The organism is Eleftheria terrae (assembly GCF_030419005.1).
GTDB lineage: Bacteria > Pseudomonadota > Gammaproteobacteria > Burkholderiales > Burkholderiaceae_C > Caldimonas > Caldimonas terrae.
Genome location: NZ_CP106952.1, coordinates 114046 through 575418, shown reverse-complemented (window position 1 = coordinate 575418; position 461373 = coordinate 114046). Strand labels below are relative to the sequence as shown.

Genomic DNA, 461373 nt, shown 5'->3' with positions numbered 1-461373 from the left:
GCAACAGGCAGAGCAGGCGCTGGCTGCCGCGAGCGCCACGGCGTTGCCGGAGGCGGGTGCCGCGCCCCTCCCGCCCGCCGCTGCGTAGAAGGCCGCCGGGACACAACGCCATGACGCCCTCGGTCTATGCCGCGCTGTGGGACGGCCACGGCCAGTACCTGATCGCCCGCAAGCGGTGCTTCAACCAGTGGTGGGGAGAGAACGCCGCGGCCGTGCTGACCGCCGAGGCCAGCGCGGCCGCAGTCCAGGCGGCCCAGATCCCGAATCCGCAGCCACACGACTGGAACGCCACCACCTCGCTGCTGGCCGCCGCATGCCGGGCTGCCCTGTCGGCCTGGCATGCGTCACTTCCGGAGCTGGACCTCGCCCTGCAGCACGCGCGGCAGGCAGTGGCCCAACCGGCGTCAAGAGCCCTCGCCGCAACCACGGCGGCCCAGGCGGTCGTGAAGGTCTTCACCCTCGTGAAGTACCTGCCCCTGGTGGGCGCCAGCAGCTTGCCCAGCCAGGTAGACGCCGCCGTCAACGGCACCGGCCTGTGGGCCACGGCCCAGGCGACGGCCGCCACACTGGCGGGCAGCGCGGCATCGGCGTCGGCCACCAGGCAGCCCGGTGTCGTGCACCAGGCCGGCCAGTGGGCGTTGCCGGGCGGCGGCCTGCATCCAGGCGAAGCGGTCGACGTGGCGGCGCGCCGCGAGTTCGCCGAGGAAACCGGCCAGTCCCTGGCCGACACCGTGCGCTTTGCGATCGACCTGCAGCTCGACATCGCCAGCCTGGCGGCGCCGCAATACAGCGTGGTGCGCTTGCAGGTCACCGACGGCACGCCCCTGGCCACCCTTGCGGCCGACATCAACCGCGCCATCCGCCCCCGCCCGGCCAACTTCGATCGCCCAGACGGCGCCGGCGTGACGGACTGGGAACTCGATCTCGTCCGCGTCGTCGCCAGCGACGACCTGCCGCGCCATCTCGGCGTCTACCAAGCCCTCGCGCCTTCCGCAATCGCCATCGGGGCGGGCCTGCCTCCGGCCAGCCCGGCCAGGCTCAACTTCAACTGGCAGGAGCACTACCACCACCTGATCGACTGGTACGCCTGGGTGGCACTGCAGCTCATGACTGCCTGACTCCCCGACCGAGGAGCACTGACGATGACCTTCTACAACGGCTTCGACACCGGCGCCTTCCCCGGCATGAGGGCACTCGCCTGGCTCAAGGCAGAGACCTCGCTGGTGTGGTGCGGCTACTACCTTGCACCCGCGCCGAGCCACAGCGACACCAGCTGGGGAGGGCAGCGGGCAGCGCTCGTCGAGCAGGGCTGGGGCCTGGCACCGGTCTATCTCGGCCAGCAGACCGCCGGCCCCGGCTCGCGCAACGCCACCGGGCCGCAAGGCCGCAGCGACGGGGCACAGGCGGCGGTCCTGGCCCGCCGCGAAGGCTTCCCCACCGGCTCGACCCTCTACCTCGACTGGGAGGACGGCAGCAGCCCCGGCCCCGACGCGCTGGCCTACATCCGCACATGGATGGCCGGGCTCGTCGCGGCCGGCTACGCACCGGGGCTCTACTGCTCGCATGAGCTGGCCGCGGCGCTGCTCGCGCAGGTGGCGGCGCCCCTCCCCGGGCCGCCGCCCCGGATCTGGGCCTGGCGGGTGGCCACGGCAGCGGCCCACCCTTACCTCGGCGACATCCGGCAACTGGCGGCGGCCGACCCCGCCGGATGCGGCGATCCGCAGGCGGCGCTGTGGCAGTTCGAACAGAACGCGGTGCTGGCCCTGCCCGGAACGCCCTGCGATGGCCTGCAGCTCGACCTCAGCCATTCCAGCCTGCCCGACCCGAGCGCGCCGTGACCCGGCGCGCCACCCACTCATCCGACACCGGGGGCCCGACATGAAGGAAATCGAGGCGCAACGCGATTTGCGACGAGCCGTCAGCGGCTTGCTGACCGAGCGGATCAACAACGCCGCCAAGTACCCGGACATCCGCGCTGCGGTGGTCCAGGCCCTGGCGGCCTTCGACGCGCGCATCCAGGCGCTCGGTGAGTCTTTCCGGAAGAAGTACGTCCTGCGTGGCGACAGGCCGCTCGCCTGCTTCTACATCAAGGGCGGCAACGCGTTCAACGCCTGCCTGGACCTGCTGCAGGGCCGTGACCAGCACCTGTTCGACTCCGGGCGATCGGACTGGGACACCCAGGTCGTCATCGACCCCTGGCTGCCGGGGCCGGTGCAGGATGCGCTCTACGCGGAGATCGCCGACATCATCTTCGACGAGATGCGCGAGGCCGGCATCCGCGTCGCGGCCGAGGCGGGGCTCGTCCCGCCCGACGATTCGCCGCTCACGCCCTTCTACCATGCCGACGAGGCCAGCGGCGTCGCCTACATCCTCAAGCGCGACGAGCCCCAGACCCTGCGGCGCATCTTCGACCACGACCGCCTGGGCCTGTGGACGGATGACCGCCGCAAGCTCAGCGACGAGCGCACGCCCTTTCCCGACTTGATCCCCGGCATCGTGCTGAACGACGCCATCAAGCACTTCGTGATCTACCGGCTGGGCTACACCTGGCACGGCGAGCAGTTCGAGCGCGCGCGAGACGACCTGGCGGACCGGCCCCTCAGCCCGCGGCCGGTCCTGATGGAGCTGATCGACGTGACCCTGCCGCGGCGCGACACCATCGAGGCGGTTGCGACATGGTCCGACCTCGAACGCGGGCGGCTGACGATCGCCAAGGCCGGTGGCAGGCAGGAGCGCTGGCAACTGCCGCTGCCCGACCTGTTCTATCACCTGCGCGAGAACTTCACCATGCTGTGCGAGATCGCCGACGGAACCTCGCACCATGCCGACAAGGGTCCCAAGCGCCGCCAGCGGGTGGCCGCGATCTTCGCCTACTGCCGCGACAACAACCAGCTGCTGCGCTTTCGCGACGTGCTCAACGCGATGGCCGGCGCCGCCGTGGGCCAGGCAGGCGACGACTCCGACGTTCTGGTGAACGGGCTGATGGCCAGGGTGAGGGAACGCACCGTGACGGCACCGCCCGATTTCCAGAATGGCCGCGTCGGCGATGCCACGCGCGATCGCATCCTGGCCGCGCGCTATGGCGTGCGGGCGATGATCGACCTCCTGCGCAGTGCCTTCCCGGCGCCGGTGGCCCTGTCCGCCGCGTTCAGCGACGACCTCGTGCTCATGGAGACGCTGGCGTGGAACCCGTACATCGCGGTCGACTCGCTGCGGTTCTCCGGCGTGGACATGGCCGCCGTCGTGCGCGTCGACCACGACGACCTGCTGGGGCTGGACCTCGCCGCATTCGCGCAGGCGGTGTCGCAGTGGCTGGGCGGCCGCGCATCCGCGTCAGCCCGCGTGCTAGACCAGCCGCACAACACGGCGCGGCCGGGTGGCCTCAGCTACGAGAGCACGCTGGTCGTCTTCGACGGCAACAAGGCGATCGCCTTCCTCACGCTCACGACGGCAAGCGAGGACGAAGCACCGTTTCGCGCCGATGCTGTGGACCCTTCGATCTGCCATGCCTCGCTCCTCGACATCGCGATCCAGCGCAAGGCGGCCGGGGCCCTGGTGGAAGACTACGTGGTGCACACCGTGCTTGCGAAGCAGTACGCCGTGCTCGGGGAACTGCTGCCGCACGCCTGAGCGGCGCCGCGTCACGTCCCGGCCGCCCGCCTGAACTCCCGCGGGCTGCGACCGACCAGGCGGCGAAAGCTCTTCTCGAAATGGCTGAGGTCGCCGAAGCCCACGCTCAGCGCGACGTCGGTGATGCGCTGGTGCTCGTCGGCATGGAGCATCTCCTTCGCCTTCTCGATGCGGATGCGCTGCAGCAGCGGCTTGAAGGTCGTGCCCAGTGCGCTGCGAAAGAGGAAGCCCAGGTGCGAGGGACTGACATGCGCCTGGCGCGCCAGCTCGCCGAGCGACAGCGGCTTTGCATAGTGCTCGCCGAGATACAGCAGGGCCCTGCGCAGCGCCTCGTGCAAGCCCGACAGCGCGGCGAGGTCGCGCGCCACCGCGCACTCGACCCAGTGGCTCTCGGACCGTGCACGCCCGTTCACGCGCACCGGCGCCCGGGGCGGCTGTTCCCGGCCAGCAAGGGCGCCAGCCTCCAGCATCCAGGGCGCGTGCACCTGGATGTCAGTCGCGCGGATGGGCCGGCCGCCGGCCATCACCGCCAGCCGGGCGACCACGCGTTCCATCTCGAACAGGTTCTCGGGCCAGTTGTGGCACCGGCAGGTGTGGAGCAGTTCGGCGGTCAGCGCGCGTCCCACGTCGAAGCCGTGGCGCTCCAGCACCACGGCCACCAGCGATTCGATGTCGTCCAGCCGCTCGCGCAGTGGCGGCACCTCGATCACCAGGAAGTCCAGCTCCGCGAGCAGGGCCCGCGAGAACCCGCCTTCCCGCACCCGTTGCGCCAGGTCCGCGGTGGCCGACGCAATCACGCGCGGCTCACCGGCGGTTGGCACGGCCAGCCACTGTCCCAGCCGCGAATGCAGGTACTGTGGCAGCTGCCCCTGCAAGGCCGGCGCCAGTTCCTCGATGCCGTTGAAGAACAGCGTGCCACCACTGGCCTGCCTGAACCACTGCGCCGGCTGGCCCGCCGGGTTGGCGCAGTTCACTTCGACGAACGGCCCGTCGCGATGCGGACCGCAGCAATGCACGGCGGCCGCGAGCTGGACTTTCTCGGTGCCGAACTCGCCTTTCAGCATCACCGGCAGGCAGCTGTAGGCGGCCTTCTCGATGAAGATCTCCAGCTGGTGCAAGGCCTCGCACACGCCCACCAGCAACAGCGGGCGGCCCAGGCGCTGCTCGGCCCAGGCCTGGACCTCGTAGCGCTTGACCAGGTAGGCGCAGCGCCGCGCGAAGTCTTCGCACAGGCTTCCGGCTGCCTCGGCGGCCGCATCGCGGGACCATTCGAGCTGCAGTTCTCCGAGCGACTCCTCGGCATAGTTGATGGGCAGCGTCCGATGCAGGAACGGACGCGCCAGCTTGGCTCGCGACCTGGCCGGGCAGACGTCCAGCGAGCACCCGCAATGCAGGCGCAAGCACCCGCCTGCCAATCGCTCACGCTCCGCCAGTTCGTGCACCAGCGCCCGCAACAGATCGGGCAAGGCGCGGTAGGGGCGGTAGGCACGCTGCAAGAGTTCGTCGACCTGGGTGCGCATCGGAAGATCCTGTCGAGTTTGACGGGCTGTCACTCTGGCAGGAGCTGCGTCCCGCTGCCTGTCGAAGAAGGTCGGAGGCTGCGGCACCGTGGGATCGGATAGGGACGTGGCGGAGTGGGGCGTAGGGCGTAGGGCGTGGAGCGTGGACGCGGTGACGGGGAGGCGCCTGTGCCGCAGCTGGCAGCTGCTCTTCGCCAGCGCGAGACAGGGAAGGCGCACCACGGCAGTGAGAGACCTGCCGCGCCAGGAGCCCGTGAAGCAGCCCTGCCGGCACCCGCGACTCGCCTCCTTGGCCCACTTCCTCGCCAGGGTGGTGGCCGGCTCGCCTGTCGCAAGCGATCCGTTGCCCGAGCGCCTCGACCAGGAGCGACCCGCGCGCCGCATTTTTCAGCTGTGGAACACCAGGCGACGCATCCACCAGCGCGAACGCGCGGCTGCTGATGAAAAGCAATGTTACGCAGGCGGCCTATCCATGGCACTCGATCTTCATTAGGCTACGAACGCATCTGAGAAAGCGCTTTCACATGTATTGCCTCGGTAATAGATGGAGGGCGCCGATCGCGCCTGCCAGGACCAGGCGAGCATCGGTCTGACAACCACCCTGTGGCAATGGAAAGCGGGTATTTCATGGCTTCTACCGAATATATTTTTCCGCGCGACCACCAGGCGCGCCCATCGAAGCCGGGACGGGCTTCATCCCTGTTGGCGGGGATCACCGCGGCAATGCTGGCGTTGCTGGGGGCCAGCCAGGCGGTGGCCAATGTGCAGCCCCTCTCGGTGCGGGGAAACAAGGTCTTTGTCGGCGACGCCCCTGGCAGCCTCTCTGGCGTCAGCTTCTACTGGAGCAACAACGGTTGGCCCGGCGAAAAGTACTACAACGCGAATGTGGTGCGATGGCTGAAAACCGATTGGAAAGCCAAACTCGTGCGTGCCGCAATGGGCGTGGAGGACACCGGCGGATATCTCCAAGACCCGGCATCGAATAAAGCCCGGCTGAAGGCCGTCGTGGATGCGGCCATCGCGAATGACATGTACGTCATCATCGACTGGCATTCGCACTACGCGTTCCAGTACCAGGCGCAGGCCATCGAGTTTTTCCAGGAAATGGCCCGCACCTACGGAAAGAACAATCACGTCATCTACGAGGTTTACAACGAGCCGAAGGATTCCGTCTCCTGGAGCGGAAATGTGAAGCCGTATGCGCAAGCCGTGATTGCCGCGATCCGCGCCATCGATCCTGACAACCTGATCATCGTCGGGTCGCCGCACTGGTCACAGGACGTCGACGTCGCCTCGCGCGACCCGATCACTGGCTACGCCAATATCGCCTACACCTTGCACTTCTATGCCGGAACCCATGGCCAGTTCCTGCGCGACAAGGCCACGACCGCGATGAACAATGGCGCGGCGCTGTTCGTCACGGAATGGGGCTCGGTCAATGCCGACGGCAACGGCGCCGTGGCCACGGCCGAAACCAAGGCCTGGGTCGATTTCATGAAGACCCACCAGCTGAGCAACGCCAACTGGGCGCTCGACGATGCGCCGGAAGGTTCGGCCGCGTTGACGCCAGGTGCCACGGCCAATGGTGGCTGGCCCGACCATGTGCTGACAGCGTCCGGCAAACTGGCACGCGATATCGTGCGGAACTGGCCCGGCAACACACCGCCCCCCTGCTCGCCCGTGCCCTTGCCCGCCACGCTCGAGGCAGAGGCCTTCTGCGAGATGAAGGGCGTCCAGACCGAACGCACCTCCGACGCTGGTGCCGGGGCGAACGTGAGCTACATCGACGCAGGCGACTGGATGACGTACGCGGTCGACATTCCGGCGGACGGCAACTACCGGGTGTCTTACCGGGTCGCCAGCCTGCAAGGAGGCGGCCTCCTGCAACTGGAGCAAGGGGGCGGCGCGCCGGTGTTCGGCCAGGTGGCCGTGCCTCGCACCGGCGCTTGGCAGAACTGGACAACGGTGTCCCACGTCGTCGCACTGAAGGCCGGCAAGCAGGCGCTGGCCATCCTGGCCAACAAGGGGGGCTTTAACATCAACTGGCTGAAGGTCGAGCACGCCGATGATCATGGCGGCACGCCGTTGGCCACCGTCAAGGCCAGCGCATTCTCCGCGATGAGCGGCGTGCAGACGGAACCCACCACCGACAGCGGCGGCGGGCAATCGGTGGGCTACATCGATGCGGGCGACTGGCTGTCGTATGCAGGCACTCCGGTCGACATTCCCAAATCGGGCACCTACACCCTGGAGTTCCGCGTTGCGAGCCTGGGCGGCGGCGGCCAGTTCTCCTTCGAAGAGGCCGGCGGCAGCCCGTCCTATGCCACGGTGTCGGTGCCCCCGACCGGCGGCTGGCAGAACTGGACCACGATCAGGACCGCCGTCACGCTGCCTGCCGGCATTCACCGGTTCGGCATCAACGCCAGGAGCGGTGGTTGGAACCTCAACTGGTTCTCGGTGAAGGCCGCGAACTGAGGATCGCCTCTGGACCAGGCGGCGATGAACGCCACCTGGCTCCCCGCGCTGGCGGCTGCACCACGAGCACGCACACGCTCGCAGGCGGCGGCCAGCGGCGTGATGTGCCGGGCAGGACGGCCCAAGCCCGCGCGACATGCAGCACCCCACCTATGAGATCGAGCTGACGCGTTCGGAGCTGAGGATCGGCGGCAAGGCCTTGCCGATCCAGCGCATTGGCGAGATCACCACCCACACCTGGAAGGAACGCACGCGCATCGTGGATGTCGACGGCCAGGCCTGGACCGATCCCGTGCCTCGCCGGCGGATGCAAGGCCACGAACCTGACCCGCCGGGCGATTGGCGAACCCCCGTCACGGAAAAGCCGGGGCGCTCCTCGCAGCCCATGCGCCGCCGGACCGGTCACCGCCCGATAGCGTGGACGGCAGGGGCCGGGAGATCGGTCTTCTGCGACCGTCCGGCCCTGGCCAAAGGCGATGCCGGCCCGCTGGCCTTACGAGCGTTTGCAACTTCGCGCCCTGCGAAGCCGCGCAGCTGGCGATGCTCCGGTTGCGCCTGCCACCCCTTGCCCTTCTGGCTCCTGGCGGCGCCGTTGGTCCACTGCCGACAGGCCTGACGCCTTGCACCTGCCATCCCGCGAAGGGGTGGCAGGACCGATGCGACCGATCGAAGCAACGTCAAGGAGTTTCAGATGAGAAGTTCCCTTCCGTCCCCTGCCCGTGCCCTGCTCTCGCCGGCTCGCCGACTGCGCGGCGTTGCGCCGCGCAGGGCGATCCTCGCCGCCGCGGCGGTCCAGCTCCTGCTGCAGGCGGCGCCAGCCGCCGCACTGGAGACCGTCTGGACCGGGGCGGCCGGCTCCGGCCAGGCGTTCTGGGACCTGGCCGACAACTGGTCCAACGGCCTGCCGGCCACCTTGTCCACCGAAGTTACGCTCGGTGGCAGCGACACCACCCTGCGCAGCAGTCGCTTCAGCGCCACCCGCCTCACCGGACGCGGCACCCTGAGGATGACCGGCGGCCAGCTGGCGCTGGCCGGCGCCGGTTCGCAGATCGGGCGGCTGGAGCTGCTGGACGGCTCGCTCCTAGGAGCGCCGGGCCCGTCGGGCGGGCCGACGGCCGCCACCTTGACGGTGGGCAGCTTCCTGTGGAGCGGCGGCCAGCTGCACAACGATCAGTACCTCTCCAACGGTCCCCGCATCACCGTGCTGGGTGACGCCGTGCTGAGCGGGCGTGTGCTGAGCACCGGCGCCTACCACGGCGCGCTGACCTTCGAGGGCAACGCCCACTGGGTGGACGGCGCGTCGCAGCTCGGCGGAAATGCCGAGATCCGGGTCGGCCGCCAGGCGCGCTTCCTCGACGACGTGAGCCAAGGCCAGCGCACCCTGTCGATCGACCGAGGCGCGTTCGTGAACGAAGGCCGCTATGTGAAGACGGGCGCCGGCGAGACCCGGGTCTGGAACGAATTCGGCTCCTTCGACAACACCGGCACGATGCGCATCGAGCAAGGCCGGTGGTACATCGACAGTTATGAAGGGGGGTGGACCAACACCGGCCGGGTCGACGTCCAGTCCGAGATGGTGGTGTCCGGTTACCGCAATAGCCTGCGCCAGAACGGCAGCCTCCACATCCACGACGGGGGCCGTGTCCGGATGGACTTCGGCATCGTCGGTGGCTCCGCCACCGGCCAGTGGTTCGTTGCGCCGAGCGCCACACTGGAGTTCGCCGGCTCCCAGCAGTACGGCCAGGGCGACATGGACTTCGGGGGCGGCAGGCTCCACAACGAAGGCGTGGTGCGTTTTCGCAGCGGCAACTACACCGTTGCGCCGGAGGCCGAGCTTTCCGGGCAGGGACGCTACGAGGTGCTCGGCAACAGCCGGGTCGTGGTGCGACGCGGGCTGGACGTTGGCACGCTGTACATCGGCGAGCCGCGGGCCGACCTGGACGACCAGACCGGCTCGCTCCTCGGATACAGCTTCAGCCGGCTGCAGGTGGAGGGGCCGCTGTCGGTCGACCGGCTGGAATGGGCAGACGGTGCGCTGCACACGGGCGGTCCGGTGACGGTCCGCGGCCGGGCTGTCCTCACCGAAGACCCCCGGTACTGGCTTTCCCCCAGCGACCGGCCTATCGGCAAGCAACTGGCATCCGCCTTCGACTTCCAGGGCGGTGTGGTGTGGGACGGCAATTCCGACCTCCACGGCGCCGGCAGCATCCGCGTGCGGGCAGGCACGACCTTCGAAGACCTCAACAGCCAGGGCACGCGTGAAGTGCCGTCCCTGGGCGAGCCCTTCACCCGGCCGACCCGCATCTCGGTGGCCTCCTTCCTCAACGAAGGCACCTACCTGAAGAAGGGCGCAGGCGCAACCGTGATCACCGCCGACGTCGACAACCGGGGCACGTTCCGCGTGCTCAAGGCCGGCACGCTGCGCCTGACAGGCCACGTCAACAACACGGGCACGCTGGAGGCGGATGGCTCCCGCCTGATCGTCTGGGGCCGGCTGGCGCAGTACCTCGAGAATGAATACGGGCAACTGCTGCTGGGTGGCGGCAGCTATGTTGCCCGTCACGGCGGCACGCTGGCGCTCAACCTGGGTGACACATCGTCCGGGGCAGCGCCGGCGCTGATCACCGTGCTCAAGCGAGGGACGACGGTGGTGCTCGACGGCCCTCAATCGCGCTTCGTCACCTCCTGGCAGGGCGAGGACGTCGATGCCCTGTCGCGCCTGTCGTACAACGAAGGCCGGATCGCCGTGCTCAACGGCGCGAATCTGGGCTTGGCGGAAGGGCTGAGCAACGGCGGCGTCTTGCACGTCGGTGCCCGCAGCACGCTGCAGGCGCAGACGTACCGGCAGGACGGCGGCGAAGGCCCGGGCGACAGCGCCACCTGGCTGGACGGCACCATCGCTGCCAAGCAGGTGACCTTGAGCGGAGGCGTCTACAGCGCTGGAGCGATGGATGCGGTGGGCACCGGCCACTTCTCCACCGACCACGCCGAGTTGCAGGCCACCCTGCTGCTCGACATCGACAGCTCCGAGCTGTACGACCGTCTGTTCGTGTCAGGCCAGGTGACGCTCGGCGGGAGCTTGCAGGTGGCCTTCGGCGATGCAGGGCCAGTGCTCGGTACCTTTCGCTTCCTGACCGCGGAGGACGGCCTGGGCGGGTCGTTCGCCAGCATCTCCAGCGACCTCGATCCGACGCAATTCCGACTGGCCGCGCGCTACGGCAGTGACTTTGTGGAGCTGACGGTGGAACGACTCGCGGCGGTGACCGTGCCCCAGGTGCCGGAGCCCGGCACCTGGGCCTTGCTCGGCCTCGGCCTGGCAGCGCTCGGCGCGAGGAGGCGTGGGCGTTCCGCCTGCTGATGTGAGGTGAGGCCGCGCCCGGGCGGGCGCGATGCGGCCAGCGGACGGTGTTCATGGGCTGGTGCCCGGGAACGCGCCTCATCGCACCGTGAGTTGCAGCCGGTCCTCGCTGCAGCCGCGCCAAGCGAGCGGCAGGCGCAGGTCCACACGAGCCAGCGTCGCACGCGAGGCCAGCAGCTCGCGATCCGCGGCGCTGTAGCGCTGCCAGCGCTCGGCCGCCGCCTTGGCGATGCGCGCGGCGTGGTTCTGCGTGCCGTCGAAGACCACGAACAGGCCGGCCAGCATGCGGCAGCTCGGGGCGCACCTTACGGCCGACGTGCTCGACCAGCACGGCGATGCGCATCAGCTCCTGCGCGGACACTTCGGCGCGGACTCGGATTCGGCGGGCCACAGGCGGTCGCCGCGCACGAGCACGGCATCGGGCAGCTTGCCGTAGCGCTTGAGTCGGCGCATCTGAGGTGACCGTGCTGGGCCACGGTGCGCAGCACGTGCGGGCGGTTGGCCATCGCGCGCTCGCACGATGTCGGCTGCTTCGGGGGCGGTGCCGGCGGACGCAGCGGCCCGCTCGGCACGTCGTTGGTCACTCGCATAGGTCTTCACCTCGCATCGGTCGATGCCAGGTGTAGCGATGACGCGTCTTGCGCCGCGTCTGTCGCCCGCAGAGGCTCGCAGCAGACGCTGCCAGCCTCTACGGGCCCCGACGGTCGAACGTGTGCTCTTCGGCGGCTGGGGCCGCACGCACACTCGCGCTGCTGGACGCATCGCGTCGTCCGTCAGGGACGCCGCTGCCTGCACGCCACACCGCCTTCGTCAGCGGGTCGCGCAGGAAGCCACCCCGCGCCATGAGCAGCGTTCTCCGTGGCCGTCGCTCGCTTCGAGGCTGGACGCCTCGTCATCGCCCGGCGTGGCTTCCTGCGCTGCGCTTCGTCAGCGGCGGGCTTGGGTCGCTGTTCGCTCCCTGCCCCCCAACCTCATGCGTCCGCGTGGGCGCGGACCCGGCGCTTGGACCGCGCCTGCACGGGGTCGGCCCCCGCGAGCGCTGCATCGACCCGCTGGGGCGGGCGCTCCTTCACGGCAGCGGCTCATGAACAGCCGCCGACCCCCTCCGCCCTTCGCACGCGAAGGGAACGAGTCGCCCTCTGCCGTCAGCGGTGCCAGCGCTGCAGCGCGATGACGAGTTCGAGGTGCCGCAGCTCGTGCTCGCCCAGGCGGCACGCCGCGGTATGGACGGCCGCGGTCAGCTTTGCCAGCGTGCGCGCCGGCTCGGTGCTCAGTTCAGGCGATGGCGCGCCATCGTTGGTCAGCAGGCGCACCGAGGTGGCGTCGGCGGTGTAGAGGTACCAGGAGGGCAAGGGGCGTGGATGCATGCCCCTTGTAGCGAACGCTCTTCAGGCCTTGTCCTGGAAGCGCTTATAGAAGCCTCTGTCTTCCCAGTCGTCTTCGAAGGCGGCCATGATGCCTGTCATCAATGCAGCCATCTTCGGCGCATAGAAGGCGCGGTTCTCTTCCTCCGCGAACCGAAGCACTTCCGGCCATCGCAGCACATGCATACTGTAGGCAATGGCAGCACTTGGAAGCAAGCGCTCCTGCTTCTCTCGGCCGAAGCGATACCTACCCATCAAGTCAATGAGACTGCGACAACTCTGCACGATGCCCAGGATGAGCCTCTAGGGTGTGTTTGACAAGACGGCTCGCAAGTACCGTCGGATCATGGCCAGCTTGACGCCACCGAGATAGTGCAAGGCCAGCTTCTCGAAGCGGGTAGCAACGGCACGTGCTTCCTTCAACCAGCCGATGCAGCGCTCAATGACGTTACGGCGGCGATATTGCTGAAGGTCGAAGTCAGGAGGTCGGCCCCGGCGACGCTGTTGCTGATCACTCCGTTCAGGGATGACCGCTCGTATGTGTCGCTGCCGCAGCCATTGCCTAATACGCCGCTGGCTGTAGGCCTTGTCGCCAGCTACGCGCTCGGGCCTTTGCCGCACTGTGCCGCTGGGCCGACAGACGCGCACGGAGTCGAGCACTGACTCAGCGTACAGCGATTCATGGGCCTGCCCAGGGCTGAGCTTCACGGCCAGCGGTATCCCGGCGCCGTCACTCACCACATGAAGCTTGGTACCCCAGCCGCCGCGGCTACGCCCCAGTGCATGGTCCGCTGGTTCGCGCGCCGGGCGACTTTTTTGGGGCGCCAGCCGCCGCTTTGTGCGCGCGCACGTTGGAGCCGTCTACACATCACAGCCACCACTGGATGCGGCCCGCCGCGTCCAGTTCGCTCTGCAGCGCCTGCAGCATCCGGTCCCACTATCCACAACGGCACCACCGCCGCGAGCGCGAATACACCGTCTGCCACGGGCCGTAACGCTCGGGCAGATCGCGCCACCCAATACCGGTGTTCAGCCGGAACAGCATGGCATTGAGCATCCTGCGATGCTCCCCGTACGGTCGCCCCGCCGTCTTGCGCGGTGGCAACAGCGGCTCCAGCACCGCCCACTCAGCATCTGACAGTTCATGACGATGATGTGCCATCCGTTCCTCCGATCCTCACCTATGCCCGTTCACCCTAGGCGGGATCGGCTCGCCTATCAAACACACCCTAGGAAGCTGAGCACCTCCTCATACAGCGGCTCAAGCGCATCCTCGCCAAGCGTTGGTAGTGCCGCCAAGGCCACCTTGTTGCACAGCAAGTCGAAGTCAGTCAACACTGAGCCGCTCATCACTGCTTCACCATTTTCCGAACTTGAAGTCGTAGACCTGTTCACATACGCCCCCTCTGGGACCTTGAAGCCGTAATCGCTAAACGCCTTCACCGCGGCAGCTTCCGCAGAGGCCCCTTGAGGCAGATAGTGCCCTGAGGCGTTTTTAATGTATTTGACCTCTCCCCACAGAACCTTGCCTTCACCCGCAGCAAGAACATTTTGGCCGCGAGCCAAGTCTACCTGTCCGTATGAGAAGTCAGCGGGCCTCGGTGCAAGCACGAGCGAACCATCCTCTTTGACCACCTAGAGAATGTTTTTCGGCATTCTCAGCGCCTGCTAGGGTGTGAGTGAAGGAACCGGCCGCAGCTCGATTGCATCCTCCGAGAAGCGATTCGCGAAGGTGGCATTTGACCGAGGTGCGAGCTCATTCACGCCAGATGCTCGATTGCTCAGCAGCTCCATCCGCCAACATGTCATCGGCGATTGACGCGGTGCGAGTTGCCGGCGCACCTAGCGATGGCCGTGGCTGCATCACCGCCGCGGGCCCACCGAAGCCGAGGAACGCTCCTGCAAGTTCTGCAGTAGCTCAAGCCTCGACATGACTGCAACGTCCGTATCGCTCGTCAAATCTGCACGAGCCAAATTTTGTCCTGCACGCCATGCGTTGTTCGTCGCGTTGTACAAGCCAGTGACTGGCGCCTCCACCGCCACCAGCGGCGCGACGCCCATGCCCAGGAGCAAGTTCGCGCCCTGGTCAAGAAGGCTGGCATTGGGATCGGTCATCCCCTGCACCGCCATGCGATAGCGGCTCTCGAAGAACCCCTCCAGCGGTGCGTAGAGGTTTTCAACCGGAAGCAACGACACCGAGCCCCCAGCACCCAGCGGCCTCGTTTCGATAGCCCGACGGTCGGGCACCGGGTAGCTCCATACCCCGTTGCCCTGGTCGAAGCCCATCAGGCCAGTCTCTTCGTTGAGCTGCTACAGCGGCTTGAACGTCAATGGGCGTGGCCTCCCCGTCAACCCAGGCCCAGCCGGCATATCCCCACCAGTAGGAACCATGTCGCCATCGAAGCCAGCCTCGCGCATGCGGTACGCCATCACCTCCGCATTGGTTGCCGACTCCCTCAGACCCGGACCACCGCGCTGCAGAGCCTGCTGTGTCATGCGGTCGTAGTCGGCGTTGTCGCTCTCGATGTCTGAGCCGTTGCGGTAGTCCGCCGAAGACCGCTGCCCTTCGCCTTGAGTCGGCTGCATTGCATCAGCCAAGCTGCTCCCCAGCGCATTGCCAATTAGGTGCCACGTCTCTCGCCCCCATGGTGTCGGTCGGTTTGATTCCGCCATGCACAGCAATTTCCAAGCTCGGTGCGGAACGGGCTTATTGAACCCAAGACCCATTGACGTCAACACCTTGAGGCTCGCCTCGAACAGTGTAGACATTGCCGTCGCCTTGCATCTCCGCAAATTCACGGGCAGCAGTTGGAGATTTGGACGTCGGCACGTAAATGCTGGGCTCGTTTTCCAGCGCGCGTACTTGAACACATCTTGATTCGTACCCCGCGGCTGCAGGCCCTGCTCAAGAATTACCTCTGGACTACGCCCATCTCCACGGAATATGAATTTCCCTCGTTCAACTGCGTTTGCAGAAGAAGGCGTTCTATTAATTTCTACATTGCCAAATTAGCGGCTCAGGACAGAAACTCTGCCTAGAAGGTCATCAACTTCCGAAGGCTTTTTATCCAAGAAGTCGACTTTCAGTTGGCCTTCAAGATCTTCCTGAATCTTCTTGAAGCTCGAATAAGGGCCGACCAACTCTAGGGAAGAACGTCCGAAATTTATCAAATGAAGCTGACTGGGCGCGAGTTTTTGGAATCCACTTTCCTCAAGAGCGCCCCAAGTCGCCCGAAGAGCGGCAATGGCAGAGCTTGCCTCCGCAGGCTGAGTCGGCAATTCGATCATAATGACGCCCCAACGCGGCTGGCCCACCATGATCGTTTCGCCGGCATTCAGCGCATCGTGGGAAACGCCACACGATTGACAGATGCCGGCCAGGTCCCCAATAGGGGCACCACAAATTTCGCACAATCGGCTCATGGATTCGGCCTCATATAGTAAGTCCGTTGGAGATTGTATGCCGCCCTAGCTTGGTCGAGCGTCATAGCCCCGCCCCCCAGTTGCGGGTCGTAGAAATAGTACTTTCCACTAGGCAGCACTTGACCATATAGAACGTGACCGCCATCCTCGGTTTTAGCGTAGACGGCATAGTTTCCTACTGGTGCGTTTGGCGCTCCTATTGGTGTCCTGACGGCGGTCGTGCCCGTTGCTCTTTCAATGTAAGCGACCGATTGCGCCTCGGAAAATTGCATTTCCCTGCCGGTCGGCCCGAATCGCAACTCAATCATGTCTGCGGTGACCAAGTCTGCAGGCCCGTTGCGCATCAGCTTGTTTGTGATATTCGCTGAGACACAAGCCGTGCAGTTGTAGCGGCCATTGCTTGGGTTAACCAAATTTGGCCGCCCTAAGCCACCGGCGGCCCCGATCACCTCGTCTAGCACAGTGTCGCGAGGGAGGCCTGGCGCTTTCGAAGCCATCTCAGACGCGGCGTCCACTGAGCGTGACGCGGGCATGAAACCACCTGGAGCCGCTGCTCCAGAACCACCAAACAAGCCGACCTCGGCCAAGCCGACGCCCAACACCGTGGCCTCATATGGATTAGCGAGTACCGCACCAAGGGGCCCCAGCGCTGCCACCTCCGTAACGACGCCCCGCAAACCAACGTACAAGCCACGGCCCAACACAGCCGCCTCCCCAGCCGCGCCGTAGGTCAGCAGCGGCCCTGCCGCGGCTGCCACTGCGCCGCCGGCCGCCAAGGTCAAGCTGGTCGAACGCAAGCTCGTCAGTTGGGCTTTCTGCACCGGCGACAAATCGCGCCGCAGGTAGGTCGTGTGGCTGCGGAACAAGCCATTCACCATGTCCGGCGCTTCGGTCGCACCCTGCGCCGCCGGCAGGATCGAGGGGATCGGCTGGCTCAGCTCGTCAAAGGACGCTCCCGGCTGGAACACACCGCCTGCGCCGGACATCGGCCCGTCCACCACCGTCATGCTCGCCCGCTGTGCCGCGGCGGCCTGCCCCGCCTGCCGCTGTGCAAAGTACTTCGCCCCTGCCGCGCCCAGCCGCTGCACGTCTGCGCCAACGTCCACGTTGGCCAACGTCGCCTCGTCCGGAATCCGCAGCGTCATGCCGGTCGGCAAGTGATGCCTGGACGCGAGTCCGTTGAACTGGGCCACGCGATCCAGCGTATCGGCGTTGCTCGTCCCCACCAGGCGAGACAGCACCTGCCCCTTGGCAACCGTCACGGTGCGGGTACCGTCGGCCTGCCCCGCCTGTACGGCCATGCCACCGCTGGCAAAGCCATCGACCTGGAGGGCCTGCATCCCGGCCCGGCGCCGCAGTACATCCGCCGCCCAGTCGTCCCCACCGGTGTACATGTTGATGCCCGAGCCGTCATCCCCGGTGCCCAGTGCGATCGATCCGCCACCTGCACCCAGCACCGCGCCCAGCCCACCGAAACCATACTTGGCATGGCGATCGAGGTCGGACTGGATGACGCCGTCCACCATGGTGTCGCCCACGGCACTGCCAAAGCTCTGCGCCGCAATGGCGACGAAGTTCGGCCGGTAGCCCTGCACGAGTGCCTGCACGCTGCCGCCGGCCAGTCCGCTCGCGGTATGACGCAACACACCGCCCACCAGGTCGTTGCGCACCGACAGCTGCGCCTCCGCCAGGGACATGCCCGCTCCCCGCGCCGCCTCCACCTGCGCATTGCCGATGAACTTGTTTACCCCATGGCTCACCGCGCCACCCACCGCCGATGCGGCCACGCTGCGCCAGTCGAACTTCTGCTGCAGCCCGGTCGCCACGGCAATGCCCTGCGTCGCGGCATTGCCGATGGCTGCCCGCGCCACGGCGCCGCCCACGCCCTTGCCCAGCGACGCGCCCAGTGACGAGGACGGCCCGATGGCAGCGCCCACTCCGGCGCCGATGGCGCCTAGCGCCACGCCGGACCAGGAGAACTCGTCCACCACCCCCAGCGCCATGCCAACGCCCTGACTGACGATGGAGCCCACCGCACCGCCGACCACCGCGGCCGTCATGCCGCCGGTTGCTCCGGTCAGCGCCGCCGTGCCGGCGCTGAACAAGGTCCCCAGACCGCTCGTGCCGGCTGCAGCGAGCTGCGGCGCCAGCGCTCCGGCGGTCATGATCGTTGCCACCACGGCCACCACCAGCACCACGACAATGGCCAGCACCCCGCAGCCCCCGCCCGGCGGTCGTGGCGCCGGCGGCAGCGTGGGATGCACGTTGCCCATCGCCTCGGCCGGGTCGTAGACGCGGAAGGTCCCGCTGTTGTTGTGGATGTTGGTGACCTTGGGCGGAATGATCAGCCGCTGTCCTTCCACCAGCTTCTCGGTGCCCGTCAGGCCGTTGGCATCGGCGATGAGGTACCACATCGCCCGGTCGCCCCACAGGGCCGCCGCCACCGACGGCAGGTCGTCGCCGTCGCGCACGGTGTAGCTCGACGGCGCACTGGACGGATAGTCGGGACCGATCGGCTCGTAGTTCTGGTCGAAGTCCGCCGATGCGATCGGCCGCCACGACTTGTAGTCGGGCTTGGCCTTGCCGCGGTTGGCGAGCGCCTGCGCATAGTCGACCCGGGTCGGTCCATCGTTGCCGACATCGCCCACGCGCTGGCCGTTGACGTAGTAGTAGCGGTGCACCTGGTTCACCCGCCCGTCGTCCACCACCTCGTCGCGCACCAGGATCAGCCCCTGGGCATCGCTGATGTAGCGGAACCGGCGGTTGGCCTTCACGTCGATGGCCATCTTGATGTGGCCGTTGACGTCGTACTCGAGGTTCGAGAAGCCCTTGCCCCAGGCCGCGTTGTTGCCCTTCAGCGAGGGGTTGTAGGCCTGGTTCGTGATGGCGAACTGCTTGGCAGTGTCCCAGTACTCATAGGCGTAGTAGGTGTTGGTGGTGGTTGGCTTGCTCGCCTTGTCCTTGTGCACGGTCCGGGCCAGTGCACCATGGCCGTCCGCCGTGGCAGCAGCCGCGTCTTCCTTGTTGTCCAGGTAGTAGAAGTAGTCCGTGCGCCCCTGGTTGTCCTCCTGCCAGCGGATACGGTGGTCAAGGGAGTAATCGGTCTTGCGCTCGTAGGTCACCGCCCCTTGTTCGTTCAGCTCGGTGTACTTCAGCACCCGGCCCAGCAGGTCCACGTTGCGGCGCGACCGGTGCTTGGCGTTGAGGTAGGTGTCCTCCAGGTAGCCGTCAGCGGTGTAGGTGTAGCGCTCGTGCGTGCCATCCTCGCCGTTGATGACCTCCTGCCGCCGGCTCGCGGCGTCGTACCACACCGACACGCCGGTGGTGCCGCGCTCGATCACGCCGGACTTGTCGGTCAGCGACGTGCCCCGCTTGCCGGCCAGCCGGCCCATCGTCAGGGTGAACCGGTTCAGCTCGTCATAGGTGTACCAGTAGTCCTGCTCGCGCCGGCTGCCGTCCACGCCGTCGTGGTAGTAGCTGTAGACACGCCGGCGGTTGCCCACGGCGTCGTACTCGTACTGGATGGTCGCCCTCGGGTCCTGCACCGTCTGGATGCGGTTCTGCTCGTCATACGTGATCCGTGCGTACTGGTGATGGTCGCGCACGCCGCCCAGCAGGTTCTTCGGATCCTTCAGCGAGACATACGCCTCCAGCGTGCGGTTGCCCGCCTTGTCGTACTCGTAGGAGGTGTAGGCGCCGGTCGAGCGATCCCAGATGCTCTTGATGTAGCCGTTGGCGTAGTGGTCGTAGACGATGTCCTGCTTGGACGAGCCACTCTGCGCGGTGAGCCGGCCGGCCGCGTTGTAGGTATAGGTGAAGGTGTTCCCGCCCAGGTCCTTCTTCCAGCTCAGCCGGCCGAACAGGTCGGTGTGCTCCACCAGCTCGCGGCCCATCGCATCGACGGTGCTCTGCTTCCATCCGCCCACCTGGATGCCGCCGGCACCGGCAATGGAGGCGAGGTAGGTGTAGGTGTACTTCACCTCGGCGCCGGCGAAGCTGCGGGTCTTCGTCACGCGCCCCAGGCTGTCGTACCAGGTCTTCTCGACGTCGCCATAGGCGCCGGTGTGCGTGATGCGTTGTCCGGCCTCGTCGTAGGTGTAGCGGTCGCGGGTGCGCGCCGGGCTGCTTCCGGTGTTGCCCGGCGTCTGGGCCGCCCGCTCCGGATGCCGCACCTCGACCAGGCGCCCCATGGCGTCATAGTCGTACTCGGTGCGGGCGCTGCGGTCGTCGGCGCCCTTGGCCAGCTCGTTGTAGCTGTAGCGCTTGTCGCCGAAGATGTCGAAGCTGTGCCGCCGCACGCCCTTGGCATGCGCCTCGAGCGCAATCTGGGCCCCGTTGCCGCCGGGCAGCCAGCCTTGGCGCACGGTGTTGCCCTCCGCATCCTTCACCGCCACCAGCCTGCCGGCCAGGTCGTAGACGTTCTCGGTGGTGGGCCGCCGGTCGCGCTCGATGAAGCCGTTCGCATGTGTGATGGCCGTCAGCGGCGCCTGCTGGCGCACCATGGAACCGGCGGTGTTGTAGGCAAAGTCCGTGCGGTTGCCTCGGCCATCCTCCTCGAAGCTGACCTCGCCGAAGGCGTTGTAGCCGATCTTGCGGCGGACTTGATCCTTCTCCGGGTCCTTGGGCCCCAGGATCACCCACTCCAGGCGCGAGGAACTGCCGCCGGTGGGCCGCAGCGTGAAGATGGCCTCGTTGCGCCCCAGGGGCTTGCCGGTGCCGTCAAAGGTGTCGTAGATGTACTCGTACACCACTTCACCGCTGGCCGGCGGCTCCAAGCCGGTGAGGACGACCTTGAACGCCCCACCCTCCAGCACTGCCGCCAGGGGCTTGTAGTCCTCGTCGCTGTCCCGGCGTCGATAGGCCACCTGCACGGACTTGACGCCCGCCTGCGGCGGCGTCAGCCGCAGCTGCATCGGCTGCACCTCGGTGTGGGCCTCCTGCACCTTGGGGTCGGGCCCCAGCAGGAGCTTGGCGTTCGTCACGCTACTGACCAACCCACCCGGGCCGTAGCTCGTGATGACCACGTCGAACAGCTTGCTGGTACGCACATCCGGCAGCAGGCGGGTGCCGTCCCACAGGTAGTTGCCATCGCCCTTGTTCAGCAGCAAGGACGCGGGCACCGACAGGAGCGGTCCGGAGGTGTTGGCCTCGCGGTACTTCACCTCGACAGACTGCGTCGACTCGGGCATGCCGAGCCGGACCATGCCCGGGCGCGACTCGAACGGCAGGAACTCGCCGATCCAGGGGCTGCCGTTGGCGTTGCGGCCGAACTCCACCCAGGCCCGGTTGACCTCCACACCGTCGCGCCGGGTCTGGATGTCCAGTTCGTACTCGCCCACAGGCAGCAAGTCCCAGCCCATCTCGAACCAGCCCGGCGTGCCGCGGCCGCCGATGGCTGCCAGCCGCGGTCCACGCGCGGCGTCGTTGAGCACCAGCCACTCTCCGTTGCCCTGCTTCGGGCGGTAGCGCACGGTGATTTCGTTGGCATTGCCCTGGTCGAGGATATGCAGCCAGCCGTTGTTGTGCAGCAGGCCGCGGCCTGGCAGGCCGCTGACGACGCTGTGGCCGTTCTGTGAGAAGCCGGGCGCTGCCGGATTGCTCAGGTCGAGCTTGCCTGATTGCTTGTTGAGCACCTCGCCATTGGCGCCCAGCGCAACATACTCGAACTCGAACTTGCCCTGGCCGAAAACGGCGGGGTCTTGCACGAAGCGGCTGTCCATGGCATTGCCGGCGCCGTTCTGCTGCTTGGGCACCCACACCCAGTTGTAGGGCCCGGTGGACCCCTCGGGCCGGTAGAACAAGACCAGCCGATCGGCCAACGGCGACTGCCCGTTGATGATCAACCGCGACGGGATCGTTGACGAGCCGCCGTTGGGGTCGGCACCCCAGATCTCGTGGGCCTCGTTGTCGATCATCAGCATGAGCGGCAAGGACAGCTGCGTCAACACCAGGCGGCCCTGGGCCGTGTTCTTGTAGACCGTGTAGCCGATATGGCCGGTCACTCTGTCGTCATAGCCCAGGAACAGGCGGTCAAACTTCACCGCGCCGCCCGCCTTCGACACCGACCTGGTGTGAGGGGGAGCGTCAGGATTGCCGTTGGGATACCGCCAGTCCCTGATCGGCATGTCGAGCATCACATACACGTCCTCGTCGCCCCAGGCGCTGGTGTCCGGCACCGTGACGTCGATGGACACGTAGGCCGGCGATGGAAGGTCGTATGCGTCCTCCCAGGTGGGGGACTGCCACACCGACACCGTCCCCGCCCTGCTGGCCTCGACATATCCAGCGGTCGCCGGGTTGGTGGTCCGGCCCGTGCCATCCGAGCCCACGCGCAGGTCGATGTGCGAAGTCTCGGACACGAAGACCGACTGCCCCGCTGTGTTCGGCCGGATGGACGCGCTGGCCTTCTTGGCATCCATCGCGGCCTCCACCGTGTCGGTGGCCCGGTTCAGCGCATTGAAGACGGTGTAGGTCTCGGCGGTATCGTCGCGGTCGATCACCTGGGCCATCTGCGACCACCGGATCTCGGCCAGGCTGGCACCGGAGACGCTGGTCAGCGTCGCGTTGCCAGCCGCATCGTGCAGGTGCAGCTTGACGACGCCATCGCCCGCATTGGTCTTCCAGACCCGGCCCGCACGGTCGTATTCGGCCACTTCCTGCCAGCTGCCATTGGCTCCGCCGCCGTTGGTGCGCCGGCCGCTCACCTCGCCGAAGCCGTTGTAGCGGGTTTCCATGACGCGTCCGCTGGCATGGTCGGTCTGGCGCACCTCGCGGTTCAGCGCGTCGTGCACGTAGTAGACGACGTCGTCTACCCGTTGCCCGTCCGCATTGCGCCGGCCGATCAAGGCCTTGCGGGTGACGTTGCCGGCCGCGTCGTGGCGGTACTCGGTGCGCGCGCCGCTCGCATCCGTCTGGCTCGTCATCCAGCCGTGGCTGTTGTAGTCGTAGTAGGTGATGCGGTCGTCCGCCCGGTCGGCCTTGGCACGGCGGAATTCCCGCCGCAGCTGGCCCAGCCCGTCGTACTCACGGTCCGTGGTGGGCCGCACCTTCTCACCCTCGAAGTCGGTGAACTCCGGGCGGATCTCCGACACCTGCCGGCCCAGCGTGTCGAAGCGCCATTCCGTCACCAGCTTGGTGGCGTCGGTCTTGAGCTTCACATTGCCGAGCGCGTCGTACTCATACGCCGTGACCGCATCCTCGGTCGACGGCGTCAGCACCCCGTTGGCGTCCACCTTGCCCGCCTGCACCGCCTTGCGGGTTTCGCTCTTGATGCGGTTGAGCTTGTCGTAGGCATAGGCGGTCACGCGGTCGTCGGCGCTGGGCACCAGGTAGCGCGCGTCCTTCAACTGCTGCAAGGTGGTGGCGTCGGTGACGGCAAGGCCGCGCACCGGGTTGGCATACCGGGTTTCCTTGCCGACGTTGCCCTGCCCGTCGTAGTCCCACACGATCAGGTGCAGGCCAGCGTCCAGCTGGGCCTGCTTGCGTCCGGCGCGGTCATAGTAGAAGCGGGTGGCATTGCCATTGCCGTCGACCTGCTTCACGACGTTGCCCGCGCCGTCATACACCGTGGATGTCGCGATGGAGCCACTGCGATGCTCGTAGCGCGGCGGCTTGGCATTGATCAGGTAGGAGCCAAAGCGCATCCCGTCGATGCGGGTGCCGGTCTGCCGGCCGACCCTGTCGTAGAGGTAGACCACCTCCCGGTCGTAGCGGTCGGCCGCGTCGGTCTTGTCGGCGATGACATACACCATGGCGGTGCCCGCCGCCGGCGGGTCCATGAGCACCTTGGGCGACACCGCCGCCCCGAGCTTGGCGCTGCCCGCTTCCTGCACCACGTTCGAGAAGATCTTCTGCGAGATGCGGTTGCCGGCACGATCGTAGGTCCAGGTGGTGTAGACGCCGGCCGCGTCCACACGTCCCACCTGGCGTCCGAGCGGGTCGTAGTAGTAGAGGGAGCGCCCGCCGCGCGCGTCCAGCGTCTCGACCACGTTGCCCATCGCGTCATAGGCAGTGCTGAGGGTGGGCTCGACATCGCTCTCCTGCCGTGCAGCACCGTCATAGACACGGGTCTTCTGGCCGATCTGCTTCACCTGCCGGTCCAGCCTGTCGTACTGGAACTCGGTCACCCTTTCCTCTTGCAGCCCGGTGGCCTCGGTCTTGTACCGCAGGTTGCCGCGCGTGTCGTAGACGTGGGTGGTCACCACGTCCACCATCACCGGCTTGCCATCGCTGCCCACCACCGGCCGGCCGTTGGCGCCGAGCTTGGCGGTCTTCTCGGGCGAGGTCTCGGTCTTCACCCGGCCATCCCGGTAATGGGTGTAGACGAAGACGCCGCCGGCCTTGTTGGTGTAGCGCCACTTGTCGCCCAGCCGGTCGTACTCGGTCTTCTCGGTCTTGCCCTCGCCATCGGTGATGCTGGTCTGGCGGTTCAGCTTGTCGTGGCCGATGCGGGTCACCTGGTCGAGCTCGGGCCGCCGGACCAGGTGCACCCCTTCGGTCGGTGTCTTGTCCAGGATCTCGGGCGGGTTGGTCTCGCTCAGCTTGTGCTGGGTCGCATCGCCAGCGACGGACACGCGATGGAAGTAGCGGATGATGCGGTCGACGGTGCCGAAGGCGGTGTAGAACGTCTCCACCACCCCGCCGTCCGGGTTCACGTGCAGCCGGCCCTCGTTACGGCGGTTGAAGTAGAAGTAGCCCACGTTGCCGCGCGGATCGGTGATCTTCACCGCATTGCCGAAAGCGTCGTAGAGGGTGCTGGTCGATGCGCCCTCGGCATCGGTCGCCTTGGTCACGCGACCCAGCGCGTCGAAAACCTGCGTCGTCGTGTACAGCGACCACAGCTTGGCTTTGTCGGTGGACGAGAGCTTGGTGTATGACGCCGTGCCATAACCCAGCTGCTCCCGCATCTTGACCGCCCAGTCGCTGTCGCTCTCCGCCAGCTCGATTCCCAGTGGGCCGATGATGCGCTCGCGGTTGCCCATCTTGTCGAGCGCGTAGCGCGTCACCTGTGTCTCGCCGTTCGCGCCGAAGCGGGTTTCCTTGCCGAGGCGGCCCGCCATGTCGTAGCTGTAGGAGGTGCGCCGCTGGGCGGCCGTGCCGGCTGCTTCCTTCAACTCCTTCAGGCGCCCCACCTCGTCGTAGCTGCGCACGGTCAGCACGTCCTCGGCGTTGCGCACCTCGGCCAGCCGGCCGGCATCGTCGTAGGTGTTGACGACACGTGCATCGCGCTCGACCGCCCCAGCAGCCGAGCGGAACAGCCAGCTCTTGCTGGTGGCCTTGGGCGTGCCGCCATCTGCCAGCACCTCCGGGGTCTGGCCTTCGGCGAACGCACCCTGCAGCCGGTTGGCATAGCGGGTCGTCGCCTTCACCCGCCCCATCGCATCGTATTCGTTCTGCGTGACGGCGTTCTCGGCATCGATGAAGAACAGCTGTCGGTTGCCGCGGTCGTAGACGCTGCGCTCGACGCGGTCCTTCTCGTCGTTGGCGACCACGTTCACGGTGGTCAGGCCATCGACGACGCTGCTCCCCGTCATGGCATTGAAGTAGCGGCGGGTCTCCAGCACGTTGCCGTTGCCGTCGAAGCGGCGCCGAGTCACGCCGCCGGCGGCGTCGACGTTGAACACGGGCCGGTTGGCTGCATCGTAGAAGGTCTGCGTGACCTGGTCGTCAGCGTCCTGCTCCAGGTAGGCACCCGACGGTATTGGATCTCCCTTGGCCAGCAACGCCGGCGCCGCGAAGCTCACGGACCAGGCGGGCACGCCTGCCGGCGGCGTCACAGGCGCCATGCTGCCCTGCAGCGGCTTGGCATGGCGCGTTTGCTTCACGACGTTGTTGCTGCCGTCGTATTCGCGCCGGGTAACGAAACCCATCGCGTCGATGCTGTGGGTCAGGCGGCCGTCACGGTCGTACACGCGCCGCTCCACCTGGTTGTCCTCATGCCCGGCATAGCCGGCGCTGGCCGCAGCCAGCGCGGTGGTCAGGTCAGCTTCGCTGGCACCCAGGCTCAGCGTGGTCAGTTCCGCGGCGCGCACCCGGACGGCGTAGGCGGTGGTGCGACTCACGCGACCGTCAGCGTCGTACTCGGTCCGCCGCACGGCGCCAGTAGGGTCGACCGTCCACGTCAGGCGGTCCTCGGCATCGTAGACATAGCGGGTCACGAAGCCACGCGCGTCCTTCTTGGCGGTGACGTTGTCGCTGGCGTCATAGGTGTAGACGGTGCGGATGTCGAGGCTGCCGGGGGCCACCACTTCCTCGATGCGGCGGCCCAGGGCGTCGTACACGTACTCCGTCACCTGCGGTTGGGCCGAGCCCGCGCCTTCGGTGACTCGCAGCACGCGGCCGGCCAGGTTCAGCTCGTACTCGGTGCGCAGTGCCAGCCCCTGCGGGTTGTCGGGGGGCGCGTCCGTCACCCAGTCCGGCCCGCACTTGGGGTCCACCACCACCGCCTTCACCCGGCCCTCGGGGTCGTACTCGGTCTGCGTCCACACGCCGTTGGCGTCACGCATCCAAGCCGCCTGCCCACGGCTGTCATAGCGGTAGGCGGTGGTCAGCTTGAGGGTGTTGGGATCGACCACCCGGGTCAGCACGCGCCCGGCGGCATCGTAGGTGTGACGGGTGACGGTGCCGCGCCCGTCGCTGGTCTCGAAGACACGGCCGGCGGCGTCGTAGCTGGTGGTGCTGCGGGTCACCATGGCGCCGGTGGCCTGCACCTCGATGCGGGTGGCCAGCAAGCGGCCATCGCGGTCGTAGTCGTATTCGGTGCGGCTGCGCCCATCGCTCACGCTGATGCGTTCGCCCCATGCGTTGTACTGGGTGACCTGCTTGATGCCTTCGGGCGTCTGCAGCGTCATGCTGCGGGTGGCCGGGTCGTAGGTGTAGGTGGTCGTGCGCTGCTGCGCGTCCGTCTGCGTCAGCACGCGGGAGAAGGCGTCGTAGGTGATGCTGCGCGCCGCGCCGAGCGCGTCTGTGCTGCCGACCTGGCGGCCCAGGCGGTCATAGCGCCGCTTGGCGACACCGCTGCGGGCGTCGGTCGTTTCGATCACCCGGCCGAAGGCGTCATAGACCGTCTTGGTCTCCCGCTGAAGCGGGCCCAGCTCGTCCTGGGTCTGCCGCTCCAGCAGCCCGCGCCGGTTGTACCGGTAGCTCGTGCTCAGCTGCTGCGGTGCACTCCCATCGCGCAGGTGCTCGGTGCGACGCTCCACCTCCCCGAAGGCGGTGTACGTCTGGCTTCCGAGCAGGCGGCCGCGGCCGTCATACCACTCGCTCAGCCGGCCTTGCCGGTCGTAGACGCGCCGGGCGGTGTCCACACCGCCTGCCAGGCCAGCCACTGCGGCGGCGATGGCGGACTGGCGCCCGCCGGCGCCGATCGCCGTCGGCGCCAGGCGGGCACCGTACCAGGTCTCGCGCAACTGCTGGCCAAAGGCGTCGTAGCTGTAGCGGGTGACTTCGCCCTCGGCGTTGATGGTGTGGGTCAGCCGGCTCTCGCCGTCGTAGTAGTACACCGTCTTGTCGCCTGTCCCAGCCGTGTTCGGCGTGACGGTGGCGATGCGCCGGCCGGCCTGGTCGTAGCTGTGGAAGGTGGCCCACTTCTGCCACACCGCCTCGATCTGTGCCTCGGTGGCTGCGGCGCCGAGTGCTGCCAGCGCCTTGTGGCCTTCGCCGCCCAGTTCGGCGATGAGGCGGCCTTGCTTGTCGTAGCGGCTGCCAGTGACACGCGCATCGGTGAAGCCCGCGCCCCGCGTGGTCTGCAGCAGGCGGCCCAAGCTGTCGTAGCTGAACTCGGTGACCAGGGCCGCCGGCTCGGTGCGCTCGCGTTGCGCCTCGCGCACCAGGCGGCCATCCTGGCCGTACTCATAGCTCGTGATGCGGTCCTGGACATGTTCGGCGACCGTCGGAGCGGCCGCGGGATGCGCCACGCCATAGGCAGCCAGCCGTGCATGGCGGATCTCGCCGACCTTGCGGCCAGCGCCGTCGTACTGGAAGGTGGTGAGGTAGCCCTGGTGCACCGCGGCCGTCTTGGCATAGCTTTGTGCATCGAAGCGGCTCGCCAGCTGGCCCTTGGCATCGTAGAAGTACGCCACCAGCGTGTCGTTGACGTGGTCGGCCGCGGGCCGGAGCTGCTCCAGCGTGCCGCCAGCCTGCAGTTCGTTCGCGGTCGGCTTCGCGTAGCGGCGCGTGCGCAGCAGGCGGCCGGCCGCGTCGTAGCTGTGCTCGGTCAAGTAGCCGTCGCCGTCCAGCGTGCCCAGCAGCAGGCCGGCGTCGCTGTAGAACTGGCGGGTTCGGCGGTCGGACATGCCGTCTTCGACGGACAGCGATTGCCACTGCGCAAGCGGCAGGTCGAGGAGGCCGCCTGTCGCGGCGTCGACCAGCGAGCCAAACCGGTCTGCGTTCAAGCGGCCGCCGAAGGCCACCGTCTCGACCAGGCGGCCGGCGCCATCGTAGCGATGGTCCACCACGGTCGCCCCGTTGCCGTCGGCTTGCAATGTGCGCGCCAACCGGCCGGCCCGGTCGTAGAGCTGGAAGCTCATGCGGTCGAGCTGGGAGGCGCGCGGACGCAGGTTCACCGGGCTGGCGAGGGTCTTGCCCGCCGGCACTTCGGCGAAGTGCGGCCGAGTGAGGAACAGGTAGGAATCCGCCTGACCGGTGGCGGTGGGCGCCTTGCGCACCACCACGCTTGCCGCCGTCGCGCCGGCCGGCGCGGTGACGAAGCCCCACAGGCGCTTGTAGCCGGCCAGCTGCGGGCCGCCGTTCTTTTCTGCGTTGTTGACGGCCACCCCGCCGCTGGGCACCAAGGCCGCTCCGATCCGGTTGCCAGAGACGTCGTAGAACACGACTTCCAACGACACCGTCGCCCGATGCGCGCCGGTGTAGGCTGACACCTCATAGTTCTTGCCGGCCGCGACGCTCAGGCGGGGCGACGTGAGGTGCGCGGCGACACTGGCGGTGCCGACCTGCTTCATCCACAAAGTGGTTTCGCCGGCCAGAGTCCATTGCGAGCTCAGATCCTCGCCGAAGCTGAAGCCAGTGGCCGGGCCATCGTTGCCTGGACTCCAGCTGCTCAGGCGGGGATCGAGTTGCTCAGCCAGCAGCGACACGCCGGTGGGATCCGCCTTCAGCACCTCGAGCAGGGCCGGCGACAGCGGTGTCGCATACCGCTTGGTGCCGGTCAGCCGGTGGTTGCGGTCGTAGAAGTACTCAGTGAGCGCGCCCTCGCCGTCCACCTCGCCCACCTTGCGGCTGGCCCGGTCGTACAAGGTGTAGCGGCTCACGCCGGTCGGGTCGGTGGCCTTCACCAGCCGGCCCAGCTTGTCGTATTCGTAGGTGGTGGCACCCAGCGAGGGCGTGGCCTGGCTCGGGTCCTGCTGCTCCAGCTTCAGCAACCGTCCCGATTCGTCGAACAGGCTCAGCTGCACCAGCCCGTTGGCCAGCGTCACCCGCGTCTGCCTGAGCCGGTCGTTGTAGACGGTCAGCGTGCTCTGACCGGCCGCATCCGTCTGCTTGACCAGCCGGTTGAGCCCGTCGTACTGGTAGGTGGTGACATAGCGCTGCTTGAGCGCCTGCTTCTGCCCGGCCGTCAAGGCCTCGGCCTGCAGCGGGGCCTGCTTGTCGTCCACCAGGCCCAGCGCCTTGCGCTGCTGCAGCGCCCAGTCGGTGTTGCGGGTGGCCAGTTCGTCGCCGCGCGCCTCGATGCTCTGCAGCAGCAGGCCCGACGGGTCGTAGACGTAGTGCGTCACGCTCTGCGTGCCGTCCAGCACGCCGGCACCGCTGGCATCCAGCTGGCCGTAGGTGGTGGTCGTGCTCAGCTGCCCGCGGAAGTCGTAGCTGTAGTCGGTGCGCTGGCTGCCGGCCTTGGCCACACTGGCCGCCCAGGCCTGCAGCGCCGCCAAGTCGCTGGCGGACGCGGTGTACACGCCGCCGCCGTGCTGCAGGGTGCTGGTGCGCTGGCCCTGGCTGTCGTAGCGGTGCTCCACCACCCGCCCGTCGGCACTCACCACGAAGCGCAGCTGCAGCTGGGCGTCGTAGGCGTAGCGCGTGCTCATCGGCTCGGTGGGCAGCTGCGGGCCCGCGCCGTCCGGGTCGCCCTGGCGGTAGCGGGTTTCCTTCAGCAGCTCGTTGCGGCTGCCGTACTGCCGCTCCACCACGTGGCCCAGGGCGTCGCGCTCGTAGTGGCGGTTGCCGTTGGCGTCGTAGCCGTAGGTGGTGACGTTGCCTTGCCCGTCCACCAGCTCCCGCGCCTGCCCGTCCGCGGTGTAGCGGTACTCGCGGCTCAGCTGGGTGGTGCCCACCGCCGGCGTCTTCACGCTCAGCAGCCGCCCGCTGGCAGGGTCGTAGCTCAGGTCGGTGCGCTGGCTCAGCGCGTCGGTGATGCGGGTGATGCCGGGGGTCGCGTAGTCGAAGCTGGTGCTCAGCACCTGGCCACCCACCGTCTCCTTGATCGTCTTGACCCGGCCGCTGTCGTCGTAGTCGAAGTCCAGCTTGCTGCCATCGCTCTGCACCAGCGTGTCCAGCCGCCGCGAGGTGGCGTCCACATAGGTGTAGGTGGTGACATAGGTTTGGCCGTCGGCCACCGTGCCGTCGGCCGGCGTCAGGTCCACGGTGACGGTGCTCAACCGGTTGGCGCTGTCATAGCCGTAGCGCACCCGGGTCTGCGTGCCGTCGGCCTTGACGGTGCGCAGCTGGGTGATGTTGGCCGTCTTGCCCGCCGCGCTGTCGTAGTCGATGAACAGCGTCTCGCCGCTGGCGGTCTTCACCGAAGTCAGCAGCGCGCCGCTGTAGCCCAGCGTCAGGCTCTTGCCGTCGACCTCGGTGACGCTCTTGAGCCGCGCCTCGCGGGTGGTGGCGTTGGTGACCTCGTAGACCTCGCGCCGCTGGCTGTCGCCATCGGTGTAGGTCCAGGCGCTGCCGCTCCACGCCAGCGTGTCGAAGGCGCCGGTGCCGTCCTTGTTCACATAGAGGTTGCGCGCCGCGTCCCAGCGGTACAGCGCCTCGCTGCCGTCCTCGGCCATGCGGCGCACCGTGTTGTCGGTGGCGTTGTAGCCGGTGATGCGCCGGCTCAGCCCCAGCCGCCATTGGTCGTTGTTGTCGCCGTCGGCCCCGCCCAGGCTGTTGTAGGTCCGCAGCAGCGCCACATCGGGGCCGGCGCCCATCAGCCACTCGTCCTGCTGCTGCACCACCAAGTTGCCGGTGCCCGCATTCACGTACACCCGCTCGCCCGAGCGCCCCTGCCCTGCCTGCCCCAGCTGCCCTCCCGCCCCCAGCTGGCCCAGCGACGAAGTCATCCAACCCAGGCCCTGGCCTGCAACGATTGCCGTCATCTTCTTGTTCCCTTGTGGGCCGCACCCTGGCGATGACCAGCGGCGGCTGTCTTGTAAAGGTGGCGGGGCCCACCCGATTGCTGACGGCCTGGCCACACCTCGACGCTCTTTGGCGTCGGCTATCCCACATGGATATCCAGCGTTTGGCGCCGCGGTTTAGCGCCAACCCTCTCGAAATTGAAACCGTAAGCAACACGACCACCCCCTCGCGCACGCCGGGACAGCATTGACATTGGTCAATCACCGTGTTCGTTTTGTTACCCAAAGCGGCTAAGCGGCACCGTCCCTGGGGCCAGCGCGCCCGGTGCATCGATCGGTCTTGGGATCGCCTGGGCTCGGCGGAATGACGTGCCGGCATGAGCCGGGTGGGGGCGCATGCCATCCAACCGGTCATGCGGTGGCGACAATGCCGTCCTACCGGAATTCCAGAATGCACCCACCCATGCCATCCCGCCATCCCGGCCTCGACCTCGCGCGGGGCCTCCTGATGTTCTACATCGTGGCCGTCGTGCACGCGGTGTTCTGGCTCCAGCTGCTGCCCCAGTCCTTCAGTTCGTGGTGGCTGTTCGAGATGCCCGGCATCTTCGTCGTCTCGGGCTACGCCTACTCGCTGTACGAGCGCGCCCAGGCCGGGGGCCGGCCGGGCGGGCCGCAGGGGTCTGGCTACCTGGCCTATCTGGCCGGCCGCGGTGTGCGGGTGCTGCTGCCCTACCTGGTCTACGCCACTGCCTGCGCGCTGCTCTGGCATCAACTGCAGCAACGGCACGATGCGGCTGGGGCGCCCGCCGTCTCGGCCACCCTGCTCGCCTGGCTCAACCCGCTGCGGCACGGCGAGGGCCACACGCTGGGCGTGCTCAACGGCCAGCTCTGGTTCCTGACGCCGTTCCTGCTGGTGACGGCCCTGCTGCCTGTCGTCACCCGGCTCAAGCTGCCCTGGCGACCGCCGCTGTGGGTTTGCATGCTCCTGCTGGCCGGACTGCTGTTCCTGCTCGGCCAGGGCGACATCAAGGGCGGCTACCAGCTGCGCACCACCCTGTTCTACCTGGCCTGGGCGGTGCTCGGCTATGCACTGGATGGCCGGCTGGCCCTCCAGCCGCGCGAGCTGGCGGCCACCGGTGGGCTGGCCATGCTCTGCGTGGCGGGGCTGCATGCGCTGCTGCAGGCGCCGCTCGACATGCAGGACAACAAGTTCCCGCCAAATGCCGTCTTCGTGTTCTTCACCTCGGCCTGGATGTGCCTGCTCCTGCCCTTGGCCCGGCGCATGCCGTCCTCCATGCTGGCCCGCCTGGAGGCAGCCGCCTGGCTGAGGCCGTTCGTGCGCAACGGCTACTCGCTCTACCTGTGGCAGGGCATGGGCTACACCGCCGCGATGGCCGTGGCCGCCCGCCTGCACTTGCCGTGGCCGGCCACCTGGGCGCTGGCGGTGCTATCCACGGTGGCGCTGGGCCTGCTGTTCGCGCCGGTGGAACGGGTGCGGTTGCGCGGCTTCGGCCGGCGGCGGGAGCCGGCGGTCTGAGCGAGGGCTGCCGCCGCCATGCCTTCGGTGGCCGCCGGCTGCCGGCCCAGGCCCGGGGCCTGGAAGGATGCCGGGCGGCCTCAGTCGAAGAAATAGCGCTTCAGCCCCGCCAGGATCATTTCCACCGAGATGGCTGTCAGCACCAGGCCCATCAGCTTCTCGACCGCGCTGACCACGGAGTCGCCCAGCAGGCGGCGAATGCGGTCGGCGGCCAGCAGCACCGCGCCCGACACCACCATCACGACCGTCAGCGCGGTCGCCCATTCCATCAGTCGGTCCGGCTGCCGGGAGGCCAGCAGCAGCACCGTCGCCATGGCCGAGGGGCCGGCCATCAAGGGCACCGCCAGCGGGAAGATGAAGGGCTCGCGATCGTCTTCCGCCGCATAGAGCGATCCGCCGGTCGCGAAGATCATGCGGATCGCGATCATCAGCAGGATCACCCCGCCGGCCACCTCGAGAGAACGCTCCGACAGGTGCATCAGCTGCAAGAAGGCCCGGCCGGAGAACATGAAGGCCAGCAGCACGCCGAAGGCGAGCAGGACTTCCCGCACCGCCACCCAGCGGCGCCGCTCCGGCGCCACGTTGCGCATCACCGAAATGAAGATGGGCAGGCTGCCGAAGGGGTCCAGCACCAACAGCAGCAGGATGAAGGCGGAAACGAAGGTGTGGTCCATGCAGCCATTCTGGCAGGGCTGGCGCGGGCGGTGTGGTGCCAGACCCGTCACGCGGCAGCTGGCGGCGGCCGCAATGCATGCCGCCGCCGCCGGATGAAGGCGGGTCAGAGGGCGGCTTTTCCGGCGATCGCCCGCCACGCCGGCCGGCTACGCTGTGCACCGCCAAGAACCGTCCCCGCAGCCAGCCTCTTCCGTCGACCGTGCGCGCCACCCTCAAGTTCAAGCTGTCATTCGCGACCACCGTGGTCGCGGTGCTGGCTGGCCTGCTGGCGGGCTGGCTGCAGCGCGAGCGCATGAGCCAGGACTACCTCCAGCTGATCGAGCGCCAGCAGGAAACGCTGACCGACGCCACCGCCAACGCGCTGGCGGAGAAGCTGGACATGCAGCTGCGGGTGCTGCAGCGCGCCGCCGAATCGCTCGGGACCGCCGACCTCAACGACCGCAGCGTGGTGCAGCCGCCGCTGGCGGCGGCGGCCACCCTGTTCTCCACCGTCTACCTGGCCGACCTGGAGGGTCGCGTCTCCGCCAGCCGGCGCGACGGCAGCCGGCCGCCGATCGACATCAGCGACCGCGACTACTTCCGCATTGCCCGCGACGCCGGCGAAGCCAACATCTCCCCGCCCCTGGTCAGCCGCCTCAGCGGGCGGCCGGTGGTGTTGATGGCCGCGCCGGTCATCGGGCTGGACGGGCGGGTGCGGGCGGTGCTCGTCGGCTCGCTCGACCTGGAGAACCCGAATGCCATCGGTGCGCTGGGCCGCGCCAAGGTGGGAGAGAGCGGCCACTTCGTGGTCGCCACCCGCGGCGCAGACCCGGTCTATGTCGTGCATCCCGACAAGGAGCGGGTGCTCAAGCCGGTGGCCGCCATCGAGAGCGTGCGCGGCCTGCAGTCCCTGGCAGCCGACGACCCGGCAGCCGCCATCGTCACGCGCCGCTACCTGCGCCAGGTGAACTGGGAGCTGCGCACGGTGCTGCCCGCGGCCGAAGCGATGCGCCCCCTGCAGCATGCCCATGCCGACTTGCTGCGCGAGACCCTGACGCTGGCCTTTGCCTTCGCGCTCCTGGTGTGGGGCGCCACCTGGTGGATGCTGAGGCCGCTCGGCACGCTGGACCGCATCATCCGCAGCCTGCGGCAGGGAGCGCCCCTGCCGGCCAATGCCGTCGTGACCTCCGATGACGAGATCGGCGACGTCACGCGCGAGTTCGTCGGCCTGATGCAGCAGCTGCGGGCCAGCACGGCCGAACTCGAGGCGGTGCACGACGCCTCGCCCATCGGCATGTTCCGCACCGACGCCGGCGGCCGGCTGCTGTATGCCAATCACGGCTACCTGCGCATCTGCGGGGTGGACCGTCACCAGACCGGCAGTGAAGGCTGGCCCGCCTTGCTGGCGGAGGTCGACGAAGCGGCAGAGGTGCGCCAGCGCTGGATCGAGGCCATCGCCAGCGGCCAGCCCTACCAGGGCACGCACCGCCTGCTGCGGCCCGCCGACGGCCAGGCGGTCACCGTCTCGGTGCACGGGGCGCCGGTGCGCGTCGGCGGGGTGCTGGGCGGCTTCGTCGGCACCGTGGAAGACGTCACCGAGCAGCGTGCCATGCAGGCGGCGCTGCAGCAAAGCGAGGCGCGGGTGCGCAGCATCCTGACGCATGCGCCGGACGCCTTCATCAGCATCGATGCCGAAGGCCGCATCACCGACTGGAACCGGCGGGCCGAAACCACCTTCGGGTGGACCGCGGCGGAAGCCATCGGACGCGACCTGGGCGAGCTGATGGTGCCGCCGTCGCAACGCCAGGCCCACCGCCGCGGCCTGCTCCACTTTGCCCACACCGGGCAGGGCGCGGTGGTGAACCAGCGTCTGGAAGTCAATGCGCTGCACCGCGATGGGCGAGAGATCCCGGTGGAGCTGTCGGTGGCGTCGGTGCGCCAGGGCGGCGACTGGGTGGCGCACGCCTTCCTGCACGACATCACCGAGCGCAAGACGGTGCAGCAACTGCTGGCCGACAAGGAAAAGCGGCTGCGCGCCATCACCGACAACCTGCCGGTGCTGATCGGCTACATCTCGCGCGACAGGCGCTACACCTTCACCAACGAGACCTACCGCGACTGGACCGGCTTGGCCCCGGAAAGCATGATCGGCCGCAAGGTGGAAGAGCTGCTCGGCCCCCAGCTGTACGCCCAGCGCCGTGAGCCGCTGGACCGCGCACTGCGCGGTGAGCGCGTGAGCTTCGAAGGCGAGACGGTGCTGGCCGGCGTGACGCGCCAGCTGCACACCGACTACGTGCCGGACATCGATGCCAACGGCCAGGTGGCCGGCATCTACACGCTCAGCTCGGACATCACCGCGCTCAAGGAGGTGCAGGCCCGGCTCGACCAGCTGGCCCGCTCCGACAGCCTGACCGGGCTGCCCAACCGCTACGAGTTCGAGCGCAAGCTGCAGGAGGCACAGGCGCGCTGCCGGCGCAGCGGCCAGACGCTGGCCCTGATGTACCTCGACATCGACAAGTTCAAGAGCATCAACGACAGCCTCGGCCATGCGGCCGGCGACGCGGTGCTGAAGGAGTTTGCGCTGCGGCTCAAGCGCTCGGTGCGCGGCACCGACACGGTGGCCCGGCTGTCGGGCGACGAGTTCGTCATCATCCTCGAAGGCCTGCGCAACCGCGACGAGGCGCAGTTCGTCGCCCGCAAGATCGTGCTGGCGGTGCGCAAGGACTTCAAGGTCGGCCTGCAGGCGTTGAAGGTCACCACCAGCATCGGCATCGCCTGCGATGCCGACGGCCACACCGGCATGGCCGAACTGCTGGCAAGCGCGGACCGCGCCCTCTATGCGGCCAAGGGCGCCGGGCGCGACGGCTTCCACCTGAACGCCTGAGCAGCCGGCCGGCGCCGCGGTCGGGCCGGGCGGCCGCCGGCCAGCCTCAGCCGCGCGGATGGTGGCGGGCGTGCAGCACCTTCAGGCGCTCGCGCGCCACGTGCGTGTAGATCTGGGTGGTCGAGATATCGGCATGGCCCAGCAGCATCTGCACCGCGCGCAGGTCGGCGCCGTGGTTGAGCAGGTGGGTGGCGAAGGCGTGACGCAGCGTGTGCGGCGAAATGGGCGCGCCAATGCCGGCCTGGCGGGCGTACTTCTTGATGAGATTCCAGAACATCTGGCGCGTCATCGCCTCGCCCCGCACGGTGACGAACAGCGCCTGCGACGAACGCAGGCCCAGGATGGCGCCGCGCGCCTCGGCCAGGTAGCGGCGCAACCAGGCATGCGCCTCCTCGCCAAACGGCACCAGCCGTTCCTTGGCGCCCTTGCCCATCACGCGCAGCGCCCCTTCGTCCAGGCCCACGTGCACGGTCTTGAGGGTGACCAGTTCGCTGACGCGCAGGCCGCTGGCGTACATCAGCTCCAGCATCGTGCGGTCGCGCAGTCCCAGCGCGGTGTCCACGTCGGGCGCGGACAGCAGGTCTTCCACCTGGCGCTCGGTCATGGTCTTGGGCACCCGCATCGGCTGGCGGGCGGTACTGAGCTTGAGCGTGGGATCGGCGCTGAGCAGGCGCTCGCGCAGGGCCCAGCGGAAGTAGCGGCGGAACACCGCCAGCCGGCGATTGGCCGAGGTGGCCTTGGTGTCCGCCCGGTGCACCGCGTAGCCGAGCAGGTCAGCCTCGGTGGTGGCGTCGAGCGGCTTGCCGTGCTGCTCGGCGAGCCAATGCACATACAGCGCCAGATCGCGCCGGTAGGCAGCCAGGGTGTTGGCCGACAGGCCTTCCTCGGTCCATACGGCGTCGATGAAGCGGTCGATGCAAGCCTGGCTTTGCTGGAGGGCGGTCATGCGCGGTGGACGCCTGCCGCCGCGTGGGGCGGCAGGCGAGGCAGGGTCACTCGAGCTTCAGCTTCTGCTGTTCGACCACCTTCTTGTAGACCGCGTACTCGGCCTGCGTCTGGGCGGTGAACTCCTTGGGCGTGTTGACGACCACGATGGAGCCGGTCTCCTCGATGCGCTTCTTCACCTCGGGGATCTCCACCGTCTTCTTGACGGCGGCGTAGACCTTGTCCACCACTTCCCTGGGCAGGTTCTTGGGCCCGTGGATGCCGTAGTAGGCCATGCGGTTGACCGGCTCCAGCCCCACTTCCTTGAAGGTGGGCACGTTGGGCAGCACCGCCAGGCGTTGCGGCGCCGCCACCACGATGGCGATCAGCCGGCCGTCCTTGATGAAGGGCAGCGCCGAGGGCAGGTTGTCGAAGATCATCGGCACCTGGCCAGCCACCGTGTCGTTGAGCGCGGGGCCCGCCCCGCGGTACGGGATGTGGGTGACGAAGGTGCCCGAGAGCTGCTTGTACAGCTCCATCTGCAGGTGCCCGATGCCGCCGGTGCCGGAGCTGGAATAGCTGTACTTGCCGGGGTTCTTCTTGAGCTCGGCGAGGAAGCCCTTGTAGTCGCGCGCCGGAAACGACGGGTGCACCGCGATCACATTGGGCGTGGCGGCCACGTTGGTGATGGAGGTGAAGTCGTTCAGCGCGTTGTAAGGCGTCTTGGGATTGATGGCCGGGTTGGACGCGGTGGTCGACACGGTGGCCACGCCGAGGGTGTAGCCGTCCGGCTGCGAGCGCGCGATCTCGGCGGCGCCGATGATGCCGCCGCCGCCCGCCTTGTTCTCGACGATCATGGTCTGGCCCAGCGCAGGGGCGATCTTGTCGGCCAGCACGCGGGCGATGATGTCGGTCGTGCCGCCGGGGGCGAAGGGCACCACCAGCCGCACCGGCTTGGCGGGGTAGGCCTGGGCCCAGGCCGGGCCCGCGGCTGCCAACGCCAAGGGCATCGAAAGTGCGGCCAAGAGATGTCTGCGCTGCATAGAGGAAGTCTCCAAGGTGAGGATTCACGAACTTGCGTCCGGCGGCACGGGCCTGGCGGCCACCGCCTGCACAGGCGACAGCGGTGCATCCTAGCCGGGTTTGAGCCGCGCAGGACACGCACCGCGACAGGTCCTTGCGGATGTGGACGTATGCTCGACGAGGCGGGGCATGCAGGGGATTGTGGGAACTACGAACCCGGGTCTGTCCCGAGGGCCTCATGCTCGCACCCCTGGGCCGCCCGGCCTTCACCTCCTGACGCCGTCTGCCGATGCTCGCCACCGCCCTGCTGCTGTTGCCGGACTTCCTCCTCATCGTCATCGGCTTCGTGCTGTGCCGCTATTCGGCCCTCGACCGTCCGGTGTGGGACGCAGTGGAGCGGCTGGTGTACTACCTGCTGTTCCCGGTGCTGCTGTTCAATGCCATCGTCAAGAGCCCGCTGGACTTCAGCACCACCGCGCCGCTGGCCGGCGCCGGGCTCGGCATCGCGCTGCTCGGCATCGCGTCGTCCTATGCCCTGGGCCGCCTGCCGGGCGTGGACCCGCAGCTGCATGCCTCCGGCGCGCAGGTGGCCTTCCGCTTCAACTCCTATGTGGCCCTGGCCCTGGCCGACAAGCTGGCCGGCCCCGACGGCGTGGCCTGGACGGCGGTGCTGGTGGCCCTGTGCGTGCCGGTGTGCAACTTCGGCGCCGTCTACCCGCTGGCCCGCCATGGCGGGCACCGGTTCTGGCATGAGATTGCGCGCAACCCGCTGATCATCAGCACGGTGGCAGGCCTGCTGGCCAACCTGGGTGGCCTGCGGCTGGGCGATCCGCTCGGCCCGGTGCTCGGCCGCATCGGCCAGGCGGCCCTGCCGCTGGGGCTGATGGCGGTGGGCGCGGGCCTGAAGCTCGGCGGGCTGTGGGCCGGCCCCGGGCTGGCGGCCGGCTTGCTCGGCATCCGGCATGTGCTGCTGCCGCTGGCGGCACTGGGCGGCGTGGTGCTGCTGGGCGTGCCCGAGGCCCAGCAGCCGGTGGTGGTGGCCTTCGCCGCGATGCCCACCGCCTCGAGCTGCTACGTGCTGGCCATGCGCATGGGCGGCAACGGACCCTACACGGCCGGTCTGGTGACGGTGTCGACCCTGCTGGGGATGGCGTCGATCCCGGTGTGGCTGGCGGTGCTGGGCTGGCGGTGAAGCGGTTCATCGGGAGCAGAGCGTGGACCTGATCATCCGGGACGCAGTGGGCGACGACGTGCAGGCCCTGGCCAGCCTGATGGGCGAGCTGGGCTACCCGGCCACTCCCGAGTTGCTGCAGCACAAGCTGCAGCTGTTCGCCGCCGGCGGGCACGACCAGGTGCTGGTGGCGCAGGCGCAAGGCAGGGGGTGCGGGGTGATCAGCCTGCATGTGCTCGACCTCTTCCACGCGCCTGGCCGCCTCGGGCGCATCACCTCGCTGGTGGTGTCCCGGGCGGTGCGGCGACGCGGTGTCGGCAGTCGCCTGCGGGCAGCGGCGGACCAGCATTTCCGAGAGCAGGGGTGCGTGCGCGCGGAGGTCACCAGCGGGGACCACCGGAGCGAGGCGCACGCCTTCTACGAGCAGTGCGGCTACCGGTGCGACGAGCGCCGCTTCGCCAAGGTGGATGCCGAGCGGCTGGACTGACAACCCGGCCCGGGCACTGCGCCGCTTGGCGCCCGGGCGATGAAATATCACCCGGATTTAATTGCCAACCGATTTATACCCGGGTATTATCTGTCCATCGTCACAGCAGGTCCTGCCCCATGAACACCCCCCTTGCCCCCTCCTACACGAGCTTCGACGGCCATCGCCGCCTGGCGTCCGGCTCGCTCTCCGCCAATGCGCTGGCTGTCAAGCAGGCCCTGGAGTCCGGCGCGGCCGGGCCGGTGTTGCTCTTCGATGACAGCACCGGGCGCTCGATCGATGTCGACCTCCGGGGCACGCCGCAAGAGGTGGCGCAGCGCCTGGCCGGGCCGCCCTCCGCGGGCGGTCCGGACGGCGCATCCCCCGCTCCGGCAGACGCAGTGGAGGAGCCGCGCGGGCGCGGCCGCCCGCGGCTCGGCGTGGTGGCCCGTGAAGTCACCCTGCTGCCACGGCACTGGGAGTGGCTGGCGACGCAGCCGGGTGGCGCCTCGGTGGCGCTGCGCAAGCTGGTGGAGGACGCACGACGCGCCAGCACCGACAAGGACCGCAGCCGTCAGGCGCAGGAACGCGCCTACCACTTCATGTCGGCCATTGCCGGCGACCTGCCCGGCTTCGAGGAAGCGACGCGCGCCTTGTTCGCCAACGATCGGCCGCGCTTCAGCCAGCTCATCGGCGACTGGCCCGCCGATGTGCGCGAGCACGCCACCCGCCTGGCCTTTGGCACCAGCGAGGCCGGCAGCCGCCGCGAGGACTGATGGAAGGAGGCTCGCGCATGCCCCTCCCACCCGCTGCCCAGCGCTTCCTGGAGCCCACCCAGGAAGCAGGCCGTGCCTTGGTGATGCGGCATCTGCAGGGCGAGGTCGTGATGCTCAACCTGCTGAGGCTGCGCGACACCGCGGACTACTCGGCCACGCCCGGGCTGGCCCCCGTCCTTCCCGTCAGCGGCGCCGAGGCGTTCCGGCGGTATGTCGAGCACACCCTGCCCTACCTGCGGGAATCGGGCGGCGAGCTGCTGTTCCTTGGCAGCGGGGGTGCATTTCTCATCGGCCCGCCCGAGGAGCGATGGGACGTCGCCATGCTGGTGCGGCAGGCCAGCGTGCAGTCCTTCCTCGCCTTTGCCTCGCACCCCGGCTACCTCGCCGGCATCGGGCACCGCACTGCCGCCATCGAGGACGCCCGCCTGCTGCCGCTGCTCGAGACGGGAAGGGACGGTTCGGGTCGCTGACGCGGTCGAGGCAGCGTCCCGCCGCTTCGGTGCTGCCGTGGGCGTGCGCGCCTGTCCAGCGGTGCCTCGCAGCACGCTCACCGAGGCGTTGCCGCCCGCCGGGAAGTCCGCGCGCCTTGCGCCTGCGATGGCGGGGCGCAAGGCACGCCGGGCGGCGCGGGGCCGCGCGGCGAGGCGGCTTCACTGCCGGTTGACGCGGGCAGCGTCCACGCGCGCTGCCAAGCGGGCGTCAGTACGCGCTCCGTTAAGCTGCGACACATCATGTCCTTCCTGCTGTCGCCCCGCCTGCTGGACCCGGAGGCCCGCGAACCGGGCCTGATCGTCGATGTGCGCGACCAACGCCGCACACTGTTGTTCGACCTGGGCGAGCTCGACCGGCTGCCGCCGCGCGTGCTGTTGCGCGTCTCGCATGCCTTCGTGACGCACAACCACATGGACCACTTCGCCGGCTTCGACCACCTGCTGGCCGTGGCCCTGGGCCGCATGGCGCGGCTGGTGCTGTGGGGCGGGCCGGGTTTCGTGGACCAGGTGGAGCACAAGCTGCGCGCCTACACCTGGAACGTGGTGCAGCGCTACCCGCTGCCGCTGCGCATCGAAGTGCACGAGGCCCGCCCCGACGGGATGGGCCGCCGCGCCTGCTTCGACAGCCGCGCGTCCTTCGCCCGCGCCGAGGAGGCGACCTTCCCACTCGACGGCGACCTGCTGCACGACGAGGCGGCCTTTCGGGTGCGCGGCCGATTTGTCGACCACGAGATGCCGGTGCTGGCCTTTGCCCTGGAGGAGAAGGCCTGCCTGCGCGTGGCGCCCGACCGGTTGGCCGCCATGGGCCTGACCACCGGTCCCTGGCTTGGCACGCTCAAGCGCGCCTTGCTGACCGGCGCCCCGGCGGACACGCCGATCGACCTGCGCTGGCGCGACCGCCACGGTGAACACGCCATGACGCGCAGCGTGGCCGAATTGCGCCACCTGGTGCTGGACGCGGTGGCCGGGCGCCGCATCGGCTATGTCACCGACCTGCGTCACAGCGAGGCCAATCTCGAGCAGCTGGCCGGCCTGCTGACCGATGTGGACTGGCTCTACATCGAAAGCGTCTTCCTCGACGCCGACCGGGCCCATGCGCTGCGCAAGAACCACCTGACCGCCCGCCAGGCCGGCGAGATCGCCCGGCGGCTGGGGGCCCGGGCGCTGCAGCCCTTCCACTTCTCGCCGCGCTACCGGGGCCGGGAGGCGGAGCTCATGGCCGAGGCGCATGCCGCCTGGGGCGGCCCGCCCTGCAAACCGCCGGCCGGCGCGGCATCGGCAGCGACACTGGCAGGTGCCGCCCCGGCCGACCGGCCTCCGGCAAGCGCCCGCTGACGGCGGCTTGCACTTGAGCCGGGTCCCGGGGGGACCGAGACGGCGGGCCCGGTGCCGACGGCATACCGACCGTCACACACCTCTGCACCCCCCGGTGGGACGCTGGTCGTCGCCGCGGCATCGTGCCGCAGGCCGTCGTGCAGGCGATGCCCTGCCTGCCGGGTGGATCAGGCCAGCCTCGTGCCGAGCGGGACCCTCCCCCCGCCGTGCGGCCATGACGCCGCCTTGTGTGACTCGAGGAGGTCTTCCATGAAATCGACACTCGTGGCCTTCACCCTGCCCTGCCTGTGCCTGGCAGCGTCCGCTGCGCCGGGCCCTGGCGCCTGGACAGCAGCCGAGGATCTGGTGGTGCGGGACGGCGAGCTGCTGTCCATCACCGGCTCGGCGGGTGAGTCCTGGGAGCAGCAAGGGCGGCGCATCCTGGTCGACGGCGGGCGGCTCGAGATGTTCTTCTTCCGCGCCTCCCTGCGCTTCGACGGGCCGATCGACGTGGCACGCGGCAGCATGTCGGTGGACAGCCCCTGGACGCTGTTCCACAGCACCGCCGACTGGCGGGTGGGCCGCGCGGGCACGCTGACCTTCAGCAGCAACCCGAGGGACGAGCGCTGGCGGCCCGTCGACTTCACCGGTGGCAGCATCCGCAACGACGGCGTGCTGCAGTTCGCCGATGCCATCGTCCAGGTGCCCAGCAGCGTGTTGTCGGGCCGCGGCGAGATCCAGGTGCTGCGGAGTGCTTCAGTGTCGGTGCACGACTCGCTCGACAGCCGGGCGCTGCTGCTCGACGACCCGTACCTGCAGCCCAACCTGGGCTGGTTTCATTCGGTGCTCAACGTGTCGGGCCGGCTCACCGTCGACCGGCTCGTCTGGCGAGGCGCAGAGCTGCAGGTGCGTGGACCCGCCACCGTGCGGGGACTGGCCGAACTGTCGGGCCACACCTATGACTCGCAGGGCACCCTTCCCGCCAAGCATCTCGAGGCCGACTTCCACTTCAACGGCGGCGTGCAGTGGGCGGGCGATGCCCACCTGCTGGGCGCCGGCCGCATCGCAGTGGCCGCCGGCACGGTCTTCGAGGACCGCGTCCCGAGGGACCTGCCCAGCACGGACGGCCAGTCATCGCTCCCGGTGGAGATCGGCGTGTTCGCCTTCGACAACCGCGGCACTTACCTCAAGACCGGTGCGGGACGCACCCACATCGACAGCACCTTCGTCAACACCGGCATCGTGCGGGTCACTGACGCTGGCACGCTGGCCTTCCACGGCGCCCTGGACAACACCGGCACCCTCGAGGCGGTTCGCTCGCGCATCGAGGTGCGCGGACCATTGGCCCAATGGAACCGCAGCCGGGCCAGCCTGACGGGCGGCCGGTATGTCATGCGCGACGGCACGCTGCAGCTGCAGCCGGCCGGCATCGACGCCTACCCCTGGTTCGGCATCGAGGACAGCGCGGCCACCCTGATCCTGGACGGGCCCGATGCACGGCTGGAGAGCGTCAATGTCTGGGGGCAGGTGCTGAGCCCGCTGGGGGCGCTGCGCAGCAACCGCGGTGAACTGCAACTCTTGAACGCAGCGGCGATGACCGTGCAGCAGCTGTCGAACACCGGCACCGTCGTCATCGGCGAGCACAGCCGGCTCAGCGCCGTTGGCGGGTTCGGTCAATCCGGCGCCGATGCCGCGACATGGCTCGACGGCGAGCTCCAAGGGGTGGCCAGCCTGCACGAGGGACGCTTCGGCGCCGGCCAGGATGGCACCGTCGGCCTGGGGCTGCTGCAGCAGGCGTCCTTCGGGGAGGGGCTGCGGTTCGAGGTCGACATCCTCGCACCGGCCCGCTTCGACCAGCTGCACGCCCGGGCATCGCTGACGCTGGGCGGTACCCTCCAAGCCACCTTCTCGGACAACGCGGTGGCTGCCGGCCGCTTCCGTCTGCTCAGCGCCGACGCGGGGGTCTTCTCGCAGTTCAGCGAGTTGAGCAGCAACCTGGACCCAGCCGCCTACCGCCTTTCGGCCGTCTACGGTGCGGGCTTCATGGACCTGGTGGTGAGCGCGGTCCCTGAACCGGAAACGGCCCTGCTGCTGACCCTGGGCCTCGGCATGATGGTCATGCGCGCGCGCCGGCGGCCACCGGTGCATCACTCCTTGTAGGAGGCCTCGACCTTGCCGTTCAGCTTGATCGTCAGCGGGTTGCCCTTGCGGTCCACCGTGCGGCCGGCCGGCACGCGGATCCAGCCTTCGCTGATGCAGTACTCCTGGACGTCAAAGCGTTCCTTGCCATTGAAGCGGATGCCGACTTCATGCTCGAACACCGCCGCCACATGGTGCGGGCTCTTGGGGTCGATCGACAGGCGGTCGGGCAGCGGAGGCAGGTCTCGGGGCTCGGTCATGGGCGAGTGGCTCCAATCGGTGAATGAAAAGCCGCCATTGTCCTCCCTGGCGCGTGCCGGCCCTCGCCCGGCACGCCACGCCATTCGGCACGCGGCCGCTCAGCCACCTGGCGGCGCGCCTGCGCCGGGGTCGTCCTCGAACAGCGCCTCGATCGGCAGGCCGAAGATCCGCGCCAGCGCAAAGGCCAGCGGCAGGCTGGGATCGTAGCGGCCGTTCTCGATCGCATTGACCGTCTGCCGCGACACCGACAGCCGCGCCGCCAAATCGCCCTGCGACCATCCACGTTCGGCCCGCAGGGCCTTGAGGTGGTTCTTCACCGGTAGCGCCGCGCCGAGAGCAGCACGCCCACCATCCACAGCAGGCCCATCACCGGCCACACCACCAGCAGCGGCACCGACGGGAAGCCCACCATCTGCAGGAAGCCATAGCCGAAGGTCAGCAAGGCGGTGCCGGCGAAGGCAAAGGCCATGGCCTCGAACTGGACGCGCCGCTGCAGTTCGTCGATGCGCCGCAGCTGCCTCAGCGCCACCCAGCACACCAAGCCGCCCGGCACCATCGGCGCCAGGGCGATGCCGGCACGCAGCGCAGCGTCATCGGTCACCCACGAACGCAGGGCGACGATGGCCAGCGTGAGCACCACCGCATAAAGCACCATCGTGACGCCGAGTTCGGCCCGGTAGCGTGCGGCGGGTCGGGTGGGCTGCATCGCGCCTCCTGGAAGAAATGTAAAGGACGCTTTCCATTGTGCGCCGAAGCCCACGGGGTGTAAAGCGCGCTTTACCAAACGGCTGGCGCCGCCGCGGTGCGCCGGTATCGCGGAGGACGTGGTGCGCCACCCGCTGGTGGCCCCATCGTCGAGGCCTACGACGCATCGCAGCAGCGCGGGCAGCGGATGCGGCCCGCCCACAAGACGCCCGGGCAGCAGCCCGGTCGCGGCCCCGCTAACATCGCTGCGCATGACCATGTGGAACTAACCCATGCGAGCTTTGCTCGGACCGGAGCGCCCCCACCGTTTTTTCCGGGAGGCGCTTCCTTTGTGCCGGTCGCAAGGCCGGGCACGTTCGTCCACCAGCCGCTGCTGACACCATGAACAGACCCAAGAGAATCCTTGTCGCGGACGACAACCGGGATGCCGCCGACTCCCTGGCGGTGGTCCTGCAGATGTGTGGACACGAGGTGCGGGTGGCCTATGACGGGGGGCATGCGGTGGCCCTGGCCGAAGAGTTCGGCCCGGACATCGTGGTGCTGGACATCGACATGCCGGTCATGAACGGCTACGAGGCAGCTCGCTCGCTGCGGCATCTCGCTGGCGAACGCCTGGTGCTGCTCGCCGTGACCGGGGTGCCGCAGGCAGACGGCCAGGCAAAGGCGGCCGATTGCGGGTTCGATGCGCACTTCCTGAAACCGGTGGGGGTGGAAGCCCTGGAGGACGCGATGCGGTCGAAGTGAGGCTGCGCGCACGCCCCCATGACCAGGCCGCCGGGGCGGCCTGGTTCGGCGTGAGCCCGTGAGCCCGTGAGCCCGTGAGCCGGGCCCGCTCATGCCAGGGGCCGCCCGACGCAGTGCAGTGACGAGGCGGCCCGACCGGCCAGCAACACCAGGGGCACCCCGGGCCGGTCGGGGTGGGGCAGCACCGCTGCCGACACACCGCAGGCCCGTTCCGGCGCGGCGGGCGCCATGACCCCGTCGGGCGGGTCGCCAGCCGCGGTGAGGCCGACCGCCAGCTGCAGCAAGCGGGCGCACCAGCAGGCCGCCAGGTTGAGGCCGTGCCGCACAGCCACCACCGCCACTCTGTGCTCGTGCGCGAGCGCGCGTGTCGCCGCCATCAGCGGCCGCTGGTGCAAGGGGGTCCTGGCCGGACGTTGGCCCGTCCAACGATAGGATTTGCCCGGCGGCGCCTCTCGCCGCGCCGGCCAGCACCGGCCGCAGCACCCGGGCGCACTGCACCCGCTGCTGCTCGCGCCCGGACAGCTGCCGGTAGCGCCGGCCAACGGGGTCGATCGCCTCTATCCGGGCCCGGCGGCGCCCGGCCCAGCAGCGGCACCGCCGAGGCAGGGACGGCGCCCATCGCCACCACATCCTTCATCGCCTGCTCGAACGCCAACCAGGGGCGCAGGAGCAGCCCTGCCCGGCGCCGCGCCAGCTCGGCCGGACGCCCGCCGGGCAAGGGACACGCAACCAGCGACCCACGCCCGCCACGCAGGCCCCGAATGCCGGCCAGGCAACGAGCAAGGAACTCCCGGCAGCCCCGTTAGCGCCCCGCACCCCGGCCCCTCGCATCGGCCGCATCCAGCCACGCCGGGCCCCGATGGGTCCCTGCATGGGACGCACCTCAAATTTCGTTAACATATAATACGAATCATTCGCATTTAAAGTATAGTGCCGCCCTCAGCCCCACCTGCCTGTACAGCGCTCCTTCGACCGGTGTCCTTTGCTTCACGTGCAGCCAGTTCCTAGCCGCTGGACAGCGCCCACCTCTTCCGCCAGCACGGTGCCTGCGCAACACCTCGGGTGTTCGGGGCCGTGCCGTGGACGGCGCCATCCGGCCTTTCCTTGAAGACCATGCGACATCTCCCGCCTGCCCCTGCCACTACCGCGCTCCATGCTCCTCGACGGATCGCCAAATGCATCCCCGTCGCCGCCGCGGCCTGCCTGTGCTGCACCACCTGGGCCCAGGAGGCGCATTCCTCCGTCACGACCTTGGACGCCATCAGCGTCAAAGGCGTCCGTGAGAGCGCCTCGACCCGCTTGCCGCTCACCGTGCGCGAGACGCCCCAGTCGGTGAGCACGGTGGAGCGCAAGCAGATCGAACAGCGCTCATTGACCAGCGTGGACACGGTGCTGCGCAGCACCACCGGCATCCATGTCAGCTTCTTCGACACGCAGCGCCCGCTCTATTACGCCCGCGGCTTCCAGGTCACCGACTTCCAGGCGAACGGCCTGCCGACCTATAGCGCCAGCACCAACCAGGAGTTCGACACCGCGCTCTACGAGCGCGTCGAGATCGTGCGCGGCGCCAATGGCATCCTGACCGGCGTCGGCACGCCTTCGGCCACCATCAACCTGATCCGCAAGAAGCCGCAGCGCCAGTTCGGCGGATCGGCATCCCTGTCGGTCGGCAGCTGGGACTACTACCGCGCCGAGCTGGACCTGAACGCACCGCTGACCGCCGATGGCAGCGTGCGCAGCCGCTGGGTGCTGGCGCCGCAGAAGCGCCACAGCTTCCGCGACCGCTACCAGGAAGACAAGTACGCCATGCTCGGCGTGGTGGAGGCCGACCTGGGCCAGTCCACGGTCGCATCGGTCGGCTACCAGCGCCAGAAGAACGACCCGACCGCCGGCATCTGGGGCGCGATCCCGCGCTTCACCTCGGACGGCGGGCTGGCCAGGCTGCCGGTGTCGACCAGCTTCTCTCCGTCGTGGACGCGCTGGTCGCGCGAGTCGGGCACCCTGTTCGCCACGGTGGACCACCAGTTCAGCGACCAGTGGTCGCTGAAGGCCAGCTACAACCACACCGAGGGCAAGACCTTCAGCCTGCGCACCTACGGCTATGGCACCACCGTCAACAACGCGCCCTTCCCCGACCGGAGCACGGGCGCGGGCGTGCGGCTGTATGGCGCGGTCAGCGGCGGCACCGAGGAGCAGGACACGCTGGATGCGCACCTGGTCGGCAAAGTCGGCCTCGGCGGTCGCCTGCATGACGTCACGGTCGGCTTCAGCAGCCTGCGCACCACCAACCACACTGACAGCTACACCAGCCTGTCCTCGGGGCCGAACACGTACAGCTACACGATTCCCAATGTCTTCACCTGGGACGGCTCGGCGCCGCGACCCGTCTACCGCCGCACCGGGGCCTTCAACGAGCAGCGCACGCGCCAGGACGCGGTGTATGCCTCGGCGCGCTGGCGGCTGGCCGACCAGCTGGCCGTGCTCACGGGGGTGCGCTTCACCAACTGGCGCCGCCACACCGACAACTACAACACCGCCGGCGCGTATGCGAGCACGACCGGGCGGCAGTCGGTCAAGCGCGAGCCGTCGCCCTTCCTGGGCGTGGTGTACGACCTGAATCCGCATCTGTCCGCCTATGCAAGCCACACCGGCATCTTCAATCCGCAGAACTACAAGGACCGCAACAACCAGCCGCTGGACCCCGTCAAGGGCGTGAGCAACGAGATCGGCATCAAGGGCGAGTGGCCGGCGCAGCAGCTGTCCGGCTCGTTTGCGGTGTTCGAGGTCAAGCAGGACAACTACGGCGTGCGCGACAGCACCCAGCCGACCGGCAGCCTGCCCGACGGCGCCTCGGCCTACGTGGGCGTGGACGGCACGCGCACCATCGGCTGGGAAGCCGACCTGGCGGCACGGCTCGCGCCCGGCTGGCACGTCACCGCCGGCGTGACGCGGGCCCGCACCCAGCGCAACGCGGCCGACCTGACCTATGCCAACCTGCCCGAATGGCAAGCCAAGCTGGGCACGCAGTACCGCTTGCCGGCAGCGCTGCAGCCACTCGAAGTGGGCGCGGAGCTGCTGTGGCAGGGGCGCATGGATGCGGTCAACGTGCCGAGCCCGTCCGGGCCGGCCAGGGTGAGCCAGTCGCCGTTCGGCCTGCTCAACCTCAATGCCAGCTGGCGCTTCACCGAGTCCACCAGCCTCAACCTGGCGGTGTTCAACGCGCTGGACAAGCGCTACTGGGCGACGCTGGACTATCCCAACTATGGCGAGCCGCGTTTCATCAGTGCGACGCTGCGCACGCGGTTCTGACGGCGGGCGCTGCCCCGCAAGCCAAGCACTTCCCAAGGAGAAAGCATGAAACTCACCATCGCCACGCTGGTGCTTGCCAGCTGTGCCATGACGGCCCAGGCCCACCAGGTCTGGCTGGAGCAGGACACCCAGGGCGCGACGCTGTATTTCGGCGAGTACGGCGACAACCTGCGCGAGGCCTCGCCGGGCCTGTTGGACAAGTTCGTCAAGCCGGTGGGCCGCAAGCTGTCGGCCAAGGGGGCCGAGCCGCTGCCGTTGAGCAAGACCGCCACCGGTTTCGTGCTCGCCGGCCGCGCCGCGCGCGGCGAATCACTGGTGGCCGAGGAGCCGGCCTACCCGATCTCAGAACGCAGGCAGGGTGATGCGGTCACCCGCAGCCTGTATGTACCGGCCGCCAGGCTCGTCACCGATCTGTCCAAGCAGGAGCCGGCGCTGACGCTTGACCTCGTGCCCACCGGGCAAGGCAGCCAGGGCAGCGCCCAAGTGCAGGCCTTCTACAAGGGCAAGCCGCTGCCCAAGGCGAAGGTGAGTGTCGTCACCGCCTCGGGCTGGGCGCGCGAGTACCACGCCGACGATGCCGGCAGGCTCACCGTGAACCTGCCGTGGCAGGGCACGTATGTGCTGGAGCTGGCGCACACCGACACCGCCGGGGGCGAGCGCGGCGCCGAGAAGTGGGATCGCGCCACCTACGTCACCTCGTTGACCCTGGTGCGGGCCGAAGGGCTCCCCGCCCTGCCGGCGCCCCAGCCGGCCGCCCCGAACCCGGCTGACTGACGCCAGCCGCAGTTGCCCACCGCCAAACGCCCTCGCAGCAGAGTCCCGATGGCAGACACGTCCAGGCCCGAACCCCATCGCCACGGCCGCAAAGGCCCGATTCTTCGCCGAAGCAGCCGCCTGCGTCGGCGCCTGGCGGTCGCCTCGCGCGTGCTGGCGGCCATCGGGGGCGGCTATGCGCTGTCGGCGCTTGCCGCCACGGTGATGGCCATCCACCTGCCTACCAGCCGGGTCGAGGCGGCTGTTGCCGGCATGCTCGCGTCGTTCGTCATCTACACCGGCGCGGTGGTGTGGGTGTTCGCCGCGCGCAGCGCCTGGCGCGCCTGGCTGGGCCTGCTGGCGCCCGGCGTCCTGCTGGGCGGCTTGCTGCTCCTCCACCTCCATGCAGGGAGTGCCACATGAAGGAAGGCTTCCGGCAGTCGATGAGCTGGCTGCACACCTACAGCGGCCTGCTCGTCGGGTGGGTCCTGTTCATGGTGTTCGCGGCCGGCACGGCCTCCTACTTCAAGGACGAGATCAGCTTCTGGATGCGGCCCGAGCTGCACCTGGCGGACCTGCACGCGCCGCCGCAGGCCGAGGTCGCGGAGCGTGCCTTTGCCGCCTTGCAGCAGCGCGGCGCCCAGGGCCAGCGCTGGTTCGTCACCTTGCCGACCGAGCGCGAGCCCGGCGTGCGCGCGAGCTGGATGCGGGCGGCCGTGCCCCGGGGCCAGCCGGAGGCAGCACCCGAGCCCGGCGTGAGCCGGCGCGGGCGCTTCGACTCCGCACTGCTGGACGCCACCACGGGCCGGCCGCTCCAGGCCAGCCGCGACACGCGCGGCGGCGAGTTCTTCTACCGCCTGCACTTCGACCTGCACTACATGCCGCCGCTGTGGGCCCGCTGGATCATCGGCTTCTGCGCGATGTTCATGCTGGTGGCCATCGTCTCGGGCGTGGTCACGCACCGGCGCATCTTCGCGGACTTCTTCACCTTCCGCCCCGGGAAGGGCCAGCGCAGCTGGCTGGACGCGCACAACGCCGTCGCGGTGCTGGCGCTGCCGTATCACCTGATGATCACCTACACCGGCCTCGTCACGCTGATGCTGATGTACATGCCATGGGGTCCGCAGCTGACCTACAAGGGCGACACGAGCGCCTTTCTCGCCGAGGTGTTCCCAGCCAACGGCCCCCGCGACCCCAAGCCCTCGGGCATCAGCGTGCCGATGGTGCCGGTGGGGCCGCTCGTCACGCAGGCCACGTCCCGCTGGGGCGGTGCGCCGGTGGGCCGGATCACGGTGAACAACCCGAACGACGCGGCCGCCACCATCGTCCTGTCGCGGCAGGAGGGGCACGACATGTCCTCCACCCAGCCCGCCATGACGTTCAGCGGCGCCACCGGCCGGTTGATCAGCGAAGTTGGCGAAGAGCCGGGGGCCGCCACCGCCACCCGCAGCGTGCTGTACGGCCTGCACATCGGCCGCTTCGGCGACCCGCTGCTGCGGGCGTTGTTCTTCCTTTCCGGCCTGGCCGGCTGTGTGATGGTGGCCACCGGCCTGCTGTTGTGGGCGGTGAAGGAGCGCAACAAGTACAGCAAGGCCGCGGCGCGCGGCTTGGGCGCGGGCTGGGCCTTGCGCCTGGTCGACGGATTGAACGTGGGCACGATCGCCGGCCTGCCGATCGCCATGGCGGCGTTCTTCTGGGGCAACCGGCTGCTGCCGCTGCAACTGCACGAGCGTGCGCAAGCAGAGATCCATCTGTTCTTTGCCGCCTGGGCGCTGGCCGCCATCGCCGCACTGGCACGGCCCACCCGCCGCATGTGGCTGGCACAACTGGGCATCGCTGCCTTCCTGTTCGGCGCCATCCCGCTGCTCAACGCCCTCACCACGGACACCCACCTGGGTGCGACGCTGCCGGCCGGCTTGTGGCGGGTGGCCGGCTTCGATCTGGTCTGCCTGGCGATGGGGGCCGCCTTTGCCTACAGTGCCTGGTGGCTTGCGCGCAAGGACGGCCGGCCGATGGTCCGCAAGCAGCCGGCCCATGCCACCGGGCTGCTGGCCGATGTGAAAGGCGCCCGGTGAAAGGCGCGCTGCTTGCCTTCGCCGGCTTGGCGGCATGCCTGGGTTTCACGGCCCTCGCGCTGGCGATGGACCGGCATTTCGAAGGGTGCTTCGGCCGTGGCCGGCAGCCGGGCCGGCTGCGGCCCTTCCTGCGGGTGGGCGGCGCGCTGGGGCTGGCGGCCTCCCTGCTCGCCAGCATCGCTGCACGAGGTGCCGCGCAGGGATGGGTCCTCTGGTTCGGCGTGATGACCGCCGCCGCCATGGCGGTGGTGCTGGTGCTCAGCTGCGCGCCGGCAGCGACCCCCCGATCAGCGCAGGCGCGGTCCGAGGGCTAAGAGCGGCTAACAAAACTCAGCGCAGCGGTTCTGGCTAGGCGCGCCGCCGCAGACAGTACGACCGGTACGGCAAGGCGGCGCAACGACGCCAGAAGAGTTTTGTTAGCCGCTCTAAATCGCGCCGGCCTGCACACCAGGCGCTCCGGGCCGAACGGCGCCGGCCTGCGAGTGCGTCCGGCTGTCGGAGGTGGGCCGCTCAGCCGGGAATCCACGTCGCGCGCGACGAGCAGGCGCCGGCAATGATCTGAAGCGATTGCGACGCAGTGTGTCGCCGAGGTGGCGCCGGTCGCAAGGGGCCAGTCGCCCCAGCGCCTGCAGGACCGGGTGGACGACAGCACCCGCCACTGCGCCAGAAGTGCGGCGGTGTTCACGGCGGCCCGGCCTGTCGGGCCGCGCCGGCCCCATCCACTAAAGCCCTCCGGCGGCCTGCCGATAACGGGTCAAATGCCCTCGCCGGGGCAAGCCCTTCGTCCCAGGAACCGCAATGAAGCTCCAGATCAAGCACGCATATAGCTACGGCGCCGCTCTCCTCATGGTGCTTGGCGCAGCCACCATCGGCGCTGCTGCCATGAGCAACCGCAGCAGCGCGCTGGCTGACGAGACCGCGGCCAGGCGATACCAGTCGTACCTGTTGGCCGACGAACTGCGGCAGAGCTCCGACGACCTGACCCGACTCGCGCGCACCTACGTCGCCAGCGGTGAAGACAAATGGGAGAAGCAGTACTTCGAGATCCTCGACATTCGCAACGGCAAGCTGCCACGTCCGCAGGCCTACGAGCGGATCTATTGGGACTTCCGCGCGGCAGACGTGCAGAACGTGCGCCCGGCCGGCGAGACGGTGCCGCTGCTCGACCTGATGAAGCAAGCCGGCTTCGCCGACAACGAGCTGGCCAAGCTGGCCGAGGCCAAGGCCAATTCAGACGACCTGGTGCGCACTGAAACGATCGCCATGAACATGGTGAAGGGCCTCTACGACGACGGCAAGGGCGGATTCACCCGCCAGGCCGAGCCGGACAAGGCCAAGGCACTCGAGATGATGCATGACCTGGCGTATCACCAGAACAAGGCCAAGATCATGAAGCCGGTGGATGAGTTCCTGGTTCTGCTGGACCAGCGCACCGCAGCGGAACTGGCCACCGCGGTGGCTGCCCGCCAGCGCTGGTCGCAAGCCGCCATGGCTTCCACCGCAACGCTCATCGTGATCATGTTCACCGGCTTGCTGTATTTGCGCCGGCGCACCAGTGCCGTGCTCGGCGACGTGGGCCGCGTGGCTTCCGGCATTGCGGCCGGGCGGCTCGACCAGTCGATCGACCTCGGCGTGGCGGGTGAAGAAGGTGATCTCCTGCGCACCATGCACCGCATGCAGCAGCAGTTGTCCGATGTCGTGGGCACCATTCGCAGCGGCGCCGACAGCGTGGCGACGGCCAGTTCACAGATTGCCCAGGGCAACCAGGACCTCAGCCAACGCACCGAACAGCAGGCCAGTGCCCTCCAGCAAACGGCAGCGACGATGGAGCAGCTCGGCAGCACCGTGCGCAACAACGCCGACAGTGCCGCACAGGCCAACCAACTGGCGCTGGGTGCCTCGTCGGTCGCCGCGCGGGGCGGTGACGTGGTGGGCAAGGTCGTCTCCACCATGCAGGGCATCAGCGACAGCAGCCGCAAGATCGGCGACATCATCGGCGTGATCGACGGCATCGCCTTCCAGACCAACATCCTGGCGCTGAACGCGGCGGTGGAAGCGGCTCGCGCAGGTGAACAGGGGCGCGGCTTCGCGGTGGTGGCTTCCGAAGTGCGCAGCCTGGCACAACGGAGTGCGGGGGCCGCCAAGGAGATCAAGTCCTTGATCGGGCGCAGTGTGGAACAGGTCGAGCAAGGCACGGTGCTCGTGGACCAGGCCGGCAGGACGATGGATGAAATCGTCGGCTCGATCCAGCGCGTGAGCGACATCGTGGCGGAGATCACGTCGGCCAGTGCCGAGCAGAGCTCCGGGGTGCAGCAAGTGGGCAATGCCGTGACCCAGATGGACCATACCACCCAGCAGAACGCCGCGCTGGTGGAAGAAAGTGCCGCCGCCGCCGAAAGCCTGAAGGGCCAGGCCCGGCAACTGGTTCAAGCCGTGGCGGTGTTCCAGCTGCCCGCCAAAGCCGGGTCGCGCTGAGGCCCGGCACTGACACCGACGACCGTCGGTGCGCGCAGGGCCCGGCGAGGCGGCCCCGTGCGCCATGCAAGCGTGGCTCGCCGCGCCGGCGACGCCCCGGCAGCCACGCCTGTGACTGCATCAGGGCGACACCGTCCTGCAGGCGCCCCTGGCAGGGCCTGAAGCATCGCTGTACCCACCTCGATGTTTCGCGATCCCGGCTTCTTGCTGCGGCTGCGCGAGCAGCTGCGGGCACCGATGCGCGGACGCCGTTGCGACCCACCCAGGCGCCCTGCCTCCAACCTGCCGGCCAGCGACTGCTGTGCGTCGCCTGGCTTCAGCGGGCGCGCACCAGATCGATCGCGTCATAGGCGAACCCCGGGCTCAGGAAGCGTTCGCCACTTGAGCCGCTGGCGACACGCAGCGTCAGCACGTTGTCGCCGACCACCAGCGCGCTGGCCGGGATGGTGTAGCTGTACAGCGTGTTGTTGCCACGGTAGGTGCCCACCGTCAGCATCCGCGTCTTGGGCTGCGCCGATGCAGCCGGGACCGGTGAGGTCCATTGATTGACCTGCACCACCGGCCGGCCTCCCGAGTGGGCGGTGGTGATGCCGGCTCGCAGCGTGTAGCTGCCCAGCTGCTCGCGCGTGAGCTTGAAGCGCACCGACACCGCGCCATTGACCGACTTCCACTGCGCCGCCGGAAAGCCGGTGGCCGCCTTCGACAGGCCGACCACATAGGGCGGCACCGACCAGGGCGCCATGCGGATGTCGGAGGGGTGCATGCGGGTCAGCTTGTCGCCATTGAGCAACTCCAGCGGCGTGCCGTCCCAGTCGCCGATGCGCCACAGCGCCGGCTCCTTGGCGGGATCGCCCGCAGGCGTGAGGGTGTGCAGCACGGTGGTGCGCCCCGGGCTGACCGTGACCGTGCGCGTGTCGACCGCCAGCTCGTTCTTGTACACCGTCATGGTGTAGGTGCCCGGCAGCATGCCGGTGGCCCTGTAGTGGCCTTTCTCGCCGACGACGTCGGCCCAGTACTGGGCCGCCGGGCTGGAGAACCCCACGGTGTAGCCATGCCGGGCGTCCCGGCCGGCAATGCCGACCCCGGCCACGCCGCCCCGCCCTGCGGCGCCGACATATCCCTTCAAGCCCATGCCAGCCAGCCAGGCGGTGTCGATGGCACCCGGGGCGCTGCCGTCGGTGAAGGCCAGCGTATAGGCGTTGAGGATGCCGGTGCGGAAGGCCTCGGTCTGCGCCTCGCCGTAGTTGATGATGTAGGTCAGCTCCTGGTTGCGGTCGGTGCCCTGGTTCAGCAGGCTGCGGTAGAAGGGGCCGCCGGAGTTGCCTTCGTTGTTGTCGCGCACGATCCACAGCCCGGCCTGCGGCCCGGTGGCGCCGATGTGGCGCCAGTCCTTCAGCCGCATGTTCGAGTAGTGCTTGGACCGGGTCTCGCCATTCGGCATGCCGAAGATGTCGGACGCCTCGATCGCCCCGACGTTGCCGCGGATGTCGGACGCCTCGGGCCCGTTCGGCAGCACCCCCACCGGCACGCGCAGGATGAAGCGCGCCAGGTTCAGCGTGTCCGGCTCGCGCGTGAAGTGGGTCGCCATGTAGATGTGCGGCTGGCCTCGTCGGGCCAGGTAGTAGTGCGTGAGCGGACCGGCCTGTACCGTCACCCTGATGTGGTCCGCATCGAGCTGCAGCGCGTCGACCTGCACGGCCGACACGCCGTTGTAGAGGTAGTCGAAGCCCGAATTGAGCTGGCTGCCGCGCGAGGCGTCCTGGTACTGCACACCCTTGTAGACCAGCGATGCAATGTCGCCGGGCGACTGCGTGCTCACGCCGTTGTCGCGGCGGCGCACCTTGAAGACCAGGCCCGCACCGGTATCGACGGTATAGAAGTTGTCGTCGGCCTGCAGCGAGAAGCCCGCCAGGGCGCTCGCGTCCGCGGACGTCGTTGCGGCATGGAGGGCGGGTTCGGTCTGCGCCAGGAAGGCGTCGGCAGCTGCATCGTCGACCCGCTCGGCCGGCGCCGCGGCGGCACCGCCGGATGCCGGCGCAGGCACGGTCGCCGTGGCGGTTTCGGCGCTGGCGCCGGTCGTGTCCGACGATCCTCCGCCGCAGGCGGCAAGGGTGGCACACAACAGCAGGGATGCGGACAAGGCAGGCTTCATGGGGTCTCGCCGTGGAAAGGTGAAGATGGTGGAGAGGATCGGGAAGGCGGCCAGGCGCCCGGCCCGGCCGCATGGCTGCGGCTCGCGGGCCGCGCGGCAGGCGGCGCACGCGGTCGGGGCTGCCGCCGGCAATGCGGCGGCGGCACGGGCTGCCCCGGGACGCTTCAGGCCCCCGGGACAGTCGGGTTCAATGCAGGCCGCAGCTGCGGTACTTGCCCTTGGCGTAGCAGACCGTCTTGACGTTGTTCAGCTCTGCCTGGCTCAGCGCGAACCTGCTGCGGGCGCAATCGGAGCGGAACACGGCTTCCTTCACCTCCGACAACCTGGCGCGCTGCACCGTCACCTGCACCGGATAGCACTTGCCGCCGTTCTCGCGGAACAGCTTGCTGGTGCCGACCACCACCACGTTCTCGAGCGTGAAGGTGGTGGCGGCGTTGAGCTGGAAGAACTTGTCCGCGGCGTCGTAGCCGGTGATGTTGCGCACCGTGACCTTGCCGGCCGCCTTGACGGTGAGCGCGTCTTCCCCGACGTTGCTCCAGGTGACGTTGTCGATGGTGGCGTCGCCATAGACGTGGACGCCGTCCACCCCGTTGTTGCCGATGATCACGTTCTTCAGCACACCGCCCTTCTCCACCAGGAAGGCCGGCGCCTGGTGCTCGTCCTGCGATCCATCGCCGAAGGTCGGGTTGTAGGTGCGGCACTGGCCGTCGAAGACCTGTCCGGCCTTGACGACGTACGTCTTCTCGAGGGGCACCGAGCCGGTGGACTGGCAGCTCGCGCCGGTGGCGGGGCCGGCGTTGCCGGGCGGGGGAGGGCCGCCGTCGTCGGGGGGCAGCTCGCCGCCGTCGCCCGGCGGGAGGCCGTTGTGCGCATACACCTCGAACTCCGCGATCTGCGGTGCTGCATGCGCCTGGTCGATGAACAGGTCCAGCTTGCTGCTCTTCACCGGCGTGAAGCGGATGAGCTTGTCCGCCCCCAGCGTGGTGCCCGAGGCGAGCAGCTTGCCGCTGTCGTGGTTCACGAGGCGCCAGCGCACCACGCTGTTCGTCAGCTCATGCACCTTCGCCGAGCCCACCGTGGACGAGAAGCCCTTGGCGGAGATGCGTTGGGCGTTCGCCGAGGCGGGTTGCCAGTAGGTGTCGGTGTCGCCGTCGACCACCCGTGCATAGCTCGACCCGCCGGCCTTGCTGCTGCCATCGGCGCTGACCGCGAGGTTGCCGCCGGCGGCCACCGCCATGGCAGCGGCCGTCTCCACATAGCCGGCATCCACGCCCTGCGAGGACGCGCCGAGGCCCTCTTCAGTGCCTCCTCCACCGCCACCACATGCCGAGAGTACGGCGCTCAACACCGCCATCGCGGCGGTTTTGCCCAGGAGGGATCTTTCAATGTTCGACACGCTGCAACCCATCTTTGGAAGCTTCCATCACCCCGTCGGCCGCTCAGGCAGCCGCACCATTTCGATGCAACGATGAAGCGTTCTGCCTGTGCCCTTTGAATGCCAATGACTGCCCTTCGCGCGGCCCGGCCTTCCGCGGCGGTGCCATCACCGGCGCTTTGGAGCAGGCGCTGATGCGCGAGGGCATTGTGTGGTGATTCCCTCAGGGTCCCGGCCCTCCGATCGGAAGGTGCCGACCGTCCATCGCCTGCAAGGGGCGGCCCGGGCTCCGGGCAAGGGATGTCCCTGGGTTGACGAAAGCAGGGCGCGACAGCAGCGCTCGCGGCGGCCGCCACCGGGTATGCGTTGTTCCTCTGTGCGCCATCGCCTGCGGCGGCGCTTGCGGGCCCTTTGCAGGCGCCCCAAACCAGTGCGTCGCGCTCGACGAGATCGGCCCCAGCCCCCGGCAAGCACGCAGCATGGCCGGTGCGCCGGGGCCGACGGCGGCAAGCCGGCTGGCCTGCCGCCGCTGTGGCCACATCACCCGCAAGCGGCTGGGCGAGGGCCGTGCAGGCTCACAGCTGCGCCGCCAGGTCGCCCGCCAGCAGGTACTCGGCGCCCCAGTCGCGCGCCAGCTCGGCTGCCCGGCCCAGGCGCAGGCGGCCGTCTTCGAAGTCGATCACGCGCACCTCGTCGGCGGCCTCGGGCCGCAGCGGGCGCTCGGGAAAGCGACCATCGGTCAGCAGCCACAGGCAGCACGCCTGCTGACGCGCCCTGCGACGTTCGCGGTCGAGCAGCGCCTGGGCCTGTTGCAGCCCCGTGACCAGCGACGTACCGCCACCTCCACCAATGGGCGCCACCCGTGCGGCCGGCCATCGACCGGCACGGCCAGGCGCGATCACCAGCTCGACGCGGCCGGCCTGGAAACACAGCAAGGCGACACGCTCCCGGCGCTGGTAGGCCTGCTGTGCGAGCGCCAGCACCACACCCTTGGCCAGCGCCAGCCGGCCATGCGCCAGCATCGACGCCGACACGTCGAGCAGGAAGCAATGCAGCCGCCCCCCACCGGCCTGTTCGGCCCGCCAGCGCAGGTGGCGCCGCTGCAGGCGTGCGGCGCCACGCGCCGCCAGGGTGCGGGTCCAGTCCGGCGTCACCGAATGCCATGCGTCGGGACGCTCCCGGCCGGGTCCTGGCCACCGCGGGCCCGATCGATGGCGGGCCGCCGGGTCGGTGCGGTGGCTCAGGCTTTTTTTGCAGCTGGCTCGCGCAAGGCACGCAAGGGCTTCACCGGCGCCAGGCCGGCCGGCTCGGGAGGCAGTGCCCCCCAGTGCGCCGCCTCGCCGTGCGCGGGTGCACCGGGCGCTGCGACCGGGTCGGCGGCCGGGGCCCCGCCGCCCCGGGTCGCCGCTGCAGGCAAGGGCCCCGCACCTGCGGGCGGCGGCCCTGCCTCGCCGGGCGCCGGTGTCCGCTCGGCAGGGGCGGCCCCGGGCGGCCGGCGGTGTGCCAGCACCAGTTCGGACACCTGCTGCACATGGGCCGGCTCGATGGCCGCTGCGCCCTGCCAGGCCGCCAACGCGCGGGCGGCCCGCAGCATCACCAGGTCGGCCCGCAGGCCGTCCACCTCGGCGGCGATGCACAGGCGGCTGACCTGCACATGCAGCTCATCGTCGAACGGCAGCGCCGAGCCCTGCGCCAGGCGAGCCCGGGCCGCTGCCAGGCGAGCCGCCAGCGCCGCCTGCGCCGGCGCATGGCGCTCGCGGAAGGACAGCGGATCGGCATCGAAGGCCAGGCGCTCGCGCACCACCGCGGCCCGTTCCTCCGCGTTGGAGAGGTTGGACAAGCGCACACACAGGCCAAACCGGTCGAGCAGCTGGGGCCGCAGCTCGCCCTCTTCGGGGTTCATCGTGCCCACCAGCACGAAGCGCGCGGCATGCCGGTGCGAGATGCCATCGCGCTCGATCACGTTGACACCGCTGGCCGCCACATCGAGCAGCACATCGACCAGCGGATCGGGCAACAGGTTCACTTCATCCACATACAGCACGCCGCCATGCGCCCGGGCCAGCAGGCCCGGCGCAAAGCGCAGCCGGTGCCCGGCCAGTGCCTCCTGCAGGTCGAGCGTGCCGACCAGGTGCTCCACCGTGCCGCCCAGCGGCAGCGCGACAAAGGCGGCATCGGGCAGCAGCTCGGCCAGGGCTCGCGCCGCAGTGGACTTTGCCGTGCCGCGCGGGCCTTCGATCAGCACCCCGCCCAGCGCCGGGTCCACCGCCGCCAGCAGCAAGGCGGTGCGCAGCGAGGCCGGGCCGGCCAGCGCACTGAAGGGAAACAGGGGTGGCAGGGCCGCCTGGCCGGCCGGCAGCTCGTGGCCCGGCAGCGCGTGGGGGGCGGTCATCGTGCGGTTCCTTCCATCTCTTGTTCGTGGGCCAGCAGCAGGGTTTCCAGCGCCTCGCGGTAGCCGCCGGGTTGCTGCCAGAGGCCACGCTGCATGGCTTCCAGCAGCCGGTTGAGCATGTCGCCCAGGGCGCGCGGGTTGTGTCGCTCGACGAAGGCGCGGGTGGCGTCATCCAGCACGTAGGCATCGGCCACCAGCGCGTACTGGTGGTCGCCCAGCACGCGGGCGGTGGCGTCGTAGCCGAACAGGTAGTCCACCGTGGCCGCCATCTCGAAGGCGCCCTTGTAGCCGTGGCGCTTCACCCCGTCGAGCCACTTGGGGTTGACCACCCGGGCCCGGACGACCCGCGCGATCTCCTCCCGCAGGGTACGGATGCGCGGTGCCTGCGGGTTGGCATGGTCGCCGTGGTAGAGGGCCGGCTGGCGCCCGCTCAGGCTGCGCACCGCGGCCGCCATGCCGCCCTGGTACTGGTAGTAGTCGTTGGAATCGAGCAGGTCGTGCTCGCGGTTGTCCTGGTTGTGCGCCACCACGTCGATCTCGCGCAAGCGGCGCGTCAGCGCCTCGGCCGCCGGCTGCCCCGCGGCGTCCTGCCCATAGGCATGGGCGCCCCAGGCCACATAGGCGTCACGCAGGTCTTCATCGGTCTGCCATTGCCCGTGGTCGAACAGCGGCTGCAGGCCCGAGCCGTAGTGCCCCGGCGGCGAGCCGAACACCCGCCAGCCAGCCTGCAGCCGCGCCGCCTCGGGCGCCAGGCCGGCGGCCGTCAGGGCATCTCGCTCGCGCAGCACCCGGGCACGCAAGGGATTCTGGCTGGCGTCTTCATCCGCCTGCGCCACCACCGCCTGCACCGCGGCATCGAAGAGCTGCACCGCGGCCGGAAAGGCGTCTCGAAAGAAGCCGGAGATGCGCAGGGTGACGTCGATGCGCGGCCACCCCAGCACCGCCACCGGCAGCACCTCGATGTCCACCACCCGGTGGCTGCCGGGCGCCCAGCGCGGGCGCACGCCCATCAGCGCAAAGGCCTGGGCCAGGTCGTCGCCGCCGGTGCGCATGGTGGCGGTGCCCCACACCGACAGGCCCACCGCCCGCGGATAGTCGCCCTGCTCCTGCAGATGCCGCTCGACCAGCAGGCGGGCCGACTTGAGGCCGAGCGTCCAGGCGGTCGGGGTCGGCACGGCACGGGTGTCCACGCTGTAGAAGTTGCGGCCGGTGGGCAGCACGTCCGGCCGGCCACGGCTGGGCGAGCCGCTCGGGCCGGGGGGCACGAAGCGGCCCTGCAGCCCGCGTGAGAGCTGCTGCAGTTCCTGCGGGCCACAGGCGTCCAGCCGCGGCGCCAGGTCGTCATGCACGCGCTGCAGCACCGCGGCCGCCTGTGGCAGGCCGGGCGGCACCGCCGCGTCCAGCAGCGCCTGGGCCAGCAACTCGAGGCGCTCGCGGGTGTCGCCCTCGTGGCGCCAGGGGGCGTCGCTCACGGCCGCCAGCAGTGGCGGCCGCGGGCCCTGCCAGGGAAGCGCCGCGTCGATCGACAAAGGGTCGAATGCGTGCCCCGGGAACAGGTCGCGGGCCAGCGCCTGCAACAGGCTGGCCTGGCGGCCCTGCCCGTCGCCGGCCGGGAAGCGGGCCAGCGCCACCAGGGTGTCGCGCCGCTGGCGGCCTTGCGGGGAAACGCCGAAGACATGCAGGCCGTCGCGGATCTGGGTTTCCTTCAACTCGCAGAGGTAGGCATCGACCCGTGCCAGCAGGCCGTCGTCGTCTTCGGCGGATGGCGCGTCGAGTTCCTCGTGCAGGCGCTGCCGGCGCACCTCGGCCAGGATCTGCGTGCGCAGCTGGGCCGCGCGGCGGGCATCCAGCAACAGGGCTTCGTAGTACTCGTCGACCTGGCGCTCCAGGTCCTGCAGCGGCCCATGGTTCTCGGCCCGCGTGAGGGGCGGCATCAGGTGGTCGATGATCACGGCCTGTGCGCGCCGCTTGGCCTGCGCCCCTTCGCCGGGATCGTTGACGATGAAGGGATAGAGATGGGGCCAGGGGCCAAGGATGGCGTCCGGCCAGCAGCTGCCGGACAGCGCCACGCTCTTGCCCGGCAGCCATTCCAGGTTGCCATGCTTGCCCACATGCACCACCGCGTCCACCCCGAAGGCCTGCCGCAGCCAGAAGTAGAAAGCCAGGTAGCCGTGCGGCGGCACCAGCTCGGCATCGTGGTAGCTCGCGGCGCCAGCCTCGCCATAGGCGCGGGCCGGCTGGATGCCGATGAAGACCTGGCCCAGCCGCAGGCCGGCGATCATGAAGCGGCCCTGCCGCACCAGCGGATCCTGCTCCGGCGCCCCCCAGCGGGCGGTGACCGCGGCCGCCATGCCGGCAGGCAAGCGCGCCAGTGCGGCCAGGTAGTCGGCCATGGCCAGGCTTTGCCAGGCCGGGCGCAGCGGCCATTGCGAGGGGTCGGCCGCAATGCCTTGCTGCAAGCGGCGCATCAGCGCATCCCCATCGGCCGGCAGCGCGTCGAGCCGGTAGCCCTCGCGCTGCAGCAGGCGCAGGATCTCCATCACCGAGGCCGGCGTGTCCAGCCCCACGCCGCTGCCCAGGCGCCCATCGCTGCCAGGGTAGTTGGCCAGCACCAGGGCCAGCCGCTTCTCTGCCACAGGCAGGCGCCGCAGCCGCACCCAGCGCCGCGCCAGCTCGGCCACGAAGTGGCAGCGCTCCTCGTCCGGCTGGTAGGCCACCACGTCGCTCTGCGTCAGCTCGCAGCGGTAGGCCAGGCCCTTGAAGCTGATGGCACGGGTCACGATGCGGCCGTCCACCTCCGGCAGGGCCACCTGCATCGCGATGTCGCGGGGCCGCAGGCCCTGGGGGTCGGCCAGCCAGTCGTCGCGGGCCGATCCGGCCACCAGCACCTGCAGCACCGGCGCGTCGCCGGCCAGCGGCTCGGCCAGCTCGCCCGACAGCGCGGCGAACGCGGTGCTGTTGAGCACCAGGTCCACCGACTGCTCGGCACACAGCTGGCGCAAGGCGGCCAGGCAGAGGGGCTCCTTCAGCGAATCAAGCGCCACCGGCAGCGGATTGAGCCCACGCTGCAGCAGCGCCGCCGCCAGGCTGTCGAAGGCCGCCGTGTTGCCGGATTGCAGGTGGGAGCGGTAGAACACCAGCGCCACCACCGGGGCGCCCGGCTGCCAGCCGGCCCGCACTTCGTCCAGCGTGGCGGCAGCACCGTGGTGGCGTGCGCCGGCCGCCGGGGCCTGCAGGCAGGGCGGCCGGTACAGCGCCACCTGCGGCAGGGCCGTCGGCGGCAGCGGCGGCTCGCCCCAGCCGAGACCGTCGTGGGCCAGGCTGCGCAGCAATTGCCGCGCGTTGTGCAGGCTGCCGGCCCGCAGGTACTGCCACCACTGGCGGCACAGCGCCTCCGGCAGCGTGCTCTTGCGCAGCAGGTTGACGTCCTCCTGCAGGTCGCCCGAGAACATCGCCAGCCGCAGCCCCCGTGCCGAGGCCAGCTCGCCCAGCCGCTGCACGCCGTAGGGCCAGGCCGACTCGGCACCCAGGTGGTCCACCAGCACCACCCGGGCATGCTGCAGCACCTCGTCCACATACAAGTCGAGCGACGCCGGCTGCCGCAGGAACATCAGGTTGGCCAGCCGCAGGCCGGGCCAGCCGGGCTCGCCCGCCTGCAGCTCGCGGTAGGCCCGGGCCAGCAGCGACAAGGTGGTGTCGGCCGAACTCAGCACCACCAGCTCGGCCGGGCTCTGGCCGAGTCGCATGACCGCGCCCTCGTCCTCGACGAAACCGCCGGGGCGGGTGCTGAGCAGGTGCATCGCGGGGGGATGCCGGCGGCCTAGGCCAGGGCCGGCGCAAGGCCGGCGCGCAGCGACGCCGCGTCCAGCCCCTGGCCGATGAACACGAGCCGGGTCGACGGCGCCTCGTCGTCGCGCCAGCGGCGGTCGAAGTGCGCATCGAAGCGCCGGCCCACCCCCTGCACCAGCAGCCGCATCGGCTTGCCCGGCAGTGCCACGAAGCCCTTCACGCGATAGAGCGTGTGGGCCGCCGCCAGGCCGGCGAGCGCCGCCATCAGGCGCTCGCGATCGACGGCCGGCAGCTCCAGCACCAGCGAGTCGAACTCGTCGTGCTCGTGCGCCTCCTCGTGGTCATGGTGGCTCTCGCGCAGGTGGATGTGCGCTTCGGCCGCCCGCTGCTGGCCCAGCAGCAGGTCCACCGGCAGTTCCCCGCCCCGTGCCGGGACGATCTTCACCTCAGCGGGGATCTCCGCCCGGATCAGCACCTCGGCCTCGCGGCGCTGGGCCTCGCTCATCAGGTCGATCTTGTTCAACACCACCAGGTCGGCGGCCGAGAGCTGGTCCTCGAACAACTCGTGCAAGGGCGATTCATGGTCGAGGTCGGGATCGGCCCGACGCTGCGCGTCCACCGCCGCAGGATCGGCCGCGAACTGCCCGGCCGCGGTGGCCGGCCCGTCGACGACGGTGATGACGGCATCCACCGTGAAGGCATTGGCAATGCCGGGCCAGTTGAAGGCCTGCACCAGCGGCTTGGGCAGGGCCAGGCCGGAGGTCTCGATCACCACATGGTCGATCTGCTCGCGCCGTTCGGCCAGCGCCTGCATCACCGGGAAGAACTCCTCCTGCACGGTGCAGCACAGGCAGCCGTTGGCCAGCTCGTAGAGCTGGCCGGGGCGCTCGCGGCCGTCGTCGTCGCAGCCGATGCCACACCCCTTGAGGATCTCGCCGTCGATGCCGAGCTCGCCGAACTCGTTGACGATGACCGCGATGCGCCGGCCCTGCGCGTTCTGCAGCACATGGCGCAGCAGCGTCGTCTTGCCACTGCCCAGGAAACCGGTGACGACGGTGGCGGGGATCTTGGTGGTCAGCACGTGCCCTCCCTCAGGCCGCCAGCGGCGCCAGTTGCACGAAGGAGAAGTAGGCTCCCAGCACGCCGACCACCGTGCCGGCCACCAGGCCGGCGCGCTGCAGCTGCGGCACGGTCCACCGCGAGGCCACCGTGGAGACGGCGACGACCAGCCCGGCCTGGATCAGCGCGAAGCCGAACAGGTAGGCCAGCAGCGGCGTGGATTCCGCACCGACGATGGATTCGCCGTAGGCATAGCCATGCAGCAGCCCGGCCACCGGCAGGGCCGTCCACAGCACTGCCGCCGGCAACGCCCGCCGCCACAGCAGCGCGAGCCCGGCGACCACCACGCTGAGGCCCACCAGCAGCTCGCCGGCCGGCAGCGTGACGGCATTGAGGTGCAGCACCGTGCCGGCCAGCGAGCCGGCGACAAACACACCCGCCAGGCCGGCCCGCAGTGCCAGTGGCAGCCGCGCCACCAACAGCGCCAGCGCCAGCACGAAGGCCAGGTGGTCCAGCCCGATCACCGGATGCGCGAGGCCGGACAGCAGCCCTTCGCCAAAGGTGCCGGGCATGGCGCCTCCCATGGCGTGGTGGGCGAAGGCCGGCGAGGCCAGCACCGCGAAGGCGGCAGCACCGCCGCGCACGGCAGCGCCCGTCCAGGCACGGTGAGGCGCCCTGGTGCGAGGGGAAGGCAGAAGGAGCAGACGGTCCATGACATCCTCTTCAGGCCGGCGTCCCCGCCGGCCGGGTGGCGAACGTGATGCCGTGAGAGGTACAGCCCGGACATTCCCGCGCCGGCTCCGGCCGCAGGAACAGCCCGGACGCCGCCCTCCCGCGGCTTCCGAGTGAGGGACGACGGCCGGTATCCGGGCTTGCAGAGCCGGGCGGCGCCGAGGCGGCACCACCCTGCGGAAAGGGGCTCGCCTTCCCGCACGCGGCTGCGTGCAGTGGCTGCAGGGCACCGCCGGCCCCTGCCTGAACCCTTCCTTGCCTGCTGACCGTTGCGGGGGCAGCACAGGCCTTGCCACGCTCGACGAAGCGCAGCGCACCTGTTTCCCGTTGAACCCACGCCCCCCTTGCTGGCAGGCGTCGGCACCGTCGATCCCGCCTGCCGGCCGGGCTTCGCCCGGTCCGCCAGGACGTGGCCATTCTAGAGGGACGGCGGGCGCCTGCACTGAGTGGGTTCCCGGAGCCGGCCCCCTTAGAAGCAGGCGGCCGTCAGCTTGCCGTACAAGGTGTTGAGGTCGAGCTGCGCAGGAAAGCCGGCTGGCACCTGCCCGCTGGCAAAGCCCCGGCTGCGCAGGCCGGCCAGGAAGGGATGGCTCAGGTACTGCTGGCTGAAGCTCCCCAGGTTGCCGAAGTAATGGGAGAACAGCCGGGCCGGGTCGAGCGCGAATTCGCCACGGTGGCTGGCGCCGTCGTTGCCGTCGTCCCAGCCCCAGGGCGCATTGGCCGAATGGCTGCTGCAGCTCTTGAGGCCGGCACCGCAGCCGCCACTGCTGTCGCCCTTGAAGCTGCCCCAGCTGTTGAAGGTCTGCGCCTGCGCACCCGGCTGCACGGCTTCGTCCAACGCGGCCGCCCACAGCCCGCCCGGCGCCGCCATGTCGACCAGGCGATAGGGCACCTGGCGATCGTTGCCCGAGGCCGGATGGCCGGCGGTGCCCAGGCTGGGGTAGTAGATCACGCCGTCCTGGTCGGCGGCGCCGTTGAAATCGGAGGTGTAGGGCCAGGCCTTCAGGCCATGGCCCTTGGCCTCCTGCACCGTCTTGACGCGGCTGACGCCCTCGTGCAGCTCGAAGGACAAGGTGCCGTCGATGTCCTCGTGGCCGCCCACGTAGGGGCTGCCAGGCGGGGTATAGGCATAGAAGTCGGTATGGAAGACGGTGATCATGCCTTCCAGCCGACCGAAGGCCGAGCCATCCTTGCGCACCGACAGCAGGGCGCCTTCCAGGTCGTTCTCGTGCTCCTGGTCGAAGATGGTGTCGGACCAGTCACGCGGGTGATAGAAGGCATAGGTGATGAAGTAGTGGCTGCAGCTCTCCACCACGGAGTAGTAGACGGTGGCCGGCCAGAGCCCGTCGCCCCGGTGATCCCAGTTGTTGGTGGTGACGCGGTCGCCGTCGTAGTCGTAGGCGGTGAGGTAGTCCGATGCCGCATCGCTGGAATCGGTGTCCTGGTAGTGCACCGGCGCATGGTGATAAGCCAGCTCGGCAGGGGTGGCGGCGGGCACGACGGCCGGCGCGAGAAGAACGCCGGCGCATGTGGCCAGGGCGACCATGGAACGTGGCATCGGGAGCTCCTTTGTCCAGACAACAAAAGCCGCCAGCCTGTCGGGCCGGCGTGTCGAGCCGATGACCGGGCAATCGCCCTGCCTGCCGGCGGGCTGCCCCCACCCGCCGTCCGCCCTGCCGCGGGCCGCCGCCACGGGGAAAAGTCCACTTTCAACATTTGCCTGCGCAAACCGGGCGAACGCGCGAAGAAACGGCCTAATGCCGCGGTCGATGCGACGCCGGCCACCGGCCTGCCGCTGCACTCCCACCCACCGGACCCCGCCCATGCCCCGCTCCCCGCGCCTTGCGCTTCATCTCCTTGCCTGCCTGCTTGCCGGCCACACCGGGGCCTGGGCGACGAGCGGCAACGCCGCCCCGTCCCCGCTGGCCTTCGGGGCGACCACGGCCGCCGAGGCGAGCGCCAGCGCGATCGACCCCGCCAAGGCGCGCGTCACCGCCCAGGCCAGCGGTCGCCTGGAGCTGTTCATCAATGGCCAGTTCATGGGCCGGGCCATCGACGCGCGGCAGCGCCTGAGCGCCTATGCCCGGGCGCTGCGGGTGGGCGACAACGTCATCGTGCTGCGGGTGCGCAGCCAGGACGCCGCGTCCTTTGCCTATGCACAGCTGCAAGGGGAGTTCGGCCGCGCAGTGAGCAACAGCGGATGGCGCGCCCGGTTGGCCTCGGCCGGCGAGGCGGCCGAGGCCAACGGCCCCTGGAGCCGGCTGGACTACAACGACAGCGACTGGGCCCCCGCCAGCGAGCGGCCCATCCCGCGCCCGAGCGGCTTCCCCTCGGACGGGGCGGCGCGCTCGATCTGGCCGGCCAACGCCGGCCCGGGCGTCGCCCTGTTCCGCCTGCGCCTGTGGGTGCCTGACGCCGCAGCGGCGCGCCCGCAAGGCTGGGGCAGCAGCGTCACCGGCGGCAGCGGCGGCGAGCGGGTGCGCGTGCGCACCCCGGCGGAGCTGGCCAGCGCGCTGTGCCGCACACGCAGCGGCTCCACCTGCACCGACACCACGCCCCGCATCATCGAGGTGGCGTCGACCCTCGACTTCCGTGGCAGCGAAGGTCCGGAGCACAAGCCGGGTTGCTACCAGGCCGTCTGCCCGGCGCCGATGCAAAGCGAGCGACTGATCGTCGCGGCGCCCGGTATCACCCATTGCGACGGCAAGCCCACCTTCTCGGTCGCCTTCGACGCGGCGGGCCGCACGCCGCTGCTGGTGGGCTCCAACAAGACGCTGATCGGCATCGGCGATGACGGCGTCATCAAGGGCAAGGGGTTGATGCTGAGAGGCGGCGTGAGCAACATCGCGATCCGCAACCTGAGCTTCAGCGACATCAACCCCGGCATCGTCTTCGCGGGCGACGCCATCACGCTGGACGACACCGACCGGGTCTGGATCGACCACAACCGCTTCCAGCGCATCGGCCGCCAGCACATCGTCTCCGGCTGGGGCAAGGCCTCGCGCGTCACCATCTCGTGGAACCAGTTCGACGGCCGCAGCGCAGCCTCCGCCACCTGCAACGGCCAGCACTACTGGATGCTGCTGCTGGTCGGCAAGGACGACAGCATCACCTTCGCCAACAACTGGCTGCACGATTTCTCGGGCCGCAGTCCCAAGATCGGCACCGCGGCCGGCCGCGCCAGCGTGCAGTTGGTGAACAACTACCTGCAGCGCGGCAAGGGGCACGCGATCGACGTCACGGCCCCCGCCCAGGTGCTGGTGGAGGGCAACTACTTCACGTCGGTGCACACGCCCCTGGTGCGGCATGAGGATGCCGGCGGCGTGTGGGCCCCCCTCGGCACACCGGACAGCGGCGCGCAGGCCGCCTGCCGCGCGGCCCTTGGCCGCGACTGCGCCGGCAACGAGGAGCGCGGCGCGCTGGAGCGCGGCGGCTTCCGGGTGCAGCCGTCGGTGCTGGAGCGATTCAAGGCCGACGGCGCGCACCACACCGTGACGCCGTATCCGGCGAGCAAGGTGCCCGAGGTGGTGCCGCACCTTGCCGGGCCAGGGCACCTTTGAACGCTGGCGGATGGCCGGTACGGCTCGGGCGCTCGTGCACCGATGCGCACACGCCCAGCCCGGCCTTGTCCGTACTGGCCGCCGGCGGCAAGCCGAGGCGACGCACCCCGGAGATGCCACGCTGCGGTGCCCCGGCGTGGCGGCACGGCGCTCGCCGTCGCAAGCAGAAGGATCGCGGGTTCGAAGGGTGCAACGGCGCCGCGCACAGCCGTCTCGCCGAGCACCCGCGACGAGCGACCACATCGAGATCCCCACGCCCTGATGGACAGCGAGCGATGCGCGGCTGGCGGGCAGGGTGACGGGAGCACCCGGCGCCGCTGCCCGGGCAACCGTCTGCGACGGCGACCGATGCGCGGCGGCAAGCGCGGGCCCTACGGTGCAGGCCCGGTCCTGGCGCCGCCCTTCGGCGGCATGGCCGGCCGCCCCACCTCCACCCCCATGCGCTCCAGCAGCGCCGCCACCGCTGCGGACTGCCGCTTCAGGCGGTGCACCACCACATAGCAAGGCCGGAAGGCCTTCGGCCAGCCGGTCTTCAGCACCCGGAGCCGGCCGGCCTGCACCAGGTCGTCCACCACCCAGCGCGACAGGCAGGCCAGCCCCACGCCGTGCGCCGCCGCGTGCTTGATGGCCTCCGAGCTGCCGATCTCGATGCTGCGCCGGTAAGCCCGCAAGCGCGGCAGCACCGCCTCGTCGGCCGCCTGCCGCGTGCCGGAGCCGGCTTCACGCAGCAGCCAGACCGCCTCGCGCAAGGCCGCCGCGGGCAGCACGCCGTCAGCCGGCGTGCACCGCGTGCTGCCGACGATGACCATCTCGTCGCGCAGCCAGGGCAGGGCCTCCACCTGCGGCTCATGCACCGGTCCCTCGACCAGGCCGATGTCCAGCTCGAAGCTGGCCACCCGGCGGCCGATCTCGGCGGTGTTGGCGATGGCCACGGCCGACTGCCACGCCGGTGCCTCGCCCAGCGCGAGGCCCGCGAACAAGCGCCCCAGCAAGCCCGGCAGCACATAGTTGCCGATGGTCGTGCTGGCGCCGATGCGCATGTGCTGCAGCCGGGCCCGGCCGTCGTGCGCCAGGCGTTCGATGTCGCTGGCGCCATCCAGCAATGCCAGCGCGCGCGGCAGCAGCGCCCGGCCGCTGTCGTTGAGCAGCAGGCGCTTGCCGGCGCGGTCGAACACCTGCAGTGAGAGCAGCCGTTCGAGCTCGTTGACCGCGGCGCTGGTGGCGGACTGCGACAGCGCAATCTGCTGGGCCGCCGCGGCGGTGCTGCCGTGGCGAGCCACGGCGACGAAGATCTGCAACTGGCGCAGCGTGAGGCGGAGCACGTCCATGGGCGGCGGTGTTTCAAGCGATCAGGTCGCTCGATGCTACACAAACAAGTCGTTGGACGGCTTGATGCGAGCTTCATAGAGTGCCGCCCATGTTCACCCTGCATCGACCGCCGCCTGCGGCAACGCTTCCCGGCGGCCACGCCGCCTCACGCCCGGGCTCGCACGCCCCTGCCCCGGCCTGGCACCGCCACCGTGCCCTGCTGCCCGGCCTGCTGCTGTGCCTTGCGCTGGCGGCAGCGGCCCTGCTGCTGGCCGGATGGACCGGCCCGCGGTCTCACCTGACGAGCCCGCTCACGCTGGCCATGTTGCTGGGCGCCGCCTGCGGCAACCTGCTGCAGGCGCGGCGGGGTGGCGGCGGAGGCGCGCACCTGGAAGACGGCTTGGCGCTGTGCCGGCAGACCCTGCTGCGCGGCGGCATCGTCCTCTACGGTCTGCGCCTGACGCTGGGCGACCTGGCACACATCGGCAGCGCCGCCGTGGCAGTCGACGCGCTCGTGCTGGCATCGACCATCTTCCTCGCCCGGGTGGCCGGCACCCGCTGGCTGGGGCTCGACGCCAGGACCGCCACGCTGATCGGCGCCGGCAGCGCAATCTGCGGTGCCGCCGCCGTGATGGCCACACAGTCGGCCGTGCGCGCCCGCGCCGAGGACGTGGCCGTGGCCGTGGTCAGCGTGGTCGCCTGCGGCACCGGCGCGGTGCTGCTCTATCCGCTGCTCTACGAATGGAACCAGCACGCTCGGGTGCTGCCGCCGGACGCCCGGACCTTCGGCATCTACATCGGGTCCACCGTGCACGAAGTGGCCCAGGTGGTGTCGGCCGCCCGCGCCATCGGGCCGCAAGCGGCCGACACGGCGGTGGTCACCAAGATGGCCCGGGTGCTCATGCTCCTGCCGTTCCTGCTGGTGGTGTCGCGCTTCACCCACGCGGCGCAGGCCGGGTCGGAGGGGGGCAGCGATCGCACCTCGCCGGCTCCCGGCGCGGTGCCCTGGTTCGCCGCCGGCTTCCTGCTGCTGGTGCTGCTTCGCACCTGGCTGCCGGTGCCGGCAGCACTGCTGGCGCTCGCCGCCACGCTGGACCAGTGCCTGCTGGCCGTGGCGATGGCGGCCCTCGGGCTCGGCGCGCGCTGGGACACCCTGCGTGCTGCCGGCGTCCGCCCGCTGCTGCTGGGCCTGGGCCTGTTCGCCTGGCTGGTGGTGGGCGGCGCCTGCATCAACCGGTGGGTGCCGGCCTGGCTGGGTTGAAGCCGCGGCGTATAGGCAACAGCGGCCCCTGGGGCGGCAGCCGACGGTCCTGCCCCGGGCGCCGCCCGGCGGTGCTTCATCAGGGGGTCATCGAAGGCGGCGAGCATGCCGGCCAGCGGCAGCGCAGCCCGGATCATCGACAGCCACCGGCTGCGAGGCCATCCTGCCGCTGCCCCTGGCGCGCCCGGTCTGCCACCGGCGCCGCCGTCCCTCTTTTCCTCCTGCCGAGGTCCAGCCCCATGACCCAGCCCTCCCGCAGAGCCTTCCTGAGCACGGCTTGCGCCGCCATGGCCGGCTCCAGCACCTTCGCCGCCACGCTGCGGCGCGCACTGGACACGCCGGCCCACCACCGCAGCGGCACCATTGCCGACCTGGGGCATGTGATCTTCCTGATGCAGGAGAACCGCTCCTTCGACAGCTATTTCGGCACGCTGTGCGGCGTGCGCGGCTACAGCGATCCCCGCCCCATTCCGCTGCCCGGCGGGCAACCCGTCTGGGCGCAGCCCCACGGCAGCGGCCATGTGCTGCCCTACCACTTCGACATCCGCAACACCAATGCGCTGCGGGTCGGCCTGGACCACAGCTGGAAGGGCAGCGAGGCCACCTGGAAGGACTGGAACGCCTGGGTCGCCCGCAAGACCGTGCGCACGATGGGGCACTTCGACCGCAGCGACCTGCCCTTCTACTACGCGCTGGCCGACGCCTTCACCGTCTGCGACGCCTACCACTGCTCGGTCTTCGGTCCCACCGACCCGAACCGCTTCTATGCGCTGAGCGGCCATGCCGGCGGCCACGTCACCGGCATCCCGGACGCCCGGCTCTACAACGTCAACAACGGCACCTACAACGCCGACATCGCCAATGACGCGCCCTCGGCCCGCGGCATCGAATGGCGCAGCCATGCCGAGCTGCTGGAGGCCAACGGCATCAGCTGGAAGGTCTACCAAGAGTGGGACAACTACGGCGACAACTACCTGCAGTACTTCAGGAGTTTCCGGGTGGACGCCAGCGGCCGGCCGCTCACGCCCGACTCGGCGCTCTACCGGCGCGGCCGCGCGATGGCGCCCGGCTCGAACGCCACCAATGCGGCAGGCACCACCGGGCAATGGCTGATCGACGACTTCGCGGCCGACGTGGCGGCCGGCCGGCTGCCGGCCGTGTCATGGATCTGCGCACCCACCGAGTATTGCGAGCACCCGGACCAGACGCCCAATGCCGGTGAACACTTCACCGCCCGCCTGCTGCAGGCGCTGGTGGCGCACCCCGAGGTCTGGTCACGCACGGCCCTGATCCTGACCTATGACGAGAACGACGGCTTCTTCGATCACATGCCGCCGGCCGTGCCGCCGCTGGGCGTCGCCCGCGGCCGCACCACGCTCGGCAACGCCACCCAGGGCGAGGTGCATGGCAGCGAGCCGATCGGGCTTGGGCCGCGCGTGCCCGCGCTGGTCGTGTCGCCGTGGAGCAAGGGCGGCCGGGTGTGCTCCCAGCTGTTCGACCACACCTCGCTGCTGCGCCTGCTGGAGACCTGGCTGGTGCACGGCCGCGGGCTGGAGCCGGCCAGGGTGCGCTGCGACGCCATCTCGCCCTGGCGGCGCGCGGTCTGTGGTGACTTGACGCAGGCCTTCGACTTCGCGGCCCCGCCGGCCGGCTTCCCGGACAGCGTGCCGCGCTCGGCCGTCTACTTCAAGGGCTGGGGCAGCCGCGACGCGCTCCCGCCGGCCCGCCAGGCCCTGCCGCGCCAGGAGCGCTCCGCCAGTGGCAGGCCACGCCCGGCCATGCCGCTGACCTATCGCTGCCAGCTGCACGGCACCGCCCTGCCCGCCAGCCAGTTCGCGCTCGACTTCGGCAATGCCGCCGCGGCCGGCACGCCGGCAGCCGCCTACATCGTCTACTCCACGCTGCGCAGCGACGGGCCCTGGCACTACACGGTGGAGGCCGGCAAGCGCATCGAGCGGGAGGTGTGGAACTGGAGCACGCCGGCCTACCACCTCGCGGTGCACAGCCACAACGGCTTCCTGCGCGAGTTCCGCGGCAACCTGGCATCGGCCGCGGCCCGCGCCGAGGTGGGCCTGGAAGAAGACGCTGCCGCGCGGGTGGTGCGCCTGAGTTTCTTCAACGGCGGCGCCGGCACCTGCCGCTTCCGCTGCGTGGACAACGCCTATGGCGACCGCACCGTGATCAGCATCGATGTGCCGCCCGGCCAGACGCGGGTGCAGCCGCGCGATGTCTCCCCCAGCCACGGCTGGTACGACCTGGTGGTGACGGTGGACGGCGACCCCAGCTACCAGCGCCGCCTGGCCGGCCATCTGGAAGGCGCCGGCCTGGATGCCACCGACCCGGTGCTCAATGGCCTGGCCAGCGTCACCTGGTCGCCGCCGCCCGTGCTGCCCCCCACCCCACCGGCCGCCGCCAGCCTGCGGCTGCAGAGCGAACGCATCCGTGCCGGCCAGGCGGCGCAGGTGCAGTGGCAAGGCCTGCCACCCGGTAGCCGGCACTGGATCGGCGTCTACCGCAAGGGCCAGACCCCGGGCGTGCAGGGCTCGCTGGCCTGGAACTACCTTGCCAGCGCCGCGGGCAGCCAGGCGGTGGCCGGCTTGCAGGAGGGCGAGTACTTCATCGGCCTCTTCCTGGACGACGGCTATGCCGAGGCGGCGCCGCGCGCCGCCCTGCGGGTGCTGGCGGCCGGTGACCTGGACGCCAGCGGCGCAGTGGATGCGGCCGACCGCGAGGCGCTGCGCCAGGCGCTCGCCAGCTGCACCGGGCAGGCGCGCTTCGAGCCGCTGGCCGATTTCGATGCCGACGGCTGCGTGACGCAGGCCGACTACCGGGCCTGGTACCAGGCCTATGGCGGGGCTCGCTGAGCCGCGTCACGCCTGCACCACACCCTCCACCATGAACTACCGCTCCTTGCTGGCCAGCCTGCTGCTGGCCGCCAGCCCGCTGTTCGCCCGGGCCGCCGGTGCGGCGCTGCAGCTGACCGGCGAGCCGCGCGTCGGCCAGTCCTTCGCGCTGCAGTTGCGGCTGCGCCATCCGTTCGCGCAGCTCGATCCGGCCGAGCTGCTGCTGTCCTTCGGCTTCCGGCTCGACTTCGATGCCAGCCGGCTGCAGCTGCTGCAGTTCCTGCCCGCCGAAGGGTGGAACGACGACAGCCCCTGGCTCGGCCCCGGCCGCTACGGCGCGTCGGCCTTCCCCGGTGTGGCCGACCCGGGGACGGAAGTACTGGCGCTTGGGACCTTGCGCTTTCGGGTGCTGGACGCCGGTGTGACCCGCCTTCGCGTGTTCAGCGAGGCGAGCGATCTCGACCTCGGGCTCAACTACCTCATTGCCGGCCCCGCCGAGCTGGCCGCCGAACACACCCTGGCGCTGAGCCCGGTGCCGGAGCCGGCCACCGTCGTGTTGACGGTGGCGGGCCTGGTGGCCCTGGGCACACGCCGCAGGCGTGCCGGCTGAGGATGGCTTCACCGCCCTGTGGCGGCATCGGCTGCCGGGCCGGCGGCGCCGGCCTGCGAGGCCCGCAGCGCCGAGGCAGGCAACGGCGATGCGCCACTCGGGCAGACCGGCCTGTCGCGCCGCACAGCGCGCCGCCGGTGCACGCCTGGTGTCAGGAAATCAGGTTCATGCTGCGGAAGGTCTCGGTGTTCCGGCGCAGCGTCGACAGCGACTGGCTCTTGCCGAAGAACTCCAGCAGGTCGCCGATCGGGATGCCGGGCGGGTTCCCGAAGACCATGTAGGAGATGAGCGCGCTCAGCTTGGCGGTGGACGTCTGGAGCGACGCCGCCGTGCCGGCAATGGCGCTCTCGATGTCGCAGGCGCTCCACATCCTGAGCTGCTCGAAGGCCGCCAGGCAGTCGTCCAGCATCTTCAAGGTGACCGAGGCCTCCCCGGACAGGTGGACCAGGTGCCACGGTGGCGTGCGGGGCCCACAGAAGAGAGGCAAGACCAGGTCGATGGCGGCCTGCCCTGCCTCGGCGCGCGAGTAGGTCAACGCCAGAAGCCGCTTGAGCTTCAAGTCCTCATGCAGGAATTCCAGCGTCGCTTCGACGTGTCGCGACACCTCGAGTTCGGTATTGGTAGCCATCCGCAATCCGGCCTTCCTTGTTGCTGCCGAGCTAAATCTGCAAGAACGGGCCGGGCATCACCCGCTGGCCCATCACCGTGGCGAGTCTCACGTCCGGGTGCGTGTCCGGGCCATGCCGACCAGCACCTTTCGCGCGCCCGAATAGGGCTGCCGGCCATGCGTGTAGAGCATGTTGTCGAGGAGGACGATATCGTCCTTCTGCCACTCGAAATGGAACTTCACCTCATCGTAGGCCGCGCGGATCTGGTCGAGATCGGCGACGTCGATGGGCGTGCCGTCACCGAAATAGACATTGCGCGGAAGGTCCTCCACCCGGTACAGCGCCTGCATGTCGCGGCCGACCTCGCCGGCCAGCCCCGAGACGTGGAACAGGTGCGCCTGGTTGAACCAGACCTTCTCGCCGGTGACCGGGTGCACCTCCGTGGCAGGCGTGGTCTGCCGGGTGCGCAGCCCGTTGTTGTCGGTCCATTCGAACGCGATGTCGTTGCTCTCGCAGAAGGCCTCGACTTCCCGCTTGTCGTTCGTCTGGAACACCTCGCTCCACGGCAGGTCGACGTTGCCGTAGTTCCTCACGTACTGCAGCTTCTTCTTCTCGAACTTCTCGACAAGCGCCGCGGGCAGCCTCGCCAGCACTTCCCGGCTGTCGGCCAGCGGGGTGGCTCCCCCCATCCCGGGTCCCGGCGGGATCATGCAGAAGAACCCGATGTGCATGGCCCACGCATTGGCGTAGGACGACTCGTTGTGCTGCGGGATCGTCTCGCTGGGATGGTATTCGGTGGCGGTGTAGACGTTGCCCCCCAGCTTGGTGCGCGGGGTGGAACGGTAGGTGTATTCGGCCAGCGAATGCTCGAACAGCTCCTCGAGGAACTGGCCGAACTGCTTGCTGCCGTGGAAGCGCAGGCCGCGCACCAGCAGGGCACCCTGGTCATGCAAGAGGGACTGCACCTGCTCCTTGTTCTGCCTGGCCCAGTCGAGCGAATGGGTGAGCGGCTTCACCTGGAGAAGGATATTGCGCCCGGCGATTTCCTGAAGTTCATTGCGTAGATTCATAGACAACTTCTCTCCTCAATTCGTACCGGTTCCGACCAGCAGCGGCTCCACGCCCTCCTGCACCGGCTTGCGGAACTGCCGCGCCACCAGGCGCGCGTAGTAGGGATGCGAGTTCAACAGCTCTTCATGGCTGCCCGAGCCCGAGATGCGCCCGCCTTCGAGGAAGTAGATGCGGTCGGCATGGATGACGGTGGCCAGCCGGTGGGCCACCACGATATTGGTGCGCCCCTGCATCAGCGATTCCAGCGCCACCTTGACGCGGTGCTCGGTCTCGCTGTCCAGGCTGGAGGTCGCTTCATCCAGGATCAGGATGTCGGGATTGCGCAGGAACATGCGGGCGATCGCAATGCGCTGCCGCTGCCCGCCCGAGAGGTTGCCGCCCTGCTCGCTCAGCACGGTGTCTAGGCCTTGCGGCATCTGCTCGATGAACTCGAGCGCGCCGGCCTTCTCGGCGGCCATGCGCACCATGTCGTCGCTGTAGGCGCCGGACAGGCCGTAGAGGATGTTGTCGCGCACGGTGCCCGGCATGATGGGCGCGCTCTGCGCCACGTAGCCGATGCGCTCGCGCCAGGCGCCCAGCGAGAAGTCGCCGATCGGCTTGCCGTCATAGAGCACCGCGCCTTCGGTGGGCGCATAGAAGCGCTCGATCAGCGACAGGATGGTGGTCTTGCCATTGCCACTGGCGCCCACCAGCGCAGTGGTCGTGCCCGGCCGGAACGCCAGGTTGATGCCGTGCAGCACCTTGGCATCGCGCCCCGGGTAGGAGAACGACACCTCGCGGAACTCCAGCGTCCCGTGCGTGTTGCCGACCGCCTCGCCCTCACGGCCCTCCTCTTCGCCATGCTGCAGCAGCGCGGCGATGCGGGTGGACGCGCCCTTGGCCTTCTGCAGCTCCGCCATGAAGTTGGTCAGCTGGATCAGCGGCACGGCGACATTGAAGATGTACAGGATGAACGCGGTCAGCGTGCCGATGCTGATGCTGCCGCTGCTCACGCGCGCACTGCCGTAGACGAGGATGAACAGCACCGCCGCCGTCAGCGACAGGCTGATCAGCGGCTCAAGCGCGGCGTTGATCTTCGCCACCTGGAAGCCGAGCCGCCGGATGTCCTCGATCTCCTGCCGGTTGCGCTCGCGCTCGCGCGCCTCGGCGGTGAATGCCTTGACCAGGCGGATCTCCGACAGCACATGGGTGAGGATGCCGCCCAGCTTGGCGGTGCGGTCCTGCGTGCTGCGCCCCAGGCCTTCCAGCAGGCCCGCCAACGGAATCACCACCGCAAAGGCGGCGGCAACGCAGCCCAGCACGGTGAGCGTCAGCCGCACGTCCAGGTACAGGAGCACGACCACCGACCCGGCCAGCACCAGCACGCCCGTCAACAGGTTGATGGCCTGGCGCGTCGCCAGCTCCGAGATCGACTGGCAGTCGTTCAGCACGCGGCTGACACGCTCACCGGTGCTTTCCTCGTCATACGAGGCGACCGGCAACCTGAGCAGCTTGTCGATCAACAAGCTGCGCAGCGCCGCGATCATCTCGTGCCCGACCCGACCGAGCAGGTAGGACGACAGCCCGGAGGCCAGCGCGGAGCCGAGCATCACCACCGCCAGCAGCACGATGCTGGCCTGGTTCACCATGCCGCCGGCCAGCTCATCGACCAGTTGCCGGGTCAACACCGGGAAGCCCAGCGTGCCGGCGACCGACAGCACCGCAATGCCGGTGGCCGCCGCGAGCAGCAGGCCGGGCGGACGGGCCAGGCGCAGCAGCTGCCACAGCGATCCATAGGAGGAACGGGCCCGGCTCATGACAGCGACTCCAGCCCGCGCCACAGGTCGGGTGCCTGCCGGCCTTGCCCCGGCAGGGCCGGTCGCCGGCCCCTGGCCGCCCTGCCCGCCGCGGGGGCGAGTGCCAGCACTGCGCCGCGGACCATGCCGGTGTCGCGCGCCGGCCGCTGTTGCGTGCCGGTCGAGCACATCACGAAGTGCTCCGGATCGATGCTGCGCAGGTTCGATGCGAGCAGCTTGAAGGTCTTCAAGAGTAGGTTCCTTCCTCAGGAAAGCACGGTATCGGACAGGCGCAACGCGGGCCGCGGCCGGTTGGGTGCGGCAGCGCGTGGGCCCAGCAGGGCGCGGTTCATCGGGTGGGCGATCTGGGGAATCAGCGCCTCGTCCTGCATCATCGACATGTGGGTGCCCCCCACCGGGGTAATCTTCAAACGCGACCCGAGCAGGCGAGCCCAGCCGTTGCTGCGGTCCTCGCGTGCCGGCTCCTGCGCGCTGTACAGGTCGACGTCGAGCGCCAGCGCCGGCGCCACGTACTCCATGCAGGCGCGGGCGATGAGGTTGGCCACCTTGAAGCGCCGGCGCACTTCGTGGGCCGTCATGTCGGAGGCCACCCAGCCGTTGCGGCGGCATTCGGCCACCATCGCCTCCAGGTCGTCCAGGGAGAGCAGCGCGCGCAGCACCTGCGGCGGCAGGTCCGGGCGGATGTATTCGAGGATGCGGATCAGGTAGTGCTTGGCCTGGGCGATGTCGTTCTCCAGGTCCTCGGCTTGCACGTTGTAGGTGTCGATCATCCCCAGGAACTCCACCGCCTCCCCCTGGGCCAGCAGCTGGTGGGCGATCTCGTAGGCCACCATGCCGCCACCCGACCAGCCAGCCAGGCGGTAAGGCCCGACCGGCTGCACCGTCTTGATCTGCCTCAGGTAGGCGCCTGCCATGTCAGGGAGCGAGCGGTAGACCGGCGGGTCCTCATGCAGCGCGCAGGCCTCCAGGCTGTAGACGGGCACGTCGGCATCGATGAAGCGGGCCAGCCGGTCGTAGACCAGCACCGTGCCAAACCCTTCATGCAGGCAGAACAACGGCGGCCGCGATCCGGTGGTGCGGACCGGCACCAGCGTGGCATGCATGGCGACATCGGCCCGCCCGGGCTTCACGACGGCCGCCAGCGACTGCAGCGTCGACGCATCGAAGATCTGGCGCAGGTCCATCGCCAGCCCGCGGCGGCGTGAGACGTCAACCAGGCGGGTGATCATCAGCGAATGGCCACCCAGCTCGAAGAAGTTGTCCTGCCGCCCAACCCGCTCGACCTGCAGCAGCTCGCTCCAGATCTGCGCCAGCGCCACCTCCACCTCACCCTGCGGTGCCTCGTAGGCCCGCTGCGCAAAGGCGGTGCCGTCCGGCACCGGCAGCGCCCGCCGGTCCACCTTGCCGTTGGGCGTCAGCGGCAGCGCCTCCAGCACCACATACGCCGCCGGCACCATGTACTCCGGCAACGCCTTCGACAGCGCCTCGCGCAGCACCTGCGCCTGCGGCTTCTCCGCCTCGCTGCGCGCCACGAGGTAGGCCACCAGCCGCACCTCGCCCGGCACGTCCTCGCGCGCCAGCACCACGCTCTCGCGCACGCCCGGCTGGCGCGCCAGCTGCGCCTCGATCTCGCCCAGCTCGATGCGCAGCCCGCGGATCTTCACCTGGTGGTCACTGCGCCCCAGGTACTCCACCGTGCCGTCCGGCAGCCAGCGCCCCAGGTCCCCGGTCTTGTACATCCGCGCCCCGGGCTCGCCCGCAAACGGGTCGGCCACGAAGCGCTCGCGCGTCAGCTCCGGCCGGTTCAGGTAGCCGCGCGCCACCTGCACCCCGCCGATGTACAGCTCCCCGGGCGCCCCCACCGGCACCGGCTGCCCATGGCGGTCCAGCAGGTACAGCCGCGTGTTGGCGATCGGCCGCCCAATGTGGATCACCGCATCCTCCGGCCGGCTCACACCCGAGGTCGCCACCACCGTCGCCTCCGTCGGCCCGTAGTTGTTCACCAGCTCGAACGGCAGCCCCGCCGCCGGCAACCGCCCCAGCCGGTCGCCACCGGTCAGCAGCTGGCGCAGCCCTCGGCGATCGGCCTGCCCGCGCGACAGCGCCGCATCCGCCAGCGCCGTCACCAGGAAGCTGGTCTGCAGGTCCTCGCCCTGCCACCAGTCCAGCAGCGCCCCCGGGTCGCCCACCGTCGCCGCCGGCGGCAGCACCAGCGTCGCACCCATGCACAGCGCCGGCCACACCTCCCAGGTGCAGGCATCGAACGCCACCCCCGCCGTCGACGAGGTCCGCTCCCCCACCGCCAGCGGGAATTGCTCGCTGTGCCAGCCGATCAGGTTGGCCAGGTTGCGGTGCTCCACCATCACCCCGTTGGGCTGCCCGGTGGAGCCGGAGGTGTAGATCACATACGCCAGGCGCTCCGGCGCGCTGCCGGTCTCGGTGACCGGCAGCGGCGTGGCCGGCTGCGCCTCCCACGGGCGCTGCTCGCCGTCCATCTCCAGCACCGTCCACTCGCCCGACAGGTGGCCGCTGGCAGCCAGCTCCACCTGCGTGAGCACCACCCGCGGCGCACTGTCGCTGAGCATGTGCTGCCAGCGCTGCGGCGGGTAGGCCGGGTCCAGCGGCACATACGCTGCGCCGGCCTTGAGCACCGCCAGCATCGCCATCACCAGCTCGGGGCCGCGCCTCAGGCACAGCGCCACCCGGTCCTCCGCACCCACGCCCAGCGCCCGCAGCTGATGCGCCAGCCGGTTGGCTTGCTCATCCAGCGCCTGGTAGCTCAGGCGCCGGCCTTCGTGCTCGACGGCCACCGCCTCGGGCGTGCCAGCCGCCCGCCGCTCGAACAGCTCGTGCACGCACAGGCCCTGCGGATACGGGCGCTTCGTGTCATTCCACGCCAGCAGCACCTGCTGCCGCTCCGCCTCGCCGACGATCGGGATCGCGTCCACCGCCTGCGCCTCGTCCTGCACCATGCCGCGCAGCAGCGCTTCCAGGTAGCCCACATGCCGCTGCATCGTCGCCGCCTCGAACAGCGCCGTCGCGAAGCACAAGGTGCCGGTGATGCGGTCCTGCGCCTCCTGCAGCTCCAGCGTCAGGTCGAACTTGGCGTTGGCCGGCTGCACCGCCATCTCCTCCAGGCTCAGCCCCTGCAGCTCGAACGGCGTGCGCGGTGCGTTCTGCCACGCAAACATCAGCTGGAAGATCGGGCTGTGCGCCAGCGTGCGCTGCGGCCTCAGCGCCTCCACCACCTGCTCGAACGGCAGGTCCTGGTGGCTCTGTGCCTGCAGCACCTGCTCGCGCACCTGCGCCAGCAGCTGCGCCACGCTCGGGCGGTCGCTGAAGTCCAGCTTCAGCGCCAGCGTGTTGACGAAAAAGCCGATCAGCGGCTCCACCTCGGCCCGCGTGCGGTTGGCCACCGGCGTGCCGATCACCACCTCGTCCTGCCCCGCCAGCCGCGCCACCAGCGCGCCCCAGGCCGCCAGCAGCGTCATGTACAGCGTCGTGCCATGGCGTTGCGACAGCGCCTTGAGCGCCGCGCTCAGCTCCGGGCTGAACTCGACCGGCAGGCTCTGCCCGCGGTAGTCCTGCACCGCCGGGCGCGGCCGGTCGGTCGGCAGCGTCACCAGCGCCGGGGCGCTGGCCAGCTGCTCGCGCCAGAAGGCCAGCTGCCGCTGCTGCACCTCGCCAGCCAGCCACTCGCGCTGCCACACCGCGTAGTCCGCGTACTGCACCGGCAGTGCCGGCAGCGGGTCGACCTGATGCGCCAGCCCCTGCACCGCATAGGCGCGGTACAGCTCGCTCAGCTCGCCGGTCAGCACACCCAGGGACCAGCCGTCGGAGATGATGTGGTGCATCGTCAGCAACAGCACATGGTCCTGCTCGCCCAGCCGCAGCAGGCGGCCGCGCACCAGCGGCCCTTGTGCCAGGTCGAACGGCGCCTCGGCCTCGGCCGCCACCCAGTGTTCCAGCGTCCCCGGCGCTCCGCTCAGGTCGTGGTGCAGCAGGGTGAAGCGGCCGCTGCGCGCGATACGCTGCACCGGTTGGCCGTCCATCACCTCGAAGCGGGTGCGCAGCGCCTCGTGGCGCTGCACGATGCGATCCAGCGCCGCCTGCAACGCGGCTGGGTCCAGGGCCCCCCGCAGGCGCAGGCTGCCCATCATGTGATAGGCCGTGCTCGCCTGCAGCCCGGTCTGGGCGATGAACCACAGGCGTTGCTGTGCAAAGGACAGCGGCAGGTGCTCCGGCCGCGCCAGGGGGACGAGGTCGGGCTGGGAGCTGGAAGGCGCCTGGTTCGTCAAGGCGGCGAAATCGCCCAGCACCGGGCTGGCGAACAGGCTCGACACCGCCACTTCCAGGCCCAGGCGCTGCCGCAGCCTGGAGATCATCTGCACCGCCAGCAGCGAATGGCCACCCAGCTCGAAGAAGTTGTCCTGCCGCCCGACCCGCTCGACCTGCAGCAGCTCGCTCCAGATCTGCGCCAGCGCCACCTCCACCTCACCCTGCGGCGCCTCGTAGGCCCGCTGCGCAAAGGCGGTGCCGTCCGGCACCGGCAGCGCCCGCCGGTCCACCTTGCCGTTGGGCGTCAGCGGCAGCGCCTCCAGCACCACATACGCCGCCGGCACCATGTACTCCGGCAACGCCTTCGACAGCGCCTCGCGCAGCACCTGCGCCTGCGGCTTCTCCGCCTCGCTGCGCGCCACGAGGTAGGCCACCAGCCGCACCTCGCCCGGCACGTCCTCGCGCGCCAGCACCACGCTCTCGCGCACGCCCGGCTGGCGCGCCAGCTGCGCCTCGATCTCGCCCAGCTCGATGCGCAGCCCGCGGATCTTCACCTGGTGGTCACTGCGCCCCAGGTACTCCACCGTGCCGTCCGGCAGCCAGCGCCCCAGGTCCCCGGTCTTGTACATCCGCGCCCCGGGCTCGCCCGCAAACGGGTCGGCCACGAAGCGCTCGCGCGTCAGCTCCGGCCGGTTCAGGTAGCCGCGCGCCACCTGCACCCCGCCGATGTACAGCTCCCCGGGCGCCCCCACCGGCACCGGCTGCCCATGGCGGTCCAGCAGGTACAGCCGCGTGTTGGCGATCGGCCGCCCAATGTGGATCACCGCATCCTCCGGCCGGCTCACACCCGAGGTCGCCACCACCGTCGCCTCCGTCGGCCCGTAGTTGTTCACCAGCTCGAACGGCAGCCCCGCCGCCGGCAACCGCCCCAGCCGGTCGCCACCGGTCAGCAGCTGGCGCAGCCCTCGGCGATCGGCCTGCCCGCGCGACAGCGCCGCATCCGCCAGCGCCGTCACCAGGAAGCTGGTCTGCAGGTCCTCGCCCTGCCACCAGTCCAGCAGCGCCCCCGGGTCGCCCACCGTCGCCGCCGGCGGCAGCACCAGCGTCGCACCCATGCACAGCGCCGGCCACACCTCCCAGGTGCAGGCATCGAACGCCACCCCCGCCGTCGACGAGGTCCGCTCCCCCACCGCCAGCGGGAATTGCTCGCTGTGCCAGCCGATCAGGTTGGCCAGGTTGCGGTGCTCCACCATCACCCCGTTGGGCTGCCCGGTGGAGCCGGAGGTGTAGATCACATACGCCAGGCGCTCCGGCGCGCTGCCGGTCTCGGTGACCGGCAGCGGCGTGGCCGGCTGCGCCTCCCATGGGCGCTGCTCGCCGTCCATCTCCAGCACCGTCCACTCGCCCGACAGGTGGCCGCTGGCAGCCAGCTCCACCTGCGTGAGCACCACCCGCGGTGCGCTGTCGCTGAGCATGTGCTGCCAGCGCTGCGGCGGGTAGGCCGGGTCCAGCGGCACATACGCTGCGCCGGCCTTGAGCACCGCCAGCATCGCCATCACCAGCTCGGGGCCGCGCCTCAGGCACAGCGCCACCCGGTCCTCCGCACCCACGCCCAGCGCCCGCAGCTGATGCGCCAGCCGGTTGGCTTGCTCATCCAGCGCCTGGTAGCTCAGGCGCCGGCCTTCGTGCTCGACGGCCACCGCCCCGGGCGTGCCAGCCGCCCGCCGCTCGAACAGCTCGTGCACGCACAGGCCCTGCGGATACGGGCGCTTCGTGTCATTCCACGCCAGCAGCACCTGCTGCCGCTCCGCCTCGCCGACGATCGGGATCGCGTCCACCGCCTGCGCCTCGTCCTGCACCATGCCGCGCAGCAGCGCTTCCAGGTAGCCCACATGCCGCTGCATCGTCGCCGCCTCGAACAGCGCCGTCGCGAAGTTCAGCGTACCGACGATGCGGTCGCGGGTTTCCTGCAATTCCAGTGTCACGTCGTACTGGGCGACATGCTGGCCGGCGCGCGCCGGCAGGCCCTGCAGGTTCAAGCCCCCCAGGTCGAGCCCGTCGTCCGGCGTGTTCTGCCAGGCAAAGGTGAGCTGGAAGATCGGGTTGTGCGCCAGCGTGCGCTCGGGCTTGAGCGCTTCCACCACCTGCTCGAACGGCAGGTCCTGGTGGCCCTGCGCCTGCAGCACCTGCTCGCGCACCTGCGCCAGCAGCTGCGCCACGCTCGGGCGGTCGCTGAAATCCAGCCGCAGGGCCAGGATGTTGACGAAGAAGCCGATCAGCGGCTCCACCTCGACCCGCGTGCGGTTGGCCACCGGCGTGCCGATCACCACCTCGTCCTGCCCCGCCAGCCGCGCCACCAGCGCGCCCCAGGCCGCCAGCAGCGTCATGTACAGCGTCGTGCCGTGGCGTTGCGACAGCGCCTTGAGCGCCGCGCTCAGCTCCGGGCTGAACTCGACCGGCAGGCTCTGCCCGCGGTAGTCCTGCACCGCCGGGCGCGGCCGGTCGGTCGGCAATGTCGACAGCGCCGGGGCAGTCGCCAGCTGCTGGCGCCAGAAGGCCAGCTGCCGTTGCTGCACCTCGCCAGCCAGCCACTCGCGCTGCCACACCGCGTAGTCGGCGTACTGCACCGGCAGTGGCGGCAGCGGATCGACCTGATGCGCCAGCCCCTGCACCGCATAGGCGCGGTACAGCTCGCCCAGCTCATGGGCCAGCACGCCCAGCGACCAGCCGTCGGAGACGATGTGGTGCATCGTCAGCAACAGCACATGGTCCTGCTCGTGCAGACGCAGCAGCCGGCCGCGCACCAGGGGCCCTTGCGCCAGGTCGAACGGCGCGCTCGCCTCCACGCCTCGCCAATGCTCGATGGCCGCGTCGCCCGTCTGCTCCCCGACCGACAGGTCATGACGCAGCAGCGTGAAGCGGCCGGTCGGCGCGATGCGCTGCACCGGCTGCCCGTCGGCCACGTCGAACTGCGTGCGCAGGGCTTCATGCCGCTGCACGATGCGGTCCAGGGCCGCCTGCAGCGCTGCCTCGTCGAGCGGGCCGCGCAAGCGCAGTCCGAACGGCAGCGAATGCGCCGCTGGCCACATCTGCGCGATGAACCACAGGCGCTGCTGCGCGAACGACAGGGGCCAATGCTCACGCGGGGCGGTCCGCGCCGGAATGCCCGCTGGACGCGCCGATGGCTTGGTCTTCGCCCGCGCGGCCTTGGCCAGGAGAAGGACGGCCTCGCGCTCGGCGCGAGTCATGTTTTCCAGGGTCGGGTTGTTCATTGCATCCCACTTTTCTGCTGGGCGACGATCGATTGCAGGGCGTCGGCATCGAACTGCGCCAGCTGGTAGTCGACGATGGCGTCGGAGAACTCCGAGAGCCGGGCCTTGGAGAACAGGGTGGCCAGCGAGATCTCGATGTCCCATTCGCTGCGGACCCTCGAGATCAACTGCGTGGCCAACAGCGAATGCCCGCCCAGCTCGAAGAAGTGGTCGTTGCGCCCGACGCGCTGCACGCGCAGCAGCTCGCTCCAGATCTGCGCCAGCGTGGTCTCCGTGTCTCCCTGCGGCGGTTCATGGGCGCTGCGTGCGAGCCCGGTGTCGGCCGGCGCAGGCAGCGCCTTGCGGTCCACCTTGCCGTTGGGCGTCAGCGGCAAGGCCGGCAAGACAACCCATGCCGCCGGCACCATGTAGTCAGGCAAGGCCTCGGCCAGGGCGCGACGCAGGGCCTGCGGGTCGAGCTCGTTGCCCGCGGTGCCGGACACATAGGCGGCGAGGTACTTGCTGTCGCCCGGGTTGTCCTCGCGTGCCAGCACCAGGGCTTCCCGCACCCCAGGCTGGGCCAGCAGCCGCGCCTCGATCTCGCCCAGCTCGATGCGGAAGCCGCGGATCTTCACCTGATGGTCGTTGCGGCCCAGGTAGTCGAGCCTGCCGTCCGCACGCCAGCGGCCGAGGTCGCCCGTCTTGTACATGCGGGCGCCGGGCTCGGTGGCGAACGGGTCGGCCACGAAGCGTTCACGCGTCAACTGCGGCTGGTTGAGGTAGCCACGCGCCACGCCGGCCCCGCCGATGAAGATCTCGCCCACCACGCCGGGCGGCACCAGCTGGCCCCGCGCGTCGAGCAGGTAGACGGTGGTGTTGGCCACCGGCCGGCCGATCGACGGATCGAAGCCCTCGGCACGTGCCATGCGCGTCCAGGTGGAGTAGGTCGTGGTCTCCGAAGGGCCGTAGAGGTTGCACAGGCTGGCCACGCCGGTGGTGTTGAACAGCTCCTCGACCAGGTGGCGCTTGAGCGGCTCGCCCGCGACATTGACGACACGCACGCTGGCCGGCACCGCGCCCTGGCTGACGACGGCCTGCAAGGCAGAAGGCACCGTGTTGATCAGCGACACCGGCAGCGCCCGCGTGGCCAGGGCCAGGATGTTGTCGACCAGGTGGACGCAGCCGCCGCAGCTCAGCGGTGCGAAGCACTCGAACACCGCGAGGTCGAAGTTCAGCGACGTCGAGAACAGCGTGTGGCGCAGCTCGTCGACCGAGAACGACTGGCGCGCCCAGAGGATGAAGTTGACCGCGTTGGCATGCTCGATCATCACGCCCTTGGGCTGCCCGGTGGAGCCGGAGGTGTAGATCACGTACGCGCCATGGCTGGGGCTCAGGCCCAGTTCGGCCGCCGGCAGGTTGTCGGCCGGCAGCGCCTCCCAGGGCCGGTGCGGGCCGTCCAGCTCCAGCACCGTGCCTTCGCCGCGCGCCATGTCCAGCGCAGCCTGCGTGAGCACCACGCGAGGTGCGCTGTCGCGCAGCATGTACTCCAAGCGCTCCCGTGGGTAGGCCGGGTCGAGCGGCACATACGCGCCGCCCGCCTTCAGCACCGCCAGCATGGCCACCACCATCTCCACGCTGCGCTGCAGGCAGAGGGCCACTCGCGTATCGGGTCCGACACCCAGGCCCCGCAGATGACGGGCCAGCTGGTTGGCCCGCTGGTTCAGCGTCTGGTAGCTCAGCCGCCGATCCTCATGCGCCAGCGCGGTCGCATGCGGCGTGGCTGCGGACTGGCGCTCGAACAACTCATGCAGGCAGCCGGCTTCCTGCGGCCAGTCCGCGCGCGTGTCGTTCCAGGTGGCGAGCAGCTGGCGGCGTTCGGCCTCGCCGAGCACGTCGAGCTGCCAGGACGGCGTCTGCGGCGCCTGCTCCAGCGCGTCGGCCAGGCGCTCGAGCACCTGGTGCATGTAGGCGCACACCTGCCGGGCCTCGACCGGTTGCGCAATCTGCGCGCTCAGCTCGAAGTCCTCGCCCAGGTCGTCCACCGACAGCATGAACGGGTAGTTGTTGCGCTCCTGCACCGTCAGCACGTCGAGGCCATGGGCCCAGTCGGGCGTCTGTGCGCCTTCGGCAGCCTCCGCGCTGTGGCGATAGTTGAACAAGGCCGAGAACAGCGGCGTGCCGGCCGGCAAGGCGCTGCAGCGCTGCGCCAGCGCGAGCGAGGCATGCTCGTGGCGCATCAGGCCCGACAGGGCGGCCTGGGTCTGGCGCACCCCGTCCTGCACGCCGAGCTCGCCCAACCGCACGCGGATCGGCAAGGTGTTGATGAACAGGCCCATCGCCCGCTCGGTGCCGGCCCCGCCCTGCAGGCGGCCGAACAACACGGTGCCGAACACCACGTCATCCCGCCCGGTGGCCTTGGCCAGCACCTGCGCCCAGGCCCAGTGGAACAGGCTCGCCGTGCTCACGCCCAGGGTCCGGGCTTGCTGGCGCAGGCGGTGCGACAAGGCCCGCGACAGGCCCAGGTGCGCCTCGTGCACGTTGCTGCCGTCGCCATGCACGTCCAGCAGGCCGAACGGCGCGGTGGGCTCGTCCACATCGCCCAGCATCTGGCGGAAGAAGGCCTCATGCTCCTGCGCGCTCACACCCAGCCGCGCCTGCGCCACGAAGTTGCGGAACGGCACCGGCGCCGGCAGCTCCTGCGCCCGGCCGGACAGGATCAGTCCGATCTCGTGCAACAACACGTCCAGTGCCAGGTGATCCAGCGCCAGGTGGTGGTGCAGCAGCTGCAGCAACCAGCGACCGCCGTTGCGGTCGAAGGCAAGGTTGCCCCGCATCAGGGGTGCCCGCTGCAGGTCGAGCCGCACGCGACGTGGATCGGCCTGCTCGGCCAGCCGGGTGGCCGTATCGCCTTCCGGCAGGTCGGGCGTTCCCACCTCGAAGCGGGCCTGCCGCCACACCACCTGCACCGGCTCGCGCAGGCCCGCCCACACGATGGAGGTGCGCAGCACGTCATGGCGATCGATGACCTGCTGCAAGGCCTGCACGAACCCGTCCAGGCGCTCACGCGAGTCAAACGCCAGGATGGTCGACAACAGGTAGGCGTCCCCCTGCGCCTGCAACAGGTGATGGAACAGGATGCCTTCCTGCAGCGGCGCCAGCGGATAGATGTCCTGCACATTGGCCGCGCCACCCGGGACCGTGGCGACGATGCGCTCGATGTCGGCCGCGTCGAGGTCGATCAGCGGCAGCATCTGCGGCGTGATGTCCTGGCAGCCCGCCGGGATCGCGCTGGCCGGCACCACCACCTCGCGCGAGCCGGCACGCCGGGCCTCCTCCACCGCCTCGGCAAGTGCAGCCAGCGTCGGGTGGGCGAACAGCGCGCTGGTGTCGACCTGCAGCTCCTCGCGCCGCAGCCGGCCCATCAATCGCAAGGCCAGCAACGAATTGCCGCCCAGCTCGAAGAAGTTGTCGCGCCGCCCCACGCGCTCCACCCGCAGCAGCTCGCTCCAGATGCCGGCCAGCATGGTCTCGACCGGGCCTTGCGGCGCCTCGTAGTCGCGCTGCGCCAATGCCGCGTCCTCGGGCATCGGCAGCGCCCGGCGGTCCAGCTTGCCGTTCTGCGTCACCGGCAGCGCTGCCAGCACCACGTAGGCCGCCGGCACCATGTAGTCGGGCAGCGACTGGGCCAGCGCCTCGCGCAGTCGCAGCGCGTCGGGTTCCGCGCCGTGGTTCGCCACCACATAGGCCACCAGGCGCCGCTCGCCCGGCACATCCTCGCGTGCCAGGACCACCGCTTCGCGCACGCCGGGCTGGCGCATCAGCTGGGCCTCGATCTCGCCCAGCTCGATGCGGAAGCCGCGGATCTTCACCTGCTCGTCGATGCGGCCCAGGAACTCCAGCTCGCCGTCGCCGCGGTAGCGCACCAGGTCGCCGGTCTTGTACAGCCGGCCCTCGCCGAACGGGTCGGCAATGAAGCGCTCCTGCGTCAGCGACGGCTGGTTGATGTAGCCCCGCGCCACACCGGCCCCGCCGATGTACAGCTCGCCCACGCAGCCGACGGGCTGCAGCTGCAGCGCCGCCCCGAGCACGTACAGCCGGGTGTTGGCGATCGGCCGGCCGATCGGCGCCGCGGCCGATCCGGCCAGGGACGGCAGCTGCCCGGCACTCGCCAGCGTCCACACGCTGCAACCCACCACCGTCTCGGTCGGGCCGTATTCGTTGACGAAGCGGGCCTGCGGCAGCAGCTCGCCCTTCCAGCGCTGCAGCGTCGCCGAGCTCAGCTGCTCGCCGCCCACCACGATGCAGTGGGGCGCCGGGCCGGACGCTGCCTCGCGCTCCAGGTAGGACAAGGCTTCCAGGTGCGCCGGCGTGATCTTGAACAGCCAGCCCTCGCCCGGCGCGAACAGGCGCGCCGACAGGTGGGCCAGCGTGTGCTCGTCGTCGGGCAGCAGCCACACCGGCTTGCCGGCCAGCAGGGGCGGCAGCAGGGTGGTGAGCGTGGCGTCGAAGCACAGCGGCGAGCTGACCACCGACCCGGCCAGGCCGGGCAGGTAGGTCTCCACCGCATACGAGAGGTAGTTGGCGAGACCGCGGTGCTCGATCATCACCCCCTTGGGCCGCCCGGTGGAGCCGGAGGTGTAGATCACATACGCCAGGTCGTCTGCCGCCACCGACGGCAGCTCGCCCTGGGCATAGTCATCCATCCAGTCGGGCTCGGTCGCCGCGCCGTCCATCAGGACGACGTCCACACCATTGAGCGGCAGGTCGTTGATGGTGTCGGCTTCCAGCAGGGCCCAGCCGATGCCGGCGTCCTGCACCATGTAGGCCAGGCGGTCCTTCGGCAGCTTGGGCTCCAGCGGCACATAGGCACCGCCGGCCTTGAGCACGCCCAGCAGCGCAATCACCAGCGCCGGTGAACGCGCCAGGTAGATGCCCACCCGTGCGCCGGGTGTGACACCGGCGTCGACCAGGTAGCGCGCCAGCCGGTCCGCCTTGGCATTGAGCTGGGCGTAGCTCAGTTCCTGTTCCTGGTAGCGCAGGGCCGGCGCGTCGGGCGTGCGCGCCGCCTGCGCCTCGAACCGGGCGTGGAAGGTGTCTTGCGGATACGCACGATCCGTGGCGTTCCACTCCCCGCACAGTCGCTCGCGCTCGGCGTCGTCGAGCATCGGCGCCTGGTCGATGCGGCCTTGCGGCGCCTCAGTCATCGTCTGCAGCAGGCGCACGAAGTGACGCATCATCTGCGCCACCAGCGCCTCTTCGAGCAGCTCGGTGTTATAGACCAGCCGCGCCTCGAAGCCGCCGTCCCTCGGGAACATGCAGAGGTGCAGGTCATAGCTGCCATGGCCGAGGTTGGTCTCCACCGGCCGGGCGACGACAGCGCCGCTGCGGATGGCCTGGCCGGCAGCCTCGTCGTACTGGAACACGATGTCGAACAGCGTGCCGCAGCGGGTGGCCTGCGCTTGGCCAAGCTTGGCAACCAGCAGGTCGAACGGCATGCCGCCATGCTGCACGGCCCGCGTGCGGGTACGCGCGACCTGGGCCATGAGGGCCGCGAAATCAGCCTCGGCGGGGACCGTGTGGCGCAGCACCAGCAGGTTGGACAGCGGCCCGACCACGCCCTGCAGCCCGTTCGCGTCACGGCCGGCCACGCTGGTGCCGATGACCAGTTCGTCATGCCCGGCATAGCGCCTGAGCACAGCCAGGAAGCCGGTGAGCAGCACGTCTTCGATGGACAGCGCGCCGTCCTGGGCCACCGCGCGCAGGCGGGTTCCCAGCTCGGCGTCGATGGCAAAGCCATGGCGGCCGGCGCTGAACCGGTGGGTCGCCGGCCGTGGCCGGCTCAGCGGCAGCTCGATGGCCTGCAGCCTGCCGTTCAGCTGCTGCTTCCAGTACAGCAGCCAGGGCTCGACCACCTCCGGCCCGAGGCTCGATTGCCAGCGCGCATGGTCGACGACACCCAGCGTCAGCGCCGGCACCTCCGGCATGCGGCCCTCGACGAGCGCCGCGTACACGGTCACCAGCTCGTGGGCCAGCAGCTGCAGCGAACGCCGGTCGGCCACGATGTGGTGGGTGGTGACGCACAGCCAGCTGGCTTCGCCCGGCTTGCGCAGCAGGGCCGCCCGCACGAGGCGGCCGCCATCGAGGCGGAACGGCCGCTGCACCTCGGCGACCGCACGCGCCAGCAGCGCATCGCCCTCGGCCAGCTCGATCGGCTCCAGCACCAGCGGCGCCTCGTCCTCCACGCTTTGCCAGACCGTCGATCCCTCGCTGCCGATGCGGGCGCGCAGTGCGCCGTGGCGGGCCACCACGATGTTGAGTGCTGCCTCCAGCTGTGCGGCCTGGACCGCCTCACCCAGGTCCAGCAGCAAGGGCAGGTTGTGATAGGTCGGTGCGGCTTCGTACACCACGCCCGCCTCGGCCCGGTCGATGGACCACAGCCGCTGCTGGTGCGGCGACAGGCCGGCGCGGGCCGAGGCCGGCTCGGCGGCGATGACCTCGTATGCCGCCACCGGCAGGGGCTCGGGCAGTCCCAGCTCGTCGAGGCGCGCCGCCGGCGCGGCAACCACCGCCTCCAGCAGCCGCGTGAAGCGCGCCGCCAGGCGCTCGATGGTGGCGGCCTCGAACAAGGCCGCGTCGTACTCGTAGGCCACCTGCAGGCCGCCGTCGCGCTCGGTCACATACAGCGTGAGGTCGAACTTCACCGTGTATTCCGAAGGCGGCAGCACTTGCAGGCTCAGCTCGGGCAGGCTCACCACCTGGTCGGGCATGTTCTGCATCTGCAGCATCACCTGGAACAAGGGCGGCACCCCGGGCAGCCGCGTCGGCTTGAGCCGGTCCAGCAGCGTGTCGAACGGCAGCTCCTGGTGCAGGTAGCCCTGGATCAGCGTCGTGCGCACCTGCTGCAGCAGCGACTCGAAGCTCTGCGCGGGATCGAGCCGGGTGCGGATCACTTGCGTATCGAGCAGCAGCCCGATCAGCGGCTCCAGCTCGCTGCGATTGCGGTTGGCCACCACGGTGCCGACATTGAGGTCGGTCTGCCCGGTGTAGCGCGACAGCAGCACGTTGAAGGCCGCCATCAGCACCATGAACAGCGTGCTGGTGTGGCGCCCGGCCAACTCGTGCAAGGCGGCGGTAGTCGCCTCCGGCACCTGGCCGTAGACCATGCCACCGACGAACCCCTGCACCGGCGGGCGCGGATGGTCGGTCGGCAACGCAGACAGCAAGGGACTGCCGGCGAGCTGGCCACACCAGTACGTGAGCAGGCGCTCCTGGGTCGCTGCATCGAGCCAGCGGCGCTGCCACAGGGCGTAGTCCGCGTATTGCACCGGCAGTGGCGGCAAGGGGTCCTGCGCATAGGCGACGCCATCGGCCGCGTAGGCGCGGTAGAGCGCGCTCAGCTCCTCGGCCAGCACACCCAGCGACCAGCCGTCGGAGACGGTGTGGTGCATGGTCAGCAGCAGCACATGGTCCTGCGCGTCCAGCCGCAACAGGCGGCCGCGAATCAGCGGGCCGCGGCCGAGGTCGAAGGGCTCGCGTGCCTCGACACGGCTCCAGTGCTCGATGACGGCGTCGCGCTGGCCGGCCTCGACGGGCAGGTCCTGGAATGCCAATGCAAAGCGCGCGGTCGCACCGATGCGCTGCACCGGCCGGTCGTCCACCCGCTCGAAATGCGTGCGGAGCACCTCGTGCCGCTGCACGATGCGGTCCAGCGTCGCTTGCAGCGCCGGCTCGTCGAGCCGGCCGCGCAGCCGCAGACCGATCGGCATGTGGTAGGCCGCGCTGGCTTCCTTGCCCAGCTGGGCCGCCAGCCACAGGCGCTGCTGGGCGAATGACAGGGGGATGGCCTCGGGTCGCTCGCTGGGCACCAGCGGCGGCAGCGCGGTGGCCTGGGTCTCGCTCGCCACGCGGGCGAAGTCGTGCAGCACCGGATGCGCGAACAGGCTGGCCAGCGGCACATCCAGGCCCGAGCGCTGGCGCAGGCGGGAGATCATCCGCACTGCCAGCAACGAATGTCCGCCCAGCTCGAAGAAATGGTCGTTGCGTCCCACCTGCCCGACCCGCAGCAGCTCGCCCCAGATCAGGGCCAGCGCCGACTCCACCGGGCCCTGCGGGGCGGCGTAGTCACGCTGCGACGGGGCGGCCGCGCCTTGCGGCGCGGGCAGCGCCTTGCGGTCGAGCTTGCCGTTGGGGGTGAGTGGCAGGGCGTCCAGCACCACCCAGGCGGCTGGCACCATGTAGTCCGGCAGCTGCCGCGCCAGCACCTGGCGCAGGGCCTGCGGATCGACCGCCGCAGCGGGCGCCGCCACCACGTAGGCAACCAGGCGCTTGTCGCCCGGCTCGTCCTCGCGCGCCAGCACCGCCACCGCCTGCACGCCGGGCTGCCGTCCGATCTGCGCCTCGATCTCACCCAGCTCGATGCGCAGGCCGCGGATCTTCACCTGGTGGTCGTTGCGGCCGAGGTATTCCACCGTGCCGTCGGGCAGCCAGCGGCCCAGGTCGCCGGTCTTGTACATGCGCGCACCCGGCCGCGTGGCGAAGGGATCGGCCACGAAGCGCTCGCGCGTCAGCTCGGGACGGTTCAGGTAGCCGCGCGCCACCTGCACGCCGCCGATGTGGATCTCGCCGACCACACCCGCCGGCACCGGCTGGCCGTGCGGCGCCAGCACATAGATGGCGGTGTTGGCGATGGGGGCGCCGATCGGGATGTTGTCGGGCAGCTCGGGCGCGTCGCAGGTCCAGGCCGTGACGTCCACCGTCGCTTCGGTCGGGCCATAGAGGTTGTGCAAGCCGGCCTGCGGCAGCACTTGCCGCACGCGCCGAGCCAGCACGCCGGGCAAGGCCTCACCGCTGCAGATGACACGCCGCAGGCTGTCGCACCGGGAGGCCCCCTCACTGTCGACGAACACCTGCAGCAGCGAAGGCACGAAGTGGACCGTGGTGATGCGGTGCGCCTGGATCACCTCCGCCAGGTAGGCCGGGTCCTTGTGGCCTTCCGGGCGGGCCATCACCAGCCGCGCGCCCTGCATCAGGGGCCAGAAGAACTCCCACACCGACACGTCGAAGCCGAACGGCGTCTTCTGCAGCACCGCGTCGCCGGCGGTCATGCCATAGGCCTGCTGCATCCACGCCATGCGGTTGACGACGCCGCCGTGCTCGACCATCACCCCCTTGGGCAGGCCGGTGGAGCCGGAGGTGTAGATCACGTAGGCCAGGTGCTGCGGGGCCAGCCCGAGGTCGGCACTCGCCAGGTTGGTGGCCGGCTGCGACTCCCAGGGCCGCTGCGGGCCGTCGAGGTCGATCACCGCCGCCTCGCCCGCCACGCCGCGGGCCACTTCGAGGCCCAGCTGCGTGAGCACCACGCGCGGCGCGCTGTCGCTCAGCATGTGGTCGAGCCGGTCGCGCGGATAGGACGGGTCGAGCGGGACATAGGCAGCCCCGGCCTTCAGCACCGCGAGGATGGCCACCACCATCTCCACACTGCGCTGCAGGCAGATCGCCACCCGCTCGTCGGGACCGACGCCCAGCCCGCGCAGGTGGTGGGCCAGCTGGTTGGCCCGCTCGTTGAGCGCCTGGTAGCTCAGGCGCTGCGCCTCGCACTCCAGGGCAATGGCCTGCGGCGTGGCGGCGGCCTGCCGCTCGAACAGCTCGTGGATGCAGACTTCGCCCCAGGGCCAGGTCTGCTGCGTGTCGTTCCAGCCAGCCAGCACCTGCCGGCGCTCGGCATCGCCCAGCACGTCGATCTGCCACGACGGCGTCTGCGGCGACTGCTCGAGGGCGTCGACCAGCCGCTCCAGCGCGTTGTGCATGTACTCGCAGACGCGCTGCGCCTCCACCGGCTCGGCGATCTGGGTGCTGAGCGCAAAGTCCTCGCCCAGGTCGTCCACCGACAGGGTGAAGGGATAGTTGGTGCGCTCCTGCACCGCCAGCACGTCCACGCCCTGCGCCCAGGCCGGCGTGGCGGCCTCGCCACCGGCCGGGGTGCTGTGGCGGTAGTTCAGCAGGGCCGAGAACAGCGGCACGCCCGTCGGCAGGGCACTGCAGCGCTGCGCCAGGGCCAGCGGTGCATGCTCGTGGCGCACCAGGCCCGACAGCGTCGCATGGGTCTGGCGGATGCCGTCCTGCACCCCGAGCTCGCCCAGCCGCACCCGCATCGGCAGGGTGTTGATGAACAGGCCCATGGCACGGTCGGTGCCGTCGCCGCCCTGCAGGCGGCCGAACAGCACCGTGCCGAACACCACGTCCTCGCGGCCGGTGGTCTTGGCCAGCACCTGGGCCCAGGCCCAGTGGAACAGGCTGGCCGCGCTGACACCCAGCACGCGGGCCTGGCGGCGCAGGCGCTGCGACAGTGCCGGCGCCAGCACGGCCTGCGCCTCGTGCACGTTCTCGCCGTCGCCATGCACATCCTGCAGGCCGAACGGTGCGGTCGGCTCGTCCACGTCGCCCAGCATCTGGCGGAAGAACGCCTCGTGCTCCTGCTCGCTCACGCCCAGGCGGGCCTCGGCCACAAAGTTGCGGAACGGCACCGGCGCGGGCAGCTCCCCGGCGCGGCCGGCCTGGATCAGCCCGATCTCCTCCAGCATCAGGTCGCCGGTGACATGGTCCATCACCAGGTGGTGCTGCAGGAGCTGCAGCAGCCAGCGCTGGCTGGCCTCGTCGAAGGCGGCGAAGCCACGCATCAGCGGTGCCTGCCGCACGTCGAGCCGGTAGTGGCGGGGATCGGCATGCCGGGCCAGCCTGGCCGCGGTGTCGCCGCCGCGCAGGTCAAGCGTCTCCACCTGCAGCCGCGCCTCGCGCCAGACCACCTGCACCGGCTCGGCCAGGCCATCCCAGAGCACCGCAGTGCGCAGCGCGTCATGGCGGTCGACGACCTGTTGCAGCGCCTGCACGAAGCCGTCCAGGCGCTCGCGCGACTCGAAGGACAAGGTGCTCGTCAGCAGGTAGGGGTCGCCGCGGGTCTGCAACAGGTAGTGGAACAGGATGCCTTCCTGCAGCGGCGCCAGGGGATAGATGTCCTGCACGTTGGCCGCGCCGCCTGGCACGCTGGCGACGATGCGCTCGATCTGCGCCGCGTCGAGCTCCACCAGGGGCAGCATCGCCGGGGTGATGGCCCGGCAGCCCGGCTCGATGGCGTTGGCCGGCACCACCGTGCCGCGCCAGCCGGCACGCCGGGCCGCTTCCACCGCGCGGGCCAGGGCCGCCAGCGTCGGCTGGGCGAACAGGGTGCGGATGTCGGCATGCAGCTCCTCGCGCCGCAGCCGCTCCATCAATTGAACTGCCAGCAGCGAGTGGCCGCCGAGCTCGAAGAAGTTGTCGTTGCGCCCCACCCGCTCGACACGCAGCAGGTGGCTCCAGATGCGCGCCAGCACCGTCTCGACCTCGCCTTGCGGCGCCTCGTAGGCGCGCTGCGCGAAGGCGGCGTCCTGCGGCATCGGCAGCGCCCGGCGATCGAGCTTGCCGTTGGGCGTGAGCGGCCATGCCGGCAGCACCACGTAGGCGGCCGGCACCATGTAGTCCGGCAGCTGCTGCGCCAGGGCCTGGCGCAAGGCCTGCGGATCGAGACCGGCCCCGGGCGTGCCGAGCAGGTAGGCCACCAGCCGCTGGCCGCCGGCTGCATCTTCGCGCGCCAGCACGCGCGCCTCGCGCACGCCCGCCTGCTGCACCAGCGCCGCTTCGATCTCGCCCGGCTCGATGCGGAAGCCGCGGATCTTGAGCTGCTCGTCGTTGCGGCCGAGGTATTCCAGCGTGCCGTCCGCGCGCCAGCGCCCGAGGTCGCCGCTCTTGTACATGCGTGCCTGCGGCGAAGCCGCGAACGGGTCGGGCACGAAGCGCTCGCGGGTCAAGCCCGGCTGGTTCAGGTAGCCGCGCGCAAGTGCCGCGCCGCCGATATGGATCTCGCCCGGCACGCCGATGGGCACCGGCTCGCCGCGGCGGTCGAGCAGGTAGATGGCGGTGTCGGCCACAGGCCGGCCGATGTGCACGTCCTCACGCTGCTGCACCTCCTGCACGGTCGCCACCACCAGCGTCTCGGTCGGGCCATAGGTGTTGAAGAGGCGCGGCCGGTGGCCGGCGCGCTCCACCCAGTGAGCGACCGCCTGGGCATCCACCGCCTCGCCGCCGATGATCACGCAGCGCACGCTGTCCGGCACCACGGCAGCGGGATCGCCCACGATGTGATGCCAGAACTGCGTCGGCAAGTCCGCCACCGTGATGCGCGAGGCAGCGCACAGGCGCCAGAACGCCGAGCCGCTGCCCAGCCACTCCTGCGTGCGCAACACCAGGGCCGCACCCTGGGTCAGTGCACCCAGGATCTCTTCGACCGACGCATCGAAGTTGATCGAGGCGAACTGCAGGACCCGGTCGGAGGCCTGCAAGCCATAGCGGCCGGCCAGTCCCGCAATGCGGCGGCACAGCGGCCCGTGCTCCACCGCCACCCCCTTTGGCTGCCCGGTGGAGCCGGAGGTGTAGATCACATAGGCCAGGTGATGCGGCGCCAGGCCGATCTCGCCCGCCGACGGGTTGCTTGCGGGCAGTGCCTCCCACGGCCGCCGGGAGCCGTCGAGCTCCAGCACGCTCACCTCGCCGGCCAGCCCGTGTGCGGCGTCCAGCCCTGCCTGCGTCAGTACAAGGCGCGGCGCGGCGTCGCGCAGCATGTGCTGCAGCCGCTCGCGCGGGTAGGCCGGGTCCAGCGGCACGTAGGCACCGCCGGCTTTCAGCACCGCAAGGATGGCCACCACCATTTCGATGCTGCGCGAGAGGCACACGGCCACCCGCTCGTCCGGGCCGACGCCCAGGCCACGCAGGTGATGCGCCAGCTGGTTGGCGCGTTCGTTGAGCGCCTGGTAGCTCAGGCGCCGGTCTTCGTGCTCCAGCGCCGTGGCCTGGGGCGTGGCCACCGCCCGTTGCTCGAACAACGTGTGGATGCAGGCGGCCGGGCCTGCCTCGTTGCGGGTGTCGTTCCAGCCTGCCAGCACCTGGTGGCGCTCGGCCTCGTCCAGCACGTCGATGCGCCACGACGGCGTCTGCGGTGCCTGCTCCAGCGCATCGGCCAGCGCCTGCAGGGCACGCTGCATGTAGCCACACACGCGCCGCGCGTCGATGGGCTGCGCCACCTGCACGCTCAAGCCGAAGTTCTCACCCAGGTCGTCCACCGACAGGTCCAGCGGGTAGCTGGTGCGCTCCTGCGTGGATACCACGTCCAGCCCGTGCGTCCAGCCCGGCTTGCCCGCGCCATCGGCGGTCTCGGCGCTGTGGCGGTAGTTCAACAAGGCCGAGAACAGCGGCGTGCGCGCCGGCAAGGCGCTGCAACGCTGCGCCAGGGCCAGCGTGGCATGTTCGTGCTGAACCAGGCCGGACAGCGCTGCATGCGCCTGGCGCACGCCCTCCCGCACATGGGTGTCGCCCAGGCGCACCCGGATCGGCAGGGTGTTGATGAACAGTCCCATCGCCCGGTCGGTCCCCGCAGCGCCCTGCAGGCGGCCGAACAGCACGGTGCCGAAGACGACGTCTTCGCGGCCGGTGGTTTTCGCGAGCACCTGCGCCCAGGCCCAATGGAACAGGCTGGCCGCGCTGACACCGAGGGACCGCGCCTGCTGCCGCAGGCGCCGCGACAGCGACACGTCCAGCTCGAGTTGCGCCTCGTGCACCTGGTCACCGCCGCCGTGCACGTCGAGCAGGCCGAACGGCGCGGTCGGCTCGTCGACGTCACCCAGCATCTGGCGGAAGAAGGCCTCGTGCTCCTGCTCGCTCACGCCCAGGCGGGCCTGGGCCACGAAGTTGCGGAAGGGCATCGGTGCCGGCAGTTCCTGCCCGCGCCCGGACTGGATCAGTGCAATCTCCTGGAACAGCACGTCCAGTGCGGTGTGGTCGAGCACCAGGTGGTGGTGGACCAGCTGCAGCAACCACCGCTGACCGCGCGGGTCGAACGCCGCGACGCCCTGCATCAGCGGGGCACGCTGCAGGTCGAGCCGCATGTGGCCGGGATCGGCGCGGCGGTTCAGCGCGGCCGGCACGTCCGGGTCGGCCACGTCCAGCGTCTGCACGTCGAGCCGTGCCTCGCGCCACACCACTTGCACCGGCACGTCCAGGCCCTGCCACAGCACGGCAGTGCGCAGGATGTCGTGGCGGTCGATGACCTGCTGCAGCGCCTGCGCGAAATCGTCGAGCTGCTGCCGGGTGTCGAAGGCCAGCGTGAACGACAGCAAGTACGGGTCGCCCTGCTGCTGCAGCAGGTGGTGGAACAGGATGCCTTGCTGCAGCGGCGCAAGCGGGTAGATGTCCTGCACATTGGCCGCGCCGCCGGGCACCGCGGCGACGATGCGCGCGATCTGCTCGGCGTCGATGTCCAGCAGCGGCAGCATCTGGGGCGTGATGGCCTGGCACCCGGCCGGAATGGCGTTGGGGGGCACCACCACTTCGCGCACGCCGGCTTGCCCGGCCTGTTGCACGGCCTGTGCCAGTGCAGCCAGGGTGGGCCTGGCAAACAGGGTGCTGATGTTGGCGTGCAGGCCCTGGCGACGCATGCGCTCCATCAGCTGCACCGCCAGCAGCGAATGGCCACCCAGCTCGAAGAAGTTGTCCTGCCGCCCAACCCGCTCGACCTGCAGCAGCTCGCTCCAGATCTGCGCCAGCGCCACCTCCACCTCACCCTGCGGTGCCTCGTAGGCCCGCTGCGCAAAGGCGGTGCCGTCCGGCACCGGCAGCGCCCGCCGGTCCACCTTGCCGTTGGGCGTCAGCGGCAGCGCCTCCAGCACCACATACGCCGCCGGCACCATGTACTCCGGCAACGCCTTCGACAGCGCCTCGCGCAGCGCCTGCGCCTGCGGCTTCTCCGCCTCGCTGCGCGCCACGAGGTAGGCCACCAGCCGCACCTCGCCCGGCACGTCCTCGCGCGCCAGCACCACGCTCTCGCGCACGCCCGGCTGGCGCGCCAGCTGCGCCTCGATCTCGCCCAGCTCGATGCGCAGCCCGCGGATCTTCACCTGGTGGTCGCTGCGCCCCAGGTACTCCACCGTGCCGTCCGGCAGCCAGCGCCCCAGGTCCCCGGTCTTGTACATCCGCGCCCCGGGCTCGCCCGCAAACGGGTCGGCCACGAAGCGCTCGCGCGTCAGCTCCGGCCGGTTCAGGTAGCCGCGCGCCACCTGCACCCCGCCGATGTACAGCTCCCCGGGCGCCCCCACCGGCACCGGCTGCCCATGGCGGTCCAGCAGGTACAGCCGCGTGTTGGCGATCGGCCGCCCAATGTGGATCACCGCATCCTCCGGCCGGCTCACGCCCGAGGTCGCCACCACCGTCGCCTCCGTCGGCCCGTAGTTGTTCACCAGCTCGAACGGTAGCCCCGCCGCCGGCAACCGCCCCAGCCGGTCGCCACCGGTCAGCAGCTGGCGCAGCCCTCGGCGATCGGCCTGCCCGCGCGACAGCGCCGCATCCGCCAGCGCCGTCACCAGGAAGCTGGTCTGCAGGTCCTCGCCCTGCCACCAATCCAGCAGCGCCGCCGGGTCGCCCACCGTCGCCGCCGGTGGCAGCACCAGCGTCGCACCCATGCACAGCGCCGGCCACACCTCCCAGGTGCAGGCATCGAACGCCACCCCCGCCGTCGACGAGGTCCGCTCCCCCACCGCCAGCGGGAATTGCTCGCTGTGCCAGCCGATCAGGTTGGCCAGGTTGCGGTGCTCCACCATCACCCCGTTGGGCTGCCCGGTGGAGCCGGAGGTGTAGATCACATACGCCAGGCGCTCCGGCGCGCTGCCGGTCTCGGTGACCGGCAGCGGCGTGGCCGGCTGCGCCTCCCACGGGCGCTGCTCGCCGTCCATCTCCAGCACCGTCCACTCGCCCGACAGGTGGCCGCTGGCAGCCAGCTCCACCTGCGTGAGCACCACCCGCGGCGCACTGTCGCTGAGCATGTGCTGCCAGCGCTGCGGCGGGTAGGCCGGGTCCAGCGGCACATACGCTGCGCCGGCCTTGAGCACCGCCAGCATCGCCATCACCAGCTCGGGGCCGCGCCTCAGGCACAGCGCCACCCGGTCCTCCGCACCCACGCCCAGCGCCCGCAGCTGATGCGCCAGCCGGTTGGCTTGCTCATCCAGCGCCTGGTAGCTCAGGCGCCGGCCTTCGTGCTCGACGGCCACCGCCTCGGGCGTGCCAGCCGCCCGCCGCTCGAACAGCTCATGCACGCACAGGCCCTGCGGATACGGGCGCTTCGTGTCATTCCACGCCAGCAGCACCTGCTGCCGCTCCGCCTCGCCGACGATCGGGATCGCGTCCACCGCCTGCGCCTCGTCCTGCACCATGCCGCGCAGCAGCGCTTCCAGGTAGCCCACATGCCGCTGCATCGTCGCCGCCTCGAACAGCGCCGTCGCGAAGCACAAGGTGCCGGTGATGCGGTCCTGCGCCTCCTGCAGCTCCAGCGTCAGGTCGAACTTGGCGTTGGCCGGCTGCACCGCCATCTCCTCCAGGCTCAGCCCCTGCAGCTCGAACGGCGTGCGCGGTGCGTTCTGCCACGCAAACATCAGCTGGAAGATCGGGCTGTGCGCCAGCGTGCGCTGCGGCCTCAGCGCCTCCACCACCTGCTCGAACGGCAGGTCCTGGTGGCTCTGTGCCTGCAGCACCTGCTCGCGCACCTGCGCCAGCAGCTGCGCCACGCTCGGGCGGTCGCTGAAGTCCAGCCTCAGCGCCAGCGTGTTGACGAAAAAGCCGATCAGCGGCTCCACCTCGGCCCGCGTGCGGTTGGCCACCGGCGTGCCGATCACCACCTCGTCCTGCCCCGCCAGCCGCGCCACCAGCGCGCCCCAGGCCGCCAGCAGCGTCATGTACAGCGTCGTGCCATGGCGTTGCGACAGCGCCTTGAGCGCCGCGCTCAGCTGCGGGCTGAACTCGACCGGCAAACTCTGCCCGCGGTAGTCCTGCACCGCCGGGCGCGGCCGGTCGGTCGGCAGCGTCACCAGCGCCGGGGCGCTGGCCAGCTGATCGCGCCAGAAGGCCAGCTGCCGCTGCTGCACCTCGCCAGCCAGCCACTCGCGCTGCCACACCGCGTAGTCGGCGTACTGCACCGGCAGTGCCGGCAGCGGGTCGACCTCACGATCCACGCCCTCCAGCGCGTACGCGCGGTACAGCTGGGCCAGCTCACTGGTCAGCACTCCCTGCGACCAGCCGTCCGAGACGATGTGGTGCATCGTCAGCAACAGCACGTGCTCACGCGCGCCGAGGCGCAGCAGGCGGCCGCGGATCAGTGGGCCCTGGGCCAGGTCGAAGGGCGCTTCGGCCTCGATGCGCTGCCAGTGCGCCACGGCCTCCACACCCGAGCGACCCTCGGCGGCCACGTCATGGCGCACCAAGGCCAGGCCACTCGCCTCGACGATGCGTTGCACCGGCTGGCCATCCACCAGGTCGAAATGCGTGCGCAGCGCCTCGTGGCGCTGCACGATGCGGTCGAGTGCGGCCTGCAATGCCGCTTCGTCCAGCGCGCCCCGCAGCTGCATGCCGACCGACAGGTGATAGGCCGCGCGGGCCGCGTCGCCCATGCGCGCGATGAACCACAGGCGCTGTTGGGCAAAGGACAGCGGCAGCTGCTCGGGCCGCCGGCCCGGCACGATGACGGGCAACTGGCTGGCCGGCGCCTGCTCGACCACCGCGGCAAAGTCGCGCAGCACAGGATGGGCGAACAAGCTCGAGACCGCCACCTCCCGCTCCAGGCGCTGGCGCAGCCGCGAGCTCATCTGCACGGCCAGCAGCGAATGCCCGCCCAGCTCGAAGAAATGGTCGTCGCGGCCGATGCGCTCGACCCGCAGCAGCTCCTGCCAGACGTCGGCCAGGGCCGCTTCGTGCCCGTCCTGCGGGGCCACGTAGGCGCGCTGCGCGAATGCGCGGCGCTGCGGCGCTGGCAAGGCCTGGCGATCGAGCTTGCCGTTGGGCGTCATCGGCAACGTCGGCAAGGCCACATAGGCGGCCGGCACCATGTACTCGGGCAGGGTCCGCGCCAGTGCCTGGCGCAAGGCATGCGGATCGATCTCCTGCGCTTGCGGGCCGGCGACCACATAGGCCACCAGGCGCTTGTCGCCGGGCACATCCTCGCGCACCAGCACCGCGGCCTCGCGAACACCGGGCTGCTTCACCAGCTGCGCCTCGATCTCGCCGAGCTCGATGCGCAGGCCGCGCAACTTGACCTGCTGGTCATTGCGGCCCAGGTAGTCCAGCGTGCCATCGGCCCGCCAGCAGGCGAGGTCGCCCGTCTTGTACAGGCGCCCGGCGGGCTGCGTCGCGAACGGGTCCTCGACGAAGCGCTCACGCGTCAGCGCCTCCCGGTTCAGGTAGCCACGCGCCACGCCCGCGCCGCCGATGTACAGCTCGCCCGGCACGCCCACTGGCACTGGACGCCGCTGCTCGTCAAGCACATACACCTGCATGTTGGCGATTGGCCGGCCGATCGGTGGACGGCCGTCGACGGGCAGCCTGCACTCGTGCCAGGTCGCCCACACGGTGGTCTCGGTCGGACCGTAGGCGTTGATGAAGCGCCTTCCAAACGCCCAGCGTTCCACCAGCGCCGGCGGGCAGGCCTCACCGGCCACCACCAGCGTCCGCACGCTCGCGAGGCAGCCCGGGTCGTCGATGGCCGCCAGCACGGACGGCGTCAGGGTGGCGTGGGTGATGCGCTGCTCGACCAGCAGGCGGGTCAGCACCGTGCCCGCCACCACCGCACCGGCCGCAGGCAGATGCAGCGACGCCCCGTTGCACAAGGCCATCACCATCTCGAACAGGCAGGCATCGAAGCTGAAGGAGGCGCATTGCAGGATGCGGCTGTCGGGCTCGACCGCGAAGGCGCGCACCTGGGCCGTCGCCAGGTTGCACACGCCGCGGTGCTCGACCATGACCCCCTTGGGTTGCCCCGTCGAGCCCGAGGTATAGATCACATAGGCCAGGTGATGCGGCTCGAGCCCCATCGCGCTGCGCGGCAGGCGGCTGCGCGGTTGCGCCGACCAGGCGGCTGCGTCGGCCTGCACGTCGAGCATCGCCGCCCGCGGCGGCAACGCCTCGCGCAGCGAGGCACGCAGCCCTGCAGCCACATCGGCATGCGTCAGCAGGACCGTGGGCGCACTGTCGCGCACCATGTACTCGAGCCGCTCGACGGGATAGGCCGGGTCCAGCGGCACATAGGCGCCACCGGCCTTCCAGGTGGCCAGCACCGCCGTCATGCGTTGCAGGCCACTGGGCATGCAGATCGCGACACGCGCGTCCGGCCCCACGCCGAGTGCGCGCAGATGGTGTGCCAGCTGATTGGCCAGTTCATCGAGCGCGCGATAGCTCAGCTGCTCGCCCTGGCATGCCAGGGCGAGCGCCTGTGGCGCACGATCGGCCTGGCCTTCGAACAACTCGTGGATGCACCGGTCCTGCGGGTAGTCGCAAGCGGTGTCGTTCCACATCGTCAGCACTTGTCGACGCTCCTGCTCGCTCATCACGCCGGCATCCGGAGCGGGGACCTGCAATGGCCCCGGGGCGGACCCGCTCGACAAGGTTGCTTCGGAACTGCCGTCGTACTTGCTCATACTCCAAGGTCCTTCAAGATGGTCCGCCATGAACCCGTGCGATTACACACAACGTCGGCGAGTCTCAACAACTACGTGTTCACGTAGGACCTCATGAAGGACAACAGAGGCCAGTGACAGTGCAATGAATGACCAAGTCAGCACTGGCAAGGCAGGGCCTTTTTGGCTGCTCCATCAGCGGTGCGATGGCAACTGTCACAACGAACAGGGAGACTGGGTCGATCCGATGGATCGTGTCCTCTTGTGGCACTCAGTGCCAGCAGAACGTGACCCTGGCATGACAGCGCCCCAGTGCCATGAAGGCGCGAATGATGGGACGCTTGCTTCGTTCAGATGAAGCTGACAACCTGCAGAGATGAACAGGTCGGACTGGGCACCGAGGCCCGGTGTCGAATCGGTATTTCGCTCTGCCCTGCCTTCATCCGCAGCGCGCATCGCGGCCCTCGACAGCAGGGCCGAGGTCGCGGCCACGGCGCGGGAACCGCCTGATTCACTGCGGCGTGGAGCGGCCATGCGCAGGGCACTTGCGACAGCGCTCAACAGCCGGGCTCTGGTGATGAAGCGATGCAAGGCGCCGCCACCAGTCGAAGGCGTTGAGGCGTTCAGGCGTTCAGGTTGTCGAGGAGATCGAGGAGATCGAGGAGATCGTGCGTGCCGTGAGCAGGCTGTCCATCGGACAGCCGCCGCCTCACACCGCAGGGCCGCGTCGATGCACCGAGCGACGTCCCTGCCAAGCCAGGACCCAGAGTCCCGCACCCCACAGCCATGTCGTGCGGGGCTCGGGAATCGCCTGCACGCCCACGATGCGCACGGTGCCGTACACCGTTTCGTCCCACTGCAGAATGCCGTCCTGGCTGCCCCAGCTGCGGTACTCGTAGGCGGACGCAGGCAGGGGCCGGTCGAGCTGGGCGGTGAGCATCTCGAGCACCGCGTCCGCTGTCAGCGCAGGCGGTTCTTGCCACGGCGAATGGAAGGTCGCTGTGACGGATGAGGCCCACCCCTGGTCTTCGCCTTCCGCAAGCCAGGACCGGCTGTGCGTCAGGGACGTCACGAGCTGCGGCCCGCTCCAGTCCTGCACGATGCGCGTGACGCTCTCATACCTCCCGGTCGGCGGCGGTGCACTCCCCGGTCCCCACTGCGTGCTGCCCGACACACCGAGCTGATGGCTTCGGGAGCTGGGAGAGACGTCGACCGGCTCCAGCACCGTGTTGTCGAAGGAGAGGGCAATGACAACCGGCGGTTCGCTGAGGGGAGCCGAGACGTAGAAGCCGTGGTGAAGCCAGACCCGCTCCGTCCACGTGACCTCATGGTCGACCCTCACGGGGCGCGCCGCGACAGGAAGGGCGACCGTGGCACCGAGGAGAACCGCGTTCAGCGACTGGATGAATCCCATGGCGCCTCCTTCGAGAGAGCAGGAACCTTCCGCCACTATAGGCCCCGGCCCATCACCCTGCCGCTCGTGGATGAGGGGTGATGCACGGTGCGTCGGATGGCCCGGGGCGGCAGGTGAATCGCCGGAGAAATGCGTCGCCCGGCTCCCTGCGATCGAGGTGCCAGTCATCCCGGGATGTCGCCGGGCAGCAAATGAAGCGTGCCCGCCCTGCGGTTGGCGCAGGCGATGGACAGGGGCGCAGCGCGCCGGTGGGCGGCCGGTGCTGCCAGTGGGCAACGGACGCGGTGTGGGCCTTCGCCACTCGTCGCGAGACGCCGCGCGCTGCCGGAGCGCGTGGCCTGCACGCCATGGCAGACAGCTTCCGCGGCACACGGGGGTGGTGCCCCGGCTCCGGCCCCCACCGCTGGTCGGGCCCCGGCTCTCAGGCACGGGACCGGGAGCGCGCCTCGGGTCGCCACCCGGGCGCCGGCGGTCCACCCCCGACGCCCGGCGAAGCGCGGCCGGTGAGGCGCGCTCACTCCGGCCGACAGCCGCTCAGCCCTGCTGCGGCCCCTGCACGCCAAGGGCTCGCTCGACGAGCGCCGCCTCCTGGCGGTGGTGCACCGCATAGGACGAGGTGGCACCCGACGCCGTATTCGGCTGCGAGACGCATTGCAGCTCGACACCGGCCGGGCAGGCACGGGCCAGGTCGTCGCGCACGAAGGACCACGCACCGTGGTACAGGTTTTCTTCCTGCGCCCACACCACCGTGCGCAACCGCGGGTAGCGTGCCAGCATCGCGGCCAGGGTCTCCGCCGGGAAGGGATAGAGCTCTTCCACTCGCAGCAGGGCCACCTCGGCGCAGACATGCTGGAGCTGCCCGCGGCGCAGCTGGTAGTGCAGCTTGCCGCTGCACAGCACGACGCGCGTCACCTCCTCGGGAGAGCTCACCTGCTCGTCGTCCAGCACCGGCTGGAAGTCACCTGCGAGCAGCTGCGCCAGCGGCGAGTGCGAGCCCGGCTCCTTGTAGAGCTTGACCTTCGGCGTCATCACCACCAGCGGCTTGCGCTCGGCACAGAAGGCCTGGCGGCGCAGCAGGTGGAACATCTGGGCCGAGGTCGACGGATATGCCACCCGCAGGTTGTGCTCCCCACACAGCGACAGGAAGCGGCCCAGGTGCGCGTTGGAGTGCTCCGGGCCCACGCCTTCATGGCCATGCGGCAGCAGCATGGCCAGGGCCGAGCGGTAGCCCCACTTGTCTTCGCCGGCGCTGATGTACTGGTCGATGAACACCTGCGCGCCGTTGACGAAGTCGCCAAACTGCGCTTCCCAGATCGTCAGCGCGCGCGAAGCCTGCACGCTGTAGCCGTACTCGAGGCCGACCACCGCCTCTTCGGACAGCACCGAGTTCACCACGTCGAAGCGCGCCGCGGCGCCCAGGTGCTGCAGCGGGATGAAGGGCGCGCCCTCGCCGGCCTGCTGCGCCTGGTCGTGCCAGGCGGCATGCCGGTGCATGAAAGTGCCGCGCTGCACGTCCAGCCCCGACACCCGCACATCGACGCCAGCGCCCAGCACCGAGGCATAGGCCATGTTCTCCGCGAAGCACCAATCCGCCGGGGCCTGCATGTCGCTCGAAGTCGCTTTCCAGCGCTCGATCAGGCTGCGAACCTGCGGGTGCGGCTCGAAGCCCTGCGGCAGGCGCGTCATGGCGGCCACGGCCTGCTGGAGCGCGCTGTGCGTGAAGGGCACCGAGGCCGTGCCTTGCAGCGGCTGCGCCTCGGCCGGTGCGCTGCGGCGCTTGTCGCTGAAGGCGGCGACGGCGGCCGACTGGCGGGCCACCAGGTAGGCGGCCATCTCGTCCTGCGAGGCAACGCCGGCCGCCACCAGGGCGGCACCATACAAGGCCACCACCGAAGGCTTGTGCTGCGTCCTGGCATGGCCGCCCGGGTTGGTCAGCGCCGGCACGTCGTGCTCCGAATGGCCCAGGCGGCGGTAGCCGATCAGGTCGATGACCACGTCGCATCCGAAGACGGTGCGGTACTCCACCGCCATGGCGGCGGCGCGCAGCACCTGCTCGGGCGCGTCGGCATTCACGCGCAGCACGGGCGCGTCGACCATGCGCGTCACGTCGGTGCAGTAGCGCGATCGTGCGGCGCTCATCAGGTTGAGTTCGGTGAAGCCCACCTGGTTGTTGATGATCACGTGCACCGTGCCGCCCACCGAGTAGCCCGGCTTCTGCGTCAGCGCCAGCGTCTCCATCACCACGCCCTGGCCCGCAAAGGCCGCGTCGCCATGCAGTACCAGGGCCATCGCGCGGTTCTGCTGCGCAGGCGGTGCCAGCGTCCGGCTGGCCAGCGCCATGCCCGTCACCACGGGGTACACGCTCTGCAGGTGCGAGGGGTTGTAGGCCAGGGTGACGGCCACCTCGCCGCGCTCCGTGGTCACCCGGTGCGAGCCGCCCAGGTGGTACACCAGGTCGCGGTGGCGCTCGGGGTGGGGCGAAGCCGGGTCGAAGTAGTCGAGCACGTCGGCCGGCGACATGCCGAGTACGTTGACGAGCACATTGACCCGTCCCCGATGTGGCATGCCCATGAAGATCTCGCCCAGCCCATGCGCTGCGGCTTCCTCGATCAGCGCATCCAGCAGCGGCACCAGGGCTTCGCAACCTTCCAGCGAGAAGCGCTTGGCATCAGGAAAGCGCCCGGCCACGAACTGCTCCCACGCTTCGGCACGCACCAGGCGGTCGAGCAAGCGCTTGCCGCCGCGTTCGGGCTGGCTGACAGCGGCTTCCATGCGGGCCTGCAGCCACTCACGGCGATCGTCGTCGCGCACCGCCGACGCATCCAGCGCCAGCGTGCCGCAGTAGGCGCCCTTCAGCAGCCGGTCGAGCTCCTGCACGGTGCGCGCGCCCTGCCAGGCGCTGCCGTCTGCAGCCACCGGCTCATCGGCCGACAGGCCGAAGCCGGCCAGCGACAGGCCTTCTGCATCCAGCGGCTGGGATGCACCCAGCGGGTCGAGCACGGCATGGCGGTGGCCGTCACGGCGGTGTGCCTCGATGAAGCGCCGCACCTGCGGACGAAGACCGGCGAGGGCATGATCTGCCGGCTGCGCCTGCTGTTCGATGAGGGCATGGCGAGCGCCCGCCGCCGCACCTGCGATAAGCGTATCTGTAGACATGGGTCTGCTGGACCAAATGAAAAGTGGAGCCGAAGCTCCATGGGCGGTCTGCGCCGCGCCGGCGCCGCAAGGCTGCGGCACCGCCGTGGCGAGGGCCCGTTCACGGGCCGTGCCTTCCCTTCGGGAGAAGCTCACGGGCCCACCGAGGCTGCCGGGCAGGTCGCCCGGCGGATGTCTTGCCTGCCACCCGGGACAGGGACCGCTGCGGATCGCGCCGCAGCCGGTCAGGACTGGATGGCGAGGGTCAGAGCGCGAAGGCGCGGACCACGTCGGTCAGTTCCTTCGCCTGGTCATGCATGGCACGCGCGGAGGCGGTGCCTTGTTCCACCATGGCGGCGTTCTTCTGGGTCGAGTCGTCCATCTGCAGAATGGCGGCGTTGACCTGCTCGATGCCCATGCTCTGCTCGCGGCTGGATGCGCTGATCTCGGCCACGATGCTGCTCACCTGCTGGATGCTGGTCACGACCTGCTGCATCGTCGCGCCGGCCTGCTCCACCATCTTGCTGCCCTGGTCGACCTGGGCGGCCGAGGCGTCGATGAGCGACTTGATTTCCTTGGCCGCCTGGGCGCTGCGTTGCGCCAGGCTGCGCACTTCGCCGGCCACGACCGCGAAGCCACGGCCCTGCTCGCCGGCACGCGCCGCCTCGACGGCGGCATTCAGCGCCAGGATGTTGGTCTGGAAGGCAATGCCGTCGATCACGTCGATGATCTCGACGATGCGCTTGGACGAGCTGGCGATGGAGCCCATGGTGTCGATCACCTGGCCCACCACCTGGCCGCCTTGGGCGGCGATCTCGGAGGCCGAGATGGCCGACTTGCTGGCCTCGCTGGCACCGTCGGCGCTGTTCTTCACGGCCGAGGTCAGCTGCTCCATCGCGGAAGCCGTCTCCTGCAGCGCACTGGCCTGTTGCTCGGTGCGTGCCGACAGGTCGAGGTTGCCCTGGGAAACTTCATGCGCCGCGGTGGCGATGGTGTCGGCCCCCACCCGCACCTGCGAGACGATGCCGTGCAGGCTCTGCACCATGCTTTGCAGCGCCTGGATCAGGCGGCCCACCTCGTCCTTGCCCTCGACTTCCACGCGATGGGTCAGGTTGCCGGCCGCGACCGATTCCGCCAGGTCGATGGCGCGCTGGATCGGGCGGGTGATGGACTTGGTGATGTAGTAAGCGGTGCCGACGCCGAGCAGCATGGCCACCAGCGACGCCAGGACCATCTGGAACTTCGCGCGGCCCGAGCTCTGGCGGGCGCCGGTCACGTCCGACACCATGCTGTTGGCCTGCAGGTCGACCATCTTGTCGATCAGCGCGTAATACCGCGCCTGGGGCGCCGGCATCTCGTTCTGGTAGACCGCCATGGCCTCGTCGCGCTGGCCGGCCTTCATCAGGTCGAACACCTTGCGCACCACGGCGCCGTATTCCTTGCGCGCGTTGGTCTGCTCCTCGAAGATGGCCTTGGCCTCGGGAGTGTTCAGCAGCTTCTCGAGCTTGGACAGGTTCTCGGTGTTCGCAGCGCGGATGGCGGCGTAGTCGTCCGTGTGCTTCTTGACCTGCTCCGGCGTGTTGGACAGCAGGATGCGGCCGATCGTGATGACGCCCTTGTCGCCATACGACTTGATGGTGTTGCTCAGCGCGATCTGCGCGTAGCGGTCGTCCACCACCTTGTCCATCACGGCACCAAGCCGATCCACCACCGTCATGCCAACCGCCAGGGTCACCAGCAGCAGTGCGATCACGACCGAGAAGGCCAGGGCCAACCGGGAACCTATCTTCAGGTTTGCGATATTCATTTGATACTCTGAAATCGATTTGACTGCCGCTGGGTAGCAGCAGCAACAACCACGACAAATGGCAGCCTCACGGCGGGCTCTGCGCCCGCGGGGCCTACATGCGACATCAACGGCATCCCCGGCGCGGTATTGAGGGCGTTGTGCAGCGCTTCTCCGGTTTTCGTGCACTTTGTGGCGTGCTTGGGATCGCGCGCCGGCCTGGCCGATGTGCGCTGTCGCACGGGTGGGGTGGAGGTCGTGGCAGCTGCCACGGTCGGAATTCACGCGGCAGGAACCGCCCCGCGCCGAGCTCGTGGCCCGCTCGGGCCGCAGGCCGGTGCGCGGCATGCGAAGGCCGCCATCGAGGGCCGCGACATCGTCTCGGCGAGCAGTCGGCCGCCCGGTGCGCGAGGTCGCTCTCGCATGCCGCCATGAGGGCACCTGCAGGCGGCTGCCTGCCGCGTCGACCCGCCCAGCGCTTGAAGCGGCGTTGCCTCTATTCATGGGACGGCCTTGGCCTGCGGCGGCGCCACGTCGCCGGCGCAGAAGACCAGACAGGCGGCCTGGCCAAGATCGGGGAGGGTTGGCCCGACCGGCGGCGGCCCGCGCGGTGCCGGCAAGCCGTGGCGCGGTCTCCATGCACCGCGCTGGCCGTCGAGCAGGGCAGATGGAGATCGTGCGCAGCGAACGGGTGGCACCGCGGGTGGTGCGTCACTTGCGCGGCTCGACCACCCCGGCCAGGGCAAACCCCGCAGGGCCTGCCCTTGCGAGATCAAGGCCTGGTCAAGGGCTGCATCGTGGTGGCGAAGGGCCAGCCCTGGCTTTCGTCGGTATGGATCTGCCGGTGGAAGCTGCGGCGCAGGCCCGGGTGTTCGGCCTTCACCTGCCTCCGGGCGCCGGCCGCCTGGTCGATGCGCATGTCGTTCGGTGCATCGGCCACGCCGAAGCCCACCACCACCGGCTCCTCACCCAGCAGGCGCACCCCGGTGCGGATGTTCTCGGCGCCATAGGCCGGGTCGGCAAGCGCGGGGCCGTCGTGCTACTGCGGCGCGGCGTAGGCCATGGCACCGGCCTGCACCATGGCCTGGCAGAAGCGTTGGTCGCACGCGCTCCACGGCGCCGGTGGCAAAGTGATGATGAAGCCGGGACAGCGCCGCTTCAGCTCTTGGCTGATCCAGATCCTCTCCGCCGTGTCGGGTGCCTGGCCGGCCTCGAAGGTGTTCCAGTCGACGCGGTCGAAGCCCCCGAGCCGGGTGCATCAGGCCGCCAGGCTGTCGACGACGGCCTGCGGCTTGGCCCGGTCGGGAAAGCTCATGCCGTTGCCGGCCCCACCGACCGAGAGGATGACCTTGCGGCCCTGCACCGTGCGCGCATAGGTGTTCCAGTCGAGGCCGTCGAAGCCGCCGAGCCGGATTCACAAGACCGCCACGCTGTTGACAACGGCCTGCGCCTTGGCCCGGTCGGGAAAGCTCATGCCGTTGCCGGCGCCACGACCGAGAGGATGACCTTGCGGCCTTGCACCGTGCGCGCATGGCGGATGTCTTCCACCAGATGGCTGGCCACGCCGCGGCCATCGCCCGGCGGCGTCCAGACGACGGCACCGGGGCTACCCAACAGGCCAGGCGGGGCAAGGGGCGCAAGAAAGACCAGCGCGTGGACGCCTCGAGGCGTCCACGCGCTGGATCAAGGACGGCTCGTGTCAGGAGCAGTCTGCGCGACTCCGGTCAACGGCGCTTGCTGGGCGCGGCGGTGGGTGCGGCGCCCTCGCAGGCACCGCGATGGGCCAGTTGCACGCGCGCGGCGGCACGCTCGCAGTCATTGCCATAGGTCACGCCGTCGCAACCACAGACCGGATCGGCCAGTGCAATGCAGACGTCGGGCACCGTGCGACAGGCACCTGCCACGCTGCCGGCGGCACAGGCATTGGGCAGCGACGCATCGCAGAACTCACCCGCCCCACAGGCCGCTGCCCCGGCCTTGCCGCCGCAGGCGCGCGGGGTGGCGGGCAGTTGCGCCAGTCGCTGCAGGTAGAACTCGGTGGCCACGAGCACGTCGCGCACGCCGCCCGGACCGCTCACCGTGCGATGCCGGCCGGCCACCAGCAGGCCGGGCGCCGACAGGGCTTGCACCCCCTCGGCGGTCTGCTGGGCCGAGGCTCCCGCCTTGTCGAGTTCGACGCCGGCGATGGCTCGCTTGGCCACGAAGTTCAAGGCCTGCTGCTCGATGCTCGGGCAAGGGTGGGTGATGCAGCGGATGCCGTTGTCTTGCACACGGTAGACCGCGCCGCCGCCTGCGCGCTGGACCTGGCCCTCCCAGCCTTCGGTGGCCGTCAGCGTGGGGACGATCCACGGCAGTCCTTCCTGCCGCACGGCGGCCAGGGTGCCGCGCACCAGCGCATGGCCCTGGCCGAACTTGAGCAGGAAGGCCGCACGCTCGCCTTCGCTCCAGCGCGTCGGCGCCGTGTCGAGCACGGCCGCATGGCACTCGGCCTGCCAGCTGCCGTCGGCACACTGGGTGCGCGGCTTGTTGACCGCACGCACGAAGTAGCCGCCGCACATCGGGAAGGCGCAACGCCGCAGATCGGGGCGGGTCACGATGTAGTACATCGCCTCATCGGCGGAGGCAGCTGCTGCCGCGGGTTCTTGCGCCATGGCGGGCAACGGGGTCGCCACCAGGGCGGCAAGGGCCAAAAGCATCCACTTCAGTCGGTTCCACATGATGGTAGGTAGGTGTGAGGGTTCGAAGAGAAGACAGGGATGGGAGCGCCGGTGTGTCGTTGTGCCCGTCGGCAGCAGCGCATGCGCTGCCCGACGCACCGGCTCTCCAGCGGCCGCAGGAGCGGGGCGTAGTCTAGGTTTTCGCGCACCAATTCGGGACTGACGCACTTACTAGGTGCGTAATGCGCGCAAATGGAATACCGACTGTCTCGTATGTGACACCGTTTAGGCAGTCGAATGCACAAAGTGAGTGCGTACGGGCGATCTGCGCGCGGTTGGGGCCCCAGCCGGCTTGCGAACCGCCAGCCGCGGCGCTTGCCCGCCGACTGCCGCGGCACTCCGGATGAAGAACGGCAATGCGGGCAACTGCAAGCCGATATCGAGGCACGGGACCGGGCCAGCTCATTGCGGAAACAAGGTCGAGCCAGCGGCGCTGAAGCCGGGCTCGGTCTTTCACGTGTCACTGTGGCGCGCTGTTGAGGCGTCGCTGCCAGGCCTCACCTCAGCGCGGACCGTCGACGCACCGGGCCGCTCCGCCGATGGGCGGCACCCTCGCTCCAGGCCCGACGCCCGGCCCACGAACGCAGCCGCGCTCGAAGCCGGGGCCCTGCCCCCTGTTCGGTGCAGGCGCCGCGCTTGTACCGGCCCGAGCGCCAGTGCCTGAAGCACGCGCCTGCAACGCGCACCCGCGGCAGCGCCGCAGCGCGGGGATGCGGCATCGGCATCGGCATCGGCATCGGCATCGGCATCGGCATCGATGCGCGAGCCGCGGCCGCCACGCCGCCGCGGCCGCCCCGACCGCTGCGTCCCTTCAGGGACAGGCGGCAGCCGTCCGCTGTTCCGGGTCCAGGCAGGCCTGCCACAGCGAGGCCGGCAGTTCCGGCGTCAGCAGGATCGTCGACATCGACACCAGCACCACCCACTGCCCGGGCTGCTGCATGGCACGCCAGACGGCCGCTGCCGCCTTGCCCGTGCGGATCTCGCCCTGCTTGCCGGTGCGGCCGCGGGCCAGCACGGTCCCCTCATTGCCCAAGGCGGCCAGCACCGGCTGCGGACTGTCGGCCGAGATGGCCACCATGCGCCAGTCGCGCCCGGCCGCGGGCAGGCCCTCGTCGATCCAGCGCAGGTTGAGCCCGGCCGCCGAGCCGATCACCCACACCTCGCGCAGCGCGTCGCTGGCCTCGCCCGACGCCAGCGGGCGACGATAGGGCCTGCGGGCAGCGTCCTCGGTATAGACCGCCCGGATCTCGCCTTGCGACCCAAGGACCGTGACCACGGGATGCTCGACCAGTTCGTAGCGGCCATCCAGCTCTTCCATGCGGGGCTCGACGGTGATGCTGCGCAGCAGCTGCCCCTGCGCGTCGTACACATGGCGAGCCCGAGCGTCAGCGGGGATGGCCAGCGCGCAAGCGCCTTCGCTGGGCTGCCACAGCGCCGCCAGGCCGCCCAGCGGGTCGTAGGCGAAGCAATGCGCTGCCTGCAGCTGCCAGGGCGCCTGGCGGGCGGCCTCGCGCCGCCACTGCATGACGCCGAGCAGCCGGCCCTCGCTGTCGTAGCGGAAGGTTTGCGTGGCCACCAGCTGCAGGTCGTCGGCGGTCGGCACGAGCGGCTCTGGCGCATCGGCCCGGCGCTCCTCGAAAGCCGCGCTGAGCCCCAGCTCGTCCACCCGGCAGAGCCGTGCCGCGCCAGCGGCGTCCCGCTCGAAGTACAAGAGGCTGCCCGGCTGCACGCGGACCTCGTCGGGCTGGTAGGCAGGCCAGTCCACCTGCTCAGGCCACAGCGGCGCCAGCCGCATGCGCCGGCCCTCCATGATCACCTGCGGCTCTGACAGCGTGTCCACCTTCACCCGCTGCCCTTGCCGGCCCAGCAGATGCTCGCCCACCGCCATCTCGGCCTCGCCCGCCTGCCACACTTGCCACGCCCTGGGCGGCGCCGCACCAGGTGCGGCATCGGCCGGGTTGCAGAGCGCGGCATGCGCAGGCAGGCTGGCCACCAGCAGCAGGAGGCCGCTCGACCACAGTGTCTTCCTCAGGCCCCACATCGGCATCGTCCTGCCCCTTTCACATGAACTGGCGGTGGTAGAGCGTTTCCACCGCGCCCCACCACTCGCTCGAGAAACCGCCAAAACGCAGGGCCGCCTCACGGTCGTCGAACAACAGGAAGGGGTAGGCGTCGCGCACCAGTTCGCCGTCCTGCGGCAGGCGGTAGGGCTGGAAGCGGCCGCCTTCTCCGAAGTAGCGCTCCAGTGCCTCCCCGGCATGCACATGCATGTACCAGGCATTCAAGGCCGTGCCGGCAAAGGCACTGTCGGCCGCTTCCGGGAACCGGCCGCCCTGGCCGGCCGGCATCGAGGCGCCGAGCAGGCCGAGCACCACACGCAGGCTGCCGAGAAAAACGATCTCGCCGCTGCGCGAGGTGGCACCATGCCGGCGCGCCTCGCTGAGCAGCTGGGCGATGGTGCCGGAGGCCCGCGAGGCAGGCACGATGGACGAGACGCAGAAGCGATCCACATCGGCCGGCGCCACTGCTTGTGCGCGCGGCAGCTCGCGGTCCAGCTGCGCCAGTTCGGCATGCAGGCGACGCAGCCAGTCCCGGTAGCGGCGGCCCGCCGCCACACGATCGAAAGCCCATGCCGGTGTGGCACAGGCCAGGCCGCACAGCAGGGCGGTGCGCCGAGTGATTCTTGGATTCATGAGGTCCCCTCAACCGCCGGGCATGGTAGCTCAGCCTCGGCGGCTGTCGTGAGCCGGTCGGCGGCAGCCGCGCCCGGCGCCGGCGGGCCGTCCTCTGGCAGTGGTGGCAACCTGTTCGCAGGTGCTCGCCGCCGATTGCCGCACCCGGCTGGTTTTGCGACACTTCGACCGCCCGCAACCCAGCCGCTCAAGGAGTGTGATGCCCCCTCAGACCGTCATTCCCCAATTGCGCATCACGGACGCACAGGCCAGCCTTCGCTTCTATGTGGACGGCCTGGGATTCAGCGTCGACTGGACCCATCAGTTCGAGCCCGGCTTTCCGCTCTTCATGCAGCTGACGCGGCAAGGCCAGACGCTCTTCCTGACCGAGCACAGCGGGGATTGCGAAGTGGGCGGCGCGGTGTACTTCAGGGTGCCGGATGTCGATGACTGCTTCCGGGCGTTCCGGGCCGCCGGCGTGCTGCCCACCGACGGGCCGGAGGACACCGCCTGGGGCACCCGCGAGATGCTGCTCAAGGACCCCGACGGCAACCGGCTGCGCTTCGCCAGCGAGGTCGCGCAGGCGGCCTAGCACCCGAAGCGCTTTGGCCGTGCATCACCGCCCGGCCTTCCGCTCCTGCGCATGAGCGTCGGCACGGACCGGGGACGCAGACGCAGCGCGGGTGGCCACCTCACGCCACGGCCGCGCCAGCGACGCGCATCGGGACGCAGCGCAGCGCACTTGGCGTGGCTCGCCGCAGACGACAGGCCCGGCCTTCCTGTCGAAGCGCGCGAGCGGGTATCCGACCGCTTCTACCGCGGCGTGCAAGGCCGCGGCCAGGCCGGCTCCGGCCTCGGGCTGGCCATCGTCCAGCGCGCGGTCGCCCGCGTGGGCGGCGGCTGGTGCCTGCCAACCGGGCTGGAAGGCGCCAGTTGCTGCGGTGCGCTCGACATGCCAGCGGCTCGGTGAGAACGGGCGCAGCGCGCCCGCGCAGGACCGGTGTCGGTCCATGCGCTGGGGTGCAGGAGCGGCTGGTGGACGCCAGGACGACCGCCCGCCCCTGGCGCTGCATGCCGCCTCACCTCGCGGCGGCCGCCGCACCGCCCAGTCGGGCCTCACCCAACACGTAGGGAAGCAGCCGCGCGATGTTGCGGGCGTCGTCGATGCCCCGGTGATGCGTGCCCGCGAACTGCAGCCCGGCCAGGCGGACCGCTTCGCCAAGCCCCGGCCGCTTGCGCAGCTGCTGGCGCTCGGCCATCAGCTGCTTGACGTTCAGGTGCGGCGCCTGGATCGGGCAAGGCACGCGATGGAAGGCACAGTCCTGCTCCAGCTGCTTCCGGTCATAGTCGCCCCAGGAACAGAAGACGAACATGCGGTAGGGGCGCAGCCATGCCTTGAACTCGTCCATCACCGCCGGAAACGAGAGCGCCGCCTCCACGTCTTGCTGGCGTATGGAAGTGAGCTGGGTGCAGAAGTCGGTGAGCCGGGGATGACGAACCGGCCGCACGAAGCGCTGGAACTCGCCAACGATCGCCAGCCCGCCGGCCTCCACCATCACCGCCCCCACTTCGATGATTTCCATCTGCCCGCGCGGCACCGTGCCCTGGTCGCAGCAGGTGGCTTCGAAGTCGATGACGAGATAGTGGGTCGCATTCATGCAGGTCCTCGGGACGGGCTTGCCGCGCAGTGGGCGCGGCGCTGGGGAGACCGCCAGCCCGCCGTGGTTCATCGGCCGGCCGTCGGCTGGCGCCGCAGTATAGGAAACGGCGGGGAAACAGCGGGGAAACGGTGGGAAAACGGCGGCGTCAGCTTGCCGGTCACGCCGGGGCCGGCCGGTGCGCCGCAAGACGGCCGCACCGGCCGTCCCGGCCGCCTCGTCGCGCCAGACGTCGGGAGCCGTGCTTGCTCGGCCTGTAGAAGATGCCGCCGATCCCGGCGACAGCCGGTGACCGAGCCGTCGCAGCGCACCGCCACGGATCGGCGATTCTTGCGGGCCTGCGTGCGTTTTCCACAGCCGGGTTTCTCCCGGGTGCCGGCCTCCGTCGCGCCGCTGCAAGCGGGGAGCGCCATGAGCCGGGTGCGCAAGACCCACAAGGCATCCTGGTTGCTAGCAAGCGGTCACAGTCCCCCTTGCAGGACACCACGACCGACCTGCGCAACCAATGAGGTGACCATGGCCCCATCCAACCCTGCCAAATTGCGGGAAGTGCACAGCGAGCAGCAGGACAGCACCCCCGCATCGACCCCGGTGGTCCGCGCCATCGACGTGGGCTTCGGCCTGGTGAAGTTCAGCCTCCCCGCCGAGGGCGGCATCACCTTCTCGTCCTTTCCTTCAATGGCCATTCCGGCCGATGTGAGCGCGGTGCGCAGCCTGAGCACCCGGCGCCGCGACACCTTCGACGTGCCGGCCAACGGTGCCGAGTACGAAGTGGGCCGCGATGTCGGCCTGGCGCAGGCCGGCGGCAGCTTCGGCCGCGACGTGACGGACGAGTTCTACAAGGGCGCGATCTATGAAGCGCTCACCAAGGGCGCGCTGCGCTACATGGCCGAGGCGGGTGACACCGCCATCGACGTGCTGGTGCTGGGGCTGCCGGTGAACCAGTACAACGACTCCAAGCGCCGCGACTACCTGCGCCAGACCTACGAACGCGCGGTGGAGATCGGCGATGGCAAGACCATCGAGGTGCGCAAGGTCATCGTGCAGGCCCAGCCGATGGGGGGCTATGCCGCCCTGGAGGAGCACCTGGACGAGCTCAACCAGGTGATCAAGGCCACTGGCGGTGCCCTGCAGCCGCTCGCCTCCATCGACGAGATGGACGAACTCTCGGTGCTGATGGTGGACCCGGGCGAGCACACGCTGGACTGGCTGCTGATCCAGCAAGGCAGCATCAACCCGCGTGCCAGTGGTGCTGCCTCCGACGCCGGCCGCCATCGCGTCATCCGCGCGGTGCAGGATTCGCTGGCGGCCGACATCGGCCGGCCGCTGGGCCCCGCGGTGGCGCCGCGCATCAACGAGGCGCTGCGGCTCAAGCAGCCGGTCAAGCTCACCGGCGTGGCGCACGACCTGGCCAAGTACGAGCCGCAGATCATGAGCGTGATCGAGGACTCGCTGAACCGCATGATCGACGGCCTGCGCGATGCCTACGAGATCATCGACCTCATCGTGCTGGTGGGCGGGCACCCGGCCCGCTACCGCGACGTGTTGAGCCGGCGTTTCCCGTCCATCCCGGTGTTCGTGATGCCGGACTCGATGGCGGCCAATGTCCGCGGCTTCCAGATGATCGGCGAGGCCATGACCGAGCAGGCTTGAAGCCCGGGCCTTGCGGGAGCCTGCCATGGCCGTGATCCGCCTGCAGCTGGAGATCGACAGCGACGTCTATCCAGAGCTCTACGAAGGACTGCATGCCATCGAGCGGCCGCAGGCGCGGCAGGAGCGCTTGCGCCAGCTCGCCGCCTCGGGCCTGGTGTGGGAGGCCGTGCGGATGCACGGTGGTGCGTCCATCACCGCGCCGGCACCGGGCGTCACGGCCGCCCGCCAGGCGGCCGTGAGCGCGCCTGCCCAGCCTGCGCCTGCCCAGCCTGCGCCTGCCCAGCCTGCGCCTGCCCAGCCTGCGCCTGCCCAGCCTGCGCCTGCCCAGCCTGCCGCGGCGCCGGCCGAAGCGGCGCCCGTAGGCAGCCCGCGGGCACCGGCCGATGCAGTTTTTGCCAAGGCAGGGCGCCGGGGGGAACGACCGGCCGGCGCCGCCATGCCGGGCAGCACCGCGCCCGACCGCGCTGGCGAAGCTGCATTGCCCCTGCCCCCCTCCACCACCGTCGGCGACGTGCCTGCGCCCGCCATCGCGCGCCACCGCCCGCCACAACCCGAACGTGTACCCGTGCTGCTGGATGTGGTGGACGAGGACAGCCCGCCGCCCCTCGATGCATCGCGGGAGCCCACCGCGGTAGCGCCGCCGGGTGACGATGGCCTGGCCGAGGAAGACCGGTTCCCGCTCGCGCCGGCCGTCGAGGCCGGTGTCTACCGGCCCGCCCAGCGCTCGGCGCGACTGAAGCGGATGGTGGACCGGGGACTCTTCAAGAACGGTTGACTCGAGGCCCCTGCGCACAGCCCGTACGGCTGGCCGCACACGCATTCCACCGCCGCGCGCGTGCACCGGTGCCATGGCGACCGGACCGCGCGCGCCCCTGGCGCGCGGTTGCACGACGTTACCGAAGCTGGCCGTGACCACCGGGCCATGGCCTATGTTGACGTGGGCGACTTGCCCGTTTGTCCTTCGAGCCGGGCAGGCGCACGACAACGCTTTTAAGGAGTACGACGTGCCATCCACCCGCCGAACAACAACTGGCCTTCTGACCATCGTCACTGCGCTGTCCCTGGCCGGGCAGCACACGGCCCAGGCCGTGCCGGTAAGCAGCCTCGAGACCTTGAACCTGGCCGCCATGGCAGAGTCCGCCAGCTGGGCCGCGGAAGCACTGCGGCGCACCCGGCAGTTTTCCGGCTGGGGCGCACCCCTCGATTTCAGGGGCAGCTACTCGGCAGACGGTTTCTCCAGCACCACCACCGGCGTCGTGAGCGGCCAGCCCTTCGCCATGGGCTACTCCGGGCAGGTGACGTCGGTGGGCGAGACCGCCTTCCAGCTCGACATCAGCATGAACGGCCACATCGGCGGGCAGCGCTTCGGTTCGTCGGGGTCGATGCAATGGCACTACGACGCCGACCGGCACGCCTACGCCGGCACCCGCTCGGAGCTCATCCGCTTTGGCTCCGACAGCTTTGCGGGCCGGGCGGGCGAGGAACAGGCACGCGTCCCGCTGCTGCCGGCCATCGCGATCGGCGTCGTGATCTATTTCTGGCTGACCAGTACCGCAGAGGGTGAAGGCAGCAGCGACACGACCATCGACTACGACACCACACCGCCCTCGAGTGAAACCGGCACCGGCACGGTCGACGTCGACGACGATTCGGTGAGCAACGAGGTGGACGGCACCGAATCGCTGGACGCGAGCGTCGACGATGGCAGCGTCGTTGGCACCTTGACGCCGGTGCCCGAGCCGGCCAGTGCGGTCTTGTCGCTGCTCGGGCTGGGCGCGCTGCTTGGCACCCGCCACTGGCGGCGGCGCACCGCGACGAGGGCCTGATGGCCCCAGCCTCTGCTGCACACGAGCGGCTTGCGGCCGGTCCGCCGCCCTGAGCCGCGGGCCCGGGACGGCCCTCCAGGCAGCCCGCCGCACGCCGGCGGTGGGCGCTTGCCTGCTCCACTGCCCGGCTTCAAGGACGTCTTGCGTCGCCGCCGGGCCGGCTCCGGCGGGACGCTTCACCGCCTCTCCCTGCAGCGCACCGCCTCCGAGAGGAGCCGGGCAGACGGCTCGGGCACCCTGCATACCCACCCCTCCCCACGCGTCACGGCGGCACCTGAGCCGGGACCACCGGCCGCGATGGCTTCATCCGGCGGCGGATGGCCCGTCGCCTGGCACACCTGCGGATGAACGCAGCAACGCCCCTCGTGCTATGCCGGCGATGCAGCGCTACGGCGCGTCGCCGGCAGCGGCCGCGCCGAAGCCGCTTCACGGGCGCCATGGCAAGATGGGTGCTGTCCCCGCGCTTCTGGCGCGGCGCCCGTGCCCGCACCCCAAGTGCCTTTCACATCCGGCCACCTCTTGCAAGCTTGTGAACCCGTGAACGCCGAGCCTCGCCTCTTCGCCGCGCTGCGCCGGGCAAGGCGGCGGTATCGAATGCCGCCGTTGCCGGCGGATGCGTGCGAGGCGGCGGCGCGCGGCCCGGACGCGGCCATGGCCTTCGCGATCGATGCGGTGCGACGTGCGCTGGCCGCCCGCCAGGTTCCGGACCCCTCGCTGCGGGCGCTGCTCGTGGACGGGCTGGCCTCCATCATCCAGGCGGCCATGCGACCTTCCGGTGGCGATGCCGCCTTCCAGGCCCTGGTACTGAAGGCGCAAAGCCGCACCGTCCAGGAGCATGTGCGGCTGGCAGCCACGGCACCGGCGGACCGCAAGGCGGTGGGTGCAGCGGTCGGCGCCATCGCCCACCCCGGCAAGCTGGCAAGCCGGCCGGATGACGCGATGTGCGCCGCGCTCGCGCCACTGCATCGCCTCGCATGCAGCGGTGAATGGGATGCACTGAAGCGCACCGCAGGCCGCTTGCTCGACCAGCCGCTCGATGCGGAAGACCGGCTGCGGCTGCAGGCGCTTCGACAGCACGCCGGCCTCGAGCGTCTCGCCCGCGGCGCGGCCCTGGCCGCATCCGACGCGGTGGCCCGGTACCAGGCACTCTGCAAGCAGCGTGGCCCGCTGTCCGGCAGCAGTGAGGCAGCCGCCCGGGGCGCCGCCGCCGGGCACCGGGGTGCGGCGACCGAGGCACGCACGGTACAGGCGCTCGATGCCATGGCCGCGCTGCTCAACCGGGAGGCGCCCCGCGGGGCCCATTACCGCGTGGTGAGCCGCCTGCTCGTTCCGGCCGGCTTCCCGGGCAGCGCAGAGCGAGCCAAGAGCGAATGGGATGCCGCCATCGTCCGCCAGGCCGCCGGGGCGCCCGCGGCGGAGGTGGTGCTCCTGGCCGAGGCGAAGGCCTCGCCGGAGGCGGCCGCGGCGGACCTCTCGCGCCTCCTTCGTGGCCTGCAGCGGCTGTCGCTGGCGCCACCGGCGGACGTGTTCCTGTTTCCGTCCGATGGTGCAGCGGTGCGCCTGACCGGCGAGTCCCTGCGCCAGCTGGTGCCGCACGAGCATTCGCTGCCGAAGCAGGTCATCTACTGCTGTGACGCGCCCCTCGAGCCCTCGGTGCCGCTGCTGGGCGCCGCCGCCCGGGGGGCGTTGCTGGCAGAGCCTGCCAGCGTGGACTTCGCGGTACGGCTTGCCAACCACGAGGCGCCTGTTGCCGAGCGGCTCCACCCCGTGTGGACGCGGCTGGTCGAGGACGCGCAGCTGAAGTGGATCCTTCACCAGGATGAGAACGCGCGGACCACACGGGAGGCCATGCTGCATCCCGAAGATGTGCTGGAGGCGGTCGCGGCGGCCGGGCAGGATGGATGAGACTCCAGCATCACCGCCTTTTCTCTGAACCAGGAACACCGCCGCTGCGATCAGCCCCCAAGCCCAGCCCAACGGCCCGCCTTGCGTGCAGGCCGACCTGCGGGTTGGAACCGGCTCCTTGCGGGACACCGGGGCCGGCCTTCGGCCGCCCTCCAAGACCAGGGAGGCCTCCTGTCCGGCAGCCATCCTCAGTTCAGCCAGCGCGCAGCCTCCTGCAGCGAGTTGGGAGCTGGCGGCAAGTCCGCGCGTGAGAAGCGCACCAGGGTGAAGGCGCGCTCCCGCGCTGGATCGCCCGGCACGCGCGCCATCTGGAATTCGACCGTCTCACCGGCCTCCGTGCTGCCTCGCTGCAGCACCACATTCATCAGGCTCACCCGCATCGACCTGCCCCACACATGCAGGAATGCGGCCGGATTGCGAAACACCTCGACCATGCACTCGATCTGCCGATCCAAGGCCTGGGTTCGCAGTCCCAGCCTGTACAGGTCGCGCTCATTGGCTTCGAGCTCCTGCTGCAGCCGGACCAGCTTTCCCCGGTCGATCTCCATGCGGCTGTCGAGGATGGACCGCACTCCCGCGCCCCGCCTTTCCAGCAAGTGCCATCGCGTCAGCAGCAGCGCACGCTCCCGTTCCAGCACCTCGCGTCGGCCCTGCTCGGCGGTGATCCGGGCCAGCCCTTCGATGGCCAGCTGGTCCACCATTCGCCGCACGATGTCCTGCCTGAGACCGGCCAGCGTGCGCGCACAGATGCGTACCTGGTGGTCCGAGAAGTTCACCACCGTCTGAAGGACGTCCGTGCGCGCCACCTCGCCGTCCTGCGCGCACCCGAACCGGCCATGAGCCTCCATGTCCATGCCCAACACCGCATAGGCCTCCTGGGCATCCGGCGACTCGTCGAAGAACGTGCGCAGCTCGGCTGATCGGCCGAAGGCGGCCGCCATCTCTCCCGGCGAGCTGAAGAAGGTGCGAATGAGGGAATTGCTGGCCCAGATCGAGATGCTGGCGTCGAGCGGAGCCGGCAGCCCGGCCACCAGCTCCTCGACGTATTCCAGACAAATCTGGAGCGGGCCGGCCAGCCGTTGCTTGTAGCGGTGTGCCATGCGCAAGCGCGGCGCCACCTTGACGACCCGCGCCATCATCTCGTCGATAGGGTGCTCGACCGACCCCTGTCGGTGCCGATCGCGCTGCAACCACCTGCGTAGCATTTCCATGCCCTGACTCCTGACCACGCTCGCCCCGGTACCCCCCGGGCTGCGACAACACTAGACGGCCGATTTGCGGGCGTCCATGGGGCAACGGGAAGCAGCGGGCGGCCCATCCGATACTTGATGGATCGGTGCGGGTCGAGGGCAGTGCTGCCCGCCCGCGGTCCCATGTTCTCCGCCTCGCACCACGCTTAATGTCGCCCGAGAGGTGGGCAGCAGCTCGGCAGTTGCACAAGGCGCAGCCGACTGCCAGCGCACGCATTGACGTTGGCGAAGGGTGGCTGGGCCCGGAGAGGCGATGCCACGGTCTTCGTCGCTGAACCGGGAGAAGCGGCATGGAGCATCTGTGGCATGAGGGCCCCGAGTGGGCCAAGGCCTTGGGCCGTCGGCATGACCTGGCCTGGATCGGCGCCCGCGGCGCAGAGGCGCAGCCTCGTCCAGCAGGCACGCTGCACCCGTTCACGGTGGTCCTCCGGGCGCCGGTCTCACCCACTCAGTACGAAACAGTCGTGGCCTACGCCCATGATTGGCAGGTGGCGGTTCGCTTCGCACTCGACGGGCGCCAGCATCACGATGTGTGCGCGGTGTTCCGTGGTTCACAAGATGACGTCTGGAACCCATGAACGATCCGCAGGCACCAGAGCCCGCTGCGGTCCGGCACGCTGGTGGGGCTCCTCGCCCGGCTTCGCCCTGCCATCGCGGCTGGGCAGGACGACGCCATTGCGACGACCGAGGAGCTGCGCACCATCCGGCCGCTCGATATGCGGGGCTTGCGGCAGGACACTGTCTACCTTCTCCGTGCGCAGCCCTGTGCGCGACGCTCCTGCGCCTGACGCTCATCGGCCGGTGGCCGCGCGAGGACAGGCACCATGCCGCGACGCGAAGGAGACCGGATGGGCACGGCCCGCGCCCGACCCGTTGCTGGCGTCAGTCAGGCACCTGGCCCTCTTGCGCGGCCCACCGTTGTGCCCTCCGCCGCCTATCGCCTGCCGAGAAGCGGCGGCCGCGCGGGCCGAACGGATGCGCTGGCTTGCAGTTGTCAGCGCACCTGCCCCTTGCAGCAAGGCCCGCGTTCAGCCGGGTATTGCGGAAAGGCACCTGCCCAAAGGCACCTGCCCAAAGGCACCTGCCCAAAGGCACCTGCCCAAAGGCACCTGCGGAAAGGCAGCTGCCTACTGCCCCGGATGGGGCTTCTTCTCGACCCAGGACTGGGTCTGTTCGTTCCACTGGTGGGTGGTCATGAACCTCTCGGTGTCAGCACGTCTTTGCTCGCGTGTCAGGGTGCTCATCTCCCGCGGAGCACCGCCGATCGGCTGCCAGCTTGCAGAATGATTGTCCCAGCGATGCCGGCTGAGGAAGGCGTCGCGCTCCGCCTTGACCTCGTCCCGGCTCTTCAGCGTCTGCGGCGGCTTGGCGCCGCTCTTGGGGACCCAGGTCGCGCTGTGCTCGTCCCAGCGATGGGTCCTGAGGAACTCGTCGCGCTCGCTCTTCACCTGATCGCGTGTGGTGGTGATGGCCGCTTCGGCTGCCGCCGAGATCTGCGCGCCAGCAGGCAGCAGTGCCAACGCCGACCCCACGCCGACCAGCGCTGCGATGAAGACAAGGGGGGTTCATGATGCTTCCTTCCATGATGGGCTCGCTGCAAGACAATAGGCCGCTGGGAGGCCAGCGTGAATTCAGGACGGGTGAGGCAGGCGCTGCCCCTCACCCCTCACTGCCAGCTAGAACAGCAAGCCCAACAACTGCTTCAGCAGCTCCTCCAAGGGCATCATCGTCAGTGCCAGCGGCGCCATCGGCGCCAGTGCGGCAGCGGCAAGCTGCAGGAGCGTGTCGCGTGTGACCGGCACGATGCGCATGTTCCTGATCACGTCGAAACTGTTGCTCAGATCGGCCAGCGACTGGATGTCGCTGCTACCCACCAATCGCTCGTCCTCGGGCGCATCACCGCGTTGCCATTTGGCTTCGAAACCGCGCACATAGCGCTCGGCCAAGGCGCCATATTCCATCAGTCCAATGCGTTTTGCGGCTGCCAGCTGAGGCGCAAAGACCAGCAGCGGCCCGAATACGAGGCACAGCAGGAAGACCACCATCACCGCGATCTGCACCTTGAAGTCCGGCAGCGTGTCACCGACGAAGAGAATGCGGCTGGCAAACTGGCCAGCCGCCAACGTGCCATGCGCAACGAGCAGCAGCGTGAATGCGTAGACAGCGTTTGAAAGGAATCCGAGCCCGCCGACACGGTCCGGGTGGGTGGCCACCAGGACCGGCCGCAGCCGCGAGACCTGCCACAGGAATCGCGCCCAGATGAACAGCCGAAAGTACCACCGCACCAACAGGAACTGGAAGATCGGCAGGCTCACATAGCCATACCAGGTCCCGGCGATCGTCAGCTCCGAGTCCACACCCGACCGTACCGCCACCCAGGTGGACGCCGGCAGGAAGACGTACCGGCGCGACAGGACGAAGGCACCGACGGTGTAGACGACAAGGAGCAGCCCGAGCTCGGCGCGCACCGAGTTGCGCATGCGGCAGGCCGCCCTGATGGCTGCGGCGAAGCCCGGCATCGCGGGCTCGCGAATCAGATCGCGCTCCAGAAACGCCCGCACGATCGGGCCCATGCGCTGATGCACCACCAGCTCCGACAGGATCAGCAGTGGCAGCGCAACCAGGAACCGGACATGCACCTCGACGTCGAACAGGAAGGGCACGGCCAAGCCGCCACCGAGCGCATGTTCTTCGAGCGCCGATATCGCCAGCAGCGGCAACCACGCCAGCAGCGCGATGACAGCGATGCGCTGGCGCACCAGGAGCAGCGCGTTGTCGGACAGATGGGCCCGGCGCAGCAACTGGAACAGCGGGCCACCCAGCACGAGTGAAAAATCGTGTGCCTCCCGCAGCATCTCCTCGGCAGCGGCCGGGGAGGACGGGCGGCGTTCCGTTGCCCGTCCATCCCGGGGCAGCGGCGCGCCTGCGTGGCCCGGCGCTGCCGTCATGGAGCGGTGGCGTCTCTGACGTCGCTGGCACTGATCGCCCGCCACCGCCCTTCGATGTGGCACAGGCTGAGCGAGGTGCTGCCCTTGCGGCCGCCCACCTCGAAATCCATCCGCAAGGTGCGGCAGGGGTGGTCACGCCAGCGAAATGACTTGGCCGCAGTGATCTGGCCACGGTTCCGGGTCACGGGATTGTTCCAACTTCCCGAAACAGGGTCCTGCGGGTCGTTCAACACCGCCCGCGCAACTTCCCTCAGGAGACGCACATCGTCATCACTCAACTGCTCTGCCGGGGTGTCTTTCAGCAAGGCAGTCCAGTTTTGCGCCGCTGCTGGCTGCGAGACTTCGAGCACAAGGGCACATAGTGCCGCCTGAACGACCCAGGCAAGCGCCCGGGCTGGCACCGTCCCTGGCGGCCTTGACGACATCTGCATCGCAACTCCTCGTCCGGCGGCTGCCGCCGGGTTGAACCGAGCGCAATCGCAGCCACAGGGGCTTCGCCGCGACGGCCCGACGTTCGACTTGCCGGCCGCTGTGCGGCCCAGGAACCGGCCCGGGGTCACCCCTGCCCCAGGGCGGAGGTGCGAGGCGGCGACGGACAAGTGCCAACAGAGCAGCGGCGCCGCGCCGGCAAGCCGCCCGGCTCAGCGCTGCCCTGCGGGAAGCACCCTCACCGCCAGGGCTTCGTGGACCACGGCCACGACCTGGTCGCCCACCTTCACGCCGGCCAGGATCGCCTTGTCCTTCACCCTGAAGTCGCCGACACGGCCTTGCGGTCCTTGCAAGCGCACCGTCTGCTGGTACGGGTCGACCGCCAGCACATTGGTCACCACGGTCGTCCGCTTGTTGGCCTGCAAGCCGGGCTTACCGTCTTGCAGTGCGCGTGCCTCGGCTTCTGCCTCCACCTGTTCGCGGATGCCGTCACCGCCTTTGCGCAAGGCCACTGCCACGGCGAGTTGATAGTCCAGGCGAACGAGGTCGCCGACCTTCACGCGGTCCAGCGCTACCGAAGGATGAACCCGGTAGGTTCCCTCCCTCCCTTGCGGCCCCATCAACGTGACGGTGCGCTGTTCGCCATCCACCTTGGTGACGGTCCCGGTGAGGCTGGCCTGCATGCCGGCTGCCTTGCCGCCGGTCTCGGTCGGTGCGGCGCTGGCCGCCAGCGGCCCGGCGAACGCGAACACCACAGCCAGGGCAAGCGAGGTCAGGAGGAATGGCAAGCGCAGCATGTGTTCTCCCGCGGACCCGGCCACAGCAGCCGGTCACCTTCCAAGATAGGCGCGTCACAGCGTCGCTGCCACGGTGGTCGGGGACAGGCGCCCTGCCTCTGTCCCTCGGTCAGCACGGTCCTTTGCCGCGGTGAGGCTCGCCACCGTGGCTCCTGGCTCCGTCGCCCGGCGCAGGGCGGTGCCGGAGAATGCTCCGCGACATGCCGCTATGCTGCCGCGGCCAGCGCTCCTCCTCGCATTCTGCAAGCCCTCATGCTTCATCGACCGCCCACTGTTTTGCGTGCCACCACTGCTTCCCCCGGATGGGTACCGCCTCCGGGGGCGAAGCACCACCGACTTGCAAGGGGCCTCCCGCCGTGCGCCGCCGCGCCGAGGAAGGCCGTGGCGCACGACCCGCGGGGCCGGCGCCGTCTCCTGGCCGTGGCGGTGCGAGCATGACGGAAGTTGCCATCGTCGGTGGCGGGCTGTCCGGCATGGCGGTCGCACTCCTGCTGCAAGCCCGCGGCGTCTCGACCATGCTGTTTGAAGCCCACTCACGGCTGGGGGGCTGTGCCGGCTTCTATGCACGCAGCGGCTTCAGCTTCGACATCGGGGCGACAACGCTGGTCGACTTCCATGAGGAAGGGCTCGGCGGCCAATGGCTGCAGGACGTCGGCCTGCCGCCCCTGGCGGGTGAGTTCCTGCCGGGCTACCTGGCATGGCTGCCGGATCGCACGGTGGAGGTGGCGCGCGACCCCCTCACCTGGGCTCGCGAACGGCTGGCCTGCCTGGGCAGTACCGATCGGCATGTGGCGTTCTGGCGGCTGCTCGACGACCTGGCCGACGCATTCTGGCCTGCGACGCGCCGTGGCTTGCGCATGCCCTTGCGAAGCGCCGCGGACCTGTGGCAGAACTGGCGCGCACTGAAGGCGCGCGACCTGCCCCTGCTGCGCTACCTGGGGTGGTCGATGGGAGACGCCCTGGACCGCCATGGGCTGGGCCAGGACACGGCGCTGAAAGGGCTGCTGTCGATGATGATCGAGGACACGGTGCACGCCCAGCTGGGGACGGCTCCCTTGATCAATGCAGCGCTTGGCATCTCCATCCGCGGCGCCGGCCTGGCACGTCCGGTGGGTGGCATGCGCGGATTCTGGCGTTCGCTCGCGGCCCGCTATGTGGAGCTGGGCGGCCGGCTGAAGCTGATGACGCCGGTCGAGCATATCGAAGGCCGCCTGGGCGCATTCTCGGTACGTGCCGGGATGCAGTCCTATCCGGCCTCCCAAGTGGTGTGCGCCTTGCCGTTTCAAGCGGCCCAGCGCATCGCACCGGGTTGTGTGGGCCCGGGGCTCGAACGCTACATCACACGCGATGCGAAAGCGCAGGGCGGCGGCCTGGTGTTGTGCCTCGGCGTGCCGGAGGCAGAGTTGCTCCCCGCCCATCGCGGCCACCGGCATCACCAGCTGCTGCAAGACTACGGTTCGCCGCTGGGCAACGGGAACAACATGTTCATCTCCGCTTCCGCGGCCGAGGACACGCTGAGTGCTCCAGCCGGCTGGCGGGCGGTGATGGTGTCCACCCATTGCGAGCTGTCCGACTGGGAAGCTGCCGAGGGCGCCGGGTACCAGCACGCCAAGGCAGCAGCGACCCAGCGGCTGCTGTCATTCGCCAGGCGCGTGTACCCGGAGCTCGGCAGCCAGGCGCGAGTCATGGAGTTGGGCACGCCCCGCAGCTACGAGCGATTCACCGGGCGCCCGCGCGGCGCCATCGGGGGTGCCCGGCTGTCAATGACGAACTCCAACCAGCACGCCGTGCCGTACGACATCGGAAGGCGCGGTTTCTGGTTGGCCGGCGATACCACCTGGCCGGGACTCGGCACGGTGGCCTGCGTGCTGGGTGCACGACATGTGGCCGACGGCGTCCGTGCGCTGGCGCGTCGCCGGACGGCTTGCCCGCCACGGACGGCCCAAAGGCTGCCGATCGGGCCGCGGTGAGCCGGCCTCATGGCCGCCCCTCGCGCCGGCTTCGCTGTGGGCCGCGGTGGCAGGCAGAGGCTGCAGCACCCGTGATGGACGCCGAGCGCCCGCCCCCTGTCGTCAGGCGGCACGATGACCGCCGCACCGGCCCGGCGAAGGGTGAAGTCAGTCGGCCCTGCCGAGTGCCGGCGCCGCCGCGGCCCGTCCCTCGGGCTGCCGGGCCAGCGCCTCGCGGGACATCTCCAGCGCCCGCAGCAGGTCGGCAGGATCGAGCGGCTTTTGCCAGAACTGGTCAAAGCCGGCATCCAGGCAGCGCAACCGGTCGCGCGGGCCGCCGTGGCCGGTGACGCAGACCGAGACCCGCGGCGCGGTGCCCGCGCCGCTGTGCAACCGGCGCAGCACTTCACATCCGTCGAATCCGGGCAGGTCGAGATCGATGAAGGCGGCATGCGGCTGTGCCGCAGCCGCTGCTTCCACTGCAGAGGGCCCGTCATAGGCCACCGCCGTCTTGCAGCCCAGCAACTCCAGCAGGCAGCACAGCGACGTCGCTGCATCGACGTTGTCGTCCACGACCAGCACGACCAGTTCCTTTGCCGCGGCCAACTCTTCGCCGAACTGCATCATCGTGATTCCCTTCTCTTGCATGGCCAACGGCTCGGGCAGATACACACCGGCGCAGCAGGTCCATGCTGGCGGGCACCTGCCCACCGTGTTCGAAACCCGGCCCCGCATCCCTGTGCACGGGGCCGAGGTTTCGCGAATTCAACAAAGCCGCAGCCGTGCGGCGGTCAACGAATTCCGGCCAGGAAAGGTGTGGGCAGCAACTTCAATCACCACGACGCCGGCGCTCGGAAGGCGTGGGCTGCTTCGCCTTGCCTTCCCACTCCCTTCAGTCAATTCCACCCAGGGGGCGCACCTCCGTCACAGCGGCCGCTCGGTCGCCCGGCGGATGCCGGGCGCCGATCGGCACGTGGTGGCTGCTGCGCCGCCCTGCCCGGCTTTGCTAACCTCTTGCCGCCGGGTGGGAACCGAGAGCCGCCATGGTCCTTGCCCTCGCCCCATGGGGCGTGAGTGAGTAGATTTCGACGCTCTGCATGCATCGCCTTCCCTGGAAAGTAGAATGTTACGCTGCTCAAGAATAGGGGCACCCCTAAGAGGTAACTTCTTGTTCTCCTGGCGGCATTCGTGTACGCATATCGCACTTCTCCGATTAGAAACGGGAGAAAAGGGAGTAACAAGATGCGTTTTCGCCGCAGGTGGGCACCTTGATCGAGGCCGCGGAACTCGCCAGCTATGACTGGCTGAGCATCCCCATGTGGGTGTTCGACAAGCGCCAGCTCCGCATCACCTGGGCGAACGCGTCGGCGCTGGAGTTCTGGGACGCCGCGTCGTTGGCCGACCTGCGGCAGCGCGACTTCTCCGACATGACACCGACCGCCCTGGTGCGCCTGGACTCGGTGTACCGCAGTGCGCTGGAGGGTGTGGCTGTCGAGGAGCAGTGGACCCTGTATCCGCGCGGACGGCCCAAGCAGATCGTGCTGACCAGCAACGTGGTGCGTGCCGCGGATGGCAGCACCGACGGCATCCTGTTCTGCGCGGCCCACCTGCGGGCGGTGCCCGACTCGCAGCTGCGCGGGGTCCAGGTGTTGTCCTATACCGCCACCGTGGTGGCGCTCTACCGGCTGGACGGCACTGTCTTGTTCCGCAATCCGGCGGCCGTGGTGGCCTGGGACGAGCTGCCCGGGCGGGCCGGTGTCTCGCCCCTGCACGCCACCTTCGCCAGCCGGGAGGATGCCGAGGCCATCGTGGCGGCGGTCAGCCGGCAGGAGCGGGTGATGGCCGAGTTCACGATGCTCACCTCACGCCAGGGCGAGCGCATCTTCGAGCTGGACTGCCGGCCGCTGACCGATCCGGTGGATGCCAAGCTGGTGCTGGGCATCAGCGGCCGCGACGTGACCGAATACCGCCAGGTCGAGAAAGAACGCGACGCCTTGCGCGAGGCGCAACTGCGCCGCGCCCGGGCGGCCGCCGAGTCGGAGAAGGAACTGACGGTGGCCGCCCGCAAGGTGTTCATGGCGACCGCCTCCCACGAGCTGCGCACCCCCTTGCAAAGCATCATGAGCAGCCTCGAACTGCTGGAGCGTTATCCGCACGAGATCGAGACCTGCATCGGCCCCTTGCGCGAGGCCACCCAGCAACTGAACCAGATCGCCGCCGACCTGGTGGAGTTCGTGCGCGCCGACAGCGCCCCCGGCCTGCGGCTGCGGGTGCTGCACCTGTCCACCTTCCTGCGGCGCACGCTGAGCCAGATCCGCAAGCAGGCGCTGGCCAAGAACCTTGAGTTCACGACCGATTTCGAGGGCATGGACCTGCGCATCGAGATCGACGAAATCCGCATGCGGCAGATCCTGACCAATGTGGCCGGCAACGCGGTGAAGTACACGCCTTCGGGCTCGGTGTCGGTGAAGGCGGCGCTGTCGCCCGACGGCCGGCTCTCGGTCTCGGTGAAGGACACCGGGGTCGGCATGAGCAAGGCGGCCACCAGCCGGGCCGTGGAGCCCTTCGTGCGCGGGCGCGGCAGCCGGCTGTTGAATCCGCAAGGCCTGGGCTTGGGGCTGGCGATCGTTCAGTCGCACCTGGCCGACATGGGCGGGCGGATGAAGATCGAGTCCGAGCCCCAGAAGGGCACCGAGGTCACGCTGCTGGTGCCCTGTCGACGTGTGGAAGCTGAGCCTGACGGTCCAGCATCGACTTGAGCTTCTCGGCGACGATGGAGGCCGGGAAGGGCTTGACGCAGACGTCGATCCGGTGGGTGCGGACCAGGTCGGCGATCTCGCTCTCGTTCTTCTCGCGTGACTGAATGGTGCCGGTCAGCAGCACGATGGGGCTGGCCGCGTCCACCGTGCGGATGGCCTCGATGACCGAGCGCGAGGTGCGGCCCCGCGACAGCGTCCAGTCGAGGATGTAGGCATCGGGCCGCGGCTCCGACTGCAGCAGTGCGAGCACGCCCTCGGGCTCCTTGAAGTACTGCGCATCGAAGCCGGCGTCGATGCGCAGGAAGCGGCACAGCGGCAAGGTGGCCGTCTCTTCGTCGTCAAGCACCACCACCAGCGGCCCCGCCGTGCCGAAGGCATCGACATGGAAGCTGAGCACGCCTTCGAGCTTGCTGCCGGGCGGTGCATCGCCGGCCTGGCAGACGACCAGCTGGCCATCGGTGCCCTGCTCGTAGGCGACGAACAAGTCACTGCGGCCCGAGGCGGCCTTGCGAGTCACGACCGTGCATGGCCACTTGCCGCCACCCACATGCAGCACCGCCTTGCGGGTACCGGGGATCTGTCGCTCTTCCGGGAAGTCGGCCTGCAGCAGCGCGGTGACGGTGGTGCCGAAGTGATCGGCAATGGCGAACAACTCCTGCAGAGAGAGGATGCTTTCGTCGGTGAGGCGCCGCGCAGCCGTCTTGGGCGTGCCGCCGATGATGCCGGCCACCACGCGCGCCCAGCTCTTCTGCGGGATGCCCTTGCGGCGGAGAAGTCCCTTCAGCACGGACACTTCTCTTGGCTTCATGCGGTCATCGGTCATGGCAGAGGAGGGAAGCGAACTTTCGGTTGCCGTCGGGCCACTGCCAAGGGGCAATATGGTCAAATGCAGCGCTCGAAGAATAGCTCGGTAGGAAATGGCTCAAGTGACAAAAATGAACTGTTCTGTATTCGCCGGAAGTCTCGACGATCAAGACCTGCAGCGCAAGATGATGCTGTTGTCATCTTCCATCCGCGTTCAGGAGGTGTGCTGATGTCCAAGGCTTATCAATTCAGGGCCGGCCAGGGCCTGGAGTCGCTTGAGATCGTGACGCGGGCGCCCCGCGCGCTGCAGCCGCATGAAGTGCGGGTGGCCATGCAAGCCGTGTCGCTCAACTACCGTGACGTGATGATCTATCGCGGCCACTATCCGGCGCCGACCGACCGGGCGGTGGTGCCCTGCTCCGACGGTGCAGGCACCGTCATCGAGGCCGGTGCCGAGGCGGCTGCGTCCTTCCGTGCCGGCGACGCCGTCGTCGGTGCCTTCTTCCCCGACTGGCAAGACGGCGCGCCGACGCCGCAAACCGTCGCCGTCAGCACCGGCTGCAACATCGACGGCTGGCTGGCCGAGGAAGTGGTGATGGACAGCCGCGCCCTGGTGCGCATCCCCGACGGCGTGTCGCATGCCGCAGCGGCCTGCGCTCCGTGCGCCGGCGTGACCGCCTGGGTCTCGATGTTCGAGGCAGCCCGCCTGAAGGCCGGCGACACGGTCCTGATCCAGGGCACCGGCGGCGTGGCCATGTGGGCGGCGCGCCTGGCCGGTGCACGCGGCATCCGGGCCATCGTGGTGAGCTCCGATGCGGCCAAGGCAGCGCTGATCCAGCCGGCCGGCGGCGCCTTCGTGAGCTATGTCGAGCAGCCGCAATGGTCGCAAGCGGTGATGCAGATCACCGAGGGCCGGGGCGCCAACCTGGTGCTGGAACTGGGCGGCAATTCGACCATCGGCGAATCGCTGCGCTCGCTGGCCTTCGGCGGCCATGTGGCCATCATTGGCGGCCTGGGCGGCTGGACCTATGACGCGATGGAGCCGCTGCAGCTGATCACCAAGATGGCCACCGCCCATGGCATCTATGTGGGCAGCACGCGCTCGCTGGCCGAGCTGCTGGCCTGCATGCAGGAGCACCGCCTCGAGCCGCACATTTCCGCGCGCTTCGCCTTCGACGATGCACCCGCCGCCTTCAAGGCGCTGGAGGCCGGCCGGCACGTCGGCAAGATCGTCATCGAGAAGCCGTGAGTGCCGCAGGCGGTGCTGCCATCGAGGCGGCATCGCCCCTTCCAACCGTTTCGACCTGAAGGATCCGCCGCATGAGCCACCACCCTCCCGTGCAGCCGCTGCCCCAGACGCCGCTGGGGCGTTTCCGCCACTACCGCGGTGGCGAATACGAGGTGATCTGCATGGCCCGGCACAGCGAAACCGAGGAAGCACTGGTGGTCTACCGCCAGCTGGACCGCGACACCGGCTACTGGGTGCGTCCGCACTCGATGTTCTTCGAGAACGTCGAGCATGAGGGCCAGCTGCAGCCGCGGTTCCGCCAGATCACCGAGTAGCGGCTGCGGCACGCTGGGCTGCCGCGTTGGCGGGCTGGCGGCCTCCGCTGCCTTGAGCTGCTTGGGGCAGGCGGGCGCCTCGTCGGCACAGGCCCGGCCTGGCGCGCCAGGGCGGTGCCCGGCGCCGCACTCGTGTCCGGTGTAGCGCCTCCGCGCGCTGGATCACAGCGGCCCGTCGTGTCGCCAGTGGGTGCAAAAGCGCCCGAGGGACGCAGCGCCTTGCACACCGGCCGCGGCCCGCTCCAGCACCACCCCCGCACCGCCGTTTGCCAGGGCAGGCGCCACGAGGAGCCGGCGAACGGGCCCGGGTCTCGCCCATCAACCACAAGGGCCCGCTCGGGCCGGTGCTGCTCGGCACCAGCCTGGCCTACGCAGGAGCGGGGTCCGAACGGCCGGCCTCGATCGCGTAGAGCGCGTACTCGCGGTCCGGCAAGGCCAGCCAGCGTTCGAAGACGAGGCCGACGCGGCGCAATACCGAGATCGAAGCCGGATTGTCGGGCCGCGTGATGGCCACCACCCGTGGCAGTCCCAGCGGGCCCAGCGCCTGGCGCAGCACCGCGGCAGCCGACTCCACCGCATAGCCGCGCCCGGTGTACCGCTCCAGCATCGCATAGCCGATCTCCACATCACCGACACCGGCGCGCTGCACCAGCCCGCAGATGCCGACCGGTTCGTCATCCTCCTTCCGGGCGACCCGGCACATGCCGAAGCCGCCCTCGACACAGGGCGTGGCAGAACGGGCGATGTAGTCACGCGCGGCAGCCAGGTCCTGCACCCCGCGGTCGCCGATATGGCGATGGAAGGAAGCTTCGTTCAGCAGCCGGAGCACGAAGGACGCATCTTCCGCCTGCAGGGGCCGCACCGACAGCCGCTGGGTCTCGATCAGGGACACGGTGGTTTCCTTCTCCTTTCCTTCTTGAGGGCCAGCGCTTGCCAGCGGCGCGCCACAGCGGGGACGCGGCAGGCCCGGGGCCGGCAACCGCCGGCTTGGGTGACGCCCCGATTATTTCGTTGCGATGCTGCCGGTGCAAATGGCGGGGGAGTGCCGTGCTGCTGCGGCCCCCGATGACGACATGGGCCACGGCGCAGGAAGGGCGCTCTACGCATGAGGAGGCAGGGTGATGTGGAACTCGGCGCCGCCCTCGGGGTTGCCGGTGGCCCGGATTCGACCGCCATGCCCCTCGATGATCGAGCGCACGATCGACAGTCCCATCCCCATGCCGGAGGCCTTGGTGGTGTAGAACGGCTCGAACACCCGCTGCTCGGCCCCCGGCGGCAGGCCGGGACCGTTGTCTCGGACCCTGAGGGCCACGCTGCCGTCCTCGTCCACCGCCGTGTGGATCTCGACCTTGCCCGCTGCGGCTGGCGATCCGGAGGCGGCCTCGAAGGCATTGAGCACCAGGTTCAGCAGGACCTGCTGCAGCTGTACGCGGTCGGCCTGCACCGTCAGCGGACCGGGCGCGAGCGACAGCGCGATCGGCATGCGGCGCATGAGCGATTCGCCGGCCAGCAGTTTCACGACGCGCTGCACCACCTCGTTCACGTCCACCGCCGAGCGCTCGCTCTCGCGCCGCATGGCCATCTCGCGGATTCGCCCAAGGAGGTCCGCGGCCCGTTTCACGTCGTCCACGATGTCCTGCATGATCTCTTTCAGCTCCGCCACCCCCACCTGCTCCCGCGAGAGCAGGCGTGCCGCGGTGCGGGCATTGCCGAGGACGGCGGTGAGCGGCTGGCTCAGCTCGTGCGCCAAGGAAGCCACCAGTTCGCCCATGGCCGACACCCTGGCCAGGTGCACCACTTGCGCCCGCAGGCCTTGCAGCTCCTGGTGCGCGCGAAGGCGCCTGAGTCGCTCCCGGACCAGCACGCCAATGAGCGTCAGATGCGTCACCGCCAACAGCCCGGCAGCCAGGTACAGCCGGTGCAGATCGATCCGCAGGCGGGTGGCAGCGGGGCCTCTGCCGTCCACCAGGGGCGTCGCGGACCACCAGGTGCCGCTGTCGGTCGTCCAAGCCGCCGGCGTGCGCAGCTCGGCGCTGCCTGACAACAGCGGGATCGCGCTCGCCCCTCTTGCCAGCGCCTCCATCGCGAGGACGTCCCGCGCACCTGGCGCTTGCAGCCGCCTCTTGTCTTCCACGCTGCCCTGCGGGTCGGCCGCGGTGATGCCGCTGCCTCTGGCCCGTGGCCAAGGACAACCATCGACCGCCAGGGGTTCCGGCCACTCTGCGGCCGCGGGCGCCGGCATCACCCGCCCCCGCACCGCCAGGCAGGCGCCGCCCTCGGCGCTGGCGAGCAGCAGATGCGGGGGCCTGTACGGCTCACGCCAGCGCGCCGGGGACAGGTCGCTGCAGCGACTGCCCCACCAGCGCATCCTTTCACCGCCTGCGGCAGGACAGCCAAAGGGGCCAGCGAAGGACGCGACCTTGTGTGCCGCATCAAGGTGAGGAGAAGATGGTGCGGCACGGCCAGCGACTTCCACCACCAGCGGTTCCACCGGCCCGGCGTCTGCCGGGCTTGCCGGGGTCGCCGCTGCGCCCAGGCAGGACAGACTGCCGAGCACGGGCGCAAGAGCCATCTTCCTCAATAGGTCGACCGCTTCCCCATCGAACGTCCTGATGTCGTTGGTTCAGTCATTCCCTTCGCGACAGGCCCGCCGCATGCCTCGATGACGGCCACTGCGACGGCCGGCGCCGTCGGCTCATCGTGTCGGGAAGGGGAAGCGGCACCTGGCAGGCCGCGGGTTCGGCTGGGCAGGAAGGGACGGCTTGATGGTGGCAAACGGCCTGGCCCACGACGCATGGCTCAAGGTTCGTGGAAATGTCGTCCATCCCCCTGTCAAACGCAAGAACTATGACAGTCGGGAGGCCGACGACTGTCAAAGTTGCAGAGGCCCTCGCAGCCCGCCGGGCCCGCCGCCCCGCCTCGCAGGCGGCGCTGTGGCGCCGGCCGGCCCCCATCGCGGGCGATCAACGCCAGCTTCCGCCGTCTGCCCTGCAAGGGAAGGCTCGCTCGACAACGCGCACCAACTCGGCGACCGAGCGCACGCACATCTTGCGGATGCCACGGGCGCGGTGCACCTTGATGGTCTTCTCCGACGTGCCGAGGTCGGCCGCGATCTGCTTGTTCAGGCGTCCGGCAATGACATGCCCCAGCACCTCCCGCTCGCGGGGCGTGAGGCTGGCCAGCCGGGACTCGGTCGCCAGCCGCAGGGCATGCGCCTGCCGCAGGCTGCGGCTTCTCTCCACCGCATGCGCGACGGCAGCCAGCAGCACCTCGTCATCGACCGGTTTGGTGAGGAAATCGACGGCGCCGTCCTTCATCGCCCGCACGCACATCGGCACGTCGGCTCGCCCGGTCAGGAAAACGATGGGCGGGCAATTCCCGCGTCCGATCAGCATCTGCTGCAAGGTGAGGCCGTCCAGCGTGGCCATCCCGATATCGAGGATGAGACAGCCGTCAGCGCCTGCATCATCGTGTTCTAGAAACGCTTCCGCGCACTGGAAGGTCCGCACGGCATACCCCTGGACCGCCAGCAGGCGCGAGACCGCCCTGCACACCGAGCTGTCGTCGTCCACCACGCAGATCTGCGCCGGCGCCGCAGACCGTGCCAGCGCCTCGGGGTCAGCCATCCTTCCATCTGCTGTCATCGGCTCGCCTCCAGTTGACGCCACAGCGCCACGCCACGGGGGTTCGATGATAGGCACGTGCAAGGCAGGAACCAAGCGTGCCGGGAGATGGCCCGGGGACCCGCGTCAGCGGCCCCCCGGGCCATCGGGGTTTCGGCACCCGGCCGGAGCCGGGTGCCGAGGCTCTGCCATCTGCTTGCGATCCACTCTCTCGAAGAAGCGGTCTGTCAACGGCAGGCGGCGCCCGCGCTGCGAAATGGGCAGCGCCATGTCCGCCGACCGGGTGGCATGGGCGGCCTGCGGGTGCCGGTCCGGCACGCAGGACCGGGCCGGCATGGCGGGCATGCTCACAGCGGCCCCCGTGCACGCTGCCATCCCGCCCCACGCCTGCTTGCGCAGGCACCGCACCGCGGAGGACGCCAACCCCACCTCTCCGGACAAGACGCGCCATACAACTCCCCACCCGACTGGCTGATGTGTTCCATCTTCGTCCAGCCGATGGGGTGCAGGCATTGGACATAGGTCCCATACGCGGCCCCGCAGCAGGCGGGCGCCTCCCACGAACGGCAGCCGCACGGGCGGCGCGGGATGTGGACCTAGGTCCAATAGGCCGCCGAAAGAGGGCGCCTCCATACTGCCGCCGAATTGCACCGGCGAGGGATTGCCGGCGCAGGCCTTCCACAGACGTACCCGATCGCCCTGTCGCCGATGAGGACCCGCTTGAGCCCGACGAACCACCGCCCTGCTTCCGCCACGTCGTCCCGGCCCGCATGCAAGTGGCCAGTGCTGGCGGCCTTCGCCGCCGTGTTGCTGGCGCTGCGGGCGCAGCACCGGGCCTTGCGGCAGCGGCGTGCACAGGCACGCTGCGAACGCAATGAGCTGGCACGCGCTTCACGCATCGCCTTGCTGGGCGAGCTGAGCGCGTCGATCGTCCACGAGATCCGACAGCCGCTGGCCGCCATCCTCGCCAACGCGGACGCGGCCAGCCTCTTGCTGGCACAGCCGGCGCCACCAACGGACGTCCTGCGACAGCTCATTGCCGACATCCGGGCCAGCAACCAGCGGGCGAACGACGTGATGCACCGCCTCCGGGCCCTGCTGGAACGGCGCGAGGTGCAGTGCCTTGAGGTGGACCTGCTGGCGCTGCTGGACGACACCGTGCAGCTGCTGGCCGCAGAGGCAAGACGGCGGCGGGTGGACCTGGTGTTCGAGCCCGGGCCGGGCGATGTCGTGGTCCTCGGCGACCGGGTGCAGCTGCAGCAGCTGTTCCTGAATCTGCTGATCAATGCCATGGACGCGATGCGCGGTACGGCGCCGATGGCACGCAAGGTAGAGCTGACGACGCATCAGCGAGGCGACGGGCAGGTGGAGGTCCGCGTCAGCGACCGGGGCCACGGCTTGGGCAGCCATGCGCCCGCCACGCTGTTCGCGCCCTTCTTCACGACCAAGGCGGGCGGCATGGGAGTCGGCCTGTCGGTGGCGCGTGCCATCCTCGGCGCACACCACGGCAGCCTTCATGCTGCCCCGCGCGACGGGGGCGGCACGGTCTTCACGGTGCGCCTGCCAAGCCGGCATGGCACCCGTCCGGCGGCCGGCCCGCTGGCGGCAGCCTGCCCCCCGCCGGATCACGAGCGGCCGCGGGCGTGATGGCGATCGTCCACGTCATCGACGACGACGCGCCCCTGCGCAACGCGTTGGAGCGGCTGCTCTCGGCAGCGGGGTACGAAGTGCGCACCTATCTGGCCGCCGGCGACTACCTGGTCGCACCGCCGCCGCTGGCCCGGCCGGCCTGCCTGCTGCTGGACCTGCAGCTGCCCGGCGTCAGCGGGCTCGAACTGCAGGCCGCGCTGAGCCGCCACCCCGGCCACGATCATCCCGTCGTCTTCATCTCGGGCACGGCCGATGTGCGCTCCAGCGTGCAAGCCATGCGTGCAGGAGCGAGCCACTTCCTGACCAAGCCGATCGACGGCGACCGGCTGCTGGCAGCCATCAAGGATGCGGTCGAACTCGACATGACGCTGCATGAGCGCCACGCCCGCGAACATCAACTGCAGCAGGCACTGCGATCGCTCACCCCGCGTGAGCGCCAGGTGCTCGACGGCGTGTGCGCCGGCCGGCTGCACAAGCAGATGGCAGCCGAGCTGGGAGTGAGCGAACGCACGATCAAGTCAGATCGAGCCCGCATCATGCGCGCACTCGGGGTGACGGCGCTGCCGGACCTGATGAAGCTGCTCGTCGCCCCCCGGCCGCGACCCGGGAGCCGGCCATGACGGGCCGGTCTCCGGTGGGCGTCATGCGCCCGCACTTCATGTGCCGGCCCGGGTGCCGGGGGCAGCCTGCCCTGCCCCCAGTCCCGCTGCCGGTCGGCGCCATGTGCGCCTATCTTTGGGTCATCCGGCCGGCACACCCGGCCCTGCAGCAGCACCAACCGCACAGGAGAACCTGATGCTCATTGCGATGCTCTCCGCCCTGCTCGCATCAGCCGCCCCCGCACCCGACGTGCAGGTGGCTGCGCTGCCCCCGTCGCGGGCCCCCTTGATTGCGGCCGAGGACGAGGACACCGGCCCGGTGGACTCGAGGGCCGCGGCGGCCCTGCAGCGCATGAGCCGCTACCTGCAGTCCCAGCAGTTCCTGGGCTTGAAGGCCAGGGCCTCTTCCGAACAGGTGGTCTCCTCGGGAGAGAAGATCCAGCTCGACTACTCGCTCACCATCTGGGTACGGCAGCCCGACGGCCTGAGGGTCGACGTGACGAGCGACCGGGGCCTGCCGGCGTTCTCGCAGTTCTTCTTCGACGGCCGGACCTTCACGGCCGTTGGCGCGACTTCGGGCGCCTACGCCCGGGTGCCGGTGCCTGCCACCCTGAAGGGGCTCACCGAGAAACTCGTCGACGACTACGGCCTGCGGCTGCCACTGGTCGACCTCTTCACCTGGGCCGGCGGCGACGAGCACCTCTCGCGGCTGACCGGTGCGGTGTCCGTCGGGCCGACCACCGTCGGCGAGTGGCCGTGCGACCAGTACGCCTTCCGCCAGGAAGGGCTGGACTGGCAGGTGTGGATCCAGCGGGGCGAGCAGCCCCTGCCGCGGCGCATCGTGATGACGGCCACCGACGAGCCGGCGCGGCCCCGCCAGAGCGTGGAGATCGACTGGCTGCTGCAAGCACCGCCTGCCGCAACCGTCTTTGCATTCGAGCCGCCCGCGGGCGCTCGGGAGGTCCCCATGCCCACCTCACCGGACGGTGCTGGTCGTGGTGCCGCGGCCGAAGGCCCTTGATGCCGGCCGGCCGTCGAGCGGGAGCGCGTTCGCCCCGCCTGCTGCAAACAACAAGGAGCGCGACATGAATCGCAGAGATCTGCTGTTGACCGGTTCCGCCTATGTGGCCGCCGGATGTTCCACCGCGGCCGGCGACGCTGCAGACCCAGCCGCCAAGCGGCGGGACATCGACGCATCGGTCGACCGGGCGCTGTCGCAGCTCTTCAACCAGGCCGCGGGCACCGCCGAGCTGGCCCGCACGGCGAAGGGCGTGCTGGTCTTCCCCAAGGTGGTCACGGCCGGCTTCCTGCTCGCTGCCTCGTATGGCGAAGGGGCCTTGCGCAAGGGCCACATCACCAGCGGCTACTACAGCATCGGCGCGGCATCGGCCGGCTTGCTCGCCGGGGCGCAGTCCAAAGCGATGTATCTCATGTTCATGACCCAGGAAGCGCTGCAGCGCTTCGAAACCAGCTCGGGCTGGACGGCGGGCGCCGATGCCTCGGTGGTGATGGTGAATGTGGGGGCAGATGCGAACGTCTCCACCCAGACGGCCCGCCAGGACATCATTGGCTATGTGCTGACCCGGTCGGGCTTCATGGGCAACCTCAGCATCGACGGCACCAAGTTCAACCGGCTCGACCTGTGATGCACAGGCAGCTTCGCTGACGCATGCGCGGCTGCGGTGCCAGGCGAGCCGAACAGGACGCGGTCCGCGCTGATGGCGGCCCTGCTGCTGGCGCAGCCGGCCTGCGGCCAGGCGCAAGCGGTCGAGCCAGGCGCGGCGCAGCGGCCCAAGGTGTGCCTGGTGCTGTCCGGTGGCGGGGCCCGCGGCGCCGCGCATGTCGGCGTCCTCAAGGTGCTGGAGGCGCTGCGGGTGCCCATCGACTGCATCGCCGGCACCAGCATGGGCGCCATCGTGGGTGGCGCCTATGCGTCCGGCACCGCGCCCGACGAGATGGAGGGGATGCTGCCTTCGTTGTCGCGCCGGCACCTCTTCGAGGACCTGCCGCCGAGGCAGGAGCGAGCGGTCCGCCTCAAGCGCGACGACGCCAGGAACCTGGTCGGTCCCGAGGTCGGCCTCGGCGAAGGAGCCATCCTGCTGCCGCGCGGACTGGTGTCGGGCGTGCAGCTCGAGACCGTGCTGCGCGGTCTCAGCAAGGTCCAGGGGTTCCAGCGGTTCGACGAGCTGCCCATTGCCTTCCGCTGTGTCGCCACCGACCTGACCAGCGGCGAGCCGGTGGTACTCAGCCAGGGTGACCTGGCGAGTGCCATGCGGGCGAGCATGTCGGTGCCGGCGTTCATCGAGCCGGTGCAGATGGATGGGCGGCTGCTGGTGGACGGCGGATTGACCGACAACCTGCCGGTCGACGTGGCCCATGCCATGGGCGCCGAGGTGGTGATTGCCGTCAACCTGGGCACCCCGCTGCTCAAGGCGCCGGCGCTGTCCTCGGTCTTCGGCGTGGCCGCCCAGATGGTCAACATCCTCACCGAGCAGAACGTGCGGGCGTCACTGCAGCGGCTTGGGGCAAACGACATCCTCATCGTGCCCGCCCTTGGTGATTTCTCCGCCGCCGACTTCGACCACCTCGCCGCAGCCGTGCCCATTGGCGAGGCCGCGGCGCGTGCCGCCGCGGCCGCCCTGGCGCGGCTGTCGGTGTCGCCGCAGGAGTACGCCGCCTGGCATGGCAAGCGCCTGGCGCAGCGCAACGCCGCCAGCGCGCCCTTCGACGAGATCCGCTTTCGACCGCTCCAGCATGTGAATCCGGAGGTGGCGCGCCGCGTCATGCGCACCGAGCCCGGCATGCGTGCTGCGCCGCACGAGATCGAGCACGACATGCGGCGGCTGTTCGGCACCGGCGACTTCGAGCATGTGAGCTATGAGCTGCTGGAAGACCGGGGGCGGCGCGTCCTTGCCGTCGACGCCGTCGAGAAATCCTGGGGGCCGAACTACCTGCGGTTCGGGCTCGGGCTGTCCTCCGACTTCCAGGGCGAGGCCGTCTTCCAGCTGCTGGCCGGGTTCCGCATGACCTGGCTGAACCGGCTGGGCGGCGAATGGCGGTCGGACCTCGAACTGGGCCACCGCCACCGGATCGCGACCGAGTTCTACCAGCCGGTGAACAGCCACCAGACGTTCTTCGTGGCCCCGAGCGCGGAGTACGAACGACGGCCGAGCGACATCTTCCGGGCCGACCACCGCCTGGCCCGGTACGACGCCCACCAGCTCAACCTCGGCCTGGAAGCCGGGGCACCGTTCGGCGGCCATGCCGAAGTGCGGCTGGGCCTGCTGCATTCCAATGTCCACGTGATGCTCGACACGGGACCGGTCGCGCTGCTGCCGCAACGCCCGCGCGCCTCGTACACCGGCATCACCATGCGTGCACTGGTCGACCAGCTCGATGGACTCAATTTCCCGCGCAGCGGATGTGCCGGTGCCTTGCAGCTGATCTGGATGCGCACCGCCCTGGGCAGTGACGCCGACTTCTCACGCGCGTTGGCCGACGGCAGCTGTGCGGCATCCTTCGGCGAGCACACCTTCCATCTCGCCTTCAGATGGGGCGCCCGTGTCGGGCCACATCCGCTGCCCGCCACCCACTTCTTCCAGTGGGGCGGCCTGCTGCGGCAGTCGGGCTATCCCAGCGGCGCGCTGCTGGGTGAGGAGCTGCGCTTCCTGCGGCTGGTCTACTACCAACGGCTGGCACGGACACGCTGGCTCGACGGCGTCTACGCCGGTCTGTCCATCGAGCTGGGCCGCATGGGGCGGCCGCTGGTGGCCGGCAACGAGCAGGGAACGCTGCGCTCGGCCGCCATCCTGCTCGGGGTGGACACCCCGCTCGGTCCGCTCTACCTCGGCTATGGCCGGGTCGACCGGGGCTACGACAGTGTCTACCTGTTCCTCGGCCGGCCTTGAGCCCTCACCGGCCCTGCTCACCTTTGAAAAGCGGCCGCTCGGCGCCGAAGCTGCCGCCGAGCGCCAGGTGCAGGTCGACCCGCTGGCTCAACTGCTCGCCGCGCACCCGCAGCAACTGCAGCTGCACCTGGTAGAACCGCAGCCGCTCCTGCTCGACGGCCCGCAGGTCGCGCTTGCCGACCTCGTAGCCGGTTTGCGCCAGTTGCAGTGCGCGGCCCTGGGCCGCCGCCTGCGCCACGAGTTCGCCTTCGCGCTCGTCGAGCACCTGGGCACCGGCAAGTGCCGCCTCGACGTCCGCAATCGCCCGCAATGCCAGGCGCACGTACTGCGCGACGGCCTCGCGCTGCTGCGCCGAGACGATCATGAACTGCGCCTCCTGCACCGCACCGTCGAGATCGACCAGCAGCAGCCGGGCACCGGCGCCGCCGGTGGGGTTCTCGAAGTCACGCTTCAGCGCCAGCACATCGCTGTCGAGGTAGCCCAGGTTGGCGGTGAGCTGGATGAGGGGCAAGGCGGCCGCCCTCGCCTGTCCGACCCGGTTGAAGGCGCCGGCCACCCGCTGCTCTGCCGCGCGCAGGTCAGGCCGGCGTTCCAGCATCTGCAGCGGCAGCCCGGCGGGCACCGGGCCCGGCAGGGCGGGCAGGTCCTCGCGGGCCCGGATCTCGGCGCCCGGGTAACGGCCCAGGAGCGATTCCAGCGCCCGCCGCGCCCACTGGTGGGCCAGCCGGGCCTCGGCCAGCCCATCGCGCTGCAGATGCAGGGCAGCCTGCGCCTGCACCACCTCCTGCTCGCTGCCCGGCCCCGTATCGCGGCGCTGAATGGCGAGCTGCAGCAGGCGCTGCTGCAGCTCCACCATGCGCAGGGCCGCCTGCTCCTCGAGCCGGGTCTGCGCGGCGGTGAACCAGGCCTTGGCGGTGTTCGCCGCCAGGGACTGGCGGGCGAACTCCAGGTCCCACCGCGTGGCGGCCAGCTGGTCGGCCGCAGCCGCGCTGGCATACCGCAGGCTGCCCCACAGGTCGACCTCCCAGGACATCAAGGCAAGCAGGCCGGACAGCGCCGAACTCATGTCGCTGACCTTCACGCCGCCAGTCCCCACCAGGGCGAGCGAGGGTCGCTGCGCCGCCCTGGCCAGGCCCAGCTGCCCGGCCGCCTGCTCGATGCGGGTGGCGGTGACGTGCAGATCCGGGTTGTAGGCCAGTGCTTCCGCCACCAGCGCCTGCAGCCGGGCATCGCCGAAAGTGGCCAGCCAGTCGTCCTGCACCGCCGCGCCCTGCGCGCCACCCGAGCGCCAGGGCGACTCCAGGCGCAGGTGCCCCACGGCCTGGTGGCGGATCTCCTCGGGCGACGGCGGTGGCCGCAGCGAGCAGCCGGCCACCATCACGGCCACGGTGGCGCAGGCCAGCGCGCAGCGACACTGCCGGTAGAAGGGAGGTGGCTGCATGTCAGTGCAGTTTCAGGACCAGCCAGTCCAGCTTGCTTTGCACGCGGATGAAGACCTTGCGCACCATGTGCAGGAACACCACATAGTCGGTGTAGATGGCGCCGCTGCCGCGCGCGCCTGCCGCAAGGAACACGTCCGCATCCACCGGGCGCAAGCGCACCGCCAGCCTGCCCGCGGCGAGCATCGGCAGGTCGGGCAGGTTGCCGCCGATCGGAACCTGACCGCCCGAGGTGGCCCAGATCACCGAGTCCACCCGGCACTTGATGATGCGGCCCGGGTACATCCGCATGGCGATCTCCGCCTCCTGGCCGGTGCCCACCTCGCGCACTTCGTTCTGGGCATAGAAGGCCAGCACCCACTGGGTGTTCTCGATGAAGAGCATGACCGGCGACATCACCAGCTGGCTGGCCACCTGGCCGACGCGCAGCTGCAGGTTCACCACGCTGCCATCGGCCGGTGCGACCACGGTGGTCTGGTCGAGCTCCCACTGGGCCTCTGCGAGCTGGGCCTCGGCCTGGGCGATCTCGGCCCTGACCCGGGCGACCTCGTCCTGCTCGCCGTCGGCCGTCCTGGCCCTGGTCTTCACGCGCGCCTGTGCGGTGGCCGCATCGAGGGCGGCCAACTCGCCATGGAGGCCCTGCACCTCCGCCTGCGCCTGCTCGAGGTCGAAGCGCGGCCCGGCACCGGTCGCCGCCAGTGCCAGGTATTGCCGCACCCGCATCCTGGCAAGCTCCAGCTTCGCGCTCACCGCGCCACGCTTGGCCTGCGCCTCCTTCAGCTGTTCTTCATAGCTGCTCTGGTTGGCCTGCGAGCCGATCAACTTGGCACGCGCCTGGGCGACGGCGGCCCGGGCGGCTTGCAGCCGGAAGCGGAACGGCTCGGGGTCGATGCGGAACAGCACCATCCCCTTGCGGATCGGCCGGTTCGCCTCGACGCCGACCTCGATCACGCGGCCGGTGACGCGGGGCACGATCTGCACTGAATAGTTGATCACCCTGACATCGGCGGTGGACGGCGCCGAGATGTTCAGGAACAGAATCACCGCGGCCAGCAGGATCAGCGGGATGCTGATGGTGATCACCTGGGTGGTGATGTTCCACGGCAGCCACCTGAACTTGAAGAAGACCAGCCAGGCGCAGAAGGAATACACCATGAGGAACAGCAGTTCCATCGCTCACCCCTTTCGATCGATGGCCGGCATGCCGGCTGCCGCGTCGTCCGGCCGCCACTGCGCCTGAGCGGCTGGCCCCGGCTTGTCGGCGGCCGCCGCATCCTCCTGCTCCAGGCGGCGGAGGTGGGCCCGCAAGCGGGCCAGTTGCTGCTCGAACTGCTCGGCTTGGCCGGTCAGCCTGGCGTGCAGGGCCCCATGCTCGCCAACCGCCGGATCTCCGTCGGACGGGGGTGGGGGCAACGGTGACGGCGCGGCGCCGTCGTCATCACGGCGCGCCGGCAGCACCGGCCTCGCCGTCGCCCACACCATGGCCAGCGGCCACAGCCACCCGCCGAACACCAGCGACAGCAGGCACAGGGCCTGAATGGCCTTGACCTGGGGATGCCTGCGCTTCTCGGCAATCTTCTCGGGCAGGATGTGCACCATCCAGAACAGGCCGATGACAACGACGGGGGCGACCACCAGCACCACCCAGGCCGCCGCGTCGGCCACCCGGTCCAGCGTTTCCCCCTGCAGCAAGGAGGCGTGGGCCCAGGACGGCAGCAGCACGAGCCATGCGCCGTACAGCCTCCGGCCACGGCCCCGCACCCGCCCGCGCAGGCGACAGGCCACCCGACCTTCGCCCGGACGATGCAGCTCCGGTCCCCGGCTCACGCCAGCCACCGCGCGACCTCGTCCAGCAGCGTCTCCGGCTGGGGTACCTCGCGTCGGCAAAAGCGCACCAGCGCAAAAGCGCGCACCACCGGTGGACGGCCGGGAATGCGCGCCCGCTGGAACTCGACCAGCTCGCATGGCTGCGCGCTGTACGGCGGCACCACCGCGTTCATCTGGTTCAGCCGCAGGGCCAGTGTCGAGACCCGCACCAGCGACACCGCATTGCGGAGCACCTCGGCCATGGTCTGCAGCTGTCCTTCGAGTGCCGCACTGCGGGGCCCCAATGCCTGCAGCTCGCTCGCATTGGCCTCGATCTCCTGCTGCAGGACGGCCAGCCCGGTGGCGCCCCGCGGGTTCTCGTCGCCGAGCAGCGATCGCAGCCCCGTGCCTTGCCGCTGCAACAGGCGCAGCCGGGCGGCGAGCAAGCCATGCTCGAGGTTCAGCGCCTGGCGCCGCTCGTCGCCGGCCAGCATCCGGTCCAGTCCTTCCAGCGCCAACTGGTCCACCAGCTGCATCACGATCGCCCGCTTCAACGCGGCCAGCGTCGGCGAGCAGGCGCGGATGCGGTGATCAGAGAAGCTCATCACCGTCTGAGCGACGTCGCCGAGCGTTGCTTCGCCGTCCTGCACGACGCCGAAGCGCCGGCGCTCCTCCATCGTCATCGCCAGCACCGCATAGCCGTCGCTGGCCTCGGTCGTCCCGGCGAGGAAATCACGCACGTCGGGCGAGCGACTGAGAACCAGCAGGATGTCGGCCGGTGACGCAAAGAAGGCCCGGATGCGAGGATCGGTGCTCCAGCTCGCCGCATCGAGCTCGGCCGGATCGGGCAGGCTGGCGACCAGGGCCTCGAGGTCCGCCAGCGCCGTCGCGAGTGCCGGTGCCAGCCGGGCACGGCAGCCGCTGGCGGCGCGCAGCCGCGGCACCACGCGGATGACCCGTTCCAGCGCCTCGTCCAGGTCGTGCCGCTGGGCGCCCTCCGGCAGCTCGCGGCGGCCCCACCAGTTGAAGAATCGCATGCGACCACTCCTTGCTCGGCCGTGTCAGCCGTAGAAGTTGCTGGTGAGCACCTGGGCGGTGATCTTTCGGTTCTTCCAGTACACCGAATGGATCCTGGGCTTCAGCCGCTGCAGCACGTCCTGGTTGACGTCCTTGAAGGTGAGGACGGCGGCCGACCTGGCGTCGTCGCCGACCAGGTGCTCGATGCACTCGATGGGCGGGAAACCGTACTTGGCCAGGAACTTCCTGATTTCTTCACTTGTCGTGCCGCTACGGATGTTCCCGAGCAATAGGCGGGTCATGTCGGTGTCTCCTTTAGGAAGTGCGGGGTCAACCCATGATGTGCACGCCGCCATCGACGAAGATCGTCTCGCCCGACAGCCGGCGCGCCTCGGGGCTGGCGAGAAATGCACAGGTGAAGCCGACGTCGGTGATGTCGGCCAGCTCCCCGATCGGTGCTCGCCGCGCTGCGGCCTGCAGCATCTCGTCGAAGTCCTTGAGGCCCGAGGCCGCCCGTGTCTTGAGGGGCCCCGGCGATATCGTGTGCACGCGGATGCCGCGCGGCCCCAGTTCATGGGCGAGATACCGGGCGCAGGCTTCCAGCGCGGCCTTCACGGGGCCCATCACGTTGTAGTTCTCCACCACCCGGGAGGCGCCGTGGAAACTCATGGCGAACAGCGTCCCGCCGTCCTTCATCAGCGGAGCCGCATGCCGCGCCAACCGCACGAACGAGTGGCAGGAGATGTCCATCGCCTGGCCGAAGCCCTCGGCCGAGCAGTTGAGCAGGCCGCCCTGGAGGTCTTCCTTGGGAGCCCAGGCGATCGAATGAACCAGCACGTCGAGCCGGCCCCAGGCGGTGCCGATCTGCTGGAAGACGGCCTCCACCTGCTCCGGCCGCGACACGTCCATCGGCAGCAGCAGGGACGCCGATAGCGCCCGGGCCAGCGGCGCGACATGCTGCCGCGACTTCTCGTTCGCATAGGTGATCGCCAGGTCAGCGCCCAGGTCATGGAAGGCCTTGGCACAGCCGTAGGCAATGGAGTGCTCGTTGGCGACGCCGCATATCAAGGCCTTGGCATCCTGGAGCAAGGGGAAACGCGGGTGTGTGCTCATGGTTGCGGTCCCTGGATGGTGGACAGGAGGTCGCGGGTGTGGCGGGCGATGACGAGTTCCTCATGGGTCGGAATCACCCAGACGGCCACCCGACTGGCACGGCTGCTGATGCACGAGGCGTCGTTCTGGTTGGCCACCGCGTCCAGCTCCACGCCGAGCCAGCGGGCACCCAGGCAGGCGCGGGCGCGGATCAGTGCACTGTGTTCCCCGATGCCGCCGGTGAAGACGATGGCATCGAGTCCGCCGGCCGCCGCGACCAGCGAGCCCAGCTCGCGCCCGATGCGGTACAGGTAGAGGTCCACCGCGAAGCGCGCCCGCGGTTCCTCGCTGCCCAGCAGCACCCGCATGTCGCTGGAGATGCCCGAGACGCCAAGCAGGCCGGACCGGCGGTAGAGCAGGTTCTCGATCGAGGCCGCGTCCATGCGCAGTTCGTTGAGCAGGTACAGGATGACGCCGGGGTCGAGGGAGCCGCTCCTCGTTCCCATGGGCAGCCCGTCGAGCGCGGTGAACCCCATCGTGGAGGCGCGGCTCTGCCCGGCCACCATCGCGCACATGCTGCTGCCGCTGCCCAGGTGGGCCACCACGGTGCGCCCGCAGGCGGCCCGGGCATCCAGGCGAGGCAGCTCGCCGGCGATGTATTCGTAGGACAGGCCGTGGAATCCATAGCGCCGCACGCCGGCATCGGTGATGGAGGTTGGCAGCGCGAAGGCCTGGGCCACCTCCGGCTGGACACAATGAAAGCCGGTGTCGAAGCAAGCCACCTGCAGCAACTCCGGCCGCAGCTTGGCAAGCAGGTCGATGGACCGCAGGTTATGCGGCTGGTGCAGGGGCGCCAGCGGCACGAGTTTCTCGAGTGCCTCGCTGACATCGGGCGTGACGATCGTGGAGCGCTTGAACCGGGTGCCGCCATGCGCCACACGGTGGCCGACGGCCACCAGGTCGTGCTGGCTGAGGTGGGCCCGCAGGAAGCCGGCCAGGTGGCTGATGGCGCCGTCGTGGCCAAGCGCCGTGCCGTGTGGCCAGAGGCGGGATGCCACCGCGGTGCCTTGCGGATCGAAGGCGGTGAAGCGCGGCGCGGTATGCAGCCCCTCGATCTGGCCGCGCAGCATCAGCTGCAAGGCGACGGTGTCGGCGGCGAAGGCGCTGAACTTGATGCTGGACGAGCCGGCGTTGAGGACGAGGATCAGGTCGGCCATGGCGTCACCCGAGCATCTTGGAGCCCTGGCGCTGCGCGGTCGCCACCAAGGTGGCGACCGCGCAGGATGCCAGCCGCGTCGTCACCGAATCGGCCCGGCTCGTCAGGATGATGGGAACGCGGGCGCCAAGGACGATGCCGGCCGCATCGGCCTCGGCCAGGAAAGACAGGCTCTTCGCCAGCAGGTTGCCCGCCTCGAGGTCCGGCACCAGCAGGACGTTGGCATGGCCGACCACCGGCGAGTCGATCTGCTTCACCCGGGCAGCTTCCAGGCTGATCGCATTGTCGAGGGCCAGCGGGCCATCGACCCGCGCGCCGGTGATCTGGTGGCGGTCCACCATCTTGCACAGGGCGGCCGCCTCCACGGTGGACGGGACCTTGGCGCTGACCGTCTCCATCGCGGAGAGGATGGCCACCCTGACGTCCTCGATCTGCAGGACGTGCGCCAGGTCGATGGCGTTCTGCAGGATGTCGGCCTTTTCATCCAGGGTGGGTGCGATGTTGACCGCCGCATCGGTGATGATGAGTGCGTTCTCGTAGCTCGGCACGTCCATCACGAAACAGTGGCTGACCCGCCGGGCGGTCCGCAGTCCGGCATCGCGCTTCACGACAGCGGCCATCAGCTCGTCGGTGTGCAGGCAGCCCTTCATGAGCGCCTCGGCCTGGCCTTCACGCACCAGCTGGACAGCGGCCGCCGCCGCGGCGGCGCTGTAGGGCGCCTCGACCACGCGGCAGGCCGAGATGTCGGCGCCAAAGGTACGGGCCACCGCTTCGATCTGCGCCCGTGGCCCGACCAGGATGGGCTCGATCAGGCCGAGCTCCGCCGCTTCCAGCGCACCTTCCAGCGAGCTGCGGTCGCAGGGATAGACCACAGCTGTCGGTGTGGGAGCCAGGTCGCGGCAACGGGCGATCAGGCGCTGGTACTTTGCATGCTTGGTGTTCATTGGCCTTCTTTCATGCAGGGCTGCGTAGAGGCGGCGAGGGGTTGCACGGCAGCCGAGCCGGACGCCACGCGGCGGCGCGTCGACTTGGCTTCGACGAGCAGGGCCCGGATGCGGTCCAGCATCTCCAGCTGCGGCGGCGTCGGCTGCGCTCCGAGGACACGCCGGTCGGTGCTCAGCATGTCGAGCAGCGTGAGCAGGCGGATGCGGTCGTCGGCGTGCGAGAGAAGGGTGGGCAACGTGGCGAGTGCCCGCTCGGGTTCGAGCCGGGCGATGATGTCCTGCACGCCGCGGATGCTGCGCCAACGGTGTGGCGAGAGAGCGGGCAGGTACTCCGCATAGGTGTCCATCAGCTCGCTGCGCATTTCCACGCGGGACAGCGGCAGTGGTGCCTTGCCTTCGGCCAGCAACGCAGCCACCCGGGCGAGGGCTTCGGCGTAGCCGCCTTCGGCGATGCCGTCCAGCGCTTGCCTGACCACGGGCAGCTCCCTGGGGTCGCGCTGCGCCGCGGGTGGCAGGCCGCGGTTCTCCTGCTTGCCGCCGAGGCACAGCGCAAACAGCGGGGCATAGACGGAGAAGAAGGTGGCTTCGGTGGCAGCGTCACGCACTGCGCGCCAGTGGTCGAGCGAGGCACTGATGCACTGCGCCGACCAATGCTCCATCTGCCGCCAGGGATGGTCGTCGGGCACCCGCGCGCGCTGCGCCCTGGCCTGCTCGGCCGCCGGAGCCACCCATGACAGCCAGGGGTTGAGCCTCGACACGCTCCAGTTCTGGACCCGCAACGGATGCCAGAGCTGGAGCCAGCGTGCCGACGCATCGTTGGACAGCGATTGCACGACGGGCTGCAGGAACAGCTCGTAGGCACGCTGGTTGAAGCCGGAGACGGCCGCGACGGCCTCGAAGGGCCGCTCGTCCACCCGCTGGTAGCGATTGAGCTTGGCGGCGATGTCCTCCAGCCGGCGCTCCTGGAACTCGACCCGGTGCGCCTCGGGGTCGCCCGGCACCTGGCCCTCGATGATGGACATGCTGTAGAGGCCCGGCGGCAGCCGCTCGATGCTCTTGAGCACCGAGACGATCTGCGCATGTTCCTTGAGCGCGACCTTGCTGGAGACGAAGATGCCCAGGTGTCCGATGCTCTCGTGCTTGAGGCCGACGATGACCTGCCCGCGCGCCTTGATCTCCTCGGTGCTGCCGTAGACGTCCAGCACCCAGTTGAAGGCCTGCTGCGGCGGCGTGATGTTGTCCCCCATCGATGCGAAGAGAATGATGGGCGATCGGATGCTACGCAGGTCGAAGCCGGGCGCGCCGGCGGACCCGGTGTCGCCGGACCAGAGCCGGTTGCCGACAAACAGGCGACTGGCGATCCACTCGATCTCCTCGCGGTTCATCAGGTAGTAGCCGCCCCACCAGCGTTCGAAATCGAGGAAGCGCGGCGATTCGGTATCCGCCTTGTCGAGCAGGTGGTAGTACTTGTCCCAGAAGCTGTTGGCGGGATTGAGGTTCTCGAAGTTCTGCACCAGATGGGCACCGTCGAAGACGCCATTGCCCAGGTCGGCCGCCAGCGATGCCAGCCAGGTGCCGCCCTGCATGCCGGCGGCGTACCGCATCGGGTTGTCGCCCTCGCCCTCGCTCCACGAGCCGCTCCAGTAGGACATGGGCGCGCCGTTGATGACGATGGGCCCGGTGTCTTCGGGGTCGGCCACCGCCAGCATCATGGCCGCCCAGCCGCCCTGGCAGTTGCCCACCACGGCCGGCTTCGGGCTGTCGGGGTGCAGGCTGCGCACCTTCTTCAGGAACAGCTGTTCCGCGGCACAGACATCGAGCAGCGTCTGCCCGGGCTGCGGGTCCCGAAAGAAGATCACGAAGTACACCGCGTGCCCGGCCCTGAGGACCACACCCACCTCCGAGTCGTCCTTGAAGCCGCCGATGCCGGGCCCGTGGCCGGCACGAGGGTCGATGATCAGGTAGGGCCGCCGCTTGGGGTCCACCGTCACGCCCGCCGGCGGCACGATCCTCAGCAACGCATAGTTCACCGGCCGCTCCAGCTGCCGGGCGTCGAGCACGGTCTCGTGCTGGAAGTGCAGCACCGGCGTGAAGCCGTCGCGGGCCCGGTCGATGAAGTGGTTGCCGCGCTTCCACAGCGTCTCCCAGAAGAGCACCGACCTCTGCGTGAGGTCGACGGCATAGCGATGCATGCCCTGTGGGTCGGAGAGCAGGGCCGGCAGCAGCTCCGGGCTGGCGAGCCCCTGCCGGTAGAGCGGGTCGATGCGCTCCCAGTACCGCTGCTGCGCGGTCTTCAGGCGCTGCTGGAAGACGGTGGCGACCCGGCTTCCGACGCTCAGGCTGTTCACGAGCAGCGCTCCAGTTTCCATGACGATGCCTCCGCGTTCATTGAAGGTGACGACAGCCGATGGCGTCCGTCGTTGAAGTGCGGCAACAGTAGGCGCCGGGTTGGACAGCGTCTAGCTAGGAGAGGGGGAAGTGAGGGCGACCCGAGGCCAGGCTGCGGCGGCCGTGAGCAGCGCGTGCCAATGCACGAGCCGGCCTCACCGGTCCTCCGGACAAGGGGCAGGCTGCTCGGCCCCCGGCCGGGTGGCCGTCTGGCGGCATCGGCCCTACCTTCCGGGAACGAGGCCAGCCCGTGCGTCGCACGCAGGCGCGGCATCGACAACCCGATCCTCATGGAAGGCAACAGCATGGCGATGGACCACAGGCCGGGGCAGGCGGCGCGGCTTCGTTCCACCAGTCGCGCGGCGGACCATCGGGCCTGTGCCGGCGTGCTGATGGTCGCGCTGATGATGGTGGTGTGCCTGGCAGGCAGCGCGCAGGTCTCAGCGGCCGACCAACCCAGCGACCGCGGGCCGCAAGCCGGCTGGATGACATCGGTCGACCACGCCGGCCTGCGGCGCGACACCGGCTACTTCCTCGGCTACCAGTTCGCGGCCGTGGCCTTCATCGGCTTGTGGCCACGCCAGACGACCAACTATGCGGCAGCCGACGAGCGCGGCTGGAACAGCTGGCGGCAGCATGTCACCCATCCCCGCTGGGACCACGACCGTGCCGTCGTCAACTATGTGCTGCATCCCTACTGGGGCGCGGCCTACTACACCCGCGCCCGGTCGCGCGGCCTGGACCACGGTGCCGCCTTCTGGTTCTCGGCCCTGCTGTCGACGATCTTCGAGTTCGGCGCCGAGGCCGTCGTGGAGCCGGTGTCCTACCAGGACCTGGTGGTCACGCCGCTGGTCGGCACCTGGCTGGGTGAGCACCTGCTGTGGCCGTTGCGGCAACGCATCCTGGCCCGGCCGGGGGCTCCGAACTGGCTGGAGCGGATGGTGCTGCTGCTCACCGATCCGCTGGGGGCCATCAACCTGGGTGTGGACCGCCTGTCCACCGGGCAGGTCCACCTTGGCCTGCTCACGCCTTTCGATTCGCGTGGTGCGCCGCCGCGGCTGTCCCGGATGACGCAGGGCAGTGACCCGCCCGCGTCCCGGCCTCTGGCACGGCCGGGGCGCTGGGGGCTGCAGCTCTGGGTGGAATGGTGAGCCGGCGATGGCAAGGCCCGCTCCGACACCGCGAAGCGACGCTGCTGCAGCGCTTGCGCTGCCGCAGCGTCGCCCAGGCCCACTTCAAGCAAGGTGCTTTATGCGTCAACCCTGCCGATGGATGCTCTGCGCGGCCCTTGTCTGCCTGCTGGCCCTGCTCCCGATGCCCACGCTGTCGCAGACCGCGGGCGAATTCACACGCGAGGAACTCGAGCAGATGCTGGCGCCCATCGCGCTGTACCCCGACCCGTTGTTGTCGCAGATCCTGATGGCGTCCACCTACCCGGCCGACGTCGCGGAGGCGGCCGCGTGGTCCGCGTCGCACCCGCAGGAGCAGGGCGACGCCGCCGTGCGCGCCGTCGAAACGCAGAACTGGGATCCGAGCGTGAAGTCCCTGGTCGCGTTTCCGCAGGTCCTCCAGACCATGGGCCGGCAGCCGGACTGGGTGCAGAACCTGGGCGATGCCTTTCTCGCCTCTGCCAAGGACGTGCTGAGCGCGACGCAGCGGCTGCGGGTGAAGGCCGAGCAGGCAGGCCAGCTGCAAAGCTCCCGGCACCAGCGGGTCGTGGCGGAGCCCGCGCCTGAGGAGGCCGGCACCACGGTGATCCGCATCGAACCGGCGGACCCCGAGGTCGTGTACGTGCCGGCCTATGACCCGGCGGTGGTCTATGGCGACTGGCCCTACCCGTCCTACCCGCCCTTCTACTATCCGCCGATGGCGGCGTACTACCCCGGTGCGGCGTTGGCGTCCGGCATGGTGTTCGGCCTGGGGGTCGCTGCCACCGCCGCCCTCTGGGGCAACTGCGACTGGGGCCGCGGCGACGTGAACATCAACGTGAACAAGTACAACCAGCTCAATGCCCAGCGCCGGCTCGATGCGCGGCAGACCAGCTTCCAGCACAACGCGGAACACCGCCGCGGCGTGCCGTACCGCAATGAGCGCAGCCGGCAGCAGTTCAGCGCCCCGAGTGTCGGTGACGCTGGCCAGCGGGCGGCGTACCGCGGCCGCGATCGCGAGCCGTCCGCTGCACGCGAGCAGGCCGGCGCGGCTCCCCGAGGGAGTGCCATGCAGCGTGGCGAAGGGCGCGAGGTCGGTGCCGGTGCGGCGGGAACCCGGGAACGCCCCGACGCGGCACCGGCCGCGGAGCGCGGCCCGAGGGAAGGCGGCGGCACACGGGACGCCGGCCGGGAAGCGAGCAGCGCCCCGGCGGCCAGCCGCCGTGTGGAAGACCATGCGCTGCGAGATGCCGGCGATCCTGCAAGGGCGAGGCAACAGCACGACCGGGGTGTCGCAAGCCGGCAGTCCATGTCGCATTCGCGGTCCCATGCGCGTCCGGCGGGCGACGCCGGCCGGGCACCAAGAGCACGCGGCGGCCGGCGGCCGTAGCGGAAGGGAGCAGCGGTGATCCATCGGAAGGCTCCGGCCTTGACTCGCGGCTGGCTCGGGCTCCTTTGCCGTGCCGGGGCGATGACCGGCCTTTGGCTGGCGGGGCCGGCCAGCGCATTCGCGCAGGCCGCGTACCCCGATGCGGAGACGGCGGCCCGTGCCCTGGTGGACGCGGTCCAGCGGCAGGACCGGCAAGCCCTGCGCCACGTGCTCGGCCCGGACTGGGAGCGCTTCATGGCGCCCGGCGGAGCCGACCCGCGCGACATCGACGCCTTCCTTGACGCCTGGCGGCAGCGTCATGCCGTCGAGGAGGTGAAGCGGGGCCTGGCCTACCTGTCGGTGGGCGAGGCGGGTTGGCGGCTGCCGATCCCCATGCGACACGCCGATGCCGGCTGGCGCTTCGATCTACAGCAAGGAGAAGACGAGCTGCGCAGCCGACGCATCGGGCGCAACGAACTGTCTGCCATGCAGGCCGCGCGTGCCTATGTCGACGCACAGCGGGAGTACGCGCTGCAGGACAGGGACGGCAATGGCCTGCGCGAGTACGCCAGCCGGCTGGTCAGCCGTCCCGGCCAGCGAGACGGGTTGTACTGGCCGGAGACGCCCGGCGAGGACCCGAGCCCGCTGGGGCCGCTGTTCGCGGCCGCGCAACCGGGCGGCAGCGGCGGCTATCACGGCTACCACTACCGCATCCTCACCGCGCAGGGCCCGCATGCGCCCGGGGGTGCGTATGACTACCGCATCGGCGGGCGCATGAGGAGCGGTTTTGCCCTGTTGGCCTGGCCGGTGAGGTATGGGCATACCGGCATCATGAGCTTCATGGTGAACCACGACGGGCGGGTGTTCGAGAAAGACCTGGGCGTGCGCACCGACGAGTCGGCTCGGTCGATCCAGCGGTTCAACCCGGATGCCGGATGGCGGGAGTCGCCCATGCGCTGAACCGGCGCCGCAGGCGGGCGCCGAATGACACCGGCCCGCCGCCCTGCACGGCGACGCGAGCGGCGCTTCGCTGCCCTTGACAGTGGGTGGCCGGCAGCCGGCACGCTCATCATGAACAAAAATATCGGATATTGATGCTGGAAATTCCGGTCATTCCACCTCCGGTTTCGTTCGAATTACACCGCGCAGCTGGGCCCACAGGCCCCGACGGTTCAGCCATCCACCCGCAGGATGTACCCGCTTCCGGTCGGTCACATTCCATTTTTCTATTTTACCAGCGAGCCCCTCGACAACGTTTTTGTAGTATCTGCCCTGTAGTCGACTTGAAACTCATGCAGCAGCTCAATTCGTAGCCAAAACAACTCATGCTCGATTGTCAAAACAAGAGCCGGGAGCTCCGGTAATCGCGGAGTAACCGCCCCCTACCAGGGCGAAACCAGCCGCCAGCGTCGCCCGGTACAGCCCGGACGCTTGCCGCCGCCCCGTCCCCCCTGTTAGTCCTCCCATAGGAATGCAGCGTTTGGTTTTTTACAGTCCGGCCGTCGCGCGATATTTCTATTCACTAACCTGCATGAGGACACGGAAATGAAAAAAACTGCCCTTCTTTCGCTGGCCTGGCTCGCCATCGCCAGCAGTTTCTCCGCCCAGGCCGCCGACGAAATTGCGCTGCAGCGCGGCCAGAGCACCGTCACCTGGCGCTACGGCAGCAGCCAGAATTTCGGCTGGGAAGCACAGGTGGCCAACCTCGGCCCGGTCAAGTCCGTGTACGCCCACGTGAAGAACATCGACGGCCAATGGATCGACGTGCCGCTGCAATACCACTCCAGCTCCGGCGCCGGCAAGGAAATCTGGAAAGGCTACTGGTTCGCGCACGGCAACTGGGATGCTGAATACGCGCTCAAATACGAGGTGAACGGGCGCACCTATTGGGACAACAACCAGGGCCGCAACTACCGCCAGGGCGCCGACACCGGCTCCCTGCTGCGCGACGGCCTGAATGTGTTGAACCGGTACGAGCCGGTGGTGCGCGCCAGCTGGGACAACCAGCTCCACGGCAGCGTCACGGTGCGCAACCTCGGTCCGGCGAAGAATGTGGCGGTGGTGTATTCCACCGACGGCTGGCGGACCAGCCAGGTCGTGCAGGCCTACTACAACCCGGCCTACTGGAACAGCGGCTACAGCGCCGCGCCCAACCCCAACGCCTATGGCGCCGAGGAATGGACCTACCAACTCCCGCTCGGCGAGGCAAGCCGGCTGGAACTGGCGGTGAGCTACACCGTCAACGGCCAGACGTTCTGGGACAACAACCAGGGCCAGAACTACTCGGTCCGGATCGAGCGCGAGTCGACCCGCTGAAGCGGGCCCCGAGAGGCCGCACCTGGCCGGGACCACACGCCGGGAGGCGCTGCGCAGGCCCTCCACCAGGCGCTTGAATGGCGGCGGCCGGCCAGCCGGTCTCCGGCGGCGGCCGCCGCAGCGCCTCAGCCGGCCGCCACCCGGTCCACCACCACCACCGGGTGGCCCAGCGAGCAGCGCTCCACCCGGCCTTCCACGCCGTAGGTGCTGCGCAGCACGGCGTCGGTGAACACCTCGCGCGGCGGCCCCCAGGCCACCAGCCGGCCACCGGCCAGCACGGCGATCCGGTCGCAGAAGCGCAACGCCAGGTTGAGATCGTGCAGGGCCACCAGCGCGATGCCGCCGCCCCGCTGCACGTCCTCATGCACCACCTGCAGCACCTTCAGCTGCCAGCGCAGGTCGAGCGCGCTGGTCGGCTCGTCCAGCAGCAGCAGGCCAGGCTGCCGGACCAGGACTTGCGCCAGGCCCACCATCTGCCGCTGCCCGCCAGACAGCTCGTCCAGCCGGCGCAGCGCCAGCGGGCCCAGTTCCAGGCGTTGCACCACCGCCTCGATGGCCGCTTCGGCCTGCGTCCGGCTCCAGGCCGCGCGACCGGCCCGCACCGAAGCCAGCAGCGACTCGTACACCACCAGCGGCGTGGGCTGGGGCAAGGCCTGCGGCAGGTAGCCAATGCGCTGCAAACGCTCGGCCGGGCGCAGCGCTTCGAGCGCCTGCCCGCCAAGCCGCAACTCGCCAGTGGCGCGACACAGGCCGGCCACGCCGCGCATCAGGGTGGACTTGCCCGCGCCGTTGGGGCCGACCAGGGCCACCAGCGAACCGGCCGGCACCGGCCCCAGGTCCAGGCCCTCGACCACACGGCGGCCCCGGTAGCCGACCTGCAGCCCACGGAGCAACAGGCCGGCCGTGCCGACGTCGGCATGCGGGGCGGCGGCCACCTTCGGCACCGCGCCGCACGCGGCAGCGGCCGCAGCGCCCGCCCCGGGCGGCAGCACCGCGCTCATGGCCGCCTCCGCCGGGCGAGCACGAGGGCCATGAACATCGGCACGCCGACCAGCGCCGTGACGATGCCGATGGGCAGCACCACGCCCGGGATGATGGACTTGCTCAGGATGGACGCGAGCGACAGCATCAACGCGCCGCTGAGCGCGCTGGCGGGCAGGTAGATGCGATGGTCCTCGCCAACCAGCATGCGCGCGATGTGCGGCCCCACCAGCGCCACGAAGCCGATGATGCCGACAAAGCTGAGCGCCGCCGCGCTCAGCAGGCTCACCCGCAGCAGCGTGTGCAGCCGCAGCGACTCGACCGCCACCCCGAAGCTGCGCGCCTGCTCCTCGCCGGCGCGCAGGGCCGTCAAGGCCCAGGCATGGCGCGAGAGGTCGAGCGAGCAGACCAGCAGCACGCCCGCCACCAGCACGATCTTGTTCCAGGTGGACGGGCTCAGGCTGCCCATGGTCCAGAACACGATCTGCTGCAGCGCGTCGCTGTCGGCCACGAACTGCAGCAGCCACAGCAGCGCCTCGAAGGTGAACAGCAGGGCGATGCCGAACAGCAGCACCGTGTCGGCCGTGGCGCCGAAGCGGCGCGACAGCCCCTGGATCAGCAGCGTCGCCCCCGCCGCGAAGACGAAGGCGCCCCCGGCGATGGCGACGTTCTCGCCCAGCACCACGAAGGAGCCGCCCAGCACGATGACCACCGAGGCACCGACTGCGCCGGCCGTGGCCACACCCAGCGTGAAGGGGTCGGCCAGCGGGTTGTCCAGCACCGTCTGCATCTGGGCGCCGGCCAGGCCCAGGCAGGCCCCCACCACCACCGCCATGACGGCGGCCGGCGCCCGCACCTCCCACAGGATGACGCGCTGCGCCTCGTCCAGCGCCTGCGGGTTCCACAGGCCGGCCAGCACATCGGCCAGCGGGAAGGTGGACGGCCCGGTGGCCAGGTCGCCTGCCACCGACAGCAGCAGCACCAGGGCCAGGGCCAGCAGCAGCAGCCGCCGGCGCCACACGAACTGCGCATAGCGCCGTGCCAGCGGCTCGGCCGCCAGCGCCAGGGTGTCGGGCATGCTGCTCATCGCAGGCTGACCCAGTACTGGCCGTCCAGCGGCACTGGCTGGAAGCGGCGGTACAGCGTCTCCAGCGTCGCGCGCGGGTTGAGCGCCGCGAAGTCCTGCGGATGCAGCCATTTGGCAAAGGCCTGCAGCGCCGCCACGTTGAACGGCGAGTTGTAGAAGTGATGCCAGACCGCGTAGGCCCGCCCTTCCTGCACCGCCTTCAGCTGGGCGATGCCGCGGCGCTGCAGTGCGCGCTGCAAGGAGGCCCGTGCGGCTGCCTCGTCCACCCCCGCGCCCAGGGACACCCGCATCGACCCCGGCGCCGGGGTGCCGGGCCCGCCGATGGCGGTGCCGATGTAGTACTGCGGCTGCGATGACAGCAGGTACTCCAGGCTCAGCGTGCCGAATTCGCCCGGCACCCGGCTGCGTGCCACGTTGCGGCCGCCGGCCGCGTCGAGCAGCTTGCCCATCATGCCCACCATGGTGTCGCAGCAGCCTTCGCCCAGGCCCACCCGGTTCTCCAGGAAGACGGTGGGCGCTGGCGGCCGGCGGGTCTTCAGGACCTCGGTCACCCGGGCCAGTTCCTGGCGGTAGTAGGCGACGAACTCGGCCGCCTCGCGCGAGCGGCCCAGCGCCTGGCCCAGCACCTCGACGCTGCGAGGCGTGTTGAGCAGCGGGTCCTGCCGCAGGTCGATGAACACGATGGCGCAGCCAGCGGCCTGCAAGCGCGCGATGGTCTCGCGGTCCTGCGGCGCGGGGCCATGGCCTTCGAGGCCGAAGATGGCCAGCTGCGGCTTCAGCGCGATGGCCTGCTCGACGCTGAAGCTGCCGCTCGCCGCGCGGCCCACCCGGGGCACCGCCTCCAGCTTCGGGAAGCGCTGCTTCCATTGCGCGTAGCCGGGGGCGTCCAGGCGTTCGAATTCGCCCATCATGCCGGCCAGCCGGGCCAGCGGGTCCTCGCGCTCCAGCAGCGCCAGCGTGGGCAGCAAGCGGCCTTCGCCGAGCAGCACGCGGTCGAGCCGGGCCGGCACCGCCACCTGGCGGCCGGCCAGATCGGTCACCGCCACCTCGGCGGCGGCACGGGCGGCCTGCCCCAGGCCGATGCAGGCCGCGGTGCCGGCCGCGCTGCGCAACAACACATCACGACGTTTCATCTCAAGCCCCCAGCGTGGCGCCGCCGTCCACCCGCAGGTCATGCATGGTGATGTGGCGGGAGCGCGGGCTGGCCAGGAAGGCCACCGCCTCCGCAATGTCCTGCGGGTCGGCGATGCGCCCGAGCGGGATGCCCAGGCGCCAGCTGTCCAGCGTGCCGCGGATCACTTCCGCCTCGCTCTGCGGCCCCTGCCACAGCTGGCGCTGCATCGGCGTGTCGGTGGAACCGGGCGACACCAGGTTGCAGCGGATGCCATGCGGCGCCAGCTCGAGGGCCAGGCACCGCATCAGGTGCGCCACCGCGGCCTTCGAGGCCGCGTAGGCGGCCATGCCCACCCGCGGCACCGCGGCTGCGTTGGAGCCGATGGCGATGATGTTGCCGCGCTGGCGCGGGCGCATGCGGCGCGCCACCGCGGTCGCGGTGCGCCAGAGGCCGCCGGCGTTGGTGTCCATCGTCAGCTGCCAGTCGTCTTCGTCCATCTCCAGCGCGCCGCCGGTGCGCAGCACGCCGGCAGCGTGCACCAGGATGTCGATTGGCCCGAGCCGGTGCTCCGCCAGCTCCACCGCCCATTCGAGCACGGCCTGGTTGCGCACGTCGGCCTGCAGGGGCAGGGCCTCCACATCGCGTTCGGCCAGCGTGGCCGCCAGCTCGCGCACCGAGCCGGAGCGGTCGAGCAGCGCCACGCGGGCGCCGCGCTCGGCGAAATGCGCCGCCACCGCCGCGCCGATGCCCTGCGCAGCACCCGTGACCAGGACCACCTGGCCGCCGAATTCCTTCATCGTCTACTCTCCTGCGGTCGCGGCTTCCGCGACCTCGTCCATCAAGCGGTGGCGTTCCTCGTGGTAGGCCTCCTCGGTGTGGCGGTCCTTCCAGTACGGCACCGCATACAGGTCGGCCCGCGCCACGCCGCGCTCACGCAGCAGGTGGTCGCGGATGGCCACCACCTGCGCGCTCTCGCCAGCCAGCGACACCGACACCCGCCCCGGCAGCCACGGCAGACGCTGCACCGCCTGCAGCAGCAGGCGGCTGTCGCCGGCCGTCGCGCCGTCGCGCGACAGCCAGCGCAGCTCCACGGTGCCGGGCACCGGCAGCGGCCGGATCTCGTGGCGGTTGGGCACCTCCACCAGCGCATAGCCGCGCGCTTCGGCCGGCAGCCCCTCCAGCACGCTGGCCACCATCGCCAGCGCGCTCGGGTCGCCAATCACCAGGTGCCAGTCGGCCCCGGGCTGGAAACGCGGCGGCCCGCCCGGGCCGGCCACGCCGATGGCGTCGCCCGGCCGGGCCCGCGCGGCCCAGCGCGAGGCGATGCCGTCGTCGCCGTGCAGCACGAAGTCGACATCCAGCTCACCGGCGGCTTCGTCGTAGCGCGCCACCGTGTAGGTGCGCAGGATGGGCTTGAGGTGGGCCGGCGGCCAGATCGGGCCATCGGGCCCCAGCGTGGGCAGCACCGGATCGACCTGCCCTTCGCGGGCGAACATCAGCTTGATGTGGGCCCCGGCGCTGTCCAGCGGAAAGCCGGCCAGCGCGGGCCCGGCCAGCGTCACTCGCAGCATTTCCGGCGTCAGCCGCTCGGTGCGCCGCACGCGCAGCAGGCGCGGCGGGGTGCGTGCGGGGGTAGCGGTACTCATGGTCGTGAATTCTCCTGTGATTCGGTGGGAAGCCGCCCGGCAGCCTGTCCCAAGCCGAGGCGTGCGGCCAGCACCGGCGCAATCTGCGCCAGCGCCGTGGCCTGCGTCATGCGCGCATGGGTGCTGTCGACCGCCACCACCTCGGTGCTGCCGGCCACATAGGGCCGCCAGGCGAGCGGGCTGTGCGGCTGCGGTCCCGACTGCGCAGCCTGGAAGAACAGCAGCGATCCATCGAAGCGCGGCGTGCGGGCGACGCGGAAACGCCGCATGCTATCGAGCGTCACCTCGGCCAGCCGGTCGAGCCGCTCCGGCGGCCAGTGCGCCAGCGCGCTGCCGGGCCGGCGCAGCACCTCGTAGACGGCCGCCCGCTGCAGGCCGGCAGCCGGCGGCGCGTCGCCGGTGATGTCGAGCAGCGCTTCCAGCGCCTCGGCCTCGCCCGGCTCCGGCCGCTGCTCCCAGGCTTCAGGGGGATAGCTGTCGAGCAGCGCCAGCAGCTCCACCGGCTCACCCGCGGCGCGCAGCCGGCATGCAATGGCGTGGGCCAGCACCCCGCCGGAAGACCACCCCAGCAAGCGGTAGGGCCCGTGCGGCTGCAGTTCGCGGATGCGGGCGGTGTGGCCGGCCAGCAGCGCGTCCCAGTCAGGCAGCGTGGGCTCGGTCAGCCCGGGCGCCTGCAGGCCGACGATGGGCTGTCCCTCCAGGTGGCGGCTCAGGCCGAGGTAGCACCAAGCCAGCCCCTCCGCAGGATGCACGCAGAACAGCACCGGCCGGCCGTCGCCATCGTGGGCCCGCTGGATCGGGAAGATGGGCGCCATCTCGTCGGCCGGCAGCACCGGCCTGCCGGTGTCCGCCACCGCCAGGGCCTGCGCCAGCGCCGCGGCGGTCGGGTGCCGGAACAGGCAGGACACCGGCACCTCGCGAGCCAGCCGGGCGGCCAGCCGCGCGGCCACCTGGATGGCCTGCAGCGATCGCCCGCCCAGCGCGAAGAAGTCGGACTCGCTCGTCAGGCCCGGCAGGCCCAGCACCTCGCGCCAGACAGCCAGCACCTCGCGCTCCAGCGGCGATGCGGCCGCGGGCGACGCGTCCACCGGCAGGTCCACCAGCCGGTCGCGCAATTGCCGCCGGTCGATCTTGCCGTTGGCATTGCGCGGCAGGCCGTCCACCCGCTCGAAGACGCTCGGCACCGCCGGCGCCGGCAGGCGCTGCAGCAGCTGCTCGCGCCAGCCGCGGAGCTCGGGCAAGGGCGCTTCGGTGACCAGGAAGGCCGCCAGCCGCTTCACACCCGCGCCGAGTGACTGCCCCACCACCGCCGCCTCGCGCACGCCAGGCAAATCCAGCAGGGCCGACTCGACTTCCGCCGGGTCGATGCGCAAGCCGCTGAGCTTGAATTCGTCATCCAGCCGGCCCAGGTAGTGCAGCTGGCCGTCGGGCGCCAGCCGCACCCGGTCGCCGGTGCGGTAGGCGCGCCGACGGCCGCCGGCGCCCTCGAGTTCGACGAAGCGGGCGGCCGTGGCTTCGGGCTGGCCGAGGTAGCCGTCTGCCAGCCCCTCGCCGAGCACGCACAGCTCGCCTTCCCCGCCGGCCGGCACGGGTTGCAGCCGCTCGTCCACCACCCGCAGCTCGACGCCGGGCAGCGGCCGCCCGATGGGCACCGGCCCGCCCGCCTCGCCGGCCTGGCCGGGGCCCGCCAGCACGGCGGTGGTGCAGATCACGGTGGTCTCGGTCGGGCCGTAGGTGTTGAGCAGCGTCAGCTCGGCCGGCGCACCGGCACGCCAGCGCGCCACGCGCTCCGGCAAGGCCGCCTCGCCACCGATGATCACCAGCCTCAGCCGTGGCGGCAGCCGCAGCGCGCCCGCATCCACCGCATAGGCCAGCTCGTGCCAGTAGGCGGTGGGCAGGTCCAGCACCGTGATGCCGTGGCGCTCGCAGCCGCCCAGCAGGGCGGGCACCGACTCGAGCATGGCGTCGCTGCGCACCACCAGCGTGGCGCCGGCCGACAGCGTGCAGAAGATCTCCTCCACGCTTGCATCGAAGTGCAGCGGCGCGAACTGCAGCACCCGGTCCTCGGCCCCCAGCCGGTAGACCGCGGTGGCGCCCGCCACGAAGTGGGCCAGGGCCCGGTGGCTCACCACGACACCGCGCGGCCGGCCGGTGGTGCCCGAGGTGTAGAGCAGGTAGGCCGGCGCGTCGGCATGGGCCTGGCAGGGGGTGTCCAGCGCCTCGCGGTCGGGTACCCCGGCCGGGCTGGCGCCGCCCTCGTTCACCAGCTTCGATTCCACGCCCGGCACCGGCACGCTCACGACCGGCACCCGGCCGGCCAGCCAGGCTGCTGCCGCCGGCCCGTGGCACAGCGCAAGCACCGGCCTGGCGTCTTCCAGCATGGCCTGCAGGCGCGCTGGCGGGCCGTCCACATCCAGCGGCAGGTAGCTGGCGCCGACCCACCAGGTGGCCAGCATCGCCGTGACAGCCGCGGTGCCCCGTGGCACCGCGAGCGCCACGCGGTCGCCCGGCGCCACGCCAGCGGCACGCAGCCGGGCTGCCAGGCGGTGCACCGCGGTCAGCAGCTCGCGGTAGCTCAGCCGCTCGCCCTCGTGTTCCACCGCCGGTCGGTCCGGCGCCAGGCCGGCCCAGCGCGCCACCGCCTCGAACACCGGCACCGGAGCGGCCGGCAAGGGCCCGCCGCTCACGCTGCTGCCGCCGGGGCGCAGCCCCGGCACCACGTCGTGCAGCGCGTCTTGCAGCGGTGCCTCGGGCAGAGCGGCCAGCGCCTGCAAGGCCTGCAGGTAGCTGTCGCACAAGGCCGCAAGGGCGGCCGCGTCGTAGGCATTCGGGTTGGCCTCGAACTCGATGCGCAAGCCGCCGTCGGCCGCCGGCAGCAGGCCGATGGACAGGTCTTCCACCGGGCCTGCCGCGAGGCGGTGCACCGTCGCGTCCAGCGGGCCAAAGCGGGCCGGGCGGTCGAAGGGCATCAGGTTGACCACCGGCGCGAACAGCCGTTCACCACGCGCCAGGCCGAGGTCCTCGCGCAGGCGTTCGTGGCGATAGCGCTGGTGCAGGCGGGCGGCCCGCCATTGCGCCGCGGTCTGCGCCATCAGCTCGCCGAATGCGCCGGCCGGGTCCACCGAGAGGGGCAGCGGCACGATGTTCATCGCCATGCAGGGCACCGCCACGGCCACCGAGCCGAGCCGGCCCATCACCGGCACCCCCAGCACCGGCTCAGCCTCGCCACTGACGCGCTGCCACCAGGCGGCCGTTGCAGCCAGAGCCCAGGCACTCCAGTCGGCGCCCCGGCTCGCCACGCCTTGCCGCACCGCCTCGAAGCGGTCGGCGTCCAGCCACGCATCGGCCCGCCGCGCTTCCTGACCCAGCGGTGCCGCGGTGGCACGGCCCCCGGTCGGGCGCGCCAGCCTGTCCAGCCAGTAGGCGCGGGCACGTTCGGCCGCCGGTCCGTCGGCTTCGGCACGGTCCTCGGCCACCACGTCGGCCAGGCTGCGGCGCTGGGCCGCCGGGGCAGCATCGGCCTGCCCGGTGTAGCGATCGGCCACGCGGCGCGCCAGCAGCGCGTAGCCATAGCCGTCCAGCGCGATGTGGTGCACCGACAGCACCCACCAATGGTGCTCCGCGCCCAGGCGCAGCAAGGCCGTCTCGAACAGCGGGCCGCGCGCCAGATCGATCGGCACGCGTTGGCGGGCCGCGGTCCAGCACCGGGCCGCCGCTTGCGGGTCGGGCTCGCCACTCAGGTCCACCAGCGGCACCGCGACCGGCGCCACGCTCGCGGGCGTCTGCCAGACCTGCAGGTGCTGGCCGTCGCTTTCGCCGTGGAAGCGCATCTGCAGCGCCTCGGCCTCACCCAGCACAGAGGCGGCCGCGGCCTGGAAGGCCGCCACGTCCAGCGCGCCCTGCAGCTCCACCGCCTCGGTGGTGCGGTAGGCCGGGTTGGAGGGGTCGATCTGCTGGCCGAGCCAGAGGCCCAGCTGGGCCTGGGTCAGGGGCAGGCGCATGTCAGGCGCGGCCTGCCGGCTGCAGCAGCCGGGCCCATTGCGCCAGGGTCGGCGCCTCGGCCAGCTCGACAAAGCCGACGCCGTGGCCCCCCGCACGCAGCCGCTCCACCAGCGTCATCAGGCGGATCGAATCGAGGCCCTGGTGCAGCAGCGACGCCGTCGTGTCCACCTCCTCGGGCGGCACGCCGAGCACCTCGGCCACCTGGCGGCGCAGAGCCTCGACCAGCTCCGCCTCGGCGCCGCCCGGGGCCAGCGCCTGCACCGCATCGTCCACCGTGCAGACGACGCCGCAGCGCTGGGCCACATAGTCGAGCGCCATCGCATGCCGCTCGGCACTGAAGTCGGCCACCGCGTCGGCCACCATGAAGCTCTGGATGTCGTTCATGAAGGCATCGGCCGCGCTGATCATGCAGCCGATGTGCGCATACACGCCGCAGATCAACAGCTGGTCGCGGCCTTGCGCACGCATGCGCTGCAGCAGGTCGGTGCGGGCAAAGGCGCTGTAGCGCCACTTCACCAGCACCGTGTCCTGCTCGCGCGGCGCAAGCGGGGCGACGATGGGATGGCGCTGCGGCCGCGCCGTCAAACCCGGGCCCCAGAAGCTCAGCAGCAGCCCGCGGTCCTTGTCCGACTGCTCGAAGGGCTGGGCGGTGTAGACCACCGGCACGCCGGCGGCGTCCGCCGCGTCGCGCAGCCGGCGGGCGTTGGCCAGCATGGCGGGCACCGGCGCCTGCTGCACGTCGTAGAAGTCGAGGAAGTACTCCTGCAGGTCATGGATCAGCAGCACCGCGCGCGCCGGGTCGGGACGCCAGTCGACGCGGTTCTTGGGCAGGCTGGCTGCCTCGGGCAGGGGATAGGAAACGATGGTCGGAATGCTCATGGCTCAGCTCAGGTCCAGGGAAATCGGCAGGTCACGCGCGGGCGCCGCGTCCGCCCCTGCAGCAACGGTGGCAGCGCCCAGGCGCTCGGCGATGCGGGCGCGCAGCTCGCGCTTGTTGACCTTGCCCACGCTGGTGTGCGGGAAACGGTCGACGAACTCATAGCGGTCCGGCAGCTTGTAGGCGGCCAGGCCGCGCTCGCGCAGGAAGGCCCCCAGCGCGCTGGCCTTGGGCGGCACGCCGCGCGCGATCACGAAGGCGCAGCTGCGCTCGCCAAGGTAGGGATCGGGCATGGCCACCAGGGCTGCGTCGAACACGTCGGGGTGAGCCAGCAGGTGGTTCTCGACCTCCTCGGCCGCCACCTTCTCGCCGCCACGGTTGATCTGGTCCTTGACGCGGCCTTCCACCACCAGGTGCCCGCTTGGCAGCCGGCGCACCAGGTCGCCGGTGCGATAGAAGCCGTCGGTGGTGAAGGCACGTGCGTTGTGCTCGTCGGCCTTGTAGTAGCCGCGGATGGTGTACGGGCCGCGGGTCAGCAATTGGCCCACCTCACCGGCGGGCACCGGCCGGTCTTCCTCGTCGACCACCTGGATCTCGTCCAGCAGCGAGATCGGCCGGCCCTGGCTGCCCAGCACCAGCGCCTCGGGGTCATCGTCGCGGGTGTAGTTCACCAGGCCTTCGGCCATGCCGAAGACCTGCTGCAGCCGGCAGCCCAACTCGGGCTGCACACGGCGCGCGACTTCATCGCCGCACTTGGCGCCGCCGATCTGCAGCATGCGCAGGCTGGCCAGCTCCGCGCGGCGCGAGCGTGCTGCCTCCAGCCACACCAGCGCCAGCGGCGGCACCAGCGCGGTGAGCGTCACGCCATGCCTGGCGATCAGCGGAAACGCCACGTCAGGCGCCGGCCGCGGGCACATCACCACCCGGCCGCCCGCGTGCAGCACGCCCAGCGTGCCGGGCGAGCTCATCGGGAAGTTGTGCGCCGCCGGCAGCGCGCACAGGTAGACCGTGTCGCCATCCAGCCCGCAGATCTCGGCGCTGGCGCGCACGCTGTAGAGGTAGTCGTCATGCGTGCGCGGAATCAGCTTGGGCAAGCCGGTGCTGCCGCCCGAGAGCTGCAGGAAGGCCACCTCGCCGGCGCCCGGCTCGGTCGGCAGCACCACCGGCGGGCCCGCTTCGTAGAGGCTCTCGAACGGCGTGAATTCGGCCGCCTCGCCCAGCACCACCACCTGCTGCAGCGAGGGCGACTGCGCCTTCACCTCACGGGCCAGCTGGCGGTAGTCGAAGCCGGCATCGCTGTCGGCAATCACATACGCCTTGGCCCCGGTGTGGCCGCAGAAGTGGCCGATCTCGGCACGCCGGTGCGCCGGCTGCGCAAACAGGGGCCAGGCCCCCAGGCGAAACAGCGCAAAGCACACCGCCAGGAACTCGGCCACGTTGGGCAGCTGCAACACCACCACGTCGCGGGGCCCGATGCCCAGGCGGGCGAAACCCGCCGCCAGGCGCTCGGCGCGCTCGCCCAGCTCGGCATAGCTCCAGCGCCGTTCGCCGCAGATCACGGCCACCCGGTCCGGATGCCGTGCGACCCGCTCGCGCAGCAGGTCGGTGAAGGTTTGGCCGATCCAGCAGCCGGCTTCGCGGTAGCGCCGCGCGTCGGCCTCGGGCCAGGGCGTGAAGCCGGCCGGTACGCCGGCGACCTGCAAGGAGGTGGGGCTCACAGTGCGGCCTCCCGCAGCGGCAGTGGCGACAGGGCGTTCAGCAGGGTGCGCATCTTGGCCTCGGTTTCGGCCAGCTCGTGTTCCGGCACCGAGCCGGTGACGATGCCGGCGCCGGCATAGAGGGTGGCGATGTCGCCCTGCACCTCGGCGCAGCGCAGCGTGATGGCCCATTCACCGTCGCCCCAGGCGTCGCACCAGCCGGTCAGGCCGGTGAAGAAGCCGCGGTCGAAGCCCTCGTGCCGGTCGATGAACTCACGCGCCGCCTGCAGCGGATGCCCGCACACGGCGGGCGTCGGGTGCAGCTTGAGCGCCAGCGCCAGCGAGCTGAGCTGCGTGTCGGCCAGCTCGCCCGTCATGCGGGTGGAGAGGTGCCACATGGTCGGGGTCCCGATCACCGAGGGCGCGGCCGGCACATGCAGCTCGCGGCACAGCGGACGCAGCACGTCGGCCACCACCTGGGCGACCACCGCATGCTCGCGGAGGTCCTTCTCGGAATGCTGCAGCGCCTCGGCGCGGCGGCGGTCCTCGACCGGATCGGCGCTGCGCGGGATGGAGCCGGCCAGCGGATTGGTGCTCAGCCAGCGGCCCACGCGCGACAACAGCAGCTCCGGGCTGGCCCCCACCAGCGTGCGGGGTGCCGCCTGGGCTTCGGTGGGGAGGTCGAGCGCGAAGGTGTAGCCGTGCGCATTGCGCTCCGCCAGGCGGCGCAGCAAGGCCGGCATCTCGACGCGCGTGCGCACCGACATCGAGCGCGACAGCACGACTTTCTGCAAGCCACCTTGCGCCATCGCCTCCAGCGCGCGGTTCACATTGGCCAGGTAGCTCGCCGCCGGCGGCTGTTGCGCGATCACCGGCAGGGCCGCCGCCCCCTGCGGGCCGGGCGCGGACGGATGGGCCGCTGCCGGCACCGCACCCGCACCCACCAGGCAGCTGTGGGGCATGAAGAGGTGAGCCGGTCGGTCACCGTGGTAGGGCACGGCGCCGAGCATCAGGGGCCGCACCACGCCTTCCGCCTGGGCTGCCTGCAACAAGGCCTGCACGCGGTGCGGCAAGGCGTCGATGTCGCAGGGCGGCACCGTGGCGCGCACACCGTGCGCCAGCACGCTCTGCCGCGGAGAGACAAACAGGCTGCACCGGTCACGCCAGCGCGCAATCAGATCCAGCGGCCGCAACTCCAGCGGTGCCGGATCGCTCGGCAGAGCGGTCATCGGAACTCCTTCCTTTGCACGAGAGGTTGGGATGGCTTCGCCCGCCCCCGGCCCGGTCGACCCCCGGCTGCGCCGGGCCCGCCGGCTCACCGGGAACGGCAAGCAGATGGACGAACGCCCGTCCCCGGCGCCCACAGCGGGCACCGGGAGGCCGGGACAAGAAGCGCAAGATGTTAATGAGATTCATTCTTATCGATGTAAAAACAATGTAACGCAAATGAGATTGACTCGCATTTGCCTTCCCGGGCAGAATCGCGCCGCCCGGCCGGCAGCTTCCGGCCGGTGCGCCTGAGGGAAAACGGCAGAAGTCCGGCCCTGTGCCCAGCGGCTCCCGTGCATTCGAGATCAACAACTTCCACCCGGAGAGAGCTTCGTGACTCCAGTTCGCACCCGGCGCCTGGCGCTTCAGCCACTGGCCGCCCTGACCCTGTCTGCACTGGCGTGCTGGCCGGCGGCCCAGGCGCAGACCCCCTCCCCCTCGGTCGATTCCAGTGCCGGCGCGGCGCGCGCCGACATCGGCCTGGGGCCGGTGGTGGTGACCGGCCAGCGCGGCGCGAACACCTCCATGGTGGTGCAGTCCAAGCGCATCGAGGTGCAGCAGGCCACCGGTGTGCAGGAGCTGTTCAAGCTGATGCCGGAACTGGACGTCGGCGGTGGCCCCTCGGTGGCGCAGAAGGTCTACGTGCGCGGCATCAATGAGCGCATGCTCACCGTCACCATCGACGGGGCCAGCCAGCCCGAAGCGGCCTACCACCATTCCGGCCAGCTGATGATCGAGCCGGAGCTGCTGAAGCGGGTCGAGGTCGAGGCCGGCACCGGTGCGGCGACGGCCGGTCCCGGGGCGCTGGGTGGGGCGCTGCGCTTCACCACCAAGGACGCCAGCGACCTGCTGCGCCCGGGCGAGCGGGTGGGTGCCTTGTTAAAGGCCGGCTACCAGAGCGTCAACGACGGCCGGGCGCTGTCGGCCACCGTGTTCGGCCGGCCCAGCGAGCAGACCGAGCTGCTCGTGAGCGTGAGCGACCGCGACAGCGACTCCTACCAGGACGGCCACGGTCGCACCGTGCCCAACAGTTCGACCGAGGCACGCAACATCTTCCTGAAATTCGGCGCGCAGGCCGAGGGCGGCCACCGTTTCAAGCTCTCGCACGAAGACCAGCACGACGATGCTCTGCGCAACAAGCGCACTAACCTGCTGGTGACGGCCGACCCCAAGCTGAACCCGGCGCAGCGCCAACTGGTGGAGCGCAAGTCCACAGTGGCAAGCTGGGACTACCAGCCGGGCAACCCGCTCGTGAAGGCGAACATCACGGCGTACATGAACGACAATGGCATCCGCCTGGCGAAAGGCCAGCCGAACAGCCAAACGCTCGGCATCCGCAGCGCCGGGTTGAACGCCGGCAACACGTCCATCCTGGGCGATCATCGCCTGGCCTATGGCGTGAACGTCCGCCGAGACACCGGCTATGCCGGCGACCGGACGAGCCGCATGGACAACGAAGTCGCGCATGTGGCCGGCGTCTACCTGCAGGACGAGTACGCCTTCGCCGAGCGCTGGAGCCTGGGGCTGGGCGCCCGCTACGATCGCTACAGCTACGAGGACACTGCGCACCAGCGCTTCACCTCCAAGGGCTTCTCGCCGAACGCCAGCCTGTCGTTCTCGCCCTCCGACGCCTGGACGGTGCAGCTCAGCCACGCCCGAGCTCTTCGCGGAGTCGGCGTGATCGAACCCTTCCTGCGCTCGGCAAACAATGGCAACGCCGCCGACTTGGACCCCGAGAAGGCCCGCCACACCGAGCTGAGCGCCCGCTGGCGCGACGGTGGCTGGCATGCGGCCGCCGCCGTGTTCCGCCAGAGCATCGACAACGTGCTGGACTACGGCGAAACAAACCGCATCAACGTCGGCGAACTGCGCGTGCGCGGCTACAGCGGCAGCTTCGGCTACCGCGGCACCCAGTGGTCCGCCAGCCTCGGCGTGGCCGAGTCCCGCCCCGAGCTGAACGGCGAGCCGATCTACGACACCGACGCGCTGCTGCTCGGCACCTCGAGCGGCCGCACCTGGGTAGCCCAGCTCGACTACGCGCTGCCGCAGTGGCACCTCAACCTCGGCTGGACCGCGCGCGCAGTGCAGCGCCTGAAGCGCGTGCCGGAAGGCGGCGCCGAGAAGCCCGGCTACCACACGCACGACATCTATGCGCAGTGGCAGCCCACCGGCAAGGACGACTGGACGGTGACGCTGACGGTGGCCAACCTCTTCGACCGCTTCTACTACGACCACTCCACGTACGGCTTCCATCCGCGCTGGGGCCGCATCGCCGGCCTGCCGGAGCCGGGCCGCGACATCCGCCTGGCACTGTCGTGGCGCCTGTGATCACGCAGGGCGCCGGCGCACGGGCCGCAACGTCGCCGCACGGCGCGGCGCCGGCCGCCCCGCCGTGCCAAGGGGCCGTCCGATGAGCGCGCACCCCGCCCCGCGGGGCGCGCTGGTCGCGCTCATCGCCGGCCTCCAGTTCGTCTACCTGCTCGACTTCCTGCTGATGTTGCCGCTGGCGCCCGACCTGGTGCGTGCGCTGGGGCTGCCGCCTGCCCGCATGCCGTGGCTGGCTGCCGCCTACTCAGCCGCCGCCATGGCGGCCGGCGCACTGGGCGCCACCTGGCTTGACCGCTGGCCGCGCCGCACGGTGCTGCTGGGCAGCCTCGCCGCATTCACGCTGGCCACCGCTGCCACCGCCGCCTGCTCCTCGCTGGGCCAGCTGCTGGTGGCTCGCGCAGCGGCCGGTCTGGCCGGCGGGCCGATGGTGGCCATTGCCATGGCCTTGCTGGCCGATGCCGTGCCACCGGCCGAGCGCGGCCGCGCGATGGGCCGCGTGATGCTTGGCTTTCCGGTGGCGGCCATCGCCGGCGTGCCGGCGGCGCTCGAAGCCGCGCGCTGGCTGGGCTGGCAGGCGCCCTTCCTGATCGTGGCCGCGCTGGCGGTGCTGCTGGGCAGCTGGGCCTGGCGGCAGCTGCCGCGGCAGCCGGCCCACTGCCTGCAGCCGGCAGACAGCGGGGCCGGGCTGGCCGCCCTGCTCCGGCAGCCGGCGGTGCGGCGGGCCTGCACCATGCAGGCCCTGGCCCAGTTCTGTGCCTTCCTGCTGATCCCGAACTTCTCGACCTACTTCGTCCTCAACCTGGGCGTGCCGCGCGATCAGCTGGGCCTGCTCTACCTGGTGGGCGGCGTATCGGCCCTGCTGGCCATGCGTGCCAGCGGGCACCTCACCGACACGCGCGGTGCCTTGCTGCCCTGGGGCCTGGCCACCGTGGCCACCACCCTGGGCACACTGCCGCTGCTCGGCTGGCATGCGGGCCCGCCGGTGCTGATGTTCGCGCTGTTCATGGCGGGCAATGCAGCGCGCAACGTGGCCCTGTCGGCGACCTCCAGCCAGGTGCCGGGGCCGGCCGAGCGCGGCCGCTACATGGCCCTGCAGAGCCTGGTGCAGGACGCTGCGATCACGGCCGCGTCGCTGCTGTGCGGCGTCCTGCTCGACAGCGGGCCCGACGGGCAGTTGCTCGGCATGCCGGCCCTGGCCGCCGTGTCGATCGCCTGCGCGCTCGGCCTGGCGCCCTTGCTGGCCGCGGTGCGGCGCAGCCTGCCGGCCCAGCCGCAAGGCGAGCCGGTGCCCGACGGCCCGCAGCCGGGCTGAGTCGCGCCCCCGGGTGCTAGCCGGGCGCCGCCCGCGCCCTGGCGCAACACCGCCTCTCGGCCAAGCGCATCGGCGCTGCCCGGGCCGGCACAGGCGGCCGGCCGGTCAGCCCACAAGCCTCCGAGGTTCCACTGCCGGCGGCTGCAGGGTCTTGCCGGCCAACCGCGAGGGCATGCGGCTGAGGCCCTTGCCCCCTGCCGCGCGTGACACGGAGACGCGGAGCAGGGAGACAAGACGACGGAGCAAAAAAGGGGCGCTGCCTTCCGGCAGCGCCCCCAGCATCGAGCGGCCCGCACACGGGCCCCACTCGCGATGCGGGGCCAGACGGCCCCGCACGCGTCACTTCGTCGCGTTCAAGCCACTGCTCATCGCCTTCAGCAGCGAGGCTTGCGCATCGTCACCGTTGAACTCCCAGAAGAAGGCACCGCCCAGTCCCTTGGACTTGGCGTAGCCCATCTTCTCGGTGACCTGGGCCGGCGTGTCGAAGCTCCAGAAGGTGGTGCCGTTGTAGATCCACTGGGCACGGCTCACCGGATCGGTGAAGCTGGGGAAGTTGAGCGTCTTCAGGATCTTGTAGTCCTCGATGCCCTTCTCGTACTTGCCCGGAGCGGCCACCCCGGTCTGGTAGAGACCGTTGTTGACGTTCGGCACATTGGTCCAGCCGCGGCCGTAGAAGCCGATGCCCAGGTGCAGCTTGCGGGCCGGTACCCCCTTGTCGAGGAAGGCCTGCAGCGCGTCGTTGGTGTTGTAGAACTTGGCGTCACCGGTCGACGGGTCGGCCGGCGAGCCGTACAGCGGCGAGTGGAAGTTGGTCGGCGTTTCCCAGGCGCCGTGGAAGTCGTAGGTCATCACGTTGATGAAGTCCAGGTAGGGATGGAACTTGTCCGGCTCGATGACCCGGATCTTGTCCACACCTGCCGGCGCGGCAATGGTCAGCAACAGGCCCGGACGCACCGCGTCGAGCTGCTTGCGGAACTCGGCCAGCAAGGCCGTGAAGTTCTCCTTGTCTTCCGGCTGTCCGCAGGCAAGGCCGCAGGCCACCGGATATTCCCAGTCGATGTCGATGCCGTCGAACACCCCGGCCAGCGCGCCCGGGCCACCGGCGTTCTCCACCTTGGGCAGGTCGCCCTTGATGTAGGCGTCAACGCAGCTCTTCACGAAGGCCGCCCGGTTCTCCGGCCGTGCCGCGCTGGAGAAACCACGCGAATAGGTCCAGCCGCCCAGCGAGATCAGCACCTTCAGCTTCGGGTACTTGGCCTTGAGCTTCTTGAGCTGGCCCCAGTTGCCGCGCAGCGGCTGGTCCCAGGTGTCGCCCACGCCGTCCACGCTCTGCGCGGCGGAGAAAGACTTGGTGTAGTCGGCGAAGGCATCGCCGCCGGCACCGGTGCTTTCGTTCACCGGCATCGTCACGCCCACCTCGCACTTGTTGTCGCGCACATTGCCGAAGGCGTAGTTGATGTGCGTGAGCAGCGGGGCGGAACCGCTGGTGTCGATGTTCTTCACGAAGTAGGCGCGGTCATAGATGCCCCACTGCGCGAAGTAGCCGAGCACGTTCTTGCCGCCCGCCTGGTCGCCCTTGTCGGTGCGCACGCTGATCGGGCCCGACGGCTGTGACGAGCCTGCCTGGTTGAAGGCGCTCACCGTGAAGGTGTAGGCCGTGTCCGGCTTCAGGCTGCCCACGTTCGCGCTGGTGCCCGGCACCTGGGCGGCGGTGGTGCTGCCTTGCTGCACGCGGTACTGCACGTTGCAGTTCGGCCCCGCCGCCACCGCATTCCAGGCCAGGCTGACGCTGGTGCTGGTGTGCGACGGCGAATTGAGCCCGGTCGGCGTGGTGGGCGGTGCCGCGCACGCACCGCTGGCCGTGCTGACGAGCAGGGCGGCACTCGGCGCCGAGACGTTGCCGGCCTTGTCCTTGGCCCGCACGGTGTAGCTGTAGGCGGTGCCGGCAGTCAGGCCGCTGTCGGTGTAGCTGGTGCCGGTGGGCGAGCCCACGACCTTGCCGCCGCGCAGCACCTCGTAGCCGGCAACGCCGCTGCCGGCATCGGTAGACGCCGCCCAGCTCACCGTGATGCTGTTGGTGGTGACGTTGCTGCTGGACAGGCCGCTGGGCACGGAAGGCGCAGTGGTGTCGTTGCCGCCGCCACCGTCGCAGGCGCCCAGCGGTTTCCATACATCCCACTCGCCGGCGTTTGTGGCCGGGCTCTGGTTCTGGGTCCACCATTTGGCCTGGTAGGCCTGCTTGTTCAGCTGGGCCTGCTTGCCGCCTTCATAGACGGCGGTCGCATTCCACTCGGGCAGGTTGGTGCAGTCATACGCCTGCGCGGTGCCGGCCAGGGTGGCGGCGGCCAGCGCGATCAGTCGAACGGGGGTTTTCATCCAGGTCTCCACGAAAGGTCGGGTTGGGCCGCCCGGCCCAGGGTGGGCAGGGCGGCATCGATCAGCCAGGGGATCGTTCAGCGCTTGCGCAGGCTGGTGGCCGCAGCGCTGCCGCCACGACGGGCCTCTTGGGCCAGTGCGTAGCTCTTGCCGCCGAAGCTCACCACCCAGTTGCTGGGCGTGGGCATCGGCAGGTAGTAGTTCAGCTTGACCGTCACGCTTGCTCCGGGCGCCAGGCTCTGCCAGCCAGGCAGCTTGAAGCTCGCGCGATGGAAGTCGTTGAGCAGGCCGCCGATGTTGTGACCAGCCGGGTTGGCGCCGCTGCGCACGACCTGCAGGCCGAAGCCGCTCTGGTCAGTCACCGTCGGCGGGATCGCGGTAGGCACGTCGAAGCTGAACTCCGCACCGCCCGGCACCGTCTGACCACTCTTGTTGGTCAGCGTCAGCGTCGGGTTGATCGGGTAGTTCGCGTCACCCAGCGCAAACCCGCCCAGGCTGAACGTGATGTCCAGGGTGTCGGCCGGCATGCTGGCCGTGGTGAGCCGGTTGCCGTAGGGCGCGGCGGTCTTGAACTTGTCGTAGAGCAGGTTCGTCAGCGTGTTGCCGATGAAGTACTCGCCGCGTGCCGCATCCCAGCCGTAGTCGCCGGCCAGCTCCCAGAACATCACGCCGCCGATGCCGCGGTCGGCCACGTACTGCGCCTTGACGCCCAGCGACTGCTCGTCCTCCACCGAGAGGAACACCTTCTTCTGCGCGTTCCACAGCCACGGTGCCACCAGGGTGCTGTCATAGTGCCGGGTGTAGGTGCCGGTGAGCTGGTCGGTCGGATCGGTCGCCGGGGTCAGCCCGTACTGCCCGATGTAGCTGCCACTGCGGCCCTGCGCCAGGTTCATGGTGTGCCACAGCGGGTTCGAGCCGGCCGGCACTTCGCCACCGCGCAGGTCGGAGTCGTGCCACAGGTTGTCGATGCCGACCGCGCCGGCCCCGCACTTCTGGACCGTGCCACCGCCGGTGCCCGGGGGGCACTTGCTCTGGTCGGCCTGAGGTGCCTGGCCCCACAGCCCGTTGGTACCGCCATTCACGTCCTTCCAGCCGCGACTGTAGTAGGGCACGCCGATGTTGATGCGCCCGGCCGGCATCGCGCCGCGGAAGTAGTGGTAGGCCCAGTCGGTGTTGAGGTAGCCGATGCGGGCGTACTGCGAGGTGCTGTAGTAGTTCCAGGCCACCAGCTCGGCATCCTTGCCGTCGTCGAACAGCGCGGCGTTGGGTCCGACGAACTGGTTCCAGGCACCGTGCAGGTCGTAGCTCATCAGGTTCACGTAGTCCAGGTAGGACGTGACCTGGTAGTTCTCCATGCCGCGCAGCAGGTAGCCGGAGGACGGTGCCGCCACCGTCAGCAGGTAGTGGCGGGCGTCGGCCTGGCCGGCTGCATCGAGCTTCGCGCGCAGGGTGCGCATCAGCACGACATAGTTCTTCATCAGGCTGGCACGCCGGGCATTGGAGATCGCGAAGTCGTCCGGGTTGCCGGCGTCCTTCATGCTGGTGGCGTACTCGTAGTCGATGTCCAGGCCATCGAAGCCGTATTGCCGCAGGAAGGCGACGGCCGAATCGGCGAACGTCTCGATGCCCGCCGTATTCGCGGAGCCATCGGCGTTGGTGGTCATGGTGTAGAAGCCACCGCTGGCCACGCGCTTGCCGTCAGCGTCGAAATAGCCGCCCGTCTCGGCCCAGCCACCGACCGACACCAGGGTCTTCACCAGCGGATGCTGCTTCTTGAACTTGGTGAGCAGGTTGAAGTGGCCCTTGTACGACAGCGTCGGGTCCATCTCCGCGCCCGCCACGCCCGGCCAGGTCATGCCGGTGGCCGGGTTGTTGGGATCGCTGACGTTGCCGACCGACAGCCGGTTGGCGCCGTCCACGTGCGCGAAGGCGTAGTTGATGTGGGTCAGGCGGTTCCAGGGAATCTGGCTCGCCAGGTAGGCCGGCGCGCCGTTCTTGCCGGTGCGCCAGCTGGTGAAGTAGCCGATGATGCGGCGCGGCTTGTCGGCGCCCATCTTCTCGCGGCCCTGGTCGTCATAGACCTTGCAGTAGGCCGGCGAGGTGCCGGGCGTGGTGTAGAGGCCTTCCGGCCGGCAGCGTTCGTCACCCGCCACCTGGCCTTGCACGGTGATGCGCACGGCGGCACTGTCGGTGCTGGCGCCCTTGTCGTCGGTGGCGCGGGCCACGATGTCGGCGACACCGGCACGGGCCGTCCAGCTGGCACCGTAGGGCGCCGTGCTGTCTTCGGCCACCAGGGAGCCGTTGACGTAGAAGCCGACCTTGGCCACCTTGCCGTCGCTGTCGGCCGCATTCGCGGCCAGGGCCACGGCATCGCCCACCGACGCGCTGGCCCCCGCCGAAGGCGCGGTCAGGCCGACGGTGGGCGGCTTGTTGGCGCTGCTGCCACCCACCGTCACGGCCTGGCCCTTGCTGTGGGTGGCGCCCTTGTTGTCGGTGACGGTCAGCGTGACGGTATAAGTGCCGGCGGCCGCATAGGTGCGGCTGGCGGTCGCGCCACTGGCGGTGGCGCCGTCACCGAAGGCCCATGCGTAGCTGGCGATGGTGCCGTCCGGATCGGCGGAGGCACTGCCGTTGACGTTCACCACCAGACCGTTGGTGCTGGCGGTGAAGGCAGCCACCGGCGGCTGGTTGACCGCGCTGCCGTCGCAGGCCCCCAGCGCGCTCCACACGTCCCAGGTCGAGGAGTGCGTGGCCGGGCTCTGGTTCTGGGTCCACCATTTGGCCTGGTAGGCCTGCTTGTTCTGCTGGACCTTGTTGCCGCCGGTGTAGGCGTCGGTGGCATTCCATTCCGGCATGCCGGTGCAATCGACGGCCCACGCTGAGCCGGCACCGCTGGCAAGCAGCAGCGCAAGAACATAGCGATTTCGCATGTTCGGGTTCCTTGTTCAAGGGTGCACAAGACCAGTCCCCGGCCTCGGATGCCAGGAACCAGACGGAAAAGGGCGCGGCCACGAGGCCGCGCTCGTCAGGGAATCAGTGCGCCGGCGCGGCGGCGGTGTGCTGCCTCGCGGCAGCGGCCGCGCGCGCGCTCCTGCGCCGCGGCCGGGGTGGGGGCCGCAGGCAGAAGCCGCCCGGGTCGGGTCGGCAAAAGGGCCTCGAGGGCAGCAGGCGACCGCCACAGCCGCTGAATGGCAGCGGCAGGCAAGGCGGCCGTGGCGTGGCCGTGGGGCGCGTCAGGCGGCCCACGGCAACTGCGCATGCATACATGAACGTGTCTCCTTCGTTCAAGGCGCTGGGGGGCGCTGTGACTGGCCTGGTTGCGGTCGCTTCGGGTTTCTCCCAAAACTAGCAACAAGACCAGTACAGACATTGATCTTGTAGTGGTATTGCACTGTAAATACCAATCCGCCAAATCGGACCGCAGAGTCGAAACAAAACGTGTTTTCTGCCAGTTGACAGCGCATTCGAGGGACCAGCGACACACCGACAAGCGCATCCGGCGCGCAGCGCCGGCGCCAAATGCAGGGCGAGGCGGGGTGCTGCCACAGATGGTCACAGTGACAGCAGGGGGCCGTTTCGACGGGGCGGCATGCGCACAAACGGCCAAGGAAACCGCCGAGGGACGATGCCTGCGTGCCGGGCGGTGCCCGGACCGCCCGAGAGCGGCTCAAGCATCCCGCGGATTTGCCGGGCCGGACGGCGCGCACTGCAGTCCAATCGCAGACCAGTTGTGCACCTGAGCCGTGTCAAGGACGCCGCCGTTCCACCGGGTGCCGCTGGTCGCAGGCCACCGGGCGAGGTGCGGCATCGCGCCGGTTCAACCCGCAGCTGCGGTGTCCCGACCGGCTTCGGCGGCATCCGGTGTGTCCGCGGCCCACCGCGCCGCGGCGCCATCACGCGGCCCCCGCCTTGATCCACCGCAAGACGCCACATGCCGCCGCACGCAAGACTGGTTGCCAGTCCATTTCCTCCAGAAGGAGCGACTCGCAATGCAAGACATCGGTACGAGGGCGGGCCGCGCCACCGGAGCCAAGCAGCGCTTGCGCGCCCGCGCGCTGCTTCTTGCGCTCGGCCTGGCAGGCGCCCTGGGGGCGGCCCTCGCCCATCCAGCGCCGCCGCCGGTCACGGGCACCGCAGCCGTCGAGCCTGCCCCCGTGCAATGGCTGGCGCGCGCCAGCGCCTCACTGCGGGCAAGCGCCATCGAGCAAGACGAACTGCTGCGGCTCTATCGCGCTGGCGGCCATGCGATGCGCTGGCTCGACGGCCAGGGACGGCCCAGTGCAAATGCCACCGCCGCGCTGGCGCTGATCGAGCATGCCGCCGCCGAGGGGCTGGAGCCGGACGACTATCGTCCAGAGGTTCTTGCCGGCAAGCCGTTGGCCGACGCGCCAGAGGAATGGGATGTCGCGCTGAGCCTCGGCATGCTGCGATACCTGCGGCAGCTGCATTTCGGCCGGGTCGACCCGCGCACCTTGGGCTTTCGCTTGCCCGCCCGCGAGCACGAGCACGACTTCGCGGCCGGGCTCGACGAAGCATTGCGGCAGGAGCAACTGCCCGCTGCCGCGCAAGCCCTGGTGCCACCCCTGGCGCAATACCGAGGCCTGCGCGACGCACTGCAGCGATACCGGGCGGTCGCCGCCCAGCAGGCGGCAATGGGCTGGTCCGGGCCGCTACCCGCCGATGCCGGCGAGGCGGCCGCCCTGTCGCGGGTGCGCCTGCAGGCCCTGGGCGACCTGGCGCCCGCCCCGCTGTCCACGGACGCGCCCGGCCACGTGCCGGACGCCGCCTTGGCAGCCGCCATCCGGCGCTTCCAGATCCGCCACGGGCTGCCGCCCGACGGCAAGCTGGGAACGGCGACCCGCGCAGCGCTCGATGTGCCACCGGCGCGCCGTGCCCGGCAGATCGAGCTGGCGATGGAGCGGCTGCGCTGGCTGCCGCACCTCCAGGGCCGGCCCTTCATCGCGGTCAACATCCCGATGTTCCGGCTTTGGACCTGGCCCGCCGCGCTGGAGATGGACGTCATCGTCGGCCGTGCGGTGAAGACCCAGACGCCGGTCTTCACCGAGGACATGCGCTACCTGGTGTTCCGGCCTTACTGGGATGTGCCGGCGTCCATCCTGCGCCAGGAGCTCCTGCCGGCCCTGCGCCGCAACCCGTCTTACCTGGCGCGGCAGGACATGGAGATCGTCTCCGGCGCGGGCGACCAGGCGCAGGTGCTGCCCGCGGGCCCTGACACGCTGGCCCTGCTGGAGCGCGGCCTGGCGCGCGTGCGCCAGCGCCCGGGGCCGAAGAATGCGCTGGGCCAGGCCAAGTTCATCTTCCCCAACGACCACAACGTCTACCTGCACAGCACCCCGGCGCCTGCGCTGTTCGGGCGCAGCCGGCGCGATTTCAGCCACGGCTGCATCCGCGTCCAGGACCCGGTGGCGCTGGCCCAGTGGGTATTGCAGGACCAGCCGTCGTGGACCCGCGCGCGCATCGAGGCGGCCATGGCCAATGACGGCCCGCTGAGGGTGGACCTGAACCGCTCCATCCCCGTCATCGTGTACTACGTGACTGCGGCCGTCATGCCGCAGGACGGCGGGCTGCATTTCGCCGAAGACCTGTACGGCCACGACCGCCGGCTCGAGCAGTGGCTGCAGGCGCACCAGGCCCGCCGCTAGGGCGCATGCCGCCCGCGCCGCGTTCCCCCAGGCGGTGCCGCCTTGGATGCACCGCCTGGCCGGCCGCCCGGCACGGACCCCCAGCGGCCGCCGCGGATCAGCCGCGGCTGCGCGGCGCGCATCGGCCGGGGGCGTGCCGCGCTGCTTCAGCTCAGGAGCCGGACCCCGCCTCGCCAGCGGCCTTGCGCGGGCGGCGCGGCCGGCTGGCCGCCTTGCGGGCCGGCCGCGGTGCCGCAGCATCCGCCCCGGCGGCCGCCTCGCCGGCCGGCTCCGAAGATAGGGCCGGGGCCGGCACCGGCACCGCAATGGGTGCTTCTGCGGCCGCCTTTGCTGCCGGTGCCTCGGCGGCGGGCCGGGTCTTCTTCGCCGCGGCCTTGCGCCCGCCTCGACGCTTGCTGGCCGGCGACTCCGGCGGGTCTGCCGGTGCCTCCGAGGGAAGCGGCTGGGCCGTCAGCATGTGCTCGGCCAGCGCCTCCGCGTCATCCAGCTGCTGCCGCACGTCAGCGGCGGCTTCCGGCACGGCACGAGGCGGTTCGTCATGCGGCTCCGCCTGAGGCGCCGGACGCGGCCCGCGGCGGCCTTCCGACGACCGGCCACGATCCTCCTGCGCCGTGGTGGCTGAACCACCGCGACGGTTCTCCGGCGCCTGGCGACCGCCGCGGCGCTGGCGGCCCCTGGCGTCGGCCTCGCCGGGCACCGGCGCTTCGTCGGGCGCCCCTGGCTGGGACGGCGCCGCCTCGGCCTCCACAGGACGAGGCGTTGACGGGACCACCGGACGCAGCGCCGCGGGCGCCTCGGCCGCGGCGTCGCTGCGCGCCGACAGGGCGGTGCCCCGATAGACGTAGGCATTGGACTTCTCGTCGCGCCCGACTTCGAACAGGCCGCGGGACTGGGCTTCTTCGAGCAAGGCGCCGAAGGTGCGGAAGCCGAAGTACGACTCGCTGAAGTCAGGCTTGCGGCGCTTGATCGCGTCCTTCAGCACCGACGCCCAGAGCTTGCCCCCATCACCGCGCTCGGACACCAGGGCCTCGAAGGTTTCCACCGCGATGTCGATGGCCTTGCTGCGGCGGGCCTCGGCCTCCTCGCGGCGGCGGCGGTCTTCCTCGGGCGTGCGCCGGCTGCCGGCCTCGGCATCCTGCGGGCTGCGCTTGGCCGCCGCACGCTGGCCTTCACGCACGAGGTCGTCATAGAAGATGAACTCGTCGCAGTTGGCGATCAACAGGTCGGACGTCGATTTCTTGACACCCACGCCGATGACCTGTTTCGCGTTCTCCCTCAGCTTGGACACCAGCGGCGAGAAGTCGGAATCACCACTGATGATGACGAAGGTGTTCACATGGGACTTGGTGTAGCAGAGGTCGAGCGCATCCACCACCAGGCGGATGTCCGCCGAGTTCTTGCCCGACTGCCGCACGTGCGGGATCTCGATGAGCTCGAAGTTCGCCTCGTGCATGGCGGCCTTGAAGCCCTTGTAGCGGTCCCAGTCGCAATATGCCTTCTTGACGACGATGCTGCCCTTGAGCAGCAGGCGCTCGAGCACGCGCTTGATGTCGAACTTCTCGTAGTTAGCGTCGCGCACGCCGAGCGCGACGTTCTCGAAGTCGCAGAACAGCGCCATGCTGGTGTTTTCTTGGTTGGAAGCCATAGGGTCGCGTGAGTCAGAAGCTGCCATGCTAACGGCGTTCGGCGTCCGGGCCGAGGCTGATGCCCCTCCCCGCTGCGCGCCGCCCGGCGCGGTTGACAGCGACAGCGCCCGGCTGGCGCCGTGCCGGCCGAGCGGCACCGGCACCAGGTGCACCCTCCTTTCCTGCCAAGCGGCCCTGTCAGAATGCAGCCGGCGCACCTGCGCACCGACATCCATGCACCTGGGGGAGAAGGAACAATGAAGACTGCCGTGACCGCACTGGTCCTGGCCTGCGGCGGCATCAACGCCGCGCTTGCCGCGCCGGCCGAGGCAAAGGCCCTGCCCAAGGAGGTGGTCGAGCAAGTCGCCAGCGATCTCTTCACGCTGGACTACTGGTGGGTCACGCCATCGGTGCTTGAAAAACGGTGCGAGGCGCAGTTCCCCGACCAACTGTTGAACGTGAGAACCGGCTTCACCCATTGGGCCACACAGCAGTTCGACATGATGGGCCGCGTCGAGGCGTCACGCACCCATTTCGTGGGTGCGCTCGCCGCCACCCGGAAGCAGACGCCAGCCCAGTACGAGGCGAACGCAAAGAAGACCCTCGACGAACGCGTGGTGCGCGGCCTGTTCAAGAAGTTCACCACGGCCGAGACGCAGGACTTCTGCACCCACCTGGACCGCGCCCTGCCCGCGCTGCTGCCCGACGCCTTCACGCGGGAGGAACTGGTGCCGGCACTCGAGCGGCTGGAGGCACTGCGCCGGCGGCTGCAGAAGTGAAGACAACCTCGCGGCCGGCGTCGCCGCTGGCGCCTCGAGCTGCCTCGTGAGTAGGATGCACGGCACGTCCCTCCGGGGCCCGACATGCCGCCCTCATCCGCTGGAGCACCCCATGCACGACACCACGCGGTTGCCGCGCGTCACCCAGACCGCGGCACGCCGAGCCGCATCTGCCATCCTCCTGGCGGTGGCCTTGTGTGGTCGGCCCGCAGTCACCAGTGCCAACGACAGCCCGCAGCCGCCCACCCACCGGCCGCCACACGCAAGGAAAGCACCCGCCATGCCGAAGCCCGACCTCTGGAGCTTGATCGAGGCCATGCCCGGCCACCTGCCGTTCTCGCGCCAGTCCATCGAATCGGCCTTGGACGTGCGCCTGAAGGTCGACTCCGAGAACGAATACTTCGTGTTCCTGGTCGGTGGGCCCGTCGCCCTGAACGGTGGTGTGGTCATCGACCTGATCGACCTGCGGGTTCGCAAGGAGCAACCGCATCCCGGCTTCCTGGTGCTGAGACTGGCGGGTGACTGCCTTCCGCGCTCGCAGGTGCTGGAGCGCTACCCCGGCATGTCGATCGGCGACACGCCTCGTGGACGCTCGCTGGACGAAGAGACCAGCTTCCGGCACGACACCCCCTGGGGCCGGCTGGCCTTCGGTTTCGCAGAGCGGCGGCCGGAGTGCCTGCGCTCGCTGGTGTTCGACCCACAGCCGCGCTGACGGTGCGTACTCGGCCTGCGTCGCGATGCCGGCGGCCCGGACGCTCAAGCCTTCTTCGCTGCGCCGGCCTGCCGGGCCGGCGGGGCAGCTAGCGCGTCGCCCGCGGCATGCCGGGCGAACGCAGCCCCTGCCGTCCGGGCCGTCATGCCGTGATCACGAGCACGTCGCTGCAGTTCGACGAAGCGGTCAAACACGTCCCATAGCGGCGCATAGCGGGCTGTGTCGCCCGCGTCCAGCTGCTGCAGCGCGCAAGCGGTGGCTTCCAGCGTGGAGCGCTGGTCGTCGCGCTCGGCCTTGCGAATGCCGTAGCGCGACGCTGGCGGCTCGATGAGTTCGAGGCGAGGCAAGCGCAGCAGCCAGGGATTGAGCCGGAGCAGCTGGCGGCTCTTGCGCCAGGTGGCATCGAGCACGATCAGGCGCTGCGGCAGCGCACCGACCGGCGCTGGCGTTGCTGCGCCCTCTGCGTCCGGCTGTGTCGGTGGATAGAGCAGCCAGGCACCGGCCATCGGGCCGCAGGCCGCTTCCAGTTCCTGCAGATCGAAACTGTCCCCCACCAGCAAGCGGCTGCGCCGCAGGCACAGGTGCAGCAGGCGACCACTGCCCTTGGCGTGGTGCTGCTCGAGCGGATGCTGGAGGATGAGGACATCGACCCGGTTGTCGACCTCCACGACGCAGTGGCAGATGCAGGCCGAGGCGGGTCGCAGGCAGTGCGGGCAATACGGCCGTGAAGAAGCAGGCAAGGTGTTCATGGTCTGCCGCCGAGCATAGCGGGCCACCGTCCAGGCCATGCCGCCCGCGGCGCGTCCCGCGGCGGCGGCCCGGCACCCGGGAGGCTGCCTTGCCAGCCCATGCGCGAAGGAGCATCCTGCCAGACGCACTCCCTGTCGCCCTGCGGAGGATCGTCGATGGACTCACTGCTGCGCCTCGCCGTCGTGCTCGGCATCTCCTTGCCCGTGTTCGCCGTGCAGGCGGCTGAACATGTCGAGCATGAAGTACCGGTCGCTCAGGCCGGCGGGAGCGGACCTGGTGAGCCGACCCGGCGCAACTGGTTTGGCGACCCCTTCCTGCAGCTGTCGAAGGACATCGCCGACTGTCCCCTGCCCGCCGGACCCTTCATCACCGAGGCAGAGCGGCGGGTGCAGTCGCACAACCGGGCCGAGCGGGGCACCACCTGCTGGCTGACCGGGTCCTGCGAACGGCCGAACTTCTATCGCTACGACCGCGACATCGCCGAGGCCCTCCGCAAGAGCCTGAGCCAGGCGCATCCCTTCGCCAACACCACCGTCTGGGCCACGGTGCAAGGTCGCATCGTCTTCATCGAAGGCTGCGTGCGCGACGATCGGGTGGCGCCGCGGATCGAGGCCTTCGTCGCCGCACTGCCCCACGTCCAGCGAGCGGTTGCCATCGTCTACTCCGATCCGGCAAGTCGGCCCCCCTACAAGCTGCGTTTCCGCCCTTGAGGAGCGTGCGGGGCGGCGCACTGGGACCGCGCCCGTTCCGCCGAGGCACTCGCCACTGCTGCGAATGCAGCAGGGATGCTCGCTGGTCGGAGCTCACGCGGGTGCCGGAGCCGGCGTTGGACAGGTGATTTGTCTCCGTTTGGGACAGCTGGCCCGTGGCCCTTCCTCGAGTGTGCCTTTCGGAGCCGTTGTTTTTTTGCCGCCTCCCAGGAACGGAATCCCTGTCTGATCTGACAGGCATGCCTTCGCCGTGCTCAGGACGCCCAGGACCGCCGCCTGCGCAGTTGTTCACGAACGCCGGCGTTTGGACCGCTTCCCAGGCGATCAGACTAGGGTAACTACTTAGATCTAGGTGTAAACCCTATATAATGGGCTGGTCGCCCAGATGCTGGGCTCCGTACTGAGAGACCTTCGCCATGAGCCACGCCATCGCACAGAAGCAGTTCGGCTTGCTGTCCTTCCGCATCGCCGGGCTGAAGGCCGCTGCACAACGCTTGTTCGCACGCCAGGTGCGCCGCCAAGGGCCGCCCGACCGTGCGAGCGAAGCGGAAGACCTGCGTCGCTATGCGCAGGACTTCCTCGGCTCGGACCCGCGTTTCGCGGCCGAACTGTTCGCCGCGGCCGACCGCCACGAACGCCTGAGCTGAGCCCGGCCCCCAGCCGGAATGGCCGCCCGGCTGCCATTCCGCTTCAGGTGCCTGTGCTGCACCTGCGTGCTTTCCTGCCGGGGTGCTGGCCGCCGGGGAAACGAGCGACCATGAAAAAAGGCTGCAAGCGCCTGAGACGCTTGCAGCCTGTCTGTGGCTGCCCTGGCTCACCCCCCGGGTGGGTGAGCCGCACCGCGGCGCCTGCCGCGGCCTGGCTTGAGCCGGCTCCTCAGAAGCTGGCATCCAGCGTGTACACGCCCTGTGCCCCGGTGCTTCCCGAGTAGTACAGCACCTCGATGTAGTAGGTGCCGCCCGCGGAGGGTGCACGCACCGACACGCTGTCGCGCTCACCGGTCGGCAGTTCGCTGCGACCCACCCGCGTGCCACTGGCGTTGTAGACGTAGAGGTCGTAGTCCGAGCTGCTGTTGGGCGCCAGGGCCACCGACAGGGTCCGTCCGGCACCCACCGACACCTTGAAGTAGTCACGGTCGCCGCTGCTACCCATCGAGCCCTTCACCGTGCTGCCGCTTTCCGCAATGACTTGCGCCTGGCTGCGAGAGTCGTTGGGCTCGGTCTCCACCACGTCGTCGCCACCGCCGGGATCGCCACCGGCCGCCGCCACCGCGGCAGCCGCATCGACGATGCCCCTGCCGCAGCCCGAGCAGGAGCCCGGGAACGGACGTGCGGTGTCGACGAGCACCTTGGAGACCTCGTCCGAGGTCAAGGCATTGTTGGCCTGGATCACCAGCGCTGCGGCACCCGCCACATGAGGCGCTGCCATCGAGGTGCCCTGGTAGAAGCCGTAGCTGTCGGCACCCGGGCTGGTCTGTCCGGAGTTGAGCGTGGACAGGATGCCGTTGGCGGAGCCAGTGCTGGTTTCACCACCGGGCGCCGCGACCTCGACGGTCGAGCCGTAGTTGGAGTAGTAGCTGCGCGAGCCGCTGCGGTTGGTGGCCGCCACGGTGATCACGCCACTGCAGTTGGCCGGCGTGAAGCTGCCGGCATCCGAGGAGGAATTGCCAGCGGCCACCACCACCACCGTCTTGCGGCTGCGGGCCGAGTTGATCGCATCCTGGGTGGTGCGATCGCAGCTGCCGCCGCCGCCGAGCGAGAGGTTGATCACCCGCGCCGGATTGGCATTGGCAGGCACACCGCTCACGCTGCCGCCGGAGGCCCAGATGATGCCCTGCGCAATGTCGGAGGTGTAGCCACCGCACTTGCCCAGCACACGCACCGGCACCACCTTGGCGTTATAGGCGACGCCCACCACGCCGGTGCCGTTGGCTGCCGCCGCGATGGTGCCCGCCACGTGGGTGCCGTGCCAGCTGCTGGACGAACCCCGCGAAGAGCCGCATTCACCCGCCGAGAAGGCATCGCCAGGATCGCTGGCATCGCTGTCCCGCCCGTCACCGTCGTTGGCGGTTTCCACGTCGCTGATGAAGTCGTAGCCGGGCAGCAGGTTGGCGCGCAAGTCGGCATGCGGGCGGTAGCCCGTATCGATCACGGCCACCACCACGCCTGCGCCGGTGGCACTGTCCCAGGCCGTCGGCAGGTTCAGGCCGCCGGTGGGCTCGAAGTAGTGCCACTGCTCGCCATAGCGGGTGTCGGTCGGCGTGGACTGGATCTGCAGCAAGCGATCCGGTTCCGCGTACTCGACATCCGGATTGTCCGCGGCGATGCGGTTGGCCAAGTCACGTGCATCGTCGAGCGACACCCGCCTGGACAGCCGCAGCACATCGGTCTGCGCCGTCAACTGGCGCTGCGCCGTCACCGCCACGCCGAGGCGGGCCACCGCCGCAGCGCTCTGGGTGCCGCTCAAGGCGGAGGCCTGCAAGCGCCTGGACGCGCTCTTGTACTTCACGATCACTTGGTCGGTCGCTGCCGAAGCAGCCTGCAGGCTTGCAGCGCCAAACGCGGACCAGGGGGCGGCGCCGGCTTCCGCACTCTGGCCGGCGTGCGCGGACATGCAAAGGGCAAAGCCGAGCGCGGTGGCCAGGCCGAGACGTTGAACGGCACAGGTGACGGCCGATGGTTGAAAACGAGAGATCATTCAAGCAACCTCGTAGCTTCAAGGTGGTGCAACGGCGAGCCCAGGGCCCTTCGGATCACAAACGGTCAGGGCAAACGCCGGACGTCGGAGACCGATCCCGTGGTGCGCACCGGTGGCCCTCCCCCACCCTTCTCTCCTTGGGGTTCGGTATGCCGGGCGGTCTCCGCGCCCTGTCCTCTCGTCAAGCTTGGCAGTTGACATGTCGAGAGCAGGGCTGCGCAGATGCTATGCGCGAGATCAAGGGCCTTACAAGAAGCGATACCGCCTCTGACAATTGTCTATTGACCTGGTTTTTTGGAAACCTCGATGTGCCATTCTTTGGCTCCGGAGTGGGCTCGGAAGGCATCGGTGCTTTTTTCCAGCAGCAAGAACGCAGTGGATTCAAACGCTGTTCTTGTCTGTGCTTCTACATGCATTGAACGCTGTCTTGATGGCGGTTCGATCACCCAACAGAAAAGCGCAAGGCACACCGCCGACGTTGCATTTCAGGACAGTGCTGCTTCATGTTCCTGCGCGTGGCACCGGGCCGGTGCTGCCTGTGATGTGGGCGTTGACGAGGCCGATGGTGCCGCTGCCCCGCAGCAGGTCGGCCCCGGCGCGCGCGGCTGTGTTGGCAGCGTGTCGACTTGTCGTCCAATACGGGCATGGAATCTCCCCGCACCCTTGAAGACCGCGTGACTGACCTTGAGATCAAGACCAGCTTCACCGAGGACCTTGTCGACCACTTGAACCAGACGGTGGTCCGCCAACAGCAGCAGATCGACCTGCTGATGCGCGAGATCGCGCACCTGCGACAGCAGCAAGCCGATGGCAGCGGCGCCGCGCCGCGCAGCCTGCGCGAGGAGCTGCCGCCTCACTACTGAAAGCCGCTCAGGACGAACACTGCCCCAAGGCCGCGCCCCGCCAGCTGCCAGCGCCTGCCAGCACCAACGGCGAGCACGCCCCATGGCTCGCCCACTGCCGGCACGCGTGCGGCCTTGCCCTACACTGCGCACCGCTGCCCTTCGGGAACAGCGCCCGCGTGGCGTGTCGCCGCACCGGCCGCCGCTGGCGCAGGCGCGGTTGGGCTCCCTTCACCTTGCTTGCCTTCGAGGCCCTCCATGCCTTTTGCCTCACTCGGGCTGTCCTCCGCCCTGCTCCACGCCGTTGATGCGCGCGGCTATGAACAGCCCACCGCGATCCAGCAGGCCGCCATTCCGGCCATCTTGCGAGGCACCGACCTGCTGGCCCTGGCCAGCACCGGCTCCGGCAAGACGGCCGCGTTTGCCCTGCCCCTGCTGCAGCAACTGCAAGACCGCCCGCAGCAGTTGCCGCGCCCCACACATGCGCTGGTATTGGTGCCGACCCGAGACCTGGCGATCCAGGTGGGCGACTCGATGCGCGAGCTGGCCCGCCAGCTCGAGCGGCCGGTGAAGTTGGCCGCCGTGTATGGTGGCGTCTCCATCAACCCGCAGATGATGGCCTTGCGCGGCGGTGCCGATGTGGTGGTCGCGACCCCGGGCCGCCTGCTGGACCTGGTGCAGCACAACGCGCTGAAGCTGGCCGACCTGAAGGTGCTGGTGCTGGACGAAGCGGACCGGTTGCTGGAAGCCGGCTTCGCCGACGAGTTGCAGCGCGTCCTCGCATTGCTGCCGGCGCGCCGGCAGACCTTGCTGTTCTCCGCCACCTATCCGGCGACCGTACAGGGGTTGGCCCAGGCCGTGCTGAACGAGCCCTTGCGGCTGGAGATGCCCGGCGGCACGCAAACGCCCGCCGCCATCGAGCAGCGGGCAGTGCAGGTGGACGCCGCGCGCCGCACCCCCTTGCTGCGCCACCTGCTCGAGCAGCAAGGCTGGAGCCGGGTGCTGGTCTTCGTGGCCAGCAAGTACGCCACCGAGCATGTCGCGCAGAAGCTGCGCGCTGGCGGCATCGCAGCCGCGGCCTTCCATGGCGACCTCAGCCAGGGTGCCCGCAGCCACGTGCTGGCCGACTTCAAGGCAGGACGGCTGGCGGTGGTGGTGGCCACCGATGTGGCGGCCCGTGGCCTGGACATCGCCGGTCTCCCGGTGGTCGTCAACTATGACCTGCCGCGCTCGCCTCAAGACCATGTGCATCGCATCGGCCGTACCGGCCGCGCTGGCCAAGCGGGCCTTGCCGTCAGCTTCGTCAGCGCGACCACCGAGGCGCATTTCCGATTGATCGAGAAACGCCAAGGCCAGCGTGTGCCTCGTGAGGTGGTGGCCGGCTTTGAGCCGACCGAGGCCGCCGCCCCGCCGGCCGGCAACGGGGGCATCAAAGGCAAGCGCAAGAGCAAGAAGGACAAGCTGCGCGAGGCCGCTGCGCGGGACGGTTCGCACTGACCGGCCGGAGGCCGGGGCAGCCGCTTCGCCTGCGGGCCCAGGCGTCTGTGAGCACCACTGCCGCCTCATGCGCGAGGCGCTGGCGGGGAACTGCCCGGCAGTGCCGGAGGCGGGCGGGCGGCGGCGGGCAGGACAGCCACTCCGCAAGCACCGGCCGAAGCGCCGGAGCAGGCCGAACGGCGGCGCGAGGGACGGCGGCTGGGGCCGCCTGTCTTGCCTCAGGCTTCGAACGCTTCCGGCCCCTTCTGTGCCCGGGCGATCAGCCCTGACAGCGGATGGAAGTGCCGGTAGACCCAGCGCCTGCAGTTCTTGCAAGGCGCGTTGTACACCAGCTGCTGGTCGGCGGTGTAGTTGAACGGGATCACCACCCAGTTCCTCACCGTCTGCGCCTCGTGCTCCTTCAGCAGGTAGTACATCTTCGGCTCGGCGCAGTTCATCGCGCCGCGGCCGTGGGCGTCATAGCCGTGCCGCGTGATCTGCTCGTTGCTGAAGCCGCCACCTTCCTCGGAGCCAAGGAACTGCGTGAGCTTGTGCGTGATGAGCTGCGAAGCGCTCTGCTTGCTGGCGCCGCCGCCCATCACGATGCCGGTCAGCTCGCCGTACCCGGGCGCGCCCGAGAAAAGCTCGAAGTGCGCGCTGCTGTCCACCACGCTGATGGCGACGGCACACACCTTGTCCTTGTTCTTGCCGGACTGGTCGGCATTGAACTTCGCCAGCGCCAGGCCACGGGCCTGTTCCAGCAATGACCCCGCCTGGCGGGAAATGGCCATGGGATTCGACACACTGTCCTCCTGCTCATGATTCGCCGACAGGGGCGCGGTGCCCCGGGTCGCCGGACGGCACCGGCGTGACACCCGCTGCACCACAGCCACCTCACCCGCGGCGATGTTCGGCGTTATAGCGTATCGCGCAGAAGCGCCCTGCCGCGGCTGGCGGGCTGCAGCCCGGCCCGCATCGAGCCTGCGGAGCGGGCGCGACTGACGCCTTGCCTGCGGCAACGCTCAAGCGTCGCCAGCCGGCGGCATGACGAGCGCCGACCACGGCAAGCGCCCCCAGGGATGGGTCCCGTCTTGCGCCCAGGCGTGTGCCTGGGCCTCATCGAAAGCCACGCCCAGGCTGTCGGCCCGCGCGCCGGCCACCCACTGCCGCCGGCCGCGTGCCCAGGCCGTGCCATAGTCCTGCCAGCTGTCGAAGCAGTCGTGCGCGCGTCGCGCGTTCTGGCTGGACACCTGCCGCCACAGCGCTTCATCGATCCAGCCCAGCCAGGCTGCGGCCTGTACGGCAAAGGCCACGCGGGCACAGGCAAACGCCAGGGCGTCCCGCGGCTCGTCCTCCGGGCGCAGCGCGTCGAGATCGAGGCGAAACCAGCCGGCGCGCAGTTGCTCCGCCACCGCCGCGCGGACTTGCGCCGGGCTCATCTCCATGCGCAGCTTGAACAGGTGCAGCAAGGCCGGGCGCAACTGCCGCTCGAGGGTCTGCACATCCGCAGGCGGGCTGGGCGGCAGGCCCACCGTTGGCAGGCGATGCAGCACCACCGGATGGGCCAGCGACAGCACCGCCTCTTGCTGCAGCTGCGCCGGCGTGGACGGCTCGTGGCCTGCGGGCTGCAACAGCGCCCCCCGCCTCACCGCAGCCAGCGCACGCCGCAGCCGGCGCCCCAGCCACCACGCCACCACCATCGCCAGGAGCCAGCTCATCGGCCCTGCTCCAGTGCTTGGGCAACGCCAGGCGCCAGCGCCAGGCCCTTCAGCAGCTCGGGCTGCCGCGCGGCCACCAGCCATTGCACCAGCGCGCTGGGCTGTGGCAGCGCCTGCACAAGGGCCGGATAGCGCTTCACCAGCTGCAGTTGCTCGCCCGCATCGTGCGCCTGTGACACCGGGCACCAACCGCGTTGCAGGCGGACCACTCCCATGCCGGCGGCATCCGGCGGCGTGTCAGCGGTGGTGTCGAGCGAATTCAGGAAGCCGATCACCTCCTCCTGATAGCGGCTCACCGGCGGGCGGTTCTGCTTGCCCTTGATCTGGTCGATCGCCAGGCGGCCGTCCTGCGCGCCAACCCAGGCGCTGATGGTGATGTGCGGCTGCTGCTGCAAGCTGCGGTAGCTGAAGAGGCGCAGGCGCCCTGACTCGCACGCCGCGGCATAGTGCTCGCCATAGCCGCCCTGGAGCGCCTTCCGGTTGGCGAACTGCCCGAGGCAGTGACGCATGAGCTGGCTTTCATAGGCCATCTCCGCACGCAGGCCGGGGCTGTGCGGCAGCAGCTCGACGAAAACGCCATGGCGGCCTTGCCAGACCTGCCGCACCGCCTCCGGTTGATGACGGCGCCAGCCGGCATCCGCCTGGGCCTCGATGGCGGCATGCTCCGCCGCCCATAGCGCAATCGCCTGCGGTCCGTTGACGCGCATCAGCTTGCCTTCGAGCGGCGTGCCCTGCCGCGAGCCAAGGAACTCCACCAGGCGCAACTCCAGTGCCAGCAGCTCAGCGCCTTCTGGGTCCACCCACCACAGCGCGGGCGATGCTGCCGCCTTGCGTGTCTCGATCGCCTTGCTCACCCAGGGCGGCAGTGCTGCTGGCGCAAGGAGCTGGCGCGCCTGTGCCAGGGTGCTCACCGGTTGGACCGCGGGCGGCGGTGCCTGCAGGTTGCCCACCACATGGCGAAAGAAATGGTTCAGCAGCCATTCGCGCACCGGCTCGGCATCGCATCTGGCACGGCTGCGTCTGTCGATGGCGGCCTTGAGGGCCGGCGCATTGAGCACGTCGCGGGGTGCATAGCCACCGCGGGGCAGTGCGGTGGCCATCTCAGCCCCAGAACCGCCACCAGGGGCGGCCCGCACGCATCGCCTGCTTGCAGACCTCGATGGACGCCAGGGTGGCCTGCCGCTGCGCGTCAGCATCCTCCTGCGGCGGCACGCAGAGCGTCAAGGTGTCCTCGTACTGTGCCAGCGCCCGCTGATGCAGGCCGGCACGCTCGAAAGCCACGCCCGCGTTGCGCATGGCCACCAGCAACCGCGCTGAACGAAGCCGCGGCAACAAGGGCTCCAGGCGCGCGAGGGTGTCCTCCGGCTGGCTGTAGGCCATGTTGGCAAGGAGGATGACGACCGTCTCCAGGTACACGTCGTGCAGCTCGGCCTGCTCCTCCTCGTCCTGGCCGCTCCACCATTCCTCGATGCGCTGCAGCCAGATGGCGATCTCGTTGTCACGGTCCAGCTTGTACAGCGTGTTCGCGACATCCGGCACATAGCGGGTCGGCGTGTGGCGCCCATAGCCATAGGTGGCCGCGTAGTGCCACAGCTGGTCGGCAGTGTCCACGAAGGCCGGCTTGTCGCCAGCCTGCCAGTGGCAAGCGACCAAGCCGTCGTAGTGCTCGGCGAAGGGGCTCGCAGCGATGCCCTTGTGGTGCAGCGCCACCGCACTGGCCGGATCGTCCTCGTCATAGCGGCAGTAGATGGCCAGGTTGTTGCACAGCATCGAGTAGGTGTGGGCGTTGCCGTCGAGGTAATAGCCCTGGCCACTCTCGAAGAAGGCCTCGAAGCGGGCCAGCCCCTGCCGGTAGTAGCGCGCCTGCAGCGCACCGACCGCGTCTTCCGGCCATTCGGCGCCGTCGGGCAGCGACTCGTGCAGGTCCTCGAGGCGCACCGCCACGCTGTAGCACCAGCCACCGCACGGCACCTCGATGAAGGGCAGGGTCAACGCCACCGGCGCGCCGTGCACCTGCATGCGGCACAGCCAGAGCTTGCCGACCACATCGCTGTCGGCGAACTCGGGGTCCTTCGGCACGGCGGACTCCAGCAGGGGCAGGGCCGCTGCCGGGCCGTGGCCGGTCGCAAGGAGGTGCAGGCCCTGCAGCAACTCGATGGCCGGATGCGCGGCATCCCAGCGGGCTGCCAGCGCCAGGTGGCGCTCGAAGTACACCGAGGGCGCTTCGTCGCCGCACACCCACTGCGTCGATTCGCGAACGGCGGCACTGGCCAGCGCAAGCGCCCAATGCACGTCGGCTCCTTCGTCCGTGGCGCTTGCCGCGGCCACCTGCTCCACCACGAAGGGGTGCATCCGCCGGCTGGAGCCGCGCTCATGGAACATGCACTCGAAGGCCAGGCGGGCCGCTGCCTGCCTGTGCCCCGCCTGCAGCAACCACTGGAACACCTGGGCGTTGAAGTCGTCGTCTTCGTCTTCCGACAGGTCGTGGCGCCCCTGCGCAGCCACCGCGAGGCCCTCCTCCAGCCGGCCCTGGGCGCACAAGGCCCGTGCCTGCAGGCGAGCCAGGCGCACCTGGACGCTGCGCCGGCGCGGCTGGGCCAGCCCAGGTGGCAAGGCGGCCTGCACCTGCTGAACGATGGTGTCGACGCAGTCGGGCGCCAGCCTGACCAGGGAGTCGCCCAGCCTCAGCCAGTCGTCGGCATCCACGTCCTGGTCGGGCCCGGCTTCAGCGAGCGAGCGAATGGCCTCCTGCGCAGCCGCATGCGCCCGCTCCGGCTGGGCATCGGCCGCGTAGGACAGGCCCACGCGCACCGACAGCAGCGCGTCGTCCCAGGCCCGATAGCGGCTGCGCTGCGGCAGGGCCACCTGCAGGGCATGCCGAGCCTCGGCACAGCGCCGCGCACAGCGATGGTCGCCCGCCTCCGCAGCCAGCCCGGCGAGATGGGCCCACGCCTGGTCCGGCACCTGCCCCGGCGCGAGCGCCTGCAGCACCTGCTCCGCAGCGCCAACGGCACGGTGCAGGGCCTCGGCGTCGGGCCCGGCCTGCAGGGCCTCGACATGCCAGAACGCAAGGCTGATCCTTGCCTCGTGCTGTTCATTGCGCGGCAGCTGCGCCAGCACGTCGGCGCCGTCCTGCACCAGCACGCGCTGCGCCTCCTGCCATTCACCAGCCCGCAGCCACAGCCGGAACAGGCGGGCGACGGCGCTCATGCTGTCAGCCCGGCAGGGCTGCCGGCGCAGTGCCGCAGCGAGCGCCGGGCGGCTCAGGTCATCGGCCACGCCGGCCTGGGATTGGAGGTCGATGGCTTCTTCGGTCTCGTCGAGAAAGGTGTCGAGCGGGATGCCGCTCAGGACGGTGGCGCTTGCAACGGTCATGGGGGTGCTGGGTCGGGAATGGGCGATCAGGCAGGCTGGCGAAAAGCGGTCGTGGCGTCGGGGCGGGCCCGCCCACCGGCCACCGTGCGCACTGCGCCGGTGAGGGTGGGCGGGCGGTCGCCTGCTCCTGCCGAAGCAGGTCCTCGCAAGGCGATGCGGCACTGGTTTGAATGTCGGGCCCTCTGCCCGGTCGGCTCTGCTCTGTCTTTTGTGTTGGCAACGGGCGCCCGTCGACATGACGGGCGGGGGTCTGGCCGGCGGGCCACGCGGCGGCGCTGCAGGCGCTGACAACGCGAGACGGCCGGCGCCGCGGGTGGCTCATGCTGGCATGTGCCGCCCACCGGCGGTATATCGCAAGCAGGCAAGGGCGTCCTCCCCCCAAGTGGAGGGAGGACCTTCAAGCGCGGGACATCCCGCTGGCCCTGTGCCAGCACAGCCGCGGCTTGGCGGCAGCCAAGCCGGGCGTCGAGGACGGGCCGGCCCCCCCTCAAGGGGGAGGCGCACCAGCGTGTCACGGCCCTTCAGAGCTGAACCAACAGCTACAGTGGTTGCCGATCCATCGACCCAGGAGAAGCCGATGTCAGCTGATGCCATGGCAGGAGGTTGCCAATGCGGCGCCGTGCGCTACCGCATCGTGGGCGCGCCTGCACTGACCGCGCTGTGCCACTGCACCATGTGCCGCCGGGCCCATGCCGCGCCGGTCGTTGCCTGGGCCCTGTATGAGGCCGCCCAGGTGGCCTTCGAGGGCGAGCCGCCACGGAGTTTCGAGTCGTCGCCGGGATGCCGGCGCAGCTTCTGCGCGCGTTGCGGCACGCCCCTGGCCTTCACGGCCACCTACCTGCCGGGCCTGGTGGACATTGCCATCGGCAGCCTGGACCAGCCCGCAGCGGTGGCACCGGCCTTCCACTACTGGGACTCCGAGCGCCTGCCGTGGCTGCAACCCGGCGACGAGCTGCCACGCCATCCGGCGTTTCCGCCCATGGACGACACGGCGGCAGGCTCCTGAGGCGATGCGCCGCCGCCGCGGTCACGTCGTGAATGCGGGACTGGACAGCCCTGCCCGGCTCCGGCCGGCTTAGGGGAAATTGCTGTGCAGGGTCGACAGCGCGTGCGCCATGCGCTCGGGGTCGCCGCTCCTGCGCTCGCGCTCGAAGTCCATCGCCGGGCCGGCCGACATCGACGCCACCGCATTGACCACCGCGCCGGCCCCGGTCATCGCGGCATTGCGCAGATCGCCATTGCGGGCATGTGCAATCGCGTCGGCACCGAAGCTCATGGCTTCGTTCATGTGCGCCTGGGTGAAGCTGGTGCTGCCTGCTTGCACCCCGGAGAGGTTGGACGACACCGACCGTGCCGACTCCGCGGTGATACCGATCTGGCGCTCGCGCAGCGGCGCATTCACAAGCGCCACCGCCTGGTGGTAGTAGCCCTCGGAGAAGGGCTGTTGTGCACCCCACGCTGCCTGCTGGGCAATGCCGGCCCGCGGAGCGACTGAATTGCTGGCACTGCGATCCACCGGCGCCTGGCTGGATGAGCGCGAGGACAGCGGCACGCTGCTGGACGGAGCGCTGCTGGCGGCAGGCCGCGCCTCGGTGCCTGCAGCACCGGATGGCGGAGTGGCGGGCTGCCGGGCAGGGCCCTGGACGGAAGGGAACGACGGCATGGGGAGCATCTCCTTGAAAGCAAGGCTGCCGCGAGCCGCAGCGGCGACGGTCAGCGGGATCGAGCCTATCGATGCCGCCCCGCGCGCGGACGAGGTCGGCCGAAGGCAATCCGCAGCGTGCGAAGCGGCGCCGCCCTGCGGCTCTGCGGCTCTGCGGCTCAGATACGCTGGTGCGCTGGTGCACTCGTACCCACCCGCGGCATCGCGGGGTGCCCGGCCCGCAATTATTCAAGGAACTTGATTTATTGCCGTGGCTTGCTTCAGAATCGCGCGGCACGGCGCCCTGCCGCCCCCAGCCGACGACATGCCACACCTCCACCCGCTTGCAGCCAGCCCGCACCCCGCCCGGCCCCTATGCCATGCCACCCAGCCAGCCCGGTTCCGGCCGCGCGGCATGCAGCGGGCCGCGGCCGCGCGGCCAGACGGGAGAGCTGCATGCTGAAGGGCATCGATCCTCTGCTGACGCCACAGCTGCTGTACCTGCTGGCCGAGATGGGCCATGGCGACGAGATCGTGGTGGCCGACGCGAACTTCACCGCCGCGACACTCGCCGGCACCCGGCCGGTGGTGCACCTGCCCGGCGCCGGCGTATTGCGTGCCAGTGAAGCGGTGCTGTCCCTGCTGCCGCTGGATGCGGCGGTGTCCCAGCCGGTGGCCTTCATGCAGGTCTGCCACACCCCGCCGGGCTACCGCAGCGCGCTGCAGCGCGAAGTCACGGCCTGCCTGCTGGAGCGCGGCTGGATCGACGATGCCGCTCGCTGCGAAGCCACCGAGCGCTTTGCGTTCTATGAACGCGTCAAGCGGGCGCACGCCATCGTGCTGACGGGCGAACCGCAGCCATATGGCAACTTCCTGTTCAAGAAGGGCGTGATCGCGGAGGCACTCCGTCCCTGAGACGGGGGGCCGCTATCCGAAGAGCCGGCGGCCCGGGACACTGGCCTTGTACCAGGGCAGCAGGGCCGCTCCAATGGCGGGCGCTTCCGGCCCCACCGTGCCGGCCGACACCTCGGGGCATCTCGCACCCTGCCAGCTGTAGCCGTTCAAGCCCTGCACGATCGCCTGCACCAAGGCATCGAGCAAGGACCGGCCCATTGCGCCGTCCACCAAGACCGTGTCCAGCTCCAGCATGCAGCTGGCACCGTGCACGGCAAGCGCGATGGCGGGGCCGGCCGCGGCGAGCCATTGCAAGGTGTGGCGCCGCCAGGGGGCCGACAGGGCGCGGTCGTCGGCCCAGGCATCGGCCGGCAGGCCGGCCTGGAGGTAGCGGGCTTCGAGATTCTGCAAGGAAGCCACGCCCAGCAATTGCCGCGGCACCGCACGTCCGCGGCGGCCCAGGCCCAGTGACACCGAGCCCAGGGCGGCGGCATTGCCGCCCGCGCCAGGGTACAGGTGGCCGTCGATGACCAGCCCCCCGCCGATGAAGACGTCAACGAAGATGTGAAGAAAGGTGGGCCTGTGCCGGCCGCAGCCGATCACCCACTCCGCCATGCAGGCGGCGGTGGTGTCTTTCACCGCATCGACATCCAGGCCGCGGCAGGCCTCCAGCGCCGCGACCCGCTGCGCCATGTCGACCGCCTCCCATGCCTTCGCGATGCCGGGCGCGAGGCCCAGCAACTCCCCCCAGCCGCCGACCGACAAGGGCGCAGCAATGCCGACACCACGCAGCCGCCCACGCCATGCCGGCTTGAGCTCCCGCCGCAAGGCCGCCACCGCGGAGTCGATGGCGGCGAACAGGCCTTGCGGCTCGGGAAACGGGTAGTCCAGTGCGCGGGCAGCGCGGGTGGCGCCGGTGAAGTCCATCAGCAAGGCCCGCATGCGCCGGCGCCCGACGGCCAGGCCGATGAAGAAGGCCCCGTCCGGGTTCAGTGCCACCGGGATGGAAGGGGGCCCGACCTTGCCGCGCACCGGCGGCAGTCGCAGCAACAGGTGCTCGGCTTCGAGCCGGCCGATGATCAAGGCCATGGCCTGCACCGACAGGCCGGTCTGCGCCGCCAGCACCGACTGCGGCATCGGGCCATGCAGCCGGATGGCCTCGATCACCGTCGAGTCGTTGAACTGCCGCATGCCGGCCTGGTTGGAGCCCCTGCGCGCAGGCGGGCGGGCATCGCTGTCACTCGGCTTCTGCCGCACCTGAGCACCCTCGACATGCCTTGGAAAAATGTCGGCGCAGTGTAGCAAGCAGCCCCGCCTCCCCCGCCCTGACCCGGTGCAAGCCGTGCCCGCCGCTTGCTGCTGCGTGGAGCGGCGGCGCACATCGGCCAGGGCTCCTACAATGCCCGCCATCTTCCGCACGCGGCCCGATGGCTCATGAAGCACACCTTGTGGCGCCCTCCCACGGACCTGCAGCCCTGGGTCTCCCAGGCGACCGCCGTGAGCTTCGAGGCGGGGAGCGGGCCGCACGGCAACCACTTCCCGGCCCTGGCCGGCAGCATGCTGACGGTGGTCCTGGAAGGCCGGCTGCACCTGCACACCACGCGCGACCCGGTGCCACGGCCCCTGCCCAGCGCCGTCGTGACGGGCCCCAGCACCGCGCCGATGGAATCCACCTTCACCGGACGGCTGCGCTGCGTGAGCGTGCTGCTCTACCCCGCGGCCACCGCCGCGCTGCTGTGCGACGGCGCGGCCAGCGTGACCGACCGGGCGGTGGCGGCGGCCGAGGTGTTCGGTGCGAGCTGGGTGGCCTGTGAGGACGCCATGCGAAGCGCGAGCGATGACCGGCACAGCCTGCTCTGGCTGTTCGGCTTCCTGCGGCGACGGCTGTGCAGCGATGCGGCGCTCGACAGCACCCGGCAGCGCCAGCGCATGCAGCGGGCACTGTCACGCCCGGTGCCCGAGGCGGCCGGCCTGGTGGGCCTGGGCGAGCGCCAGTTCGAGCGCGTCTTCTCCCACCACTTCGGCATGACACCCAAGCTGTTCCAGCGCATGGCCCGACTGGAAGCCGCCTTGCTCGACGCGCTGGTAAACCGCACGCCGGGTGCCGAACTGGCCTTGCGCCACGGCTACTACGACCAGGCCCACCTGGCCCGCGACTGCCGCCTGCTGGCCGGCGCGCCGCTGACCCGGTTGATGGACGCCCCCGGCTCACCCGGCTCCGTGCACTGGCCCCTGGAGATCGGCGCCGGGCATGCGCGTGGCCAAGCCGTCCCGCTTGGTTGAGCAGCAGCGGGCCGCTTGGCATTGAGCGCGTGGCAGCCGCGCCCGGCAAGGCCATCGCATGCCTGATGGGGAAGGCGCCATGGCAGCGCGGCCGCCGGCACTGTCATCGCCGCGGGCCCGGCCCTTTCCCTCCGACCCATTGCCGCATGCCCTCGGCGAGCGTTGACCACCGCCACGGCCGGCGGCCCTCGTGCGGTGGCGCCGAGGCGCCACGGTCGAAGGTCTTGCCGCCTTCGCGCACCTTGCGGTGCAACTGCAGCACGCCATAGAGCAGCGCCTCCGGCGTGGGCGGGCAGCCCGGCACATAGACGTCGACCGGCAGCACGCGGTCGACGCCACGCAGCACCGAGTAGGCATAGTGGTAGTAGCCGCCGCCATTGGCACAGGAACCCATCGAGATCACATAGCGGGGCTCGGCCATGTGGTCGTACACATTGCGGATGGCGGGGGCCATCTTGTTCGTCACCGTGCCGGCCACGATCATCAGGTCGGCCTGGCGCGGGCTGGCGCGCGGCATCATGCCGAAGCGCTCGAAGTCGTAGCGCGCCATCGCGGTGTGCATCATCTCCACCGCACAACAGGCCAGGCCGAAGGTGAGGTACCACATGCTGCCGCTGCGGGCGGCATTCACCGCGTCGTCGAGGGTGGTCAGCAGGTAGCCCGATTCGGCGGTCCTGGCCGCCGCGGTGGACAAGCCCGAAGGCAGGGAGGAAGGCAAGGCGTTCATGCCGCTACCGTAGCCAGCGCCCCCCGTCCGGTCTTGGAAAAAGCCGACATGCCGCTGCCGGGGGGGCCCCCGCACCGCCCCCGCCCCAGCCGCCATCAGCCGGCCGCCGCCTGGGCGATCAGGCTGGCCAGCGCCGCCGCGTGGCTGAGCGGCAGGAAATGCCCGGCACCCTCTACCGTCACCAGCCGGGCCTCGGGCAGGCCGGCGCACCAGGCTTCGGCGCCTTCGACGGACAACACCTGGCTGCAGGCGCCCCGCACAAGCGTCACCGGCATCGACACGCGGCCCAGATGCGGCCGCAGGTCGGCGGGCTGCCACGCCGCATAGGTATGAGGATCGAGAGGAAGGCACACGCCCCCGTCGGCGGGGCGCACCAGTCCCTGCACGAACTGCTTCATCAGCGCCGGCGGCACCTCAGGGTCCACGCTGCACATGCCGTCGACGAGGCGCTGCAGCGTGGCGGGCCGGGCCACTGCCCCGGCCCGCTGCCGGAAGTAGGCCACCTGGCTGTCCGGCACCCGGGGCTCGATGTCCACCAGCACCAGCGCGCGCGGCCGGGGTGCGAGATGGGCGGCCAGGTAGCAGCAGGCCAGCGCACCATTCGAATGGCCGACCAGCACCGGCTCGTGCACTTCCAGCCGCTGCAAGGTCTGAGCCAGGTCGGCCGCGTAGTCCTCGGTGGCATAGGCCGGTGGGTCGGCCCAGGGGCTGCGACCGTGGCCGCGCAGGTCGACCGCCAGCATGTCTGCCCGCGGCAACTGCTCGCACACGCGGTTCCAGAGGGTGCGGTCGCTGGAATTGCCGTGCACCAACACGATCGTCGGCCCGCTCCCGACATGGCGCGCATAGGCGAGCGGGATGGTCGCACGGCGCGGCGCCACGGCCGCAACCGCCCCATCGCCGCGGACCTGGCGACGGTGTAGATCAGACGTCATGGCCTGCCCTTTCTTCCCGAGGTGAAGCGCTCCGCGATGCTTGCACCGTGAAGCAATCTCTGCAGCTGGCCATAATTTATATCAGAGTCTAGAATCTAATATATGGGCAGAAATGCAAAGTTCGACGAAGCGGCCATCCTCGATGCGGCGGTGCAGATCGTCTCGCAAGGCGGGCCGCAGGCCGCCACCGTGAACGCCATCGGAAGCGTCATCGGCGCCTCCAACGGTTCCATCTACCACCGCTTCCGTTCGCGCGACGAGTTGCTGGGACGCTTGTGGTTGCGCACGGTGGCGGCCTTCCAGCGGCAATTTGCACAGGCGCTGGCGCATGCACAGCCTCACCAGGCCGCGCTCGATGCGGCCCTGTCCATCCCGCGTTGGGTGCGCGCCCAGCCCGACAGCGCCCGCGTGTTGCTGCTGCATCGGCGTGAAGACTTCCTCAGCGGCGGCTGGCCGGCGGAGATGATGCAGGAGGCAGCCCGGTTGGGTCAGGAGGCAGAAGCAGCGCTGGCCAGCCTCGCCGTCCGCCTCTTCGGCAGCACCAGTCCGCAGGCGCTGGCCGCGCTGGGTTTCGCAGTGGTCGACATTCCCTATGCCGCAGTACGCCGCCACCTGGGTCGCCAGGAGCTGCCACCGCCTGAACTCGATGACCTGATCGAAGCGGCCTGCCGCGCAGCCATCGCCACGGCGGCAGAGCGGCTGGTGGCCGCCGCGCCGGCACGCCGCCGGAGCGGCCGCAAGCCCGCTGCCCACACCCCGGCCAGCCGCGTGCCCAGCCGGCCGCGCAGCGCCAGCTAAGGAGCGGCCGATGCCCTTCCACCCGTTCCCCGGAGGGCTGCGATGAGCCTGCTGACGGACACCGGCCTGCTGAAGGCCGCTGCCTTGTTCGACCTGGCCATCGCGCTCTTTCACCTCGGCTTCTGGCGGCTGTTCGGCTGGCCGGCAACACTCAAGGCCTCGGGCCACCTCAATGCGGCCGTCACGCAGACGATGAACGCGGTGCTCATCTATGTGGCCCTGGCCTATGGTGCCGCGCTGTGGTGGGCCGAGCCGGACCGCCCGGCGTCGATGTGGCTGGCGTTGGCGGGCGGGGGCCTCTGGCTGTGGCGAGCCGGGCTGCAGCCGTGGTACTTCGCCTCGCGCAGCCGCCGCTCGCGCGCGTTCACGGTCGGCTTTGCCGCGGGTGCCGCGCTGCACCTGGGCGCGGCCTGGGCAGTGGCTGCCAGGGCAGCCGCAACTTGACGCAGCCACCGCTCGGTCGCCTTCACGAGACCCATCGAGGGCCGGCCCCGTCCAGGGTGCGCCGCTTTCCTCAGCGCGGCAAGGGCGCGCTGGCTCCGCCCCACCCGCGTTGCAGCCTGTCGAAGCGCCCTACCGATGCGGGCCATGCACGTGGGGCCCGCGCCGCTGCTGCGGCACGCCCTCGCGTGATGCTTCGGTCAAGCGGTTGAGGATGCCGCAGTCCTGTGCGGCATGGCCTTCGCGGCAGCGTTCGCGCAGGCCTTTGAGCTGCTTCTCCAGCGCACGCAGTTCGGCGATGCGCTGTGCCACATGGCCGATGTGCTCGTCGAGCAGTGCATTGACCTGCCCGCAGTTCTCCTGGGGAGCGTCCTTGAAGCGCAGCAGCACCCGGATCTCGTCGAGCGTCATGTCCAGCGAGCGGCAGTGGCGGATGAAGGCGAGCCGCTCGACATGGTCGCTGCCATAGATGCGGTAGTTGCTGTCGCTGCGCGCCGGCGTGGCGAGCAGCTGCTCGCGCTCGTAGAAGCGGATGGTCTCGACGGGCGTTCCGGTGGCCCTGGCGACTTCGCCAATTTTCATCGCATCACCCTGTTCGACATGTTGTATGCCGGTTGACTCTACACCCACTACAGGGTTTGGAATACCGGCGACACCAGGAGTTCGCGATGAAACAGCCCGCACAAGAAGAATTCGCCTCAGCCGCCCCTGAGACCGCAGCCTGCTGCAGGGGCCACGACCACTGCCCCGGCAGCGACCGCAGCCACAGTGCCCACCACGATCACGATCACGATCACGACGACAGCCCGGCGCTGCACCCGCCGCTGGCAGCTGCGCTGCCTCCGGGCGCCGCGCTCTTTCATATTCCCGCCATGGACTGCGCGGCGGAAGAAGCCGACATCCGGCGCGCGCTGGAGCCGGTGGCCGGCATCCAGGCCCTGAGCTTTCAGCTTGGTGCACGCACCCTGACGCTCACCGCCCCGGCCGATGTGCTGCCGCGGGCTCAGGAGGCGATCGCGCGGGCCGGCTTCCGTGCGCAGCGCATCGAAGCCGGCAGTGCCGCACCGGCCGCCGGTGGCATGGCCGCGGGTCTGGGGCGCCTGGCGGCGGCGCTCGCCCTGGCCATCGGTGCCGAGGCGGTCGAGTTCTTCGCGCCCGACGCGCGCTGGAGCAGCGGCCTCGGCATGGCGCTCGCCGTGGCGGCGATCTGGCTCGCCGGGCTGCAGACCTACACCAAGGGCTTTGCCGCCCTGCGCCATGGCAAGCTCAACATCAATGCGCTGATGTCGGTGGCCGTGACGGGCGCCTTCCTGATCGGCCAGTGGCCGGAGGCGGCCATGGTGATGGCGCTCTACGCCATTGCGGAGCTGATCGAGGCCCGGGCCGTCGACCGGGCCCGCAACGCCATCCATGGCCTCATGGCGCTGGCACCGCAGGAGGCGCAGGTGCGCCAGCCCGACGGCGCCTGGCAAACAGTGCCGGCACGCGCAGTGCCGCTGGGTGCGGTGGTACGCATCCGGCCCGGCGAGCGGGTGCCGCTGGACGGGGTGGTCACGCAGGGCCACAGTGCGATCAACCAGGCACCGGTCACCGGCGAAAGCCTGCCGGTCGACAAGAGCGTGGGCGACCTGGTGTTCGCCGGCACCGTGAACGAAACCGCCGAGCTTGAGTTTCGTGTCACCGCCGGTGCGTCGGACACCACCCTGGCGCGCATCATCCACGCAGTCGAGCAGGCGCAGGGCAGCCGTGCCGAGACGCAGCGCTTCGTCGACCGCTTCGCGGCGCGCTACACGCCGGCGGTGTTCGCCATCGCGCTTGGCGTGGCGCTGCTGATGCCGCCGCTGATGGGCTGGGGCTGGCTCGACGCGCTCTACAAGGCGCTGGTGCTGCTGGTCATCGCCTGCCCCTGCGCCCTTGTGATCTCGACCCCGGTGACGGTGGTCAGCGCATTGGCCAGCGCAGCACGGGACGGCATCCTGATCAAGGGCGGCACCTATCTGGAGAACGCCCGCAAGCTGCGCGCGATCGCGCTCGACAAGACCGGCACGTTGACCGAGGGCCGGCCTCGCCTGGTGGCCCGGCAGGTGCGGGCCGGCGATGAGGGCCAGGCGATGCGGGTGGCGGCGAGCCTGGCCGGCCGCTCCGACCACCCGGTCTCGCAGGCCATCGCCAGCGCCCTGCCCGCTGAAACGCTGGCAGTGGCCCGCTTCGAGGCCCTGCCGGGACGGGGCGTGAAGGCCGAGGTGCAGGGTCACACCTATGTGCTGGGCAACCACCGGCTGATCGAGGAGCGCGGGCAGTGCAACCCGTCGCTGGAGGCCGAGCTGCAGGCGCATGAGGCGGCCGGCCGCACCGTCACGCTGCTTGCGTCGGAGCAGGAGGTGCTGGCGGTCTTCGCGGTGGCGGACACCATCAAGCCCTCCTCGAGCGAAGCCGTCGCCGAGTTGCAGGCGCTCGGCGTGCGCACCGTGCTGCTCAGTGGCGATAACAGCGCCACTGTCGAGAGCATCGCACGGCAGGCCGGCATCAGCGAAGCGCGCGGCAACCTGCTGCCGCAGGACAAGCAGCGCGCCATCGAGGAGCTGCAGCGCAGCGCCGGCGCCACCGCGATGGCTGGCGACGGCATCAACGACGCACCGGCCCTGGCCCAGGCCGACATCGGCATCGCGATGGGTGCCGCCGGCACCGACACGGCGATGGAAGCCGCCGACGTGGTGATCATGAACGACGACCTGCGCCGCATTCCGGCCACCATCCGGCTTTCGCGCAAGACGCATGCGGTGCTGTGGCAGAACATCACGTTCGCGCTGGGGCTCAAGGCGGCCTTCCTGCTGCTCGCCGTGTTCGGCAGTGCGACCATGTGGATGGCGGTGTTCGCCGACATGGGCGCCAGCCTGCTGGTGGTGGCCAACGGCCTGCGCCTGATGAAGGCCCGGCTGCAGCCCTGAGCACACCTGCCAGCCACACCACTCGACACACCGCGTCCATGACGGCCGTCGATATACTCCGCGCCATGCGTCGCTGGCTCGCCGTCTTCCTGCTGGTTCTCCTGCCGCTGCAGCTCACCTGGGCCGCAGCCGCCAGCTACTGCCAGCACGAGCGCGACGCCGGGGTGCGGCACCTGGGACACCACGAGCATCAGCATGAAGCCGATGCTCCGCAGAAGGAAGGCCCAGCGTCCAACACGCTGTCGGTGCTCGACGCTGATTGCGCCTTCTGCCACCTGGGCTGCGTGAAGCCGGTGGCCAGCCTGGCCACTCTGCTCCTGCCTCGCGCGGCGGCGGTCCACGGGGCTGCCCTGCTGCCCGACCCTCCCGGCTTCCTGCTGGCCGAGCGCATCGAACGCCCCAACTGGCTGCGCGCCTGATCCGGCGTGCCCGCCGCTGCCCCCTCCCGGCATCGCCGTCGGGCTGAGGGCTTCCCCCGGCATGGCGCGCCGGACGCTTCCCCCGTTGTCCCACCCACAACCCGGAGCATCCGATGCGCAGCTTCTTGCGGCCGCTGGCCCTGGCGGCCCTGGCCGCCCCTGCATTCCTGAACGGTGTCGAGGCCGGCGAGCCGCCCGGCCCCGTGCCCCCCACGGCGCTGGCCGCCGACCCGTCGCCGCCCGCCACCGGCCGGCGCTTGAGCCTGGCCGACGCCCTGGCCCTGGCCTTCACCCACCATCCCGAACTGGCCGCCGCGCGGCGTGAGGTCGAGGCCGCCGAAGCGGCCCGGCTGCAGGCGGCCGCATGGCCCAACCCGCAGCTCGGCATCGAGTGGGAGGACCCCGGTCGCCAGGGCCGCAGCACCACCGTGCAGCTGAGCCAGCCCATCGAATGGGGCGGGCAGCGCCCGGCGCGCATCGAAGCGGCCGAGCAGGCGCACCAGATGGCACTGGCCCGGCTGGCGGCCCGGCGGGTCGACCTGCGCGCCGCCGTGCACAGTGCCTTCGTCGAGGCGCTGGTGGCCCAGGAGCAGGTGCGCATTGCCGAGGCCGACCTGCAGCTGGCCCAACGTGCCAGCGATGCGGCTCGCCGCCAGGTGCTGGCCGGCAAGGTGTCGCCCATCGAACAGAGCAAGGCCGGCGTGGCGGAGGCCGGCGTGCGCCTGCAATGGCTGCAGGCGCAAAGCGCCCGGCGCACCGCGCTGGGTGCATTGGCCGCCGCGATCGGCCAGGCTGGCGCCGCTCCGGAGGGGGTCGACGGCCAACTCGCCCTGCCGCCCCGGCCACCAACAGCGGCCAGGCCGGCCACCGAACGCCTGGCGGCGGCACCGGCCTTGCGGCAGGCGCGACTCGAGGTGCAACGCCTGGCGGCGCTGGCCGCGCTGGAGCAAGCCCGCAGCCGCCCGGACCTGACCCTGACGGTGGGCGCCAAGCGCTCCGGTGAACTGGGCCGCCAGCAGGCCATCGTCGGGCTGGCGCTGCCGCTGCCGCTGTTCGATCGCAACCAGGGCGCGCACCTGGAAGCGCTGCGGCGCCAGGACCAGGCGGCCGACGAGGCACAGGCCCTGGCGCTGCGCCTGCAGACCGAGCTGAGCCGGGCCGAGGAAGGTCTTGCCACCGCGCAGGCCGAGGCCGAGATGCTGCAGCAGGAGGTGCTGCCCGCGGCCCGCCAGGCGCATGACGCAGCGGCCAAGGGCTTCGAGCTGGGCAAGTTCGAGTTCCGCGATGTGCTGGATGCCCAGCGCACCTTGCTGGAAGCCCGCGCCCGCCACCTGCGCGCCCTGGCCGAGAGCCACCGCGCCGCCGCCGAGATCGACCGCTTGACGGGCGTGGACGACCCAACCGCAGCGACCCCCCCCTTGCAGATGCAGCCCTGAGAGGATGCCCATGACACGACCCCGTTTCCCCTTGCGCAAGAGCCACAGCCTGGCCATTGCCATCCTGCTGGTGCTCGGCATTGCCGGCGCCGTTGCCATCCTCAATACCGCGCCGGCACGGCCGGCCGCGGGCCACGGCCACGGCCATGCCGAAGGCGCCGGCCACGACCATGGCGAGGGCCAGGCCGGCGAGGGCCACGCGCATGCCGAAGGCGAGCACGACGATCACGGCCAGTCCGAGGACGGCGATGCCCACGACAGCGCGGCCGAGGCGCTCGGCCCGCATGGCGGCCAGCTCTTCACCGAAGGCGGCTTTGGCCTGGAGGCGCTGCTCAGCGAAGGCGACGGCCCGCCGCGCCTGAAGGTCTGGCTCTATCGCGACGGGCGCCCGCTGCCCGCCACGGCGGCCCGCCTGGGCCTCACGCTGCAGCGGCCGGGCGCCGCGGCCGAGGAGATCGCCTTCGAGGCGCGGCAGGACCACCTGCTGAGCGTGCAGCCCATTGCCGAGCCGCATGTCTTCGAGGCCACCCTGGCGGCCCGGACCGACAGCGAGCCGTACCTGTTCACCTTCAGCCGCCAGGAAGGCCTGATCCGCCTCACCGGCGCGCAGCTGAAGGCCGCCGGCATCACGCTGGCCACCAGCGGCCCGGCGCGCATCCAGTCCTCGCTGCAGCTGCCTGGCGAGATCCGCTTCAACGAGGACCGCACCGCCCACGTGGTGCCGCGCGTGCCCGGCGTGGTGGAGCAGGTCTCGGCCGACCTGGGCCAGCGGGTGCGCAAGGGCCAGGTGCTGGCGGTGCTGTCGAGCCCGCTGCTGGCCGAACTGCGCAGCGAGCTGCAGGCGGCGCAGAAGCGCCTGGTGCTGGCCCGCAAGAACCATGAGCGCGAGCAGGCGCTGTACGAGGAGAAGATCTCGCCGCAGCAGGACGTGCTGCAGGCGCAGCAGGCCCTGCACGAGGCCGAGATCGCGGTGGCGGGCCTGCAGCAGAAGCTGCAGGCCCTGGGCGCCGGCCCGGCGGCCAGCGCGCTGAACCGCTTCGAGCTGCGTGCGCCCTTCGATGCGGTGGTGGTGGAGAAGCACCTGGCGCTCGGCGAGGCCGTGAAGGAGGACAGCCAAGTGTTCACGCTGTCCGACCTGTCCACCGTGTGGGCCACCATCGACGTGCCGGCCGGTGAGTTGCCCCAGGTGCGGGTGGGGGCCAGGGTGAGCATCCGCGCCAGCGCCTTCGCCGAGACCGCAACCGGCACGGTGGCCCATGTGGGCGCCCTCATCGGCGAACGCACGCGCACCGCCCAGGCCCGCGTGGCGCTGTCCAACCCGCAGGGCGCCTGGCGGCCGGGCTTGTTCGTCACGGTGGGCCTGGTGGCGGCCGAAGCGGAGCTGCCGGTGACGGTGGCGACCGAGGCGCTGCAGACGCTCGATGAACAGCAGGTGGTGTTCGTGCGCCACGCCGGCGGCTTCCTGCCGCAGCCGGTGAAGACCGGCCGCAGCGACGGCCGGCGTGTGGAGATCCTGCAGGGCCTGCAGGCAGGCGCAGCCTATGCGGCGGCCGGCAGCTTCGTGCTGAAGTCCGAGGTCGGCAAGGCCACGGCCGAGCATGTGCACTGAACGCGGAGCGCCCCCCATGTTCGAACGACTCATCCGCTTCGCCATCGAACAGCGCTGGCTGGTGCTGCTGGCCGTGCTCGGCATGGCGGCACTCGGCCTGCTGAGCTACCAGAAGCTGCCCATCGACGCAGTGCCGGACATCACCAACGTCCAGGTGCAGATCAACACCGAGGCGCCCGGCTATTCGCCGCTGGAGACGGAGCAGCGCATCACCTACCCGGTGGAGACGGTCATGGCCGGCCTGCCCGGCCTGCAGCAGACCCGCTCGCTGTCGCGCTACGGCCTGTCGCAAGTGACCGTGATCTTCGAGGACGGCACCGACATCTACTTCGCCCGCCAGCTCGTCAACGAGCGCATCCAGTCCGCCCGGGGCCAGTTGCCCGACGGCATCAGCCCGGCCATCGGCCCGATTTCGACCGGGCTGGGCGAGATCTTCCTGTGGACCGTCGAGGCCGAGGAAGGCGCCCGCAAGCCGGACGGATCGCCCTACACCGCCACCGACCTGCGCGAGATCCAGGACTGGATCATCAAGCCGCAACTGCGCAACGTGCCGGGCGTGACGGAGATCAACTCCATCGGCGGGCATGCCAAGGAGTACCAGGTGGCGCCGGACCCAGCAAGGCTGTCGGCCGTCGGGCTGACGCTGGCCGACGTGGTGGCCGCCCTGGAACGCAACAACGGCAACGTCGGCGCCGGCTACATCGAGAAGCGCGGCGAGCAGTACCTCATCCGCGCCCCCGGCCAGGTGCGCACGATGGAAGACGTGGGCAACGTCATCCTCGGCAACGTGGCGGGCGTGCCGGTGCGGGTGCGTGATGTCGCCACGGTGGAGATCGGCCGCGAGCTGCGCACCGGCGCGGCCACCGACAACGGCCGCGAGGTGGTGCTGGGCACCGTCTTCATGCTGATCGGCGAGAACAGCCGCACCGTGAGCCAGGCGGTGGCCGACAAGATGGCCGAGATCCAGCGCAGTCTGCCGGCCGGCGTGCGTGCCGTCACGGTGTACGACCGCACGGTGCTGGTGGACAAGGCCATCGCCACGGTGAAGAAGAACCTCTTCGAAGGCGCGGTGCTGGTGGTGGCCATCCTGTTCCTCTTCCTCGGCAACATCCGCGCGGCGCTGATCACCGCGCTGGTGATTCCGCTGGCAATGCTGTTCACCTTCACCGGCATGGTGAGCCAGAAGATCAGCGCCAACCTGATGAGCCTGGGCGCGCTCGACTTCGGCATCATCATCGACGGCGCGGTGGTCATCGTCGAGAACTGCGTGCGCCGGCTGGCCCATGCGCAGGCCCACCACGGCCGGCCACTGACACGCAGCGAGCGCTTCCACGAGGTCTTTGCCGCGTCACAGGAGGCACGACGTGCGCTCCTGTTCGGGCAGCTGATCATCATGATCGTCTACCTGCCCATCTTCGCGCTGACCGGGGTAGAAGGCCGCATGTTCCACCCGATGGCCTTCACGGTGGTGATCGCGCTGCTGGGTGCGATGCTGCTGTCGGTCACCTTCATTCCCGCAGCGGTCGCGCTCTTCATCGGCCACCGCGTGGCGGAGAAGGAGAACGGGCTGATGCAGGCCGCCCGCCGCGCCTATGCACCGGTGCTGCGCAAGGTGATGGACGCCAGGGCAGTGGTGCTCACCTTCGCCGCGGTGGCGGTGGTGCTGTCGCTGCTGCTGGCCACCCGGCTGGGCAGCGAGTTCGTGCCCAGCCTCAACGAGGGCGACCTGGCGGTGCAGGCGCTGCGCATGCCGGGCACCAGCCTGACGCAGTCGGTGGAGATGCAGCAGCAGCTGGAGCGCACGCTGAAGGCGCGCTTTCCGGAGATCGAGCGCATCTTCGCGCGCACCGGCACCGCCGAGATCGCGGCGGACCCCATGCCGCCCAACATCTCCGACGGCTACATCATGCTCAAGCCGACCGAGCAATGGCCCGAGCCGCGCCGCACCCGCGAGGCGCTGCTCGCCGCGATACAGGCCGAGGTGGCGCGGCTGCCGGGGCAGAACTACGAGTTCTCGCAACCCATCCAGCTGCGCTTCAACGAGCTGATCTCCGGCGTGCGCAGCGATGTTGCGGTGAAGGTGTTCGGCGACGACATGGACCGCCTGCAGGCCACCGCGGCCGACATCGCCCGGGTGCTGCAGCAGGTGCCGGGGGCGGCCGAGGTCAAGGTGGAGCAGACCACCGGCCTGCCCATGCTCACGGTGCAGATCGACCGCGACAAGACCGCCCGCTACGGCCTCAACATCGGTGATGTGCAGGACACGGTGGCCACCGCCCTCGGCGGCCGGGAGGCCGGCACGCTGTTCGAGGGCGACCGCCGCTTCGACATCCTGGTGCGCCTGCCCGAGCACCTGCGCGCCGACCTGGACGCGCTGCAGCGGCTGCCGGTGGCGCTGCCGGCCGAGGAAGGCGGCCGCACCCGCTTCATCCCGCTCAGCGAGGTGGCCACGCTCTCGCTGGCGCCCGGCCCGAACCAGGTCAGCCGCGAGGACGGCAAGCGCCGCGTCGTCGTCAGCGCCAATGTGCGCGGGCGCGACATCGGTTCTTTCGTCGCCGAGGCGCAGCAGGCCCTGCAGCAGCAGGTGAAGGTGCCGAGCGGCTACTGGACCCGCTGGGGCGGCCAGTTCGAGAACCTGCAGTCGGCCACCCGGCGGCTGCAGGTGGTGGTGCCGGTGGCGCTGCTGCTGGTCTTCACGCTGCTGTTCGCCATGTTTGGCAATCTCAAGGACGGGCTGCTGGTGTTCACCGGCATCCCCTTTGCGCTGACCGGCGGCATCGTGGCGCTGTGGCTGCGCGGCATTCCGATGTCGATCTCGGCCGCGGTGGGCTTCATCGCACTGTCCGGCGTGGCGGTGCTCAACGGGCTGGTGATGATCGCCTTCATCCGCAAGCTGCGCGAGGAAGGCCGGCCGCTGGACAAAGCCATCCATGAAGGCGCGCTGACGCGGCTGCGGCCGGTGCTGATGACGGCGCTCGTCGCGTCGCTCGGCTTCGTGCCGATGGCCATTGCCACCGGCACCGGCGCCGAGGTGCAACGGCCGCTGGCGACGGTGGTGATCGGCGGCATCCTGTCCTCCACCGCCCTCACCCTGCTGGTGCTGCCGGTGCTCTACCGCCTGGCCCACCGGCGCGATGAAGCGGCGGAGCAGGCCGACGGCACCTTGGCCGCCTTGCCGGCCTCCGCGCAAGCCGGTTGAACCCGGCGCAGCTGCCCATCGCTGCGGCGCGCCCGCCGCAGCGATGGGCAGCCTACCGTTCCCACCCCACCCACCAAGGAGCTCACTGATGATGAAACCACCACGCCTCCTGCTCGTCCTTGCCGCTACGGCAGCCTTGACCGCCCAGGCCCGGGACGATCACCACGGCCATGACCACGGCCACACCGGCGCCGCCCATGCCCACGAAGCCAAGGCGGTGCATGGCGGTGTCGTCGCCGTCGTCAAGGACATGAACTACGAACTGGTGGCACGGCCCGACGGCATCGCGCTGTACGTGTCGGACCATGGCAAGCCGGTGGACCTGAAGGGCGCGTCCGCCCGCCTGACACTGCTGAGCGCGCAGGCCAAGGCCGAGGTGCCGCTGGCTCCGGCCGGCGACCGGCTGCAGGGCGCCGGCCAGCCTGGGGTGGGCGCCGGCACCAAGGCCGTCGCGCTCGTCACCCTGGCGGGGCAGGCACCGGTCACCGTCAAGTTCTCGCTGAAGTAAGGGGCGATCGGCGCCGGCCGGCCCTTGCGATGTGAATGAGGACCGGCCGCACCGGTGCCGCTGCCGGCTGCCTGTGCTGCAGATCCGGCGGGGCCGGCGGCCGGATGGCATCATCGCGTCTTTTCATCCCCCAAGGAGAGACCGCATGACCACCACCACCCCCAGCGGGCTGCAGATCGACGACGTGCAAGCAGGCACCGGCGCCACCGCCACCGCCGGCCGCAGCGTGCGGGTGCACTACACCGGCTGGCTGCACGATCCGAAGGCGGCCGATGGCCGCGGCCGCAAGTTCGACTCCAGCAAGGACCGTGGCGATCCCTTCGAGTTCTCTCTGGGTGCCGGCATGGTCATCCAGGGCTGGGACGAAGGCGTGCAGGGCATGAAGGAAGGCGGCATCCGGGTGCTGACCATTCCGGCCGAGCTGGGCTACGGCGCTCGCGGCGCCGGCGGCGTCATCCCGCCGAACGCCACGCTGGTGTTCGAGGTGGAACTGCTGAAGGCCTGAGCGCCCGGCACCGTGGCCGCCGCTTCCCGCCGACGCGGGAGGCGGACCTGCAAGGGCCGGTGCGCCAGCATTGCGGTCGCCCGGCTGCCCAGTCGCTGTTGCCAGCCGCCCCGGATATCGACAGCCGGACCGGGGCCGCGTATCGTCACCCCATGAACGAACGCGCCCAGAGCCTGCACCACCGCCTGATCCGCAACTTCGATGCGGTGCCGCGCCGCCACGAGCAGCGTGCCCCTCTCTATGACACCGCCTGCGCCCGGCTGGCGCCGGGCACCGCAGCAAACAAGCTCGGTGCCAGCATCGACGTGCTGCCGCCCGGCAAGCGCGGCTGTCCCTATCACTACCACCACGCACAGGAAGAGATGTTCGTGGTGCTCGAAGGCAGCGGCACCCTGCGGGTGGCCGGCGAGATGCTGCCACTGGTGCAGGGCGATGTGGTGTTCATCCCGCCCGGGCCCGACTACCCGCACCAGATCATCAACACCTCCGAAGGGCCGCTGAAGTACCTGAGCATCAGCACCCGTGAATCGCCGGAGGTCTGCGTGTACCCCGACTCCGGCAAGTACGCCGCCTATGCACCCGGCTTCGACGCCGTGCAGCGCCCGGCTGCCAGCGTCGACTACTGGGACGGCGAGCCCTGACCGGGGCCAACCCTTCAACCGGCCCGCAGGGCCGGCCACCTTACCGGCGGTGACGCTCTGGGCCGCGCGAAGGCGCTCGGCTGTCTACCATGGCCGCTCCATCACACACCGCCGCTCCGGCCATGGGCCGGCGCCGCCGAGGAGGACCGCATGGAACCCGGCCGCCCCAGCCGCACAGCCCACCGCGTCGCCCTGCTGCGCGCCCAGCATCAGTTGCGAGACGAACTGCCGAGGGTGCTTGACGACCCGGTCGCGCTCGACATCCTCGGCCCCGACGACGCTGCCCGGCTGCGCGCCGCCCCTCACCGGCGCGAGAGCAGGCTGAACCGCCGCATCCGGGCCGACGTGGTGGCCCGCAGCCGCATCGCCGAAGACAGCCTGCACGAAGCGGTGAGGCGCGGCGTGCGCCAGTACGTGGTGCTCGGTGCGGGACTCGACACCTTTGCCTATCGCAACCCCTACCCGGCCGCGGCACTGCAGGTGTTCGAGGTCGACCACCCCGACACCCAGGCCTGGAAGCGCCGGCTGCTGCAGCAGGCGGGCATGCCGCTGCCGCAAGCCCTGCACTTCGTGCCGGTGGACTTCGAGACACAAGGCCTGCCTGAGCGCCTGCAGGCAGCTGGCTGGCGAGCCGACGAGCCGGTGTTCTTCTCCTGGCTGGGGGTCACCGTCTACCTGCGCCGGGCAGCGGTGATGGACACCCTGCGCTGGATCGCCGAGGCCACGCCAGCCGGCAGCGGCATCGTCTTCGACCACCTGATCCCGCCCGGCACCCTGCGGCCAGCGCAACGCTGGGCCGTGCGCCTGGTGGCCTGGCGCTGTGCACTGATGGGAGAGCCGTGGCATTCCTATTTCGAGCCCGCCGCCCTCGCCCGGGAGATGCGCACAATGGGCTTCACTGACGTCGTGTCCCTGGGGGCCGGTGATGTCAATCCGCTGCTGTTCAGCGGTCGCGGCGACGACCTCAGCTTCAGCCCCTTGCTGGTGGTGGTGCGCGCCTGGGTGTGAAGCGGCCGGGTCCGCCACCGGGCCGCGCGCGCCTGCGCCCGCCGGTACGGCCGCCGACCGTGCGCGGCGGGCCTATGATCGCGGCTGTCGAAGACTCCTGTCGTCCAGCATCGTGAAGCACTCCATCGCCCTTGCCTTCTCCCTGTGCAGCCTGGCGCTGTGCGGCGTCACGGCGCATGCCGGCCCGGCGGAAGCCGCCAAGTCGGTCGCGGCCGGCGCCTCCGCGGTGGCGACCAAGACCGAGGCTGCGGTCACGCGAGGCGCAAAGAAAACGGCCGCCGCCGTCGAGCACGGCGCCCGCAAGGCAGGAGAAGCCGTGCAGCACACCGCCGAGAAGCTGGGCTTGCCGACGCAGCCGCCGGCCTCCGCGCCTCAGTGACACAGCCGCCCGAGTGAGGCCGGCGGCATCGACACGCCGGCACTGCATTTTTTGATCACGGTCTTCTGATCGTCGCCAGGCGAGCCCACAATCAGTTGTGCGTCGACCGCGCTGCGGGCAGGGCGCCGGCTGGCGCGGCAACGTCGCTCCTCGCGCCGGCTCCGCGTCCACGCAGCCGTGGCCGGCACAGCGGGCGGACGGTGTAGAGCTGCAGCGGGAATGGCCCTTGCCGACAGCTCAGGTCCATTTCCTCTCCAGGGCAAGCGGAGCTTCGACCATGAGACCATCCTCCTCCACGCTGTGCACGGCCCTCACCGGCTGTGCCCGCACCTGCCTGCCGAGCGCAACCGCCCAGGGAGTGGTGCTGCTCAATGACTACCTGGGCCCGACGGTGCACTACCGGGGCGACTTGCAGGCGCTGCAGGAGCGACTGACCGCCCTGCTCGGCGTGGCACTGGAACGCACGCCCAGCGGCTGCCTGCTGTTCTCCACCGAGATCAAGGAAGGCCTTTCGGGCCTGCCGATCGCCGAGACACAGATCGCCGGCAGCCACCTGATGCTGCGTCCGGAAGACCTGGCGCGGGCCCTGCCGGAACGCGCGCCCCTCGAATCGGAAGCACCGGACGCCAGCACCGGCATTGCCACCACCCGGGCACTGTGCCCGCGCAGCGGCGCCCTCATCACGGTGGCCAGCAAGCCGCGCGAAGGCACCCTCGTGCTCGTCAACTATGTCGTCGAGCCGCTGGCCGATGCGCCGGACGACGGCATCGACGCCGCTGGCGCCACGGCCTGGCTGATCGCAGACCACCCACTGGCCTTTGCCGCCCTCCCGCAGCAGCTCTACCGGCTTGGCTGGCGGCATCGGCGCTTCTCCACGGTGGCGGATGCGAACGAAGCCGTCGACCGGCTTGGACACCATGCGTCGCCCGCCTTCGTGCTGGGCCTCGCCTCGTATGGCGTGCGGCAGGCCGAACTGCTGGCACTGGCGCAGCGGCTGCCCGACAGCGAGGTGGTCCTTGGCCTTGAACCGGATGCGGGGGGCGAGGCGGCAGCGCCGACGCCGCCGCTGCGCTGCGAGCCGCTGCCGCTCGGCCGCATGGAGCTGCTGCAGATCACCGAACGGGCCGCCCGCCGGGTGGCGGATGCCGGCGCGCCCACCGTGGCAGATGCCGACGAGCCACCGGCCCCGCGCCGCGTGCTGGTGGTCGACGACAACCCGGTGACCCAGCTCGTCGCCACCGAGGTGCTGCGCAGCCTGGGTTTCCGGACCGAGGTGGCGGTAGACGGCGCGGCCGCCATCGAGCAGTGCCGGGAGCTGGCGCCGCATGCGGTGCTGATGGACGTGGAGATGCCCAGCATGGACGGGCTGGCTGCCACGCGCCGGCTGCGCGAACTGCAGGCCGTCGGCGCGCTGCCCTACTTCCCGATCATCGTCGTCACCGCCCTCGTCAGCGCAGAGGACGAACAGCGGTGCCGGGAGTCGGGCGCCGATGCCTACCTGCGCAAGCCGCTCGATGCCGCCGAGTTGTACCCGGAGCTGCAGCGCGTCATCGAGTGATGCGGGCGCTGCCTGGCAGGCAGCGCCATCAACGCCGCATCACCGGCAGGTAGAGCCACTCGCGGCGCTCCTGCGGCGGCGTGTAGGCGGGATCGGTCGCGTAGTGACGCATCACCGGCGCATCGATGCGCTGCCAGCCGGCGTCGGCCAGCACCTGGTCCCAGGGCTGCTGCGCCGCCTGCGCCGCAGCAATACGGGCATAGCAGCCGGCCTTCAGGCGACCCTGCCCCATGTCGGGCGGTGCTGCCGACAGCGGCTGCGCCAGCACGGCGGCCTGCAGCTCGCACTGCCCGCCCGCCTGTCCCCAGCCGCCGAGTGCCGCATCGGCAGGCGCCAGGCCAAACACCTCCCATTGCGAGCGCGGTGAGCCACTGCGCACCAATCGATCCACCACCCCGTCGAACAGGCGACTGACCTCGCTGGCGGCACCCCGAAAGCCCAACAGGTGGCACGGCGGGGCGAACTCCAGGTGCACGATCGGGGGCGGCAGCGGCTCGGCGGGCCGCGAAGACGCGGCTGGCGCCTCCCGCTGCTGCCGCAGCCAGGCACCGGGCGGCAGCCCGTGTTCACGCAGGAAGGCGCGGCCAAAGGCTTGCACACTGCCATAGCCGCATGCGTCCGCCGCCTCGGCCAAGGGCCAGCCTTCCAGCAGCCAGTCGGTCGCTTGCCGCAGGCGCAACCGGCGCAGGGTGGACATCGGCGATTCGCCGGTGAACCGGCGGTAGGCCCGGTCGAAGTGTTCACGGGACCAGCACGCGACTTCAGCCAGGTCCTGCAGGCCGAGCCGTTGCGCGCTGCACTCGCGCCGCAGCTCCTCGCCAATGTGCTCCATCACCCGGCGCAAGCGCCGGCGTTGCTGACCCAGATTGCGCGGTGCCACTTGCATGCCGGCATTGTGCAGGCCGCAGCCGGCCACGGCGACGGCAGCAACACATCAATCGCGGTCAATGCGCCCGGCCGGGCGGCGCCCTAGCATGGACGCATCGTCATCTCGGGAGCGCACCATGTCAGCCCCTGTCCTGCGGCAGGCGGTCGCCGCGCTGCTCGCGGCCTCGCTCGCCGGCCCGGCCCTGCCTTGCACCACCTTCGTCAGCGCCGGCCACGACGGCCCTCTGTTCGGCCGCAACTACGACTTCGAGTTCGGCGAGGCACTGGTGGTCGTCAACCCTCGCGGCCTGCGCAAGAGCAGCGACACCGGGGCCGGCGCTGGCGAGCGCGCGGCACGCTGGACAGCCCGCCACGGCAGCGTGACCTTCAACCAGTTCGGTGTCGGCTATCCCACTGGCGGCATCAACGAGGCCGGCCTGGTGGTGGAGTTGCTGTGGCTCGACGGTACCCACTATCCCGATGGCGACCACCGGCCCACCGTCGCCACGCTCGAGTTCATCCAGTACCTGCTCGACACCAGTGGCACGCTGGATGAAGCGCTGGCCGCCGCCGCCGAGGTGCGCATTGCCGGCCGGGTGCCGCTGCACTTCCTGCTCGCCGACGCGCAGGGCGGCGCGGCCAGCGTGGAGTTCCTCGCCGGCCGCATGGTGGTCCACCGCGGCGAACGCATGCCGGTGAAGGTGCTGGCCAACGACAGCTACCAGAGCTCGGTGGCCCAACTGGCGCAGTACCGCGGCTTCGGCGGCAGCCAGCCCCTGCCGGCCGGCAGCCAGTCGCCCGCGCGCTTTGTCCGCGCGGCGGCGGGCTTGCAGGACGGGCCGCCGGACAACCCGGGCCAGGCCCTGGCGCTGCTGGACCAGGTGGCGCAGCCGGGCGCCACGCATTGGCAGATCGTCTATGAGATGCGCCGCGGCGTGGTGCATTACCGCACCGCGAGCCACCGGCCACTGCGTCAGCTGCGCCTGGCCGCCATCGACTTCCATTGCAACGCCGGCCTGCGCCTGATGGACATCGACACCGGTGAAGGAGACCTGAGCCAGCGCTGGGTGCCTTATCGCCGCGAGCTCAATGAAGCGCAGCTGCGCACCGCGTATCGCAAGACCTCTTTCCTGCGCCATCTGCCGCCCGAGGTGGCCGCCCGCGACGCCGAGGCGCCCGAACGCATGCGATGTCCGTGAAGCCGACCCACACGTACCGGCCGGCCATGGTCAGGATGTCGAGGCCGCGGTGCAGCGCACGCCAAAGGCCTGCAGCCGGGCCATCACGTGGCCGGGGTCCAGCAGCCGCTCCGGCTGGTGCAGGCCGCCCGCGACCGGTGGGCCTCCCACCAGGCCCAGCAGCCGCTCCAGCGCAATGGCGACGCCGAATGCGCTGAGGGCGGAGTAGGTGTCGTCGTGCACCAGCTCGAGCCGCCGTCGCACCGCACTGCCATCGGCCTGCTCGCCAGCGACTTCGATGATGACCTCGTTCGACAGCTCGGCCACACGCTCGGCAGGCCGCTGGCGCAGGGCCAGGTCCACCCGTATCGAGCGTGCGTCGGTCTCCGCCGCCAGGCTGGCGACGTCCATCAGGGGATAGGCCTGGCCCTGGTGCACACGGCCGTCCGCGCCGGTGAAGCGGCGCCCTGCAGCCGCGGCCGGCAGCCAGCGAAAGCTGCCGTCCTGCAGCACCAGGGGCAGCGGAGCGCCTTGGGCCAGCTCCGAAATATCGGCCTGCGCGGCCGGCCCGCCCGCGTCATGCTCGTCGAGCACCGCCGCGATGTCCAGCGAATCGACACGGCGCAGGCCCTGCACGAGGTACAGCGCGGCAAGCGCGGCGGTCCCGCCCATGGTGTGACCCAGCAACAGCACCGGCGCCGCTTGCGGTGCATGGATGACACGGGCGACCAGGGGAGCGATGTCGAACACGAAGTCCGAGAAGGCGAGGTAAGGGATGCCGTGCCGCTGCGCATGGGCCAGGGTGCGCAGCGTCGGGTCCTTCATCAGCACGGCAATGGCGCTGTGCCTGGCCGGGGCCGGCAAGCCCAGGTCGACACGGTCGAGGTCGATGCGCACCGCATCGGCCCGGCCCAGCGTGTCGGCCAGGCGGCTGGCCTTGGCCAGGTCACGGCCGCCGATGGTGATCGGCAAGTCGGGATGGAGTTGGCGCAGGGCCAGCGCAGCCCGGCGGCCGACCGCGCCGGAGCCACCGACGAGCAGCACCGAGGGAATGGCAATCGAGGACATCATGGAAGTTCCTGTGTTGGGGGCCAGTGAGGAAAGGCGAGCGGCCGCCGTCATGCCAGCCGTAGGCGTGCGCCGGCCGCCTGCAGCCGCTGCACGGCATGCTCGGGGTCGATCAAGACCTCGGGCAGGTAGAGCCCCGGTGCGACCGGTGCGCCGCCCGCGCAGCCCAACAGGCGTTCGACCGCCACTGCAACGCCCATGGCGGTCAACGGCGCTTGCCCCAGCGGGTGCACCAGCTCGAGCCGCCGGCGGCCGGGCCCGCCCTGCTTCAACAGGCCGGCCAGTTCGATGAGGATCTCGGTCGAATACGGCTCGCCCCGGTGGCGACTCGAGCTCTCGCCCAGCACCAGGTCAAAGCGGACGTCGGCGGCACCGGTGGCCGTGGCCAGGCTCATCGTGTCGAGGGGGGCGTAGGCCGTGCCTTCCACCTCGACGCCATCGACGCGACGGAAGCGGCGACGGGCATCGGCCCCGGTCGCCCAGCCCCAACGACCCTGCCGGAGGATCTGGGCATGCGGCGCAGCGGTGGTCAACCGTTCGAAGTCGGCATGCGCCGCGGGCCCGCCAAGGTCCTGCTCGTCGAGCACCGCCCCGATCTCGATGCGCTCCAGCCTCTCAAACTCGCGTGCTGCCTGCAGTGCTGGGAACAAGGCCGCGCCGGCCAGCCAGTGACTCAACATCAGCACCGGGGCGGCCTTCGGGCGGCTGATGAAGCGGGCCACTTCCGGCGCCACCTCGAACGATCCGCTGGAAATGCCAAGCAGTGCGGCACCGGTGGCCTGGGCGTGCCGCATCGCGTGAAGGCCATGGTCCTTGACGAACAGCACCAGCGCGCCATAGGACGTGCCGCTCGCCAGCCCCAGGCCGGGTCGGTCGAGGTCGACCGCCACGGCCGTGACGCCGTCACCCAGTTCACGGGTCAGTGCCTCGGCCTTCCCCAGGTCGCGCCCGCCGATGGCCAGCGGCAGGCTCGGATGCAGGCGGCGCAAGGCCTGGGCGGCAAGCCGCCCGACGGTGCCGGTGCCGCCCACCAGCAGGACGGGACCAAGGGTATGCAGGGTCATCAGGAGCTCCGTTCGATTGAGTCACAGGAGGACAGAGCGGAAAGGCACATGCCGCTGTCACGTTTCGCCTTCATCAACTTACCATCAGTAAGTTACGGACAGTAGATTACGGGAGAAGCGGCTTGTCAAGCAAGCAGCGAAACGCAGGACAATCAGCCCAGTCCGCACCGCTGCGCCGAGATCCGAACCCGATGAACGACACCCCCGCCAAACGGCTGCCGAAGACGCAGCGCCGCGAGCAATTGATCGAGACTGCAATGGCCATCGTGCGCGAAGAGGGCACCGATGCGCTGACGCTGGGCCGTCTGGCCGAGCGCGCCGGCGTCAGCAAGCCCATCGCCTATGAGCACTTCAAGACCCGCTCTGGCCTGCTGATCGCCCTGTACAAGGAGCTCGATGCGCGCCAGGTGGCCGCGCTGCTGCACGCGCTGGAGCGCACCAAGCCGCGGCTGGAAGACGTGGCGCGTGTCGTCAGCCGCGCCTACATGCACTGCTATCTCGAGCTGGGACCGCAGTGGCACGCGATCTCCGCGGCACTGAAGGGCGACGAGCAGATGGACGCCTTCCAGCAGGAGCTGATCGACGGCTACGTGGCCCTCTACTGCGACGCCTTCGCGCCGCTCGTCCGGCTGTCACGCAAGGCCCTGAGGCTGCGCTGTGTCGCCATCATCGGCGCCGGCGAGGCACTTGCGCGCGAGATGCTGCAGGGCCGGGTGGAGGAATCGGCAGCGACTGCCGCCCTCGCGTCGCTCATCGTCGCCTGGCTGGCCGGCGCGGCCTGAGCCGCGCCCCTCGCCCGCCGTGGACAAGCCTGTGGACAAGGCGTGCATGGCGCCGGAACAAGTAGACGCGCTTCTTCTCCATGGCAACGCCGGCGCGCTCTGCAGCCCGGCGCCGGCTGTGGAAAAACCGCGCCACGGGCACAGTCCACAGACGATGTGGATGGAGCTGTGGAAAAGCTGTAGGGGGCGCGCGCCGAGCCGCTGTGGCAGCGGGCTGTCATCAGATTGCCGCAACTTTGTGCAAGGCACTGAAGCCGGTCTGGCGCATGGCCGGCGATGCTAGGCTCGCCGGCATGACGATTCGTATCGAGGCGGCCGATCCGCACTTTTTCACCGATGCCCTGCGTTGCGATTTCAGTTTTTCGATCGAGGCCGAGTTCGATCCGCAGATCGGCCGGCCAGTGGCCAGCAGCTCGCTGAGGCCGCTGCCTCCGCAACGAAAGGCCTATGGCTTTGATCCGGAGGACTACCGCGAGCACCTCGAGGCACCCGACAAGGCGCTGTTGGCCGCACGGCGTGGCGCCACCTTGGCCGGCTACCTGGCGATAAGCACGAACTGGAACGGCTATGCACTGATCGAGGACATCGCCGTCGACGCCGGGGCGAGGCGGCAGGGCGTTGCATCGGCCCTGCTCGATGCGGCGGGCCGTTGGGCCGCCGCCCAAGGGCTGCCGGGGCTGATGCTGGAGACGCAGAACAACAACGTGGCGGCCTGCCGGCTCTACGAACGCCATGGCTTCGTGCTGGGCGGTGTGGATGCCTGGCTCTACCGCGGCGAGCAGCCGGACACGCGCGAGGTGGCCTTGTTCTACTACCGGTGGCTGGACGGCACGCGTCCGGCTTGAGGGCCTCCTCCGGCGTTGCCTGCCGTCGGGCGGGGTAGGCCGCGTCCTACGCCGCGGGGCCCGCGGCGCCGATGCCCGGGCAAGGCGGCGTGGGCTCCAATACAGACAGGCAGGCGGCATCCGGCCGCGCCGGCCCTTCATGGGCGTCTTCCAGCATCCCCTGTAGGAGAACCACATGAACATGCATTCTCGAAGCCACTCCAGCGACAAGGGCAGCGCCAATCGCGATCCCATCACCGGCGCACCGGGCGCCCACCCGGTCGGCACCGGCATCGGCGCCGCTGCAGGCGGCATGGCAGCCGGCGCTGCCGTGGGTACGGTGGCCGGCCCGGTGGGCACAGCCATCGGTGCGGCCGCCGGTGCCATCGTCGGCGGCCTGGCCGGCAAGGGCGTCGCCGAGCGCATCGATCCGACGGTCGAAGACGCCTACTGGCGCGACAACTATGAGCACCGGCCGTATGTGCAGGAAGGGTCGTCCTATGACGACTACGGTCCGGCGTACCGCTATGGCGTGGATCTCTACAACCGCCATCCCGGCATGGGCTGGGACGATACGCAGGCCGACCTGGCCGGAGGCTGGGACAGCGCGCGCGGCAATTCGCGACTGTCGTGGGAACAAGCGCGGCACGCCTCGCGTGACTCCTGGCAGCGCCTGAGCGACCGCGTGGAGCGCGCCATGCCGGGCGACTCCGACCGCGACGGCAAGTGAGTCCCATCGCGACCTGCTAGCCGCTGTGCGCCGGCCTGGACGGCCGGCGCGCTGCCACCGGCGCGGCCCTCAGTGAATCGCCAGCGCCGGTGGCGCCCCTTCCCGGCCGCCTGCGGCCTGGCTCGGCTCAGTGGTAATCGTCCTCGCGCTGATGCCTGACCGCCGCGACCAGCACGGTCTTGTCGTCGACGATTTCGAACAGTGCGACGTAGCCAGCATGGCCGAAGGGAATCACCAGCTCGCGCAGGAACGGACTATCGCCTGCCTTGCGGCAGGTGAACGGCGAGGCACGCAGGGTCTCGATTCCGGCCTTGATCGCGTGCAAGGCCTGTTCGGCAAGATCCAGGTCACCCGCCTCGCGGGCCAGTTCGCGCTCCAGCACGAATTCGAACAGGCGTTCAAGGTCCTCGGCGGCTTCCCGCGTCAAACGAACGTCGTAGCTCACCGTCGCGGTGCGGCCTGCCGCTGCCTGGCCTGCGCAAGACGGCGCTCCAGCGCGGCCACCACCGTGTCCGCCTGCAGATGGTCGCCGCTGCGCTTGGCGTGGTCGAGCGAAGCCAGGCCGCGGGCCAGGAACTCCGCCTGGTTGCGGCGCCGGGCCACACTGTCCCGCACCGCCTTCTCGACGAACTGCGACAGCGTTTCACCGTCGCGGAGCAGGCCTTCGACCTCCTCGCGGAGCTCGGGCTCGACACGGACGGCGGGCATGGTGGCGGTTTTCATGCAAGTCATTGTAGTGCAATTGCGATGCACCTCCTCCGGCCGCGTTCCCCGGCGCTGCAGGTCAGTGATGCATCACGGAGAAGCTGTTGCGGCCCGCCCGCTTGGCGCTGTAGAGCGCTTCGTCGGCCCGCGCAAGCAGCGCCGCCGGGGAGTCTGTTTCCTCGTCGACAATGGCAATGCCGATGCTTGAGGTCACCGTCAGCCGCTCGGTCGGCAGGTTGAACGGAAGCCGCAGCGCCGCGCGGATCTTTTCGGCGACCGCCGACGCCTCGCTGGCCTGGCCCAGCCCCTCCAGCAGGATGACGAATTCGTCGCCCGCCAGCCGGGCCACCGTGTCGGTCGAGCGCACACACGACTGCAGCCGGCGGGCGAATTCGGCGAGCACCAGGTCGCCAGCGGCATGGCCATGCGTGTCGTTGATGGCCTTGAAGCGGTCCACGTCCAGGAAGAGCACCGCCAACTCCCGCTCATAGCGCCGCCGGCGCCGCAGAGCCTCGGCCAGCTTCTCATCGAACTGCCGCCGGTTGGCCAGGCCGGTGAGCGTGTCCACCCGGGCCAGCTGCTGCAGCTGCTGCTCCACTTCCTTCATCGCGGTGACATCGGTGCTGAGCGCGAACAGCCCGGCAACCTCGCCATTCGGCCGGCGGTCGGGGATGTAGACCGTCTTCAGGTGGCGCTCGACGCCCATGGCCTGGGAGCGCATTTCAAACGACACCTTTTCGCCGCGCAGCGCCGCATCGAGATGCTCGCGCCGCTGATCCAGCAGCACCGGGCCGATCACCTCGCCGAGCGGGCGGCCCAGCATCTGCGACGGTGGCACGCCCAGCCAGTCCTTGAAGGTCGCGTTGGCGAAGACGATGCGTTGCCCGGCATCGATGTAGGTGATCAGGGCCGGCAGGTTGTCGGTGATCGCACGCAGCCGCCGCTCGCCCTCCGCACGGGCCTGCTCGGCCTCCTTCAGCGCAGTGACATCGAAGACCAGGACATAGAAGCCCTGCACATTGCCTTCGGTATTCCAGTCGGGGATCAGGTGGGTCTGGTGCTCGCGCGAGCGGGTGTTGCCGCGGCTCACGGCATCGAAGGCCGCGCGCTGGCCTTGCTTCGCGGCAGCGACATGCGGCGCATACACCGCATACAGGGTTTCGCCGATGGCCGAGCGCAGGCTCAGGCCCTCATAGTCATCCGGCAGCTTCAGCAGGCGCTGCGCCGGGCCGTTGACGAAGTGGCAGCGCTCCTCGGCATCGAAATAACCGATCAGGGCCGGCACGTTGTCGGTGACGTCACGCAGGCGCTTGCGCCCGGCTTCCAGCTTGGCTTGCGCCGCCTTGCGGTCGGTGATGTCCCTCAGGAAGGCACTGGCGCCGAAGCCGTCCTCCGCGCGCACACCGGTGATGGAAATCTCGACCGGGATCTCCCGGCCGTCCCGATGCAGGGCCGTCACCTCGATGCGCTTGTTCAGCAAGGGCCCCCGCCCGCTCACCGAAAAGGCGCGCTGGCCAGCGACATGGGCGGCCCGCGCGGCTTCCGGGATCAGCAGCGGGGCGAGGTCCTGTCCCATCACCTCGTTGCGGGTCCAGCCGAACGTCAGCTCGGCCTGGCGATTCCATTCGGTGATCCGTCCCTGCCGGTCCATGCCAATGTAGGCGTCCGGCGCGTGGGTGAGGATGTGGCGGATGCGGGCCTCGCTGTCCTGGCGCTGCGCCTCGGCCGCCTTCAGCCCGGTGATGTCGAAGGAGATCGAATAGAAGCCGCACACGCTGCCGTCGGGCGCGCGGTCCGGCACGAGGTGTTGCTGGAAGGTCTGCCGCCCACTGCCCAGGCGACTCTCGAAGCTGACTGACTGGCCCGCCAGCACCGCACGGATGAAGGGCTGCAGCCGCTCGTGCTCGGCCGGATCCAGCCCGTCGGCCAGCGCCTTGCCGATCAGGGCCCGGGGATCGACCGACAGGGCATGGCGGAAATGGGCGTTCGCGAACAGGTAGCGCTGCGCGGTGTCAAAGTGGGCAATCAGGGCAGGCAGGTTGTCGGTGATCGCGCGCAGTCGCTTCTCGCTCAGCGCCTCGATCTCCAGCTGCCGCGACCGTTGTTCCTGCCGTTCGGCCTGGGACATCAGCGAGCGATAGGCAGCGAAGGCGACCGCCAGCATCAGCAAGCCCGCGCAGCCCTCCGCATACAGCACGGCACGGCGACGCGACTCGGCCAGCGCCACCAGCGACTGGTAGCCCACCTGCTCGCGCTCCTGCAATTCGTGCACGCCCTGCCGAATCTGCTGCATGTACTCGCGACCGACGTCCTGCAGCACCAGCTGGCGAGCCGCCGCCTCGCCCTGGCTGCGGCGCACCTCCACCACCCGTTGCAGTTCAGCCAGCTTGGCGTCCTGCAAGGCACTCAGGGCAGCCAGCCGCTGCAGCGCCAGCGCATCGCCGCGGTACAGCTCGCGCGCGCGCGCCGTCGCTGCCACCACCCGTTCGCGGGCGCCAAGGTAGGGATCGAGGTACTTCTCGAGGCCAGTGATGACAAAACCGCGCTGGCCCGTCTCGGCATCCAGCACGCTGGTGAGCATGGTGTCGAGCGCGGCCAGTCGCCCTGCAGCGGCGTCGCGCAGGTCATCCGTCGCTTCGGCGACGCGGCCGAGATAGAAGCTGCCAGCCACCGCCGCCATCAACAGCACGACCGCGGCCAGCAGCACCCGGGCGAGCTTGCGTTGGACGGAGCCGAGAGTCAAAGGCATGGCTAAGGCGTAGTGAGATCCATCAATTTTGCGACGCGGCCCTCCATCCGAAAGCCCGAACTGAAGGCGAAGCCGAGGCCTGATGACGCGATGCCCCGAAACGCAGGGCCAGGCCGCATGAGTCACTCCAGCAGTGCTGCACCCGGCATGCCAGGCGCCGGCGTGTGGACTGCACGGCACGTCGCCGGCCCGGCCGGGGCAAGCAGGGAGCCGAGCCGAGCCGAAGCCGACAAGCGAGTCAGCCGGGCAACCCGCCTGCGAGCCGCGGATCACCCGACCGCGCTGTGGGCGAAGACGCTGCGTCAGCACCTCCGACACGACGGCGCTGCAGCAGTCACACCGGGAAGGACGGTGCCGCCCCGCGGCCGGCGGGAGACCCTTCAGGAGACGGCGCGGTCGTCACGCCGGCCCCCCTCCGGCACGGACGTGCAACCCCCAGCCATGCGGTTCCCGGTGTGCGGAGTGGCGCTGCCTCTCTGCAACCGTGTGAACAAGTCTGTGGGCAGTCGGTGCACAGCTTCACCACAGTGAGCGCACGCACTCACCACGGGCTCCTGCAGGCGAGGAATGCGCCGTCTGCGACGCTCCACATCGCTGCAACACCAAGCCCTTTTTCTCGCCTCCTGTAGAACTCCACAGTCCGTGTGGATGGCCCTGTGGAAAAGCTGTAGTCGGTGCTCGCGCAGCCTCTGTTGATGCGGGGTGTCATCAGGCTGCCTCATGTTTGTGCAAGCTGCCCGCGCCGCGAGTCTTTCACGGCGCGCCCGACGGCTGGCGTCTCAGGCGGGCCCGGAGGCAGTGGCCGGCAGTGCTGCCGGCAGAGCCGGCGGCTGCCCGCCGGTCGCACTGGGAGGCACCAGCGGTACCGGCACTGGGGAGCCGAGGTGTCGCGGCTGGCGGCCCACCACCAAGTCCAACACGGCACCCACCCTCGCCAGCGCTTCCCGCGCCTGCTGGCGCACCTGCCACCAGCGAGGTGCATCGGCGGCCGCCAGGCCCTGCGCATCCAGCCCAACCCGTGACGCCAGGTAGATGGCCCGCTCCACATGGCTGCGCTGCGAGACGATGAGCACCCGCTGCAAGCCGAACACCTGCCGCGCACGCACCACCGAGTCCAGCGTGCGCAGGCCGGCATAGTCGCAAGTGATGAATGCCGCCGGGATGCCGGCAGCCACCAGATCGGCCTTCATCCTGTCCGGCTCGTTGTAGTCGGGCCGCGAGTTGTCGCCGCTGATCAGCACCGCGCGCACCCGACCCAGCTGCCACAGGCGCACCACCGCGCGAAGGCGCTCGACATAGAAGAAGTTGGGACGCCCCCGGGTTTCGGGCGCCGTGCCGAGCAGCAGCGCCACCGGCTGCGGCCCCGCCGCTTCGGGTGTTGCCGCAATCCGGCCCCGGGCCGCCGACTCCACCTGCCAGTGGGCGTAACCGAGCATGACGCCCGCGGCGGCCAGCCCCACCAGGCCCCCTCGCACGATGCCACGCCGCCAGCTGCGCGCCATGCCGATTCCCATGCCTTCCCTCCAGTGGTTGTCGTCCTGCGCTGCGTGACCGCCCGGCATGTCACCGGCCGCCCGCCCCGCAGCCTCTCATTCCGCCGCCGAAGCCATGCCCTGAGGCAGCTCGGCCCAGTCGGAGCCATGGCGAGCACTCGCATAGAAGCGGATCACCATTGCCTTCACGAGGGGCGATCGCCAAGCCCCGGCCTCCAGGCGGCGCATCACCGTGGCGCTGACGCCGCCACGGTAGACCGCGTCCAGCCGCAGCTTCTCGACCCATTGCGCCTGTTCCTGCGCGCTCAGGGCTTCGAACTCGGTCTGGATCTCGGCCAAGCGCCGGGCACGCCATTCGTCGGACTCCGCACTGGCCAGTCGCGGAGCGGCAGCCCGGGTGCTGGGCGGCGGGTTCTCCAGCGGCGGCGCCTCGGTCTCGCCGAAGCTCGCGGTCTTGCCGAGCAGGATGGACTTCAGATAGGCGCTCTTGTTGAAGATCGTCTTGGAGGCGTGGTGGCTCATGTGGCGCTCCATCGCGTCCAGCGCATGGGTCATGGCCGCATCGCCGTAGCGCTCCAGCAGGGCTTCCGCATCACTCTCCCGAATGCCGAGGCGCGCAGCGCGCAACAGCTGCGAGACATCCGGCGGCTGGGGCTTGTTGGGCAAAGCCTGCGGCGCCTTTTTCCTCACGGCGAACTGCACGTCGGCGATCGCACGGCCCTGCTTGTATTCCAGCAACTCGATCTCGATCTCGCTGACCTCGTTGATCTCGCGGATCGCTGGATTGACGAACTCGTTCTTGAACTTGCGCCACTCGCGTTGCTTGCCCGCTTCCGAGCCTTTCAAGACGTCGACCCACCAGCTCCACGGGTGGCGTGAAGTAACACCCGCCGGGTTGTCCCGGTAGCGCGCGCAAATCTCATACAAGGCCACCGCGGTGTACGTCCCGAGCTGGGCGATCACTTCCAGCTCCAGCCTGGCCCAGCGATGCGGCCCCAGCATCTGTTCCTTGATGGTGGGAGGATAAAACCAGGTCACCCAGTTTTCGCCGGCCTTCTTGTAGAGGCGCACTTCCGCCAACATGTTGAAGATGCGCAGTTCATCGCGAGCCTCCTCGCCAGCGCGCCATTCGAGCAGGGACGGGTCGCGGCCGTCGTTGGGCAACTGCCACTGTTCGCCCTCGGTGAGCGGCCGCCACTCGATCTTGGTGGAGGTCATCTGGTCGATGTAGCGCTTCGCGTCGGTGGCCACGTTGTTGCCCACACCGAACCCCCTCAGGATGGCATTGAGGGGCGCACTGAAGCCCAGATCCCCGGTATCGCCGGCGTTTTGCGCGATGTGCAGCATCACGTTGTAGGCCTTGCGGGCGGTGACGGTCAGGTTGCGGTTCAACGGCACGATGGCCAACGCCGCCACCGGCTTGTTCAGCGTGGTGGGCAGCCCTTCTCTCTTGCGCTTGTTTCCCGCCGGCTCCATACCAGGAAGTATATGTCCAACCGCAAGCGGACATTTTTGGAATCGGGGATCCACAGCGGGTTGGACAGTTCGGCAGCCGGCCGGAAAGGCTGCCAACGCACCGGGGCCGGACTTTCCGGACAGTTCGGCACTCCTGTTGCGCGACGCTGAACCGCAGCGGAACGCGCCGGCAACGAAAAATCAATGGCTTAGCCAGCCTGCGTCACTCGAAAGCCCGGACAGTTCGCAGAATGGCGCCCGCGCCGCAAGGCGCCGGGAAAGCCGGACACTTGCGAGGTGCAGTCCTCAAGCGCCGGGCTCGAAATTCAGGACAGTTGGAGGCCACCCGCGTCTCGGGCGTCGCACCGGGAAGTGCGGACACTTCCGCGCAGCGGCGACCCCCGTTCCGGCCCGAATTCCCGGACACTTCAGCGCCCCGGCACCCTGCTAGAGGAAGGACGCGGTGTGCCCAGGGCACCGGAAAACCTGGACAGTTGGCAACAAGCCGCACGCCATGCGCCCGGCAGCCGCCACCAGCGGCGAAATTGGGTGATCCATCGCCCTCGGCCCCGGAGAAGCAGGACAGTTCCGATCAGCGACGGACAACTTGCACGGTCTTCCCGGACGGGTTTGGGGGTCTTCCCGGACGGATGTCGAGCACTTCCCGGACGCAAGTCGGTATAACTCATTGATTTAAAAGGATTTTTCTCCGCCAAACTCTTAAAGGCTTAAATCTTTTGAAGACCATGGCGGCTGTGGATAAGACCCCGTCTCGCGAACTGTCCTGGAAATCCGACCTTGAGGACAGTCCAAGACGCAGAAAACGCCGGTGTCGCCAAAAGTCGCGTGTGCCATAGAATCCGCAGGTGTCGCGGTCGCCCGCGACAGCGACAAGAAAGGCAGAGAAAGCGAACCTTATGGTGACCGCAGCAAAACCCATCACCCTGGACGCCATTGGCGAACAGGCCGACCGTGTCAAATCGGTCGTTGCGCAAGTCCGGGGGGCCATGCTTGCCCCGAACTCCCGCAAAAAAGCCCCGACCTACAACACCTCACAGCTGATGGCCTTAACCGGCCTCGACAAGTCCCAGGTGGACTATCGAATTCGCAAAGGAGACCTGCCCACCGGCCGGCTCAACAGCACGGGCTCACGCCGTGAGTTCACTCAGCCGGAAGTGCGCCATTGGATCCGGGACATACGTCGAGACGAACTCCGTCCGGAGGGTGCAGAGGCGATCACCATCGCCGTCGGCAATTTCAAGGGCGGCGTCACCAAGACCACCACGGCCCTGACCCTTGCCCAGGGCTTGAGTCTTCGAGGACACCGGGTGCTGGTGATTGACTGCGATCCACAAGGCAGCCTGACCACACTGTTCGGACTGCTGCCCGATTCCGAGGTCAACGTCGACGACACCGTGTTGCCGCTGTTCAGTGGCGCACAGTCTGAAATCGGCTACGCAATCCGGCCGACATATTGGGATGGCATCGATCTGGTCGCAGCCGCCTCGCTGCTGTTCTCGGCGGAGTTTGTGCTGCCCGCGAAGCAGAGCAAGGACCCGAAGTTCGAATTCTGGAACGTGCTGAACTACGGCATCGATCCAGCTCGCCTGGACTACGACGTCATCTTGATCGACACACCGCCCGCTCTCTCCTACACCACCATCAATGCCCTGATGGCCAGCGACGGGATCATCATGCCGCTGCCGCCGAACGCACTGGATTTCGCCTCCAGCGCGCAGTTCTGGGACTTGTTCTCAGACCTGACCACACAGCTGGTCGCGAATCGCGGTGGCGAGAAGGAATTCGCCTTCATCGACATCCTGCTGTCGAAAGTGGACACGAACGATGGCGCGAGCACCTATGTTCGCGAATGGATTTCTGCCGCATACACCGACAAGGTGCTTCCGGTCGAGATCCCGAAAGCGGCGGCTGTCAGCACGTCGAGTGCCGAGTTCGGCACCGTCTACGACAGCAGCCCTGCCAACGCAAGCACCCGCACTTTCAAGCGCGCCTATGAGGCGTACGAGAGGTTCGTTGAACTGATCGAAGACCAGACCCAGGCGTTCTGGCGCCGGCAACTCGGAGCATGACAATGGCTTCTTCTTATCCCACCAAGAAAAAAGGAGCGGGGATCAACTTCGTGTTGCCCACCAGCGGCCTCGATACCCCAGGCGAGGCGGCGACAGAAGGGGCCGCCGCTCCATCGCAACCTGCGCCCGTCGTTCCGCGGGCTGCGCCGCGAACCGGCGTAGGACTGCTCACCACCACTGTTTTCGAGACCAACAAGCTGGAAGGGCGCATCGAGGAGCTTGAATCCGAGGTGGAACGACTGGCTGGCGAACGTGGCGCTCAACGCCTGGATCCTCGCAGCATCGCACCCAGTCGGTGGGCGAACCGGCATCCGGACGCTTTCAGCGGTGAGGCCTTCGACGCGCTCAAACGCGAAATTCTGGACGCCGGGGGCAATGTCCAGCCGATCAAGGTGCGCCCCATTTCCGGGCGCAAGGCCGATGACGATGCAGTGAAGTACGAAGTGGTGTTCGGCCACCGACGGCACCGTGCCTGCCTGGAGCTGGGGCTGCCGGTGCTGGCGGTGGTGGCCGAGCTCGACGATTCCCTGCTCTTCGTGGAGATGGAGCGGGAGAACCGGGGGCGGGAAAGTCTGTCGGCGTGGGAGCAAGGGCGCATGTACCTCCGCGCCATCGAAGAGAAGCTGTTTCCTTCCGCCACCAAGTTGGGTGCCGCCATTGGACGCAGCGTGAGCGATATCGGAAAAGCCATGCGCATCGCGAAGCTGCCGCAAGAGGTGACCAGCGCTTTCCCGTCGCCCAATTCGATCCAGTTCCGGTGGGCAACCGACCTGGAGAGGGCTCTGAACGAGCACCAGGAAGCCGTGCTCGCGGCTGCCCGGGAGATTGGAAAACAAGGCGGTCTGGTACCTGCTGCCGACGTGTTTGCCCGTTTGACCGCATGCCTGCGCACACCACCCAGTGAGTTGGCCTTGCCTCCTTCGCGCTCCGTCCAGCTGCCATCGGGCCAAGCGGCGCTTCTTTCTGTGGATGGGAAAGGGCGCACCGTGATTCAGCTGCCGCCCGACCTGTTTCCTCCTGAGAAGTGGGACGATTTGGCCCGTGCGATCCGCCAGCTGATCGAATGAATCGGCGCTGACTTCAACCTTCGCAGAAGGGGTGGGACGGTCCCACCCCTTTTTCATTGGAGGCGCGCGGTGTGTGGCGATACGAGCGGAGCTGCAGGAGCCGCCCGCACAGTGAGCGCGCGTAGGGGTGGGACCGTCCCACCCCACACCACCCTGCATTGCCACTCAAACCCGATCGCAGGAACCGCCTGCCCCGACCGTGTCCGGCCTGCAAAGCGGGGGTAGGACGGTCCCACCCCTTCCCTATGCATCGTCCCTCACGCCTTGAGTATCCAGTGCTCAACGGGATCGAGACGACGCCAGGCAGCGCACCACCGGCTCTCCCATCAGCGTGCGGACGGACCCGAGAGCAGCAGGTCAGCGACGCGCTCCATTGCCGATTGCAGCTGCGGCTTCGAATCCTGGAAGTAGGCGGCCGTGCTGCGCACATGCGCGTGACCCAGCAGTTGCTGGATGCCGGTAATTCCGATCCCCACCTCCGCCGATGCGGCGGCGCAGGAGTAGCGCAGCCATTGGGTCGATGCCCGGCGAATCCGGGCTGCCGCGGCAGGGTTCACAGGCTCCAGCTCTCTTGCCCGAGAGGCGAAGTACGACTTGAGGTCGGTGTACAGCTGCGTATAGCGCAGACCTTGCGACGGTACTCCTCGACCAGCAGCACGACGGCCCTTCTGCGAGCGCAGCAGTGGGGCGGCCAACACGTCGGCGGGCAGTGTGGGAACCTCGCGGCCGTCCAAGCCCAGCTGTTCGAGGTAGTCAAAAAGCGCTGCTTTAGCAGGCGCCGGCAGGGGCACTTGCCTCTCATTGGCAGCACCTGCTGCAACTCGAAGCTGCCAGCCGTCCTTTGTTGGAGCCAAGCTGCCCACGGTCAGGCTCAACATTTCCGAGGCCTTGAGGCCGCAGCCCAGGCCCAGCCACAGGACGACACGCAGCCTGGCATTTCGATCGTTTGTCGGTTGGGCTTGCTGGAGCCCATCAAGTAGATGAACCCAGTCCTGGCGGGCCGGCCTCCGTGTGCCTTCGGCGGCGTCCTCATTCTTATCCTCGGCAGGCAGCATCTCTGCTGGCTGTACACCCTCCCAGGGAGCGTTGCTCAGGTAGGCATGGCGCCGAAGAAAAGCGAACAAGGCCTTCACCACCGCCAGATCCTGTCTCACGGAGGCCGGCGACAGCGGGCCCTCGAACGGCCGCCATTCTGGCGAGTCGCGCCTCGCTGCGCGGGCGGTGCTGACCCATGCGTCGGCGGGAAGGCGCCACCCCTCCGCGGCCCACACCTCGACGGATTTCCGGCCCAGTTGCGAGAGCCAGCGGCAGTACAGTGCGCCATCGTCAGGCGTGAGCCGCCCGAAGGGCAGCTGCCGTTCGAGCTGGCACCACAGCAGCAGACGCTCACTGGCGCGACGATAAACGCGCAGCGTATGGCGGTTGCCACCCTTCTCGCTCAGCCAGCGCTCGACCGCGTCCTTATCGCTTGCGATCTCTGCGAATGCGGGCCGCGGGACGGGCACAAGGGGTTCATTGGCAGAGGGCAGTGGATGAAGCTCGGCTACGGTGAGCCGCTCCAGGGGGCGCAAGGGGTGGGCCGGGGCGAGTGGCACCGGAGGCTGAGAGGGTGCCTGGATGCCGACCTGCGCAAGCCATGCGGCAAGGCGATCGGCCCACACTTCGCCAACGCCGGGCACTTCTTCCCAGCGCGGCGTCTTCCGGCGGTCAAGGGCGCTGCGGACGTCTACAAGGGTAAGCAGCCCGGCTTCCGCCAGCCTGGATGAGAGCCGAGGTGCCAACCACATGGCAACGGGGTCTGTCGCTTGTGCCTGCTTGCGCCCCGCTTTCTCCACCAGGAGCAGGGCGTCCCGGAGGCGGCGGCTGAGCCTGGCGCGGCGCGCATCACTGCCATCCGCCTCTCCGTACTGCTCTTTCCAGAGCTCGGTCAGCTCGGCTTCCGAAAACTCACCCGCGTCTGCAAACTGCGTCGCAAACTCGTTCAACGTCGGTCGTTCACTGACCCTGACCCGTTCCGGATCGCGCCGGAACAGGCCAATCAGCTCCGGTTGGCCAGCAGACATCGCCTCGGCGATGAGGGTCTGGCGAACCCATTCGAGCGTCGCAGCACAATGAGCGTCACTGAAGTCGCCATCCAAACTGAGGTAGAGCTCCCACGCCTTCCGGCGTTCGACACCTTCAACAACGGCCCTGTAGAAGGCCACGTGAGCACGGGTGAGTTCTCGGCGGGCAACAGGCGAGGCGGGGCGCGTCATGGCGGCTAAATACTTGTTCTGATTAGGGAAATGACCTAAACGGGCCAGAAATCCCAGGAACGCTGGCATGTTCTGTATACGATGATAATAACAATAATCATCGGGAATTTGGCCGCGGGCGCCGGCCTTCTCGGGCGGGTACACCTCGTCCGGTGCATTGCTTGTATGGCGCATGGCCTGCAAGGCGTCAGCCGCAGGTATCCCGGGCCAGAGACGCGGGTGATCTCTTCGGCACGAGGCTGCTTCACACGCGCGCAGTGAGACGGCGAGCAACGAGTTGAGCCGTTCGCAAGACAGAGCAGGGACCGGCGCGAATCTCACTCGGTGGTTGGCGTGGGAGCGAAACCGAAACGACGTCGCCAGCCGAACGGCCAAGGTGATGTGGAGGGGGGTAGGACCGTCCCACCCCTGCCGTTTCGTATGAGTTGCGGCTCGGTTTTGCCTGGGCCACAGGGCAGGGCGGCACGATCGTGCCAGATCATGAATCCATCAGGACTATCAGAGACGGCATCACAACGCTCTGTTTCTCGCTGTAGTAGAGACGTCCGGGCGAGGCGCTGCGACACCAGGTAGAACACCAAGCGCTGCGCGGGGAGGGCCACCTTCGCTGCTCTGGATGCTGGCCGGTCCGGCAGGCGGAACAGGGCAACAAGAGGGTCTGTTCACTGAACCCCTGTGGCGAGCGAGGCGCAACTCCCATCCACTGGGGAGCGGTTTCGCGCAGCAGTGGAGCAGGGAGGCACGGCTGCCAAGACGCCACCCCCTCAACAAATCGATGACCAAGCGCGGGCCGCAGCTGACGGTAGCGACACGCGCAGCGGTCAGGCGGGCCTGATGCATCTCGCCGGCTTCCACCTCGATGCACGGTCCGCGGAGCAGAATCTGCCGCTGCCGCTGCCGCTGCCGCTGCCGCTATCCGCCGGTTCGCTTCTGTCACGACAACAGCGATCTCCGCCTTTGCAAACGAGTTGAACCATAGCGGTCCGTGCGGCTAGAGCTCCTTGTCTTGCAAGCAGTCAGCACGGCCGCCCGTGCTTTCGCCTTCTCCGCGACCACCTCATTGCTGACGGCTGTGCCACTCACTCCACAGACGGCAGGGACTCCTCGAGTCGGCACAGGTGGCTGTCGCGGTTTGGGGTGCCTTCTGCTTGCCCGCTAAACGACTGGCTCACACAACAGGTGAGGGTGAGGGCATCCTTGCCGCTACTCCGGATAGCGGCTGAAGCGAGCATTGGGCACCTGAAGGAACTCTAGCCGGTGAACCGCCTCAGCCTCAGCCTCAGCCTCAGCCTCAGCCTCAGCCAAAGCCAAAGCCAAAGCCAAAGCCAAAGCCAAAGCCAAAGCCAAAGCCAAAGCCAAAGCCAAAGCCAAAGCCAAAGCCAAAGCCAAAGCCAAAGCCAAAGCCAAAGCCAAAGCCAAAGCCAAAGCCAAAGCCAAAGCCAAAGCCAAAGCCAAAGCCAAAGCCCTATAAGGTGGAGCAGGGCAGAGCAAAGGCGTGTTGCTTCTCAGGACACGCCTTGCACCTGCTTTGTGTGGTTCGGCAGGGAGCGGAGCGACCCAGTCCGTGCAGCCCAACCATTCTTCGATATCGAGCAGCGGGCGCAGCAATTCATCTCCGGCGCATGGCCTGGATGACCTGGGTCCTTACCCTTCCCCTACCCGCGAGGCCCAAGGCAAGCGCCGAAGCCGCAACACCGGCTTGGAATTTCCACGGCGCTTGATCCACCACAAATCGACCTAGGGTAACTACCTAGTTGTAGTAAACTGTAAGTTTCACCAGGCAGTCAAACTTTCATTGGCCTGGCGTCGTTCACCTTTTAGTCCGTTCCGATGACAAGCAAGTTTCCCGTTGCTGCGCGTAGCCTGACGCGCCGGCAAGCCATCACTCGTATCGCGGCCGGCGCCGCGACCGTGGCCGTTCCGGCCTGGGCGCAGACTGAGGGCCGCATCGTTCTCGGACAGTCGGCGCCGATGACCGGGCCAAATGCCCAACTGGGAATGGAAGTGCGACGCGGCGCGCAGATCTACTTCAATGCGCTGAATGCAGCGGGTGGCATCAACGGGCGACTCATCGAGCTGCGCACGCTGGATGACGGCTACGACCCTCAGCGCTGCAAGGCCAACACCCAGACCCTGCTGAACGACGACGTCTTCGCCCTGTTTGGCTATGTTGGCACACCGACCAGCCTGGCGGCCTTGCCGCTCGCGCAGGAACGGCGCATTCCATTCTTCGCGCCGGTGACGGGTGCGCCGGCATTGCGTGACAACAAGGCACGGAACGTGTTCCACCTGCGGGCGTCGTACTTCGACGAGACGGCGCTCATCGTCAAGCAACTCACCTCTGTCGGTCTGTCGCGGGTGGCGGTGTTCTACCAGAACGACAGCTACGGCCTCGCCGGGCTGGAGGGCGTTCAGCGCGCGCTGAAGGCCAAGGGTCTGGAGCCGGTCGCCACGGGGACGGTCGAGCGCAACACCACCGATGTCTCCAGCGCGGTGAAGACCATCGTCGCCGCGAAGCCCGACGCCATCGTGCAAGTGGGCGCCTACCGCAGCTGCGCCGCCTTCATCACTTCGGCCCGGCAGGCTGGCTACGGTGGCACCTTCTACAACGTTTCCTTTGTCGGCACGCAGGCGCTGGCCGATGAACTGGGCAGAAAGGGCCATGGTGTTGTGGTGAGCCAGGTGATGCCCTTCCCCTTCAGTACCACCACCGCCATCTCGCGCGAGTACCTGCAGGCAGTGCAGCGGGCGGGCGGCAATGCCCAACCGAACTACTCGAGCATCGAGGGCTACATCGCCGCCAAGGTGCTCGCCGAAGGGCTGCGCAAGGCGCCGAAGCTGACGCCGGACGGCCTCATTGCGGGCCTCGAGTCGGTGAACACCTCCTTCGGCGGCTTCAGCGTCAGCTTCAGCAATGCCAAGCACGTCGGCTCGACCTTCGTGGAGCTGTCCATGCTGACCGAAGACGGCAAGGTCCGGCGCTGACCTGTCGCTCGGACCCCAGGCTGGGCACGTTGGGCGGCGCGAGGCGCGGACTTGAGGCCCCGGGGACTGCCGTGGGGCGGCCCGGCCCGCACAGCGGGTCGCGAGGGAGGGCCGGGCGGGCAGAGCGAACGACCCCGCCCGGCAAGGGCGCCCGGATCCGGTCACGCCCGACAAGGGCAGCCGACCCGGGCCGCCAGGGATGCAGAGACCCGCGGTGAGTGCCGTCGGCAGCGGCAGCGGCCGGTTCAAGCGGGCGTGCCCGGTGCTCGAATCCGGTTGGCGGCCGGCCGCACGGCGACGGTCGAGCCGTCTTCTCTCGAACTGGGGCTTGTCCGCATATGCCGGCCGGCGCATCGGTCGATACCGATGGAGTGTTCACCTTTCTGCCTGAGCCTCGTCCATGACCGCTGCCCAAAAATACCTCGACAACCTGCGAGCCCTGCCCACGATGCCGGAGGTGGCACGACAGCTGATGCGCAGCTTCGACGACGAAAACGCCAGCCTGGGCCAGCTGTCGACCTTGATCTCGAAAGACGCGGCCCTGGCGGCCAAGGTGCTGCGGCTGGCCAATTCGGCCCGTTATCGGCCTGCCAACGATGTGGCGACGCTGACCGACGCATCGACGGTGCTGGGCCTCGACACGCTGCGCGACCTGGCCCTGGCGGCCTGCATCGTCGGTGCCTTCCCGCAGGCGCAAGGCCTGGACCGGGCCCGGTTCTGGCGCCACAGCCTGGCGACCGCCGGCTATGCGAAGCTGCTGGGCCGCTGGCTGCAAATCGACAGCGAGGTGGCCTACCTGGCTGGGCTCATGCTGCGCACCGGCCAGGTCCTGATCGCGATGTCCGAACCTGCCCTGGTCGCCGACGAGGAAGCGCATGTCACCGAAGCCGGGTGCCGGCTGTCCCTGGAGATCAACCGATTTGGCTGCACCCACAGTGACGTCACGGCGGAGCTGGCCCGTCAGTGGCGCTTCCCGCCGGTGCTCGTGCAAGCCTTTGCCGACGCTTCCGAGCCGCTCGCCGCACGCCGCTTCTGCCTGCTGGCCGCCGTGCTTCGCATGGCGGAAGTGCTGGCCGATGCCCAGGAGCTCGGCACAGCGCCGCTGGCCGCGCTGGAGGCCGCGGTGCCGGAGCTGCTCGAGCACCTGCACATCGACCGTCCCTGGTTGCGTGACAAGCTGGTGGAAGCCGGCGACGTGACCGACGGGATGTCGGCCATGCTGTCGCACTGAACCGGCAGACCGAACCACCGACGGCGCCGGGGCACCGCGGCGCCATCATGCCGGATCGATCGGTCGCCCACCTTCTGCACAGGCCGTTCGACCGCAGGCAGGCGCCCGCGCTGTCGCCCGCCGGCCCGCCGGCCGAGGCGGGAGGGAGCTGGCTGCGGCCTGAGCCGAGCCGCAACACGGATCGATCGGTCACCCGTCTTCCTCACAGGCCGCTCGACCGCAAGCAGGCGCCCACGCTGTCGCCTGCCGATCCACCGGCTGGACCGGGAGGGAGCTGGCTGGGGCCTGAGCCGAGCCGCAACACGGATCGATCGGTCACCCGTCTTCCTCACAGGCCGCTCGACCGCAGGCAGGCGCCCGCGCTGTCGCCTGCCGATCCACCGGCCGGACCGAGAGGGAGCTGGCTGCGGCCTGAGCCGAGCCGCAGCACGGATCGATCTACCACCCGCCTTCCGCACAGGCCGGTCGACCGCAGGCAGCGCCCGCGCTGTCGCCCGCCGGCCCGCCGGCCGGGGCGGGAGGGAGCTGGCTGGGGCCTGAGCCGAGCCACAACACGGATCGATCGATCACCCGCCTTCCGCACAGGCCGCTCGACCGCAGGCAGGCGCCGGCGCTGTCGCCTGTCGATCCACCGGCCGGACCGGGAGGGAGCTGGCTGCGGCCTGAGCCGAGCCGCAACACGGATCGATCGATCACCCGCCTTCCGCACAGGCCGCTCGACCGCAGGCAGGCGCCCGCGCTGTCGCCTGCCGATCCACCGGCCAGACCGAGAGGGAGCTGGCTGGGGCCTGAGCCGAGCCGCAGCACGGATCGATCGGTCACCCGCCTTCCCCACACGCCGCTCGACCGCAGGCAGGCGCCGGCGCCATCGCCTGCCGACCCGCGGGCCGGACCGGAACCGGCTGGGACCTAAGCCAAGCCGCAACATGGATCGATCGGCCACCCGCCTTCCCCACACGCCGCTCGACCGCAGGCAGGCGCCCGCGCCGTCGCCTGCCGGCCCGCGGGCCGGACCGGAACCAGCTGCGGCCTGAGCCGGGCCGCAACATCGAGAACAAGCGAGCTGCCTGACACAGTGGCCCTTGCTGCCGTCGCGCTCCTGCGCGGGCGGGGCACCGCCGCCGGTGTTGCTGCACGGCGGCCGCCCGCGCCCGGGCGGCATCTCAAGGGCTCCCGAGCCGCTCGGCGACACCACCCTCCGCACCCATCCGGCTCGCCAGATAGTCGAGAAAACACTGGATGCGCGACGCCAGCTGCGTGTTGCGGTAGTACACCGCATGGATCGGCTGCATCACCTCGACCGTCTCGCGCAGCAGCACTTGCACCAGATCGCCCCGCGCCCGGTCGCCCGCGGTCATGAAATCGGCCAGGCACACCAGGCCTTCGCCCGCGAGCGCAAGCTGCCGAAGCGTCTCGCCGCTGGAAGCCGCCACGGCCGGCCTGATCGGCAGCTGCTCGCCCAAGGGATGGCGCAGCGGCCATCGGTTCAGGCTTTCCGGCTGCGTGAAGCCGAGCAGGCTGTGCTGCTGCAGCTTGGCGACGCTGCGTGGTCGCCCCTGCCGCTTCAGGTAGGCGGGGCTGGCCAGCACCCGCAGCCGGCTGCTGCCGAGCGGCCGCGCATGCAGGCTGGAATCACGCAGCGCGCCAATGCGCAGCGCCAGGTCGGTGCGTTGCTCCAGCAGGTCGATGATGTTGTCGCTGCTGTGCAGCTCCAGCTCGATATCCGGATAGCGCCGGCGGAACTCGCCCACCAGCGGCACCACCACATGCAGCATGAAGGGCGAAGCGGCATTGACCCGCAAGCGACCGGCCGGCTTCTGCCGGCGTTGCGACATGTCGTCTTCGGCCGTCTCCACCGCGTCGAGGATGCGCCGGGCATGGGCCAGGAACACCTGGCCCTCTTCCGTCAGTTCCAGCCGGCGTGTTGTGCGTCGCAACAGCGTGGTGCCGAGCTTCTGCTCCAGCCGCTGCAGGGCCCGGCTGATGCCGGACACCGTCTGGCCCAGCTGCTCGGCCGCGGCGGTGATGGAGCCGGTGTCCACCACCGTGGTGAAGGCCAGCAGTTCGTCCAGGCTTGTCTTCATTCTTGATTCGCAGTCAAGAATATTCTGCACTGAAGCGTCTGTTTCGCAAATGAAGCGGCATGCAGACTGCGGGCCTTCCACCTTTCCTTGCCCGGAGTCCACCTCATGCCACTGGCCCTGCTGGCGCTGACCATCAGCGCATTCGCCATCGGGACAACCGAATTCGTCATCGTCGGGCTGCTGCCCACCATGGCGGCCGACCTGCGCGTCAGCCTGCCTTCCGCCGGCCTGCTGGTGAGCCTCTACGCGCTCGGTGTGGCAGTGGGGGCGCCGGTGCTCACCGCGCTCACCGGCCGCCTGCCGCGCAAGACGCTGCTGCTGGCGCTGATGGTCCTGTTCACCGCCGGCAACCTGCTGGCCTGGCAGGCGCCGGGCTACGGAACGCTGGTGGCGGCCCGCGTCCTCACCGGGCTGGCTCACGGCGTGTTCTTCTCCATCGGCTCCACCCTGGCCACCGGCCTGGTGCCCGCGGACCGGGCGGCGAGCGCGATCGCCACCATGTTCAGCGGCCTCACGGTGGCGCTGGTCACCGGCGTCCCGCTGGGCACCTTCATCGGCCAGCATGCCGGTTGGCGGCTGACCTTCCTGGCCGTCGCCGCGCTCGGGGTGCTGGCCTTCGGCGCGAGCCTGGCCTTCGTGCCGGCCGGCATTCGCCACCGGGCGCCGGCCTCGCTGCGGCAGCAACTGGGGGTGCTGAAGCAAGGCCGCCTGCTGCTGGTGTATGCCATGACGGCGGTGGGCTACGGCGGCTCCTTCGTGGCCTTCACCTACCTGGCGCCCATCCTCGAGCAGGTGTCGGGCTTCGGCGCTTCGGCCGTCGGGCTGGTGATGCTGGCCTATGGCGTGTCGGTGGCGGTGGGCAACCTGTGGGGCGGCCGGCTGGCGGACCGCCGCGGGCCGGTGGCTGCCTTGAAGCTGATCTTCGCGCTGCTGGCGGGCGTGCTGGCCCTGCTTGGCCTCACGGCCGCTTCGCCCTGGCTGGTGGTGGGCACGGTGCTCCTGTGGGGGGCGGTCGCCTTCGGCAACGTGGCGGGCCTGCAGGTCTACGTGGTGCAGCAGGCCGAGCGCTTCGCGCCCCAGGCGGTGGATGTGGCCTCCGGCCTCAACATCGCGGCCTTCAATCTCGGCATTGCCGCCGGAGCCTGGCTGGGCGGCGGCATCGTGGCGCGGCTCGGGCTGATGCACACGCCGTGGATCGGCGCGGTGGTGGTGCTGGGGGCCTGGGCACTCACCGCGTGGAGCGGCCGCCTGGACCGCCGCGACCCGGCAGCCGGCGGCGCGCGCAGCCGGGCCGCCTACAGCGGGGGCCACCGAGGCGCTGCCGGCCCCTCGCGCTGCATCCTTTCACACCTTCACTGGAGTTCTCCATGAGCCTTCCCGCCTTTGGCGTCGGCACCTTCCGCCTGCAGGGCCAGACGGCCGTCGATTCAGTGCGCCAGGCGCTGGCGCTTGGCTACCGCCATGTCGACACGGCGCAGATCTATGGCAATGAAGCCGAGGTCGGCGAGGCCATCGCCGGCAGCGGCGTGCCGCGCCGAGCGCTGTTCGTCACCACCAAGATCTGGACCGACCAGCTCTCTGGCGACCGGCTGGTGCCGAGCTTGAAGGACAGCCTGCACCGCCTGCGCCTGGAGCAGGTGGACCTGACGCTGATCCACTGGCCCTCGCCCGGCGGCGCCGTGCCGCTGGCCGAGACGCTGGGGGCGCTGGCCGAGGCGCAAGCCGCCGGCCTCACCGGCCAGATCGGCGTCTCCAACTTCACGGTGGCGCTGATGGACGAGGCCTTGGCCACCGGCCTGCCCCTCGCCACCAACCAGGTGGAGCTCCATCCCTACCTGCAAAACCGCAAGGTGGTGGCGCATGCGCGCCGCCGCGGGCTGCACCTCACCTCCTACATGACGCTCGCCTATGGCAAGGTGCTGCAGGACGCTGTCATCCAGGCCATTGCCCGGCGCCAGGCGGCCACGCCGGCCCAGGTGGTGCTGGCCTGGGCGCTGCAGCAGGGATATGCGGTGATTCCGTCGTCCACCCGCCGCGCCAACCTGGAAAGCAACCTGCGGGCGCAGGAGCTGCGGCTGAGTGCGCAGGACATGGCGCAGATCGACGCGCTGGATCGCGATGACCGCCAGGCCAACCCGCCGGGCCTGGCACCGGCCTGGGACTGAAGCGACAGGCCCGCGCCGAAGTGGCCGGGCGCGGCGGTGGCCTGCCGGCCAAAAAAGCCGCGAGGCGGCGGCGCCGGCTCAGGCCGCGTCCGAGGGCAGCGGCGTGCCGCCCGCTTCGGCCACCAGCGCCCGCACCCGGTCCTTGGTGGCCAGGCTGACCTTGCCGGCGATGGCCAGCGCCAGCGGGCAAGCCAGCATCTGCGCGAAGGCGTCGCGCACCTGAGCGGGCGTCACCTCCTGCAGGCAGGCGCGCAGCTCGGCGCCGGGCCGCACCCGGCCGTAGACGAACACATCCTGCGCAGCTGCCTCCAGGCGGCCAAACGACCGCTCCTGGTTCTGCAGCTGCCGCACCACGATCTGGTTGCGCGCGCGCTCCAGGCCCACCGGGTTGGTGGCATCCGCGTGCTCCCGCAGCAGGCGCATGACCGTCACCAGCAGGGGCTCGAGGTGTTCGGGCACGGTGGAGGCCTCGATCACGAACTGGCCGCACAGCTCCATCACGTCCGCCGAGCAGGCCGCGTGGTAGACCAGGCCCAGCCGCTCCCTCACCTGATCCAGCAGGGGCGAGCTCATGCCTTCGCCGAACAGCGCCGCGGCCAGCACGCTGGCATGGTGCCGCGGGTCGTGCAGCGCCGGCGTGGGAAAGCCCAGCACGACGTGCGACTGGCTGTAGCCGGGCAGCCGGCTGGCCCGGATGCCGCCCCGGTACTCGGGCGGCGCCACCCGGTGCGGCGTGCCGGTGGGCATGGCGCCGAAGGCCGCTTCCGCCGCCCTAGCCATCTGCTCGGCAGCCACCGGGCCGGCGACGCCCACCACCACGTTGGCGGCGGTGTATTGCCGCTGCACATAGCCCACCAGGTCCTCGCGCGTGAAGCGCTCGATGTTGGCCCGCGTGCCAATGATGGGCTGCGCCACCGCGTGGCTGCCGAAGCAGGTCTTGTCGAACAGCTTGTAGGCGGTGGACAGCGCGTCGTCCTCGTCCTCCATGTACTCCTGCAGGATCACCTGGCGCTCGCGCTCGAGCTCGGCCTCGGGGTAGGTGCCGTTCTGCACGATGTCGCCCAGCATCTGCACGAAGCGTTCGGCGTCGCGCGCCAGTCCCCGCATGTGGTACGCGGTGTGGTCCTTGTCGGTATGGGCATTGACCTCCGCGCCCAGCCGCTCGGCATCGAGGTTGATCTGCTGGCAGTCGCGCGTCAGCGTGCCCTTGAAGGCCATGTGCTCCACCAGGTGGCTGATGCCGTTCAGCGACCGGCTTTCATGCTGGCTGCCGCTGCGCACGAACACGCTGACGCTGGCGGTCTCCAGGTGCGGCATGTCGATGGCGAGCACGCGCACGCCGTTGTGCAGGGTGATGAGGGAGGTGTCGGAATCCAGGCGGTGGTCGGTCATCGGTGGCGGGCTCGGGCGGGGGAGGGCAGGTCGGGCGCGCCGGCTGGAGGGGACGGCCTGCGGCGCTGCTGCCTGATTGTGGCCCGAGATGCATCGCCCGGCGCTGGCCCGGGACGCCGGCGCGCCGGCCCTGTCAGGGCGCCGGCCGGGGATGCCGCAGCGCGTGCTGCGCTTCCATGAAATGCAGCTGGGCGGTGCGGTCGTCCGGTTCCAGGCCGAGTTCGCCATGGCGGTGCGCCAGTGCCAGCGCCAGGTGGGCCTCGGGCAGTTCCTGCTCGGCGGCCCGTTCCAGCCAATGGCGGGCCTCTGCTTCGCGGGCCGGCCCGCCGGCCGGTGCCCGCAGGGCCTGCGCCAGCGCGAACTGGGCCTGCGGCAGGCCGGCTTGCGCCGCCATGACCAGCCAGCGCTCGGCGGCCGCTGCATCGGCCGGCACGCCGGGCGCGCCGCGCCGGTAGAGCAGGCCGAGGTGGTAGGCCGCTGCGGGCAGTCCCTCGTCCGCCGCGGCCTGCAGGTGGAGCAGCCCGGCCTGTACCGCACCGGCATCCGCGCCGGCCTGCAGCAGCAAGCGCTTGCCGGCGGCCAGCTCGGCCTGCGGGTCGCTGCCGCAGCCGAGCAGCAGGGCGGCGGAGCACAGGGTCAGCAGCCGGCGCATCATTGCTGCAGGTCGATCGCGTAGACCGCCAGGTTCTTGCCGCTGCCGTCGTCGTTGTTCACCACCGAGACCGTGCTCAGTCCGGCGGCGTGCGCCAGTGCCAGCTGCCCGGCTGCCGACTTGAACAGCACCCGCCCCTGCGTGGCGACCTTGCTGAAGCGCCAGCTGCGTGCCGACCCGTTGGCGGCCCGCGTCAGGTCGCGGTTGGCCTTGATGTAGGCAATCAGCACATCCCGGTTGGCGTCGGGCGAGGCGTAGACGGTCTTGCTGCCGTCCAGCCCGGGGAAGCCGCCGCCGCCGCTGGCCCGGTAGTTGTTGGTGGCGACGATGAACTGCGCATCGGCCGCGAGCGGCTGGCCCTTGTAGCGCAGCTCCTTGATGCGGCTGCCCACCGCTTGGGTCACGTCAATCTCGTAGCTCAGGTCGGGCGAGGTCAGCACGTCGAAGTTGTAGCCGGGGAAGCCGCTGATGAGCCACTGGTCGTCGCTGCGCGCCGGGTCGATCCGGTTGAAGCGCTGCGCGGCGGTCTCCAGCCAGGCGCGCAGTTCGCTGCCGCTGACCTTCACCGCATAGACCGTGTTCGGGTACAGGTAGAGGTCGGCCGCGTTGTTGATGGCGAGCTGGCCCTGCGCGACGTCGGTGTAGTCGCTGCCGCCGCCGAAGCCGCTCTTGAAGGGCGCGCTGACCGACAGCACCGGCAGGGCCGCGTACTGCGGCAGGTTGGCGGCGATGTAGTCGGCTACATAGGCCGCCTGCGCCTGGTTGACCACCTGGATGGCCGACACGTCGCCGACGTCGGCGAAATAGGTGTTCATGCGGAAGTCGGTGCTGCCGATCGGCGTCTTGACGTAGGCGATGGTGGCCTGGTGTTCCGCCTCGACGGCGCGGGCCACTTCCGGCGCGACCTCGACATAGCTCTTGTCAGCCTGCTGTGTCGAGCGTGCTTCCACCTGGGTGCGGTTGGTGTCGACCGACCACTTGCCGTCGTGGAAGACCAGCTCCAGCTTGATCAGCCCCAGATGCCGGCCCCAGTAGTTGGCCATGACGGTCGGCACGCCATGCACCGTGCCTCTGGCCTTGTCCACGCCCGGCAGGTTGAACTGCGGCACCGTGCTGCCGGGGTTGGGGAACACCTGGTGCGAATGGCCGATCAGCATCGCATCGATGCCGCCGCTGCGGGCCAGGTGCCAGCTGGCGTTCTCCATGTCCGGGTGGTAGGGCGAATCGTCCAGCCCGCCGTGCGCGATGGCCACCACCAGGTCGGCCCCCTGCGCCCGCATCTCGGGCACATAGCGTTGTGCCGACTCCACCACGCCGCGGGTGGCCACCTTGCCGTCGAGCCAGCGCTTGTCCCAGGCCATGATGGCCGGCGGCGTGAAGCCGATGATGCCGATGCGCACCGGCACCGCCACCGCGCGGCCGTCCGGGCCGGTGGCGGTGAAGGTCTTGGTGAGGATGCGCCACGGGCTGAACAGCGGTGCGCCACTCTTGAGGCTGACCACATTGGACAGCACCAACGGGAAGTCCGGGCCGGCGCAGGGCGTGCCGGCGGCCACGCCGTCCACCTCGAAGCGGCTGCCGGTCACCTGGTTCAGGAAGGGCAGGCCGTAGTTGAATTCATGGTTGCCGACACCGGCGCCGTCGTACTTCAGGGCGTTCATCACCTTGTACATGGCCAGCGTCTGGTCGCACGACAACGGCTTGACCAGTGCCTGGTAGTCGGCCAGTGCCGAGCCCTGGATGGTGTCGCCGTTGTCCAGCAGCACGTGGTTGGGATACTCCTTGCGGGCCTGCTGGATCAGCGTGGCCACCCGCTCGAAGCCGAGCGACTTGTCCTCGGCCAGGCGGAAGTAGTCGTAGCTGAGCACGTTGTTGTGCAGGTCGGTCGTCTCCAGCAGCGCCACCGTGGTGCGGGTGCCTTCGGCCACCGCCGGCGTCTCGCGCGGCGGCGTGCCGGAGCCGGAGCTTCCGCCGCCGCAGCCATGCAGCGTCAACAGGGCCAGCGCGGCGGTGCCGGCCAGGCGGGCAGTGGAGGGTCGGGTAGGGAGCACGGGGACCTCGTGAGTCAAAGACCGCGCAGTATTCACAGCCCACGTGAAGCGGGCATGACAGCGGCTGGGGTGCGGGGTGGCCGCTGGTGGGGGCGGAAAGGGGGTGGGACGGCCCGGGCACGCCTGCTCGGTACACTGCAAGACGCACATTCCCGTTCCCCGAGAAGGCTTCGCGTTTTGACAGACCACGACCGACCGCACGCAAGGAGAGGGCAGGGCCAGCCCGGCACCGGCAGGCGCGACCGCCCGGTGTTCGAGCGTGCCGGCGGCGCCATGGCGGCGCTGATGGCCGGCCACGACTGGGCCGCGACGCCGCTGGGCCCGCCCAGCGGGTGGCCGCCGTCGCTGAAGACGCTGGTCGGCGTGATGCTGGCCTCCACGCAGCCGATGTTCATGGCCTGGGGCCCTGGGCAGGTCTGGCTCTACAACGATGCCTTCGTGCCCATCCTGGGCCGCAAGCACCCGGCGGCGCTCGGGCAGCCGGCGTTGCAGGTGTGGGGTGAGGCGCGCGAGGCGCTACAACCGCTGTTCGACCGCGTGTTCTCCGGCGAGGCGGTGCACATGGAGGACTTTTCCCTGATGCTCGATCGCCATGGCCGGCTGGAGGAAGCGCACTTCGCCTTCTCCTACACCCCGGCGCGCGACGAGCAGGGCGAGGTGGCCGGCCTGTTCGGCGCCTGCATCGAGACCACCCGCCAGGTGCTGGCCGACCGCCGCCAGGCCGCCGCGCAGGAGCGCCAGCGCCGGCTGTTCCAGCAGGCGCCGGGCTTCATCGCGATCCTGCACGGGCCGCAGCACATCTTCGAGTTCGTCAACGATGCCTACACCCGGCTCGTTGGCCACCGCGACCTGATCGGCCGCAGCGTGCGCGATGCCTTTCCGGATGTGGCGGGACAGGGGTTCTTCGAGCTGCTGGACCAGGTGTATGCCACCGGGCGGCGCTACATCGCCGCCCAGGTACCGGTGCGCTTCCGGGGCGCCGATGCCGTGCCGGACGAGCATTACCTGGACTTCATCTACGAGCCCATCCTGGACGAGACGGGCCGCGTCGAAGGCATCTTCGTCGAGGGCCACGACGTCACCGAGGCCTGCCAGGCCCAGGCCGAGCTGCGCGCCAACGAGCGGCGACAGGCGCTGCTGGTCGAACTGGACGACCGGTTCCGCGACCTCAGCGAGCCGGCCGACCTGTCGTTTGCAGCGGCCGAGCTGCTGGGGCGATCGCTCGGTGTGAGCCGGGCCGGCTACGGCACCATCGACCCGGTGGCCGAGACGGTCGTCATCGAGCGCGACTGGAATGCCCCCGGCATCCGCAGCCTGGCCGGTGTGCTGCACCTGCGCGACTACGGCTCCTACATCGAGGACCTGAAGCGGGGCGAGACGGTGGTGTTCGCCGATGCCGAGCAGGACCCGCGCACCCAGGCCAATGCGGCGGCGCTCAAGGCGATCAGCGCGCAATCGGTGGTCAACATGCCGGTGACCGAGCAACGCGGCCTGGTGGCACTGCTGTACCTCAACCATGCCGCACCGCGGACCTGGTCGACCGAGGAGCTGGGCTTCATCCGCCAGGTGGCCGAGCGCACCCGCACGGCGGTGGCCCGGCGGCGGGCCGAGAAAGACCTGCTGGCCCTCACTGCGTCGCTGGAGCGGCAGGTGGCCGAGCGCACCGCCGAGCGCGACCGGGTGTGGCAGAACTCGCGCGACCTGCTGGTGGTCGTCGGGGCCGACGGCATCCTTCGCGCGGTGAACCCGGCCTGGACGGCCATCCTCGGCCATGAGCCGCATGAGGTGGTGGGCCGCAGCTTCCTGGAATTCGTCTGGCCCGAGGACGCGGTGCGGACGCAGGGTGGCCTCGACGAGGCCGCCCACGACAGCGACCTGACCGACTTCGAGAACCGCTACCGGCACCGCGACGGCACGCCGCGCTGGATTTCCTGGCACACCGCGGCCGAGGGCGAGCTGGTGTTTGCCTACGGGCGTGACGTCACCGCGCAGAAGGCGCAGGCCCGGGCCCTGCAACAGGCTGAGGAGGCCCTGCGGCAGAGCCAGAAGCTGGAAGCCATGGGCCAGCTCACCGGCGGCGTGGCGCATGACTTCAACAACTTGCTGGCGGTGGTGTCCAACAACCTCTACCTGCACCGGCGCCTGTCGCCGGCCTGCCATGACAGCCCGCAGCTGGCCGCGATTGCCCGGGCCACCGAGACCGGTGCGCGGCTGACGCGGCAGTTGCTGGCCTTTGCGCGCCGCCAGGCGATCCGCCCGGAGGCCATCCTGCTGCAGCGGGAACTGCCCGAGTTGCGGGAAGTGCTGCAGGCGACGCTGGGCGGGCAGGTGGAGATGCGCCTCGAAGTGGCGCCGGACACGCCGGCCCTGAAGGCCGACCGGTCCGAGCTGGAGCTGGCCATCATCAACCTGGCGATGAACTCGCGCGACGCGATGCCGGAGGGCGGGGTGCTGAGCATAAGGGTGCGGCCGGTGGCGGGTGCGGCGACCGATGGCCCGGGGCTGATCGCCATCGAGGTGGCGGACACCGGCCACGGCATCGCCCCCGAGTTGCTGTCGCGGGTGTTCGAGCCATTCTTCACCACCAAGGAACCCGGACGCGGCACCGGGCTGGGCCTGAGCCAGGTCTACGGCTTTGCATCGCAGGCCGGTGGCCGGCTGGAGATCGCCAGCGAGCCCGGCGTGTCGACCACCGTCACGCTGCTGCTGCCGGCCACCGGCGAGGCGGTGGCCGCCCCGCCGGCGGCGCGCACCGGCCATGCTGCACGGCTGCAGGCCAGCATCCTGCTGGTCGAGGACAACCCGGAAGTCGGCACCACCACCCGCGAGCTGCTCGAGGCCGCCGGCTGCGCCGTGCTGCACCTGGGCAACGGCGAACAAGCGCGGGCCCACCTGCTGTCGCCGCAGGGGCGGGGTGTCGACCTGGTGCTCAGCGACCTGGTGATGCCGGGGCCGGTCAGCGGGGTGGCGCTGGCGCGCTGGGTGGGCGAATCGCGGCCGGGGCTGCCGGTGCTGCTGGCCACCGGCTACAGCCGCGAAATGGCGGTGGCCACCGAGCAGGGCTACACGGTGCTGCAAAAGCCCGTGACACCGCAGGCGCTGATCGACGCAGTGCGGACCGCGCTCAGGCGCTGAGCAGCCGCCCGGCCACCGGCGGTCAACCGCCGGTGGCGATCTCGTAGAGCAGGTGCAGGTGCACCGCCGCATCGCCCTTGGCCACGTGGCGTGCATCGCGCCGGCCGCCCAGCCGCAGCGACGGCGTGAAGCAGAACACCTGCCCGGGCGCGAGCGGCCCATGCAGCGACACCGCCTCATCGAACAAGGCCTGGTCGAGTGCCGAGCCGGCAAAGGCCGGGTCGGTGAGCCATTCGCGGAAGAACTCGTCGAGCGACCAGGCGCACACCAGGGCGCTGCCCTCGCGGTCCTCGGGGTCGATGCAGGAGATGTCCTCGTCGGTCTCGGTCAGGCGGCGGTAGTAGAACAGCTTGCCGAAGGCCGAGACGGCGATTGGCAGCCGCGAGGGATCTTCCTCGTCGTACATCAGCCATTCGTAGAGGGCTGCCTTGTAGTCGTCGGGATTCACCAGCTGGAGCAGGCCGCCGGCATAGAGGCCGAAGCCGTGGACCGACCACAGCTCGAGCAGCGTGTCGGGCAGCAGCCCGCGGTAGCGGCGCAGCAGGGCGTCATCCGCCTTGACGAGGGGGCCGGAGGGCGGGCAGTGGTCGATGAAGGCCTGCAGGGCGATGGAGGAGCTCATGGTGGTGCGGGGCGGTGATGAAGGGGTGGGCCCGGGGATGAGGGCGGGAAGGGGCGCGATGCTGCCGATTTTCTCCACCGCGATGCCGGGCAGGAAAGCCGGCCGGCGGCCGCTCAGGGGCACGGATGGCGCCGTGCGTCCAGCACGGCCCGCCGCCTTCGCCGCACTGTCTCGCCGCTGATGCAACTCGCCGCCTTGGCCGCTTGACGCTCGACAGTGGTGAAGCGCCGCCGGGCCGGCCGCCTGCACCGCCCTACCCCGAACCCGCGTCATGGTTTTGAAAGACCGTGTTACTGGCCCAGACAATGATGCGCCTCAAGTTTCTTCATAATAATGAGAATCACTCTCATTGAGAGAGTTCGGGAACTGTCGAGGAGGAACGCGGTGTCGATCGATCATGAGCCCGAGGGGCTGGGCGGTGTGTTTGTCGCCCACCGGGCGCAGCTGAGGGGTGTGGCGCAGAAGATCACCGGGCAGCGCGAGCTGGCGGAGGACGTGGTGCAGGAGGCCTACCTCAAGCTGAGCGGAGCGGCCTCGGCGTTCTCGATCCAGCAGCCGCTGGCCTATTGTTTCCAGGTGGTGCGCAACCTGGCGATCGACTGCCGGCGCCGGCTGGCCCTGGAATCCACCGTGTTTGCCGATGAGGAAGACGGCCTGCACGTGCCGGCGGCCCAGGGCACGCCGGACGAATACGCCATCAGCCGCCAGAATCTGCAGATTGTCGACCGGGTGCTGGCCGGCCTGCCGGCCCGCACGCGCCAGGCCTTCGAGCTCTACCGGGTGGGCGGGCTCACGCAGCGCGCCATCGGCGAGCAGCTCGGCGTGTCGGCGGCGCTGGTCAACTCGATGATCCGCGATGCCACCCAAGCGCTGAGCGGTTGCCGGCACCTGCTGGCGCGTGGCTGAGAGGCCGGGCAGCGCCGCCAGGCGCGCCACTTAAAATCGATGCCCGAACAAGACGGTCCCTCGATCGTCTACATAGCCAGCAGCAATGCCAGCGACAGGAGGCCGGGCAGCCATGAGTACCGAAGAGCAAGACGACCCGCGGTGGGATGCCGCCTGGTCCTGGGTCATGCGCGAGCATGAGCATGCCCTGGGCGACGCGGAGCGGGCCGAACTGCAGGCCTGGCTGCAGGCCGACCCGGCCAACCGCAAGACCTACGACGCAGCCGCCCGCCTGTGGCTGCTCAGCGGCCTGGTGCCGCTGGCCCATGCCGAGGCCGCACCGCCGGCCGGGGATGACGAGCCGCAAGGCGGCAACGACGAGGACGGCGACGACAACTTGTCGTCCACCTGAGTCCCACTTCCTGCCAGCCCGTGCCGCCATGGCATGGGCTGCGCGTTCCTCTCCCTTCCTTCACGACTGCAACGGGACGCGGCCCGGGTGGGCCTGCGCCTGCCTGCCTCGAGGTCAGTGCTGGCCTGCTGCTGCATAGCTGCATAGCTGCATAGCTGCATAGCTGCATAGCTGCATAGCTGCATAGCTGCATAGCTGCATAGCTGCATAGCTGCATGGCTGCATGGCTGCATGGCTGCAGCTGTGCCGCCTTGCCATCAGGCCATCAGGCGCCAGGCCTAAACAACCGGTGGTCCCCAACCGTCATGTAGCTGGAGCAGCGCAAGGCACCCGCCACGGGTCGCCGGCTGCCCGTGTTCAACCTGCATGAGGAGGTCGCCATGTCGGCGAGTTGTTTCGATCGCGAGGACGGTGTGTTCCGCGTCCTGGTCAACCATGAAGAACAGTACTCCCTCTGGCCGGAGTGGAAGCCGGTACCGGGAGGCTGGCGCGACACCGGGGTGCAGGGCGACAAGAAGACCTGCCTGGAGCACATCGAGCAGGTCTGGACCGACATGCGCCCGCTGTCGCTGCGGCGCTGGATGGAAGCGCAGGCCACCGAGAGCCCGCTGCAGCAGTGACCGCCGTGCACGCTGCGCCGATCGACCTGCTGTGCCTGCCCTGCGCCGGTGCCAGCGCGACGATGTACCTGCGCTGGCGGCGCCATCTGCCGGCCTGGCTGCGAGTGGTCCCCGTGGAGCTGCCGGGGCGTGGGCTGCGGCTGGCCGAGCCGCCGGTGGAGGACTTCGACCGCCTGCTCGATCTCCTGTGCGAGGAACAGGCCGCCCGGCCGCCCGGCCGCCGGGCCCTGTTCGGCCACAGCATGGGCGCCCTGCTCGCGCACGGCATGGCGCGGCGGCTGGGAGCCTCGGCCCTGTTCGTCGCTGCCTGCGCGGCGCCGACGCAGCGTGACCCGCAGCGCTTTCCCGCCGGCGACGACGACGCCAGCCTGCTCGCCGACCTGAAGCGCCAGGGCGGCACGCCGCAGGAGGTGCTGGATCACCCCGAGCTGCTGGCGCTGGCGCTGCAGACCCTGCGGGCCGACTACCGGGTCTGCGCCAGCTACCGGCCCCTGCCGTCGCTGCCCCTTGGCTTGCCCGTGCACGTGCTGGCGGGCCGCGAGGATCGCATTGCACCGGCAGGCCTGCAGGCCTGGCGCCGCGAGGCCGGCGGGGTCTTCACCTTGCAGTGGTTCACCGGCGGGCACTTCTTCATCCGCGAGCAGGAAGAGCGGGTATTGCAAGCCCTGGTGGATGAACTGCTGCGCGACGACCGGTGCGCCGCCGGCCGGGCCAGCGTGGCCAACGGCTGATTCCCTTCTTTCCCCGCCGCCGGCCGGGCGCCGGCCACAAGGAGTTCACGCATGACACCATTCGAACGCACGGCACCTGCAGGGTCGGAGCTGCCGGTGCTCCTCACCCCATCCTGGGCCGGCGAGCCGCTGCTGGACACCTGTGCGCGCCTGGGCGCCGAGATCGAGTCCCGGCTGGCCGAGGTGGGCGGCGTGCTGCTGCGCGGTTTCTCGGTGCCGTCGGTGCAGCACTTCCAGCAGTTCGCGCTGTCCTTCGGCCATCCGCTGCTGTCGTACGAGTTCGCCTCGACGCCGCGCAGCAAGGTGGGCTCGGGCGTCTACACCTCCACCGAATACCCCGCGCACCAGCACATCCCGCTGCACAACGAGCAGGCCTACACGCGGGAATGGCCGATGAAGATCTGGTTCCACTGCGTGACGGCCTCGCCGGTTGGCGGCCAGACGCCCATTGCCGACAGCCGCGCCATCCTGCGGCGCATGCCCGAGCGCATCCGCCAGCTGTTCGAGCCCGGACTGCTGTACACGCGCAACTACGACGATTTCGACGTGCCGTGGCAGCAGGTCTTCAACACCGAGGACCGCAGCGCGGTGGAGGCCTTCTGCCGGCGCGCCCACATCCATTGCGAATGGAAGGACGACGGCGGCCTGCGCACGACCCAGCTGTGCCAGGCGGTGGAGACCCACCCGCGCACTGGCGAGCGGGTGTGGTTCAACCAGGGCCACCTGTTCCATGTGTCCAACCTGCAGCCCGAAGTGCGCGAGTCGCTGGAGGAGCTGTTCGGCATCGAGGGCCTGCCGCGCAATGTGTACTTCGCCGACGGCCGGCCGATCCCCGATGCGGTGTTCGACGAGGTGCGGGCGGTGCTGGCGGCGGAGACCGTCAGCTTCCGCTGGGAGGCCGGTGACGTGCTGATGCTCGACAACATGCTCGTCGCCCATGCGCGCGCGCCCTTCGAAGGGCCGCGCAAGGTGGTGGTGGCGATGGCCGAGCCGCACGGCAACCTGCCCCGCAACGAGATGCCGCGCGACGTCGCGGCGCAGGCGGCCTGATGCCGCGGCTTCCTTGCCATTGACCATGCACGACAAGCACCTGCCCCGTCCCACCGCCCGCCACATGGTGGCCCACCTGCGCTCGATGGCCGCCACGCGCGGCCCGGACACCGCGCTGATCGCGCTGTCGCAGGCCGGCGAGACCTGCCTCGACTATGCCGCGCTCGATCGCCGTGCGCGGGCCATCGCCGCCGAGCTGCAGGGCCGCTTCGCCGTCGGTGAGCGCGCCCTGCTGCTGCTGGACAACGACGAGCACTATGTGGCCGCCTTCTTCGCCTGCCTGTATGCCGGGCTGATCGCGGTGCCGGTGTTCCCGCCGGAGTCAGCGCGCGAACAGCACCTGGCCCGGCTGGTGGCCATCGCCGCCGACTGCGAGGCGGCCTGCGTGCTGGGCAGCAGCACCCTGCTCGCTTTGGTGGGCGAGCAGGTGCAGCGCCTGGCGCCGGCCTGCATCGCGGTGGACAGCGTGCCAGAGGCCCGCGCCGACGACTGGCGCGAGCATGCGCCGGCGGACGGTGACATCGCCTTCCTGCAGTACACCTCGGGCTCCACCGCGAGTCCCAAGGGCGTGATGGTGAGTCATGCCAACCTGATGGCCAATGAGCGCGCCATCGAGGCCAGCATGTCGGTGCGGGACGACGACGTGTTCGTGTCCTGGCTGCCGCTGTACCACGACATGGGCCTGATCGGCGGACTGCTGCAGGCGCTGTTCCGCGGGCTGCGGGTGGTGCTGATGAGCCCGCAGTACTTCCTGGAGCGGCCGGTGCGCTGGCTGCAGGCGATCTCGCGGCATCGCGGCACCATCAGCGGCGGGCCCGACTTTGCCTTCCGGCTGTGCCTGGAGCGTGTCAAGCCGGCCCAGCTCGAAGGGCTCGACCTGTCGAGCTGGCGCGTCGCCTTCTCGGGCGCCGAGCCGGTGCGGCATGACACACTGCAGGGCTTCGTCGAGCGTTTTGCGCCGGCCGGCTTCGCCGCTTCGGCGGTCTACCCGTGCTATGGCCTGGCCGAGGCCACACTGCTGGTGAGCGGCGGTGTGCGCGGCACCGGCATGGTGGCCTGCGGCTTTGACACCGCGGCGCTGGGGCAGGGCCGGGCCCGGCCGGTGGCGGCGCAGGGCAGCACGCTGGTGGCCTGCGGCGGCACGCCGCCGGAGCACCGGGTGCAGATCGTCGCGCCCGAAGGCGGGCAGCCGCTGCCCGACGGCGAGGTGGGCGAGATCTGGGTGGCCGGCCCCAGCATCGCAGGCGGCTACTGGCGCCGCCCCGAGGACAGCGCGGCCAGCTTCGTCGCGCACCCGGGCGGCCGCTGGCTGCGCACCGGCGACCTTGGCTTCTGGCACGACGGGCAGCTCTACATTGCCGGCCGGCTGAAAGACCTGATCATCCTGCGCGGCCGCAACCTCTATCCGCAGGACATCGAGCAGGCCGTGGAGGCCGAGGTGGAAGCCGTGCGCAAGGGCCGGGTCGCCGCCTTCGCGGTGCCTGGCGTGGACGGTGGCGAGGGCGTCGGCCTGGCGGCCGAGGTCTCGCGCGGGCTGCAGAAGCTGGTGCCCCCGGCGGCGCTGGTGGAGGCCTTGCAGCAGGTGGTCAGCGGTGTGTGCGGCGAGGCGGCGGCGGTGGTGGTGCTGCTGCAGCCCGGCGGCCTGCCCAAGACCTCCAGCGGCAAGCTGCAGCGCGCCGCCTGCCGCCGCCGCTGGCAGGACGGCAGCCTGGACGCCTATGCCATCCACGAGCACGGCCGCTTCACCCGCGGTGGCGATGCGTCCCCGGCCGCCGCAAGCGCGCCGCAGGGCGAGACCGAGCAGGCCCTGGCCGCGCTGTGGCAGCAGGTGCTGGGCGCCGCGCCGACGCGCGAGGCGCATTTCTTCAGCGCCGGCGGCAACTCCCTGCGGGCGGTGCGCCTGGCGGCGCGCATCGCCGGGCAGTGGGGCATCGACTGCCCGGCCCCGGTGGTATTCGAGCACCCGCGGCTGCAGGCGCTGGCTGCCGAGATCGATCGCCGCCGGACTGCCGGCGGTGGCAGCACGCCCGTGGCCATCCCCCGGCTGGCCCACCGCGACGGCCCGCTGCCCTTGTCGCCGGCCCAGCAGCGCCAGTGGTTCCTGTGGCAGTTGCAGCCGCAGGACAGCGCCTACCACCTGGGCGGCATGCTGCACCTGAAGGGCCAGCTCGACGTGGCCGCACTGCAGGCGGCGCTGGACGCGCTGGTGCTGCGCCATGAATCGCTGCGCACCGTGTTCGGCAGCGGCGCCGACGGGCGGCCGGTGCAGCGCATCCAGCCCACCGCGGCGGTGCAACTGGAGCAGCACGACCTGCGCAGCAGCCCGCCCGGGCAGGCCGGGTCCCAGGCGCGGGCGCTGCTGGAGCAGGCCTTCGACCTGACCCGCGGCCCGCTGCTGCGTGCCGCGCTGCAGCGGCTGGCGGAGGACGAGCACCGGCTGGTGGTGGTGATGCACCACATCGTGAGCGACGGGGCGTCGATGCAGATCCTGGTCGATGAATGGCTGGCCCTCTATGCCGCCGCCATCGCTGGCCAGCCCGCCGGCCTGGCACCGCTGCCGCTGCAGTACGCCGACCATGCGGCCTGGCTGCATGCCGGCGGCGCGCTCGGCCAGGCCGAGGAAGCCCGGCTGCTGGCCTACTGGCGGGCGCAGCTGGGCGACGAGCACCCGGTGCTGCGGCTGCCGGCCGACCGCCCGCGCGGCGCCGCAGGCAGCCAGCGCGCCGCCGCGCACACCTTCGCACTGCCGGCGGCCCTCGTCGCCGGGCTGCGCGGCACCGCGGCAGCGCAGGACGCCACCCTGTTCATGACGCTGCTGGCCGGCTTCCAGGCTTTGCTCCACCGCTGGAGCGGGCAGGCCGACCTGCGCATCGGCGTGCCGGCGTCCCGCCGCGACCGGCTGGAGGCCGAAGGCGTGATCGGCTTCTTCGTCGACACCCTGGTGCTGCGCAACCAGGTCCACGGCCGGCTGCCGCTGGCCCAGGTGCTGGCGCAGGCGCGTGTCGCGGCGCTCGGCGCGCAGTCGCATGCCGGATTGTCTTTCGACCGCCTGGTGGAGCTGCTGCAGCCGCCCCGCAGCCGCGAGCACACGCCGCTGTTCCAGGTCATGCACAACCATCGCGACGAGGCGGTGCGCGTGCTGCGCGCGGTGCCGGGGCTCGGCGTGGAGCTGCAGGCCTTCACCGAGCCGACCGCGCAGTTCGAGCTGGTGCTGGACACCGTCGAGCTGCCCGACGGCGGCGTGCAGGCCACGCTGACCTATGCGGGCGAGCTGTTCGAGCCGGCCACCATCGAGCGGCTGGCGCGCCACTACCGGACGCTGCTGCAGGCGCTGGCGCAGCAGCCCGGGCAGGCCGTGGCCGACGTGCCGCTGCTGGACGAGGCCGAGCTCGCGCTGCTGCGCCAATGGGGCGAAGCACCGGCGGCCACGATTGAGGCCGGCAGCCTGCCGGTGCACCACCTCATCGAGCAGCGCGCGGCGCACGCGCCGCAGGCACCGGCCCTGGTGTTCGGCGAGGAAGTGCTGACCTATGCCGAGCTGGATGCCCGTGCCGGCCGCCTGGCGCAGCGCCTGCTGGCCACTGGCCTGCCGGCCCAGGCGCGGGTGGGCCTGGCGGTGGAGCGTGGCATTGGCATGGTGGTGGCGGTGCTCGCCATCCTGAAGGCCGGCGCTGCCTATGTGCCGCTGGACCCGGCCTATCCCCGCGACCGGCTGGCTGGCATGGTGGCCGACAGCGGCCTGGACCTGTTGCTCGCCCAGGCTGCCGTGCGCGAGCGGGTGCCTGACAGCGGCGTGCCGGTGCTGGAGCTGGATGCCCCGGCCGCGGCGGCGGCCGATGCGGCCCGGCCGTTGCCTGCGGTGCACGGCCAGCAACTGGCCTATGTGATCTACACCTCCGGCTCCACCGGCCGGCCCAAGGGGGTGGCGGTGGCCCACCAGGCGCTGGCGGCCCACGTGCAGGCGGCCATCGGCTGGCTGGGCCTGGTGCCCGGGGACCGGGTGCTGCAGTTCGCCACGATCAGCTTCGACGCCTTCGTCGAACAGTGCTTCGCCACGCTGTGCGCCGGTGCCGCCCTCGTGCTGCGCGGCGAGGCGTTGTGGGACAGCGAGACCTTCCACCGCGAGCTGCTGGCACGGCGCATCAGCGTGGCCGACCTCACCACCGCCTACTGGCAGCTGCTGGTGCAGGACGCCGCCCGCCAGGGCCGGCGCGACTTTGGCGCGCTGCGGCTGATGGTGGCCGGCGGCGAGGCCATGACGGCGCCGGCCCTGGCCGCCTGGCGCGCGGCCATGCCGTCCACGGTGCGGCTGCTCAATGCCTATGGCCCGACCGAGGCGGTGGTGACTGCCTGCGCCTGGGCCTGCCCGGCGCAGGACGACGGCTGCCACGCCGAGCAGGCACCGCCCATCGGGCGGCCCCTGCCCGGCCGCCGGCTGCATGTGCTGGACGCCGAGCTGCAGCCGGTGCCACCCGGTGTGGCCGGCGAGCTGTACATCGGCGGCGCGCTGCTGGCCCGCGGCTACCTGCAGCGGCCGGGGCTGACGGCCGAGCGCTTCGTCGCCGACCCCTTCGATGTCGCGGGCGGCCGCCTCTACCGCAGCGGCGACCGGGTGCGCTGGCGAGCCGACGGGCAGCTGGAGCACCTGGGCCGGGTGGACGAGCAGGTGAAGATCCGCGGCCTGCGCATCGAGCCCGGCGAGCTGCGCGCCTGCCTGCTGGCCGAGCCTGGCGTGCAGGACGCGGCGGTGCAGGCCCTGCCCGGGCCGGCCGGCCTGCGGCTGGTGGCCTGGGTGGCGCCGCAGTCGCTCGATGCGGCCGCGCTGCGCGAGCGCCTCGCCGCACGCCTGCCGGAGCACCTGCTGCCCTCGGCCATCGTCGTGCTGCCGGCCCTGCCGCTGGGCCCCGGCGGCAAGCTGGACCGGCAGGCCCTGCCGGTGCCCGGCGGCGGCGACGACAGCCGCCACGAAGCGCCGCAGGGCGAGGCCGAAGCCGCCCTGGCCGCCTTGTGGGCCGAGGTGCTGGGCCTGCCGCGCGTGGGGCGACACGACAACTTCTTCGAGCTGGGCGGCCATTCGCTGGCAGCGGTGCAGGTAACGGCGCTGCTGCAGCAGCGCCATGGCTGCGAGCTGCCGGTGCGGCGCTTCTTCGAGCAGCCGACGCTGGCCGCGCTGGCGGCCGGCCTGCCCACCGACTGGTACCGGCAGGCCGCATCGCGCCAGGACCGCCTGGCCGAGATGGACCGCCTGTTGAACGACTTCGAGGCATGAGCCATGGCACTTGACGCACACCAGATCGCACGGCGTGTCGCCGCGCTGGACCCACAGGCGCGCCGCGCCTTCATCGACAAGCTGCAGGCCGCCGGCCTGAGCTTCGGCGAGCTGCCCATCGTGCCGGCCGGGCGCGACCGCGAGCTGCCGCTGTCCTATGCCCAGCGCAGCCTGTGGCTGACCTGGCAGCTGGAGCCGGCCAGCCCGGCCTACAACATGCCCGGCGCGCTGCGGCTGCGGGGCCGGCTGGACCCCGCCGCCCTGCAGCGCAGCCTGGACGCGCTGGCGGCGCGCCACGAGGCCCTGCGCAGCGTGGTGGAGCCGGGCGAGGGCGGCCAGCCGCGGCTGCGCGTGCTGCCGGCGGCATCGGTGGCGCTGCCGCAGGGCGACGCGGCCGACGAGGCCGACGCCCGCGCCCAGCTGCAAGCCTTTGCGCAGCAACCCTTCCGGCTCGATGCGGAACCGCCGCTGCGGGCGCGGCTGATCCGGCTCGGCGAGCAGCACCACCTGCTGGCGCTGACCCTGCACCACATCGCCGCGGACGGGTGGTCGCTGCGCATCCTGATCGACGAACTGCTGGCGTTCTATGCCGCCGAGCGCGCCGGGCAGGACAGCCCGCTCGCGCCGCTGCCCATCCAGTTTGCCGACTACGCGCTGTGGCAGCGCCACTGGCTGGAAGCAGGCGAGGCCGACCGGCAGCTGCAGTACTGGCGCGACCGCCTGGGCCAGGAGCATCCGCTGCTGGAGCTGCCGCTGGACCGCCCGCGCCAGGGCAGCGGCGAATCGCCCGAAGGCCGCCACGTCGTGCAGCTGCCGGCGCCGCTGAGCGAGCGGCTGCGCAGCCTGGCGCACGGGCAGGGCGCGACGCTGTTCATGGCCCTGCTGGCGCTGCTCAAGCTCGTGCTGTACCGCCACTGCGGCCAGCGCGACCTGCGCGTGGGCTCGCCCATCGCCCACCGCCAGCGCGCCGAGACCCGCGGCCTGGTGGGCTGCCTGACGCACCTGCAGGTGCTGCGCACGCAGCTCGATCCGCAGGCCGGCTTCGCCCAGCTGCTGTCGCAGGTGCGGCTGGCGGTGCTGGAGGCCCAGGCCCATCCCGAGCTGCCCTTCGACCTGCTGGTGGAAGCGCTGCAGCCGGAGCGCCAGCCGGGCGTGCATCCGCTGTTCCAGGTGAAGTGCACGCAGCAGGACGCACTGCCGGGGGCCCGAGAGGTGGCCGGCCTGGTGGTGGACGTGGTGGAGCTGTCCGGCGGCCGGGCGCACTTCGACCTGAGCTTCGACTTCACCGATCGGCCGGAGGGCGTCGAGGGCGTGTTCATCTACGCCCGGTCGCTGTTCGACGACGCCAGCATCGCCCGGCTGGCCGACAGCCTGCAGGCCCTGGCGCGCCAGGTGGCCGAGGCGCCCGAGGCACCGCTGTGCACGCTCACGCTGCCGCCGCCGCTGGCGCAGCTGCAGGGCGAGCCGCTGGCCGGCGCGGCCGAGGACGTGCTGGCGCTGTGGTCGCAATCGGTGGCCCGGCAGCCGCATGCGCCGGCGGTCTGCAGCGAGTCGCAGACGCTCAGCCATGCGGCGCTGGACGCCCAGGCCGAGCAACTGGCCGCCGAGCTGCAGTCGCTGGGCGTGGGGCCCGAGGTGCGGGTGGCGCTGCATGCGCAGCGCTCCTGCGAGTTCGTGCTGGGCGTGCTGGCGGTGCTGAAGGCCGGCGGCGCCTACGTGCCGCTGGACCCCCAGCTGCCGGCCGAACGCCTGGCCTACCAGTGCGCCGACAGCGGCGCCCGGCTGGTGCTGGATGCCGAGGGCGCGCCGTTCTGGGATCCGGCGCTGCCGGTGCGGCCGCTGGCGCTGCGGCCGCAGGCCACGGCCGGCACGGTGCGCCGGCCGCCGGCGCTGCACGGCGGCCAGGCCGCCTATGTCATCTACACCTCCGGCTCCACCGGCCAGCCCAAGGGGGTGGTGGTGACGCGCGAGGGCCTGGCGCAATACGTCCACGGCGTGCTCGACCGGCTGGCCCTGCCGGCGCAGGTGGGCAGCATGGCCATGGTGTCGACCGTGGCGGCCGACCTGGGCCACACCACCTTCTTCGGCGCGCTGTGCAGCGGCCGCTGCCTGCACCTGCCGGGCGCGGGCCGCGCCTTCGATCCCGACCGTTTCGCGCAGTACATGGCCGAGCACCGCATCGACGTGCTGAAGATCGTGCCCAGCCACCTGCAAGGGCTGCTGCAGGCCGCCCAGGCGGCCGAGGTGCTGCCGCGGCACACGCTGGTGCTGGGCGGGGAGGCCACAGCCTGGCCGCTGCTGGAGCGGCTGCAGTCGCTGCGGCCCGGCCTGCGGGTGCTGAACCACTACGGCCCCACCGAAACCACCGTCGGCATCCTCACCCAGCCGGCCGAGACCGCCTCGCGGCAGGCCGCGGCGCTGCCGCTGGGCCGGCCGCTGCCGCAGGCCGAGGCCCTGGTTCTGGATGCCGAGCTGCAGCCGGTGCCCGCCGGCACCGCCGGCGAGCTGTACCTGGGCGGCCCCGGCCTGGCGCGTGGCTACCAGGGCCGTGCCGGCCTGAGCGCGGAGCGCTTCGTGCCGCATCCTGGCGGCGCGGGCCGGCGGCTCTACCGCACCGGTGACCGGGCCCGCCTGCTGGCCGACGGCAGCCTGGAGTTCCTCGGCCGGCTGGACGACCAGGTGAAGATCCGCGGCTGGCGCGTCGAGCCGCGCGAGCTGCGCGCAGCATTGCTGTGCCTGCCGGGCGTGCGCGAGGCCGAGGTGGTGGTGGCGCGCAGCGACGACGGCCGCGCCCAGCTGCACGCCTATGTGGTGCCGCAGGCGCTTCAGCCGGCCGCCTTGCGCGAGGCGCTGGCCCGGCAACTGCCGGACCCCCTGCTGCCGGCCGCCATCGTGCCGCTGGCGGCGCTGCCGCTGACTGCCAATGGCAAGGTCGATCGCCGCGCGCTGCCTGCACCTGTTGCCGCCGGCGCCCGGGAATCGGCCGAGCCGCAGGGCGCGGTGGAGACCGCCCTGGCCCGCCTGTGGGCCGAGGTGCTGAAGCTGGAGCGGGTGGGGCGGCACGACAACTTCTTCGAGATCGGCGGCGACTCCATCCTCACGCTGCAGATCGTCGCCCGCGCCCGCAAGCAGGGCCTGCGCCTGATGCCGCGGCAGCTGATGGAGCTGCAGACGGTGGCACGCATCGCCGAGGCCATGGCCGCCGCCGCACCTGCGGCCATGCCCGCGGCGCCGCAGGCGGTGAGCCCGGCCCGGCCGCTGACGCCCATCCAGCGCTGGTTCTTCGCCCAGCCGATGACCGAGCGCCATCACTGGAACCAGTCGGTCCTGCTTGAGGTGGAGCCCGGCCTGGACGAGGCCCGTCTCGCCCGTGCGCTGGCCGCCCTGGTTGGCCGCCATGAAGCCGTGCGGCTGCAGTTCATCGAGGACCCGGCGCAACCGGGCGGATGGCAACAGCGCCTGCGGGCCGATGCCGCCGCCGCCTGGCGCTTCAGCCGCATCGACCTGACGCAGCAGGCCCAGCCGGCTGCCGCCATCGAGGCGGCTGGCGACGCGCTGCAGCGCGGCCTGCACCTGGCGCAGGGCCCGCTGCTGCAGGCGGCCTGGATGGACCTCGGGCCGCGGCGTCCGGGCCGGCTGCTGCTGGTGGTCCACCACCTGGTGGTGGATGCGGTGTCGTGGCGCGTGCTGCTGGAAGACCTGCGCGGCCTCTACGACGGCGTAGAACTGCCGGCGGCTGACGACACGCTGCACCGCTGGCAGCAGCGCCTGCAGGCCCACGCCGGCAGCGACGCGCTGCGCGCCGAGCTGCCGTACTGGCAGCAGGCCGACCAGCCCGATGCGCCGTGGCCGCAGGACGTGGCGGAGGGCGACAACAACGCCGGCTCGCTGCGCAGCGTGACGCTGTCTCTCGACCCAGCCCGTACTGCCCGCCTGCTGGGCGAGGTGGCGCGCCGCCATCGCGCACAGGTGGACGAGCTGCTGCTGTGCGCCCTGGCCCGCTGCCTGTGCGACTGGTGCGGCCAGGACAGTGTGCGCCTGGAGCTGGAAGGCCACGGCCGCGAAGACCTGTTCGACGAGCTGGACCTGAGCCGCTGCGTCGGCTGGTTCACCAGCCTCTACCCGGTGCGGCTGGCGCCCCGGGACGGCTGGGCCGACAGCGTCGCGGCCATCAAGGCGCAGCTGCGTGGCGTGCCGGGCCGCGGCCTGGGCCACGGCCTGCTGCGCCAGGTGGCCGGCCTGCTGCCCGAGGCGCCCGCGCCCGGCTTGAGCTTCAACTACCTGGGTCGCATCGATGCCGACGGCGGCGGGGCCTGGCGCCTGGCCAGCGAGCCGGCCGGCCGGGAGCGTGCCCCCGACAGCCCACGGCGCAGCCTGTTCGACCTGCAGCTGCGCGTGCAGGACGGCTGCCTGCAGATCGAATGGGGCTACAGCACCCACCGTCACCGGCCGGCCACCGTGCAGGCGCTGGCCGAGCGCTACCTGGCGCAGCTGCAGGCCCTGGTGGAAGACCGCGGCGCCGGCCTGCTCACGCCGGCCGACCTGCCGCTGGCCGGGCTGCCGGCTGCCGAGCTGGCGGCGCTGCCCTTGCGCGCGGACGCGGTCGAGGACCTCTACCCGCTGTCGCCGATGCAGCAGGGCCTGCTCTTCCACAGCCTGCTCGACCCGCAGGACGACGCCTATGTGAACCAGCTGCGGGTGGACATCGACGGCCTCGACCTGGCGCGGTTCCGCGCCGCCTGGCAGGCCACGCTCGCGCAACACGAGATGCTGCGCACCGGCTTCCTGGCCGCCTCGCAGCACGCCGGCCTGCGCGAGCCGCTGCAGTGGGTGGCGCAGGCGGCCGCGGTGGCCCTGCCCTGGGAAGAACACGACTGGCGTGGCCGCGCCGACCTGGCCGAGGCGCTGGACGCGCTGGCTGCCGGGCAGGTCCGCCGCCCCTTCGACATCACGCAGCCGCCGCTGATGCGGCTGGTGCTGGTGCGCACCGGCGAGCGCCGGCACCACCTGGTCTGGACCCGCCACCACGTGCTGATGGACGGCTGGAGCACCTCGCTGCTGCTGGGCGAGGTGCTGGCCCGCCATGCCGGCCAGCCGGTGGCGGCACCGGCCGGCCGCTACCGCGACTACATCGCCTGGCTGCAGGCGCGCGATGCGCCAGGCTCGCTGGCCTGGTGGCGCGAGGCGCTCAAGCCGCTGGAGGCGCCCACCCGCCTGGCCGACGCGCTGCCGCCGCCGGCGCCGTGCACCGGCCATGGCGAGCACACGGTGGCGCTCGAGGCCAGCCTGGCCCAGCGCCTGCACGTCGTGGCGCGGGCCGAACGGGTCACGCTCAACACGCTGGTGCAGGCCGCCTGGGCCCTGCTGCTGCAGCGGCACACCGGCCAGCGCACGGTGGCCTTTGGCGCCACGGTGGCTGGCCGCCCGGCCGAGCTGCCGGGTGCCGGGCACTGGCTGGGGCTGTTCATCAACACGCTGCCGGTGCTCGCCGGCCCGCAGGAAGGGCAGCGCGTGGGCGACTGGCTGCGCGAGCTGCAGGCGGCCAATGTGGCGGCTCGCGAGCACGAGCAGACGCCGCTGTACGAGATCCAGCGCTGCGCCGGCCAGGCCGGCCGCGCCTTGTTCGACACGCTGGTGGTGTTCGAGAACTACCCGCTGGCCGACGCGCTGCGCGCAGCGCCGGCGGGCTTGTCCTTCGGCGCCATCCGCCATCGCGACGAGACCCACTATCCGCTCACCCTCACCGTGCTGCTGCCCGGCGACGCAACGGCGGGCCTGGAGTGCCGCTTCGGCCATGCCCGCGACGCCTTCGACGGCCCCACCGTGCAGCGGCTGGCCCAGCGCTTCGTGCAGCTGCTGGCGGCGCTGGCCGATGGCGTGGCCGGCCGCATCGGGGAGCTGCAGATGCTGCCCGCGGAGGAGCAGTCGGCCGTCCAGCGCTGGGGCACCAATGCCGAGCGCCAGCCGGCCGAGTGCACCGTGCACCGGCTGATCGAGCAGCAGGCGGCCCGCACGCCGCAGGCCACCGCGCTCGTGTACGGCGAGCAGGTGCTGAGCTACCAGGCGCTCAACGCCCGGGCCAACCGGCTGGCGCACCGGCTCATCGCCGCAGGCGTGCGGCCGGAAGCCCGCGTGGGCGTGGCGCTGGAGCGCTCGGTGGAGATGGTGGTGGGGCTGCTCGCCATCCTGAAGGCCGGCGCAGCGTATGTGCCGCTGGACCCGCAGTACCCGCCGGAGCGCCTGGCCGACATGGTGGCCGACAGCGGCATCACGCTGCTGCTCACGCAGTCGTGGCTGCGCGAGCAGGTGGCGACGCTGGGCGTGCCGGCGCTGCTGGAGCTGGATGCCCTGGCCCTGGCCGCCGAGCCCGCGCATGACCCGCGGCTGGCGGTGCACGGCGAGCAGCTGGCCTACGTGATCTACACCTCCGGCTCCACCGGCCGGCCCAAGGGCGTGGGCAACCGCCACCGCTCGCTGCACAACCGGCTGGCCTGGATGCAGCAGGCCTACGGCCTGGCGGCGGGGCACGTGGTGCTGCAGAAGACGCCCTACAGCTTCGACGTCTCGGTCTGGGAGTTCTTCTGGCCGCTGATGCAGGGCGCCTGCCTGGCGGTGGCGCCGCCCGACGACCACCGCGACCCGGCCCGGCTGCTCGCGCTGATGCGCCGGCACCGCGTCAGCACGCTGCACTTCGTGCCCTCGATGCTGCAGGCCTTCCTGGCCCACCTGGGCGCCCATGGCGAGGCGGTGCAGGACCTCGCGCTGCGGCACATCATCTGCAGCGGCGAGGCGCTGCCCGCCGAGGCGCAGGCCGAGGTGTTCCGCCGCCTGCCGGGCGTGGCGTTGCACAACCTCTACGGCCCCACCGAGGCCGCCATCGACGTGACGCACTGGACCTGCGTGGACGAGGGCCGCAGCAGCGTGCCCATTGGCCGGCCCATCGCCGACACCCAGGCGCTGGTGCTCGATGCGGCGCTGCAGCCGGTGCCGGCGGGCGTGGCCGGCGAGCTGTACCTGGGCGGCATCGGCCTGGCCCGTGGCTACCAGAGCCGCCCGGGCCTGACGGCCGAACGCTTCGTGGCGCACCCCTGGGTGGCGGGCGAGCGGCTCTACCGCACTGGCGACCTGGTGCGCTGGCGCGAGGACGGGCAGCTCGACTACCTCGGCCGGCTCGACCATCAAGTGAAGATCCGCGGCCTGCGCATCGAGCTGGGCGAGATCGAGGCCCGCCTGCTGGCCCAGCCTGGCGTGCGCGAGGCGGTGGTGGTGGCGCGGCCCGGTGCGGGCGGCCCCCGGCTGGTGGGCTATGTGTCGCCGCGTGCCGGCGCGGTGCTCGATGCCGCACTGCTGCGCCAGCGCCTGGCCGCGGCCCTGCCCGAATACATGGTGCCCGCCACGCTGGTGCTGCTGCCCAGCCTGCCGCTGAATGCCAACGGCAAGGTGGACCGCCAGGCGCTGCCCGCGCCCGAGATCGCCGCGCTGGACGGCTCGCAGGCCCCACGCGGCGAGCTGGAGACCCGGCTCGCCGCCCTGTGGGCCGAGCTGCTGGAGCTGCCGGAAGTGGGCCGCGCCGACGACTTCTTCGAGCGCGGCGGCCATTCGCTGCTCGCCACCCGGCTGGTGGCGCGGGTGCGGGCCGCCTGGGGGGTGGAGCTGCCCCTGCGCGAGGTGTTCGCCCATCCGACGCTACAGGCCCTGGCCCGGCGCATCGCCGAGGCGCAGGCCGCGCCGGCGGGCACGGCGGTGGAGGCGGCGCCGCAGCCGGTGCCGCGGCGTGCCGCGATGGCCTTGTCGCCGGTGCAGCGGCGGCTGTGGCTGGTGGACCGGCTGCAAGCCGGCGGCGATGCCGCCGCACGCGCGGCCTACCACATGGCGGCAGCCCTGCGGCTCGAAGGCCGGCTCGACGAAGCCGCCCTGCAGGCGGCGCTCGACGCCATCGTGGCCCGCCATGAAGTGCTGCGCACCGCCTACCCGGAAGACGATGAAGGCGACCCGGTGGCCGTGATCGCGCCGGCTGCGCCGCTGCCCATCGAGCGGCATGAGCTGTCGGCGCTGGCCGGCGAGGCCCAGGCCGCGGCCGTGCAGCAGGCGCTGGCCGCACAGGTCGCCCAGCCCTTCGACCTGGCCCGCGGCCCGCTGCTGCGGGTGGCCCTGCTGCGGCTGGCGCCGCAGCGGCATGTGCTGGGGCTGTGCGTGCACCACCTGGTGTTCGACGGCTGGTCGCAATCGGTCTTCATGCGCGAGTTCGCGGCCCACTACGAGGCCGCTGCCGCCGGCCGGGCCGCGCCGCTGCCGCCGCTGCCGCTGCAGTACGCCGACTTTGCCGACTGGCAGGCGCGCCGCCTCGCCCCCGAGGCGCTGGCCCGCCATGCCACGTTCTGGCGCGGCTACCTGGCCGGCGCGCCGGCCGCCTCGACGCTGCCGGCCGACCCCGCAGCGTCCGGCAACGCATCGTCCGGCGGCGACGCGGTGAGCCTGGCCCTGCCGGTGGCCGTGCTGCAGCCGCTGCAGGCCCTGGCCCGCCAGCACGAGTGCAGCCTGTACACCGTGCTGCTGGCCGCCTTCCTGTGGCTGGTGCACCAGGAGGCGCAGGCCGACGACCTGGTCATCGGCACCGACGTGGCCGGCCGCGGCCACCGCGAGCTGGAAGACCTGATCGGCTTCTTTGTCAACGTGGTGCCGCTGCGCTCGCGCCGCACGCCCGGCCTTGGCTTCAGCCAGTGGCTGGGACAGGTGAGGGACGGCGTGCTGGCCGCCTTCGAGCACCAGGACGTGCCCTTCGACCAGATCGTGGAGCTGGCCGGCCTGCCGCGCGGGCGCGGCCGGGCGCCGCTGGTGCAGCTGCTGTTCGTGCTGCAGAACACGCCGCCGGCCCGGCTCGAACTGCCCGCGCTGCGCATCGAGCCACAGGCCCTGCCGGCCCGCCACGCCAAGTTCGACCTGGCGGTGTTCGCCGAGGCCGGCGCCGACGGCCTGCGGGCCGAATGGGTCTACCCCGCCGCGCGCTACCGGCGCGCCACCGTGGAGCGCCTGGCCGCCGACTGGGGCGAGCTGCTCGCGCGGGTGGCGGCCCGCCCCGACGAGCCGCTGGAGCGCCCTCCGCTGGATCGCCCGACTGATCCTCTGCCTTCTTCCAAGGACCCGAGCATGACCACCGACACCCCTTCCCGGACCCCCAAGTCCCACAAGCTCGACAAGCTGCGCCAGCTCGCCGCGGCTGGCGGTGCCGCGGCCGCGGTGCCGCCGCGGCCGGCGGTGCGCACCTCCTTCCTGGCCCCCGGCCGCGAATTCCCCATCGTGGTGGAGCCGGCCGGCCGCGATCTCGACCCGGTGGCCTGGGCGCACGAGCAGCGCGGCTGGGTCGAGGCGCAGCTGGCCCGCCATGCGGGCATCCTGTTCCGCGGCTTCGGGCTGCGCACGCCGCAGGACTTCGAGGCCTTTGCCGAGGCCATCGAGCCGCAGCTCTACGGCAGCTACGGCGACTTGCCCAAGAAGGAGGGCGGCCGCAACACCTATCGCTCCACACCCTACCCGGAGCGGCAGATGATCCTGTACCACAACGAAAGCTCCCACCTGGAGCGCTGGCCGCGCAAGCAATGGTTCTTCTGCGAGCTGCCCTCGCCGGTGGGCGGCGCCACGCCCATCGTCGACGGCCGCGAGATGCTGCGCCGCCTGCCGGTGAGCCTGGTGCGCACGCTGGAGCGCCAGCAGCTGCTGTACGTGCGCACCTTCACCCGGCGCCTGGACGTGAGTTGGCAGGACTTCTTCAAGACCGAGCAGCGGGCCGAGGTGGAGGCGCGCCTGGCCGCGGCCGGCATCGAATGGCGCTGGCTCGGCGAGGACGAGCTGCAGACCCGCACCCGCTGCCCGGCCGTCATCACCCATCCGGTCACCGGCGAGCGCGTCTTCTTCAACCAGATGCAGCTGCACCACGTCAGCTGCCTGGAGCCCGACGTGCGCGAGGACCTGCTGGCCATGGTGGGCCTGGAGCGCATGCCCCGGCATGTCTACTGGGGCGACGGCTCGCCCATCGACGACGAGGTGATGGCCCTGATCGGCCGCACCTATGAGGAGTGCGCGGTGCGCTTCGACTGGCGCCAGGGCGACGTGGTGATGCTCGACAACATGCTCGCCGCCCACGCCCGCGACCCCTATGAAGGCCCGCGCAAGATCGTCGTCGCCATGGGCGCGATGTTCGAGCGCTCGGCCCTGGACGCCAACGATCCCCCGTCCGGCGCCGCCACCGCCGCCGAACCGCAAGCCCTGCAGGAGTGAGCCCGATGCCGTCCCCCTCCGAGACCCCGAACGATCCCGGCCTGGCCCTGGGCCCCGAGCAGCGTGCGCTGCTGGCCATGCAGGCGGGCGGGCCCGTCCCGCAATGGCTGCTGCGCCTGGACATCGAAGGCCGGCTCGATGCCGCCCGCCTGCAGGCCGCCGTCGCACAGCTGCTGCAGCGGCACGAGGCGCTGCGGCTGGCGGTGCAGCAGCCGTCCCCCGGGCGGGGCGCGCGCCAGCGCGTCCTTGCCGCGCCCCGGCCGGTGCAGTGGCGGGTCCTGCACCTGCCCGCTGCCGACGAGGCGCTGCTGGCGCAGCCCCTGGCCGAGTTCGCCGCCACGCCGCTGGCGCTGGCCGACGGCGACATGCTGCGCGGCCTGCTGCTGTCGCGCGGCGAGGGCCGCTGGACCGTGGCCCTGGCGGTCAGCGCGCTGGCCGCCGACCGTGGCAGCCTGAGGACCCTGGCTGCCGAGCTGGCCGCTGCCTATGCAGACGCCGCACCCGGGGCCGCACCGGCCTTCCCCTACCGCCAGTACCTGCAATGGCGCGACAGCCTGCAGGACGGCGATGCCGACGGCCGCGCCTACTGGGACGCCTGGCAGGCCGAGGCGGGCGGCGCCGCGTCGCCCCGCCTGGCCCATCGCCGCGAAGGCCCGCCCGCCGGCCGGCGCCACCGGGTGGCTGCCGAGCTGGACGATGCGCTGTGCCAGGCGCTTGTGCGTGCCGGCCGCGCGCTCGGCCATGGCGTGGAGCGCATCGGCCAGGCGGCCTGGTGGCTGCTGCTGGCGCGCATTGCCGGCGAGCCGCGCTTCCTGGCCGGCTGGCAGCATGACTGCCGGCACGACTACGAGCCGATGCAGGGCGGCGTGGGCCTCTACGACAAGGTGCTGCCCCTGTGCATCGAGATCGATCCGGCCGCCGGCTTTGCCGGCTGGCTGGCCCGCCTGGACGAGATCGCCAGCGCCCATGCCGACGCGCAGGAAGCCTGGCCGGTGGAGGCCCCCCCGCTGGCCGGCCACCTGGCGGTGGGCTATGCCTTCGACGCAGCCGCCCCGCTGCCGGCCGCCGGCGGCCTGCAGTGGCAACTGGGCGGGCTGCCCGGCCCGCTGCCGTGCTTCGAGCTGGCCCTGGAGCTGCGCTGGGACGGCGGGCAGGGCCAGGCGGCCCTGTGGGCCGATGCCGGGCACTACAGCGAGCCGGCCCTGCAGCGGCTGCTGCAGCAGTACCTCACGCTGCTGGCGTCGGCCCTGGCCGAGCCGCAGGCAGCCACCGGCACGCTGGCGGTGGTGGGGCCGCATGAGCAGGCGGCCCTGCTGGCCCTCAACCAGGCCAGCGCTGACTTCGGCAGCGAAGGCGTGGATGCCCACATCGCCCGCTGGGCCCAGCAGACGCCCGATGCGCCGGCCCTCGAATGCGGCGCCCAGGTGCTGAGCTACGCACAGCTGCTGGCGCAGGCCGAGTCGCTCGCGCAGGGCCTGCGCGCCCGCGGGGTGGGGCCGGGCACGCTGGTGGCGCTGGCCTTGCCGCGCTCGGTGGACCTGGTGGTGGCCTTGCTGGCCTGCTGGCGGGCCGGTGCCGGCTACCTGCCGCTGGAGCCCGACTGGCCCGAGGCGCGCCGGCGTGCCGTGCTGGCCGATGCCTCGCCGGCGCTGCTGCTCGATGCGGCGGCCCTGCAGGCACTGCGGGCCGCGCCGGCGCCGGCTGCCGGCGCGCTGCCGGCCTGCCGGCTGGAGGATGTGGCCTATGTGCTCTACACCTCGGGCTCCACCGGCACGCCCAAGGGCGTGGTCATCGAGCACCGCCAGCTGCTGAACTACGTGGCGGGCGCCACGGCGCGGCTGCCGCTGGCGGGCAGCCGGCGCTGGGCGCTCACCGGCACGGTGGCGGCCGACCTGGGCAACACCGCTCTGTTCGGTGCGCTGTACCACGGCGCCTGCCTGGTGGTGGCCGAGGCCCACGAGATGGCCGACGGGGCGTCCTTCTGCCGCTTCATGCGCGAGCGCGCCATCGACGGCCTGAAGATGGTGCCCTCCCAGCTGGAGGCCCTGCTCGAAGGCCAAGCGCCGCCGCTGCCGCGCCTGCTGGTGCTGGGCGGCGAGGCGGCCCCGCGCAGCCTGGTCGAGCGCATCGCCGCGCTGGCGCCCGACTGTGCCGTGTACAACCACTACGGCCCCACCGAGACCACGGTGGGCGTGATGGTCCATGCGGTGGCTGCCGGCGCGGCCGCCGAGGCGGCGCTGCCCTTGACCGCGGTGCTGCCCAACAACCGGGTCTACGTGCTCGATGCCGAGCGGCGGCTGGCACCCACCGGCGCCCTCGGCGAGCTCTACGTGGGCGGCGCGCAGCTGTGCCGCGGCTACCTGGGCCAGCCGGCGGGCGCGCTGTTCGTGGCCGACCCGTTCCGGCCTGGCGAGCGCCTCTACCGCACCGGCGACCTGGCGCGCTGGCGGCCCGAGGGCGGCGTGCAGCTGGCCGGCCGGGCCGACCATCAGCTGAAGGTCCGGGGCTTTCGCGTCGAGCCGGCCGAGATCGAAGCCGCGCTGCTCGGCCTGCCGGGGGTCCGGCAGGCGGCGGTGCTGCCTGCAGCGGCGGGCGGCGAGCTGCTGGCCTTCGTGGTGGCCGACAACGCGCGGGCGGCGGACTTGCGCGAGGCGCTGGCCGCCTTGCTGCCGGCGCACATGGTGCCGGCGCGCTACCAGTGCGTGGCGCACTTCCCGCGGCTGCCCAATGGCAAGGTCGACCGCCGCGCGCTGGCCGCCCTGGCGGAGGCGGCGCCAACAGCGGCCGAGGTGCAGGCCCCGCGCGACGCCCTGGAGGCGCTGCTGGTGGCCGGCATGGCCCAGCTGCTCGGCCGCGAGCGCATCGGCGCCGACGAGAGCTTCTTCGAGCTGGGCGGCCATTCGCTGCTGGTGATCAAGCTGGTGGCACGCATCCGCAAGCTGCTGAAGGTGGACATTGCGCCGGCCGCGGTCTTCGACCATCCGAGCCCGGCGGCGCTGGCTGCCGTGCTGCGTGCCGCTTCACCCGATCCGGCCGCGCTGGCGCGGCTGGAGCAGGCCGCCACCCCCCAGGCCTGAGACGGCCCGCGCCCTTCGCCCATTGCACATCCCCCGGGACGCGACGTCCCGGGGCAGAGGATTTCCGAGCATGAACGACACGCAAGCGGCCCTGCTGGCGGCCCTGATGGACGGCTTCGACGAGGACGACGAAGGCAGCCGCATTCCCGCAACCACCCGGGCCGGCGACGAGCGGCCCTTGTCCTATTCGCAACAGCAGCTGTGGTTCCTGCAGAACTTCGAGCCGCAGCTCACCGCCTACAACCTGCCGCGGGTCTTCCGCCTGGCCGGCCGGCTCGATGCCGACGCGCTGGAGCGCGCCTTCCAGGCCCTGGTGCAGCGGCACGCGGTGCTGCGCACCCGCTTCTTCGAGCGTGACGGCCAGCCGCTGCAGGTGGTGCTGCCCGACGCGCCCTTCACGCTGCAGCGCCTGGACCTGGGCGCCGAGCCCGCGGCCGACCGCGAAGCGGCGCTGGCCCGGGCGGTGCAGGCCACCGTCTCGCATGTATTCGACCTGGGCCGGGCGCCGGCGATGGTGGCGCTGCTGGTGCGGCTGGGGGACGAGGAGCACGTGCTGGCCGCCTGCCTGCACCATATCGTCTCGGATGCCGGCTCCAACGCGGTGTTTGCCGCCGACCTGGCCGAGGCCTACCGCCAGGCTTTGCAGGGTCCGGTGCAGCTGGCGCCGATGGCGCTGCAATACGCCGACTTCGCCGCCTGGCAGCGCGAGCGGGCCGAGGCCGGCGGCCTGGCGCGCGAGCTGGCCTACTGGCGCGACCATCTTGGCCCGGTGGTGCCGCCGCTGGCGCTGCCGCTGGACCACACCCGCCCGGCGCGCCAGAGCTTTGCCGGCGCGGCGGTGCGCTTCGAGCTGGCGCCGCAGCTGGCCGCTGCGCTGCAGCGCTTCCAGCGCGAGGAGCGCTGCACGCCCTTCGTCGTGCTGCTGGCGGCCTGGCAGGCGCTGCTGGGCCGCTACTGCGGGCAGCAGGACTTCGCCATCGGCGTGCCGCATGCCGGGCGCCATCGCGAGGAGCTGCAGGGCCTGCTCGGCTTCTTCGTCACCACCCAGGTCTACCGGGTGCGCCTGTCGCCGGCCATGAGCCTGCGCGAGCTGTGCCGCCAGGTGCGCAGCGACGCACTGGCCGCGCTCGACCATGCCGACCTGCCTTTCGAGCTGTTGCTGGCCAGCCGCCAGGAGCCGCGTGATGCGGCCCGGCCGCCGTTGTTCCAGGTGATGTTCGGCGTGCAGATGGAGGGCGAGAACCAGCCGCTGGCGCTGCCCGGCCTGCAGGTGGCGCCGGTGGCCTTCGACGAGCAGGGGGCCAAGTTCGAGCTGTCGCTCGACTTCGCCGTGTCGGCCGATGGCCGCGTGCAGGGCCGGCTCGAATACAACACCGACCTCTTCGCGCCGGCGACGGCCGAGCGGCTGGCGGCTGCCTACCAGCGGATGCTGCAGCGCCTGGTGGGCGAGCCGCAGTGCCGGCTCGGCGAGCTGGCGCTGCCCGACGACGCCGAGCAGGCCCGCCTGCAGCAGTGGGGCAGCCACCCGCAGCGCCATCCGGCCGACCAGCCGGTGCACCGGCTGATCGAGCAGCAGGCGGCCCGCACGCCGCAGGCCACCGCGCTCGTGTACGGCGAGCAGGTGCTGAGCTACCAGGCGCTCAACGCCCGGGCCAACCAGCTGGCGCACCGGCTCATCGCCGCAGGCGTGCGGCGGGAGGCGCGCGTCGGCATCGCCCTGGAGCGCTCGGTGGAGATGGTGGTGGGGCTGCTCGCCATCCTGAAGGCCGGTGCCGCCTATGTGCCGCTGGACCCGCAGTACCCGCAGGAACGCCTGGCCGACATGGTGGCCGACAGCGGCATCACGCTGCTGCTCACGCAGGCGACGGTGCGCGAGCGCGTGGCGCAGCCCGGCGTGGCCGTGCTGGAGCTGGACGGCCTGGCCCTGCAGGACCAGCCCGTGCACGACCCGCAGGTGCCGGTGCATGCCGGGCAGCTGGCCTATGTGATCTACACCTCCGGCTCCACCGGCCGGCCCAAGGGCATCGGCATTGCGCACCACGCGCTGGCCGAGCATGCGCAGGTCGCCGTCGGCTTCTTCGCGCTGACGCCCGAGGACCGGGTGCTGCAGTTCTCGACCCTCAACTTCGACGGCTGCGTGGAGCAGATCTACCCCACGCTGTGTGCAGGCGCTGCACTGGTGCTGCGCGGGCCGGAGCTGTGGGACAGCGCCACCTTCCACCGTGAGCTGCTGGCACGGCGCATCAGCGTGGCCGACCTCACCACCGCCTATTGGCACCTGCTGGTGCAGGACTTCGCCGCCCAGGGCCAGCGCGACTACGGCGCGCTGCGCCAGGTGCATGCCGGCGGCGAGGCGATGCCGCCCGAAGGGCTGAAGGCCTGGCGCGACGCCGGCCTGGCCCACGTCGCCCTGCGCAACACCTACGGGCCGACCGAGGCCACCGTGACGGCCACCGTGCTCGACTGCACGCCGCTGCTCGACGGGCGCCAGCCGCTGCATTCGCAGCTGTCCATCGGCTCCCCGCTGCCAGGGCGCGAGCTGCACGTGCTCGACGGCGACCTGCAGCCGGTGCCGCCCGGCCTGCCCGGCGAGCTGTGCATCGGCGGCGACCTGCTGGCCCGCGGCTATGTGAACCGGCCGGGGCTGACGGCCGAGCGCTTCATCGCCGACCCCTTCGGTGGCCGCGGCGGGCGGCTCTACCGCACCGGCGACCTGGTGCGCTGGCAGGCCGATGGCCAGCTGCAGTACCTGGGCCGCATCGACCACCAGGTGAAGGTGCGGGGCTTCCGCATCGAGCTGGGCGAGATCGAAGCCCGCCTGCTGGAGCAGCCCGGCGTGCGCCAGGCGGTGGTGCTGGCCCGCCCGGGGCCGAGCGGCCACCGGCTGGTGGCCTATGCCAGCGCACAGGCCGGCATGGCCCTGCAGGGGGCGGCGCTGCGCGAGCGCCTGGCGGCGCAGCTGCCCGACTACATGGTGCCCGGCTCGGTGGTGGTGCTGCCCCAGCTGCCGCTCAACCCGAACGGCAAGGTCGACCGCCACGCGCTGCCCGAGGACGAACCGGCGGCCGACACCCCCCCCGTGCAAGAGCTGCCGCAGGGCGAGGCCGAGACCGCGCTGGCCCGGGCCTGGTGCCAGGCCCTGCGGCGCGGGCAGGTCGGCCGGCACGACAACTTCTTCGAGCTGGGCGGCGACTCCATCGTCTGCCTGCAGATCGTGGCCCGGCTGCGCCAGGCCGGCTGGCGGGTGACGCCACGCCAGCTGTTCGAGCGCCAAAGCGTGGCGGCGCTGGCCGAGGTGGCGCAGCGCGTCGAGGCGCCGGCCGACGCGGCCGCCGAGGCGGCCGAGCCGCCGCACTGGCCGCTGCTGCCCATCCAGGCCGACTTCCTGGCGCGCGACCTGGCGGTGCCGCAGCACTGGAACCAGTCGCTGCTGCTGCAGTGCGAGGCGCCGCTCGATACCGCCGCCCTGGCCCGGGCGCTGCAGTGCGTGGTGGCCCGCCACGAGGCCTTGCGCCTGCGCTTCGAGCGCGACGGTGAGGGCCGCTGGGTGCAGCGCCTGGAGGTCGGCACCGACAGCGCCCCTGCCGAGCTGCTGTGGCTGCGCCGCGCCGCCGGCGCGCAGGAGATCGAGGCGCTGTGCGCCGAGGCGCAGCGCAGCCTGCACCTGCAGCAGGGGCCGCTGCTGCGCGCCCTGGCCATCGACGCCGGTGCCGACGGCCAGCGCCTGCTGCTGGTGGCCCACCACCTGGTGGTGGACGGCGTGTCCTGGCGCATCCTGCTGGAGGACCTGCAGGCCGCCTATGCCGCCTTGTGCCAGGGCCGGGAGCCGTCGCTGCCGGCCGGCACCGCCCGCTATGTCCACTGGGCCCGCCGGTTGGCCGGGCAGGCGGCGCGCCATGCGGCCGAGCTGCCGGCCTGGTGCGCGCTGGTCGGCGAGCCGGTGGCGCTGCCGGGGCTGGATGCTGGCGGCGAGCATCTGGCCGGTCGCCAGCAACAGGCCGAGCTGCGCCTTGACGCCGAGGCCACGCGCGCCCTGCTGCGGGACGCGCCGGCGGCCTACCGCACACAGGTCAACGACCTGCTGCTGGCTGCGCTGGGCCGCGCCTTGTGCCGCTGGAGCGGCCTGCCGCGCCTGCTGGTGGACCTGGAAGGCCACGGCCGCGGCGACGGCGACGACGCGGAAATGGACCTGTCGCGCACGGTGGGTTGGTTCACCACCCTGCATCCGGTGCTGCTGGACGGCCACGGCGAGGCCGGCGAGCTGATCAAGCGCACCAAGGAGCGCCTGCGCCGCGTGCCCGGCCGAGGCCTGGGGCTGGGCGTGCTGCGGCATGCCGGCACGCCGGCGCAGCGGGCCGCGCTGGCGGCGCTGCCGCGGCCGCAGGTGGTGTTCAACTACCTCGGCCAGTTCGATGCCAGCTTCGATGCTGCCGGCGGCTGGCGGCCGGCCGACGAGCCGGCCGGCCCGGCCATGGACGAGGGCACGCCGCCCGAGCATGAGCTGGTCATCAGTGGCCAGGTCTATGCCGGCGAGCTGACGATGGCGCTGCGCTACAGCCCCGGGCGGCTGTCTCCGGCTGCGGTGCAGGCGCTGGCCCAGGCTTATCGCGAGGCCCTGCTGGAGCTGGTCGGCCACTGCACGGCCGGCCCGCTCGGCGTGACGCCGGCCGACTTCCCGCTGGCGGGGCTCGACCAGGCGACGCTCGATGCCCTGCCGATCGAGCCCGCGGCGCTGGCCGACCTCTATCCCGTCTCGCCGCTGCAGGCGGGCCTGCTGTTCCACAGCACGCTGGAGGAGGGCGCCTACCTGACGCAGATGCGGGTCGACATCGACGGCCTCGACGCTGCGCGCTTCGAGGCGGCGTGGCAGGCGGTGTACGCCCGGCATGCGGTGCTGCGCACCGGCTTCCTCAGCCTGGGCGAGCAGGCCATGCAATGGGTGCTGCGCGCCGGGCGCCTGGCCTGCCCGCTGCACGACCTCCAGGGCCAGCCCCCCGCCCAGCAACAGGCGGCGCTGGACGCGCTGGCGCGCCAGGACCTGCAGCGCGGCTTCGACCTGCAGCAGCCGCCGCTGATGCGCCTCACGCTGGCACGCACCGGCCGCGACCGCCACCATTTCATCTGGACCTGCCACCACCTGCTGGTCGACGGCTGGAGTGCCAGCCAGCTGCTGGGCGAGGTGCTGCGCCACTACGACGGCCAGCCGGTGGCGTCCAGCCCGCCCTACCGCGACTACATCGCCTGGCTGCAATCGCGCGACCGGCAGGCCGGCGAGGCGCACTGGCGCGCCCGCCTGCAGCCGCTGGAGCTGCCCTGCCGGCTGCTGGATGCGCTGCCGCGGCCGGCCGACCGTGAGCCGGCGCCCGACTGGAACGTGCAGCACATCGAGCTGGACGACCCGTCCACCGCGCGCCTGGCCGCCTTCGCCAAGGCGCAGCGCGTGACGATGAACACCCTGGTGCAGGCCGCCTGGGCCCTGCTGCTGCGGCGCTGCACCGGGCAGGCCACTGTCTGCTTTGGCGCCACCGTCTCCGGCCGCCCGCAGGAGCTGCCGGGGGCGCAGCGCATGCTGGGCCTGTTCATCAACACCGTGCCCGTCATCTGCACGCCCGATGCGCCGCGCCCGGTGGGCGAGTGGCTGCGCGAGCTGCAGGCCGAAGGCGTGGCCTCGCGCGAGCACGAGCACACGCCCCTCAACGACATCCAGCGCTGGGCCGGCCAGGGCGGCCAGGCCCTGTTCGACACCCTGGTGGTGTTCGAGAACTACCCCATCGACGAGGTGCTGGCCGAGGCATCGCCGGGCGGTCTGCGCTTCACGCGCTCGGTCAACGAGGAGCGCACCCACTACGGGCTGACGCTGGCGGTGTCGCTGTCGGAGCGGTTGCGCGTCAAGTTCGGCCATGCGCCGCAGGCTGCCGGCATCGCGGCGGTGGCGGCGCTGGCTGCGCAGTTCGAGCGGCTGCTGCTGGCCCTGGCCGAGGACGCGGCCCGCCCGCTGGGCGACATCGGCCTGCTCGGCGCGGCCGAGCAGGCCACGCTTGAGGCCTGGGGCTGCCCGACGCCCGCCTGGGCCACCGACGCGCCGGTGCACCGCGCCATCGAGCAGCAGGCCCGCCTGCGGCCGCATGCGGTGGCGCTGCTGCTGGACGAGCAGGTGCTCGACTTCGCCGGGCTGAACCGCCGCGCCAACCAGCTGGCCCACCGGCTGATCGCCGCCGGCGTGGGGCCCGAGACGCGCGTGGGCGTGCTGGTGGAGCGCTCGCTGGCGACCATGGTGGGGCTGCTGGCCGTGCTCAAGGCCGGCGCGGCCTATGTGCCGCTGGACCCCGAGTACCCGGCCGAACGGCTGGCCTACATGCTGCAGGACAGCGCGGTGGGCTGGCTGCTCACGCACAGCCCGCTCGATGCACCGGGCCATGCGCTGCAGGCCCTGCATCGCCGCGCCGAGGCGGCCGGCTGCCTGCGGCTCGACCTCGACCGCCTGGCGCTTGACGACGAGCCCACCCACGACCCGGCGCCCGCGCTGCACGGCGAGCACCTGGCCTATGTGATCTACACCTCCGGCTCCACCGGCCAGCCCAAGGGCGTGGCGGTGGCGCACGGGCCGCTGTCGATGCATTGCGATGCCACTGCGGCGCTGTACCAGATGAGCCCGCGCTCGCGTGAGTTCCACTTCCTCTCGCTGGCCTTCGACGGCGCGCACGAGCGCTGGCTCACCGCGCTGCGCTGCGGCGCCTCGGTGGTGCTGCGCGGCCCGGGCCTGTGGAGCGCCGAGCAGACGCACGAGGCGCTGCGCCGCCACGGCGCCAGCCATGCCGGCTTCCCGCCGTCCTACCTGCAGCAGGTGGCCGACTGGGCCGTGCAGTGCGGGCAGGCGCCCGACATGCACCTGCTGTCCTTCGGCGGCGAGGCGATGTCGCGCGGCGGCTTCGAGCAGGCCCGGGCGGCCCTGCGGGCGCGCCGCTACATCAATGGCTACGGGCCGACCGAAGCGGTGGTGACGCCGCTGGCCTGGACCTGTGACGCCGGCCAGCCGGCCTTCGACTCGGCCTACGCCCCCATCGGCCGGCCCTGCGGCGACCGGCGGGCCTATGTGCTGGATGCCGACGGCCAGCCGGTGCCCCCGGGCGTGGCCGGCGAGCTGTACCTTGGCGGCGCCGGCCTGGCCCGCGGCTACCTGGGCCGGCCCGGGCTGACGGCCGAGCGCTTCGTGCCCGACCCGTTTGCCGGGGGCGGCGCCCGCATGTACCGCACCGGCGACCGCGTGCGCTGGGGGGCCGACGGGCAGATGCAATACCTCGGCCGGCTCGACCAGCAGGTGAAGCTGCGCGGCTTCCGCATCGAGATCGGCGAAGTCGAGGCGCAGCTGCGCCGGCTCGACGGCGTGCACGAGGCGGTGGCCCTGGTGCGCGAAAGCGGCGGCGGCAAACGCCTGCTGGCCTATGTCACCGCACCGCCCGGGCGCCCGGCGCCCGACGGCGCCGCCCTGCGCCGCCAGCTCGCGCAGGCGGTGCCCGAGCACATGGTGCCGGCCGTCATCAGCGTGCTGGCTGCGCTGCCGGTGACACCCAACGGCAAGGTCGACCGCCAGGCCCTGCCCGAGCCGGCCTGGGCCGACAGCGGCAGCCACGAGCCGCCCGAGGGCGAGGTGGAACAGGCGCTGGCCGCCGCCTGGGCGCAGGTGCTGGGCCTGCCGAGGGTGGGGCGGCATGACAACTTCTTCGACATCGGCGGCGATTCCATCATCAGCCTGCAGATCGTGGCACGCGCCCGCCGCGCCGGCTGGCGCATCAGCCCGCGCCAGCTCTTCGAGTGCCGCACGGTGGCCGCGCTGGCCCGGGTGGCCACGCCGCTGCAGGCCGAGGCCACGCTGGGTGAGGTGCCGGTGGCCGGCGAGGTGGCGCTGTCGCCGTTGCAGCAGGGCTTTCTGCAGCGGGCGGTGCCGCGGCCTTCGCACTGGAACCAGGCGGTGCTGCTGCGCAGCGACGCGCCGATCGACGCCGCCGCCCTGCAGTCCGCGCTGCAGGCCCTGCTGGCGCAGCATGACGCGCTGCGGCTGCGCTTCGAGCGCGACGCTGCAGGCCGCTGGCAGCAGGCTCATGGGCCGCTGCCGTCCGCGGCCGAATGCCTCTGGCAGCGCCGCGCGCCCGACGCCGCCACCGTGAGCGCGCTGTGCGACGAGGCGCAGCGCAGCCTGGACCTTGGCCGCGGCCCGCTGCTGCGGGCCCTGCTGGTCGAAGTGGACGGCGACGGCTGGCGCCTGTTGCTGGCGGTGCACCACCTGGCCATCGACGGCGTGTCCTGGCGCATCCTGCTGGACGACCTTGGCAGCGCCTACGAGCAGGCCGCCCGCGGCGAGCCGGTGTCGCTGCCGCGCAAGACCAGCAGCTACCAGCACTGGACCCGGCGGCTGCGCAGCCTGGCCGAGGGCGAGGCCCTGCAGGCCGCGCTGGCGCACTGGCGCGTGCCGCCCGACGCACCGGCGCCGCTGGCCTGGGGCAGCCGCGATCCCTCGGGCGCGGCGACGCTGCGCGAGGCCCGCAGCGCCACCTTCCGGCTCGACGCCGACACCACCCGGCGCCTGCTGCGCGAGGCGCCCGCGGCCTACCGCACGCAGGTCAACGATCTGCTGGTGACCGCGCTGGCCCGCGCCCTCGGCCGCGCGGCACCGCAGGCGCCGCTGTGGCTCGACCTGGAAGGCCATGGCCGCGAGGACCTGTTCGACGACGTGGACCTGTCGCGCACGGTGGGCTGGTTCACCAGCGTGCATCCGGTCTGCGTGCAAGCCCAGGGCGATCCGGGCGCGGCGCTGCTGCGCGTCAAGCAGGCGCTGGCGGCGGTGCCGCACAAGGGCCTGGCCTGGGGCGTGGTGGAGCAGTTCGGCGACGCGGCGGCGCGGGCCGTGCTGGGCCGCGTGCCGCGGCGCGAGGTCCTGTTCAACTACCTCGGCCAGTTCGATGCCGGCCAGGCCGGCGGCGCCCGCTGGCGCCTGGCCGACGAGCCGGCCGGCGCCTCCAGCGACGCTGGCCTGCCGCTCAGCCACGAGCTGATCTTCAATGGCGAGGTGATGGACGGCGTGCTCTCGATGTCCCTCACCTGGAGCGCCGCGCGCCAGGACGAGGCGCGCGTGCACGCGCTGCTGGCCGACTATGAAGCCGAGCTGCGCGCCCTGGTGGCGCACTGCACCAGCGGCGCCAGCGGCGTGAGCCCCGGCGACTTCCCGCTGGCCGGGCTCGACCACCCGAGCCTGGCCGCGCTGCTGGCCGGCCTGCCGCGCCCGGCCCGCGAGATCGAGGACATCTACCCCCTCACGCCGGGCCAGCAGGGCATGCTGGTGGAAAGCAGCCTGGCGCCGGCCGGCAGCGAGATCAACCTGGTGCAGATGCAGGCGACCTTCGACGGCCTCGACCTCGACCGCCTGCAGGCCGCCTGGCAGTCGGCGGTGGCCCGCCACGCGATGTTGCGCACCAGCTTCCACTGGCGCGCCGAGGGCGAGCCGCTGCAGGTGGTGTGGCGCGCCGGTGGCGCCGGCCTGGCCGAGCTGCAGCTGCTGGACTGGCGCGGCCGCCATGCCGGCACGGCGGAGGCCGATGCCGCCTGGGCCGCCCTGTGCGAGCAGGAACGCCGGCGCGGCTTCGACCTGGCGCGGCCGCCGCTGGCCCGCTGGCTGGTGGTGCGCGAGGACGGGCAGCGCTGGCGCCTGGCCTGGACCTGGCACCATCTGCTGCTGGACGGCTGGAGCATGTCGCAGCTGCTGGGCGAGGTCTTCACGGTCTATGCCGGGCAGCCGGCACGGCCGGTGGGGCCGCCCTTCGCGTCCTTCCTGCAGGCCGCACGCGCCACCTCGCCCGCACCCGACCACTGGCGCCGCCGCCATGCCCTGGCCGGGCCGCCCGCGCTGCTGTGCGGCCAGCCGCTGGCCCGCTGGGCCGCCGGCGGCCATGCGGCCGAAGCCGTGCAGCTGGACGAGGCGCAGATGCAGCCGCTGCGGGCCTTCGCCAGCGCCCAGCAGGTCACCCTCAACACCCTGGTGCAGGCCGCCTGGGCGCTGGTGCTGATGCAGCGCACCGGCCAGGCCGGCTGCACCTTCGGCACCACGCTGTCGGGCCGCTCGCTGGAGCTGGACGGCATCGACGGCGTGATGGGCTTGTGCATCAACACCCTGCCGCTGATGCTGCGGCCGCGCCGCGAGCAGCCGGTGGGCGACTGGCTGCGCGAGCTGCTGGCCACCAACCTGGAGATGCGCCAGCACGAGCATGCCTCGCTCGGCGCCATCCAGGGCTGGCTTGGCCGGGCTGGCCAGCCGCTGTACGACACGCTGGTGGTGTTCGAAAACTACCCCATCGATGCCGCGGTGAGCGGCGGCGCGGGCGCGGCGCTGCCGCTGTCCCAAGTGGCCAGCCACGGGGCGCTCGGCGTGCCGCTGGCCCTCATCGTGGTGCCGGCCGGCACAGCGCTGACGCTGAGCCTGGAATACGCCCGCGCCGCCCTGCCGGCCGACTTCGTCGCCGACCTGCTGCGCCAGCTGGCCGCCACGCTGACGGCGCTGGTGCAGGACGCCGCCCGCCCGCTGGGCGAGGTGGCGGTGACAGCGGCCCGGGTGGCGCCGGCCCTGCCGCTGGGCGCGCCGGCGGTCGGCCAAGTGCTGCCGCCGCCGGCCGCGCGCGTGCTCGACGCGCTGGCCAGCGTGTGGCGCCGCGTGCTCGGCGAGCCGGGATCCGGCCGGGGGGCGGACGCAGGGTATGGCGCCGACGCGCATTTCTTCGACGCCGGCGGCGACTCCCTGCGGGCCGCGCAGCTGGTGGCGGCCTGGAACGCCTCGCCGCCCCCCGGCACAGCGCCGCTGAGCCTGTCCATGGTCTTCGCGCACCCGGTGCTGCGGGACCTGGCCGCCGCGCTGCAGGCAGGCGCGCCGCCCGCTGCCCCTGCGGCGGCCCCTACCACCTCCACTTTCAACGAACAGGTGAACCATGTCTGACCCCTCCGTGACCCTGGATGCCGGGCCGGCCGCCGCGCAGGCGCCGGTCGGCCTCTATGCCTTTCCCGCGCGGGCCTGGCACCGCGCCGAATATGCCGGGCTGCAGGCCTCGGCGCTCGGGCCGTCGCTGACGGTGGTGTGCGAGCCGGGGGGCGAGCTGGCCTGGGCCGACAGCAGCGTGGCCACGCTCGGGCGGCGCTATGCGGAGCAGTTGGTGCAGCAGGAGGGGGCGCGACAGCGGCCGCTGGTGCTGCTGGGCTGGTCGGTCGGTGCGCTGGTGGCCATCGAGGTGGCGCGCCGGCTGGCCGGCCGGTGCACGGTGGCCTGGGTGGGCAGCATCGACGGCTCGCTGTTCCCCGCGCTGCGGCAGGAGCTGCAGCAGTTGCCGCCGCTGCCCGCGGCCGAGCGGGCCGAGCTGGAGGCGGTGATGCGCCGCTGGCTGCAGGCCTCCCCCCTGCGGGCGGCCTGGAGCGCCGCGCTGCAGCAGATGGGCGCCGCCGAGCACGAGCTCTTCCTGCGCCAGGTGGTGGCCGCCTATGGCCATGCGCTGCCGCAGGACGGGCCGCAGCCAGGCTCGCAGGAGCACGCGCTGTGGAGCCGGCTCAACTGCCTGCGCCTCGGCCTGGGCCATGTCCTGCCGGCGGGCCTGCCGGCGCCGCTGCGCTGCTGGCGCTCAGCCGAGATGGCCAGCCAGCCCGACGGCCTGCACGACGCCTATGCCGGCCACCCCGGCTGCAGCGAGCCGGAGGTGGTGGCGGGCAGCGGTCACCTCGGCGTGCTCGACAGCCCGTTGCTGCACGCCCGGCTGGTGGCCGCCCTCAGCGAGACAGCACCGCCGGCAGGGCGGCAGCCTGCCTGAGCCGGGCGGTGCGCAGGCGGGCCTGGCGCTTCTTCCACCACAGGTAGATGCCCGTGCCGGACAGCCCCACCACCACCGCGCCCAGCAGGCAGACGAAGATCCGGTAAGGCAGCCCCCACACATGGCCCATGTGCAGCGCCCCCATCCAGTTGCTGACGGTGTTGCCGGTGGCGCCGCCGGTGGGCAGCCAGTGCGCCAGTGCGGCCCCGCTGTCGGCATCGACCAGCACCGCGGTGTTGCCGGTGTCGCTGCGCAGGTCGGCGCTGCTGTGCGCCATGTACATGTAGGTGCGCTGCTCGGGGTTGTGGGTGAGCCGCTCCTCGAAGTGCAGCTGCAGGTCGTGGCGGACGGCCAGCTCCTTCATGGCGAGCCGGGCGGCCGCCAGGGCCTGTGGCCAGTCCAGCGCCACCGGCCCGCTGGCCGGCGGGCGCGGCGGCAGCTCGCGCCAGCTGTCGTCGAACTCGAAGGCCAGCGCCATCACCGGCTGCCACACATAGGGCCGCAGGTTGAACATCACGCTCGACCAGGCGAACACGAACAGCACCGCCCACAGCCACAGGCCGCCGGCGCGGTGCAGGTCGAGGATGCGGCGGAAGGTGCCGGCCAGGCGCTTGATGGACCAGGCCGTGCGCCAGGCGCGCCACCAGGCCGCCGAGCCCGGATGGCGCGAGGCCGGCAGCGTGACCCAGGCGCCCACGAAGCAGTCGAGCGTCCACAGCACCGCCACCAGGCCCATCACCAGCTGGCCCCAGGGCGTGGGCAGCGCCAGCACGCAGTGCAGCTCGAAGATGAAGGGCATGATGTACTCGCGCCCCCAGTGCAGGCCACGCGCGTCGCGCCGGCCCAGCACTTCGCCGGTGTAGGGGTTGGCATACACCTCGTCGTAGCCGGGCGGCGGCTGGCCGGGGGCGGCATCCACGTACAGCTGGGTGGAGGCGCCGGGGCGGGTCTTGAGCGTCACGCCCGAGACCTGCACGGCCGGCCCCAGCTGGGCCGCCACCCGCTCGCGCAGCACCAGCGGGTCGAGCGCCGCCATGCCGGGGCGTGGCGGCGCGGCATGGTGCAGCTCGGGCGCGAGCCAGGCGTCCAGCTCGTGCTCGAAGGCCAGCAGGCTGCCGGTCAGGCCGGTCAGCACCAGGAACAGCGCGGTCGTCAGCCCCAGCCAGCGGTGCAGCGCCACCAGCGCGGCCCGTGCCTTCATGGCTTACCAGCGGTAGGACAGCGTGAGCGTGCCGCGCCGGCCGTAGCCGTACTTGCAGCCGTCGGCAAAGTAGCCGCAGGTGGAGACATAGGTCTTGTCGAACAGGTTGCTCACATTGAGCGCCAGCCGCCAGTCGCCGGTGGTTTGCAGCAGGCGGGCCACGTTCACCTCGACCGCCGCATCCACCAGCGTGTGGCTGGGCACGCGGAGGGTCTCCTCCTCGTCACCATAGCTGGAGCCGACATGGCGCACGCCGCCCGACAGCTTCAGGCCGGGCACGTCCGCCACCCGCCAGCTGGCCCACACGGAGGCCATGCTCTTCGGGCTGGCGCTGGGCCGGTGGCCGCGCTCGGGGCCGGTGCTGCGGGTCACTTCCAGGTCGTTGTAGGCATAGCTCGCCACCAGGTCGAGGCTGCGCATCAGGGTCGCCTTGGCCTCCAGCTCCAGGCCGCGGGAGCGCACCTCGCCGCGCTGCACCTGCTCGCCCAGGTTGACCGGGTCGGCCACCAGCACGTTCTGGCGCCGCAGGTCGTAGACCGAGGCCAGCAGCGAGAAGTCCTGCTCCGCCGGCTGGTAGCGCACGCCGACCTCGAACTGCTCGCCCTTCTCGGGGTCGAAGCGGCGGCCCGCCGCGTCGCTGCCCACCTGCGGCGAGAAGGAGCGGGCATAGCCCGCATATGGCGCCCAGCCGCCGTCGGCCAGGTAGACCACGCCGGTGCGCCAGGTGAAGGCATGGTCGCGCTGGGGATCGTCCTGGCGGCTGGCCAGGTCGGTCTCGTTGGAGCGGGTGGTGTCGTAGCGGCCGCCCACCGTCCAGGCAATGCGGTCGTTGAACTTCAGCTGGTCCTGCACGTAGACGCCGGTCTGCGTCAGCGTCTTGCGGGTGTCGTCCGGCGGCGCCTTGCGGCTGACCGGCAAGGGCTGGCCATACACCGGGTGGTAGACGTTGAGCGTGGGGAAGGGCGTGTAGAGCGTGCCCTGGGTGGCGCGCAGGCGCTGGTGGTCCAGGCCGAACAGCAGGGTCTGCTGCAGGCCGTCGCCGCGCAGCGTCCATTGCGCCTGGTTGTCCAGCACCACATTGCGCACCCGCTCGCGGCCCTGGCCGGCCAGGCGGTCGATGGTCACGCCGTCATCGTGCAGGCCGGCATGGTAGGTGGAGTTGAACAGCGTGTCCTGGTTCATCACCCGCAGGTTCTGCCGCAGCGTCCAGTCCTCGCCCAGGCGGTGCTCGAACTGGTAGCCGATGGAGGTCTGCTCCTGGTCGAAGCGCTCGAAGCCCGGCTCGCCCACGAAGCGCTCGGTCGGCACCTTGCCCTCCACGCCCGGCACCAGCGTGCCGACCCGCGGCAGCGACTGGTAGCCCTGGCCGCGCTCGTTCTTCTGGTAGCTGGCCAGCAGCGTCAGGCTGGTGGCGGCCGACGGCCGCCAGGTGAGGGCAGGGGCGATGTAGAGGCGGTCGTCCTTCACATGGTCGACCTCGGTGTCGGCGTCGCGCACCAGGGCATTGAGGCGGTAGCTCCATTCGGGGGCCGCAGCCAGCGGCCCGCCCACGTCCACCGCGGCCTGCTTGCGGCCGTGGTTGCCCAGCTGCAGCTGCACCTCGTGGTGGGCCACCGGCTGCGGCCGCTTGCTGACCAGGTTGAGCATGCCGCCGGCATCGCCCTGCCCGTACAGCACCGAGGCCGGCCCGCGCAGCACCTCGATGCGCTCCAGTCCCCACGGCTCGATGACGATGCCGCCCTGGCCGCCGAAGGCATGGTCGCGCAGCCCGTCGCGGAAGGCCGAGCGGCCGCCGCCGAAGCCGCGGATGGTCGCCACGTCGGCGCGCGGGTCGGGCCCGTTGGCCTCGGCCATCACGCCGGCGGTGTAGCGCAGCGCGTCGCCCACCGACTGCACGTTCTGCGCGTCCATCTGGTCGCGCGTGACCACCGAGATCGACTGCGGCGTCTCGGCGATCGGCGTGTCGGTCTTGGTGGCGGTGGCGCTGCGGCGGGCGACGTAGCCGCGCACCGGGCCGGTGGCGGTTTCCGCCTCGCGGCGGGCCGTCACGCGCACGGCCGGCAGGCTGGCTTCCTTCGCCGTGTCGGTCGCCTGGGGCGCTTGTTGTGCGCGTGCCGCGCCCACCAGCGACAGGCCCAGCAGGGCCAGGTGCAGTGAACGCGCGAGCCGGGTGCGCGGGAAGGGGAAGGCGGCCTGGGAAGCTTGCATGGCAGTCAGGAAAGAACGGGTTGAGGAATCAGAGGTGCAGCGCCTCGGGCTGCGGATGGGGGGCGGGCCGGCGGTGCGCCAGCAGGCTGTGGCCGATCTCCTGCGTGCGCACGGCCGTCACCGACAGCAGCGTGTCGCTCAGGCCGTGGCTGGCCTCGCAGGCGCCCTGCAGGTAGATGCCGGGGCGGAAGTGCGGCACCGCCTGTACGCGGTAGTGCCGGTCGACCGTGAAGTCGCCCAGGTAGGGCGCCAGCGGCTGCAGCAGGCTGCGGTGGCGGTCGCGCTCGTAGCCGGTGCCCAGCACCACCGCGTCATAGCGCTCGGTGCTTTCGCGCTGGGTGTCGAAGTCGAGCAGGGTCAGGTGGATGCCGTCGGCCGCCGCGCGTGCGCTGCGCACCTCATGGCGGCGCAGGAAGCGATGGCGGTGGCGGCCGGTGACGCGCTGCTGGTAGAACAGGTCGAACAGCTGCTCCAGCAGCGCCAGGTCGGGCGCGGCGTAGTTGGTGCGCGAGAACTCCTCCAGCAGCTCGGCCCGCTCGGCCGGCGGGCGGCCGTACACGTAGTCGGTGAACTCAGGGTCGAAGATGCCGTTGACGAAGGGGCTGTCGTCCGAGGGCTTGATGGCGCGCGCGCGCATCAGCAGGTCCACCTGCGCTTGGGCCGAGCGCTTGTTCAGGTCGAGGAAGACCTCGGTCGCGCTCTGGCCGGCGCCGACCACCGCGATGCGCCGGGCCGCGTCGTGCGCGCCGATGCGCGCCAGGTAGTGATGGGTGTGGAAGACCCGCGCGTCGCCGCGCAGCGGCTGGAAGCAGTCGGGCACCTTGGGCACGCCGCCGACGCCCACCACCAGGTTGCGAGCCAGCCGCTCGTGGACCACGCCGTCGGCATCGCGCGAGCGCACCCGCAGCAGCGCCACCTCGTTGCCGCGCTTGTCGGGCAGCACCTCCAGCACCTCTTCGCCGTAGGCGCAGCGGTCCTCGAAATGCGAGGCGGCCCAGGCCAGGTAGTCGTTGAACTCGTGGCGGCTGGGGAAGAAGGTCTTCAGGTTGATGAAGTCCTGCAGCCGCCGCTTCTCGTGCAGGTAGTTCACGAAGGTGAAGCGGCTGCAGGGGTTGCGCAGCGTCGCCAGGTCCTTCAGGTAGGAGATCTGCATGTGCGTGCCGTCGAGCAGCATGTGCGGGTGCCAGGCAAAGCCCGGCTGCTTCTCGATGAAGAAGGCATCCAGCGCCGGCTCGCCGGCGGCGCGCGCCTCCTCCAGCGCGATGGCCAGCGCGACGTTGGACGGGCCGAAGCCGATGCCGATCAGGTCGTGGACGACGGGGTTCATGGGGTCACCTCCAGGCTCATGCTTGCTGCGGGGAAACGGCGTCCGGCTGCGGTTCCTCGCGCGGCAGCCACAGCCGCTCGCCGAAGTAGCGCTCGCGCAGCATGGAGATCAGCAGGGCCCGCTTGTGCGGGAAGTCGAACTCCTTGACCTTGGCGTAGCCGGACTTGTCGAGGTTGCGGATCTGCTGGACATGGTCGGCACGCGGCTCGCCCACCACGCGCTGGGTGCGCGGGTCGTCCAGGAAGAGGTAGTGCGTGATCGAGGTCAGCCAGGCCGTGGCATAGGCCTTGCCGCGGAAGGCCGCCTCGCCCACCAGCACATGCCAGCCACGGTCGTGGTCGCCGACGTCGTAGAACGGCGCGATGCGGTTCTCCTTGGCCCAGTAGACCTCGAAGTAGGCGAAGGGCTCGCCGTCGATGCAGGCGATCAACGACGTCATGTGCGGGTCGTCGGCGATGCCCTGCAGGTAGGCGCGGTGCTGCTCCAGGCTGCCGGCCTCCTGCCAGAAGCGCACCACCACCGGGTCGTTCATCCAGCGGTTGAAGCGCGGCAGGTCGGCCTCCAGCTCCAGCGTGCGGAAGGAGAAGGTGCGGCCCAGCCAGGGGATGTGGCGCTGGTACACCACCCCCTGCGGCTTCGGCGGGCGCTGCGGATGGCGGCGGCCCTGGGTGAGCACATGGCGCAGCGCAAAGGGTGTGCTGACGGTGGGCAGCCACATGCGCGCCTGCTGCCAGAACAGCTCGCGGTCGACGGTCGTGATGCCGCCCTGCCGCAGCACGGCCCCGCTGCCGAGCAGCTCGGCGGCGATGGCCGGCGCCTGCAGCACCAGGCCGCGCGCCTGCGGGTGCAGCGACAAGGCGGCTTCCACGGCGGCCAGCAGGTGCCCGGTGTCCGGGGTGCCGGCGCAGGGCGCCTGCGCCTGCAGCGTCAGGCCGCCGTCGCCGTTCGGCTGCATCGTCCAGCGCGATGCCGGCGCCTGCGGTCCGCGGCGGGCCAGCAGCACCTGGCCATCGCGCAGCACCTCGACCGGCTGGCCGTCGGGATGCGAGATGAAGGGCGCGTCCGGCGCGGGTCCTCGTACTTCCTGTGGCGACATGGGCGCTCCTGTGGCGGTTGGAGAATCGGATGGGGGGCGGGGCGGCGCCCGCCTGCGCGGCGCGTCGCCCCCTGCTGCAGAACAAGACGAACGGCCTGTCGAAACGTTCAGTCGTGGCGCCGCCGGCCGGGCGCTGAACAGCGCGGCCGCCGGGCCGTCATCAAGGCAGGCCCGCCGCCACGCGGCGGCGGCGCGACGACGACCACCACGAGGACACATGCATGCGAGTTGACAGCAGGGCAAGGCCGGCGGCCGGCCGGACCCCCCCTAGCGCCCGGGCCGGGCTCGTCCTGGCCAGCGCCCTGGCGGCCATCGCCGCCAGCGGGCCGGCGCACGCCCGGCCCGCCGGGTCCAACGCCGTCGTGGAGCTGCGCCGCACCACCGACGGTGTTCCCCATGTGCGGGCGACGTCCTGGCACGGCCTGGGCCTGGGGGTGGGCTATGCGCAGGCGCAGGATGCCCTGTGCACGCTGGCCGACGGCTTTCTCACCTACGAGGGCCGGCGCTCCGCCCACTTCGGGCCCGAGGCCCGGCCGCCGCACGACTCGATGCTTGGCCGGCCCACCAACCTGGAGCTGGACATCTTCTTCCGCGGCTTCGCCGACGCCGACATGCTCGCGCGCCAGCGCGCCGCCCAGCCGCCCGCCCTGCAGCAGCTGGTGCAGGGCTACGCGGCCGGCTACAACCGCTACCTGCGCGAGGCGCGTGGCGCTGCGCCCGGCGCGGCGGCCCGCAGCTGCCTGAACGAGCCGTGGGTGCGCGAGATCAGCGCCGACGATGTGTACCGGCGCTTCTACGCCGCACAGATCGGTGCCGGCTATGCGCGCTTCATTCCCCAGATCGTCAAGGCCCGGCCGGCGCCTGTCGCGGCGACCGCCGTCCCCCGGGCAGCCGGCGAGCGGCCCGTCTGGTTGGTGCCGGGCGTCGGCCGCCAGGCCGGCCTGGGCAGCAATGCGCTGGCCTTTGGCCGCGCCGCCACCGGCGAGGACGGCGGTGTGCTGCTGGGCAACCCGCACTGGTACTGGGGCGGGCCCGACCGCTTCTACCAGATGCACCTGACGCTGCCGGGCCAGCTCGATGTGGCCGGCGTGGCCTTCCTCGGCGTGCCGGTGGTCATGATCGGCTTCAACGACCAGGTGGCGTGGAGCCACACCGTCTCGGCCGCCCGCCGCTTCGGCCTGTTCGACCTCACGCTCGATGCCGCCGATGCCACCCGCTACCAGGTGGACGGCGTGACCGCAGCCATGCAGGCCCGCACGGTCGCGGTGGAGGTGCGGGGCGCCGACGGCCGGCTGTCCACCGTCACGCGCACCCTCTACCGCAGCCGCCAGGGGCCGGTGGTCGACCTCGGCGCCTGGCATCCGGCGCTGGGCTGGGCGGGCGGGCATGCGGTGGCGCTGCGCGACGCCAATGCCGAGAACTTCCGCGTCTTCCGCAACTACCTGGCCTGGAACCAGGCCCGCTCGCTGGAGGACTTCATCGCCATCCAGCGGCGTGAGGCGGCGCTGCCCTGGGTCAACACCCTCGCCATCGGCCGCGGCGACCCGCGCGCCTGGTATGCCGACCTCGGTGTGGTGCCGGCGACGCCGGACGCCTTGCGCGCCGCCTGCGCCACCCCGCTGTCGCGCGGCTTCGCCGCTCTCGACGGCGTCACCCCCTTCCTCGACGGCAGCCGCAGTGCCTGCGACTGGCAACATGACGCGGCCGCGGTGCAACCCGGCACCCTCCCGGCCGCCGCCCTGCCGACGCTGCTGCGCGAGGACTATGTGGCCAACATGAACGACAGCTACTGGCTCGGCAACCCGCAGCAGCCGCTGGAGGGCTTCCCGGCGGTGCTCGGCGGCGAGCGCCAGGCCCTGTCGCTGCGCGGCCGCCAGGGCCACCGGCTGGCCGAACGGCTGATGCGCTCGGCCGGTGGCTCGTCGCTGCGGCTCAGCCAGGCGCTGATGCGCGAGTCGCTGGCGGCCCGCTCGCATTCAGCCGAGCTGTTCAAGGACGAGCTGCTCGACGCCGCCTGCGGTGCACCCGCGCTCGCCGCCGCGTGCCAGGTGCTGCGCAGCTGGCCCGGCACGGCACAGGCGCAGGACCGCGGTGCGCTGCTGTGGGACGCCTTCTGGGAGCAGCTCGAGAAGACGGTGCCGCCGCAGCAGCTCTGGCGGGTGCCGTTCTCGGCCGCTGCGCCGCTGGACACGCCGCGCGACCCGGATGGCAGCGATCCCCGTGTCGCGCAGGCGCTGGAGGCCGCGCAGCGGTCCCTGGCCGACCGCGGCGTGGCGCTTGATGCCCCGGTCGGCCAGCAGCGCCTGGTGCGCAGCGGCGGCCGCGAGGTGCCGCTCTACGGCGCCTGCCAGGCGGGCGGCTATTTCGCGGTGGCCTGCAACTACGACGGCAGCTGGCGCATGGGGCCCGACTCCATCGGCAACACCTACCTGCAGGGGGTGCGCTTCGGCCACCACGGCGTCGAGGCCCACACCCTGCTGGCCCACGGCCAGGACGAGGCCGCGGTGGACAACGGCCCCGGCGAGGCCCCGGTGCTGCGCTATGCACGCAAGGACTGGCTGGCCTTCCCGTTCCGCGAGGAGGAGATCGCCCGCGACCCGGGCCTCACCCGCCTGCTGCTGCAGCCGTGAGCCGGCGGTACTGCGGCGCCAGCGGGCAGGCGACGCAGTAGCCTTCACCGGGCAGCAGGTAATAGAGGCAGCACTGCCGGTGCAGCGTGAGGCGGGTGGCGCCGCCGGGCGCCTCCTGCAGCACCTGGCGGGCGCGGCTGTAGAGCGGGTTGGCCCGGCCGTCCGGCCAGGCCGGCTGCTCGAGCAGCCGCTCGCGGTCGCGCGCCACCGCGTCGGCTTGCCGGCTCAGCAGCAGGCCCTGCTCGAAGATGCTGTCGAGGTAGCGGGCGGCATTGCCCCACAGGATCTTGGCCGGCAGGCGGGCCCGCCGGCCGACCGCCTCGAACAGCGGCGCCAGGTGCTGCCACAGCAGCGCCTCGTAGCACGCGGAGCTGTCGCCCTGCGGGCAGGGCCGGCCGCTGTCGGCCACATGGAAGCGGCGCGCTTCGCCGTCGGCATCGAATTCCACCCACATCTGTCCCGGCTGCACCGCGAAGGCATGCCGCAGCAGGCTGGCCGCGGCGACCACCGGCGGCAGCAGCGCCCACAGGTAGTGCAGGCTCCAGGCCGAGGCCACCGGCCGCAGGTCGGTGCTGCCGAGATGGGCGGCATGGCGTTGCAGCAGCTCGTCCAGCACCTCGGGCCCGGCCAGCAGCTGGCTCACCGGCAGCGCATGGGGCGGCGGGCAGGGCGAGCAGGCCAGGCTCTCGCCATAGGCGGCCCAGGGGCCGCGGAAGATGGGCTCCAGGATCGGGATCATCGCGGGCCGCCCGGGCGGGCGGGGGCAGGCAGGGGAGATATGGCGGTCATGCCTGCAAGACGATCCAGGCCGGCGCACATTCAGCGCGGCAAGCGGCCCGGCCTGAACAGGGGCGGCGCCGGATCGTCAGTAGGGCATGTGCTCCCTCCCTGCCGCCTTAACGCGAGGTGCGTCTTGCTGTCCTATCTGATCCGTCAATCCCGCCGGCTGCTGCTGGCCGCCAGCCTCGCCAGCCTCACCTCGGGCGCCAGCAGCGTGCTGCTGCTGGCGCAGATCAACACCGCGCTCACCGCGCCGGAGTCGCAGCGCCGCGGCCTGGCGTTGGTCTTCGCCGCGGTGGCGCTGCTCACCATGCTGAGCCACATGGCGTCGTCGGTGCTGTTCGAGCGCCTCGGCCAGCGTGCGCATGCCGAGCTGCGGCGCTTCATCTCCGCGCGCGTCCTGGCCACCGACTACCGGCGGCTGGAGGAGCTGGGCACCGCCCGCGTGCAGTCCGCCTTGTCGGAGCACAGCGCGCGGGTGGCCGAGTTTTTCGTCAGCGCCCCCACCATCCTGGTCAACGGCATGGTGGTGGCCGGTTGCCTGGCCTACATGGCCTGGCTGTCGTGGTCGGTGTTCGCGGTCGCGGTGGTGGTGATCGGGCTCGGCTCGCTCGGCTACCACCTGGCCCACCTGCGGGCCATCCGCCACCTGGACGAAGCCTCGCGCGAGCAGGACCGGCTGTTTGGCCATTTCCGCTCGCTGGTCGAGGGCGCGAAGGAGCTGCGCCTGCACCGCCAGAAGCGCGAGCGCTTCGCCGGCGAGGTGCTGGGCGGCTCCATCGAGACGGTGCGCCGCCAGCGCACCCTGGGCATGTCCATCTTCCTGGTCTCGGCCAGCTGGGGCAGCTTCCTCATCTATGCCTTCATCGGGCTGGTGCTGTTCGTGCTGGTCGGCGACGTGCCGGATCGGGCCCGCATCATGACCGGCTTCGCACTGGTCTTCCTCTACATGATCACGCCGCTCGAGGCGCTGCTGGTCAACCTGCCGCGGGCCAACCTGGCGCGGGTGTCGGCGGCCCGCATCGACGAGATCACCCGCGAGATGCCGGAAGCCGGCGACGCCGCCTGCGCGATGCCGCCGCGCACCCTGGGCAGCCTGGTGCTCGACGGTGTGCAGCACCGCTACTACCACGAGGGCAGCGACGACTTCTTCTCGCTGGGCCCGATCTCGCTCAGCTTCGAGCCGGCGCAGATCACCTTCCTGGTGGGTGGCAACGGCAGCGGCAAGACCTCGCTGGCCAAGCTGCTGGTGGGGCTGTACCGCCCCGAGTCCGGCCGCATCCTGTTCAACGGCGAGCCGGTGGACGAAGCCGGGCTGGACCGGTACCGGCAGGGCTTCTCCGCCATCTTCTCCGACTTCCATTTGTTCGACCGCCTGCTGGACGCCCCCAGCAGCGACCTCGACGCCCGCGGCAACCGCCTGATCGCCCGGCTGCACCTGCAGCACAAGGTGCAGGTGCGCGACGGCGCCTTCACCACCCGGGCGCTGTCGCAGGGCCAGCGCAAGCGCCTGGCGCTGGTGGTGGCCTACCTGGAGGACCGCGACTTCCTGGTGTTCGACGAATGGGCCGCCGACCAGGACCCGGTGTTCAAGGACGTGTTCTACCGCGAGGTGCTGCCCGAGCTGCGCGCCATGGGCAAGACGGTGCTCGTGATCTCGCACGACGACCGCTACTTCCACCTGGCCGACCGGGTGGTGCGGCTGGAAGAGGGGCAGGTGGTGTCGGTGGAGGTGCCGCAGGCGCTGCAGGCACAAGAGCAGGCCGCGGCCTGAGGTGGGTCGGCGGCGCGTCCCTGCCGGCCGGCCCGTCGCTGCCGTCAGGGGCGTCGCTGCCTGTCGCCCCGGGGCCGGTCGCCCAATTCGATGGGCAGCGTCCGCACCGGCTGCTCCCCGGCGGACAGCCGGCCCACCAGGTCGGCCAGGTGGCTGGCCAGCGACGGCGGCACCACATGCGGCGCACCCTGCTGCAACTCGTCCACGCTCCACCAGCGGAGCGTGCGGACCACCGCTCGTTCCGCGTCCGTGAGGCCGGCACTGCACCAGTCGGTGCGCCGGGTCCGCACCAGCACGAAGGTTTCGTGGTGCAGCATGGCCACGCCGTCGCGGTCCATGAGGTGTTCGCCCTGCCAGACGCAGGGCCCCCAGTCGAGGTCGGCATCAGTGAAGCCGGTTTCCTCCAGCGCCTCGCGCCGCGCCGCCGCACGCAGCGTTTCGCCGGGCTCGATGCCGCCGCCCACCGTGCACCAGAAACTGCGGTCGGGCAGCACGACCTGCATCAGCAGCAGTTCCTGGCGCTCGTTCAACAGGATCAGGCGCACCGTGCGCCGTACCGGCGCGCCGCGGTGGGGAGGCATCATGGCGGGCGAATCAACCATCGGTGCCCGCATTCTGCCGGTGCTCAGCACAGCGGGAGGACGCGGCGGCGACGGGGCGCCCGGCGCTGTGGATCCTGCGTGTGCTCCCCCGGGAGCGGGCCACAGCGAAAATGCAGGGGTGAAGCTCACTGCCATGGCCTGGCTGCGTCGCGTCCTGAAGCGCCCGCTCGACGCCAGGGACGACACCTGCTGGAACGTCATCGTCGACGACGAGCCGCTGGCGCGGCTGGTCGACCCCGAACCCGACGACATGTTCTGGTGCTCGTTCAAGATCGAGCCGCTGACAGACCCGCCGGACCCGCGCCTGATGGACGACCTGTTCTGGGGCAGCGACGCCTGGTACCTGGTGGGCACCACCACGCAGCGCCCGGCGCGCCGGGCGCTGGCCTCGATGCGCGGCATCGACCAGGAGCGGCGCCGCGTCACGCTGCGTGGCTGGCGCGCCTGAACGGCAGGCGGGCCCTCCGCAAGTTTGAAACACAATTTGTTTCATTTGCCGCTATCAAGTCAGCCGGCAAAGCGCCGTTTATCTCGGCATCGCACCGGTGAAAGACGCTCAGGCGCCAGTCTGACAACACCGTAGCGGGAAGACCGAGGCAGCGTCCGCCAGGACGCCACACCGACCGCAGTTGGTAACCCTCGATCGCGCGCCCGCTTATTTGTCCAAACACCCCGTCCCTTTGATCACGCCGCAAGGCGCGAGGCGGAGCTTGTTTGGCCATTCATTCAGCACATCAGACTGGAACAGAGAATGAATTCGAGCGTCTACCGTTGGGCCGTGTCTTTCAGCGTCGTCCTGCTTGCAGCATGCGGCGGCGGCTCCGGCACCGAGCAGAGCGAAGTGGCGGCCGGGCAAGACAGCGTGGCCGCGGCCGAGCAGCCGGTGGCCATCGAGGCGGCGGCCCCGCTGCTGCTGCAACCCAACACCACCCCGGTGGAGCGGGCCCAGGCCGTGGCCAGCTACGGCGCGGCGGCGAGCCTGAGCGGCGCGCTGGCGCTGCCGGCGGCCGGCGGCGCCTCGGTCACCGTGACCCCGGTGGCGGGCTCCGACTTCGAAGGCAGCTGGAGCAAGACCGCCCCGGGCTGGAAGATGAACATCTGGGGCAGCCCGGCGGGCACCTTCGAGACCGAGCGCGAGACCCGCAGCGGCTATGTCTACGCCGGCGCCACCTCGCAGCGCTTTCGCATGCTGTCCAGCGGCGGCGGCGGTGGCCACCTGACCTTCCCGTTCGCCTTCAAGAAGGGCCGGGCCTACCGCGCCAGCGCCTATGTGCGCTCGGACGGCAATGCCTCGGTGGAACTGCTGATCCGCCGCGACGCCCACCCCTGGGACGCGGCAGCCGCCAAGACCGTGCAGGTCGGCACCAGCTGGCAGAAGATCGAGATCCAGGGCACCTATGTCGGCGACGTGCTGGGCACCCTGCGGGTGAACTCCAAGACGGCCGGCGCCAACGTGTGGATCGACAACATGAGCATTGCCGAGGTCGACTACAACGAGATGGCCCCCGTCAGCAAGGCCGCGGCCCCGGACACCCTGTTCGGCGTGCACGTGAACAAGCTGGGCGAGCACTCCAACTGGCCGACGCTGGGCCAGGGCATCGTGCGGCTGTGGAACACCGGCACCACCTGGGCCGACCTGGAGCGCGCCAACAACGTGTGGGACTGGAGCGGTGGCCACGGCCTGCGCCTGGACATGTACGTGGACTACGTGCGCCGCAACGGTGGCCAGATGCTGTACACCCTGGGCCAGACGCCGACCTGGGCCTCGGCCAACCCCAGCTCGGTGGGCCAGTACGGCATGGGCGCCAACATGCACCCGGCCAACATGGACGACTGGCGCGACTATGTGCGCACCATCGCCCGCCGCTACGCCGGCAAGATCAAGTACTACGAGCTGTGGAACGAGCCGGACTTCTCGGGCACCTACAAGGGCACGATGGAGAAGATGGTGGAGATGGCCCGCATCGCGCACCAGGAGATCAAGGCCGCCGACGCCACCGCCGTGCTGGTGTCCCCCGGCCTGACGCTGGGCCAGGGCTACCCGTGGCTGGACCGCTTCCTGGAGCTCGGTGGCGGCCAGTGGGTGGACCACATCGGCTTCCACTTCTACTACAACAACAAGCCCGAGCTGCTGGGCTCGCAGATCCAGAACGTGCGTGAAGTGATGCGCAACCACGGTGTGGAGAACAAGCCGCTGTGGAACACCGAAGGCGCCTTCATCTGCGACCCCTCGTTCCAGCAGTGCTCGACCTGGGAAGCCACCGCCGCCGAGAAGAACAGCGTCAATGCACGCGCCCTGATGATGATGTGGGGCAAGGGCATCAGCAACTTCAACTACTACTACTGGGAACGCAGCAAGGAAGGCGCCGGCTCGCGCATGGTGGAAGCCGACTACCGCACGCCGACCGCCGCGGCCACCTCCTACGCCGAAGCCATCCGCTGGGTCAAGGGTGCCAGCCTGGTCGACTCCTACCAGGTGAACCACAACGTGTACGTGTTCCGTGCCACCCGCGGCGGCGAGAGCTTCGTGATCGCCTGGGCCACCACGCCGAACACGGTGGTGTCGCTGCCGGCCGAGTGGGGCGTGTCCAAGGTGCGCACCCTGGCTGGCCAGGAAAGCGGCATCTCCGCCGCCACCGTCACCCTGGGCCTGGAGCCGGTGCTGCTGAAGTAAGGCGCTCGCCGCCGGTCCCGGCCCCGCAAGGGGCGGCACCGACCGCCTGCCCAGCCTGCATGACGAAGGTCATGCAGGCTTTTTTGTGCTTGAAGTGCCGAGGGAGGGCGGTGACGCGCCGGGTCCGCAGACCGGCGGCATGCCAGCGGTGCCGGCGAGCGAGCAGGCGGTGGCAGCTGCCGTCATGCTGGCACGGGGCCCCGGCGTGGCGCGCTGCCTGCACTGCGCCTGGGTGCTGCCGCCGGTCGCGGCATGCTGAACCCGGTCGTGAATCGCTCGGCTCCGTCGTTGCCCAGCCGCCGGCAGGCAGGCGTGAACCGCTCCACCCGCCGGCTGCTGCGCAGGCCAGGGCGGTGCTTCCCGGCCCGCCCGCGCCACCGCCTGCGAACACCCCGGCGATGGGGTGCAAAGCGCCAGCAGCGCCCGGCCGCTCAGGGCGCCCAGGCGGCTTCTACCGCCCAGCGCGTGTCGGCCTCATGGCCGCCTGCCCCGTTCCACGGCTCGCCGCCCAAGCCGTCCGAGATGTACACCGCCGCTGCATAGTGGCGCAGCCAGCGGTTGGGGAAGTTGTATGCCGCCAGGCGCACGCCCGCGGCGCCATTGCCGGTGGCGTGCGCGCAGAAGGTGGCATCGTCCCGGTACTGCGCCGTGTGCTGCAGCGGATCGCGGCGCACCCGCGAGTGCATGTGGCGCAGGTACTCGCCCGGGAAGTTGCGCGACTCGAAGGAGTAGCAGCTTGGGTCCGCCAGCCCGGCGACGATGCGCCAGGACGCATCCTGCTTCAACAGCGCGTCGCTGTCGGCCGTGACGACCTCGGTATGGGCCAGGCCGTCGAGATGGCGCAGGTAGCGGTTGTCAAAGTTCGGGGTCAGCACCCGCAGGGACTGCAGCTGCCCGAGCGGCAGCATCACGCTGCTGCGCCACCAGCCCGGCCCCGGCGCCCAGGACGCATCGGCCCTGAACAGCGCATGGTCCTCGAGGGGATGCAGCCAGACCTCGCTGTACAGGTGGCGGATGAAGTGCCCCGGCTGGTTCTTGGATTCCAGCGACACGCCACCCCCGCCGTCGAGTGCCGGCCGGGGGCAGAAGGTCGCGTCCTGCCGGAACGCTTCGCTGCCATCGCTGGGGTCGATGCGCAGGCGCGCACCGGCATGCCGGAGGTACTGCCCCGGCTGGTGGATCGACTCCAGCGACAGGCAGCGGTGGTCGGCGAGGCCCGCCACCACTTTCCAGGACGCATCCTTCTTCAGCGACTCCGCGCTGCTGGCGTCCACCAGCTCGGTGTAGCCGAGGCCGGCAGCCTGCCGCAGGTAGCGGTTGCCCACCCCGGGCGTGACGGTGCGCAAGGAGTACGAACTGCCCAGGCGCAGGTAGGGCACCCCCTGCAGCAGGGCCTCGTGCGCGGCCTTCACCGCGGCGAAGTCCATCTTCCTGACCTTGCGGTCGTAGGTGACGAAGCCGTTGAGCTCGTCCTCGACGTCGCTGGTCTCGGTGTAGACCGCGGCGCTCAGGCCCCGGGAGGCCGCCAGCTCGCGCAGGGTGTCCACCTGGTCCAGGTAGGCCCGGGTCAGGCTCGAGGCATCGGGATAGAGGGTGTAGCAGCAGGTGGACGCCGGGTTCCACATGTGCCCCTCGGTGCGCAAGCCGTTGCCGCCGAACTCGCCAAGCACCGCGATGCGCCCCGGCTGCCAGGCGGGCGCCGACGGGCCGGGATAGTCATGCAGGTCGATGAGGTCACCCACGCCCTGGTCGCCCGGGGCGAAGTTGATGCCGGAATGCGTGTTGATGAGGCGGCTCGGGTCCCAGCTCCTGAACTGCTGCGCCATGCGCACCATGTCGAAGTCGCCCCAGCTTTCATTGAAGATCACCCAGCTCACGACCGCGGGCGAAGAGCGGTGCTCGTCGACGATCTCTCGGGCGGCGGCTTCGAAGCGCGCGCGAGCCGCCGGTTGCGACTCGGCGTCCCAGGCCTGCGGCATGTCCTGCCAGACCAGCAGGCCCAGCTTGTCGGCCCAGTAGAACCAGCGCTGCGGCTCCACCTTGATGTGCTTGCGCACCATGTTGAAGCCGAGTTCCTTGGCCAGCAGCAGGTCCGACTTCAGCGCCTCGTCGGTGGGTGCGGTGTACAGGCCGTCGGGCCAGAAACCCTGGTCGAGCGGGCCGTACTGGAACACATGGCGGCCGTTCAGCAAGGGCCGCGGCACGCCGCCCACCGTGCCGACCTCGATCGAGCGCATGCCGAAGTAGCTGCCCACCCGGTCCACCACCGCGCCGCCGCGCCGCAGGGTGACCTGCAAGTCGTAGAGAAACGGTTGCTCGGGCGACCAGAGCGTGGCGTTCGGTATCGGCAGGCTGAACTCGACGCCGCCGCGCACGCTGGCACTGCTGACGCGGGTGCCGCCGGAGAACGCCACCGCCTCGACCGTGTGGCCGGCCAGGCCTTCGCCCACCACGCGCAGGCGCAGCTGGCTGTTGGCCAGGTCCGGCGTCAGGTCCAGCCGCGTGATGTGGGGCGCCTCCACCGGCTCCAGCCAGACGGTCTGCCAGATCCCCGAACTCGGCGTGTAGAAGATCCCGCCCGGGTTGAGCGTCTGCTTGCCCACCATGTCGTCGCCGGTGGTGGGGTCGAACACACCCACCACCAGGTCGTTGTTGCCGCGGCGCAGGTAGGGCGTGATGTCGAAGCTGAAGGCGTCGTAGCCGCCGACGTGCTGGCCCACCTTGCGCCCGTTCACGTAGACGGTGGCCTTGCGGTCGACGGCACCGAAATTGAGCAGGATGCGCTTGCCACTCCAGGCGGGCGGCACCTGGAAGGCGCGGCGGTACCAGAGGTTGCGCTCGTTCATGCGCTGGATGCCGGACAGGTAGGACTCGACCGGAAACGGCACCAGCACCTGCTCGGGCTGCGCCGGGAAGGCCGGCGCCGCCTCCGGCGTGTTGTCCGCATCCGGCGCGGCGGCGCCGCCGTGGTAGCTCCACCTGCCGTTGAGGTTGAGCCACTGCGAGCGTGTCATCTGCGGCCGCGGGTACTCGGGCAGCGGCACGGCCGCCCGCAGGGCCGCGTCGGTCCACGGCGTGGTGAGCCGCGCCACCGGTGCGGCGGCCGCTTGCGCCGCCTCCCGCTGCAAGGACGGTGACGCTGCCTGGACGGCGTCGTCCGGCCCGCCACTGCCACCGCCACCACACCCGGCCGCCAGCAGGGGCAGCAGCCATGCAAGTAATCGCCGTCTTATCGAATTCACCGTTGTCTCCTTGTGAAAGTCGGGGAACAGACGCCCGGCCCGCGGCAGCGCTGCACCGGGCAGGGGACGGCTCGCTCCGTCCGCGGAGGTGCCGTCACTAATAGTTTTGCTAATACTAATAATCGACCGCACGCAGATCTTGGTGGTGATGTAAGTGCGCGTATCTCAAGGTGGCGAGGCGGCTCTCCCCGGGGGCTGCCTGCCCAGGCAAGGGCACGGCCTTATCATCGAAAGCCGGACCGCGCCGAGGCTGCGGTCAGACTATTAGTCATAGACAACTGAAGAACTCGGGAACAGAGGACGGGAATGGCAAGAGGAGGCGCGCGCAGCGCAGGCGGAAGGGCCGCCGAGAAGGACCGCAAGGCCGCCGTGCCGGCGGCATCCGGGGCAGCCACCGCGGCGAGCGCGAGCACCGGCACCGCGTCGCCGCGCCGCGTCACGATGACCGATGTCGCGAAGGCGGCAGGGGTGTCGCAGTCCACCGTGTCGCTGGCGCTCAACGATGTGCGTGACATCAGCCTGTCCGAGGAAACCCGCCAGCGGGTGCGCGACACGGCTGAGCGACTCGGCTATCAATTGCCTTCGACGCGGGCCAAGGCCGGCGCCGAGCGCGGGCCGGCGTCCCGCCGAGCGGGCCACTCGCCGCTCATCCTCTACGTGGTGGACGAGATCTCGACCAGCCCGCATCCGGTGGTGTCGGTGGACGGGGCGAGCGATGCCGCCTGGCAGCAGGGCGCCACGGTGGCCGTGACGACCCTGCGTTCCGACAGCGCCCGCGAGAGCGCGGCTCTCGACAGCCTGCTGTCGCACCCCGCCATCGTCGGCGTCATCTACTCGACCATCTTCACGCGGCAGGTGCAGGTTCCCGACCGGCTTGCGGCGGTGCCCACCGTGCTGCTCAATTGCTATGAGGCCGCCCTACCCGCGCCGCCTTCGCCGGGCCGGCGCCCGGCCGGTGAGCCGCCCTTGCCGACGTCCCCGCGCTCCTGCGTCCTGCCGGCGGAAGTGGCGGGCGGGCACAGTGCCACCGAGCACCTGATCGAGGCGGGCCACCGCCGCATTGCCTTCATCAACGGCGAGTCGTGGATGGACGCGGCGCGCGACCGGCTGAAGGGCTACCGTCGCGCACTCGCCAGCCACGACCTGCCCTTCGAGCCGGCGCTGGTGCGGGAGGGCGACTGGCAGGTGGGCAGCGGCTACGAGGCCACGCTGGCGCTCATGCGCCAGCCGCGGCCGCCCACCGCGATCTTCTGCGCCAATGACCTGATGGCCGCGGGCAGCCTCGAAGCGCTGCGCCAACTGCGCCTGGCCGTGCCGCGTGAGGTGTCGGTGATGGGCTACGACGACCAGGAGATTGCCCAGCACACCCACCCGGCCTTGACGACCCTGGTGTTGCCCAACTACGAGATGGGTCGGCTCGCGGTGGAAACGCTGCTGGACGAGCACGGGCAAGCCGCCTCGCGGCACCGCACGCTGAAGGTCGAGGGCCGCCTCGTGGTGCGCGACAGCGTCGGCCCGCCTGGTCGAAAACGCTGACATGCAGGGCGATCCGCGTCATGCCGCAGCGGGTCGCCGCACGCCCGGCCATGGCAGCGGGCTGACTTCCGGCACCCCCGGGCGGTCGCACCGGGTGATAAGCTGCGCCGCCCCAGAAGACACTCCAGGAGATATCGAGCATGCGCAGCCTCGTTCCGATCCTGTGCCTGGCCGCCGCCGGCGTCGCACAGGCCCAGACCCTCAAGTGCGGCAACGACCACGCCCGCACCGGTGACGCCAAGGCCACCATCCTGCAGAAGTGCGGCGAACCGGTGATGAAGGACAGCTTCTGCAAGCCGGCCGAGAAGTCCGGCGTGCCGACCACCGGCGGCACGGTGGTCCAGGTCGGCACTTGTGAAACGGTCGAGGAGTGGACCTACCGCCCGGGCCCCGGCCAGTTCATCACGATGCTGCGCTTCGAGGGCGGCCAGCTGCGCTCCATCAAGTACGGCGACCGCATTCGCTGAAGTGAGTGGCGGGATGGTCCGCGCCATTGCATTGATGTCCGCGACATCAGCGGCGGAACGAACGCTGTGCGGCGGTGGCAGCCGATGATTGCAGTCGCTGCAGTCATCGGCTGCTTGCCGCACGCAGCGTGCGTTGAGCCACAAAGGCCGCGACAGTTGCGCTGTTTGGTGCCCCATATTCGATGAGCTTTAAGGGGGTCTGGGCCAGCCAGAGCGATTGCGCCAGCAGCGTTCGATCTGGAAACTCGACCAGCCCGACCTGAAGCTGAAACACCAAGTCGTTGAGTGAGCCCAAGATGCGCCGACTTGCCGTCTTCCCAATGACCCAAGACTGCATTGCGCGGCGCTCGGCAGTCACCACCTCTGCAGGGAGACTGAGTGACTCAAGCAGAGGCCCCAATGCCTCGGTAAGTCGCTGTACAAGGCTCCGGCCTTCTCTTGCTGGCACCACCACAGGCAGTAAGGTTCGCTCGCTGACGGCCAGCACCACCTGGATTCGTCCGGCACGGACCAGAGTGGCGTACCAGTCGCCAAGGACCGTATCTGGTGGAGCCGACTCCTGCACAGGAGCCGCATTGAGCCTGTCGAGGAGCTTTTGCGTGCAGCGGAAGGTGAACACGGCTCTGGCAGAGAGTTGCAGAAGGGCCAGAGTATGGCGCCTGCCACACGTCTGCTCGTGACGCTTCGACAGTGCCTCATGCGGCAGGCTTCGACCGTCAGTCGTTGATGACGCCCGTCGTTCGGTGGCACGTCCACGGTGCCTGCACTCAGCCTGAAGCGGTCATTCCACACGTCTCGCACACTGCTGCCGGCACCCAGCGCCAATAGTGGCCCCCGGCGTCCGGCATCTGCGGCTTTCGCTGCGACCCTCGCCTGATTCCTGGGTCAATCGGCCCGAACTTCGCGGCCCGAAGTTCCAGGCGGCCGGTGGCCGATGCCATCTCCCGTGCTCGTCGTCTCGCCCGTGTGGCGGCTCGGTGGTCGGTCGGCTCGCCTGTCGCTGGAGAAGACCGCTTGCTGCCCGGCCGTGTGCTGCGGTGCTCGCCGTGTCGATCACCGCGCTGTCCGCCCAAGCGATCGTCCTTTGCTAGCGGCGGCGCGGTGCCCTTCCTTGTGCTCGAAGAACCGGCCTCGTGTCCGCGCCGGCAGGGGCCGCGCCCACCGGGACGGTTCTGGCGGCCGGCGGGGGCCCGATCCGTTCGCTGGCGGTAGCGCGCTGGCGCGCCAAGGTCTTGACCTGCTCCGGCGTCGCCGCCCAGTACGCTTGTGCGGCGGCCGCCCAGCCCGGAGGAGGTCAATGACTCACGGGTTTCCCGCGATTCGGTGGCGTGGGGGCCTGCGTATCCTGCGGCGCAACGTCGTCTTCACGCTTGGGAACCCCGAACATGCTCCCGCCTGACACCCGCTGCGCCGGCGATTCATGAACCCTCGCCATCGCCTGCTCAGTTCGGCCGCCGCAGCGGCCAGGGCCCGCACCCGCTCGGTCGATGCCGACCGCACCGTGGTCGCCTATGTCGGCACCTACCCACCGCGCGGCCAGGGCCTGCATCGCTTCCGGCTGGACCCTGCCAGCGGCGCGCTGCTGCCGCTGGGCATCACCGCCAGCGGCGACAGCCCGACCTGGCTGGCGCTGTCGGCGGACGGCCGGCGGCTCTACACCGCCAATGAGGGCGCCGGCTCGGTGAGCGCCTACGCCGTCGATCCGTGCGACGGCGCACTGCACGGGCTCAACAGCGTGTCCTCGGGCGGGCGGCTGCCGGTGCACCTCAGCCTGCATCCTGGCGGGCGCCACCTGTTCGTGGCCAACTACGGCAGCGGCAGCGTCGCGGTGCTTCCCGTGCTGGACGATGGCCGGGTGGCGCCCCCCTGCGACCTGCAGCAGGACCGGCTCGCGCTCGGTGCTGCCGGCCCGCCGTGGGGCGCGCGGGTGGCTGCGCACGCGCCGCCCGGCAGCTTCGCCATCAGTGGCCACGACGAGCCGCATGCCCACATGGTGCAGAGCGATCCGCAGGGCCGTTTCGTGCTGGCCAACGACCTCGGGCTGGATTGCACCCTGGCCTGGCGCTTCGACGCCGCCGCCGGCCGACTGCACGAGCCGCGCAGCGTGGCCGCTTCGCCGGGGGCGGGGCCGCGGCACTTTGCCTGGCACCCGAACGGCCGCTGGCTTTACTCGCTCAACGAGGAAGCCTCGACACTGGCCGTGCTCGACCATGACCCGGTGACCGGCCAGCTGCAGCCCCAGCGTGAGGTGTCCTGCCTGCCGGCTGGCTACGCCGGCACCAGCTACGCCTCGGGCCTGGTGATGGCGCCGCATGGCCGCTGGCTATGGACGCTGAACCGCCTGCACGACAGCATCGCCACCTTCTCGATCGGCCGCGACGGCCTGCCGGTGCTGGTGGACGAAGCCTGGACGCGCGGCGCCTACCCGCGCAGCTGCCAGCTTGCACCGGGCGGCCGCTTCCTCTACGTCTGCAACCAGCACAGCGACAATCTGACCGTCTTTGCCATCGGCGCGGGGGGGCGCCTGCGTTTCACCGGCGGCTATGTGCCGGTGGGCGCGCCGGCGGTGATCGACTTCCTGGTGCTCGGGCGCTGAACGCCGCTGCGCCGCCGCCCCCAGCGTCGCAGCCCCGGCGCTTGCCACTTCCTCCTTCCGCTTGCCTCTTCCGCCTTGCCATGACCCTGCACGACGACCTGCTCGATCCCCTGCTCGATGCCCGCCACAAAGGCTTTCCGCCGCACAGCCCGCCACTGCGCCGCTCGCAGGTCGGCGCGCAGGGATGGCAGGTGCTGGCCGGCGACCTGCCCCTGCCGCTGGCCGTGATCCGCCGCGACGCACTGGAGCACAACCTGCAGTGGATGCAGCGCTTTGCCAGCGATGCCGGCCTGGTCCTGGCGCCGCATGGCAAGACGACCATGTCGCCCCAGCTGTTCCGGCGGCAGCTGGAGGCCGGCGCCTGGGGGCTCACCTTCGCGACTGTGGGCCAGCTGGGCATTGGCGTCGCGGCCGGTGCACGGCGCTGCATCGTCGCCAACCAGGTGTTCGCGCCGGTGGACCTGCTCGGCATTGCCGCCCTGAAGCGGCAGCATGCCGACCTGAAGGTGATCTTCCTGCTCGACTCCCTCGCGCAGCTGGCGCTGATCGAGGCCACCCATCCCGAAGCGCCCTTCGACGTGCTGATCGAGATCGGTGTGCCCGGTGGCCGCACCGGCTGCCGCAGCCACGAAGACGCCCTGGCCCTGGCCGCCCGGGCGCATGCCAGCCGCGCGGTGCGGGTGTGCGGCGTCGAATGCTATGAGGGGCTGGGCGCCACCGGACAGGACGCGGCCGACCGTGCCTCGGCGGCTGCGCTGATGCAGCGGGTGCAGGCGGTGGCCGAGGCGCTGGACCAGCAGGGCTGGTTCGAGGACGCGGAGGTGGTGCTCAGCGCCGGCGGCTCGGCGCTGTTCGATCTGGTGCTGGCCGGCTTGCAAGCGAGGCTGCGGCGGCCGGTGCGCGGCGTGTTGCGCTCCGGCTGCTATGTCACGCACGACCACGGCTTCTATCACCGCCTGGTCTCGCTGGCCAACGCCCGCCTGGGTTGCGGGCATGGCCTGCAGGCAGCCCTGGAGGTGTGGGCGCAGGTGCAGTCGCTGCCCGAGCCGGGGCTGGCCATTCTGGCGGTGGGCAAGCGCGACCTGTCGCACGACCTCGGCCTGCCGGTGCCGCTGGCCCATGTGCCGCGCGGTGAGCGCCAGCCGCAAGCCGCGCCGGCGGCCTGGCGCATCTCGGGCTTGAACGACCAGCATGCCAATCTTTGCTGGGACGACGGCGAAGGCACGGCCCCGCTGCAGGTGGGCGACCGGATTGCGCTCGGCATCTCGCATCCGTGCACCACCTTCGACAAGTGGCGCTGGCTGCCCGTGGTGGACGAGGACTACCGCGTGGTGGATGCGCTGGTCACCTGGTTCTGACGGTCCGATGCCCGCGGGGGAGAGGCGGCGCCCCTGCTCGCGTGCATGCCCTAGCATGCGGGCGGGATGCGCCGCGCCGGACCGCCGCGGGCGGCCACCCTGCCTGGAAAGGAGCCCGCATTGAGTGCTGCAGCGACTGCCACCGAGGTGGTGAACGAATTCTGGCGCCGCATGGCGAGCAACGACTTCGAGTCGGTCCGTGCGGTGCTGGCGCCGGACTTCGTGCTGGAGTGGCCGCAATCCAGGGAGCGCTTGCGTGGCGCCGAGCGCTTTGCTCGCATGAACGCGGAGTACCCGGCCCACGGCCCCTGGCGCTTCACCGTGCACCGGATGGTGGCTGAGGGCGCCCAGGCCGTCTCGGATGTCAGCGTGACGGACGGCGTGCAGGCCGCCCGGGCAATTTCCTTCTTCACCATCGCGCATGGCCGCATCACCCGGCTGGTGGAGTTCTGGCCCGAGCCCTATCCGGCCCCGGCGAACCGTGCGCACCTGGTTGAGATGATGGACTGAAGCACGCGTGCGGCCGGTGGGCCGGGCCGTCGCTCAACCCCCGTCGGCCGGTCGGCGTGCGAGGCAGCGCCGGTAGCGCTCGTCGACCCGGCGCGCGAACCACTCGGTGGTGAGCTTGCGCTGGATCTTCGGGCTCTGCAGCGTGATGCGCGGCAACCGGGCGCGCGGCAGCGCCCGGCCTTCGATGCGCTCTGCCTGCAGGAAGACCTGCCGGTACAGCTCGGTCCGCTCGAAGGCCGGGCTGTCGCCCTGCGCAAGCGCCCGGCGCACCGAGGCGGCATCCAGCCCCAGGCGGGCGGCGATGGCCAGCGCCGCGCTTTCCGTTTCGCCCGGAGGCGCGTCATCGTCTTCGCCATGGCGCACCAGGTCACCGTCGAGCGCCAGCGGGACGCCGCTGACCATCGACAGCGCCTGCTGGAACGCGGCATTGCGGCTGGCATGGTGGCCGGCGTTGAAGTCGGCGAACCGGTACAGCGGCTGCTCGTAGTCGGCCGGATAGTCGAGCAGGTGGGCAATCCCGAAATAGAGCCCGCCGCGCCGGGTGAAGACCTCGTGCCGCAGGCTGCCTTCGGCGGGCAGCGGGTAGGGATAGGGGCGGGCCGCGGCATGCTCTTCGGCAAATCGGATGCTGACCTGCATCGGCCCGCCGGTGCGCACCGGGTTGTAGCCGCCAAACAGCCGGCGGCCGAGCGGCAGCATGCCGATCATGTCCTCGAACAAGCGGCTCAACGCCTGCTCGGTGCGTGCGGCGTCAATGCGGTCGGCCCAGCTGCGCCCGTCCGGCGACTGCAGTTGCAGGGCGGCGCGCACCACCATGCGCGGCACGCCGAGCCGCTCGGCGCGGCGGTCGATCTCCTGCCAGGTGATCTCGGCCAGGCGTGGCACCGGTGGGTCGACCTGGTAGCCCGATTCCTGCTCGGTCACCGCGAGCACCGCGCACAGGTTCTCAACGCTGGGCGTCAGCTGCAGCACGGTGAAGGCCGCCTGGATGTCCATGGCCCAGCCGTCGCGGTGTGTGACGCCCGCAGGCATCAGGCGGGCCACCCGGGCGCGGACCTCCGCCGGCCGGGCCGGCTCGGGAGTGGCCGGCGGGCCGCCCGGCGGGCCGGCGCAAGCCGCCAGCAGCAGCAGGGCGGCGGCTGCCGCCATGGCAGCGAAGCGGCGGGACGCGGTTGCACCAGGGGGCCGGGACATGGGCGGCGGCCGTCAGGCGAGGGGCCAGCCGGCACCGCCGGCCAGGGGCGGCTGCGGTGCGCCCGGGCCACGGTCCGCCGTAGCGGCAGGGGCAAGAGGCAGTGTCATGGAGTGGATCTTCCCAAAGGATGCGATGTGAAGCGACAGGCTGCCCTGCGAAGGAATGTGGCACACCCCTCCTCCGCCTGGCACACCACGGCACGGCACGGCACGGCATGTTGCCGGGCCTTCCAGCCGCGCGCCGCGCCGGTTTGGTGACTTGCGGTAAATGCGGCCATCAGCCGTGACGGCAGCCACGTCCGGCCATGCCTGCCGCCGGCGGCGCGGCCGGCGGTGGCGCCCCTATCATGGCGCCCGCCGCCGGCCACGGCGCACATCATGAGACGAGGGAGAGTGACGCGATGAAGACGATCGACGAGCAAGCCGCCCTGCCTGCCGGCAGGGTGGACGCTGCCGCGGCGATGCTGCCGCCGGCGGCCAGCCCGGTGTGGCGGCTGGCGCTGCTGGGCATGCTGCAGGGGGCGGCGCTGTGGGCGCTGACCGAGGGGCTGCCTCGCCGCTACCAGGCGCTGACCCCCGTCCCGCTGTGGACGGCGCTGCTGTATGCGGTGCTGGCGCTGCCGATGGCCGGCTACCTGTCGGAGCAGGGCTTCCGCTCGCGGCGGGCCCGCGTTGTCGTGGTCGCAGGGCTGGGCTTGCTGTTTGCGGCGCTGGGGGCCCACATCGGCGCCACCGGCAGTGAGCTGCACGGGCTGTCGCATGTCGGGCCGGCCCACCTGCTGCCGGCCGGCGTGCTGGGCTTCGTGCTGCTGTCGCTGGCGGCCGGCTTCGATACCGTGCGCCGGCGCTTCGACTACCCGCGGCTGTTCGAGCTGGCGTGGCGCAATGCGGTGCTGGTGCCGGTGGCGGCCGCGCTCACCGGCTTGCTGTGGGTGCTGCTCGGCTCGGGGGCGGCCTTGTTGCACAGCATCGGGATCAAGGCGGCTGCCCGCCTGTTCGCCCAGCCGGCCTTCATCATGGTGGTTTCGGGCGGGAGTTTCGGCCTCGCCTGTGGCCTGGTGCTGCAGCGCACCGACGTGCTGCTCGCCCTGCGGCGCTTCGCCCTGTCGCTGACCACCTGGATGCTGCCGCTGGCATTGCTCTTTGCGGTCATCTGGGTGCTGGCGCTGCCGTTCACCGGCGTGCAGCCGCTGTTTGCCACGCGCAGTGCGGCGATGTACCTGTGCTGGTTCGGGGTGCTGTGCGTCACCTTCGTCAACGCCGCCTGGCAAGACGGCCGCGAGGCACCGGCCCTCTTGCGGCCGCTGGTGGTGGTGGCACCGTGGTGCTGGCTGGCCGTGCCGGTGCTGGCGGTGCTGGGCGACTGGGCCTTGTGGTTGCGCATCCAGCAGCACGGCTGGACCCCCGACCGTGTGTGGGGCGCGCTGGTGGCCGGCCTGGTGACGCTGTATGCGCTGGGCTACAGCGCCTCGCTGCTGGCCCGCAGGGGCTGGTTCGGCCTGCTGCCGGCCACCAACATCGCGGCGGCCATCCTGCAGTCGCTCGCGCTGGTCGCCTTGCTGAGCCCGCTGGCCGATGTGCGCTGGCTGTCCACCGAGAGCCAGGTGGCACGCCTGAAGAGCGGCCAGGTGGACCCGGAGGACTTCGACTGGGAGTTCCTGATGCGCAAGGCCGGCCCCTATGGCGAGGCTGCCGTGCAGGCCCTCGCGCGGGCCACCGGTGGCGACGACCGCCAACACCGCCTGGCCGCCGCCGCCGCCGCTGCCTTGCGCGATTCGCCCGGCACGCAGGCGGCGCCGCCACGTGACCTGGAGCGCGAACGCCGCGAGCTGCGCGAGCAACTGGCGGTGCTGCCGCAAGGGGAGTCCCTCGACGCCGACTTCATCGAAGCCATGCTGGCCGACCACACCGATGATCAGCTCCGCCACTGCCTCACCCGTGCAGAGACCTGCCTGGCCTGGCGGGTCGACCTCAACCAAGACGGTCGGCCGGAGGTGGTGCTGCTGTCCGAGCAGCATGGCCAGGTGCAGACGCGCATCCATCACCGCGGCACTGCCGGCTGGAACGTCCTGGACACCTTGGGCGGCGGGCCGGGCACGTTGGCGCAATGGCGCGAGCGGCTGGCGGCGGGTCAGGTGCAGGTGGTGGCACCCCAATGGCAGGACGTGCTGATCGACGGGCAGCGGTTGCGGGTGTACCGGTAGGGGGCGGTCCGACGCCGGGGCGCGAGGCGGCGTCAGAGGATCACGGTGGGTGTCTGGGTGCGTGGCCGCGTGCTACGCGGGCGGAAGCCGGCACCCAGGGCCCGCCAGGACGCCGAGCTTGCGCCGGATTTCAGCGGTGACATCGGCAGCGCTGATGCCCAGCTCTTCGTGCGTCAGCACCAGCCGGTCCAGACAGTGAGGCGACCAGCCTTCACCGTCGTCGTCAAGCGCGAGCCATGACGATGGTTCCCGTCGCTGGACATCTCTGAGCACCTGCACGCCCCGTGGCATGGCATCGAAGAGGCAAAGGTCCATCTCGCTATGGAAGGTGGCGCCGACGACGCGCGCCCGCAGCGCCTCGGGCAGTCGTTGCCTTGCGCGCGAGTAGCTGTACACACGCACCCAGCTGGTGCTGAGGACGATGCGGATGTGAGGATAGGGCTGGAGCAGGTGTTCCAGCAGTTCGGCATGCTGGAACAACCGATACTCCCGCGGTGCATCGATGTACGCCCCTCGGCGGGGGTGCCAGCGGACGTTCTCGTGATGCAGCACGCCGTCGAAGTCGAGATAGAGGACCGGGGCGGCGCGCCCGACAAGCTCCTTCATGCCTTGCTTCCATGGGGCCACGAGGTCGATGATATTCGCCCCGCGAGCTTCGACGCGGCGGCGTGTCGCGGCCCGGCAAGCGCCCCCTGCCATGCCAGGCGATGCCGTCGACATCGACCCCTGCGGGCTGCCAGGACGAGCGCACTTGCCGGCGATCACCGTCAAGCCGGATGAATCCGGCAACAGGACATTCGGCGTGTCAAGGCATCGACAACATGCGCGGTCCGTCCCGAAGGCCGTGGAGCCGGCGCTCGACCGCATCGCACTCTCAAGCGAGAGTGCCAGAGCGGTCGGCACGTCATGCGCCTTGCGGGAAGATGCGGCTGCGAACCCCCCCATCCAGCTCGTAGAGGAGCACATCCAACCGGCCCTTGCCCGCTAGACGGGCCGGCAGCTGCCGCAGGATGCCTTGTACTTCTGGCGTCGAGCGCTCGATCGCCCACCGGATCTCGGCATGGCCGATCTCGGGATCGCCAGCCTGGGCCAGTTCCCACGCCAGCGCGGCATAGGCGGGCGGGCAGAGTAGGTGCTTGGTCTGGTGGGCAGTGGCCAGGGGATGGGTGTAGGCGACGGCCGCCGCCAGGCTGGCGGCGCGGGCGGCTGCCGCAGCAGCCGGGTCACCGGCCTCGCCGGCGGCGGCATACGCCGCCCAGGCGAGGGAGCGCAGCCGGGCCGTGCGCTTGCCGCCGGAGGCAAACGCCCGCAGGCCCTCAATGGCGGCACGGGGCCGGGCATCTGCAGGCACCTGCCTCTCGTAGACCGGCAGCGCCCGCTCTGCGCAGTCGGCCGCCCAGCTTCCCAGGGCCCGCAGCGAGTCCAGTTCCAGCGTGATCGATGTGGACGCACGGTCCATCCCTCACCTCCTTGCGCTTCAAAAATCCAGGGGGGCAGCGGCTGCAGGCCCGGCCTTCCGGCAGAGCACCGCCGGCGCCGACCGTTCGCCGCCTGCCAGCATCGCCGGTGTCCTCCGATGGGGGCGGGGGCCGGCCTTGTCGTCAGGCAGCCAGGTCGCTTCACTGCGCGCACGCCTCCCGCACGCAAGCGCGCAGCCAGCGGTGCGCCGGGTCGGCGTCCATGCGAGGGTGCCAGAGCAGCGAGACGGTGAACTCCGGCTGGGGCACCGGCAGGGAGAAGCTGTGCATGCCGGCCCGCAGCCGGCCGGTGTGCCGCTCGGGCACCGTCGCGATGAGGTCCGAATCGCGTGCCAGTGCCAGCGCGGCCGAAAAGCCACCGACGATCGCGACGATGCGCCGCTCCAGCTGCAAGGCCAGCAGCGCCTCGTCGACAGGCCCCTTCTCCGCACCTTGCCGCGAGACCAGGACGTGCTGGCCCGCGGCATAGCGCGAAGGGGTCGTCTCGCCCTGGCACAGCGGGTGGCCCATTCGCACGACGCCCACCATGCGGTCGCGGAACAAGGCCTGCGCCCGCAGCTCCGGCCCGGTGGCCTTGCCCACCACCCCGGTCTCCAGGTCGAGCGAGCCGTCGCGCAGCGGCGTGCTGTCCTTGTCCGGCTTCGGCACGAAGCGCAGCCGCACGCCCGGCGCTTTCTCGGTGATGCGGGCCAGCAGGGCAGGCCCGAAGTTCTCCACGAAGCCCTCGCTGCTGCGCAGGCTGAAGGTGCGCACCAGCTTCTTCAGGTCAAGCCTGGTGGCCGGCCGCAGGGCGGCTTCGGCGTCCTGCACGAGCTGGCTGACGCGCTCCCGCAGTTCGAGCGCCCGCGGTGAAGGAACCAGCCCGCGCCCGGCCCGCACCAGCAGCGGGTCGCCGGTGGTCTCGCGCAGGCGCGCCAGCGCGCGGCTCATCGCCGAAGGGCTGAGCCGCAAGCGGCGGGCAGCTCCCGCCACGCTGCCTTCGGCCAGCAAGGCATCGAGCGTCACCAGCAGGTTGAAATCGGGTCTCGACATTGCAACGGTCTGCGAAAAAGTGAAGGTGATAGGGCGTCAGACGCACGAATGAAGTGCAGATGATGCGTCTTCCGCCATTCCGGGCAAAGAACTATCGTCCAGACGGCTCCACCTTCGGAGTCGCCGACAGGTCGAATTCATGTTGAGAACCTCAAGAACAGAAGATGAAGCGGCGGCAGCGCCTGCACACGGAGCGCGCTCCGTCCGCTTTGCGCTGGCCGGTCTTTCGCTGTGCATGCTGCTGCCCTCGCTGGGAACCAGCATTGCCAACGTCGCCCTGCCGACCCTGGCCAAGGCCTTCGATGCCCCCTTCCAGCAAGCGCAATGGATCGTCCTGGCCTACCTGCTGGCCAACACCACGCTGATCGTCAGCGTCGGGCGGCTCGGCGACCTCACCGGGCGCCGGCGCCTGCTGATGGCCGGGGTGCTCCTGTTCACGGCCGCGTCCATCGCTTGCGGCCTGGCACCGACGCTGTGGCTGCTGGTCGCGGCCCGCGCGGTGCAGGGGCTGGGGGCGGCCATCATGATGGCCCTCACCCTCGCCTTCGTCGGCGAGACGGTTCCGAAAGCCAGGACCGGCAGCGCCATCGGGCTGCTCGGCACGATGTCGGCCATCGGCACGGCGCTCGGGCCTTCGCTGGGCGGGGTGCTGATTGCCGCGGTGGGCTGGCAGGCCATCTTCTTCATCAACCTTCCGCTCGGCCTCGTCGCCTGGCTGCTGGCGCGCCGCTGCCTGCCGGCTGGCCACCCGGCGCCGGCCGCCGGCGGGGCGCGGCTCGACCTGCCCGGCACGCTGCTGCTCGCGCTGACACTGGCGGCCTACGCACTGGCCATGACCCTGGGACGAGGCCATGCCGGCCTGCTCAACCTGGCGCTGTTGGGCGCCGCGGTGCTAGGCCTGGGGCTCTTCGTGCTGGTGGAGAGCAGGGCGGCGTCGCCCTTGGTGCCCCTGCCGCGGCTGCGCGAGCCGGTGCTGGGCGCCAGCCTCGCGATGAGCGCGCTGGTGGCCACCGTGATGATGGCGACCCTGGTGGTCGGCCCGTTCTATCTCGCCGGTGCGCTGGGCCTGGGGGCCGCCGAGGTCGGCATCGTCATGTCCATCGGCCCGATGGTGGCCGCGCTGATGGGGGTGCCGGCGGGGCGCATGGTGGACCGGCTCGGCGCGCCACGCGTGAGCATCGGCGCCCTGGGCGGCATGGCGCTGGGTTGTTCGGCCCTCTGCGTGGCGCCGCTGGCGCTCGGCGTGGCGGGCTACCTGGCTCCGGTCGCGCTCACCACCGCCTGCTATGCCCTGTTCCAGGCCGCCAACAACACCGGGGTGATGGCCGACGTGCCACCGGCACAGCGGGGTGTCCTCTCCGGGATGCTCAACCTCTCGCGCAACCTGGGACTGATCACCGGTGCATCGGCGATGGGCGCGGTGTTCGCCGGGGCAGCGGGCGCGGCCGACCTCCGAAGCGCGGATGCAGCTGCACTGGCCACCGGCATGCGGGCGACCTTTGCCGTCGGGGGGCTCGCCATCGTGGTGGCGCTGGCACTTGCCGTGGCGAGCCGGAAGGTGGTGCGGCGTCTGGCGCGCCGGCAGGCCTGAGCAGCGACGTTCCCGTGCTGCCGCTATGGGGCGCGCGCGGTGCAGTCCCGCACGTACAGCGCGGCGTGCCGGGAGTCGTCCCGCGGGGGCCATGCGGGAACAAGGCAGCCCGGCCTGTCCGCGCCCTCCAGACGAGCCCGGGCCTCGTGGCCGCCGGCCGCCTCCAGCCGGTGGCCGGCCTGCTGCCGCAGCTGTGTCTGGCTTCAAGGACGCGACCCGCAAGGGTGCGCACAATTCCCTCTTCGCAAAGTACACGCGACCGGCACTGGCAATGTGTGTATCCTGAAAAACAGCAGACACGCGAAGCCTGTCGTTCCGAAGGTCTTCTTCCCTTCCCCGTTGCGCCCGCGGCGGGTCTTGGTCGAATCCCCGTGATGGATCGCTTGGCGCCTCTCAGCCGCGCGGCATGGTGCTGGGCGGCACTCCAACGAGGAGACCGACTATGACGACTCAGACCGGCATCGTGAAATGGTTCGATGCAGGCAAAGGCTTCGGCTTCATCGCGCCTGACAACGGTGGCAAGGACCTGTTCGCGCACATCAGCGAGATCAAGGGCACGGGGCAGAAGACCCTGGCGGAGGCGCAGCGTGTCGAATTCGAGGTCACCCAAGGTGTGAAGGGGCCGCAGGCCTCGAACATCCGCGTGGCCTGAGACTGCTTCAGCTGGCGCCGGGGTTGGCCCTTCGCCAGGGGCGCGTGCTTCGGCGGCCTGCCCCGATGCAGGTGCTCCCGGCGGTGACGGCGCAGCGACATCCGCCTGCCCGCCTCCACCTCCTGCACGCCCCGGGCCGACCCACCGGGCCGACGGCCTTGCATTCGCCTTGCCGCGGCCGGCGCTCCTGCCACCCGCAAGGTGCCGCCCGCGAGGCCATCGCTTGGTCGACAAGACGTATGGAGTGACTGATCTCATGCACCCGAAACCCCCTCCACCGCTGCCGGACCGCGAGCGGGCCGAACTCGCCCGGCAGGGTGCCAAGGCCGCTGCACGGGGCGATCCGTCGAACGCGAACCCGATGGACCAACCGCAGAACACCCCCGGCACCACCGGCGAGTCACCGAAGACCTGGCGGCAGCGGCATGACGCCTGGCAGGCCGGGCACAGCGTGCAGTCCACTTCGCAGGACCGCCATGAAACCCCCCCGGGTGAACAGCCCGACGAGCAGGACTAGGCCGGCCCGGCTCGGCGACAAGGAGATGCGATGAAGCCACCTTTTGACGAATCGAACCTGGAGCGCGACGGCGCGCGCGCGGCCCAGGCCGACCACAGCTGGCGGGCCAACCCCTTCCTGCAACGCGAGAACATGCCGGGCGCCACCGGTGAGACCTTGCGCGAATGGTCGCGCAAGCACGACGCCTGGCAACGCGGGTACGAGGGCCACGACGCCGATTCGCCGTCGACGCCCAAGGAGGCGCTGCCCTCCGAGCTGCTGGCCGACGTGGTGGAGGACCGCCTCCGGACCGTCCCCCGCATCCGGGAAGCCTTGCAGCAGGGTTTCGCAACCCTGCGCGTGGCGCTGCCGCAGCCGCATGCGCGTGACGCCGCGGGCCGCAACTGGGACCTCGAAGGGTTCGAGTGTGGCACCTTGCAGGCCGACGATTGCGACGCCGAGTTCAGGTCGGTCGTCGACGCGCTACGCGATCGCTACGACCTCGCCGGCACCGGCGACCGCTAGGGTCCGCGCACGGCAGGGCAGATCCCCCGCTGCCAGCTGAACAGCCGGGTCCCCCCAGGGCAGGGCGGCAAGCGCCGCCGTCGCTCACGGGCGCGAGGCGCAAGGCAGGCCGCCACCACCGCATGCGGCCCTGCCCAGCATCGACCCGATCGGGTGGCATCCGCGACCGCAGCACGGCTCCTGCGCCCGGCACCTTGCCAGCGGCAGCATCCGCCCGGGCGCAGTGCTATCCGGGCCCCATCGGCCGGGTCGGCAGAACACGGTGGATCTCGTCGGCCAACGCGAACAGGTCGATCGGCTTGGCCAGGCAGCCGTCCATGCCGACGGTCAGGCAATCGTGCCGGCGCAGCTGGCTGTCGTCGGCCGTCGCAGCGACGATGGGAAAGGGCGGCAGGGTACCGATCTCCTGGCTGGCGCGCAGCCGTTCGGTGGCTTCCAGTCCACCCATCACCGGCATGTCGATGTCCATCAGGATCATGTCTGGCGGCTGCTGGCTGCAAAAGGCAAGGGCATCGGCTCCATTGGAGACCACCGCCACCTCGTAGCCCAGGGCCTCCAGCTGGCCACGGGCCACCAGCTGGTTGACCATGCTGTCGTCCACCACCAGCACCAGTCCGCTGTACGGCGTGTACAACGGGCTGGGCGAGGTCTCGCGGGACTCGGTGGTCGATGTGCGCCGGTCGACGTGCGCGGTGAAGCGTTCGAGTTCCTGCGGGCTCAGCGGCAGCAGACGGATGTCCACCGGCGTCGCTCCACGGGCCTGCACCGTGGGCGAACCGGCCAGCACGGCCAGCACGGTCCACATCGAAGGCACGGCCGCGGCCATCGGCTCCATGTGCGCCAGGTCGAGTTCGCTGAACTCCGACACCAGCAACAGCATCGGAAGGCGCTGCCCACCATCTTCTGGCGCATGAACCAGCGCGCGCGCCTCCTGCAGCGAGCGAAACGACTGCATGCGCCAGCCCAGGCGGTGCAGGCGCCGTCCGACCGAATCCATGCTGCCGGGCACCGGGCTCACCAGCCACGCGAGCGCGCCGGCCGCGTCCGGCAGCGGTTCGGCGCCGGGAACTTCAATGGCCGCAAAGCGGGTTCTGAGCGTGATCACCTGGCCTTCGTGCCCGGCGTCCACGAACTCCACCGTACCCGCGCTGGCGGGACAGCTGCCGGTGGCCCGCGAGGTGCGGTCGCCGGGCGTCGGCAGCGGGTGCAGCTGCAGGCGCTGCAGGACCTGTGCGACTGCTTCGGCCGTGGCCTTGACACCCGTTCCGGCGGCATGGATGACGACCTCGCTCACGCCAGCGATGGGCGGCTCGACCTCCGCGCTGAACATGACGAAGCCAGCCTCGAGGCAGTCCGTCATGCCAAGCAGGATGCGATGGATGCCGGCACGGGTGCCAGCGTCGCCGCCTGGCATCTCGACATACGGGCCGCGATAGTCGAAGTACGAGACCAGGCCTTTGGCGCGCGCCAGCGGCAGGACCTCCCGGGCACTTTGAGTGAACAGCTCGGAGAATTCCATCCCGGTCTCCTATCCCACAAGACGCGCAAGAGGCGCCCGCACCCGGCGCTGGTGCGGGCACTGGCGGTCGGGCATCGAAGGCACTCATGGCGCCGGATGGCCCTGCTTGCTGGCGAAGCGCCGGCCGGTGTGGGGAGGAGGCGGAACAGCAAGCCAGGGAGCGACTCGGTCTGTCCGCCGCCCGCCCGCCGCGGCCAGGCGCCGATCATCCGGATGGCCCCGGCACATGCCGCGCACCGAGCGGGAAAATGCCAGCTTGTCCGTAGTGCCCGGCAATCGGGAGTCCCAGTGGCCGAGCGTCCCCGAGAGTTCCCGAGAGGCCGATCGCAGGGTGCGATCACCGGAGCCTGGCCATCGGTGACGCGCCCGCCCGCATCGCGCGATGCGGGCGTCAGGCCCGATGGCGCGCGGCGGCGACAACGGCCCGGCGCAGCGGGGCCCACCGCGTGCGCGATGCGCCGGGTGCCGGGCACGGCCGCGCGAGCGACGCGATGTTGCTTCTCATGTGAAACTCCTCCAAGGGCTGTGGTCGGTCACGTCGGCAGTGCCACCGCGTCAGGCCATGGCAAGCGCACCGGCCCACAGGCCGTCCATCGACGGCGTCGCTTCTGGCGGCCTGGCCAGGAAGGTATCGACGCCTGCCGAGCATCACCCGTCGGGATCGGCGGTTGGGGGCTGAGTTGCGAGCGGCCATTAAGCGCGGCCCGGCGGCGCCACAGTCCGGCGACCCCGGGGCCCGGGCCGTCCATCGGATCGGGCGCGCACCGATGCCCGTGCCGGCTTGCCAGTGACCTCAGCTGGCTTGCAGCCTGCTGCGAAGGCGTCACACGAACGCAGGATGGACTGCCCTCGCACGCGGCCCATGCTCAGAGGCGCACAAGCTGTCGTTGATGTAATGCGTGCGGCAAGGGCATGCGGGCGAGCCGATGAGGCGGTCGACACAAGCGGCCGAGGACCGCTGCCTGCTTGCTTCGCAGCGCAGTGCAGCGCGAGTAGGCGAATGCGGTATGGGATGGCAAGGGAGGCCATGCCATGAAGGTCGCTGTTCTCTGGAGGGCAGTTTTCGGGATGGGCGCAGCCAGCCTGGCGCTGTGCCTCGTGCCGGGCAGTGTCGGCCTGCGGCACCGGGATGCACAGGCGATCTGTCACGTCCTGGGCGCCGTCTCGGCGCTTGTCTGCCTATGTGCCGGCGAGCGGGCCCGGTCCGCGACGGACGGCGCCTGGCTCAACGACGCCTGTTGCGCCTCGAAGCCTTGATGGCGCCGATGGAGGCGGCCGGGCGACTGCTTCGTCCCCGTCCCTGTCCGCGTCCACGTCCCCGGCACTGGCACCGGCACTGGCACCGGCACCGGCCGGTGCCGGTGCAGCCCGGCCGCGGCCCCACCCGAGGCCAGCCGGCGGTAGCAAGCACCCGGCCGCCGCGACCACGGTGCATGGCGTCCCCGGCGTGGCGAGCCCTGGGAAGCCACGGCGTTGCCGCCGTCAGCTCAGCTGGGGGCCGCCGAGGGGCGGGCCTGCAGCAGGCCGATGCGCCGCAGGCTGACGATCCCACCCCATGAGGCGAGCAGCGCCATCGCCGCCAGGCCCAGCAGCGGGGGCAGGGGCAGGTCCGCGGCGACCGGGGCCGGCTCGAAGCGCGGCAGCTTGGCAAAGGCGTCGGTGCCAAAGCGCGTCTCGCTGAACAGGTAGGGGTAGTAGAACCGTCGCAACCGGTCGTGGAATTGTGCAATGCGGTCCTGGTAGGCCAGCTCTGCCAGCAGGTCGGTGTTGGCATGGCGGTGCAGGGCCGCCTGCACGCCGACGGCCGGCAGCAGCCAGCCCAGGCGCTCGGTCCAGCGCTGCCTGGCCACCAGCCCGTCGCGGTAGGCGGCCACCTGGGCCTGCACACTTTCATCGCCCAGCTGCTGGAAGGCGAAGTACCACTTCCAGTGGAAGCCCGCCGGCAACGGCGCGGTTCCACGCCACTCCGGATGGCCCCGGAAGAACCGCTCCATCGTGGCCTCCCTGGGCTTGTCCCAGGCGCCGTGGACCGCCTCGCGCTGGCCCAGCATCAGCTCCACCCCTTGGTGCACCGGCAGCAGGCGCGCCAGCGCCGCGTTGGACAGGGTCGGTGCCACCAGCGTCAGCACCACCCAGGCTCCCACCAGGGCGGTGGCCTTGGCGGCCGAGCTGCCGCCCAGGGCCGCCACCCCGAGCGCCAAGCCGCTCCAGAACAGCAGGTAGGGCGCGGTGGCGAGCAGCAGGGTGAGGAGGCCGGCCGCAGGCGTGCCGCTGGCCAATGCGCCGGCGAGCGCCGGCGTGACCAGGGCGGCGAACACCAGCCCGACGCGCAGGCCGCTGCGGCGCAGCCACAGCCGCCTGCCGGTGCCTGGCAGCGCCAGCAGCGCTCCCAGCCGGCCGGCGGACCGCTCACCGGACACCAGGTCGTAGTGCAGCACCACCAGGAAGAGCGGCGCCAGGTACACCAGCACAAAGGCGAAGTCGAAGCGACCCGCCAGCACCAGCTCGGGATTGGTGCTTTCTCCCTCATGCAGCTGCGCCTGCAAGGCCAGCGCCCGCACCCTCAGCACATAGGGCGCGGCGTCGCGCAGGCCGAGCGCGAGGAAGGCCGCCGGTGACGGCGGGTCCCAGGTGCCGTGGAAGGTGTAGTAGGCGGCCGATCCGGCATCGCCCTTGGTGGCGTGCTTCTGCATCTCGGCCTGCAGTTCCTGCTGCTGCAGGCCCTGCACCCGTGCAATGGTGTGGCGTTGCCGCTGCACCTCGCGCAGGCCCGCCAGCACCGCCAGCGCGGAAAGACACAACAGCAGCAGCAGCGCGGCGGCGGCCAGCCTGGAGCGCACCAGCAGGCGCCATTCATGGACAAGCCAGTTCATCACGAGCTCCTTGCGAGTCGGCGGGTACCGAGGGCCAGCAGCCCGCCCAGCAGGGCCAGCCACAGCAGAAGTACGCCGGCCGAGGATGCGGCGCGGCCCAGCGTCTCAACGAGTGAGGGAGGCTCGTGGTGGAACTCCGCCAGCCCGTGCCAGTGCTGCCGGCTGATGCGATCGTCGCGGCTGGACCGGTCCTGGGCCAGGCTGAGCTTCTCCGCCTGCAACCGGTTGAGCGCCTGCACCAGCTGGAAGCGGTGCTGCTCGGCCTGCTCGACGAAGCGCCGGTAGTGGTGCAGGTCGGTGCCCGCGAGCGCCATCGACAGGCGGCGCAGTGCCAGCACCGGACTCAACACCGCACCACGGTCGACCCACAGCAGCTGCGCCGCCTGGCGATCGAAGCCAGCCGCTGCATGGCGCTCGAACAGCTCGCTGGTCAGCCGCTCGCCCTCCAGCGCCACCAGGCCCTTGTAGTTGACGGGCAGGTCCTCGATCCTCGTGACACCGTAGCGTGCCAGCACCTGCTTCCTGAAGCCGGCGAAATACGGATCGTCAGGGTCATGGCTGTCACCGATCGCCTTCAGCTCGCGGGACACCGCGATGTCGGTCTCCAGGCGCGTGGGCAGCGACAGGGTCGTTGCCGCCAGCTCGGGCGCCAACCGCGGCACCAGCACCACGCAGACCGACCAGATCGCCAGCAGCGCCAGCAAGGCATCGCGCCCGCGGCGGCACAGCGTCGACACGCCCACCACGCCGGCCACCCACAGCAGGAACCAAAGCCCGTAAGCCGCCCCCAGGCCGATCGCAGCACCGGCCCGGTGCGGGATGGCGAATGCCGTCCCTGCCAGCAGCAGCAGCGTCGGCGACAGCAGCATGCCGGCGAAGCCGAGCAGGGCCACCGCCTTGCCTGCCACCAGCCGCCCGGGCGCCACGCCCTGGGCCAGCAGCACCCGCAGCAGGTTCGACTCCCGCTCGCGCGCCACGCTGGCATGCCCCACGAAGATCAACAGCAAGGGGGCCAGCACCTGCAGCACGAAGGCCGGCGTCAGCTCACCGAATCGCAGCAGCAGCGAGGACTGGCGCACCTCGCCGAAGTTGGGGCTGTTCTGGCGATGCCCTTCCAGGAACAGCGTATGGCCGGTCTGGGCGTTGATGCCCGGGTCGAAGGCGGCCAGCGGGTCGAGCGGCCGGAAGACGAAGTGGCCGTAGTGCACCATGCGGTGCGGATGGCGGTCCGGCTGGGCGTCGAACTCCGCGTTCGCCCTCGCCTGGTAGCGCATGCGTTCGGCGGCCGCATGGCGCCAGTGCTCCCAGGACGTGAAGGCGGCGACGGCATTGAGCAGCACCAGCAGTGCCAGCCCGTAGAGGGCCACCCGGCCTCGCCAAAGCAGGCGCAGTTCCTCGCGGGCGATACGAAGCACGCCCTTCATCGCGCCATCTCCCGCCCGGCGGCATAGCGCCTGCGCAGCGACCGCACATCGAAGCGTTCGTCGCCGGCGGCCCGCACTTCCTCCACCAGCCGCCCGCCCTGGATGAAACCGATGCGGTCGGCCACGTCGGCGGCGCTGAGCAGGTCGTGCGTGACCATCAGGATGGCCACCCCCTGTGCCCGCAGCCCGAGCAGCAGGCGGTGGAACTCGTCCGTCGAATGCGGGTCCAGCCCCGAGGTCGGCTCGTCCAGCAACAGCACGGGCACGTTGCGCGCCAGCGCCAGCGCGACCGCGACCTTCTGGCGCATGCCTTTGGAGAAGCCCGAGACGCGCTGCCCGTGCGCTGGTGCCTGCAGGCCGGCGGCCTGCAGGAAACCGTCGATGGCGCCGGCGCTGTACGCCTGGCCGGCCAGGTCGAGGAAATAGGCCACGTTCTCGCTGGCGCTCAGGTGCTCGTAGAGTGCCACGTTCTCGGGAATGTAGGCCAGCTGGCGGCGCGCAGCGACGGGATCGGCCGCCGGGTCGATCCCGTTCACCCGCACCTGGCCGCTGCGCGGCTGCAGGAAGCCCAGGAACAGGCTCAGCGTGGTGGTCTTGCCTGCGCCGTTGCCGCCCAGCAGGGCGTAGATCTCGCCGGCTTGCACGGTGAGGTCGAGCCCTTGCAGGATGGGGGCCTGCCCATAGCCGGCCAGCACGGCATGGGCTTCGAGCCGGGGGGGATGCGCTGCGCCGGCCGCGGTCGGCGTGCTGTGGGGAGATGAGGTGTGCAACATGTGAACTGGTTCAGAAGCGGGACCGCAGTCCGAGCGTGATCGCCCGCGGAGTGCCGGGCGCCACCCAGAGGCGGCTGTAGGAGCTGGTGTAGAACGACCGGTCGAACAGGTTGTCGACATCGAGCGAGACGCGGGTGGCGGGCGTCACCTGCCAGTGGCCCACCAGCTTCGCGGTGGTGTAGGCCGGCAGGTCGAAGGCCGGGGTGCCGGCCTGGGCCTCGGCCTCGGTGTAGCTTTCCCCCAGGCGCCTGCCCACATGGGTGAAGCCGGCGCCCAGGCCCCAGCCCTGGCCGTTGGCGAGCACGTCCTCGTACAGGGCGAGGGCGCTGGCCGTCAGCTTGGGAACGTTGCGCAGGCGGCCGCCGACCTGCAGGCGGTGGTCCCGCGTCACTTCCACCTCGTTGAGCAGCAGGCTGGCATTGAGGCGCCAATGGCGGCTGAGCTGCCCGCCCACATCCACCTCCAGGCCGCGGCTGCGCACTTCGCCGGCGGCGGTCGAGTAGCCCGGATGGGCGGGGTCCGAGGTGAGCACGTGGCGCTTGCGGATGTCGAACAGCGCCAAGGTGGCGCCCAGCGTGCGCTCGGCGTTCTCCCATTTGCCGCCCAGCTCCAGCGCGCGGCCCTGCTCGGGTGAGAAGCCGTTGCCGCCCGCATCCGTGCCGGTGTTGGGGCGGAAGCTGCGCCCTGCATTCGCGTAGAGCGTCCACTGCGGCGTGGGCAGCCAGCTGAGGCCCAGGCGGGGGGAGGTGGCCGAGGGCTGCTGCCGTGTGGTGACGCCGGCGCGACGGTTGTCGAGCGACTGCCGGTAGTGGTCGAGCCGCGCACCCGCCACGAGTCGCAGCCGCGGCGTCAGCTTGATGGCGTCCTGCAGGTAAAGCGCGGTGTTGCGCTGGCGTTCCAGCGTGTCGATCGTCACGCTCAGCGCGGGGCGTGGCTGCCCGTAGGCCGGATCATGGATGTCGATGGCGTAGGGAGCGCCCGCTGTGGGATTGGCGCTCAGCGCCAGCGAGTTCATGCGGAAGCGGAAGCTCTCGATCCCCAGCAGCAATTCATGCTCGAGATCGCCGGTGCGGATCCTGCCCTGCAGCTCGGCCTGCGCGGCCAGGTCTTCCGAGTCGTAGTCGCGGAAGTAGGCCTGGCGCGACAGCATGCCGTCGGCGCGCAGCACGCCCGAGGCCTGCGTGGTCAGGCCGCGAAGCGAGGTGTCGAGGTAGGACAAGCCGAAGCGGCTGTGCCAGCCGGTGCTCCACTCTTGGGCCAGCGTCAGCTGGTGCCGCTGGTTGGTGAGCGTGATGTCGCCGTCGCCCGGCTCGCCGAGGAAGCGGCTGCGAGGGATGGCGCCGAGCCGACGGTTGACCGCGACGACGCCGCGGTCCATCGGGGTGGCGTGGTGGATGAACTCGCCGCGGTAGTCGAGCACGGTGTCACGGCCGAGCTTCCAGGTGAAGGCAGGGGCGAGCAGCCGGCGCCGGGCCTCCACATGGTCGCGGAAGCCGTCGCGGTCTTCGACCGCCGCGCTCAGGCGGTAGGCGAAGGCCGGCCCCACCGGGCCGGTGCTGTCCACCGTGGCCCGCCTGAACCCGAGGTTGCCGGCCTGTGCCTCCACGACATGCGCGGCCTTCCAGCGAGGCCGCTTCGACACCAGGTTGAGGGTGCCGCCCGGCTCGCTGCTGCCGTAGAGGGCCGCCGCCGGCCCCTTGAGGAACTCGATGCTCTCCACATTGACCAGGTCGCGCGGGGCGGCATAGCCCCGGTTGGCCGCGAAGCCATTGAACAACATGGCCAGCCCGGTGTTGTCATGGCCGGGCAAGCCCCGGATGGCGACGTTGTCCCACAGGCCACCGAAGTTGTTCTGGCGGGACACGCCGCCGACATAGTCCAGCACGTCGTCGAGCCCGGTCGCGCCGAGATCGCTGATGGATTCCTGGGTGATGACACGCACCGACTGAGGCAGCTCCCGAAGCGGGAGCTGGCTCTTGGCGGCGGCAGCTTCCTCCGCGTGGTAGGTCCGCGGCGCGGCCCGGCCACGCACTTCCACGGCGGGCAGTTGTGCGGGTGAAGCGCCCTGCGCGAAGGCAGGGCCGGGGCAAAGGCTGAGGGCGACCGCGCCCAGGGCAAGGGGGCGCAGGCGCAAGCCAGCACAGGGAAGCAGCTTCCCTGGCAATGGATAGGCGTTCATGAATGAGGCGTGGACAGACGGCCGCCCGCGCATTCAAGCTGCGCAGCGGCTCCAGGACGGGATGACGCCTCGTGGCCGGGGGCCCACGAGAGCGGCGCTTGGCAAGGTGCGGCTGCCGGGCGGCAGGCCGCGCTTCAAGCCAGTGGCGGGCCGCGAGGGGACGCGGGTGACCAGGCCCGGTGCGCCGGGAAGAAGGCCTGCGGCTTCGGCGTTTCGTAGGACGCGGGCGACACAAGGACGCCCGGCCACAACGCGGCCCCGTCCGGCACCATGCCGGCGAACTGCGCGTAGACCGCACACCACTCGCACTGTTCGTAGAGGTCGGGGTCTTGCGCGGGACGGCGGCTGCCGGCCTCCGCCTGCAGCTCCAGCGCGCTGGAGGCCAGGCGCTTGATGTGTTCGGCCTGATGCAAGGGCAACGCCATGGCCGTGTTGAACCACACGGCCAGGAGCAGGAGTCGAAGCAGGAGGCGTTGCATGCGATGGCGAGAGCTGGCCGCGATTCTATTGAGAGATCATTCTCATTTAAAGAGGGGCGTCGCGAGCGCGTGGAGGCCGGCGGACGAAGCGGTGGGCAGGGGGTGCACGCCCAGGAGCCTGCGCTGTCGGCCTGCCAGGAGGAGGGCGCCTATCAAACCGGGACAAGCGCTCCGCTGCGCGCGGCGGCGACGCGGCAGCTTGCGCCGGCCAGCTTGAATACCGTTGGCACCGCGGAGGATTGCCGCAGCGCAGCCCCATTGCGCCGCGGCATGCCCGCTGCGGGTGGCGGCCAGGCGGCATAATTTTCGTGGGGATGGAGTGCAGGAGGGGAAATGCCGGCCGTGGGGGCCATGGCACCGCTGCGGCTTGCATCCACCGCAGGAAGTCAAGATGTCCGAGTTGCGGCAGGAGCCCGTCGCCCTGGCGGCCGATACCGACCACCCCTATGTTCAGCAACTCAGCTTCATGCGCGATGACGGCCGGCCGGCGGCCGGGCCCGCGCTGCGGGCAGGGGCGGTGCTGGCTTTCCTCGCAGCGGCCGCGGTCAATGTAGGGCTGGTGGTGCAGCGTGGCGGTGGCGGCGCCGAAGCGACCGGCGCGGCCATCGGCACGCTGATATGGCCGATGGTGGCGGTCGGCATCTACACGCTGGTCAGCCATCGCGCCAACCAGCGACGGCGCTTCAAGGTCTTCCTGTTCAGCTGCCTGGCGCTCCTGCTGCTGCCCGCGGCCACCTGGGGCGGCGTTCGCCTCTACGCCCACTATGTCGCCAGCGCCGACATCGAGGGGCTTTCCATCGAACAGCTGCAGGCGCGCAGCGAGAACTGCCTGCGCCACAGCGACCTGGAATGCGCGGTCGGGCTGTGGCAGCGCTATGCCGAGCTGCATCCACAGGACGGCGCTGCCCAGGCCCGCCTTGCGCTGGCCCTGGCCCGAACCGGGCGGCATGCCGAAGCCCTGAAGCATTTCGAGCAGGCGCTGGCCCTCGGGGAAGGCGCCTACGACCTGTTCGCCTTCTACGCCGAGAGCCTGGCTGCCCTCGGCCGCATGGAGGAAGCGATCGACTGGTTCTACAAGACGCTTGCCATTGCCCCGGACCTGGTCGACGTGCGCGGGCGGCTGGCCAAGCTGCTGCTGGCCCGCCAGCGTCCGTACGAGGCGCTGTCGCTCCTGCAGGCCTACGACGTCCGCCGCGAGGCGGCGGGCCGGCCCGGCTACTTCGCGGCGCAGCGCATGAGCATCGAAGCGAGCCTGGCAACGTCAAGGGCTGCCGGTGCCGATGAGCGCCTGCTGCGCTTGCCGATGTACGGAGGTCACTACTATGCGCCGCTGAAGCTGGGCAAGGGTGCGCCGGCCGGCTTCCTGGTCGACACCGGGGCCAGCGTCACCACCATCAGCCCGGAGCTGCTAGAGGCCGCGCACGCCGACTACCGTGAAGTGGCGTCCCGGGTGGAGCTGCGTACCGCCGACGGGCGCAAGGTGGCTGCGCGGAGCATCTTGCTGTCCTCGGTGCGCATCGGTCCTTTCGAGGTGAAGGACATGCCCGCGGTGGTTTGCGAGAACTGCCAGCTCCTGCTGGGGCAGTCGACCTTGTCGCGTTTCGATATTCAATCGGTGCGTCGGCAGGGGATGGAGTTCCTGCTGCTGCGGCCGCGCTGAGCCCGCACGAGCGGTCGGGCCCGGCAGTGGAAGCCCGCATGGCCGTTCGAGGCAAGACCGCTGATCCACTGGCCGATGCAGTCCGCGGTTCGACGCCTCGCTGCGCCGCTTGCAACCACCCCTGTTGGAGGGGGCGGCCCTGTGGCGGGAGCGCTTGAAGACGCGTCCGGTCCGTCTCCTGGGATGAGCTGCCTTGTGGCTGCCCACGGTGCGCGGCCTCACGCGGCAGCCTGTTCACGGAGCCGGTGGACGAGCGCTCCTTCCCCCGCCCCCCCGCTGCCGGGCCGCCCGGCCCGGCCTGGCGCAAGCGAGGGCACCGCTACTCTTCATCGGGCGTCGGCTTGGCCTTGGGCGGGGCGAGGCCTTGCCCCAAGCGCACCGGTTCCAGGCCGGCATCCCTCAACGTATAGGCCGGTTTCGGCAGCGCAGCTGATCCCGCGGCCGCTTCCGGACGTGCATCGGTCAGCGAGTAGGCGGGATTGTTCGATGTGGCTGCGCGGGTGGCCGTTGCCGCGGCGGAAGGCGGTGCGTGGCCCTCCACCGTGCCCGCCGCGAGGGGCGCCGGCATGTCGAGCCGGGTGGCGGCCTCGATGGCGGCCGCTGCCTTCATCCGTGCAGCGTCGCGGTCCACCTTCTGCTGCCGGCCGGGCGCACCGGTCTCGGCCGGCGCGCCCTGATCCTTCCGCTCGCGACGCGAACGAGCCGCCGAGGCGCCAGCCGCAGCCGGGCGGATCGGCACATCCAGCGTGTCCTGCCCCATCGGGAAGAGCGTTCCCCCCGGTGGCGGCGGCGCCTGGCTGGGGAAGAGGCGCTCCGCCAAGTCGGAACTGCCGCCCGGGGCCCTGACTGGCGGCAAGGGCGCCGACAGGGTCGAGGGCCAGGACTGCGGCTTCACGGTGGACTCGCGACCGCTCTTCAGCGACACCAGGAAACCGACGACCAGGAGACCGGCCACCAGCCAGGTCAGGATCCAGCCTGGCTCGCGGAAGGGGCGCGCCGGTGGCGGCGCTGCAGCCGGAGCAGGCGCGGCAGCCATCAACTCGCGGGACCACGCGCGCCAGCGTTCGATGTCCTGCAAGGGCGCGATCAGGTGCAGCCAGTTCGGGAAGCACCGGGCACAGAATTCGAGCATCCCGAGTTCCGTCACCAGGACCTGGTTTGCCGGGCGGGTACCGCGGCGCAGCTGGCGGATCAGGTCGCGCTGCTCCTGCCGACGTTGCGGTGTTTGGCCGTCGTACAGCATGCGCTCCTCGATGGCGGCATTGAGGCACTCGCCCACGCCGCCGAAGGGTGCGAGGCGCCGCGGGTCGTCACGCCAGTTGAAACAGGCGACCGCCGGCCCCAGCAAGAATTCGTTGCCGGGGCGCCATCCCTGCGCAAGGTGGCGTGCGACGCGCCCCTCGAAGCTGCGCCGGGCATCGAGGCTGATCAGGCGGGCGTCGTTCATGCAGCGCTCGAGCAGCAGCCGGGCCGCTTCTTCCTCTTGCAGGGGCGGCTGCAGGCCGGCCTTGAAGTCCTCGAAGACAGCCGCTGCCGCCGCTTCGGCGCCGTGCAGCAGTTGCGCCGGGCTCCAGGGACCCTCCTGCGTGCGCGCCTCCGGAGGTGCCGGTGCCGGTGCCAGTGCAGGTGCAGGTGCAGGTGCAGGTGCAGGTGCAGGTGCAGGTGCAGGTGCAGGTGCAGGTGCCGGGCTGTGGCCGCCCGGTGCCGGGCGTGCCGCCGGCACGTCCGCGGCGGCCGTGGTGGCGGCCCCGTCCTCGCCGCTGGCGGCGCCGGCGACGCTTGGCAGGCCGTCGCCCGGACCGGCCTGATGAACGTAGGCCAAGGCCGCCTCGTAGTCCTCGCGCAATGACTGGAATCCGGCCGGATCGGCCTGCGGGTCGATCTGCTTCAGGCGTTTGGCATAGGCGCGCTTGACCGCGCGTTCATCCGCGTCCGGGCCAAGCTCAAGGCGGGCCAGGAAGGAGGGCGCAAAGTTCATCGGCGGTTCCTGCGGCTCAGTCGGGCGCGCCGTTGAGGAAGCTGTCGCGCTCGATGTGATCGAGCAGCTGCTCGAAGCCGCGCCGCTGCGGCGCGATCAGCCGATCGTCCTGCGTTGCCAGCAGGCGCTCGAAAGCGAAGATCCGCATCCCGAGCTGCTCGCGGGCGTCGCCCCGCAACTGCTCGTAGAGCCGTTCCGCGCGCGCCAGCAAGGTGCGGTTCTCCAGCTTCTCGCGGGGGTGGATCTTCAGCTCGGCCAGGGCCTGCAGCCGCTGCGCGATGTCTTCCTCGGACAGGCCGCCTGCCTGCCCCTGGATGAGCAGCGTGGACGTCTCCTGCGTCTTCACGATCGTGGCTTCGACCTGCAGCAGTCCATCCACATCGTAAGTAAAGCGCACGTCGACGCCGCTTTCCTCATGCGGGCCCGGCGGCAGCACCAGGCGCAGCTCGCCGAGGTGGATGTTGTCCTTGACGAGACGTGCTTCGCCTTGGAAGACGTTCAAGTGCATTTCGGTCTGCCCGGGTGCCATCGGGTGGTAGCGTTTCACGCGGCTCAAGGGCACGGGGCTGTTGCGCTCGATGATGGGATCGAAGTGGCCGTGTGACGCATCGTGGGCGGAAAGGCGCCGGCTGACCTCCACGCCGAGCGAGTAGGGCGAGACATCGGTCATCACCACTTCCGAAAGCGCCCGGTCGCGCGCCTTCAAGCCGGCCTGCACCGCGGCGCCGAGCGCCACCACCGCATCGGGGTCGAGGTCGATCGCGGGAAAGCGCCCGAACATGGTCGTCACCAGCCGCCGGATCAACGGCATGCGCGTCGCGCCGCCGGCCAGCACGATGTTGCTGAGTTCGCTGCTGCGCAGGTCGGCGTCGCGCAGGGCCCGCTCGACCGGCGCCCGAAGCCGGGCCAGCAGGGGCGCGCACGCCTGCTCCAGTTCGGCTTCGCCGATCTGCAGCGCGTAGTCGCTGTCCTTGTGCCACAGCCGCATCGTCGCCGTTGGCTGGCTGCTCAAGGCGCACTTCGCGGCCTCGGCCTGGGCCCGCAGCTGCTGCATGAAGACCGGCTCCTTGCGCAGCCGCTCCGGCAGTTCCTGCCGGGTGAAGAACAGCTCCACCAGCGCGGTGACGAAGTCCTCTCCGCCGAGGAAGTTGTCGCCGGCCGATGCCCGCACCTCCATCACGCCCTCGAACAGCTCGAGCACGGAAACGTCGAACGTGCCGCCACCCAGGTCGAACACCAGGAAGCGGGTCTCGCTGTCCAGGTGGTGCATGCCATAGGCCAGTGCGGCGGCGGTCGGTTCGTTGAGCAGACGCTCCACGCGCAGGCCGGCGAGCTGGCCTGCGGCCCGGGTCGCCTTGCGCTGTGTGTCCGAGAAATAGGCCGGCACGGTGATGACGGCTTCGGTCACCGGTTCGCCAAGGATGGCCTCTGCGTCGGCCTTCAGCGACTTGAGGACGAGGGCCGACAGCTCTTCGGCGCGGAACTCGCGCCGTCCCAGGCGCAGCGTCTTGTTGCTCCCCATGTAGCGCTTGAATACCGCGGCGGTGCGCTCGGGATGGGTCTGCAGGCGGTCACGCGCCGCGCGGCCCACCAGCACCGAGCCATCGTCGTCGAGGCTGACGCAGGACGGCGTGAGCCGGTCCCCCAGCGCGTTGGGCAGCAGGCGCGGCTGTCCGTCCTGCCACACGGCCACGAGGCTGTTGGTCGTGCCCAGGTCAATGCCGATGATCATGTTCTTGGTTCCCTCTCCGCGATCACCCTGCGCCGGTGTCGCCTTGTTGTTGCGCTACCCGTCCGTGCACGCGGGCGGCGGATGCGGATGCTAACGCTGCACGGTGGCGCGGCGGCTGCGGCGAGAACGCCAGGAGCCCGGCGTTCGAGACGTTTTTCTCGGCGCTGCCGAAGACCGTCCGGCCGGGCGTTGACGTGCACAGAGGCCGGCGGCCGCTGTCCCGCGCGATCGACCGGCGCCGCCGAGAGACCGGCTGCCACAGCGGTCCGGACCTGAGCCGGCGGCGCGGGACGGGGAGGGCGCGGCCGCGGCGGCCGAGCCGGGCAGCACCGGTTGTCGACCACCTCGACCCGGCGCGCAGCCCTGAGGCGCCAGTGCCTCAGCGCGCTGCCGTCTGACCCTCACGCCCGGCTCGCCGGTAGGCGCTGGGCGGCACGCCCACATGCCGCCTGAAGTGCGCCCGCAGGGCGGTTGCACTGTGGAAGCCGACTTCGGTGGCCACCCGCTCCACCGGCAGCCGCGTGCCCTCGAGCAGGCGCTGCGCTTCCTTCACGCGGGCGCGCAGCAGCCACTGGGTCGGCGACAGCCCGGTCTCCTCCAGGAAGCGCCGGTGCAGGGTGCGCACACTCAACCGGCCGGCGGCGGCGATGTTGTCGAGGCTGAGGTCGCGGTCCAGGTGGTTCAGGAGCCAGACCAGCAGCTCCTGCAGTGGCGGCTCCACGGCGGCGCGAGGGCGCCGGACATACTGCGGCTGCCCTGCCGCTCGCTGCAGTGGCACCACCGCGAGCTTGGCAGTCTCGGCCGCCACGCCCACCCCATGGTCCAGCGCCACCAGGTGCAGGCAGAGATCGATGCCTGCCGCTGCACCGGCGGAGGTGTAGACCATGCCGTCTTCGGTGAACAGCACGTTCTGCAGCACCTCGACCGCGGGGTAGCGCCGCGCCAGCGCCGGGGCGACCTGCCAATGGGTGGTGGCGCGCTTGCCGTCGAGCAGGCCGGCGGCGGCCAGCACAAAGGCACCGGTGCAGATGGAGACGAGACGCGCACCCCGGTGGGCTGCCTGCCGAAGCGCCCGCAGCACGCCGGCCGGCAGGGGGCCGGAAGGATCGGACAGGCCGGGGACGATGACGGTGTCGGCCTCGGCCAGGTCGTCCAGCGTGTGCCGCAGCTGCAGGCTGAACCAGCCCGCGCCCACCGTGTCCGACGCCGCACACACCTTGATCTGGTAGCCACCACGACGGGCCGGCACCGGCGCGCGGCCGAACACCTCGCACGGGGTGGCCAGGTCGAAGGCAATGACATCGTCGAAGGCGAGAACGGCGATCTTGTGCATGGCAGGATTCTAAGGAGCCACTGGACGCTCGCAAACGGCGGCCAGCCGCACGGCGCAGGGTGAAGAAACAGGCACCGCAACGCCGCTCCGGCATTCTCGCGTTGGCAGGAAGCTTTCGGTTTTGTGCACCAGCCGGCTGGAGGCGAACCGCCGGTGGCGGGATGATTCCGCCCCGTGTTCAACATTGCGAGCGACGACCACACCATGCGCGCCCCCGCCTCTCCTCCTTCGCCCGACTACCGCCGGTGGCGCCGCGCCTCCCTGGTCGAGGGTGGCACCTTGCTGCTCCTGGTGGGCGTGGCGGTGCCACTGAAGCATGCGGCCGGAGACGCCCGCCTGGTGGGCGTGCTGGGGCCCGTGCACGGCCTGGCCTTTGTCTATTACCTGTGGGTGCTGGCGGGCGTGATGCGGCCCGGCGAATGGCGCTGGACCGAGGTGCTGCGTGCGGTGGTGGCGGCCGCCATCCCGCTGGGCAACCTGGCCAATGTCCATCTGTTTCGTCGCAAGCTGTGCGCGCCGCCCCGGCCAGGGGAGGCCCGATGACGGGAATCACGGCCGTTGCGCTGCTGGGGGTCGCCAAGGCGGCCCATCTCGCGGCAGCGGTCCTGTTCCTCTCGGGTCTGCTCTTGCTGAGTGCCATCCTGCGCGTGGTGCAGCGCCATCCCCACCCCTTGAACCCGCAGAACCGCGCCTTGCTGGTGGCGGCCCGCCAATGGGACCGTCGTGTCGCCACGCCTGCCTTGCTGGTGCTGTGGATGCTCGGGCTCGCCATGGCGGTGGGGCTCGCCGCACTGCCTGCGACATGGCTGCAGCTGAAGCTGTTGCTGGTGGTCGGCCTGTCGGCCTGGCACGGCCGGCAGTCGGCGATGGTGAGCCGGCTGCTGCAGGGCAACGGCCATGCAGCAGCCCCCCGGGCCCCCGGTGCGGCCGCCGGGTGGGCGGCCCTGGCGACGGTCCTGATCGCGGGGCTGGCGGTGCTCAAGCCGTTCCAATAGCCGGGGCCGCTGTGCAGGGCAGGGACCGCCGGCGACGACTTCATGCTGACTTCACCGCGCCTTTCTAGAGTGGCGGCCTTGCTGCTTTCCTGCCTGCCAGAACGTGCCCTTCACCTCCTCCTTGAGCCGGTGCCTGCAGAGCCCCTGGGCCTGCGTGGCCGGCCTGCTTGCAAATGCTGCCGCGCTGTACGCCGTCCTGCTGCGGCTGCTCGACACCGGCGTGATCGGACCGCTTTCCTCGGCCCTGTTGCTCTGCGTGCTACTGGCCACGGTCGGCATGACGAGGGCGCTGCGGGCCCAGCACCGGGCGCGGCGGCGTGGCGCCCAGCTCGTCGCGGCGCTCTCCATCCTCGGCACGGTGATCGTGTCGCTGTGGAGCATCGTGGTGGCGCTCGGGGCGGCTTTCCTCGGCGCCTTGCCGGACGGCTTCGGACGCGACATCGACATCCCGCCCGGCATGGTCCTGCGGGAGCCGGCACCGAGCCTCGAGCCCGTGGCCCTCGATGAGCCGGCGTATCGGCCCTTGCTGCGCCTGGCGGACGCAGCACCTCCGCCGGCCCGGTGGTCCGAGGTCCGGTTCGACGCCCAGGCATGGGCGGCCCTGACGCAGCGCGACACCGAACTCCTGCTGCGCTACTTGCGCAGCCACCCGGGCTGGCGGATCCAGGCGGGCGGCGGCGGCGAGATGGAGGCCAGGCGCAGCATCGACTTCGCGCGGCACCGCAGCCACTGGTTCGACATCGAGGTGGTGGTGCTGCTGCGTTCCGGCCTGGCGACCGAGTCCCACCCAGCGCCTGCTGCCGGCGTCCCTGGCGGCGAGCCTGCCGCCGGCCTGCCGGGGCGCCTGCCGCTGGCCTTCGAGTCCGACGGGCAGGGCGGCCTGCACCATGCCAGGCTGCTCATCGACATGCCCCGCCTGCGCATCAGCCTGCGGCAGTCCTCGCGCTGGCCCGACGGCCAGCCACTGCAGCACGCGCTTGACGGCGTGGCGGCCGAGCTGGGGCATGTGCTTGCCGCAGGCCGGTGGCACAGTGGCCTGCTGCCGCCGGGCAGCGTTGCCTCGGGCTCGCCCGACATCCGGCTCGCCGGGGGTGCGGGGGCGTTCGAGATCGAGGTGGCGGCCAATCCGGGGGAAGCCGGGCGCGTGTACCTCAAGGCCTTCGAGGCGACCCGCAACATCGAGGTGCTGGCCACGGCGCGACGCCCGATCGGCTGGTCCGGCCAGGGAGCCGAGCTGTTCCGTCTCCGCGAGTCGGTGCTGGTGCATGCGGGCGATCCGGGTGTCTACTATCCGGCGCGCTTCGAGGCCTGGTTCGTTCCGGATTCCGGGACGGCCGAGCGCAAGCTGGTCGAGGTGCTGTACCGCATCGATGGTTGGCAGAAGTAGCCGCCGTGCACCGGCGCGCCATCGCATCCCGCGTGCAGCAGTGCTGGAACGAGCCGGCTCCGGCCCTGGACATCGCGAGGCCATGGCGCCGCCAATCCCCGTTGCAGGCAGCGCGACCTGGGCCACCGCCGTCGCATCGAGCGCCAAGCGGGACGAGCGGGTGGCATGCGCAACGCGCATTCACGGATCTGGTGGCGGGCCGCGGCCACGCTCCCGCGAAGACCGTGGGAGGGCTGCGGCCTGCAGCGCGCGCGGGTCGCGCCTCCTGTCCCTGCGCAGCGGCAAGGGAGGCTGCTGCGCTCCCAACCCGGCCCCTTGCGGCCGCCGGCCGGCCTTGCCCGGGCGGCCTCGCTAAGGGTTTCCTCGTGGGTTCACCGAGGGCCCGATCTGCACCAGAATTCGGGTGGCACCGGTTCCATGCACTGACGCATCAAAGAATGGAACCGGTTCCATAGTGGCTGCGCCCGTATCCGGCAGACGAACCGCGCTGACGCGTCTCACTGCCGCGTCCCACTGTCGCGTCCCACAGTCGCGTCCGATAGCACCAGGAGACGACATGCTTCACGCCCCCTCGGCCTCTCACCCCAACGTCCAGCGCCCCTGGCGCCTGGCCCTTGCAGCGGCCGCGCTGCTTGCCGGTTGCGGCGGCTCCGGCGAGCCCGCCGCCCGCCACGCCTCCGCCCCGCCCGGCGACCCGTCCGGGACCACGGCCGGCGCCGCTGCGACCTTGCCCGGCGGCCGCTACGTCATCCGCAATGTGCACAGCCACAAGTGCGTCGAAGTGGCCGGCGCCGCCACCGGGGACGGCGGCAACATCCAGCAGAACAGCTGCACCGGCGCGCTCAACCAGGCCTTTGACGTCAGTGAAGTGTCCGCCGGCGTCTACCGGTTGCTGGCGGCGCACAGTGGCAAGGCCATGGACGTGAGCGGTGCCTCCACCAGCGACGGCGCCAACGTGCAACAGTGGCACGACAACGGCACCGCCGCGCAGCGCTTCCGGCTGCAGAGCGACGTCGCAGGCGGCTACGCGCTGGTCAACCTCAACAGCAACAAGTGCGTCGATGTGGCCGGCGCGTCCACCGGCGACGCTGCCAACATCCAGCAGTACGGCTGCAACGGCACCGGCGCGCAGCGCTTCGTGTTCGAGCCGGTCGGCGCCGGCGTGGTGGACCTGGGGCCGAACGTCAAGGTCTTCGATCCGTCGATGAGCGCCGATGCCATCCAGGCCGAGCTCGATGACGTCTACCGCCAGCAGGAGACCAACCAGTTCGGCCCGCAGCGGCATGCCTTTCTTTTCAAGCCGGGCACGTATCACAACTTCGTGCGGGTGGGCTACTACACCCAGGTGCTCGGCCTCGGCCGCTCACCGAACGACGTCACGATCCATGGCGGCCTGCATGTGGATGCCGAGTGGTTCGGCCAGAACGCCACCCAGAATTTCTGGCGCGGTGCCGAGAACCTCAGCGTGGTGCCCGGCAACAACAACACCATGGTGTGGGCGGTGTCACAGGCAGTACCCTTCCGCCGCATGCACGTGCAGGGCAACCTGCACCTGTTCGACCGCGATGGCTGGTCCAGCGGCGGCTTCATCGCCGACTCGAAGATCGACGGCACCGTGATCTCCGGCAGCCAGCAGCAGTGGCTCTCCCGCAATGCCGAGTTCGGCCGCTGGGAAGGCGGGGTGTGGAACATGATGTTCGTCGGTGCCGTGAATGCGCCGGCCCCCAGTTTCCCCGACCCGCCGCATACCGTGCTCGAGCAGACGCCGCTGGTGCGCGAGAAGCCCTACCTCACGGTGGACACCGCCGGCCAGTACAGCGTGGTGGTGCCCGAGTTGCGCAGCAACAGCCGCGGCGTTTCGTGGGCGCAGGGCGCGTCGGCAGGGCAGGTCCTGCCGCTGTCGCAGTTCCATGTGGCCAAACCCGCCATCGACACCGCTGCCACGATCAATGCAGCCCTGGATGCCGGCAAGCACCTGCTCTTCACACCCGGCATCTACCGGCTCGACCAGACGCTGCGGATCCGGCGCAGCAACACGGTGGTGCTGGGCCTCGGCCTCGCCACGCTGGTGCCCGTGGGCGGCATCACCGCGATGGCGGTGGATGATGTCGACGGCGTCAAGATCGCCGGCCTGCTGTTCGATGCCGGCGAGACGGTTTCGCCGGCTTTGCTCGAGGTGGGGCCGGTGACCAGCGCGGCCAGCCATGCAGCCAACCCGACCTCGCTGCACGACTTGTTCTTCCGCGTCGGTGGCACCGGCGCGCTGGGCCGTGCCGACGCCAGCCTCGTCATCAACAGCCACCATGTCATCGGCGATCATTTCTGGGTCTGGCGCGCCGACCATGGCGAGCACGTCGGCTGGGACATCAACACCAGCCGCAACGGCGTGATCGTGAATGGCGACGACGTGCGCATCTACGGGCTCTTCGTCGAGCACTTCCACGAGTACCAGACCCTGTGGCGTGGCGAGCGCGGCCAGCTCTACTTCTACCAGAGCGAGATTCCCTACGACGTGCCGAGCCAGGCGGCTTGGATGAACAACGGCGCCAACGGCTTCGCCTCGTACAAGGTGGCCGACGATGTCACCGAGCACGCGGCGTGGGGCCTGGGCATCTACTGCTTCTTCCAGGCCAACCCGTCCCTGAAGCTGGGCAATGCCATCGAGGCGCCGCAGCGGCCAGGCGTGCGCTTTCACAACATGACGACGGTGTCGCTGGGCGGTGTGGGCGAGATCACGCACATCATCAACGGCCGCGGCGACACCGTGAACGCGGAGCCGGGCCGGTTGCGGGCCACCCTGCCGCAATGAGCCGGGCGGGCCGTGGCGGCGGGCAGGAGCGGCCGCCCCTCCGCGGCCTCGGCCCGCTGTGGCACCAGGCACACTGAATCAGAACAACCGTCGTTGAAGGAGAACCGATGAAGATGTTCCATTCCCGTCCACTGTCGCGGCTGCGCCACCTGGCGGCGGCCCTTGGCCTCGGCTGGCTGGCGGCTTGCGGTGGCGGCTCCGGCGGCGATGCCGCTGGTGCGCGGGCATCCGGCACGCCCGCCAGCCAGGCCACGGCCGCCTCGCTGGTGCCGGGGCGCTACAGCGTCGTCAACGCCAACAGCCAGAAGTGCGTGGACGTCGCCGGCCCGTCCACGGCCGACGGCGCCAACATCCACCAATGGAGCTGCCACGGCGGCAGCAACCAGAGCTTCGACCTGGTGCCGGCCGAAGGCGGCAGCTTCGAGCTGGTGGCCGCCCACAGTGGCAAGGCACTGGAGGTGGCCGGCGCGGCGAGCCACGACGGCGCCAACATCCAGCAGTGGAGCGTGCATCATGGCAGCGGGCAGCGCTTCCGCGTGGAGTCGCTCGACGGCACGCGCTACACGCTGGTGAACGTCGGCAGCGGAAAATGCGTGGACGTGGCCGCCGCCTCGACGGCCGATGGCGCCAACATCCAGCAGTACGGCTGCAACGGCACCGGTGCGCAGCTGTTCTCCTTCCGCGCGGCCGGCAGCCCGCCGGCCACCGGCAAGAGCGCCAAGCGCGGCATTGCGTACGACCTGGCCGACGCACGCGACCTCGAGGCGCTCTCGAAGGGCGTGAGCTGGTGGTACAACTGGAGCCCGCGGGTCAATGCCGGCCTGCCAGCCGACTACCGCGCCCGCTATGGTGCCGATTTCCTGCCCATGCTGTGGAACGGCAACTACCAGAGTGCGGAGGTGGAGGCCTTCCTGAAGGCCAACCCGCACATCCAGTACCTGCTGGTGCTGAACGAGCCCAACCTGGTGGACCAGGCCAACCTCACGCCGCAGCAGGCCGCGGCAATCTGGCCCGGCTACGAGGCGCTGGCCGCGCGCACCGGGGTCAAGATCGTCGGCCCGGCAATCACCTGGGGCACCCTGCCGGGCTACAGCGACCCGGTGGCCTGGCTCGATGCCTTCCATGCGGCCTACCGCCAGGCCAACGGCGGCCGCGACCCGCGCATCGACTACCTGGCCTTCCATTGGTACGACTATGGGCTGGGCGGCCAGCTCGACCGATTGAAGAAGTACGGCAAGTCGTTCTGGGTCACCGAGTTCGCCAACTGGCATTCGCAGCCGGACGGTGCGCAGATCGATACCGTGGTCAAGCAGAAGGCCCAGATGACCGAGATGGTGGCCACCTGCGAGCAGCGCGACGATGTGTTCCGCTATGCCTGGTTCACCGGCCGCTGGAGCAACGATGTGCACCACACCAGCCTGCTGGCTGGCCCCGGGCAGCTCACCGAGCTGGGGCGGCACTACCTGTCGTTGCCGTACCGGCCGCGCTGAGCAACACGCCTGTCTCCGGGGCCCGCGAGGCCCTGGGCGCCGCGGCCGCCGGCGCGGCCTATGCGGCCGACAGGCGCCGTGCCAGCCCGGGGGCGACCCACAGCCCGCCGTCGGCCTGCACCCACAGGGCCTCCAGCTCGCGCTGCGCGTTCAGGCGGGCCCGGGCAGCGCCGGCACCACCGACCATCAGGGCCGCCCCGGCGCCATTGACCGACCCCAGTTCACGCCCGACCAGGGTCAGGCCGCGCAGCCCGTGCGCGGGCAGGCCGGTGGACGGGTCCAGCACATGGTGCAGCCGCTCGCCCTGGTCGACGAAGTAGCGCTCGTAGTCGCCGGACGACACGACGAATCCTTCGCTCACCGGCAGCACGCCGAGCAGGCGCTGCGGCGCACGGGGATCCCGCACGCCCACCCGCCACGGGCGATCCTCCAGCGGGCCACCCACGACGACATCGCCGCCGCCATTGATCATGGCGGCCGTGATGCCCTGGCCCTTCAAGGTCTGGATGCCCGCATCGAGGATCGGCAGCTTGGCGACGCCGCCCAGGTCGATGCGCATGCCGCGCCGCGTCAGGAAGGCGGTGCCGGCGCGCTCGTCGAGCACCAGGTGGCGGTAGTCCACCAGCGGCAACTGGCGCGCAAGGGCCTGCGGCGATGGCATCCGTGGATGCCGGGGGTCGAAGGACCAGTCGGTGATCGAAGCCACCGTGACATCGAAGGCACCGCCGCTGCGCTCGGACTCTCGCCGCGCCATCTTCAGCACCTGCATCAGCTCCGGCGGCACGGCAATGGCCTGCAGGCCGGCTGCCAGGTTGATGGCGCTCACCACGCTGGTCGGCCGGAAGCGGCTCATCATGGCCACCAGCCGCTCCATCTCCGCCCAGGCGAGCGCGATGGCAGCGCGAAGCTGCCCAGGGTCGCGACCGCTGGCGCTGATGTCGACCCGCGTGCCCATCAGCGGGCGGGATTCCTGCAGCAGCGGCTGCCGGGCCCGCTGTGGCGAGAACACGCCGGCGGATGCGAGCCCGCTGGCCAGCAGCGGCACGGCCGCCACCAGGGCGCGGCGCTGCCGGTTGACCGTGCGGCCACGGTGGCTCGAGGGCGCTTGCATCACGACCGGGCTCCTTGCGTCAGCGCTTGAAGGTCACCATGTAGTCGACCGCCGCCTTGACGTCGTCGTCGCTCAGCGAGGCCGAGCCGCCGCGGGCAGGCATCTGGCCCTTGGCGCCGGTGAAGCCTTCGATGGCGTGCTTGTACAGCTGCTCCTTGCCCTGGCTGGCACGGGCGCTCCAGTCGGCCTCGTCGCCGGGCTTCGGCGCGCCGGCGACGCCGGCGCTGTGGCACATCGAGCAGACGTTGCCGTAGACCTTCTTGCCCACCGGGTTCTCGGCCACGGCCGGCGCAGCCGCCGGAGCCGGGGTGGCCGCAGGCTCGGCCGCGGGTGCAGTGGTCGCTGCCGCCGGTTCTTCCTTCTGGCCGCAAGCGGCAAGCATCGCGGCTGCCGCGAGCACGCAGGTCAGCAGTCCCTTCTTCATCGTGCAACTCCAATACTGATGGTTGCTGCAGTCTAGGAGCGGCAATTGGCGTCCCAGCTGACGAATCTCAAAAGGTGCAGAAGAACTGCACTTTTCAGAAGACCTTGATGCAGCGCAAGGCTGGCGCCCCCCGTCCTGGCGACCATGCGGCAGGGAGAAATATCCACATCTGAACAAACCGGTGGCCGCATGTCGCGTCCATCCGGAGCACTTCCTGAGGGTCGCAACATGAGCCAAGGCAAACAAACGCCGAACGAGAAGATGCCCGTCGAGGGGCGTCGCCGCTTTCTGAATACGGCCGCAGCGGCCGGCCTGACGGTCGGCCTGGCGGCATGCAACGACAAGGGCGGCGCCGCGGCGTCGGCCGCCTCCGCATCCGCGCCGGGCCCGGCCGCAGCGGCCCACGCCGACACGGCCGGCATCCACCTGAAGCCGGGCGAGCTGGACACCTACTACGGGCTGTGGAGCGGCGGCCACACCGGCGACATGCGGGTGCTGGGGCTGCCTTCGGGCCGCGAGATCCTGCGCATTCCCTGCTTCGTGCCGGACGCGCTGGTGGGCTGGGGCATCACCAACGAATCGAAGAAGGTCATGGGCACCAAGCCGGACGGCAGCCTGCGCTACGTCGTCGGCGACAGCCACCACGTGCATGCTTCCTACAAGGACGGCAACTACGACGGCCGCTACGCCTGGATCAACGACAAGATCAACAGCCGTCTGGCCCGCATCCGGCTCGACTACTTCGTTTGCGACAAGATCACCGAGCTGCCCAATGTGCAGGGCTTCCACGGCATCTTCCCGGACAAGCGCGACCCGGTCGATCCCGCCATCAACTACACCACCCGCGTCTTCTGCGGTGCAGAGTTCCACATCCCGCTGCCCAATCAAGGCATCGACAAGCCGGACCAGTACCGCACGCTGTTCAGCTGCGTGGACGCCGAGACGATGGACGTCCGCTGGCAGGTGCTGATCGACGGCAACTGCGACCTCACCGCCACCTCGTATGACGGCAAGCTGGCGGCCACCAACCAGTACAACACCGAAGGCGGCGCCCACTACGAGGACATGATGTCCGCCGAGCGCGACGCCTGCCTGTTCTTCAACATCGCCCGCATCGAGCAGGCGGTGAAGGACGGCAAGTTCCGCACCATCGGTACCTCCAAGGTGCCGGTGGTGGACGGCACCCGTGCCTCCAATGCCGACCCGAAGACGGCGCTGACCGCCTATGTCAGCGTTCCCAAGAACCCGCACGGCGTCAATGCGAGCCCGGACGGCAAGTACTTCATCTGCGCCGGCAAGCTGTCGCCGACCGCGACGGTGATCGACTTGTCCAAGGTGCTGGACTGGTTCGACGGCAAGCTGGAGAAGATCGACCAGGCGATCGCCGCCGAGGTCGAGCTGGGGCTGGGTCCGCTGCACACCGCCTTCGACGGGCGCGGCAACGCCTACACCACCTTGTTCCTGGACAGCCAGGTGGTGAAGTGGAACGTGGAAGCGGCCATCAAGTTCCACGCCGGCGACAAGACCGCCAAGTACGTGGTGGACCGCCTGGACGTGCAATACCAGCCAGGCCATGTCAACGCCTCGCAGTCCGAAACCCGGGCCGCCGACGGCAAGTGGCTGGCGGTGGGCTGCAAGTTCTCCAAGGACCGCTTCCTGCCGGTGGGGCCGCTGCATCCGGAAAACGAGCAGCTGATCGACATCTCGGGCGAGAAGATGGTGCTGGCCGCCGACCACCCGGTGCGGGGCGAGCCGCATGACTTCATCATCTTCAAGCGCGACCTGCTGCGCCCGAAGCAGGTGTATGCGCTGGACGACTTCCCGCTCGCCATCAAGGACCCGAAGGAATCGGGTGTCGTCCGCAACGGCAAGAAGGTCACCGTCAAGCTGACCTCGCAGGCACCGGCCTTCAGCCTGCGCGAGTTCACCGTGAAGAAGGGCGACGAGGTGACGCTGATCCTCACCAACCTGGACAAGGTGGAGGACCTGACGCACGGCTTCGCGATCCCGAAGTACAACGTCAACTTCATCGTCAACCCACAGGAGACCGCCTCGGTGACCTTCACCGCGGACCAACCGGGCGTCTTCTGGTGCTACTGCACCCACTTCTGCCACGCGCTCCACCTGGAGATGCGCACGCGGATGATCGTCGAGGGCTGACCTCACTGCAGGGCCAGGGCCCGCGCAGCGTTGCTGCCGGGCCGGCCCCACCCACCATGACCACCATGTTGTTCAGAGTCCTGCTGGCCTGCTGTGCTGCGGTGAGCCTGCTGGTCGCGTCCCCCGCCGCCCGCGCCAACGCCTACGAGGCGGCGCTGCCGGCCGAGCTGCACACCGCGCCCGACCTGTGCGCGCTGGTGCCCTGTGCCGAGGTGTTCCCCGGCGCCACGTCGTTCTCGCAGCGCAAGGGCCAACCTCCCTATGTGGAGGCGTATGGCAGCGAGCCGGGCGGCAAGGGCGATGCCCGCAAGCTGCTGGGCTACGTGATGCTGTCCACCGACATCACCGACACGCCGGCCTATTCCGGCAAGCCGGTGGTCACGCTGATCGGCATGGACACGGCGGGCCGCTTCGTCGGCCTGAAGGTGCTCAAGCATTCCGAGCCCATCCTGTTGCTGGGCATCCCGGAAGAGGCGCTGGTGCGCTTCAACCAGCAGTACGTCGGCAAGTCGGTGGCCGACAAGATCGAGGTCGGCCAGTCGCGGCCGGATGAGGGCGTGCTCGGCGTGGACGCCATCTCGGGCGCCACCGTCACGGTGATCGCGCAGAACCAGGTGGTCACCACCGCCGGCAGCGCCGTCGCGCGTCAGGTGGGCATCCTGGCACCGACGCAGCGCGAGCCGGCCCGCTTCCGGGTCACCGGCACGCGCAGCAGCTGGGCCGGGCTGGTCGAGCAAGGTGCCGTGCAGCGCCTGGTCGTGCAGCCTGAGCAGGTGGGCTTGCCGCGTGGCGACACGCCGTTCATCGAGCTGTGGTTCGGCGACCTCAACCATCCGGACATCGGCCGCAGCCTGCTGGGCGACACCGGACATGCCAACCTGCTGGCGCAGCTGAAGGAGGGCGAGCATGCGCTCTTCGTGATCCGCACCGCCGGGCAGGAATCGTTCAAGGGCTCCGGCTTCGTGCGCGGCGGCATCTATGACCGCATCCAGCTGCACCAGGAAGCCGACGCCTTCACCTTCCGCGACCTGGACTACCTCAACCTCTACGGCCTGGAGGCCGAAGGCGCGCCGAGGTTCACCGAATCGGCCATCTTCATCGTGCGCTCTCCGGCCTTCTCGCCGGCCTACCCCTGGAAGCTGAGTTTCCTGGGCAACCGGGTGGATCGTGCCACCGGGACCCGGAGCTTCGCCAACTTCGATGCCGAGTACTGGCTGCCCGACAGCGCCCTGGAAGGCGGCCGCCCCGCGGTGCAGCGGCCGCAGGCCACCTGGGTCCGTGTCTGGAAGGACCGTGCGGTGCAGATCGGGCTGTTTGCCGCGCTGCTGGTGGCGGTGGCGGTGGTCTACGCGCTGCGCGACCGGCTCACCCGGCGTGCCACCCACAAGAACAAGTGGGCGGTCAACGGCTTCAAGTACACCGGCTGGGTGCTGAGCGTGGTGTTCGTCGGCTTCGGCGCGATGGCGCAGCCGTCCATCACCCAGGTCCTCACCTGGTTCCACTCGCTGCTGTTCCAGTGGCGCTGGTCGCTGTTCCTGAGCGACCCCTTCATCTTCCTGTTCTGGGTCTTCATCGTCATCACCGTCTTCGTCTGGGGCCGCGGGCTGTTCTGCGGCTGGCTGTGCCCCTTCGGCTCGCTGCAGGAGATCCTGCACAAGGCGGCGGGCGCGCTCGGGCTCAAGCGCTGGCAGTTCAAGCTGCCGCGGCGCTGGCACGACCGCCTGAAATGGGTGAAGTACGGCATCTTCGTCGGCCTGCTGGCGGTGTCGATGTTCTCGATGGGGCTGGCCGAGATGCTGGCTGAAGTGGAGCCCTTCAAGACCACCTTCCTGGTCGGCCTGTTCAACCGCGCCTGGCCCTACACCTTGTTCGCGGCGAGCCTGCTGGGCCTGTCGCTGTTCATCGAGCGGCCGTTCTGCAAGTACCTGTGCCCGCTGGGCGGGGCGCTGGCGATGCCCAGCACCTTCCGCTGGTTCGGGCTGCGGCGCAAGCCCGACTGCAACCGCTGCAAGGCCTGTGCGGTGGGCTGCGGTGCGCAGGCGATCGACGAGCACGGCCGCATCGACCACCGCGAATGCCTGCACTGCCTGGACTGCATGGTGCTCTACACCGACAGCACCGGCTGCCCGCCGCTGGCCAAGGAGCGCAAGCAGCGCGAGCGGGCCGGGCTGCCGCTGACGCCGATCGGGCGGGATGGCTACTTCATCCCCATCCGGCCGGTGCCGATGGATGCCGCGCCGGCCGCCCGCGAGGTGAGCGGCGTGGACCCGCGCATGCCGACGCCGCCGGCCGCCGCCCCCTATGCAATGCCGGCGCGCACGCTGCGCTGGCTGGCGGCCGAGCTGCTGCACCACCTCTGGCCCTGGAGCCGGGGCGGTTTCGGGCGCCGTCGTGCGTTGCAGGCGGCTGGCGTGTCGCTCGCGCTGGCGGCGAGCCTGGCCTGGCCGCTGGCGGCCAGCGGCCGGCTGTCGTCGGGCGCGCTGATCGGCTGGTGGTTCGGCTGGAGCGTGTACGAGGTGCTGATCCGCCTCGACCAGAAGCGGCTGGTGAAGGACGGCCCGTGGTGGCAGCACCACTGGCGTGTGGCCAGCGTGATGGACATGCTGAGCTATGTGGGCATGAAGAACCTGCTGATCGGCGCCACGCTGTTCCTCGGGCTGAAGACGCTCGGGCTGCTGGTGGTGTAAGGAGACGGCGACATGCAAAGCAGGGTGGCAAGACGGTGGATGCGCTGGCTGGCGCTGTGCGGGGCCGCGGTGCTGCCGGCTGCCGCCGGCGCGGCGACCTGGACCGTGCGGCCCGGCGAGTCGGTGCAGGCTGCCATCGATCGTGCCGCCCCCGGCGACGTGGTGGAGGTGGCACGCGGCCGCTATGTCGCCAACCTGGTCGTCAAGAAGCCGCTGACGCTGCGCGGCATCGGCCGGCCCACCATCAGCGGCGGCCTGCAGGGCGACACGGTGCGGGTGACGGCCCCCGATGTGCTCATCGAAGGCCTGATCGTGCGCGACTCCGGCGACAGCCTGCTGGCACAGAACGCCGGCATCTACATCCAGCCCGGCGCGCACCGCGCGGTGGTGCGGCATTGCGACCTGACCTACAACCTGTTCGGCCTGTGGATCGAGAAGGCGAACGACGTGCGGGTGGAGCACAACCTGATCACCGGCAAGCGGGAGTACGCCTCCTCGCAGCGCGGCAACGGGGTGCAGCTGTACAACACGCGCGGCGCCCGCATCATCGGCAACCGCATTGCCTTCGTGCGCGATGCGCTGTACGTGGACGTCTCGCACAACGCGGTGTTTCGCGGCAACAAGCTGCACCACAGCCGCTACGGCACCCACTACATGAACTCCTACCACAACCTGTGGGAGGACAACGACAGCTGGCGCAACCGCGGTGGCCTCGCCCTGATGGAGGTGCGCGACCAGGTGGTGCGCAACAACCGGGCCTGGGACAACTCCGACCACGGCATCATGCTGCGCACCATCCAGGACTCGACCATCGAGAACAACGTGGTGGCCGGCAATGCGCGCGGCTTCTTCATCTACGACGTGGAGTACACCACGCTGCGCGGCAACCTCGTGCTGGACAACGAGGTGGGCGTGCACCTGTCGGCCGGCTCGACCCGCAACCGGGTCGAGGGCAACGACTTCATCGACAACCGCGAGCAGGTGCGCTATGTCGGCGCACGCGATGAACGCTGGGGCGGCGAGCAGGGCAACCACTGGAGCAACTACCTCGGCTGGGACCGCGACGACGATGGCCGGGGGGACGTGCCCTATGAGGCCAATGACCTGGTGGACCGGCTGAGCTGGCAGCACCCGACGGTGAAGCTGCTGCTGTCCAGCCCCGCGGTACAGGCAATGCGGCTGGTCGGCCAGCAGTTTCCGGTGCTGCGGGTGCCGAGCGTGGTCGACCCCCATCCCCGGATGCAACCGGCCCACAAGACATGGAGCACGTGGCGTGACAAGACCTCTGGCAAATGACCTGGATGGCGATGCCATCCGGCTGTGCGGCGTCAGCAAGCACTACCGGTCGGTGCGCGCCGTCGACGGCGTGGACCTGAGCGTGCGGCGCGGCGAGGTGTTCGGCCTCATCGGCCACAACGGCGCGGGCAAGAGCACGCTGTTCAAGATGATGCTGGGCCTGATCCCGCCGACGGCGGGGGAGATCCACGTCGCCGGTGCCGCGGTGAACGGGCGCGACTTCCGCGCCGCACGCCGACACATGGGCTACCTGCCCGAGAACGTGGTGCTCTACGACCACCTGAGCGGCCTCGAGACCCTGCGCTTCTTCGCCAGGCTGAAGGGGGTGCCGGTGAGCGCCTGCCTGCCCACGCTGGAGAAGGTGGGCCTGGCGCAGGCCGCGGCGCGGCCGGTGCACGAGTATTCGAAAGGCATGCGGCAGCGGCTGGGCTTTGCGCAGGCCCTGCTGGGCAGCCCGAAGGTGTTGTTTCTCGACGAACCGACCACCGGGCTGGACCCGCTGGCAATCCGCGAGTTCTATGCCACCCTGCGCGGGCTGCGCGAGGCGGGTGTGACGATGATCCTGACCTCCCACATCCTGGCCGAGCTGCAGGACCGGGTGGACCGGCTGGCCATCCTCGCGGCCGGCCGGGTGGTGGCCATGGGCAGCGTGCCGGCCCTGCGCGAGCAGGCCGCCATGCCGCTGACCGTGACCCTGCGGCTGGCACCCGGCGATGCACCGGCGGTGGCACAGGCCCTGGCCCGGCTGCCGGGCTTGGACGGCACGGCCGAGGACGCGGTGCGCACGCCGGAGGGCCTGCAGCTGCGCTGCCCGCGCCCCGCCAAGATGGCCTTGCTGCAGGCACTCGCGGGCCTTGGCTCGCGCGTGCAGGACGTGCAGATCGCAGAGCCTTCGCTCGAAGACGTGTTCTTCGGCCTGCCGCATTGAAGAGGCGACACATCATGGAATGGCAACAGATCGCCACGCTGGCTTCCAAGGAGTTCCGTGACCGCATCCGCCACCGCTGGGTGCTGGCAGTGGCGCTGGTCTTCACCGTGTTCTCGCTGGTGATTGCCACGATGGGCGGGGCGCAGCAGGGCGCGGTGGGGTTCCGGTCGATCGAGTTCACCATTGCCAGCCTGGTCAGTCTGGTGATCTACCTGGTGCCGCTGATCGCGCTGATGCTGGGCTTCGACGCCATCGTCGGTGAACGCGAGCGCGGCTCGCTGGACCTGCTGCTGGCCTTGCCGATCACCCGCATCGAGCTGCTGCTGGGCAAGTACCTCGGGCTGGCTGCCGCGCTCACCTTGTCCACGCTGGCCGGCTTCACGCTGGTAGGGGCGCTGATGTTCAAGCCGCTCGGCTGGGGCGGGCTGTACCACTACGGCGGCTTCGTGCTCAGCTCGGTCTTGCTGGGGCTGGCCTTCCTGAGCCTGGCGGTGATGCTGTCGGTGCTGGCGCGCGACCGCACGCGGGCCTCCGGCCTGGCCATCGCGTTGTGGTTCGGCTTCGTGCTGGTGTTCGACCTGCTGCTGCTGGGCGTGCTGGTGATGGGCGGAGGCCGCTACGGCGCGGGGCTGTTCCCCTACCTGTTGCTGCTGAACCCGGCCGATGTCTTTCGCATCCTCAACGTGTTTTCACTGGACGATGTGCGCACGCTCTATGGGCTGGGCAGTATCGTTCCGCCCGCGCTGGCCAGCCCCTGGCTGCTGGGCACTGCCATGCTGGCCTGGATCGCCGCGCCGCTGGCCGTCGCCACCTGGAGATTCCGATCATGAACCCGACCCGCCGAAGCCTGCTGCTGGGCGCCCTCACCGCCTTTGCCCTTGCCGGCTGCGATCGTGCCGTTTCCACCGCTGCGATCGTGCCGCTGGAGATCGACCCCGCCACCACCTGCGACCTCGACGGCATGCTGCTCGCCGACTACGCGGGGCCCAAGGCCCAGATCTTCTACGTCGGCCAGGACAAGCCGGTGTTCTGCTGTGACACCGTCGAGATGTTCAGCACCCTGCTGCAACCCGAGCAGGTGCGCAGCCTGCAGGCGGTCTTCGTGCAGGACATGGCGCGGGCCGACTGGGAGCAGCCACGCGGCCACTGGATCGACGCCAAGGCGGCGTGGTATGTGTCCGGCAGCAAGCGGCATGGGTCCATGGGGCCGACCTTCGCGAGCTTCCAGGCCGAGGGCGATGCCCGGCATTTCGCCGCCAGCCACGGTGGCAAGGTGCTGCGCTTCGCCGAGGTGACCCCGGCGATGGTGGACCTTTGTGGCGGTGCCAGCCAGCATTCCGGCATGTGAGGCGCCGCGCGCGCTGCTGGCCGCGCGCCTGGACGACGACGCCGTGCCACCTCGGGCCCGTCCCCGGGCGGCCACGTCGCTGGCGTGCCGGGCAGTCTGCCACCGGCTTCACAGATGGTTCTGATGTGAAGTGCAGGCCGGCCTCGTAGGACGGACGACCCGCCCGCCGGCGGGAAGCGCGTCCCCGCTTTGGCTGCCCAGGACGGCCCTTACGGTTGCATTCATTGCGCGGGGCGCACGTCGCCCCCCACTTAGAGCGGCTAACAAAACTCAGCGCAGCGGTTCTGGCTAGGCGCGCCGCCGCAGACAGTACGACCGGTACGGCAAGGCGGCGCAACGACGCCAGAATAGTTTTGTTAGCCGCTCTTATAGCCGCATCACCGGCGCCGTCGACAACCGCCGCCAGATGGACGTGGAAGGCGGTACCCTGACGCTTTGCATCGAGCCCCACAGTGGCTGGACGAACGCAGGTACGCTGCACGTGGCCCAAGCTGCCACGTTCAAGATCGACTCCACCCGCTCCTTCGTCCGGCAGTCCGGCGAGGCGGACGTGGCGCGCGGCGGCCGGGCAGGCATCGACGGCGAGTCGATGGAGAGCACCGGCTTGTGGCGTGTCGCGCAGGGCGGTCAGCTGGGCTTCGGCAGTGGCGGCTTCTTCTCGCAGGGCGAGATCCACAACGAGGGCGACCTGGTCTTCACAGGCCACGCCACCTTCGGTGAGCCGGCGCGGTTGCTCGGCCGCGGCACGGTGTCGGTCCTGCGGGGCAGCTGGATGACCGTCGCTGGCGACCTGGACATCGGCTCGCTCGTGATTGGCCAGCCCGCGCGACTTCGCCGGCAGCTATGCCTTCTCGGGCGTGCGCGTGGAGGGAGCTGCCACCCTCGACCGACTCCACTGGGGCGACGGCAGCTTCGAGACCGCCCGGCCCGTCACCGTGCGAGGCCAGGCGACGCTGTCGAACAAGCAGGACGACTGGGAAGGCGAGGGCATGGGCGACGTTGGCCGGTTCCCCGAGGGGCGCATCAAGCACCTGAAGTCCGCTTTCCGCTTCAAGGGTGGCGTGGTGTGGGACGGCAACGCCGACCAGCGCGGCCCGGGCAGCATCCATGTGGCGGCCGGCACGGTGCTCGAGGACCACAACACCAAGGGCACCCTTGAGGTCGACACGACCAACCAGCGCGTCTACCGGCCCACGGAGGTGGCGGTCGCCTCCTTCCTCAACGAAGGGCGCTACGAGAAGACCGGCGCTGGGCAGACCGTCATCGTGTCCGCGCTGAAGAACCGCGGCACGGTGCGCGTGGTGGACGCCGGCACGCTGACACTGGCAGGCGCGGCGGACAACCGGGGCAGGCTGGAGGCGGTGCGCTCGCGCCTGGTGGTGTACGGCCCGCTGGCACAGCACGCGCAAGGCCCGGAAGGCGGCCGCTTGGCGGGGAGCAGCCATGCCGTGGATGATGGCGTGCTGGTGTTCAACCTGGGCACGGCCCGGTCCGGACGCGGCCCGGCCCTGATCCAGGCGATCGGGCAAGGCACCCGCATCGAACTCAAGGGAGCGGGCGCTCGCATCGCCACCGCCTGGTTCGGCAGCGACGTCGATGCCCTGTCGCAGCTCGGGGCCAACGATGGGGAGCTGGTGCTGCTCGACGGCGCCCGGCTCGACAGCAACCAGTCCTTCCGCCAGGGCAGCTCGCTGACCATCGGCCGGGGCAGCCTGCTGCGGGTGGCCGATTTCTCGCAGTACAGCGAGCTGGGCGCGGGCGGCGAGGCCACCTGGCTGTCCGGCACGCTGGAGGCCCGGGACATCCTGCTCAGCCGTGGCAGCCTGGGCGCCGGCGCCGCAGGCGAGGCCGCCGAGGGGACGCTGCGAACCGAGCACCTGGGCTTCGCCGGTGCGCACCTGTTGCTGGACATCGACTCCGCCGAGCTGTACGACCGGTTGTTCATCACGGGCAGGGTGGACCTGGACGGCGAGCTGCGGGTGGATTTCGGCGACGCCGGTCCCACGCTGGGCACCTTCCGCTTCCTCACCGCCGAAGGCGGCGTGGCGGGCAGCTTCGACCGGCTGGTCAGCAGCCTCGACCCGTCGGCGTACCGCCTGACGGCGTTCTATGGCGCGGACCACGTGGAGCTGAAGGTGCCGCCGTGCCGAGCCTCAGACCTATGCGCTGATGGCGCTGTGCCTGGCCGGCATGGCAGCCTGGACGCGCCGCCGCAGGGCACGCGGCTGAGGGCCGGCGCGGCGTGAGGCGGGCGAGGCCGGGTGCGGCCTTGCCTGGGCCGAGTGGCGCCCCGCCCGCCGCTGCTGCGGCCTCGCTGCTGGCGTGCCGGCCGGTGCCGCCCCTGGGTGCCGGCAGCCGGTCCACCGCCGGGCACCGTGGTCGTGGTCCAATCTGCGGCTTGAGCCATCGCTCGGCGCCGGCCGGCACGCCGCGACCTGAACCGGCAGGACGCGCCAGGCTGTGCCAGGCGTGCCGCCGCAGACGGCCGCGCACCGGCCCGCCTGGCCCGGGCAACGCGGCGATGAACGGTGGCTTGAGCTGCGAAGAACACCTCCCGGCCGGCCATCGAGCCCCGTCCACGTCCATCCCCATGCCCTTCACCGATCTCTCTCCTTCACCAAGCGCCACCCTGCCGCGCGGCCTTCGTTGGAGCGCCTGGCTCCTGCTGGCGGTGCTGTGCGCCTGCAATCGCGGGGCGCCCCCCGAGCGCCCGGTGCCTCCCGGCCGCCCCGAGCCGCATGCGACGAGCACCGATGCGGCGGCCTTGATGAAGGTGGTCGTGCCCGAATGGTCGAAAGACGCCACCGTCGTGATCGAGGTGCCCGGGGACGGCCAGGACGAGCCCACCGCCCATGTGGCGGTGGAGAAGATGCAGGTGGTCCCGCTGGCCGAAGACCGGGTGGTGCTGCTGCTCTCCGGCCGGCCTTCCGACGAGAACGGCAACGACAGGTCCAGCCACAGCGCGCCAGGCCATCTGGGCGGCTACTGGTTCACCAGGAAGGAAGGCCGGTGGTTCATGACGGCGGAACAGCCGTCGATCGCCTGGACCGGCGTCTCCGGCGAGGTGGGGACGATCAAGCCGGTCTCGCTCGGAGGCGGGAAAGTGGCGATCGCGGTGGAGAGCGGCAGCTGCTGGCAGGGCTACTGCGCCAACTGGCTGTCCCTCTACGAGCTGCAGGCGGACCGCGCCTCGGTCCTGCTCGACTCGGAGCGGCTGCACTCCGACTGCGAGAGCGCCCATGCGTCCTGCGCCGGCTTGCTGCAACTTCCGCCGGGCGACAAGGTGGCGGTGAATGCTGACGACTACCCGGTGTCGTCCGGCTGCTTCAATGTCACCGGCACCTGGCGCCTTGCCGCCAGGGCTGATGGGCCCGGTGACCTCGTGGTCCACTTCTCCGGCCGCAAGACATCGGACCAGGGCGAGGCCGTGCCCGCCGGCAAGGGCGCGTCCGCCGAGAGCGCGCCCGATGCGGCCAGTGCAGCCAGTGCAGCCACTACGACAGAGGCCCCATCGCCCGAGGCGCAGCCGCCGGCCGGGCCCCAGGTGCTCGTCACCGTCCATGGCGTGGATGAAACGATGGTCATGCGTTACGCCAACGGCCGGTACACCCTGGTCCAGGGCGGCAATCCGGCCCCGGGCTTCTAGGCGGGCACGGCGCCCCGTGCGGGGCCGCAGACCGGTGCAGCGCGTTCAGGTACCGCAGAAGGTGCGGTAGCTGCTGGTGACTTCCTCGGGCGCCGGCTCGGCGTAGCGGGCCTGTTCCGGCGCTTCCTCATACGGCTGGCGGAGGGCGGCCAGCAGCTGCTGGAAGGGGCCGAGGTCGTCGTGGTCAGACGCGGCGGCCAGGGCTTCCTCCACCCGGTGGTTGCGCGGGATCACCCATGGATTGATGCGCCGCATGCGGGCCGCTCGGGCCTGCGCATCGGCCTCGCCCTGGTCCTCCTGCGCACATCTCGCGCGCCAGCGAGACAGCCAGGCCTCCAGCTCCCCGGTGTCGCCGAACAGCGTGCGCAACCGGCCTTCGTCCCCCGCCGCCGCATCGGCAAGCCGCCGCCATGCAAGCGTGAAGTCGACCCCCTGCCGGTGCAGCAGGGCCAGCCAATCCTCGGCCAGCGCGGTGTCGGCTGCGTCGTCTGCCGGGCCGGCTGGCCCCAGGCCGAGCTTGGCGCGATGGCACTGCAGCAAGGCGGCAGCGTAGAGCTGGGGGAAGGCATCGATCACCTCGGTGGCCTGGGCGACGGCCCGGGCGATGGCCGCCTCGGTCTCGTCCTCGGCAATCACCGGCAGCAGCGCCTCGGCCAGCCGGGCCAGGTTCCAGCGCGCGATGAGGGGCTGGTTGCCGAAGGCGTAGCGGCCGCCGTGGTCGATGGAGCTGAACACGGCCTGCGGGTCGTAGGCTTCCAGGAAGGCACAGGGGCCGTAGTCGATGGTCTCGCCGGAGAGGGTCATGTTGTCGGTGTTCATCACCCCGTGGATGAAGCCCACCCCCATCCATTGCGCCACCAGTGCCGCCTGCCGCTGCGCCACGCGGCGCAGCAGGCCGAGCGCGCGCTCGGGGGCGCCTGCCAGGTCGGCGTCGTGCCGTGCGATGGTGTAGTCGGCCAGCAGCCGCAGTCGCTCGACATCGTTGCGTGCCGCGAAGTACTCGAAGGTGCCGACGCGCACATGGCTGGCCGCCACCCGCGTCAGCACCGCGCCAGGCAGGGGCCGGTCGCGGTAGACCGGCTCGCCGGTGGCCACCACCGCCAGCGCACGTGTGGTGGGGATGCCGAGCGCGTGCATGGCCTCGCCCACCAGCACCTCGCGCAGCATCGGCCCGACGGCGGCCTTGCCGTCGCCGCTGCGCGAGAACGGCGTCCGCCCTGAGCCCTTCAGCGCCACGTCACGCCGGCGGCCCTGCCGGTCGATCACTTCCCCGAGCAGCAGGGCCCGTCCGTCGCCCAGCTGAGGAGAGAAGCCGCCGAACTGGTGACCCGCGTAGGCCTGGGCGACCGGGTCCGCGCCTTCCGGCACCCGGTTGCCGCCGAAGATGGCGGCACCCTCGACGCTGTCGAGCGCTTGGGCATCGAGCCCCAGTTCCTCGGCAAGGTCGCGGTTCAGGAACAGCAGCCGCGGCGCGGGCACCGCGGTGGGCTGCCACCGCACCGCAAAGCCCGGGAGCTCGCGCGCGTAGGTGTTGTCGAAACGGAAGCTGATCGATGAAGACATGGAACTCTGCCCAATGGTGTCGCGTGCCCTGGCGGCAGCAGCGAGCCCGGGCTGCGTGGCGCGCCACGACGAGATGGTGGGGCGCTTGCGCACCGCGGCCCGGGACCGGGCGACGCGGCTCGAGCCGCGTCGCCGCTGCAGAAGGATCGGTCCCGGCCTGGCCGAGAGGCAAGCGACGTTGCTCCGTATGATGCGCGACTTCGCTTTTCCCTTTCTTTCGCTCGATCACCGGCGATCCACGCCCACGCCGCTGTGGCCAGACCCATCCCGCTGCCCGCTGGTGGCTGAAGGAAAGCGGTGGGCCGGCTCACCGTCCGCTTCCCCGATCGCCGGCCAGCCGGGCGCGCCTGAGCCCCCGGGGCCTGTCTTCGGTAAAAGGCGGCACGGTTCGGCGGTCACCGCCACGGTCACTCGCGTCACCCGTGGCGCCCGTGACGCCGAACAACGCGAGGTGGCCAAGGCGGAGGTGAGCTCCGAATCCAGGGTTCACCTTCGCCAGCATGCCGAGGGTTGCTCCAGGTGCCGCTGCTTCAGCAGCCGGTCAGGGCGTTGTGTTCGCTTCGCTGCAACCGGTGCACCGGGCGCGCCAGCATGGTCAAGAACCGCAAGGGTCGCCACCCTGTGGAGACGACGCCCGGGCCAGCGTCGAGCGCTGCCTTACACGCACCACGAGCGCAGCAAGGCCCACCATCACCAGCGCATAGGTCTCCGGCTCCGGCACGGCCGCCACGTTGAGTGCCACCCAATCGCTGCCATAGCTCAGTGTGAGCAGGTAGCGCTTGGGGTCGACGTCGCTCACGAACTCGTCGAAGCTGCCCGTCACACCGCCCGCCGCCTGCAGCAGACGATGGCTGCCCAGCCGCAGGGGCGCGAAGGTGCGCAGCAGCAGCGTGCCATCCAGGGTTGCCGAGCCGGTGATGTCCAGTAGGGTCGTTCCATACTCGCCAGACCGGGCTTCGAAGGTGGCGTCACCGCCCAGCGTGAGATGGCCGTCGATGCGGCCGTTGAGGTGGCCGCCAGTGTTGAGCTGCCCCTCGAGGATCAGCACCTCATTTGCCGTCAGCAGCCACCCCACCTGGGTCGAGGCGCCAGCGCGGTCCTGCCTGTACCGGCCGACCTGCACCTCTGCGCTGTTGATGGCGAACCGGCCTTGGTTGACATACTCATCGCCGAGATCGAGGTGCGCGCGTTCGACCCAGACGCTGCCGCTCCCGGTGAGCCCTGCGCCTTCCATGCGGTACCGGGCCAGGGGCTCACGGGATGGAGCGGCCTGGGGGTCACCGCTGAGTACCAGCCCACCGTCGTTCTGGATGCCCTGCTCGAACACGATCTCCGGTGCCATGCGGTCGGCGGTGAACCTCGCGCTGCCGCCACGGGTGATCAGCCAGGAGCCGCTGCTCGTCATGCCGTGGCGGGAGACGCGGGCCGTCAACTCGCGCTCGACGCGGATGTGGCCGCTGTTGCTCCACCGGGTTTCGGACGAGTCAAACAGGCTGACCCAACCCGCCGAGCCGACGGCCAACTGTCCACTGTTCTCCCACGACCGGCCGCCACGGAACTCCAGGTAGCCGCTCTCCGCCACCATCGCGCCGCTGTTGCGGAACGAAGCGTCCCGCCCCAGCAGCACCCGGGTGTTGCCAGTTTGCTTGCGATACAGGCCGGCGAACTCTGCGTCCGCGTGAAGCCGCAATTCGTGCGTCCGGTCGTAGGCTTGATCGACGAACGTGGCGCCCTTCTCGATGCGTAGAGGGCTGAACAGGTGGAAGTCATTCGATATCCAGAAGCTGTAGCCCCGGAAGGTGAGCGCGCCGCCGGCTGCCATGACACGGGTCGTGCCGCCCGTGATATTGGCTCCGCCCGTGAGGGTGATGCGCGGTGCAGCGCCTGCGCCGCCGGGCGAGCCGGTGATGTCGCCGCCGGTCCAGTTCAACTGGCCGATGGTGAGAGAGCCGGGGCCTGAAAGTTGCCCGCCCGACAGGTCCAGGTTCTTCAGCGTCGAGCCGTCACCGTGCAATTGCAGCCGGCCGCCGGACATGTCCAGCCGCCCGATACCTTCGATGCGCGCGGCCTGGAAGCTGCCCGACCGCAGTACCGTGTCGGCCTGCCCGAGCTGCACGTTGGTATCCGGTGCCGTGGGGGCACCGGCGCTCCAGTTCACCGCGAGGTCCCAGTAGGGCTGATCGACCACGGAGCCGGTCCAGGTGGTGGTCAGTGCGCAAGCGCAAGTGCTGGTCAAACCGAGGGCCAGGGCGGCGCCGAGGGCGCGCGGCCGGCTCCACCGGGGAGGCCGGCGCCAGGTGCGCCCACCGCAGCGAGTGGCAGGGCGGACTCGAACGCCAACAGCCGTGTTTGTCGCTTGCGACATCGCCATCTCCTGAAGCGAGGGAAAGCCGCACACTGCCAGAGAGGCGCCTCAAGAACCGGCAATAGTGAAAGCAAGTGCAAGCCGGCCGGCGCAACTCACCGCCGCGGCCGCTGGCGGAAGCCGGAGGCGAGCCGTGCCGAAAGCGCCACTCCATCGTGCAACCCCCTTGAGATGGATGCGACCACGCCGGAGGCCGGCCCCGTGCCCCCGTGCCTTCGAAGGTCGGCCGACAACACCGGTCTTCTGGCTGCGAGGTGTCGGCGGGTGATGCCGCCAGCCGGGGTAGTCGGTGGGGCAGTCGGGCGGGGCAGTCGGGCGGTGTGAGGACCGTGGCCGTTGCCGGCACGCGACCGGTGGCGGCCGCCCTGCGCAAGCCCGCTGTTCAGGGCAGGGCGGCGCTCGCGGGCCTTCTGGCCTGGGTGATGGATCGATGCAGGGCGTGAGCCGCCACCACGGGTGCCGGCATGGCGCGCGTGAGCATCCAGCAAGGGGTGTTCCCCCCATGCACCCGTCAAGAAACTGCCTGGGCGGTCACTTGAAGGCGTCGAAAGCGAATGACTTGTTCGCCCAAAAAATGCCGAGCTGGCGACACGAACGAATGGAAGGCCAGGCAGGTGGACGGCGCCCCGGGCATCGCGTTTCCCCAACCAGCGCTGCTGTCCGGCCCGATCATTCACATTTAACACATCACGTTTCGCTATTTGATTTCAGTTCCCTAGGCAGGACTGGCAACTTGCCTCAAGATGTCGGCCTCCGTGGAAGCGATTCCAATGCAACGCCTCCCGGACGCGATTCTTCTTATTCGGGAGACAAGCATGCAAACGTCCCTCTTCAGGCTGATGAGCTGGCTGCTGGCCCTGCTGTGCTGCAGCATGGCGGCTTCCGCTCAGTCCAGCTCCGACTTCACGCAAGGCGTGGCGGTGTCCGGCGACCGGGCCACGCTCTGGTTCAAGTCCAACGTCAACACCAGCTGGGTCGATGTGCATTACCAGCACAACGGCGGTGGCCAGCAGAACCTGCGCATGGGCTATAACGGCGCCACCGGCCGCTTCGAGCAAGCGGTGCTGGCACCGGTGGCCACCGGGCACACGCTGGGCTACTTCTTCACCTATAACAACGGCGTTCCGGCCTACGACAGCGCCCGCTTCACCTACACCGTGGGTAGCAGCAACCCGGGCAACCCAGGCAATCCGGGCAACCCGGGCAACCCGCCCCCGGGCGGCGGTGAGTGGAACGGCTACACCACCTTCAACATCGTCAACCAGACCGGCGGCCGCTGGCCCGACGACCAGGTCTACTGGGCCATCATCGGCAAGGACTGGGGCACCGGCCGCTTCGTGTATGTGGACGCCGGCGGTGCGCTGCGGCCGATGGAGCTGGGGCACAACGGGGCCCTGGTGAAGAACGGTGAGTCGTACACCAACTACTTCCATTCCCTGGCACGGGTGCGCTCGGTCACCATCCCGGCGATCAATTCCGCACGCATCCTGTTCTCCGTCGGCTCACCGATGTACATCAAGGTGGTGATGGATGCCAACGGCAACCTCGGCTATGCCGGCGCCAACCTGCAGAACCCGACCGACCCGAACCGCGATGTCATCTTCGACTTTGGCGAAATGGCCATTCTGCCGAAGGGCCACGCCAGCCAGGGCATCTTCGTCAACACCACGCGGGTGGACCAGTTCGGCTTTCCGCTCAGGCTGCGGGTGCAGGGCCTCAATGGCTACGACCGCACGGTGGGGGAGCCGCTGACCGAAAGCCGCGACCAGCTGTTCGCCCGCTTCCAGTCCGAAGTGCCGGGGCCCTTCAAGAGCCTCGCCCAGGGTCCGTACGCTCCCTATCGCATCATTGCGCCGGCCCACGCCACCTTTGCCCCGGGACAAGCGAACGGCAACTACCTGCAAGGCTACATCGACCAGGTCTGGCAACGCTATCGCAACGAAGACCTGGTCTTCACGCTGGCCAACCATGGAACGTTCCGCGGCCGTGTCATGGGTGACCGCTTCGTGTTCACCGGGGGCAAGCTCAACGGCACGTACTACATCAATTCCAAGCCGAACACCGCGATGGTCTTGCTGGGCAACGGCGTGCTGTCGGACGCAAGCGGCGGGCCGACCAACGTGGACGTGCAACTGCAGATCCAGGCCCAGATCTGCGCAGCGCTGAACCGCCACGTGCTGGAGCAGCCGGGCAACTGGTACAACCAGTCGGCCCACCACCCGGCCGGCCAGCCGGGCAACTGGTTCTCCAAGTTCTGGCACGACCACAGCATCGACCGGCTGGCCTATGGCTTCGCCTACGACGATGTGGGCGACTTCAGCCCCTCGCTGCACACCACCGCACCGACGACCGTCACCTACACGATCGGTTGGTGAACCGGCCTCCCCGGCGCGCCGGTGGCGGTTCCCCTCCACCGGATGGCCGCCGGGCCTGACGGCTCCTCCTGCGGCCGCGGCCATGGCTCCCGCTGGGCCGCGCGTGCCGCCCCGCCGGGAGACCGAAGCGGCCGGCCTTCGGCGTCCTGGCAGTGCGCAGGCCACCGGTGTGGCGCCACCACCGGCCCGGCCTGGGGCTGCCCGAGTGGCGGTGGCCGGGCAGCGGGCGGGCGCAGAGCGCTTGCTGATCGGCCGCCATCCGCTCGCCTGGCTCCCGCGCTGCGACCCCCGGGGCTTCGCGCGGCAGGGCCAAGCCCTTGGTGGGAACTCACGCCGGCAGTTCCCGGCGCATTGGCTCCCCATGCCATGCAGGACCGTGCTGCGCCACATGCGCGTCCAGCCCGCGCTGGCCAGGTGCCACATGGTCAGCGAGCACGTGCCCGTCCACATAGTCGCCACCGTTCTGCGGTCGGAACGCAATGGGCACATCGTCGAACAGCCGCTCCACCCGCCGCCGCCAGACCGCCTTCGCTGCGTCCACCGCCTGCGCCGTGATGTGCCCGGTGCCGTACACCGCATGCGTCGGCAGCACCTCCATGCCGGCAAAGAACAGGGTGCCATGGGTGATCGGGAACAACAGTTGTTCGAGCGGCCCGTTGATGCCGCGGGCCGAATAGTCCGTGCCGGGGCCGCCCACCATCACCGACAGCAGGGCCCGCTTGCCCTGCAGGCCGCCCTCGCCATAGCGATACCGGTTGCCTGCGTCCTGGTAGCCATAGGCCAGGCCGTAGGCGAACACCCGCTCGACCCAGCCCTTGAGGATGGCCGGCATGCTGAACCACCAGAGGGGAAACGCCAGGATGACCGCGTCGGCGGACAGCAGCTTGCGCTGCTCCAGCGCGATGTCGGGCGGCTGGTGGCCCTGGCGCCAGGCATGCCCGGATTCCGCCACGAAGGAAAGCCGTCGCGGGTCGGCCCGGTGGGGGAAGTCCTGTTCGTCGAACACCGCCTTCCATTGCATCGCATACAGGTCGGACAGGAGCACCTCGTGCCCCTGCCCTTGCAAGGTGTCGCGGGCAAGGTCAACGAACTGCCGGGTCAGTGAGGCCGGCTCCGGCTGGGCAAAGACGATCAGAACGGTCTTCTTCATCACTTCACTTTCATGCTGGGTCTTGGGGGAGGCATCGGGCGCGCATGCGGCGTCCTGCAGCACTGTCCGGCATTGCGTGCCATCGGTGAAATTGAAGAATCACTGCGCTACTATCCATGGCATGGATACCAGGCGCCTCGACCTCAACCTGTTGGTGACACTGGAGGCTCTGCTGGTCGAGCAGAACGTCACCAAGGCCGCCGCCCGCCTGCACCTCAGTCAGCCCGCGGTCAGCGCCCAGCTGGCCCGGCTGCGGGATGTCTTCGACGACCCCTTGCTGATCCCCGCGCAGCGCGGCATGACGCCCACCGCCAAGGCCTTGGAACTGTTGCAACCGCTGCGGCAGGCCCTCGACCAGGTGCGTGTGACCGTCTCCTCGCACCGGCACTTCGATCCCGCCAGCGCCACGCTCACCGTCGCGATCGCCTGCACCGACTACCTGCAGGTGGCGCTGCTGCAGCCGCTGGTGCTCCAGTTGCGCACCCGGGCGCCCGGCGTGCGGGTGGCCATGCGCCAGCTCGACCCCGCCCAGCTGGAAGCACAGCTGCTGCGCGGTGAGGTCGACCTGGCGTTGATGACGCCGCAGGTGGCGCCACCGGGCATGCGGGCACGCCATCTGTTCGACGAGCGCTATGTCCTCATCGGCCGCCGACACCATCCCCGCCTGCGGGCGGGCCTCACCGTCGAGGCCTTTGCCGAGCTGGAGCATGTGATCGTCTCGCCCGGTGGCGGCGCCTTCACCACCCCGGTGGACGATGCGCTCGCCGCGCTCGGGTACCGGCGCAAGGTGGTGCTGTCGGCAGCGTCCTTCCTGTTCGTTCCCGGCATCGTGGCGCAGTCGGATTTCGTCGCGCTGGTGCCGCAACGGCTGGTGCGCCAACCCTCCCATCCGCTCAAGGTGCTCGACTGCCCATTCCCGGTGGAGGGCTTCGAGGTCGGCATGGTCTGGCACGAACGCAACCATGGCCATGGCGGACAGCGCTGGCTGCGAGAGGAGATCCTGGCATTGGCCCGGGGCTGAAGCGGGGCCCGGCATCGCCGCAGGCGGCGCGGCCGGGGCCACATCGGCGGGGCGGCCCGCCGGCTCGCCGGTCCTGTGCAGGATCCGCTGTCGCGGCGGAAGACCGGCGCGTTGCCCGTGCTCAAGCCGAGACGGGGAACACCGGCTCCGTGCTCACCACACGGCCGCCTTCCACCATCACCAGCTCGCCGAACTGCAGCAGCACGGCTTCGCTTTGCCGTGGGCGCAGGAACGCCCATTCATCGGGACGCAAGGCCGCCCCGGCGGAGGCGACCATCACCTGCTGGTTGGAGGAGGCGCCGAACAAGCCGCTGGGCGCCAGGCCGGCAGGCGAGACCACGTCGGCCAGCCAGTGCCCGCCGTGAATGGCAAAGGCCCGGGCCTGGTTGCGGTCCCAGGCGCGGGCGGCGGCCGACAGCCAGCCTGCGCCTTGCGGCAGGCGGAAAGGCCCGAGGTCCTTCAGCACCGGGGTGGCGATGAAAGCCGCGGCTTGCAGCTCGGCCAGCGAGGACAGGTCGAAGTCGACCGGCTTCACCGCGGCCGAGCCCACCGCCACCTCGTTCGCCACGCCGCTGCGGTCGTGCAGCTGGAAGGTGCCGGAGCCGCCGGTGTTCAGGGTGAGGGTGTCGCGCGCGGCGCCGGGCAGGGCCTGGCGGGCGGCGTCCCAGAGCCGCTGGTAGCTCTGCTCCGCGGCCTGGCGCGCCTGCTGCCGGGTGCCGGCCAGGTCGGGCAGCGCCATCACATGGGCGTCATAGCCCATCAGGCCCGACCAGCGCAGGTGCGGCTCGCTGCGCAGCTGAGCCAGCATCTCGGCCAGTTGCCGCGGCGATTCGACGCCGCCGCGGTGCAGGCCCACATCAATCTCGATGTTGAGCTTCAGCGGCCGGCCGAGCCCCGCGGCCAGTTCGCGGTACTGCTGCAGCCGCGCGGGCGTGTCCACCAGCCATTCGATGCGGTCGAGTGCATCGGCTGCGCCCCGCTCGGCCAGCACCTGGGCGGCGTGCCGTGCGGCGGCCACCGGCAGCGGCTTGCCGAGCAGCAGGCCGAGCTGCGGACGCTGCCGGGCCACTAGCACCAGCTGCTCGGCATTGAACAGCATGGCGCGTTGTGTCTGCCAGGCGGCGCAGGCCGCGTCCAGCAGCGCCAGCGACGGCAGTGACTTGACCACCACCCGCAATGGCAGGCCCTGCTGCCGCGCGCGCGCGCCGATCCAGCCCAGGTTGTGCTGCAGCCGCTCGCGGTCGATCACGATGGCCGGGCGGGCCAGGCCCGCTTCAGCCAGGGCCCGCTGCAGGGTGGCGAAGTAGGGCGCGTGAGGCGCCCCGCGGTCGGCAGGGCGCAAGGCGGCGGCCACCCCGGCCAGCAGCGCCGCCGCGCCGGCCGCCTTCAGCAGGCGCCGGCGGCGCTCAGCCACGCGGTGCCTCGCCGAACAGCCGGCGCAAGGGCTCGTTGAGCAGCCGGCCCTGCGGGTCCAGCTCCCGCCGCACGGCCTGGAAGTCGTGCCAGCGCGGATACAGCGCTGCCAGCTCGGCCGGCCCGAGGTCGTGCAGCTTGCCCCAGTGCGGGCGGCCGCCGTGGCGCCGGAACAGGGGGCCCAGCTCGCTCAGCAGGTAGTCGTGCGGCTCGTCGGCCGCGGCATGCACGGCAATCGAGCAACTGGCGCGGCCATAGAAGGGGCTGAGCCAGGCATCGTCGGCTGCGACATAACGGAACTCGACCGGAAAGAAGGCTTCGTTGTGCCGCTCCAGCTGCGCCAGCACCGCCTGCAGGCAGGCCAGGCCCTGCTCGGCGGGTACGTGGTATTCGCTTTCGTTGAAGCGGGTGGCGCGGGTGGTGCTGAGCAGGCGCCAGCTGAGGTCGACCGAGATCGCTTCGCGCCGGCCGATCAGGCGCCCTGCCACCCAGCGGCGCAGCGCGGGCCAGGGCCCCAGCAGGCTGCGCAGGCGCCGCAGGTCGTCCAGCAGGGCCTCGTCGCCGCCGTCCACCACTTGCGGCTCCTGGGGGGCGACTTCCTCGTGGGTGATGCCGGCGCCATAGCCGGTGTGCGGCAGCACGTACATCTCGAAGTGCCGGTGGCTGGTGGCGAGGCCCGGCGCGGCAGCCAGCAGCTCCTCGACCGGCGCGGTCCAGAGCCGGCGGCGCAGGAAGAAGCGGGGCTGCACCTGCAGCTCCACTTCGGTCAGGGCGCCGAGTGCCCCCAGGCTGACCCGCGCGGCGTCGAACACCTCGGGTGAACGCTCGCGGCTGGCCTCGACCAGCTGGCCGGTGGCGGTCAGCAGCCGCAAGGCCCGCACCTGCGCATGCAGCGCGGGCAGCTGGGCCCCGGTGCCGTGCGTGCCGGTGGCATAGGCGCCGGCCAGCGATTGCACGCTGATGTCGCCCTGGTTGGGCAATGCCAGGCCCAGTGCGTCGAGCAGGGGGGCCAGCACCGCGATGCGGGTGCCGCCACCGACGGTGACACGCTGGCGGTTCAGGTCATGCTGGCGCACTCCGCTCAGGCCATCGGTCATCACCAGCGTGCCGGGGGTGGGCACCAGCGGACTGAAGGAATGGCCTGCGCCCACCAGGCGCACCGGCCCGGCGGCATGGCGCAGGATGTGGGCCAGCTCGTCCTCGCTGCCGGGCGAGAGGATCTGCTGCGGCGTGCAGCGCTGCAGGCCGGACCAGTTGCTCCAGCCGCCCGGCTGCAGCGGCTGGGCCGGCCCGGCAGGGGGGGGCGCCTGGGTCTGGGCGGACGCCGCAGCGCCCAGCCAGGCACCGCCGGCCAGCGCGGCGAAGTCGCGTCGTCGCAATGCCGGGCCCGTCTCGCGCTGGCCTGTCGGGTTGTGCGTGGGGTCCATCGTGCGCCTCCTTCTGGCTTGCGCGGCATCGCGCGAGGTGCAGCGATCCTATGACGCCGGGCTGCGCTGCTCAATGACTCGGCACACGCAGCCAGGGGTCTCGCCGTCTCGCCGGCCACCAGCGCCGGGGACGACGCGGCGGACCGGCGTTCCGGGCGTCGGCAGCGGGCCCGGTGCCTGGCACGCCGGTGGCCATCGCCTCACCAGACGCGGTAGACGCGGCCGGTCTGGGCGCCGTCCACGCTGCGCTGGTAAGCCAGGGCCGCACGCCGCGCCGGCACCGGCTCGAAGCCGGGGAAGAAGGGGCCGTAGCTGTCCATCGACTCGCTCAGCACGGTGGGGCTGACGGCATTGATGCGGATGCCGCGCGGCAGCTCGATGGCCGCGCCACGCACGAAGCCCTCCACCGCGGCGTTCACCGAGGTCGCATTGGCGCCATGCGGGATCGGCTCGTCCGAGAGGATGCCGCTGGTCAGCGTGATGGAGCCACCGTCGTTCAGGTGGTGCTGGCCGACCAGGGCCAGGCGCACCTGGCCCAGCAGCTTGTCGTTCAGGCCCAAGGCGAACTGCTCGGCGGTCATTTGCGGCACCGGCCCGAAATGCACCTGGCCAGCCGCGCTGACGATCGCGTCGACCTTGCCGACGCTGGCGAACAGGCGCTCGACGCTGGCGCCGTCGGTGAGGTCCACCTGCAGCTCGCCACTGCGGCGGCCGGCTCGCAGGACAGTGTGATGGGCGGCCAGGACTTCGGCGACCGCCGAGCCGAGGGTGCCGGTGGCACCGATGAGAAGCACTTTCTTCATGACGCAGCTTTCTGATGGAGGGTTGGGTACATCGCCGGGAAGCGATGTGCCGCATTGTTTTCCTTGTCGGCCGAGCGATAAATGGCGCTAGATTTCGCACATTGCAAACCCACCTTTAGGAATCGATGGACAAGCTGCGCAGCATGGAGGTCTTTGTCACCGTGGCCGAGGCGGGCAGCTTCACTGCGGCGGCGGCACGGCTGGACATCTCGGCCGTGATGGTCGGCAAGCACATTCGGGAGCTCGAAACCCATCTTGGCGCCCGCCTCATCCAGCGCAGCACACGGCGGCAGAGCCTCACCGAGGCGGGCCGGCGCTACCGCGACGATTGCCAGAAGGTGCTGGAGCAGGTGCGCTGGGCCGAGGCGTCCATCGAAGGCCTGCGCGCCGCGCCAAGCGGGCTGCTGCGCGTGAGCGCGCCCATGACGCTGGGCAGCACGGTGGTGGCGGCCCAGGTGGCCAGCTACCTGGCCCGGTACCCGCGGGTGCGCATCGAGCTGGTGCTCAGCGACAGCATGGTCGACCTGGTGGAAGACGGCTACGACCTGGCCGTGCGCATCGGCACGGAGGTCGATCCGGAGCTGGTGGCGCGACCGCTGCAGCCTTATCGCATCGTCATCTGCGCCTCGCCCGACTACCTGCGCCGGCACGGCCAGCCGCGCACGCCGGCGGAGCTGTCGCGCCATCGCTGCCTGTGCCACCTGAGCTGGACGCGGCGCACCGCATGGCACCTGGGCGGCCAGGGCGAGCAGGCCGGCCAGTGGCCCGGCGAGGGGCCGTTCTCCAGCAACAACGGCCAGGCCCTGCGCCTGGCTGCCCTGGGCGGCGCCGGCCTGCTCATGCAGCCCGAGGTGCTGCTGGCCGAGGACATCGCGGCCGGCCGCCTGGTGCCGCTGCTGCAGGACTTTCTTCCGCCACCGCGGCCGGTGCATCTGCTCTACCTGCCGGACCACCGGCCGTTGCCCAAGCTGCGCAGCTTCGTGTCGCACCTGCTGAAGTGCATGGCCCCCTGAGGCGGCCGGGCAGGGCGGTGCAGGTGGCCAGGAAGCGGCATGCCGCGGGCGGAGTTCGGCCGCTTGTTGCGGTGGATCAAGCAAGGTCCATTGGCTGATTGCTTCACAGGCAGGCCGTTCCTAGCATAGGTGCATCACCGGTGCATCTTTAACCACTGACCGCCTGTCCCGGAGTTCCTCATGAGCCAGACCGCTCCCGCCCTCATCGATGTCCGCCTGCTGTCCCCGCGCGAGCGCCATCCCCTCATCTTCTCCACCTTCGCTGCGCTGCCGCCTGGCGGGGCACTCGAGCTGGTGAACGACCACAACCCGCGCCCGCTGTACTCGCAGTTCCAGGCCAACTGGCCGGGCGCCTTCGTCTGGCAGGACCTGGAGCAGGGGCCGGAGGTCTGGCGCGTGCGCATCTCGCGCTCGGCGCCGGCCGGCCAGTGCTGCGGCTCGTGCGGCGGCTGAAGCGCCGCGCCCTTGCACCCGGGCGAGGCGCTGCCTCGCCCACCCCACGAACACCGATGCGCCCCGCTGGATGGGCCGCGCAGGACCGAACCATGAAACCTACACGCAAGCTATGGCAATGGCTGGGAGTCATCTTCCTGCTGTCCTTTGCCGCCTTGGGCTTCCTTGGCTGGCAGATCTATTTGCAAGCCCCGCCGCTGCCGAAGGCGGTCGTCAGCCAGGACGGCCAGCCGCTGTTCGGCGAGGGCGAAGTGATGCGCGGCCAGCAGGCCTGGCTGTCGGCCGGCGGCCAGCAGCTTGGCACCGTCTGGGGCCACGGCAGCTACGTGGCGCCCGACTGGTCGGCCGACTGGCTGCACCGCGAAGCGCTGGCCCTGCGCGAGCTGCTGGCCGAGCGACGCCACCAAGTCGCCTATGAGCGGCTGTCGCTCGAGCAACGCGGCGCGATCGACGCGCTGGTGCAGGCCGAGTTCCGCCGCAACGGCCATGATGCGGCGACCGGCGTCCTCACTGTCTCGAACGAGCGGGCAGAGGCGATCCGCCGCACCGCGGCGCACTACGACAGCCTGTTCGGCAGCGATCCCCGCTTCGCCGAGCTGCGCGAGCAGTACGCGATGACCGACAACGCGCTGCCGCAGGCCGAGACCCGGCACGCGCTGGGCGCCTTCTTCTTCTGGTCTGCCTGGGCCGCCGCGGCCGACCGGCCGGGCGAGACCGGCCTGTCCTACACCAGCAACTGGCCGCATGAGCCGCTGGTGGGCAACCGGCTGAGCACCTCGGCGGCGGTGTGGTCCATCGTCAGCGTCATCCTGCTGCTGGCCGGCATTGCCGCCATGCTGTGGATCCACGGCTCGCACAAGGACGAGGAAGCCCTCGCGGTGCCGCAGGCCGACCCGCTGCTCGGCGCCGTCGCCACGCCGTCGATGAAGGCCACCCGCAAGTACTTCTTCGCGGTGATCGGCCTGATCCTGCTGCAGATCGGCATGGGCATCATCACCGCCCACTACGCGGTGGAAGGCCGCAGCTTCTTCGGGCTGCCGCTGGCCGACGTGCTGCCCTATGTGGTCAGCCGCACGGCGCACACCCAGGTGGGCATCTTCTGGATCGCCACCGCCTGGCTGGCCACCGGCCTCTACATCTCGCCGCTGCTGTCGGGCCAGGAGCCTCGCTGGCAGAAGCTCGGCGTGGACGTGCTGTTCTGGGCGCTGATCGCCATCGTCGTCGGCTCCACTGCCACCAGCTGGCTGGGCCACCTGCAGCGTGAAGGCGCAGCCTTCTCGTTCTGGGTCGGCAACCAGGGGCTCGAGTTCACCAGCATGGGCCGTGTCTGGCAGCTGCTGCTGTTTGTCGGGCTGATGTTCTGGCTGCTGCTGATGGGCCGGGCCCTGTGGCCGGCGCTGAAGCGGCCTTCGGAAACCCGCGGCCTGATCGCCATGGTGTTCCTGTCGGCCACCTGCATCGGCGGCTTCTACGCCACTTCGCTCACCTGGGGCCAGGGCACCCACTACTCGATGATCGAGTACTGGCGCTGGTGGCTGGTGCACCTGTGGGTGGAGGGCTTCTTCGAAGTCTTCGCCACCGCAGTCATCGCGCTGATCTTCACCCGCCTGGGCCTGGTGCGCACGACGACGGCCAACAGCGCCATTGTGGTGGAGACCATCGTCTTCCTGTTCGGCGGCATCCTGGGGACCCTGCACCACCTGTACTTCACCGGCACGCCGACCTCGGTGATCGCCGTGGGCTCGGTGTTCTCGGCACTGGAAGTGGTGCCGCTCACGCTGATCGGGCTGGAAGGCTGGCAGACCTACCGTCGCAGCAAGGCCGCGCCCTGGGTGCAGGCCTACAAGTGGCCCATCCTCTGCTTCCTGGCGGTGGGCTTCTGGAACACGGTGGGTGCCGGCCTGCTCGGCTTCGCCATCAACCCGCCGGCCTCGCTGTACTACGTGCAGGGCCTGAACCTCACGGCGGCCCACGGTCACGCGGCGCTGTTCGGTGTGTACGGCATGCTGGGCATCGGCCTGATGCTGTTCTGCCTGCGCGGCCTGTATGCCCGTGCGCTGCATGCCGACCGCTGGCTGGCACCGGCCTGGTGGGGCCTGAACATCGGGCTGGCCATGATGGTGTTCATGTCGCTGTTGCCGGCCGGCATCTACCAGGCCTGGGCCAGCGTGGCCGAAGGGCTGTGGTACGCCCGCTCGCCCGAGGTCGTGCATTCCGCGGTGATGGAGACGCTGGTGTGGCTGCGTGTGCCGGGAGACATCGTCTTCTCGCTCGGCGCCTGCTGCCTGGCCGTGTACGGCTGCCGGCTGCTGGGCGGCTCGCGCGGCACACCGGCCGGGGTGCCGCTGGCCACCGCCGGCGCCGCTGCCCGCTGAAGCACAGACCGCTGGAAGGAGGCCCGCCTTGAAGCTCACCGCTTTCACCGACTACTGCCTGCGTGTGCTCATCTACCTGGCCGCGCAGGCACCGAGGCGGGCCACCATCGCCGCGATCGCCCAGGCCTACGGCGTCTCGGAGCACCACCTGACGAAGGTGGTCCACTTCCTCGGCAAGGAGGGCTGGGTGGCCACCGTGCGCGGCAAGGGCGGCGGCCTCGGCCTGGCGCTGCCGCCAACGCAGGTGAGCATCGGCGAGGTGGTGCGGCGGGCCGAGGGGCCGGCCGTGCCGGCGGAGTGCTTCGACCGGGAGCGCGGCGCCTGCGCCATCGCGCCGGCCTGCCGGCTGCGGCAGGCGCTGCGCGAAGCGGTCGATGCCTTCCACGCGGTGCTTGACGGCTACACGCTGGAAGACCTGATGGGCAGCCGCCAGGCCCTGGTGCAACTGCTGTTCTACGAGTCGCCGCTGCCGGCGCCTCGGCCCGTGGCGGCCCCCCCGGGCCGCCACGCCACGGAGTGATTCCCATGGCAAGCCTTCTCCGGCCACACGAGCCGGTGTCGTCTCCTTCCCCAGCCGTGCCGGGCTTCGCGCTCTGGCAGCTGGGTTTTCGGCCTTTCTATCTGGTCGCCAGCCTGTTCGCGGCACTGTCGGTGCCTTTGTGGGTGGCGCAGTTCGCTGGCGTGTTGCCACGGCCGCTGCTGGCCGGCTCGCTCTGGCATGCGCATGAGATGGTGTTCGGTTTCACCCTCGCGGTGGTGGTGGGCTTCCTGTTCACCGCTGGCCGCAACTGGTCCGGCCAACCCACGCCCACCGGCCGCTCGCTGCAGGCCCTGGTGCTGCTGTGGCTGCTGGCCCGGGTGCTGGTGCTGACACCGTTCGCCTGGGCGGCGGCGATCTCGAATGCGGCCTTTCCGCTGGCTGCGGCGGTGGGGCTGGCCCGCGCCCTGGGGGCCGGACGCAACCGGCGCAACTATTTCTTCGTCGCACTGCTCGCGATGTTGTCGCCCGCCGCCCTGGTGGTGCACCTGGAGGCGATGGGCCTCGACTGGGCACCCGGCCGTGTGGGCGTGCAGGTGGCCATGGATGTGGTGTTGTTCATGCTGGCCGTGATGGGCGGGCGGGTCATCCCGATGTTCACCAACAACGCCTTGCCCGGTACGGGCGCGCAGCGCCGGCCATGGCTGGAGCGACTGGCGCTGGGCGGTGTGCTGGCCTTGCTGGCGGCCGACCTGCTGCCCTGGCATGGGGTCCCGCTGGCGGTCCTGGCCGGCCTGGCAGCGCTGGCGCATGCCGCACGGCTGGCCCTGTGGCGCCTGTGGAAGACGCTGCGCACGCCGCTGCTGTGGGTGCTGCATGCCGGCTACGCCTGGATCCCCGTGCACCTGCTGCTGCGGGCGGCGGCCGAGCTGGGCTGGCTGGCATCGAGCCCGGCGACCCACGCCCTGACGGCCGGCGCCATCGGTGGCTTGATCATCGGCATGATCACCCGCACCGCCCGCGGCCACACCGGCCGGCCCTTGGCGGCCGACCGCTGGGACGTTGCCTGCTACACGCTGGTGCTCGGCGCGGCGGCGGTGCGGGTGGTGCTGCCGCTGGTGGTGCCGGCTGCGTACCTGCCGGCCCTGATGGGGTCGGCGCTGCTGTGGGCGGCCGGCTTCGGGCTGTATGCGGTGCGCTACTGGCCGGTGCTGAGCCGGGCGCGGGCGGATGGCAAGCCCGGTTGATCGACGCCACAGGCGCTGCAGGCGTGCTCGGTGGGGCAGGGCACCGGGGCCAGGCAAGCCATGCTGACCGGCGGCCCCGCCGTCGAGCGCGCCCGGCGCAGGGAGGCCAGCGTATGCCGTGGTGGCCAGCGCCGCGGCCGGGACGTGGAGGGCTACAGCACCCGGCCGGTGCGGGCAGCGGCGGCATAGTTTCGGAGCTCTTCGTCGCGTTCCTCGACGCTGCGCATGAAGGTGCCGAGGGCCCGGTCGATGTCCTGCCTTCGATCCAGCTGGTCGCCGTGATGCCCAATGCCATGCAGTGCCGCCACTTGCACCGCACGGCATGGCACCTCCAACATCTGGCGGAGCACCGCCCACAACGCATCTTTCCAAGCCGGGACGTGGCGGACATGCCAGAACGTCGGCCAGACGTCGAACCACATGTGGCAGACATGGCCGAGCGAGCCGCCGGCTGAGGAGCCGATGGGTGCAAGCAGCGAGGCCAGCCGCGGGCCGATGCACCGCTGCCACAGAGCCGGCATGGCGCCCATCATCCGCATGGCGTCGCCCAGCGGGACCGCAGGGTCGATCGCCGCAAAGGGGACGTCGCTGATGTCATTGCTCATCAGGTAGTTCAGGCCCATGCCCACCTGCTCGTTGTCGAAGCCCTGAAGGTCACGACCGGCGTTGGCAAAGAGCACGGTCTGGATGCGCGTCCACTCGATCGGGGTGGCGGGGAACTCGGGCTCGCCGAGGTCCCAATACCATTCCTGTCGCTGCTCCTCGGGGACGCGCCGGTCAAACAAGTAGGTAATGGCGGCCGCGTAGAGTGCGGGATCCAATCCGGCGTCTTCGGGGGAGCAGTTGCGCAGCGCCTCCTGGTCGCGACCAGGCGCTGAAGCCGGCTTGTGTTTCACGGCGAGATCTGATTCCTTGTTGTGGACGGCTTGCCGCCATCCGTCACGATCGAAGACAGGTGGTGGGCCGCCTCGGCTTCAACAGCCATGTAGCCGAAGGCTGCGACCAGAGCGGCCCTCCCGCGGTCAACGCTGCATCGCCGCGAGTCGCTCAACCCGGCTTGCAGTCCGGGACGTGGAAGACGACGAAGTGCGGAGCGTCCTGGAATCGCTTGAATCGATCGGCCAAGTGCCAATGGGCCTGGCGTTCGGGCTGGTCGTCCATCTCTGCGGCACAGTCACGCAGGAAGTCCGCGAGATCGCGCAGCTCGTCGGAGCTCGCATTCAACGTCACTTCCGCGAGGGGGCGAGGCACCACCTCATCAATCGACTGGACCTCGCCGAAGTACCCAACGATCCGCATCCTGCCCTCTCCGTACCTGCGACCGGGCCATCATAAGCGCAACCTCCTCTGGCAAGCCGTGCGACGTCGCTGCGCGCCGCTTACCGTAAGTCACCAATCCGCCGGCCAGGGACCGGTGCAGGCGGGGCAACATCCGACTCTGCAGTACCACTTCACATCGACACCAAGGAGTCAAGAGATGAGTGATCGACGACTGGCCGCCGTGTCGGCGGCCTGCCTGCTGGCCTGGTTCTCGACCACCGCCACGGCCGCGCCGCGCTACCGGCTCACCGCGCTCGACGGTGGCACCGCAGCCACTAGCGCCGCCCGCGGCATCAGCGCCGATGGCAAGGTGACCGGCTCCATCGGCGAGGCACCCTCTCTCGCCGGCTTCGTCTATGAAGGCGGCCAGCTGCAGGTCTTCCCCAGCTCGGGCGGACAGAGCTACGGTGCCGACATCAACAGCCGTGGCCAGGTCGCCGGCGCTTACGTCGACGGCTCGAGCTTCGAGGCCGGCCAGCCGGCCCGCTTCGAGCAAGGCCAGCCACAGACGCTCGGCACCTACGGCTGGGCTTCCGCCATCAACGAGCGCGGCCAGGTCGCCGGTACCCTGTCGGGCCAGCCGGGTTCGCACCACCGAGCCTTCGTGCACGACGAGCAAGGCATGCGGATGCTGGGCGTCCTGGGCGAGGCGCCCGATCCCTACTACACCACCAGCGAGGCGCGCGACCTGAACGACAACGGCCAGGTGGTGGGCCTGTCCTCCACCACCAGCGGCGACAACCACGCCTTCCTGTACGAGAACGGCAGCATGCGCGATCTGGGCACCCTGGGCGGCAGATGGAGCGTGGCCGACGGCATCAGCAACAACGGCCGGATCACCGGCTCGGCCGCGCTGGCCGACGACAGCTACCACGCCTTCCTCTCCGACGGAGGCGCCCTGCACGACCTCGGCACGCTGGGCGGCGGCTACTCCTGGGGCGAGGCGGTGAACGCACGCGGCCAGGTGGTGGGCTGGTCGGACGTGTACAACGAGAACCTCGACCGCGCCTTCCTGTTCGACGATGGCCAGATGGTCGACCTGAACAGCCTGCTCGATGCCACCGGCCGCGGCTGGACGCTCACCGCCGCCTACGACATCAACGACCGGGGCCAGATCGTTGGCACCGGCCTGTTCAACGGCAGCCAGCACGCCTTCCTGCTGACGCCGGTACCCGAGCCGGCCACCATCGCGCTCAGCGCCGCGGGCCTGGGTCTGCTCGCGCTGCGCCGGCGGACGCGCCGCCCGGCCACGGCCTGAACCGCGGACGCAACGGGCGCCCGCAGCCGGTATGTGCGCCGCCACGGCGGCGCGCGCTTCACCGTGGCCGCAGGCTTGGAGGGCGTGGCGGCATGGCCGCCGCCATCACCACGGCAAACAGCAAGATGGCAGCCGCATGCGCCACGCCCGCGGCCTGCAGCCACCGGGGCTCGCCCAGCTGCTGCCCGGCCAGGCGCACCACCAGGCTGGCGCCCATGATCCACAAGGGCCAGGTGGCCCGGGGCGTGTGGCGTGGTTGCCGCCTCGCCAGGGCCGGCAGCACGATGGGCGCATGGCCGAAGACCATCGAGAACACGAAGCCCAGCAGCACCAGGTGCGGTGCCGCAGTGGCGGCAGGGCTGCCGGGTGCCGCGAGCGAGAGCACGGACGCAGCAAGCAGCCACAGGCAACCCAGGCCCAGGCAGCGGGCGGTGTGCCCGCGCCAGCCGCCATCGCGCCAGGCGCGCAACACAAGGTCAAAACGCAGCAGCCAGAGCGCGAGGGCCGCGCTGCCCATCCACCACAGCAAGCCGGCCGGCGCCCCCCGGGCGGGCAGCACGCAACGCCACACGGTGGCAGCGAAGGCCAGGCCCGCGGCCAGCAGGAAGCCAAGCCGGGCCGCTGCAGGAAGCCTGACGAACTGCGCCAGCTCTCGCCGCTCACCCGCGATGGTCAGCACCAGGAAGGCCATGCCGGCCTGCGACACCGCCCCTGCATCGCCGTGCCAGGCCCAGGCCCAGACGCCCAGCGGCCAGCAGCAGGCGCCGGCTGCCTCCACCGCAAGGTGGGGCGAGACGCCGTGGCGCGAGCCCACCCCCAGGTACATCGCCACGAAGCCGCAGCCGGCGAGCCCCCAGGCCCAGGCTGCGGCCGCAGGGCCGGCCGCCAACAACAGGGGGGCACCGAGGCCCGCGAGCAGCGGCACGCACCAGGTGGCCGGGTGCTTCAGCGCCACCGCTCGCTCCAACGCAATCAAGGTGCCGAAGCAGGCCCAGACCATCAGCGCACCATGGAAGGCCGTCGCCATGGAAGGCGCCGGCAGCAAGTCCCAGCGGCTCAAGCCGCCGGACAGCCCGGCCAACAGGCCGCCCGCGGCCAGCGCGGCGCAGGCAGCGGTGGCCGCTCGCTGGCCGCGGCGCGTCGCCCGCCTCACCACCCCAGCCGCTCGCGCAGTGCCGGGCTCATGCGCTGCGGGGTCCACTGGGCGTCCCAGCCGATGTCCACCTCCACCTCGGTGGTGGCGGGCACCATGGCCCGCAATGCCTCACCCGCCTGCTCGACCAGCACATCGGCCATCGGGCACATCAGGCTGGTGGGCACCAGGGTCACGCACAGGCGTCCCGGCAGGGATTCGATGCGCTCGACCAGGCCCAGCTCGACGATGTTCTCGCCGATCTCCGGGTCGGCCACCTGGCTCAGCGCCGCCAGGTAGCGTTGGTGGTCCGGCGAGGTGAGGTCGGGGCGGGCTTGGAGGTCGGGCATGGCGGGTTGTCCGGGGGTGCAGCGCAGGCCTACAGCATGAACCGATCGCCGCCCGCGGCCTTGATGCAGGTCAAACGGGCACGGCTCGCCGTGCCGGATGCCGGGCGGCACGACCCGCCGCCCGGGCGGTACGGTGTGAGGCCGCGGCTCACACCGGCTTCGGGTTGCGTTCCTCGAAGCCGCGCTGGTGCCAGTACGGATAGGCGGGCGTCACATCGCTCGCGGCATCGAGCCGCGCCACCTGCTCGGCGGTGAGTGACCAGCCGACCGCGCCGAGGTTTTGCCGCAGCTGCTCCTCGTTGCGGGCGCCGATCACCACGGTGGCGACCGTGGGCCGCTGCAGCAGCCAGTTGATGGCGATCTGCGGCACCGTCTTGCCGGTTTCCTCGGCCACCGCGTCGAGGGCGTCCACCACGCGGTAGAGCAACTCGTCGGGCACCGGTGGGCCGTATTCGGCCGAGCCATGCAGCCGGCTGCCCGCCGGCAGCGGCTGCCCGCGGCGGATCTTGCCGGTCAGGCGGCCCCAGCCGAGCGGGCTCCACACCACTGCGCCCACCCCCTGGTCCTGCGCCAGCGGCATCAGCTCCCACTCGTAGTCGCGGCCCACCAGCGAGTAATAGGCCTGGTGGGCCACATAGCGGGGCCAGCCGTGCCGGTCGGCCACCGCGAGCGACTTCATCAGGTGCCAGCCCGAGAAGTTCGACACGCCCACATACCGCAGCTTGCCGGCGCGCACCAGGTCGTCCAGCGTGGACAGCACTTCCTCCACCGGCGTCAGCGCGTCGAAGCCATGCAACTGCAGCAGGTCGATGTAGTCGGTGCCCAGGCGCTTCAGCTGCGCATCGACCGCCCGCAGCAGGCGGTGGCGCGACGAGCCGGCGTCGTTCGGCCCGGCGCCGAGCCGGAAGGTGGTCTTGGTGGAGAGAAGCACGCTGTCGCGCGGCCGGCCCTTGATGGCCTCGCCGAGGATGGCTTCGGCCGCCCCGGAGGAGTAGACGTCGGCGCTGTCGAACAGGTTGAGCCCGGCATCGAGGCAGATGTCGATGAGCCGCCGGGCTTCCGCGACATCGGTATGGCCCCAGGCGCTGAAGAGCGGTCCTTCACCGCCGAAGGTGCCGGTGCCAAAGCTGAGGGCCGGCACCTTGAAGCCGGAGTGGCCGAGACGTCGATAGTCCATGCTGATGGAACTCCTTGGTCGATGGATGGCAGGAAGACCCGCCAGCTTGCCGCAGATGCGGGCCACCGGCGAGGGCGGCACCTGACATCCCGCCGGCGAGCGAGGCCTTTGGGGGCGGCCCCGCCGGGCGGCAAGCCAGCCGGCGCGTGTCCGGCAGCTTGCGTGTGCAGGGCGCCCGACGCCCGCTCCGGCGCCGGTGGTTCACGGTCGGCAGCCAGCTCGACGCGGGCCTCCATCGCGTGGAGCTGGATCCGGTGCTTGTCACGGTGCGGTCCTCCTGCGGTGCTGCGTCCGCGCTGCCGGCCGCCCCTGCAATTGACCCGGGAGAAGAGAGAATCCGCTCGATACATGGTTCATTGACAAGCCAAGGTGCGAGATGGATTTGCTCGACAGCATGAAGGTCTTCGTGGAAGCGGTGGACCGCGGCAGCCTGACGGCCGCGGCCGCGGCCTGCGGCATCTCGCCGACGATGGCCGGCAACCATCTGCGGGCGCTGGAGCAGCGCGCCGGCGCGAGCCTGCTGCACCGCACCACCCGCCGGCTCAACCTCACCGCCTTCGGCGAGAGCTACTACCCGCGCTGCCAGCAGATCCTGCGCCTGGTCGAGGACAGCGATCGGCTGGCCGATGAACAGCAGGCCCGCCCCGCGGGAGTGCTGCGCATCACTGCGCCGGTCACCTTCGGTGCGGAAGCCTTGATGCCGGCCCTGTGCGACTACCTGGCGTTGTATCCCGAGGTGCGGGTGGACCTGGCCTTGTGCGACCGGACGGTCGACCTGGTGGATGAAGGTTTCGAGGCCGCGTTCCGCATCGGCAAGCTGGCCGACGCCGACCTGGTGGCCCGGCCACTGGCGCCGTACCGCACCATCGTCTGCGCCGCGCCGTCCTATCTGGCGCGCCATGGGCGGCCGCGCACGCCGGACGATCTCGCGAAGCACGAATGCCTCGGCTTTGGTGCCGAGGCGAGCCAGCGCTGGCGCTTCTCCAAAGGCACCCGGGAATGGAGCGTGCCGGTGAAGGGGCGGCTGAAGGTCAACCACGGGCAGGCCCTGCGCATGGCGGCCATCCATGGCGCGGGCATCGTGCGGCAGCCGGCCGTGCTGCTGCAGCCGGACGTCGACGCCGGGCGGCTGGTGCGCCTGCTCGGCGGCTATGAACTGCCGAGCAGGCCGCTGCACCTGGTCTACCTGCATGACCGGTACCGCTCGGCCCGGCTGCGCAGCTTCGTCGACTTCGCGCTGGAGCGATTCGCGGGCTGACCCGGCCTGGCCCACAGGCGCCCGGGTCGGCCGCGTTGAAGCGGGCCGAGGTCGAAGGAGGCCGAGGACGACCCCGCCGGAAGACCACGCAGCCGCGCGGGCCGCCCGGCCGCGCCGCCTGCTGGGCAGGCAGCGGGCGCGGCACGCGCAAAGGGCAGGGGTGGGCCCCTGCCTTGGCCTTACTTCAGCGGCACATGCTGCAGGGCGTCCGCCTCGGGATGCGGTTGCCAGCGGTTGAGCCGCTCGCGGCTGCCGGTGGCGGCCAGCGGCCGCAGCCGGGCCTCGCGCATGGCGTAGTGCAGCACGGCATGCGCGATGGCGTCGGCGTTCACGTCCAGCGCCTCGCGGCTGATGTTGTCGAGCTTGTCGCAGGCGCTGTGGTAGCAGGGGTCATAGGCCTGCCCCGCGGTGCCGCCCCACAGTTGCGCTTCCTGCTCGGTCTTGATGCCCTCGGCCCCTGTGAACAGCCCGCCGGCCGGGATGCCGACGGCCATGAAGGGACCGTAGTCCGAGCGACCGTCGAAGTCGGTGCCCTTGAAGCGCACGCCGCGGCTGGTGTAGAAGGACTCGAAGGTCTTCTCGATGTCGTCGGAGCCGTCCGGGCCCGGGCCGGCGCCCACACCGTCCGAGTTGTCGCCGTCGTAGATGAAGTACACCGGGTTGGGCGAGCCCACCATGTCGAAGTTCAGGTACAGCTCGATCTTGTCCTGCTCCGCCTGCGGCAGGGCCTTCACATACTCGGCCGAGCCGATCAGGCCTGCTTCCTCCGCGCCCCACAGTGCGAAGCGCAGCTTGTTGCGGGGCTTGACCTTGGCCATCTGCACCGCGGTCTCCAGCACGGCGGCCGAGCCGGAGCCGTTGTCGTTGATGCCCGGGCCTTCCTCCACCGAGTCGAGGTGGCCGCCGCTCATCACCACGCGGTTGGGGTCGCCTTCGACCGACTCGGCAATCAGGTTCATTGTCTTCACCATGCCGCGCTCGGTGTCGGTCTTCAGTCGCACCGTGAGGCCGGAGACGGCGGCCAGCTGCTGGCCCAGCTCCTGGCTCACCGCCACCGCGGGCAGGTTGGGCTCGAAGTCGGCGCCGAGGCCGGCTTTCAGGTCGCCCGGCACGTTGTTGTAGAAGATCAGCCCGGCCGCCCCGGCCGCATGCGCCAGCGCCGCCTTGTTGGCAAAGCGGCAGACGCCGCGCTGGATCAGCGCGATGTTGCCCGCCGGGAAGCTGGCCCAGTCTTCGGTGCTGCAGCCCAGCGGGTTGGCCGGCGTGCTGACGGCGGCGGTCAGGTCGGCGCTGCCGGAGTACTTCATCACGTGGTTGGCGATCGGGCCCGCCGGGGCCGGCGACACCCGCTCCAGCACGCTGGGCGAGCGCGAGGTGAAGGTCCGCAGGTCGAAGGGCAGGCGGGTCACCACATAGCCGGCATCGCGGAAGATGCGCTCGGCATAGTCGATGGACCGGTCGTAGCCCGCGGTGGCCGCGGCCCGGTGGCCCTGGTTGGCGTCGGCGATCTTCTGGAACTCGACAAGGTGGCGGCGCACCCCGTCGACAGTCACGCACTCGGTCAGTTTCTCGGCGGTGTCGTTGGCGCGCTTGCTGCAGTCGTCGTCATCGTCGTCGCCTCCGCCGCAGCCGGCCAGGGTCAAGGCGAGTGCAGCCGCCACAGGCACCAACCAGGCGTTGCGACCCGAGGGCGGGCAGGCTTTCGTCTCCAGCATACAGATACTCCTTGTGGGATGTGAGGGGGCGCCTTGGCAGCGGATCGCGCCGGCCGCGCCCGTGAGCGATAGAACGAGCGGCCTACCCGGCGGATGGCCGAGTGACCGCCCACCCACTTTCGCAGCAAGGTGGGCGAGGACCGGTTGCCAAACGTATCTCACTCGGGGCGGCCTGGCAGCTCTCAGTAGTTCACCCGATGTGCCTGGACAGGGGCGCGCCTACAGTCCGCCGCGTGTAGTGGAATCGGTTCCACGCACCGCCGCCCGCCCCTGCCTGACTGCCTCGCGTGCCTGACCCGCCCCTCCGGGCGGCCACCGCGGGACGCCGGCCGGCGGTGCGGCGGACAACTCCAGGAGATCCCATGACGAACAGAACCTGTGGCCGTGTCCTCGGCCTGAGCGCCTTGATCCTGAGCCTTGGGCTGGGTGCCTGCGGCGGCGGTGGTGGTGGCGACGGGCCCGACCCTGCGCCGGGCGAACCGCCGCCGGCCGAGGGGCCGTGGCTCAAGGACTGGCCGCGCATCCAGAGTGCCATCGGCCGGGATGAGGCGGTGGAGGCCCAGGTCAAGACCATCCTGGCTGGCATGACGCTGGCGCAGAAGGTTGGGCAGATGACCCAGCCGGACATCCGCAGCATCACGCCGGCCGAGGTGAAGCAGTACTACATCGGCTCCGTGCTCAACGGCGGGGGCGCCTGGCCGGGCAATAGCAAGCAGGCCACCGTGGCCGACTGGCTGGCGCTGGCCGACCAGTACTGGCAGGCGTCGATGGAAACCGACATGGCCATCAAGGTCCCGCTGATCTGGGGGACCGACGCGGTGCACGGGCACAACAACGTGATGGGCGCCACCCTGTTCCCGCACAACATCGGCCTGGGCGCGGCGAACGATCCGGAGCTCATCGAGCGCATCGGTGCCGCGGTGGCGCGGCAGGTGGCGGCCACCGGCATCGACTGGACCTTCGCCCCCACACTGGCGGTGGTGCGCGACGACCGCTGGGGGCGCACCTATGAGGCCTTCTCGGAAGATCCCGCCATCGTCGCTGCCTACGGTGGCCGTTACGTGAGCGGCCTGCAGGGCCGCTTCGCGGCATCAGGCCGGCCCACCGTGGTGGCGACGGCCAAGCACTACATCGGTGACGGCGGCACCGACCAGGGCAAGGACCAGGGCGAGAACAAGGCCAGCCTGTCCGAGATGATCAACATCCACGGCGCGGGCTACTACCCGGCGCTGCAGGCCGGCGCGCAGACGGTGATGGCATCGTTCAACAGCTGGACCTGGAGCGGCAACGCGCCGGACGGCACACCGCTCGCATTCGACAACGTCAAGATGCACGGCAACCGCTACCTGCTGACCGAGGTGCTCAAGGACAAGATCGGCTTCGACGGGCTGGTGGTGTCCGACTGGGATGGCATCGGCCAGGTGAAGTACCGCGATGCCGGCGGCGTGCTGCGCTCGTGCAGTAACGCGTCCTGCCCGCCGGCGCTGAACGCGGGCATCGACATGGTGATGGTGCCGAACGACTGGAAGGCCTTCATCGCCAACACCATCGCCAGCGTGGAGGCGGGCGAGATCCCGGTGGCGCGCATCGACGATGCGGTGACACGCATCCTGCGCGTGAAGCTGCGAGCGGGGCTGTTCCGGCTGGAGGGGCGCACCACCGTGGCGACGCGGCCATCGGCGCGTGCCGGGGCTGGCGAGGCCGCCGCGCTCCAGCACCGGGCACTCGCGCGTGAGGCGGTGCGCAAGTCGCTGGTGCTGCTCAAGAACGACGGCGCGGTGCTGCCCTTGCGGCGCGGCCAGAAGGTGCTGGTGGTCGGCCGCAGTGCCGACAGCCTGATGAACCAGACCGGCGGCTGGTCGCTCACCTGGCAGGGCACCGACAACAGCAACGCCGATTTCCCGAACGCCGACTCGGTGCTGGCCGGCATCCGCGAGGCGGCCGGTGAGGCCAATGTCCACTTTGCCGCCGACGGGCTGGGCGTGGACGTGGCCGACTACCAGGCGGTGGTCGCGGTGATCGGCGAGGCCCCCTACGCCGAAGGCGCGGGCGACATCGGCCGCACCGGCACGCTGGAGCACGCCCGGCGGCATCCGGCCGACCTGGCCGTGCTCGAGCGGGTGCAAGGCCACGGTGTGCCGGTGGTCACGGTGCTGATGAGCGGCCGCCCGCTGTGGATCAACAAGGAGCTGAACCGCAGCGACGCGCTGGTGGCCGCCTGGCTGCCCGGCACTGAAGGCAAGGGCGTGGCCGACCTGCTGTTCCGCAAGGCCGACGGCTCGGTGAACCACGACTTCACCGGCAAGCTGTCCTTCTCCTGGCCCAAGCAGGCCTGCCAGGTGGCGCTGAACCGCGGCGATGCCGGCGCGGCGCCGCTGTTCGCTTACGGCTATGGCCTGAGCTATGCCGAGCCCGGCGAGCCGCTGGGCCGGACGCTGGACGAGACGGCCCCCGAGCTGGGTTGCGGCCAGTCCGCCGGCAGCGGCCCGGCCGCCACCGAGCCGTTGACGGTGTTCGACAAGGTGGAGGGCCCGCTCTTCAAGCTGTTCGTCGGCTCATCGGCCAACTGGAGCCTGCCGCTGGGCAGCGACCTCAATGCCGTCGTCACCACTGCCGACGGCGCCTTGCGCGCGGAGACCGCCCAGCTCAACGTGCAGCAGGACGCCAGGAAGCTCAGCTGGGCCGGCGGCCAGGCCGAGTTCAAACTGATGGCGGCCGACCCGGCCGATACCACGGTGAAGCACCCGGTCGACGAGAGCGCCTACATCCATCCCGACGCCAAGGCGGTGCTGGCGCTGGATGTCCGGGTGGAGCAGGCGCCCCAGGGGCTGGTGAAGCTGCGCATCGACTGCGGCTATCCCTGCCGCGGCGAGCTCGACGCCACCACCGCGCTGCGTGGCCTGCCCCTCGGCGAGCGGGCCACCCTCAAGGTGCCGCTGGCCTGCTTTGCGGCGGCCGGTACCGACTTCACCACCGTCGACACGCCCTTCCTGATCTCCACCGACCAACCCCTGCAGCTGACGCTGGCCCATGTCCGGTGGCAGGTCGGCGCGGCCGGCGATGCCGACACGCTGCGTTGCGAGCAACTGGTGCCGCCGCCGGTCGAGCCGGTGCCGCCCTTGCCCGGGCCGGTGGCCGCGCTGCTGGACGGCAGCGGCCTCCAGCTGGGCCTGCAGCCGCAGCTGTGGTCGTCCAACGGCAGCCATGTGGAGGCCGGCGTGGCGGGCGGCGTCATCAGTGCCCGCTTTCTGGCCGACGGCGCCAACGGCACGCTGGCCTTGCACGGCGGGCCGCTCAACCTGAGCCGCTTCGCCCAGGGCCAGCTGCGCTTCGAGCTGAAGGTGATGGACTGGGGCAGCAGCAGTGGCCGCCTGGCCCTGAAGATGGAAAGCCCGGGCGACGGCTGCCGCAACGTGGATCACATCCTGCCCGCGGATGCGCTGCCGCCGGCCGACGGGCAGTTCCACACCGTGACGGTGGACGTCGCAGCGGTCGCGGCGCAGAAGAACGCCCCTTGCTTCACGCTGGACCGCCTGAGCGTGCCGTTCGGCATCTTCCCGCCCTGGGACGACCAGCAAGGCGTGCGCTTCGAGGTGCGCAACATCCGCTTCCAGCAGCCGTGAGCCGGCCGGTGTGCGGGAGGCGGCGGCGCCCGGCTGGCTGAGGAAGGGCGGTGGCGTGGGATGGGGGGCCGCTCGAACGGCGCCCGCTCAGGCCAGCCGGTCGAGGTGGCCGGCCCGGTTCAGCCGATAGCGCGCATGGTCCTCGGCGAGGAAGAGGCGGCCGCCATAGTGGGCCTGCGCTTCCTGGCGCACGTCTTCGATGGAGGGCGACTGGCTGGCATCCGACCCATAGCGAGCGCTGAAATGGGTCAGCAGCAGGTGCGGTAGCGCGGCCGACTGGGCAAAGCGCGCCACCCAGGCCGCGGCGCTGTGACCCACGCCCGGCCCGACCTTGGCCGCGACGTCCTCGGTGTAGGTGGACTCATGCACGAGCACCTGGGCACCGCGGCAGGCATCGGCCAGCAGTTCGGGCCGGTCGTTGTCGCCGGCCACCACCACCCGCCTCGGCGCATGCAACTGGCTGACGAAATCGCTGCTGCGGAAGATGCGGCCGTCGTGGCTCACATCACGCCCCTTCTTCAGCTGGCCCCACAGCGGCCCCTGTGGCAGGCCGTGTTGCTTCAGCCGTTCAGTGTCCAGGCTCGGCTCCACACTGGCTTCGGTGAAGCAGTAGGCGAACGACGGCACGCGGTGCGACAGCTCGACAGCGTCGACCCGCCAGTTGCGGTGCCGCCAGTCCGCCAGGGTTTCGGTGGCGATGAACTGCAGCTCGAAGGGCAGGTGCAGCTGGGTCAGCCGCCGGGTCGACTCGATCCAGCCCTCGATGCCCGCCGGCGCAATCACCGGCAGCGGCTGCTTGCGGCCCAGCATGCCCGCGCTCGCCAGCAGCCCGGGCAGCCCGTAGCAATGGTCGCCATGGACATGGGTGATGAACACCGCCTGCAGGTCGTTCACCGACAGCGGCGACTGCAGCAGGCGATGCTGGGTGGCTTCGCCGCAGTCCACCAGGTACCAGGCACTGCTGTTCTCCTCGATTAGGGCCAGGCCGGTGACGTTGCGTTGCTGGGTGGGTGTGCCGGACGAAGTGCCGAGAAAGAGCAGATCCACAGGATTCCTTGCATGTCTTCATGATGCGGCCGGGCCGCCGGCGCACAAGGGCAGAGCCCTGCGTGCCGTTGGCCGGCCTGTGTGCGCCGGCGAATTATCGCGTCGCCTGGCATCGCGTCAGGTGCGGGCTGTGCCGCCGTCGGGGCAGGTGGCGCCGCCCAGGCGAAGTGAGCCGGCGCCAGGGCCATGAAACCGGCTGCGCCGGCATGCAGCCGCCTTGCATCGCCTGCACTGGCGGCAGTATCGGTATCGGCACGGGCCACTGCCCCGGAGTCACCTGCCGGCGGTGGCGCGCCTGCGGGTCTTCTTTGCGCAGTCGCTGCAGCGTCCGTACAGGGTCAGGTCGTGGTCTTCGACGGTGAAGCCGGCCGGCGCCAGGCGCGACAGGTCGCCCGGGCAGGCATGGACGTCGAACACCCGCTGGCAGCGCAGGCACTGGAAATGGTGGTGGTGTTGCCGCCCCGCCGGCTCGAAGCGGGGGTTCTCGCCCGGCAGGGTCACCGCCTGCAGCACGCCATCCTCCACCAGCGACTTGAGGTTGCGGTAGACCGTGGCGATGCCCAGCCCGGGCACCGAGGGCTGCGCGGCCTCCAGCACTTCCTGGGGCAGCAAGGGGCGCTCGGCGGCCACGATGGCCTCGCGAATGGCCGAGCGTTGTCGGGTGTTTCTCTGCATGTGCCAAGGATATGCCGAGCGGCTCCGGTGGTGCCGGGCTGGCCGGGGCGGGCATTGCGGTGGCCGCTGCCCACGGCCATCGCGGACTGCGTTTCGCCGCGCATGCGTCCCCGCAGGGCCGTGCTCAAAGAAGCCGCTTCGCGGTCAGGCGGGCAAGGCCGGGTCGGGTGGTAGCGGCACCCGGGTGCTGGAGGACGGCCGCGGTCGCCTGCGGCGTGCCAGCAACCCCATGCATGACAGGCCGAGCCCGAACAGGGCATAGGTGGAAGGCTCCGGGATGGCCTCCAGCAGGAGCCCGCCGTTGATCTGGAGCCCCAGTTCCGTGTACGCCGGCATGTCGTTGGTGAAGGTCACGGTGAGGCGCTCGCTCAGGTGCTGCCTGCTCGGTGTGCCATCACGCTGCGCGAACAGGTAGGCATCGGCCATGGTCCAGCTGCCTTCCGCCATGGCGCCTGCGAGGAAGACGGAGCCGTAGTTGGAATACGAGCGGGATGAGATGGCGCCGGCATCGTCCAGCGTGATCCATACCTCCACACTGACTGACAGCTGGGTGTAGGGCGCCAGCAGGAACTGCCGCTCGGGCTCCGAGTAGGTCGAGATGCCGAAATAGGCGCTGGCCGTCTCGTGGCGGCCCTCCAGTCGGGCCGTGGCAACCGCGTTGCCGGCGGCATCGATGCTCGCTGCGACCCAGTCGTTCTGGCGCATCTGCACAGGCACGGGAAAGCCGCAGCAGTGAGTGGTGAAGTCCGACCAGACCCCGGCGCGGTTGCGCACGTCCCCGGAGGCCCATGCGAACGAGTTCGGGTCAGGCAGTGGGGTGTAGCCGGCGTCGATGCCGTCGCTCAGGTTGAGATCGACCACGGTGAAGGTCAACCCTTTCATGCCCACTTCGCCGGAGATGAGGTCGCGGCTCGCCGCGGTCTGGCACAGCAGCGCGCCGCCAGCGCGGTGGCGCACAGGCGGACGATGTTGCGCGGGCTGTCGAACCGCTCGCCGGAGGGCATGAGAGTGGCCGCTTTGCGGCCTCTGTCGTGATGTGCATCCATGGTGATCTGCCTCGGATCGAAGGAGGAACGGCCCGCGGCGCCCGCCGGAGGAGCGACACCAAGATACCGCCGCGCCGGCCTTGCCGGGCCCCCCTCATTCAAGGGTGTGCCTGATACATCTCGACCCTGCCATCGGGCGGTTCACGCTCGGTGCTGCGGGCGCCTGCCCTCGATGCCTTTTTGCCAACGCCCATAACGAGTTTGTGCACATCAACACGAATAGATTTCGATGTGACACCATGCGGTGCCCCTTGGCGGCTTTGTACACATCGCCACAACTAAACAGTGAAAGATACCTCTTCGATCAGTACGGTGGCGCCCGCCATACCAACCTAGAGGAGAGACACTTGAAACGATCTGGCTTTGGACGATCGATCGCCAGCTTGGCGGTCTTGCTGACGCTGGCCGCCTGCGGCGGCGGATCGGACTCCAACAACGAAACCGGCGCGAGCGCTGCGCAGCAGCAGACCGGCGGCGACACGACCAGCGCATCCACCGACACCGGCTCGCCGAGCGGCGTCGTCGCCTCGACGCTGGACCTCGACGCGGCCGTCACGGCGGTGCTGGTCGCCGAGCGTGGCGAGCAGGTGCGCCAGAGCTACGGCAGCCTGCCGGCTCCGGTGGTGGAGGTGCAGCGGCGCTCGGCCGATGGCCGCTGGATCTTCGGCGGTGGCTACTTCCCGGTGCCGCCGACCGTGGACGACACGAGCCCGGTCACCGCGCTGTTCATCGCGCACCGCACCGAGCAGGGCTGGGAAGTGGGCCTGGAAGACAGTGCGCGCTTCAACGAGCTGGCGGGCACGGCGCCGGAAGAGATCATGAGCACGACCGAGCGCCAGCTGTTCGTGCAACGGCAGTCCACGCATGCGGCCCGGGACCGGGAGTCGGCGCAATCGATGATGGCCGCGCAGAGCGTGGGCCTGTCGCTGCCGTTCCAGTTGCGCGGGTCCACCTGGGGCACTGCCGGCGTGCATGGTGACAGTGGCAGCAGCCGTCCCTACAACGCGATCGACTTCTGGGGCGGGGACGGGCGCGTGCTCGCCTCGCGCGGCGGCATCGCGTACAAGTTCTGTACCGGGGGCCGCTGGCCCTTCATCAAGGTGGTGCACGACAACGGCTGGACCACCGGCTACTACCACCTGCGCAACCAGGCCACCATCAACAACGGGCAGGCCATCAGCGAAGGCCAGTTCATCGGCATGATCGGCGTGGAGCTGCCCTGCGGCGGCCGTGCCAGCGGCGACCACGTGCACTGGACACTGTGGCGCGGCGGCTCGAACGGGGCAGCCGAGCCGGTGCACAACAAGGTCATCGGCGGCTGGACCTGGTATGAAGGCAGCCAGCCCTACAGCGGCTATGCCGAGCGCAACGGCACGCGCGTCTACGCCAACCAGCGCGGGCTGGTCAACTACGGCCACGACGGTGGCACCACCCCGCCGCCCTCGCCCTGCTCGGGCGCCGGCTGCGTGCGCTACACCGGCTCGCTGACGCAGTCCGGGCAGACCGCTTTCCACCCGGGCACCGGTGGCTTTCAGTTCGGTGGCGGCACCTTGCGTGCATGGCTGGAAGGGGCGCCCGGCACCGACTTCGACCTGATCCTCGGCCGCTACAACGGCAACACCGGCCAATGGGATCGCGTCGCTGGCAGCGACGGGCCCAGCTCGAGCGAGAGCGTCAGCTACAACGCTCCGGCCGGCTACTACCGCTGGCGCATCAACAACTACAACGGCTCGGGCAGCTACACGCTCTGGACCAAGCAGTAGCACCGGGCGAGGCGGCCGCCAAGCGAAGCCATCCTGCTGCCAGCGGCACATTGCCGCGGCTGCAGAGGCAGAGCGAGGCGGTCGCCCGGCGATGGCCAAGGAGGCCGGGGCTGCCCCGGCCTTCGTTCCTTTGTGCCTTTGGCGGCGCCACACATGCCGCCAGGGCCAACGCGCCGCGCCAGGCGGCGCAGCGTCTCCTGTCGTCGCGGGGCCGCATGGACACGGCATGCCACATCATCGGCGCCACGAAGCTCATGGCCGCATTGGGAGACGGGCCTTCCTTGCCTGATGAGGAGGTGTTGTCCTTCGTCCCCGCGTGCTGATGGTGGACGACAACCTGGCCAACCGCGAGCTGGCGGTGCAGATGCGCACTGGAGCGGGCCTTGTGGTGAACGGCCAGGCGCTGGCGAGTCTGGCCCTCCCTGTCCGTCACCATGAGTGGCTGGATGCCGGCACGTCGGACTGCCGGGCGGTCCTGCGCAAGAGCGTGGTGGTGCGCTTCGCTTGCCACGGAACGCAGGCCGCGGTGGTCGACGACTTCAATCTGCGGAACGTCATCGACGCCCCCACCTGCCCGCTGCGCGGACTCGGCAGATGGCGCCCCGCGGCCGTCGCACCGGCCGGCGTCGGGGACGGCGCCGGCTCGGAGATCCGGTGAGCACGTGCTGCACCCTCCGGCCACAGCGGCTGCGGTCGGGCCCGGCGAGCTGGTGCGCCGGGCGTTGCGCCGTGGTGAGCGTTTCTTGCCAGCGGCGCTGGTGGGCGGCATGCCGAGGCTCGCGCGTCTACCATGCCGCCTACCGTGCCATGGCCGACCGTCACGGTGTCGCTGCCGGTGCTGTACGGTGCTTCGCACCGCGTCCAGGTGAACCGGCGCGTCCTCACCCAATCGCTGCGGACCTTGCCACCTTCCATCCCGACTGCGCCCGCATGACCTCACTGCTGCCCCTTGCCGCTCCCGCTTCACGCCGGCTGCTGTTCGGTCTTCTGGTTGCCGTGCTGACGCCGATGCTGTGTGCCGTGCTGACGGAGGTGTGGGGCGTCTTCGGCTACCAGCTGAGCGGTGGCGGTGCCTTGTGGCTGACGCTGCTGGGGGGCGGCACAGGCGTTCTCGCGCTGGCATTCCTGGCCGCCCATCTGATCGACCTGCGCAAGGCGGGCCGGCGGCCCGGCTTGCTGGCGATGTTGCCTGCGGTGCTGCTGGTGGCCTCGCTCCTTGCGCTGGGCGTGCATGCGGGGCTGGCCAGTGCGTCGCTGTTCTGCCGCACGGGAACGTGTGCCGGCTGGCAGTGACGCCGCATGCCGGCCAGGCCGGCGTGGCCGGCAGGGGTGGCGCGGCTGGCATGCCGGCAGTGCGGCGCCGGCGCGGCTTCAGCCAACGCTTGGCAGCCAGCCGTCCTGGGCGGGAGCGTCCCAGGCCCAGCCCGGCTGGGCCTGCAACTGCTGCCAGTCGATGCCCGGCTCCGCGCGCAGCGTCAGCGGCTGCCCACCTTGCGGGTGCTGCAGCCGCATCTCCAGCGCATGCAGCCACAGCCGCTGCAGCCCCAGCTGCTCGGCCCACCAGCGGTTGTGCAGGCCCTTGCCATAGGTGGCGTCGCCGATGATGGGATGGCTGATGTGCTTCAGGTGCCGGCGGATCTGGTGCTGCCGCCCGGTCTCGGGCGACAGGCCCAGCAGCGCATAGCGGCTGCTGGGGTGCGGGCCGAGCGCCACCGGCCGCTCGATGCGTCCGAGCCGCTGGTAGTGGGTCAGCGCCGACTGCGGCTCCTGGCTGACGCCGCGGCTGGTGTCGGGGCGGTCCTCGTCGATGCGTGACAGGGCATGGTCGACGCTGCCGGCCGCCGCCGTCCAGCCGCGCACGAAGGCCAGGTAGCGCTTGGCCACGCCGTGCGACTCGAACTGCAGGCCGACCCGGCGCGCCGTGTCCGGGTCGCGTGCCAGCAGCAACAGCCCCGAGGTGCCACGGTCCAGCCGATGCACCGGGTAGACATGGGCCCCGCCGAGCTGGTCGCGCACCAGCTGCAGCGCGAAGTACTCGTCGCGGCGTGCCAGCGGTGTGCGGTGCACCAGCAGGCCGGCCGGCTTGTACACCGCCACCAGCCAGGGATCCAGGTGCAGCAGCTGCAGCAGTGGCGGCACGTCGGGGCACTTAGCGCAGGTCGCCATCGACATAGAACCAGCGGCCCTGCTCGCGCACGAAACGGCTGACCTCGTGCAGCCGGTGGGCCCGTCCGCCGAGCTTGCTGCGGGCGACGAATTCGACGGTGGCATGGTCGGCGTCCTGCTGCTCATGCCGCCTGACCTCCAGCCCCAGCCATTTCAGGCCGGCTTCGCCAGGCGGCAGGGCCGGCGGGCGGGTGTCCGGATGCCAGGTGTCCAGCAGGTAGTCGGTGAGGTCCAGCACAAAGGCGCTATAGCGCGAGCGCATCAGCGTGGCGGCGTCCGGTGCCTGCAAGCGCCGTTCGCCGCCGTGCCAGCGACCGCAACAGTCGGAATAGGGCGCCGGGTGGCCGCAGGGGCAGGGCGAGGCGCCGGAGATGGGTTTTTGCATGCCTCGCATGCTAGCGGCCCGCACGCTGGTAACCTTGCGCCCCTTGCCGGTTTCGCGCCGGCCCTTCGTCCTTGATATCCGATGCTGTTCCTGCTGTCGCCCGCCAAATCGCTCGACTACGAGTCGGCCCCCACCACCGTCCACCACAGCCAGCCGCTGTTCATCCCGCAGGCGGCGGAGCTGATCGAGGTGCTGCGCCAGAAGACGCCGGCCGACGTTGCCAGCCTGATGTCGCTCAGCGATGCACTGGCCACGCTCAATGTTGGCCGCTATGCCGCCTGGCGGCCGAGGTTCACCACGGCGAACTCGAAGCAGGCGGTGCTCGCCTTCGACGGCGACGTCTATGGAGGCCTGCAGGCCACCACGCTGAGCGAGGCCCAGCTGCAGTGGGCGCAGCAGCACGTCGCCATCCTGAGCGGCCTGTACGGTGTGCTCCGGCCGCTGGACCTGATGCAGCCCTACCGGCTGGAGATGGGCACCCGCCTGGCCACCTCGCGCGGCAAGGACCTCTACGCCTTCTGGGGCCGCACCATCGCCGATCACCTCAACGAGCGGCTGGCCGGCGATGTTTCGCCGGTGGTGGTCAACCTCGCATCGGAAGAGTACTTCAAGGTGGTCGATCGCAAGGCGCTGCAGGCCCGGGTCGTGCAGTGCGTGTTCGAGGACTGGAAGGGCGGCGCCTACAAGATCATCAGCTTCCACGCCAAGCGCGCCCGCGGCCTGATGGCGCGCTGGGCGATCGAGCGCGGCGTGACGCTGCCGGCCGACCTGCAGGGCTTCGACAGCGAGGGCTACCGCCACGAGGCGGCGCTGTCGGGGCCCGACCGCCTGGTCTTTCGCCGCAAAGTGGTGTAACGCTTCCGGGGCAGCACCCGATGGCAGGGGCCCCCGCTTCCTGCAAAATCCTGCCCATGAGTGCCCAGCAGATCACCCCCCAGTTGCGCCAGTGGATCATCGAACAAGCCACCGCTGGCCATACGCCCGACTCCGTCCTGCAAGCCATGCTGGACAGCGGCTGGCAGGAAGAAGTCGCCGTCCAGGCGATGGAGCAGACCCTGGAGCAGCACCTGCGCGAGCGCGGCCAGCTGCCGGCGGCCACCCCGCAGGCGCCGAAGGTGCTGCCCGAGCCGGAGCTCCAGCAGTCGCCCAGCACGCTGAATGTCGAAGGCCATGAGGTCCGCGTGCTGCTGAGCATGCAGAACCCGCGCGTGGTGGTATTCGGCGGCCTGCTCAGCGACGCCGAATGCGACGAGCTGATGGCGCTGGCCGGAGGCCGGCTGGCCCGCTCGGAAACCGTGAAGAACGAAACCGGTGCCAGCGAGGTCAACGAGGCCCGCACCAGCGACGGCATGTTCTTCCAGCGCGGCGAGAACAGCCTTTGCGACCGCATCGAGCGGCGCATCGGCCAGCTGCTGCACTGGCCGGTGGAGAACGGCGAGGGCCTGCAGGTGCTGCGCTACCGCCCGGGAGCCGAGTACAAGCCGCACTACGACTACTTCGACCCGGCCCACGCCGGCACGGCGACGGTGCTGCGCCGTGGCGGCCAGCGGGTCGGCACGCTGGTGATGTACCTCAACACGCCCAGCAAGGGCGGCGGCACGACCTTCCCCGACGTCAAGCTCGAAGTCGCCCCGATCAAGGGCAACGCGGTGTTCTTCAGCTACGACCGGCCTCATCCGGGCACCCGGACGCTGCACGGCGGCGCCCCGGTGATCGAAGGCGAGAAATGGGTCGCAACCAAGTGGCTGCGCGAGGGCCGCTTCGAGTGAGACCGCCATCCGGGTGGGGCCGGCGCCGCGCCGCCCGCCCGGCCCGTGGCCAGCGGCCCTGCCGCGGGCTGATTGCCAGTTCTTGAGAGCGAGGCCACCTTGCACACCCCTGTCCCGGCTGGAGACGATGTCGATGCGCCCCTGGCGGGCGTGCGCGTGCTGGACCTGACGCGGCTGCTGCCCGGCCCTTTCGCCTGCTGGCATCTGCGCGGGCTGGGGGCCGATGTCCTGAAGATCGAGGACCCGGGCCCCGGTGATTCGGCACGCGCGCTGTGGCAGACCCCTGCAGAACGGGCGGCCGGCGAGCCGGGCCTGTTCTTCCGGCGGCTCAACGAGGGCAAGCGGCTGCACCGCATCGACCTGGCACAGCCTGCCGGGCGCGAGGAGTTGCTGGCGCTGGTGCGCGAGGCAGACGTGCTTGTCGAAGGCTTTCGCCCCGGTGTGATGGCCCGGCTGGGCCTGGGATGGCCGGTGCTGCAGGCGGCCAACCCGCGGCTGGTGATGTGCTCCATCAGTGGCTATGGCCAGCAGGGGCCATGGTCGAGCCGGGCCGGCCACGACATCAACTATGTCGGCTATGCCGGCGTGCTCGAGCAGATGGCCGGGCGTGATGGCCGGCCGGTGCTGCCCAACTTCCAGATCGGCGACCTGTTCGGTGGCACTCAGGCCGCGGTCAACGGCATCCTGGCTGCCCTGCTGGCCGCACAGCGTACCGGCCGCGGCCGGCATGTCGACATCTCGATGACCCACCAGGTTCATGCGCACCACCTGGTGCCCCGCCTGGCGGTGGAGCGCCACGGCGAAGCGCCGCCGCCCGGTGCCGACCTGCTGACCGGGGGCGCGCCGTGCTACGACGTCTACCGCACCCGCGACGGGCGCTGGATGGCGGTCGGCGCCCTGGAGCTGAAGTTCTGGCGCACGGCCTGCGAGGTGCTGGGCCGGCCGGAATGGGGCGAGCGCCACTGGTCGCTCGGCTTGCCGGTGGGAGGCGCTGAGGCGCAAGCGCTGGGGCGGGAGGTGGCCGAGCGCTTCGCCAGCGAGACCCAGGCGCACTGGACGGCGCTGTTCGAGCCGGCCGATTGCTGCGTCACCCCGGTGCTGCGCATGGAAGAGGCCATGCGCCACCCGCTGTTCAGCGATGCCGCGGCGGCTGCTCACCAGGCCAGCGGATCCACCCGGTAGAAGCGCTGCAGCTCCTGGTACAGCGCGGGCGATTCGGCCGCCAGCTGTGCCGGCTGCTCGAAGAACACCTCACTGGCCACCGCGAAGAACTCGGCCGGTTGCGTGGCCGCATAGCTGCCCAGCAAGGCCGGCTCGCCCTGCTGCAGCCGCGCCTGCAGTCGGTAGAACTCGTCATTGAAGACAGCGGCCCAGCGGTTCCGGTCGTCCAGCGTGCGCAGGTGCGGCGCGCCGTTGGCCGGGCCGTTTTCCTGGTCGAGCTGGTGGGCGAACTCGTGGATCACGACATTGCGGCCGTCATCGGGCCGTGCCGCTCCCTCGAGCGTGTCCTGCCATGACAGGATCACCTGGCCCTGCGACCACGATTCCCCCGACAGGGCCTGCCGCTCCTCGCGCACGATGCCGCTGGGCTCGGCATGCACGCGGTCGACCATGAAGGCGCCCGGATAGACCAGGATCTGCCGCAGTCCGGGGTAGCCGCCCGGTGGCCGGTTCAGCAGCAGCAGGCAGGCTTGCGCTGCAATGGTCACGCGGATGTCGTCGGTCATTTTCAGGCCGCGGCAGCCGATGAAGGCCTTCTCCGCCAGGAACACCTGCATGTGCCGCTTCAGCTGCAGCTGCAGGTCGGCTGGCAGGCGGGCCACCAGCGGCACGCGCCGGCGCAGGATCCGCCGCCAGGCGGACGGGAAGGGCTGGCTGGCAAGCCGCAGCCGACGCCGCCGGTGGCGCCAGGGCCCGCTCAACACCCAGAGGATGAAGAGCGCCGTCAGGCCGAACACAACGAGCAAGGGCATGCGGGCTCCCGAGGTGAGCGGTGGGGACCTGGCTCACCTGGGGGGCGTCGCGGCGGCTTTCAATAGGGGGCGGGCCGCCGGGTGGACAGGCGGTAGCGCAGGGCCCGCCGAGGGCGTCCGCCGGCCTGCGGTGGTGCGGCCGGCAGCGACGCTTGCCGGCACGGCCTCGCGGCAGGCGGCTGGCGAAAAAAAACCGGGTCCGCATGGACCCGGTTTCTGGTGCCTTGTGCGAGGCCGCTCAGCCTTCGCGGCGCTTCTGGCCGAAAGGCTTGCCGCCGCCGAACTTCTGGCCGGCCGGCTTGCCGAACTTCGGACCGCCAGGACCGCGTGCCGGGCGGTCGCCATGGCCGGCGTGGGCGCCGAACGGCTTCTGGTGGCCGTGGCCGCGGGCCGCGTCACGCGCATGCGGCGGGGCATCGAAGGAGCGCGCCGGCTCGAACCAGTTCTCGTCATGCTGGCGGCGGGCCGGCTGGCCCTGGCCACGCTCGAACGGGCTGCGGTCGCGCGGTGCGCCGGCGCCCGGGCCGCGGGAGTCGCCGCGCGGCGCGAAGTCACGGCGCTGGCCGTAGCCACCGGCCGACTTGCCCATGCCCGGTTTCCAGCCTTCCGGCTTCTTGCGCTCCACCGGGGCCGGGGCCTTGGGCTCCAGGCCGGCGATCACCTGCGCCGGGATGCGCTGGGTCGTGAAGCGTTCGATGCGCCGGATCATTGGCGTGTCGCGGCGCTCGGCCAGCGTGATGGCCAGGCCGTCGCGGCCGGCGCGGCCGGTGCGGCCGATGCGGTGCACGTAGTCCTCGGCCTTCATCGGCAAGCCGTAGTTGATCACGTGGGTGATGGTGGGCACGTCGATGCCGCGCGCAGCGACGTCGGTGGCCACCAGCACGCGCAGCTGGCGCATGCGCAGGCCCTGCAGCACCCGGTTGCGACGGCCTTGCGGCATGCCGCCATGCAGCGCGGCGACGGCATGGCCCATCTCGGCCAGCCGGTCGGCCAGCCAGTCGGCATCGCGCTGGGTGCTGGTGAAGACCACTGCCTGGTCGAGCTCGCGCTCGGCCAGGATGCTTTCCAGCAGCGAGTTCTTGTGCGAGATGCTGTCGGCCCAGTGCAGGCGCTGCTCGATGTTGGCGTGCGTGTCGGTGTGCGAGGCGACGTCGATGCGTTGCGGCTCGCGGGTCAGGCGCTGGGCCAGGCCGCCCACGTGGCCGGCGAAGGTGGCGCTGAACATCACGGTCTGGCGCGCTTCGGGCAGTGCGTCGGCAATGGTGGTGATGTCGTCGATGAAACCCATGTCCAGCATGCGGTCGGCTTCATCGAGCACCAGCATCTGCACGTTGTTCAGCACGGCGTTGCCGGAGTTGAGGTGGTCCAGCAGGCGGCCGGGAGTGGCGATCAGCACGTCGAGCGGGCCACGCAGGGCCTTCAGCTGGGCCGGGTAGGGCACGCCACCGACGATGGTGGCCACACGCAGGCCCTGCACGCTGCGGCCATAGGTGATGAAGGCCTTGGAGACCTGCATGGCCAGCTCACGGGTTGGGGCCAGCACCAGCACGCGCGGGCCGTGCACCACGCCCTTTTCGCGGCGCTTGGTGTTGTCGCCGCGGGCACCCAGGATGCCTTCGAGCGCCGGCAGCACGAAGGATGCGGTCTTGCCGCTGCCGGTGCTGGAGGAGACCATCAGGTCATGCCCGGCCAGGGCCTGCGGAATGGCCTTCGCCTGCACGTCGGTGGGGGCGGTATAGCCGGCCGCTTCGACGGCTTGCAGGATGGCGGCGTTGAGACCCAGGGAAGCAAATGTCGTCATGACTTCTTTCAAGCAAAAGCAGGCGCCGGTGGCAGCAAGCCACATCGAAGCGCCGCAACACGCCCGGCCCATGTGGGCCTGGAAGTGTTCAGGTGGGGTCGCGAATCGAGGGAGGCCCGAGGGCCGAGTCGGAGGTGCGACGGCATCGCCGCCAACCAGGACTCAAGACGCGGAGGAGTGCACCTGTGTGGGCGCCCGGCTTGAAAGGGTCAGAGGGGATGAACGAAAAGCGCCGCAAGGCTGCGGCGCTTGGGCTGTATTGTGCCAGATTGTCTTGCGGCGCGCCAGCCCGGGACTTCGAGCATGGCATGGCACCCTGCGGCATCCGTCACGCGGGGGCGGCCATGTAGAAGGTTGGGCCGTGCCGTGAGAAGGATGGGCCGTGCGGGAGGGCCGAGGGGTGCTGGCTGGCAGCTCAACGGTCGCCGGCGGCTTCGAGCAGCTGGACGATGTCGGCGTGGCCGGCCTCGCGGGCCAGCTGAACGGCACGGCGCCCCTGGGCATCGGCCAGGGCCGGGTCCGCCTTGGCCTGCAGCAGCAGGGCCACCGCGCGGCGCTGCCCAGCGGCCGCGGCGGCCATCAAGGCGGTGCGGCCCTGCACGTCGCGGCTGTCGGGCGATAACCCAGTGGCCAGCAGGCGCTGCAGCTCGGCCGTATCGCCGGCGGCCGCGGCGGCCATCAAGGCGGTGCGGCGTTGCACGTCGCGGCTGTCGGGCGGTAGCCCAGCGGCCAGCAGGCGCTGCCGCTCGGCCGTCTCGCCGGCGGCTACGGCGGCTACGGCGGCAGGAAGCGCCGCCGCATCACCCGTCAACGGCGCGGCTCGGCCCGCTGCCACAGACGGCTTCGAGGGCGTTGGCGCGGCCGTGCCGGCGGCCGCCAGGGCCGCCTCTTGGGGTTTGCCGCCACGCGCGCCGCCAGCGTCCCGGCGCAAGCCGGCGTCCGACGGCGGTGCGGCCAGCGTTCGAGCCCTGGCGGCAGCCGAGGCGGGTGGGGGCGCCGCCGCTGTGTCGGCGGGCGAGGCCGCACGGGTTGGCGCACCGCTCTCGGTCAATGGCGGCGGCAGGGTGTAGCCGAAGGGCGCCGGCCGTGTCACCGAGAGCGCGTCGGCCACGGCCTGCTCCTGCGTCGGCGCAGCGGCCCGGGGCGCGGCCGGCGGCGGCATGGCGCCGGCTGCGGCGACCTGTTCTGCGGGAGCGGCCGGCGTTGGCAAGCCGGCCCTGGCCGCTGCGGGAGGCGGCGCCGCATCGCTTGACGCGGTGTGCGTTTGCTCACGCGCCACCGCTTGCGGTGCCGCGGGACGCACCGAAGACGGCGCAGCCGCCTGCTGCTCGCGTGCCTGGGCGCCTGCCTGCAGCGCAGGCAAGGCAGCCATCGGGGCGGCCGGCGTGGCCGCTGCGCCGGGGGCTGCCGCCGTGGCGGGGGCAGCAGCGTCCCCGCCGGGTGCCGGCTGCACCGGGGCCGCCGCGGGTTGCATGGGCGCCTGGGCCACCAAGCGCTCTTCCAGCTGCGATGCCGGCTGCATCTGCCAGGCCAGCAGGCCCGCAATGCCGAGCACCGCCACCGACGCCAGGGCGGCGAGCTGTCGGCGGTGCGGGCGGGCCGGTGCCTCGGGCGCTGCGGCCGGCAGCGGCCGGGCAGCGGCCGAGCGGGCGCTGGCCTGCAGCGCGGCTTCGGTCAGGATGGCGGCGCGCACCGTGTCGCTGGGCCGGGCCGGCGGCTCGGCCAGCCGCACCGCGTCGTGGTACTGCTGAACCAGGGGGTCGGTGGGGGCGGACTGGGCGGCTCGACGGGAATTCACAAGGCCTCCTTCACAGCCATGCAGCCAGGGCCTGGCGCAGCTTGGTGCGCGCATAGCGCAGGCGGCTCTTGGCCGTTTCAGCACCGACGCCGGTGGCGCTGGCGATGTCCTCGACGCTGAGGCCGGCTTCGGCCTGCAGCAGGAAGGCCTCTCGCTGCTCGCTCGGCAGGCGGTCGACCGCGGCGAGGAAGGCCCGCGCCTGCTCGCGCGTCTGCAGCTGCTGCAAGGGTTCCTGCGCACTGTCGGCCTGCAGCCCGGCTGCCAGGGCAGGGAGCTCGCCGTCTGCATCGGCCGGCTCGGCGTCGAGGGAGCGCAGCGGCCCGCCGCTGGTCTGCAGCCGGCGCAGGTGGTCGATGACGCGGCTGCGGGCGATCGTGTAGAGCCAGGTGGTGAAGCGAGCCGTCGGCTGGTAGCGCGGCGCCTGGCGGGCCACGCTGAACCAGGTTTCCTGGTGCAGCTCGTCCGCCACTCCGCTGCCCGACAGGCTGCCCACCCGCCGCAGGATGAATCGGTAGACCGCCCGCTCATGGCGCTCGTAGAGCGTGGCGAAGGCGCGCGGATCGCCGCCGGCGTAGGCGAGCATCAGGGCCTCGTCGCTGGGCGACATCTCGGGCGGGGCGGGGAGGTCGGGCGCCGTCATGGGCCGCCATTGTGCGTCCGCTGCGGTGTCCCGGGGCGGGCAGGCGACCGGTGCGACGCCGCACTGGATGGTCGGTGCGGTGGCCGGATCATCGGGCGGGGGCAGGGCGTCTGGGGGTGGCATGGCGGGCGAGTCTGCGGCGGCATCAGCCCGGTGAAACGCAGCCGCCGCGGGGACGGGGTTAACGATCCCCAGAGCCGGATCAGCCGATGCGCCACTGCACGCCGCTGAGCAAGGCACCCAGCGCCAGGCTGGCCAGCCAGAGCAGGTCGACCAGTACCACCGGCAGCGCCAGCAGCAGGAACAGGAGGGCCCGGCCGGTATGGCGGGCGGACGACAGTTGCAGTGCGCAGGCGCCGCCGAGGAAGACCGCCAGCGACAGCGCCAGGCGCTGGTCTCCGGCCGGCCTGCCGGCCACCGTCATGGCGGTCAGCAATGCGAGGGCACCGAAGACGGCGGCCCAGAAGGTGCAGAGGCCGGCGCGCAGCAGGCTGCCGGCACCGCGGGGCGCCGGGCCGGGACCGGGCGTGGACGCCGGAGTGGCATCGGGACTGGTGTCGGGGCCGGAGGACGTGGCAGTCATGGACGGTGAAGATGCGGGGTCAGTGGGAGGCCGGGGCAAGCGCCTGCTCGACCAGCGCGGCCACCCGGGTGCGTGCGTTGCGCTCGGCGGGACGGGCCGCGGCGGCCCGCTCGCGGGCCAGGGCGTGGACCGTGCCGGCATCGGCGCGTGGCTCGGTGGTGTCGGGTTCGACGACCGCTGCCGCCTCGGCGCCGGCCCGCAGCAGCAGGCGCACACCCTCCGGGTCGCCCCGCTCGACGCTTTCCTGCAGGGGAGTCACCGGCCAGTGGGTGCCGCGCAGCCGGGCATCGGCGCCTGCGCGCAGCAGCCGGCGCATGGCATCGTGGTCGCGCATCCTCGCCGCGGTCACCAGCGGGGTGGGCAGGCGGTAGCGATCTTCCTGCTCGTTCGGGTCGGCGCCTGCTTTCAGCAGCAGGTCCAGCACCTGGGCAGGTGCTTGCGGATCGGCCCGGCCCTCCTCACTGTGGATGCACAGACTCAGCAGGCCGCGTCCGGCGGCCGGCGCCCCCTGGCCCAGCGCCCACTGCAGGGCTTCGACCGAGTGGGCCCGTGTGGCTCCCTGCAGTGCCGCGCCGAGCGCGGCCGGCTCGGCGAAGCGGCTGCCCGATGCGCGGCCCTGCTCCAGCAGCCAAGATAGCAGGCTGACCTCGCCGGCTTCGCCCGCTTGCTGCATCAGCGACTCGAAGAAGTCCGCGGTGCGGCCTTCGGGCAGGGTGGCCAGCATCACCAGCTTCAGCTGTTCCGGGTGCAGCGGGCCGGCCATGCGGGCCAGCTCGGCCATGGCCTGGTCGTCTCTGCGCACCGCCGGGGGCAAGCCCGCCAGGGCGGCTTGTGTGTCCGCCGGATCGTCGCCGGACAGGGTGTCGCGCACCGCCTGCAGCCCCTGCTCGCGTTCCTTGCGCTGTTCACGTTCGGCACGCGCAGCACCTTCCGCGGCCGAGCTTCGCTCGCCCACCTGCCAGGCCAGCGCGCACAGCAGCGCCAGAACGGTCAGATGGGCCCACCAGAGGGGGTTGGAGCGCGGCCCCTGCCCCTGCCGGGCGGCTTGGTAGCTGTCATGCAGGGCGACCAGCAGCCCGACCAGCAGCGCCAGCGTGAAGGCCATGCGCGCCAGTACGGTGAGAAATCCCGGCTCGGTGGCCAGCTGGGTGGCCGGCGGCGCCAGCAGCACCAGGCCGGCTGTGGCTGCGGCCGCCTGACACAGGCCCGGCAGCAGGCGCAGCTGGCGCCGGTGCAGGAAGGGGCGGGCGGGAGGTGCCGGCCGGGCACGGGCCGGCGGCGCGGGGGAGTTCATCGAGGCATCCGTGATTCTGCGCCGCGGCGCTGCCGTGGCGGCCCGTTCGGGGCGGCGCCATCGTAGTCGAGCGGCGCGTGCTCAGGGAGTCTCGATCCCCCCTCAGCTCAGGGGAGGCAAGTCAGCCGCCGGCGGCGCATGAGGCACAGCCGGCGAGCCGGGCGCCAGGCAAAAGGCCCGCAGCCATGGCGAGGGGCCAAGGGCGGGCCGGGTGGCAGGGCCGGGCAGGCGCCCGGCCCGTGGAGTCGCTTCAGCGACGCGGCGGCTTGCCGCCGAGCAGGGCAGCTCCCTGCCCGGCGGGCTTGCCGGAGGACGTGCCGCTGCGCTGACCCCCCGCGCCGCCTTGTCCGCTGCGAGACGCGCCGGCATTGGCCGGCCGCGCCGGGGTGCCGGCCGGCTGGCCCTGGCCGCCTGCTGCCGAACGCGGCGCGTGCTGCTGCGGGCGTGCCGGTGCCGGGGCCCGGTTGCCGCCGCCATGAGCCTGGCCGCCACCCTGCGCGGCACGCGCAGGAGCCTGGCCCTGGCCACCGCCCGCTTGCGGGCGCCGTCCGCCGGAGCGGCCGCCGCCAGCCCGGTCGCCACCACCACCGCCGCCGCCGCCGCTGCGGCTGCCGCCGAGGCCGCCATGCAGGGTCATGCGGCCGAGCTTGATCGGCTCGGGCTTGGCATTCGGGTCGGGCTCGAAGCCGGGCACCACCTCACGCGGGATCTGGCGCTTGATCAGCTTCTCGATGTCGCGCAGGAAGCCTTCCTCGTCGACGCACACCAGCGAGATCGCCTCGCCCTGCGCGCCGGCGCGGCCGGTGCGGCCGATGCGGTGCACATAGTCTTCCGGCACGTTGGGCAGCTCGTAGTTCACGACGTGCGGCAACTGGTCGATGTCAATGCCGCGCGCCGCGATGTCGGTGGCCACCAGCACCTGCAGCTCGCCGGTCTTGAACTCGGCCAGCGCACGGGTGCGGGCACCCTGGCTCTTGTTGCCGTGGATGGCCATCGCGGTGATGTCTTCCTTCTGCAGGAATTCGACCAGCCGGTTGGCACCGTGCTTCATGCGGGTGAACACCAGCACCTGGTGCCAGTCGTTCTGCTTGATCAGGTGGGCCAGCAGTTCCTTCTTGCTGTCGCGGTCCACCGGGTGGATCTTCTGCGCGATCGTCTCGGCCGTGGTGTTGCGGCGCGCCACCTCGATGACCTGTGGCTTGTTCAGCAGGCGCTCGGCCAGGGCCTTGATCTCGTCCGAGAAGGTGGCCGAGAACAGCAGGCTCTGCTTCTGCGCCGGCACGATGGCCAGCACCTTCTTGATGTCGTGGATGAAGCCCATGTCCAGCATGCGGTCGGCCTCGTCCAGCACGAAGTACTCGACCTTGCTGAGGTCCAGCGTGCCTTGCTGGTGGTGGTCGAGCAGGCGGCCAGGGGTGGCCACCAGGATGTCGACGCCGCGGCGCAGCGCGTCGACCTGCGGGCCCATGCCGACGCCGCCGAACATCACCATGGACTTCAGCGGCAGGTACTTGCCGTAGGTGCGCACGCTTTCCTCGACCTGCGCCGCCAGCTCGCGGGTGGGGGTGAGGATGAGGGCACGGATGGGCAGGCGGCCGCGTGCGTCGCGTACCACCTTGGTGGCCGCCAGCTTGTGCAGCAGCGGCAGTGTGAAGCCGGCGGTCTTGCCGGTGCCGGTCTGGGCACCGGCGAGCAGGTCGCCACCGCTGATGACAGCGGGAATGGCCTGCAGTTGAATCGGGGTCGGGGTGTCGTAGCCCTGTTCCTGCACGGCGCGCAAGATGGGCTCGGCCAAGCCGAGTTCAGCAAATTTCATCCGGGAATTCGCTCCTGCCAGGGAGCGTCGATGATCGGCCTGTTGCCGCTCGTGGAGGGCACCAGTCGTAGGCAGATGGGGTGTGAAGGAGTCTGAAACGACCGCGGCGCCGTGACTGGAAGTGGCGCCGCGGGAGCAATTGTACCCGTTCGCGCCGGTGCGTGCCGGCCCGCGGTGTGCGGCCTTTCCACAGCGACCCGGGTTGCGGCGACAATAGCCGGGTATGCGCGGGTTTTTCCGCGCTTTTTGCTTCACAGAACCTCAGGACACGTCACGCCATGGCTCAATACGTCTACACGATGAACCGCGTGGGCAAGATCGTCCCGCCCAAGCGGCAGATTCTCAAGGACATCTCCCTCAGCTTTTTCCCCGGCGCCAAGATCGGCGTGCTCGGCCTCAACGGTTCCGGCAAGTCGACGCTGCTGAAGATCATGGCCGGCATCGACAAGGACATCGAGGGCGAAGCGATCCCGATGCCCGGCATCAAGATCGGCTACCTGCCCCAGGAACCCGAGCTGAACCCCGACCAGACCGTGCGCCAGGCGGTGGAAGAGGGCATTGGCGGCGTGCTGGCCGCCAAGAAGCGGCTCGACGAGGTCTATGCCGCCTACGCCGAGCCCGATGCCGACTTCGACAAGCTGGCCGCCGAGCAGGCCGAGCTGGAAGCCATCATCGCCACCTCCGGCAGCGAGAACACCGACCTGCAGCTGGAGCTGGCCGCCGACGCGCTGCGCCTGCCGCCCTGGGAGGCGGCCATCAAGAACCTCTCGGGCGGTGAGAAGCGCCGTGTCGCGCTGTGCCGGCTGCTGCTGAGCAAGCCCGACATGCTGCTGCTCGACGAACCCACCAACCACCTGGACGCTGAATCGGTCGAGTGGCTGGAGCAGTTCCTGGCCCGCTTCCCGGGCACCGTGGTGGGCATCACCCACGATCGCTACTTCCTCGACAACGCAGCCGAGTGGATCCTTGAACTCGACCGCGGCTCCGGCATCCCCTACAAGGGCAACTACAGCACCTGGCTGGAGCAGAAGGAAGCCCGGCTGGAGCAGGAGCAGCGCTCCGAAGACGCCCGCATGAAGGCGATGAAGAAGGAGCTGGAGTGGGTGCGCCAGAACCCCAAGGGCCGGCAGGCCAAGAGCAAGGCCCGCCTGGCCCGCTTCGAGGAACTGAGCGACTACGACTACCAGAAGCGCAACGAGACGCAGGAAATCTTCATCCCGGTCGCCGACCGCCTGGGCCATGAGGTGATCGAGTTCACCAACGTGACCAAGAGCTTCGGCGACCGCGTGCTGATCGACGACCTGAGCTTCAAGGTGCCGGCCGGTGCCATCGTCGGCATCATCGGCCCCAATGGCGCGGGCAAGTCCACGCTGTTCCGCATGATCGCCGGCAAGGAGCAGCCCGACAGCGGCACCGTGAAGATCGGCAGCACCGTCAAGATGGCCTTCGTCGACCAGAGCCGTGACGAGCTGCAGGGCGACAAGACGGTGTGGGAGGACGTCTCCGGCGGGCTCGACAATCTGGTCGTCGGCAAGTTCGTGGTGCCGTCGCGGGCCTACATCGGCCGCTTCAACTTCAAGGGCAATGACCAGCAGAAGTTGGTCAAGAACCTGTCCGGCGGTGAGCGCGGCCGCCTCCACCTGGCCAAGACGCTGGCCACCGGCGGCAACGTGCTGATGCTCGACGAACCGTCCAATGACCTGGACGTGGAAACCCTGCGCGCGCTGGAAGACGCGCTGCTGGAGTTTGCCGGCAGCGTGATGGTGATCTCGCACGACCGCTGGTTCCTCGACCGCATCGCCACCCACATCCTGGCGGCCGAAGGCGATTCCAAGTGGGTCTTCTTCGACGGCAACTACCAGGAGTACGAGGCCGACAAGAAGCGCCGCCTCGGTGAAGAAGGCGCCCGCCCGAAGCGCATGCGCTACAAGCCGATCTCGCGCTAATCCCGCATTCGAGACGTCGGACAGGGGCGGCACCAGCCGCCCCTTTTTCCATTTCCAGGCCGCCCGCGCCGTGCTTCTGCTGTGAAGCGAAATGCAAGCGGCAGTGTCCTGTCATGGGCAGGTCATCGCATCCGGGTGTACTGCCCCTCATGTCGTACCGGGAGAACCCTGAGATGAACCGCAAGATCGTCTGGACCGCCATCGTGGCCCTTGCCTGCGGTGGTGCCGCGTTGTGGCAGGCCACCGCTGGCCAGTTGGCACTTGATGCGGAACCGGGCCCCTACGGGCTGGCCCTCAGCGGCCTCGGCGTGGCTGCCTGGGTGGCCGCACGGCGGCGGCCCGGTTGAGCGCCCCGTCCCCGCCCGCCGGCCTGTCAAGCACCCAAGGGAAGCAGGGGCCTCCCATATAACTGGGGATTGACGCAGTTCCTTGCGATGTCGACCATGCCCAAAACAGGTGACATTCCAGGGAGACAACCATGGCTGCAACCCGAGCTCCTGCGTCGAGGTCGGAGGCAAGAACCCGTGCGTCGGCCGCCCGCCTGCTGGGCCGAGCCTCTGCGGCGCCGCCGAAGCCGCTGCGCTCGGCCCGGCCCGACGCGATCGACCTGCGCGACCGCCTCTTCATCCCCAATGTCTCGGTGGCGCCGGCCACTGCGCTGTTTCCCGGCATTGCGCTGCCGGTGAAGCAGCAGGGCGAGACCCGGGCCTGCACCGGCTTTGCGCTGTCCAGCGTGGTGGAGCACCTGCTGAGGAAAAGCGGGCGGGAACGGGCGCCCAGCATTTCACCGTACATGCTGTACTCCATGGCGCGCCGCTATGACGAGTTTCCCGGCTCGGTGGAGGACGAGGGCAGCAGCTTGCGTGGCGCCCTCAAGGGCTGGTTCAAGCACGGCGCCTGCGACGATGCGCTGTGGCCCACCGGCGTCGCGATGCCCGGCGCCAGCAACGATCCCGACGAAGACTGGTGGCTCGACGCGGTGAACCGGCCGCTCGGCTCCTACTACCGGGTTGCGGTGGACCAGATCACCGACCTGCATGCCGCGCTGAACGAGGTGGGCATCCTGTTCGCGAGCGCCGGTTGCCACCCGGCCTGGGAGTCCGGCTTCGAGGCACCGCACCGTGCGGCGCGCCCCAATGGCTTCAAGTCCATCTGGACCATTCCCTGGGACGGCGATCGCACGCTGCACCCGGGCCATGCCTTCGCGATCGTGGGATACAACGAGGTCGGCTTCCTCATCCAGAACTCCTGGGGCGTGCAGTGGGGCAGCTACGGCCTGGCACTGCTGAGCTACGACGACTGGCTGGCCAATGCGATGGACTGCTGGGTGGCCCAGCTCGGGGTGGTGACGCAGGAGCATCGTGCGATCTCCCGCGCCAGCACCCTGCGCACCAGTGGTGAAGGCAAGGTCCTGCTGCCGGCCAACGAGGTGCTGCGCGACCGGGAGCTGTCGCCCTTCGTCGTCAACGTCGGCAACAACGGCTTCCTGAGCAATTCGGGCGTGTTCCGCACACAGGTCGACGACGTGCGGGCCCTGGTCGACCTGCACCTGAGCGAGGCGCGCGAGCGCTGGGGCCTGCAGGACCAGCCGGTGGACGTGTGCGTGTACGCGCACGGCGGCATCGTCAGCGAGCAGGACGCGGCGACCGTCGCCGCGCGCTGGGTGCCGCAGCTCTACGGGCAACGCATCTTCCCGGTCTTCCTGATGTGGGAGACCGACTTCTGGACCACCGTGCTCAACCGGCTGGAGGATGCGGTGAAGGGCGTGCCCCGCCTGACGGGGGGCCTGGCCGACAGCATGAAGCGCCTGTGGAACCAGCGGCTGGAGCGGCTGCTGTCGCGACCCGGCACGCTCATCTGGGACGAGGTGAAGCAGAACGCGGATGCCATCAGCGGCCATGCCGAGGCCGGCGCGGTGCTGCTCTACCAGCATTTCCGCGAGGCGGTGCAGGCCGGCCAGGTACGGCTGCACCTGGTGGCGCATTCCGCCGGCAGCGTGGTGCACAGCCACATCGTGCACCGGCTGGTGAAGCAGGGCATGCACTTCGAGTCGCTCAGCTTCCTGGCGCCCGGCGTGCGGCTCGACCTGTTCGACACCCTGGTGGCGCCGCGCCTGCGCGACGGCAGCGTGAAGCGCTACCAGCAGTTCCACCTGACCGATCGCGCCGAGCAGGATGACGGCAGCTGCGGTCCTTACCGGCGGTCCATCCTCTACCTGGTGTCCGAGTCCTTCGAGGGCGGCGTGAGTACGCCGCTGCTCGGCCTTCAGAAGTACGCCGAGGGTTATCTGGCCGGCCTGCCGAACGTGACGCAGCACCTGGCGCCGGGGCCGGCCAGCGCAGCCGCCACGCATGGCGCCTTCGACGACGATCCGCTCACCCTGCAGGGCGTGATCGACTTCATCAAGCGCCGCTGAACCGCGTGCCCGGCCGCAAGGCCCTCAGGCAGGCGGCGGCTGCAACTGTTCGGCGGCCTTTTCCAGCCAGCCATGCAGCTTGTCCATCAGGTCTTGCTGGCTGAAGGAGCAGCTTTCCTCGGTGAACAGGCTGCCCGATTCCAGCTGGGTCAGCAGCGCCTCCAGCACCTGGCCGTAGCGAGGTGGCAACGGCGGCAGTTCGGCCACGCCGGCGCGCCAGGTGGCCACCAGGCCGCTGACGGGCAGCTCGGCCCGGCGGGCCGCGGCCAGGCTGTCCTGCAGCCGAATGAGCGTCGGGGTCATCGTGGTGTCTCCATCTGGCTGGGTGGGGGCAGGGCGGCCGTGCTGGCCGGCTCGACCACCAGGCGGGCGTTGCGCTGGAAGGTCCAGTAGGCCCAGGCCCAGTCGGTCAGGACCATCAGGCGGTTGCGGAAGCCGATCAGGAAATAGATGTGCACGAACAGCCAGAACAGCCAGGCCGGGTAGCCGCTGAAGCGCACGGTGCCCAGCAGCGGCAGGTCCACCTGGGCCACCGCGGCCTTGCGGCCGATGGTGGCGAGCGAGCCGTAGTCCACGTAGCGGAAGGGCTGCGTCGGCTCGCCGCGCAGGCGGTGCAGGATGTTGGCGGCGGCCTGGCGGCCCATCTGTTTGGCCGAGGGGCTCACGCCCGGCACGGGGGTGGGGTCGCCGCGCCTGGGGTAGCTCTTGGCCGAGGCGAGGTCGCCGATCACTGAAATCTCAGGGTGGCCCGGCACGCTGAGGTCGGGCTGCACCACCACCCGGCCGGCCCGGTCCAGCGTGGCGCCGGTGGCTGCCTGCACCGCCCGGCCCAGCGCCGAGCCGGCCACACCCGCGGCCCACACCACCGTGCGGGTGCGCAACTGCCAGGGCGCGGCGCCATCGGCCGGCTGGGCGGTGACGCACTCCGGCTGGATGTCGGTGACGCGGCAGCCGGTGCGCACCTCCACGCCCAGCTTTTCGAGCTGCCGGCTCGCCTTCTCGGACAGCTCCGGCGGGTAGCTGCCGAGGATGCGGTCGCTGCCCTCGATCAACACCACCCGGGACTGCCGGGAGTCGATGCGGCGGAACTCGTCATGCAGTGTGTGGTGGGCGATCTCGGCCAGCGTGCCGGCCATCTCCACGCCGGTGGGGCCACCGCCGATGACAACGAAGGTGAGCCAGTCCTCGCGCTCTTCGGGGTAGCGCTCGGCCTGCTCGAAGGCCTTGAGCACGCGGTTGCGCAGGTCGAAGGCGTCCGACAAGGTCTTGAGCCCCGGGGCATGGCGGGCCCACCCGTCCTTGCCGAAATAGCTGTGCGTGGCGCCGGTCGCGACGATCAGGTGGTCATAGGGCAGACGGGCCCCGTCGTTGAGGCGGACCTCTCGGCGGGCGGCGTCGATGCCGGTGACCTCGCCGAGCAGCACGGTGAGGCGGCCGTCCCGGATCTGGCGGCGCAGGATGTGGCGGATCGGCCCCGAGATGGCCGGGGCGGCCAGCCCGGCGGTGGCCACCTGGTAGAGCAGCGGCTGGAAGAGGTGGTGGTTGGTGCGGTCGATCAGCGTGATCTCGACGTCCGCCCGCGCCAGTGCGCGGGTCGCCTCCAGGCCGCCGAAGCCGCAGCCGACAATGACGACGCGCGGACGTGCAGGAGCCGAAGGATTGTTCACTGCCGCCATCGCTTCCCTTCCTGTCTGCCGAACATGAGTGCAGTCTAGCAATACATCGGGTTTCCCCGCATGGGCCGCTCTACACTGCCGACATGAGCGAACTGCAGAACATCGACAACGTGGTGGCCGAGATGCGCCGCTGGGTGGACCGGGCCGTGATCGGCCTCAACCTGTGCCCCTTCGCCAAGGCGGTCGCGGTGAAGGGGCAGATCCGCTACGTGGTGAGCAGTGCCACCACGCCGCGGGCGCTGCTTGACGACCTGCGCCGGGAGCTGCTGCACCTGGCGGCCGTCGATCCGGGCGAGACCGACACCACGCTGCTGGTACTGCCCGGGATGCTGGAGGACTTCCTGGACTTCAATGATTTCCTGGCCGACGCCGACGATCTGCTCGCCTCATTGGAGCTGGTGGGCGAGCTGCAGATCGCCGACTTCCACCCTCGCTACCAGTTTGCCGGCACCGCCGAGGACGACATCGAGAACTACACCAACCGGGCGCCCTATCCCACGCTGCATCTGCTGCGCGAAGCGAGCATCGACCGTGCGGTCGAGGCCTTCCCCGAGGCCGAAGCCATCTATGAAGCCAACATGCAGACGCTGCGCCGACTGGGGCGCGACGGCTGGGAGCGGCTGATGTCGAAGGGCGATGCCGAATGAGCCGCCCGGTACCGCGGCAACCCGCCAAACTCGCTTAAGCTTGCGCGCCATGAAGCTGATGGTCGATTCCTTCTGGCGTGCGCTGGCCTATTGCCTGCACTGGCGCGTCATCCTGCTGTCGCTGCTGCCACTGCTGCTGGTCGGCGGGGCCAGCTTCGGGCTGGGTTGGTTCTTCTGGGAGGATGCGCTCGATGCGGTCGCCGAGCGCATCAGCGACTGGACGCTGATGGGTGCGCTGACCAAGTGGCTCAGTGCACTGGGCGCCGTCGGCTACCGGGCGGTGTTCCAGCAGATCATCGTGGTGGGCCTGTCGGTGCCCTTCGTCGTGGTGGCCTCGGTGCTGGCCGTGGGCCTGTGCATGACGCCGTCCATGGTGAAACTGGTCGTCGCCCGGCGCTTCCCGCAGCTCGAGCGACGCCATCGCGAATCCGCCTGGCGCGCCGCCGGCTGGGTGCTCGCTGCCACCGCGGTGGCCTTGGTGGCCTTGCTCGTCACCATGCCGCTGTGGCTGATTCCGCCGCTGGCGCTGTTGCTGCCGCCGCTGGTGTGGGGCTGGCTCGCCTACCGGGTGATGATCCACGACGCGCTGGCGGACCACGCCACGCCGCAAGAGCGTCGCCGCCTGCGCCGCGAGCACCGCGGCCCGCTGCTGACCATCGCCACTGCGGCGGGCTATGCCGGCGGTGCGCCGGCCCTGCTCTTTGCAGTCAGTCCCCAGGCCCTGATCATCGCCCCCATCCTCGTGGTGGCGGTGGTGTGGCTGCATGTCCTCCTGTTCGCCTTCTTCTCCCTCTGGTTCGCGCACTACGGCCTGAGCGCGCTGCACCGCCAGCGGCAGGCTGCTCCCGGGCCCCTGGCCGAGGTGCCGGGCGCGGCGTCCGGCCCATCCACCCTGCCTTCCCCCACTTCCTGAACACCGCCATGCAATTCGGACTCATCATCGTCGGAGACGAGATCCTCTCCGGCAAGCGCCAGGACAAGCACCTCGCGAAGGTCATCGAGCTGTTGTCGGCCCGCGGCCTGGCCCTGGGCTGGGCCCGCTATGTCGGTGACGACCCGCAGCGCCTGGAAGCGGCGCTGCGCGAGGCCTTCGCCGGTCCCGAGCCGGTGTTCTCCTGCGGCGGCATCGGCGCCACGCCCGACGACCACACGCGCCAGTGCGCGGCCCGCGCGCTGGGGGTCGGCCTCGAGCTGCATCCGCAGGCGCGGGAGCTGATCCTGGAACGCATGGCCGAGGTGGCGCGCGAACAGGGCCTGCCGTTCGAGCCGGACCATCCGGACAACATCCACCGGCTCAACATGGGTGCCTTCCCGGCCGGCTGCGAGCTGATCCCCAACCCCTACAACAAGATCCCGGGCTTCTCGGTCGGCCGCGTCCACTTCGTTCCGGGCTTCCCGGTGATGGCTTGGCCGATGATCGAATGGGTCCTCGACACCCGTTATGCCGAGTTCCGCCACCAGCGCGACCATATCGAGCAGTCGGTGATCGTCTATGGCTCGATGGAGGCGGCGCTGACCCCCCTCATGCAGGACATCGAGGCGCGCTTCGAGCCAGTCAAGGTCTTCAGCCTGCCGAGCGTCGACCACCCTGAGCACGGCCGTCATATCGAGCTGGGGGTGAAAGGCCCGCGCGAGCAGGTGGCCGAAGCCTATTCGGCCTTGCTGGCAGGGTTGCCCGCCCATGGTGTAGAACTCGGCCCTGAACTGGTGCGGTGATCCGCCGCGAGGCGTTCCAAAATGGTGCGCCAGGATGCACCGGAATAGTGCTTGTGCCGGCTGCGTCCGGTTCGTATCCCACTTGCCGCCCATCTGGCGAGAAGAAGTCGCTTTTCCGAGGCTTCACCCTGCTTCGTGCTGAACCGCGATGGTGCCGGCCGGCGCGGGGAGGGGCCAAAACTAGGCATACTTTCTGCTACATCCCCGTGCGCTTGCCGACCCGTCGGGTCGACGAACTCCCACCTGGCGGCCTCGCGGGCGCCAGGTCATGTACCCCGCCCATATAACCGTCCGCTAGGAGCAACTGATGGCCAACAAGACCGTCGCCGACGTGATGAAGCTGGTGAAGGAGAACGAAGTCAAGTTCGTCGACTTCCGTTTCACCGACACCCGCGGCAAGGAACACCACGTGTCCGTGCCCGTTTCCGCTTTCGATGAAGACAAGTTCACGTCGGGCCATCCCTTCGACGGTTCCTCCATCGCCGGCTGGAAGGGCATCGAGGCGTCGGACATGCTGCTGATGCCGGACCCGAACACCGCCAACATCGACCCCTTCTTCGAAGAGCCGACGCTGCTGCTGTCCTGCGACGTCATCGAGCCGGGCGACGGCAAGCCCTACGAGCGCGACCCGCGCTCGCTGGCCAAGCGTGCCGAGGCCTACCTGAAGTCGTCCGGCATCGGCGACGCCGCCTACTTCGGCCCGGAACCCGAGTTCTTCATCTTCGACAACATCCGCTGGAACGTGGACATGTCGGGCTGCTTCGTGAAGATCGAGGCCGAGAACGCCGCCTGGAACACCGGCAAGGAATATGAGCACGGCAACACCGGCTACCGCCCCACCGTCAAGGGCGGCTACTTCCCGGTCCCGCCGGTCGACTCCGGCCAGGACCTGCGCTCGGAGATGTGCCTGATCCTCGAATCGATGGGCATCCCGGTCGAAGTGCACCACCACGAGGTGGCCAACGCCGGCCAGATGGAGATCGGCACCAAGTTCAGCACGCTGGTGCAGCGCGCGGACTGGCTGCAACTGCAGAAGTACATCATCACGAACGTCGCCCACGCCTACGGCAAGACCGCGACCTTCATGCCCAAGCCCATCGTTGGCGACAACGGCTCGGGCATGCACGTGCACCAGTCGGTCTGGAAGGACGGCAAGAACCTGTTCGCCGGTGACGGCTACGGCGGCCTGAGCGAGTTCGCGCTGTACTACATCGGCGGCATCATCAAGCACGCCCGCGCGCTGAACGCCATCACCAACCCCAGCACCAACAGCTACAAGCGCCTGGTGCCGGGCTTCGAGGCGCCGGTGAAGCTGGCCTACAGCTCGCGCAACCGCTCGGCATCCATCCGCATCCCCTATGTGGCGAACCCGAAGGGCCGCCGCATCGAGGCGCGCTTCCCGGATCCCCTGGCCAACCCCTACCTGGCCTTCTCCGCCCTGCTGATGGCCGGCCTCGACGGTGTCGAGAACAAGATCCACCCGGGCGAAGCCGCCACCAAGGACCTGTACCACCTGCCGCCGGAAGAAGACGCGAAGATCCCGACCGTCTGCCACAGCCTGGACCAGGCGCTGGAGTACCTGGACAAGGACCGCGCCTTCCTGACCAAGGGCGGCGTGTTCACCGATGCCTACATCGACGCCTACATCGAGCTGAAGATGCAGGAAGTGACCCGCTTCCGCATGACCACCCACCCGGTGGAGTTCGACATGTACTACAGCGCCTGAGGGCGGTGGGCCAGCCGCCGGGCTGGCCGGTGTCACGCAAAGGGACGGCCTGTGCCGTCCCTTTTGTCGTTTTGGAACCGCCGCCACCGTGCAGAATTGGCGACCGCGGCGGTTTTCCTCGATACTGGGCGCCGTCCGGCGCGAACCGCCGCCCGCGCCTGCGGTCCAATGAGGTCCGCCGGACACCGCCCAAGTACCATCACCATGCCTCGTCATCGCGTTTCCCTGTTTGTCGTGCTGAGTGCGCTCACTTGCGGCGCAGCCTGGGCCCAGAGCGTCGTCTACCGCTGCCCGGGTAACAACTTCACCAACTCCATCACAGCGAAAGAAGCCGAGACCCGCGGCTGCAAGCCGCTGGAGGGGGGGAACGTCACCGTGGTGCAGACCCGCTCGCCAGGCGAAGGCAAGTCCGAGGGCGGCGGCAAGGGCGGCGGGGCTGCGCCGCCGCCGGCCGGGCGACCGGCCGATTCCAAGGTGCCTGCCAGCGAGCAGCGCGCACGCGATGGCGAGTCGCGCCGCATCCTGGAAAGCGAGCTGCGCAAGGAAGAAGAGCAGCTCAACGCCCTGCAGAAGGAATACAACAACGGCGAACCCGAGCGCCGCGGCGACGAGCGCAACTACCAGAAGTACCTGGACCGGGTGGCCGAGCTGAAGGCCAGCATCAGCCGCAAGGAGAGCGACATCGCCTCCATCAAGCGCGAGATCGGCAAGCTGCCGCCGGCGCAGTGAGCCGACGGGCGCCTGCCGTCCTTCCCGGCATGCCCGCCGCTCAGGCGTCGGGCGAGCGGGCGTTCGCCGAAACGCCTTACCTGGCCTTCGATCACCTGGCCACCATGGTGGCCCTGGTGCACACCGACGGTGCCTGCCTGTTCGTCAATTCCGCCTTCGAGTCCGTGCTGGGCCTGTCGCGGCGCAGCATGCTGCGCGGCTCGCTGTTCGACTGGTTCGCCGAGCCCGAGGTGGTGCGCGACACGGTGGCGGCGGTCGCCCGCAACGACTTCTCCATCAGCCGTTTCGAAGGGCAGCTGCGCCGCCCGCCAGGGCCCGGCATGGTCAGCCCCGACGCCCTGCCGGTGCATGTGATCGTCACGCAGACCGACCAGCCCGGGCTGGCCCTGGTGGAGGTGGTGGAGATCGAGCAGCAGACCCGGCAGGATCGCGAGGAGCGGGCGCTCGACCAGGCCCAGGCCACCAAGGAGCTCATCCGCAACCTGGCGCACGAGATCAAGAACCCGCTGGGCGGCATCCGGGGTGCGGCGCAGCTGCTGCAGATGGAGGTCGAGTCCAAGGGGCTGGCAGAGTACACCCAGGTCATCATCCATGAGGCCGACCGCCTGCAGGCGCTGGTCGACCGGCTGCTGGCGCCCCACCGCAAGCCGCATGTGGTGAGCGACGTCAACATCCACGAAGTCTGCGAGCGGGTGCGCTCGCTCATCCTGGCCGAGTTCCCGCGCGGGCTGAAGGTGCTGCGCGACTACGACACCTCCATTCCCGAATTCCGCGGCGATCGCGAGCAGCTCATCCAGGCCGTGCTCAATATCGGGCACAACGCGGCCCAGGCGCTGCACGAGCGCATCGCCGCCGGCGACGCCTGCATCTGCCTGAAGACGCGCATCGCCCGCCAGGTCACGCTGGGCAAGCAGCGTTATCGTCTGGCATTGGAATTGCATATCGAGGACAACGGACCGGGCATCCCCGAGACGATCCGCGATCGCATCTTCTACCCTCTGGTGTCAGGACGCGATGGCGGCTCGGGCTTGGGGCTGACGCTGGCGCAGACCTTCGTGCAGCAGCACCATGGCACGATCGAATGCGAGAGCGAGCCCGGAAACACGGCCTTCAAGATCCTGATTCCGCTGCCCTGATCCTGCGCCTTGCCGGGTCGGGCGGCGGGCGGGGTGCCCGAAGACAAGGACCACAGGCGGCGCATGAAACCCATCTGGATCGTTGACGACGACCAATCCATTCGCTTCGTGCTGGAGAAGGCACTGGCGCGCGAAGACCTGCCGGTGCGCAGCTTCACCAACCCCAAGGACGTTCTGGCGGCGCTTGACGACCAGGAAGAGCCCCAGGTCCTGGTGTCCGACATCCGCATGCCGGGGGGCTCGGGCATCGACCTGCTGGCGCGCGTCAAGGAGCGCCTGCCGGGGCTGCCCGTCATCGTGATGACCGCCTACTCCGACCTCGACAGCGCGGTCTCCGCCTTCCAGGGCGGTGCCTTCGAATACCTGCCCAAGCCCTTCGACCTGCACAAGGCGGTCGAGCTGATCCGCCGCGCGCTGGAGGAAAGCGTGCGCGAGGAAGTGGGCGACGAGCGCTATGCCGAGGTGCCCGAGATGCTGGGCCAGGCGCCCGCCATGCAGGACGTGTTCCGGGCCATCGGCCGGCTCAGCCAGAGCAACGTGACGGTGCTGATCACCGGCGAGTCGGGCTCGGGCAAGGAGCTGGTGGCGCGTGCCCTGCACAAGCACAGCCCGCGGGCGAGCGGGCCTTTCGTGGCGATCAACACCGCGGCCATCCCGAAGGACCTGCTTGAAAGCGAGCTGTTCGGCCACGAGCGCGGGGCCTTCACCGGTGCCCAGACGATGCGGCGCGGCCGCTTCGAGCAGGCCGATGGCGGGACGCTGTTCCTGGACGAGATCGGCGACATGCCGTTCGACCTGCAGACCCGGCTGCTGCGGGTGCTGAGCGACGGCCAGTTCTACCGCGTCGGTGGCCACAATCCACTGCGCAGCAATGTGCGGGTGATCGCCGCCACGCACCAGAACCTCGAAGAGCGCGTGAAGCAGGGCGGCTTCCGCGAAGACCTGTTCCATCGCCTGAACGTCATTCGGTTGCGCCTGCCGCCGCTGCGCGAGCGCCGCGAGGACATCCCGGCACTGGCCCGCTACTTCCTCCAGAAGAGCGCCAAGGAACTCGGCGTGGAGGCCAAGCGCATCTCCGAGTCGGCGCTGGCGCGGCTGACCGGCTTCGACTACCCCGGCAACGTGCGGCAGCTGGAGAACGTCTGCCACTGGCTGACGGTGATGGCGCCGGCCCAGGTGATCGAGGACAAGGACCTGCCTCCCGAGTTGCTGGGCGAGGCCACCGTCTCGCCCAAGCCGCCGGTCAGCGTGGAACCGCCCGCGGCGATCGGCACATCGACGGCCCCGGTGTCGCTGTCCTGGCCGCCCGGCCTGCTGGCGGAGGAAGCGGTCGTGCTGGCGGCGACCGCACCCGCGGCGCCGTCGTTGCCCGATGCCAGCCACAGTGTCTGGCTCACCGGGCTGGAACGGGAAGCGCGCCATCTGCTCGAGGGGGGCCGGCCCGATGTCTGGGATGCGCTGACGCGGCAGTTCGAGGCCTGCCTGATCCACGCGGCGCTGGAGCTCACCCGCGGCCGCCGCATCGAGGCGGCACAGAAGCTGGGCATCGGACGCAACACCATCACGCGGAAGATCCAGGAGCTGGGCCTGGACGATTGAGCGGCGCGGGCCGCTGGTTGCAGCCTGCCCGAGCACGGCCGATCGGCCGGCTCAGGGCTGCAGCGTCACCACCACGGGCGCATGGTCGCTGGGGCGCTCGTTCTTGCGCGGCAGCTTGTCGATCTCGCAGGCGCTCACCTGCGGGCGCAGCGGCTCGCTGACCAGGATGTGGTCGATGCGCAGGCCCTGGTTCCTGCGGAAGGCGAGGTTGCGGTAGTCCCACCATGACCACAGCTTGGGCGGCTGCTCGAACAGCCGGAAGGCGTCGTGCAGGCCCAGCGCCAGCAGCTGGCGGAAATGGGCTCGTTCTTCCGGTGTGCAATGGATCTGGCCGGCCCACGCCACCGGGTCATGGACATCCCGGTCTTCCGGTGCGATGTTGTAGTCGCCCAGCAGCAGCAGCCGCGGGTAGCGCACCAGCTCGCCACGCACCCATTCGCGCAGGGCGTCCAGCCAGCGCATCTTGTAGTCGAATTTCTCGCTGCCTGGCGCCTGGCCGTTGGGAAAGTAGGCGCCGATCACCCGCAGCTCGCCCACCGTGCCGGCGATCACCCGCGCCTGCGGGTCGTCGAAGCCGGGAATGTTCTTGACGATGTCGGACGCCGGCTCGCGGCTGAGCAGCGCCACACCGTTGTAGGTCTTCTGCCCGAAGCACTGCGCCAGGTAGCCCGCCTCGGCCAGCTCGGCCAGCGGAAACTTGTCGTCGGTGAGCTTGGTTTCCTGCAGCACCACCACCTCGGGCTGGTGCTCGCCGAGCCAAGCCAGCAGCTGGGGCAGGCGCACCGCCAGGGAGTTGACGTTCCAGGTGGCGATCTTCATGCGGCAGCGGCGGGTTTGCGGTGGTAGGTGACGAAGTGGTAGTCCCAGCCCTCGGCCGAGCGGTGCGTCTCGCGCGACACCTCGACGAAGGCATTGCGGTCCCAGTCGGGGAAGTAGGTGTCGCCTTCGAAATCAGCGTCGATTTCCGTCAGCACGAGCTCGTCCACCAGGGGCAGGGCTTCGGCGTAGACGTGGGCGCCGCCGATGACGAACACCTTGCTGGCGTGCTTGAGCAGCTCCAGCGCGGCCTGCAGCGACGGTGCCTCCTCCACGCCCGGGGCGGTCCAGTGCAGGTCGCGCGTCAGCACCACATTGCGGCGGCCGGGCAGCGGCCGGCCGATCGACTCGAAGGTCTTGCGGCCCATCAGCACCGGACAGCCCAGGGTGGTGCGCTTGAAGTGCTGCAGGTCTTCCGGCAGGTGCCAGATGAGGGCGTTGTCGCGGCCGATCACCCCATTGCGCGCGACGGCGGCAATGATGCTCAGGTCAGGCAGGTCGGGCAGGCTCATGTTGGTATGGTGGCGCGGGCGCCGCTAGGGTTTGGAAGGCGGGGCGCGGCGGGGCGCCGCGCGGATCAGACGGGCAGGCAGCGTGCCAGTCGCGCGGCCGGTGGTGCCGCCCGGCCGGCCCGCGCGCCGAGGGCTCACACAGCCACCGGGGCCTTGATGTGCGGATGGTGCTGGTAGTCGAGCAATTCGAAGTCCTCCCAGGCGTACTCGAACAGTGAGGCCGGCCGGCGCTTGATGGACAGCACCGGATAGGGAAAAGGCTCGCGCGACAGCTGCAACTCCACCTGCTCGAAGTGATTGTTGTAGATGTGGCAATCACCGCCCGTCCAGATGAAGTCGCCCACCGCCAGGTCGCATTGCTGGGCCACCATGTGGGTGAGCAGCGCATAGCTGGCGATGTTGAAGGGCACGCCGAGGAAGATGTCGGCGCTGCGTTGGTACAGCTGGCAGCTGAGCCGGCCGTCCGCCACGTAGAACTGGAACAGCGCGTGGCAGGGCATCAGCGCCATCTTCGACAACTCGGCGACGTTCCAGGCGCTGACCAGGATGCGGCGCGAGTCCGGGTTGGTCTTGAGCGTCTGCACGACCTCGGCGATCTGGTCGATGTGGCCGCCGTCGGGCGTTGGCCAGGAGCGCCATTGCACGCCGTAGACAGGCCCGAGGTCGCCGTCTTCGCGGGCCCATTCGTCCCAAATGCTGACGCCGTGCTGCTGCAACCACCGGACATTGCTGTCGCCGCGGAGGAACCAGAGCAACTCGTACACGATGGACTTCAGGTGCAGCTTCTTGGTGGTGACCGCCGGAAAACCTTCGTTGAGGTCGAAGCGCATCTGGTGCCCGAAGACGCTGCGCGTGCCGGTGCCGGTGCGGTCGGTCTTGGGCGTGCCATGCGTATAGACATGGCGCATGAAGTCTTCGTACTGGGAGCGGACCGGGCGGGCAGGGACGGCGGACATGGGACAGGGCGGGGAAAAGAAGGGTCAGGGGGCGGATTATCCGCCGGGCGACGATCTTGCGCCGCGGGGCGGCCAGGTACCCCCTGGGCACCGCCCCGGCGGACAGCGGCAGCCGCGTCGCGGCGTCACACCGCGAGCGCTTGCGCCTCGGGGGCATCGGCCTCGGGAGCATCGAACTGCAGCGCGGCCAGCTGCGCATAGAGCCCGCCGCGCGCCACCAGCTCGGCATGGCGGCCCACCTCGACGATGCGGCCGTGCTCCAGCACGACGATGCGGTCGGCGCGCTGCACCGTGGCCAGCCGGTGGGCGATCACCAGGGTCGTGCGGTCGCGCATGGCGGCTTCCAGCGCCGCCTGCACCATCCGCTCGCTTTCCGCGTCCAGCGCGCTGGTGGCTTCGTCGAGCAGCAGCAGCGGCGGGTTCTTCAGCATCGCGCGGGCGATGGCGATGCGCTGGCGCTGGCCGCCGGACAGCCGCACGCCGCGCTCGCCCAGGAAGGTGGCATACCCCTCGGGCAGCGCCCGGATGAAGCCGTCGGCAAAGGCGGCGCGGGCGGCGGCATGCACCTCTTCGTCGCTGGCGTCCGGGCGGCCGTAGCGGATGTTCTCCATCGCGTCGGCCGAGAAGATCACGCTGTCCTGCGGGACGATGCCGATGCGGCTGCGCAACTCGTGCAGCGAGGCCTCGCGCAGCGGCACCCCGTCGATCTCGATTCGCCCGTGCTGGCAGTCGTAGAAGCGCAGCAGCAGCTGGAACACCGTGCTCTTGCCGGCGCCGCTGGGGCCGACCAGCGCCACCGTCTCGCCAGGACGGATGTCGAGCGTCAGTTGCTGCAGCGCCGGCTGCTGCGGGCGCGACGGGTAGCAGAAGCTCACATCGTGCAGCCGCACCGAGGAGCCGCCGCGCACGGCCGGCAACGCGCGCGGCTGTGCCGGCGAGGCGATGACGCTGGGCGCCTGCAGCAGCTCCACCAGGCGCTCGGTGGCGCCGGCGGCGCGCAGCAGGTCGCCGTACACCTCGGCCAGCACCGCCACGGAACTGACCAGCAGGATCACGTAGACCACCGTTTCGCCCAGGTGCCCGGCGCTGATGCGGCCCTCCAGCACCGCCTGGGTGCCCTGGTACAGGCCCCACAGCAGCGCGGCGAAGGTGGCAATGATGATGAAGGCCACCAGCACCGCGCGGGCCCGGGTGCGCCGCACCGCGGTCGCGAAGGCGCGCTCGGTGGAGGCGTCGAAGCGGCGCGCCTCATGGGCTTCCTGGGTGTAGCTCTGCACCACCGGCACCGCGTTCAGCACCTCGGCCGCCAGCGCGCTGGAGTCGGCCACCCGGTCCTGGCTGGCGCGCGAGAGCGTGCGCACCCGCCGCCCGAACCACAGCGAAGGCAGCACCACCAGCACCAGGATGCCCAGCACCTGCGTCATGACGTAGGGGTTGGTCACCACCAGCATGGCGAGCGCGCCCAGGCCCATCACCGTGTTGCGCAAGCCCATCGAGAGGCTGGAGCCGACCACCGTCTGCACCAGCGTGGTGTCGGTGGTCAGGCGCGACAGCACTTCGCCGGTGCGGGTGGTCTCGAAGAATTCGGGACTCATCGTCACCACATGGCGGTAGACGGCGTTGCGCAGGTCGGACGTGATGCGCTCGCCCAGCCACGTCACCATGTAGAAGCGGGCGGCGGAGAAGCAGCCCAGCGCCACGCCCACGCCGAACAGCATCAGGAAGTGGCCACGCAGGGCAAGCAGGCGCTGCCCGGGATCGGCCGCCACCAGGCCCTGGTCGATCAGGCCGCGCAATGCCACCGGAAAGGCCAGTGTGCTGAGTGCCGCGCAGACCAGGAACAGCCCGGCCAGCACGATGCGGCCGCGGTAGGGCTGGAGAAAGGGCGCCAGCCCGGCCAGCGGCCGGACGGTGCGCGCGCGGGGCCGTGCCGGCCCGGAGGAGGGAGGTGCGTCTGCCATCGCGGCAGTGTAGGGGAGGTGCCGGCCAGGGGTGCCAGCTGCCGCCGATACGTCTGCCTTGACAACAGTTGCCTAGGCAAGTAATATCCCTCCCATGTCGCAAGCTCCTGTTCCTGCCGAGTTCTACCAAGCCGAGGGTTACACGGCGGACGAAAGCGTCGGCTACCTGATGCGCCGGGTCATCGGCCTGATCGGCCAGGCGGTCGACCGCAAGCTGTCGCCACACGGGCTGACGCATGCACAGTGGTCGCCGCTGTACAAGATCCGCGCCTGCGAGGCCACCACGGTGGCCGAGCTGGCCCGCCAGACCCAGACCGACACCGGCGCCATGACGCGCCTGCTCGACCGTCTGGAGGCCAAGGACCTGTGCCGGCGCGTGCGCTCCACCGAGGACCGCCGGGTCGTGCAGATCGAGTTGACCCCGGAGGGGCAGCGCCTGGCCGACCAGGTGCCGGGGGTGCTCTCGGACATCCTGAACCACTACCTGGCCGGGTTCTCCGAGGCGGAGTGGCAGACGCTGAAAAGCTACCTGCGCCGCATGATCGCCAACGGCGAAGCGCTGCGCGACGCCGAAGAATGAACGGCCGCCACAAGCCGGGTGACCTGCACCCGATTTTTTTTAGTTTTATTGTTGCCTAGGCAAATACAGCTGGAGCAAGGTTCGACGATGAAGGTCTTGATTCCCCACCTTGGACATCGCGCTGGCACTGTCTTGCTGGCTGCCCTGGTGCTGGCCGGCTGCGCAAGCTACTCGGGCATCGAGCCGCAGGCCCGGGCGCTGGCCCCTGCTGCGGCCGGAGTTCCGGCCGGCGACGCGCAACCCGCCGCGGCCGCCGTGCCGGTGCAGTGGTGGCGCGGCTTCGGCGATCCGGCGCTGGATGCGCTGGTGGACCGCGCGCTGCACGACCACCCCAACCTGCAGGTGGCGCAGGCCCGGCTGCAGCGCGCCACCGCCGCGGCCGGCCTGGCCGACGCCGCCGGTGGGCTGCAGGTGAACGGCAGCTTCGACGCCACCCGCCAGCGATACACCGAGAACGGCATGGTGCCGAAGCCGATGGCCGGCTCGATGGCCACCACGGCCACCTTGCAGCTGGGCGCCAGCTGGGAGCTGGACTTCTTCGGCCGTCATGCGGCGGCGTTGCATGCGGCCCTGGGCGCGGAGCGCGCAGCGGCCGCTGATGTGGAGGCGGCCCGCGTGCTGCTGTCGGCCAATGTGGCCCGCGGTTACTTCCAGCTCGGCCGCTTGATCGAGCAACGCGAGGTGGCGGCCCGCTCGCTGGCCCAGCGCCAGGAACTGCTGGGCCTGATCAGCCAGCGCGTGCGAGCCGGCCTGGACACCAACGTGGAGCTGCGCCAGGGCGAAGGGGCGGTGCCCGAGACGCGGGCTCAGCTCGAAGCGCTGGACGAACAGATCACGCTGGCGCGCAATGCCCTGGCCGCGCTCACCGCCCAGCCGCCGGCCGCGCTGGCCGGGCTGCACCCCCGGCTGCAGGCGGCCAGCCTGATGCCGCTGCCGCAGGAGCTGCCGGCCGACCTGCTGGGCCGGCGCGCCGATGTCGAGGCGGCCCGCTGGCGCGTCGAGGCGGCCACGCGCGACGTTGCGTCGGCCAAGGCGCAGTTTTATCCGAACATCAACCTGGCGGCCTTCGTGGGGCTGTCGTCCATCGGGCTGGACCGGCTGCTGGAAAGCGGCAGCCAGCAGTATGGGGTCGGTCCGGCCATCCGCCTGCCGATCTTCGACAGCGGCCGCCTGAGGGCCGGCCTGCGCGGCAAGACGGCTGACCTGGATGCCGCGGTCGGCAGCTACAACGCCGCCGTGCTGGACGCCGTGCACGATGTTGCCGACCAGCTGGCCTCGGCCCGCTCGGTGCTGCGCCAGCAGCGCGAGCAGCAGGCGGCGGCGGCCGCCGCCGAGAGCGCCTACGACCTGGCCCTGCAGCGCTACCGGGCCGGCCTGGGCAGCTACCTCACCGTGCTGAGCGCCGAGACCCATGTGCTGGCGCAGCGCCGCCAGTCCACCGACCTGAAAGCCCGCGCCCTCGACACCCAGGTGGGCCTGATGCGGGCGCTCGGTGGCGGCTACGCAGCCGAGTCCGCCTCCGCCGCACCGCTGGCCGCTGCGCAGCGTTGAACCTGAACACCCGCAAGACAAGAGCAAGCCATGAGCACCCAGAACGCCACCCCCGCCGCCGATGACATCAACGCCACCCGCAAGGCGCGGCGCAAGAAGTCGCTGACCCTGATCGCCGCCGCCGTGTTGCTGGTGGGCGGCGGCTACACCGCCTGGCACCTGCTGTTCGCCGGCCAGAGCGAGACCACCGACAACGCCTATGTGCAAGGGCATGTGGTGCAGATCACGCCGCAGGTCGGCGGCACCGTGCTGGCCATCGAGGCCGATGACACCGACTATGTGAAGGCCGGCCAGACCCTGGTGCGGCTCGACCCGGCCGATGCCCGGGTGGCGCTGGAGCAGGCCGAGGCCCAGCTGGCCCAGACGGTGCGCGAGGTGCGGGTGCTGTTCGCCAACAACGGCGCGCTGCAGTCGCAGATCGCGCTGCGCGAGGCCGACCTGGCGCGGGCCCGCAGCGAACTGGCCCGGGCGCAGGACGATGTCAACCGCCGCACGCCGCTGGTGGCCACCGGTGCGGTGGGCAAGGAAGAGTTCAACCATGCCAACACCCAGCTGGCCGCCGCCCGCAGCGCGGTGGCGGCGGCCGAGTCGGCCGTCGCCGCGGCGCGCCAGCAGCTGGGCTCGAACGAGTCACTGACCGAAGGCACCACCGTCGAGCAGCATCCGAACGTGCAGCGCGCGTCGGCCCGGGTGCGCGAGGCCTACCTGGCGCTCAAGCGGGCCGAGCTGCCGGCGCCGGTGGAAGGCTATGTGGCGCGGCGCAGCGTGCAGGTGGGGCAGCGGGTGCAGGCCGGTGCGCCGCTGATGTCCATCATCCCGCTCAAGCAGGTGTGGGTCGATGCCAACTTCAAGGAAAGCCAGCTGCAGCGCCTGCGCATCGGCCAGCCGGTGACGCTGACGGCCGACGTCTACGGCAACAAGGTCGAGTACCACGGCAAGGTGGAAGGACTGGGGGCCGGCACCGGCGCTGCCTTCTCGCTGCTGCCGGCGCAGAACGCGACCGGCAACTGGATCAAGATCGTGCAACGCGTGCCGGTGCGCATCGGGCTGGACCCCCGGGAGCTGGAGGCCCACCCGTTGCGTGTGGGCCTGTCGATGGAGGCCCGTGTCGACGTGACCGAGCAGGGCGGCAAGACGCTGGCCGATGCGCCGCGGCGTGAGCCGGTGGCGCAGACCGCGGTGTTCGACCGCGTGAACCATGACGCCGACGCCGAGGTGAAGAAGATCATCGCCAGCCACCTCGGCCGCAACGGCCGGACCGCCGGCCGCCAGGCCGTGCGTGGCGGTGCGCACGGGGCCGAGGCACAGGCCCGCGCTGCCAGCGCCAGCCATTCCTGAAAGCCGCCCCTGCCATGAGTGCACCCGCTGCATCGTCTTCCGCGGGCTATGTCCCGCCGCCGCCCCTGCAGGGCGGCTCGCTCGTGCTCGGCACGCTGGCGCTGTCGCTGGCGACCTTCATGAACGTGCTCGACTCGTCCATCGCCAACGTGTCCCTGCCGGCGATTGCCGGCGACCTGGGCGTGAGCCCGACGCAAGGCACCTGGGTGATCACGAGCTTCGGCGTGGCCAACGCCATCTCGGTACCGCTGACCGGCTGGCTGACGCAGCGCTTCGGCGCGGTGCGCCTGTTCACCGTGAGCGTGCTGCTGTTCGTGCTGGCATCGTGGCTGTGCGGCTTCGCCCCGACGCTGGAGATGCTGATTGCCTTCCGCGTGGTGCAGGGCCTGGTGGCCGGGCCGATGATCCCGCTGTCGCAGACGCTGCTGCTGTCGAGCTATCCCAAGTCCAAGGCCGGCAGCGCGCTCGGCATGTGGGCCATGACGACCCTGGTGGCACCCGTCATGGGCCCGCTGCTGGGCGGCTGGATCACCGACAACATGTCCTGGCCCTGGATTTTCTACATCAACGTGCCGGTGGGCCTGCTGGCGGCCGGCGTCACCTGGAGCATCTACGCCAAGCGTGAGACGCCGCGGCGCACGCTGCCGGTGGACGGCATCGGCATCGCGCTGCTGGTGCTGTGGGTGGGCGCCCTGCAGATGATGCTCGACAAGGGCAAGGAGCTGGACTGGTTCCACTCGAACGAGATCATCGCCTTTGCGGTGGTGGCGGTGGTGGGCCTGGCGGTCTTCCTGGCCTGGGAGCTGACCGAGGAACACCCGATCGTGGACCTGCGGCTGTTCGCCGGCCGCAACTTCACGCTCGGCTCGCTCACGCTCGCGGTCGGCTACGGCCTGTTCTTCGGCAACGTGGTGCTGCTGCCGCTGTGGCTGCAGCAGTACATGGGCTATACCGCGACGGCGGCCGGCATGGCGCTGGCGCCGGTGGGCCTGTTGGCCATCCTGCTGACGCCCATCGTCGGCAAGAACGTGGCGCGGCTCGATGCGCGCTGGCTCGCCACGGTGGCGTTCCTGGGTTTCGGCCTGGTGCTGTGGATGCGCTCGCATTTCACGCCACAGGCCGACCTCAACACCATCCTGGTGCCCACGCTGATGCAGGGCGCGGCCATGGCGTTCTTCTTCATCCCGCTCAACACCATCGTGTTGTCGGGACTGTCGCCGGACCGCATCCCGGCTGCCTCGGGGCTCAGCAACTTCGTGCGGATCACGGCTGGCGCGATGGGCACCTCGCTGTCCACCACCTTGTGGGAGAACCGGGCGGCGCTGCACCACACCCACCTGGCCGAACGCCTGCCGGCGACCGACCCGGTGATGCAGGAGGCCATGAGCAAGCTCGCCGCCGCCGGCCTGAGCCCCGAGCAGGCCGCCGCCCAGATCAACCGCTTGATGGACCAGCAGGCCTTCACGCGGGCGGCCGACGACATCTTCCTGGCCTCCGCCTTCCTGTTCGTGGCGCTGATCGCCATGGTGTGGATGACGCGGCCGCGCAAGGGCACCGCGGCGGCAGACGCCGGCGGCGCCCACTGAGGCCGGCCGCCGGGAACGGCCGGCGCGGTGCGGGCGGGCAGGCGCCGCCGCCAAGCGCCGGCGGCGGCCGCCGCCCGCCGGCAGCTCAGAGTGCCAGCCGGTCGGCGTAGCCGGTCATCTCCAGGTAGCCGCTGCCCAGCCGGCGGCCGCTGGCATCGACCAGGTCGCTCAGGCCTTCCCAGTAGATCGCGCCGGTGGAGGCGCGGCTGTCGAGCTCCTGGGCGTCCAGCAGCGCCTGCACGCCAAACCGCCCAGCCGGTGTCTCCAGCGTCCAGGCCACCGGATAACTGGCGCGGGTGGCCGGGCTGGTCCAGCGGCGGCCGGGCAGCAGCCGCACCTCGTCGGCCGCGAAGCTGCGCGCCTCCCCGCCGGGCGGGCGCCAGCTGCCACCGGCCCACAGGCTGCTGCCGTCGGCGCGCCGCAGCCGGAAGGCGCTGAGCGCGCTGCCGTCATCCAGGTTCATGCCGATCCAGTCCCAGCCATTGGCGCTCTTGTCCAGCAGCTCCTGGCTCCATTCATGGTCGAGCCAGGCGCGGCCGGTCACCTCGTGCCAGCGGCCGCCGGCGCGCAGGCGCCCCTGCACCGCCAGGTGGGGCTGCGAGTAGTAGTAGCTCGCCTGCTGCGGCAGGGGGCCCTTGCGGGAATAGCCGGCCGAGCCCTGCAGCAGCAGGGGTTGGGTCTCGCGCAGGTCGAGCTGCAACGCGAAGTCGCGGGATTCGATCCGGCCCTCGTAGCGGCTCTGTCCCGGGGGGCCGCTGCGGCGCAGCTGCCAGCCATGCAGGCGGACGTCGGTGTCGCCATCCGCCGCTTCGGCAATGCCGAAGCCGGCGCGGGCGATGCGCTGGTCGTGCAGCAGCCGGCCGGCCTGCAGGTCGGTCACCGCGCCATGCGCGAAGACCAGCTGGTTGGCCGCGAACCGGCTCGGGTTGCCGGCCGCCACATCCACCTTCGAGCGGAAGAAGGTGATCTGGAACCCGAAGCCTCGCGGCACGCCAGGCGCCTGCAGCTGGCCGGTCACGTACCACCACTCGGTGCGGTAGGCCGGGTGCGCACCGAAGTCGCGCGGGAAGGCCAGTGCCACGCCGGGCCGCACCGGCGGCGGCTTGCCGGTCGCCGCCGCGCTGGCGGCCCACGAGCCCGGCGGCCCGCCGGCCAGGCCGGCGAGTGCGGCCTGCAGCCAGGCGCGCCGGCGCATGGGTGTCGTCGTCATCACCAGTCCTCCTTCACGGCCAGCACCGCGTCGCGCCCGGCGGCCGCCCGGCCGGCCACATAGGCGGTCAGGCTGCCGGCCGCCATCACCGCGGCGCACAGGCCGAGCAGGCGGCCCCAGGGCAGCTGCAGGTCCATGCTCCAGTGGAAGCTCTGCGGGTTCACCACATGCACCAGCACCACGCTGACCAGCAGGCCGAGGCCGAGCCCCAGCACGGCGCCGGCGGCCGTCCAGGCGGCGCCTTCGCCGGCCACCACCGCCAGCACCTGTCCGCGGGTGAATCCCAGGTGCTGCAGCAGTCCGAACTCCTTGCGCCGCGCCAGCACCTGGGCCGAGAAGCTGGCGGCGATGCCGAACAGGCCGATCGCCACCGCCACCGCCTGCAGCCAGTAGGTCACGGCGAAGCTGCGGTCGAAGATCTGCAGCGAGCGGGCCCGGATCTCGCCGGCTGAGGCGAAGTCCAGCAACTGCGGATCGCCGCTCAGGCGGCGGATGTCCTGCTGCAGCTGCGGCATCGAGGCGCCTTCGCGCAGCCACAGTGCCAGGTCGTTGACGCGCTCGTCGCCGGTGTGGTGCACGAAGTCGGCCGCCGACACCACCACCGAGCCGTGCTGCCGGGCATAGTCGCGCCAGACGCCGCGCACCACGCCGTCCAGCGTGCCGGCGGCCTGGCCCGGCAGCGGCAGCTGCAGGCGGGTGCCGGGGCGGGCGCCGTAGAGGTCCACCATCGCTTCGCTCACATACAGGCCGACCGTGCCGGGCACCGGGGGCAGCAGCTCGCCGGTCAGGGGCAGGCTGCGCTCCGGACGGTCCAGGCTGCGGGCGATCAGGGCCACCGGCGGACGCGCCGCGTCCACCGTCAGGCTGGTCACCCGCAGCGTGTCGAGCCGGGCCACCGCGTCCAGCCGGCCGACCGCCTGCACCAGCGATTGCGGCAGGAAGACCGCCTCCGAGGTGGCCGTGCTGACTGCGGTGCGCACATAGAGGTCGGCCGGCAGCACGGCGTCGAGCCAGCGCGCCACCGAGTCGCGGAAGCTGGCCACCATCACGGTGAGCGCCACCGCCAGGCTGAGGCTGGCCACCACGCCGGCCACCGCCACGGTGGCGCTGTGCCGCATGCGACGGGCCCGTTCCAGCGCGAGCAGGGCCTGCGGCTGGCGCACGCGGCGACCGCAGGCCAGCAGCAGCAGGCCCACCGCATCGGGCACACAGGCAATGCCCCCCACCAACAGCGCTGCCACCGACAGGTAAGCAAACACTGGCAGCCCGGCCACCGGCGGCAGCAAGGCCAGCAGGCCGCCAGCGGCCAGCAGCGCCAGGCCCAGGCCGCGCCGGCCGTGGCCGGCTCGCAGGTCGCCCAGGCCCTTGAGTGCCTGGGCCGGCGCCAGGCCCTGGGCGGCACGTGCCGGCAGCCAGCCGCCGAGCAGCGCCGCGGCCACGCCCAGGCCGCCATAGAGCAGGGCGGCACCGGCCGAGAACTGCAGGGCCGGCGTCACGCCGGGGAAATAGCCGCCGCCCAGGTCGCCGGCCAGCAGCCGCAGGGCCAGCGCCGCCAGGCCGGTGCCCAGGGCCAGCCCGAGCGTGCTGCCCAGCAGGCCGAGCAGGGCCGCCTCGGCCACCACCAGCTGCAGGCGCTCGCGCGCGCTCAGGCCCAGCACGCCCAGCAGCGCGAAATGCTGCAGGCGCTTGGCCACCGACAGCGACAGCACCGAGAAGACGAGGAAGCCGCCGGTGAACAGCGCCACCAGGGCCAGCACCGTCAGGTTGACGCGGTAGGCGCGTGACACGTTGGAGATGCGCTGGCTGGCATCCTGTGGCGCGATGGCCTGCACGCCGGCCGGCAGCGCCAGCGCGCGCCGCACCGTCTCGGGCAGGGCGCCGCTGGCCAGCTGCAGGTCGATGCGCGAGAGCCGGCCCAGACGGCCGAACTGGCTTTGCGCGCCGGCAATGTCCATCACCGCCAGCGGCGGCCCGGCGGCCGCAATGCTGCCGGCCACCCGCAGCCGTCGCCACGCCAGCCCGTGCGAGACCTCGAGCCAGCCGCCCGGCGCGACGCCGAGTGCCTGCTGGGCCGCCCCGTTCAGCCAGACGGCCGAGGGGTCGAACAGCGCCAGCCGGTCTTCGCCTTCGGCCAGGCGGGGCAGCAGGGCCGGCGCGAGCGGGCCGGCCGCCAGGGCATCGATGCCGGCGATGCGCAGCGCCAGGCGCTCCCCCCCGGGGTGGCGGGCATAGGTGTCGATTTCCACCACCGGGCTGGCGTGCAACACCTGGGGATGTTGTGCAACCTTCGCATACAGGGTTTCGTCAAATCCGGCCTGCGGCCCTCGCAGCTCCAGGTCGGGCTGGCCATTGACGGAACGCACGGCAGCGCTGAACTCGCTGAGGGCCGACTGGTTGATGAGGTGCACCGAGAATGCCAGCGCGACACCCAGCAGCACCGCGAGCACGGCGGCCAGGTGGCGCCAGGGATGGTGGCGCAGCTCGCTCCAGGAATAGCGCGCCAGCAGCGGCGGCAGCACCGCCATGGCGCCGGGCACGGCATGGCTCGTGGCGGGGCGGGCGGCAAGGGAGGCGGAGACAGGGGCGGACGACACCCGCCTATTGTGCGGTGCTCGTCGGGTCTCCCCCGCGTTTGAAGGGCCCGAAACGCACACAAGCCGCGAGGCTCATGTCACCATCGCCGCTTTTTGCGCCGTGCCCGCCGTGCAAGCCCGCCTCCGTCCCTGCCCTGCCACAGCACCGCCGTCCCGCTGGGACCGCTTGCGCCGCTGGGTGCTGCGCATCGGCCTTGCGCGTGCCAACCTGCTGTACACCGGGCTGGTGCTGGCCGCGTCGATGTCCATCACCACGCTGATCACCGTGCTGGCCGGGCGCGCCTTGCCGCCCGCGCTGTTCGCCACGGCGGTGTGCGTGCTGTCGGTGGCGCCGGTCACCGGCTACGTGATCCTCAAGCTGCTCTACGAGCTGGAAGCTTCGCGCCTGCGGATCCGCCAGCTGGCCATCACCGACGAACTGACCGACAGCTTCAACCGGCGCCATTTCGTCGAACTGGGCGAGGCCGAGCTGCTGCGGGCCCGCCGCTACGGCACCCCGCTGGCCCTGATCCTGCTCGACGCCGACCATTTCAAGCAGGTCAACGACACCCATGGCCACCAGTGTGGCGACGTGCTGCTGCGCGAGATCTCGCTGGCCTGCCGGGCAACGCTGCGCAGCACCGATCTGCTGGCCCGCTTCGGTGGCGAGGAGCTGGTGGTCCTGCTGCCGCAGACCGACCTGGCCGGAGCGCTGGCCATGGCCGAGCGCATGCGCGACCAGGTGGCCGGCCTCTCGCTCGCCTGGCGCGGCCGGACGGTGGAGGTGACGGTCAGCCTCGGCGTGGCGGCCTTGCGCCCCGAGACCCCGACGCTGGACGCCCTGGTGCACGAGGCCGACGTGGCCCTGTACGAAGCCAAGCGTGGCGGGCGCAACCGGGTCTGCGTGGCCAGTGCCGGCCGCCGGGGAGCCAGCGCTGCCTGAAGGCGATCAGCTCACCCGTTGCAGCTGGCGCGGCCGGGGCGGCACCGCGTAGTGGGAGTCGTTCATCAGGTCGATGCCACAGCTCAGGCCCTGCACCCATTCGATGAATTCCGGCACGGCGGCGCCGCGCAGCGGCGCGCCGTGCTGCGGCACGATCATGTCGATGTCCAGCGGGCGAACCATCTGCGCCCAGTGGCGCAGCACCTTGTTGGACACCATCAGCCGGCGGTGGAAGGCTTCCATGCGGGGCAGGTGGCCGGCCAGCGAGGTGACGGTGTCGCCCGCTTGCTCCCCGGTGCCGATGGAGGCACCCAGGTCGCCCGAGAACAGGATGCGGCTGACCGGGTCGTAGAACTGGAAGTTGCCTTCGGCATGCAGGAAGTGCGCCGGCAGCGCGATCAGGTGGCTGGTGCCGACGGGGATGTACTGGCCTTCGTCCGGAATGCCCACGATGCGGCCTTCCGTCTTGCCGGCCTTGCAGAAGTGCGGCACGAAGCGCTCCCAGACCCGCGAGATGTACAGCGGCGCGGTGGTGGCCGTCATCCAGCGATCCAGCGAGGCGATGATGTCGGGATCGGCATGCGAGGCCAGGATCGCCGACAGCTTGCTCGGCGAGAAATGGCGGGTCATGCCCAGGTACAACTCGCTGTAGGCGAGGTTGCCGCCCGGGTCGATGATGGCGCCGCTGTCCTGGTGCACCACCAGGAACTGGTTGGCCTGCACCGCCTCGCCACCTTCGCTGGAGAGATCGGTGAACATCAGGCAGCTGTGCCCCTGGTGGTTGAACAGTTCGATCGGCATGGCGGGCTTGCTTGAGGTGTGTGAAGACAAGCACCTCACTGTAGGTGGCGGGCCGGCCTGCCGGCTTGACGTCGCTCAAGCCCCGCTGCGGCCCACTCAGGCAGCGGCGTCGGCGGCCCGGGCCGGGCGCAAGCCCTCGGCGGTGAGCCGCAGCACGCGGTGGGCACGCTGCGCCGCGCCGAGCGAATGGGTCACCAGCACGCACGCGGCGCGGTGGTCCTGCACCTGCTGCACCAGCGCGTCCATCACCCGGGCGGCGGTGGCGGGGTCCAGGTTGCCCGAGGGCTCGTCGGCCAGGATCAGCGCCGGCCGGTGGATCAGGGCCCGGGCGATCGCCACTCGCTGCAACTGCCCGCCCGACAGCTGCTGCGGCAGCCGCTCGCCCAGTCCGGCCAGCCCGACCGCCTGCAGCGCCTGTTCGATGCGGCCATCGTCCGGCTGGCCCAGCAGCATCAGCGGCAGCCCGACGTTCTGCGCCACGCTGAGATGCGGCAACACGTGGAAGGCCTGGAACACGAAGCCCAGGTGGCGGCGCCGGAAATGCGCCTGGGCCGCCTCGGGCAGGCGCTGGATCGCCTGGCCCTGCACCTCGATCTCGCCGGCATCGGGCCGGTCCAGCCCGGCAATGCAGTTGAGCAGGGTCGACTTGCCGACACCCGATTCGCCAAGGATGGCGACGAACTCGCCCGGCGCCACGTCGAGGGTGACGTCGCGGAACACCCAGTCGTCGCCATAACGCTTGCCCAGGCCTCGCACCTGCAGGACGGTCGTCATCGAGCCAGCTCCGAGGACGCCACGAGGCGCTGCACCCGCTGCACCACCTGGTCCAGGGCGTCGGCATCGTCGCTTGCCACCACCTGGCGGTGCGGCATGCCGCGCAGCCAGGTGAGCTGGCGCTTGGCCAGCTGGCGGGTGGCGGTGACGCCGCGCTCGGGCAGCGCCGAGGCCTGGAACAGGCCGTCGAGCATCTCCCACACCTGGCGGTAGCCGACGCAGCGCATGGAAGGCAGGGCCAGGCTCAGGTCGCCGCGGGCACGCAGCTGCTGCACCTCGTCGACCAGCCCCTGCTGCAGCATCTGCGCGAAGCGGGCTTCGATGCGCCGGTGCAGCCAGCCGCGCTCGCGCGGCTCCAGCGAGATCAGCGGAGCCGGCGGTGTCGGCCGGTTGCGGCCCGCGCCAAAGCGGTCGGTGTGGAAGGACGACAGCGGCTGGCCCGACAGGCGCCACACCTCCAGCGCCCGCTGGATGCGCTGCGCGTCGTTGGGCGCCAGGCGGGCGGCGGTGAGCGGGTCGACCCGGGCCAGTGCCTCGTGCATCGCCGGCCAGCCCAGCGCGGCGGCTTCGGCGTCCAGCTCGGCGCGCACTTCGGCGTCGGCGGCCGGCAGCGGGTCCATGCCATCGAGCAAGGCCTTGTAGTAGAGCATCGTGCCGCCGACCAGCAAGGGCAGCCGGCCGCGCGCCCGGATCTCGGCCATCAGCCGGGTCGCGTCGGCCACGAACTGCGCCGCAGAATAGGCCTGGGTCGGATCGATGAGGTCGATCAGGTGGTGCGGTACCGCAGCCCGCTCGGCGGGCGTCGGCTTGGCGGTGCCGATGTCCATGCCGCGGTAGACCAGGGCCGAGTCCACGCTGATGATCTCCACCGGCAGCTTTTGCGCCACGGCCAGCGCGGCCGCGGTCTTGCCGCCGGCCGTCGGGCCGGCCAGGCAGATGCAGTCCAGCGCGGTCATGGGGCGACGCCCGCGGCGGGCGCGTCTGCTCGGGGAGGCAGGGAAAGGGGGCGCCCGTCGGCCGCAGCGGCGGCCGGTGGGGCGATCTCTGGCAGGCACAACATGCGCGCAGCGTAGCAGAGCCGCCGCGGCGGCATAAACAGTCGCTCACCTTGCCGCGCGCGACGAGGCGCCTTTTCCCGCCAAAATGCTCTCCCTGCGCGCCGCTGCGCTTTTTGCCCGCACGGCCGGTCCCGTGCCCCCACGCGAGCATGCGCGGCGCAAGGGAACAGAACACACCTCGACCATCGCTGCTTGAAGGAGACCCCCTCATGTCCCGCTCCTTGTCGCGTTTTGTGCGTGCCACGGCCTGCGCCGTATCGCTCTCGCTCGGCTTCGGCGCCATGGCGCAACCGGTGTCGGCCACGCTGATCACCACCGAACAGGTCGCGCAGGAGGTGGCGGCGCAGAGCCCGGCCGGCGACCTGCAGCGCCAGCGCCTGGCCAGCCAGCTGGAGCGCCCGGAACTGGTGGCGCGGCTCCAGGAGTGGGGCGTGTCCGCCGAGCTGGCGCGCGCTCGCATCGCCGCGCTCAGCGACGCAGAAGCGAGCGAACTGATGGCCCGCATCGACGAGGCCCCGGCCGGTGGCGACGTGCTCGGCGTGGCGGTGTTCGTATTCGTGCTGCTGCTGGTGACCGACATCCTCGGCTTCACCAAGATCTTCCCCTTCACCCGCTCCATCCGCTGAAGCCCGTTCGACTTGCCCGGCCGCCGGCGGCCGGCTGCCTCCTGCCTGTGCCGTCCTGCAGCGGGCGCCGTCGCCTGCTCGTGGCCGGGCTGGGCCTGCTCGGCCTTACCGGTTGTGCGGTGCAGACGGCGGCCCTGCTCGGCCGCCGCCGCGATGAGATGGCCGGCCTGCCGCGCCAGGCGGAGCTGACCGAGACGCCCTTCTTCCCGCAGGAGCAGCGCTACCTCTGCGGCCCGGAAACACTGGCCGCCGTGATGCATGCTGCCGGCCTGCCCGTGACGCCGGCCGAGCTGCAGCCGGAGGTGTACCTGCCCGGCCGCCAGGGCTCGCTGCAGGTGGAAATGCTGGCCGCTGCGCGTCGCCACGGCGCGGTCGCGGTGCTGCTGCCGCCGGAGCTGCCCGCGGTCTTCCGCGAGGTGGCGGCCGGCACACCGGTGCTGATCCTGCAGAACCTGGCCTTGCCGATGGCGCCGACCTGGCACTACGCAGTGGTGGTGGGATACGACCTCGACCGGGAGACGGTGCTGCTGCGCTCCGGGCACGAGCGACGCCAGGAAATGCGCATGCGCACCTTCGAGCACACCTGGGCGCGCTCGCGGCACTGGGCCTTCGTGGCCCTGCCGCCCGGCCGGCTCGCCGCCAGCGCCACCGAGGTGGAGACCACCCAGGCGCTGATCGCCTTCGAGCGGGTCGCCCCGGCGCCGGCGGCGGAGCTGGCCTATGCCGTCGCGGCCGACCGCTGGCCGCACAGCCTGACGCTGCAGATGGGCCGGGGCAATACCTTGTATGCTGCCGGCCGCAAGGTCGAGGCCAGTGCCGTGTTTGCCGGCGTCGCACGGCAGCACCGCAGCGCCGCCGCCTGGATCAACCATGGCAGCGTCGAACTCGAACTCGGCCGCCGTGCCCAGGCCCGTGAGGCCGCGCGCCAGGCGCTGGCCCTGGGTGGCAGCTGGGCGCCGCAGGCCCGGGCGCTGATGGCGAAAGTGGGGGCCGAAAACGGCGATGGACCTTGAGTCCGCAGGCGTCGGCCGAAAGAGGGATCGGAGAACGTGATGAAAAAACTGCTGCTGGCGGCGCTGGGCGCCGGATTGATCGCGCTGGGCGGGTTCATCCTGCTCAAGGGCCTGTCCCTGACCTCCAGCGAGACCGTCTTCCAGCTGGGTGACTTCAAGGCCCAGGTGCAGACCGAGCGGCCGGTGCCGACCTGGGCCGGTGCGGCGGCGCTGGCCGGAGGCGCGGTGCTGTTGCTGCTGGGCCTGCGCAAGTAGCGGCGGACCTGGCCGGGCGCCGCGCTCGCCGTCAGAAGCGCTCGTCGTCGCGCAGGTAGCGCCACTGGCCGACCGGCAGGTCGCCCAGCACCACGCTGCCGATGCGGATGCGCCGCAGGCCCACCACCTTCAGCCCAACCGCCTCGCACATGCGGCGGATCTGGCGCTTGCGGCCCTCGCGCAGCACAAAACGCAGCTGGTCTTCGTTCTGCCACGACACCTTGGCGGGCTGCAGCTGCTTGCCGTCCAGGCTCAGCCCGTGGCGAAGCAGTTGCAGGTCTTCGGCCGGGACAACGTCGGGCAGCCGGCCGGGCCGGCCGTACTGCACACGCACCAGGTATTCCTTTTCGACGGTCGAGTCCTCGCCGATCAGGTGCCGGGCGATGCGGCCGTCCTGTGTCAGCACCAGCAGTCCGGTGGAATCGATGTCCAAGCGCCCGGCCGGCGCCAGCCCGCGCAAGTGCTGGCCCTGGTAGCGGGTGCCCGACTTGTCGCCGGCCCAGTGGTTCTGTGGCGTCACCAGCACCACCGCGGGCTCGTAGCCGTCCTCGGCCTGTCCGCTGACATAGCCGATCGGCTTGTTCAGCAGCACCGTGACCCGTTGGGCCTGTTGCAAGCGGGCGGCCGGGTCCACGCTGATGCGCGCCTCGGGCGACACGCGCACGCCCAGTTCGGTGACCTGCTGGCCATCCACCGAGACAAAGCCGGCGGCGATCCATTCATCCGCCTCGCGCCGCGAGGCCAGGCCCAGCTCGCTCATTCGCTTGGACAGGCGCGGCCGCGTGTCGTCCGACTTCACCACAGGCGCTGCAAGGCGGGCCGGCGCCGGGCCGGCGCCGGGGGCAGCCGGTGTATGGCGTGCGGTGTCGCTGCGTTTGGCGCCCGGCTGCTGTGGCAGCACGGCCGGGGGCAAGGCGGCGCCGCGGGCAGCGGCGCGTTGCGGCGCGGCCGGTGCACCGTGTGTCGCCTTGCCGTGCTGCGCCGCGGGGCGCTGCGGCGATGCCGGGTAGGGCGCGCCGGCGCCTCGGGCAGCGCCGCGCTGCGGGGCAGCGGGTGGCGAGGCAGAGCGGGCCGCGGCCTGGGCCTGGGCGGGGCGGGGACGGGCCGCCGGGTCGCGCGGCTCGGCCGGCGTGCTGCCGCCAGGGGTGTCGCGCTCGGGCGGCACCGCGCCAGCGACGGCCCGCTTGCGCGGGGCCGAGCCGGCGCCGCGCACCGGGGGCCGGTCGCGACGCGGGTGGGCCTTGTCCTTGGCGGCAGGGGGCAGGGAGATCTTGGGGCGCTGGCTCATCCGGAAACAGGAACTGGGGGCTGAATCCCGGATTGGACCACGTCGCGGGCCCTCACGGCTTCAAGCCGAACAAGTCCTGCAGCGCGGCCAGGTACTGCGGCTCGGCCAGCGCGTGCGTATTGCTGTGCGTGCCACCGTCGACCAGCACGAAGCGCTTGCGTGCGGTGATGCGCTCATAGAGGGCACGCCCCAGCTCGGGCTTGATGACCGTGTCGTCGCTGCCATGCACCACCAGCACCGGTGCCTTGATGGCGGCGATGCGGGCGGCCGAGTCGAAGCGCTGGGTGATCAGCCAGCGCACCGGCAGCCAGCCCCAGCGCAGGGTGCCGAACACATCGGCCACCGAGGTGAAGGTGCCTTCCACCATCAGGCCTTGCAGGTCGGGCAGTTCGGTGGCCAGGTGCACCGCGATGGCGCCCCCCAGCGAATGGCCGAACAGGTAGCGCGGCGCGTCCGGGCGCCGGGCCTGCAGCCAGCGCCAGGCGGCGCGGGCGTCTTCATGCGCCAGGGCTTCCGAGGGGAGGACGGCGGTGCTGCGGCCGAAGCCGCGGTAATCCAGGGCCAGCACGCTGAAACCCATCGCGTGCATGCGGTGCATGCGCTCGCCGCTGGCGCGTCCAGTCACGCCCCAGCGGGCGCCATGCAGGTAGAGCAGCACTGGCGCGTCGGCCTTTGCCTGCGGCAGCCACAGCGCATGCAGCCGCACCGGTTCGCCCGACACCGCCGAGGTGAAGTCCAGCCACACCTCCTCCACGCCCGCTTCGGCCGGCGCCGCCGGCATCGCCTGGGGCTGGAAGATCCAGCGGCGCTGCTGGGTGTCCAGCACGCTGCAGCCGGCCGTCAGCACAAGCAGCATCAGCAGGGCGGGGGCCAGGCGGCGGCGAAAGGCAGCGGTGAGCGTCATGCGCCAGAGATCGGCCGCCGCCGGCCGGAGTACAGGGGGCGCGCCTCACGCGGGGGCGGCTCTTGAGCAGCTTGTCACGCCAAGGCCGGCTGCGCGGCGCGGCGCGGTGCCGTTCAGCGGCCGCGCATGAAGAGGCCGTCCAACTCGCGCAGCGAGAGTTGCCGCCAGGTGGGCCGGCCGTGGTTGCACTGGTCGGCCCGCTCGGTGCGCTCCATGTCGCGCAGCAGCGCGTTCATCTCGTCCAGCGTCAGGCGGCGGTTGGCGCGCACCGCGCCATGGCAGGCCATGGTGGCCAGCAGCTCGTGCTGGGCGCGCTGGATCACGTCGCTGGCGTCGTACTGCGCCAGCTCGGCCAGCACGCTGCGAGCCAGCTCCACCACGTCGGCCGAGGGCAGGGCCGCCGGGCGCGAGCGCACCGCCAGCGTGGCCGGCCCGAGCGGCGTGACTTCCAGGCCCAGGGTCGCGAGTGCCTCACGCTGGGCTTCGGCGGTGGCCACCTCCTGCGGCGTGGCGGCGAAGGTGGCGGGGATCAGCAGCGGTTGCGACTCGATGCGTTGTGCGGCAAGGTGGCTCTTGAGCTGCTCGTAGACGATGCGCTCGTGGGCCGCGTGCATGTCGACGATGACCAGGCCCTGCGCATTCTCGGCCAGGATGTAGATGCCGCCAATCTGCGCCACGGCACGGCCCAGCGGCCAGGCTTCGGCATCGCCCGCGGACGGGGTGGCCGCAGCTGCCGCCGCGGTGTCGGCGGCGCCGGCCGGCACTGCACCGGCCGGTGCGGCCGGACGCCAGGCGGGGGCGGCTTCCTGCGCATACAGGATGGCCGCGTCACGCAGTGCCAGGCGTCCCTGCACCTGTGGCGGCGGGTTCCAGCCGGGTCGCAGCCCGCCGAAGCGGGCGCCGGCGCCCGCGCCGGCCGGGCCGGTGCCGGTGTCCGCCATGCCGGCCAGGCCGGCTTGTGCGCTGGTGGCCGGCCAGCCGAGCGCCGGTGCGGCCGTGCCGGCCGCGGCCTCGCCGGCGCGCGACAGGGCCAGCGCGTCATCCACCGCATGGCGCACGGCCTGGTGCACCTCGCGCGAATCGCGGAAGCGCACCTCGATCTTGGTGGGGTGCACGTTGACGTCCACCCGTTCGGGCGCGATGTCGACGAACAGCACATAGGTCGGCTGGCGCGAGCCGTGCAGCACGTCTTCGTATGCCGAGCGGGCGCCGTGGGCCAGCAGCTTGTCGCGCACATAGCGGCCGTTCACATAGCAGTACTGCTGGTCGGCTCGGGCGCGGGCGGCGTCCGGCACACCGGCCCGGCCGCGGACATGCAGCGGGCCGATGCGGGCGTCCACCGGCCGGCTTTGCGCCAGGAAGTCCTCGCCCAGCACGTCTTTCACGCGCTGCTCGGCGCTGCCCTTGCGCCATTGCTCGACCAGCCGGCCTTCGTGCCAGACGGCGAAGGCCACGTCCGGGCGGGCCAGTGCATGCCGGCGCACCGCCTCCAGGCAGTGCGCCATCTCGGTGGCATCGGTCTTCAGGAACTTGCGGCGGGCCGGCGTGCTGAAGAACAGCTCCCGCACCTCGACGCTGGTGCCCACTGCGCGTGCCGCCGGCGACAGCTCGCCCGAGCGGGCGTCGAGCCGGAAGGCATGCGGGGCATCGGCAGTGCGGCTGAGCAGCGCCACTTCGGCCACCGAGGCAATGGCGGCGAGCGCCTCGCCACGGAAGCCCATGGTCGAGACCGATTCCAGGTCCGGCAGCGAGGTGATCTTGCTCGTGGCATGGCGCCGCAGGGCCAGCGGCAGTTCGTCGGCCGGAATGCCGGCACCGTTGTCTTCCACCACGATGGAGCGCACGCCGCCGGCCAGCAGCTTCAGGGTGATTTCGGTGGCCCCGGCGTCCAGCGCGTTGTCGATCAGCTCACGCACCACCGAAGCGGGGCGCTCCACCACTTCACCGGCCGCGATCTGGCTGATCAGCTCGTCGGGCAGTTCACGGATGGGGCGGCGGGCAGGGGAAGCGGGGACGGCACTCATGGGGGGATTCTAGGGAAGCGGGCGACGGGGGATCGCCGCCCCGGCTCCCGGCCCTTCGGCGGACCGGGGGGCGTCCCTGCCGGGCGCCATCGTTACCGCCTGCGACGTGGCAGGCCCCTGGCCGTCGGGGCGACAGGCCGGCGCGCCGCTGCGCCGGCCGGCAGCCTACAGCGATTGCAAGAAGGCGATCACCGCATCCCGGTCCTCCTTTGACAGCGACTCGAAGCTGCGGCGGCTGGCATCCGCTTCGCCAGCGTGCCACAGGATGGCTTCCATCAAGCTGCGGGCCCGCCCGTCGTGCAGGTAGCGCACCTGCTGCCCACCGCCCTGCACATAGGGCAGCAGGCCCAGGCCCCACAGCGGCGCGGTGCGCCACATGGAGGGCTGGGCGCGGCCTTCGGCCAGCGTGTCGGCCAGGCCGGGACCCATGTCGTGCAGCAGCAGGTCGGCGTAGGGCCGGATGACCTGGTTGCGCAGCTCGGCGAACGGATGGGTGTTGCCGGTCTTGAGCTGCGCCACGTGGCAGGCCGTGCAGCGCGCCTGCGCGAAGGCGGTGGCCCCACGCGCGATGCGCTGCGGGTTGACGTCATGCTCCGGCGACACCCGGATGCCGGCGGGATAGCCGCTGCGCAGGCTGCGTTGCGCCGGCACGCCAATCAGTTGCAGGTACTGCGACAGCCGCTGCAGCTCGGACTCGGACACGCCGCTGCCTTCCGGCCGGCTGCGGCAGTCGGGCGCGCCCTGCTGGCAGCGCCGCGACGGGTACACCGGCGAGACCACGCCCATGTCGTTCACCAGCGCCTCGGCGGCCTGGTGGCGCACGCTTGCCTTGGCGGCCTTCCAGCCGAAGCGGCCCAGCCGGGTCTGGCCGGTTTCGGGGTCGAGCACGAAGTTGGGCACACCGCGCACGCCGTCCTGGTTGCGGTCGTCCGGGTCGGCAAGCGCCACGATGCTGTCCTCGCTCAGCGCTTCGAGCAGGCCCATGCCGATGACCTGGGGCGCCTGCCGCACCGAGTACTGCGCCGGGACCGGCCCCTTGAAGGCATAGACCGGCTTCTGCAGCTCCACCTTCTCACCGTCGGGCAGGGTGCGCACGCTGGTTTCGAAGCGCTGCACCGTGACGCTGTGGTCCGGCGCACCCGGGCTGCCGGCCCGCTGCTGGATGTTGAAGCCGTAGACCGGGTCGGGCCGGCGCTCGCCATCAGCCCCGGCTGCACCGGTCAGGACCGTGGCTTCCAGGGGCGTGCCCAGCGCCGGTGCCCGCGTGCGGCCGTTGCCGCTGTGGCAGGCGATGCAGCTGCTCTGGTTGAAGCGGGGGCCGAGCTGCCCGATGTGGGCACTGAACACCGGGTTGACATCCGGGTGCTCGGAATGCCGCCCATCGGCGAACGAGGTGTGGAACAGCCGGCGGCCTTCCACGAAGCGCTTGGTGTTGCCGATGCCGATGTTGTTCGCCATCTGCTGGAACATGCGCATCGGCTCGTCCGAGTAGTTGTACGACACGCTGGTCTGCCCGCCGAGCAGGGCCGCCTCGGGCAGCGGCTCGGAGTCGAGGTTCGGCGCGACGCCGTACCAGGGCCGCAGCCCGACCCCCACCACGTACAGCGGCTCCGACGAGTAGTAGCGGGAGCCTCCACCGTCGATCACCGCACGGCCCTGTGCGTCATAGCGCAGGCGAGGTGCCGGCGCCAGTTCGATCTTGTCGCCGACCTTCAAGCTGCTGTGCGGGTCGGTGCGCCAGTTCGAATCCACCACCATCATGCAGTCTTCCGACGCTTGGCCGGCATGGCAGATGGGCCGGTTGCCTTCCTTCGGGTTGTTGAAGCCGTAGTTCAGCGACCAGCCGAAATCGCGCACGCCGGGGTCCAGCACATTGCGGAACAGGCTGAACGTGGTGCCGTCGAAGGTGCCGTCATTGACGCGCAGGCGGAACTCCACCCGCTGCCGGCCTGCCGGCACGCCGTCCCGGATCTCCAGGCCGAAGGTGCGGTTCTGGAAATAGAAGGCCGGGAAGGTGAGGTAGCGGCCCGGCCCGGCGTCCGGCGCGTCCCACGGCTCGCCGCGCTCGCGTGCATGGCGTTCGGTGGCGCGCGCGCCCATCAGCGTCACCAGGGTGCCGTCGGGCTCGGTGTACTGGATCTGCTCGATCACCTCGGTGCCGGCCGGAAACAGCGGCACGTAGCCGGCCGCCGGTGCCTGCCCGCCGTCGGCCGACCACAGCTGGAACTGCTGAGCGTCACTACCGCTGCAGGGCTGCTGGCGCACCTGCGTGCCGGCCACCTCGACGCACTTGCCGCTGCCCAGGTTGACGAGGGCAAACACACCGTCGCGCAGCGCCTGCAGCTTGAAGCGCTGCGCGTTGGTGCCGTTGTCGGTCCATTGTTGAAGAGGTGCACCGTCGCTGGACGAGGCGTTTTCCACATCCAGCGCCTTCGAGCTGCTGGCGAGCAGGAGCTTGTACACGCCGGCCTGAACTTCGCTGAGGTCGAAGCGCTGCCCGCTGTCGGTGCTGCAGGCAGCGGCGCGCAGCTTGGTGCCGTCACTCATGCTGCCGGGCGGCACGCCAAGGCACTGACCCATGGCGGCATGCCGCAGGCTGTAGCGGCCTGCGGCGACCGCTGGGGCCGCCGCCTGCGCACTGGCGGTGCCGCGTGACGGCGGCCCGTCGCTGCCGCCTCCGCAACCGGCCAACACAACGGCGCACAGGCCGAACTGTGCGGCGAGCACAGGCGCTCGCCGGCTTCCAAACCAGGACTCCATGTTGTCTCCTCTTGGCCCGATCAGCGGGGCGAAGGTATTGTCATGGAATCGGTTCCATTCGGCCTATCCCGATGCTTTCGATGGGTTACCGCTTGTTCTGAAGCGGGACGAAGCGGCCCGCATGCGGGCCGGGGCCGGCAGTCCCGGTGGCAGGCGCGGGCAGCGCATCGCCATTCACTGAAGGCTGCGGGCCCATCGCCACTGGCGGGATGGGGCACGCGCTGGCGGCCGGGGCTGCGGTTCAAGAGGGCCCGCCGGGGCGGATGGGCCGTGGCGCCGACCGCTTGCGCATCGTCACGCACCTGCTCGCCCTCGCGCGACGGCTGCGCGGCGATATGCCGGCCTGCCCCGGGCGCTGTGGCGCCTGGCTGGACGGTGGCCGGGGCGAAGCAAATGGCAGGCCTCGGAGCCCCCTAGGGTTGGGGGATATCGCCCGCCAGTGCCCAAAGGTACTTTGGCTGCCGGATGTTGCAAGTCAGCGGCCCGCACGCCTGTCATGCGAGCATCGTTCCAGCCGGCGCCGGCTGCCGGTCATTCGTCACCCTCCCGGAGCATTTGCCATGGTCGATCGCTGGTTCAAGAAGGTCGCTCACGTTTCCTGCCTCGCGTTGCTGCTGGCGGCCGCTTCCGCTTCGGCGGCACCGCGCTACCGGCTGGTGAACATCGACAACTCGCAGGCGCAGTTCAGTTCGGCGAACGGCGTCAGCCCGGATGGCAAGGTGGCCGGCTACATCGAGCAAACGCCGCAGGACAGGGACAGGGGCGGCCAGGCCTTCGTTCGCGACGCTGGCTCGCTTCGCACCCTCGGGCGGATGGACGGGTTGAGTGCGGCGGCCCGCATCAACAGCGACGGCCATGTGGTCGGCGTCACAGCGGCGTCGCATCTCGCCGATACCCGTCCGTTCTGGTATGACGGAGCCCAGCTGCGCGACTTCGGGGGCGCATGGGGAGTCGCCAGCGACATCAACGAGAAATCGCAGATCGTGGGCGGCCTGAGCCCGGAGGAGGGCGGACATCGAACCGCCTTTCTCCATGACGAAAACGGCACCACCCTGCTTGGAACGCTGGCCGGTGCGCCCGGCATCGAGGGGGTGCAGAGCATCGCCACATCCATCAACGAAGCAGGCCAGATCGCCGGCTCCTCGTCCATTGCCGCCGGCGGGCCCACCCACGCCTTCAGGTATGAGAACGGATCGATGCACGACCTCGGCACCCTGGGGCTGGACAGCACAGCCAACGGAATCAATGCAGGTGGACAGGTCGTCGGCAGTTCCTTCGTCTCAACCTATGTCGAGCATGCCTTCCTGCACGACGGCTCCTCGATGCACGACCTGGGGACGCTGGGAGGCGCGAATTCGGCGGCGCACGCAATCAACGCCAGCGGCCTGGTGGTTGGCACGTCGGCGGTGCTGGATCCTCCCAACTGGCTCACGGGCTACCACGCCTTCCTGTTCGAGAACGGTGAAATGCTGGACCTGAACGCGCTGGTGGACGGTTCGGCGCAGGGCTGGACCCTGGTGGCCGCGCACGACATCAATGACCGTGGCGAGATCGTCGGTCGGGGCTATTTCAACAACGGGTACCACGGCTTCTTGCTGCAGCCCGTCCCCGAGCCTGGCACCGTGGCGCTGATGGGCGTGGGCTTGCTGGCCATCGCCGTCGCCTCGCGTCGGGGCGTCCGCCGGTCCACCTCCGGCGGGCCGGCCCTTGCTTCCTGAGCCGGCTTGCGACGGCCTCGGCCGTGCTCCGATTCCGCTGGAGCGGCCATCCGGTCGATCGATGAGACGCCACACCGGCAGACGCTGCAGAGGCGTCGTCGGGTGGCATCGTCCACCTGCTTCACGACGTGCCGGGGGCGCAGTGCGCTGGACATGAAACAGGGGCAAGGTGCACGAGCGACCGCTGGCCAGGGATCCTGCCGCCGGTCGCCGAGCCCGTCACCAAGGCCCGTTCGACCGCCGCGACCGAAGCCCGGACGGTGGGAGCGGCCGGGGGGCGCACGATGCGCAAGGCGCAAGGCGCAAGGCGCAAGGCGCAGGGCGCAGGGCGCAGGGCGCAGGGCGCAGGGCGCAGGGCGCAAGGCGCAGGGCGCAGGGCGCAGGGCGCAGGGCGCAGGGCGCAGGGCGCAAGGCGCAGGGCGCAGGGCGCAGGGCGCAGGGCGCAGGGCGCACAAGGGGCGCGTCTCAGGGGTGGCCGTCACTCGCTGCGCGCGGTCGGCCTGCCCGAGCCAAAGGGGCCCGTGAGATGTCAGGCGCATCGGTGCCCGGCCTGCGGCTGGCCGGGCCGGGCCTTGCGCCATCACGCGGCGCCCAGCACCGTCGCCCGCACCTCATCGATCCAGCCCTGCCGTTGCTGCGCCGTGCTGCCCGACACCGGGCCATACATCCGCCGCACGACACTCTCGACCCCGCACAACTGGAACACGCAGCGCTTCCACAGCACCTCCAGCGGGTCGCCAAACACCTCCTGCTCACGCTGCGCGGGCGTGTTGGACGTGTTGAACACCAGCGCATGCCGGGCCTTGAGCAGGCCGGCGGGGACGCCCTCCGGTGGGACGCCCGGCGGATAGCCATAGGCGGTATTCAGGCGGAACACCCGGTCGATCCATCCCTTGAGGATGGCTGGTGGCTGCCCCCACCAGTTCGGGTGGAAGACGAGCACCAGATCCGCCCCGGCCAGTTCCTCGCAGTGCTGCTCGACCAGGGGGTCCTGCGAAGCGACGTTCTCCAGCTCCCCGGTGGGCTGCACCGGCTGGAAGTTCTCGGCGTAGAGGTCGTGAAAGGCCACCTCGTACCCTTGCTCGGCCAGCACCGAGTTCGCGGCGCCGGCCATGGCATGGCTCAGGCTGGCAGGGTGGGGATGGGCGACAACCGAAAGTGCGATCACCAGAATCACCAGGCGGCTTGTGGACGTGCGGGCGATTGTGGCCGACATCGCGGTGGGCCGCAGAACGCGCGCCGGCCGGCTCCAGACTGCGTCGCGGCTGCACCCCCGCCCCGCTTGTTTCATGCGCTAACCTGACCCGCGGATACGGGGGCCGTCCGGGCCACGGAGCCGCGATAATCGCCCCCCATGGAACTCGTCACCTTCCTCATCGACTTCATCCTGCATGTCGACCAGCACCTGGCCGCCTTCGTGCAGAACTACGGCACCTGGGTCTACGCCCTCCTGTTCGCCATCATCTTCATCGAGACCGGCGTGGTGGTGATGCCTTTCCTGCCCGGCGATTCGCTGCTGTTCGTGGTCGGTGCGCTGTGTGGCGCGGGGCTCATGAACCTGCCGCTGGCAATGGCCCTGCTCATGGTGGCCGCCGTGCTGGGCGACCAGCTCAACTACAGCATCGGGCGCCGGCTCGGGCCCCGGGTGTTCCGCTGGGAGCAGTCGCGCTTCTTCAACAAGCAGGCGTTCGACGCGGCGCACAACTTCTACGAGCGGCATGGCGGGATCACGATCATCCTCGCGCGCTTCATGCCCTTCCTGCGTACCTTCGCGCCGTTTGTGGCCGGCGTCGCGGCGATGAGCCGGGCCAAGTTCACCGCCTTCAATGTCGGCGGTGGCGTGTTGTGGGTGGGTGGCCTCACCCTGGCCGGCTACCTGTTCGGCAATGTGCCATGGGTTCAAGCCAACCTCAGCAAGATCATCTGGGCCATGATTCTGGTGCCGGGGCTGATTGCGCTGTTTGGCGCCTGGAAGGCGCGCCGCGCGGCGGCTGCCGCCACCTCGGGCGCCTGACGCCACCCGGGCCGGCTGCCGGGTGCTCAGCCCAGCAGCCCCTGGTCGTGCTTCATGAGGTGGCGCTCGCCTTCCTCCAGCACGAAATAGCGGAACGCCTCCGCCGCCGGCGACAACACCTTGGACGCCGGCTGCACCAGGTTCCAGGTGCGCATCACCGGCGTGCCCTCGACAGGCAGCACCGCCATCAAGCCGCTGCGCAGCTCCAGGCCGATGGTGTGCAGCGACAGGAAACTCACGCCCATGCCGGCCATCACCGCCTGCTTGATGGTCTCGTTGCTCGAGATCTCCATGCGGCTGCGCGGCTGGAAGCGGTGTTCGCGAAACAGGTCCTCCATCGCGCTGCGCGTGCCTGAGCCGGCCTCGCGCACGATCAGCGCCTCACGCTCCAGGGCCGACAGCGGCGCCCGGCCGCGGCGAATCAGCGGATGGTCGGGTGGACCGACAAACACCAGTGGGTGCGCCGCAAACGGCTCGCCGCGCGTCGACAGGTCCTTCGGTGGCCGGCCCATGATCGCCAGGTCGACCTCGCTGTGGCCCATCTGCGCCACCAGCTGCTCCCGGTTGGGCGAGACGTTCAGGCGCAGCTCGATGCCCGGGTGCTGTTCGCTGAAGCGCGCCAGCAGCTGCGGCACGAAGTACTTCGCCGTGCTCACCAGGCCGATGTTCAAGCGCCCGGCCTCCACTCGCTTGAAGCGGGCCATCGCGTCCTCGGCCTCCTTCAAGGTGCCGAGCAGGCGCTTGGCATAGACCAGGAAGTACTCGCCGGTGGTGCTCAGCGAGACGCTGCGCCCCTCGCGGTGAAACAACTGCAAACCAACCGCGGATTCCAGATCCTTGACTTGCATGGTCACGGCCGGTGGGGTGAGGTGCAGCGCCTCGGCGGCCCGCACGAAGCTGAGATGGCGAGCCACTTCGACAAACACCCGCAGCTGGCGGAAGGTGACGCTTTTCATTCAGGCCTGCTGAACCGGAGGCTAATGAATCCTGAATGTACCTGAGCGACGCGGCTGCCTACAGTGCCTCCATCGACTTACCCCCGAACCGGTTGCAAGGAGCTGCCCGTGAACAAGCCTGTGGAAGACGGCGTCATCACCGACGCGAAGAAGCGCTACAGCGCCGGCGTGTTGAAGTACCGGCAGATGGGCTACTGGATGCCCGACTACCTGCCCAAGGACACCGACGTCGTCTGCCTGTTCCGCATCACGCCGCAGGACGGCGTGGACCCGGTGGAAGCCGCTGCTGCGGTGGCCGGTGAATCGAGCACCGCGACCTGGACGGTGGTCTGGACCGACCGCCTCACCGCCTGCGACAGCTATCGCGCCAAGGCCTACCAGGTGGAGCCGGTGCCGGGCTGTCCCGGTCAGTACTTCGCCTGGGTGGCCTACGACCTGATCCTGTTCGAGGAAGGCTCCATTGCCAACATGACGGCCAGCCTGATCGGCAATGTCTTCAGCTTCAAGCCGCTGAAGGCCATCCGGCTCGAGGACATCCGCATCCCGGTGGCCTATGTCAAGACCTTCAAGGGCCCGCCCACCGGGCTGGTGGTGGAGCGCGAGCGGCTGGACAAGTTCGGCCGGCCGCTGCTGGGCGCGACCACCAAGCCCAAGCTGGGCCTGTCGGGCCGCAACTATGGACGGGTGGTCTACGAGGGCCTCAAGGGCGGGCTGGACTTCATGAAGGACGACGAGAACATCAACTCCCAGCCCTTCATGCACTGGCGCGATCGCTTCCTGTATGTGATGGACGCCGTCAACAAGGCCAGTGCCGCCACCGGCGAAGTCAAGGGCAGCTACCTGAACGTGACCGCCGGGACGATGGAGGAGATGTACGAGCGCGCCGACTTCGCCAAGCAGCTCGGCTCGGTCATCGTGATGGTGGACCTGGTGATCGGCTGGACCGCCATCCAGTCCATGGCTCACTGGGCCCGCCGCAACGACATGATCCTGCACATGCACCGCGCCGGCCACGGCACCTATACCCGGCAGAAGAGCCACGGTGTCAGCTTCCGGGTGATGGCCAAGTGGCTGCGCCTGGCCGGCTGCGACCACCTGCATGCCGGCACCGCGGTCGGCAAGCTCGAAGGCGACCCGCTCACCGTGCAGGGCTACTACCACATCTGCCGCGACAGCTACACCCGGCGCGACCTGCCGCGTGGCCTGTTCTTCGAGCAGGACTGGGCCGACCTGAAGAAGGTGATGCCGGTGGCCTCCGGTGGCATCCACGCCGGCCAGATGCACCAGCTGCTCGAGCTGTTCGGCGACGACGTGGTGTTGCAGTTCGGTGGCGGCACCATCGGCCACCCGCAAGGCATCCAGGCCGGTGCCGTTGCCAACCGGGTCGCGCTGGAGGCCATGGTGAAAGCGCGCAACGAAGGGCGCGACCTCGCCGTCGAGGGCCCCGAGCTGCTGCGCCGCGCCGCGCAGTCGTGCACGCCGCTGAAGCTGGCGCTCGACACCTGGGGCGAGGTCAGCTTCAACTACGCCAGCACCGACACCTCCGACTTCGTCACCACCCCCGCCCTTGCCTGAAGGAGAGCCTGCCATGATGAGCAATCCCACCGGCCGCCTGACACAGGGCCAGTTCAGCTTCCTGCCCGACCTCAGCGACGAGGACATCGCCCTGCAGGTCGACTACGGCCTCAGGCGGGGCTATGCCTGGAGCGTCGAGTACACCGACGATCCGCATCCCCGCAACACCTACTGGGAGATGTATGGCGCGCCGATGTTCGACCTGCGCGACGGCGCCGGCCTGTTGCTGGAGCTGAAGGCCTGCCGGCAGGCTTTTCCGCGCCACTACATCCGGCTGCTGGCCTTCGACGCCTCGCGCGGCGTCGAGAGCGTCGCGATGAGCTTCATCGTGCAGCGCCCGCCGGGCGAGCCCGGCTTCGCGCTGGAGCGGCAGGAAGGGCCGGGCCGTCACATCGGCTACCGCATCCGTGCCTATTCCGCGGCCGCCCCCGAAGGCGAGCGCTATGGGGAGCCGGGCCGATGAGCGGGCCGCGCGGTTTTTGCATTGCGCCCAGCCTGCTGGCGGCCGATTTCGCCCGCCTGGGGGAGGAGGTGCAGCAAGTGGTGGCGGCCGGTGCGGACTGGATTCACTTCGACGTGATGGACAACCACTATGTGCCCAACCTGACGGTGGGCCCCGCGGTGGCCCGCGCGGTGCGCCCGTTCTGCCGGCGGGCCGACGGCAGCCGGGTGCCGCTCGATGTGCACCTGATGGTGCAGCCGGTGGATACGCTCGCGGCCGCCTTCGCCGAGGCCGGGGCCGACCTGATCAGCTTCCATCCCGAGGCCTCCGGGCATGTGCACCGCAGCCTGCAGCTGATCCGGGCCTGCGGCTGCCGCGCCGGGCTCGCGCTCAATCCGGCGTCCGGGCTGGAGCGGCTGGAATGGGTGCTCGACCAGCTCGACCTGGTGCTGGTGATGAGCGTCAACCCGGGCTTTGGCGGCCAGGCCTTCATCGAGCCGGTGTTGCACAAGATCGAGGCGGTGCGCCGCCTGATCGACCGCAGCGGCCGGGACATCCGGCTGCAGGTGGACGGCGGCATCAAGGTCGACAACATCCGCCGCGCCGCCGAGGCGGGTGCCGACACCTTCGTGTGCGGCAGTGCCATCTTCGGCCAGCCGGACTACCGGGCCGTCATTGCCGCGATGCGCCGTGAACTGGCCGCGGCGGCCGCCTTGCCGGAGGCAGCCTGATGAGCCGGCCGCTCTATGCCATCCCCGGCAGCAGCCCGCCAGCGCCCCTCGAGCCACCCGGCGCGGCACAGGACGCAGCGGATGCCGCGGCCTGCCCGCGCACCGTGGCCGAGGTGCTGGCGCAGACCCGGGTCGAGGCGGTGCTCGACGAGCTGGACCGCGACCTCATCGGCCTGGCGCCCGTCAAGCGGCGCATCCGCGAGATGGCCGCACTGCTGGTGGTCGACCGGCTGCGCCGGGCCCAAGGCCTGGCCGCCGCTTCCCCGGTGCTGCACATGAGCTTCACCGGCAACCCCGGCACCGGCAAGACGACCGTGGCGCTGCGCATGGCCGAGATCCTGCATCGCCTGGGCTACGTGCGCAAAGGCCACCTGGTGGCGGTGACGCGCGACGACCTGGTGGGCCAGTACATCGGCCACACCGCGCCCAAGACGCGCGAGGTGCTGAAGAAGGCGATGGGCGGCGTGCTCTTCATCGACGAAGCCTACTACCTCTACCGGCCCGAGAACGAGCGCGACTATGGCCAGGAGGCGATCGAGATCCTGCTGCAGGTGATGGAGAACCAGCGCGACGACCTGGTGGTGATCCTGGCCGGCTACCAGGACCGCATGGACACCTTCTTCCGCAGCAATCCTGGCATGTCCTCACGCATTGCGCACCACCTGGGCTTCCCCGACTACGCGGCCGACGAGCTGCTGTTGATCGCCGAGCGGCTGTTGGAGCAGCAGCACTACCGCTTCGGCAGCGGTGCCCGTGCCGCCTTTGCCGAGTACCTGGCCCGGCGCCTGCAGCAGCCGCATTTCGCCAATGCGCGCAGCGTGCGCAATGCGCTGGACCGCGCCCGCCTGCGCCAGGCCGGGCGGCTGTTCGCCGACCGCGACCGGGCCTACACCGGCGAGGAGCTGAGCACCCTGGCAGCCGCCGACATCCTGGCCAGCCGCGTCTTCGCCGCCGATGGACCCGATGGAGCCGAGCGATGAAGCGGCCATGCCGCACCGCCGTCCACCGCGTTCGTGGCCAACGCAAGGAGAGCCCCCGATGAATCCGCCTCCCGATCTTGCCGCCTGGCTCGCCGAGCGGGCGCCCTCCCTGGCACCGGTGCTGCTGGCCATCGCCTCCGCGTGTGCCGAGATCGCCCGCATCGCCAGGCGGGGCGAACTGGCCGCCGCCCACGGCGCGGCCGGCAGCGCCAACGCGAGCGGCGAGGCGCAGCAGCGGCTCGACCTGCTGGCCGATGCCTGCCTGTCGCAAGCGTTGGCAGCCTGTCCACAGGTGGCGGGCTGGGCCAGCGAGGAGCATGCCGAGCCGATCGCGTCGGCCACCCATGCCTGCCGCGGCGACTGCCTGGTGGTGTTCGACCCGCTGGACGGCTCGTCCAACATCGAGTCCAACATCTCGGTGGGCACCATCTTCTCGGTGTTGCCGCATGTGCTGCGCTCGGCGGCGCCCACCACCGCCTCCTTCCTGCAGCCGGGCTGGCGCCAGCTGGCAGCCGGCTATGTGGTCTACGGCCCGGCCACCGTGCTGGTGCTGGCCACCGGCCAGGGTGTGAGCCGCTTCACCTTCGATCCCCAGACCGGCGCCTGGTGGCTCACCGGCGAGGGGCTGCAGGTGCCTGCCGCCACGTCCGAATTCGCCATCAACGCTTCCAATCAGCGGCACTGGGAGAAGCCGGTGCAGCGCTACGTGGCCGAATGCGTCGCGGGCGAGGCCGGCCCGCGCGGGCGCGACTTCAACATGCGCTGGGTGGCCAGCCTGGTCGCCGAGGTGCACCGCATCCTTTCGCGCGGCGGCGTGTTCCTGTACCCGCGCGATGGCCGCCTGCCGCTCAAGCCGGGCCGGCTGCGGCTCTTGTACGAGGCGGCGCCGATGGCCTGGCTGATGCAGCAGGCGGGCGGCGCCGCGGTGACCGGCACGACCGCGCTGCTGGAGGTGGTGCCCGATGTTCTGCACCAGCGTGTGCCGGTGATTCTCGGATCGCGGGAGGAGGTGGAGCGCATCGTCCGCTACCACGCCGACCCCAACGAGAACGTCACCTGGCAGCTGTTCAAGCACCGCTCCCTCTTCATCCAGCCGCACGCCTGAGCGCGGCGCACAGGAGCCCCCCATGTCGAGGAAACATCCCGTCATTGCCGTCACCGGCTCCAGCGGCGCCGGCACGAGCACCGTCAAGCGCACCTTCGACAACATCTTCCGTCGTGAAGGCATACGGGCCGCGATGATCGAAGGTGATGCCTTCCACCGCCACACCCGCCATGCCATGAAGGCCTGCGTCGAGGCGGCCGACCGCGAGGGCCGGCCGATGAGCCACTTCGGGCCGGAGGCGAATGAGTGGGCCCTGCTGGAGCGCGAGTTCCGGGCCTACGGCGAGGCAGGCCGCTGCCGGACGCGCCACTACCTGCACAACAGCGACGAGGCGGCCCGCCATGGCCAGGACGTCGGCACCTTCACGCCCTGGCAGGACACGCCGGTGGACACCGACCTGCTGTTCTACGAAGGCCTGCACGGCTGCGTGCGCACCGCGCAGGTGGACCTGGCACGCCATGCGGACCTGAAGATCGGCGTGGTGCCCATCATCAACCTCGAGTGGATCCAGAAGATCCACCGCGACACCCATGAACGCGGCTACTCGAAGGAAGCGGTGGCCGACACCATCCTGCGGCGCATGTACGACTACGTGCACTACATCTGCCCGCAGTTTGCCGAGACCGACATCAACTTCCAGCGGGTGCCGGTGGTGGACACCTCCAACCCCTTCATCGCCCGCGACATTCCGACCGCCGGCGAGAGCATGACGGTGATCCGCTTCCGCAATCCGCGCGGCATCGACTTCCCGTATCTGCTGTCGATGATCGGTGACTCCTTCATGTCGCGGGCCAACACCATCGTCGTGCCGGGCGGCCGCATGGATCTCGCGATGCAACTGATCCTGACCCCGATGATCCTGCGCCTGGTCGAGATCGGCCGCGCGCAACACGCCTGAGGCAAGGAGAACGCCATGCATCCCGACCACCCCGACGACACCGACCGCCAGATGGCCAACGCACTGCGCGCACTGGCGATGGACGCGGTGCAACAGGCCCGCAGTGGCCATCCCGGCGCGCCCATGGGCATGGCGGAGATGGCGGTGGCGCTGTGGGGCCGCCACCTGCGGCACGACCCGGCCGACCCGCAATGGCCCGACCGCGACCGGTTCGTGCTGTCCAACGGCCATGCGTCCATGCTGCTGTATGCCCTGCTGCACCTCAGCGGCTACGACCTGCCGATGCAGGAGCTGCGGCGCTTCCGCCAGCTGCACAGCCTGACGCCCGGACACCCCGAGGTGGGCCACACGCCCGGCGTGGAGACCACCACCGGGCCGCTGGGCCAGGGCCTGGCCAACGCGGTCGGCATGGCCCTGGCCGAGAAGCTGCTGGCCGATGAGTTCAATCGCGAAGGCCACGCGGTGGTGGACCACCGCACCTTCGCATTCGTGGGCGACGGCTGCCTGATGGAGGGCATCAGCCATGAGGCCTGCTCGCTGGCTGCCGCCTGGCGGCTGCGCAAGCTGGTGGTGCTGTACGACGACAACGGCATCTCGATCGACGGCCCGGTCGGCCCCTGGTTCCCGGACGACACGCCGGCGCGCTTTCGCGCCTATGGCTGGCAGGTGCTCGGACCGATTGACGGCCATGACGTGGCGGCGGTCGATGCGGCGCTGCGGCAGGCGACGGCGCCGGACAGCGAGCGGCCAACGCTCATCGTCTGCCGCACCGAGATCGGCCGCGGCTCGCCGCACCGGGCCGGCAGCGCGAAGGCACATGGCGAAGCGCTGGGCGAAGCCGAGGTGCAGCTGACGCGCGAGGCCATCGGCTGGCCGCATCCGCCGTTTCACATCCCGCCGCCGGTCTATGCCGCCTGGGACGCCCGGGCGCGCGGCGCAGCATGGCGGCAGCACTGGCATGCCCGGCTGGCAGCCTACCGCGACGCCCACCCCCGGCTGGCCACGGAATTCGAGCGCCGTCTGCGCGGCGAACTGCCCGGCGACTTCCAGGAAACGCTGCTGCCCCTGCTGGCCGGTTTCGGCGCCAGCACCGAGGCGGTGGCCACCCGCCGGGCCTCGCAGCAGGTGCTGGCGGCGCTCGCCCATGCACTGCCGGAGCTGCTGGGCGGCTCGGCCGACCTCACCGGCTCGACGCTCACCGACTTTCCCCGCTGCGGCGCGGTGGCCGGCGACCGGCCGGGCGGGCGGCACATTCACTACGGCGTGCGCGAATTCGGCATGGCCGCCGTGATGAACGGCCTGGCGCTGCATGGCGGCTGGCTGCCGTATGGCGGCACCTTCCTCACCTTCAGCGACTACAGCCGCAATGCCCTGCGCATGGCGGCACTCATGCGCTGCCGGGTGGTGCATGTGCTGACGCACGACTCCATCGGCCTGGGCGAGGACGGGCCGACGCACCAGCCCGTCGAGCATGCGGCCAGCTTGCGGCTGATTCCCGGGCTGGATGTCTGGCGTCCCTGCGACACCGCAGAGACCGCGGTGGCCTGGAGCAGCGCGGTGCAGCGGCCGGGACCCAGTGCCCTGCTGCTGTCGCGCCAGGTGTTGCCGGCGCAGCGTCGCAATGCGGAGCAGGTCACCGCCATTCAGCAGGGTGCCTACGTGCTCAGCGACCGGCCACAGGCGCTGGCCGTGCTGCTGGCCACCGGCTCGGAGGTGGGGCTCGCGGTGCAGGCCCAGGGACTGCTCGATGCGCGTGGCGTGCCGGTGCGCATTGTCTCCATGCCCTGCAGCAGCGTGTTCGACCGCCAGCCCGACGAGTGGCAAGCGCAGGTGCTGCCGCCGGGCCTGCCCCGCTTTGGCGTCGAGGCCGGCGTGACGCGGTGGTGGAGCCAGTACGGCTGCGTGGCGGCGCTGGGGCTGGATGGCTATGGCGCCTCCGCGCCGGCCGCGGAGCTGTCGCGCCACTTCGGGCTCACCGCCGAGCGGCTGGCCGAACACGTGGTGCTGCACCTCGACGCCCTGCAGCGCGCACTGCCGGCCGCCGGCTGAGGCGCCGGCCGTGCTGCGCGCGCTCATCTGGGACATTGACGGCACGGTGGCCGAGACCGAGCGGGATGGCCACCGCGTGGCCTTCAACCTCGCCTTCGAGTCGATGGGCCTGCCATGGCGCTGGAGCGAATCCGACTATGGCCGGCTGCTGCAGGTGGCCGGTGGTTACGAGCGCCTGCTGCACGACCTGGCCCAGCGGC

General features: G+C 70.5%; 324 protein-coding genes, 3 pseudogenes and 1 riboswitch (2 of these 328 cut by a window edge). Of the genes and pseudogenes, 166 read left to right on the top strand and 161 right to left on the bottom strand.

What is annotated here, in order from left to right; genetic code table 11:
* The 4 genes in view from N7L95_RS26495 to N7L95_RS26480 are tightly spaced (at most 40 nt apart) and all read left to right on the top strand, a layout consistent with a single transcriptional unit that may run on beyond the window.
* On the top strand, positions 1-88 hold the end of the coding sequence (locus tag N7L95_RS26495; RefSeq protein WP_301260627.1) for a hypothetical protein. It extends 305 nt beyond the left edge of the window; 88 of the gene's 393 nt are visible here — the last part of the coding sequence; its start codon lies beyond the left edge, outside the window; it ends in the stop codon at positions 86-88.
* Between the two features lie 22 nt (positions 89-110).
* Entirely contained in the window at positions 111-1118 is a 1008-nt protein-coding gene (locus tag N7L95_RS26490; RefSeq protein WP_301260626.1) for an NUDIX domain-containing protein, read from the top strand.
* Positions 1119-1142: 24 nt separating this feature from the next.
* Positions 1143-1838, top strand: a complete 696-nt coding sequence (locus tag N7L95_RS26485) for a glycoside hydrolase domain-containing protein (RefSeq protein WP_301260625.1) — start codon at positions 1143-1145, stop codon at positions 1836-1838.
* Positions 1839-1878: 40 nt separating this feature from the next.
* Positions 1879-3630, top strand: a complete 1752-nt coding sequence (locus N7L95_RS26480) for a hypothetical protein (RefSeq protein ID WP_301260624.1) — start codon at positions 1879-1881, stop codon at positions 3628-3630.
* An 11-nt stretch (positions 3631-3641) separates the two neighbouring features.
* Here the strand turns inward: N7L95_RS26480 and N7L95_RS26475 are convergent, their stop codons facing one another.
* Positions 3642-5150 carry an AraC family transcriptional regulator gene (locus N7L95_RS26475; RefSeq protein WP_301260623.1) on the bottom strand — a complete coding sequence of 503 codons (1509 nt, stop codon included), beginning with the start codon at positions 5148-5150 and terminating at the stop codon, positions 3642-3644.
* A gap of 627 nt (positions 5151-5777) precedes the next feature.
* Here N7L95_RS26475 and N7L95_RS26470 point away from each other — a divergent pair.
* The 3 genes from N7L95_RS26470 to N7L95_RS26460 all read left to right on the top strand — a co-directional run bounded on the left by N7L95_RS26470 (position 5778) and on the right by N7L95_RS26460 (position 10983).
* Positions 5778-7625, top strand: a complete 1848-nt coding sequence (locus N7L95_RS26470) for a carbohydrate-binding protein (protein ID WP_301260622.1) — start codon at positions 5778-5780, stop codon at positions 7623-7625.
* A 136-nt stretch (positions 7626-7761) separates the two neighbouring features.
* Positions 7762-8241: a hypothetical protein gene (locus N7L95_RS26465; RefSeq protein WP_301260621.1), complete on the top strand. Its 480-nt coding sequence runs from the start codon at positions 7762-7764 to the stop codon at positions 8239-8241.
* A gap of 75 nt (positions 8242-8316) precedes the next feature.
* Entirely contained in the window at positions 8317-10983 is a 2667-nt protein-coding gene (locus N7L95_RS26460; protein ID WP_301260620.1) for a PEP-CTERM sorting domain-containing protein, read from the top strand.
* A gap of 78 nt (positions 10984-11061) precedes the next feature.
* On the opposite strand, the gene N7L95_RS26455 is transcribed toward N7L95_RS26460, so the two are convergent.
* The 9 genes and pseudogenes from N7L95_RS26455 to N7L95_RS26415 form a co-directional block, all read right to left on the bottom strand.
* A complete protein-coding gene (locus N7L95_RS26455; protein WP_301260619.1) occupies positions 11062-11268 on the bottom strand; it encodes a hypothetical protein in 207 nt (68 codons plus the stop codon).
* Between the two features lie 860 nt (positions 11269-12128).
* Positions 12129-12350 (bottom strand): hypothetical protein, encoded by a 222-nt coding sequence (locus tag N7L95_RS26450; RefSeq protein ID WP_301260618.1) that lies wholly within the window; start codon positions 12348-12350, stop codon positions 12129-12131.
* A 21-nt stretch (positions 12351-12371) separates the two neighbouring features.
* Entirely contained in the window at positions 12372-12563 is a 192-nt protein-coding gene (locus N7L95_RS26445) for a hypothetical protein (protein WP_301260617.1), read from the bottom strand.
* Positions 12564-12650: 87 nt separating this feature from the next.
* Positions 12651-13509: pseudogene (locus tag N7L95_RS26440) on the bottom strand (IS5 family transposase).
* 56 nt (positions 13510-13565) lie between these two features.
* Positions 13566-13913: a hypothetical protein gene (locus N7L95_RS26435; RefSeq protein ID WP_301260616.1), complete on the bottom strand. Its 348-nt coding sequence runs from the start codon at positions 13911-13913 to the stop codon at positions 13566-13568.
* A 297-nt stretch (positions 13914-14210) separates the two neighbouring features.
* Entirely contained in the window at positions 14211-14633 is a 423-nt protein-coding gene (locus N7L95_RS26430) for a hypothetical protein (protein WP_301260615.1), read from the bottom strand.
* 24 nt (positions 14634-14657) lie between these two features.
* Positions 14658-15116: a hypothetical protein gene (locus N7L95_RS26425; RefSeq protein WP_301260614.1), complete on the bottom strand. Its 459-nt coding sequence runs from the start codon at positions 15114-15116 to the stop codon at positions 14658-14660.
* Positions 15117-15356: 240 nt separating this feature from the next.
* Positions 15357-15770, bottom strand: coding sequence for a hypothetical protein (locus tag N7L95_RS26420; RefSeq protein WP_301260613.1), 414 nt, complete (start codon positions 15768-15770; stop codon positions 15357-15359).
* A complete protein-coding gene (locus tag N7L95_RS26415; protein ID WP_301260612.1) occupies positions 15767-31084 on the bottom strand; it encodes a LysM peptidoglycan-binding domain-containing protein in 15318 nt (5105 codons plus the stop codon). Before N7L95_RS26415 ends, N7L95_RS26420 begins: the two co-directional genes overlap by 4 nt.
* Positions 31085-31526: 442 nt before the next feature.
* Between N7L95_RS26415 and N7L95_RS26410 the strand changes: the two genes are divergently transcribed.
* Positions 31527-32600, top strand: a complete 1074-nt coding sequence (locus tag N7L95_RS26410; RefSeq protein ID WP_301260611.1) for an acyltransferase family protein — start codon at positions 31527-31529, stop codon at positions 32598-32600.
* Positions 32601-32680: 80 nt separating this feature from the next.
* On the opposite strand, the gene N7L95_RS26405 is transcribed toward N7L95_RS26410, so the two are convergent.
* Positions 32681-33274 carry a MarC family protein gene (locus tag N7L95_RS26405; RefSeq protein ID WP_301260610.1) on the bottom strand — a complete coding sequence of 198 codons (594 nt, stop codon included), beginning with the start codon at positions 33272-33274 and terminating at the stop codon, positions 32681-32683.
* Between the two features lie 200 nt (positions 33275-33474).
* On the opposite strand from N7L95_RS26405, the gene N7L95_RS26400 reads away from it, so the two are divergent.
* Positions 33475-36138 (top strand): PAS domain S-box protein, encoded by a 2664-nt coding sequence (locus tag N7L95_RS26400; protein WP_301260609.1) that lies wholly within the window; start codon positions 33475-33477, stop codon positions 36136-36138.
* 46 nt (positions 36139-36184) lie between these two features.
* On the opposite strand, the gene xerD is transcribed toward N7L95_RS26400, so the two are convergent.
* On the bottom strand, positions 36185-37084 hold the full coding sequence (gene xerD / locus N7L95_RS26395) for a site-specific tyrosine recombinase XerD (protein WP_301260608.1): 900 nt from the start codon (positions 37082-37084) through the stop codon (positions 36185-36187).
* Positions 37085-37130: 46 nt separating this feature from the next.
* On the bottom strand, positions 37131-38105 hold the full coding sequence (locus tag N7L95_RS26390; RefSeq protein WP_301260607.1) for a tripartite tricarboxylate transporter substrate binding protein BugE: 975 nt from the start codon (positions 38103-38105) through the stop codon (positions 37131-37133).
* Between the two features lie 269 nt (positions 38106-38374).
* Between N7L95_RS26390 and N7L95_RS26385 the strand changes: the two genes are divergently transcribed.
* The 6 genes from N7L95_RS26385 to N7L95_RS26360 all read left to right on the top strand — a co-directional run bounded on the left by N7L95_RS26385 (position 38375) and on the right by N7L95_RS26360 (position 44463).
* The gene (locus tag N7L95_RS26385) at positions 38375-39277 is read left to right on the top strand and encodes an AEC family transporter (protein WP_301260606.1); all 903 of its coding nucleotides are present in this window, start codon (positions 38375-38377) and stop codon (positions 39275-39277) included.
* Between the two features lie 22 nt (positions 39278-39299).
* Positions 39300-39743 carry a GNAT family N-acetyltransferase gene (locus N7L95_RS26380; RefSeq protein WP_301260605.1) on the top strand — a complete coding sequence of 148 codons (444 nt, stop codon included), beginning with the start codon at positions 39300-39302 and terminating at the stop codon, positions 39741-39743.
* Positions 39744-39862: 119 nt separating this feature from the next.
* Positions 39863-40498 carry a DUF2239 family protein gene (locus N7L95_RS26375; RefSeq protein ID WP_301260604.1) on the top strand — a complete coding sequence of 212 codons (636 nt, stop codon included), beginning with the start codon at positions 39863-39865 and terminating at the stop codon, positions 40496-40498.
* A gap of 17 nt (positions 40499-40515) precedes the next feature.
* On the top strand, positions 40516-40968 hold the full coding sequence (locus N7L95_RS26370; RefSeq protein WP_301260603.1) for a DUF1330 domain-containing protein: 453 nt from the start codon (positions 40516-40518) through the stop codon (positions 40966-40968).
* 261 nt (positions 40969-41229) lie between these two features.
* Positions 41230-42324 carry a ribonuclease Z gene (locus tag N7L95_RS26365; protein ID WP_301260602.1) on the top strand — a complete coding sequence of 365 codons (1095 nt, stop codon included), beginning with the start codon at positions 41230-41232 and terminating at the stop codon, positions 42322-42324.
* A 249-nt stretch (positions 42325-42573) separates the two neighbouring features.
* Entirely contained in the window at positions 42574-44463 is a 1890-nt protein-coding gene (locus N7L95_RS26360) for a PEP-CTERM sorting domain-containing protein (protein ID WP_301260601.1), read from the top strand.
* On the opposite strand, the gene N7L95_RS26355 is transcribed toward N7L95_RS26360, so the two are convergent.
* The 3 genes from N7L95_RS26355 to N7L95_RS26345 all read right to left on the bottom strand — a co-directional run bounded on the left by N7L95_RS26355 (position 44451) and on the right by N7L95_RS26345 (position 45409).
* On the bottom strand, positions 44451-44702 hold the full coding sequence (locus N7L95_RS26355) for a DUF3297 family protein (protein ID WP_301260600.1): 252 nt from the start codon (positions 44700-44702) through the stop codon (positions 44451-44453). The genes N7L95_RS26360 and N7L95_RS26355 overlap by 13 nt on opposite strands.
* 99 nt (positions 44703-44801) lie before the next feature.
* Positions 44802-45020: a helix-turn-helix transcriptional regulator gene (locus N7L95_RS26350; RefSeq protein ID WP_301260599.1), complete on the bottom strand. Its 219-nt coding sequence runs from the start codon at positions 45018-45020 to the stop codon at positions 44802-44804.
* The gene (locus tag N7L95_RS26345) at positions 45017-45409 is read right to left on the bottom strand and encodes a hypothetical protein (protein ID WP_301260598.1); all 393 of its coding nucleotides are present in this window, start codon (positions 45407-45409) and stop codon (positions 45017-45019) included. The genes N7L95_RS26350 and N7L95_RS26345 overlap by 4 nt, the downstream gene beginning before the upstream one ends.
* 380 nt (positions 45410-45789) lie before the next feature.
* On the opposite strand from N7L95_RS26345, the gene N7L95_RS26340 reads away from it, so the two are divergent.
* Positions 45790-46152 (top strand): response regulator, encoded by a 363-nt coding sequence (locus N7L95_RS26340; RefSeq protein ID WP_301260597.1) that lies wholly within the window; start codon positions 45790-45792, stop codon positions 46150-46152.
* An 89-nt stretch (positions 46153-46241) separates the two neighbouring features.
* Here N7L95_RS26340 and N7L95_RS26335 read toward each other — a convergent pair whose 3' ends face one another.
* On the bottom strand, positions 46242-46529 hold the full coding sequence (locus N7L95_RS26335; protein WP_301260596.1) for an ATP-binding cassette domain-containing protein: 288 nt from the start codon (positions 46527-46529) through the stop codon (positions 46242-46244).
* 874 nt (positions 46530-47403) lie between these two features.
* Between N7L95_RS26335 and N7L95_RS26330 the strand changes: the two genes are divergently transcribed.
* The 6 genes from N7L95_RS26330 (at position 47404) to N7L95_RS26305 (ending at position 54764) form a co-directional block, all read left to right on the top strand.
* Positions 47404-49461 carry a TonB-dependent siderophore receptor gene (locus N7L95_RS26330; protein ID WP_301260595.1) on the top strand — a complete coding sequence of 686 codons (2058 nt, stop codon included), beginning with the start codon at positions 47404-47406 and terminating at the stop codon, positions 49459-49461.
* 45 nt (positions 49462-49506) lie between these two features.
* The gene (locus tag N7L95_RS26325; protein WP_301260594.1) at positions 49507-50235 is read left to right on the top strand and encodes a DUF4198 domain-containing protein; all 729 of its coding nucleotides are present in this window, start codon (positions 49507-49509) and stop codon (positions 50233-50235) included.
* 48 nt (positions 50236-50283) lie between these two features.
* Positions 50284-50637 (top strand): DUF3649 domain-containing protein, encoded by a 354-nt coding sequence (locus N7L95_RS26320; protein ID WP_301260593.1) that lies wholly within the window; start codon positions 50284-50286, stop codon positions 50635-50637.
* Complete coding sequence (locus N7L95_RS26315) at positions 50634-52289, top strand: PepSY-associated TM helix domain-containing protein (protein ID WP_301260592.1); 1656 nt, start codon at positions 50634-50636, stop codon at positions 52287-52289. The genes N7L95_RS26320 and N7L95_RS26315 overlap by 4 nt, the downstream gene beginning before the upstream one ends.
* The gene (locus N7L95_RS26310) at positions 52286-52603 is read left to right on the top strand and encodes a DUF3325 domain-containing protein (RefSeq protein WP_301260591.1); all 318 of its coding nucleotides are present in this window, start codon (positions 52286-52288) and stop codon (positions 52601-52603) included. The genes N7L95_RS26315 and N7L95_RS26310 overlap by 4 nt, the downstream gene beginning before the upstream one ends.
* A gap of 484 nt (positions 52604-53087) precedes the next feature.
* Complete coding sequence (locus N7L95_RS26305) at positions 53088-54764, top strand: methyl-accepting chemotaxis protein (protein WP_301260590.1); 1677 nt, start codon at positions 53088-53090, stop codon at positions 54762-54764.
* Positions 54765-55080: 316 nt separating this feature from the next.
* Here N7L95_RS26305 and N7L95_RS26300 read toward each other — a convergent pair whose 3' ends face one another.
* Positions 55081-56904, bottom strand: coding sequence for a rhamnogalacturonan lyase B N-terminal domain-containing protein (locus N7L95_RS26300; protein ID WP_301260589.1), 1824 nt, complete (start codon positions 56902-56904; stop codon positions 55081-55083).
* A 199-nt stretch (positions 56905-57103) separates the two neighbouring features.
* Complete coding sequence (locus N7L95_RS26295; RefSeq protein ID WP_301260588.1) at positions 57104-58261, bottom strand: pectate lyase; 1158 nt, start codon at positions 58259-58261, stop codon at positions 57104-57106.
* 65 nt (positions 58262-58326) lie between these two features.
* Between N7L95_RS26295 and N7L95_RS26290 the strand changes: the two genes are divergently transcribed.
* Positions 58327-58509, top strand: a complete 183-nt coding sequence (locus N7L95_RS26290) for a hypothetical protein (protein ID WP_301260587.1) — start codon at positions 58327-58329, stop codon at positions 58507-58509.
* Positions 58510-58866: 357 nt separating this feature from the next.
* Here N7L95_RS26290 and N7L95_RS26285 read toward each other — a convergent pair whose 3' ends face one another.
* From N7L95_RS26285 to N7L95_RS26260, 6 genes are all read right to left on the bottom strand, one after another.
* Positions 58867-59445 (bottom strand): vWA domain-containing protein, encoded by a 579-nt coding sequence (locus N7L95_RS26285; RefSeq protein WP_301260586.1) that lies wholly within the window; start codon positions 59443-59445, stop codon positions 58867-58869.
* An 86-nt stretch (positions 59446-59531) separates the two neighbouring features.
* Positions 59532-60683 (bottom strand): magnesium chelatase ATPase subunit I, encoded by a 1152-nt coding sequence (locus N7L95_RS26280; protein WP_301260585.1) that lies wholly within the window; start codon positions 60681-60683, stop codon positions 59532-59534.
* On the bottom strand, positions 60680-64483 hold the full coding sequence (gene cobN, locus N7L95_RS26275; protein WP_301260584.1) for a cobaltochelatase subunit CobN: 3804 nt from the start codon (positions 64481-64483) through the stop codon (positions 60680-60682). Before cobN ends, N7L95_RS26280 begins: the two co-directional genes overlap by 4 nt.
* 20 nt (positions 64484-64503) lie before the next feature.
* A complete protein-coding gene (gene cobW, locus N7L95_RS26270; RefSeq protein ID WP_301260583.1) occupies positions 64504-65553 on the bottom strand; it encodes a cobalamin biosynthesis protein CobW in 1050 nt (349 codons plus the stop codon).
* 10 nt (positions 65554-65563) lie between these two features.
* On the bottom strand, positions 65564-66244 hold the full coding sequence (locus N7L95_RS26265) for a HupE/UreJ family protein (RefSeq protein WP_301260582.1): 681 nt from the start codon (positions 66242-66244) through the stop codon (positions 65564-65566).
* A 127-nt stretch (positions 66245-66371) separates the two neighbouring features.
* Positions 66372-66646, bottom strand: a riboswitch (cobalamin riboswitch).
* 86 nt (positions 66647-66732) lie between these two features.
* Positions 66733-67821 carry a hypothetical protein gene (locus tag N7L95_RS26260; protein ID WP_301260581.1) on the bottom strand — a complete coding sequence of 363 codons (1089 nt, stop codon included), beginning with the start codon at positions 67819-67821 and terminating at the stop codon, positions 66733-66735.
* A gap of 265 nt (positions 67822-68086) precedes the next feature.
* Between N7L95_RS26260 and N7L95_RS26255 the strand changes: the two genes are divergently transcribed.
* Positions 68087-69823: a polysaccharide lyase family 1 protein gene (locus N7L95_RS26255; protein WP_301260580.1), complete on the top strand. Its 1737-nt coding sequence runs from the start codon at positions 68087-68089 to the stop codon at positions 69821-69823.
* A gap of 371 nt (positions 69824-70194) precedes the next feature.
* On the opposite strand, the gene N7L95_RS26250 is transcribed toward N7L95_RS26255, so the two are convergent.
* On the bottom strand, positions 70195-71151 hold the full coding sequence (locus N7L95_RS26250) for a LysR substrate-binding domain-containing protein (RefSeq protein WP_301260579.1): 957 nt from the start codon (positions 71149-71151) through the stop codon (positions 70195-70197).
* Between the two features lie 89 nt (positions 71152-71240).
* Here N7L95_RS26250 and N7L95_RS26245 point away from each other — a divergent pair, with 89 nt between their 5' ends.
* The 3 genes from N7L95_RS26245 to N7L95_RS26235 all read left to right on the top strand — a co-directional run bounded on the left by N7L95_RS26245 (position 71241) and on the right by N7L95_RS26235 (position 75845).
* A complete protein-coding gene (locus N7L95_RS26245) occupies positions 71241-72392 on the top strand; it encodes a YeiH family protein (RefSeq protein WP_301260578.1) in 1152 nt (383 codons plus the stop codon).
* 239 nt (positions 72393-72631) lie between these two features.
* A complete protein-coding gene (locus N7L95_RS26240; protein ID WP_301260577.1) occupies positions 72632-75256 on the top strand; it encodes a phosphocholine-specific phospholipase C in 2625 nt (874 codons plus the stop codon).
* A gap of 31 nt (positions 75257-75287) precedes the next feature.
* On the top strand, positions 75288-75845 hold the full coding sequence (locus N7L95_RS26235) for a PEP-CTERM sorting domain-containing protein (protein WP_301260576.1): 558 nt from the start codon (positions 75288-75290) through the stop codon (positions 75843-75845).
* A 151-nt stretch (positions 75846-75996) separates the two neighbouring features.
* Here N7L95_RS26235 and N7L95_RS26230 read toward each other — a convergent pair whose 3' ends face one another.
* The 13 genes from N7L95_RS26230 to N7L95_RS26170 form a co-directional block, all read right to left on the bottom strand.
* On the bottom strand, positions 75997-76473 hold the full coding sequence (locus N7L95_RS26230) for a hypothetical protein (protein ID WP_301260575.1): 477 nt from the start codon (positions 76471-76473) through the stop codon (positions 75997-75999).
* A gap of 87 nt (positions 76474-76560) precedes the next feature.
* Positions 76561-77523 carry a TauD/TfdA family dioxygenase gene (locus N7L95_RS26225; protein WP_301260574.1) on the bottom strand — a complete coding sequence of 321 codons (963 nt, stop codon included), beginning with the start codon at positions 77521-77523 and terminating at the stop codon, positions 76561-76563.
* Between the two features lie 15 nt (positions 77524-77538).
* Positions 77539-79320 carry an ABC transporter ATP-binding protein gene (locus N7L95_RS26220; RefSeq protein WP_301260573.1) on the bottom strand — a complete coding sequence of 594 codons (1782 nt, stop codon included), beginning with the start codon at positions 79318-79320 and terminating at the stop codon, positions 77539-77541.
* Entirely contained in the window at positions 79317-79550 is a 234-nt protein-coding gene (locus tag N7L95_RS26215) for a hypothetical protein (protein WP_301260572.1), read from the bottom strand. Before N7L95_RS26215 ends, N7L95_RS26220 begins: the two co-directional genes overlap by 4 nt.
* Positions 79551-79565: 15 nt before the next feature.
* Entirely contained in the window at positions 79566-86870 is a 7305-nt protein-coding gene (locus N7L95_RS26210) for a non-ribosomal peptide synthetase (protein WP_301260571.1), read from the bottom strand.
* Entirely contained in the window at positions 86867-106384 is a 19518-nt protein-coding gene (locus tag N7L95_RS26205; protein WP_301260570.1) for a non-ribosomal peptide synthetase, read from the bottom strand. The genes N7L95_RS26210 and N7L95_RS26205 overlap by 4 nt, the downstream gene beginning before the upstream one ends.
* A gap of 688 nt (positions 106385-107072) precedes the next feature.
* A complete protein-coding gene (locus N7L95_RS26200; protein ID WP_301260569.1) occupies positions 107073-107777 on the bottom strand; it encodes a hypothetical protein in 705 nt (234 codons plus the stop codon).
* A 534-nt stretch (positions 107778-108311) separates the two neighbouring features.
* Entirely contained in the window at positions 108312-110933 is a 2622-nt protein-coding gene (locus N7L95_RS26195; RefSeq protein ID WP_301260568.1) for a 2-oxoglutarate dehydrogenase E1 component, read from the bottom strand.
* A gap of 244 nt (positions 110934-111177) precedes the next feature.
* Positions 111178-112719 carry a methyl-accepting chemotaxis protein gene (locus N7L95_RS26190; RefSeq protein ID WP_301260567.1) on the bottom strand — a complete coding sequence of 514 codons (1542 nt, stop codon included), beginning with the start codon at positions 112717-112719 and terminating at the stop codon, positions 111178-111180.
* A 751-nt stretch (positions 112720-113470) separates the two neighbouring features.
* Positions 113471-113680 (bottom strand): hypothetical protein, encoded by a 210-nt coding sequence (locus tag N7L95_RS26185; RefSeq protein WP_301260566.1) that lies wholly within the window; start codon positions 113678-113680, stop codon positions 113471-113473.
* A gap of 742 nt (positions 113681-114422) precedes the next feature.
* Positions 114423-115349, bottom strand: a complete 927-nt coding sequence (locus tag N7L95_RS26180) for a Kazal-type serine protease inhibitor family protein (RefSeq protein ID WP_301260565.1) — start codon at positions 115347-115349, stop codon at positions 114423-114425.
* Positions 115350-116226: 877 nt separating this feature from the next.
* Positions 116227-117456, bottom strand: a complete 1230-nt coding sequence (locus tag N7L95_RS26175) for a hypothetical protein (RefSeq protein WP_301260564.1) — start codon at positions 117454-117456, stop codon at positions 116227-116229.
* 19 nt (positions 117457-117475) lie between these two features.
* Positions 117476-118108 (bottom strand): hypothetical protein, encoded by a 633-nt coding sequence (locus N7L95_RS26170; protein WP_301260563.1) that lies wholly within the window; start codon positions 118106-118108, stop codon positions 117476-117478.
* 199 nt (positions 118109-118307) lie between these two features.
* On the opposite strand from N7L95_RS26170, the gene N7L95_RS26165 reads away from it, so the two are divergent.
* Complete coding sequence (locus N7L95_RS26165) at positions 118308-118679, top strand: bleomycin resistance protein (RefSeq protein ID WP_301260562.1); 372 nt, start codon at positions 118308-118310, stop codon at positions 118677-118679.
* Between the two features lie 150 nt (positions 118680-118829).
* On the top strand, positions 118830-119057 hold the full coding sequence (locus N7L95_RS26160) for a sensor histidine kinase (RefSeq protein WP_301260561.1): 228 nt from the start codon (positions 118830-118832) through the stop codon (positions 119055-119057).
* Between the two features lie 109 nt (positions 119058-119166).
* On the opposite strand, the gene N7L95_RS26155 is transcribed toward N7L95_RS26160, so the two are convergent.
* On the bottom strand, positions 119167-119745 hold the full coding sequence (locus N7L95_RS26155; protein WP_301260560.1) for a 3'-5' exonuclease: 579 nt from the start codon (positions 119743-119745) through the stop codon (positions 119167-119169).
* Between the two features lie 516 nt (positions 119746-120261).
* On the opposite strand from N7L95_RS26155, the gene N7L95_RS26150 reads away from it, so the two are divergent.
* The 4 genes from N7L95_RS26150 (at position 120262) to N7L95_RS26135 (ending at position 125129) form a co-directional block, all read left to right on the top strand.
* Entirely contained in the window at positions 120262-121398 is a 1137-nt protein-coding gene (locus N7L95_RS26150) for a ParM/StbA family protein (RefSeq protein WP_301260559.1), read from the top strand.
* Positions 121399-121423: 25 nt separating this feature from the next.
* Complete coding sequence (locus N7L95_RS26145) at positions 121424-122173, top strand: hypothetical protein (protein WP_301260558.1); 750 nt, start codon at positions 121424-121426, stop codon at positions 122171-122173.
* 229 nt (positions 122174-122402) lie between these two features.
* The gene (locus N7L95_RS26140) at positions 122403-123224 is read left to right on the top strand and encodes a PEP-CTERM sorting domain-containing protein (protein WP_301260557.1); all 822 of its coding nucleotides are present in this window, start codon (positions 122403-122405) and stop codon (positions 123222-123224) included.
* Between the two features lie 651 nt (positions 123225-123875).
* Complete coding sequence (locus N7L95_RS26135) at positions 123876-125129, top strand: hypothetical protein (protein ID WP_301260556.1); 1254 nt, start codon at positions 123876-123878, stop codon at positions 125127-125129.
* A 188-nt stretch (positions 125130-125317) separates the two neighbouring features.
* On the opposite strand, the gene N7L95_RS26130 is transcribed toward N7L95_RS26135, so the two are convergent.
* Positions 125318-126265: a hypothetical protein gene (locus N7L95_RS26130; protein WP_301260555.1), complete on the bottom strand. Its 948-nt coding sequence runs from the start codon at positions 126263-126265 to the stop codon at positions 125318-125320.
* Positions 126266-126669: 404 nt separating this feature from the next.
* Between N7L95_RS26130 and N7L95_RS26125 the strand changes: the two genes are divergently transcribed.
* Positions 126670-126957, top strand: a complete 288-nt coding sequence (locus tag N7L95_RS26125; RefSeq protein ID WP_301260554.1) for a hypothetical protein — start codon at positions 126670-126672, stop codon at positions 126955-126957.
* A gap of 549 nt (positions 126958-127506) precedes the next feature.
* On the opposite strand, the gene N7L95_RS26120 is transcribed toward N7L95_RS26125, so the two are convergent.
* The 4 genes from N7L95_RS26120 to N7L95_RS26105 form a co-directional block, all read right to left on the bottom strand.
* Positions 127507-127899: a hypothetical protein gene (locus N7L95_RS26120; RefSeq protein WP_301260553.1), complete on the bottom strand. Its 393-nt coding sequence runs from the start codon at positions 127897-127899 to the stop codon at positions 127507-127509.
* Positions 127900-128055: 156 nt separating this feature from the next.
* A complete protein-coding gene (locus N7L95_RS26115; protein ID WP_301260552.1) occupies positions 128056-129327 on the bottom strand; it encodes a hypothetical protein in 1272 nt (423 codons plus the stop codon).
* The gene (locus N7L95_RS26110) at positions 129324-129758 is read right to left on the bottom strand and encodes a hypothetical protein (RefSeq protein ID WP_301260551.1); all 435 of its coding nucleotides are present in this window, start codon (positions 129756-129758) and stop codon (positions 129324-129326) included. The genes N7L95_RS26115 and N7L95_RS26110 overlap by 4 nt, the downstream gene beginning before the upstream one ends.
* Before the next feature lie 210 nt (positions 129759-129968).
* Entirely contained in the window at positions 129969-130577 is a 609-nt protein-coding gene (locus N7L95_RS26105; protein WP_301260550.1) for a hypothetical protein, read from the bottom strand.
* A gap of 410 nt (positions 130578-130987) precedes the next feature.
* On the opposite strand from N7L95_RS26105, the gene N7L95_RS26100 reads away from it, so the two are divergent.
* Positions 130988-132523 (top strand): phytoene desaturase family protein, encoded by a 1536-nt coding sequence (locus tag N7L95_RS26100; RefSeq protein ID WP_301260549.1) that lies wholly within the window; start codon positions 130988-130990, stop codon positions 132521-132523.
* Positions 132524-132670: 147 nt separating this feature from the next.
* Here N7L95_RS26100 and N7L95_RS26095 read toward each other — a convergent pair whose 3' ends face one another.
* Entirely contained in the window at positions 132671-133150 is a 480-nt protein-coding gene (locus N7L95_RS26095) for a response regulator (RefSeq protein WP_301260548.1), read from the bottom strand.
* A 620-nt stretch (positions 133151-133770) separates the two neighbouring features.
* On the opposite strand from N7L95_RS26095, the gene N7L95_RS26090 reads away from it, so the two are divergent.
* A complete protein-coding gene (locus N7L95_RS26090) occupies positions 133771-135261 on the top strand; it encodes a PAS domain-containing sensor histidine kinase (protein WP_301260547.1) in 1491 nt (496 codons plus the stop codon).
* On the opposite strand, the gene N7L95_RS26085 is transcribed toward N7L95_RS26090, so the two are convergent.
* Entirely contained in the window at positions 135200-136069 is an 870-nt protein-coding gene (locus N7L95_RS26085; RefSeq protein WP_301260546.1) for a helix-turn-helix domain-containing protein, read from the bottom strand. The two genes, N7L95_RS26090 and N7L95_RS26085, sit on opposite strands and share 62 nt — an antisense overlap.
* A gap of 225 nt (positions 136070-136294) precedes the next feature.
* On the opposite strand from N7L95_RS26085, the gene N7L95_RS26080 reads away from it, so the two are divergent.
* Positions 136295-137314, top strand: a complete 1020-nt coding sequence (locus N7L95_RS26080) for a zinc-dependent alcohol dehydrogenase family protein (protein ID WP_301260545.1) — start codon at positions 136295-136297, stop codon at positions 137312-137314.
* 71 nt (positions 137315-137385) lie between these two features.
* Positions 137386-137628: a DUF1653 domain-containing protein gene (locus N7L95_RS26075; protein ID WP_301260544.1), complete on the top strand. Its 243-nt coding sequence runs from the start codon at positions 137386-137388 to the stop codon at positions 137626-137628.
* 367 nt (positions 137629-137995) lie between these two features.
* Here N7L95_RS26075 and N7L95_RS26070 read toward each other — a convergent pair whose 3' ends face one another.
* From N7L95_RS26070 to N7L95_RS26060, 3 genes are all read right to left on the bottom strand, one after another.
* Positions 137996-138520: a GNAT family N-acetyltransferase gene (locus N7L95_RS26070; RefSeq protein WP_301260543.1), complete on the bottom strand. Its 525-nt coding sequence runs from the start codon at positions 138518-138520 to the stop codon at positions 137996-137998.
* A 207-nt stretch (positions 138521-138727) separates the two neighbouring features.
* Positions 138728-139762 carry a sensor histidine kinase gene (locus N7L95_RS26065; protein WP_301260542.1) on the bottom strand — a complete coding sequence of 345 codons (1035 nt, stop codon included), beginning with the start codon at positions 139760-139762 and terminating at the stop codon, positions 138728-138730.
* A gap of 829 nt (positions 139763-140591) precedes the next feature.
* A complete protein-coding gene (locus tag N7L95_RS26060) occupies positions 140592-141254 on the bottom strand; it encodes a response regulator transcription factor (protein ID WP_301260541.1) in 663 nt (220 codons plus the stop codon).
* Between the two features lie 717 nt (positions 141255-141971).
* Between N7L95_RS26060 and N7L95_RS26055 the strand changes: the two genes are divergently transcribed.
* The 5 genes from N7L95_RS26055 to N7L95_RS26035 all read left to right on the top strand — a co-directional run bounded on the left by N7L95_RS26055 (position 141972) and on the right by N7L95_RS26035 (position 147408).
* Entirely contained in the window at positions 141972-142898 is a 927-nt protein-coding gene (locus N7L95_RS26055) for a sensor histidine kinase (protein WP_301260540.1), read from the top strand.
* Positions 142898-143521 carry a response regulator transcription factor gene (locus tag N7L95_RS26050; RefSeq protein WP_301260539.1) on the top strand — a complete coding sequence of 208 codons (624 nt, stop codon included), beginning with the start codon at positions 142898-142900 and terminating at the stop codon, positions 143519-143521. The genes N7L95_RS26055 and N7L95_RS26050 overlap by 1 nt, the downstream gene beginning before the upstream one ends.
* Positions 143522-143696: 175 nt before the next feature.
* Complete coding sequence (locus N7L95_RS26045; RefSeq protein ID WP_301260538.1) at positions 143697-144521, top strand: DUF2092 domain-containing protein; 825 nt, start codon at positions 143697-143699, stop codon at positions 144519-144521.
* A 64-nt stretch (positions 144522-144585) separates the two neighbouring features.
* Positions 144586-145146, top strand: a complete 561-nt coding sequence (locus tag N7L95_RS26040; protein WP_301260537.1) for a BPSL1445 family SYLF domain-containing lipoprotein — start codon at positions 144586-144588, stop codon at positions 145144-145146.
* Between the two features lie 72 nt (positions 145147-145218).
* A complete protein-coding gene (locus N7L95_RS26035; protein WP_301260536.1) occupies positions 145219-147408 on the top strand; it encodes a patatin-like phospholipase family protein in 2190 nt (729 codons plus the stop codon).
* Between the two features lie 4 nt (positions 147409-147412).
* On the opposite strand, the gene N7L95_RS26030 is transcribed toward N7L95_RS26035, so the two are convergent.
* The 9 genes from N7L95_RS26030 to N7L95_RS25990 all read right to left on the bottom strand — a co-directional run bounded on the left by N7L95_RS26030 (position 147413) and on the right by N7L95_RS25990 (position 157291).
* Entirely contained in the window at positions 147413-148849 is a 1437-nt protein-coding gene (locus N7L95_RS26030) for a TolC family protein (protein ID WP_301260535.1), read from the bottom strand.
* A gap of 1 nt (position 148850) precedes the next feature.
* Positions 148851-150020 (bottom strand): HlyD family secretion protein, encoded by a 1170-nt coding sequence (locus tag N7L95_RS26025; protein WP_301260534.1) that lies wholly within the window; start codon positions 150018-150020, stop codon positions 148851-148853.
* Positions 150021-150023: 3 nt separating this feature from the next.
* Entirely contained in the window at positions 150024-150569 is a 546-nt protein-coding gene (locus N7L95_RS26020; RefSeq protein WP_301260533.1) for a DUF3302 domain-containing protein, read from the bottom strand.
* A 101-nt stretch (positions 150570-150670) separates the two neighbouring features.
* A complete protein-coding gene (locus N7L95_RS26015) occupies positions 150671-151690 on the bottom strand; it encodes a hypothetical protein (protein ID WP_301260532.1) in 1020 nt (339 codons plus the stop codon).
* A gap of 24 nt (positions 151691-151714) precedes the next feature.
* On the bottom strand, positions 151715-151972 hold the full coding sequence (locus tag N7L95_RS26010) for an RNA-binding protein (protein WP_301260531.1): 258 nt from the start codon (positions 151970-151972) through the stop codon (positions 151715-151717).
* A 28-nt stretch (positions 151973-152000) separates the two neighbouring features.
* Positions 152001-152783 (bottom strand): enoyl-ACP reductase FabI, encoded by a 783-nt coding sequence (fabI, locus tag N7L95_RS26005; RefSeq protein WP_301260530.1) that lies wholly within the window; start codon positions 152781-152783, stop codon positions 152001-152003.
* The gene (locus N7L95_RS26000; protein ID WP_301260529.1) at positions 152780-153979 is read right to left on the bottom strand and encodes an acetate/propionate family kinase; all 1200 of its coding nucleotides are present in this window, start codon (positions 153977-153979) and stop codon (positions 152780-152782) included. The genes fabI and N7L95_RS26000 overlap by 4 nt, the downstream gene beginning before the upstream one ends.
* Positions 153980-153983: 4 nt before the next feature.
* Complete coding sequence (locus N7L95_RS25995; protein ID WP_301260528.1) at positions 153984-154922, bottom strand: phosphate acetyltransferase; 939 nt, start codon at positions 154920-154922, stop codon at positions 153984-153986.
* A complete protein-coding gene (locus tag N7L95_RS25990) occupies positions 154919-157291 on the bottom strand; it encodes a DUF3141 domain-containing protein (protein WP_301260527.1) in 2373 nt (790 codons plus the stop codon). The genes N7L95_RS25995 and N7L95_RS25990 overlap by 4 nt, the downstream gene beginning before the upstream one ends.
* A gap of 324 nt (positions 157292-157615) precedes the next feature.
* Between N7L95_RS25990 and N7L95_RS25985 the strand changes: the two genes are divergently transcribed.
* The 4 genes from N7L95_RS25985 (at position 157616) to N7L95_RS25970 (ending at position 162143) form a co-directional block, all read left to right on the top strand.
* The gene (locus N7L95_RS25985) at positions 157616-158461 is read left to right on the top strand and encodes a DUF3943 domain-containing protein (RefSeq protein ID WP_301260526.1); all 846 of its coding nucleotides are present in this window, start codon (positions 157616-157618) and stop codon (positions 158459-158461) included.
* A 100-nt stretch (positions 158462-158561) separates the two neighbouring features.
* Positions 158562-159848: a DUF3300 domain-containing protein gene (locus N7L95_RS25980; RefSeq protein ID WP_301260525.1), complete on the top strand. Its 1287-nt coding sequence runs from the start codon at positions 158562-158564 to the stop codon at positions 159846-159848.
* Positions 159849-159929: 81 nt separating this feature from the next.
* The gene (locus N7L95_RS25975; protein ID WP_301260524.1) at positions 159930-160787 is read left to right on the top strand and encodes a DUF2950 domain-containing protein; all 858 of its coding nucleotides are present in this window, start codon (positions 159930-159932) and stop codon (positions 160785-160787) included.
* Between the two features lie 585 nt (positions 160788-161372).
* Positions 161373-162143 carry a carbohydrate-binding protein gene (locus N7L95_RS25970; protein WP_301260523.1) on the top strand — a complete coding sequence of 257 codons (771 nt, stop codon included), beginning with the start codon at positions 161373-161375 and terminating at the stop codon, positions 162141-162143.
* 125 nt (positions 162144-162268) lie between these two features.
* Here the strand turns inward: N7L95_RS25970 and N7L95_RS25965 are convergent, their stop codons facing one another.
* The 9 genes from N7L95_RS25965 to N7L95_RS25925 are packed head-to-tail and all read right to left on the bottom strand — an operon-like array spanning position 162269 to position 174776.
* Positions 162269-163144 carry an ABC transporter ATP-binding protein gene (locus tag N7L95_RS25965; protein WP_301260522.1) on the bottom strand — a complete coding sequence of 292 codons (876 nt, stop codon included), beginning with the start codon at positions 163142-163144 and terminating at the stop codon, positions 162269-162271.
* Positions 163141-164202 carry a FecCD family ABC transporter permease gene (locus N7L95_RS25960; RefSeq protein WP_301260521.1) on the bottom strand — a complete coding sequence of 354 codons (1062 nt, stop codon included), beginning with the start codon at positions 164200-164202 and terminating at the stop codon, positions 163141-163143. Before N7L95_RS25960 ends, N7L95_RS25965 begins: the two co-directional genes overlap by 4 nt.
* 5 nt (positions 164203-164207) lie before the next feature.
* A complete protein-coding gene (locus N7L95_RS25955; RefSeq protein ID WP_301260520.1) occupies positions 164208-165344 on the bottom strand; it encodes an ABC transporter substrate-binding protein in 1137 nt (378 codons plus the stop codon).
* A 1-nt stretch (position 165345) separates the two neighbouring features.
* Complete coding sequence (locus N7L95_RS25950) at positions 165346-166122, bottom strand: 2,3-dihydro-2,3-dihydroxybenzoate dehydrogenase (RefSeq protein WP_301260519.1); 777 nt, start codon at positions 166120-166122, stop codon at positions 165346-165348.
* A gap of 3 nt (positions 166123-166125) precedes the next feature.
* On the bottom strand, positions 166126-166971 hold the full coding sequence (locus N7L95_RS25945) for a siderophore-interacting protein (protein WP_301260518.1): 846 nt from the start codon (positions 166969-166971) through the stop codon (positions 166126-166128).
* Positions 166968-170972, bottom strand: a complete 4005-nt coding sequence (locus tag N7L95_RS25940; protein ID WP_301260517.1) for a non-ribosomal peptide synthetase — start codon at positions 170970-170972, stop codon at positions 166968-166970. The genes N7L95_RS25945 and N7L95_RS25940 overlap by 4 nt, the downstream gene beginning before the upstream one ends.
* Position 170973: 1 nt before the next feature.
* A complete protein-coding gene (locus N7L95_RS25935) occupies positions 170974-171852 on the bottom strand; it encodes an isochorismatase family protein (protein WP_301260516.1) in 879 nt (292 codons plus the stop codon).
* A gap of 3 nt (positions 171853-171855) precedes the next feature.
* Positions 171856-173568: a (2,3-dihydroxybenzoyl)adenylate synthase gene (locus N7L95_RS25930; RefSeq protein ID WP_301260515.1), complete on the bottom strand. Its 1713-nt coding sequence runs from the start codon at positions 173566-173568 to the stop codon at positions 171856-171858.
* The gene (locus tag N7L95_RS25925; RefSeq protein WP_301260514.1) at positions 173565-174776 is read right to left on the bottom strand and encodes an isochorismate synthase; all 1212 of its coding nucleotides are present in this window, start codon (positions 174774-174776) and stop codon (positions 173565-173567) included. The genes N7L95_RS25930 and N7L95_RS25925 overlap by 4 nt, the downstream gene beginning before the upstream one ends.
* A 373-nt stretch (positions 174777-175149) precedes the next feature.
* Here N7L95_RS25925 and N7L95_RS25920 point away from each other — a divergent pair, with 373 nt between their 5' ends.
* Together N7L95_RS25920 and N7L95_RS25915 are read left to right on the top strand one after the other, a co-directional pair.
* Positions 175150-177144 (top strand): TonB-dependent receptor domain-containing protein, encoded by a 1995-nt coding sequence (locus N7L95_RS25920; protein WP_301260513.1) that lies wholly within the window; start codon positions 175150-175152, stop codon positions 177142-177144.
* 82 nt (positions 177145-177226) lie between these two features.
* On the top strand, positions 177227-178456 hold the full coding sequence (locus tag N7L95_RS25915) for an MFS transporter (protein WP_301260512.1): 1230 nt from the start codon (positions 177227-177229) through the stop codon (positions 178454-178456).
* Between the two features lie 339 nt (positions 178457-178795).
* Here N7L95_RS25915 and N7L95_RS29765 read toward each other — a convergent pair whose 3' ends face one another.
* A complete protein-coding gene (locus tag N7L95_RS29765) occupies positions 178796-180832 on the bottom strand; it encodes a glycosyl hydrolase family 18 protein (protein WP_435870119.1) in 2037 nt (678 codons plus the stop codon).
* 77 nt (positions 180833-180909) lie between these two features.
* Positions 180910-183762, bottom strand: a complete 2853-nt coding sequence (locus N7L95_RS25900; protein WP_301260511.1) for a chitinase C-terminal domain-containing protein — start codon at positions 183760-183762, stop codon at positions 180910-180912.
* A 1059-nt stretch (positions 183763-184821) separates the two neighbouring features.
* Between N7L95_RS25900 and N7L95_RS25895 the strand changes: the two genes are divergently transcribed.
* On the top strand, positions 184822-186495 hold the full coding sequence (locus N7L95_RS25895; RefSeq protein ID WP_301260510.1) for a L,D-transpeptidase family protein: 1674 nt from the start codon (positions 184822-184824) through the stop codon (positions 186493-186495).
* Between the two features lie 151 nt (positions 186496-186646).
* Here the strand turns inward: N7L95_RS25895 and N7L95_RS25890 are convergent, their stop codons facing one another.
* Complete coding sequence (locus N7L95_RS25890; protein ID WP_301260509.1) at positions 186647-188140, bottom strand: NYN domain-containing protein; 1494 nt, start codon at positions 188138-188140, stop codon at positions 186647-186649.
* A 249-nt stretch (positions 188141-188389) separates the two neighbouring features.
* Here N7L95_RS25890 and N7L95_RS25885 point away from each other — a divergent pair, with 249 nt between their 5' ends.
* Both N7L95_RS25885 and N7L95_RS25880 read left to right on the top strand, forming a co-directional pair.
* Positions 188390-188899, top strand: coding sequence for a hypothetical protein (locus N7L95_RS25885; RefSeq protein WP_301260508.1), 510 nt, complete (start codon positions 188390-188392; stop codon positions 188897-188899).
* Positions 188900-189179: 280 nt separating this feature from the next.
* A complete protein-coding gene (locus tag N7L95_RS25880; protein ID WP_301260507.1) occupies positions 189180-189611 on the top strand; it encodes a hypothetical protein in 432 nt (143 codons plus the stop codon).
* A gap of 44 nt (positions 189612-189655) precedes the next feature.
* On the opposite strand, the gene N7L95_RS25875 is transcribed toward N7L95_RS25880, so the two are convergent.
* A complete protein-coding gene (locus tag N7L95_RS25875) occupies positions 189656-190360 on the bottom strand; it encodes a tRNA-uridine aminocarboxypropyltransferase (protein ID WP_301260506.1) in 705 nt (234 codons plus the stop codon).
* A 156-nt stretch (positions 190361-190516) separates the two neighbouring features.
* Between N7L95_RS25875 and N7L95_RS25870 the strand changes: the two genes are divergently transcribed.
* Positions 190517-191071 carry a BON domain-containing protein gene (locus tag N7L95_RS25870; protein ID WP_301260505.1) on the top strand — a complete coding sequence of 185 codons (555 nt, stop codon included), beginning with the start codon at positions 190517-190519 and terminating at the stop codon, positions 191069-191071.
* 416 nt (positions 191072-191487) lie between these two features.
* Positions 191488-191718: a hypothetical protein gene (locus N7L95_RS25865; protein WP_301260504.1), complete on the top strand. Its 231-nt coding sequence runs from the start codon at positions 191488-191490 to the stop codon at positions 191716-191718.
* 229 nt (positions 191719-191947) lie between these two features.
* On the opposite strand, the gene N7L95_RS25860 is transcribed toward N7L95_RS25865, so the two are convergent.
* Entirely contained in the window at positions 191948-193768 is a 1821-nt protein-coding gene (locus N7L95_RS25860; protein ID WP_301260503.1) for a S8 family peptidase, read from the bottom strand.
* Positions 193769-194412: 644 nt separating this feature from the next.
* Between N7L95_RS25860 and N7L95_RS25855 the strand changes: the two genes are divergently transcribed.
* Positions 194413-194631 (top strand): SlyX family protein, encoded by a 219-nt coding sequence (locus tag N7L95_RS25855; protein WP_301260502.1) that lies wholly within the window; start codon positions 194413-194415, stop codon positions 194629-194631.
* Positions 194632-194868: 237 nt separating this feature from the next.
* Positions 194869-196107: a DEAD/DEAH box helicase gene (locus N7L95_RS25850; protein WP_301260501.1), complete on the top strand. Its 1239-nt coding sequence runs from the start codon at positions 194869-194871 to the stop codon at positions 196105-196107.
* Between the two features lie 218 nt (positions 196108-196325).
* Here the strand turns inward: N7L95_RS25850 and N7L95_RS25845 are convergent, their stop codons facing one another.
* The 4 genes from N7L95_RS25845 to N7L95_RS25830 all read right to left on the bottom strand — a co-directional run bounded on the left by N7L95_RS25845 (position 196326) and on the right by N7L95_RS25830 (position 201179).
* Complete coding sequence (locus N7L95_RS25845) at positions 196326-196889, bottom strand: hypothetical protein (RefSeq protein ID WP_301260500.1); 564 nt, start codon at positions 196887-196889, stop codon at positions 196326-196328.
* Positions 196890-197108: 219 nt separating this feature from the next.
* Positions 197109-197804, bottom strand: coding sequence for a DUF1266 domain-containing protein (locus tag N7L95_RS25840; protein WP_301260499.1), 696 nt, complete (start codon positions 197802-197804; stop codon positions 197109-197111).
* On the bottom strand, positions 197801-198904 hold the full coding sequence (locus tag N7L95_RS25835; RefSeq protein ID WP_301260498.1) for a hypothetical protein: 1104 nt from the start codon (positions 198902-198904) through the stop codon (positions 197801-197803). Before N7L95_RS25835 ends, N7L95_RS25840 begins: the two co-directional genes overlap by 4 nt.
* A gap of 1 nt (position 198905) precedes the next feature.
* Positions 198906-201179 carry a hypothetical protein gene (locus N7L95_RS25830; protein ID WP_301260497.1) on the bottom strand — a complete coding sequence of 758 codons (2274 nt, stop codon included), beginning with the start codon at positions 201177-201179 and terminating at the stop codon, positions 198906-198908.
* Positions 201180-201756: 577 nt separating this feature from the next.
* Here N7L95_RS25830 and N7L95_RS25825 point away from each other — a divergent pair.
* The gene (locus tag N7L95_RS25825) at positions 201757-202185 is read left to right on the top strand and encodes a GFA family protein (protein ID WP_301260496.1); all 429 of its coding nucleotides are present in this window, start codon (positions 201757-201759) and stop codon (positions 202183-202185) included.
* Between the two features lie 69 nt (positions 202186-202254).
* Here the strand turns inward: N7L95_RS25825 and N7L95_RS25820 are convergent, their stop codons facing one another.
* Positions 202255-202842 carry a hypothetical protein gene (locus N7L95_RS25820; protein ID WP_301260495.1) on the bottom strand — a complete coding sequence of 196 codons (588 nt, stop codon included), beginning with the start codon at positions 202840-202842 and terminating at the stop codon, positions 202255-202257.
* Positions 202843-203277: 435 nt separating this feature from the next.
* Between N7L95_RS25820 and N7L95_RS25815 the strand changes: the two genes are divergently transcribed.
* Positions 203278-203736: an RbsD/FucU family protein gene (locus N7L95_RS25815; RefSeq protein ID WP_301260493.1), complete on the top strand. Its 459-nt coding sequence runs from the start codon at positions 203278-203280 to the stop codon at positions 203734-203736.
* A gap of 12 nt (positions 203737-203748) precedes the next feature.
* On the opposite strand, the gene N7L95_RS25810 is transcribed toward N7L95_RS25815, so the two are convergent.
* Entirely contained in the window at positions 203749-204906 is a 1158-nt protein-coding gene (locus N7L95_RS25810) for an ROK family transcriptional regulator (protein ID WP_301260492.1), read from the bottom strand.
* A gap of 243 nt (positions 204907-205149) precedes the next feature.
* Here N7L95_RS25810 and N7L95_RS25805 point away from each other — a divergent pair, with 243 nt between their 5' ends.
* A complete protein-coding gene (locus N7L95_RS25805; RefSeq protein ID WP_301260491.1) occupies positions 205150-205998 on the top strand; it encodes a helix-turn-helix domain-containing protein in 849 nt (282 codons plus the stop codon).
* Positions 205999-206224: 226 nt separating this feature from the next.
* Here the strand turns inward: N7L95_RS25805 and N7L95_RS25800 are convergent.
* Positions 206225-206725: pseudogene (locus N7L95_RS25800) on the bottom strand (NuoB/complex I 20 kDa subunit family protein); the annotation flags it as partial.
* Positions 206726-206820: 95 nt separating this feature from the next.
* A complete protein-coding gene (locus tag N7L95_RS25795) occupies positions 206821-207660 on the bottom strand; it encodes an alpha/beta fold hydrolase (RefSeq protein ID WP_301260490.1) in 840 nt (279 codons plus the stop codon).
* A gap of 102 nt (positions 207661-207762) precedes the next feature.
* Between N7L95_RS25795 and N7L95_RS25790 the strand changes: the two genes are divergently transcribed.
* Together N7L95_RS25790 and N7L95_RS25785 are read left to right on the top strand one after the other, a co-directional pair.
* A complete protein-coding gene (locus tag N7L95_RS25790; protein WP_301260489.1) occupies positions 207763-208458 on the top strand; it encodes a TetR/AcrR family transcriptional regulator in 696 nt (231 codons plus the stop codon).
* A 42-nt stretch (positions 208459-208500) separates the two neighbouring features.
* Positions 208501-208902 carry a hypothetical protein gene (locus N7L95_RS25785; protein WP_301260488.1) on the top strand — a complete coding sequence of 134 codons (402 nt, stop codon included), beginning with the start codon at positions 208501-208503 and terminating at the stop codon, positions 208900-208902.
* 129 nt (positions 208903-209031) lie between these two features.
* Here the strand turns inward: N7L95_RS25785 and cadR are convergent, their stop codons facing one another.
* Positions 209032-209481, bottom strand: a complete 450-nt coding sequence (gene cadR, locus N7L95_RS25780) for a Cd(II)/Pb(II)-responsive transcriptional regulator (RefSeq protein WP_301260487.1) — start codon at positions 209479-209481, stop codon at positions 209032-209034.
* Positions 209482-209567: 86 nt separating this feature from the next.
* On the opposite strand from cadR, the gene N7L95_RS25775 reads away from it, so the two are divergent.
* The 11 genes from N7L95_RS25775 to N7L95_RS25725 all read left to right on the top strand — a co-directional run bounded on the left by N7L95_RS25775 (position 209568) and on the right by N7L95_RS25725 (position 223109).
* Positions 209568-211847: a heavy metal translocating P-type ATPase gene (locus tag N7L95_RS25775; protein WP_435870118.1), complete on the top strand. Its 2280-nt coding sequence runs from the start codon at positions 209568-209570 to the stop codon at positions 211845-211847.
* A 38-nt stretch (positions 211848-211885) separates the two neighbouring features.
* A complete protein-coding gene (locus tag N7L95_RS25770) occupies positions 211886-212266 on the top strand; it encodes a DUF2946 family protein (RefSeq protein ID WP_301260486.1) in 381 nt (126 codons plus the stop codon).
* A 113-nt stretch (positions 212267-212379) separates the two neighbouring features.
* Positions 212380-213702 carry a TolC family protein gene (locus tag N7L95_RS25765; RefSeq protein ID WP_301260485.1) on the top strand — a complete coding sequence of 441 codons (1323 nt, stop codon included), beginning with the start codon at positions 212380-212382 and terminating at the stop codon, positions 213700-213702.
* 4 nt (positions 213703-213706) lie between these two features.
* Positions 213707-215311, top strand: a complete 1605-nt coding sequence (locus N7L95_RS25760; protein WP_435870117.1) for an efflux RND transporter periplasmic adaptor subunit — start codon at positions 213707-213709, stop codon at positions 215309-215311.
* A gap of 16 nt (positions 215312-215327) precedes the next feature.
* Complete coding sequence (locus tag N7L95_RS25755; protein ID WP_301260483.1) at positions 215328-218510, top strand: CusA/CzcA family heavy metal efflux RND transporter; 3183 nt, start codon at positions 215328-215330, stop codon at positions 218508-218510.
* Positions 218511-218598: 88 nt separating this feature from the next.
* Entirely contained in the window at positions 218599-219018 is a 420-nt protein-coding gene (locus N7L95_RS25750) for a hypothetical protein (protein WP_301260482.1), read from the top strand.
* 145 nt (positions 219019-219163) lie between these two features.
* A complete protein-coding gene (locus tag N7L95_RS25745) occupies positions 219164-219523 on the top strand; it encodes an FKBP-type peptidyl-prolyl cis-trans isomerase (protein WP_301260481.1) in 360 nt (119 codons plus the stop codon).
* 152 nt (positions 219524-219675) lie between these two features.
* The gene (locus tag N7L95_RS25740) at positions 219676-220164 is read left to right on the top strand and encodes a cupin domain-containing protein (RefSeq protein ID WP_301260480.1); all 489 of its coding nucleotides are present in this window, start codon (positions 219676-219678) and stop codon (positions 220162-220164) included.
* 150 nt (positions 220165-220314) lie between these two features.
* Positions 220315-221172 carry a class I SAM-dependent methyltransferase gene (locus N7L95_RS25735; protein WP_301260479.1) on the top strand — a complete coding sequence of 286 codons (858 nt, stop codon included), beginning with the start codon at positions 220315-220317 and terminating at the stop codon, positions 221170-221172.
* Positions 221173-221284: 112 nt separating this feature from the next.
* Complete coding sequence (locus N7L95_RS25730) at positions 221285-221551, top strand: hypothetical protein (RefSeq protein WP_301260478.1); 267 nt, start codon at positions 221285-221287, stop codon at positions 221549-221551.
* 277 nt (positions 221552-221828) lie between these two features.
* Positions 221829-223109 (top strand): response regulator, encoded by a 1281-nt coding sequence (locus N7L95_RS25725; RefSeq protein ID WP_301260477.1) that lies wholly within the window; start codon positions 221829-221831, stop codon positions 223107-223109.
* Positions 223110-223137: 28 nt separating this feature from the next.
* On the opposite strand, the gene N7L95_RS25720 is transcribed toward N7L95_RS25725, so the two are convergent.
* Positions 223138-223995 (bottom strand): helix-turn-helix domain-containing protein, encoded by an 858-nt coding sequence (locus N7L95_RS25720; RefSeq protein ID WP_301260476.1) that lies wholly within the window; start codon positions 223993-223995, stop codon positions 223138-223140.
* A gap of 118 nt (positions 223996-224113) precedes the next feature.
* Between N7L95_RS25720 and N7L95_RS25715 the strand changes: the two genes are divergently transcribed.
* Complete coding sequence (locus N7L95_RS25715) at positions 224114-225175, top strand: linear amide C-N hydrolase (protein WP_301260475.1); 1062 nt, start codon at positions 224114-224116, stop codon at positions 225173-225175.
* A 30-nt stretch (positions 225176-225205) separates the two neighbouring features.
* Here N7L95_RS25715 and N7L95_RS25710 read toward each other — a convergent pair whose 3' ends face one another.
* Complete coding sequence (locus tag N7L95_RS25710) at positions 225206-226225, bottom strand: saccharopine dehydrogenase family protein (protein ID WP_301260473.1); 1020 nt, start codon at positions 226223-226225, stop codon at positions 225206-225208.
* 47 nt (positions 226226-226272) lie between these two features.
* On the bottom strand, positions 226273-227286 hold the full coding sequence (locus N7L95_RS25705) for an NAD(P)-dependent oxidoreductase (RefSeq protein ID WP_301260472.1): 1014 nt from the start codon (positions 227284-227286) through the stop codon (positions 226273-226275).
* 191 nt (positions 227287-227477) lie between these two features.
* On the opposite strand from N7L95_RS25705, the gene N7L95_RS25700 reads away from it, so the two are divergent.
* From N7L95_RS25700 to N7L95_RS25690, 3 genes are all read left to right on the top strand, one after another.
* The gene (locus tag N7L95_RS25700; RefSeq protein ID WP_301260471.1) at positions 227478-228068 is read left to right on the top strand and encodes a TetR/AcrR family transcriptional regulator; all 591 of its coding nucleotides are present in this window, start codon (positions 227478-227480) and stop codon (positions 228066-228068) included.
* A gap of 293 nt (positions 228069-228361) precedes the next feature.
* Positions 228362-228913 carry a GNAT family N-acetyltransferase gene (locus tag N7L95_RS25695; protein ID WP_301260470.1) on the top strand — a complete coding sequence of 184 codons (552 nt, stop codon included), beginning with the start codon at positions 228362-228364 and terminating at the stop codon, positions 228911-228913.
* A 175-nt stretch (positions 228914-229088) separates the two neighbouring features.
* Positions 229089-229622: a hypothetical protein gene (locus N7L95_RS25690; RefSeq protein WP_301260469.1), complete on the top strand. Its 534-nt coding sequence runs from the start codon at positions 229089-229091 to the stop codon at positions 229620-229622.
* Between the two features lie 127 nt (positions 229623-229749).
* Here the strand turns inward: N7L95_RS25690 and N7L95_RS25685 are convergent, their stop codons facing one another.
* The 5 genes from N7L95_RS25685 to N7L95_RS25665 all read right to left on the bottom strand — a co-directional run bounded on the left by N7L95_RS25685 (position 229750) and on the right by N7L95_RS25665 (position 236045).
* Complete coding sequence (locus tag N7L95_RS25685) at positions 229750-230067, bottom strand: type II toxin-antitoxin system RelE/ParE family toxin (protein WP_301260468.1); 318 nt, start codon at positions 230065-230067, stop codon at positions 229750-229752.
* A complete protein-coding gene (locus tag N7L95_RS25680; RefSeq protein ID WP_301260467.1) occupies positions 230064-230345 on the bottom strand; it encodes a YlcI/YnfO family protein in 282 nt (93 codons plus the stop codon). The genes N7L95_RS25685 and N7L95_RS25680 overlap by 4 nt, the downstream gene beginning before the upstream one ends.
* Before the next feature lie 61 nt (positions 230346-230406).
* A complete protein-coding gene (locus N7L95_RS25675; RefSeq protein ID WP_301260466.1) occupies positions 230407-233076 on the bottom strand; it encodes a PAS domain-containing protein in 2670 nt (889 codons plus the stop codon).
* A 779-nt stretch (positions 233077-233855) separates the two neighbouring features.
* Complete coding sequence (locus N7L95_RS25670) at positions 233856-234590, bottom strand: SanA/YdcF family protein (RefSeq protein WP_301260465.1); 735 nt, start codon at positions 234588-234590, stop codon at positions 233856-233858.
* 75 nt (positions 234591-234665) lie between these two features.
* Entirely contained in the window at positions 234666-236045 is a 1380-nt protein-coding gene (locus N7L95_RS25665) for a replication initiation protein (protein ID WP_301260464.1), read from the bottom strand.
* An 896-nt stretch (positions 236046-236941) separates the two neighbouring features.
* Here N7L95_RS25665 and N7L95_RS25660 point away from each other — a divergent pair.
* Together N7L95_RS25660 and N7L95_RS25655 are read left to right on the top strand one after the other, a co-directional pair.
* Positions 236942-238114: a ParA family protein gene (locus N7L95_RS25660; protein ID WP_301260463.1), complete on the top strand. Its 1173-nt coding sequence runs from the start codon at positions 236942-236944 to the stop codon at positions 238112-238114.
* 2 nt (positions 238115-238116) lie between these two features.
* Positions 238117-239181 (top strand): ParB/RepB/Spo0J family partition protein, encoded by a 1065-nt coding sequence (locus tag N7L95_RS25655; RefSeq protein ID WP_301260462.1) that lies wholly within the window; start codon positions 238117-238119, stop codon positions 239179-239181.
* A gap of 326 nt (positions 239182-239507) precedes the next feature.
* On the opposite strand, the gene N7L95_RS25650 is transcribed toward N7L95_RS25655, so the two are convergent.
* The gene (locus N7L95_RS25650) at positions 239508-241610 is read right to left on the bottom strand and encodes a site-specific integrase (RefSeq protein WP_301260461.1); all 2103 of its coding nucleotides are present in this window, start codon (positions 241608-241610) and stop codon (positions 239508-239510) included.
* Positions 241611-242639: 1029 nt separating this feature from the next.
* The gene (locus tag N7L95_RS25645; RefSeq protein WP_301260460.1) at positions 242640-243044 is read right to left on the bottom strand and encodes a hypothetical protein; all 405 of its coding nucleotides are present in this window, start codon (positions 243042-243044) and stop codon (positions 242640-242642) included.
* A 222-nt stretch (positions 243045-243266) separates the two neighbouring features.
* Here N7L95_RS25645 and N7L95_RS25640 point away from each other — a divergent pair, with 222 nt between their 5' ends.
* Together N7L95_RS25640 and N7L95_RS25635 are read left to right on the top strand one after the other, a co-directional pair.
* On the top strand, positions 243267-244421 hold the full coding sequence (locus N7L95_RS25640; protein ID WP_301260459.1) for an ABC transporter substrate-binding protein: 1155 nt from the start codon (positions 243267-243269) through the stop codon (positions 244419-244421).
* A 400-nt stretch (positions 244422-244821) separates the two neighbouring features.
* On the top strand, positions 244822-245652 hold the full coding sequence (locus N7L95_RS25635) for an HDOD domain-containing protein (RefSeq protein WP_301260458.1): 831 nt from the start codon (positions 244822-244824) through the stop codon (positions 245650-245652).
* A gap of 1163 nt (positions 245653-246815) precedes the next feature.
* Here the strand turns inward: N7L95_RS25635 and N7L95_RS25630 are convergent.
* Positions 246816-247736: a LysR substrate-binding domain-containing protein gene (locus N7L95_RS25630; RefSeq protein ID WP_301260457.1), complete on the bottom strand. Its 921-nt coding sequence runs from the start codon at positions 247734-247736 to the stop codon at positions 246816-246818.
* Positions 247737-247841: 105 nt separating this feature from the next.
* Here N7L95_RS25630 and N7L95_RS25625 point away from each other — a divergent pair, with 105 nt between their 5' ends.
* Positions 247842-249107 carry an MFS transporter gene (locus N7L95_RS25625; protein ID WP_301260456.1) on the top strand — a complete coding sequence of 422 codons (1266 nt, stop codon included), beginning with the start codon at positions 247842-247844 and terminating at the stop codon, positions 249105-249107.
* Positions 249104-249901 (top strand): 2,5-didehydrogluconate reductase DkgB, encoded by a 798-nt coding sequence (gene dkgB, locus N7L95_RS25620; protein WP_301260455.1) that lies wholly within the window; start codon positions 249104-249106, stop codon positions 249899-249901. The genes N7L95_RS25625 and dkgB overlap by 4 nt, the downstream gene beginning before the upstream one ends.
* A gap of 78 nt (positions 249902-249979) precedes the next feature.
* Here dkgB and N7L95_RS25615 read toward each other — a convergent pair whose 3' ends face one another.
* The 3 genes from N7L95_RS25615 to N7L95_RS25605 form a co-directional block, all read right to left on the bottom strand.
* The gene (locus tag N7L95_RS25615) at positions 249980-251293 is read right to left on the bottom strand and encodes a M16 family metallopeptidase (RefSeq protein ID WP_301260454.1); all 1314 of its coding nucleotides are present in this window, start codon (positions 251291-251293) and stop codon (positions 249980-249982) included.
* A gap of 133 nt (positions 251294-251426) precedes the next feature.
* Complete coding sequence (locus tag N7L95_RS25610) at positions 251427-251948, bottom strand: tetratricopeptide repeat protein (protein WP_301260453.1); 522 nt, start codon at positions 251946-251948, stop codon at positions 251427-251429.
* Positions 251945-253996, bottom strand: coding sequence for a bifunctional 2',3'-cyclic-nucleotide 2'-phosphodiesterase/3'-nucleotidase (locus N7L95_RS25605; protein ID WP_301260452.1), 2052 nt, complete (start codon positions 253994-253996; stop codon positions 251945-251947). The genes N7L95_RS25610 and N7L95_RS25605 overlap by 4 nt, the downstream gene beginning before the upstream one ends.
* A 249-nt stretch (positions 253997-254245) precedes the next feature.
* Between N7L95_RS25605 and N7L95_RS25600 the strand changes: the two genes are divergently transcribed.
* Complete coding sequence (locus N7L95_RS25600; RefSeq protein WP_301260451.1) at positions 254246-257131, top strand: PAS domain-containing protein; 2886 nt, start codon at positions 254246-254248, stop codon at positions 257129-257131.
* Between the two features lie 22 nt (positions 257132-257153).
* On the opposite strand, the gene N7L95_RS25595 is transcribed toward N7L95_RS25600, so the two are convergent.
* Complete coding sequence (locus tag N7L95_RS25595) at positions 257154-257753, bottom strand: GAD-like domain-containing protein (protein ID WP_301260450.1); 600 nt, start codon at positions 257751-257753, stop codon at positions 257154-257156.
* 384 nt (positions 257754-258137) lie between these two features.
* Here N7L95_RS25595 and N7L95_RS25590 point away from each other — a divergent pair, with 384 nt between their 5' ends.
* From N7L95_RS25590 to N7L95_RS25545, 10 genes are all read left to right on the top strand, one after another.
* Positions 258138-258659, top strand: a complete 522-nt coding sequence (locus N7L95_RS25590; RefSeq protein ID WP_301260449.1) for a sigma-70 family RNA polymerase sigma factor — start codon at positions 258138-258140, stop codon at positions 258657-258659.
* Positions 258660-258771: 112 nt separating this feature from the next.
* Complete coding sequence (locus N7L95_RS25585; protein ID WP_301260448.1) at positions 258772-259050, top strand: FecR/PupR family sigma factor regulator; 279 nt, start codon at positions 258772-258774, stop codon at positions 259048-259050.
* Positions 259051-259430: 380 nt separating this feature from the next.
* The gene (locus tag N7L95_RS25580) at positions 259431-259670 is read left to right on the top strand and encodes an MbtH family protein (RefSeq protein ID WP_301260447.1); all 240 of its coding nucleotides are present in this window, start codon (positions 259431-259433) and stop codon (positions 259668-259670) included.
* Between the two features lie 5 nt (positions 259671-259675).
* The gene (locus N7L95_RS25575; RefSeq protein WP_301260446.1) at positions 259676-260401 is read left to right on the top strand and encodes a thioesterase II family protein; all 726 of its coding nucleotides are present in this window, start codon (positions 259676-259678) and stop codon (positions 260399-260401) included.
* A gap of 51 nt (positions 260402-260452) precedes the next feature.
* Positions 260453-261451, top strand: a complete 999-nt coding sequence (locus N7L95_RS25570; protein WP_301260445.1) for a TauD/TfdA family dioxygenase — start codon at positions 260453-260455, stop codon at positions 261449-261451.
* A 25-nt stretch (positions 261452-261476) separates the two neighbouring features.
* Positions 261477-266720, top strand: coding sequence for a non-ribosomal peptide synthetase (locus N7L95_RS25565; RefSeq protein ID WP_301260444.1), 5244 nt, complete (start codon positions 261477-261479; stop codon positions 266718-266720).
* A 3-nt stretch (positions 266721-266723) separates the two neighbouring features.
* The gene (locus N7L95_RS25560) at positions 266724-276995 is read left to right on the top strand and encodes a non-ribosomal peptide synthetase (protein ID WP_301260443.1); all 10272 of its coding nucleotides are present in this window, start codon (positions 266724-266726) and stop codon (positions 276993-276995) included.
* Between the two features lie 5 nt (positions 276996-277000).
* A complete protein-coding gene (locus N7L95_RS25555; RefSeq protein ID WP_301260442.1) occupies positions 277001-280072 on the top strand; it encodes a non-ribosomal peptide synthetase in 3072 nt (1023 codons plus the stop codon).
* 70 nt (positions 280073-280142) lie between these two features.
* Entirely contained in the window at positions 280143-291050 is a 10908-nt protein-coding gene (locus tag N7L95_RS25550; protein ID WP_301260441.1) for a non-ribosomal peptide synthetase, read from the top strand.
* Complete coding sequence (locus N7L95_RS25545; RefSeq protein ID WP_301260440.1) at positions 291043-291909, top strand: thioesterase domain-containing protein; 867 nt, start codon at positions 291043-291045, stop codon at positions 291907-291909. Before N7L95_RS25550 ends, N7L95_RS25545 begins: the two co-directional genes overlap by 8 nt.
* Here N7L95_RS25545 and N7L95_RS25540 read toward each other — a convergent pair.
* Genes N7L95_RS25540 through N7L95_RS25525 form a run of 4 tightly spaced genes read right to left on the bottom strand, consistent with a single transcriptional unit; the run spans position 291869 to position 297741 of the window.
* Entirely contained in the window at positions 291869-293110 is a 1242-nt protein-coding gene (locus N7L95_RS25540) for a PepSY-associated TM helix domain-containing protein (protein WP_301260439.1), read from the bottom strand. The two genes, N7L95_RS25545 and N7L95_RS25540, sit on opposite strands and share 41 nt — an antisense overlap.
* 3 nt (positions 293111-293113) lie before the next feature.
* A complete protein-coding gene (locus tag N7L95_RS25535; RefSeq protein WP_301260438.1) occupies positions 293114-295318 on the bottom strand; it encodes a TonB-dependent siderophore receptor in 2205 nt (734 codons plus the stop codon).
* 28 nt (positions 295319-295346) lie between these two features.
* Positions 295347-296645, bottom strand: a complete 1299-nt coding sequence (locus N7L95_RS25530; protein ID WP_301260437.1) for a lysine N(6)-hydroxylase/L-ornithine N(5)-oxygenase family protein — start codon at positions 296643-296645, stop codon at positions 295347-295349.
* A 16-nt stretch (positions 296646-296661) separates the two neighbouring features.
* A complete protein-coding gene (locus N7L95_RS25525; protein WP_301260436.1) occupies positions 296662-297741 on the bottom strand; it encodes a GNAT family N-acetyltransferase in 1080 nt (359 codons plus the stop codon).
* A gap of 221 nt (positions 297742-297962) precedes the next feature.
* On the opposite strand from N7L95_RS25525, the gene N7L95_RS25520 reads away from it, so the two are divergent.
* Positions 297963-300371 carry a penicillin acylase family protein gene (locus N7L95_RS25520; protein WP_301260435.1) on the top strand — a complete coding sequence of 803 codons (2409 nt, stop codon included), beginning with the start codon at positions 297963-297965 and terminating at the stop codon, positions 300369-300371.
* Here N7L95_RS25520 and fhuF read toward each other — a convergent pair.
* Positions 300346-301110, bottom strand: a complete 765-nt coding sequence (gene fhuF, locus N7L95_RS25515; RefSeq protein ID WP_301260434.1) for a siderophore-iron reductase FhuF — start codon at positions 301108-301110, stop codon at positions 300346-300348. The two genes, N7L95_RS25520 and fhuF, sit on opposite strands and share 26 nt — an antisense overlap.
* Positions 301111-301284: 174 nt before the next feature.
* Between fhuF and N7L95_RS25510 the strand changes: the two genes are divergently transcribed.
* Complete coding sequence (locus N7L95_RS25510) at positions 301285-302925, top strand: cyclic peptide export ABC transporter (RefSeq protein ID WP_301260433.1); 1641 nt, start codon at positions 301285-301287, stop codon at positions 302923-302925.
* A 44-nt stretch (positions 302926-302969) separates the two neighbouring features.
* On the opposite strand, the gene N7L95_RS25505 is transcribed toward N7L95_RS25510, so the two are convergent.
* A complete protein-coding gene (locus N7L95_RS25505) occupies positions 302970-303527 on the bottom strand; it encodes an NUDIX hydrolase (protein ID WP_301260432.1) in 558 nt (185 codons plus the stop codon).
* Positions 303528-303645: 118 nt separating this feature from the next.
* Between N7L95_RS25505 and N7L95_RS25500 the strand changes: the two genes are divergently transcribed.
* On the top strand, positions 303646-303975 hold the full coding sequence (locus N7L95_RS25500; RefSeq protein WP_301260431.1) for a hypothetical protein: 330 nt from the start codon (positions 303646-303648) through the stop codon (positions 303973-303975).
* 303 nt (positions 303976-304278) lie between these two features.
* Positions 304279-306201, top strand: coding sequence for a glycosyl hydrolase (locus tag N7L95_RS25495; RefSeq protein ID WP_301260430.1), 1923 nt, complete (start codon positions 304279-304281; stop codon positions 306199-306201).
* Between the two features lie 431 nt (positions 306202-306632).
* Here the strand turns inward: N7L95_RS25495 and N7L95_RS25490 are convergent, their stop codons facing one another.
* Positions 306633-309329, bottom strand: a complete 2697-nt coding sequence (locus N7L95_RS25490) for an AbfB domain-containing protein (RefSeq protein ID WP_301260429.1) — start codon at positions 309327-309329, stop codon at positions 306633-306635.
* Between the two features lie 555 nt (positions 309330-309884).
* Between N7L95_RS25490 and N7L95_RS25485 the strand changes: the two genes are divergently transcribed.
* Together N7L95_RS25485 and N7L95_RS25480 are read left to right on the top strand one after the other, a co-directional pair.
* On the top strand, positions 309885-310979 hold the full coding sequence (locus tag N7L95_RS25485) for a LacI family DNA-binding transcriptional regulator (protein WP_301260736.1): 1095 nt from the start codon (positions 309885-309887) through the stop codon (positions 310977-310979).
* Between the two features lie 140 nt (positions 310980-311119).
* Positions 311120-311446, top strand: a complete 327-nt coding sequence (locus N7L95_RS25480; protein ID WP_301260427.1) for a DUF2845 domain-containing protein — start codon at positions 311120-311122, stop codon at positions 311444-311446.
* Positions 311447-311549: 103 nt separating this feature from the next.
* Here N7L95_RS25480 and N7L95_RS25475 read toward each other — a convergent pair whose 3' ends face one another.
* Positions 311550-312065, bottom strand: coding sequence for a DUF6933 domain-containing protein (locus tag N7L95_RS25475; RefSeq protein ID WP_301260426.1), 516 nt, complete (start codon positions 312063-312065; stop codon positions 311550-311552).
* An 801-nt stretch (positions 312066-312866) separates the two neighbouring features.
* On the opposite strand from N7L95_RS25475, the gene N7L95_RS25470 reads away from it, so the two are divergent.
* The 3 genes from N7L95_RS25470 to N7L95_RS25460 all read left to right on the top strand — a co-directional run bounded on the left by N7L95_RS25470 (position 312867) and on the right by N7L95_RS25460 (position 315910).
* A complete protein-coding gene (locus N7L95_RS25470; RefSeq protein ID WP_301260425.1) occupies positions 312867-314042 on the top strand; it encodes a lactonase family protein in 1176 nt (391 codons plus the stop codon).
* Positions 314043-314122: 80 nt separating this feature from the next.
* Entirely contained in the window at positions 314123-315400 is a 1278-nt protein-coding gene (locus N7L95_RS25465) for an alanine racemase (RefSeq protein ID WP_301260424.1), read from the top strand.
* A 171-nt stretch (positions 315401-315571) separates the two neighbouring features.
* Positions 315572-315910: a nuclear transport factor 2 family protein gene (locus N7L95_RS25460; RefSeq protein ID WP_435870122.1), complete on the top strand. Its 339-nt coding sequence runs from the start codon at positions 315572-315574 to the stop codon at positions 315908-315910.
* Positions 315911-315943: 33 nt separating this feature from the next.
* Here N7L95_RS25460 and N7L95_RS25455 read toward each other — a convergent pair whose 3' ends face one another.
* Positions 315944-317104 carry a DUF1615 domain-containing protein gene (locus N7L95_RS25455; protein WP_301260422.1) on the bottom strand — a complete coding sequence of 387 codons (1161 nt, stop codon included), beginning with the start codon at positions 317102-317104 and terminating at the stop codon, positions 315944-315946.
* 401 nt (positions 317105-317505) lie between these two features.
* Here N7L95_RS25455 and N7L95_RS25450 point away from each other — a divergent pair, with 401 nt between their 5' ends.
* Complete coding sequence (locus tag N7L95_RS25450; protein ID WP_301260421.1) at positions 317506-319308, top strand: DUF4153 domain-containing protein; 1803 nt, start codon at positions 317506-317508, stop codon at positions 319306-319308.
* Between the two features lie 72 nt (positions 319309-319380).
* On the opposite strand, the gene N7L95_RS25445 is transcribed toward N7L95_RS25450, so the two are convergent.
* From N7L95_RS25445 to N7L95_RS25435, 3 genes are all read right to left on the bottom strand, one after another.
* The gene (locus N7L95_RS25445; RefSeq protein WP_301260420.1) at positions 319381-319914 is read right to left on the bottom strand and encodes an HAD domain-containing protein; all 534 of its coding nucleotides are present in this window, start codon (positions 319912-319914) and stop codon (positions 319381-319383) included.
* Between the two features lie 298 nt (positions 319915-320212).
* The gene (locus N7L95_RS25440; protein ID WP_301260419.1) at positions 320213-320767 is read right to left on the bottom strand and encodes a putative immunity protein; all 555 of its coding nucleotides are present in this window, start codon (positions 320765-320767) and stop codon (positions 320213-320215) included.
* A 160-nt stretch (positions 320768-320927) separates the two neighbouring features.
* Positions 320928-321818: a LysR family transcriptional regulator gene (locus N7L95_RS25435; RefSeq protein ID WP_301260418.1), complete on the bottom strand. Its 891-nt coding sequence runs from the start codon at positions 321816-321818 to the stop codon at positions 320928-320930.
* Between the two features lie 139 nt (positions 321819-321957).
* On the opposite strand from N7L95_RS25435, the gene N7L95_RS25430 reads away from it, so the two are divergent.
* From N7L95_RS25430 to N7L95_RS25415, 4 genes are all read left to right on the top strand, one after another.
* The gene (locus tag N7L95_RS25430) at positions 321958-323409 is read left to right on the top strand and encodes an MFS transporter (RefSeq protein WP_301260417.1); all 1452 of its coding nucleotides are present in this window, start codon (positions 321958-321960) and stop codon (positions 323407-323409) included.
* A gap of 442 nt (positions 323410-323851) precedes the next feature.
* Positions 323852-324061, top strand: a complete 210-nt coding sequence (locus N7L95_RS25425; RefSeq protein ID WP_301260416.1) for a cold-shock protein — start codon at positions 323852-323854, stop codon at positions 324059-324061.
* Positions 324062-324317: 256 nt separating this feature from the next.
* Positions 324318-324578 carry a CrpP-related protein gene (locus N7L95_RS25420; protein ID WP_301260415.1) on the top strand — a complete coding sequence of 87 codons (261 nt, stop codon included), beginning with the start codon at positions 324318-324320 and terminating at the stop codon, positions 324576-324578.
* A 30-nt stretch (positions 324579-324608) separates the two neighbouring features.
* Positions 324609-325082: a CrpP-related protein gene (locus tag N7L95_RS25415; RefSeq protein ID WP_301260414.1), complete on the top strand. Its 474-nt coding sequence runs from the start codon at positions 324609-324611 to the stop codon at positions 325080-325082.
* A gap of 226 nt (positions 325083-325308) precedes the next feature.
* Here the strand turns inward: N7L95_RS25415 and N7L95_RS25410 are convergent, their stop codons facing one another.
* From N7L95_RS25410 to N7L95_RS25385, 6 genes are all read right to left on the bottom strand, one after another.
* Positions 325309-326601, bottom strand: coding sequence for a response regulator (locus N7L95_RS25410; RefSeq protein WP_301260413.1), 1293 nt, complete (start codon positions 326599-326601; stop codon positions 325309-325311).
* Between the two features lie 1487 nt (positions 326602-328088).
* On the bottom strand, positions 328089-329474 hold the full coding sequence (locus tag N7L95_RS25405) for a DUF3526 domain-containing protein (RefSeq protein ID WP_301260412.1): 1386 nt from the start codon (positions 329472-329474) through the stop codon (positions 328089-328091).
* Complete coding sequence (locus N7L95_RS25400) at positions 329474-330898, bottom strand: ABC transporter permease (protein WP_301260411.1); 1425 nt, start codon at positions 330896-330898, stop codon at positions 329474-329476. Before N7L95_RS25400 ends, N7L95_RS25405 begins: the two co-directional genes overlap by 1 nt.
* A complete protein-coding gene (locus tag N7L95_RS25395) occupies positions 330895-331668 on the bottom strand; it encodes an ABC transporter ATP-binding protein (RefSeq protein WP_301260735.1) in 774 nt (257 codons plus the stop codon). The genes N7L95_RS25400 and N7L95_RS25395 overlap by 4 nt, the downstream gene beginning before the upstream one ends.
* Before the next feature lie 13 nt (positions 331669-331681).
* Positions 331682-333850, bottom strand: coding sequence for a TonB-dependent siderophore receptor (locus tag N7L95_RS25390; protein WP_301260410.1), 2169 nt, complete (start codon positions 333848-333850; stop codon positions 331682-331684).
* Positions 333851-333984: 134 nt separating this feature from the next.
* Positions 333985-334329, bottom strand: a complete 345-nt coding sequence (locus N7L95_RS25385; protein ID WP_301260409.1) for a DUF2946 family protein — start codon at positions 334327-334329, stop codon at positions 333985-333987.
* A gap of 391 nt (positions 334330-334720) precedes the next feature.
* Here N7L95_RS25385 and N7L95_RS25380 point away from each other — a divergent pair, with 391 nt between their 5' ends.
* Positions 334721-335989 (top strand): retroviral-like aspartic protease family protein, encoded by a 1269-nt coding sequence (locus N7L95_RS25380; RefSeq protein WP_301260408.1) that lies wholly within the window; start codon positions 334721-334723, stop codon positions 335987-335989.
* Between the two features lie 319 nt (positions 335990-336308).
* On the opposite strand, the gene N7L95_RS25375 is transcribed toward N7L95_RS25380, so the two are convergent.
* From N7L95_RS25375 to N7L95_RS25365, 3 genes are all read right to left on the bottom strand, one after another.
* Positions 336309-337967, bottom strand: coding sequence for a hypothetical protein (locus N7L95_RS25375; RefSeq protein ID WP_301260407.1), 1659 nt, complete (start codon positions 337965-337967; stop codon positions 336309-336311).
* A gap of 16 nt (positions 337968-337983) precedes the next feature.
* Positions 337984-339699 carry an Hsp70 family protein gene (locus tag N7L95_RS25370; RefSeq protein WP_301260406.1) on the bottom strand — a complete coding sequence of 572 codons (1716 nt, stop codon included), beginning with the start codon at positions 339697-339699 and terminating at the stop codon, positions 337984-337986.
* A gap of 379 nt (positions 339700-340078) precedes the next feature.
* On the bottom strand, positions 340079-341032 hold the full coding sequence (locus tag N7L95_RS25365; RefSeq protein WP_301260405.1) for a GlxA family transcriptional regulator: 954 nt from the start codon (positions 341030-341032) through the stop codon (positions 340079-340081).
* 174 nt (positions 341033-341206) lie between these two features.
* Between N7L95_RS25365 and N7L95_RS25360 the strand changes: the two genes are divergently transcribed.
* The 6 genes and pseudogenes from N7L95_RS25360 (at position 341207) to N7L95_RS25335 (ending at position 347713) form a co-directional block, all read left to right on the top strand.
* Positions 341207-341575: a DUF3817 domain-containing protein gene (locus N7L95_RS25360; RefSeq protein WP_301260404.1), complete on the top strand. Its 369-nt coding sequence runs from the start codon at positions 341207-341209 to the stop codon at positions 341573-341575.
* Positions 341572-342027 carry a HemJ family protein gene (locus tag N7L95_RS25355; RefSeq protein ID WP_301260403.1) on the top strand — a complete coding sequence of 152 codons (456 nt, stop codon included), beginning with the start codon at positions 341572-341574 and terminating at the stop codon, positions 342025-342027. Before N7L95_RS25360 ends, N7L95_RS25355 begins: the two co-directional genes overlap by 4 nt.
* Positions 342028-342130: 103 nt before the next feature.
* Positions 342131-343414: a hypothetical protein gene (locus N7L95_RS25350; RefSeq protein ID WP_301260402.1), complete on the top strand. Its 1284-nt coding sequence runs from the start codon at positions 342131-342133 to the stop codon at positions 343412-343414.
* Between the two features lie 556 nt (positions 343415-343970).
* Positions 343971-346223, top strand: coding sequence for an RICIN domain-containing protein (locus tag N7L95_RS25345; protein WP_301260401.1), 2253 nt, complete (start codon positions 343971-343973; stop codon positions 346221-346223).
* 107 nt (positions 346224-346330) lie between these two features.
* Positions 346331-346855: pseudogene (locus N7L95_RS25340) on the top strand (RICIN domain-containing protein); the annotation flags it as partial.
* 36 nt (positions 346856-346891) lie between these two features.
* The gene (locus N7L95_RS25335; RefSeq protein WP_435870121.1) at positions 346892-347713 is read left to right on the top strand and encodes a glycoside hydrolase family protein; all 822 of its coding nucleotides are present in this window, start codon (positions 346892-346894) and stop codon (positions 347711-347713) included.
* 58 nt (positions 347714-347771) lie between these two features.
* Here N7L95_RS25335 and N7L95_RS25330 read toward each other — a convergent pair whose 3' ends face one another.
* Positions 347772-348824: an FAD:protein FMN transferase gene (locus tag N7L95_RS25330; protein WP_301260400.1), complete on the bottom strand. Its 1053-nt coding sequence runs from the start codon at positions 348822-348824 to the stop codon at positions 347772-347774.
* Positions 348825-348843: 19 nt separating this feature from the next.
* Entirely contained in the window at positions 348844-349248 is a 405-nt protein-coding gene (locus N7L95_RS25325; protein WP_301260399.1) for a c-type cytochrome, read from the bottom strand.
* A 228-nt stretch (positions 349249-349476) separates the two neighbouring features.
* Between N7L95_RS25325 and nosZ the strand changes: the two genes are divergently transcribed.
* The 8 genes from nosZ to N7L95_RS25285 all read left to right on the top strand — a co-directional run bounded on the left by nosZ (position 349477) and on the right by N7L95_RS25285 (position 361313).
* The gene (gene nosZ / locus N7L95_RS25320; RefSeq protein ID WP_301260398.1) at positions 349477-351408 is read left to right on the top strand and encodes a TAT-dependent nitrous-oxide reductase; all 1932 of its coding nucleotides are present in this window, start codon (positions 349477-349479) and stop codon (positions 351406-351408) included.
* A gap of 65 nt (positions 351409-351473) precedes the next feature.
* The gene (locus N7L95_RS25315) at positions 351474-354095 is read left to right on the top strand and encodes a NosR/NirI family protein (protein ID WP_301260397.1); all 2622 of its coding nucleotides are present in this window, start codon (positions 351474-351476) and stop codon (positions 354093-354095) included.
* A 39-nt stretch (positions 354096-354134) separates the two neighbouring features.
* On the top strand, positions 354135-355391 hold the full coding sequence (locus N7L95_RS25310) for a nitrous oxide reductase family maturation protein NosD (RefSeq protein WP_301260734.1): 1257 nt from the start codon (positions 354135-354137) through the stop codon (positions 355389-355391).
* Positions 355369-356319, top strand: coding sequence for an ABC transporter ATP-binding protein (locus N7L95_RS25305; protein ID WP_301260396.1), 951 nt, complete (start codon positions 355369-355371; stop codon positions 356317-356319). The genes N7L95_RS25310 and N7L95_RS25305 overlap by 23 nt, the downstream gene beginning before the upstream one ends.
* Before the next feature lie 14 nt (positions 356320-356333).
* Positions 356334-357149: an ABC transporter permease gene (locus tag N7L95_RS25300; RefSeq protein WP_301260395.1), complete on the top strand. Its 816-nt coding sequence runs from the start codon at positions 356334-356336 to the stop codon at positions 357147-357149.
* Positions 357146-357667 (top strand): nitrous oxide reductase accessory protein NosL, encoded by a 522-nt coding sequence (locus N7L95_RS25295; RefSeq protein ID WP_301260394.1) that lies wholly within the window; start codon positions 357146-357148, stop codon positions 357665-357667. The genes N7L95_RS25300 and N7L95_RS25295 overlap by 4 nt, the downstream gene beginning before the upstream one ends.
* An 812-nt stretch (positions 357668-358479) precedes the next feature.
* Positions 358480-359913, top strand: a complete 1434-nt coding sequence (locus N7L95_RS29760; protein WP_301260393.1) for a hypothetical protein — start codon at positions 358480-358482, stop codon at positions 359911-359913.
* A gap of 344 nt (positions 359914-360257) precedes the next feature.
* Positions 360258-361313, top strand: coding sequence for a hypothetical protein (locus N7L95_RS25285; protein ID WP_301260392.1), 1056 nt, complete (start codon positions 360258-360260; stop codon positions 361311-361313).
* Between the two features lie 45 nt (positions 361314-361358).
* On the opposite strand, the gene N7L95_RS25280 is transcribed toward N7L95_RS25285, so the two are convergent.
* Both N7L95_RS25280 and N7L95_RS25275 read right to left on the bottom strand, forming a co-directional pair.
* Positions 361359-362864, bottom strand: a complete 1506-nt coding sequence (locus N7L95_RS25280) for a protein adenylyltransferase SelO (RefSeq protein ID WP_301260733.1) — start codon at positions 362862-362864, stop codon at positions 361359-361361.
* 607 nt (positions 362865-363471) lie between these two features.
* Positions 363472-365064, bottom strand: a complete 1593-nt coding sequence (locus N7L95_RS25275; RefSeq protein ID WP_301260391.1) for a PEP-CTERM sorting domain-containing protein — start codon at positions 365062-365064, stop codon at positions 363472-363474.
* A 992-nt stretch (positions 365065-366056) separates the two neighbouring features.
* Here N7L95_RS25275 and N7L95_RS25270 point away from each other — a divergent pair.
* Positions 366057-367616, top strand: a complete 1560-nt coding sequence (locus N7L95_RS25270) for a glycoside hydrolase family 64 protein (RefSeq protein ID WP_301260390.1) — start codon at positions 366057-366059, stop codon at positions 367614-367616.
* Between the two features lie 328 nt (positions 367617-367944).
* Here N7L95_RS25270 and N7L95_RS25265 read toward each other — a convergent pair whose 3' ends face one another.
* Positions 367945-368766: an NAD(P)H-dependent oxidoreductase gene (locus tag N7L95_RS25265; RefSeq protein ID WP_301260389.1), complete on the bottom strand. Its 822-nt coding sequence runs from the start codon at positions 368764-368766 to the stop codon at positions 367945-367947.
* Positions 368767-368887: 121 nt separating this feature from the next.
* On the opposite strand from N7L95_RS25265, the gene N7L95_RS25260 reads away from it, so the two are divergent.
* Positions 368888-369787: a LysR family transcriptional regulator gene (locus N7L95_RS25260; protein ID WP_301260388.1), complete on the top strand. Its 900-nt coding sequence runs from the start codon at positions 368888-368890 to the stop codon at positions 369785-369787.
* A gap of 121 nt (positions 369788-369908) precedes the next feature.
* Here N7L95_RS25260 and N7L95_RS25255 read toward each other — a convergent pair whose 3' ends face one another.
* The 3 genes from N7L95_RS25255 to N7L95_RS25245 all read right to left on the bottom strand — a co-directional run bounded on the left by N7L95_RS25255 (position 369909) and on the right by N7L95_RS25245 (position 373430).
* A complete protein-coding gene (locus N7L95_RS25255; protein ID WP_301260387.1) occupies positions 369909-371201 on the bottom strand; it encodes an alanine racemase in 1293 nt (430 codons plus the stop codon).
* Positions 371194-372627 carry a D-arabinono-1,4-lactone oxidase gene (locus N7L95_RS25250; RefSeq protein WP_301260385.1) on the bottom strand — a complete coding sequence of 478 codons (1434 nt, stop codon included), beginning with the start codon at positions 372625-372627 and terminating at the stop codon, positions 371194-371196. The genes N7L95_RS25255 and N7L95_RS25250 overlap by 8 nt, the downstream gene beginning before the upstream one ends.
* 200 nt (positions 372628-372827) lie before the next feature.
* Entirely contained in the window at positions 372828-373430 is a 603-nt protein-coding gene (locus N7L95_RS25245) for a short chain dehydrogenase (protein ID WP_301260384.1), read from the bottom strand.
* A 125-nt stretch (positions 373431-373555) separates the two neighbouring features.
* Between N7L95_RS25245 and N7L95_RS25240 the strand changes: the two genes are divergently transcribed.
* The 5 genes from N7L95_RS25240 (at position 373556) to N7L95_RS25220 (ending at position 378996) form a co-directional block, all read left to right on the top strand.
* Positions 373556-374443 (top strand): LysR family transcriptional regulator, encoded by an 888-nt coding sequence (locus tag N7L95_RS25240; protein ID WP_301260382.1) that lies wholly within the window; start codon positions 373556-373558, stop codon positions 374441-374443.
* 180 nt (positions 374444-374623) lie between these two features.
* The gene (locus N7L95_RS25235) at positions 374624-374896 is read left to right on the top strand and encodes a DUF2249 domain-containing protein (RefSeq protein ID WP_301260380.1); all 273 of its coding nucleotides are present in this window, start codon (positions 374624-374626) and stop codon (positions 374894-374896) included.
* A 92-nt stretch (positions 374897-374988) separates the two neighbouring features.
* Positions 374989-377271 (top strand): nitric-oxide reductase large subunit, encoded by a 2283-nt coding sequence (locus N7L95_RS25230; protein WP_301260379.1) that lies wholly within the window; start codon positions 374989-374991, stop codon positions 377269-377271.
* A gap of 28 nt (positions 377272-377299) precedes the next feature.
* Entirely contained in the window at positions 377300-377791 is a 492-nt protein-coding gene (locus N7L95_RS25225) for an Rrf2 family transcriptional regulator (protein WP_301260378.1), read from the top strand.
* Positions 377792-377796: 5 nt separating this feature from the next.
* Entirely contained in the window at positions 377797-378996 is a 1200-nt protein-coding gene (locus N7L95_RS25220; RefSeq protein ID WP_301260377.1) for an NnrS family protein, read from the top strand.
* A 152-nt stretch (positions 378997-379148) separates the two neighbouring features.
* Here N7L95_RS25220 and N7L95_RS25215 read toward each other — a convergent pair whose 3' ends face one another.
* Positions 379149-379892: a hypothetical protein gene (locus tag N7L95_RS25215; RefSeq protein WP_301260376.1), complete on the bottom strand. Its 744-nt coding sequence runs from the start codon at positions 379890-379892 to the stop codon at positions 379149-379151.
* A 151-nt stretch (positions 379893-380043) separates the two neighbouring features.
* Positions 380044-380247, bottom strand: a complete 204-nt coding sequence (locus N7L95_RS25210; protein ID WP_301260375.1) for an Imm32 family immunity protein — start codon at positions 380245-380247, stop codon at positions 380044-380046.
* A gap of 226 nt (positions 380248-380473) precedes the next feature.
* Between N7L95_RS25210 and N7L95_RS25205 the strand changes: the two genes are divergently transcribed.
* On the top strand, positions 380474-381574 hold the full coding sequence (locus N7L95_RS25205; protein WP_301260374.1) for a PEP-CTERM sorting domain-containing protein: 1101 nt from the start codon (positions 380474-380476) through the stop codon (positions 381572-381574).
* A 58-nt stretch (positions 381575-381632) separates the two neighbouring features.
* On the opposite strand, the gene N7L95_RS25200 is transcribed toward N7L95_RS25205, so the two are convergent.
* From N7L95_RS25200 to N7L95_RS25190, 3 genes are all read right to left on the bottom strand, one after another.
* A complete protein-coding gene (locus N7L95_RS25200; protein WP_494516331.1) occupies positions 381633-382727 on the bottom strand; it encodes a DUF8744 domain-containing protein in 1095 nt (364 codons plus the stop codon).
* Complete coding sequence (locus N7L95_RS25195) at positions 382724-383056, bottom strand: metal-sulfur cluster assembly factor (protein ID WP_301260372.1); 333 nt, start codon at positions 383054-383056, stop codon at positions 382724-382726. Before N7L95_RS25195 ends, N7L95_RS25200 begins: the two co-directional genes overlap by 4 nt.
* 148 nt (positions 383057-383204) lie before the next feature.
* The gene (locus N7L95_RS25190) at positions 383205-384233 is read right to left on the bottom strand and encodes an aldo/keto reductase (protein WP_301260371.1); all 1029 of its coding nucleotides are present in this window, start codon (positions 384231-384233) and stop codon (positions 383205-383207) included.
* 376 nt (positions 384234-384609) lie between these two features.
* Here N7L95_RS25190 and N7L95_RS25185 point away from each other — a divergent pair, with 376 nt between their 5' ends.
* Positions 384610-385491, top strand: coding sequence for a LysR family transcriptional regulator (locus tag N7L95_RS25185; RefSeq protein ID WP_301260370.1), 882 nt, complete (start codon positions 384610-384612; stop codon positions 385489-385491).
* Between the two features lie 179 nt (positions 385492-385670).
* Here N7L95_RS25185 and N7L95_RS25180 read toward each other — a convergent pair whose 3' ends face one another.
* Complete coding sequence (locus tag N7L95_RS25180) at positions 385671-387206, bottom strand: M28 family metallopeptidase (protein WP_301260369.1); 1536 nt, start codon at positions 387204-387206, stop codon at positions 385671-385673.
* A gap of 362 nt (positions 387207-387568) precedes the next feature.
* Between N7L95_RS25180 and N7L95_RS25175 the strand changes: the two genes are divergently transcribed.
* Positions 387569-390829, top strand: coding sequence for a glycoside hydrolase family 3 N-terminal domain-containing protein (locus N7L95_RS25175; protein ID WP_301260368.1), 3261 nt, complete (start codon positions 387569-387571; stop codon positions 390827-390829).
* Positions 390830-390916: 87 nt separating this feature from the next.
* Here the strand turns inward: N7L95_RS25175 and N7L95_RS25170 are convergent, their stop codons facing one another.
* The 3 genes from N7L95_RS25170 to N7L95_RS25160 all read right to left on the bottom strand — a co-directional run bounded on the left by N7L95_RS25170 (position 390917) and on the right by N7L95_RS25160 (position 393433).
* A complete protein-coding gene (locus tag N7L95_RS25170) occupies positions 390917-391876 on the bottom strand; it encodes a ribonuclease Z (RefSeq protein WP_301260367.1) in 960 nt (319 codons plus the stop codon).
* Positions 391877-392149: 273 nt separating this feature from the next.
* Positions 392150-392551 carry a Fur family transcriptional regulator gene (locus tag N7L95_RS25165; RefSeq protein ID WP_301260366.1) on the bottom strand — a complete coding sequence of 134 codons (402 nt, stop codon included), beginning with the start codon at positions 392549-392551 and terminating at the stop codon, positions 392150-392152.
* 144 nt (positions 392552-392695) lie between these two features.
* Entirely contained in the window at positions 392696-393433 is a 738-nt protein-coding gene (locus N7L95_RS25160) for a PEP-CTERM sorting domain-containing protein (RefSeq protein ID WP_301260365.1), read from the bottom strand.
* Between the two features lie 547 nt (positions 393434-393980).
* Between N7L95_RS25160 and N7L95_RS25155 the strand changes: the two genes are divergently transcribed.
* The 3 genes from N7L95_RS25155 to N7L95_RS25145 all read left to right on the top strand — a co-directional run bounded on the left by N7L95_RS25155 (position 393981) and on the right by N7L95_RS25145 (position 396653).
* Positions 393981-395360, top strand: coding sequence for a M23 family metallopeptidase (locus tag N7L95_RS25155; RefSeq protein ID WP_301260364.1), 1380 nt, complete (start codon positions 393981-393983; stop codon positions 395358-395360).
* A gap of 322 nt (positions 395361-395682) precedes the next feature.
* Positions 395683-396018 carry a hypothetical protein gene (locus N7L95_RS25150; protein WP_301260363.1) on the top strand — a complete coding sequence of 112 codons (336 nt, stop codon included), beginning with the start codon at positions 395683-395685 and terminating at the stop codon, positions 396016-396018.
* Between the two features lie 272 nt (positions 396019-396290).
* The gene (locus N7L95_RS25145; protein ID WP_301260362.1) at positions 396291-396653 is read left to right on the top strand and encodes a hypothetical protein; all 363 of its coding nucleotides are present in this window, start codon (positions 396291-396293) and stop codon (positions 396651-396653) included.
* Between the two features lie 78 nt (positions 396654-396731).
* Here N7L95_RS25145 and N7L95_RS25140 read toward each other — a convergent pair whose 3' ends face one another.
* On the bottom strand, positions 396732-397526 hold the full coding sequence (locus N7L95_RS25140; RefSeq protein ID WP_301260361.1) for a pseudouridine synthase: 795 nt from the start codon (positions 397524-397526) through the stop codon (positions 396732-396734).
* Positions 397510-397911, bottom strand: coding sequence for a YchJ family protein (locus tag N7L95_RS25135; RefSeq protein ID WP_301260360.1), 402 nt, complete (start codon positions 397909-397911; stop codon positions 397510-397512). Before N7L95_RS25135 ends, N7L95_RS25140 begins: the two co-directional genes overlap by 17 nt.
* Positions 397912-397992: 81 nt before the next feature.
* On the opposite strand from N7L95_RS25135, the gene yaaA reads away from it, so the two are divergent.
* The 3 genes from yaaA (at position 397993) to N7L95_RS25120 (ending at position 400862) form a co-directional block, all read left to right on the top strand.
* Positions 397993-398766: a peroxide stress protein YaaA gene (gene yaaA / locus N7L95_RS25130; protein ID WP_301260359.1), complete on the top strand. Its 774-nt coding sequence runs from the start codon at positions 397993-397995 to the stop codon at positions 398764-398766.
* A 56-nt stretch (positions 398767-398822) separates the two neighbouring features.
* Positions 398823-399680: a 2OG-Fe(II) oxygenase gene (locus N7L95_RS25125; RefSeq protein WP_301260358.1), complete on the top strand. Its 858-nt coding sequence runs from the start codon at positions 398823-398825 to the stop codon at positions 399678-399680.
* Positions 399681-399779: 99 nt separating this feature from the next.
* The gene (locus tag N7L95_RS25120; RefSeq protein WP_301260357.1) at positions 399780-400862 is read left to right on the top strand and encodes a CaiB/BaiF CoA transferase family protein; all 1083 of its coding nucleotides are present in this window, start codon (positions 399780-399782) and stop codon (positions 400860-400862) included.
* On the opposite strand, the gene N7L95_RS25115 is transcribed toward N7L95_RS25120, so the two are convergent.
* The 7 genes from N7L95_RS25115 to N7L95_RS25085 all read right to left on the bottom strand — a co-directional run bounded on the left by N7L95_RS25115 (position 400835) and on the right by N7L95_RS25085 (position 409585).
* On the bottom strand, positions 400835-401653 hold the full coding sequence (locus tag N7L95_RS25115) for a M90 family metallopeptidase (RefSeq protein ID WP_301260356.1): 819 nt from the start codon (positions 401651-401653) through the stop codon (positions 400835-400837). The two genes, N7L95_RS25120 and N7L95_RS25115, sit on opposite strands and share 28 nt — an antisense overlap.
* 238 nt (positions 401654-401891) lie before the next feature.
* Positions 401892-403454 carry a DEAD/DEAH box helicase gene (locus tag N7L95_RS25110; RefSeq protein ID WP_301260355.1) on the bottom strand — a complete coding sequence of 521 codons (1563 nt, stop codon included), beginning with the start codon at positions 403452-403454 and terminating at the stop codon, positions 401892-401894.
* Between the two features lie 415 nt (positions 403455-403869).
* Positions 403870-405252, bottom strand: a complete 1383-nt coding sequence (locus N7L95_RS25105; protein WP_301260354.1) for an ankyrin repeat domain-containing protein — start codon at positions 405250-405252, stop codon at positions 403870-403872.
* Positions 405253-405262: 10 nt separating this feature from the next.
* Positions 405263-405892, bottom strand: coding sequence for a sigma-70 family RNA polymerase sigma factor (locus tag N7L95_RS25100; protein ID WP_301260353.1), 630 nt, complete (start codon positions 405890-405892; stop codon positions 405263-405265).
* A 202-nt stretch (positions 405893-406094) separates the two neighbouring features.
* Positions 406095-406475, bottom strand: a complete 381-nt coding sequence (locus N7L95_RS25095) for a hypothetical protein (RefSeq protein WP_301260352.1) — start codon at positions 406473-406475, stop codon at positions 406095-406097.
* Positions 406476-406494: 19 nt separating this feature from the next.
* Positions 406495-407769, bottom strand: a complete 1275-nt coding sequence (locus N7L95_RS25090; protein WP_301260351.1) for an ankyrin repeat domain-containing protein — start codon at positions 407767-407769, stop codon at positions 406495-406497.
* Between the two features lie 250 nt (positions 407770-408019).
* Positions 408020-409585 (bottom strand): DEAD/DEAH box helicase, encoded by a 1566-nt coding sequence (locus N7L95_RS25085; protein WP_301260350.1) that lies wholly within the window; start codon positions 409583-409585, stop codon positions 408020-408022.
* A 278-nt stretch (positions 409586-409863) separates the two neighbouring features.
* Between N7L95_RS25085 and ettA the strand changes: the two genes are divergently transcribed.
* The 3 genes from ettA to N7L95_RS25070 all read left to right on the top strand — a co-directional run bounded on the left by ettA (position 409864) and on the right by N7L95_RS25070 (position 413947).
* Complete coding sequence (gene ettA, locus N7L95_RS25080; protein WP_301260349.1) at positions 409864-411531, top strand: energy-dependent translational throttle protein EttA; 1668 nt, start codon at positions 409864-409866, stop codon at positions 411529-411531.
* Between the two features lie 173 nt (positions 411532-411704).
* Positions 411705-411878: a PEP-CTERM sorting domain-containing protein gene (locus N7L95_RS25075; RefSeq protein WP_301260348.1), complete on the top strand. Its 174-nt coding sequence runs from the start codon at positions 411705-411707 to the stop codon at positions 411876-411878.
* A 131-nt stretch (positions 411879-412009) separates the two neighbouring features.
* Positions 412010-413947, top strand: coding sequence for a C1 family peptidase (locus N7L95_RS25070; RefSeq protein ID WP_301260347.1), 1938 nt, complete (start codon positions 412010-412012; stop codon positions 413945-413947).
* A gap of 24 nt (positions 413948-413971) precedes the next feature.
* Here N7L95_RS25070 and N7L95_RS25065 read toward each other — a convergent pair whose 3' ends face one another.
* Together N7L95_RS25065 and N7L95_RS25060 are read right to left on the bottom strand one after the other, a co-directional pair.
* Positions 413972-414250 (bottom strand): hypothetical protein, encoded by a 279-nt coding sequence (locus N7L95_RS25065; protein WP_301260346.1) that lies wholly within the window; start codon positions 414248-414250, stop codon positions 413972-413974.
* Entirely contained in the window at positions 414247-415623 is a 1377-nt protein-coding gene (locus N7L95_RS25060; protein ID WP_301260345.1) for an NAD(P)/FAD-dependent oxidoreductase, read from the bottom strand. The genes N7L95_RS25065 and N7L95_RS25060 overlap by 4 nt, the downstream gene beginning before the upstream one ends.
* Before the next feature lie 83 nt (positions 415624-415706).
* Between N7L95_RS25060 and N7L95_RS25055 the strand changes: the two genes are divergently transcribed.
* The 7 genes from N7L95_RS25055 to ntrC all read left to right on the top strand — a co-directional run bounded on the left by N7L95_RS25055 (position 415707) and on the right by ntrC (position 423176).
* A complete protein-coding gene (locus tag N7L95_RS25055; RefSeq protein WP_301260344.1) occupies positions 415707-416270 on the top strand; it encodes a DUF1415 domain-containing protein in 564 nt (187 codons plus the stop codon).
* Between the two features lie 49 nt (positions 416271-416319).
* Complete coding sequence (locus N7L95_RS25050) at positions 416320-417183, top strand: EI24 domain-containing protein (RefSeq protein ID WP_301260343.1); 864 nt, start codon at positions 416320-416322, stop codon at positions 417181-417183.
* Positions 417184-417191: 8 nt separating this feature from the next.
* Entirely contained in the window at positions 417192-417986 is a 795-nt protein-coding gene (locus tag N7L95_RS25045) for a competence/damage-inducible protein A (RefSeq protein WP_301260342.1), read from the top strand.
* Between the two features lie 307 nt (positions 417987-418293).
* Entirely contained in the window at positions 418294-419712 is a 1419-nt protein-coding gene (gene glnA, locus N7L95_RS25040) for a type I glutamate--ammonia ligase (RefSeq protein WP_301260341.1), read from the top strand.
* 204 nt (positions 419713-419916) lie between these two features.
* Complete coding sequence (locus N7L95_RS25035; RefSeq protein WP_301260340.1) at positions 419917-420441, top strand: hypothetical protein; 525 nt, start codon at positions 419917-419919, stop codon at positions 420439-420441.
* Positions 420442-420470: 29 nt separating this feature from the next.
* Positions 420471-421577 (top strand): nitrogen regulation protein NR(II), encoded by a 1107-nt coding sequence (gene glnL, locus N7L95_RS25030; protein WP_301260339.1) that lies wholly within the window; start codon positions 420471-420473, stop codon positions 421575-421577.
* A gap of 63 nt (positions 421578-421640) precedes the next feature.
* Entirely contained in the window at positions 421641-423176 is a 1536-nt protein-coding gene (gene ntrC / locus N7L95_RS25025) for a nitrogen regulation protein NR(I) (RefSeq protein WP_301260338.1), read from the top strand.
* A gap of 51 nt (positions 423177-423227) precedes the next feature.
* Here ntrC and xth read toward each other — a convergent pair whose 3' ends face one another.
* From xth to N7L95_RS25005, 4 genes are all read right to left on the bottom strand, one after another.
* Positions 423228-423995 (bottom strand): exodeoxyribonuclease III, encoded by a 768-nt coding sequence (xth, locus tag N7L95_RS25020; RefSeq protein WP_301260337.1) that lies wholly within the window; start codon positions 423993-423995, stop codon positions 423228-423230.
* Positions 423992-424504 carry a dihydrofolate reductase gene (locus tag N7L95_RS25015; protein ID WP_435870116.1) on the bottom strand — a complete coding sequence of 171 codons (513 nt, stop codon included), beginning with the start codon at positions 424502-424504 and terminating at the stop codon, positions 423992-423994. The genes xth and N7L95_RS25015 overlap by 4 nt, the downstream gene beginning before the upstream one ends.
* A 134-nt stretch (positions 424505-424638) precedes the next feature.
* Entirely contained in the window at positions 424639-425460 is an 822-nt protein-coding gene (locus N7L95_RS25010; RefSeq protein WP_301260336.1) for a thymidylate synthase, read from the bottom strand.
* Between the two features lie 125 nt (positions 425461-425585).
* A complete protein-coding gene (locus N7L95_RS25005; protein WP_301260335.1) occupies positions 425586-427421 on the bottom strand; it encodes an ABC transporter transmembrane domain-containing protein in 1836 nt (611 codons plus the stop codon).
* A 94-nt stretch (positions 427422-427515) separates the two neighbouring features.
* Between N7L95_RS25005 and N7L95_RS25000 the strand changes: the two genes are divergently transcribed.
* The 4 genes from N7L95_RS25000 (at position 427516) to N7L95_RS24985 (ending at position 432476) form a co-directional block, all read left to right on the top strand.
* On the top strand, positions 427516-428001 hold the full coding sequence (locus N7L95_RS25000; protein WP_301260334.1) for a MarR family winged helix-turn-helix transcriptional regulator: 486 nt from the start codon (positions 427516-427518) through the stop codon (positions 427999-428001).
* An 87-nt stretch (positions 428002-428088) separates the two neighbouring features.
* Positions 428089-429552, top strand: coding sequence for an efflux transporter outer membrane subunit (locus N7L95_RS24995; RefSeq protein ID WP_301260333.1), 1464 nt, complete (start codon positions 428089-428091; stop codon positions 429550-429552).
* Between the two features lie 30 nt (positions 429553-429582).
* Complete coding sequence (locus N7L95_RS24990; RefSeq protein ID WP_301260332.1) at positions 429583-430890, top strand: HlyD family secretion protein; 1308 nt, start codon at positions 429583-429585, stop codon at positions 430888-430890.
* A 14-nt stretch (positions 430891-430904) separates the two neighbouring features.
* Positions 430905-432476 carry a DHA2 family efflux MFS transporter permease subunit gene (locus tag N7L95_RS24985; RefSeq protein ID WP_301260331.1) on the top strand — a complete coding sequence of 524 codons (1572 nt, stop codon included), beginning with the start codon at positions 430905-430907 and terminating at the stop codon, positions 432474-432476.
* A gap of 85 nt (positions 432477-432561) precedes the next feature.
* Here the strand turns inward: N7L95_RS24985 and N7L95_RS24980 are convergent, their stop codons facing one another.
* Together N7L95_RS24980 and N7L95_RS24975 are read right to left on the bottom strand one after the other, a co-directional pair.
* Positions 432562-433686 carry a lipocalin-like domain-containing protein gene (locus N7L95_RS24980; RefSeq protein WP_301260330.1) on the bottom strand — a complete coding sequence of 375 codons (1125 nt, stop codon included), beginning with the start codon at positions 433684-433686 and terminating at the stop codon, positions 432562-432564.
* On the bottom strand, positions 433686-436211 hold the full coding sequence (locus N7L95_RS24975) for an FtsX-like permease family protein (protein WP_301260731.1): 2526 nt from the start codon (positions 436209-436211) through the stop codon (positions 433686-433688). Before N7L95_RS24975 ends, N7L95_RS24980 begins: the two co-directional genes overlap by 1 nt.
* Before the next feature lie 178 nt (positions 436212-436389).
* Between N7L95_RS24975 and N7L95_RS24970 the strand changes: the two genes are divergently transcribed.
* Complete coding sequence (locus tag N7L95_RS24970; protein WP_301260329.1) at positions 436390-437202, top strand: GGDEF domain-containing protein; 813 nt, start codon at positions 436390-436392, stop codon at positions 437200-437202.
* Positions 437203-437208: 6 nt separating this feature from the next.
* On the opposite strand, the gene N7L95_RS24965 is transcribed toward N7L95_RS24970, so the two are convergent.
* The 3 genes from N7L95_RS24965 to miaA all read right to left on the bottom strand — a co-directional run bounded on the left by N7L95_RS24965 (position 437209) and on the right by miaA (position 439733).
* A complete protein-coding gene (locus tag N7L95_RS24965) occupies positions 437209-438003 on the bottom strand; it encodes an oxygen-binding di-iron domain-containing protein (RefSeq protein ID WP_301260328.1) in 795 nt (264 codons plus the stop codon).
* Positions 438004-438099: 96 nt separating this feature from the next.
* Entirely contained in the window at positions 438100-438777 is a 678-nt protein-coding gene (locus tag N7L95_RS24960; protein WP_301260327.1) for an ABC transporter ATP-binding protein, read from the bottom strand.
* Positions 438774-439733 (bottom strand): tRNA (adenosine(37)-N6)-dimethylallyltransferase MiaA, encoded by a 960-nt coding sequence (gene miaA / locus N7L95_RS24955; protein WP_301260326.1) that lies wholly within the window; start codon positions 439731-439733, stop codon positions 438774-438776. The genes N7L95_RS24960 and miaA overlap by 4 nt, the downstream gene beginning before the upstream one ends.
* A gap of 311 nt (positions 439734-440044) precedes the next feature.
* Between miaA and N7L95_RS24950 the strand changes: the two genes are divergently transcribed.
* Genes N7L95_RS24950 through N7L95_RS24940 form a run of 3 tightly spaced genes read left to right on the top strand, consistent with a single transcriptional unit; the run spans position 440045 to position 441729 of the window.
* Positions 440045-440461 carry a PA2779 family protein gene (locus N7L95_RS24950; protein WP_301260325.1) on the top strand — a complete coding sequence of 139 codons (417 nt, stop codon included), beginning with the start codon at positions 440045-440047 and terminating at the stop codon, positions 440459-440461.
* Between the two features lie 47 nt (positions 440462-440508).
* Positions 440509-441474: a PA2778 family cysteine peptidase gene (locus N7L95_RS24945; RefSeq protein ID WP_301260324.1), complete on the top strand. Its 966-nt coding sequence runs from the start codon at positions 440509-440511 to the stop codon at positions 441472-441474.
* Positions 441475-441513: 39 nt separating this feature from the next.
* Complete coding sequence (locus N7L95_RS24940) at positions 441514-441729, top strand: hypothetical protein (RefSeq protein ID WP_301260323.1); 216 nt, start codon at positions 441514-441516, stop codon at positions 441727-441729.
* A 31-nt stretch (positions 441730-441760) separates the two neighbouring features.
* Here N7L95_RS24940 and N7L95_RS24935 read toward each other — a convergent pair whose 3' ends face one another.
* From N7L95_RS24935 to N7L95_RS24920, 4 genes are all read right to left on the bottom strand, one after another.
* Positions 441761-443017 carry a pseudouridine synthase gene (locus N7L95_RS24935; protein WP_301260322.1) on the bottom strand — a complete coding sequence of 419 codons (1257 nt, stop codon included), beginning with the start codon at positions 443015-443017 and terminating at the stop codon, positions 441761-441763.
* A 52-nt stretch (positions 443018-443069) separates the two neighbouring features.
* Positions 443070-443921 (bottom strand): alpha/beta hydrolase, encoded by an 852-nt coding sequence (locus N7L95_RS24930; RefSeq protein WP_301260321.1) that lies wholly within the window; start codon positions 443919-443921, stop codon positions 443070-443072.
* A gap of 113 nt (positions 443922-444034) precedes the next feature.
* Positions 444035-445945, bottom strand: a complete 1911-nt coding sequence (gene mutL / locus N7L95_RS24925) for a DNA mismatch repair endonuclease MutL (RefSeq protein WP_301260320.1) — start codon at positions 445943-445945, stop codon at positions 444035-444037.
* Between the two features lie 165 nt (positions 445946-446110).
* Positions 446111-448705, bottom strand: a complete 2595-nt coding sequence (locus tag N7L95_RS24920) for a di-heme oxidoredictase family protein (protein WP_301260319.1) — start codon at positions 448703-448705, stop codon at positions 446111-446113.
* 560 nt (positions 448706-449265) lie between these two features.
* Between N7L95_RS24920 and N7L95_RS24915 the strand changes: the two genes are divergently transcribed.
* On the top strand, positions 449266-450423 hold the full coding sequence (locus N7L95_RS24915) for a PEP-CTERM sorting domain-containing protein (protein WP_301260318.1): 1158 nt from the start codon (positions 449266-449268) through the stop codon (positions 450421-450423).
* 580 nt (positions 450424-451003) lie between these two features.
* On the opposite strand, the gene N7L95_RS24910 is transcribed toward N7L95_RS24915, so the two are convergent.
* Positions 451004-451591, bottom strand: coding sequence for an NAD(P)H-dependent oxidoreductase (locus N7L95_RS24910; RefSeq protein ID WP_363324886.1), 588 nt, complete (start codon positions 451589-451591; stop codon positions 451004-451006).
* A 186-nt stretch (positions 451592-451777) separates the two neighbouring features.
* Here N7L95_RS24910 and N7L95_RS24905 point away from each other — a divergent pair, with 186 nt between their 5' ends.
* Positions 451778-452437 carry a DedA family protein gene (locus tag N7L95_RS24905; protein WP_301260317.1) on the top strand — a complete coding sequence of 220 codons (660 nt, stop codon included), beginning with the start codon at positions 451778-451780 and terminating at the stop codon, positions 452435-452437.
* Between the two features lie 26 nt (positions 452438-452463).
* On the opposite strand, the gene N7L95_RS24900 is transcribed toward N7L95_RS24905, so the two are convergent.
* On the bottom strand, positions 452464-453393 hold the full coding sequence (locus N7L95_RS24900) for a LysR family transcriptional regulator (protein WP_301260316.1): 930 nt from the start codon (positions 453391-453393) through the stop codon (positions 452464-452466).
* A 108-nt stretch (positions 453394-453501) separates the two neighbouring features.
* Between N7L95_RS24900 and N7L95_RS24895 the strand changes: the two genes are divergently transcribed.
* The 8 genes in view from N7L95_RS24895 to N7L95_RS24860 are tightly spaced (at most 58 nt apart) and all read left to right on the top strand, a layout consistent with a single transcriptional unit that may run on beyond the window.
* On the top strand, positions 453502-454968 hold the full coding sequence (locus N7L95_RS24895) for a form I ribulose bisphosphate carboxylase large subunit (RefSeq protein ID WP_301260315.1): 1467 nt from the start codon (positions 453502-453504) through the stop codon (positions 454966-454968).
* A gap of 13 nt (positions 454969-454981) precedes the next feature.
* A complete protein-coding gene (locus tag N7L95_RS24890) occupies positions 454982-455431 on the top strand; it encodes a ribulose bisphosphate carboxylase small subunit (protein WP_301260314.1) in 450 nt (149 codons plus the stop codon).
* Complete coding sequence (gene rpe, locus N7L95_RS24885) at positions 455428-456141, top strand: ribulose-phosphate 3-epimerase (RefSeq protein WP_301260313.1); 714 nt, start codon at positions 455428-455430, stop codon at positions 456139-456141. The genes N7L95_RS24890 and rpe overlap by 4 nt, the downstream gene beginning before the upstream one ends.
* Positions 456141-457121 (top strand): CbbX protein, encoded by a 981-nt coding sequence (cbbX, locus tag N7L95_RS24880; RefSeq protein ID WP_301260312.1) that lies wholly within the window; start codon positions 456141-456143, stop codon positions 457119-457121. Before rpe ends, cbbX begins: the two co-directional genes overlap by 1 nt.
* 58 nt (positions 457122-457179) lie before the next feature.
* Positions 457180-458226: a class 1 fructose-bisphosphatase gene (locus tag N7L95_RS24875; RefSeq protein ID WP_301260311.1), complete on the top strand. Its 1047-nt coding sequence runs from the start codon at positions 457180-457182 to the stop codon at positions 458224-458226.
* Between the two features lie 22 nt (positions 458227-458248).
* The gene (locus N7L95_RS24870) at positions 458249-459124 is read left to right on the top strand and encodes a phosphoribulokinase (protein ID WP_301260310.1); all 876 of its coding nucleotides are present in this window, start codon (positions 458249-458251) and stop codon (positions 459122-459124) included.
* Between the two features lie 15 nt (positions 459125-459139).
* Positions 459140-461173 carry a transketolase gene (gene tkt, locus N7L95_RS24865; protein WP_301260309.1) on the top strand — a complete coding sequence of 678 codons (2034 nt, stop codon included), beginning with the start codon at positions 459140-459142 and terminating at the stop codon, positions 461171-461173.
* A gap of 10 nt (positions 461174-461183) precedes the next feature.
* Positions 461184-461373, top strand: partial view of an HAD-IA family hydrolase gene (locus tag N7L95_RS24860; RefSeq protein ID WP_301260308.1) — the 5' end (the start) only. The gene runs 533 nt beyond the window's last position; only the first 190 of its 723 coding nucleotides appear in the window; its start codon is at positions 461184-461186; the stop codon falls past the right edge of the window.

Coding starts and splice junctions, on each gene's coding strand:
- N7L95_RS26490 (WP_301260626.1), top strand. CDS start 111: ATGACGCCCTCGGTCTATGCCGCGCTGTGGGACGGCCACGGCCAGTAC.
- N7L95_RS26485 (WP_301260625.1), top strand. CDS start 1,143: ATGACCTTCTACAACGGCTTCGACACCGGCGCCTTCCCCGGCATGAGG.
- N7L95_RS26480 (WP_301260624.1), top strand. CDS start 1,879: ATGAAGGAAATCGAGGCGCAACGCGATTTGCGACGAGCCGTCAGCGGC.
- N7L95_RS26475 (WP_301260623.1), bottom strand. CDS start 5,150: ATGCGCACCCAGGTCGACGAACTCTTGCAGCGTGCCTACCGCCCCTAC.
- N7L95_RS26470 (WP_301260622.1), top strand. CDS start 5,778: ATGGCTTCTACCGAATATATTTTTCCGCGCGACCACCAGGCGCGCCCA.
- N7L95_RS26465 (WP_301260621.1), top strand. CDS start 7,762: ATGCAGCACCCCACCTATGAGATCGAGCTGACGCGTTCGGAGCTGAGG.
- N7L95_RS26460 (WP_301260620.1), top strand. CDS start 8,317: ATGAGAAGTTCCCTTCCGTCCCCTGCCCGTGCCCTGCTCTCGCCGGCT.
- N7L95_RS26455 (WP_301260619.1), bottom strand. CDS start 11,268: ATGCTGGCCGGCCTGTTCGTGGTCTTCGACGGCACGCAGAACCACGCC.
- N7L95_RS26450 (WP_301260618.1), bottom strand. CDS start 12,350: ATGCATCCACGCCCCTTGCCCTCCTGGTACCTCTACACCGCCGACGCC.
- N7L95_RS26430 (WP_301260615.1), bottom strand. CDS start 14,633: ATGGGCTTCGACCAGGGCAACGGGGTATGGAGCTACCCGGTGCCCGAC.
- N7L95_RS26425 (WP_301260614.1), bottom strand. CDS start 15,116: ATGTCTACACTGTTCGAGGCGAGCCTCAAGGTGTTGACGTCAATGGGT.
- N7L95_RS26420 (WP_301260613.1), bottom strand. CDS start 15,770: ATGAGCCGATTGTGCGAAATTTGTGGTGCCCCTATTGGGGACCTGGCC.
- N7L95_RS26415 (WP_301260612.1), bottom strand. CDS start 31,084: ATGACGGCAATCGTTGCAGGCCAGGGCCTGGGTTGGATGACTTCGTCG.
- N7L95_RS26410 (WP_301260611.1), top strand. CDS start 31,527: ATGCCATCCCGCCATCCCGGCCTCGACCTCGCGCGGGGCCTCCTGATG.
- N7L95_RS26405 (WP_301260610.1), bottom strand. CDS start 33,274: ATGGACCACACCTTCGTTTCCGCCTTCATCCTGCTGCTGTTGGTGCTG.
- xerD (WP_301260608.1), bottom strand. CDS start 37,084: ATGACCGCCCTCCAGCAAAGCCAGGCTTGCATCGACCGCTTCATCGAC.
- N7L95_RS26390 (WP_301260607.1), bottom strand. CDS start 38,105: ATGCAGCGCAGACATCTCTTGGCCGCACTTTCGATGCCCTTGGCGTTG.
- N7L95_RS26385 (WP_301260606.1), top strand. CDS start 38,375: ATGCTCGCCACCGCCCTGCTGCTGTTGCCGGACTTCCTCCTCATCGTC.
- N7L95_RS26375 (WP_301260604.1), top strand. CDS start 39,863: ATGAACACCCCCCTTGCCCCCTCCTACACGAGCTTCGACGGCCATCGC.
- N7L95_RS26370 (WP_301260603.1), top strand. CDS start 40,516: ATGCCCCTCCCACCCGCTGCCCAGCGCTTCCTGGAGCCCACCCAGGAA.
- N7L95_RS26365 (WP_301260602.1), top strand. CDS start 41,230: ATGTCCTTCCTGCTGTCGCCCCGCCTGCTGGACCCGGAGGCCCGCGAA.
- N7L95_RS26360 (WP_301260601.1), top strand. CDS start 42,574: ATGAAATCGACACTCGTGGCCTTCACCCTGCCCTGCCTGTGCCTGGCA.
- N7L95_RS26355 (WP_301260600.1), bottom strand. CDS start 44,702: ATGACCGAGCCCCGAGACCTGCCTCCGCTGCCCGACCGCCTGTCGATC.
- N7L95_RS26345 (WP_301260598.1), bottom strand. CDS start 45,409: ATGCAGCCCACCCGACCCGCCGCACGCTACCGGGCCGAACTCGGCGTC.
- N7L95_RS26340 (WP_301260597.1), top strand. CDS start 45,790: ATGAACAGACCCAAGAGAATCCTTGTCGCGGACGACAACCGGGATGCC.
- N7L95_RS26335 (WP_301260596.1), bottom strand. CDS start 46,529: ATGGCGGCGACACGCGCGCTCGCGCACGAGCACAGAGTGGCGGTGGTG.
- N7L95_RS26325 (WP_301260594.1), top strand. CDS start 49,507: ATGAAACTCACCATCGCCACGCTGGTGCTTGCCAGCTGTGCCATGACG.
- N7L95_RS26320 (WP_301260593.1), top strand. CDS start 50,284: ATGGCAGACACGTCCAGGCCCGAACCCCATCGCCACGGCCGCAAAGGC.
- N7L95_RS26315 (WP_301260592.1), top strand. CDS start 50,634: ATGAAGGAAGGCTTCCGGCAGTCGATGAGCTGGCTGCACACCTACAGC.
- N7L95_RS26305 (WP_301260590.1), top strand. CDS start 53,088: ATGAAGCTCCAGATCAAGCACGCATATAGCTACGGCGCCGCTCTCCTC.
- N7L95_RS26280 (WP_301260585.1), bottom strand. CDS start 60,683: ATGACCGCCCCCCACGCGCTGCCGGGCCACGAGCTGCCGGCCGGCCAG.
- cobN (WP_301260584.1), bottom strand. CDS start 64,483: ATGCACCTGCTCAGCACCCGCCCCGGCGGTTTCGTCGAGGACGAGGGC.
- N7L95_RS26265 (WP_301260582.1), bottom strand. CDS start 66,244: ATGGACCGTCTGCTCCTTCTGCCTTCCCCTCGCACCAGGGCGCCTCAC.
- N7L95_RS26260 (WP_301260581.1), bottom strand. CDS start 67,821: ATGCCACGTTCCATGGTCGCCCTGGCCACATGCGCCGGCGTTCTTCTC.
- N7L95_RS26255 (WP_301260580.1), top strand. CDS start 68,087: ATGCCCCGCTCCCCGCGCCTTGCGCTTCATCTCCTTGCCTGCCTGCTT.
- N7L95_RS26250 (WP_301260579.1), bottom strand. CDS start 71,151: ATGGACGTGCTCCGCCTCACGCTGCGCCAGTTGCAGATCTTCGTCGCC.
- N7L95_RS26245 (WP_301260578.1), top strand. CDS start 71,241: ATGTTCACCCTGCATCGACCGCCGCCTGCGGCAACGCTTCCCGGCGGC.
- N7L95_RS26240 (WP_301260577.1), top strand. CDS start 72,632: ATGACCCAGCCCTCCCGCAGAGCCTTCCTGAGCACGGCTTGCGCCGCC.
- N7L95_RS26235 (WP_301260576.1), top strand. CDS start 75,288: ATGAACTACCGCTCCTTGCTGGCCAGCCTGCTGCTGGCCGCCAGCCCG.
- N7L95_RS26230 (WP_301260575.1), bottom strand. CDS start 76,473: ATGGCTACCAATACCGAACTCGAGGTGTCGCGACACGTCGAAGCGACG.
- N7L95_RS26225 (WP_301260574.1), bottom strand. CDS start 77,523: ATGAATCTACGCAATGAACTTCAGGAAATCGCCGGGCGCAATATCCTT.
- N7L95_RS26220 (WP_301260573.1), bottom strand. CDS start 79,320: ATGAGCCGGGCCCGTTCCTCCTATGGATCGCTGTGGCAGCTGCTGCGC.
- N7L95_RS26210 (WP_301260571.1), bottom strand. CDS start 86,870: ATGAACAACCCGACCCTGGAAAACATGACTCGCGCCGAGCGCGAGGCC.
- N7L95_RS26205 (WP_301260570.1), bottom strand. CDS start 106,384: ATGAGCAAGTACGACGGCAGTTCCGAAGCAACCTTGTCGAGCGGGTCC.
- N7L95_RS26200 (WP_301260569.1), bottom strand. CDS start 107,777: ATGGGATTCATCCAGTCGCTGAACGCGGTTCTCCTCGGTGCCACGGTC.
- N7L95_RS26195 (WP_301260568.1), bottom strand. CDS start 110,933: ATGTCTACAGATACGCTTATCGCAGGTGCGGCGGCGGGCGCTCGCCAT.
- N7L95_RS26190 (WP_301260567.1), bottom strand. CDS start 112,719: ATGAATATCGCAAACCTGAAGATAGGTTCCCGGTTGGCCCTGGCCTTC.
- N7L95_RS26180 (WP_301260565.1), bottom strand. CDS start 115,349: ATGGCGCAAGAACCCGCGGCAGCAGCTGCCTCCGCCGATGAGGCGATG.
- N7L95_RS26175 (WP_301260564.1), bottom strand. CDS start 117,456: ATGTGGGGCCTGAGGAAGACACTGTGGTCGAGCGGCCTCCTGCTGCTG.
- N7L95_RS26170 (WP_301260563.1), bottom strand. CDS start 118,108: ATGAATCCAAGAATCACTCGGCGCACCGCCCTGCTGTGCGGCCTGGCC.
- N7L95_RS26165 (WP_301260562.1), top strand. CDS start 118,308: ATGCCCCCTCAGACCGTCATTCCCCAATTGCGCATCACGGACGCACAG.
- N7L95_RS26155 (WP_301260560.1), bottom strand. CDS start 119,745: ATGAATGCGACCCACTATCTCGTCATCGACTTCGAAGCCACCTGCTGC.
- N7L95_RS26150 (WP_301260559.1), top strand. CDS start 120,262: ATGGCCCCATCCAACCCTGCCAAATTGCGGGAAGTGCACAGCGAGCAG.
- N7L95_RS26145 (WP_301260558.1), top strand. CDS start 121,424: ATGGCCGTGATCCGCCTGCAGCTGGAGATCGACAGCGACGTCTATCCA.
- N7L95_RS26135 (WP_301260556.1), top strand. CDS start 123,876: ATGGCCTTCGCGATCGATGCGGTGCGACGTGCGCTGGCCGCCCGCCAG.
- N7L95_RS26130 (WP_301260555.1), bottom strand. CDS start 126,265: ATGGCGCGGGTCGTCAAGGTGGCGCCGCGCTTGCGCATGGCACACCGC.
- N7L95_RS26125 (WP_301260554.1), top strand. CDS start 126,670: ATGGAGCATCTGTGGCATGAGGGCCCCGAGTGGGCCAAGGCCTTGGGC.
- N7L95_RS26115 (WP_301260552.1), bottom strand. CDS start 129,327: ATGACGGCAGCGCCGGGCCACGCAGGCGCGCCGCTGCCCCGGGATGGA.
- N7L95_RS26110 (WP_301260551.1), bottom strand. CDS start 129,758: ATGCAGATGTCGTCAAGGCCGCCAGGGACGGTGCCAGCCCGGGCGCTT.
- N7L95_RS26100 (WP_301260549.1), top strand. CDS start 130,988: ATGACGGAAGTTGCCATCGTCGGTGGCGGGCTGTCCGGCATGGCGGTC.
- N7L95_RS26095 (WP_301260548.1), bottom strand. CDS start 133,150: ATGCAAGAGAAGGGAATCACGATGATGCAGTTCGGCGAAGAGTTGGCC.
- N7L95_RS26085 (WP_301260546.1), bottom strand. CDS start 136,069: ATGAAGCCAAGAGAAGTGTCCGTGCTGAAGGGACTTCTCCGCCGCAAG.
- N7L95_RS26080 (WP_301260545.1), top strand. CDS start 136,295: ATGTCCAAGGCTTATCAATTCAGGGCCGGCCAGGGCCTGGAGTCGCTT.
- N7L95_RS26075 (WP_301260544.1), top strand. CDS start 137,386: ATGAGCCACCACCCTCCCGTGCAGCCGCTGCCCCAGACGCCGCTGGGG.
- N7L95_RS26060 (WP_301260541.1), bottom strand. CDS start 141,254: ATGGCTGACCCCGAGGCGCTGGCACGGTCTGCGGCGCCGGCGCAGATC.
- N7L95_RS26050 (WP_301260539.1), top strand. CDS start 142,898: ATGGCGATCGTCCACGTCATCGACGACGACGCGCCCCTGCGCAACGCG.
- N7L95_RS26045 (WP_301260538.1), top strand. CDS start 143,697: ATGCTCATTGCGATGCTCTCCGCCCTGCTCGCATCAGCCGCCCCCGCA.
- N7L95_RS26040 (WP_301260537.1), top strand. CDS start 144,586: ATGAATCGCAGAGATCTGCTGTTGACCGGTTCCGCCTATGTGGCCGCC.
- N7L95_RS26035 (WP_301260536.1), top strand. CDS start 145,219: ATGGCGGCCCTGCTGCTGGCGCAGCCGGCCTGCGGCCAGGCGCAAGCG.
- N7L95_RS26030 (WP_301260535.1), bottom strand. CDS start 148,849: ATGCAGCCACCTCCCTTCTACCGGCAGTGTCGCTGCGCGCTGGCCTGC.
- N7L95_RS26025 (WP_301260534.1), bottom strand. CDS start 150,020: ATGGAACTGCTGTTCCTCATGGTGTATTCCTTCTGCGCCTGGCTGGTC.
- N7L95_RS26015 (WP_301260532.1), bottom strand. CDS start 151,690: ATGCGATTCTTCAACTGGTGGGGCCGCCGCGAGCTGCCGGAGGGCGCC.
- N7L95_RS26010 (WP_301260531.1), bottom strand. CDS start 151,972: ATGACCCGCCTATTGCTCGGGAACATCCGTAGCGGCACGACAAGTGAA.
- fabI (WP_301260530.1), bottom strand. CDS start 152,783: ATGAGCACACACCCGCGTTTCCCCTTGCTCCAGGATGCCAAGGCCTTG.
- N7L95_RS26000 (WP_301260529.1), bottom strand. CDS start 153,979: ATGGCCGACCTGATCCTCGTCCTCAACGCCGGCTCGTCCAGCATCAAG.
- N7L95_RS25995 (WP_301260528.1), bottom strand. CDS start 154,922: ATGAACACCAAGCATGCAAAGTACCAGCGCCTGATCGCCCGTTGCCGC.
- N7L95_RS25990 (WP_301260527.1), bottom strand. CDS start 157,291: ATGGAAACTGGAGCGCTGCTCGTGAACAGCCTGAGCGTCGGAAGCCGG.
- N7L95_RS25985 (WP_301260526.1), top strand. CDS start 157,616: ATGGCGATGGACCACAGGCCGGGGCAGGCGGCGCGGCTTCGTTCCACC.
- N7L95_RS25980 (WP_301260525.1), top strand. CDS start 158,562: ATGCGTCAACCCTGCCGATGGATGCTCTGCGCGGCCCTTGTCTGCCTG.
- N7L95_RS25975 (WP_301260524.1), top strand. CDS start 159,930: ATGACCGGCCTTTGGCTGGCGGGGCCGGCCAGCGCATTCGCGCAGGCC.
- N7L95_RS25970 (WP_301260523.1), top strand. CDS start 161,373: ATGAAAAAAACTGCCCTTCTTTCGCTGGCCTGGCTCGCCATCGCCAGC.
- N7L95_RS25965 (WP_301260522.1), bottom strand. CDS start 163,144: ATGAGCGCGGTGCTGCCGCCCGGGGCGGGCGCTGCGGCCGCTGCCGCG.
- N7L95_RS25960 (WP_301260521.1), bottom strand. CDS start 164,202: ATGCCCGACACCCTGGCGCTGGCGGCCGAGCCGCTGGCACGGCGCTAT.
- N7L95_RS25955 (WP_301260520.1), bottom strand. CDS start 165,344: ATGAAACGTCGTGATGTGTTGTTGCGCAGCGCGGCCGGCACCGCGGCC.
- N7L95_RS25950 (WP_301260519.1), bottom strand. CDS start 166,122: ATGAAGGAATTCGGCGGCCAGGTGGTCCTGGTCACGGGTGCTGCGCAG.
- N7L95_RS25945 (WP_301260518.1), bottom strand. CDS start 166,971: ATGAGTACCGCTACCCCCGCACGCACCCCGCCGCGCCTGCTGCGCGTG.
- N7L95_RS25940 (WP_301260517.1), bottom strand. CDS start 170,972: ATGCGCCTGCCCCTGACCCAGGCCCAGCTGGGCCTCTGGCTCGGCCAG.
- N7L95_RS25935 (WP_301260516.1), bottom strand. CDS start 171,852: ATGAGCATTCCGACCATCGTTTCCTATCCCCTGCCCGAGGCAGCCAGC.
- N7L95_RS25925 (WP_301260514.1), bottom strand. CDS start 174,776: ATGACCGCTCTGCCGAGCGATCCGGCACCGCTGGAGTTGCGGCCGCTG.
- N7L95_RS25915 (WP_301260512.1), top strand. CDS start 177,227: ATGAGCGCGCACCCCGCCCCGCGGGGCGCGCTGGTCGCGCTCATCGCC.
- N7L95_RS29765 (WP_435870119.1), bottom strand. CDS start 180,832: ATGAAAACCCCCGTTCGACTGATCGCGCTGGCCGCCGCCACCCTGGCC.
- N7L95_RS25900 (WP_301260511.1), bottom strand. CDS start 183,762: ATGCGAAATCGCTATGTTCTTGCGCTGCTGCTTGCCAGCGGTGCCGGC.
- N7L95_RS25895 (WP_301260510.1), top strand. CDS start 184,822: ATGCAAGACATCGGTACGAGGGCGGGCCGCGCCACCGGAGCCAAGCAG.
- N7L95_RS25890 (WP_301260509.1), bottom strand. CDS start 188,140: ATGGCTTCCAACCAAGAAAACACCAGCATGGCGCTGTTCTGCGACTTC.
- N7L95_RS25880 (WP_301260507.1), top strand. CDS start 189,180: ATGCCGAAGCCCGACCTCTGGAGCTTGATCGAGGCCATGCCCGGCCAC.
- N7L95_RS25875 (WP_301260506.1), bottom strand. CDS start 190,360: ATGAACACCTTGCCTGCTTCTTCACGGCCGTATTGCCCGCACTGCCTG.
- N7L95_RS25870 (WP_301260505.1), top strand. CDS start 190,517: ATGGACTCACTGCTGCGCCTCGCCGTCGTGCTCGGCATCTCCTTGCCC.
- N7L95_RS25865 (WP_301260504.1), top strand. CDS start 191,488: ATGAGCCACGCCATCGCACAGAAGCAGTTCGGCTTGCTGTCCTTCCGC.
- N7L95_RS25860 (WP_301260503.1), bottom strand. CDS start 193,768: ATGATCTCTCGTTTTCAACCATCGGCCGTCACCTGTGCCGTTCAACGT.
- N7L95_RS25855 (WP_301260502.1), top strand. CDS start 194,413: ATGGAATCTCCCCGCACCCTTGAAGACCGCGTGACTGACCTTGAGATC.
- N7L95_RS25850 (WP_301260501.1), top strand. CDS start 194,869: ATGCCTTTTGCCTCACTCGGGCTGTCCTCCGCCCTGCTCCACGCCGTT.
- N7L95_RS25840 (WP_301260499.1), bottom strand. CDS start 197,804: ATGAGCTGGCTCCTGGCGATGGTGGTGGCGTGGTGGCTGGGGCGCCGG.
- N7L95_RS25835 (WP_301260498.1), bottom strand. CDS start 198,904: ATGGCCACCGCACTGCCCCGCGGTGGCTATGCACCCCGCGACGTGCTC.
- N7L95_RS25830 (WP_301260497.1), bottom strand. CDS start 201,179: ATGACCGTTGCAAGCGCCACCGTCCTGAGCGGCATCCCGCTCGACACC.
- N7L95_RS25825 (WP_301260496.1), top strand. CDS start 201,757: ATGTCAGCTGATGCCATGGCAGGAGGTTGCCAATGCGGCGCCGTGCGC.
- N7L95_RS25820 (WP_301260495.1), bottom strand. CDS start 202,842: ATGCCGTCGTTCCCTTCCGTCCAGGGCCCTGCCCGGCAGCCCGCCACT.
- N7L95_RS25815 (WP_301260493.1), top strand. CDS start 203,278: ATGCTGAAGGGCATCGATCCTCTGCTGACGCCACAGCTGCTGTACCTG.
- N7L95_RS25810 (WP_301260492.1), bottom strand. CDS start 204,906: ATGCGGCAGTTCAACGACTCGACGGTGATCGAGGCCATCCGGCTGCAT.
- N7L95_RS25805 (WP_301260491.1), top strand. CDS start 205,150: ATGAAGCACACCTTGTGGCGCCCTCCCACGGACCTGCAGCCCTGGGTC.
- N7L95_RS25795 (WP_301260490.1), bottom strand. CDS start 207,660: ATGACGTCTGATCTACACCGTCGCCAGGTCCGCGGCGATGGGGCGGTT.
- N7L95_RS25790 (WP_301260489.1), top strand. CDS start 207,763: ATGGGCAGAAATGCAAAGTTCGACGAAGCGGCCATCCTCGATGCGGCG.
- N7L95_RS25785 (WP_301260488.1), top strand. CDS start 208,501: ATGAGCCTGCTGACGGACACCGGCCTGCTGAAGGCCGCTGCCTTGTTC.
- cadR (WP_301260487.1), bottom strand. CDS start 209,481: ATGAAAATTGGCGAAGTCGCCAGGGCCACCGGAACGCCCGTCGAGACC.
- N7L95_RS25775 (WP_435870118.1), top strand. CDS start 209,568: ATGAAACAGCCCGCACAAGAAGAATTCGCCTCAGCCGCCCCTGAGACC.
- N7L95_RS25770 (WP_301260486.1), top strand. CDS start 211,886: ATGACGGCCGTCGATATACTCCGCGCCATGCGTCGCTGGCTCGCCGTC.
- N7L95_RS25765 (WP_301260485.1), top strand. CDS start 212,380: ATGCGCAGCTTCTTGCGGCCGCTGGCCCTGGCGGCCCTGGCCGCCCCT.
- N7L95_RS25760 (WP_435870117.1), top strand. CDS start 213,707: ATGCCCATGACACGACCCCGTTTCCCCTTGCGCAAGAGCCACAGCCTG.
- N7L95_RS25755 (WP_301260483.1), top strand. CDS start 215,328: ATGTTCGAACGACTCATCCGCTTCGCCATCGAACAGCGCTGGCTGGTG.
- N7L95_RS25750 (WP_301260482.1), top strand. CDS start 218,599: ATGATGAAACCACCACGCCTCCTGCTCGTCCTTGCCGCTACGGCAGCC.
- N7L95_RS25745 (WP_301260481.1), top strand. CDS start 219,164: ATGACCACCACCACCCCCAGCGGGCTGCAGATCGACGACGTGCAAGCA.
- N7L95_RS25740 (WP_301260480.1), top strand. CDS start 219,676: ATGAACGAACGCGCCCAGAGCCTGCACCACCGCCTGATCCGCAACTTC.
- N7L95_RS25735 (WP_301260479.1), top strand. CDS start 220,315: ATGGAACCCGGCCGCCCCAGCCGCACAGCCCACCGCGTCGCCCTGCTG.
- N7L95_RS25725 (WP_301260477.1), top strand. CDS start 221,829: ATGAGACCATCCTCCTCCACGCTGTGCACGGCCCTCACCGGCTGTGCC.
- N7L95_RS25720 (WP_301260476.1), bottom strand. CDS start 223,995: ATGCAAGTGGCACCGCGCAATCTGGGTCAGCAACGCCGGCGCTTGCGC.
- N7L95_RS25715 (WP_301260475.1), top strand. CDS start 224,114: ATGTCAGCCCCTGTCCTGCGGCAGGCGGTCGCCGCGCTGCTCGCGGCC.
- N7L95_RS25710 (WP_301260473.1), bottom strand. CDS start 226,225: ATGATGTCCTCGATTGCCATTCCCTCGGTGCTGCTCGTCGGTGGCTCC.
- N7L95_RS25705 (WP_301260472.1), bottom strand. CDS start 227,286: ATGACCCTGCATACCCTTGGTCCCGTCCTGCTGGTGGGCGGCACCGGC.
- N7L95_RS25700 (WP_301260471.1), top strand. CDS start 227,478: ATGAACGACACCCCCGCCAAACGGCTGCCGAAGACGCAGCGCCGCGAG.
- N7L95_RS25695 (WP_301260470.1), top strand. CDS start 228,362: ATGACGATTCGTATCGAGGCGGCCGATCCGCACTTTTTCACCGATGCC.
- N7L95_RS25690 (WP_301260469.1), top strand. CDS start 229,089: ATGAACATGCATTCTCGAAGCCACTCCAGCGACAAGGGCAGCGCCAAT.
- N7L95_RS25680 (WP_301260467.1), bottom strand. CDS start 230,345: ATGAAAACCGCCACCATGCCCGCCGTCCGTGTCGAGCCCGAGCTCCGC.
- N7L95_RS25675 (WP_301260466.1), bottom strand. CDS start 233,076: ATGCCTTTGACTCTCGGCTCCGTCCAACGCAAGCTCGCCCGGGTGCTG.
- N7L95_RS25670 (WP_301260465.1), bottom strand. CDS start 234,590: ATGGGAATCGGCATGGCGCGCAGCTGGCGGCGTGGCATCGTGCGAGGG.
- N7L95_RS25665 (WP_301260464.1), bottom strand. CDS start 236,045: ATGGAGCCGGCGGGAAACAAGCGCAAGAGAGAAGGGCTGCCCACCACG.
- N7L95_RS25660 (WP_301260463.1), top strand. CDS start 236,942: ATGGTGACCGCAGCAAAACCCATCACCCTGGACGCCATTGGCGAACAG.
- N7L95_RS25655 (WP_301260462.1), top strand. CDS start 238,117: ATGGCTTCTTCTTATCCCACCAAGAAAAAAGGAGCGGGGATCAACTTC.
- N7L95_RS25650 (WP_301260461.1), bottom strand. CDS start 241,610: ATGCGCCATACAAGCAATGCACCGGACGAGGTGTACCCGCCCGAGAAG.
- N7L95_RS25640 (WP_301260459.1), top strand. CDS start 243,267: ATGACAAGCAAGTTTCCCGTTGCTGCGCGTAGCCTGACGCGCCGGCAA.
- N7L95_RS25635 (WP_301260458.1), top strand. CDS start 244,822: ATGACCGCTGCCCAAAAATACCTCGACAACCTGCGAGCCCTGCCCACG.
- N7L95_RS25630 (WP_301260457.1), bottom strand. CDS start 247,736: ATGAAGACAAGCCTGGACGAACTGCTGGCCTTCACCACGGTGGTGGAC.
- N7L95_RS25625 (WP_301260456.1), top strand. CDS start 247,842: ATGCCACTGGCCCTGCTGGCGCTGACCATCAGCGCATTCGCCATCGGG.
- dkgB (WP_301260455.1), top strand. CDS start 249,104: ATGAGCCTTCCCGCCTTTGGCGTCGGCACCTTCCGCCTGCAGGGCCAG.
- N7L95_RS25615 (WP_301260454.1), bottom strand. CDS start 251,293: ATGACCGACCACCGCCTGGATTCCGACACCTCCCTCATCACCCTGCAC.
- N7L95_RS25610 (WP_301260453.1), bottom strand. CDS start 251,948: ATGATGCGCCGGCTGCTGACCCTGTGCTCCGCCGCCCTGCTGCTCGGC.
- N7L95_RS25595 (WP_301260450.1), bottom strand. CDS start 257,753: ATGAGCTCCTCCATCGCCCTGCAGGCCTTCATCGACCACTGCCCGCCC.
- N7L95_RS25585 (WP_301260448.1), top strand. CDS start 258,772: ATGAGTACCGAAGAGCAAGACGACCCGCGGTGGGATGCCGCCTGGTCC.
- N7L95_RS25580 (WP_301260447.1), top strand. CDS start 259,431: ATGTCGGCGAGTTGTTTCGATCGCGAGGACGGTGTGTTCCGCGTCCTG.
- N7L95_RS25570 (WP_301260445.1), top strand. CDS start 260,453: ATGACACCATTCGAACGCACGGCACCTGCAGGGTCGGAGCTGCCGGTG.
- N7L95_RS25565 (WP_301260444.1), top strand. CDS start 261,477: ATGCACGACAAGCACCTGCCCCGTCCCACCGCCCGCCACATGGTGGCC.
- N7L95_RS25560 (WP_301260443.1), top strand. CDS start 266,724: ATGGCACTTGACGCACACCAGATCGCACGGCGTGTCGCCGCGCTGGAC.
- N7L95_RS25555 (WP_301260442.1), top strand. CDS start 277,001: ATGCCGTCCCCCTCCGAGACCCCGAACGATCCCGGCCTGGCCCTGGGC.
- N7L95_RS25550 (WP_301260441.1), top strand. CDS start 280,143: ATGAACGACACGCAAGCGGCCCTGCTGGCGGCCCTGATGGACGGCTTC.
- N7L95_RS25545 (WP_301260440.1), top strand. CDS start 291,043: ATGTCTGACCCCTCCGTGACCCTGGATGCCGGGCCGGCCGCCGCGCAG.
- N7L95_RS25540 (WP_301260439.1), bottom strand. CDS start 293,110: ATGAAGGCACGGGCCGCGCTGGTGGCGCTGCACCGCTGGCTGGGGCTG.
- N7L95_RS25535 (WP_301260438.1), bottom strand. CDS start 295,318: ATGCAAGCTTCCCAGGCCGCCTTCCCCTTCCCGCGCACCCGGCTCGCG.
- N7L95_RS25530 (WP_301260437.1), bottom strand. CDS start 296,645: ATGAACCCCGTCGTCCACGACCTGATCGGCATCGGCTTCGGCCCGTCC.
- N7L95_RS25525 (WP_301260436.1), bottom strand. CDS start 297,741: ATGTCGCCACAGGAAGTACGAGGACCCGCGCCGGACGCGCCCTTCATC.
- N7L95_RS25520 (WP_301260435.1), top strand. CDS start 297,963: ATGCGAGTTGACAGCAGGGCAAGGCCGGCGGCCGGCCGGACCCCCCCT.
- fhuF (WP_301260434.1), bottom strand. CDS start 301,110: ATGATCCCGATCCTGGAGCCCATCTTCCGCGGCCCCTGGGCCGCCTAT.
- N7L95_RS25505 (WP_301260432.1), bottom strand. CDS start 303,527: ATGGTTGATTCGCCCGCCATGATGCCTCCCCACCGCGGCGCGCCGGTA.
- N7L95_RS25495 (WP_301260430.1), top strand. CDS start 304,279: ATGAATTCGAGCGTCTACCGTTGGGCCGTGTCTTTCAGCGTCGTCCTG.
- N7L95_RS25485 (WP_301260736.1), top strand. CDS start 309,885: ATGACCGATGTCGCGAAGGCGGCAGGGGTGTCGCAGTCCACCGTGTCG.
- N7L95_RS25480 (WP_301260427.1), top strand. CDS start 311,120: ATGCGCAGCCTCGTTCCGATCCTGTGCCTGGCCGCCGCCGGCGTCGCA.
- N7L95_RS25470 (WP_301260425.1), top strand. CDS start 312,867: ATGAACCCTCGCCATCGCCTGCTCAGTTCGGCCGCCGCAGCGGCCAGG.
- N7L95_RS25465 (WP_301260424.1), top strand. CDS start 314,123: ATGACCCTGCACGACGACCTGCTCGATCCCCTGCTCGATGCCCGCCAC.
- N7L95_RS25460 (WP_435870122.1), top strand. CDS start 315,572: ATGGCGAGCAACGACTTCGAGTCGGTCCGTGCGGTGCTGGCGCCGGAC.
- N7L95_RS25455 (WP_301260422.1), bottom strand. CDS start 317,104: ATGTCCCGGCCCCCTGGTGCAACCGCGTCCCGCCGCTTCGCTGCCATG.
- N7L95_RS25450 (WP_301260421.1), top strand. CDS start 317,506: ATGAAGACGATCGACGAGCAAGCCGCCCTGCCTGCCGGCAGGGTGGAC.
- N7L95_RS25445 (WP_301260420.1), bottom strand. CDS start 319,914: ATGAAGGAGCTTGTCGGGCGCGCCGCCCCGGTCCTCTATCTCGACTTC.
- N7L95_RS25440 (WP_301260419.1), bottom strand. CDS start 320,767: ATGGACCGTGCGTCCACATCGATCACGCTGGAACTGGACTCGCTGCGG.
- N7L95_RS25435 (WP_301260418.1), bottom strand. CDS start 321,818: ATGTCGAGACCCGATTTCAACCTGCTGGTGACGCTCGATGCCTTGCTG.
- N7L95_RS25430 (WP_301260417.1), top strand. CDS start 321,958: ATGTTGAGAACCTCAAGAACAGAAGATGAAGCGGCGGCAGCGCCTGCA.
- N7L95_RS25425 (WP_301260416.1), top strand. CDS start 323,852: ATGACGACTCAGACCGGCATCGTGAAATGGTTCGATGCAGGCAAAGGC.
- N7L95_RS25420 (WP_301260415.1), top strand. CDS start 324,318: ATGCACCCGAAACCCCCTCCACCGCTGCCGGACCGCGAGCGGGCCGAA.
- N7L95_RS25415 (WP_301260414.1), top strand. CDS start 324,609: ATGAAGCCACCTTTTGACGAATCGAACCTGGAGCGCGACGGCGCGCGC.
- N7L95_RS25410 (WP_301260413.1), bottom strand. CDS start 326,601: ATGGAATTCTCCGAGCTGTTCACTCAAAGTGCCCGGGAGGTCCTGCCG.
- N7L95_RS25405 (WP_301260412.1), bottom strand. CDS start 329,474: ATGAACTGGCTTGTCCATGAATGGCGCCTGCTGGTGCGCTCCAGGCTG.
- N7L95_RS25400 (WP_301260411.1), bottom strand. CDS start 330,898: ATGAAGGGCGTGCTTCGTATCGCCCGCGAGGAACTGCGCCTGCTTTGG.
- N7L95_RS25390 (WP_301260410.1), bottom strand. CDS start 333,850: ATGAACGCCTATCCATTGCCAGGGAAGCTGCTTCCCTGTGCTGGCTTG.
- N7L95_RS25385 (WP_301260409.1), bottom strand. CDS start 334,329: ATGCAACGCCTCCTGCTTCGACTCCTGCTCCTGGCCGTGTGGTTCAAC.
- N7L95_RS25380 (WP_301260408.1), top strand. CDS start 334,721: ATGTCCGAGTTGCGGCAGGAGCCCGTCGCCCTGGCGGCCGATACCGAC.
- N7L95_RS25375 (WP_301260407.1), bottom strand. CDS start 337,967: ATGAACTTTGCGCCCTCCTTCCTGGCCCGCCTTGAGCTTGGCCCGGAC.
- N7L95_RS25370 (WP_301260406.1), bottom strand. CDS start 339,699: ATGATCATCGGCATTGACCTGGGCACGACCAACAGCCTCGTGGCCGTG.
- N7L95_RS25365 (WP_301260405.1), bottom strand. CDS start 341,032: ATGCACAAGATCGCCGTTCTCGCCTTCGACGATGTCATTGCCTTCGAC.
- N7L95_RS25355 (WP_301260403.1), top strand. CDS start 341,572: ATGACGGGAATCACGGCCGTTGCGCTGCTGGGGGTCGCCAAGGCGGCC.
- N7L95_RS25345 (WP_301260401.1), top strand. CDS start 343,971: ATGCTTCACGCCCCCTCGGCCTCTCACCCCAACGTCCAGCGCCCCTGG.
- N7L95_RS25330 (WP_301260400.1), bottom strand. CDS start 348,824: ATGCAAGCGCCCTCGAGCCACCGTGGCCGCACGGTCAACCGGCAGCGC.
- N7L95_RS25325 (WP_301260399.1), bottom strand. CDS start 349,248: ATGAAGAAGGGACTGCTGACCTGCGTGCTCGCGGCAGCCGCGATGCTT.
- nosZ (WP_301260398.1), top strand. CDS start 349,477: ATGAGCCAAGGCAAACAAACGCCGAACGAGAAGATGCCCGTCGAGGGG.
- N7L95_RS25315 (WP_301260397.1), top strand. CDS start 351,474: ATGTTGTTCAGAGTCCTGCTGGCCTGCTGTGCTGCGGTGAGCCTGCTG.
- N7L95_RS25310 (WP_301260734.1), top strand. CDS start 354,135: ATGCGCTGGCTGGCGCTGTGCGGGGCCGCGGTGCTGCCGGCTGCCGCC.
- N7L95_RS25300 (WP_301260395.1), top strand. CDS start 356,334: ATGGAATGGCAACAGATCGCCACGCTGGCTTCCAAGGAGTTCCGTGAC.
- N7L95_RS25295 (WP_301260394.1), top strand. CDS start 357,146: ATGAACCCGACCCGCCGAAGCCTGCTGCTGGGCGCCCTCACCGCCTTT.
- N7L95_RS25285 (WP_301260392.1), top strand. CDS start 360,258: ATGCCCTTCACCGATCTCTCTCCTTCACCAAGCGCCACCCTGCCGCGC.
- N7L95_RS25270 (WP_301260390.1), top strand. CDS start 366,057: ATGCAAACGTCCCTCTTCAGGCTGATGAGCTGGCTGCTGGCCCTGCTG.
- N7L95_RS25265 (WP_301260389.1), bottom strand. CDS start 368,766: ATGAAGAAGACCGTTCTGATCGTCTTTGCCCAGCCGGAGCCGGCCTCA.
- N7L95_RS25260 (WP_301260388.1), top strand. CDS start 368,888: ATGGATACCAGGCGCCTCGACCTCAACCTGTTGGTGACACTGGAGGCT.
- N7L95_RS25250 (WP_301260385.1), bottom strand. CDS start 372,627: ATGGACCCCACGCACAACCCGACAGGCCAGCGCGAGACGGGCCCGGCA.
- N7L95_RS25245 (WP_301260384.1), bottom strand. CDS start 373,430: ATGAAGAAAGTGCTTCTCATCGGTGCCACCGGCACCCTCGGCTCGGCG.
- N7L95_RS25240 (WP_301260382.1), top strand. CDS start 373,556: ATGGACAAGCTGCGCAGCATGGAGGTCTTTGTCACCGTGGCCGAGGCG.
- N7L95_RS25235 (WP_301260380.1), top strand. CDS start 374,624: ATGAGCCAGACCGCTCCCGCCCTCATCGATGTCCGCCTGCTGTCCCCG.
- N7L95_RS25230 (WP_301260379.1), top strand. CDS start 374,989: ATGAAACCTACACGCAAGCTATGGCAATGGCTGGGAGTCATCTTCCTG.
- N7L95_RS25220 (WP_301260377.1), top strand. CDS start 377,797: ATGGCAAGCCTTCTCCGGCCACACGAGCCGGTGTCGTCTCCTTCCCCA.
- N7L95_RS25205 (WP_301260374.1), top strand. CDS start 380,474: ATGAGTGATCGACGACTGGCCGCCGTGTCGGCGGCCTGCCTGCTGGCC.
- N7L95_RS25195 (WP_301260372.1), bottom strand. CDS start 383,056: ATGCCCGACCTCCAAGCCCGCCCCGACCTCACCTCGCCGGACCACCAA.
- N7L95_RS25190 (WP_301260371.1), bottom strand. CDS start 384,233: ATGGACTATCGACGTCTCGGCCACTCCGGCTTCAAGGTGCCGGCCCTC.
- N7L95_RS25185 (WP_301260370.1), top strand. CDS start 384,610: ATGGATTTGCTCGACAGCATGAAGGTCTTCGTGGAAGCGGTGGACCGC.
- N7L95_RS25180 (WP_301260369.1), bottom strand. CDS start 387,206: ATGCTGGAGACGAAAGCCTGCCCGCCCTCGGGTCGCAACGCCTGGTTG.
- N7L95_RS25175 (WP_301260368.1), top strand. CDS start 387,569: ATGACGAACAGAACCTGTGGCCGTGTCCTCGGCCTGAGCGCCTTGATC.
- N7L95_RS25165 (WP_301260366.1), bottom strand. CDS start 392,551: ATGCAGAGAAACACCCGACAACGCTCGGCCATTCGCGAGGCCATCGTG.
- N7L95_RS25160 (WP_301260365.1), bottom strand. CDS start 393,433: ATGAAAGGGTTGACCTTCACCGTGGTCGATCTCAACCTGAGCGACGGC.
- N7L95_RS25150 (WP_301260363.1), top strand. CDS start 395,683: ATGGTGGACGACAACCTGGCCAACCGCGAGCTGGCGGTGCAGATGCGC.
- N7L95_RS25145 (WP_301260362.1), top strand. CDS start 396,291: ATGACCTCACTGCTGCCCCTTGCCGCTCCCGCTTCACGCCGGCTGCTG.
- N7L95_RS25140 (WP_301260361.1), bottom strand. CDS start 397,526: ATGGCGACCTGCGCTAAGTGCCCCGACGTGCCGCCACTGCTGCAGCTG.
- N7L95_RS25135 (WP_301260360.1), bottom strand. CDS start 397,911: ATGCAAAAACCCATCTCCGGCGCCTCGCCCTGCCCCTGCGGCCACCCG.
- yaaA (WP_301260359.1), top strand. CDS start 397,993: ATGCTGTTCCTGCTGTCGCCCGCCAAATCGCTCGACTACGAGTCGGCC.
- N7L95_RS25125 (WP_301260358.1), top strand. CDS start 398,823: ATGAGTGCCCAGCAGATCACCCCCCAGTTGCGCCAGTGGATCATCGAA.
- N7L95_RS25115 (WP_301260356.1), bottom strand. CDS start 401,653: ATGCCCTTGCTCGTTGTGTTCGGCCTGACGGCGCTCTTCATCCTCTGG.
- N7L95_RS25110 (WP_301260355.1), bottom strand. CDS start 403,454: ATGACGACATTTGCTTCCCTGGGTCTCAACGCCGCCATCCTGCAAGCC.
- N7L95_RS25100 (WP_301260353.1), bottom strand. CDS start 405,892: ATGACGGCGCCCGACCTCCCCGCCCCGCCCGAGATGTCGCCCAGCGAC.
- N7L95_RS25095 (WP_301260352.1), bottom strand. CDS start 406,475: ATGACTGCCACGTCCTCCGGCCCCGACACCAGTCCCGATGCCACTCCG.
- N7L95_RS25090 (WP_301260351.1), bottom strand. CDS start 407,769: ATGAACTCCCCCGCGCCGCCGGCCCGTGCCCGGCCGGCACCTCCCGCC.
- N7L95_RS25085 (WP_301260350.1), bottom strand. CDS start 409,585: ATGAAATTTGCTGAACTCGGCTTGGCCGAGCCCATCTTGCGCGCCGTG.
- ettA (WP_301260349.1), top strand. CDS start 409,864: ATGGCTCAATACGTCTACACGATGAACCGCGTGGGCAAGATCGTCCCG.
- N7L95_RS25075 (WP_301260348.1), top strand. CDS start 411,705: ATGAACCGCAAGATCGTCTGGACCGCCATCGTGGCCCTTGCCTGCGGT.
- N7L95_RS25070 (WP_301260347.1), top strand. CDS start 412,010: ATGGCTGCAACCCGAGCTCCTGCGTCGAGGTCGGAGGCAAGAACCCGT.
- N7L95_RS25065 (WP_301260346.1), bottom strand. CDS start 414,250: ATGACCCCGACGCTCATTCGGCTGCAGGACAGCCTGGCCGCGGCCCGC.
- N7L95_RS25060 (WP_301260345.1), bottom strand. CDS start 415,623: ATGGCGGCAGTGAACAATCCTTCGGCTCCTGCACGTCCGCGCGTCGTC.
- N7L95_RS25055 (WP_301260344.1), top strand. CDS start 415,707: ATGAGCGAACTGCAGAACATCGACAACGTGGTGGCCGAGATGCGCCGC.
- N7L95_RS25050 (WP_301260343.1), top strand. CDS start 416,320: ATGAAGCTGATGGTCGATTCCTTCTGGCGTGCGCTGGCCTATTGCCTG.
- N7L95_RS25045 (WP_301260342.1), top strand. CDS start 417,192: ATGCAATTCGGACTCATCATCGTCGGAGACGAGATCCTCTCCGGCAAG.
- glnA (WP_301260341.1), top strand. CDS start 418,294: ATGGCCAACAAGACCGTCGCCGACGTGATGAAGCTGGTGAAGGAGAAC.
- N7L95_RS25035 (WP_301260340.1), top strand. CDS start 419,917: ATGCCTCGTCATCGCGTTTCCCTGTTTGTCGTGCTGAGTGCGCTCACT.
- glnL (WP_301260339.1), top strand. CDS start 420,471: ATGCCCGCCGCTCAGGCGTCGGGCGAGCGGGCGTTCGCCGAAACGCCT.
- ntrC (WP_301260338.1), top strand. CDS start 421,641: ATGAAACCCATCTGGATCGTTGACGACGACCAATCCATTCGCTTCGTG.
- xth (WP_301260337.1), bottom strand. CDS start 423,995: ATGAAGATCGCCACCTGGAACGTCAACTCCCTGGCGGTGCGCCTGCCC.
- N7L95_RS25015 (WP_435870116.1), bottom strand. CDS start 424,504: ATGAGCCTGCCCGACCTGCCTGACCTGAGCATCATTGCCGCCGTCGCG.
- N7L95_RS25010 (WP_301260336.1), bottom strand. CDS start 425,460: ATGTCCGCCGTCCCTGCCCGCCCGGTCCGCTCCCAGTACGAAGACTTC.
- N7L95_RS25005 (WP_301260335.1), bottom strand. CDS start 427,421: ATGGCAGACGCACCTCCCTCCTCCGGGCCGGCACGGCCCCGCGCGCGC.
- N7L95_RS25000 (WP_301260334.1), top strand. CDS start 427,516: ATGTCGCAAGCTCCTGTTCCTGCCGAGTTCTACCAAGCCGAGGGTTAC.
- N7L95_RS24995 (WP_301260333.1), top strand. CDS start 428,089: ATGAAGGTCTTGATTCCCCACCTTGGACATCGCGCTGGCACTGTCTTG.
- N7L95_RS24990 (WP_301260332.1), top strand. CDS start 429,583: ATGAGCACCCAGAACGCCACCCCCGCCGCCGATGACATCAACGCCACC.
- N7L95_RS24985 (WP_301260331.1), top strand. CDS start 430,905: ATGAGTGCACCCGCTGCATCGTCTTCCGCGGGCTATGTCCCGCCGCCG.
- N7L95_RS24980 (WP_301260330.1), bottom strand. CDS start 433,686: ATGACGACGACACCCATGCGCCGGCGCGCCTGGCTGCAGGCCGCACTC.
- N7L95_RS24975 (WP_301260731.1), bottom strand. CDS start 436,211: ATGGCGGTGCTGCCGCCGCTGCTGGCGCGCTATTCCTGGAGCGAGCTG.
- N7L95_RS24965 (WP_301260328.1), bottom strand. CDS start 438,003: ATGCCGATCGAACTGTTCAACCACCAGGGGCACAGCTGCCTGATGTTC.
- N7L95_RS24960 (WP_301260327.1), bottom strand. CDS start 438,777: ATGACGACCGTCCTGCAGGTGCGAGGCCTGGGCAAGCGTTATGGCGAC.
- miaA (WP_301260326.1), bottom strand. CDS start 439,733: ATGACCGCGCTGGACTGCATCTGCCTGGCCGGCCCGACGGCCGGCGGC.
- N7L95_RS24950 (WP_301260325.1), top strand. CDS start 440,045: ATGTCCCGCTCCTTGTCGCGTTTTGTGCGTGCCACGGCCTGCGCCGTA.
- N7L95_RS24940 (WP_301260323.1), top strand. CDS start 441,514: ATGAAAAAACTGCTGCTGGCGGCGCTGGGCGCCGGATTGATCGCGCTG.
- N7L95_RS24935 (WP_301260322.1), bottom strand. CDS start 443,017: ATGAGCCAGCGCCCCAAGATCTCCCTGCCCCCTGCCGCCAAGGACAAG.
- N7L95_RS24930 (WP_301260321.1), bottom strand. CDS start 443,921: ATGACGCTCACCGCTGCCTTTCGCCGCCGCCTGGCCCCCGCCCTGCTG.
- mutL (WP_301260320.1), bottom strand. CDS start 445,945: ATGAGTGCCGTCCCCGCTTCCCCTGCCCGCCGCCCCATCCGTGAACTG.
- N7L95_RS24920 (WP_301260319.1), bottom strand. CDS start 448,705: ATGGAGTCCTGGTTTGGAAGCCGGCGAGCGCCTGTGCTCGCCGCACAG.
- N7L95_RS24915 (WP_301260318.1), top strand. CDS start 449,266: ATGGTCGATCGCTGGTTCAAGAAGGTCGCTCACGTTTCCTGCCTCGCG.
- N7L95_RS24905 (WP_301260317.1), top strand. CDS start 451,778: ATGGAACTCGTCACCTTCCTCATCGACTTCATCCTGCATGTCGACCAG.
- N7L95_RS24900 (WP_301260316.1), bottom strand. CDS start 453,393: ATGAAAAGCGTCACCTTCCGCCAGCTGCGGGTGTTTGTCGAAGTGGCT.
- N7L95_RS24890 (WP_301260314.1), top strand. CDS start 454,982: ATGATGAGCAATCCCACCGGCCGCCTGACACAGGGCCAGTTCAGCTTC.
- rpe (WP_301260313.1), top strand. CDS start 455,428: ATGAGCGGGCCGCGCGGTTTTTGCATTGCGCCCAGCCTGCTGGCGGCC.
- cbbX (WP_301260312.1), top strand. CDS start 456,141: ATGAGCCGGCCGCTCTATGCCATCCCCGGCAGCAGCCCGCCAGCGCCC.
- N7L95_RS24875 (WP_301260311.1), top strand. CDS start 457,180: ATGAATCCGCCTCCCGATCTTGCCGCCTGGCTCGCCGAGCGGGCGCCC.
- N7L95_RS24870 (WP_301260310.1), top strand. CDS start 458,249: ATGTCGAGGAAACATCCCGTCATTGCCGTCACCGGCTCCAGCGGCGCC.
- tkt (WP_301260309.1), top strand. CDS start 459,140: ATGCATCCCGACCACCCCGACGACACCGACCGCCAGATGGCCAACGCA.